Source organism: Kitasatospora sp. NBC_01539, from assembly GCF_045040525.1.
Taxonomy (GTDB): domain Bacteria; phylum Actinomycetota; class Actinomycetes; order Streptomycetales; family Streptomycetaceae; genus Kitasatospora.
The window spans coordinates 2,799,845-3,261,217 of the sequence record NZ_CP109390.1 but is presented as its reverse complement, the minus strand read 5'-3'; the positions used below and the strand labels follow the sequence as shown (position 1 = coordinate 3,261,217).

352 protein-coding genes, 1 tRNA gene, 6 rRNA genes, 4 pseudogenes and 1 riboswitch (2 of these 364 only partly in view) are annotated in these 461,373 nt (G+C 73.4%); of the genes and pseudogenes, 216 read left to right on the top strand and 147 right to left on the bottom strand.

Going from position 1 to position 461,373, the window contains the following annotated elements:
* Positions 1 to 23: pseudogene (locus OG335_RS13825) on the bottom strand (site-specific integrase) (its annotated part extends 149 nt beyond the left edge of the window); the annotation flags it as partial.
* Between the two features lie 694 nt (positions 24 to 717).
* Here OG335_RS13825 and rlmN point away from each other — a divergent pair.
* On the top strand, positions 718 to 1,818 hold the full coding sequence (rlmN, locus tag OG335_RS13820; protein ID WP_405011401.1) for a 23S rRNA (adenine(2503)-C(2))-methyltransferase RlmN: 1,101 nt from the start codon (positions 718 to 720) through the stop codon (positions 1,816 to 1,818).
* 73 nt (positions 1,819 to 1,891) lie between these two features.
* Here rlmN and OG335_RS13815 read toward each other — a convergent pair whose 3' ends face one another.
* The 4 genes from OG335_RS13815 to OG335_RS13800 all read right to left on the bottom strand — a co-directional run bounded on the left by OG335_RS13815 (position 1,892) and on the right by OG335_RS13800 (position 5,964).
* A complete protein-coding gene (locus OG335_RS13815) occupies positions 1,892 to 3,028 on the bottom strand; it encodes a hypothetical protein (RefSeq protein WP_405011400.1) in 1,137 nt (378 codons plus the stop codon).
* A gap of 9 nt (positions 3,029 to 3,037) precedes the next feature.
* Entirely contained in the window at positions 3,038 to 3,769 is a 732-nt protein-coding gene (locus tag OG335_RS13810; protein WP_405011399.1) for an ABC transporter ATP-binding protein, read from the bottom strand.
* A 330-nt stretch (positions 3,770 to 4,099) separates the two neighbouring features.
* On the bottom strand, positions 4,100 to 5,494 hold the full coding sequence (locus tag OG335_RS13805; RefSeq protein ID WP_405011398.1) for an aspartate aminotransferase family protein: 1,395 nt from the start codon (positions 5,492 to 5,494) through the stop codon (positions 4,100 to 4,102).
* On the bottom strand, positions 5,491 to 5,964 hold the full coding sequence (locus OG335_RS13800; protein ID WP_405011397.1) for an Lrp/AsnC family transcriptional regulator: 474 nt from the start codon (positions 5,962 to 5,964) through the stop codon (positions 5,491 to 5,493). Before OG335_RS13800 ends, OG335_RS13805 begins: the two co-directional genes overlap by 4 nt.
* Before the next feature lie 268 nt (positions 5,965 to 6,232).
* Between OG335_RS13800 and OG335_RS13795 the strand changes: the two genes are divergently transcribed.
* From OG335_RS13795 to OG335_RS13775, 5 genes are all read left to right on the top strand, one after another.
* Positions 6,233 to 7,678 (top strand): gamma-aminobutyraldehyde dehydrogenase, encoded by a 1,446-nt coding sequence (locus OG335_RS13795; protein ID WP_405011396.1) that lies wholly within the window; start codon positions 6,233 to 6,235, stop codon positions 7,676 to 7,678.
* 204 nt (positions 7,679 to 7,882) lie between these two features.
* Positions 7,883 to 9,241 carry an aspartate aminotransferase family protein gene (locus tag OG335_RS13790; protein ID WP_405011395.1) on the top strand — a complete coding sequence of 453 codons (1,359 nt, stop codon included), beginning with the start codon at positions 7,883 to 7,885 and terminating at the stop codon, positions 9,239 to 9,241.
* Positions 9,242 to 9,386: 145 nt separating this feature from the next.
* A complete protein-coding gene (locus tag OG335_RS13785) occupies positions 9,387 to 9,701 on the top strand; it encodes a WXG100 family type VII secretion target (RefSeq protein WP_405011394.1) in 315 nt (104 codons plus the stop codon).
* A complete protein-coding gene (locus OG335_RS13780) occupies positions 9,698 to 10,717 on the top strand; it encodes a WXG100 family type VII secretion target (RefSeq protein ID WP_405011393.1) in 1,020 nt (339 codons plus the stop codon). The genes OG335_RS13785 and OG335_RS13780 overlap by 4 nt, the downstream gene beginning before the upstream one ends.
* Positions 10,714 to 11,424, top strand: coding sequence for a hypothetical protein (locus tag OG335_RS13775; RefSeq protein WP_405011392.1), 711 nt, complete (start codon positions 10,714 to 10,716; stop codon positions 11,422 to 11,424). Before OG335_RS13780 ends, OG335_RS13775 begins: the two co-directional genes overlap by 4 nt.
* Before the next feature lie 40 nt (positions 11,425 to 11,464).
* On the opposite strand, the gene OG335_RS13770 is transcribed toward OG335_RS13775, so the two are convergent.
* Positions 11,465 to 13,141, bottom strand: a complete 1,677-nt coding sequence (locus tag OG335_RS13770; protein WP_405011391.1) for a PucR family transcriptional regulator — start codon at positions 13,139 to 13,141, stop codon at positions 11,465 to 11,467.
* Between the two features lie 409 nt (positions 13,142 to 13,550).
* Between OG335_RS13770 and OG335_RS13765 the strand changes: the two genes are divergently transcribed.
* From OG335_RS13765 to OG335_RS13705, 13 genes are all read left to right on the top strand, one after another.
* Positions 13,551 to 15,068 carry a gamma-aminobutyraldehyde dehydrogenase gene (locus tag OG335_RS13765; protein WP_405011390.1) on the top strand — a complete coding sequence of 506 codons (1,518 nt, stop codon included), beginning with the start codon at positions 13,551 to 13,553 and terminating at the stop codon, positions 15,066 to 15,068.
* Positions 15,069 to 15,114: 46 nt separating this feature from the next.
* The gene (locus OG335_RS13760) at positions 15,115 to 16,374 is read left to right on the top strand and encodes a spermidine/putrescine ABC transporter substrate-binding protein (protein WP_405011389.1); all 1,260 of its coding nucleotides are present in this window, start codon (positions 15,115 to 15,117) and stop codon (positions 16,372 to 16,374) included.
* A 46-nt stretch (positions 16,375 to 16,420) separates the two neighbouring features.
* The gene (locus tag OG335_RS13755; protein WP_405011388.1) at positions 16,421 to 17,623 is read left to right on the top strand and encodes an ABC transporter ATP-binding protein; all 1,203 of its coding nucleotides are present in this window, start codon (positions 16,421 to 16,423) and stop codon (positions 17,621 to 17,623) included.
* On the top strand, positions 17,620 to 18,555 hold the full coding sequence (locus OG335_RS13750; RefSeq protein ID WP_405011387.1) for an ABC transporter permease: 936 nt from the start codon (positions 17,620 to 17,622) through the stop codon (positions 18,553 to 18,555). The genes OG335_RS13755 and OG335_RS13750 overlap by 4 nt, the downstream gene beginning before the upstream one ends.
* Positions 18,555 to 19,358 carry an ABC transporter permease gene (locus tag OG335_RS13745; RefSeq protein WP_405011386.1) on the top strand — a complete coding sequence of 268 codons (804 nt, stop codon included), beginning with the start codon at positions 18,555 to 18,557 and terminating at the stop codon, positions 19,356 to 19,358. Before OG335_RS13750 ends, OG335_RS13745 begins: the two co-directional genes overlap by 1 nt.
* A gap of 74 nt (positions 19,359 to 19,432) precedes the next feature.
* The gene (locus tag OG335_RS13740) at positions 19,433 to 20,827 is read left to right on the top strand and encodes an NAD(P)/FAD-dependent oxidoreductase (RefSeq protein ID WP_405011385.1); all 1,395 of its coding nucleotides are present in this window, start codon (positions 19,433 to 19,435) and stop codon (positions 20,825 to 20,827) included.
* Positions 20,828 to 21,006: 179 nt separating this feature from the next.
* Positions 21,007 to 21,453, top strand: a complete 447-nt coding sequence (locus tag OG335_RS13735) for a hypothetical protein (RefSeq protein WP_405011384.1) — start codon at positions 21,007 to 21,009, stop codon at positions 21,451 to 21,453.
* A gap of 92 nt (positions 21,454 to 21,545) precedes the next feature.
* Positions 21,546 to 22,232, top strand: a complete 687-nt coding sequence (locus OG335_RS13730) for a hypothetical protein (RefSeq protein ID WP_405011383.1) — start codon at positions 21,546 to 21,548, stop codon at positions 22,230 to 22,232.
* Between the two features lie 202 nt (positions 22,233 to 22,434).
* Positions 22,435 to 23,943 (top strand): CoA-acylating methylmalonate-semialdehyde dehydrogenase, encoded by a 1,509-nt coding sequence (locus tag OG335_RS13725; RefSeq protein ID WP_405015391.1) that lies wholly within the window; start codon positions 22,435 to 22,437, stop codon positions 23,941 to 23,943.
* Positions 23,944 to 24,591: 648 nt separating this feature from the next.
* Positions 24,592 to 26,113, top strand: a 16S ribosomal RNA gene (locus OG335_RS13720).
* Positions 26,114 to 26,393: 280 nt separating this feature from the next.
* Positions 26,394 to 29,503: ribosomal RNA gene (locus OG335_RS13715) — 23S ribosomal RNA — on the top strand.
* 97 nt (positions 29,504 to 29,600) lie between these two features.
* A 5S ribosomal RNA gene (gene rrf / locus OG335_RS13710) occupies positions 29,601 to 29,717 on the top strand.
* The 16S, 23S and 5S rRNA genes sit together here, the layout of an rRNA operon.
* Before the next feature lie 61 nt (positions 29,718 to 29,778).
* Positions 29,779 to 30,636: a phosphatase PAP2 family protein gene (locus OG335_RS13705; RefSeq protein ID WP_405011382.1), complete on the top strand. Its 858-nt coding sequence runs from the start codon at positions 29,779 to 29,781 to the stop codon at positions 30,634 to 30,636.
* A 41-nt stretch (positions 30,637 to 30,677) separates the two neighbouring features.
* Here the strand turns inward: OG335_RS13705 and OG335_RS13700 are convergent, their stop codons facing one another.
* From OG335_RS13700 to OG335_RS13690, 3 genes are all read right to left on the bottom strand, one after another.
* The gene (locus OG335_RS13700) at positions 30,678 to 31,538 is read right to left on the bottom strand and encodes a SecDF P1 head subdomain-containing protein (RefSeq protein WP_405011381.1); all 861 of its coding nucleotides are present in this window, start codon (positions 31,536 to 31,538) and stop codon (positions 30,678 to 30,680) included.
* A gap of 261 nt (positions 31,539 to 31,799) precedes the next feature.
* Complete coding sequence (locus tag OG335_RS13695; RefSeq protein ID WP_405011380.1) at positions 31,800 to 32,363, bottom strand: acetate uptake transporter; 564 nt, start codon at positions 32,361 to 32,363, stop codon at positions 31,800 to 31,802.
* Between the two features lie 505 nt (positions 32,364 to 32,868).
* Entirely contained in the window at positions 32,869 to 35,430 is a 2,562-nt protein-coding gene (locus OG335_RS13690) for a SpoIIE family protein phosphatase (RefSeq protein WP_405011379.1), read from the bottom strand.
* A gap of 493 nt (positions 35,431 to 35,923) precedes the next feature.
* Between OG335_RS13690 and OG335_RS13685 the strand changes: the two genes are divergently transcribed.
* The 9 genes from OG335_RS13685 to OG335_RS13645 all read left to right on the top strand — a co-directional run bounded on the left by OG335_RS13685 (position 35,924) and on the right by OG335_RS13645 (position 48,910).
* A complete protein-coding gene (locus OG335_RS13685) occupies positions 35,924 to 40,468 on the top strand; it encodes a HAMP domain-containing protein (RefSeq protein ID WP_405015390.1) in 4,545 nt (1,514 codons plus the stop codon).
* Positions 40,469 to 40,727: 259 nt separating this feature from the next.
* Positions 40,728 to 41,363, top strand: a complete 636-nt coding sequence (locus OG335_RS13680; RefSeq protein ID WP_405015389.1) for a two-component system response regulator — start codon at positions 40,728 to 40,730, stop codon at positions 41,361 to 41,363.
* Positions 41,364 to 41,489: 126 nt separating this feature from the next.
* The gene (locus tag OG335_RS13675; RefSeq protein WP_405011378.1) at positions 41,490 to 44,147 is read left to right on the top strand and encodes a DNA translocase FtsK; all 2,658 of its coding nucleotides are present in this window, start codon (positions 41,490 to 41,492) and stop codon (positions 44,145 to 44,147) included.
* A gap of 341 nt (positions 44,148 to 44,488) precedes the next feature.
* A complete protein-coding gene (locus OG335_RS13670) occupies positions 44,489 to 45,250 on the top strand; it encodes a helix-turn-helix domain-containing protein (protein ID WP_405015388.1) in 762 nt (253 codons plus the stop codon).
* A gap of 73 nt (positions 45,251 to 45,323) precedes the next feature.
* A complete protein-coding gene (gene rimO / locus OG335_RS13665) occupies positions 45,324 to 46,793 on the top strand; it encodes a 30S ribosomal protein S12 methylthiotransferase RimO (RefSeq protein ID WP_405011377.1) in 1,470 nt (489 codons plus the stop codon).
* Complete coding sequence (pgsA, locus tag OG335_RS13660) at positions 46,790 to 47,431, top strand: CDP-diacylglycerol--glycerol-3-phosphate 3-phosphatidyltransferase (RefSeq protein WP_405011376.1); 642 nt, start codon at positions 46,790 to 46,792, stop codon at positions 47,429 to 47,431. Before rimO ends, pgsA begins: the two co-directional genes overlap by 4 nt.
* Positions 47,428 to 47,919, top strand: a complete 492-nt coding sequence (locus OG335_RS13655; protein WP_405011375.1) for a CinA family protein — start codon at positions 47,428 to 47,430, stop codon at positions 47,917 to 47,919. The genes pgsA and OG335_RS13655 overlap by 4 nt, the downstream gene beginning before the upstream one ends.
* Before the next feature lie 271 nt (positions 47,920 to 48,190).
* Positions 48,191 to 48,559, top strand: coding sequence for a helix-turn-helix domain-containing protein (locus OG335_RS13650; protein ID WP_405011374.1), 369 nt, complete (start codon positions 48,191 to 48,193; stop codon positions 48,557 to 48,559).
* Positions 48,560 to 48,601: 42 nt separating this feature from the next.
* Positions 48,602 to 48,910 carry a hypothetical protein gene (locus OG335_RS13645; protein WP_405011373.1) on the top strand — a complete coding sequence of 103 codons (309 nt, stop codon included), beginning with the start codon at positions 48,602 to 48,604 and terminating at the stop codon, positions 48,908 to 48,910.
* Here OG335_RS13645 and OG335_RS13640 read toward each other — a convergent pair.
* Positions 48,892 to 53,523, bottom strand: coding sequence for an ATP-dependent helicase (locus OG335_RS13640; protein WP_405011372.1), 4,632 nt, complete (start codon positions 53,521 to 53,523; stop codon positions 48,892 to 48,894). The genes OG335_RS13645 and OG335_RS13640 overlap by 19 nt on opposite strands.
* Positions 53,524 to 53,710: 187 nt before the next feature.
* Between OG335_RS13640 and OG335_RS13635 the strand changes: the two genes are divergently transcribed.
* From OG335_RS13635 to rny, 6 genes are all read left to right on the top strand, one after another.
* Positions 53,711 to 55,213 carry a S8 family peptidase gene (locus OG335_RS13635; protein WP_405011371.1) on the top strand — a complete coding sequence of 501 codons (1,503 nt, stop codon included), beginning with the start codon at positions 53,711 to 53,713 and terminating at the stop codon, positions 55,211 to 55,213.
* 47 nt (positions 55,214 to 55,260) lie between these two features.
* Complete coding sequence (locus tag OG335_RS13630) at positions 55,261 to 55,455, top strand: DUF3046 domain-containing protein (protein WP_405011370.1); 195 nt, start codon at positions 55,261 to 55,263, stop codon at positions 55,453 to 55,455.
* A 184-nt stretch (positions 55,456 to 55,639) separates the two neighbouring features.
* Positions 55,640 to 56,812, top strand: coding sequence for an AI-2E family transporter (locus tag OG335_RS13625; protein ID WP_405011369.1), 1,173 nt, complete (start codon positions 55,640 to 55,642; stop codon positions 56,810 to 56,812).
* Between the two features lie 148 nt (positions 56,813 to 56,960).
* Positions 56,961 to 58,070: a recombinase RecA gene (recA, locus tag OG335_RS13620; RefSeq protein ID WP_405011368.1), complete on the top strand. Its 1,110-nt coding sequence runs from the start codon at positions 56,961 to 56,963 to the stop codon at positions 58,068 to 58,070.
* A 7-nt stretch (positions 58,071 to 58,077) separates the two neighbouring features.
* Positions 58,078 to 58,953 (top strand): regulatory protein RecX, encoded by an 876-nt coding sequence (locus OG335_RS13615; protein ID WP_405011367.1) that lies wholly within the window; start codon positions 58,078 to 58,080, stop codon positions 58,951 to 58,953.
* Between the two features lie 214 nt (positions 58,954 to 59,167).
* On the top strand, positions 59,168 to 60,622 hold the full coding sequence (gene rny, locus OG335_RS13610; RefSeq protein WP_405011366.1) for a ribonuclease Y: 1,455 nt from the start codon (positions 59,168 to 59,170) through the stop codon (positions 60,620 to 60,622).
* A gap of 122 nt (positions 60,623 to 60,744) precedes the next feature.
* On the opposite strand, the gene OG335_RS13605 is transcribed toward rny, so the two are convergent.
* The 5 genes from OG335_RS13605 to OG335_RS13585 form a co-directional block, all read right to left on the bottom strand.
* Positions 60,745 to 62,505: an FAD-dependent monooxygenase gene (locus tag OG335_RS13605; protein ID WP_405011365.1), complete on the bottom strand. Its 1,761-nt coding sequence runs from the start codon at positions 62,503 to 62,505 to the stop codon at positions 60,745 to 60,747.
* Between the two features lie 95 nt (positions 62,506 to 62,600).
* On the bottom strand, positions 62,601 to 63,434 hold the full coding sequence (locus tag OG335_RS13600; RefSeq protein WP_405011364.1) for an amino acid ABC transporter permease: 834 nt from the start codon (positions 63,432 to 63,434) through the stop codon (positions 62,601 to 62,603).
* Positions 63,431 to 64,081: an amino acid ABC transporter permease gene (locus OG335_RS13595; protein ID WP_405011363.1), complete on the bottom strand. Its 651-nt coding sequence runs from the start codon at positions 64,079 to 64,081 to the stop codon at positions 63,431 to 63,433. The genes OG335_RS13600 and OG335_RS13595 overlap by 4 nt, the downstream gene beginning before the upstream one ends.
* A 103-nt stretch (positions 64,082 to 64,184) precedes the next feature.
* Positions 64,185 to 65,090 carry a glutamate ABC transporter substrate-binding protein gene (locus OG335_RS13590; RefSeq protein ID WP_405011362.1) on the bottom strand — a complete coding sequence of 302 codons (906 nt, stop codon included), beginning with the start codon at positions 65,088 to 65,090 and terminating at the stop codon, positions 64,185 to 64,187.
* Between the two features lie 125 nt (positions 65,091 to 65,215).
* Positions 65,216 to 65,989 carry an amino acid ABC transporter ATP-binding protein gene (locus tag OG335_RS13585; RefSeq protein ID WP_405011361.1) on the bottom strand — a complete coding sequence of 258 codons (774 nt, stop codon included), beginning with the start codon at positions 65,987 to 65,989 and terminating at the stop codon, positions 65,216 to 65,218.
* Positions 65,990 to 66,432: 443 nt separating this feature from the next.
* Between OG335_RS13585 and OG335_RS13580 the strand changes: the two genes are divergently transcribed.
* Both OG335_RS13580 and OG335_RS13575 read left to right on the top strand, forming a co-directional pair.
* Positions 66,433 to 67,278: a response regulator transcription factor gene (locus tag OG335_RS13580; protein ID WP_405011360.1), complete on the top strand. Its 846-nt coding sequence runs from the start codon at positions 66,433 to 66,435 to the stop codon at positions 67,276 to 67,278.
* Positions 67,279 to 67,284: 6 nt separating this feature from the next.
* Positions 67,285 to 68,715, top strand: coding sequence for a sensor histidine kinase (locus tag OG335_RS13575; protein WP_405011359.1), 1,431 nt, complete (start codon positions 67,285 to 67,287; stop codon positions 68,713 to 68,715).
* 109 nt (positions 68,716 to 68,824) lie between these two features.
* Here OG335_RS13575 and OG335_RS13570 read toward each other — a convergent pair whose 3' ends face one another.
* Positions 68,825 to 69,850 carry a TAXI family TRAP transporter solute-binding subunit gene (locus OG335_RS13570; RefSeq protein ID WP_405011358.1) on the bottom strand — a complete coding sequence of 342 codons (1,026 nt, stop codon included), beginning with the start codon at positions 69,848 to 69,850 and terminating at the stop codon, positions 68,825 to 68,827.
* 72 nt (positions 69,851 to 69,922) lie between these two features.
* On the opposite strand from OG335_RS13570, the gene miaB reads away from it, so the two are divergent.
* Together miaB and OG335_RS13560 are read left to right on the top strand one after the other, a co-directional pair.
* Complete coding sequence (miaB, locus tag OG335_RS13565) at positions 69,923 to 71,413, top strand: tRNA (N6-isopentenyl adenosine(37)-C2)-methylthiotransferase MiaB (RefSeq protein ID WP_405015387.1); 1,491 nt, start codon at positions 69,923 to 69,925, stop codon at positions 71,411 to 71,413.
* An 80-nt stretch (positions 71,414 to 71,493) separates the two neighbouring features.
* Positions 71,494 to 72,192, top strand: coding sequence for a class III extradiol dioxygenase subunit B-like domain-containing protein (locus OG335_RS13560; RefSeq protein ID WP_405011357.1), 699 nt, complete (start codon positions 71,494 to 71,496; stop codon positions 72,190 to 72,192).
* 163 nt (positions 72,193 to 72,355) lie between these two features.
* On the opposite strand, the gene OG335_RS13555 is transcribed toward OG335_RS13560, so the two are convergent.
* Entirely contained in the window at positions 72,356 to 72,652 is a 297-nt protein-coding gene (locus tag OG335_RS13555) for an antitoxin (protein WP_405011356.1), read from the bottom strand.
* A 159-nt stretch (positions 72,653 to 72,811) separates the two neighbouring features.
* Here OG335_RS13555 and miaA point away from each other — a divergent pair, with 159 nt between their 5' ends.
* From miaA to OG335_RS13520, 7 genes are all read left to right on the top strand, one after another.
* Positions 72,812 to 73,744 carry a tRNA (adenosine(37)-N6)-dimethylallyltransferase MiaA gene (gene miaA / locus OG335_RS13550; RefSeq protein ID WP_405011355.1) on the top strand — a complete coding sequence of 311 codons (933 nt, stop codon included), beginning with the start codon at positions 72,812 to 72,814 and terminating at the stop codon, positions 73,742 to 73,744.
* A 258-nt stretch (positions 73,745 to 74,002) separates the two neighbouring features.
* Positions 74,003 to 74,473, top strand: a complete 471-nt coding sequence (locus OG335_RS13545) for a hypothetical protein (protein WP_405011354.1) — start codon at positions 74,003 to 74,005, stop codon at positions 74,471 to 74,473.
* 8 nt (positions 74,474 to 74,481) lie between these two features.
* On the top strand, positions 74,482 to 75,393 hold the full coding sequence (gene dapF / locus OG335_RS13540) for a diaminopimelate epimerase (protein WP_405015386.1): 912 nt from the start codon (positions 74,482 to 74,484) through the stop codon (positions 75,391 to 75,393).
* Positions 75,394 to 75,567: 174 nt separating this feature from the next.
* Entirely contained in the window at positions 75,568 to 77,886 is a 2,319-nt protein-coding gene (locus OG335_RS13535; protein ID WP_405011353.1) for a RelA/SpoT family protein, read from the top strand.
* A gap of 94 nt (positions 77,887 to 77,980) precedes the next feature.
* Entirely contained in the window at positions 77,981 to 79,483 is a 1,503-nt protein-coding gene (gene hflX, locus OG335_RS13530; protein WP_405011352.1) for a GTPase HflX, read from the top strand.
* A 166-nt stretch (positions 79,484 to 79,649) separates the two neighbouring features.
* Complete coding sequence (locus OG335_RS13525) at positions 79,650 to 80,339, top strand: NADPH-dependent F420 reductase (protein WP_405011351.1); 690 nt, start codon at positions 79,650 to 79,652, stop codon at positions 80,337 to 80,339.
* A 32-nt stretch (positions 80,340 to 80,371) separates the two neighbouring features.
* Complete coding sequence (locus OG335_RS13520; RefSeq protein ID WP_405011350.1) at positions 80,372 to 80,899, top strand: nuclear transport factor 2 family protein; 528 nt, start codon at positions 80,372 to 80,374, stop codon at positions 80,897 to 80,899.
* Between the two features lie 165 nt (positions 80,900 to 81,064).
* Here the strand turns inward: OG335_RS13520 and OG335_RS13515 are convergent, their stop codons facing one another.
* Complete coding sequence (locus OG335_RS13515; RefSeq protein ID WP_405011349.1) at positions 81,065 to 82,207, bottom strand: trypsin-like serine peptidase; 1,143 nt, start codon at positions 82,205 to 82,207, stop codon at positions 81,065 to 81,067.
* A 245-nt stretch (positions 82,208 to 82,452) separates the two neighbouring features.
* Here OG335_RS13515 and OG335_RS13510 point away from each other — a divergent pair, with 245 nt between their 5' ends.
* From OG335_RS13510 to OG335_RS13495, 4 genes and pseudogenes are all read left to right on the top strand, one after another.
* Positions 82,453 to 84,351 (top strand): IucA/IucC family protein, encoded by a 1,899-nt coding sequence (locus OG335_RS13510; RefSeq protein WP_405015385.1) that lies wholly within the window; start codon positions 82,453 to 82,455, stop codon positions 84,349 to 84,351.
* Positions 84,348 to 84,911: pseudogene (locus tag OG335_RS13505) on the top strand (GNAT family N-acetyltransferase); the annotation flags it as partial. The gene OG335_RS13510 and the pseudogene OG335_RS13505, both read left to right, overlap by 4 nt.
* A gap of 42 nt (positions 84,912 to 84,953) precedes the next feature.
* Positions 84,954 to 86,423 carry a lysine N(6)-hydroxylase/L-ornithine N(5)-oxygenase family protein gene (locus OG335_RS13500; protein WP_405015384.1) on the top strand — a complete coding sequence of 490 codons (1,470 nt, stop codon included), beginning with the start codon at positions 84,954 to 84,956 and terminating at the stop codon, positions 86,421 to 86,423.
* Between the two features lie 81 nt (positions 86,424 to 86,504).
* Positions 86,505 to 88,598 (top strand): ATP-dependent DNA helicase, encoded by a 2,094-nt coding sequence (locus tag OG335_RS13495; RefSeq protein ID WP_405011348.1) that lies wholly within the window; start codon positions 86,505 to 86,507, stop codon positions 88,596 to 88,598.
* Positions 88,599 to 88,755: 157 nt separating this feature from the next.
* Here OG335_RS13495 and lexA read toward each other — a convergent pair whose 3' ends face one another.
* Complete coding sequence (gene lexA / locus OG335_RS13490) at positions 88,756 to 89,493, bottom strand: transcriptional repressor LexA (RefSeq protein ID WP_405015383.1); 738 nt, start codon at positions 89,491 to 89,493, stop codon at positions 88,756 to 88,758.
* A gap of 467 nt (positions 89,494 to 89,960) precedes the next feature.
* On the opposite strand from lexA, the gene nrdR reads away from it, so the two are divergent.
* Entirely contained in the window at positions 89,961 to 90,458 is a 498-nt protein-coding gene (nrdR, locus tag OG335_RS13485; protein ID WP_405011347.1) for a transcriptional regulator NrdR, read from the top strand.
* A gap of 187 nt (positions 90,459 to 90,645) precedes the next feature.
* Complete coding sequence (locus OG335_RS13480) at positions 90,646 to 93,525, top strand: vitamin B12-dependent ribonucleotide reductase (RefSeq protein ID WP_405011346.1); 2,880 nt, start codon at positions 90,646 to 90,648, stop codon at positions 93,523 to 93,525.
* Positions 93,526 to 93,689: 164 nt separating this feature from the next.
* Here OG335_RS13480 and OG335_RS13475 read toward each other — a convergent pair whose 3' ends face one another.
* Both OG335_RS13475 and OG335_RS13470 read right to left on the bottom strand, forming a co-directional pair.
* Entirely contained in the window at positions 93,690 to 95,189 is a 1,500-nt protein-coding gene (locus OG335_RS13475) for a DHA2 family efflux MFS transporter permease subunit (RefSeq protein WP_405011345.1), read from the bottom strand.
* 75 nt (positions 95,190 to 95,264) lie between these two features.
* The gene (locus OG335_RS13470) at positions 95,265 to 95,753 is read right to left on the bottom strand and encodes a MarR family winged helix-turn-helix transcriptional regulator (RefSeq protein WP_405011344.1); all 489 of its coding nucleotides are present in this window, start codon (positions 95,751 to 95,753) and stop codon (positions 95,265 to 95,267) included.
* A gap of 202 nt (positions 95,754 to 95,955) precedes the next feature.
* Between OG335_RS13470 and OG335_RS13465 the strand changes: the two genes are divergently transcribed.
* From OG335_RS13465 to OG335_RS13400, 14 genes are all read left to right on the top strand, one after another.
* Positions 95,956 to 96,282: a hypothetical protein gene (locus OG335_RS13465; RefSeq protein ID WP_405011343.1), complete on the top strand. Its 327-nt coding sequence runs from the start codon at positions 95,956 to 95,958 to the stop codon at positions 96,280 to 96,282.
* Positions 96,283 to 96,353: 71 nt separating this feature from the next.
* Complete coding sequence (locus OG335_RS13460; RefSeq protein WP_405011342.1) at positions 96,354 to 96,587, top strand: helix-turn-helix domain-containing protein; 234 nt, start codon at positions 96,354 to 96,356, stop codon at positions 96,585 to 96,587.
* 2 nt (positions 96,588 to 96,589) lie between these two features.
* Entirely contained in the window at positions 96,590 to 97,126 is a 537-nt protein-coding gene (locus OG335_RS13455) for a Clp protease N-terminal domain-containing protein (protein ID WP_405011341.1), read from the top strand.
* Positions 97,127 to 97,452: 326 nt separating this feature from the next.
* Positions 97,453 to 99,099: an ATP-binding protein gene (locus OG335_RS13450; protein ID WP_405011340.1), complete on the top strand. Its 1,647-nt coding sequence runs from the start codon at positions 97,453 to 97,455 to the stop codon at positions 99,097 to 99,099.
* The gene (locus OG335_RS13445) at positions 99,099 to 99,512 is read left to right on the top strand and encodes a roadblock/LC7 domain-containing protein (protein ID WP_405011339.1); all 414 of its coding nucleotides are present in this window, start codon (positions 99,099 to 99,101) and stop codon (positions 99,510 to 99,512) included. The genes OG335_RS13450 and OG335_RS13445 overlap by 1 nt, the downstream gene beginning before the upstream one ends.
* Positions 99,509 to 99,871, top strand: coding sequence for a DUF742 domain-containing protein (locus OG335_RS13440; RefSeq protein ID WP_405011338.1), 363 nt, complete (start codon positions 99,509 to 99,511; stop codon positions 99,869 to 99,871). The genes OG335_RS13445 and OG335_RS13440 overlap by 4 nt, the downstream gene beginning before the upstream one ends.
* A complete protein-coding gene (locus OG335_RS13435) occupies positions 99,852 to 100,475 on the top strand; it encodes a GTP-binding protein (RefSeq protein ID WP_405011337.1) in 624 nt (207 codons plus the stop codon). The genes OG335_RS13440 and OG335_RS13435 overlap by 20 nt, the downstream gene beginning before the upstream one ends.
* The gene (locus tag OG335_RS13430) at positions 100,472 to 101,719 is read left to right on the top strand and encodes a cytochrome P450 (protein ID WP_405011336.1); all 1,248 of its coding nucleotides are present in this window, start codon (positions 100,472 to 100,474) and stop codon (positions 101,717 to 101,719) included. Before OG335_RS13435 ends, OG335_RS13430 begins: the two co-directional genes overlap by 4 nt.
* Positions 101,720 to 101,778: 59 nt before the next feature.
* Positions 101,779 to 102,981 carry a cytochrome P450 gene (locus tag OG335_RS13425; protein ID WP_405011335.1) on the top strand — a complete coding sequence of 401 codons (1,203 nt, stop codon included), beginning with the start codon at positions 101,779 to 101,781 and terminating at the stop codon, positions 102,979 to 102,981.
* Between the two features lie 255 nt (positions 102,982 to 103,236).
* Entirely contained in the window at positions 103,237 to 104,598 is a 1,362-nt protein-coding gene (locus OG335_RS13420) for an ABC transporter substrate-binding protein (protein ID WP_405011334.1), read from the top strand.
* A gap of 76 nt (positions 104,599 to 104,674) precedes the next feature.
* Positions 104,675 to 105,691 carry a carbohydrate ABC transporter permease gene (locus tag OG335_RS13415; RefSeq protein WP_405011333.1) on the top strand — a complete coding sequence of 339 codons (1,017 nt, stop codon included), beginning with the start codon at positions 104,675 to 104,677 and terminating at the stop codon, positions 105,689 to 105,691.
* On the top strand, positions 105,688 to 106,635 hold the full coding sequence (locus OG335_RS13410; protein WP_405011332.1) for a carbohydrate ABC transporter permease: 948 nt from the start codon (positions 105,688 to 105,690) through the stop codon (positions 106,633 to 106,635). The genes OG335_RS13415 and OG335_RS13410 overlap by 4 nt, the downstream gene beginning before the upstream one ends.
* A 234-nt stretch (positions 106,636 to 106,869) precedes the next feature.
* Positions 106,870 to 109,992, top strand: a complete 3,123-nt coding sequence (locus OG335_RS13405) for an Ig-like domain-containing protein (protein ID WP_405011331.1) — start codon at positions 106,870 to 106,872, stop codon at positions 109,990 to 109,992.
* Positions 109,993 to 110,380: 388 nt separating this feature from the next.
* Positions 110,381 to 112,075: a DUF4173 domain-containing protein gene (locus tag OG335_RS13400; RefSeq protein ID WP_405011330.1), complete on the top strand. Its 1,695-nt coding sequence runs from the start codon at positions 110,381 to 110,383 to the stop codon at positions 112,073 to 112,075.
* A gap of 45 nt (positions 112,076 to 112,120) precedes the next feature.
* Here the strand turns inward: OG335_RS13400 and OG335_RS13395 are convergent, their stop codons facing one another.
* Positions 112,121 to 113,668, bottom strand: a complete 1,548-nt coding sequence (locus tag OG335_RS13395) for an MFS transporter (RefSeq protein WP_405011329.1) — start codon at positions 113,666 to 113,668, stop codon at positions 112,121 to 112,123.
* Between the two features lie 390 nt (positions 113,669 to 114,058).
* Here OG335_RS13395 and OG335_RS13390 point away from each other — a divergent pair, with 390 nt between their 5' ends.
* From OG335_RS13390 to OG335_RS13380, 3 genes are all read left to right on the top strand, one after another.
* On the top strand, positions 114,059 to 114,655 hold the full coding sequence (locus tag OG335_RS13390) for a TetR/AcrR family transcriptional regulator (RefSeq protein WP_405011328.1): 597 nt from the start codon (positions 114,059 to 114,061) through the stop codon (positions 114,653 to 114,655).
* Positions 114,656 to 114,782: 127 nt separating this feature from the next.
* Positions 114,783 to 115,466, top strand: coding sequence for a ribonuclease HII (locus tag OG335_RS13385; RefSeq protein ID WP_405011327.1), 684 nt, complete (start codon positions 114,783 to 114,785; stop codon positions 115,464 to 115,466).
* A 228-nt stretch (positions 115,467 to 115,694) separates the two neighbouring features.
* Positions 115,695 to 116,219, top strand: a complete 525-nt coding sequence (locus OG335_RS13380; RefSeq protein ID WP_405011326.1) for a hypothetical protein — start codon at positions 115,695 to 115,697, stop codon at positions 116,217 to 116,219.
* Positions 116,220 to 116,273: 54 nt separating this feature from the next.
* Here the strand turns inward: OG335_RS13380 and OG335_RS13375 are convergent, their stop codons facing one another.
* Complete coding sequence (locus tag OG335_RS13375) at positions 116,274 to 116,897, bottom strand: hypothetical protein (RefSeq protein ID WP_405011325.1); 624 nt, start codon at positions 116,895 to 116,897, stop codon at positions 116,274 to 116,276.
* Between the two features lie 436 nt (positions 116,898 to 117,333).
* Positions 117,334 to 119,646 (bottom strand): DEAD/DEAH box helicase, encoded by a 2,313-nt coding sequence (locus tag OG335_RS13370; protein WP_405011324.1) that lies wholly within the window; start codon positions 119,644 to 119,646, stop codon positions 117,334 to 117,336.
* A 205-nt stretch (positions 119,647 to 119,851) separates the two neighbouring features.
* On the opposite strand from OG335_RS13370, the gene OG335_RS13365 reads away from it, so the two are divergent.
* Positions 119,852 to 121,456 (top strand): DUF4192 family protein, encoded by a 1,605-nt coding sequence (locus OG335_RS13365; protein WP_405011323.1) that lies wholly within the window; start codon positions 119,852 to 119,854, stop codon positions 121,454 to 121,456.
* Between the two features lie 49 nt (positions 121,457 to 121,505).
* Here the strand turns inward: OG335_RS13365 and OG335_RS13360 are convergent, their stop codons facing one another.
* Positions 121,506 to 122,819: an alpha/beta fold hydrolase gene (locus OG335_RS13360; RefSeq protein WP_405011322.1), complete on the bottom strand. Its 1,314-nt coding sequence runs from the start codon at positions 122,817 to 122,819 to the stop codon at positions 121,506 to 121,508.
* Between the two features lie 814 nt (positions 122,820 to 123,633).
* On the opposite strand from OG335_RS13360, the gene OG335_RS13355 reads away from it, so the two are divergent.
* The 5 genes from OG335_RS13355 (at position 123,634) to OG335_RS13335 (ending at position 131,272) form a co-directional block, all read left to right on the top strand.
* Positions 123,634 to 125,784, top strand: coding sequence for a glycogen debranching N-terminal domain-containing protein (locus tag OG335_RS13355; protein WP_405011321.1), 2,151 nt, complete (start codon positions 123,634 to 123,636; stop codon positions 125,782 to 125,784).
* 241 nt (positions 125,785 to 126,025) lie between these two features.
* Positions 126,026 to 126,784, top strand: a complete 759-nt coding sequence (locus OG335_RS13350; protein WP_405011320.1) for an NUDIX domain-containing protein — start codon at positions 126,026 to 126,028, stop codon at positions 126,782 to 126,784.
* Positions 126,785 to 127,221: 437 nt separating this feature from the next.
* On the top strand, positions 127,222 to 128,094 hold the full coding sequence (locus tag OG335_RS13345) for a FadR/GntR family transcriptional regulator (RefSeq protein WP_405011319.1): 873 nt from the start codon (positions 127,222 to 127,224) through the stop codon (positions 128,092 to 128,094).
* A 421-nt stretch (positions 128,095 to 128,515) separates the two neighbouring features.
* Entirely contained in the window at positions 128,516 to 130,138 is a 1,623-nt protein-coding gene (locus tag OG335_RS13340) for an RNA polymerase sigma factor (protein WP_405011318.1), read from the top strand.
* Positions 130,139 to 130,354: 216 nt separating this feature from the next.
* On the top strand, positions 130,355 to 131,272 hold the full coding sequence (locus OG335_RS13335; RefSeq protein ID WP_405011317.1) for a S1 family peptidase: 918 nt from the start codon (positions 130,355 to 130,357) through the stop codon (positions 131,270 to 131,272).
* 149 nt (positions 131,273 to 131,421) lie between these two features.
* On the opposite strand, the gene OG335_RS13330 is transcribed toward OG335_RS13335, so the two are convergent.
* The gene (locus tag OG335_RS13330) at positions 131,422 to 131,652 is read right to left on the bottom strand and encodes a hypothetical protein (protein WP_405011316.1); all 231 of its coding nucleotides are present in this window, start codon (positions 131,650 to 131,652) and stop codon (positions 131,422 to 131,424) included.
* A gap of 495 nt (positions 131,653 to 132,147) precedes the next feature.
* Here OG335_RS13330 and OG335_RS13325 point away from each other — a divergent pair, with 495 nt between their 5' ends.
* The 3 genes from OG335_RS13325 (at position 132,148) to OG335_RS13315 (ending at position 136,708) form a co-directional block, all read left to right on the top strand.
* Positions 132,148 to 134,256 (top strand): type IIA DNA topoisomerase subunit B, encoded by a 2,109-nt coding sequence (locus OG335_RS13325; RefSeq protein WP_405011315.1) that lies wholly within the window; start codon positions 132,148 to 132,150, stop codon positions 134,254 to 134,256.
* Positions 134,257 to 134,597: 341 nt separating this feature from the next.
* Entirely contained in the window at positions 134,598 to 135,077 is a 480-nt protein-coding gene (locus OG335_RS13320) for a DUF485 domain-containing protein (RefSeq protein ID WP_405011314.1), read from the top strand.
* A complete protein-coding gene (locus OG335_RS13315) occupies positions 135,074 to 136,708 on the top strand; it encodes a cation acetate symporter (protein WP_405011313.1) in 1,635 nt (544 codons plus the stop codon). The genes OG335_RS13320 and OG335_RS13315 overlap by 4 nt, the downstream gene beginning before the upstream one ends.
* 31 nt (positions 136,709 to 136,739) lie before the next feature.
* Here OG335_RS13315 and OG335_RS13310 read toward each other — a convergent pair whose 3' ends face one another.
* The 3 genes from OG335_RS13310 to OG335_RS13300 all read right to left on the bottom strand — a co-directional run bounded on the left by OG335_RS13310 (position 136,740) and on the right by OG335_RS13300 (position 140,943).
* The gene (locus OG335_RS13310; protein ID WP_405011312.1) at positions 136,740 to 137,129 is read right to left on the bottom strand and encodes a hypothetical protein; all 390 of its coding nucleotides are present in this window, start codon (positions 137,127 to 137,129) and stop codon (positions 136,740 to 136,742) included.
* Between the two features lie 272 nt (positions 137,130 to 137,401).
* Positions 137,402 to 138,301 carry a sucrase ferredoxin gene (locus tag OG335_RS13305; protein ID WP_405011311.1) on the bottom strand — a complete coding sequence of 300 codons (900 nt, stop codon included), beginning with the start codon at positions 138,299 to 138,301 and terminating at the stop codon, positions 137,402 to 137,404.
* A 182-nt stretch (positions 138,302 to 138,483) separates the two neighbouring features.
* Positions 138,484 to 140,943 (bottom strand): DNA topoisomerase (ATP-hydrolyzing) subunit A, encoded by a 2,460-nt coding sequence (locus OG335_RS13300; protein WP_405011310.1) that lies wholly within the window; start codon positions 140,941 to 140,943, stop codon positions 138,484 to 138,486.
* Positions 140,944 to 141,322: 379 nt separating this feature from the next.
* On the opposite strand from OG335_RS13300, the gene OG335_RS13295 reads away from it, so the two are divergent.
* The 4 genes from OG335_RS13295 (at position 141,323) to OG335_RS13280 (ending at position 146,918) form a co-directional block, all read left to right on the top strand.
* On the top strand, positions 141,323 to 142,669 hold the full coding sequence (locus OG335_RS13295) for a M16 family metallopeptidase (protein WP_405011309.1): 1,347 nt from the start codon (positions 141,323 to 141,325) through the stop codon (positions 142,667 to 142,669).
* On the top strand, positions 142,666 to 144,051 hold the full coding sequence (locus tag OG335_RS13290) for a M16 family metallopeptidase (RefSeq protein WP_405011308.1): 1,386 nt from the start codon (positions 142,666 to 142,668) through the stop codon (positions 144,049 to 144,051). Before OG335_RS13295 ends, OG335_RS13290 begins: the two co-directional genes overlap by 4 nt.
* A 496-nt stretch (positions 144,052 to 144,547) precedes the next feature.
* Entirely contained in the window at positions 144,548 to 145,741 is a 1,194-nt protein-coding gene (locus tag OG335_RS13285) for an RtcB family protein (protein ID WP_405011307.1), read from the top strand.
* 256 nt (positions 145,742 to 145,997) lie between these two features.
* Positions 145,998 to 146,918, top strand: coding sequence for a glutaminase (locus OG335_RS13280; protein WP_405011306.1), 921 nt, complete (start codon positions 145,998 to 146,000; stop codon positions 146,916 to 146,918).
* A 132-nt stretch (positions 146,919 to 147,050) separates the two neighbouring features.
* Here the strand turns inward: OG335_RS13280 and OG335_RS13275 are convergent, their stop codons facing one another.
* Positions 147,051 to 147,329, bottom strand: coding sequence for an HPr family phosphocarrier protein (locus OG335_RS13275; protein WP_405011305.1), 279 nt, complete (start codon positions 147,327 to 147,329; stop codon positions 147,051 to 147,053).
* 202 nt (positions 147,330 to 147,531) lie between these two features.
* On the opposite strand from OG335_RS13275, the gene OG335_RS13270 reads away from it, so the two are divergent.
* From OG335_RS13270 to OG335_RS13250, 5 genes are all read left to right on the top strand, one after another.
* A complete protein-coding gene (locus OG335_RS13270; protein WP_405015382.1) occupies positions 147,532 to 150,375 on the top strand; it encodes a GNAT family N-acetyltransferase in 2,844 nt (947 codons plus the stop codon).
* Positions 150,376 to 150,486: 111 nt separating this feature from the next.
* Positions 150,487 to 151,077, top strand: coding sequence for a DUF5998 family protein (locus OG335_RS13265; protein WP_405011304.1), 591 nt, complete (start codon positions 150,487 to 150,489; stop codon positions 151,075 to 151,077).
* Positions 151,078 to 151,092: 15 nt separating this feature from the next.
* Complete coding sequence (locus OG335_RS13260; RefSeq protein WP_405011303.1) at positions 151,093 to 152,250, top strand: alkaline phosphatase family protein; 1,158 nt, start codon at positions 151,093 to 151,095, stop codon at positions 152,248 to 152,250.
* A 58-nt stretch (positions 152,251 to 152,308) separates the two neighbouring features.
* Positions 152,309 to 152,965 carry a thymidine kinase gene (locus OG335_RS13255; protein ID WP_405011302.1) on the top strand — a complete coding sequence of 219 codons (657 nt, stop codon included), beginning with the start codon at positions 152,309 to 152,311 and terminating at the stop codon, positions 152,963 to 152,965.
* 59 nt (positions 152,966 to 153,024) lie between these two features.
* On the top strand, positions 153,025 to 153,879 hold the full coding sequence (locus OG335_RS13250) for a sulfurtransferase (protein ID WP_405011301.1): 855 nt from the start codon (positions 153,025 to 153,027) through the stop codon (positions 153,877 to 153,879).
* Between the two features lie 70 nt (positions 153,880 to 153,949).
* Here OG335_RS13250 and sepH read toward each other — a convergent pair whose 3' ends face one another.
* The 3 genes from sepH to OG335_RS13235 all read right to left on the bottom strand — a co-directional run bounded on the left by sepH (position 153,950) and on the right by OG335_RS13235 (position 158,136).
* Positions 153,950 to 155,020: a septation protein SepH gene (gene sepH / locus OG335_RS13245; protein WP_405011300.1), complete on the bottom strand. Its 1,071-nt coding sequence runs from the start codon at positions 155,018 to 155,020 to the stop codon at positions 153,950 to 153,952.
* Positions 155,021 to 155,462: 442 nt separating this feature from the next.
* On the bottom strand, positions 155,463 to 156,779 hold the full coding sequence (locus tag OG335_RS13240; protein ID WP_405011299.1) for a D-arabinono-1,4-lactone oxidase: 1,317 nt from the start codon (positions 156,777 to 156,779) through the stop codon (positions 155,463 to 155,465).
* 109 nt (positions 156,780 to 156,888) lie between these two features.
* On the bottom strand, positions 156,889 to 158,136 hold the full coding sequence (locus tag OG335_RS13235) for an MFS transporter (RefSeq protein ID WP_405011298.1): 1,248 nt from the start codon (positions 158,134 to 158,136) through the stop codon (positions 156,889 to 156,891).
* 152 nt (positions 158,137 to 158,288) lie between these two features.
* Between OG335_RS13235 and OG335_RS13230 the strand changes: the two genes are divergently transcribed.
* Both OG335_RS13230 and OG335_RS13225 read left to right on the top strand, forming a co-directional pair.
* Positions 158,289 to 159,425, top strand: a complete 1,137-nt coding sequence (locus OG335_RS13230) for a ferrochelatase (RefSeq protein ID WP_405011297.1) — start codon at positions 158,289 to 158,291, stop codon at positions 159,423 to 159,425.
* A 47-nt stretch (positions 159,426 to 159,472) separates the two neighbouring features.
* Positions 159,473 to 160,288, top strand: coding sequence for an inositol monophosphatase family protein (locus OG335_RS13225; RefSeq protein WP_405011296.1), 816 nt, complete (start codon positions 159,473 to 159,475; stop codon positions 160,286 to 160,288).
* Between the two features lie 217 nt (positions 160,289 to 160,505).
* Here OG335_RS13225 and OG335_RS13220 read toward each other — a convergent pair whose 3' ends face one another.
* Positions 160,506 to 160,691 (bottom strand): hypothetical protein, encoded by a 186-nt coding sequence (locus tag OG335_RS13220; RefSeq protein WP_405011295.1) that lies wholly within the window; start codon positions 160,689 to 160,691, stop codon positions 160,506 to 160,508.
* 526 nt (positions 160,692 to 161,217) lie between these two features.
* Here OG335_RS13220 and OG335_RS13215 point away from each other — a divergent pair.
* From OG335_RS13215 to OG335_RS13200, 4 genes are all read left to right on the top strand, one after another.
* Positions 161,218 to 161,871 (top strand): response regulator transcription factor, encoded by a 654-nt coding sequence (locus tag OG335_RS13215; protein WP_405011294.1) that lies wholly within the window; start codon positions 161,218 to 161,220, stop codon positions 161,869 to 161,871.
* Positions 161,872 to 161,914: 43 nt separating this feature from the next.
* Positions 161,915 to 163,228, top strand: coding sequence for a sensor histidine kinase (locus OG335_RS13210; RefSeq protein WP_405011293.1), 1,314 nt, complete (start codon positions 161,915 to 161,917; stop codon positions 163,226 to 163,228).
* A gap of 343 nt (positions 163,229 to 163,571) precedes the next feature.
* Positions 163,572 to 164,555, top strand: coding sequence for an acyl-ACP desaturase (locus OG335_RS13205; protein ID WP_405011292.1), 984 nt, complete (start codon positions 163,572 to 163,574; stop codon positions 164,553 to 164,555).
* A gap of 480 nt (positions 164,556 to 165,035) precedes the next feature.
* Positions 165,036 to 165,335 (top strand): DUF4193 domain-containing protein, encoded by a 300-nt coding sequence (locus tag OG335_RS13200; protein ID WP_030277357.1) that lies wholly within the window; start codon positions 165,036 to 165,038, stop codon positions 165,333 to 165,335.
* Between the two features lie 348 nt (positions 165,336 to 165,683).
* On the opposite strand, the gene OG335_RS13195 is transcribed toward OG335_RS13200, so the two are convergent.
* The gene (locus OG335_RS13195) at positions 165,684 to 166,133 is read right to left on the bottom strand and encodes a DUF3093 domain-containing protein (RefSeq protein ID WP_405011291.1); all 450 of its coding nucleotides are present in this window, start codon (positions 166,131 to 166,133) and stop codon (positions 165,684 to 165,686) included.
* Positions 166,134 to 166,290: 157 nt separating this feature from the next.
* Here OG335_RS13195 and OG335_RS13190 point away from each other — a divergent pair, with 157 nt between their 5' ends.
* The 6 genes from OG335_RS13190 (at position 166,291) to rrf (OG335_RS13165) (ending at position 173,731) form a co-directional block, all read left to right on the top strand.
* Entirely contained in the window at positions 166,291 to 166,860 is a 570-nt protein-coding gene (locus OG335_RS13190) for a PaaI family thioesterase (protein ID WP_405015381.1), read from the top strand.
* Positions 166,857 to 167,324 (top strand): dUTP diphosphatase, encoded by a 468-nt coding sequence (gene dut, locus OG335_RS13185; RefSeq protein WP_405011290.1) that lies wholly within the window; start codon positions 166,857 to 166,859, stop codon positions 167,322 to 167,324. The genes OG335_RS13190 and dut overlap by 4 nt, the downstream gene beginning before the upstream one ends.
* An 82-nt stretch (positions 167,325 to 167,406) precedes the next feature.
* Complete coding sequence (locus OG335_RS13180; RefSeq protein ID WP_405011289.1) at positions 167,407 to 168,195, top strand: DUF3710 domain-containing protein; 789 nt, start codon at positions 167,407 to 167,409, stop codon at positions 168,193 to 168,195.
* A 411-nt stretch (positions 168,196 to 168,606) separates the two neighbouring features.
* Positions 168,607 to 170,128: ribosomal RNA gene (locus OG335_RS13175) — 16S ribosomal RNA — on the top strand.
* Positions 170,129 to 170,407: 279 nt separating this feature from the next.
* Positions 170,408 to 173,517 (top strand): 23S ribosomal RNA (locus tag OG335_RS13170).
* Positions 173,518 to 173,614: 97 nt separating this feature from the next.
* A 5S ribosomal RNA gene (rrf, locus tag OG335_RS13165) occupies positions 173,615 to 173,731 on the top strand.
* An 86-nt stretch (positions 173,732 to 173,817) separates the two neighbouring features.
* Here the strand turns inward: rrf (OG335_RS13165) and OG335_RS13160 are convergent.
* Both OG335_RS13160 and OG335_RS13155 read right to left on the bottom strand, forming a co-directional pair.
* Positions 173,818 to 174,321 (bottom strand): class I SAM-dependent methyltransferase, encoded by a 504-nt coding sequence (locus tag OG335_RS13160; RefSeq protein ID WP_405015380.1) that lies wholly within the window; start codon positions 174,319 to 174,321, stop codon positions 173,818 to 173,820.
* A gap of 271 nt (positions 174,322 to 174,592) precedes the next feature.
* Positions 174,593 to 175,045: a GNAT family N-acetyltransferase gene (locus tag OG335_RS13155; RefSeq protein WP_405011288.1), complete on the bottom strand. Its 453-nt coding sequence runs from the start codon at positions 175,043 to 175,045 to the stop codon at positions 174,593 to 174,595.
* 136 nt (positions 175,046 to 175,181) lie between these two features.
* Here OG335_RS13155 and OG335_RS13150 point away from each other — a divergent pair, with 136 nt between their 5' ends.
* From OG335_RS13150 to OG335_RS13140, 3 genes are all read left to right on the top strand, one after another.
* Complete coding sequence (locus OG335_RS13150; protein ID WP_405011287.1) at positions 175,182 to 177,425, top strand: ATP-dependent RecD-like DNA helicase; 2,244 nt, start codon at positions 175,182 to 175,184, stop codon at positions 177,423 to 177,425.
* Between the two features lie 225 nt (positions 177,426 to 177,650).
* Positions 177,651 to 178,940: a citrate synthase gene (locus OG335_RS13145; protein WP_405011286.1), complete on the top strand. Its 1,290-nt coding sequence runs from the start codon at positions 177,651 to 177,653 to the stop codon at positions 178,938 to 178,940.
* Positions 178,941 to 179,499: 559 nt separating this feature from the next.
* Positions 179,500 to 180,219 (top strand): SDR family NAD(P)-dependent oxidoreductase, encoded by a 720-nt coding sequence (locus tag OG335_RS13140; RefSeq protein ID WP_405011285.1) that lies wholly within the window; start codon positions 179,500 to 179,502, stop codon positions 180,217 to 180,219.
* Positions 180,220 to 180,337: 118 nt separating this feature from the next.
* On the opposite strand, the gene OG335_RS13135 is transcribed toward OG335_RS13140, so the two are convergent.
* Complete coding sequence (locus OG335_RS13135) at positions 180,338 to 182,602, bottom strand: heavy metal translocating P-type ATPase (RefSeq protein WP_405011284.1); 2,265 nt, start codon at positions 182,600 to 182,602, stop codon at positions 180,338 to 180,340.
* A 64-nt stretch (positions 182,603 to 182,666) separates the two neighbouring features.
* Entirely contained in the window at positions 182,667 to 182,885 is a 219-nt protein-coding gene (locus OG335_RS13130) for a heavy-metal-associated domain-containing protein (protein WP_405011283.1), read from the bottom strand.
* A 248-nt stretch (positions 182,886 to 183,133) separates the two neighbouring features.
* Between OG335_RS13130 and OG335_RS13125 the strand changes: the two genes are divergently transcribed.
* Positions 183,134 to 184,309 (top strand): PP2C family protein-serine/threonine phosphatase, encoded by a 1,176-nt coding sequence (locus OG335_RS13125; protein WP_405011282.1) that lies wholly within the window; start codon positions 183,134 to 183,136, stop codon positions 184,307 to 184,309.
* A gap of 103 nt (positions 184,310 to 184,412) precedes the next feature.
* On the opposite strand, the gene dhaL is transcribed toward OG335_RS13125, so the two are convergent.
* A complete protein-coding gene (gene dhaL, locus OG335_RS13120) occupies positions 184,413 to 185,042 on the bottom strand; it encodes a dihydroxyacetone kinase subunit DhaL (RefSeq protein WP_405011281.1) in 630 nt (209 codons plus the stop codon).
* A 32-nt stretch (positions 185,043 to 185,074) separates the two neighbouring features.
* Positions 185,075 to 186,078, bottom strand: a pseudogene (gene dhaK / locus OG335_RS13115) (dihydroxyacetone kinase subunit DhaK).
* Positions 186,079 to 186,172: 94 nt separating this feature from the next.
* On the opposite strand from dhaK, the gene dhaM reads away from it, so the two are divergent.
* Positions 186,173 to 186,562 carry a dihydroxyacetone kinase phosphoryl donor subunit DhaM gene (gene dhaM / locus OG335_RS13110; protein WP_405011280.1) on the top strand — a complete coding sequence of 130 codons (390 nt, stop codon included), beginning with the start codon at positions 186,173 to 186,175 and terminating at the stop codon, positions 186,560 to 186,562.
* Between the two features lie 69 nt (positions 186,563 to 186,631).
* On the opposite strand, the gene OG335_RS13105 is transcribed toward dhaM, so the two are convergent.
* The gene (locus OG335_RS13105) at positions 186,632 to 188,326 is read right to left on the bottom strand and encodes a bifunctional 3'-5' exonuclease/DNA polymerase (protein WP_405011279.1); all 1,695 of its coding nucleotides are present in this window, start codon (positions 188,324 to 188,326) and stop codon (positions 186,632 to 186,634) included.
* A 183-nt stretch (positions 188,327 to 188,509) separates the two neighbouring features.
* Between OG335_RS13105 and OG335_RS13100 the strand changes: the two genes are divergently transcribed.
* Positions 188,510 to 190,534: a M3 family metallopeptidase gene (locus OG335_RS13100; RefSeq protein WP_405011278.1), complete on the top strand. Its 2,025-nt coding sequence runs from the start codon at positions 188,510 to 188,512 to the stop codon at positions 190,532 to 190,534.
* A gap of 24 nt (positions 190,535 to 190,558) precedes the next feature.
* Here the strand turns inward: OG335_RS13100 and OG335_RS13095 are convergent, their stop codons facing one another.
* On the bottom strand, positions 190,559 to 191,203 hold the full coding sequence (locus tag OG335_RS13095; protein ID WP_405011277.1) for a TetR family transcriptional regulator: 645 nt from the start codon (positions 191,201 to 191,203) through the stop codon (positions 190,559 to 190,561).
* 159 nt (positions 191,204 to 191,362) lie between these two features.
* Here OG335_RS13095 and OG335_RS13090 point away from each other — a divergent pair, with 159 nt between their 5' ends.
* Entirely contained in the window at positions 191,363 to 192,598 is a 1,236-nt protein-coding gene (locus tag OG335_RS13090; protein WP_405011276.1) for an acyl-CoA dehydrogenase family protein, read from the top strand.
* Positions 192,599 to 192,736: 138 nt separating this feature from the next.
* On the opposite strand, the gene OG335_RS13085 is transcribed toward OG335_RS13090, so the two are convergent.
* The 3 genes from OG335_RS13085 to OG335_RS13075 all read right to left on the bottom strand — a co-directional run bounded on the left by OG335_RS13085 (position 192,737) and on the right by OG335_RS13075 (position 194,645).
* Complete coding sequence (locus OG335_RS13085) at positions 192,737 to 193,519, bottom strand: enoyl-CoA hydratase/isomerase family protein (RefSeq protein WP_405011275.1); 783 nt, start codon at positions 193,517 to 193,519, stop codon at positions 192,737 to 192,739.
* Between the two features lie 31 nt (positions 193,520 to 193,550).
* Entirely contained in the window at positions 193,551 to 193,982 is a 432-nt protein-coding gene (locus OG335_RS13080; protein ID WP_405011274.1) for a RidA family protein, read from the bottom strand.
* 81 nt (positions 193,983 to 194,063) lie between these two features.
* The gene (locus OG335_RS13075) at positions 194,064 to 194,645 is read right to left on the bottom strand and encodes a GNAT family N-acetyltransferase (RefSeq protein WP_405011273.1); all 582 of its coding nucleotides are present in this window, start codon (positions 194,643 to 194,645) and stop codon (positions 194,064 to 194,066) included.
* A gap of 63 nt (positions 194,646 to 194,708) precedes the next feature.
* Here OG335_RS13075 and OG335_RS13070 point away from each other — a divergent pair, with 63 nt between their 5' ends.
* On the top strand, positions 194,709 to 195,314 hold the full coding sequence (locus OG335_RS13070; RefSeq protein WP_405011272.1) for a TetR/AcrR family transcriptional regulator: 606 nt from the start codon (positions 194,709 to 194,711) through the stop codon (positions 195,312 to 195,314).
* A 78-nt stretch (positions 195,315 to 195,392) separates the two neighbouring features.
* Here OG335_RS13070 and OG335_RS13065 read toward each other — a convergent pair.
* Positions 195,393 to 195,468, bottom strand: a tRNA-Arg gene (locus OG335_RS13065).
* Positions 195,469 to 196,111: 643 nt separating this feature from the next.
* On the opposite strand from OG335_RS13065, the gene OG335_RS13060 reads away from it, so the two are divergent.
* From OG335_RS13060 to OG335_RS13040, 5 genes are all read left to right on the top strand, one after another.
* Complete coding sequence (locus OG335_RS13060; protein WP_405011271.1) at positions 196,112 to 196,744, top strand: single-stranded DNA-binding protein; 633 nt, start codon at positions 196,112 to 196,114, stop codon at positions 196,742 to 196,744.
* 311 nt (positions 196,745 to 197,055) lie between these two features.
* Positions 197,056 to 198,432, top strand: coding sequence for a Cys-Gln thioester bond-forming surface protein (locus OG335_RS13055; protein WP_405011270.1), 1,377 nt, complete (start codon positions 197,056 to 197,058; stop codon positions 198,430 to 198,432).
* Positions 198,433 to 198,685: 253 nt separating this feature from the next.
* Complete coding sequence (gene ettA / locus OG335_RS13050; RefSeq protein WP_405011269.1) at positions 198,686 to 200,350, top strand: energy-dependent translational throttle protein EttA; 1,665 nt, start codon at positions 198,686 to 198,688, stop codon at positions 200,348 to 200,350.
* Between the two features lie 134 nt (positions 200,351 to 200,484).
* Complete coding sequence (locus OG335_RS13045) at positions 200,485 to 200,925, top strand: acyl-CoA thioesterase (protein ID WP_405011268.1); 441 nt, start codon at positions 200,485 to 200,487, stop codon at positions 200,923 to 200,925.
* Between the two features lie 20 nt (positions 200,926 to 200,945).
* Positions 200,946 to 201,839, top strand: a complete 894-nt coding sequence (locus OG335_RS13040) for a hypothetical protein (RefSeq protein WP_405011267.1) — start codon at positions 200,946 to 200,948, stop codon at positions 201,837 to 201,839.
* 188 nt (positions 201,840 to 202,027) lie between these two features.
* Here the strand turns inward: OG335_RS13040 and OG335_RS13035 are convergent, their stop codons facing one another.
* From OG335_RS13035 to OG335_RS12990, 10 genes are all read right to left on the bottom strand, one after another.
* Complete coding sequence (locus OG335_RS13035; protein WP_405011266.1) at positions 202,028 to 202,432, bottom strand: globin; 405 nt, start codon at positions 202,430 to 202,432, stop codon at positions 202,028 to 202,030.
* A gap of 156 nt (positions 202,433 to 202,588) precedes the next feature.
* Complete coding sequence (locus OG335_RS13030; protein WP_405011265.1) at positions 202,589 to 203,725, bottom strand: ABC transporter permease; 1,137 nt, start codon at positions 203,723 to 203,725, stop codon at positions 202,589 to 202,591.
* The gene (locus OG335_RS13025) at positions 203,722 to 204,639 is read right to left on the bottom strand and encodes an ABC transporter ATP-binding protein (RefSeq protein ID WP_405011264.1); all 918 of its coding nucleotides are present in this window, start codon (positions 204,637 to 204,639) and stop codon (positions 203,722 to 203,724) included. Before OG335_RS13025 ends, OG335_RS13030 begins: the two co-directional genes overlap by 4 nt.
* Before the next feature lie 110 nt (positions 204,640 to 204,749).
* A complete protein-coding gene (locus OG335_RS13020) occupies positions 204,750 to 206,213 on the bottom strand; it encodes an FHA domain-containing protein (RefSeq protein WP_405011263.1) in 1,464 nt (487 codons plus the stop codon).
* 45 nt (positions 206,214 to 206,258) lie between these two features.
* Positions 206,259 to 207,590 carry a VWA domain-containing protein gene (locus tag OG335_RS13015; RefSeq protein ID WP_405011262.1) on the bottom strand — a complete coding sequence of 444 codons (1,332 nt, stop codon included), beginning with the start codon at positions 207,588 to 207,590 and terminating at the stop codon, positions 206,259 to 206,261.
* 49 nt (positions 207,591 to 207,639) lie between these two features.
* Positions 207,640 to 209,070: a protein phosphatase 2C domain-containing protein gene (locus OG335_RS13010; RefSeq protein ID WP_405011261.1), complete on the bottom strand. Its 1,431-nt coding sequence runs from the start codon at positions 209,068 to 209,070 to the stop codon at positions 207,640 to 207,642.
* Between the two features lie 3 nt (positions 209,071 to 209,073).
* Complete coding sequence (locus OG335_RS13005) at positions 209,074 to 211,575, bottom strand: tetratricopeptide repeat protein (protein WP_405011260.1); 2,502 nt, start codon at positions 211,573 to 211,575, stop codon at positions 209,074 to 209,076.
* Entirely contained in the window at positions 211,568 to 212,995 is a 1,428-nt protein-coding gene (locus tag OG335_RS13000; protein ID WP_405015379.1) for a hypothetical protein, read from the bottom strand. The genes OG335_RS13005 and OG335_RS13000 overlap by 8 nt, the downstream gene beginning before the upstream one ends.
* A gap of 216 nt (positions 212,996 to 213,211) precedes the next feature.
* Entirely contained in the window at positions 213,212 to 214,165 is a 954-nt protein-coding gene (locus OG335_RS12995) for a glutamate ABC transporter substrate-binding protein (RefSeq protein WP_405011259.1), read from the bottom strand.
* Positions 214,166 to 214,177: 12 nt separating this feature from the next.
* Complete coding sequence (locus tag OG335_RS12990; RefSeq protein WP_405011258.1) at positions 214,178 to 215,587, bottom strand: hypothetical protein; 1,410 nt, start codon at positions 215,585 to 215,587, stop codon at positions 214,178 to 214,180.
* A 251-nt stretch (positions 215,588 to 215,838) separates the two neighbouring features.
* On the opposite strand from OG335_RS12990, the gene OG335_RS12985 reads away from it, so the two are divergent.
* A complete protein-coding gene (locus OG335_RS12985; RefSeq protein ID WP_405011257.1) occupies positions 215,839 to 216,414 on the top strand; it encodes a nucleosidase in 576 nt (191 codons plus the stop codon).
* 76 nt (positions 216,415 to 216,490) lie between these two features.
* On the opposite strand, the gene OG335_RS12980 is transcribed toward OG335_RS12985, so the two are convergent.
* The 8 genes from OG335_RS12980 to OG335_RS12945 all read right to left on the bottom strand — a co-directional run bounded on the left by OG335_RS12980 (position 216,491) and on the right by OG335_RS12945 (position 225,331).
* Positions 216,491 to 216,913, bottom strand: coding sequence for a hypothetical protein (locus tag OG335_RS12980; protein WP_405011256.1), 423 nt, complete (start codon positions 216,911 to 216,913; stop codon positions 216,491 to 216,493).
* A 235-nt stretch (positions 216,914 to 217,148) separates the two neighbouring features.
* Complete coding sequence (locus tag OG335_RS12975) at positions 217,149 to 218,165, bottom strand: N-acetylglucosamine kinase (RefSeq protein ID WP_405011255.1); 1,017 nt, start codon at positions 218,163 to 218,165, stop codon at positions 217,149 to 217,151.
* A 40-nt stretch (positions 218,166 to 218,205) separates the two neighbouring features.
* Positions 218,206 to 219,495 (bottom strand): 6-phospho-beta-glucosidase, encoded by a 1,290-nt coding sequence (locus OG335_RS12970; protein ID WP_405011254.1) that lies wholly within the window; start codon positions 219,493 to 219,495, stop codon positions 218,206 to 218,208.
* On the bottom strand, positions 219,495 to 220,394 hold the full coding sequence (locus OG335_RS12965) for a carbohydrate ABC transporter permease (protein ID WP_405011253.1): 900 nt from the start codon (positions 220,392 to 220,394) through the stop codon (positions 219,495 to 219,497). The genes OG335_RS12970 and OG335_RS12965 overlap by 1 nt, the downstream gene beginning before the upstream one ends.
* 3 nt (positions 220,395 to 220,397) lie before the next feature.
* Positions 220,398 to 221,354: a carbohydrate ABC transporter permease gene (locus OG335_RS12960; protein WP_405011252.1), complete on the bottom strand. Its 957-nt coding sequence runs from the start codon at positions 221,352 to 221,354 to the stop codon at positions 220,398 to 220,400.
* Between the two features lie 10 nt (positions 221,355 to 221,364).
* Positions 221,365 to 222,717, bottom strand: a complete 1,353-nt coding sequence (locus OG335_RS12955) for an ABC transporter substrate-binding protein (RefSeq protein ID WP_405011251.1) — start codon at positions 222,715 to 222,717, stop codon at positions 221,365 to 221,367.
* Positions 222,718 to 222,826: 109 nt separating this feature from the next.
* Complete coding sequence (locus OG335_RS12950; RefSeq protein WP_405011250.1) at positions 222,827 to 224,023, bottom strand: ROK family transcriptional regulator; 1,197 nt, start codon at positions 224,021 to 224,023, stop codon at positions 222,827 to 222,829.
* A 198-nt stretch (positions 224,024 to 224,221) separates the two neighbouring features.
* Entirely contained in the window at positions 224,222 to 225,331 is a 1,110-nt protein-coding gene (locus tag OG335_RS12945; protein WP_405011249.1) for a mechanosensitive ion channel family protein, read from the bottom strand.
* Positions 225,332 to 225,672: 341 nt separating this feature from the next.
* Between OG335_RS12945 and OG335_RS12940 the strand changes: the two genes are divergently transcribed.
* On the top strand, positions 225,673 to 226,290 hold the full coding sequence (locus tag OG335_RS12940) for an HNH endonuclease (RefSeq protein ID WP_405011248.1): 618 nt from the start codon (positions 225,673 to 225,675) through the stop codon (positions 226,288 to 226,290).
* Positions 226,291 to 226,401: 111 nt separating this feature from the next.
* Positions 226,402 to 227,067: an HAD family hydrolase gene (locus OG335_RS12935; protein WP_405011247.1), complete on the top strand. Its 666-nt coding sequence runs from the start codon at positions 226,402 to 226,404 to the stop codon at positions 227,065 to 227,067.
* Here OG335_RS12935 and OG335_RS12930 read toward each other — a convergent pair.
* Together OG335_RS12930 and OG335_RS12925 are read right to left on the bottom strand one after the other, a co-directional pair.
* A complete protein-coding gene (locus OG335_RS12930; RefSeq protein ID WP_405011246.1) occupies positions 227,057 to 230,863 on the bottom strand; it encodes a beta-N-acetylglucosaminidase domain-containing protein in 3,807 nt (1,268 codons plus the stop codon). The two genes, OG335_RS12935 and OG335_RS12930, sit on opposite strands and share 11 nt — an antisense overlap.
* A gap of 210 nt (positions 230,864 to 231,073) precedes the next feature.
* Positions 231,074 to 233,680: a ricin-type beta-trefoil lectin domain protein gene (locus tag OG335_RS12925; protein WP_405011245.1), complete on the bottom strand. Its 2,607-nt coding sequence runs from the start codon at positions 233,678 to 233,680 to the stop codon at positions 231,074 to 231,076.
* Positions 233,681 to 233,726: 46 nt separating this feature from the next.
* Here OG335_RS12925 and OG335_RS12920 point away from each other — a divergent pair.
* Positions 233,727 to 234,979, top strand: a protein-coding gene (locus OG335_RS12920) for an IS3 family transposase (protein WP_405009726.1) whose coding sequence is annotated in 2 segments (ribosomal slippage) — positions 233,727 to 234,069 and positions 234,069 to 234,979 — 1,254 coding nt in all. Because the reading frame shifts where the segments join, the coding sequence is not laid out codon by codon here.
* Here the strand turns inward: OG335_RS12920 and OG335_RS12915 are convergent.
* Positions 234,963 to 236,438, bottom strand: a complete 1,476-nt coding sequence (locus tag OG335_RS12915) for a hypothetical protein (protein ID WP_405011244.1) — start codon at positions 236,436 to 236,438, stop codon at positions 234,963 to 234,965. The two genes, OG335_RS12920 and OG335_RS12915, sit on opposite strands and share 17 nt — an antisense overlap.
* A 706-nt stretch (positions 236,439 to 237,144) precedes the next feature.
* Here OG335_RS12915 and OG335_RS12910 point away from each other — a divergent pair.
* The 3 genes from OG335_RS12910 (at position 237,145) to OG335_RS12900 (ending at position 247,478) form a co-directional block, all read left to right on the top strand.
* Entirely contained in the window at positions 237,145 to 244,233 is a 7,089-nt protein-coding gene (locus OG335_RS12910) for a polymorphic toxin-type HINT domain-containing protein (protein ID WP_405011243.1), read from the top strand.
* 866 nt (positions 244,234 to 245,099) lie between these two features.
* Complete coding sequence (gene malQ / locus OG335_RS12905; protein WP_405011242.1) at positions 245,100 to 247,226, top strand: 4-alpha-glucanotransferase; 2,127 nt, start codon at positions 245,100 to 245,102, stop codon at positions 247,224 to 247,226.
* Between the two features lie 21 nt (positions 247,227 to 247,247).
* Positions 247,248 to 247,478, top strand: a complete 231-nt coding sequence (locus OG335_RS12900; RefSeq protein WP_405011241.1) for a hypothetical protein — start codon at positions 247,248 to 247,250, stop codon at positions 247,476 to 247,478.
* A gap of 43 nt (positions 247,479 to 247,521) precedes the next feature.
* Here the strand turns inward: OG335_RS12900 and OG335_RS12895 are convergent, their stop codons facing one another.
* The 3 genes from OG335_RS12895 to OG335_RS12885 are packed head-to-tail and all read right to left on the bottom strand — an operon-like array spanning position 247,522 to position 250,285.
* The gene (locus tag OG335_RS12895) at positions 247,522 to 248,325 is read right to left on the bottom strand and encodes an FAD:protein FMN transferase (protein ID WP_405015378.1); all 804 of its coding nucleotides are present in this window, start codon (positions 248,323 to 248,325) and stop codon (positions 247,522 to 247,524) included.
* A gap of 59 nt (positions 248,326 to 248,384) precedes the next feature.
* Positions 248,385 to 248,867 carry an FMN-binding protein gene (locus OG335_RS12890; protein ID WP_405011240.1) on the bottom strand — a complete coding sequence of 161 codons (483 nt, stop codon included), beginning with the start codon at positions 248,865 to 248,867 and terminating at the stop codon, positions 248,385 to 248,387.
* Positions 248,868 to 248,926: 59 nt separating this feature from the next.
* Positions 248,927 to 250,285, bottom strand: a complete 1,359-nt coding sequence (locus OG335_RS12885; RefSeq protein ID WP_405011239.1) for a ferric reductase-like transmembrane domain-containing protein — start codon at positions 250,283 to 250,285, stop codon at positions 248,927 to 248,929.
* Positions 250,286 to 250,516: 231 nt separating this feature from the next.
* Between OG335_RS12885 and OG335_RS12880 the strand changes: the two genes are divergently transcribed.
* Entirely contained in the window at positions 250,517 to 251,233 is a 717-nt protein-coding gene (locus tag OG335_RS12880; RefSeq protein ID WP_405011238.1) for a response regulator transcription factor, read from the top strand.
* On the top strand, positions 251,230 to 252,726 hold the full coding sequence (locus tag OG335_RS12875) for a sensor histidine kinase (RefSeq protein ID WP_405011237.1): 1,497 nt from the start codon (positions 251,230 to 251,232) through the stop codon (positions 252,724 to 252,726). Before OG335_RS12880 ends, OG335_RS12875 begins: the two co-directional genes overlap by 4 nt.
* 82 nt (positions 252,727 to 252,808) lie before the next feature.
* Here the strand turns inward: OG335_RS12875 and pepN (OG335_RS12870) are convergent, their stop codons facing one another.
* The gene (gene pepN, locus OG335_RS12870) at positions 252,809 to 255,391 is read right to left on the bottom strand and encodes an aminopeptidase N (protein ID WP_405011236.1); all 2,583 of its coding nucleotides are present in this window, start codon (positions 255,389 to 255,391) and stop codon (positions 252,809 to 252,811) included.
* Between the two features lie 334 nt (positions 255,392 to 255,725).
* On the opposite strand from pepN (OG335_RS12870), the gene OG335_RS12865 reads away from it, so the two are divergent.
* From OG335_RS12865 to OG335_RS12840, 6 genes are all read left to right on the top strand, one after another.
* The gene (locus OG335_RS12865; protein ID WP_405011235.1) at positions 255,726 to 256,955 is read left to right on the top strand and encodes an ROK family protein; all 1,230 of its coding nucleotides are present in this window, start codon (positions 255,726 to 255,728) and stop codon (positions 256,953 to 256,955) included.
* Positions 256,956 to 257,100: 145 nt separating this feature from the next.
* A complete protein-coding gene (locus tag OG335_RS12860; protein ID WP_405011234.1) occupies positions 257,101 to 258,195 on the top strand; it encodes a sugar ABC transporter substrate-binding protein in 1,095 nt (364 codons plus the stop codon).
* 169 nt (positions 258,196 to 258,364) lie between these two features.
* A complete protein-coding gene (locus OG335_RS12855; protein ID WP_405011233.1) occupies positions 258,365 to 259,153 on the top strand; it encodes an ATP-binding cassette domain-containing protein in 789 nt (262 codons plus the stop codon).
* Complete coding sequence (locus OG335_RS12850) at positions 259,150 to 260,427, top strand: sugar ABC transporter permease (RefSeq protein ID WP_405011232.1); 1,278 nt, start codon at positions 259,150 to 259,152, stop codon at positions 260,425 to 260,427. The genes OG335_RS12855 and OG335_RS12850 overlap by 4 nt, the downstream gene beginning before the upstream one ends.
* Before the next feature lie 218 nt (positions 260,428 to 260,645).
* Positions 260,646 to 262,556, top strand: a complete 1,911-nt coding sequence (gene dxs / locus OG335_RS12845) for a 1-deoxy-D-xylulose-5-phosphate synthase (RefSeq protein WP_405011231.1) — start codon at positions 260,646 to 260,648, stop codon at positions 262,554 to 262,556.
* A 140-nt stretch (positions 262,557 to 262,696) separates the two neighbouring features.
* A complete protein-coding gene (locus OG335_RS12840) occupies positions 262,697 to 264,208 on the top strand; it encodes an ArnT family glycosyltransferase (RefSeq protein WP_405011230.1) in 1,512 nt (503 codons plus the stop codon).
* A 300-nt stretch (positions 264,209 to 264,508) separates the two neighbouring features.
* Here the strand turns inward: OG335_RS12840 and OG335_RS12835 are convergent, their stop codons facing one another.
* The 5 genes from OG335_RS12835 to OG335_RS12815 form a co-directional block, all read right to left on the bottom strand.
* Positions 264,509 to 266,635, bottom strand: coding sequence for a 3-hydroxyacyl-CoA dehydrogenase NAD-binding domain-containing protein (locus tag OG335_RS12835; protein WP_405011229.1), 2,127 nt, complete (start codon positions 266,633 to 266,635; stop codon positions 264,509 to 264,511).
* Between the two features lie 2 nt (positions 266,636 to 266,637).
* Positions 266,638 to 267,855 carry a thiolase family protein gene (locus OG335_RS12830; protein ID WP_405011228.1) on the bottom strand — a complete coding sequence of 406 codons (1,218 nt, stop codon included), beginning with the start codon at positions 267,853 to 267,855 and terminating at the stop codon, positions 266,638 to 266,640.
* Between the two features lie 219 nt (positions 267,856 to 268,074).
* On the bottom strand, positions 268,075 to 269,370 hold the full coding sequence (locus OG335_RS12825) for an HRDC domain-containing protein (protein WP_405011227.1): 1,296 nt from the start codon (positions 269,368 to 269,370) through the stop codon (positions 268,075 to 268,077).
* Positions 269,371 to 269,580: 210 nt separating this feature from the next.
* Positions 269,581 to 270,306, bottom strand: coding sequence for a LuxR C-terminal-related transcriptional regulator (locus tag OG335_RS12820; RefSeq protein ID WP_405011226.1), 726 nt, complete (start codon positions 270,304 to 270,306; stop codon positions 269,581 to 269,583).
* Between the two features lie 481 nt (positions 270,307 to 270,787).
* On the bottom strand, positions 270,788 to 271,438 hold the full coding sequence (locus OG335_RS12815) for a DUF3000 domain-containing protein (RefSeq protein ID WP_405011225.1): 651 nt from the start codon (positions 271,436 to 271,438) through the stop codon (positions 270,788 to 270,790).
* A gap of 163 nt (positions 271,439 to 271,601) precedes the next feature.
* Between OG335_RS12815 and hemE the strand changes: the two genes are divergently transcribed.
* Positions 271,602 to 272,684: a uroporphyrinogen decarboxylase gene (gene hemE / locus OG335_RS12810; protein WP_405015377.1), complete on the top strand. Its 1,083-nt coding sequence runs from the start codon at positions 271,602 to 271,604 to the stop codon at positions 272,682 to 272,684.
* Between the two features lie 58 nt (positions 272,685 to 272,742).
* Here hemE and OG335_RS12805 read toward each other — a convergent pair whose 3' ends face one another.
* On the bottom strand, positions 272,743 to 273,765 hold the full coding sequence (locus OG335_RS12805; protein ID WP_405011224.1) for a DUF4349 domain-containing protein: 1,023 nt from the start codon (positions 273,763 to 273,765) through the stop codon (positions 272,743 to 272,745).
* 269 nt (positions 273,766 to 274,034) lie between these two features.
* Here OG335_RS12805 and hemG point away from each other — a divergent pair, with 269 nt between their 5' ends.
* Together hemG and hemQ are read left to right on the top strand one after the other, a co-directional pair.
* Positions 274,035 to 275,441 carry a protoporphyrinogen oxidase gene (gene hemG / locus OG335_RS12800; protein ID WP_405011223.1) on the top strand — a complete coding sequence of 469 codons (1,407 nt, stop codon included), beginning with the start codon at positions 274,035 to 274,037 and terminating at the stop codon, positions 275,439 to 275,441.
* A complete protein-coding gene (hemQ, locus tag OG335_RS12795; protein WP_405011222.1) occupies positions 275,438 to 276,148 on the top strand; it encodes a hydrogen peroxide-dependent heme synthase in 711 nt (236 codons plus the stop codon). The genes hemG and hemQ overlap by 4 nt, the downstream gene beginning before the upstream one ends.
* 37 nt (positions 276,149 to 276,185) lie before the next feature.
* Here hemQ and OG335_RS12790 read toward each other — a convergent pair whose 3' ends face one another.
* From OG335_RS12790 to OG335_RS12780, 3 genes and pseudogenes are all read right to left on the bottom strand, one after another.
* A complete protein-coding gene (locus OG335_RS12790) occupies positions 276,186 to 276,959 on the bottom strand; it encodes a TIGR04222 domain-containing membrane protein (RefSeq protein WP_405011221.1) in 774 nt (257 codons plus the stop codon).
* Positions 276,960 to 277,039: 80 nt separating this feature from the next.
* Entirely contained in the window at positions 277,040 to 278,065 is a 1,026-nt protein-coding gene (locus OG335_RS12785) for a TIGR04222 domain-containing membrane protein (RefSeq protein WP_405011220.1), read from the bottom strand.
* A gap of 95 nt (positions 278,066 to 278,160) precedes the next feature.
* Positions 278,161 to 279,454 (bottom strand): annotated as a pseudogene (locus OG335_RS12780) (DUF692 domain-containing protein); the annotation flags it as partial.
* 176 nt (positions 279,455 to 279,630) lie between these two features.
* Between OG335_RS12780 and OG335_RS12775 the strand changes: the two are divergent.
* On the top strand, positions 279,631 to 280,542 hold the full coding sequence (locus OG335_RS12775) for a GNAT family N-acetyltransferase (RefSeq protein ID WP_405011219.1): 912 nt from the start codon (positions 279,631 to 279,633) through the stop codon (positions 280,540 to 280,542).
* Between the two features lie 90 nt (positions 280,543 to 280,632).
* On the opposite strand, the gene OG335_RS12770 is transcribed toward OG335_RS12775, so the two are convergent.
* From OG335_RS12770 to OG335_RS12750, 5 genes are all read right to left on the bottom strand, one after another.
* A complete protein-coding gene (locus OG335_RS12770) occupies positions 280,633 to 282,765 on the bottom strand; it encodes a restriction endonuclease (RefSeq protein ID WP_405011218.1) in 2,133 nt (710 codons plus the stop codon).
* 124 nt (positions 282,766 to 282,889) lie between these two features.
* The gene (gene msrB / locus OG335_RS12765; protein WP_405011217.1) at positions 282,890 to 283,315 is read right to left on the bottom strand and encodes a peptide-methionine (R)-S-oxide reductase MsrB; all 426 of its coding nucleotides are present in this window, start codon (positions 283,313 to 283,315) and stop codon (positions 282,890 to 282,892) included.
* 13 nt (positions 283,316 to 283,328) lie between these two features.
* Entirely contained in the window at positions 283,329 to 284,735 is a 1,407-nt protein-coding gene (gene murC / locus OG335_RS12760; RefSeq protein WP_405011216.1) for a UDP-N-acetylmuramate--L-alanine ligase, read from the bottom strand.
* Positions 284,736 to 284,857: 122 nt separating this feature from the next.
* Positions 284,858 to 285,316 carry an indole-3-glycerol phosphate synthase gene (locus OG335_RS12755; protein WP_405011215.1) on the bottom strand — a complete coding sequence of 153 codons (459 nt, stop codon included), beginning with the start codon at positions 285,314 to 285,316 and terminating at the stop codon, positions 284,858 to 284,860.
* Between the two features lie 116 nt (positions 285,317 to 285,432).
* Positions 285,433 to 286,203, bottom strand: coding sequence for a pyrimidine reductase family protein (locus OG335_RS12750; RefSeq protein WP_405011214.1), 771 nt, complete (start codon positions 286,201 to 286,203; stop codon positions 285,433 to 285,435).
* Positions 286,204 to 286,213: 10 nt separating this feature from the next.
* Between OG335_RS12750 and zapE the strand changes: the two genes are divergently transcribed.
* From zapE to OG335_RS12725, 5 genes are all read left to right on the top strand, one after another.
* Positions 286,214 to 287,317 (top strand): cell division protein ZapE, encoded by a 1,104-nt coding sequence (gene zapE / locus OG335_RS12745; RefSeq protein WP_405011213.1) that lies wholly within the window; start codon positions 286,214 to 286,216, stop codon positions 287,315 to 287,317.
* Positions 287,318 to 287,498: 181 nt separating this feature from the next.
* Complete coding sequence (uvrB, locus tag OG335_RS12740) at positions 287,499 to 289,592, top strand: excinuclease ABC subunit UvrB (protein WP_405011212.1); 2,094 nt, start codon at positions 287,499 to 287,501, stop codon at positions 289,590 to 289,592.
* Between the two features lie 211 nt (positions 289,593 to 289,803).
* Positions 289,804 to 290,385, top strand: a complete 582-nt coding sequence (locus OG335_RS12735; RefSeq protein ID WP_405011211.1) for a TerD family protein — start codon at positions 289,804 to 289,806, stop codon at positions 290,383 to 290,385.
* Between the two features lie 481 nt (positions 290,386 to 290,866).
* On the top strand, positions 290,867 to 291,841 hold the full coding sequence (locus OG335_RS12730; protein ID WP_405011210.1) for a TerC family protein: 975 nt from the start codon (positions 290,867 to 290,869) through the stop codon (positions 291,839 to 291,841).
* A gap of 211 nt (positions 291,842 to 292,052) precedes the next feature.
* On the top strand, positions 292,053 to 292,454 hold the full coding sequence (locus tag OG335_RS12725; protein WP_405011209.1) for a hypothetical protein: 402 nt from the start codon (positions 292,053 to 292,055) through the stop codon (positions 292,452 to 292,454).
* Positions 292,455 to 292,667: 213 nt separating this feature from the next.
* On the opposite strand, the gene OG335_RS12720 is transcribed toward OG335_RS12725, so the two are convergent.
* Both OG335_RS12720 and OG335_RS12715 read right to left on the bottom strand, forming a co-directional pair.
* Entirely contained in the window at positions 292,668 to 293,321 is a 654-nt protein-coding gene (locus OG335_RS12720; RefSeq protein ID WP_405011208.1) for an MBL fold metallo-hydrolase, read from the bottom strand.
* Between the two features lie 66 nt (positions 293,322 to 293,387).
* Positions 293,388 to 294,212, bottom strand: coding sequence for a maleylpyruvate isomerase family mycothiol-dependent enzyme (locus OG335_RS12715; RefSeq protein ID WP_405011207.1), 825 nt, complete (start codon positions 294,210 to 294,212; stop codon positions 293,388 to 293,390).
* Between the two features lie 344 nt (positions 294,213 to 294,556).
* Between OG335_RS12715 and uvrA the strand changes: the two genes are divergently transcribed.
* The 11 genes from uvrA to OG335_RS12660 all read left to right on the top strand — a co-directional run bounded on the left by uvrA (position 294,557) and on the right by OG335_RS12660 (position 307,724).
* On the top strand, positions 294,557 to 297,568 hold the full coding sequence (uvrA, locus tag OG335_RS12710; RefSeq protein ID WP_405011206.1) for an excinuclease ABC subunit UvrA: 3,012 nt from the start codon (positions 294,557 to 294,559) through the stop codon (positions 297,566 to 297,568).
* Positions 297,569 to 297,696: 128 nt separating this feature from the next.
* Positions 297,697 to 298,209: a Rieske (2Fe-2S) protein gene (locus OG335_RS12705; RefSeq protein WP_405011205.1), complete on the top strand. Its 513-nt coding sequence runs from the start codon at positions 297,697 to 297,699 to the stop codon at positions 298,207 to 298,209.
* Positions 298,210 to 298,275: 66 nt separating this feature from the next.
* Positions 298,276 to 300,312: an excinuclease ABC subunit UvrC gene (gene uvrC, locus OG335_RS12700; protein ID WP_405011204.1), complete on the top strand. Its 2,037-nt coding sequence runs from the start codon at positions 298,276 to 298,278 to the stop codon at positions 300,310 to 300,312.
* A 124-nt stretch (positions 300,313 to 300,436) separates the two neighbouring features.
* Positions 300,437 to 301,315: an RNase adapter RapZ gene (gene rapZ, locus OG335_RS12695; RefSeq protein ID WP_405015376.1), complete on the top strand. Its 879-nt coding sequence runs from the start codon at positions 300,437 to 300,439 to the stop codon at positions 301,313 to 301,315.
* 125 nt (positions 301,316 to 301,440) lie between these two features.
* Positions 301,441 to 302,463 (top strand): uridine diphosphate-N-acetylglucosamine-binding protein YvcK, encoded by a 1,023-nt coding sequence (yvcK, locus tag OG335_RS12690; RefSeq protein ID WP_405015375.1) that lies wholly within the window; start codon positions 301,441 to 301,443, stop codon positions 302,461 to 302,463.
* Entirely contained in the window at positions 302,454 to 303,434 is a 981-nt protein-coding gene (gene whiA / locus OG335_RS12685) for a DNA-binding protein WhiA (RefSeq protein ID WP_405011203.1), read from the top strand. The genes yvcK and whiA overlap by 10 nt, the downstream gene beginning before the upstream one ends.
* A 322-nt stretch (positions 303,435 to 303,756) precedes the next feature.
* Positions 303,757 to 304,761: a type I glyceraldehyde-3-phosphate dehydrogenase gene (gene gap, locus OG335_RS12680; RefSeq protein ID WP_405011202.1), complete on the top strand. Its 1,005-nt coding sequence runs from the start codon at positions 303,757 to 303,759 to the stop codon at positions 304,759 to 304,761.
* Positions 304,762 to 304,920: 159 nt separating this feature from the next.
* Positions 304,921 to 306,126 (top strand): phosphoglycerate kinase, encoded by a 1,206-nt coding sequence (locus OG335_RS12675; protein ID WP_405011201.1) that lies wholly within the window; start codon positions 304,921 to 304,923, stop codon positions 306,124 to 306,126.
* A gap of 4 nt (positions 306,127 to 306,130) precedes the next feature.
* Entirely contained in the window at positions 306,131 to 306,916 is a 786-nt protein-coding gene (tpiA, locus tag OG335_RS12670) for a triose-phosphate isomerase (RefSeq protein ID WP_405011200.1), read from the top strand.
* An 88-nt stretch (positions 306,917 to 307,004) separates the two neighbouring features.
* Positions 307,005 to 307,241, top strand: a complete 237-nt coding sequence (gene secG, locus OG335_RS12665) for a preprotein translocase subunit SecG (RefSeq protein WP_405011199.1) — start codon at positions 307,005 to 307,007, stop codon at positions 307,239 to 307,241.
* 195 nt (positions 307,242 to 307,436) lie between these two features.
* Positions 307,437 to 307,724, top strand: coding sequence for an RNA polymerase-binding protein RbpA (locus OG335_RS12660; RefSeq protein WP_257019256.1), 288 nt, complete (start codon positions 307,437 to 307,439; stop codon positions 307,722 to 307,724).
* Between the two features lie 126 nt (positions 307,725 to 307,850).
* Here OG335_RS12660 and pgl read toward each other — a convergent pair whose 3' ends face one another.
* The 5 genes from pgl to tkt form a co-directional block, all read right to left on the bottom strand.
* Complete coding sequence (gene pgl, locus OG335_RS12655; protein WP_405011198.1) at positions 307,851 to 308,621, bottom strand: 6-phosphogluconolactonase; 771 nt, start codon at positions 308,619 to 308,621, stop codon at positions 307,851 to 307,853.
* A complete protein-coding gene (gene opcA, locus OG335_RS12650; RefSeq protein WP_405011197.1) occupies positions 308,618 to 309,685 on the bottom strand; it encodes a glucose-6-phosphate dehydrogenase assembly protein OpcA in 1,068 nt (355 codons plus the stop codon). Before opcA ends, pgl begins: the two co-directional genes overlap by 4 nt.
* On the bottom strand, positions 309,682 to 311,205 hold the full coding sequence (gene zwf, locus OG335_RS12645) for a glucose-6-phosphate dehydrogenase (protein WP_405015374.1): 1,524 nt from the start codon (positions 311,203 to 311,205) through the stop codon (positions 309,682 to 309,684). The genes opcA and zwf overlap by 4 nt, the downstream gene beginning before the upstream one ends.
* 102 nt (positions 311,206 to 311,307) lie before the next feature.
* Complete coding sequence (gene tal, locus OG335_RS12640; protein WP_405011196.1) at positions 311,308 to 312,447, bottom strand: transaldolase; 1,140 nt, start codon at positions 312,445 to 312,447, stop codon at positions 311,308 to 311,310.
* An 89-nt stretch (positions 312,448 to 312,536) separates the two neighbouring features.
* Positions 312,537 to 314,636, bottom strand: a complete 2,100-nt coding sequence (gene tkt / locus OG335_RS12635; protein ID WP_405011195.1) for a transketolase — start codon at positions 314,634 to 314,636, stop codon at positions 312,537 to 312,539.
* A 457-nt stretch (positions 314,637 to 315,093) separates the two neighbouring features.
* On the opposite strand from tkt, the gene OG335_RS12630 reads away from it, so the two are divergent.
* A complete protein-coding gene (locus OG335_RS12630) occupies positions 315,094 to 316,035 on the top strand; it encodes a heme o synthase (protein ID WP_405015373.1) in 942 nt (313 codons plus the stop codon).
* Positions 316,036 to 316,182: 147 nt separating this feature from the next.
* On the opposite strand, the gene OG335_RS12625 is transcribed toward OG335_RS12630, so the two are convergent.
* Together OG335_RS12625 and OG335_RS12620 are read right to left on the bottom strand one after the other, a co-directional pair.
* Complete coding sequence (locus OG335_RS12625; protein ID WP_405011194.1) at positions 316,183 to 317,793, bottom strand: phytoene desaturase family protein; 1,611 nt, start codon at positions 317,791 to 317,793, stop codon at positions 316,183 to 316,185.
* A gap of 46 nt (positions 317,794 to 317,839) precedes the next feature.
* A complete protein-coding gene (locus OG335_RS12620) occupies positions 317,840 to 318,481 on the bottom strand; it encodes a DUF2461 domain-containing protein (protein WP_405011193.1) in 642 nt (213 codons plus the stop codon).
* A gap of 84 nt (positions 318,482 to 318,565) precedes the next feature.
* Between OG335_RS12620 and OG335_RS12615 the strand changes: the two genes are divergently transcribed.
* Positions 318,566 to 318,904 carry a hypothetical protein gene (locus OG335_RS12615; protein ID WP_405011192.1) on the top strand — a complete coding sequence of 113 codons (339 nt, stop codon included), beginning with the start codon at positions 318,566 to 318,568 and terminating at the stop codon, positions 318,902 to 318,904.
* A 64-nt stretch (positions 318,905 to 318,968) separates the two neighbouring features.
* Here OG335_RS12615 and OG335_RS12610 read toward each other — a convergent pair whose 3' ends face one another.
* The 4 genes from OG335_RS12610 to OG335_RS12595 form a co-directional block, all read right to left on the bottom strand.
* Positions 318,969 to 319,946, bottom strand: a complete 978-nt coding sequence (locus tag OG335_RS12610) for a COX15/CtaA family protein (protein ID WP_405011191.1) — start codon at positions 319,944 to 319,946, stop codon at positions 318,969 to 318,971.
* A 64-nt stretch (positions 319,947 to 320,010) separates the two neighbouring features.
* Positions 320,011 to 321,846, bottom strand: a complete 1,836-nt coding sequence (locus OG335_RS12605) for an acyltransferase family protein (protein ID WP_405011190.1) — start codon at positions 321,844 to 321,846, stop codon at positions 320,011 to 320,013.
* 2 nt (positions 321,847 to 321,848) lie between these two features.
* Complete coding sequence (locus OG335_RS12600; RefSeq protein ID WP_405011189.1) at positions 321,849 to 324,005, bottom strand: bifunctional polysaccharide deacetylase/glycosyltransferase family 2 protein; 2,157 nt, start codon at positions 324,003 to 324,005, stop codon at positions 321,849 to 321,851.
* A gap of 45 nt (positions 324,006 to 324,050) precedes the next feature.
* Positions 324,051 to 324,515 (bottom strand): hypothetical protein, encoded by a 465-nt coding sequence (locus tag OG335_RS12595; RefSeq protein ID WP_405011188.1) that lies wholly within the window; start codon positions 324,513 to 324,515, stop codon positions 324,051 to 324,053.
* 298 nt (positions 324,516 to 324,813) lie between these two features.
* Between OG335_RS12595 and OG335_RS12590 the strand changes: the two genes are divergently transcribed.
* On the top strand, positions 324,814 to 325,899 hold the full coding sequence (locus tag OG335_RS12590) for a glycoside hydrolase family 26 protein (RefSeq protein WP_405011187.1): 1,086 nt from the start codon (positions 324,814 to 324,816) through the stop codon (positions 325,897 to 325,899).
* A 128-nt stretch (positions 325,900 to 326,027) separates the two neighbouring features.
* Complete coding sequence (locus OG335_RS12585; protein ID WP_405011186.1) at positions 326,028 to 327,311, top strand: choice-of-anchor A family protein; 1,284 nt, start codon at positions 326,028 to 326,030, stop codon at positions 327,309 to 327,311.
* A gap of 71 nt (positions 327,312 to 327,382) precedes the next feature.
* Here OG335_RS12585 and OG335_RS12580 read toward each other — a convergent pair whose 3' ends face one another.
* Together OG335_RS12580 and OG335_RS12575 are read right to left on the bottom strand one after the other, a co-directional pair.
* Positions 327,383 to 328,102, bottom strand: a complete 720-nt coding sequence (locus tag OG335_RS12580) for an ABC transporter permease (protein ID WP_405015372.1) — start codon at positions 328,100 to 328,102, stop codon at positions 327,383 to 327,385.
* A 41-nt stretch (positions 328,103 to 328,143) separates the two neighbouring features.
* Positions 328,144 to 329,064, bottom strand: a complete 921-nt coding sequence (locus OG335_RS12575; protein ID WP_405011185.1) for an ABC transporter ATP-binding protein — start codon at positions 329,062 to 329,064, stop codon at positions 328,144 to 328,146.
* 165 nt (positions 329,065 to 329,229) lie between these two features.
* Here OG335_RS12575 and OG335_RS12570 point away from each other — a divergent pair, with 165 nt between their 5' ends.
* From OG335_RS12570 to OG335_RS12530, 9 genes are all read left to right on the top strand, one after another.
* Entirely contained in the window at positions 329,230 to 330,096 is an 867-nt protein-coding gene (locus tag OG335_RS12570) for a helix-turn-helix transcriptional regulator (RefSeq protein ID WP_405011184.1), read from the top strand.
* Positions 330,089 to 331,501, top strand: coding sequence for a Fe-S cluster assembly protein SufB (gene sufB, locus OG335_RS12565; RefSeq protein WP_405011183.1), 1,413 nt, complete (start codon positions 330,089 to 330,091; stop codon positions 331,499 to 331,501). The genes OG335_RS12570 and sufB overlap by 8 nt, the downstream gene beginning before the upstream one ends.
* Before the next feature lie 56 nt (positions 331,502 to 331,557).
* Positions 331,558 to 332,793 carry a Fe-S cluster assembly protein SufD gene (sufD, locus tag OG335_RS12560; RefSeq protein ID WP_405011182.1) on the top strand — a complete coding sequence of 412 codons (1,236 nt, stop codon included), beginning with the start codon at positions 331,558 to 331,560 and terminating at the stop codon, positions 332,791 to 332,793.
* Entirely contained in the window at positions 332,790 to 333,107 is a 318-nt protein-coding gene (locus OG335_RS12555; protein WP_405011181.1) for a bifunctional 3-phenylpropionate/cinnamic acid dioxygenase ferredoxin subunit, read from the top strand. Before sufD ends, OG335_RS12555 begins: the two co-directional genes overlap by 4 nt.
* A gap of 6 nt (positions 333,108 to 333,113) precedes the next feature.
* Positions 333,114 to 333,878, top strand: a complete 765-nt coding sequence (sufC, locus tag OG335_RS12550; protein ID WP_405011180.1) for a Fe-S cluster assembly ATPase SufC — start codon at positions 333,114 to 333,116, stop codon at positions 333,876 to 333,878.
* Positions 333,879 to 333,898: 20 nt separating this feature from the next.
* The gene (locus OG335_RS12545; RefSeq protein ID WP_405015371.1) at positions 333,899 to 335,146 is read left to right on the top strand and encodes a cysteine desulfurase; all 1,248 of its coding nucleotides are present in this window, start codon (positions 333,899 to 333,901) and stop codon (positions 335,144 to 335,146) included.
* A 9-nt stretch (positions 335,147 to 335,155) separates the two neighbouring features.
* Positions 335,156 to 335,608, top strand: a complete 453-nt coding sequence (gene sufU / locus OG335_RS12540) for a Fe-S cluster assembly sulfur transfer protein SufU (protein ID WP_405011179.1) — start codon at positions 335,156 to 335,158, stop codon at positions 335,606 to 335,608.
* Positions 335,609 to 335,623: 15 nt separating this feature from the next.
* On the top strand, positions 335,624 to 336,025 hold the full coding sequence (locus OG335_RS12535) for a metal-sulfur cluster assembly factor (protein ID WP_405011178.1): 402 nt from the start codon (positions 335,624 to 335,626) through the stop codon (positions 336,023 to 336,025).
* A gap of 191 nt (positions 336,026 to 336,216) precedes the next feature.
* Complete coding sequence (locus OG335_RS12530; protein WP_405011177.1) at positions 336,217 to 337,080, top strand: DUF4389 domain-containing protein; 864 nt, start codon at positions 336,217 to 336,219, stop codon at positions 337,078 to 337,080.
* Here the strand turns inward: OG335_RS12530 and OG335_RS12525 are convergent.
* Entirely contained in the window at positions 336,975 to 338,312 is a 1,338-nt protein-coding gene (locus OG335_RS12525; RefSeq protein WP_405011176.1) for an MFS transporter, read from the bottom strand. The genes OG335_RS12530 and OG335_RS12525 overlap by 106 nt on opposite strands.
* A 370-nt stretch (positions 338,313 to 338,682) precedes the next feature.
* Here OG335_RS12525 and OG335_RS12520 point away from each other — a divergent pair, with 370 nt between their 5' ends.
* Complete coding sequence (locus OG335_RS12520; RefSeq protein ID WP_405011175.1) at positions 338,683 to 340,326, top strand: hypothetical protein; 1,644 nt, start codon at positions 338,683 to 338,685, stop codon at positions 340,324 to 340,326.
* 22 nt (positions 340,327 to 340,348) lie between these two features.
* Here OG335_RS12520 and OG335_RS12515 read toward each other — a convergent pair whose 3' ends face one another.
* Positions 340,349 to 340,792: a VOC family protein gene (locus tag OG335_RS12515; protein ID WP_405011174.1), complete on the bottom strand. Its 444-nt coding sequence runs from the start codon at positions 340,790 to 340,792 to the stop codon at positions 340,349 to 340,351.
* Positions 340,793 to 341,033: 241 nt separating this feature from the next.
* Between OG335_RS12515 and OG335_RS12510 the strand changes: the two genes are divergently transcribed.
* On the top strand, positions 341,034 to 342,164 hold the full coding sequence (locus OG335_RS12510) for a hypothetical protein (RefSeq protein WP_405011173.1): 1,131 nt from the start codon (positions 341,034 to 341,036) through the stop codon (positions 342,162 to 342,164).
* 162 nt (positions 342,165 to 342,326) lie between these two features.
* Positions 342,327 to 343,778, top strand: coding sequence for an alkaline phosphatase PhoX (locus OG335_RS12505; RefSeq protein ID WP_405011172.1), 1,452 nt, complete (start codon positions 342,327 to 342,329; stop codon positions 343,776 to 343,778).
* Positions 343,779 to 343,814: 36 nt separating this feature from the next.
* Here the strand turns inward: OG335_RS12505 and OG335_RS12500 are convergent, their stop codons facing one another.
* The gene (locus OG335_RS12500; protein ID WP_405011171.1) at positions 343,815 to 345,431 is read right to left on the bottom strand and encodes a PucR family transcriptional regulator; all 1,617 of its coding nucleotides are present in this window, start codon (positions 345,429 to 345,431) and stop codon (positions 343,815 to 343,817) included.
* A 183-nt stretch (positions 345,432 to 345,614) separates the two neighbouring features.
* Here OG335_RS12500 and pruA point away from each other — a divergent pair, with 183 nt between their 5' ends.
* Together pruA and OG335_RS12490 are read left to right on the top strand one after the other, a co-directional pair.
* Positions 345,615 to 347,243 (top strand): L-glutamate gamma-semialdehyde dehydrogenase, encoded by a 1,629-nt coding sequence (pruA, locus tag OG335_RS12495; RefSeq protein ID WP_405011170.1) that lies wholly within the window; start codon positions 345,615 to 345,617, stop codon positions 347,241 to 347,243.
* A 93-nt stretch (positions 347,244 to 347,336) separates the two neighbouring features.
* Positions 347,337 to 348,266, top strand: a complete 930-nt coding sequence (locus OG335_RS12490) for a proline dehydrogenase family protein (protein ID WP_405011169.1) — start codon at positions 347,337 to 347,339, stop codon at positions 348,264 to 348,266.
* A gap of 108 nt (positions 348,267 to 348,374) precedes the next feature.
* Here the strand turns inward: OG335_RS12490 and OG335_RS12485 are convergent, their stop codons facing one another.
* Positions 348,375 to 349,565 (bottom strand): TerD family protein, encoded by a 1,191-nt coding sequence (locus tag OG335_RS12485; protein WP_405015370.1) that lies wholly within the window; start codon positions 349,563 to 349,565, stop codon positions 348,375 to 348,377.
* 166 nt (positions 349,566 to 349,731) lie between these two features.
* Between OG335_RS12485 and pepN (OG335_RS12480) the strand changes: the two genes are divergently transcribed.
* Positions 349,732 to 352,227, top strand: a complete 2,496-nt coding sequence (gene pepN, locus OG335_RS12480; protein WP_405011168.1) for an aminopeptidase N — start codon at positions 349,732 to 349,734, stop codon at positions 352,225 to 352,227.
* Positions 352,228 to 352,263: 36 nt separating this feature from the next.
* Here the strand turns inward: pepN (OG335_RS12480) and OG335_RS12475 are convergent, their stop codons facing one another.
* Positions 352,264 to 353,220, bottom strand: coding sequence for a hypothetical protein (locus OG335_RS12475; RefSeq protein WP_405011167.1), 957 nt, complete (start codon positions 353,218 to 353,220; stop codon positions 352,264 to 352,266).
* Between the two features lie 280 nt (positions 353,221 to 353,500).
* On the opposite strand from OG335_RS12475, the gene OG335_RS12470 reads away from it, so the two are divergent.
* Positions 353,501 to 353,995 (top strand): SsgA family sporulation/cell division regulator, encoded by a 495-nt coding sequence (locus OG335_RS12470; RefSeq protein WP_405011166.1) that lies wholly within the window; start codon positions 353,501 to 353,503, stop codon positions 353,993 to 353,995.
* Between the two features lie 43 nt (positions 353,996 to 354,038).
* Here the strand turns inward: OG335_RS12470 and OG335_RS12465 are convergent, their stop codons facing one another.
* Positions 354,039 to 355,394, bottom strand: coding sequence for a GAF domain-containing protein (locus OG335_RS12465; RefSeq protein ID WP_405011165.1), 1,356 nt, complete (start codon positions 355,392 to 355,394; stop codon positions 354,039 to 354,041).
* Between the two features lie 296 nt (positions 355,395 to 355,690).
* On the opposite strand from OG335_RS12465, the gene OG335_RS12460 reads away from it, so the two are divergent.
* Positions 355,691 to 356,341: a phosphatase PAP2 family protein gene (locus tag OG335_RS12460; protein ID WP_405011164.1), complete on the top strand. Its 651-nt coding sequence runs from the start codon at positions 355,691 to 355,693 to the stop codon at positions 356,339 to 356,341.
* A gap of 39 nt (positions 356,342 to 356,380) precedes the next feature.
* Here OG335_RS12460 and OG335_RS12455 read toward each other — a convergent pair whose 3' ends face one another.
* Together OG335_RS12455 and OG335_RS12450 are read right to left on the bottom strand one after the other, a co-directional pair.
* On the bottom strand, positions 356,381 to 357,013 hold the full coding sequence (locus OG335_RS12455) for a response regulator (protein ID WP_405011163.1): 633 nt from the start codon (positions 357,011 to 357,013) through the stop codon (positions 356,381 to 356,383).
* Positions 357,010 to 358,302 (bottom strand): sensor histidine kinase, encoded by a 1,293-nt coding sequence (locus OG335_RS12450; RefSeq protein WP_405011162.1) that lies wholly within the window; start codon positions 358,300 to 358,302, stop codon positions 357,010 to 357,012. The genes OG335_RS12455 and OG335_RS12450 overlap by 4 nt, the downstream gene beginning before the upstream one ends.
* 215 nt (positions 358,303 to 358,517) lie before the next feature.
* Here OG335_RS12450 and OG335_RS12445 point away from each other — a divergent pair, with 215 nt between their 5' ends.
* The 4 genes from OG335_RS12445 to OG335_RS12430 all read left to right on the top strand — a co-directional run bounded on the left by OG335_RS12445 (position 358,518) and on the right by OG335_RS12430 (position 362,181).
* Positions 358,518 to 359,594 (top strand): ABC transporter permease, encoded by a 1,077-nt coding sequence (locus tag OG335_RS12445; protein ID WP_405011161.1) that lies wholly within the window; start codon positions 358,518 to 358,520, stop codon positions 359,592 to 359,594.
* On the top strand, positions 359,591 to 360,271 hold the full coding sequence (locus OG335_RS12440) for an ABC transporter ATP-binding protein (RefSeq protein ID WP_405011160.1): 681 nt from the start codon (positions 359,591 to 359,593) through the stop codon (positions 360,269 to 360,271). Before OG335_RS12445 ends, OG335_RS12440 begins: the two co-directional genes overlap by 4 nt.
* 96 nt (positions 360,272 to 360,367) lie before the next feature.
* Positions 360,368 to 361,489 carry a TIGR03364 family FAD-dependent oxidoreductase gene (locus OG335_RS12435; RefSeq protein WP_405011159.1) on the top strand — a complete coding sequence of 374 codons (1,122 nt, stop codon included), beginning with the start codon at positions 360,368 to 360,370 and terminating at the stop codon, positions 361,487 to 361,489.
* Positions 361,490 to 361,503: 14 nt separating this feature from the next.
* A complete protein-coding gene (locus OG335_RS12430) occupies positions 361,504 to 362,181 on the top strand; it encodes a phosphonatase-like hydrolase (protein ID WP_405011158.1) in 678 nt (225 codons plus the stop codon).
* 38 nt (positions 362,182 to 362,219) lie between these two features.
* Here the strand turns inward: OG335_RS12430 and OG335_RS12425 are convergent, their stop codons facing one another.
* Positions 362,220 to 363,554: a hypothetical protein gene (locus OG335_RS12425; protein WP_405011157.1), complete on the bottom strand. Its 1,335-nt coding sequence runs from the start codon at positions 363,552 to 363,554 to the stop codon at positions 362,220 to 362,222.
* Between the two features lie 230 nt (positions 363,555 to 363,784).
* On the opposite strand from OG335_RS12425, the gene OG335_RS12420 reads away from it, so the two are divergent.
* Together OG335_RS12420 and OG335_RS12415 are read left to right on the top strand one after the other, a co-directional pair.
* Complete coding sequence (locus OG335_RS12420; protein ID WP_405011156.1) at positions 363,785 to 364,183, top strand: ATP-binding protein; 399 nt, start codon at positions 363,785 to 363,787, stop codon at positions 364,181 to 364,183.
* A gap of 148 nt (positions 364,184 to 364,331) precedes the next feature.
* On the top strand, positions 364,332 to 365,513 hold the full coding sequence (locus tag OG335_RS12415) for a glycoside hydrolase family 3 N-terminal domain-containing protein (protein WP_405011155.1): 1,182 nt from the start codon (positions 364,332 to 364,334) through the stop codon (positions 365,511 to 365,513).
* A 42-nt stretch (positions 365,514 to 365,555) separates the two neighbouring features.
* Here OG335_RS12415 and OG335_RS12410 read toward each other — a convergent pair whose 3' ends face one another.
* The 9 genes from OG335_RS12410 to OG335_RS12370 form a co-directional block, all read right to left on the bottom strand.
* Positions 365,556 to 367,505 carry a phosphocholine-specific phospholipase C gene (locus tag OG335_RS12410; RefSeq protein ID WP_405011154.1) on the bottom strand — a complete coding sequence of 650 codons (1,950 nt, stop codon included), beginning with the start codon at positions 367,503 to 367,505 and terminating at the stop codon, positions 365,556 to 365,558.
* Between the two features lie 10 nt (positions 367,506 to 367,515).
* The gene (locus OG335_RS12405) at positions 367,516 to 368,922 is read right to left on the bottom strand and encodes an endonuclease/exonuclease/phosphatase family protein (protein WP_405011153.1); all 1,407 of its coding nucleotides are present in this window, start codon (positions 368,920 to 368,922) and stop codon (positions 367,516 to 367,518) included.
* A gap of 176 nt (positions 368,923 to 369,098) precedes the next feature.
* Positions 369,099 to 369,821 carry a carbohydrate-binding domain-containing protein gene (locus tag OG335_RS12400; RefSeq protein ID WP_405011152.1) on the bottom strand — a complete coding sequence of 241 codons (723 nt, stop codon included), beginning with the start codon at positions 369,819 to 369,821 and terminating at the stop codon, positions 369,099 to 369,101.
* 349 nt (positions 369,822 to 370,170) lie between these two features.
* Positions 370,171 to 370,491: a DMT family transporter gene (locus OG335_RS12395; protein WP_405011151.1), complete on the bottom strand. Its 321-nt coding sequence runs from the start codon at positions 370,489 to 370,491 to the stop codon at positions 370,171 to 370,173.
* Positions 370,491 to 371,204 carry an HAD family hydrolase gene (locus OG335_RS12390; RefSeq protein ID WP_405011150.1) on the bottom strand — a complete coding sequence of 238 codons (714 nt, stop codon included), beginning with the start codon at positions 371,202 to 371,204 and terminating at the stop codon, positions 370,491 to 370,493. The genes OG335_RS12395 and OG335_RS12390 overlap by 1 nt, the downstream gene beginning before the upstream one ends.
* A 26-nt stretch (positions 371,205 to 371,230) precedes the next feature.
* A complete protein-coding gene (locus tag OG335_RS12385; RefSeq protein ID WP_405011149.1) occupies positions 371,231 to 372,292 on the bottom strand; it encodes an ABC transporter ATP-binding protein in 1,062 nt (353 codons plus the stop codon).
* A 15-nt stretch (positions 372,293 to 372,307) separates the two neighbouring features.
* A complete protein-coding gene (locus OG335_RS12380; protein WP_405011148.1) occupies positions 372,308 to 373,132 on the bottom strand; it encodes an ABC transporter permease in 825 nt (274 codons plus the stop codon).
* Positions 373,120 to 374,112, bottom strand: coding sequence for an ABC transporter permease (locus OG335_RS12375; protein WP_405011147.1), 993 nt, complete (start codon positions 374,110 to 374,112; stop codon positions 373,120 to 373,122). Before OG335_RS12375 ends, OG335_RS12380 begins: the two co-directional genes overlap by 13 nt.
* Before the next feature lie 8 nt (positions 374,113 to 374,120).
* A complete protein-coding gene (locus tag OG335_RS12370; protein ID WP_405011146.1) occupies positions 374,121 to 375,287 on the bottom strand; it encodes an ABC transporter substrate-binding protein in 1,167 nt (388 codons plus the stop codon).
* A gap of 302 nt (positions 375,288 to 375,589) precedes the next feature.
* Between OG335_RS12370 and OG335_RS12365 the strand changes: the two genes are divergently transcribed.
* Positions 375,590 to 376,369 (top strand): GntR family transcriptional regulator, encoded by a 780-nt coding sequence (locus OG335_RS12365; protein WP_405011145.1) that lies wholly within the window; start codon positions 375,590 to 375,592, stop codon positions 376,367 to 376,369.
* 143 nt (positions 376,370 to 376,512) lie between these two features.
* Here the strand turns inward: OG335_RS12365 and OG335_RS12360 are convergent, their stop codons facing one another.
* On the bottom strand, positions 376,513 to 378,105 hold the full coding sequence (locus OG335_RS12360) for a TauD/TfdA family dioxygenase (RefSeq protein ID WP_405011144.1): 1,593 nt from the start codon (positions 378,103 to 378,105) through the stop codon (positions 376,513 to 376,515).
* A 387-nt stretch (positions 378,106 to 378,492) separates the two neighbouring features.
* Between OG335_RS12360 and OG335_RS12355 the strand changes: the two genes are divergently transcribed.
* Positions 378,493 to 379,716 (top strand): hypothetical protein, encoded by a 1,224-nt coding sequence (locus OG335_RS12355; RefSeq protein ID WP_405011143.1) that lies wholly within the window; start codon positions 378,493 to 378,495, stop codon positions 379,714 to 379,716.
* Positions 379,717 to 379,873: 157 nt separating this feature from the next.
* Here the strand turns inward: OG335_RS12355 and OG335_RS12350 are convergent, their stop codons facing one another.
* The 4 genes from OG335_RS12350 to OG335_RS12335 form a co-directional block, all read right to left on the bottom strand.
* On the bottom strand, positions 379,874 to 380,920 hold the full coding sequence (locus tag OG335_RS12350) for a LacI family DNA-binding transcriptional regulator (protein WP_405011142.1): 1,047 nt from the start codon (positions 380,918 to 380,920) through the stop codon (positions 379,874 to 379,876).
* A 35-nt stretch (positions 380,921 to 380,955) separates the two neighbouring features.
* Positions 380,956 to 381,861: a carbohydrate ABC transporter permease gene (locus OG335_RS12345; RefSeq protein WP_405011141.1), complete on the bottom strand. Its 906-nt coding sequence runs from the start codon at positions 381,859 to 381,861 to the stop codon at positions 380,956 to 380,958.
* Position 381,862: 1 nt separating this feature from the next.
* On the bottom strand, positions 381,863 to 382,777 hold the full coding sequence (locus tag OG335_RS12340) for a carbohydrate ABC transporter permease (RefSeq protein ID WP_405011140.1): 915 nt from the start codon (positions 382,775 to 382,777) through the stop codon (positions 381,863 to 381,865).
* Positions 382,778 to 382,857: 80 nt separating this feature from the next.
* Positions 382,858 to 384,174, bottom strand: a complete 1,317-nt coding sequence (locus tag OG335_RS12335) for a sugar ABC transporter substrate-binding protein (protein WP_405011139.1) — start codon at positions 384,172 to 384,174, stop codon at positions 382,858 to 382,860.
* 248 nt (positions 384,175 to 384,422) lie between these two features.
* Between OG335_RS12335 and OG335_RS12330 the strand changes: the two genes are divergently transcribed.
* Positions 384,423 to 386,477, top strand: coding sequence for a beta-galactosidase (locus tag OG335_RS12330; protein WP_405011138.1), 2,055 nt, complete (start codon positions 384,423 to 384,425; stop codon positions 386,475 to 386,477).
* Between the two features lie 298 nt (positions 386,478 to 386,775).
* On the top strand, positions 386,776 to 388,305 hold the full coding sequence (locus OG335_RS12325; RefSeq protein WP_405015369.1) for an arabinogalactan endo-beta-1,4-galactanase: 1,530 nt from the start codon (positions 386,776 to 386,778) through the stop codon (positions 388,303 to 388,305).
* A 144-nt stretch (positions 388,306 to 388,449) separates the two neighbouring features.
* Here OG335_RS12325 and OG335_RS12320 read toward each other — a convergent pair whose 3' ends face one another.
* Complete coding sequence (locus OG335_RS12320; RefSeq protein ID WP_405011137.1) at positions 388,450 to 389,577, bottom strand: pyridoxal-phosphate-dependent aminotransferase family protein; 1,128 nt, start codon at positions 389,575 to 389,577, stop codon at positions 388,450 to 388,452.
* Positions 389,578 to 389,683: 106 nt separating this feature from the next.
* Between OG335_RS12320 and OG335_RS12315 the strand changes: the two genes are divergently transcribed.
* The 7 genes from OG335_RS12315 (at position 389,684) to OG335_RS12285 (ending at position 396,661) form a co-directional block, all read left to right on the top strand.
* Positions 389,684 to 390,775 carry an amidohydrolase family protein gene (locus tag OG335_RS12315; RefSeq protein WP_405011136.1) on the top strand — a complete coding sequence of 364 codons (1,092 nt, stop codon included), beginning with the start codon at positions 389,684 to 389,686 and terminating at the stop codon, positions 390,773 to 390,775.
* 35 nt (positions 390,776 to 390,810) lie between these two features.
* A complete protein-coding gene (locus OG335_RS12310) occupies positions 390,811 to 391,488 on the top strand; it encodes a uracil-DNA glycosylase (protein WP_405011135.1) in 678 nt (225 codons plus the stop codon).
* 233 nt (positions 391,489 to 391,721) lie between these two features.
* Positions 391,722 to 392,645, top strand: a complete 924-nt coding sequence (locus OG335_RS12305) for an SCO1860 family LAETG-anchored protein (protein WP_405011134.1) — start codon at positions 391,722 to 391,724, stop codon at positions 392,643 to 392,645.
* A gap of 181 nt (positions 392,646 to 392,826) precedes the next feature.
* Positions 392,827 to 393,849 (top strand): glutamine synthetase, encoded by a 1,023-nt coding sequence (gene glnII / locus OG335_RS12300; RefSeq protein ID WP_405011133.1) that lies wholly within the window; start codon positions 392,827 to 392,829, stop codon positions 393,847 to 393,849.
* 92 nt (positions 393,850 to 393,941) lie between these two features.
* Complete coding sequence (locus OG335_RS12295; RefSeq protein WP_405011132.1) at positions 393,942 to 395,090, top strand: M48 family metalloprotease; 1,149 nt, start codon at positions 393,942 to 393,944, stop codon at positions 395,088 to 395,090.
* A gap of 128 nt (positions 395,091 to 395,218) precedes the next feature.
* A complete protein-coding gene (locus OG335_RS12290; RefSeq protein WP_405011131.1) occupies positions 395,219 to 395,953 on the top strand; it encodes a polyprenol monophosphomannose synthase in 735 nt (244 codons plus the stop codon).
* A 147-nt stretch (positions 395,954 to 396,100) separates the two neighbouring features.
* The gene (locus tag OG335_RS12285) at positions 396,101 to 396,661 is read left to right on the top strand and encodes a hypothetical protein (protein ID WP_405011130.1); all 561 of its coding nucleotides are present in this window, start codon (positions 396,101 to 396,103) and stop codon (positions 396,659 to 396,661) included.
* 34 nt (positions 396,662 to 396,695) lie between these two features.
* Here the strand turns inward: OG335_RS12285 and cobC are convergent, their stop codons facing one another.
* Positions 396,696 to 398,132 (bottom strand): Rv2231c family pyridoxal phosphate-dependent protein CobC, encoded by a 1,437-nt coding sequence (gene cobC / locus OG335_RS12280; protein WP_405011129.1) that lies wholly within the window; start codon positions 398,130 to 398,132, stop codon positions 396,696 to 396,698.
* A gap of 232 nt (positions 398,133 to 398,364) precedes the next feature.
* On the opposite strand from cobC, the gene OG335_RS12275 reads away from it, so the two are divergent.
* The 6 genes from OG335_RS12275 (at position 398,365) to OG335_RS12250 (ending at position 405,827) form a co-directional block, all read left to right on the top strand.
* Positions 398,365 to 399,255, top strand: a complete 891-nt coding sequence (locus tag OG335_RS12275; protein ID WP_405011128.1) for an alkaline phosphatase family protein — start codon at positions 398,365 to 398,367, stop codon at positions 399,253 to 399,255.
* A 4-nt stretch (positions 399,256 to 399,259) separates the two neighbouring features.
* Positions 399,260 to 400,570, top strand: a complete 1,311-nt coding sequence (locus tag OG335_RS12270; protein ID WP_405011127.1) for an MFS transporter — start codon at positions 399,260 to 399,262, stop codon at positions 400,568 to 400,570.
* On the top strand, positions 400,567 to 401,589 hold the full coding sequence (locus tag OG335_RS12265) for a TolB family protein (protein ID WP_405011126.1): 1,023 nt from the start codon (positions 400,567 to 400,569) through the stop codon (positions 401,587 to 401,589). The genes OG335_RS12270 and OG335_RS12265 overlap by 4 nt, the downstream gene beginning before the upstream one ends.
* Before the next feature lie 140 nt (positions 401,590 to 401,729).
* The gene (locus OG335_RS12260) at positions 401,730 to 402,653 is read left to right on the top strand and encodes an ATP-binding cassette domain-containing protein (protein WP_405011125.1); all 924 of its coding nucleotides are present in this window, start codon (positions 401,730 to 401,732) and stop codon (positions 402,651 to 402,653) included.
* Positions 402,650 to 404,248 carry an ABC transporter permease gene (locus tag OG335_RS12255; protein ID WP_405011124.1) on the top strand — a complete coding sequence of 533 codons (1,599 nt, stop codon included), beginning with the start codon at positions 402,650 to 402,652 and terminating at the stop codon, positions 404,246 to 404,248. The genes OG335_RS12260 and OG335_RS12255 overlap by 4 nt, the downstream gene beginning before the upstream one ends.
* A gap of 127 nt (positions 404,249 to 404,375) precedes the next feature.
* Positions 404,376 to 405,827, top strand: coding sequence for a DUF4190 domain-containing protein (locus tag OG335_RS12250; protein WP_405011123.1), 1,452 nt, complete (start codon positions 404,376 to 404,378; stop codon positions 405,825 to 405,827).
* Positions 405,828 to 405,864: 37 nt separating this feature from the next.
* On the opposite strand, the gene OG335_RS12245 is transcribed toward OG335_RS12250, so the two are convergent.
* The gene (locus OG335_RS12245; protein WP_405011122.1) at positions 405,865 to 406,578 is read right to left on the bottom strand and encodes a TetR/AcrR family transcriptional regulator; all 714 of its coding nucleotides are present in this window, start codon (positions 406,576 to 406,578) and stop codon (positions 405,865 to 405,867) included.
* A gap of 143 nt (positions 406,579 to 406,721) precedes the next feature.
* Between OG335_RS12245 and OG335_RS12240 the strand changes: the two genes are divergently transcribed.
* Positions 406,722 to 407,186, top strand: a complete 465-nt coding sequence (locus OG335_RS12240) for a nitroreductase/quinone reductase family protein (RefSeq protein WP_405011121.1) — start codon at positions 406,722 to 406,724, stop codon at positions 407,184 to 407,186.
* Positions 407,187 to 407,211: 25 nt separating this feature from the next.
* Here the strand turns inward: OG335_RS12240 and OG335_RS12235 are convergent, their stop codons facing one another.
* Genes OG335_RS12235 through OG335_RS12215 form a run of 5 tightly spaced genes read right to left on the bottom strand, consistent with a single transcriptional unit; the run spans position 407,212 to position 413,785 of the window.
* Positions 407,212 to 408,567, bottom strand: a complete 1,356-nt coding sequence (locus tag OG335_RS12235; RefSeq protein ID WP_405011120.1) for a cobyrinate a,c-diamide synthase — start codon at positions 408,565 to 408,567, stop codon at positions 407,212 to 407,214.
* 4 nt (positions 408,568 to 408,571) lie between these two features.
* Positions 408,572 to 409,168, bottom strand: a complete 597-nt coding sequence (gene cobO, locus OG335_RS12230) for a cob(I)yrinic acid a,c-diamide adenosyltransferase (RefSeq protein WP_405011119.1) — start codon at positions 409,166 to 409,168, stop codon at positions 408,572 to 408,574.
* A complete protein-coding gene (locus OG335_RS12225; protein ID WP_405011118.1) occupies positions 409,168 to 411,264 on the bottom strand; it encodes a putative cobaltochelatase in 2,097 nt (698 codons plus the stop codon). Before OG335_RS12225 ends, cobO begins: the two co-directional genes overlap by 1 nt.
* 26 nt (positions 411,265 to 411,290) lie before the next feature.
* Entirely contained in the window at positions 411,291 to 412,811 is a 1,521-nt protein-coding gene (locus tag OG335_RS12220; protein WP_405011117.1) for a cobyric acid synthase, read from the bottom strand.
* The gene (locus OG335_RS12215; protein ID WP_405011116.1) at positions 412,808 to 413,785 is read right to left on the bottom strand and encodes a cobalamin biosynthesis protein; all 978 of its coding nucleotides are present in this window, start codon (positions 413,783 to 413,785) and stop codon (positions 412,808 to 412,810) included. The genes OG335_RS12220 and OG335_RS12215 overlap by 4 nt, the downstream gene beginning before the upstream one ends.
* Positions 413,786 to 413,868: 83 nt before the next feature.
* Positions 413,869 to 414,062, bottom strand: a riboswitch (cobalamin riboswitch).
* A 166-nt stretch (positions 414,063 to 414,228) separates the two neighbouring features.
* Here OG335_RS12215 and OG335_RS12210 point away from each other — a divergent pair.
* From OG335_RS12210 to OG335_RS12200, 3 genes are all read left to right on the top strand, one after another.
* Complete coding sequence (locus tag OG335_RS12210; protein ID WP_405011115.1) at positions 414,229 to 414,912, top strand: helix-turn-helix domain-containing protein; 684 nt, start codon at positions 414,229 to 414,231, stop codon at positions 414,910 to 414,912.
* Positions 414,913 to 415,018: 106 nt separating this feature from the next.
* Positions 415,019 to 416,143: an alpha/beta hydrolase gene (locus OG335_RS12205; protein ID WP_405011114.1), complete on the top strand. Its 1,125-nt coding sequence runs from the start codon at positions 415,019 to 415,021 to the stop codon at positions 416,141 to 416,143.
* A 233-nt stretch (positions 416,144 to 416,376) separates the two neighbouring features.
* On the top strand, positions 416,377 to 417,816 hold the full coding sequence (locus OG335_RS12200; protein WP_405011113.1) for a hypothetical protein: 1,440 nt from the start codon (positions 416,377 to 416,379) through the stop codon (positions 417,814 to 417,816).
* A gap of 171 nt (positions 417,817 to 417,987) precedes the next feature.
* Here the strand turns inward: OG335_RS12200 and OG335_RS12195 are convergent, their stop codons facing one another.
* The 9 genes from OG335_RS12195 to OG335_RS12155 form a co-directional block, all read right to left on the bottom strand.
* A complete protein-coding gene (locus OG335_RS12195; protein ID WP_405011112.1) occupies positions 417,988 to 418,866 on the bottom strand; it encodes a CDP-alcohol phosphatidyltransferase family protein in 879 nt (292 codons plus the stop codon).
* Positions 418,853 to 419,545: a phosphatidylserine decarboxylase gene (locus tag OG335_RS12190; protein ID WP_405011111.1), complete on the bottom strand. Its 693-nt coding sequence runs from the start codon at positions 419,543 to 419,545 to the stop codon at positions 418,853 to 418,855. Before OG335_RS12190 ends, OG335_RS12195 begins: the two co-directional genes overlap by 14 nt.
* 459 nt (positions 419,546 to 420,004) lie before the next feature.
* Positions 420,005 to 421,207, bottom strand: coding sequence for an acyl-CoA dehydrogenase family protein (locus tag OG335_RS12185; protein WP_405011110.1), 1,203 nt, complete (start codon positions 421,205 to 421,207; stop codon positions 420,005 to 420,007).
* Positions 421,208 to 421,347: 140 nt separating this feature from the next.
* Positions 421,348 to 421,851 (bottom strand): MaoC family dehydratase, encoded by a 504-nt coding sequence (locus tag OG335_RS12180; protein ID WP_405011109.1) that lies wholly within the window; start codon positions 421,849 to 421,851, stop codon positions 421,348 to 421,350.
* 52 nt (positions 421,852 to 421,903) lie between these two features.
* On the bottom strand, positions 421,904 to 422,866 hold the full coding sequence (locus OG335_RS12175; RefSeq protein WP_405011108.1) for an HpcH/HpaI aldolase/citrate lyase family protein: 963 nt from the start codon (positions 422,864 to 422,866) through the stop codon (positions 421,904 to 421,906).
* 22 nt (positions 422,867 to 422,888) lie between these two features.
* On the bottom strand, positions 422,889 to 424,925 hold the full coding sequence (locus OG335_RS12170) for a protein meaA (RefSeq protein WP_405011107.1): 2,037 nt from the start codon (positions 424,923 to 424,925) through the stop codon (positions 422,889 to 422,891).
* Complete coding sequence (gene ccrA, locus OG335_RS12165) at positions 424,925 to 426,262, bottom strand: crotonyl-CoA carboxylase/reductase (RefSeq protein ID WP_405011106.1); 1,338 nt, start codon at positions 426,260 to 426,262, stop codon at positions 424,925 to 424,927. Before ccrA ends, OG335_RS12170 begins: the two co-directional genes overlap by 1 nt.
* 370 nt (positions 426,263 to 426,632) lie before the next feature.
* The gene (locus tag OG335_RS12160) at positions 426,633 to 427,541 is read right to left on the bottom strand and encodes a TetR family transcriptional regulator (RefSeq protein ID WP_405011105.1); all 909 of its coding nucleotides are present in this window, start codon (positions 427,539 to 427,541) and stop codon (positions 426,633 to 426,635) included.
* Positions 427,542 to 427,818: 277 nt separating this feature from the next.
* Complete coding sequence (locus tag OG335_RS12155) at positions 427,819 to 429,594, bottom strand: 3-hydroxyacyl-CoA dehydrogenase family protein (RefSeq protein ID WP_405011104.1); 1,776 nt, start codon at positions 429,592 to 429,594, stop codon at positions 427,819 to 427,821.
* 439 nt (positions 429,595 to 430,033) lie between these two features.
* Here OG335_RS12155 and OG335_RS12150 point away from each other — a divergent pair, with 439 nt between their 5' ends.
* Complete coding sequence (locus tag OG335_RS12150) at positions 430,034 to 430,594, top strand: Uma2 family endonuclease (RefSeq protein ID WP_405011103.1); 561 nt, start codon at positions 430,034 to 430,036, stop codon at positions 430,592 to 430,594.
* 66 nt (positions 430,595 to 430,660) lie between these two features.
* Here the strand turns inward: OG335_RS12150 and OG335_RS12145 are convergent, their stop codons facing one another.
* A complete protein-coding gene (locus OG335_RS12145) occupies positions 430,661 to 432,160 on the bottom strand; it encodes an MFS transporter (protein ID WP_405011102.1) in 1,500 nt (499 codons plus the stop codon).
* A 41-nt stretch (positions 432,161 to 432,201) separates the two neighbouring features.
* On the bottom strand, positions 432,202 to 432,843 hold the full coding sequence (locus OG335_RS12140) for a TetR/AcrR family transcriptional regulator (RefSeq protein ID WP_405011101.1): 642 nt from the start codon (positions 432,841 to 432,843) through the stop codon (positions 432,202 to 432,204).
* Between the two features lie 207 nt (positions 432,844 to 433,050).
* Here OG335_RS12140 and OG335_RS12135 point away from each other — a divergent pair, with 207 nt between their 5' ends.
* Positions 433,051 to 434,466: a glutamine synthetase gene (locus tag OG335_RS12135; RefSeq protein WP_405011100.1), complete on the top strand. Its 1,416-nt coding sequence runs from the start codon at positions 433,051 to 433,053 to the stop codon at positions 434,464 to 434,466.
* Positions 434,467 to 434,469: 3 nt separating this feature from the next.
* The gene (locus OG335_RS12130) at positions 434,470 to 435,546 is read left to right on the top strand and encodes an amidohydrolase family protein (RefSeq protein WP_405011099.1); all 1,077 of its coding nucleotides are present in this window, start codon (positions 434,470 to 434,472) and stop codon (positions 435,544 to 435,546) included.
* Positions 435,547 to 435,566: 20 nt separating this feature from the next.
* Here the strand turns inward: OG335_RS12130 and OG335_RS12125 are convergent, their stop codons facing one another.
* Positions 435,567 to 437,141, bottom strand: coding sequence for a cellulase family glycosylhydrolase (locus tag OG335_RS12125; protein ID WP_405011098.1), 1,575 nt, complete (start codon positions 437,139 to 437,141; stop codon positions 435,567 to 435,569).
* 220 nt (positions 437,142 to 437,361) lie between these two features.
* Between OG335_RS12125 and OG335_RS12120 the strand changes: the two genes are divergently transcribed.
* Together OG335_RS12120 and OG335_RS12115 are read left to right on the top strand one after the other, a co-directional pair.
* Positions 437,362 to 440,283, top strand: a complete 2,922-nt coding sequence (locus OG335_RS12120) for a glycoside hydrolase family 48 protein (RefSeq protein ID WP_405011097.1) — start codon at positions 437,362 to 437,364, stop codon at positions 440,281 to 440,283.
* A 183-nt stretch (positions 440,284 to 440,466) separates the two neighbouring features.
* Entirely contained in the window at positions 440,467 to 441,957 is a 1,491-nt protein-coding gene (locus tag OG335_RS12115) for a S8 family peptidase (RefSeq protein WP_405011096.1), read from the top strand.
* A gap of 134 nt (positions 441,958 to 442,091) precedes the next feature.
* On the opposite strand, the gene OG335_RS12110 is transcribed toward OG335_RS12115, so the two are convergent.
* Entirely contained in the window at positions 442,092 to 442,985 is an 894-nt protein-coding gene (locus OG335_RS12110) for a HipA family kinase (protein WP_405011095.1), read from the bottom strand.
* A gap of 128 nt (positions 442,986 to 443,113) precedes the next feature.
* Between OG335_RS12110 and OG335_RS12105 the strand changes: the two genes are divergently transcribed.
* From OG335_RS12105 to OG335_RS12065, 9 genes are all read left to right on the top strand, one after another.
* A complete protein-coding gene (locus tag OG335_RS12105) occupies positions 443,114 to 443,554 on the top strand; it encodes an SRPBCC family protein (protein WP_405011094.1) in 441 nt (146 codons plus the stop codon).
* A gap of 123 nt (positions 443,555 to 443,677) precedes the next feature.
* Entirely contained in the window at positions 443,678 to 444,841 is a 1,164-nt protein-coding gene (locus tag OG335_RS12100) for a glycosyltransferase (RefSeq protein WP_405011093.1), read from the top strand.
* Between the two features lie 278 nt (positions 444,842 to 445,119).
* Positions 445,120 to 446,610, top strand: a complete 1,491-nt coding sequence (locus OG335_RS12095; RefSeq protein WP_405011092.1) for an exopolysaccharide biosynthesis polyprenyl glycosylphosphotransferase — start codon at positions 445,120 to 445,122, stop codon at positions 446,608 to 446,610.
* A gap of 2 nt (positions 446,611 to 446,612) precedes the next feature.
* A complete protein-coding gene (locus OG335_RS12090) occupies positions 446,613 to 447,926 on the top strand; it encodes an O-antigen ligase family protein (RefSeq protein ID WP_405011091.1) in 1,314 nt (437 codons plus the stop codon).
* Entirely contained in the window at positions 447,923 to 449,632 is a 1,710-nt protein-coding gene (locus tag OG335_RS12085) for a lipid II flippase MurJ (protein WP_405011090.1), read from the top strand. Before OG335_RS12090 ends, OG335_RS12085 begins: the two co-directional genes overlap by 4 nt.
* On the top strand, positions 449,622 to 450,419 hold the full coding sequence (locus tag OG335_RS12080; RefSeq protein ID WP_405011089.1) for a polysaccharide deacetylase family protein: 798 nt from the start codon (positions 449,622 to 449,624) through the stop codon (positions 450,417 to 450,419). Before OG335_RS12085 ends, OG335_RS12080 begins: the two co-directional genes overlap by 11 nt.
* The gene (locus OG335_RS12075) at positions 450,416 to 451,558 is read left to right on the top strand and encodes a glycosyltransferase (RefSeq protein WP_405011088.1); all 1,143 of its coding nucleotides are present in this window, start codon (positions 450,416 to 450,418) and stop codon (positions 451,556 to 451,558) included. The genes OG335_RS12080 and OG335_RS12075 overlap by 4 nt, the downstream gene beginning before the upstream one ends.
* Positions 451,559 to 451,591: 33 nt before the next feature.
* Positions 451,592 to 452,227, top strand: coding sequence for a lipopolysaccharide biosynthesis protein (locus OG335_RS12070; protein ID WP_405011087.1), 636 nt, complete (start codon positions 451,592 to 451,594; stop codon positions 452,225 to 452,227).
* Positions 452,224 to 453,378 carry a GNAT family N-acetyltransferase gene (locus OG335_RS12065; RefSeq protein WP_405011086.1) on the top strand — a complete coding sequence of 385 codons (1,155 nt, stop codon included), beginning with the start codon at positions 452,224 to 452,226 and terminating at the stop codon, positions 453,376 to 453,378. The genes OG335_RS12070 and OG335_RS12065 overlap by 4 nt, the downstream gene beginning before the upstream one ends.
* On the opposite strand, the gene OG335_RS12060 is transcribed toward OG335_RS12065, so the two are convergent.
* Complete coding sequence (locus OG335_RS12060; protein ID WP_405011085.1) at positions 453,355 to 454,443, bottom strand: glycoside hydrolase family 26 protein; 1,089 nt, start codon at positions 454,441 to 454,443, stop codon at positions 453,355 to 453,357. The two genes, OG335_RS12065 and OG335_RS12060, sit on opposite strands and share 24 nt — an antisense overlap.
* Before the next feature lie 123 nt (positions 454,444 to 454,566).
* Positions 454,567 to 455,454 carry a neutral zinc metallopeptidase gene (locus OG335_RS12055; RefSeq protein WP_405011084.1) on the bottom strand — a complete coding sequence of 296 codons (888 nt, stop codon included), beginning with the start codon at positions 455,452 to 455,454 and terminating at the stop codon, positions 454,567 to 454,569.
* A gap of 186 nt (positions 455,455 to 455,640) precedes the next feature.
* Here OG335_RS12055 and OG335_RS12050 point away from each other — a divergent pair, with 186 nt between their 5' ends.
* The 8 genes from OG335_RS12050 to OG335_RS12015 form a co-directional block, all read left to right on the top strand.
* On the top strand, positions 455,641 to 456,561 hold the full coding sequence (locus OG335_RS12050) for a hypothetical protein (RefSeq protein ID WP_405011083.1): 921 nt from the start codon (positions 455,641 to 455,643) through the stop codon (positions 456,559 to 456,561).
* A 200-nt stretch (positions 456,562 to 456,761) separates the two neighbouring features.
* Positions 456,762 to 458,360, top strand: coding sequence for an ABC-F family ATP-binding cassette domain-containing protein (locus tag OG335_RS12045; RefSeq protein WP_405011082.1), 1,599 nt, complete (start codon positions 456,762 to 456,764; stop codon positions 458,358 to 458,360).
* A gap of 320 nt (positions 458,361 to 458,680) precedes the next feature.
* Positions 458,681 to 458,914: a helix-turn-helix domain-containing protein gene (locus OG335_RS12040; protein ID WP_030285640.1), complete on the top strand. Its 234-nt coding sequence runs from the start codon at positions 458,681 to 458,683 to the stop codon at positions 458,912 to 458,914.
* Between the two features lie 240 nt (positions 458,915 to 459,154).
* Positions 459,155 to 459,961 (top strand): enoyl-CoA hydratase/isomerase family protein, encoded by an 807-nt coding sequence (locus OG335_RS12035; RefSeq protein ID WP_405011081.1) that lies wholly within the window; start codon positions 459,155 to 459,157, stop codon positions 459,959 to 459,961.
* Between the two features lie 201 nt (positions 459,962 to 460,162).
* Positions 460,163 to 460,630 carry an Asp23/Gls24 family envelope stress response protein gene (locus OG335_RS12030; RefSeq protein WP_405011080.1) on the top strand — a complete coding sequence of 156 codons (468 nt, stop codon included), beginning with the start codon at positions 460,163 to 460,165 and terminating at the stop codon, positions 460,628 to 460,630.
* Between the two features lie 101 nt (positions 460,631 to 460,731).
* Entirely contained in the window at positions 460,732 to 460,923 is a 192-nt protein-coding gene (locus OG335_RS12025) for a hypothetical protein (RefSeq protein WP_405011079.1), read from the top strand.
* Complete coding sequence (locus tag OG335_RS12020) at positions 460,923 to 461,261, top strand: hypothetical protein (RefSeq protein ID WP_405011078.1); 339 nt, start codon at positions 460,923 to 460,925, stop codon at positions 461,259 to 461,261. Before OG335_RS12025 ends, OG335_RS12020 begins: the two co-directional genes overlap by 1 nt.
* Positions 461,258 to 461,373, top strand: partial view of a DUF6286 domain-containing protein gene (locus tag OG335_RS12015; protein ID WP_405011077.1) — the 5' end (the start) only. Its footprint extends 628 nt past the window's final position; the window shows 116 of its 744 coding nt (coding positions 1–116); the start codon lies at positions 461,258 to 461,260; its stop codon lies beyond the right edge, outside the window. The genes OG335_RS12020 and OG335_RS12015 overlap by 4 nt, the downstream gene beginning before the upstream one ends.

Here is a 461,373-nt window from a genome sequence, read left to right as displayed (position 1 = left end):
GCGTCGAGCAGCACCGAGGCGTAGCCCCCCGATCATGCCCGGACCCGGACCAGACAGGACACCGGCCAAAACCGCTACACCACCCGCGTTGTGCGCTCACCACTGCGCGGCTTGGTAGCTGCCAGTGATGGATCGACTGCGATCTCCGGTGGTTGCGGGCACGTTACTGGCCAGGGCCGGCCGTAATCAGCGGAGCACTGCTACTCGCGGCGCTGCTGCTTTTGGGCGTGTGGATCAACCTGACCGGCTCCGAGGGTGGGAGCGGCTCCGGACCGTCGTCAGCCCCATCTGCCGCCTCCGCGGAAGCATCTCCACCCGAGGGAAGCGGCGCGGGTGGCGTCGGCGCCGGACCATCGTCAACCCCGTCTCCCGGCCCCGCAGCAGCCTCTCCAACCGATTTTGGGGTCAGCGCCAATCCGGGGACGGGTTCAAGCAACGACGTAGGCGGTAGCGCCACTGTCGAGGTCCTCGCCGTGTCCGCAGGCCTTGTCACTGCGATGACGGGCCTGATCGGTGCGGTCACAGCGCTGATGCCGGCTCGGCGGCAGAGCAGGACCGCAGCCGAGGATGCTGACCAGCGCCATGGGCAATCCGATTTCCTGGGCCGTCTGTGGGCCGTGGAGGTCGGCCAACGATGACGGACGACGGTTGAGGCCGAGCGCTCCACCCCAAGCGGGACATGGGGTAGTGCTCCGGATCTGCGACACTGGGTGGACCATGCCTAAGCCCGGAGAACTCACCTTCGTCGCGCCGCGCGGCGCCAAGCCCCCGCGACACCTTGCCGACCTCAGTCCCGCCGAGCGCAAGGAGGCCGTCGCCGAGCTGGGCGAGCAGCCGTTCCGCGCCAAGCAGCTGTCCAACCACTACTTCGGGCGGCTGTCGAGCGACCCGGAGACCTGGACGGACATCCCGGCGGCGAGCCGCGGGAAGCTGACCGAGGGCCTGCTGCCCGACCTGATGTCGGTCGTCCGGCACGTCTCGTGCGACGACGACGCCACCCGCAAGACGCTGTGGAAGCTCTTCGACGGCACGCTGGTCGAGTCGGTGCTCATGCGGTACCCGGACCGTGTGACGATGTGCATCAGCTCGCAGGCCGGCTGCGGCATGAACTGCCCGTTCTGCGCGACCGGCCAGGCGGGGCTGACCCGCAACCTGTCGACCGCGGAGATCGTGGAGCAGATCGCGGCGGGGATGCGCGACCTGAAGAGCGGTGCCGTCGCCGGGGGCGAGGCGCGGCTGTCCAACGTGGTCTTCATGGGCATGGGTGAGCCGCTCGCCAACTACAACCGGGTGCTCGCCTCGATCCGGCGTCTGACGGACCCGGCGCCGGACGGCTTCGGTCTGTCGCAGCGCGGCATCACCGTGTCGACGGTCGGCCTCGTGCCGGCGATGCACCGGCTGGCGGACGAGGGGCTCAGCTGCCGTCTGGCGCTGTCGCTGCACGCGCCCGACGACGAGCTGCGTGACGAGCTGGTGCCGGTGAACACCCGGTGGAAGGTCGACGAGGTGCTGGACGCCGCGTGGAACTACGCGGAGAAGTCCGGTCGGCGGATCTCCATCGAGTACGCGCTGATCAAGGACATCAACGACCAGGCCTGGCGTGCCGACCTGCTCGGCAGGCTGATCAAGAACCACCGGGTGCACGTGAACCTGATCCCGCTGAACCCGACGCCGGGTTCGAAGTGGACGGCCTCGCGGCCCGAGGACGAGCGGGAGTTCGTCCGCCGGCTCCAGGCGCACGGCGTGCCGACGACCGTCCGCGACACCCGCGGGCAGGAGATCGACGGCGCCTGCGGTCAGCTCGCCGCGGCCGGCTGACGGCACCGCACCCGCTCGGACACCCGCACAGCACAGGGCCGGCCCCCTCAGGGGGGCCGGCCCTGTGCGCGTCTCAGGCGAGTGCGGCGACGCCCAGCAGTGCGGTCAGCGCGCCGGTGCAGAGCAGGACGGCGCAGGCCGCCGTGACACGCACCGCGGCGGCGCGCCGCAGGATTCCCGGCGCGGCGCCGAGCCGGACGAGCTCTTCGGTGCCGGGCCGCCGGGACGCCCGGATCTCCGCGATGCGGGCGGTCGCGGCCCCGGCCGCGCAGCCGCCGACGAGGACGGCCCCGGCGACCGCCGGGAGGCCCGGCCCGTGGCCCTCGGCGAGGGCGGCGGTCAGGACGGCGACGGCGAGGGACACGACGGCCGGCGTGCTGCCGAGTCTCCGGGCCTCGGCGGCGAGCGACCGTCCGGCGAGCAGCCGGACCGTCCCGGGCCGGTGCACGGCGAGGAGCCGTCCGGCGAGGCCGGTGAGCGGAGCGGTGAGCAGGAGCAGCCCGAGCGCGGTGATGGCCCATCCGGTCAGGGCGGCGGTGCCGACCGGTCCGAGGTGGGCGGGCAGGAGGACGGGGCGGCCGTCCTGTTCGGCGCCGGGGCGCAGCCCGTACAGCTCCAGGGTGATGCCGACCAGGACGAATCCGATCGGCACCGCGATGCGGAGGGGGTGGAAGCCCCGTGCGGGGGCCTCCGGGTGCTGGCCGGGGAGTGCCTCGGGGAGTCGGACGGCCGCGGCGGTGGCGCAGCCGGCGGCGAGCGGGACGAGGGCGAGCAGGGTCACCGGGGCGGCGGCCGGCAGCGGGATGCCCATGCCGATGTCGGAGGCCAGCCGGGGGCCGGCGACGTCGTTGCGCAGGATCAGGAAGACCAGCAGGGCGAGCAGGCTGCCGAGCGCCGTGGTGGCGGCCGTCTCGACGGCGAGCAGCAGCCGGATGCGGCGCGGGCCGAGTCCGGCGGCGGTGAGTCCGGCGATCCGCTCGGGATGCTGGGCGGGTACGGCACGGGCGGTGGCGGCGCAGAGCCAGCCGAGGGCGGCCAGTGCGGGCAGGCACCACAGCAGCCGGGGGACGGAGGCGGTGGCCGGTTCGCCGAGTGCCCGGCCCAGCGCGCGCAGCAGCAGGGCGGCGGTGGCCGCGGCGACGGCGGCGGCGGGCAGCAGGCGGGCGAGGTCGGTGGCCCGGTAGTTCCTGGCCAGTCGGAGATGGAACACGTCGTCCTTTCAGCGCGCGGCCGAGACGGCCGTGGAGCCGGTCTCGGACGGTGCGGCGGGGGCGGCGGTGAGCAGGCCGTCGACCAGCGTGAGGGTGCGGTCGGCCTGGCCCGCGGGTTCCGGGTCGTGGGTGGCGAGCACCAGGGTGAGCCGGTGCGAGCGGGCGGCGCTGGCCAGTATCCGCAGGACCTGCTCGCGCTCGTCGCGGTGCAGCGGGGCGCCGGGGTCGTCGGCGAGGACGACCGGGGGCAGGGGGGCGAGGGCGCGGGCGACGGCGACGCGCTGGCGCTGGTTCTGGCGGAGCTCCGCGGGACGCAGGGCGGCGCAGTCGGCGACGTCGAGGCGGTCGAGCCATTCGGCGGCGGCGGTGTACGCGGCCCTGCGGCCAGTGCCGGCGAGCAGCAGGGGCAGCGCGACGTTCTCCCGGGCCGTCAGTTCGGGCACCAGGTGGGGCTCGGAGCCGACGTGGCCGAAGTGCTGGAGGCGCAGGCGCTCGCGGCGGGCCGGGGTGAGGGTGTGGACGGGGGTGCCGTTGAACCAGACCTCGCCCTCGTCGACGGGCAGCCGGGCGGAGAGGCAGCCGAGGAGGGTGCTCTTGCCGGAGCCGCGGGTGCCGGTGACGGCGAGCACCTCGCCCTCCCGGACGCCGAGCGATACCCCGCGCAGGGCGGGGGTGCCGTGGTGGGACTTGACGATCCCTCGGGCCCACAGCACGTCGTTGTCGGGCGGGGCCGCTGACATGGAGATCCATCCTGGGGGCTCTGCGGATATGACAGTCGTCAGATTAGAACGAACAGGTCGCGGTGCGGTTGCGGCACACTGGCTCATCCAGGGGCAAATCGCCGTCATTCCGGCACACGGAACGGCCGGGATGCGGCGATCGGCGGGGTCCGGCGCCCGTACGCCGGGCCGGGGGCGACGGCAGGTCGACGGCGGGGCGACGGCGGGGCGACGGCGGGGCGACGGCGGGGCGAGGTCGGGCCGCCGAAGGGGAACGCCGAAGGGGAACGCCGAAGGGCGGTCCCGGGGTGAGGTCCGGGACCGCCCTTCGGCGGAGGGTGGGGCGGAAGGTCAGATCTTGGCCCACGCGTCGGTGAGGCTGACCCGCAGGATCTGCTCGATCTCGTCGAAGGTCGACTGGTCGGAGATCAGCGGCGGGGCCAGCTGCACGACCGGGTCGCCGCGGTCGTCGGCGCGGCAGTACAGGCCGTTCTCGAAGAGGGCCTTCGAGAGGAAGCCGTAGAGGACGCGCTCGATCTCGTCGTCGTTGAACGACTCCTTCGTGGTCTTGTCCTTCACGAGTTCGATGCCGTAGAAGTACCCGTTGCCGCGGACGTCGCCGACGATCGGCAGGTCGCGCAGCTTGTTCAGGGTGCCCAGGAACTTCGACTCGTTGTCGAGCACGTGCTGGTTGAGGCCCTCGCGCTCGAAGATGTCGAGGTTGGCCAGCGCCACGGCGGAGGAGACCGGGTGGCCGCCGAAGGTGTAGCCGTGGAGGAAGGTGTTGTCGCCCTTGTAGAACGGCTCGGCGATGCGGTCCGAGATCATGGTGGCGCCGATCGGGGAGTAGCCCGAGGTCATGCCCTTGGCGCAGGTGATCATGTCGGGCTGGTAGCCGAACTTGTCGGCGCCGAACATGGTGCCGAGGCGGCCGAAGGCGCAGATGACCTCGTCCGAGACGAGCAGTACGTCGTGGCGGTCGCAGATCTCGCGCAGGCGCTGGAAGTACCCGGGCGGCGGCGGGAAGCAGCCGCCGGCGTTCTGCACCGGCTCGACGAAGACGGCGGCGACGGTGTCCGCACCCTCGAAGAGGATGGCCTGCTCGACCTGGTCGGCGCACCAGCGGCCGTACGCCTCGGGGTCGACGGTGCCGTCGGGGCCCGCGAGGTACTCGGGGGCGCGGTAGATGTTGGTGTTGGGGGCTTTGTGGGTGCCGGGCACCAGCGGCTCGAACGGGGCCTTGAGGCCCGGCAGGCCGGTGATCGACAGCGCGCCCTGCGGGGTGCCGTGGTAGGCGACCGCGCGGGAGATGACCTTGTACTTGGTGGGCTTGCCGATCAGCTTGAAGTACTGCTTGGCGAGCTTCCACGCGGTCTCGACGGCCTCGCCGCCACCGGTGGAGAAGAAGACCTTGTTGAGGTCGCCGGGGGCGTAGTGCGCCAGGCGCTCGGCGAGCTCGACGGCCTTGGGGTGGGCGTAGCTCCACACCGGGAAGAAGGCGAGCTCCTTGGCCTGCTTGGCCGCGGCCTCCGCGAGCTCCTCACGGCCGTGGCCGGCCTGCACCACGAAGAGGCCGGCGAGGCCGTCGAGGTACTTGCGGCCCTTGTCGTCCCAGACGTAGGTGCCCTGGCCGCGCACGATGGTCGGCACGGGGGAGTTCTCGTACGACGACATGCGGGTGAAGTGCATCCACAGGTGGTCGTAGGCGGTCTTGGAAAGGTCCTTCTGCGCCGGGTCGGCTGTCATCTGGTGCCCCAGGTGTAGGTCTGTTTCCGGAGCTTCAGATAAACGAAGCTCTCGGTGCTCCGCACGCCGGGAAGCGCGCGGATGCGCTTGTTGATCATTTCGAGCAGGTGTTCGTCGTCCTCGCACACCAGCTCCGCCAGGAGGTCGAAGGAGCCCGCGGTGCAGACCACGTAGTCGACCTCGTCGAGGGCGGCCAGGGCGTCGGCGACCGGTTCGATGTCGCCCTCGACCCGGATGCCCACCATGGCCTGGCGGGTGAACCCGACGGTGAGGGGATCGGTGACGGCGACGATCTGCATCACGCCCTGGTCGAGCAGCTTCTGGACGCGCTGCCGTACGGCTGCCTCGGACAGGCCGACGGCCTTGCCGATGGCGGCGTACGGGCGGCGCCCGTCCTCCTGGAGCTGTTCGATGATCGCCTTGGAGGCGGAGTCGAGGGGAACGCTGGCGTTCCGGTCGCGGTTGGCCACGTCGCCACTGTGCACGATCGTGGTCGGGGGCGCAACCCGGAGAGCTGCTGATTTCGTCGCGGTTTCCAAAATTGCGTGCGGATTGCGTCGTTCATCAAGAGGCGGCCTGCCGATAAGGTCGGTGCCCCGGTAGTCTTGGCGACGTACACGTGCAGGCCTGCGCACCCCTGCGCGGACCGCGGCCGCAGATGCCCGGCGCGCCGTCCGCCGGAGGTACCCTGGCGCCGGATTCCCTGCAACGGCGCAGGCCCAGACCGAGGAGAGACCCGTGAGCGAGCTTCGTACGCTGCGCAACCACATCAACGGCGAGTTCGTCGACGCGGCCGACGGCCGCACGCTCGACGTGACCGACCCGACGACCGGCGAGGTGTACGCGACCTCCCCGCTGTCCGGTGCCGCGGACGTCGACGCCGCGATGGCCGCCGCCGCCGAGGCCTTCCCGGTGTGGCGCGACGCGACCCCCTCGACCCGGCAGCGGCTGCTGCTGAAGATCGCCGACGCGGTCGAGGCCCGCGCCGACGAGATCGTGGACGCCGAGGTGCGCAACACCGGCAAGCCGCGCGGGCTGACCCTCTCCGAGGAGATCGGCCCGATGGTCGACCAGATCCGCTTCTTCGCCGGCGCCGCCCGCCTGCTGGAGGGCAAGGCCGCGGGCGAGTACATGGACGGCATGACCTCGATCGTGCGGCGCGAGCCGGTCGGCGTCTGTGCCCAGGTCGCCCCGTGGAACTACCCGATGATGATGGCGGTGTGGAAGTTCGCCCCGGCCATCGCCGCGGGCAACACCGTCGTGCTCAAGCCCTCGGACACGACCCCGGCCTCCACCGTGCTGCTCGCCGGGATCATCGGCGGCATCCTCAAGGACATGGGGCTGCCGGCCGGCGTCTTCAACGTGATCTGCGGCGACCGCGAGACGGGCCGGCTGATGGTCGAGCACGCCACCCCGGCGATGGCCTCGATCACCGGTTCCGTGCGGGCCGGCATCCAGGTCGCGGAGTCCGCGGCGAAGGACGTCAAGCGCGTCCACCTGGAGCTCGGCGGCAAGGCCCCGGTCGTGGTCTTCGAGGACGCCGACATCGACGAGGCCGTCGAGGGCATCTCGGTGGCGGGCTTCTTCAACGCCGGCCAGGACTGCACCGCCGCCACCCGCGTGCTGGTGCACGAGTCGATCCACGACGCGTTCGTGGCCGCGCTCGCCAAGGCCGCCGCCGACACGAAGACCGGCGGTGTCGACGAGGAGGACGTGCTCTACGGCCCGCTCAACAACGCGAACCAGCTGAAGCAGGTCGTGGGCTTCGTCGACCGCCTCCCGGCGCACGCCAAGGTCGAGGCCGGCGGCCACCGGGTCGGCGAGGTCGGCTACTTCTACGCGCCGACCGTGGTCTCCGGCCTGAACCAGGACGACGAGATCATCCAGAACGAGGTCTTCGGCCCGGTCATCACCGTGCAGAAGTTCACCGACGAGGACCAGGCCGTCTCCTACGCCAACGGCGTCGAGTACGCGCTGGCCTCCTCGGTCTGGACGAAGGACCACGCCCGCGCCATGCGGATGTCGCGCCGCCTGGACTTCGGCTGCGTGTGGATCAACACGCACATCCCGCTGGTCGCCGAGATGCCGCACGGCGGCTTCAAGAAGTCCGGCTACGGCAAGGACCTCTCCTCGTACGGCTTCGAGGACTACACCCGCGTCAAGCACGTCATGACCGCGATCTGACACTCCCGCAGGAACGCACCGGAACGCACCGGGACGCACCGGAACGGCCGTACGGCTCCCGCCGCACGGCCGTTCCGGCGTTGCGGGGCCGGGTCCGCGGCGGCCCGCCGCAGGGCCTCGGCTTGGCAGGGTGTCACGACGACGCGCGGATGGCGTGACAAGGTGGAACTGCCCCCGGGCCGGGCTTCTCAATACGCTGGCGGCATGAGCATCCCCACCGCTGACTCGGCCGTCGGGCAGGCCGTCAAGGCAGCCGACCGCGCGCACGTCTTCCACTCGTGGTCCGCCCAGGCGCTGATCGACCCCCTCGCGGTGGCCGGTGCCGAGGGCTCCTACTTCTGGGACCACGACGGCAACCGCTACCTCGACTTCTCGTCGCAGCTGGTGAACACCAACATCGGCCACCAGCACCCGAAGGTGGTCGCCGCGATCCAGGAGCAGGCGGCGAAGCTCTGCACCATCGCACCGGGCTTCGCGGTCGAGCCGCGCAGCGAGGCGGCCCGGCTGATCGCCGAGCGCACCCCGGGCGACCTCGACAAGATCTTCTTCACCAACGGCGGTGCCGAGGCCAACGAGAACGCCATCCGCATGGCGCGGCTGCACACGGGCCGGCAGAAGGTGCTCTCCACCTACCGCTCGTACCACGGCGCCACCGCCAACGCGATCGCGCTGACCGGCGACCCCCGTCGCTGGGCCAACGAGACGGGCGTCTCCGGCATCGTGCACTTCTGGGGCCCTTACGCCTACCGCTCGAACTTCCACGCCGAGAACGAGGCGCAGGAGGGCGAGCGGGCGCTGGCGCACCTGGAGGAGGTCATCGCCTTCGAGGGCCCGGGCACGGTCGCCGCGATCATCCTGGAGACGGTGGTCGGCACCGCCGGTGTCCTCGTGCCGCCGCCGGGCTACCTGGCCGGTGTCCGGGAGATCTGCGACCGCTACGGGATCGTGTTCATCCTGGACGAGGTCATGGCGGGCTTCGGCCGCACCGGTGCGTGGTTCGCCGCCGACAACTGGGGCATCACCCCCGACCTCCTGACCTTCGCCAAGGGCGTCAACTCCGGTTACGTGCCGCTGGGCGGCGTGGCCATCTCCGCCGAGATCGCCGCGACCTTCGCCGAGCGCCCCTTCCCCGGCGGCCTCACCTACTCCGGCCACCCGCTGGCCTGCGCCTCGGCCGTCGCCACCATCAACGCGATGGAGGAGGAGGGCATCGTCGAGAACGCCCGGCACATCGGCGAGACGGTGCTCGGCCCCGGTCTGCGCGAGCTGGCGGAGCGTCACCCGTCGATCGGCGAGGTCCGCGGGCTGGGCGTGTTCTGGGCGCTCGACCTGGTGAAGGACCGCGCCACCCGTGCGCCGCTCGTGCCGTACAACGCGGCGGGCGCCGCGAACGCGCCGATGGCCGAGCTGGCCGCGGCCTGCAAGCAGCGCGGGCTGTGGCCGTTCGTCAACATGAACCGCTTCCACGTGGTGCCGCCGTGCACCGTCACGGAGGAGGAGGCCAAGGCGGGCCTCGCCGTGCTGGACGAGGTGCTGACCCTGACGGACGCGCACACGGTCTGACGCGCGGTCCGACACACGCGGAGGAGCGGCCCCGGGCACGGCCCGGGGCCGCTCCTCCGCGTGTGCGGGCGGTGGCCGGGCGGGGCCCGGAAGTCGCGATCAGTACGATGATGTGCTGATTTACGCGAACCGGAGGGTACCGATCATGGGGGAACACGGCTTTCGGGTACAGCCCGAAGCACTCAGGGCCTACGCGGCCGTCATCCGCGGCCAGGCCGAGCAGATCACGCAGATCCGCTCACGCCTGGCGTCCGTCCGACTGACGTCCACCGACTTCGGCAAGCTCCCCGGCTCCCAGGACCTCTTCGGGGCCTACCAGGAGCACGCCGAGGCCGAGCAGCAGAACTTCGCCGACCTGCAGGACATCCTGCTCGACACCGCGGACGGCCTGCGGTTCTCCGCGGAGAACTACGAGGAGCACGAGGCCGCCGTCGCCGACGGCTACGGAGGCACCCGGTGACCGCACCCACCCCGTCGTTCACCGGCGCGGCCGACACCTACCGGTGGACCCGCGACCGCGTGCAGTCCGCCCTCGCACCGCTGCCCGACCTGCAGAACCCGGTCAGCGACGGCCTCGACGCCGGGCTCGACGACCTCGTCCGCATGGCCCTCGACGCGACCGGCCTGATGGACCGCCTGGAGGAGGTCACCGGCGACCTCGCCGCCCTGACCGCCGCCGCCCAGGAGTGGCAGGCCCAGGCCAGGGCCATGCACGAGGTCGCCGACACCCTCCGGGCCGGCGGCGCCGACCTCGCCGGCCGGTGGGAGGGCGAGGCGTCCGGCGCCTTCGGCCGCCACATGGGCGAGGTCGTGCAGGCGATCGACGACACCGCCGCCGACATGGACCAGGTCGCGCAGATCATCAGCCAGGCCGCGGCCGAGTGCAAACTCGCCGAGGAACTCGTCGTCGAGATCATCCGCGAGGCCATCGAGGCACTGATCGTCTCCCTCGCCGTCATGGTCGTCGTCGACATCGTCACCCTGGGCGCCGCGACCATCGTCAACGCGCTCGTCGCCGAGGCCGAGATCGCCGTCTTCGTCGCCCGGGTCGGCCGCGTCTCCGTCAAGCTCGAAAAGGCCCTGAAGCGGCTCTTCGACGCGGTGAAGGAGATCGAGACCGCCGGCAAGAGCCTCGGCAACCTGAAGAAGGGCTGGAAGGCGGCCAAAGCCGTCCGCAAGATCGGCGGCCGCGGCAACCGCTGGGAGAGCGGCATGAACGCCCTGCGCAACCCCACCGTGGAGAACCTCGGCGAGTACGCCGCCGCCAAGGGCGTCCAGCAGGTCTTCGGCACCGTCAAGGGCGGCCTCAAGGGCGGGCTCGGCGCCGTCACCGGGGCCGGCGACTTCGCCGGAGCCGTCACCGGTCACCTCGGCGACGACACCGTCGTCGACGGCCTCGCGGGACGGCTCGACGGCACCTACGAGCAGGACCCGTACCGGGTGCCGACGAACCGCGTCGAGGAGGCCTTCGGATGACCACCCCCCAGGGCGCCCCGCAGCACGCGCCGCCCGGCCGCACCGCCCCCGCACCCGCCGGCCACGCACCTCCCGGCCACCCGGTGCCGGTGTACTCCTCGGTGCGCCACGCCGTCGGGTCCGCCACCGACTCCTTCGTGCCGCTCGTCGCCCCCCTGGTACCGCCGGGCGAGCGGCTGCTCGGCGTCGTCGACCTCGAACTCTCCGACCTGATCCGGCGGGTGCCGCGGCGTCACCGGCCGCGGAAGGACGGCGTCCTCCGGGTGCTGTTCCTCCTGGCGGACCTCGTCGGCGTGGTCGTCGAGCTCCTGGAGGAGGCCGTCTTCGGCCTCGCCCGGACGGTCCGGCGCCTCGTCCGCGGCCGCGGGCTGAGCGGCGGCTGGCAGAGCCAGGCGGGACGCTTCGCGATCGCCGTGCTGACCGGCACCGAGGCCACGCCCGCCTTCGACAACCACGACCTGCTCGTGGTCGTCACCGACCGCCGCATCCTGCTGGCGGCCGAGGGCCGGGGGCAGCGGATCGTGCGGCTCGGCGAGGTCCCCCGCGAGCACCTGCGGCGCGTCGAGCTGCGCCTCACCGCGGTCTCCGGCCGCGCCGACGCGCACTTCGCCGACGGCTCCCGGGCCGCCCTGGAGGTCCGCGCGCGCGACGCCGCCGCGCTGGAGGCGCTCGGCCGCGGCGCCGTGCCACCGCCCGCCGCCCGCTGACGGCGGCGGACGCGGTGCGCCGTCGGCACCCGGCCGGGTGTCAGCGGCGCACCGCGTCGAGCGCCAGCAGTGCCACGTGCAGCGACAGGCACGACTCCACCTGGTCGAGGTCCACGCCGAGGATCCGCTCCACCTTGTGCAGCCGGTCGTAGAACGACGGCCGCGACAGGTGCGCCGCGTCCGCCGCCGCCGACTTGTTGCGCCCCTGCTCCAGGTAGATCCGCAGCATCCGCACCAGCTGCCCGCCGTGCTCGGCGTCGTACGCCAGCAGCGGCCCCAGCTCCCGCTCCACGTACGTCTGCAGCCGCTCGTCGTCGCGCAGCAGGTGCAGCAGGCCGCGCAGCCGGACGTCCGGCAGCCGGTAGTACGCGGCGGCCCGCCCGCCCGGTGCGTCGTGCAGCGCCGCGTCGGCGACCTGCGTCGCCTCCAGCAGGGTGCGCCGGGCGTCCCGTACCGAGCCGACCGACGAGCCGACAGCGATCACCGGCTCCGCGGCGGCCGCGCCCGTGTCCCGGGCACTGTCCGCGACGAGCCTGCGCAGGGCCGCCGCGAACGCCTCCAGCGCCGTGTGCTCGTCCTGCTGCGAGCCCAGGGCGATCAGCACGCCCACGCCCTCGTCGTCGAGCGCGCCGACCAGCGCCGACAGCCGGCTCACCCGGACCGCCGTCGCCGCGAGCTCGGTGAAGTCCCGGAGCCGGGCCTGGGCCTCCAGCGCGGCCGGCACCGGACCGCGGCGGCGGCGCAGCACCACACCGACCAGCCGGCGGCTCTCCAGCGGCACGCCCAGCGCCTGGGCGCGCAGGGCGACCTCGCTGACGGTCAGGGCGTGCGTGAGGATGCCCGACAGCAGGGTGCGGTGGGTCTGCCGCTCCAGGCTCTCGCGGTCGCGGACGACCAGCCGGTTGAGCGCCAGCGTGGCCGCGCCGCGCTCCAGCATCATCGCGTGCGGGTGCGGCACGCCCTCCGGCAGCGGGCCCGGGTCGCCGATCAGCACGAGGCGGCCCCAGTCCTGTCCGCGGGCGCCGACCGCGGTGACCAGCCAGCCGCTGCGCGGGTCGTGGCCCGTGCGGCCGGCGGGCCGCACGCCGCGCGAGCGCGCCTCCCAGTCCTCCAGCAGCTCCGACTCGGTGCGTCCGGCGCTGTCGTGTGCCAGCACCTGGTGCGCGAGGTTCTCCAGGACGACCGGCGCGCCGGCCAGCTGGGCGACCTGCCGGACGACCTCGCCGGGCTCGGCGCCCTCGACAGCGAGCTCGTTGAAGACCTGGTGCACCGCCTCGGAGGTGCGCAGCTGCTCCAGCTGCGCGTTGACGACCAGGGCGTGCACGGCCTCGGTGACGGCGACGAAGCGCAGCTCGCGGCGGAGCGCGATCAGCGGCAGGCCACGCTGCTCGGCGGCGTTCACGAGGGCGCGCGGCAGCGTGTCGAAGTAGCGGCGGCCGAACTCCACGACCAGGCCGGCCACGCCGACGTCGGCGAGCTCGTGGACGTACCGGGCGAGGCCCTCGCGCTGCTCGGGCAGGGCGATGCCGGTGGTGAGCACCAGTTCGCCGCCCTGGAGCACCCCGGCGACGTCCGGGAGCTCGCTCACGTGCACCCAGCGGACCGGGCGCTCCAGGTGGTCGGAGCCGGCGACGACCTGGGGCAGGCCGCGCCGCATCACGTCCAGGTCGAGTACCCGGGCGACGGTGGGGAGCATCGCGCGCCTCCAGCTGATCAAGGGTGTCAGGGAAATCTTGCCTCGCCGCGGTGCCCGGCCACCCGCCGCGCGCCCTTGCACCCTGTAAGGCCCTTGCGGCCGGGCCTGTCGGAGTGGGCCTTGTCACCCGTCGGCCGGAGAAGGCATGGTCGGCGGGTCGGGTAGTGGCGAAATCCGGGGATCGGCAGCGGAATCCGTGGCGTAACCAGAAGGCAACAGCGGAATCCCTTGTGGAAGCAAACTGGGCCTGTCAGGATCGCGCAATCCCGGTGATCCGCCGTCTCGGATTCCTCCGTCTGCTACCGGCGACTCGACCAGTCGTACGTCCTGGCGCACGGGCCTTGCCGCTCCGCCGCGTCACCATGGGCGTGCAGCGCGCTCCCGCCGCCGTACGCGGAAGCCGAACACCGGCCACATGGAGGAAGACCTGATGGACCTGACCAGCTTCGGCAGCGGAGCCCAGTACATCGCCGGACGGCCGGTACGCGGGAGCGGCGACGAAACCTTCCGGGTCGTCAACCCGGCCGACGGCAGCACCGTCCAGGAGGTCGTGCTGGCCTCCACCGCGGACGTCGACGCCGCCGTCGCGGCGGCCCGTGCGGCGCTGCCCGAGTGGTCCCGGGCCACGCCCGGCAGCCGCTCCGAGGCCCTGAACCGGCTGGCAGGCGTCCTCGCCGACCACGCCGAGGAGTTCGCGCACGTCGAGACCGCGCAGACCGGCAAGCCGATCAAGCTCTCCACCGAGTTCGACGTGCCCGGCACGATCGACAACACCGCCTTCTTCGCCGGCGCCGCCCGCAACCTGGAGGGCAAGGCCGCCGGGGAGTACTCCGGCGACCACACCTCCTACGTGCGCCGCGAGGCGATCGGCGTGGTCGGCTCGATCTCGCCGTGGAACTACCCGCTGCAGATGGCCGCCTGGAAGATCCTCCCGGCGATCGCGGCCGGCAACACGATCGTGCTCAAGCCCGCCGAGCTCACCCCGCTGACCTCGCTGATGTTCGCCGCCGCGTGCACCGAGGCGGGCATCCCCGACGGTGTCGTCAACGTCGTCACCGGCGCCGGCCGCACCGCCGGCGAGCACCTGGTCTCCCACCCCGGCGTCGCCATGGTGTCGTTCACCGGCTCCACCCCGGTCGGCAAGCGGGTCGCGGAACTCGCCACCGCCACCGTCAAGCGCACCCACCTGGAGCTCGGCGGCAAGGCCCCGTTCGTCGTCTTCGACGACGCCGACCCGGAGGCCGCCGTGCACGGCGCGGTCGCCGCGTCGCTCATCAACAGCGGCCAGGACTGCACCGCCGCGACCCGCGCGTACGTGCAGCGCCCGCTCTACGACGCCTTCGTCGCCGGTGTCGCCGACCTGTACGCCGCCGTCCGGGTCGGCGACCCGCGCAACCCGAGCACGGACCTGGGCCCGCTCGTGTCCTTCGCCCACCGCGACCGCGTGGCCGGCTTCGTCGACCGCGCCCGCCGCGACGGCGCCACCGTCGTCACCGGCGGCACCACCGCCACCAAGGGCCACGACGGCACCGACCTCACCCTCGGCGCCTACCACCTGCCGACCCTCGTCACCGGCGCCGCCCAGCACAGCGAGGTCGTCCAGGGCGAGATCTTCGGCCCCGTCCTCGTCGTGCTGCCCTTCGACACCGACGAAGAGGGCCTGCGCCTCGCCAACGACACCCCCTACGGTCTCGCCGCCTCCGCCTGGACCCGCGACGTGCACCGCTCCCTGCGCGCCACCCGCGAGATCGCGGCCGGCTGCGTCTGGATCAACGACCACATCCCGATCATCAGCGAGATGCCGCACGGCGGATACAAGTCGTCCGGCTACGGCAAGGACATGTCGCAGTACTCCCTCGACGAGTACACGCAGGTCAAGCATGTGATGTACGACACCACCGCGGTCGCCCGCAAGGACTGGCACCGCACGATCTTCGGGGACCGATAATTCCGTCCGTCCCCTGACCCACCACCCCCCAGGAGGGTGTGCCCGCATGCAGCTCCACGAGATCCCCGCCGGCCTGCCGGAGCCGGTCCGCAAGGCCTGGGAACGCAGCCTGACCAGCGGCCGCGCCGCCCTCAGCCGCCGGACCCTGCTGCGCGCCGGCGCCCTCGCCGCCGGGGCGGGCACCCTCACCGCCTGCGGCATCCCGCCGGCGAAGAGCTCCGCGAACCTCTCGGACGACGCCTCCGCCAACGCCGCCAAGGACCTCTCCGACACCGACAAGGCGGTCAACTTCTCCAACTGGCCGCTCTACATCGACGTCGACGAGAAGGACGAGCAGAAGCACGCCACCCTGGACGCCTTCACCGCCGCCACCGGCGTCAAGGTCCGCTACACCGAGGACGTCAACGACAACGTCGAGTTCTTCGGCAAGGTCAAGCCACAGCTCGCGGCCGGCCAGGACACCGGCCGCGACCTCATGGTGCTGACCGACTGGATGGCCGCCCGCCTCATCCGCCTGGGCTGGGTGCAGAAGCTCGACCAGCACAACATCACCGACGCCATCACCAACCTGGAAGCGCGCTTCCGCGCCCCCGACTGGGACCCGGGCCGCCTCTACTCGTACCCGTGGGCGGGCATCCAGGTCGTCGTCGCCTACAACAAGAAGGCCACCAAGGGGAAGGCCGTCACCAGCGTCTCCCAGCTGCTCGACGACCCCGAGCTCAAGGGCCGCGTCACCTTCCTCTCGGAGATGCGCGACACCGTCGGCATGACCCTCCTCGACATGGGCAAGGACCCGGCCACCTTCACCGCGGACGACTACGCGGCCGCCCTCGCCCGCCTGCAGAAGGCCGTCGACTCCAAGCAGATCCGCAAGTTCACCGGCAACGACTACGGCCAGGAGCTCTCCTCCGGCGACATCGCCGCCTGCGTCGCCTGGGGCGGCGACCTCATCCAGCTCAAGGCCGACAACCCGGACATCGAGTTCGCCGTCCCCGAGGCCGGCTACGTCGCCTCGACCGACAACCTGCTCATCCCGGCCCGGGCCCAGCACAAGCACAACGCCGAACGCCTCATCAACTTCTACTACCGGCCCGAGATAGCCGCCCAGCTCACCGCGGGCATCGGCTACGTCTCCCCGGTCACCGGCGCCCAGGCCGAGCTGGCCAAACTCGACCCCGACGCCGCCGCCAACCCGCTCGTCATCCCCACCCCCGAGATGGCCGCCAAGGTCCACAACTTCCGGAGCCTCACCGAGGCCGAGGAGAGCGACTTCGAGGACAGGTTCTCCAAACTGATCGGCGCCTGACCCCCGCACCCGACCGACCTCCTCGGACCGAAGGACCCCACGCCCCATGACTGAGCAGACCACCGGCACCGCGATCCCCGCGCCGACCCCCGCCGAGACCTCCGCACCCGCTCCCGCCGCGACCCCCGCCGCGGGCGGCGGCGACGTCCGCCTCACCGGCATCGGCAAGACCTACGGCACCGCCACCGCCGTCCACCCCCTCGACCTGACCGTCCCCCAGGGCTCCTTCTTCGCCCTGCTCGGCGCGTCGGGCTGCGGCAAGACCACCACCCTGCGCATGATCGCCGGACTGGAGGACCCCACCTCCGGCACCGTCGTCATCGGCGGCCAGGACGTCACCGCCCTGCCCCCCTACAAGCGGCCGGTCAACACCGTCTTCCAGAGCTACGCGCTCTTCCCGCACCTCGACATCTACGAGAACGTCGCCTTCGGCCTGCGCCGCCGCGGCAGGAAGGACGTCAAGAAGCAGGTCGAGGACATGCTCGAACTCGTCGAGCTCGGCCCGCTCGCCCGCCGCAAGCCCCACCAGCTCTCCGGCGGCCAGCAGCAGCGCGTCGCCGTCGCCCGCGCGCTCATCAACCACCCCCAGGTGCTCCTCCTCGACGAGCCCCTCGGCGCCCTCGACCTCAAGCTGCGCCGCCAGATGCAGCTCGAACTCAAGCGCATCCAGACCGAGGTCGGCATCACCTTCGTCCACGTCACCCACGACCAGGAGGAGGCCATGACCATGGCCGACACCATCGCGGTCATGAACGCCGGACGCATCGAACAGCTCGGCGCCCCCGCCGACCTCTACGAGAACCCCGCCACCACCTTCGTCGCCAACTTCCTCGGCCAGTCCAACCTCATCCCCGCCGAGGTCACCGGCGCCTCCGGCGACGACCTGCTGCTCACCGCCGGCAGTACCCGCCTCACCGTGCCCCGCGCCCGCTGCACCACCGACGCCACCCGGGTCCACCTCGGCGTGCGCCCCGAGAAGATCACCCTCACCCACGCGGACGCCGACATCGCCGAGGGCCGCAACCGCCTCACCGGCACCGTCGTCGACTCCAGCTTCATCGGCGTCTCCACCCAGTACGTGGTGCGCACCGACACCGGCCAGGAGCTCGCCGTCTTCGAGCAGAACATGGACCGCGACACCCGCGTCACCGCGGGCGCCACCGTCCTGCTGCACTGGAACCCGGCCCACTCCTTCGCCCTCGACGCCGCCCAGGCGATCGACGCCGGCACCACGGAGGGTGACGCGTGACCACCACCGCCACCGAGGCGGCCGCCCCGCCCGCCGCCACCGAACCCCCCGCCGCGCCCGCCCGCACCCGCCGCCGGCTCACGCCGTACTGGCTGCTGCTGCCCGGCATCGCCTGGCTCGTGGTGTTCTTCGTCGTGCCGATGGTCTACCAGGCCTCGACCTCGCTGCAGACCGGCTCCCTCGAAGAGGGCTTCCGCGTCACCTGGCACGTCGCCACCTACTGGGACGCCCTCACCGAGTACAAGTGGCACTTCGTCCGCTCCTTCGCGTACGCGGCCAGCGCCACCGTGCTCTGCCTGGCGGTCGGCTACCCGCTCGCGTACACGATCGCCTTCAAGGCGAGCAAGCGCTGGCGCAACGTCATCCTCATCCTGGTGATCGCGCCGTTCTTCACCAGCTTCCTCATCCGCACGCTCGCCTGGAAGACGATCCTCTCCGACGGCGGGCCGGTCGTCGGCGCCCTCAACGCCCTGCACGTCCTCGGCGCCACCGACGCCCTCGGCATCACCTCCGGGCACCGCGTCCTCGCCACCCCGCTCGCGGTGGTCTGCGGCCTGACGTACAACTTCCTGCCGTTCATGATCCTGCCGCTCTACACCTCGCTGGAGCGGATCGACCCGCGGCTGCACGAGGCCGCCGGCGACCTGTACGCCCGGCCGTTCACCACCTTCCGCACGGTGACCTTCCCGATCTCGATGCCCGGCGTCGTCGCGGGCACCCTGCTCACCTTCATCCCCGCCTCCGGCGACTACATCAACGCCCAGCTCCTCGGCTCGCCCGCCGAGCAGATGGTCGGCAACGGAATCCAGAAGCAGTTCCTCAACGTGCTCGCCTACCCGACGGCGGCCGCGCTGAGCTTCATCCTGATGGCCCTGATCCTGGGCGTGGTGACGGTCTACATGCGCAAGGCCGGAACGGAGGACCTCGTCTGATGAACAGCGTCTTCACCCGGCTCCGCCGGAACGTCGTCACCATCGCGGGCGTCCTCGCGCTCGCCTACCTCATCCTGCCCAACCTCGTCGTGCTCGCCTTCTCCTTCAACAAGCCCGTCGGCAAGTTCAACTACGAGTGGTCGCAGTTCTCCACCGACGCCTGGACGGACCCCTGCGGGGTCGCCGACATGTGCGGCTCCCTCGCGCTCAGCCTGCAGCTCGCCCTCGCGGCGACGCTCGGCGCGACCGTCCTCGGCACCATGGTCGCCTTCGCGCTGGCCCGGCACCGCTTCCGCGGCCGCTCCGCCACCAGCGGGCTGATCTTCCTGCCGATGGCCATGCCCGAGGTCGTCATGGCGGCCTCCCTCGGCACCCTGTTCCTCAACATGCGGATCCCGTTCGGCTTCACGACGATCCTCATCGCGCACATCATGTTCTGCCTGAGCTTCGTCGTCACCGCCGTCAAGGCCCGCGTCATGAGCATGGACCCGCGCCTCGAACAGGCCGCCCAGGACCTCTACGCCACCCCGACCCAGACCTTCCTCCGGATCACCCTGCCGCTCGCCGCCCCCGGCATCGCGGCCGGCGCGCTGCTCAGCTTCGCGCTGTCCTTCGACGACTTCATCATCACGCAGTTCAACTCCGGCCCCACCACGGTGACCTTCCCGATGTTCGTCTGGGGCGCCTCCCAGCGCGGCATCCCCGTGCAGGTCAACGTCATCGGCACCGCGATGTTCATCGCGGCCGTCGTCCTCACCGTCGCGGGCCAGTGGATAGGCAACCGCAGGAAGGCGCGCGTCTGATGCCCCTCTACTCCACCTCCCCGTTCTACTGACCACCACCGCTCCATCGACCAGCAGAAAGCGGCTGATACGGCATGGACTCCGCCCGTGCGCTCAGTGACGTCCGACCCACCCCGTTCTGGCTGGAGGACCCGGGCCGGCCGGAGGCGCTGCCCGCCCTCGTCGGCGACACCACCTGCGACCTCCTCGTCGTCGGCGGCGGCTACTCCGGCCTCTGGACGGCGCTCCTCGCCAAGGAGCGCGACCCCTCGCAGGACGTCGTCCTCGTCGAGGGCAACGAGGTGGGCTGGGCGGCCTCCGGGCGCAACGGCGGATTCTGTGCCGCCAGCCTCACCCACGGCTTCGGCAACGGCCTGCAGCGCTGGCCCGCCGAACTCGGCCGCCTCGAACAGCTCGGCCAGGCCAACCTCGACGCCATCGAGACCGCTCTCGGCCGCTACGGCATCGACTGCGAATGGGAGCGCACCGGCGAGATCGACGTCGCCACCGAGCCCCACCAGCTCGAAGAGCTCCACGAGGTCGCCGAGGCCGTCACCCGCCACGGCCTCGACATCACCGTCCTCGACGCCGACGAGCTCCGCCGCGAGGTCGACTCGCCCACCTTCCTCGGCGGCATCTGGGACCGCGACGGCGTCGCCATGCTCCACCCCGCCAAACTCGCCTGGGGCCTCAAGCAGGCCTGCCTCGCCCAGGGCGTCCGCATCCACGAGCGCACCAAGGCCCTCACCCTCACCGAGTCCGGCCCCGGCATGGCCGTCCGCACCCCGTACGGCCGCGTCCTCGCGCACCGCGTCGCCCTGGGCACCAACGTGTTCCCGTCCCTCGTCAAGCGGGTCCGCCCGTACGTCGTCCCGGTGTACGACTACGCCCTCATGACCGAACCGCTGAACGACGCGCAGCTGGCCTCCATCGGCTGGCACGGACGCCAGGGGCTCGGCGACAGCGCCAACCAGTTCCACTACTTCCGGCTCTCCGCCGACAACCGCATCCTCTGGGGCGGCTACGACGCCATCTACCACTACGGCGGCAAGGTGCGCGCCGAGCACGACCAGCGCCCCGACACCTTCCGCACCCTCGCCCGGCAGTTCTTCGAGACCTTCCCCCAGCTCGACGGCCTGCGCTTCACGCACGCCTGGGGCGGCGCCATCGACACCTGCAGCCGCTTCTCCGCGTTCTTCGACACCGCCCACCGCGGCCGCGTCGCCTACGCCGTGGGCTTCACCGGCCTCGGTGTCGGCGCCACCCGCTTCGGCGCCGAGGTGATGCTCGACCTCCTCGCCGGCGAACGCACCGAACGCACCGAACTGGAGATGGTCCGCAGGAAGCCGATGCCCTTCCCGCCCGAGCCCGTCCGCTGGGCCGGCATCGAACTCACCCGCTGGTCCCTCGACCGCGCCGACCGCCGCGGCGGCCACCGCAACCTGTGGCTGCGCACCCTCGATCGCCTCGGCCTCGGCTTCGACAGCTGACACCCGACGGCTGACGCCGACAGCTGGTCTTGGGCACCGGGCACCTCCGCCCTTCCGCCCCCGGTCCGCCCCCGGCCCCCTGCACCCGACCCCCGTCGGGTGCAGGGGGCCGAAAGCGTGTAAGAACCGGCCCGCACCGCACTCTCCTCCGCTGACCGACCGTCACCGGAGGAGAGACCGTGCCGCACCCCGACCCCGCCGCCGACTGGCTCGCCGCCGCCGCCACCGACCCGCAGACCTGCCACGCCGCCTGGGCCCGCGGCGCCCCCGCCCTCCTCCCCACCGGCCGGCTCTGGGACGTCCTCCTCGTGCCCGCCGCCCTCGGCAGCCCCGCCCTCGCCCTGCTGGCGACCGGGCCCGACCCGGGGCCCGTGCTCGTCCGCCCCGAGGACGGCCGCCTCGGCTTCCTCGTCCCGCCCGGCACCTCCGCCGGCTGGACCGCCACCGGCATCCACGCCGCCGGCGACGGCACCCTCGTCCCCGTGCCGCCGCCCACCGGGCCCGGCAGCCGCGGTCCCGGCGTCCACTGGCTCGTCCCACCCGACGGATCGGGCCGCCTCGTCGACCCGGCCCGGCTGGAACTCGCCCTCCACGAAGCCGCCGCCACCCTCGGAGGCACCCCGTGACCACCACCCGCCGTACCGACACCTGCGCACCCGGCCGCGGATGCCGCCGCACCTCGCCGCGCCGGACGGCCGGTCCGCGCAAGACTGGGCCCATGACCGCAACCGCCCTCGCCGAGGACCACCTCTCGCTGCTGGAGACCGCTCAGCCGCTCTGCCTCCGCCACGCCCTCGCACTGGCCGGGCCCGACGCACTCGCCGCCCACGGCCTCCGCGCCACCCGCTCCACCGGCCTGGTCCTCGTCACCGCGGAGAACCCGCCGCTCGCCGACATCGCCACCGGCCTCGTCGAGCACCTCCGCGCGGCCGGGCACCGCGCCGGCATCGCGACCGGCACCCCGCGGCAGATCCAGCTCACCGGCACGCCCTGCCCGATCGAGCTCCGCAAGGAGCCGCTGCGCCACCCCGTGCTGCTGCTGCCTGGGACACCCGTGCCCGTGGTCGCCCTGCCGGACGCCGCGGCCCTCGCCGTGCTGCGGCTCTGCGACCGGGCGCTCCCCGAGGACCTCGCGGCGCTCCACGTCCTGGTGTCCCGATTCCCCGAGGGGGAGCTCGTGGCCCTTGCGCGCGCCTTCGACGAGGACTTCCAGCCGGGGGTGCTCGCCGACCGGCTGGAGGCGGCGGCGGAACTCGTCCACCCGGGTGCCGCGGCCCGTTCCGCCTGGGCCCAGGTGTGGGCGCAGGACCTCCGGCTCGACCTGCTGGAGACGCAGGAGGCCGCCGACGGGCTCCACGACCCGTACCTGGAGGCGGTCGAAGCGGAGCAGTCCGACGACCTGTAAGGGTGAATCTCCGATCCCCGTCATGCTGCTCGTTGAGCGGGGCGGTCCGGGTCCGCAGACTGGACAGCGAGCGCGGGAGCCCCGTGATCCCGTCGCCCGGCCGAAGCCGGGCGGCGCCGCACAAAGGTACCGGCGGCCCACACACCGCCCGGGACTTCGGAGGCAGACGACCTTGACCAAGCCCAGCCCGAACAAGCACGTCATGCACTGGATCGACGGCGGCCCGGTGGCCTCCTCGGGACCCGCGCCGCGCCGCGGTGACATCTTCGACCCGGCGACCGGACAGGTCTCGGGCCACGTGGACTTCGCCGAGATCGCCGATGTCGACCAGGCCGTGGCCGCCGCGGCGTCCGCGTTCACCGAGTGGCGGCGGGCGTCGGTCGCCAAGCGCACCCAGGTGCTCTTCCGCTTCCGCGAGCTGTTCAACGCCCGCAAGGACGAACTGGCGTCGATCATCGTCGCCGAGCACGGCAAGGTGCACTCGGACGCCCTCGGCGAGCTCGCCCGCGGCCTGGAGGTCGTCGAGTACGCGTGCGGCATCCCGCAGCTCTCGAAGGGCGGCTTCAGCGAGCAGGCGTCCACCGGCATCGACGTCTACTCGCTCCGGCAGCCGCTCGGGCCGGTCGCGATCATCTCCCCGTTCAACTTCCCGGCCATGGTGCCGCTGTGGTTCTTCCCGATCGCCATCGCGACCGGCAACACCGTGGTGCTGAAGCCGTCGGAGAAGGACCCGTCCGCCGCCAACTTCCTCGCCGAGCTGTGGAAGGAGGCCGGCCTGCCGGACGGCGTCTTCAACGTCGTGCACGGTGACAAGGCCGCGGTCGACCGACTGCTGGAGCACCCGGACGTCAAGTCCGTCAGCTTCGTCGGCTCCACCCCGATCGCCCGCTACGTCTACGAGACCGGCACCCGGTACGGCAAGCGCGTGCAGGCGCTCGGCGGCGCCAAGAACCACATGCTGGTGCTGCCCGACGCCGACCTCGACCTCAGTGCCGACGCCGCCGTCAACGCGGGCTTCGGTGCCGCGGGCGAGCGCTGCATGGCGGTGTCCGTGCTCGTCGCGGTCGACCCGATCGGCGACGAGCTCGTCGACAAGATCAAGTCGCGGGTCGCCACGCTGAAGGTCGGCCCCGGCTGCAACGGTGACTCCGAGATGGGCCCGCTGGTCACCGGCCAGCACCGCGACAAGGTGACCTCGTACGTGGAGTCCGGTGTCGCCGACGGCGCCGAGCTCGCCGTCGACGGCCGCAAGCACGCCGTCACCGCCGAGGACACCGAGGGCGCGCCGACCGCGGACGGCTTCTGGCTCGGCCCCACCCTCTTCGACCACGTCAAGCCCGGCATGTCCGTCTACAACGACGAGATCTTCGGCCCGGTGCTCTCGGTCGTCCGGGTCTCCTCGTACGACGAGGGCCTCGCCCTCATCAACGCGAACCCGTACGGCAACGGCACCGCCATCTTCACCAACGACGGCGGCGCGGCCCGGCGCTTCCAGAACGAGGTGGAGGTCGGCATGGTCGGCATCAACGTGCCGATCCCCGTGCCCGTCGCCTACTACTCCTTCGGCGGCTGGAAGGCCTCGCTCTTCGGCGACGCCCACGCGTACGGCCCCGACGGCGTGCAGTTCTTCACCCGCGGCAAGGTCGTCACCCAGCGCTGGCTCGACCCGTCGCACGGCGGCATCAACCTCGGCTTCCCCACCAACAGCTGAGGCGGACGGCCTCCACCGTCCCGCCCCACCCCACCCCGCCCCGCAGAGCCGGCCGGACCCTTCCCCCGAGGGTCCGGCCGGCCTGTTTGCATCCACCCGCCCGTCGGCGTAGTGTTACCTGGTCGCTCGGCAGGGAGCACCGGACACGCATCTGCGCGGACGGTCCCGGGGCGGCCAATCCTCTGAACCACCACTTCCCGATTCCCGGGCAGGGCTGTGTCTTTGTCGCGCCCCTGTGCGAATTCGGTGTGCGCGTTTATATGGGTTGCGGTCGGATTCGCTTTTCGGGGCGGGGATCGGCTAAGGTTTGAAACGTCGGACAGGCCGTCAGGCCGGTTCCGGTGAAAGAAATCGAAAGCAAGTCGGGAAAGAGCACGAGCTCGGATCTGATAAGCTTGAGACACGAAAGAGCGAAACACCCGGAGGGTCCGCTGGAAGGCGGTCCGAAGGAAGTGTCCGTTCCTTGAGAACTCAACAGCGTGCCAAAAGTCAACGCCAGATATGTTGACATCCCCGGCCTCAGGATTTCCTGGGGTTGGAGATTCCTTTTGTAGTAAATAACACAGCGAGGACGCAGTGCGCGGGGCTCCCTATTCCGGGGGTTGCCGTGCCGCTCAACGCGGGTGTGAACCCGATGACGGGTAATCATTCACGGAGAGTTTGATCCTGGCTCAGGACGAACGCTGGCGGCGTGCTTAACACATGCAAGTCGAACGGTGAAGCCCTTCGGGGTGGATCAGTGGCGAACGGGTGAGTAACACGTGGGCAATCTGCCCTGCACTCTGGGACAAGCCCTGGAAACGGGGTCTAATACCGGATATGACCGTCTTCCGCATGGTTGACGGTGTAAAGCTCCGGCGGTGCAGGATGGGCCCGCGGCCTATCAGCTTGTTGGTGGGGTAATGGCCTACCAAGGCGACGACGGGTAGCCGGCCTGAGAGGGCGACCGGCCACACTGGGACTGAGACACGGCCCAGACTCCTACGGGAGGCAGCAGTGGGGAATATTGCACAATGGGCGAAAGCCTGATGCAGCGACGCCGCGTGAGGGATGACGGCCTTCGGGTTGTAAACCTCTTTCAGCAGGGAAGAAGCGCAAGTGACGGTACCTGCAGAAGAAGCACCGGCTAACTACGTGCCAGCAGCCGCGGTAATACGTAGGGTGCGAGCGTTGTCCGGAATTATTGGGCGTAAAGAGCTCGTAGGCGGCCTGTCGCGTCGGATGTGAAAGCCCGGGGCTTAACCCCGGGTCTGCATTCGATACGGGCAGGCTAGAGTGTGGTAGGGGAGATCGGAATTCCTGGTGTAGCGGTGAAATGCGCAGATATCAGGAGGAACACCGGTGGCGAAGGCGGATCTCTGGGCCATTACTGACGCTGAGGAGCGAAAGCGTGGGGAGCGAACAGGATTAGATACCCTGGTAGTCCACGCCGTAAACGTTGGGAACTAGGTGTTGGCGACATTCCACGTCGTCGGTGCCGCAGCTAACGCATTAAGTTCCCCGCCTGGGGAGTACGGCCGCAAGGCTAAAACTCAAAGGAATTGACGGGGGCCCGCACAAGCAGCGGAGCATGTGGCTTAATTCGACGCAACGCGAAGAACCTTACCAAGGCTTGACATACGCCGGAAACGTCTAGAGATAGGCGCCCCCTTGTGGTCGGTGTACAGGTGGTGCATGGTTGTCGTCAGCTCGTGTCGTGAGATGTTGGGTTAAGTCCCGCAACGAGCGCAACCCTTGTTCTGTGTTGCCAGCATGCCTTTCGGGGTGATGGGGACTCACAGGAGACTGCCGGGGTCAACTCGGAGGAAGGTGGGGACGACGTCAAATCATCATGCCCCTTATGTCTTGGGCTGCACACGTGCTACAATGGTCGGTACAAAGGGCTGCGATGCCGCGAGGCGGAGCGAATCCCAAAAAGCCGGCCTCAGTTCGGATTGGGGTCTGCAACTCGACCCCATGAAGTTGGAGTTGCTAGTAATCGCAGATCAGCATGCTGCGGTGAATACGTTCCCGGGCCTTGTACACACCGCCCGTCACGTCACGAAAGTCGGTAACACCCGAAGCCGGTGGCCTAACCCTTGGGAGGGAGCCGTCGAAGGTGGGACCAGCGATTGGGACGAAGTCGTAACAAGGTAGCCGTACCGGAAGGTGCGGCTGGATCACCTCCTTTCTAAGGAGCACATAGCCGCTTGCGAGCGAATGTCTCGCACGGTTGCTCATGGGTGGAACGTTGACTATTCGGCACGGTCGGTGACGACTGCTAGTACTGCTCTTCGGGGCGTGGAACGTGGTGGTGATCCGGTCGGGTCGGGCACGCTGTTGGGTCCTGAGGGGACGGCCGTTTGGCTGTTGCCTCTGGGTGCCGGCCTCACGTGACTGCACCGTTCGGTGTGGGAGGGTGGGTGTCTGGTCGTTGTTTGAGAACTGCACAGTGGACGCGAGCATCTGTAGGCCAAGTTTTTAAGGGCGCACGGTGGATGCCTTGGCACCAGGAACCGATGAAGGACGTGGGAGGCCGCGATAGGCCCCGGGGAGCTGTCAACCGAGCTTTGATCCGGGGGTGTCCGAATGGGGAAACCCGGCAGTCGTCATGGGCTGTCACCCATACCTGAACACATAGGGTATGTGGAGGGAACGCGGGGAAGTGAAACATCTCAGTACCCGCAGGAAGAGAAAACAACCGTGATTCCGGGAGTAGTGGCGAGCGAAACCGGATGAGGCCAAACCGGCATGGTGTGAGACCCGGCAGGGGTTGCCATGACGGGGTTGTGGGAAAGTTCTTCAGTCGTCTGCCGGCGGCTGGGCGAGTCAGAAACCGTATGGGTAGTCGAAGGACATGCGAAAGGTCCGGCGTAGAGGGTAAGACCCCCGTAGACGAAATCTGTACGGCTTGCTTGAGCTTCTCCCAAGTAGCACGGGGCCCGAGAAATCCCGTGTGAATCTGGCGGGACCACCCGCTAAGCCTAAATATTCCCTGGTGACCGATAGCGGATAGTACCGTGAGGGAATGGTGAAAAGTACCGCGGGAGCGGAGTGAAATAGTACCTGAAACCGTGTGCCTACAAGCCGTGGGGGCATCTCCTTGTGGGGTGTGACTGCGTGCCTTTTGAAGAATGAGCCTGCGAGTTTGCGGTGTGTAGCGAGGTTAACCCGTGTGGGGTAGCCGTAGCGAAAGCGAGTCCGAATAGGGCGGTCATAGTTGCATGCCCAAGACCCGAAGCGGAGTGATCTAGCCATGGGCAGGTTGAAGCGCGGGTAAGACCGTGTGGAGGACCGAACCCACCAGGGTTGAAAACCTGGGGGATGACCTGTGGTTAGGGGTGAAAGGCCAATCAAACTCCGTGATAGCTGGTTCTCCCCGAAATGCATTTAGGTGCAGCGTCGTGTGTTTCTTGCCGGAGGTAGAGCACTGGATAGGCGATGGGCCTCAACGGGTTACTGACCTTAGCCAAACTCCGAATGCCGGTAAGTGAGAGCGCGGCAGTGAGACTGTGGGGGATAAGCTCCATGGTCGAGAGGGAAACAGCCCAGAACACCGACTAAGGTCCCTAAGCGTGTGCTAAGTGGGAAAGGATGTGGAGTCGCAGAGACAACCAGGAGGTTGGCTTAGAAGCAGCCACCCTTGAAAGAGTGCGTAATAGCTCACTGGTCAAGTGATTCCGCGCCGACAATGTAGCGGGGCTCAAGCACACCACCGAAGTCGTGTCATTCACAGAATACGCCCAACGGCGCTGTGGATGGGTAGGGGAGCGTCGTGTGCCGGGTGAAGCAGCGGAGGAATCCAGTTGTGGACGGTTCACGAGTGAGAATGCAGGCATGAGTAGCGATACAAGAGTGGGAAACTCTTGCGCCGATTGACCAAGGGTTCCTGGGTCAAGCTGATCTGCCCAGGGTAAGTCGGGACCTAAGGCGAGGCCGACAGGCGTAGTCGATGGACAACGGGTTGATATTCCCGTACCCGCTTTGAAGCGCCAACGTCGAACCTCTTGATGCTAAGCCCGCGAAGCCGGCCCGGAGTCTTCGGACAATGGGACGTGGTGGAGCCGGTGACCCAACGGGGTAGTAGGTGAGCGATGGGGTGACGCAGGAAGGTAGTCCAGCCCGGGCGGTGGTAGTCCCGGGGTAAGGGTGTAGGCCGAACGGTAGGCAAATCCGCCGTTCATTGAGGCTGAGACCTGATGCCGAGCCGATTGTGGTGAAGTGGATGATCCTATGCTGTCGAGAAAAGCCTCTAGCGAGTTTCATGGCGGCCCGTACCCCAAACCGACTCAGGTGGTCAGGTAGAGAATACCGAGGCGTTCGGGTGAACTGTGGTTAAGGAACTCGGCAAAATGCCCCCGTAACTTCGGGAGAAGGGGGGCCATTCCTGGTGATGAGTCTTGCACTCTGAGCTGGGGGTGGCCGCAGAGACCAGCGAGAAGCGACTGTTTACTAAAAACACAGGTCCGTGCGAAGCCGTAAGGCGATGTATACGGACTGACGCCTGCCCGGTGCTGGAACGTTAAGGGGACCGGTTAGTCCGATTTCGGTCGGGCGAAGCTGAGAACTTAAGCGCCAGTAAACGGCGGTGGTAACTATAACCATCCTAAGGTAGCGAAATTCCTTGTCGGGTAAGTTCCGACCTGCACGAATGGCGTAACGACTTCTCGACTGTCTCAACCACAGGCCCGGTGAAATTGCATTACGAGTAAAGATGCTCGTTTCGCGCAGCAGGACGGAAAGACCCCGGGACCTTTACTATAGCTTGATATTGGTGTTCGGTTCGGCTTGTGTAGGATAGGTGGGAGACTTTGAAGCCGTGACGCCAGTCATGGTGGAGTCGACGTTGAAATACCACTCTGGTCGTGCTGGATGTCTAACCTGGGTCCGTGATCCGGATCAGGGACAGTGTCTGGTGGGTAGTTTAACTGGGGCGGTTGCCTCCTAAAGAGTAACGGAGGCGCCCAAAGGTTCCCTCAGCCTGGTTGGCAATCAGGTGTTGAGTGTAAGTGCACAAGGGAGCTTGACTGTGAGACTGACGGGTCGAGCAGGTACGAAAGTAGGGACTAGTGATCCGGCGGTGGCTTGTGGAAGCGCCGTCGCTCAACGGATAAAAGGTACCCCGGGGATAACAGGCTGATCTTCCCCAAGAGTCCATATCGACGGGATGGTTTGGCACCTCGATGTCGGCTCGTCGCATCCTGGGGCTGGAGTAGGTCCCAAGGGTTGGGCTGTTCGCCCATTAAAGCGGTACGCGAGCTGGGTTTAGAACGTCGTGAGACAGTTCGGTCCCTATCCGCTGTGCGCGTAGGAGTGTTGAGAAGGGCTGTCCCTAGTACGAGAGGACCGGGACGGACGAACCTCTGGTGTGCCAGTTGTCCTGCCAAGGGCATGGCTGGTTGGCTACGTTCGGGAGGGATAACCGCTGAAAGCATCTAAGCGGGAAGCCTGCTTCGAGATGAGCACTCCCACCTCCTTGAGAGGGTAAGGCTCCCAGTAGACGACTGGGTTGATAGGCCGGATATGGAAGCCCTGTAAGGGGTGGAGTTGACCGGTACTAATAGGCCGAGGGCTTGTCCTCAGTTGCTCGCGTCCACTGTGTTGTTCTGAAACAACGACCCCCATCGCACCAGGCTGTGTCCTGAGTTCGCGGGTGGGTGGTGACAGTTTCATAGTGTTTCGGTGGTCATAGCGTGAGGGAAACGCCCGGTTACATTCCGAACCCGGAAGCTAAGCCTCGTAGCGCCGATGGTACTGCAGGGGGGACCCTGTGGGAGAGTAGGACGCCGCCGAACAATCATTCCAGTCAAGCCCCCTCCCACCCGGGAGGGGGCTTCTCTGCGTTAACCTTCGCCAATGCAGAACCTGACCCTCACCTGGCAGACCTCGGCCGTGACGTCCGTGGTGCTGTTCGGCTCGGCGTACGCCGCCGGGCGGACGCGCCGGGCGCTGCCGGCGGCGCTGCTGCGCGAGGCGGGAACGCTGTTGGCCCTGTTCGCGCTCTGGCAGATGGTCGGGCACCTCTCGCTGATGAGCACGGCCCACGCGCTCGACCGCGCCGAATGGATCCACCGGACGGAGCTGGCGCTCGGCCTGCCCGACGAGGTGGCCTGGCAGCGCGCGGTCGTGCCGCACCCCTGGCTCGTGCAGGGGGCGAACTACTACTACGCCACGATGCACTTCGGCGTGATGCTGGTGCTGCTTCTCTGGCTCTTCCTCCGGCACCGGGAGAGCTACGCGTGGGTCAGGACGACGGTCGTGCTGACGACCGCCGCCTGTCTGCTGATCCAGTTCATCCCGGTCGCCCCGCCGCGCATGCTGCCCGGTAACGGCTTCGTCGACCTGGCGGTGCAGTACGGCCAGTCCGTGTACGGCGGCGGCGTGGCCGGCGTGGTCGCGGACCAGCTGTCGGCGATGCCGTCGGTGCATGTCGCGTGGTGCGTGATCGTCGCGGTGGCCGTCGTGGTGATCGGGCGCGGCCCGTGGCGCTGGCTGGTCGTGCTGCACCCGGTGCTGACCGTGGCCGTCGTGGTCGTCACCGCCAACCACTTCTGGGCGGACGGCGTGGTCGCCGTGGCGTTGCTGCTCGTCGTCTACCTGGTGCAGCACGCCGCGGCGGGCTGGCGGGGCCAGAGCGGGGTGCCGGGCGTCGTGCTGAGCTCGGGCGCGGAAGCGCAGGAAGAGGAGTCGGACCGGAGCCCGGCCGGCCGCTGAGAACGCCTTGACCGGCCGGTCGGCCCGTCGCCGTTCCCGCGTCAGCCCGGCTTCGGTGCGGAGACCCGCATCGGCATCGGCAGGCTGCCGTCGGAGAGGCGTTCGGCGACCTCCGCGGCGGCCTCCCGGTCGCCGTGGAAGTGGATGTCGGTGGTCGGGTCGGTGATCGGCACGACGATGACGAGGCTCGACACGACCCGGCCGTCGAGGGTGATCGCGAGTTCGCCGGTGGCGGCGTCGGGCTCGGCGAGTGCGGTGGTGACGGCGGTGAACTCCTTCGTGCCGTCCGGTGTGAACAGGACGGAGACGACCCAGGCGGTGCCGTCGCCCGTGGAGTCCTTCAGCTCGGCCCTGGCGACGGTGTTGCCGTGCATCGCGGAGGAGGCGAGGACGTACCTGCGGTCGGCGAGGGTGCGGGGCTCCTTGCCGCAGGCGACGGTGGGTTTCGCTGGCGCGGCGGGCCGGAGGTCCGCGGGGCACTTCAGGGTGTCGAACGCGGACCTGAGCTCGTCGGGCACCGTGCCCTCGGTCGTGCCGTCGGCGGCGTCGGCCACGGCCTGGACCGGCCTGAACGTGAGGAGCGCCCCGGCGGCGAGTCCGGCGAGCCGGTTCCCCTCGTCGCCGGCGGCGGAGACCTCGATGGTGCCGTTGCCGATCCGGGCCTTCACGTCCTTGAGGCCGATCCTGGCGGCGCGCCTGGTCAGCACCGTGGCGGCCTGCTGCAGGACGGGCTTGTCGAGGGGCTGCTCCGGGGTGAAGACCACGGTGGTCCGGGCGTCCGTCCCCGAAGCCGTGCATCCGGTCAGTGCGGTGGCTGCGAGGAGGAGGGCGGACAGCGCGGCCGGCGCCGGGTGGAGGGTGGTCCGGGGACCGGGCGGAACAGGGCGGCGTGGCGGCGTCATGCGGGCCAGTCTCCCGACCGCGTACGGCCCCGACAACGAAGTGACGCAACCGTGACCGGCCACGGTCACGCCGGGCCGCTGACGGCCTGCTGACGGCCCGCTGACGGCCCGCTGACCGGCCTCCCAGGCGCCGCGACGGGCCGTACGGACGCCGGGCCGTACGGGGACGGGTGCCGGCCCGGCGCCTGCCGGACGGCCGCGGACATGCCGGTGGGCCGGGCCCCGTGGGGGTGAGGCCCGGCCCACCGGCGGTCCCGAGGGCTACCTGACCGGCAGGGCCCTCAGCCCGCCGCCGCTGTTGGTCAGCGTGGCGGTCGCCCAGTACCAGGCGGCCAGGCCGGATGCCGCGGCGACCCAGCCGGCCACCTTGCCGAGCCCGCCGCTGTCGGCGAAGGCGGCGACGGCGCCGAGCAGGAGGGAGACCGAGAACAGGCCGTAGACGGCGCGGCCGAGCAGCCCGTTGGCGTTCCAGCTCGCGAGGGTGAGGCTCAGTGCGAGCAGGGCCCAGAGCAGCAGGAACAGGCCGGCGGCGTTCTTGCCCGCCCCGCCGGCACCGGACCACACGGCCCAGAAGGCGCCGAGGGAGGTGAAGGCGGTGCCGGTGAAGCCCTCGCCCGCGCGGAGCTGCCAGAGGCCCGCGACGAAGAGGGTGAGGCCGCCGACCAGGTGGGCCAGCGACACGGCGTCCTTGACCCCGGCCCCGTCGAGGAGGCCGGTGGAGAGGAGACCGTAGGCGAGGAGGGTCAGTCCGAGGGCCAGGTATCCGAGAGGACCCGCGTCGGCTCCTGCGGGTCGGGCGTTCGCCTCGGTAGCGTCGTTGCTCACCGGAGGCTCCTTTCACTGGGTGCCGGCATGGCGGCGGTGAAGGGTCGAGGGTGCACCGCGGCCCGGGGGCGCGGTGCGTGAGGGCGCACGGAACACGTGCGTGACGGTGCACGGTGGGTGCGGCAGGTGGTTGCGCGATGCCGGACCGCGGGCGCACGGACGGTGCGTGCGGGCGGAGGCCGGCGGGTGAGGACCGGCGGTGGGCCGCTGGTCGGGTGCCCCTCCGGGGGAGTCCCCGGTGATGACGGTGTACCCGGCCGACACGCCCTTGTACCCTTGTGAATGCCACAATTTGTTCGGTCGTCAGCTGTGCGGGGCCGCCATCCGTCGCTCGCCGACCGTTCGGTGGCGACAACCGACCGGGCGGCCGCCCGCCGGGTGCGGGCCGCCCCTCCGGGTGGAGATGTGACGGCCCGTCAGGCAGACTGCCGAGCGGTCCGTGGCGCGGCCGGTGCCGTGCGGGCGCCGGGGCCGACTCGGCTCCGCGCGGCGGCCCGTGGTGGTGTCAGCCGTGGCGCTGCTCGGGCACGCGGAGGGTGAGGATCGCCATGTCGTCCGAGGGCGGCTCCGGGGCGAACCGTTCGACCGCCCGCTGGACGCGGGCGGCGACCGCGCCGGCGGTCAGTCCGGTGCACCCGGTGAGCACCTCGGCGAGGCCGTCGTCGCCGAGCATCCGCAGGCCCTCGCGGCGTTCGGTGACGCCGTCCGTCACACAGAGCAGGACCTCGCCCGGTGCGAGGATCAACTCCTCGGCGATGAGGTCGAGTTCTTCCATGACGCCGAGCAGCGGCTGCGGTGACGCCGCCTGGTCGACTTTGCCGTCGGTGCGCAGCCGCAGCGGCAGCGGGTGGCCGGCGCAGACCAGGGAGAGCGCGGTCGATCCGTCCGGCCGGGGCGTCAACTCCCCGTACAGCAGGGTGAGGAAGCGGCTCCGGGTGCCCTCGCCGAGGATGGCGGCGTTGAGGCGGGTGAGCACCTGGGGTGCGTCGAGTCCCTCCCGGGCCAGCAGGCGGAGGGAGTTGCGGGCGAGGCCCGTCACGGAGGCCGCCTCCGGGCCGGTGCCGCAGACGTCGCCGATCGCGAAGCCGTACGTGCCCTCGCGGATCGGGAAGATGTCGTAGAAGTCGCCGCCGACCTCGTTGCCCTCGCCGGCCGCCTGGTAGAACACCTCGACGTCGACGCCGGGGATCTTGGGCAGCTCCGGGGGCAGCAGGGCCCGCTGGAAGGCCTGGCTGGTGGCGGTGCGCTCCGAGTAGAGGCGCGAGTTGTCGAGGGCGAGGGCGGCGCGGCGGGAGAGGTCCTCGGCGAGTTCGAGGATCTCCTGGCGGAAGCGCACGCCGGCGGCGGCGCCGAGCACGAGCAGCCCGATGACCCGGTTGCGGGCGGCGAGCGGGAGGACGACGGTCTCGCCGAGCAGCCCGGCGAGGGCGGGGCCGTCGGCCAGGCCGAGGCTGTGGGCGGTCTCCGCGGGGGCCTTCCAGAACCGGACGCCGGCGGCGGGCCCGGTGGCGGGCGGCGCGGTCTTGTCGAGAATCTCGCGCAGCGGGTCGATCCGGTCCTCGTCCTCGTGCAGGAGGAAGGCGAGGTCGGCGGCGCCGCCCTGTTCGCCGGTGGTGTAGACGGCGCACCAGGTGGCGAGCTTGGGCACGGCCATCTGGGCCATGAGGGCGAGGGTCTGCTCGTGTTCGAGGGTGCCGGCGAGCAGGTCGGAGGCCTCGACGAGGAAGGAGAGGGAGCCGCGGCGGAGCTGTTCGAGCTCGGTCAGCCGGGCGCTCTCCAGGGCGAGCGCGATGCGGTCGGCGGCGAACTGCAGGCGCAGCGCGTCCTCGTTGTCGTAGCGGGCGGGAGCGCCGGCGGCGACGCCGAGGGAACCGGTGAGGCGGCCTTCCACCTTGAGCGGCACGGTGATGAGGGAGCGCAGTCCGCTGCCGTCGAGCAGCGGCGCGGCGAACGGGCGGACGGCCAGGTCCTCGTGGACGGCGGGCAGCCGTGCGGAGTCGTAGCGGCCGGCGCCGCCGTCGATCGGCAGGCGGGCGTAGCGGCGGCCGGTGGTCGGCAGGCCGGTGGCGGCGCGCACCTCGAACTCGGTGTCGTCGTCGGTGGTGAGGAGCAGGTAGGCGGCGTCCGCGTCGAGGAGGTCGCGGGCGCGGTCGACGATGCGCTGGAGGAGTCCGTCGATGTCGCCGAGGTCGCCCGCGGAGACGGGGCCGACCAGCAGGTCGAGGGGTTCGATGGCGGGGGGCGTCTCGGCGGTGGTGCCGGGGGTGCGCAGGACGGCCCGGTCGGCGTCGTCGACCAGCAGGCAGAGGGTGGACGGTGTGCCGTGGGTGTCGCGCAGTCGGACCTGGACGCCGTACACGTCGAGGGTGCGGCCGTCGCCGGTGCGGACGCCGTAGCTGCCCTCCCAGCGGGCGAGGCGGAGCGTCTCGGCGAGGCCGAGTCCGGTGCCGGGGGACTGCGGCCAGTCGGCGAGGTCGGCCCAGGGGCGTCCGACGGCCTGGTCGGCGGTGTGGCGCAGCAGGGCTTCGGCGTCGGCGTTCCAGCCGCGGACGGTGCCCTCGTCGTCGAGCTGGACGACGGCGACGCGGACGGGGCCCGCGGCGCCGGGGAGTTCGCCGCCGGGCAGGCTCGGCACGGCGTAGCGGGTGCCGAGGACGTGCTCCGGCAGGGCGAGCCGGAACCAGACGGTCTTGCGGCCGGCGGTGTACTCGACGCCCCAGCAGGAGGAGAGGGCGGAGCACATGAGGAGGCCGCGGCCGCCTTCGCCGTCGGGGTCGGCGTACCGCTCGGAGGCGGTCGGCACGTTGACGAAGGAGGGCAGGCCGCGTTCGGGGTGATGGTCGGTCACCTCGATCCGGACGGTCTCCTGCTCGCGGATGCAGCCGACCTCGGCGGAGGTGCCGGCGTGGACCACGGCGTTGGTGACGAGTTCACTCACGAGGATGACGGCGTCGTCGACGACCTCCGGCAACCCCCAGCCGAGGAGTGCGTCGCGGACGAAGCCGCGCGCAGCGGCGGCGGACCGGTCGACCGGTCCGAAGGTGGCGGCTGCGCGTGCGGTGACCACGTGCCACGTCTCCTCTGCTCTGGTCCGGCTGTCCGGCTCACGGGAGTTGTGCCCCCTTGTGCCCGGTGCAGCGTTCCACCCTACTTTCCGCTTGGTACCCCGCGGGCCCGGGGAGCGGAAACAGGCGCGTGGGGGTGATTCTGCCCACGCCGGGGGTGCGGGAGGCGTGAACCCTGTGCAAGCGGACGGACACCGACCGCAGGTGCTGACAGACTGGGGGGTCCGCAGCACCCGGCCGGCGAAGTACGGTCGAAGTGGTGCCGGTGGCTGGGCAGTCACCGGACCGCTCCCGAACGGTACTGAAGCGGTACCGCACAGTAACGATGTGGGAGGGCCCCCGTTGAGTTCGGCCACCAAGGACGCCATCGCCACGACCGGGGAAGCGACCCATGCCGGCAGCCGGGCGCGCGGGGTACCCGGCCGCCGGGCCGGAGGGTACGGCCGCGGCGCCGAGCCCGCCGACCTGCGCAAGCTGCTGGCGGCGCTGACCGCCATGCGGGACGGCAACGTCCGGCGACGGCTGACCGTTCCGGGGGACGGTCCGCTCGCCGAGATCGCGGCGGTCTTCAACGAGGTCGCGGAGCGCAACCAGCACCTCACCGGTGAGCTGGCGAGGGTGCGGCGGGCGGTCGGCCGGGAGGGGCGGCTGTCGGAGCGCCTGGAGACGGGTGTCGGCGAGGGCGCCTGGATGGCGGCGATCGACAACTGCAACGCGCTGATCGACGACCTGGCGCGCCCGATGGCCGAGGTGGGCCGGGTGCTCGGGTCGATCGCGGAGGGCGACCTCGACCAGCGGATGGAGCTGCGGTCGATCCACACCAACGGGGCGAGCTACCCGCTGCGGGGCGAGTTCCTGAAGGTGGGCCGCACCGTCAACGGGCTGGTGGACCAGCTGTCGGAGTTCACCGACGAGGTGACCCGGGTGGCCATCGAGGTGGGCACCGACGGCAAGCTGGGCGGGCAGGCCCGGGTGCGGAGCGTCTCGGGCAGCTGGAAGGACCTCGCGGACTCGGTCAACACCATGGCCGGGCGGCTGACCGCGCAGGTGCGGAACATCGCCGAGGTGACGACGGCGGTCGCCAAGGGCGACCTGTCGCGCAAGGTCACGGTGGACGTCGCCGGCGAGATGCTGGAGCTGAAGGTCACCGTCAACACGATGGTCGACCAGCTCAACTCGTTCGCCGCGCAGGTGACGACGGTCGCGCGCGACGTGGGCACCGAGGGCCGGCTGGGCGGTCAGGCACAGGTGCCCGGCGTGGCCGGGGTGTGGCGCGACCTCACCGACTCGGTGAACTTCATGGCGGCGAACCTCACGGCGCAGGTGCGGAACATCGCCGAGGTGACGACGGCGGTCGCCAAGGGCGACCTGTCGCGCAAGATCGAGGTCGACGCGCGCGGCGAGATCCTGGAGCTGAAGAACACCATCAACACGATGGTCGACCAGCTGTCCGGCTTCGCCGAGCAGGTGACGCGGGTGGCGCGCGCGGTGGGCACCGAGGGCATCCTGGGCGGTCAGGCGCAGGTGCCGGGTGTGGCGGGGGTCTGGAAGGACCTCACCGAGAACGTCAACTCGATGGCGAACAACCTGACGAGCCAGGTGCGGAACATCGCGCAGGTGACGACGGCGGTCGCCAAGGGCGACCTGTCGCAGAAGATCCAGGTCGACGCGCGCGGCGAGATCCTCGAACTCAAGAACACCATCAACACCATGGTCGACCAGCTCGGGGCGTTCGCGGCGGAGGTGACCCGGGTCGCCCGGGACGTCGGCACCGAGGGCATCCTGGGCGGCCAGGCGAGCGTGCCGGGTGTCTCCGGCACCTGGCAGGACCTCACCAACAGCGTGAACCTGATGGCCAACAACCTGACCAGCCAGGTGCGCAACATCGCCGAGGTGACCACCGCGGTGGCCCGCGGCGACGTCTCCAAGAAGATCACCGTCGACGCGAAGGGCGAGATCCGCGAGCTGGTCACGACCGTCAACACGATGGTCGACCAGCTGTCGGCGTTCGCGGACGAGGTCACGCGCGTGGCCCGCGAGGTGGGCACCGAGGGCATCCTGGGCGGCCAGGCGCGGGTGCGCGGCGTCTCGGGCATCTGGCGGGACCTGACCGACAACGTGAACTTCATGGCGTCGAACCTGACGAGCCAGGTCCGCAACATCGCCGAGGTGGCGTCGGCGGTGGCCAGCGGCGACCTCTCCAAGAAGATCACCATCGAGGCGCAGGGCGAGGTCAAGGCGCTCGCCAGCACGCTCAACACGATGGTCGACCAGCTGTCGGCGTTCGCCGTCGAGGTGACCCGGGTGGCCCGCGAGGTGGGCACCGACGGCACCCTGGGCGGCCAGGCGTCCGTGCCGGGCGTCGCCGGCATCTGGAAGGACCTGACCGACAACGTCAACCTGATGGCCAACAACCTCACCGGCCAGGTCCGCAACATCGCGCTGGTCATCACCGCGGTCGCCCGCGGCGACCTGTCGCAGAAGATCGACGTCGACGCGCGCGGCGAGATCCTGGAGCTGAAGACCAGCATCAACACGATGGTCGACCAGCTCGGCGCGTTCTCCGACGAGGTGACCCGCGTGGCCCGCGAGGTGGGCACCGACGGACGGCTCGGCGGCCAGGCCCGCGTCCCCGGCGTCGCCGGCCGCTGGCAGGACCTCACCGAGTCGGTGAACGAGCTGGCCAACAACCTGACCCGGCAGGTGCGCGCGATCGCCCAGGTCGCCACCGCGGTGACCCGCGGCGACCTTTCCCCGCGGATCGACGTGGACGCGTCCGGCGAGCTCGACGAGCTCAAGGACAACATCAACCAGATGATCGCGAACCTCCGCGAGACCACCCGCACCAACAAGGACCAGGACTGGCTGAAGACCAACCTGGCCCGGATGTCCGGCCTGCTGCAGGGCCGCCGCGACCTGGAGGCGGTCGCCGCGCTCATCATGACCGAGCTGACGCCGGTGGTCTCCGCCCAGCACGGCGCGTTCTTCCTGGCGCAGCCGTCCGGCCGGACGGCCGAGCTGGTCACCGAGGACGACGACGAGAACGACACCGTGCTGCGCCTGATCGGCAGCTACGGCTACCAGCGGCGCACGATGCCCACGACGTTCCGGCCCGGTGAGGGGCTGGTCGGGCAGGTCGCGGTGGAGCGCCGGTCGATCGTGGTCAGCCAGACCCCGCCCGGCTACCTGAAGATCGCCTCCGGGCTCGGCGAGGCCTCGCCCGCGCACGTGGTGGTGCTGCCGGTGCTGTTCGAGGGCCGGCTGCTCGGGGTGATCGAGCTGGCGACGTTCAGCTCGTTCACGGGGGTCGCGCTGGACTTCCTCAACCAGATCGCGGACCTGATCGGCGTGACGGTCAACACCATCAGCGTCAACACCAAGACCGAGGGCCTGCTGCTGGAGTCGCAGCGGCTGACCGCCGAGCTCTCCATGCGCTCCGCCGAGCTGGAGGCGCGGCAGGAGGAGCTGGAGCGCACCAACGAGGAGCTGCAGGAGAAGGCCGAGCAGCTCGCCCAGCAGAACCGCGACATCGAGATCAAGAACAGCGAGATCGAGGAGGCCCGGCAGATCCTGGAGGAGCGCGCCGAGCAGCTGGCCCTCGCCTCGCGCTACAAGAGCGAGTTCCTCGCCAACATGTCGCACGAGCTGCGTACCCCGCTCAACTCGCTGCTGATCCTCGCCAAGCTGCTCTCCGACAACAACGAGGGCAACCTCTCGCCGAAGCAGGTCGAGTTCGCCGAGACCATCCACGGCGCCGGTTCGGATCTCCTGCAGCTCATCAACGACATCCTCGACCTGTCCAAGGTCGAGGCGGGCAAGATGGACGTCCGTCCGGCCCGGATCGCCCTGGTGCAGCTGGTCGACTACGTGGAGGCCGCGTTCCGGCCGCTCGCCGCGGACAAGAACCTCGACTTCGCGGTGCGGGTCTCCGACGAACTCCCGGCGACCCTGCACACGGACGAGCAGCGGCTCCAGCAGGTGCTGCGCAACCTGCTCTCCAACGCGGTGAAGTTCACCGACGCCGGCGCGGTCGACCTGCTGATCCGGCCGGTCACCGACGCGGACGTCCCCCAGCACGTCCGCGAGCAGCTGCTGGAGGCCGGGGCCATCGGCGACCCGGACGAGCAGCTGATCGCCTTCTCCGTCTCCGACACGGGCATCGGCATCCCCGGCAACAAGCTGCGGGAGATCTTCGAGCCGTTCCGGCAGGCCGACGGCGGCACCAGCCGCAAGTACGGCGGCACGGGCCTGGGCCTGTCGATCAGCCGGGAGATCGCCCGGCTGCTCGGCGGCGAGATCCACGCCGAGAGCGAGCTCGACGACGGCTCCACCTTCACGCTGTACCTCCCGCTGCGGACCGAGGGCCCGGAGGCCGCGCCCGACCGCCCGGCGGGCCCGGGCGCGCGCGCCGCGGTCGGGTTCACGCCGGTCGGCCTCCCCGTGCCGATCGGCGAGAACCCGGCCGAGCACTGGGCGCAGGAGGTGCGCGAACTGGCCGAGGAGCGCCGCAGGGGCGCCGCCGAGCGCCGCCGGGCGGCGGAGGGACGGCCGCAGGCCCGTGCGGTCGCGGCCGAGCCGTTCACCGCGGGCCAGGAGCAGTTCCCCCGGCAGCCCGTGCAGGCCGCCGACCGGCCGGGCCGGGCGGCGCAGTTCCAGGGCCGCTTCGAGGGCCAGCGGGTGCTGATCGTCGACGACGACATCCGCAACGTCTTCGCGCTGACCAGCGTGCTGGAGGAGTACGGCCTGGCGGTGCTGTACGCGGAGAACGGCCGCGAGGGCATCGAGGTGCTGGAGCAGCACGAGGACGTCTCCCTGGTGCTGATGGACATCATGATGCCCGAGATGGACGGCTACGCGACCACGGAGGCGATCCGGCGGATGCCGCAGTTCTCGGGCCTGCCGATCATCGCGCTGACCGCGAAGGCCATGAAGGGCGACAAGGAGAAGAGCCTGGAGGCCGGGGCGAACGACCACGTCACCAAGCCGGTCGAGACCGACCATCTGCTGGCGGTCATGCGCCACTGGCTGACGGTCGGGTAGCCGCCAGGGCCGCCGGCCGGCCCGCACTGGCGGGTCCGGTCGGGAACCCGGTAAGGTGCCGCAATCGTTGCGAACGGTGACCGAACGGTGACGCCGAGTCCCCGCCCGGCCGTTCCGTCGACCCCGCAGCGGCGGCGGTCCGGCCCCGGATCGCCGGGAGCGATGTGACGGGCCAGGGGGTACGGCTAGCATGACCGGGTCAGTAGCGGGCGGCACGCAGGTGCCCGCCCTGGGCAGGCAACCGGCAGGAGGGCGGGTCCTGGTGCAGAAGGCGAAGATCCTTCTGGTCGACGATCGGCCGGAGAACCTCCTTGCCCTGGAGGCCATCCTGTCCGCGTTGGACCAGACCCTGGTGCGCGCCTCGTCCGGCGAGGAGGCGCTGAAGGCGCTGCTCACCGACGACTTCGCGGTGATCCTCCTGGACGTCCAGATGCCGGGCATGGACGGCTTCGAGACGGCCGCCCACATCAAGCGCCGCGAGCGCACCCGCGACATCCCGATCATCTTCCTCACCGCGATCAACCACGGCCCGCACCACACCTTCCGCGGCTACGCGGCCGGCGCGGTGGACTACATCTCCAAGCCGTTCGACCCGTGGGTGCTGCGCGCCAAGGTGTCGGTCTTCGTCGATCTCTACATGAAGAACTGCCAGCTCAAGGAGCAGGCGGCACTGCTGCGCCTGCAGCTGGAGGCCGGCGAGGCGTCCGCGCTCGGCGGCGCGCTGCTCGGCGAGCTGTCGGCCCGGCTGGCCAGCGTCGAGGAGCAGGCGGAGGCGCTCGCGAAGCAGCTCGACGGCTCCCCGGACCCTGCCGCCGCCGCGGGCGCCGCGCACCTGGAGCGCAAGCTCGCCGGTCTGCGCCGGGCCCTCGACGCGCTGCGCCCCGGCTCGTCCTGAGCCGGTCCTGACACCGTGTCGGCCCCGCCCCGCGGGCCGTCCGCGGCGGGCGCGCCGGCGACACGCCCCCGCGGCCGCGCTCGGTCACATGTGCTGGGGAGCCGCCCGCCGGTAGGCTGCTGAGCCATGGCCACACGTACGCCCGGCAGCCAGGCACGCAACCCGAAGCCCGGGCCGGCCAAGAAGGCTCCGGCCCGGAAGGCCGCCGCCGCGCCCGCCGCCCCGCGCAAGGCGGCCACGGCGAAGAAGGCGTCGACGAAGAAGGCGGCCGCGCCGCCCCCGCCCCCTCCGCGGCCGATACTCTTCCGCGCCGTGCGTGCGGTCTGGCTCGGCCTCGCACACTCCGTCGGGGCGCTGTTCCGCGGGTTCGGCCACGGCGCCAGGAACCTCGACCCGGCGCACCGGAAGGACGGCCTGGGGCTGCTGCTGTTCGCGCTCGCGCTGGTCACCGCCGCCGGCACGTGGTTCAGCCCGCAGGGCTGGCTCGGCGGCGCCGCCACGAACGTCGTGTCCGGACTCTTCGGCCGCCTGGACGTCCTGGTGCCGTTCCTCCTCGGCGCGGTCGCTGTGCGGCTGATGCGCCACCCCGAGGTGCCGGAGGCCAACGGCCGGATCGTGATCGGCCTGACCGCGCTGGTGGTCGGTGTGCTCGGTCTGGTCCACATCGGCTGCGGAGCCCCCGTCATGTCGAGCGGGGCGACCCGGATACGGGCTGCGGGCGGGATCGTCGGCTGGGGCGCGTCCACCCCCATGATGGCCGCGGCGGGCCCGCCGCTCGCGGTGCCGCTGCTCCTCCTCCTCGCGTTCTTCGGGCTGCTGGTCGTCACCGCCACGCCGGTCAACAAGATTCCGGAGCGCCTGCGCCAGGTGGGTGTGCGGCTCGGTGTCGTCGAGCCGGCGTTCGCGGGCGAGGCCGGCGCGGACGCCCCCGGGGCCCGTGAGTTCTCCTCCGAGCCCCCCGAGGACGCCGACCCCGAGGCGCTGCCCTTCACGATCGACGGCCGGGACGGCGAGTCCGGCCGCTCGCGGCGCCGCCGCCGCAAGAAGGTCGACGAGCCGGAGCTCGGCTCGGCCCTCCCCGACATGTTCGTGAAGGACCCGTACGAGACCCGCGACATCGCCGCCGGCGTCGCCGCCGACCTGGACGGCGCCCTGCTGTACGGCGTGCCCGGCTCGCCCGCGGTCGCCAGCATGATGCACCAGGTGCAGGACAACACGGCGCCGCCGGAGGAGCCGGCCGTGCCGGCCGCCCGGTCCGCCGGGGCCCCGGACGGCCACGGCCCGGCGCCGGTGCGGATGGAGCAGCTGCGGCTGGCCGGAGACGTCACCTACAGCCTGCCGCCGCTCGACCTGCTGGAGCAGGGCCCCCCGGCCAAGGCCAGGTCCCGGCTCAACGACGAGGTCGCCGCCCAGCTCAGCGGCGTCTTCACGGAGTTCAAGGTGGACGCCCGCGTCACCGGTTTCACCCGCGGCCCGACGGTCACCCGCTACGAGGTCGAGCTGGGCCAGGCGGTCAAGGTCGAGCGGATCACCGCCCTCGCCAAGAACATCGCGTACGCCGTCGCCAGCCCCGACGTGCGGATCATCAGCCCGATCCCCGGCAAGTCCGCGGTCGGCGTGGAGATCCCCAACCGGGACCGCGAGATGGTCACCCTCGGCGACCTCCTGCGCTCGCGCAGCGCCGCCGACGACGACCATCCGATGGTCGTCGGCATGGGCAAGGACGTCGAGGGCCACACCGTGATGGCCAACCTCGCGAAGATGCCGCACATCCTGGTCGCCGGTGCGACCGGCGCGGGCAAGTCCTCGTGCATCAACTGCCTGATCACCTCGGTGCTGGTCCGTTCCACCCCGGACGAGGTCCGGATGGTGCTGGTCGACCCCAAGCGCGTCGAGCTGACCGTGTACGAGGGCATCCCGCACCTGATCACGCCGATCATCACCAACCCGAAGAAGGCCGCCGAGGCCCTCCAGTGGGTCGTGCGCGAGATGGACATGCGCTACGACGACCTCGCGGCCTTCGGCTTCCGCCACGTGGACGACTTCAACGCCGCCGTGCGGGCCGGGACGGTCACGCCGCCGCTCGGCAGCGAGCGCGAGCTGACGCCCTATCCGTACCTGCTGGTGATCGTCGACGAGCTGGCCGACCTCATGATGGTCGCCCCGCGGGACGTCGAGGACTCGGTCGTGCGCATCACCCAGCTGGCCCGCGCGGCCGGCATCCACCTGGTGCTGGCCACCCAGCGGCCCTCCGTGGACGTCGTGACCGGACTCATCAAGGCGAACGTGCCGTCCCGGCTGGCGTTCGCCACCTCGGCGATGGCCGACTCCCGGGTCATCCTCGACCAGCCCGGCGCGGAGAAGCTCATCGGCAAGGGCGATGCGCTGTTCCTGCCGATGGGCGCCTCGAAGCCGGTCCGGATGCAGGGCGCCTTCGTCACCGAGGCGGAGATCGCCCGGATCGTGCAGCACTGCAAGGACCAGATGTCGGCCGTCTACCGCGACGACGTCTCGGTCGGCGGCGGCCCGAAGAAGGAGATCGACGAGGAGATCGGCGACGACATGGACCTGCTGATCCAGGCGGCCGAGCTGGTGGTCTCCACGCAGTTCGGCTCCACGTCGATGCTCCAGCGCAAGCTCCGGGTGGGCTTCGCCAAGGCCGGACGGCTGATGGACCTCATGGAGTCCCGGGGGATCGTCGGGCCCAGCGAGGGCTCCAAGGCCCGGGACGTCCTCGTGAAACCCGATGAACTGGACAGTGTGCTCCTGACACTCCGTGGGTAGCCGCTTCTCACCCGTTCGGTGGAATGTGATAGGTAAGGGAACCACGCCGGGCACCCGGCACGTCCCCTTCGGGGCGGAGGCGAACCATCGCCCCGGCCTGCGCTGATCCGCCGTCAGGCCGGGTCGGGCGGCCGCCCACGTTCGGGCCTGTTCCGCTTGAGAAACGTTCCACCCCCGCCCCTAGACTGTCTTCTCAGCAGGTGGCCAACGCTCGAAAGGCGCGTCCAGTGACCATCGGCAAGTCCCCCGACCGAGGCAGCCGCCGGCCCTCAGCCCGCACGTCCCGGAACGCATCGGGACAGCCGGCGCCGGCAGACCAGCCCGCCACCGACCTCCCGACCATCGGCCGTGTACTCACCGTCGCCCGGATCGACGCCGGGCTGACCGTCGATCAGGTGAGTTCGACGACCCGCGTCCGCGTGCCGATCGTGCACGCCGTCGAGCAGGACGACTTCAGCCGCTGCGGCGGAGACTTCTACGCCCGGGGCCACATCCGGCTGCTCGCCAAGGCCGTCGGGGCCGACGCCGACGAGCTGGTCGCCCGGTACGACGCCGCGCACGGCGGCGCCCCCGCCGACCGCCGGCCGACCCCGCTGATGGACCCCACCCCGATCAAGGTCAACGACCACCGCCGGCCGAACTGGACCACGCCGATGGTCGTGGCCATCGTCGCGGTCGTCGCGCTGATCGGCTTCAACCTGGTCGGCGGCGGCTCCGGCCAGCCCGCCGCGGGCACCGCCAGCTCCCCGCTGGCGGGCGGCCCGGGCCCGGCCGCCGCCTCGCCGTCCGCCCAGCCGCCGGCCCCGGCGCCCAGCCTGGCGCCGATCGCGGCGGCCCCGGCCGACAAGGTCACCGTGAAGCTCGTCGCCGAGAAGGCCACGAGCTGGGTGTCCGCGAAGGACGGCAAGAACAAGACGATCTTCTCCAACAACCTCGAATCCGGCCAGGACCAGACGTTCACCGACGGCAAGCAGATCAGCCTGGTGATCGGCAACGCGGGCGCCGTGCACGTGTACGTCAACGGCAAGGACCTCGGTCCGGCCGGTGCGGACGGCCAGGTGGTGCACGTCACGTACACCCCTGGAGACCCCCAGGCAGGCTGAGTCCGGGCCTTCGAACCACGCGCGCGGCCTCCGGGGCGAACGGCACCGGGGGCCGCGCGTTAATCTTGGCGTCATGCCTGAACGCCGTACTGTCGCCCTTGTCACGCTCGGATGCGCCCGCAACGAGGTGGACTCCGAGGAACTCGCCGGGCGACTGGAGGCGGACGGCTGGCTCCTGGTCGACGACGCCGCCGACGCCGACGTCGCCGTCGTCAACACCTGCGGGTTCGTGGAAGCCGCCAAGAAGGACTCCGTCGACGCCCTGCTGGAGGCCAACGACCTCAAGGGCCACGGCCGCACGCAGGCCGTCGTCGCGGTCGGCTGCATGGCCGAGCGCTACGGCAAGGAGCTCGCCGAGGCGCTGCCCGAGGCCGACGGCGTGCTCGGCTTCGACGACTACTCCGACATCTCGACCCGGCTGCAGACGATCCTCTCCGGCGGCCACGTCGAGGCCCACACGCCCCGCGACCGCCGCACCCTGCTGCCGCTCACCCCGGTCGAGCGGCAGGCCGCCGCCGCGGAGGTCGCACTCCCGGGCCACGGCGCCCCCGCCGAACTCCCCGACGGCCTCGCCCCCGCCTCCGGCCCGCGGACGCTCCGCAAGCGCCTCGACGACAGCCCGGTCGCCTCGATCAAGCTCGCCTCCGGCTGCGACCGCCGGTGCTCGTTCTGCGCCATCCCGGCCTTCCGCGGCTCCTTCGTCTCCCGCCGCCCCTCGGACGTCCTCAACGAGGCCCGCTGGCTCGCCGGCGAGGGCGTCACCGAGGTCGTCCTGGTCAGTGAGAACAACACCTCGTACGGCAAGGACCTCGGCGACATCCGGCTGCTGGAGACGCTGCTGGGCGAGATCGCCGAGGTCGACGGCATCGAGCGGATCCGCGTCAGCTACCTGCAGCCCGCCGAGATGCGCCCGGGCCTGATCGACACGATGACCTCGACCGACAAGGTCGTGCCGTACTTCGACCTGTCGTTCCAGCACTCGGCCCCCGCGGTGCTCCGCCGGATGCGCCGCTTCGGCTCCACCGACCAGTTCCTGGAGCTGCTCGCGGGCATCCGCGGCAAGGCCCCGGAGGCCGGCGCCCGGTCGAACTTCATCGTGGGCTTCCCCGGCGAGACCGAGGAGGACTACGCCGAGCTGGAGCGCTTCGTCTCGCACGCCCGCCTCGACGCGATCGGCGTCTTCGGGTACTCCGACGAGGACGGCACCGAGGCCGCGACCCTCGACGGCAAGCTGCCCGACGACGTCGTCGCCGACCGCCTCGCCCGCCTCTCCCGCCTCGCCGAGGAGCTCACCGCGCAGCGCGCCGAGGAGCGCATCGGCACCGAGGTGCTCGTGCTCGTCGAGTCCGTCGAGGACGGCACGGTCGAGGGCCGCGCCGCCCACCAGGCGCCCGAGACCGACGGCCTCACGACCCTGCTCGGCGCGGACGACGCCGAGGTCGGCCGGTACTACCGCGCCGTGGTCGTCGGGACCGAGGGCGTCGACCTCGTCGCCGAGGCCGTGGCCGCGGAGCCGGAAGCCACCCCGGGAGCGGACGCATGACCCAGGGGCCCGGTGCCCCCGCCGCGGCCCGCCCCGGCCGCCCGGGGGCCGCACAGCCCCCGCAGCCCGGGGTCTGGAACATCGCCAACATGCTGACGATGCTCCGGCTGCTGCTGGTGCCGGTGTTCGTGGTGCTGCTCTTCGCCGACGGCGGCCACGACCCCAAGTGGCGGGCGGTGGCGTGGGCCACCTTCGCCGTCGCGATGATCACCGACGTCTTCGACGGCGAGATCGCCCGGCGCAAGGGCCTGATCACCGACTTCGGCAAGATCGCCGACCCGATCGCCGACAAGGCGATCATGGGCGCGGCCCTCATCGGCCTGTCCGTGCTCGGCGACCTGCCCTGGTGGATCACCGTCGTCATCCTGGCCCGCGAGCTCGGCGTCACGCTGATGCGCTTCTGGGTGATCCACTACGCCGTCATCCCGGCCAGCCGCGGCGGCAAGCTGAAGACGCTCACCCAGGGCATCGCCGTCGGCATGTACGTGCTGGTGCTGACCGGCCCGCTCGCCACCGCCCGCGCCGTGGTGATGGGCGCCGCGGTGCTGCTGACCGTCGCCACCGGCCTCGACTACGTCGGCCAGGCGCTGCGGCTGCGCCGCGAGGGCCTCGCCCGGCAGCGGGCGGCCGGCGGGTGAACGACCGGGTGCTCGCGGAGAAGGTGCACGCGGCCCTGCGGGAGCAGGGAGCCACGGTGGCGGTCGCCGAGTCGCTCACCGGCGGGCTGCTCGCCGCCGCCCTGGTGGACGTCCCCGGGGCCTCGGCGACCTTCCGCGGGTCGGTCACGGCCTACGCCACCGAGCTGAAGGCCGCCGTGCTCGGCGTCGACGAGGGGCTGCTCGCCGTCCACGGCCCCGTGCACCCCGTCGTGGCACGGCAGATGGCCGAGGGGGCCAGGAGGCTGCTCGGCGCGACGTACGGGATCGCGACCACCGGGGTGGCCGGACCGGACCCGCAGGACGGCCTGCCGGTGGGCACCGTGCACGTCGGATTCGCCGGCCCGGACGGAACAGCGGCCGTCTCCCCGGTGTTGTCCGGGCAGCGCGCGGACATCCGCGCGGCGACCGTCAGCGAGGCCCTGGAGCTGCTCCTCGGGCACCTAGCGAGTCGCGGGCGTCCGCGCTGAGCTTTCCTGAAATCGCTGAACTCACGGCCCGAGCTGGAGGATCGTGTTACATCACCACCCCGCGGCGGGCAGAACACAGGAAGCCGACCAGCCGCGTACCGGGGCCGGGGGCGCCCGACGGGCGCGACGACGGCCCGGGTGGGGCCCAGAACGGGAGGGGACAGCCTTGCAGCCCAGAGTGAACACGACCACGGTCCCCGCACGCGATGCGGACGAGGCGGTACGGTGGGGTCGTGACATCTCGATCCGCAGTCCGAGGAGGGAGGCACCGATGATCCTGCTCCGTCGCCTGCTGGGCGATGTGCTGCGTCGGCAGCGCCAGCGCCAGGGCCGCACACTCCGCGAGGTGTCGGCGGCCGCCAGGGTTTCACTCGGCTACCTCTCCGAGGTGGAGCGAGGGCAGAAGGAGGCGTCCTCCGAGCTGCTCTCCGCCATCTGCGACGCACTCGACGTCCGGATGTCCGAGGTCATGCGCGAGGTCAGCGACGAGCTGTCGCTCGCCGAACTTGCGGCGATGGCCACCCTCTCCGAGGGTGATCTCCTGAGGCCGGTGCTCGAACCGGTGCCGCTGCAGTCGCCCGGCGACCGTGCCGGCAGCACGGTGCCCAAGGCTGCCGCCATGGACGTGGTCGCGGCCTGACCGGACCTCGCCCTCCCCGGGGAGCGAGAGAAGGAGGCCGGAATGACCACCAACGGAGCGTTGCGAGCCGCACGGCTCGTGCGGGCGGCCGGGCGGGACCACCTCAGGTGGGCCGGCCCGGCCGCTCTGCTGTGTGCGGGCACCGGCTGGTGGCTCCTCGGCCCCGCCACGGGCGGTGACGGCACCGTGCTCGGCATACTCGCCGCCGGCGGCTGGGGACTGGGCCTGCTGCCCGTCCACAGCGACAGCCGGCTGACCGGTCCCGCCCGCCGCCGCCCCCCGCCCGCGGAGCCCGCCCCGGCGTCCGCGCCCGCGTCCGCCGAGGACGAGCCTCAGGGCCTCAGCCGGTAGCCGCGCGGCGTCGGGTGGAAGCCCGCCTCCTCCAGCACCGGGCCCAGCGCCGACGTGAGCGCCGCCTCGCCGTCCGCCCGCTCCACGGTCACGCTCCCCAGGGCACCGGCCCGTACGGCCCCCGCGAGGGCCCGCGCGGCCGTCGCCAGCGGCTCGCCCTCCGCCCACGACAGCAGCGACCTGCCGCCGCGCTCCACGTACAGCACCAGCTCACCGTCGACCAGCACCACGAGGGCGCCCGCCTTGCGGCCCGGCCGGTGCGCGGAGCCCTTCGCGGCCGGACCGGACACGGGGTCGGGCCACGCGAGGGCGGCGCCGTACGCGTTGGCCGGATCGGCCGCGGCCAGCACCAGCGCCGTCGGCTGCTCGTCGCCGCCGTGGCCGGGGGTGGCCGACCAGCCCTGGGCGGCGGCGCGCTCCAGTCGGCCGTTCACCGACCGGAGGCGGTCGGCGGCGCCGTCCATCGCGAACTGCGCACCGCCCAGGCCCTCCACGAAGTAGCCCCGGCGGGCCCGGCCGCGCTCCTCGAAGGCGGACAGCACGCGGTACACCCCGGCGAAGCCGCCGGGCACCCGTTCGGCGCCGACCGCGCCGCGGGTCAGCACCCCGTGGCGGTCGAGCAGGCTCTGCGCCCGGGCGGCGGCCCGCGCCGTCGCGGCGGCGTCCACCTCGGGCAGCAGCGACCAGCGGCCGGCGACCGTCGGCGGCCCCGGCCGACGGGTGCCGTACGGGCGGCCGGCGCCGCCGATCCGGCCGCGGGGGGTGCCGCGCGCCGCCCGGTGGGCGGTCGACCCGGCGGTCCGTCCCGAGCCCAGGAGCGCCCGCAGCGGGGCCAGCGAGTCGTTGGTGACGTACCCGGCCCAGACGAGGTCCCACAGGGCCGTGGCGACCTCGCTCTCCGCGGTGTCCGGCAGGCGGTCGGCGAGCTGGCGGAACAGCAGGCCGTAGCCGCCGGCGAGGGCCGAGAGCAGCTCCGCGTGGACGGGGGTCACGGCGGGCGGCACCGGCTCGGGGCGCAGCAGCGGCGCGTTCTCGGCGAGATGGAGGCTGATCCAGCCGTCCTTGCCCGGGAGGGCCCCGGCCCCGGCCCAGCCGACCTCCCCGGCGATCATGAGCTCGTTCAGCAGCTCGGGGGAGTAGTCGGACACCCGGGCGGGGAGCACCAGCTTCTCCAGGGCGGACGCCGGCAGGGCGGTGCCCTGGAGCTGCTCGACGACGCGGTACAGGCCGTCGACCCCGCGCAGCCGGTGCCCGGCCAGGTGCTGCCACTGCGGGAGGAACGCGGCGAGCGCCCGCGGCGGCACCGGCTCCACCTCCTGGCGCAGCGCGGCGAGCGACCGCCGCCGCAGGCGCCGCAGCACCTCGGCGTCGCACCACTCGACGGTGGAGGTGTGCCCTTCGAGCGGGCGGAACTCGCCCTGGACGAGGCGGCCCGCCGCCGTGAGGCGGTGCAGCGTGCCGGTGACGACGGCGGTGCCGAGGCCGAAGCGCGCGGCGGCCTCGGCGGCCGTGAACGGGCCGTGGGTGCGACCGTAGCGGGCCAGCAGGTCGCCGAGCGGGTCCTTCACCGGCTCGGTGAAGGCCTCCGGCACACCGACCGGCAGCGGGGTGCCCAGGGCGTCGCGCAGCCGCCCGGCGTCCTCGATCGCCGCCCAGCGCTGCTCGCCGCCGATCCTGACCCGGACGGTGCGGCGGGCCGCCTCGAGTTCGAGGGCCCACAGCGGCTCGGCGCCGCGGACGGCGAGCTCGGCCTCGGAGAGCGGGCCGAGCATGCGCAGGGCGTCGGCCACCCCCTCGGCGTCCTTGATCCGGCGCTCCGGGGTGAGGCGCTGGAGTTCGGCCTCCAGGTCGGCGAGGACCTGCGGGTCGAGCAGCTCGCGCAGCTCGGCCTGGCCGAGGAGCTCGGAGAGCAGCCGGGAGTCGAGGGAGAGCGCGGCGGCGCGGCGCTCCGCGAGTGGGGAGTCGCCCTCGTAGAGGAACTGCGCGACGTACCCGAAGAGCAGCGACCGGGCGAAGGGGGACGGCTCCGAGGTCGTGACCTCCACCAGGCGGACGGCGCGGGACTCCAGGTCTCCCATCAGCTCGACCAGTCCGGGCACGTCGAAGACGTCCTGGAGGCACTCGCGGACGGCCTCCAGCACGATCGGGAACGACCCGTACTCGGCAGCCACCTCCAGCAGCTGCGAGGCGCGCTGGCGCTGCTGCCACAGCGGGGTGCGGCGGCCCGGGCTGCGGCGGGGGAGCAGCAGGGCGCGGCCGGCGCACTCCCGGAAGCGTGAGGCGAACAGGGCGGAGCCGCCGACCTGGTCGGTGACGAGCCGCTCGATGTCGCCGGAGTCGAAGAGGGCGGCGTCCGCGCCGACCGGGGCCTCCTCGTCCGCGGGCCGGTCGGGGCTCGGGAAGTCGAGCAGGTCGGCGTCGGGCAGCCGCAGCACGATGCCGTCGTCGCCGTGCATGACCTGCGGGTCGAGCCCGTGCTTCTCCCGAAGCCGGGCGCCGATGGCCAGCGCCCACGGCGCGTGCACCTGGGCCCCGAAGGGGGAGTGGACGATGATCCGCCAGTCGCCCAGCTCGTCGCGGAACCGCTCGACCACGATGGTGCGGTCGTCGGGCAGATGGCCGCACGCGGCGCGCTGCTCGTCGAGGTACGCGAGCAGGTTGCCGGCCGCCCAGTCGTCCAGGCCGGCCGCCCTCAGCCGGGCGGTCGCCTCCCCGGGCGCGAGGCCGCCGAGCTCGCGGACGAAGGCGCCGACCGCGCGGCCCAGCTCCAGGGGGCGGCCGAGGGTGTCGCCCTTCCAGAACGGCAGCCGGCCGGGCACGCCCGGTGCCGGGGTGACCAGCACCTTGTCGTGGGTGATCTCCTCGATCCGCCACGAGGTCGTGCCGAGGGTGAAGACGTCGCCCACGCGGGACTCGTAGACCATCTCCTCGTCGAGTTCGCCGACCCGGCCGCCGCCCTTCTTCGGGTCGGCGCCGGCGATGAAGACGCCGAACAGGCCGCGGTCCGGGATGGTGCCGCCGGAGGTCACGGCGAGCCGCTGCGCACCGGGCCGACCGGTGACCGTCCCCGCGACGCGGTCCCAGACGACCCGGGGCCGGAGCTCGGCGAAGGCGTCCGACGGGTACCGCCCGGCGAGCATGTCGAGGACGCCGTCGAACGCGGACTGCGGCAGCCCGGCGAAGGGCGCGGCCCGGCGGACCACCGCGAGCAGCTCGTCCACCGGCCAGGTGTCGAGGGCGGTCATGGCGACCAGCTGCTGGGCGAGGACGTCGAGCGGGTTGCGCGGGATGCGCAGCGCCTCGATGCCGCCCACGCGCATCCGCTCGGTGACCACCGCGGCCTGCACGAGGTCGCCCCGGTACTTCGGGAACACCACGCCGGTGGAGACCGCGCCGACCTGGTGGCCGGCCCGTCCGACCCGCTGCAGCCCGGAGGCGACCGACGGCGGGGACTCGACCTGGACGACCAGCTCGACGGCGCCCATGTCGATACCCAGCTCCAGGCTGGAGGTGGCGACCACGGCGGGCAGCCGTCCGGCCTTCAGCTCCTCCTCCACCTGCGCGCGCTGCTCCTTGGAGACCGAGCCGTGGTGGGCCCGGGCGAGCAGGGGCGGGGCGCCGCGGGCGGCCCCGGACTCGGCCATGAGCCGGGCCGGTGCGTGCGCCTCGGGCAGCGGCTCGCCGGTGGCGCGCTCGTACGCGATCTCGTTGAGCCGGTTGCAGAGGCGCTCGGCGAGGCGGCGGGAGTTGGCGAAGACGATCGTCGAGCGGTGCGCCTGGACGAGGTCGACGATCCGCTCCTCGACGTGCGGCCAGATCGACGCGGCCCGGGCCGGGTCGTCGTCGGTGCCGGCGGGCAGCTCGTCGAGGTCGGGCACCGGGACGACCACCGACAGGTCGAACCGCTTGGCCGAGGGCGGCTGCACGACGACGGCCCCGCGCCGCGGGCTCAGGTAGCGGGCGACCTCCTCGACCGGGCGGACGGTCGCGGACAGCCCGATGCGGCGGGCGGGGGCGTCGAGCAGCTCGTCGAGGCGCTCCAGGCTGAGCGCGAGGTGGGCGCCGCGCTTGGTCCCGGCGACCGCGTGCACCTCGTCGAGGATCACCGTGTCGATGCCGCGCAGGGCGTCCCGTGCGGCGGACGTCAGCAGCAGGAACAGCGACTCGGGGGTGGTGATCAGGATGTCCGGCGGGTGGGTGGCGAAGCGGCGGCGCTCGGCCGCGGGGGTGTCGCCGGAGCGGATGCCGACCTCGACCTCCGGCTCGGGCTGCCCGAGCCGGACGGCGGCCTGCCGCAGGCCGGTCAGCGGGGCGCGGAGGTTGCGCTCGACGTCGACCGCGAGGGCCTTCAGCGGCGAGATGTAGAGCACCCGGCAGCGCCGCCGGGCGTCCGCGGGCGGCGGGGCGGCGCTGAGCCTGTCCAGCGCGGAGAGGAACGCCGCGAGGGTCTTGCCGGAGCCGGTCGGGGCGACCACCAGGACGTCGGTCTGCTGCCGGATGGCGGCCCAGGCCTCGGTCTGCGCCGGGGTGGGCGCGTCGAAGGCGCCGGTGAACCACGCCCTGGTCGCGGGGGCGAATCCGTCGAGGGGGTCTCCGGAGCTCTGCTGCGCCATGCCCCCATGGTGCCCGGTGCCACCGACAGGCCGGCGGCGGCGGCCCGGCCGCGTCGGCCCTCCGTCTGCCGCAGCCCGGCGGGCAGAAACGGACTTACCGCTCATATGGTGATGATTCGGTCACATGATGGGAGTCGCGGACACCGGACCCGACCGGTCCGGGCCCGACGGACGAGCGGAGGGCGCCATGGCGCACGGCAGCGCGGCCACCGACCGCACCGGCCGGCAGCACCGCAGGTCCGTCCACCTCCTGCTGGCGATGCTGCTCGTCGCCCTCGTCCTCGGCGGCGCGATCCCCTTCGTCTCCGGCCCGGACCGCGCCTACCTCAGCTACCTCGTGCTCGCCGAGCGCCAGGACGCCGACGGCACCGCCCGCGCCGCCGAGGAGACCCGGGCCGCCGGCGGCCGCGTCGTCCAGGGCTACCCCCAGATCGGCGCCGTCCTGGCCTACGCGACCGGCGGCTTCGCCGACCGGCTGCGCGACCGGCCCGGGATAGCCGCCGTCGGGGCCACCCGCACGGTCGCCGTGCCCGGTCCGCCCGGCTCCCTCGACGGCGCCGACTTCAGCCAGGAGGCCGTCGCGGGCGACGCCGCGCAGGAGAGCCTCGCCGACCCCGCGGAGCAGGACGACTGGAACCTCGCCATGATCGGCGCCGGAGGACCGGCGGCCGCCGGCGACGCCCTGTTGCGCACCCCGGCCGCCGACCGGGCGGAGGCGTCCGTCGCCCCGACCCCCGAAGCCCTCGGCCGGGTGCTGGTGGCCGTGCTCGACTCCGGCGTCGACGACACCCACCCCGACCTGCGCGACGCCGTCGACCCACGGGCGTCCGCCTCCTGCGCCGACGGCCGGCCCGACTCCCGCCACGGCGCCTGGCGGCCCGACGAGGGGGTCTCCGAGAGCGGCCACGGCACCCACGTCGCCGGAATCGTCGGCGCCGCCCGCGACGGCCACGGCGTCACCGGCGTCGCCCCCGGCGTCCGGATCGCGGCCGTCCGGCTGCTCGGACCGCTCGGGCAGTACTACGCGGAGAACATCGTCTGCGGCATGCTCTGGGCCGCCGACCACGGCGCCCGCGCCATCAACGACAGCTACTTCGCCGACCCGTGGAAGTACAACTGCCCGGAGGACGCGGACCAGGCCGCCCTCGCCCAGGCCGTCGGCCGCGCCGTCGCCTACGCCCAGCGCCGAGGCGCGGTCGTCGTCGCCTCCGCCGGCAACGACGGGCAGAACCTGGAGGACGTCCGGGTCGACCAGCGCAGCCCCAACGACCGCACCTCCGGCCCCGCCCAGGACCGCGTGCTCGGCACCGAGTGCATCCGCCTGCCCGGCGAGCTCCCCGGGGTGGTCACGGTCACCGCGCTCGACCGCGCCGGCCTGCCCGCCGGCTACACCAACTTCGGACGCGGCCGGGTCTCGATCGCCGCGCCCGGCGGCGACCCCGACGGAGGACCCGGCACCGCGATCGTCTCCGACTGGCCCGGCGGCCGGTACGCGGCCCTCGCCGGCACCTCGATGGCCGCCGCCCACGTCACCGGGGCGGTCGCCGTGGTCGCCGTCGAGCACCCGGACTGGGGCCCCGACCGGATCGCCACCGCCCTGGCCCAGGCCGCCGCGTCGAACTGCCCGTCCGGTCCCGACACCTGCCGGGACCACCGCTACTACGGCGCCGGCGTGCTCTCCCTGCCCTGACCGCCCGGCCGCCGGGACGCCCCCGCCGACGGGGGATACTGGGGCGCATGAGGCTGACCGAGTTCTGGCGACGGATGCACGAGCACTTCGGCGAGGTCTACGCCGAATCCTTCGCGAAGGACCACGTGATGAGCGAGCTCGGCGGCCGGACGGTGTGTCAGGCCCTGGACGCCGGCTGGGAGGCCAAGGACGTCTGGCGGGTCGTCTGCCGCACCCAGGGGGTCACCGCCCGGCTGCGCTGAGGCGCCGCGGCCGGGACGGTCCGCCGCGGCCATGGGCGAGACTGGGCGGGTGGACAGCAGCCCAGAACCCAGCATCCCGGTGCCCGGGACCCCGGAAGGACCGCCTCCCGCCGACCGGCCGGCCGGCCGTGGCACCCCCACCGGCGCGCCCCCCGGACGCAGGCCGCACCTGAGGGGCGGCGCCATGCCGCGCTGGCTGCCCAAGGCGATGGTGATGGCCCTGGTGCTGGTCGGGCTGTTCCAGCTCGCCGACTGGGCGTTCCACCAGCTGATCGACCTCTTCGTGATGCTGATCGTGGCCTTCTTCCTGTCGCTGGCCATGGAGCCCGCGGTCGACCGGATGGCCGCCCGCGGCGTGCGCCGCGGCGTCGGCACCCTCCTCGTGTTCATCGCGGTGGTGGTCGCCGTCGGAGGGTTCCTCGCGGCGCTCGGCACCCTGCTCGTCGACCAGGTCTCCCGGGTCGCCGGAGAGCTGCCGCACCTGCTGGAGAACCTCATCGCCTGGGTGAACCGCACGTTCCACCAGGACTTCTCGCTCGACGAGCTCCAGCGCCGGGTGCTCAAGGACTCCGGCACCGTCGAGAAGTACGCCCAGCAGGCGGCGGGCAACGTCTGGGGCGTCTCCAGCACCGTGATCGGCGGACTCTTCCAGGCCTTCACCGTCGGCCTCTTCACCTTCTACTTCACCGCCGACGGCCCGCGGGTGCGGCGCACGGTCTGCTCCCTGCTCCCGCCGGCCAAGCAGGCGGAGGTGCTGCGGGCCTGGGAGATCGCCCTGGCCAAGACCGGCGGCTACCTCTACTCCCGCGCGCTGCTGGCCGTCGTCTCGACGGTGGCGCACTGGGTGGCGTTCCAGATCCTCGACCTGCCGTACGCGGCGGCGCTGGGCATCTGGGTCGGCGTGATGTCGCAGTTCGTGCCCACCATCGGCACGTACATCGCCGGCGCGCTGCCCGTGCTCGTGGCGCTGACCGACCAGCCGGTGGACGCGATCTGGGTGCTCGGCTTCGTCATCGTCTACCAGCAGATCGAGAACTACCTGCTCCACCCGCGGATCACCGCGCGGACGGTGGACGTGCACCCGGCGGTGGCGTTCGGGTCCGTCATCGCGGGCGCGGCCCTGCTCGGCGCGGTGGGCGCGCTGATCGCGATCCCGGCGGCGGCCACGCTGCAGGGATTCGTCAGCACGTACGTGCGCCGCTACGAGGTGGCCACCGATCCGCGGATCGACCGCGGGGTGGAACGCAGGGAACGCAGGGAGCGCAGGAGGCAGGCCGCGCGCCGTCTGCGGCGCATGATGGGAAGTGGATCGTCGGACAGGAACGCAGGTCAGGACGGTGACGACGGGCCGGCGTAGGGATCCCGGCAGAATTCGAACGAATGTTCCCTATACTCGAGGGCGACGAGTTTTCCACAGGCGCTGCCCGGTCCGGGCCGATTGTCGGTGGGACGCGCTAGCGTCGAGGACGATGAAGCGCACAGCACAGAACCCGAGGGTGGAAGCCATGGCAGGTATGGACCGCGAGAAGGCCCTTGAGACCGCACTCGCCCAAATCGAGCGGCAGTTCGGCAAGGGATCGGTGATGCGCCTCGGCGAGAAGGCCAACGAGCCGATCGAGGTGATCTCGACCGGGTCCACCGCGCTCGACGTCGCACTCGGTGTCGGCGGCATCCCGCGCGGCCGCGTGGTCGAGATCTACGGGCCGGAGTCCTCCGGCAAGACCACCCTCACCCTGCACCTGGCGGCCAACGCCCAGCGGGCCGGCGGCACCGTGGCGTTCGTCGACGCCGAGCACGCCCTCGACCCCGAGTACGCCAAGAAGCTGGGCGTCGACACCGACGCCCTGCTGGTCAGCCAGCCGGACACCGGCGAGCAGGCCCTCGAGATCACCGACATGCTGATCCGCTCGGGCGCGGTCGACCTGGTGATCATCGACTCCGTCGCGGCGCTCGTCCCGCGCGCCGAGATCGAGGGCGAGATGGGCGACTCGCACGTCGGCCTGCAGGCCCGCCTGATGAGCCAGGCGCTCCGGAAGATCGCCGGCGCGCTCAACCAGACCGGCACGACCGCCGTCTTCATCAACCAGCTCCGCGAGAAGATCGGCGTGATGTTCGGCTCCCCGGAGACCACCACCGGTGGCCGGGCCCTCAAGTTCTACGCCTCCGTGCGCCTGGACATCCGCCGCATCGAGACCCTGAAGGACGGCACCGAGGCGGTCGGCAACCGCACCCGCGTCAAGGTCGTCAAGAACAAGGTCGCGGCGCCGTTCAAGCAGGCCGAGTTCGACATCCTCTACGGCGTCGGCATCAGCCGCGAGGGCGGCCTGATCGACATGGGCGTCGAGCACGGCTTCATCCGCAAGTCGGGCGCCTGGTACACGTACGAGGGCGACCAGCTGGGCCAGGGCAAGGAGAACGCCCGCAACTTCCTCAAGGACAACCCGCAGCTGGCGGACGAGATCGAGCGGAAGATCAAGAGCAAGCTCGGCATCGGCCCCAAGATCGAGGAGCCGGCCACGGCCGACGCCACCGCGGCGGCCCCGGCCACCGAGGTTCCGGCGGTGGCGGCGACCAAGACCGCCGCCAAGAAGACGGCAGCCGCCGCCAAGGCCTGATCAGCCCATGCACAGCCACGACCGCCCATCGGGCTCGGCCGCTCCGGCCGCCGAGCCCGATGACCTCGGCCCGCCCGACTGGTTCGCCGCCGTCGCCCTGCCGGAGCCGGAGCCAGGGCCCGAGCCGCCCCCCGGGCCGGAGGAGTCTGCTGCCGAGGGAGCCGGCACACCCGGCGCGCTCGGCGTGCCCGGCCTGCTCACCGCCTCCGCGCTGCCCTCCGGCCGCCGTCGGCGACGCAGCGCCCTCACGCCCGAGCCGCCCGCCCCGGCCGCGGACACGACCGGGTACGAGGCCGCCTACAAGGACGCGCCCGAGCCGCCCGCCCGCGCCACCCGGCGCCGCGGCCGCACCGAGCGGACCGAGGCCCGCCCGGCCGGCCGCGCCGAGGACCAGGTCGACCCGGCAACCCGCGCCCGTGACATCTGCCTGCGGCTGCTCACCGGCCACGCCCGGACCCGGAAGCAGCTCGCCGACGCCCTGCGCAAACGCGAGATCCCCGACGACGTCGCCGACGAGGTGCTCTCCCGCTACGAGGAGGTCGGGCTGATCGACGACGCCGCCTTCGCGGCCGCCTGGGTCGACTCCCGGCACGGCAACCGGGGGCTGTCCCGGCGCGCCCTCGCCCAGGAGCTCCGCCGGCGCGGCGTCTCGGGCGACCACGCCGAGCAGGCCCTCGCCCGGGTCGACGCGGAGGACGAGGCCGAAGCGGCCCGCGCGCTGGTCGAGCGCAAACTCCCCGGCACCCGCGGCCTGGAGACGCAGACCCGCACCCGGCGCCTGGTCGCGATGCTCGCCCGCCGCGGTTACTCCGAGGGTCTGGCCTACCGCGTCGTCCGGGACGCCCTGGGGGCGGAGAGTGAAGGCTTTGGCGAGGACTGGTGACAGATCGTCAGTCATCGGCATCAACTCTCGATCGCATCTTGACCGTTTCGTAACCTGCACTTAGCCTCACAAGCAGTGAGGGATCACTTCGAACGCGCTACGGGCCGCTGTGCGCAGCCATGTTCGGAGCTTTTCCGCGTACCACCCCCGGTCCTCGGCAGTTCCCTCACCGCCGCATCGGCACAGTGCGCAGGAACGGGGAAGTGAGGCCGGGATGAAGATCGCAATGGGCACCGGATCGGTCGCTTCCCTGCTGCTCACCGGGGTCCTCTGTCTCGTCCTCGCCCTCACCGGGCTCATGATCCGCCGGCTGCAGGCCGCCCAGCGCCGCGCCGTCGGAGAGGCCGAACGGGCCCGCACCTGGGCCGAGACCCAGGCCGCCCAGCTCCGCGCCGAACTCGACCGCCGGGAGGACCGGTTGGCCGAGGAACTGCGTCGGCTCCGCGCCCAGGAGGACGAACTCGAGCGCCGCGCCGAGGAGAACGCCGACACCCGGGAACGTCTGGCCGCGCTGGAGAGCGAGCGCCGCCGCGCCCTGGAGCACGCCGCCGGCCTCACCGCCGCCCGCGCCCGCCAGGACCTCGTCCACAGCATCGAGGCCGAGGCCCGCCGCGAGGCGGCGGTCACCGTACGGGACATCGAGCGGCAGGCGAAGGCCGAAGGCGACCAGCGGGCCCGCGAGATCATCGCCGGTTCCGTCCAGCGGCTCGCTTCCGAGCACACCGCCGACACCGTGGTCACGTCCTTCCGGCTGCCGAACGAGGACATGAAGGGCCGGGTCATCGGCCGTGAGGGCCGCAACATCCGTGCTTTCGAAGCGGTCACCGGCGTCAACCTGATCGTCGACGACACCCCGGAACTCGTCCAGCTCTCGTGCTTCGACCCCGTCCGGCGGGAGGCCGCCCGGCTCACCCTGGAGACCCTCACCGCCGACGGCCGCATCAACCCGCTGCGCATCGAGGAGGTCCACGAGCGCAGCCGCGCCGACGTCGAGCAGCTCTGCGTCCGGGCGGGCGAGGACGCCCTGCTGGCCGTGCAGCTCGACGGCATGGAGCCCGAGCTCGTGCGCACCCTCGGCACGCTGCGCTACCGCACCTCGTACGGCCAGAACGTGCTCGGGCACCTGGTGGAGTCCGCGCACATCGCCGGGATGATGGCCGCCGAGCTCGGCGTCGACCCGGAACTCGTCAAGCGCTCGGCCCTGCTGCACGACATCGGCAAGGCGCTCAGCCACGAACTGCCCGGCAGCCATGCGGCGATCGGGGCGGAGTTCGCCCGCCGCCACGGCGAGTCGCCGGAGGTGGTGCACGCGATCGAGGCGCACCACGGCGAGGTCGACCCCAAGACGGTGGAGGCCGTGCTCACCCAGGCCGCCGACGCCTGCTCGGGCGGACGGCCCGGTGCCCGTCGGGAGTCCCTGGAGGCGTACGTGCGGCGGCTGGAGCGGCTGGAGGAGATCGCCCGGGCGCACGACGGCGTCTCCAAGGTCTTCGCCATGCAGGCCGGCCGCGAGGTGCGGGTGATGGTGCAGCCGGAGAAGGTCGACGACCTGCGGGCGCAGACCATCGCCCGCGAGGTCGCCCGGCAGGTCCGTGAGGAGCTGACCTACCCCGGCCAGATACGGATCACCGTGGTGCGGGAGAGCCGGGCCACCGAGTTCGCGCGCTGACGGGCCGCCGGGTCGGCCCGGCGGCCCCTCTCCCTGGACGGCATTCCTGCACGGCCTTCCCGCACGGTCTTCCGGTGTGGTCGTCCGGTGTGGTCGTCCGGTGCGTGTGCTCGGCGGTGCGCTCAGCGGCGCGCGCCGTCCGGGGTGCCGGCGGGGTCGCCGGAGCCCGGATTTGTGCCCGCGCCCGCGCCCGACACCGGCCCCGGGCCCTGGTCGGGACCGGCGGTGAGGACGGCCGGTCCGCCGCGGGCGTCGTCGGCCAGCGACCGGAGGGCCTCGGCGTTGCAGCCCTGCGTGGTGCCCACGAGATGGCCGTCGGGCCGCACGAGCAGCACGGTGTGCGGCTCCGCGCCCGGGTAGGCCTCGGTGACCAGTACCTCGGCGGGCACCGGGAGGGCGGCCGCCACCTCGGAGAGCTTGGGCATCAGGCCGGCGCCGAGCCAGTGCCGGGACGACCACACCGCGGTGCCGGGCGCGACCAGGAGCAGGACGAAGCCCTGCCCGAGACGGGCGCGCAGCAGGTCGGCGCTGCCGTCGGTGGTGACCACCGGCAGGTCGGGCACCTGCACTCCGGGTGCGGTGGGCGGGAGGTTCTCGGTGAGCGAGGTGCCGCGGCCGGGGCCGCGCTGCACGGGCACCCGGTCCGGCCCGGCGGAGGGCGCGGCCGGGTAGGCGGGCGCGCCGCCGAAGCGTCCGGTGCCGAGCTGCCCGTCGGCCAGCAGGGCGGCGTGCTTGCGGAAGGAGCCGGTGAGCAGCGACCGCCGGGTCTGCTGCCAGCCGCGCAGCGGCCGCAGCAGGGGCATCGCCTGGTCGACGGCGCGCAGGCGGGCGCCGACCGCGCCGCGGCGTTCGGTCTCGTAGCCGTCGAGGAGCGCCCCGCCGGACTGCCGTCCGCCGTGCGGGTGCCAGGCGAGGGCGAGCCGCCAGGCGAGGTTGTCGGCGTCCCGGAGGCCGTCGACGAGGTTCTGCATGCCGAGGGCGCCGTGCAGGTGCGCGGCGTCGCCGGCGAGGAAGCAGCGGCCGGAGCGGAACCGTGCGGCGAGGCGCTGCTGGGCGGTGTGGTCGGCGGCGGCGAGGAGCTCGTACGGGGGCAGTTCGCCGCACCAGCCGGTGAGGGTGGCCCGGACCCGGGTGAGCAGGGTGTCGCCGGTGACGATGCCGGGCCAGGTGGCGTGCGGGTCGACGGGTTCGGTCGGGGCGGGCCGTCCGGGGGGCAGACGCCAGTCGAGGCGCCACAGGCCGTCCGGGAGGGGGCGGGCGGAGGCCTCGCGGTCGCCGCGCCACGGGGGCTCGCGGTGTAGCCGTGCCCGGCCCGCGAACGGGAGGTCGACGCGGACGGTCGCGACGGCGTGCCGGTCGACGGCGGGGCGTCCGGGGAAGCGGATCCTGAGGAGCTTGCGGACGGTGGAGCGGGCCCCGTCGCAGCCGACCAGGTGGCTGCCGCGCCACCAGGTGGTCGTGCCGTCGCGCGTGCCCGTGGTGCGCACGCTGACGCCGTCGCGGTCCTGTTCGAGTTCGACGATCCGGGTCAGGGGTACGAGCTGGACGAGCGGGGCCGCGGTGACGGCGTCGCGCAGCCCGCGCTGCAGCCGGTGCTGCGCGAGGTGCAGCACCGGCTCGCCGTCGAGGGGGATGTGCAGCACCTCGGCGCGGCGGCGCCAGATGGTGAACGCGTCCCAGGCGGCGGCGTCCGCGGCCGCCCGGCCGTAGCCGAGGCGGGCGAGGAGGGCTGCGGTGTCGGCGCCGAGGACGACGGTGCGCGGGCTCTCCGGGCTGAGGCCCGCGCCCTCGTCGAGGACGATGCTCGGCACCTCGTGCCGGGCCAGCGCCAGGGCGAGGGCCAGGCCGACGGGCCCGGCCCCGACCAGGATCACCGGGTCCACGCGGGGACCTCCGGGCGTGCGGGAACTGCATATGCCGGGCGGGTGGTCCCTGGTGGTGTCACGAAGAGCAATGCAACAGATCACCCGGGGTGCCGTCAAGCAGCAGCAGGTGTGCGCCGGTTCGCGCCGCGGCGGCCGCGCGCCTCGATCCACCGGGCGAGGCCGGTGAGCGCGAGGCACAGACCGATGTAGAGCGGGGCGATGACCAGGGTCATGGGCAGGTACGGATAGCCGGGGGAGTTGCTGGCGATCAGCTTGCCCGCGTAGAGCAGCTCGGGGTAGGTGATCACGAAGCCCAGCGAGGTGTCCTTGAGGGTGACCACGAGCTGGCCGATGATGGCCGGCAGCATCGACCGCACGGCCTGCGGCACCAGGACGACCGACATCACCTGGGTCTTGCGCAGGCCCAGGGCGAACGCGGCCTCGCCCTGGCCGCGGGGCACCGCCAGCACGCCGGTGCGGATGATCTCCGCCTGCACGGCGCCGTTGTAGAGGGTCAGCCCGAGGACGAGCGCCCACATCGGCTGCGAGCCGAACAGCGCGTGGTACAGCGCGAAGATCATGATGAGCAGCGGCATGGCACGGAAGAACTGCACCACGGTCGTGGACACCGCGCGCACCGGGCGGTGGTCGGAGAGCCGGCCGGCGGCGAGCAGCGCGCCGAGCACGACGGAGAAGACCGCGGCCAGGCCGAAGGCCTTCAGGGTGGCCAGGACGCCGTCGACGATCCGCTGCTGGACGGTCGAGTACTGGAACGCCTCCCACAGCCCGGCGTCGAACTGCCCGGCGTCGGCGAGCCGGAGGACGGCGAAGCCGAGCAGCGCGGCGATGCCGAGCAGCGAGGCGACGCCGAACACCCGGTACCGGAAGCGGGCCTTGGGCCCGGGGGTGTCGTAGAGGACGGACGCGGCGGCGGTGCGGGTGCTCATCGGACCACCGCCAGGCGGTTCTCCAGCACGCGGAACAGGCCGCCGACGGCGAAGCTGATCGCCAGGTACGCCAGCGCCACCCAGAAGAAGATCGCGAAGATGGCGTACCCCTTGTCGTTCAGTGTCGCCTGCACCCCGTAGAGCTCGGAGACGCTGAACGCGCCGGCGATCGCGGAGTTGCGGGGCAGGGCGATGAAGATGCTGCTCATCGGCGGCAGCACGGTGCGCGCCGCCTGCGGGAGGATGACCTGCGTGAGCGTCTGGCCGAACGTCATGCCCAGGCTGCGGGCCGCCTCGGCCTGGCCGAGCGGCACGGTGTTGATGCCGGCCCGCAGCACCTCGCAGACGAAGCTGGCGGTGTAGACGCTGAGCGCGATCACCGCGAAGGCGAAGCTGCTGAGGTGGACGTCCAGCCGGGGGAGGCTGAAGACCATCGCGAAGAACAGCAGCGTCAGCGGGGTGTTGCGGAAGGTCTGCACCCAGACGGTGCCGAACACCCGCAGCGCCGGCACCGGCGAGACCCGGAAGGCCGCCAGCACGGTGCCGAGCAGCAGCGCGAACAGGGCGCTGAGCGCGCTCAGTTCGAGCGTCTGCAGAAAACCGTCGCGGAAGAGCGCGAGGTTGTCGTCCTCGAACAGGATGCCCATGCCGGCGGCCCTCCTCTCTCTCGGGGTCTATCGGGTCACGCGGTCACGCGGTCGCACGGATGGGCGGGCCGGCCGGGTCGGTCCGGTCGGCCCGCACCCGCGGTCAGTAGCGCTCGAGCGTCGGGATGGCCGGGGCGGTGGCGCCGGACAGGCCGAGCGTGGCGTCGTACGCCTTCTTCCAGTCGCCGTTCTGCTCGTGCGCGGCGAGCGCGTCGCTGATGGCGTCGCGCAGCACCTTGTCCTCCTTGCCGAGACCCACGCCGTACTTCTCGGTGGAGAAGGTCTTGCCGACGACCTTGAGCTTGCCGGCGTTCTTCGCGCCGAAGCCCTTCAGGATCGCGTCGTCGGTGGTGACCGCGTCGACCTCACCGGTCAGCAGCTTGTCCACGCAGAGGGCGTAGGTGTCGTACTGGGTGACCTTCTTGTCGGCACCGACGTAGGTCTGGATCTGCTTGACCGAGGTCGAGCCGGTGACCGAGCAGACGTTCTTGCCCTTGACCGACTCCGGGCCGGTGATGTCGGTGTTGTCCTTCTTCACCAGGAGGTCCTGGCCGGCGATGTAGTACGGCCCGGCGAAGGAGACGTCCTTCTTGCGGTTGTCGTTGATGCTGTACGTGCCGACGTAGTAGTCGATGCCGCCGCTCTTGATCTCCGTCTCGCGGTTCGCCGAGACGACGGTCTTCCACTCGATCTTGTCGGGCGCGAACCCGAGGTCGGCCGCGATCATCTTGGCGACCTCGATGTCGAAGCCGTTGCGGGTGTTGGTCGTCAGGTCCTCGAAGCCGAGGTACGGCTGGTCGGCCTTGGCGCCGATGACGAGCTTGCCCTTGGCCTTGGCCGCCTTCCAGGCCGGCGAGCCGTCGAAGTTGGCCGAGGTGTTGACGGTGTAGGTGGGCAGCGACGGGGCGGCGTCCCCCGAGCCCGCCGGGGAGCCCTCCTTGCCGCAGGCGGCGACGGCGGTCAGTGCGAGCACCGACAGGGCGGCGGCGATGGTGCGACGAGTCCTCATGGGATTGGCTCTCCTCGGTTCTTGCCCCCGGACGACCGGGGCGCTGGCATGACCTTCCGTACGTGCGGCCGGGCACCCCCTCGGGCCCGGCCGTGGTTGTCCGGCGCGCGGCGGCGCCGACCCGCTCAGTGGTGAAGGATCTTGGACAGGAAGTCCTTCGCGCGGTCCGACCGCGGGGACGTGAAGAAGGCGTCGGGGGTGTTCTCCTCGACGATCCGGCCGTCCGCCATGAACAGCACGCGGTTGGCCGCGGAGCGGGCGAAGCCCATCTCGTGGGTGACCACGACCATGGTCATGCCGTCGGCCGCGAGCTGGCGCATGACCTCCAGCACCTCGTTGACCATCTCCGGGTCGAGCGCGGAGGTCGGCTCGTCGAAGAGCATCACCTTCGGCTTCATCGCCAGCGCGCGCGCGATCGCCACCCGCTGCTGCTGGCCGCCCGACAACTGCGCCGGGTACTTGTCCGCCTGGGCGCCGACACCGACCCGCTCCAGCAGGGCCAGGCCGTCGGCCTCCGCCTCCGCGCGGGGCACCTTGCGCACCTTCACCTGCGCGAGGACGACGTTCTCCAGCACCGTCTTGTGCGCGAAGAGGTTGAAGCTCTGGAACACCATGCCGACCTCGGCGCGCAGCCTGGCCAGCTCGCGGCCCTCCGCGGGCAGCGGGAGGCCGTCGATGGTGATCGTGCCGGAATCGATCGTCTCCAGCCGGTTGATGGTGCGGCAGAGCGTCGACTTGCCCGAGCCGGACGGGCCGATCAGCACGACGACCTCGCCCTGCCGGATCGTCAGATCGACGTCCTGCAGCACGTGGAGCGCCCCGAAGTGCTTGTTCACCCCGTCGAGCACCACCAGCGGAGCCGATCCGGCCACGGCATCGGTGGCGTCGGTCTTGGTCATCGCGCGGTGCTCCCTCGTCTCTGACCCAGGGTGAACTCCCGTGGGATGCGGTGCTGCTGAGGTTCTCGTGGTGCCGGGGGCCGGAGCCGGCGGAGCCCGCAGCCCCCGGTGGGCCGACCATAGGAGTCCCGACGATGCCATGTCAGTCGATCTGAGCGGAACTTGAGGATCACGATCCGGCCACGCACCGTGGCGGCGCGGCTGCTCCGCGCGTCCGGTACCGGCTCGGTAACGGTCGGCGGCCCCGGGCCGCCGGGCATTGACCCGGCGCCCCGGGATGGGCATGGATGCGGATGGGCGGCAGTGGTCCGCCGGGGCCGCGCCGCGGCCGCCGGGCGGACGGCAGAATACTCCGGACCACCCGTGCCGTACCGGCCCCGGCCGGAGGGCAGGCACACTGGGCCGGACGGACCGCCGCCGAACCGAGACGAAGGAGGTACCGGATGCGACTGCTGCTCGTCGAGGACGACGACCGTGTCGCCGCCGCGCTGACCGCTGTCCTGGGCCGGCACGGCTTCCAGGTCAAGCACGCGCGCAGCGGGCACGAGGCGCTGGACGCCCTCGTCCCGGACGGCAACGAGCCCTTCCGCGTGGTGCTGCTCGACCTCGGGCTGCCCGACCGGGACGGCTTCGAGGTGTGCAGCCGGATCCGTGCGGGCAGCGGCGTACCCGTGATCATGGTCACCGCCCGCGCCGACGTCCGCTCCCGCATCCACGGCCTCAACCTCGGCGCCGACGACTACATCACCAAGCCCTACGACATGGGCGAGCTGCTCGCCCGCATCCACGCGGTGGCCCGGCGCGGCCTCCCCGCGGCCGCCGGCGCGCCCGCCGAGCCGGCGGGCGGCCCGCTGGAGTCGCGCGGGATCGTCATCGACCGCGAGCGCCGCCGGGTCAGCGTGCACGGCCGGGACGTGCCCCTCACCCGCAAGGAGTTCGACCTGCTCGCACTCCTCGCGCAGAGCCCCGGCGTCGTCTACCGCCGCGAGCAGATCTTCAGCGAGGTCTGGCGCAGCGGCTGGGAGGGCAACGGCCGCACCCTGGAGGTGCACATCGGCTCGCTGCGCACCAAGCTCGGCCTGCCCGGCCTCGTCGAGGCCGTCCGCGGCGTCGGCTACCGGCTGATCCCGGAGCAGCCGGCCGAGGAGCGGTCCGCCCAGGAGGCCCGTGCCGACGAAGCCCGTGCCGACGAGGCCCGGGCCGACGCTGCGCGGGCGGAAGGGGCCAGGACCGAGGGCTCCCCGGCCGACGGGGCGCGGGCCGTCCCCGACGAGGACCCGGAGCGCTGACCCCCGGTGCGCAACCGCCTGCTCGGCATCCTGCTCTCGCTGATGGCCTGCGTGCTGGCCGCCCTCGGGCTGCCCCTCGCCGCCGCCGTCGCGGCCGCCGAGCAGAGCCGTGTGGTGGTCGACCGCATCGACGACATCGCCCGCTTCGCGCAGGACCTCCCCACCCAGGGCCGGGCCGGCTCGGACACCGCCGTCAAGGGCGGCACCGAGCCGGCCGCCGGCGACACCACCCGGCTGCACGCGCTCGGTGTGGAGGCCGCCCGCTACCACGACCTGTACGGCGTGCGGGTGGGCATCTTCCAGCGTGACGGCAGTGCCGTGGCCGTCGCCCCGGCGGACTGGCAGGTGCCCGGCGGCGGGCCCGGCGGGCAGGCCTTCCAGGAGGCGCTGGACGGCCGCCGCAGCCACAACCCGCCGCAGGTGTGGCCGTGGACGCCGGACCGCACGCTCACCGTGGCGCTGCCGGTCGTCCGCGACGGCGACGTGGTCGCCGTGGTGATCACCGAGTCGCCGACCGGCCCGATGCGGGCCCGGGTGCTGCACCGCTGGCTGTGGATCGGGGCGGGCGAGGCGCTCGCCATGATCGTCGCGGTGCTGCTGGCCTTCCGGCTGACCGGCTGGGTGCTGCGGCCGGTGCGCACCCTCGACCGCGCCACCCACGACATCGCGACGGGCCGGCTCAACGCCCGGGTCGCGGCGAGCGGCGGCCCGCCCGAGCTGCGCCGCCTGGCCCGCTCCTTCAACGACATGGCCGACCACGTCGTGCTCGCCATCGACCAGCAGCGGGCCTTCGTCGCCGACGCCTCGCACCAGCTGCGCAACCCGCTCGCCGCGCTGCTGCTGCGGGTCGAACTGCTCGGCCTCGACCTGCCCGAGCGGCACCAGGACGAGGTGGGCGCCGTCCGCGAGGAGGGCATCCGGCTGGCCCGGGTGCTGGACGACCTGCTCGGCCTCGCCACCGCAGAGCACGCCCGGCCCGAGCCCGAACCGGTCGACCTGACGGCCCTGGTGCTCGCCCGGCTCGACGCCTGGCGGCCGGTCGCCGTCCGGCGCGGCATCACCCTCGCCTGGGACGGCCCTCCGATGGCCTACGGCCTGGCCGACCCGATCGGCTTCGGCAGCGCGCTCGACGCGGTGCTGGACAACGCCCTGAAGTTCACCCCGGAGGGGCGCCGGGTCGCCGTCGACGTCGTCCTGCACAAGCGCGAGGTCGGTGTCGCGGTGACCGACTCCGGGCCGGGCCTCACCGAGGAGGAGATGGCCCGGATCGGCGACCGCTTCTGGCGCAGCCCCCGTCACCAGAACGTCGACGGCTCCGGCCTCGGGCTGTCCATCGCCCGCACCCTGCTGCTGGCCGGCGGCGGTTCGCTCGACTTCGCCCCGGCCGAGCCCGGCGGCCTCACCGTGGTGCTGACCGTGCCGCGCCAACGACGCTGAGCGGCCTCCCTGCGGCGCGCGACCTCCCGGGGACCGGCGTCCCGCGGCCCCGCGGTGCGCGGCCCGGCGGCGTGGCGCCCGGTCCCGGGCCGCACGTCGGCCGCGGCGCTCAGGGCTTGATCGACGTGTAGTACCGGCGGGCGCCCTCGTGGAGCTGCAGCGGATCGGTGTAGACGGCGGTGCGCAGATCCACCAGCTGCGCGGCGTGCACCTCGGAGCCGATCGCGTCCCGGCTGCCGATCACCGCGGCGGTCACCCCCTGGACGAGCCCGGGGTCGACGTCGTCGCGGGTGATCAGCAGGTTGGGCACGGCGACGGTCGGCACGGCCGTCCCCTGCGGTTCCGCCTTCGGGTACGCGTCCTTGGGGATCGTCGCCGCCCGGTAGGCGTCGCTGCCGCCGCCCTCCTGCTGGTGCAGGGCCTCGGCGAGGTCGGCCAGCGGCACGATCCTGATCCTGAACCGCTCGGAGAGGTCGCTGACGGCGGTCGTCGGCAGCCCGCCGGACCAGAAGAAGGCGTCCAGCTGCCCGGCGGCGAGCCGGTCGGCGGCGTCCACCACGCCCAGCTGGGCGGGCACGATGTCGTGGTCCAGGTCGAGGCCGGCCGCGGCGAGCAGCTTCCGGGTGACGAGGTTCACGCCGCTCTTGGCCTGCCCGACCCCCACCCGCAGCCCGCGCAGGTCGGCGGTGCGCTGCACGGGGGAGCCGGCGGGCACCACGAGCTGCAGGTAGTCGTCGTAGAGCCGGGCGATGGCGCGGACCCGGTCCTTGCCGGCGCCGTCGAACGCGGCCACGGAGTCGGCGGTGGCGATCGCGAACCCGTCGCGTCCGGAGCCGACGCGTTCCAGGTTGTCGAGCGAGCCCTCGGAGTTGTCGAGCCGCAGGCGCACCCCGGGCATCGCCGTGGAGACGTACCCGCGCAGCAGCTGGCCGTAGCGGTCGTAGACGCCGCCGCGGACGCCGGAGGCGAAGCCGATCTCGCCCCGCGGATAGGTCGGTCCGGACGCCGTGGACATCCACCAGCCGCTCAGGGCGCCCGCCACCAGCAGCAGGGCGAGGCCGATCCGCACCGGCGGCCGGCGGGCCGCCCGGCGCACGGCGGCGCCGAGCCTGGCGGGGAACGCGGAATGGGCCATGCAGGGATACTGCCAGGCCCGGCCGCCCGGCGGGAGGCCCCGCCGCATGCCCGTACCCTTGCTGCTGTGGGTATGGAGGAGAGCTTGCGAACTTACAAGGTCGTCACGTACGGCTGCCAGATGAACGTCCACGACTCCGAGCGGCTGTCCGGTCTGCTGGAGGACGCCGGCTACGCGAAGGCCGGCCAGGACGGCGACCCGGACCTGGTGGTCTTCAACACCTGCGCCGTGCGCGAGAACGCGGACAACAAGCTGTACGGCAACCTCGGCCGGCTCGCGCCCGCGAAGCAGCAGCACGCGGGCATGCAGATCGCCGTCGGCGGCTGCCTCGCACAGAAGGACCGCGACACCATCGTGCGCAGGGCGCCGTGGGTCGACGTCGTCTTCGGCACCCACAACATCGGCCACCTGCCCGCCCTGCTGGAGCGCGCCCGGGTCGAGCAGCAGGCGCAGGTCGAGATCCTGGAGTCGCTGGAGACCTTCCCCTCCACGCTGCCCACCCGCCGCGAGTCGGCGTACGCCGCCTGGGTCGCCATCTCGGTCGGCTGCAACAACACCTGCACGTTCTGCATCGTCCCGGCGCTGCGCGGCAAGGAGGAGGACCGCCGGCCCGGCGACATCCTCGCCGAGGTGGAGGCACTGGTCGCGGAGGGCGTCGTCGAGGTCACCCTGCTCGGCCAGAACGTCAACTCGTACGGCTCCGACCTGGGCGACCGCGAGGCGTTCTCCAAGCTGCTGCGCGCCTGCGGCGAGGTGGAGGGCCTGGAGCGCGTGCGCTTCACCTCCCCCCACCCGCGCGACTTCACCGACGACGTGATCGCCGCGATGGCGGAGACGCCGAACGTCATGCACCAGCTGCACATGCCGATGCAGTCCGGTTCGGACACCGTGCTCAAGGCGATGCGGCGCTCCTACCGGCAGGACCGCTACCTCGGCATCATCCGCAAGGTCCGCGAGGCCATGCCGGACGCGGCGATCTCCACCGACATCATCGTCGGCTTCCCCGGCGAGACCGAGGAGGACTTCGAGCAGACCCTGCACGCCGTCCGCGAGGCCCGCTTCACCAACGCCTTCACCTTCCAGTACTCCAAGCGGCCCGGCACCCCCGCCGCCGAGATGGACGGCCAGGTGCCCAAGGCCGTCGTGCAGGAGCGCTACGACCGGCTCATCGCCCTCCAGGAGGAGATCTCCTGGGAGGAGAACAAGAAGCAGGTCGGCCGGCGCCTGGAGATCCTCGTCGCCGAGGGCGAGGGCAAGAAGGACGACCGCACCGCCCGGCTCTCCGGCCGCGCCCCCGACAACCGGCTGGTGCACTTCACCCGCCCGTCGGAGCCGGTGCGCCCCGGTGACATGGTCACCGTGGAGATCACCTACGCCGCCCCGCACCACCTGCTCGCCGAGGGCGCACCGCTGGGCGTGCGCCGTACCCGTGCGGGCGACGCCTGGGAGAAGCGGCAGGCCGTGCCCGCCGCCAAGCCCGCCGGCGTGATGCTGGGCCTGCCCGGCATCGGCGCCCCGGCCCCGCTCGCCGCCGCGCCGTCCAACGGCTGCGGCTGCGACTGACCCGCCGTGCGTACGGGCCCGCCGGGGAATCACCCCGGCGGGCCCGCTGCGTGCGCGGGCCGCCGGTTAGAGTGATCGCCATGCTGGTTGCCGCCGCCGTCTGCCCCTGCCCGCCGCTGATCGTCCCGGAGGTCGCCGCCGGCGCCGCCCCCGAGCTGGACGCGCTGCGCGCCGCCTGCTCCGATGCGGTGGGGGAGCTGCTGGCCGCCGACGCCGAGCTGATCGTGGTCGTCGGCACCGGCCCGAAGGCCGGGGTGTGGACCGAGGGCGGCGCCGGCTCCTTCCGCCGCTACGGGGTGGACCTCGCCGTCCGCCTGCCGGCCGCCGGGGTGGCCGGGCCGGAGCTGGCCCCCTCGCTGACGGTCGGCGCCTGGCTGCTCGCCCGGGCCGGGGCCGTGCTGCCCGCGCACGCGTGCGCGGTGCGCCCGGACACCCCGCAGGAGCGCCTGCACGGGCTCGGCCGCGGCCTGGCCGACCTCGCGGACCGGGTCGGCCTGCTGGTGCTCGGCGGCGGCAGTGCCTGCCGGTCCGTCAAGGCCCCCGGCTACCTCGACGAGCGGGCCGAGGCCTACGACGCGGCGGCCGCCGCGGCGCTGGCCGCCGCCGACACGGCCGCCCTGAACGCCCTCGACCCGCAGCTCTCCGCCGAGCTGCAGGCCGACGGGCGGGCGCCCTGGCAGGTGCTGGCGGGCGCGGCGGAGGGCGCCGGCCTGCGCGGCCGGCTGCGCTACGACGAGGCGCCGTACGGCGTCGGCTACCTGGTCGCCTCCTGGCTCTGACACCGGACCTCCCCGCCGCCCGCCCGCAATGGCCCGCAGCGGCCCGCAGCGGCTCGTATCGGCCTCTGCGGCCGGGTGCGGGCCGGCGGGCGGCGGACGCTGAACGGCGGGCGGCGGACGCTGAACGGCGGGCGGCGGACGGTGGGCGGCGGACGGTGACGGGTCAGCCGGTCGGGCCGGGCGCGCCGGGCTCCCGCGGCGGCGGTGACGCCGGGTCGGCTCCGGCCGCGCCGGGCGGCCGACCGCCGGCGGGCCGGGAGGCGAAGTCGTCGACGGCGTTCCGGGCCTTCGCGGTGCCCTGCTCGATCGTCCCGCTGTACTTGTGCTTCGTGGCCTTGTCGACGGCGTGCCCGGCCTTCTCGACGACCTCGTCGATCTTCTCGTTGTGCTTGCCCGCGAGCTCGCCGGCCTTGTCCTTGAGCTCGCCGGCCTTGCCCTTGAGCGTGTCCATCAGGCCCATGGCTGGTCTCCTCGTCCGGTCGGGGGCATCGCGCCCGGGAGCGTGCCCATCAGGTCCAACGTTCGGATGTGCCCGGTTGTTCTCGGTCGCAAACCAGGCGAAAGCCGACATGGCGGTCCAGGTGCCCGGGCCGGGCCGCCGGTTTGGGAGACTGGACGGGTGAGCAGCTCCAGCCCCCTCCCGCCCCGCGTCGTCTCCGTGGTCGGCGCGACCGCCGCCGGTAAGTCCGACCTGGCCGTCGCCCTCGCCCGCGCCCTCGACGGCGAGGTGATCAACACCGACTCGATGCAGCTCTACCGGGGCATGGACATCGGCACCGCCAAGCTCACCCCCGGCGAGCGCGGCGGGGTGCCGCACCACCTGCTGGACATCTGGGACGTCACCGAGGCCGCCAGCGTCGCCGAGTACCAGCGCCTGGCGCGCGCCGAGATCGACCGGCTGCTCGCGGCCGGCCGCACCCCGGTGCTCGTCGGCGGCTCGGGCCTGTACGTCCGGGCGGCCGTCGACGAGATGGAGTTCCCCGGCACGGATCCGTCCGTGCGCGCACGGCTGGAGGCGGAGCTGGCCGAAACCGGCTCCGGTGCGCTGCACCGCCGCCTCGCCGAGCAGGACCCGGCGGCCGCCGGGGCCATCCTGCCGAGCAACGGCCGGCGGATCGTCCGCGCGCTGGAGGTCATCGAGATCACCGGCCGCCCGTTCACCGCCAGCCTGCCCGGCCACACCGCGGTCTACGACGCCGTGCAGATCGGCGTCCGGGTGCCACGGCCGGAACTCGACGAGCGGATCGGCCTGCGGGTCGACCGGATGTGGCGGGCCGGGCTGCTCGACGAGGTGCGGGAGCTGGAGAAGGCCGGCCTCCGGGAGGGCCGTACGGCCTCGCGCGCGCTCGGCTACCAGCAGGTTCTCGCGTACTTCTCCGGCACGTGCACCGAGGACGAGGCCCGGGAGGAGACCGTCCGGGCGACCCGGCGCTTCGCCCGCCGCCAGGAGTCGTGGTTCCGGCGCGACGACCGGATCCACTGGCTCGACCGGCCGGCCGGTGCCGACCCGGTCGCCCTGCTGGCGCGCTCGCTCGAACTCGTCGCCGGCTAGACCGCGTTCGGCCGCCCGGGCGGCACCGGCCGGATCCGGCCACTCCGGCCGTGCACCTGCGCACGCAGCGGCAGGTGCAGGACGAACCCGCGGTTACAGGCCGATCACGTCATGGCCACGGATCACCCGACGACCGCCGGGACGCCCTGTCGGCAACCTTGGACATGCCATCATCGGTGTCATCGGAGGCTGGTCGCGCGGTCCGGCCTCACCGTTCACGAGTCCGTGAACCCGTGTCGATCCGTCAGGGGAGGTCGCGTGTCTACGGGTACCGGCCCCGAAACCGAAGAGCTGGCGCTCGGCGCCCAGCAGTCGCTGCCCGACCTCGTCGCCTCGGCCTCCTACACGATCGCGCTGCCCGCCATCGACGGCCTCGCCGCCCCCGGCGCGGTGCGCGAACGGGAGATCCGCCCTCCCCGCAGGCTGCGGTGGTGGCAGCTGCTGCCGATCGTCCTGATGGCCACCACCGGCTCGCTCATGTTCGCCTTCCCGCTCGCCTTCTCCGGCGACGCGGCGTCCGCGATGATCGGCATGCTGGGCCTGCTCCTCACCGCCGCCTCCGGCGGCTGGGGTGCGATGGCCGCCCGGCACGCCGGGTACAAGTGGCCGGGCGTCCCCCGCCGCGGCAGCGGCCTGCGGGCCGGCTGGCGCGCGATCGCCGCCTACACGCTGATCGCCGGTGCCGTGGTGGCGCTGGCCCTCTGGCGGGTCGTCCACCTGCGCGGCTGATCAGTACCATCGGCGGTGTGAGCGCACCCACCACTCCCGGCCCCTCCTTCCTCAAGGGGCACGGCACCCAGAACGACTTCGTGATCGTCCCCGACCCGGACGGCCTCCTCGACCTCGGCCCCGACGCGGTCGCCCGGCTGTGCGACCGGCGCGCGGGCATCGGCGGCGACGGTCTGCTGCGGGTCGTGCGCTCCGCCGCCGACCCGGCGGCCGCCGCGATGGCGGGTGAGGCCGAGTGGTTCATGGACTACCGCAACGCCGACGGCTCGATCGCCGAGATGTGCGGCAACGGCGTCCGGGTCTTCGCCCGCTACCTGGTGCACGCCGGCCTCGCGAAGCCCGGCCCGCTGGCGGTCGCCACCCGGGCCGGCGTCCGGCGGGCACGGGTCGCCGAGGACGCCGCCGACGGGACTCCCGGCGAGGTCACCGTCGACATGGGCCACGCCGTCCTGCCCGGCCCGGACGGCATCGAGGTCGCGGTCGGCGACCGGGTCTGGCCCGCCCGCAACGTCAACATGGGCAACCCGCACGCGGTCGCGTTCGTCGCCGACCTCGCCGACGCCGGCGACCTGCACACCGCCCCGCGCACCGGCCCCGACGGCGTCTACCCGGACGGCGTGAACGTGGAGTTCGTCGTCGACCGCGGCCCGCGCCACGTCGCGATGCGCGTCCACGAGCGCGGCTCCGGCGAGACCCGCTCCTGCGGCACCGGCGCCTGCGCGGTGGCCGTCGCGGCCGCCCGCCGCGACGGACTCGACCCCGCCGTCACCGGTGAGGCCGTCGGCTACACCGTGGACCTGCCCGGCGGGCGCCTGCTGATCGAGGAGTTCCCGGACGGCCGCGTGGAGATGACCGGCCCCGCCGAGATCGTCGCCGCCGGCACCCTCGACCCGGCCTGGTACGCCGCGTTCTCCGGCTGAGCCGCCATTCGTCGCGGACGAACGCGCTGTTTTCCCGATTCCGTCGTGTGCGAATCCGCCCGATCGGGTGATCCGTCTCACGGACCGGGAGCAGTGCGTCGCGGAACGTGCTCTCCTCGGTAGCATGGACCACCGGGTCGGGAGTCGCTCCGGTGATCGCTGCCGGAGGTGCGGATGGCCATCGAAGCAGGACCGATCGAGACCGCTCAGCCCGGAGCCGCCCCGAAGCGGCCGCTCGGCAGGCTGAGCCGCAGCGCCATCGGCCGTGCCGGCCGGGCCGCGGTGCTGGCCACCGGACGCCAGCCCACGCCCGATGCCATCGAGCCCATCGTGCAGGTGCACCGGCGTCACCACCCCCAGGCCGACCTCGCGCTGCTCGCCCGCGCGTACCGGCTCGCGGAGGAGGGGCACCGCGGCCAGATGCGCAAGAGCGGCGAGCCGTACATCACGCATCCGCTCGCCGTCACCATGATCCTTGCTCAGCTCGGGGCCGGGACGACGACGTTGGTGGCCTCGCTGCTGCACGACACCGTCGAGGACACCGAGGTGACGCTCGATCAGGTGTCCGCCGACTTCGGCCCCGAGGTCGCCTATCTCGTCGACGGCGTCACCAAGCTGGAGAAGGTCGACTTCGGTGCGGCCGCCGAGGCGGAGACGTTCCGCAAGATGCTCGTCGCCACCGGCGACGACGTCCGGGTCATGGTGATCAAACTCGCCGACCGGCTCCACAACATGCGCACCATCCGGCACATGAAGCCGGCCAGCCGGGCGCGGATCGCCAAGGTCACCCGCGACGTCCTCATCCCGCTCGCCGAACGGCTCGGAATCCAGGTGCTCAAGGCGGAGCTGGAGGACATCGTCTTCGCGACCCTCCACCCCGACGACTACGCGCGCACCCGCGCCGTGCTCACCGTCCACGAGGACCGGCCCGACGACGTCCTGCAGCCCTTCGCCGAGACCCTCGGCCGCCAGCTCGCGGAGGCCGGCATCGCCGCCGAGGTCTCCGTACGGCCCCGGCACTGCGTCTCCGTGCACCGGGTGCTGCTCAAGCGGGACGCCGCCGCCGGGCACGACGGCCGCCCGCAGGCCCTCCAGCCCGCCGACATCGGCCGGGTGCTCGTCGTGGTCGAGGAGAACGCCGACTGCTACGCCGTCCTCGGCGAGCTGCACACCTGCTGGACACCGCTGCCCGGCGAGTTCAAGGACTTCGTCGCCACCCCCAAGTTCAACCTCTACCAGTCGCTCCACACGGCCGTGCAGCTGCCCGGCGGCGAGGTCGCCGAGGTGCTCGTCCGGACGCGCCGGATGCACCGGATCGCCGAGTTCGGCGTCGTCGCCCTCGGCGACCCGCACCAGCAGCAGGGCGGCGCGGCCGCGGGCGGCCCCGGGGACGAGCTCGACCGCACCGACCCGGCCCGCCCCGGCTGGCTCAGCCGCCTCCTCGCCTGGCAGCAGGAGACCCCGGACCCGGACGCCTTCTGGTCGACCCTCCGGGACACCCTCTCCGACGACGGCGAGATCACCGCCGTCACCGAGACCGGCGAACGGCTCCACCTGCCGGTCGGCGCCAGCTGCGTGGACGCCGCCTACCTCCTCGGCGAGGAGACCGGGCACCGCTGCGTCGGGGCCCGGGTGAACGGCCGCCTCGCCGCCCTCTCCACCGTGCTGCGCGACGGCGACATGGTCGCGGTGCTGACCGCACCCGCCGGTGAGCCCTCCGGCCCCGCGCCGCAGTGGCTGGAGCACGCCCGCACCCCGGCCGCCCGGCTGGCCATCGAGCGCTGGCTGGCCGACCGGCCCGCCCCCGTCGAGGAGCCCGACCCCGCCCCGGCCGGCGACCGCCCCGCCGCACCGCCGTCCGGGCCGGCGGCCGTCCGCGGCCGGGCCCCGGTGGCCGTGCTCGGCAGGCCCGGCACGCCCGTCCGGCTCGCCCGATGTTGCACCCCGGTGCCGCCCGACGCGGTGACGGGGTTCCCGATCCGCGGCGGCGCCGTCGCCGTGCACCGCACCGGCTGTCCGGTCGGCGAGCGGATGCGCGAGGACGGCCGCGGCCCGCTCGCGCTCGCGTGGGTCCCCGGCGCCGAACCGGCGAACGGCCACCGCGTCACCCTGCACGCCGAGGCGCTGAACCGGCCCCGGCTGCTCGCCGACCTGACCGCCGCGATCTCCGCCGAGGGCGCCGGCATCTTCTCCGCCGACGTCGAGCCGCCGCGCGAGCTGCGGGTGCGGCACAGCTACACCGTCGAACTGCCCGCGGCGACGCTGCCCGCGGTCATGCGCGCGATGCTCCGCGTACCCGGCGTGTACGACGTCTACCGCCCCGGCGGGCCGGGCGCCGCAACGGCCGACGGCGGCGACACCTGGGGAGGTCCGGGCGGAAATGGGGATGACCCCGCGGAGGAGGCCGTGCGACCATCGTCGGGAATGCACGGCCGGTCCGCGGCGTTCACCGGAGGCAGGACCACCGGTGACCCCGACGGTCCGCAGGGGTAGCTCGATCCCGTCCGACGGTAGGCAGGGGCGGCAGCTGGGCAGACTCCTCGGTGCAGCACCGCTGCGCCGGCCTCCCGACACCGCAAAGGATGAGATGACCTCCACGTTCGACAGCCGCACCCAGACCAGCGAGTCCACCCGACGGCTCGCCGACCACAAGGCCGACGCCTTGATGGACGAGGACCTCGCGGCGATCGACGAGGACCTCGACCGTTACGACGGCGACCAGTACGACCGCTCCGAGCGTGCGTCCCTGCGTCGCGTCGCCGGCCTCTCCACCGAACTCCAGGACGTCACCGAGGTCGAGTACCGCCAGCTCCGCCTGGAGCGCGTGGTGCTCGTCGGCGTGTGGACGGACGGCACGGTGGAGGAGGCGGAGAACTCGATGGCCGAGCTCGCCGCCCTCGCCGAGACCGCCGGCTCCGAGGTGCTGGACGGCGTGATCCAGCGCCGCGACAAGCCCGACGCCGCCACGTACATCGGCTCCGGCAAGGCCAAGGAGCTCCGTGACATCGTCGCCTCGACCGGCGCCGACACCGTCGTCTGCGACGGTGAGCTCACCCCCGGCCAGCTGATCCACCTGGAAGACGTCGTCAAGGTCAAGGTCGTCGACCGCACGGCCCTGATCCTCGACATCTTCGCCCAGCACGCCAAGTCCCGTGAGGGCAAGGCGCAGGTCTCGCTCGCGCAGATGCAGTACATGCTGCCGCGCCTGCGCGGCTGGGGTCAGTCGCTCTCCCGGCAGATGGGTGGTGGCGGCGCCGGCTCGTCCGGCGGCGGCATGGCCACCCGTGGTCCCGGTGAGACCAAGATCGAGACCGACCGGCGGCGGATCCGCGAGAAGATGGCGAAGCTCCGCCGGGAGATCGCCGACATGAAGAAGGGCCGCGACACCAAGCGCCAGGAGCGCCGGCGCAACCAGGTGCCGTCCGTGGCCATCGCCGGTTACACCAACGCCGGCAAGTCGTCCCTGCTCAACCGGCTCACCGGCGCGGGCGTGCTGGTGGAGAACTCGCTGTTCGCCACCCTCGACCCGACCGTCCGGCGGGCCCAGACCCCGAGCGGCCGGGTGTACACCCTGGCCGACACCGTCGGGTTCGTCCGGCACCTGCCGCACCACCTGGTCGAGGCGTTCCGTTCGACCATGGAGGAGGTCGGCGAGGCCGACCTCATCCTGCACGTGGTCGACGGCTCCCACCCGGAGCCGGAGACCCAGCTCGCGGCGGTCCGCGAGGTGATCGTGTCGGTCGAGGCGCAGGACGTGCCGGAGATCGTGGTCATCAACAAGGCCGACGCCGCCGACCCGCACGTGCTGCAGCGCCTGCTGCGCCGCGAGCCGCACGCCATCGTGGTGTCGGCCCGCACCGGCCTCGGCATCGAGGAGCTGCTGCAGCTCATCGACGACGAGCTGCCGCGGCCGGCGATCGAGGTGCAGGCGCTCATCCCGTACACCCGCGGCGACCTCGTCTCCCGGGTGCATGCGGAGGGCGAGCTGATCGCCACCGAGCACACCGGTGACGGCACGCTGGTGCGCGCCAAGGTGGCTGCGGAGCTCGCTGCGGAGCTGGAGCGCTTCGCGGTGGTCGCCCAGGCCTGACAGGCCGCCGCACTCCGGGCGGGCCCCGACCTTCACGGGTCGGGGCCCGTCCGCATGTCCACGCCCAGGGATATGACTCAGTGATTGACAATTAGTCAAATCACTTGGTTAAGTGGTGTCCGGGCACGGCCGTCCCCGACGCCTCCGCACGAGAAGGACACCCGCCATGCGCTACGCAGTCATCGGAACCGGCACCGTCGGCCGCACCCTCGCCGCCAAGCTGGCCTCGCTCGGACACGAGGTGCTCCTCGGCACCCGGGACGTCCAGGAGACGCTGGAGCGCACCGGGCCCGACGTCTACGGCAACCCGCCGTTCCAGGCCTGGAGCGCCGAGCACCCGGACGTCCGGCTCGCCACCTTCGCGGACGCCGCCGCCGGTGCCGACACCGTCATCAACGCCTCGCTCGGATCGGCCAGCCTCGCCGCCCTCACCGCCGCGGGCCCGGCCAACCTCGACGGCAAACTCCTCATCGACGTCGCCAACCCGCTGGACTTCTCCCAGGGCATGCCGCCGACCCTCGACCCGGTCAACACCGACAGCCTCGGCGAGCAGATCCAGCGCGCGTTCCCGACCGCGCGGGTGGTGAAGACCCTGAACACCATGAACTGCGCCGTCATGGTCGACCCCGGACGGCTCCCCGGCCCCCACGACGTCTTCGTCTGCGGCGACGACGACGCGGCCAAGAAGGAGACCGTCGACCTGCTGCTCTCCTTCGGGTGGTCCCGGGAGTCCGTCCTCGACCTCGGCGACATCACCAGCGCCCGCGGCCTGGAGCAGGTGCTGCCCCTGTGGGTGCGCATCTGGGGCGCGCTCGGCGACTGGGACTTCAACTTCCACGTACAGAAGGCCCGCTGACCATGCAGTCGAACGAGACGAGGGAGATCGCGATGCCACTGCACCGACCCCGTACGACCGTCCGGGCCACCGCCGTGCGGGCCGCCGCCGCCCTCGCCGCGGTGGCCGCACTCGCCACCGGCTGCGCGAGCGGGAGCGGCGGGACGGCGGCGCCCGCGGCCGCCGTGACGGCCAACGCCCCCGCGGCCCAGGCCGCGGACACGGCGGCCCCCGCCGTCCGGGGCACGCCCGGCCCGCAGGACCTCCAGGTGATCCGCGGCTTCACCGACGCCGCCAACCGCGGGGACGTCGCCCGCATCACCGCGTCCTACGCGCCCGACGCGCACTTCGACCGGGCCGGGGCCCACTTCACCGGGCGCGACGAGATCGTCGAGGCCTTCCTCCGGCCCGACGTCGTCGACGACGACGGCCACTACCGCGAGATCGCCGTCACCACGCGGGACGGCCGCACCGTCGTCGAGTACATCTTCACCACCGGCTCCGGCGTCACCGAGCACTTCACCTACGCCTACCTGATCCGCGACGAGGTCATCACCGACGTCGTCGGGCGCTACGTCTGAGCGGGCCGCCCGCCGTCACCGGGCCGCCGCCCGCCGTCACCGGCCCGCCGCCCGCCGTCACCGGCCCGCCGCCCGCCGTGACCCTGCCGCCGAGGCAGGCCCGACGGCCGGCGCCCGCCGAACGCCGCCTGCGCTGCCCGGAGGACAGGTCCCGGGCGGCGCGGGTCACTTCTGCGCGATGTACGCCAAGGCCTGCCGCGCGACGCCCTCCAGGTACGGCCCGCTCAGCGTGGTGTGCGCCGACGTGCCGATCGAGGTGTTGCTGACCAGCGCCGGACGGCCGTCCGGCATCGGCGCGAACCAGCCCCCGCCGCTCGCCCCCGCCGTCATCGTGCAGCCGATGGTGAGCATCGCCGGCCGGGCCGGGTCGAACGACAGCCGGGAGGGCCGCCCGCCGTCGCACCGGTCCAACTCCTGGCCGTTGAAAGGCTTCACGGCCGGATACCCCCACGCCGAGACCGACAGCTTCTCCCGCGGGGCGTCGAACCACACCGGCACGGCGCCGCCGATCGTCTCCTCCAGCGACGCCGCCCCGCCGTCCGGGCTGTGCACGCGCAGCACCGCGAAGTCGTACTGGTTGGCGGCATCGCCGCTGTGCCCGCCCTCGACCGTCCACAGCGGCGAGGTGATGACCTTGTCGGCCCACCACTGGCCGAGCGGGGCGACCTGCGCCAGCGTCGCCTTGTGCCCGCCGCTCGCCGCCCCGGAACTGTTGTACGCGGGAACGAAGATGAGGTTCCTGAACCAGTCCCCGCCCTTGCCCTCGTGCACGCAGTGCGCGGCCGTCCACACGAGGTTCGACTTCCCCGGGTGCGCCGGATCCTCGACCACGGTCGCCGAGCACTGGCCGATCCCGCCGCCCGGCGCCGTCGAGAACACCTTCCCCGACGCCGGGTACTGCGTGTACGGGCGCGCCACCGGCACCGCCGCCACCGGGGCAGGGTCCGGCTCGGTGCCGTTGTCGCCCGCCGGCGGGGGAGCGGCCGGCGGCGCCGGCTGCTGCGGCTGCGCCGCGTCCATCCGGTCCGGGCTCCACAGGTCCCTGACCACCGGGTTGTGGAAGACGTGCTTCGACGCCCAGTTGTCCCAGTCGGCGAACCTCCAGCGCCTCAGCTCGTCCCAGCTCCGCGGCAGCCCGGCGAGCAGCCCCGGCGGCACGTCGTTCGGCAGCCGGATCCGGCCCGCCTGCGCCCCCGGCGCACTGCTCGACGCCGCCGCGCCCCCGCCCACCGGCGTGCACGCCCCCACCGTGAGCACCAGTACGGCGGCGAACGCCGCCACCGGCCCCACCCGTCGGATCCGCCCCATCCCCCACGCCCCCATCCCCCACGCCCCCTGACGCCCCTCGCGGCCCGCACCGACCGCCGGTGCAGTCTCCCACCGGTGCGGGCCCGGACGGGCGGCCCCGCACCGGCCCACCACGAGAGGTCACCCAACCGTGATCCGGGTGCACCGTCCGCCGGAACCACCCCCACGGGTGTATGCGGAGCGGGAGTTCACCACAACGAGTGAGGTGATCTTGTGATCCCCCGGTCGAGGTAGGTACGGCTTACCTGTCGCCTTCCGGGTGCGCGCCCCCTCCGCACCCGCTCGACCCCCCACGCGCCCGCCCGCGGGCGCCCGAAGGAGCAGCCTTGAGCACCGCCCTCACCGGAGCCCCGCCCACCGCCCTGCTGCCCGGCCCCGCCGCCCCCCGCCACGCACCCGCCACGGCCGAGGACCCGCTGCTCCACCCCGACCCGGCCGTCGCCGCCGAACACGCCGGCGCCGAAGCCGTGCTGCGCTGCTGGGCCCGCGAGACCGGGGCCCTCCCGGACACCGCCGGACGCCTCACCGTGCCCGTCCTCGGCGGTGCCGCCCAACTCGTGGCGCCCGTCCGGTACTGGTCCGCCTGCGGCCGCCACCGGTTCGGCCCGGTCGTGCTCGGCACCGGCCCGGGCGGCCCCGCCGCACCGGTCGACGCCGTCACCGTGACCGCCCTCCTCGCCCGCACCCTCGCCGACGGCCCCGCCCCCGGCCGTACCGCGGACCCCGGCCGGGTCGCCGACCTCGTCGCCCGGGTCGCCGACTCCGTCGCCCGGACGGCCGAGATCCTCGACCACCGGCGCACCGCCGTCCCCCCGGCCGGCACCACCCCCTTCCTCCGGGCCGAACAGGCCCTGCTGCTCGGGCACCCCCTGCACCCCACCCCGAAGAGCCGCGACGGACTCGGCCCCGCCGAGAGCCGCGCCTACGCCCCCGAACTCCACGGCGCCTTCCGGATGCACTGGTTCGCCGTCGACCGCTCCCTGCTCGCCGCCGACTCCGCCGACGACCTCCCCGCGGACCGCATCACCGCGGCCCTGCTCGGCGACGGCACCCCGCTTCCCCCCTGCACCGCGGCCCTGCCCCTGCACCCCTGGCAGGCCCGCGACCTCGCCCTGCGGCCCGCCGTCGCCGCCCTCCTCGACCGCGAACTGCTGCACGACCTCGGCCCGCACGGCGACCCCTGGCACCCCACCTCCTCGGTGCGGACCGTCACCCGCCCCGGCACCCCGTGGATGCTCAAGCTCTCGCTGGGCCTGCGGATCACCAACTCCCGCCGCGAGAACCTCCGAAAGGAACTCCACCGCGGCACCGAGGTGCACCGCCTGCTGGAGAACGGCCTCGGCGCCTCGTGGCGGGCCGCCCACCCCGGCTTCGACATCGTCCGCGACCCGGCCTGGATCGGCGTCGACCACCCCGCCCTGGGCGACCCCAACGGACTCGACACCGTGCTCCGCCGCCAGCCGTTCGGCCCCGAGGACAGGGCGCTGTGCGCCGCCGGACTCCTCGCCGAGCAGCCCGCCGACGGCGGCACGTCCATGCTCGGCCGCCTCGTCGCCGGGCTCGCCGCCCGCAGCGGGCGCACCCCCGCGACCGTCACCGCCGAATGGTTCCTGCGCTACCTCGACGCCGTCGTCCTGCCCGTCCTCTGGCTCGACGGCAGGGCCGGCATCGCCCTGGAGGCCCACCAGCAGAACACCCTCGTGCTGCTCGACCCCGACGGCTGGCCCGTCGGCGGCCGCTACCGCGACAACCAGGGCTACTACTACCGCGACTCGCACGCCGACCGGCTCACCACGGCCCTGCCCGGAATCGGCGCCGCCAGCGACACCTTCCTCCCCGACCACGTCGTCGACCAGCACTTCGCCTACTACCTCGGCATCAACCACGTCCTCGGACTGATCGGCGCCCTCGGCGCCCAGGGGCTCGCCGACGAAGCCCTGCTGCTCGCCGCCCTCCGCCGGTTCCTCGCCGGACCGCGGGCCGCCGCCACCGGCTCCACCCTGCCCGCGCACCTGCTCGACGCGGCCACCCTGCGCTGCAAGGCGAACCTCCTCACCCGGCTCCACGGCCTCGACGAACTGGTCGGACCGGTCGAGACGCAGTCCGTCTACGTGACCATCGCCAACCCCGTGGCCGCGGCGTGAGCCGCCGGTCCGGCGACCCCGCCGGCCCTGCCGACGCCACCGGCACCGCACCCCCCACCCGCCCGGCAGGGCCCGCAGGCCCGGCAGGAACGGACGGCCCGATCGCCACCCCGGCCGGGGAGTTCCGGCTGCGACCCGTGCGCCTCCCCGACGACCTCCCGCTGCTCACCGGCTGGATGAACGATCCTGCCGTCGACGCCTACTGGCACCTCGCCGGCCCGCCGGACACCACCGAGCGCCACCTGCGCGCCCAACTCGACGGCGACGGCAGCAGCCTGCCCCGCATCGGCGTCCTCGACGGCACCCCCATGAGCTACTGGGAGATCTACCGGGCCGACCTCGACCCGCTCGCCCGGCACTACCGGGCCGAACCCCACGACGCCGGCCTCCACCTTCTCATCGGCGCCGCCGGCGACCGCGACCGCGGCCTCGGCAGCACCCTGATCGCGGCCGTCGCCGCGCACCTCCTCGCCCACCGCCCGGGCTGCCGCCGGGTCGTCGCCGAACCGGACGTCCGCAACACCGGGTCCGTCCGGGCGTTCGCCGCCGCGGGCTTCCGCCGCACCGCCGACCTGCGGCTCCCCGACAAGCGCGCCGCCCTCATGGTGCGGCGCGCCCCCGACCCGCACCGCGCCGGACCGGGCAGCCCGGCCGCGGAACCGTACGACCTGCTCGGCATCGGCATCGGACCGTTCAACCTGTCGCTCGCCGCGCTCGCCGACGGCGCGTCCGGGGTGGTCTCCGCGCTCTTCTGCGAGGCCGAGCCCGACTACCGCTGGCACCCCGGCATGCTCGTCGACGGCGCCCGGATGCAGGTGCCGTACCTCGCCGACCTGGTCTCCCTCGTCGACCCGACAAGCCCCTGGTCCTTCCTCAACTACCTGCGGCAGCACGAGCGGCTCTACCCGTTCTACTTCGCCGAGCGCTCCCACCTCTCCCGCCGCGAGTACGCGCACTACTGCCGGTGGGCCGCCGACCGACTGCCCAACTGCCGTTTCGGCGCACCCGTCACCGCCGTGCACTGGGACGCCCGCGACGCCGTCTTCACCGCCGAGGCCGCCGGCGAGCGGATCCGCGCCCGCAACCTCGTGCTCGGGGTCGGCACCGTGCCCGTCCGGCCCCAGGCCTTCGCCGCCCTGACGGCACATCCGCAGGTCTGGCACTCCGCCGACTACCTCGAACGCCGCGCCGGCCTCTCCGCCGCCCGCGACATCACCGTCGTCGGCTCGGGACAGTCCGGCGCGGAGGTCTTCCTCGACCTCCTGCGCCACCGCGCCGACGACGGCACCCGGCTGCGCTGGCTCAGCCGGTCCCGCGCGCTCGCCCCCATGGAGTACTCCAAGCTCGGCCTCGAACACTTCACCCCCGACTACACCCGCTACTTCCACGGCCTGCCGGGAGAGGTCCGCGACGCCCTGGTGCCCGCCCAGTGGCAACTGCACAAGGCCGCCGGGGCCGAGACCCTCGCCGAGATCCACGAGCTGCTCTACGAGCGGTCGGTCGGCCGCCCGCCCGGCGGCGACCCGGTGGAGATCATGCCCGGCACCGCCGTCGCCGACGCCCAGGCCGGCCCCGGCGGGAGCCTCGAACTCCACTGCCGGCACACCGACTCCGGCACCCGCCACCTCGTACGCACCGACGCCGTCGTGCTCGCCACCGGCTACCGCGCCACCCGACCCGCGGTCCTCGACCCCGTCGCCGACCTGATCGACTGGGACGACCAGGGCCGCTACCGCGTCGACCTGCGCCACCGCGTCGCCACCCGGCCCGGCCTCTCCGGCGGCCTCTACGTGCAGAACGCCGAACTCCACACCCACGGCGTCGGCACCCCCGACCTGGGACTCGGGGCCCACCGGGCGGCCGTGATCCTCAACGCCGTCGCCGGCAAGGAGCTCCACCCGCTCCCCGCCCGCACCGCCTGGACGTCCTTCGCACCGCCCGGACACCCGGCGGCCCCGCCGGCCGGGCCACCCGTCGCCGGCCCGCCCGTCACCGATCCACCCCACGCCGGGCCGGGCCGCCCGGCCCCACTGCCGCCGGGGGAGGCGGGCCGTGCCGCCGCCCACCGTTGACACCCCCGCGGCCCCGCCCGCCCGCCGGTCCGCCGCGACGGAAGCCGATTGTCACAGCAGCGCCGTAGGGTGGTCGGCGTCATGACGAACGACTCCGAATCCCTGCCCCAGCCGGACGACGATGCCCCGGCCCCCGTCCCGCGTGCCCGGATCCCCGAGCTGCTGCACGCCGCCGTCGCCTCCGTCGGCGGCGTGGAACGTCCCGGCCAGGTCAGGATGGCCGAGGCCGTCGCCGACGCGGTCGACGAGGGCGAGCACCTGCTCGTCCAGGCCGGCACCGGCACCGGCAAGTCCCTCGCCTACCTGGTGCCCGCCCTCGCGCACGGCGACCGGGTGGTCGTCGCGACCGCCACCCTCGCCCTGCAACGCCAGCTCGTCGAACGCGACCTGCCGCGCACCGTCGACGCCCTGCACCCGGTGCTGCGCCGCCGGCCGCTCTTCGCGATGCTCAAGGGCCGCTCCAACTACCTCTGCCTGCACCGCGTGCACGAGGGCACCCCGGCGGACGAGGGCGAGGGCCTCTTCGACGCCGCCGAGGTGCTGGGCGGGCCGAGCAGCAAGCTCGGCCAGGACGTCCTGCGCCTGCGGGAGTGGGCCGAGGAGACGGACACCGGCGACCGCGACGACCTCTCCCCGGGCGTCTCCGACAAGGCGTGGGCCCAGCTCGCCGTCACCTCCTCGGAGTGCCTCGGCGCCACCAAGTGCCCCTACGGCCAGGAGTGCTTCGCCGAGGCCGCCCGCGAGCGCGCCAAGCTCGCGGACGTCGTGGTGACCAACCACGCCATGCTCGCGATCGACGCGATCGAGGGTGCCCCGGTGCTGCCCGAACACGGCCTGCTCATCATCGACGAGGCCCACGAGCTGGTGAACCGGGTCACCGGCGCCGCCACCGCCGAACTCACCGTGCACGCCGTCAACCGCGCCGTCCGGCGGGCCGCCAAGCTCGCCAACGAGAAGGCGGTCGACGCGCTGCAGGCCGCCGCGGAGAACTACCACGGGCTGATGGAGACGGCCCAGCCCGGCCGGGTCGAGGAACTGCCCGAGTACCTCGCGTACGCCGTGGGCGGGATCCGGGACGCGTGCCGGCAGATCATCACCTCGCTCGGGGAGACGCGCGACAAGGCGCTCAGCGACGAGGACGCCGTGCGCAAGCAGGCGATGGCCTCCGCCGAGCACCTCCACGAGACCGCCGCCCGCCTGCTGGAGGGCTCCGAGTACGACGTCGTCTGGATCGAGCGCAGCGACCGCTTCGGCATGGGCGCCGCCTCGCTGCGGGTCGCCCCGCTGAACGTCTCCGGGCTGCTCCGCGAGGGCCTCTACAAGGACCGCTCGGTCGTCCTGACGTCGGCCACGCTCAAGCTGGGCGGTGACTTCACCGGTGTCGCCGCCTCCGTCGGGCTGCCCGGCGAGGGCCGGCTGCCGGACGAACGCGCCGAGGGCGAACCGCAGCCCCCGGCCGGGGACGACCCGCCGCTGCTCTGGCGCGGGCTCGACGTCGGCTCGCCGTTCACCTACCCGAAGCAGGGCATCCTCTACGTCGCCCGGCACCTGCCGCCGCCCGGCCGTGAGCCGGACCGCCCGGAGATGCTCGACGAACTCGCCGAGCTGATCGGCGCGGCCGGCGGCCGCACCCTCGGCCTGTTCTCCTCGATGCGGGCCGCCCAGGCCGCCGCGGAGGCGCTGCGCGAGCGACTGGACAACCCGATCCTCCTGCAGGGCGAGGAGACGCTGGGCGAGCTGATCCGGACGTTCGCCTCGGACGCGGAGACGTGCCTCTTCGGCACGCTCTCGCTCTGGCAGGGCGTGGACGTGCCCGGTGCCGCCTGCCAGTTGGTCGTGATGGACCGCATCCCGTTCCCGCGGCCCGACGACCCGCTGATGAGCGCCCGGCAGAAGGCCGTGGAGGAGGCCGGCGGCAACGGCTTCATGGCGGTCGCCGCCACCCACGCGGCGCTGCTGATGGCGCAGGGCGCGGGGCGGCTGGTCCGGGCGGCGGAGGACAAGGGCATCGTCGCGGTGCTCGACCCGCGGCTGTCCACCGCCCGGTACGGCGGGTTCTTCCGCTCGTCGATGCCGGACTTCTGGTACACCACCGACCGCAACCAGGTGCGGCGGTCGCTCGCGGCGATCGACGCGGCGGCGCCGCCGGTGCGCCCGGTGGCGAAGCGGGGCTGAGCGGGCTGAGTACACGGCAGGGCCCGGAAGGTGCGCGTGCGCCTTCCGGGCCCTGCCGTGTACCGGCGCTGCCGCCGGTACTGCTGTCGAAGCCGCTGCGGTGCCGCTGCGGGTGTTGTGCGGGTCGGCGGCGGGTGGTGCTCGTCGCCGTCGGCGGTCAGAGGCGGCGGAGCACCGCGACGACCTTGCCGAGGATGGTCGCATTGTCGCCGGGGATCGGGTCGTACGCGGCGTTGTGCGGCATCAGCCAGATCTTGCCGTCCTCGCGCTTCAGCCGCTTGACGGTTGCTTCGCCGTCGATCATCGCGGCGACGATGTCGCCGTTCTCGGCGACCGGCTGGCGGCGCACGGTGACCCAGTCGCCGTCGCAGATCGCGGCCTCGATCATCGAGTCGCCGCGGACGGTCAGGGCGAACAGTTCGCCCTCGCCGACGAGCTGGCGCGGCAGCGGGAAGACGTCCTCGACCGTCTGCTCGGCGAGGATCGGGCCGCCGGCGGCGATCCGGCCGACGAGCGGCACGTACGAGGTGGACGGCCGGCCGGCCGTCTCGGCGGTGTTGGGGCGGGCGACCTCGACGCCGCGGACCTCGTACGCGCGGGGGCGGTGCGGGTCGCGGCGGAGGAAGCCCTTGCGCTCCAGGGCCATCAGCTGGTGGGCGACGGACGAGGTGGAGGACAGGCCGACGGCCTGGCCGATCTCACGCATGGAGGGCGGGTAGCCCCGGCGCTGGACGGAGTCCCTGATGACCTCGATCACGCGGCGCTGGCGTTCGGTCAGGCCGGCCTCGTCGGTGCGGATGCCGGGGGGGCGGCCGGGGAGGGAGCGGGTCGGGGTGGGCGCGCCGAGCACGGCATCCTGCACGGCAGCGTGCTCGATCGGCTGGCTACGGCTCATGCTGTGGTCCACGCCTTGCTGGTCCGTGGTGCGAGCGGAGCGCTCCTGCACCGGGATGGAGTTGCTCTTGAGATCTACGGTGTTCATGGCGGCCCCTCTTGGACAGGCGTTTCTCCCTTGCCCCGCTCAACTGGTGCCCCTATCGAAAGGTTGCGCCAAACACACGTTCGAGTGAATTATTTAGCACTCTGCTGACTCGATCAAGGCTTTGGGTGTACATCGATTAAATGTTCGACTCCGGCAGTCTATTTCACCCTTGCCGAAGATTTCGACCCGCTCGGTTCCGGACCTCGCCGAAGCCCCGGGAAAGCCGCTCTCCTGTCCGGCGTGGCGTGCCTCCGGGGACCAGATCTTGTGCCAGTCTCTCCGCGCGGGCCCACAGGTTGTGGTCGAGGTTGCTGTTGACCCGCATCCATCGCGTAGAGTGTCGTGGTCCGCTGCTACGCCGCCAGAGAGGGAGTCCCCAGGTGCACTGCCCCTTCTGCCGGCATCCGGACAGCCGTGTCGTGGACAGCCGCGCCAGTGACGACGGCAGTTCCATCCGCCGTCGCCGGCAGTGCCCCGACTGCGGTCGGCGGTTCACCACCGTCGAGACCGCGACCCTGATGGTGATCAAGCGCAGCGGGGTCACCGAGCCCTTCTCCCGGGAGAAGGTGATCTCGGGCGTCCGCAAGGCCTGCCAGGGCCGGCCGGTCACCGAGGACGCGCTCGCGCAGCTCGGCCAGCGGGTCGAGGAGTGCGTGCGCGCCTCCGGCAGCGCCGAGCTGTCCACCCACGACGTGGGCCTGGCCATACTCGGGCCGCTGAAGGAACTCGACGTGGTCGCGTACCTCAGGTTCGCGTCCGTGTACCGGGCCTTCGACGGCCTGGAGGACTTCGAGGCCGCCATCGCGGAGCTCCGCGCCGAACAGCCGTTCGTCCCGGAGGGCGGCACCGCGCTGCCCTCCCCCGCCGCCGCGCCCTGACCGGCGCGGCCCCCCCGGCCGTCCGCGGCCGAGGCGTGCCCTCACCGACGGCACACAACACCACACATCGTGCGAAAGCGGCCCGTGTCCGAGGCTGCCCGCACACCAGGAGAAGCGAACCACCGGGTGCCCCGTAAGCCGGAAGCATCGGGGCGTCCAGGGCGTTTGCCCAGGAGGAGGAGAAGAAGTGACAGACACGACGAGCGGTTCCGCACGCGGGTCGAAGTCCGATAAGGCGACCAAGGGGGCCGGCAAGGCTCCCAAGGGCGGTCTGCGGATCGAGCGCATCTACACCACCCCTGGCGTCCACCCCTACGACGAGGTCACCTGGGCGCGCCGCGACGTCGTCATGACCAACTGGCGTGACGGCTCGATCAACTTCGAGCAGCGCGGCGTCGAGTTCCCCGACTCCTGGTCGGTCAACGCGGTCAACATCGTGACCTCGAAGTACTTCCGCGGCGCGGTGGGCACCCCGCAGCGCGAGTGGAGCCTCAAGCAGATCATCGACCGCGTGGTGCTGACCTACCGCGCCGCCGGCGAGAAGAACGGGTACTTCGCGTCCCCGGACGACGCCGAGGTCTTCGAGCACGAGCTGACCCACGCCCTCCTCCACCAGGTCTTCAGCTTCAACTCGCCGGTCTGGTTCAACGTCGGCACCAAGCAGCCCCAGCAGGTGTCCGCCTGCTTCATCCTGGCCGTCGACGACTCCATGGAGTCGATCCTCGACTGGTACAAGGAAGAGGGCATGATCTTCAAGGGCGGCTCCGGCGCCGGCCTCAACCTCTCCCGCATCCGCTCCTCCAAGGAGCTCCTCTCCTCCGGCGGCAACGCCTCCGGCCCGGTCTCCTTCATGCGCGGCGCCGACGCCTCCGCCGGCACGATCAAGTCCGGCGGCGCCACCCGCCGGGCGGCGAAGATGGTCGTGCTCGACGTCGACCACCCGGACGTCGAGGCCTTCATCGAGACCAAGGTGAAGGAGGAGGAGAAGATCCGCGCCCTGCGGGACGCCGGCTTCGACATGGACCTGGGCGGCGACGACATCGCGTCCGTCCAGTACCAGAACGCCAACAACTCCGTCCGCGTCTCGGACGAGTTCATGACCGCGGTCGAGAACGGCACCGAGTTCGGCCTGCGCGCCCGCATGACCGGCGAGGTCATCGAGACCGTCGACGCCAAGAAGCTCTTCCGCAAGATGGCCGAGGCCGCCTGGGCCTGTGCCGACCCCGGCATCCAGTACGACTCGACCATCAACCGCTGGCACACCTGCCCGGAGTCCGGCCGCATCAACGCGTCCAACCCGTGCTCCGAGTACATGCACCTGGACAATTCCAGCTGCAACCTCGCCTCGCTCAACCTGATGAAGTTCCTGCGCGACGACGACACCTTCGACGCCGCGACCTTCGCCAAGGTCGTCGAGCTGGTCATCACCGCGATGGACATCTCCATCTGCTTCGCCGACTTCCCGACCGAGAAGATCGGCGAGACCACCCGCGCCTACCGCCAGCTCGGCATCGGCTACGCCAACCTCGGCGCCCTGCTGATGGCCACCGGCCACGCGTACGACTCCGAGGGCGGCCGCGCGCTCGCCGGCGCCATCACCTCGCTGATGACCGGCACCGCCTACCGCCGCGGCGCCGAACTCGCCGGCGTCGTCGGCCCGTACGACGGCTACGCCCGCAACGCGGCCCCGCACCAGCAGGTCATGCGGCAGCACGCCGACGCGAACGCCGCCTCCGTGGCCGTCGACGACCTCGACGCCCCGGTCTGGGCCGCAGCCACCGACACCTGGGGCGACGTGCTCCGCCTCGGTGCGCAGAACGGCTTCCGCAACGCCCAGGCGTCCGTGCTGGCCCCGACCGGCACGATCGGCCTGATGATGGACTGCGACACCACCGGTGTCGAGCCGGACCTCGCCCTGGTGAAGTTCAAGAAGCTCGTCGGCGGCGGTTCGATGCAGATCGTCAACGGCACGGTGCCGCGCGCCCTCCAGCGCCTCGGCTACCAGCCGGAGCAGGTCGAGGCGGTCGTCGCGCACATCGCCGAGAACGGCAACGTCATCGACGCCCCCGGCCTCAAGGCCGCGCACTACGAGGTCTTCGACTGCGCGATGGGCGAGCGCTCCATCTCGCCGATGGGCCACGTGCGGATGATGTCGGCGATCCAGCCGTGGATCTCCGGCGCCATCTCCAAGACGGTCAACATGCCGCAGGACGCCACCGTCGAAGAGGTCGAGGAGATCTACTTCGAGGCGTGGAAGCTCGGCGTGAAGGCGCTCGCGATCTACCGCGACAACTGCAAGGTCGGCCAGCCGCTCTCCGCCAAGACCAAGACCCCCGCGGTCGAGGAGAAGCCGGCGGCGCCCGTCGCCGCGGTCGAGAGGGTCGTCGAGTACCGGCCCGTCCGCAAGCGCCTCCCCAAGGGCCGCCCGGGCATCACCACCTCCTTCACGGTCGGTGGCGCCGAGGGCTACATGACGGCCAACTCCTACCCGGACGACGGCCTCGGCGAGGTCTTCCTCAAGATGTCCAAGCAGGGCTCGACCCTCGCGGGCATGATGGACGCCTTCTCCATCGCCGTCTCCGTCGGCCTGCAGTACGGCGTGCCGCTGGAGACGTACGTCTCGAAGTTCACCAACATGCGCTTCGAGCCGGCCGGTCTGACCGACGACCCGGACGTGCGGATGGCGCAGTCGATCGTCGACTACATCTTCCGCCGCCTGGCGCTCGACTTCCTGCCGTTCGAGACGCGTTCCGCGCTCGGCATCCACTCGGTGGAGGAGCGCACCCGCCACCTGGAGACCGGCTCCTACGAGCCCGTCGAGGAGGACGTCGACGTCGAGGGCCTCGCGCAGTCCGCGCCGCTCGCGGCCGCCCCCAAGGCGGTGGAGCCCGTGGTCGAGAAGCCGAAGGCCGCCCCGGCGAAGGCCCACAACTCCACGGAACTCGTGGAGATCCAGCTCGGCCTCAACGCCGACGCGCCGCTCTGCTTCTCCTGCGGCACGAAGATGCGCCGCGCCGGCAGCTGCTACCTCTGCGAGGGCTGCGGCTCGACCAGCGGCTGCAGCTGATCACGGGCACCCCGCGGGTGTAGCCCGGGGAAGAGCGGTGGAGCCGGTTGCGGGCTCCACCGCTCTTCCCGTGCACGGTGCCCGCTGCTTCAGGGAACCGCCCGGGGGCGGCGGAGACGTCGATCGTCTCCGCCGCCCCCGGCGTGTCCGGGGCCGGGCCCGGATCAGGGGCGGGGGGTCTCCGAGGAGGGCGCGCCCGCGGCGGCGGACCGGGGTGCCGGGCGGCGGAGCAGGACCGCGCTGACGACGAGGGCGGCGGCGAGGAGGCCGGCACCGGTGCCGAAGGCGAGGTGGAAGCCGGCCGTCAGGGCCTCGGCCCGGGCGTGGCCGTCGGCGGTGAGGCGGTCGGCGCGGGCGGTGGCGAGGCTGGAGAGGACGGCGACTCCGAGCGCGGCGCCGACCTGCTGCGTGGTGTTGAAGAGGCCGGACGCCGCTCCGGCGTCCTCGGGCCCGGCGCCGGACATGCCGAGCACGGTGAGGCCGGAGAGGACGAGCCCGCCGCCGCCGGCGAGCAGCATGGTGGGCAGCAGGTGCAGTGCGTAGTCGGCGTGCACGGGGAGTCGTGCGAGCAGGGCGAGGGCGGCGGTCAGCAGGGTGAGCCCGGCGAGCAGGGTGGCGCGTTCGCCGAAGCGGGCGTTGAGCCGGGCGGAGAGGCCGAGCGAGACGCCGCCGATGAGGACGGCTGCGGGGAGCAGGGCCAGGCCGGTGGCGAGCGGGCCGTAGCCGAGGACGTTCTGCAGGTAGAGGGCCGTGAGGATCTGGAAGCCGAACATCGCGGCGATGGCGAGCACCTGGACGAGGTTGGCGACGGTGACGTTGCGGGAGCGGAACGTGCGGAGCGGCAGGAGCGGCCGGTCGGTGGTGGCCTGACGGGCCACGAACGCGGCGAGCAGGGCGGCGGAGACGCCTGCCTCGCCGAGGGTGCGGGGGGAGGTCCAGCCGTGGGCGGCGGTTCCGACGATGGTGTGGACGGTGAGCATCAGGCCGGCGGTGACCAGCAGGGCGCCGAGGAGATCGGCGCGTCCGCCGGACAGGCCGGGCCCGCGGTCGTCGGCGAGGACGCGCAGGGCGACGACGGCGGCCGTCAGTCCGATCGGCAGGTTGATGAAGAAGATCCAGTGCCAGTCGGCGGCCTCGGTGAGGATACCGCCGAGGACCTGGCCGATGGAGGCCCCGGTGGCTCCGACGAAGCTGAACGCACCGATGGCGCGGGCCCGTTCGGCGGGTTCGGGGAAGAGCGTGACGATCATGCCGAGGCTGACGGCGGAGGCCATGGCGCCGCCGGCGCCCTGTCCGAACCGGGCGGCGACCAGCATCTCGCGGCTGGTGGCGAGGCCGCAGAGCAGCGAGGCGAGGGTGAAGACGGCGATTCCGGCGACGAAGATCCGGCGGCGGCCGAGGAGGTCGCCGAGGCGTCCGGCGAGGAGGAGCAGGCCGCCGAAGGCGATGGCGTAGGCGTTGACCGTCCAGGTGAGGTCGGCGGGGGAGAAGTCCAGGTCGCGCTGGATGGCCGGGAGGGCGACGGTGACGATGCTGCCGTCCAGGATGACCATGAGCATGGCTGCGCAGAGCACCGCGAGGGCGGCCCGGCGGGAACCGGCGGGCGCCTCGGTGGGCCGCGTGCGGGGGGTGGTGCGCGGGGTGGTGAGGGCGTGCGGGCGCATGGCGTCGCCTCCTGCTTCGTCGGGAACAGGTGAGACGCTAGCAGATGGTTTTGTACGGGACTATCTTTTTCGGGATCAGCTCCGGGCCCGGCGTGCCCGCCGCACCGGGCGGCCGGACTCCACCGGGGTGGCGAGGATGCCCTCCGACAGTCGTGCCAGCGCCCGGGCGAACACCTCCCGCTCGTCGCCGGGCAGGGCGTCGAGCACCTCCTGGTGCACCCGGTCGGCGATCCCCGCGCCCGCGGCCACGGCCACCTCGCCGGTCGGGGTGACGTGGATGATCCGGGCTCGGCGGTCGGTGGTGGACGGCCTCCGCTCGGCCAGCCCGGCCTGTTCGAGCTCGTCCACCGTGACGACCATCGTGGTCTTGTCGAGGTCCGAGAGCTCGGCGAGCTGGATCTGGGTGCGCTCCTCCTCCAGGGCGTGGTGGAGGACGCAGAAGGCGCGCGGTGAGATGCCGAGCTCGCCGAAGGCGGCCGTCATCCGGGTGGCGAGGACGTGGCTCGTGTGGGCCAGCAGGGCCGAGACGTCGGTGACCTGGGGGCCTGGGGTGCTCGTGCTCATGCTGCGAGGGTAGCAATTCCGGACGGTCCGGGATTATCCCGTCGCGGACGTTCCCTCCCGGCGCCGCGGGGGCCGGTGCGGCTCGGGCCGCGGCGCGGGGGCGGGGTGGCCGCCGGACGCATTTGTTGGCATGTTACTGACGAACACGGGGCGCTGGGGGGAGCGCGCGGAGGCAGGCTCGACTTCTGGAGGTGGCGGCGGGATGAGCTTCGGTTGGCATGCGCGCCGGGTGGCGGACCCGGCGCTGCCGCTGCGGGCGCGGGTGGCGGCGCTGCGCTCGTGCGTGCAGCTGTACCGTCCGTTCGGTTTCAACGGCACGCTCGACCGGTTGGCCGGGCTGGCCGGCCCGTACCAGCGGGACGAGGCCGCGCTGCTGCGTGCGCTGGCCGTGCTGGAGGCGGACCGGGCCCGCTGGCTGGCGGAGTTGGAGGCGTACGCCCGTTCGCGGCGGACCGGCAAGCGGCGTGGGCGAAGAACGCCGGCGGACGGTGAGCGGAACCCCAACGACCGGGCCCACTGGTCGACGTAGCGACGTGGACGGCACCGGCGCAGGTGTCAACCTGGGTTGACATTCGCATGATGTCAACCTAGGTTGACGTCATGAGCGAGACGAAACAGCTCGCGGCGGACGCGAGCAGCCGCGACCCCGCGATCGGCCTCCGGGCCGTCCGGGCCCTGCGTGACCTCGCCGACCGACTGGAGGACCTCCAGGTCGGCAACGCCCGCGCACAGGGATGGTCCTGGCAGGAGATCGCCTCCTGCCTGGGCGTCAGCCGGCAGGCGGTGCACAAGAAGTACGCGCGCCGGATCTTCGGTTCGAGAGAGGAGGGCTGACCATGTTCGAACGGTTCACCGACAGCGCGCGACGCGTCGTGGTGCAGGCCCAGCAGGAAGCGCAGGAACTCCGGCACGAGCGGGTGGGCACCGAACACCTCCTGCTCGCCCTGGTCCGCGAACCCGCCACCCCGGTGGCCGAGTTGCTGGCCGGCGTGGGCCTCGACCACCCGGCCGTCCGCGCCGGCGTGCGGCGACTGGCCGGCGGCGACGTCGACGGCCCGGCCCTGGCCGCCATCGGCGTCGACCTGGACGCCGTCCGGGAGGCCGTCGAATCGGCCTTCGGGGAGGGGGCGTTGGAGCGGAAGCCGGTCTCCGGACGGCGCGAGCGCACCCGCAGCAGGTTCGCGGCCGACGCCCGCCGGACACTGGAACTCTCGCTGCGCGAGACGGTCCGGCTCAAGGGCCGCGAGATCTCCGACGGCCACATCCTGCTCGGCCTGCTGAGGGAGGAGCGGGGCCTCGGCGGCCAGGTGATCTCCGCCCACGGCGTGGACGTCGTCCGGCTCCGCCGGGAGGTGGAGGCCGCTCTCGTCTGATCCGGGTCGCCGCCCGCCCGCCGCCCGCCGCCCGCCGCCCGCCGCCCGCCGCCCGCCGCCCGCCGCCCGCCCGCCGGTGACCGGCGGGCGGCGGCGGGATGGTGGATCCGTGGAGGCCTGGTGGAGGCGTCGGGTGGTGCAGGTGCGGAGCGTCCGGGGATCGCGACGGGCAGTCAACTCGCGCGTCGAGGACCGAAGCTGAATGGTTATGATCTGCTGACCGCGTGTACCGATCAAATGCCCGGTGCGCGCCACGGGTGCGCCTCCGGTCGTCCGGCGCGCGGTCGTCCGTTCCGCAGCCGACGCCCGCACGAGGACCCAGACTGATGAGAGCCCGCACGCGCCCCGCCCGGGCAGCGACCCAGGGACACGACGGCGGGCCCGCGATCCGGGCCGCGGCCGGGATCGTCCTCGGAGCCGGGGCCGCCGCGGCCGCCCTCGCCCTCACCCCCTCGACCCACCGCGCCGCCGTCGCCGGAGCCCTGGCCGTCACCACCGCCCTCTGGTGCCTCCTCGTGTGGCACGCCGCCCGCCTCGACGGCCGTGCCCGGCAGGCCGAGCGCCGACTCGCCGACACCCGCCGCGAACTCGCCGAGCGCACCGCCTCCGCAGGCACCCTGCAGGCCGAACTCAACGCCGCCCACACCACCGCGGGCGCACTCCGGGCCGCCCTCGTCACCGCCCAGGCCGAGGCCCGCGAGGACCGCGCCGACCTCGCGCACGCCCACGCCGTCGAGGAATCCCTGCGCGACGAACTCGCCCGCCTGCACGAGGCCCACACCACCGCCGTCCGCGAGCGCACCGAACTCACCGCGCTGCGCGACACGGTGCTGCCCGACGTGGTCACCCGCCTGCGCGCCGGGGCCTCGGTCGACTCCGTGCTCGCCCGGCACGACCTCCCCGTGCACCACGCCCTGCTGCGCCACATCGCCGTCGAGGTCTCCCGCGGCGAGCGCCAGCGGGCCGCCGCCCTGGCCGTCTGCGCCACCGCTGCCGGACGCGTCCAGGCGCTGGCCACCAGCATGCACGCCGAACTCCGCGAGATGCAGCACCGGCACGGCGACGAGGTCCTCGGCGACCTCCTCGCCCTCGACCACTCCACCGCCCAGGTCGGCCGGATGGCCGACTCCATCGCCGTGCTCACCGGCGCCCGCTCCGGCCGCCGCTGGACGAAGCCGATCGGCGTCGAGTCGATCCTGCGCGGCGCCCTCGGACGGATCGGCGCCTACCAGCGCGTCCGCCTGCACGCCGCCTCCACCGCCGCCGTCGCGGGCTTCGCCGCCGAGGGCGTCATGCACGCCCTCGCCGAACTCCTCGACAACGCGGCCAACTTCTCCGCCCCGCCGGCCGAGGTGCACGTCTACGTCGAGGAGGTGCACTCCGGCCTCGTCATCACCGTCGAGGACGGCGGCCTCGGCCTCAGCGAGAGCTGGCTGCGCCGCGCCGAACACGCCGTCTCCGCGGAGCCGCTGGACCTCACCGCACTCTCCGCCGGCACCCGGCTCGGCATGGCCGTCGTCGGCTCGCTGGCCCGCAAGCACGACCTGTCGATCTCCTTCCGCCCCTCCGCCCGGGGCGGCACGGGCGTCGTCGTGCTGATCCCCGAGCAACTCGTCACCCACCCCGCGCCCGTGCTGACCAAGGCCCTCGCGGCGGCCGACCGCCGCAGCGCCACCCCCGCACTCCCCGCGGCCCGCCCGGCGCAGGCCGTCCGCCCGGCGCCGGAGACCGCGCAGACCCCCGCCGGCGCCCGCACCGGGGCCGGCCACGACGCCCCGGCCGCCCCCGGGACCGGCCTGCCGCAGCGTCGCCGCGGCCAGACCCTGGCGGCCGCCGCCCCGGAGGCCGAGCCCACCCCGGCACCGCGCTCCGACCGCGCCTCGGCGGCCCTCTCGGCCGCCCGGTTCGGCGCCTTCCGCAAGGCCCTGCAAGGGGCCGAGTCCCCCGACGCCCATCCGAAGGACGATGCCTGATGAGCAGCAGCACCGACCGCGACCTCGACTGGCTCCTGGAGAACCTGCTGAGCGCCACCCCCGGTGCCCGGCACGCCCTGGTGCTCTCGGCCGACGGCCTGAAGCTCTGCCACACCGCCGGCCTCGGCGCCGACCGCGCCGACCAGCTCGCCGCCATCGCCTCCGGGATGCAGAGCCTCGCGCACGGCGCCTCCATGGAGTTCGGCGACCGCAGCGGCGGCGTCCGGCAGTCGATGACCGAGTTCCACGGCGGCATCCTGTGCATCGTCGCCGCCGGTGAGGGCGCACACCTCGCCGTGGTCACCGACGACGACGCCGACGTCGGCGTCGTCGGGCACAACATGCAGGGGCTGATCGAGCAGATCGGGGTGTTCCTGAGCGCCCCGCCGCGCGAGACCGAGGCCGGGGTGTGACCCGGCAGCTGCCCGGCCGGGACGAGGACCCGGACCGGCTCTACACCGTGACCCGCGGCCGCAGCCGGCCGCCGGAGCACGCGTTCGACCTGGTGACGCTGATCGTCGCCGAGCAGGAGCCCGTGCCCGGCATGCAGTCCGAGCACGCCCGCATCCTCACCCTGTGCGCCGACCCGATCGCCGTCGTGGAGATCGCCGCCGAACTCGGCCTGCCGGTGAGCGTGGTGAGGATCCTGCTCGGCGACCTGCTGGAGACGGGCCGGATCACCGCCCGCCATCCGCGGTTCGCGCCCACCAAGGCCCGGCTGCCCGACCTCGACACGCTGAAGCAGGTACTGCATGGTCTCCAACAGCTCTGACACCGCCGCCCCGGCCAGAGCGCCGCTGAGCAGCACCGCGACGAACGGTCTGAAGATCGTCGTGGTGGGCGGCTTCGGCGTCGGCAAGACCACGCTCGTCGGCTCGGTGAGCGAGATCCGCCCGCTCAACACCGAGGAGACCATGACCCGGGCGGGGGAGGGCATCGACGACCTCTCCGGCATCCAGGACAAGCGGTCGACCACGGTGGCCTTCGACTTCGGGCGCATCACGCTCAACGCCGAGAACGTGCTCTACATCTTCGGCGCGCCCGGGCAGGAACGCTTCTGGTTCCTGTGGGACCGGCTCTTCAGCGGCGCGCTCGGCGCGGTCGTGCTGGTGGACACCCGCCGGCTGGAGGAGTCCTGGTACGCCATCGACCGGCTGGAGCACCACGGCACGCCGTTCGTGGTCGCCCGCAACAACTTCGGGCCGCAGGAGCACACCCTCGACGAGATCAGGGCCGCCCTCGACCTCGGCGCCCACGTGCCGCTGATCGACTGTGACGCCCGGGACCGCACGTCGAGCAAACAGGTGCTGATCGAACTCGTCCGCCACCTGCAGCACCTGGCCCAGGCCCAGACCACCGGAGAGGACACCCCGTGACCGAGCCCGCGTCCACCCCGCCGCCCGGCTGCCCGGCCCACGCGGACGCGGCGCCGCTGTACGGGCCGCGGTTCCAGACCGACCCGGGCGCCGTCTACCAGGAGCTGCGCGACCGGCACGGCCCGGTCGCCCCGGTGGAGCTGGCCGGCGGCGTCCCGGCCTGGCTGGTCATCGGCTACCGCGAGCTCCAGCTCGTGACCGGCCGGCCCAAGGTGTTCGGCCGCGACTCCACCCGCTGGAACCAGTGGCCGCACATCCCCGAGGACTGGCCGCTCAAGCCGATGATGGCGCCCGTCCCGTCGATCCTCTACACGGAGGGCGCCGAGCACCAGCGCCGCAGCGCCGCCGTGACCGACGCCCTGGCGGGCATCGACCCGTACGAGCTGCGCAGCATCTCCGAGGAGGTCGCGGACCGCCTCGTCGACGGCTTCGCGGGCCGCGGCGAGGTCGACCTCGTCGCCGAGTACGCACACCGGATGCCGCTGATGGTCCTCTGCCGGGTGCTCGGCCTCGACGAGGACGAGGCGCCGGTGCTGATCAAGGGCCTGCTGGCGATGCTCGACGGCGGCCCCGACGCGCAGGAGGGCGCGCAGCAGCTGCTGTCCGTCATGCAGGGCCTGGTGCGGCACCGCCGGGAGCGACCCGCCGCCGACCTCGCGTCGCGGCTGCTCGCGCACGAGGCCGGGCTCAACGACGACGAGCTGATGCGCGACCTGCGGGTGCTGCTCATCGCCGGCCACCAGCCGTGCGCGTACTGGATCTCCAACGCGCTGCGGCTCATGCTCACCGACGACCGCTTCGCCGCCTCGCTCTCCGGCGGACGGCGGTCGATCGGGCAGGCACTCGGCGAGGCGCTCTGGGAGGACCCGCCGACGCAGATCTTCGCGGGCCGCTGGGCCACCCGGGACGTACAGCTCGGCGGGCAGCAGATCGCCAAGGGCGACATGGTGCTCCTCGGCTTCGCCGGGGCCAACGCCGACCCGACGGTCCGCGACGACGCCGGCCGCCCCGCCGAGGGCAACCGCGCCTACCTGAGCTTCTCCTACGGCGACCACGGCTGCCCCTACCCGGCGCGGGAGGCGGCCGAGGTGATCGCCGCCACGGCGATCGAGGTGCTGCTGGACCGCCTGCCGGACATCCGTCTCGCGGTCTCCGAGAGCGCCCTCGTGTGGCGTCCCTCGGCGTGGGTGCGCGGCCTGATGGCCCTGCCGGTGGCGTTCACGCCCGGCTACGTCGCGGGGTGACCCGGGAGGGCGGCGGCGGGAACGGGGGTTCCTGGAGTGACGATTCCCCTGGAGGGGCGATGACGGCCGAGCCGATCGTGATGGACCCGCTGGCGCGGGACAACGCCGCGGAGGGCGCGCTGCTGCGCGCCGCGGGCCCGGTGGTGCCGGTCGAGCTGCTGGGCGTGCGCGGCTGGGCCGTGACCCGGCACGCGGAGGCCCGGCGGTTGCTGACCGACGCCCGGCTGGTGAAGGACGCCACGCACTGGGGGGCCCACCGGAGGGGCGAGGTGCCGGCGACGTGGCCGCTGATCGGCCTCGCCGTCCCGGGCCCGTCGATGGTCACCACGGACGGTGCCGCGCACCGCCGCCTGCGGGCGATCGTCGCGCAGGCGTTCACCCCGCGGCGGGTCGAGCTGATGCGGCCCCGGATCGAGCGGATCACCGCCCGGCTGCTCGACGAGGTGGAGGCGGCCGGCCCGGTCGTCGACCTCAAGACGGCGTTCGCCTTCCCGCTGCCGATGTCGGTGATCGGCTGGCTGCTCGGCGTGCCGGAGCACGACCACGCGTACATCCGCGAGCTGTACGAGCGGTTCTTCTCCAGCACCACCCGGCCGGCGGACGTGCCCGCCACCATCGCGGCCCTCAACGCGCTCGTGGCGGACCTGGTGGCCCGCCGCCGTGCCGATCCCGGCGACGACCTGATCAGCGCACTGCTGGCGGCCGACGTCGAGGGCGGCGCGCTGAGCGACGCGGAGGCCGCCGCCACCCTGCGGGTGATCATCGCGGCGGGGCACGAGACGACGGTCAACCTGATCACCAACGCGGTGCGGGCGCTCCTGGCGCATCCGGACCAGCTGGAGCTGGCCCGTGCGGGTGAGGTGGCGTGGTCCGCGGTGGTCGAGGAGTCGCTCCGCTGGACGCCTCCGACGAGCAACTTCCTGTTCCGTTTCACCACCGAGGACGTCGCGGTCGGGGAGGTCGTGATCCCGGCCGGCGACGCGGTGCTGATCTCCTACAACGCCATCGGCCGCGACCCCCTGCAGCACGGTGTCACCGCCGAGCTGTTCGACGTCACCCGGGCCCCCTCCCGGCACCTGTCCTTCGGGCACGGCCCGCACGTGTGCCCGGGCTCCCCGCTGGCCCGGCTGGAGGCGGTCGTGGCGCTCCCGGTGCTGTTCGCGCGCTTCCCGCGGCTCCGGCTCGCGGTCGGCGAGGGAGATCTGCGGCCGAACCCGACGATGGTGGTCAACAGCCTGAGGGAACTGCCCGTCAGGCTCTGACCGGCGACGGAGGGCCGCCGGGGACGGCGGCCCTCCAGCACGGCCGTATTACGACCGGGACACCGCGTGATGAAGGTCGAACGTGGATCTTGGCGTGGGGTAACCCGTGAGTTAACGTCTTCAAGCCAGCGACTGCTGGGCACAGCCCGATCAACCGGTTCAGCGCAGTGTTGTTCTGTCTTACGGCCGGCATCTCGGTGCCCTGGCGAGGAGGACCGCATTGACCACCACGACGATCGCCTGCGAGGCCTGCCGATGACTCCCCACACGCGGCGGCGCCTGCTGGCCGCCCCCGCCGTACTCGCCCTGGCACTCACTGCGGCGTGTTCGAACAGCTCCTCGAAGGACGACTCCGGTTCGTCCGCTGCACCGACCCTCACCGGCGACTGCGCCCAGTTCCAGCAGTACGCGGGCCATGCGGGCAAGAAGGTGACGATGTTCGCATCGATCCTCAGCCCGGAGTCCGACTCGCTGGAGAAGTCCTGGGCCGACTTCAGCAAATGTACGGGCATCAAGATCTCGTACGAGGGATCCAACGACTTCGAGTCCCAGCTCCCCGTCCGGGTGAGCGGCGGCAACGCCCCGGACTTCGCGATCATCCCCCAGCCGGGCCTGCTCGCCCAGATGGTGAAGACCGGGAAGGTCGCCAAACCGCCGGCGCAGACCGTCACCAACGAGGACAAGTGGAGCCCGGTCTGGAAGACCTACGGCTCCGTCAACGGCACCTTCTACGCGGCGCCGATGAGCGCCAACATGAAGTCGCTGGTCTGGTACTCGCCGAAGTCGTTCAAGCAGGCCGGCTACGAGGTGCCCAAGACCTGGGCCGAGCTGATGGGCCTCAGCAACAGGATCGCCACCTCGGGCGGCGCCAAGCCGTGGTGCGGCGGCATCGCCTCCGGCACCGCGACCGGCTGGCCGGCCACCGACTGGGTCGAGCAGGCCGTGCTCGGCTCGTACGGCGGTGACGTCTACGACCAGTGGGTCTCCCACAAGATCAAGTTCAGCGACGCACAGATCACCGGTTCGATGAAGACGGTGGCCGACTGGATGCAGAACCCGGCGTTCGTCAACGCGGGCATCGGCGATGTGAAGTCGATCGCCACCACGACCTTCCAGGACGCGGGCACGCCGATCCTCACCAACAAGTGCGCGATGCTGCAGCAGGCGTCGTTCTACCGCGCGCAGTGGCCCAAGGGCACCAAGATCGACCCGGACGGCGACATCTTCGCCTTCCACCTGCCGGCGGTGAACCCCGAGATCAAGAACCCGGTCATCGGCGGCGGCGAGTTCCTGGCCGCGTTCTCCGACCGGCCCGAGGTGCAGGCCGTGCAGAACTACCTGTCGAGCAGCGACTGGGCGAGCAGCCGGGTCAAGACGACGCCCGGCTGGGTCTCCGCCAACCAGGGCGTGGACAAGAGCCTCTACACGGACCCGATCGACAAGCTGTCCGCCGAGGCGCTGACCGACCCGGCGGCCACCTTCCGGTTCGACGCCTCCGACCTGATGCCGGCCGCCGTCGGTGCGGGCCAGGAGTGGAAGTCGTTCACGGCGTGGTTCGCCGAGGGCCAGTCCATCCAGAAGGTGGCGGCCGACATCGACGCGGCCTGGCCGCAGTAACCGTCGGTCACCCCGGGCAGCGCGGGTTCCACCCACCCGCGCTGCCCCTCCCCATGTCCGAGGAAGGACCCTCCGCATGCCCACGGCACCGGTGTACGCCGTCCACCTCGCCGACTCGGCGTGGACGGACGCGACGATCAAGCTCGGCAACAGCGTCGGCGCGGTCGCCGGCTTTCTCGGCATCCTGCTCCTGGTCTTCTTCGCCGCTGGCCGGGCGAGCGGACGGCTCTCCCGGCCGCTGTCGATCGGCGTCATGCTGGGCCCGGCCGCGCTGCTGCTGGTGATCGGCCTCATCGTCCCGCTCATCCGCACGGTGTACCTGAGCTTCTACAACGACGACTCGACGAAGGCGGTCGGCGGCCGCAACTACGGCTGGGCGTTCACCACCGACTCGATCCACCAGGTGCTGTGGAACACTTTCCAGTGGCTCGTCATCGCCCCGCTGGCGGCCACCGGGGCGGGCCTGCTGCTCGCCCTGCTGGTCGACCGGATGCGCGGTCAGGCGGTCTACAAGTCGCTGCTGTTCATGCCGATGGCGATCTCCCTCGTCGGCGCGTCGATCATCTGGAAGTTCGTCTACGAGGACCGCGACCCCTCCCAGCCGCAGGTCGGCCTGCTCAGTCAGCTGGCCATCAGCCTCGGCTGGGACGACCCGCCGAACTGGATCCTCAGCCACCCCCTGAACAACTTCCTGCTCATGATCGTCATGGTGTGGGTGCAGACCGGGTTCGCGATGGTCGTCCTGTCGGCGGCGATCAAGGCCATCCCGGACGAGATCACCGAGGCCGCCCGGCTCGACGGCGCCCGCGGCTTCCAGCTCTTCCGGCACGTGACCATCCCGATGATCCGCACCACCCTGGTGGTGGTGCTCACCACGGTCATGATCACCACACTCAAGGCCTTCGACATCGTGCGGACGATGACCGGCGGCAACTTCGGCACCCAGGTGCTCGCCAACGAGATGTACTCGCAGTCCTTCGTGCAGTTCAACGTCGGGCACGGCAGCGCACTCGCGGTGATCCTCTTCCTGGCCGTGACCCCTCTGGTGGTCTACAACATCGTCCAGCTGCGCAAGGAGCGTGAGCACCGATGAGCGCCAAGCTCTCCCCGGCCACGCCCGCCGAGGGCGCGCCGCCCGCGCGGTCCGTACGGCGCGCGTTCAGCAGCCCGCTGGCCTCGCTGTTCATGATCGTGGTCACCGTGCTCTGGACCGTCCCCACGATCGGCCTCCTGGTCACCTCGGTGCGACCGGAGGAGGACGTCGCGACCAGCGGCTGGTGGACGTTCTTCACCGATCCGAACGCCACGCTGGACAACTACCACACGGTGCTGTTCGAGGGCGGGTTCGGCGTCAGCGGCGGCCTGCTGCCGTACCTGGTCAACTCGGTGGCGATCAGCATCCCGGCGACGATCTTCCCGCTGGTGCTCGCCGCGATGGCCGCGTACGCGCTCGCCTGGGTGCGGTTCCGCGGCAGCGACGTGGTGTTCTTCCTGATCTTCGCGCTGCAGATCGTGCCGCTGCAGATGGCGCTGATCCCGCTGCTCCAGCTGTTCTCCGGCGGCGCCCACCTGGGCTCGGTCACGATCATCCCGGCCTTCGACCTGAGCGGGACGTACGCGCCCGTGTGGCTGGCGCACACGATGTTCGCGCTCCCGCTGGCGATCTTCCTGCTGCACAACTTCATCGCGCAGCTCCCGCGGGACCTCATGGAGGCCGCCATCGTCGACGGCGCCTCGCACTTCAAGATCTTCCGGTCCATCGTGCTGCCGCTGTGCACGCCGGCGCTCGCCTCGTTCGCGATCTTCCAGTTCCTCTGGGTGTGGAACGACCTGCTGGTCGCCCTCACCTACGCGGGCGGCACGCCCGAGGTGGCGCCGATGACCGTACGGCTGGCACAGCTCACGGGCTCCTTCGGCGGCCGCTGGGAGCTGCTGACCGCAGGCGCGTTCCTGTCGCTGATCATTCCGCTGATCGTCTTCTTCGCCCTCCAGCGGTACTTCGTCCGGGGCCTGCTCGCGGGTTCCGTGAAGGGCTGACGCGACCCGCGGATCCGCACGCGCCCACGGGCCGCGGCCGCCGGGCCCGCCGGCCCGATCGCCCACAGACCCCGAACGCCCGCCGCCCCTGATCCGGGTCGGCGGGCGTTCCGTCTGACTGTGCGTGACATGGCCCAGGAATGTGCGGATTTCGAGGACGCGCCCCTCGCCCGACCGGTAGACCGGTAGCGGCAGTTCCGCCTTTGATCCGGTGATCGGAATATGGGGGATGGCGTGAGGTTCAGAAGACGACTGGCCGGTCTGGTGGCCGCCGTACTGGCCGGGGCCGCGCTGGCCACCGGGCCCGCCGCGGGACCGGCGGCAGCGGCGGGCACCGCGACCCTCGGCAGCACCGCGATCGGCGGCTCCACCGATTCGGGTGACTCCAACCACATCAACACCTCCCGGTTCGTCACCGGCTCCACCGGCGGCACCGTCACCGGCATCAGCGTGCACGTCGGTGCCGTCGGCACGGCACCCAACAACCAGTACCAGGTAGCGGTCTACGCCGACGCCGCCGGAAAGCCCGGCGCGCTCGTCGCCTCCAGCCCCGCCGGCACCCTCACGGCCAACGCCTGGAACACCCTCGCCCTCAGCGCCCCGCTCACCGCCAACACCGCGTACTGGCTGGCGTACAACACCAACGGCACGAGCGGCGCCGTCAACAACCTGCACTACGCGAGCGGCGGCACCAGCGGCTACTCCACCGGCGGCACCGCCTACGGCACCTGGCCCGCCGCCTTCGGCGCGATGAGCTCCATGAGCGCCACCTTCTCCATCTACGCCACCTACACGCAGGACGGTGGCGGCACCACCCCGCCCGGCAGCGGCCCCGGCACCGAGGGCCCGATCCTGCTGGTCGGCAGCGCCGCCAGCCCGTACACCGCGTACTACGCGGAGATCCTCAAGGCCGAAGGCCTCAACTACTACCGGCGGACCGACCTCGCGGACGTCACCGCCACCACGCTCGCCGCCCACGACGTGGTGCTCCTCGCCGAGACGGCCCTCACCGCCGCCCAGGTCTCGATGTTCACCACCTGGACCAACGGTGGCGGCCGGCTGATCGCCATGCGCCCCGACAAGCAGCTCGCCGGCCTGCTCGGCCTCACCGCGACGACCGGCACCCTCGGCGACGCCTACCTCAGGATCGACACCGCCGCCGCCCCGGGAACCGGCCTCACCGCCGACACCATCGGCTTCCACGGCACCGCCGACCGCTACACCCTCAACGGCGCCACCGCCGTCGCCACCCTCTACGACGACGCCACCACCGCCACCGCCAACCCGGCCGTCACCCTGCGCACCGCCGGCAGCGGCCAGGCCGCCGCCTTCACCTACGACCTCGCGAAGTCCGTCGTGCAGACCCGCCAGGGCAACATCGCCTGGGCCGGGCAGCAGCGCGACGGCACGGACGGCTACGAGGCCGCCGAGATGTTCTTCGGCACCAACGGCCAGGCCGACTGGAACGACCTCGGCAAGGCGCTGATCCCGATCGCCGACGAGCAGCAGCGGCTCCTCGCCAACCTCGTCGGCCTGATGGACGCACCGAAGAAGCCGCTGCCCCGATTCTGGTACTTCCCGCGCGACGTGAAGGCCGTCGTCGTGATGAGCGGCGACGACCACGGCATCGGCGGCACCGTGGGCCGCTGGGACAGCTACATCGGACAGTCGCCCGCCGGATGCTCCGTCGCGGACTGGGAGTGCGTGCGCGGCTCCTCGTACATCTACACCAACGACCCGATGACCGCAGCGCAGGCCCAGGCCTACACCGACGAGGGCTTCGAGGTGGGCGTGCACGTCACGACCAACTGCAAGCCGTGGGGCACCCCCGCCGACCTGCAGAGCCTCTACAGCAGTCAGCTGACCGCCTGGAAGGCCAAGTACGGTTCGCTGCCCGGCCCGTCGAGCAGCCGCACGCACTGCGTGGAGTGGGACGACTGGGCGACGCAGGCGAAGACCAAGCTCGCCAACGGCATCCGGCTCGACATGGACTACTACTACTATCCGTCGGCCCTCGTGCAGGACCGGCCCGGCTACTTCAACGGCACCGGCATGATCATGAAGTTCGCCGACACCGACGCCGGCGTCATCGACGAGTACCAGGCCACCACACAGCTCACCGACGAGTCCGGACAGTCCTACCCGTCGACGATCACCGCGCTGCTCGACGGCGCGTACGGCAGCAAGGGCTACTACGCGGCGATCGGTGCCAACATCCACACGGACTTCGCCGCCTCCAGCGCCTCCGACGCGGTCATCGCCGCCGCCAGGGCCCGCGGAGTGCCGGTGGTCTCCGGTCGCCAGATGCTCACCTGGCTCGACGGCCGCAACGGCTCCGCCTTCACCGGTCTCGCCTGGAGCGGCTCCTCGCTCACCTTCGGCATCACCGGCGGCACCCGCGGCCTGCGCGCCATGGTGCCGGTCAACTCCGCCTCGGGCACGCTCACCGGGATCTCCCGGCAGGGACAGGCCGTGCCGTACCGGATCGAGACGATCAAGGGCACGGCCTACGCCTTCTTCGACGGCACGGTCGGCTCGTACACCGCCGTCTACGGCCAGGACGCCACCGCACCCACCGTCACCGGGACCACCCCGGCCACCGGCGCGACCGGGGTGTCCGCCACCGGACCGGTGAAGTTCTCCTTCAGCGAGCCGCTGGACGCGGCGACGGTCACCTCCGCGGCCGTCACCCTGCGGACGACCACCGGCGGCACGCCGGTCGCCGGCACCGTCACCTACGACGCGGCCACCAGCACGGCCGTCCTCACCCCGAGTGCCGCACTCGCCCTGACGACCGGTTACACCGCCACCGTCCAGGGGGTGAAGGACGTCGCGGGCAACACTCTGGCCGGTCCGGTGAACACCGCGTTCACCACGGCGGGGGCCCCGCCGCTGACCATCGGCTCCAGCGCGGTCGGCACCCTCACCGACGACACCGACTCCAACCACCTGAACGGGTCCAAGGTCACCACCGGCTCGTCCCCGGTGACGCTCACCTCGCTCAGCGTGCACGTCGGGACCGTCAGCGCGGCGCCCAACAACCAGTTCCAGCTGGCCGTCTACAGCGACAGCTCCGGATCGCCGGGCACGCTGCTCGTCCCGACCGCCTCCGGCACGCTGACGCCCAACGCCTGGAACCCGGTGCCGGTCTCCTTCACGCTGGCGGCGAACACCACGTACTGGTTCGTCTACAACAGCAACGGGACCGGCTCCACCGTCAACAACATGCACTTCTCGACCGGTGCCGCCGGCTCCGGCGCCTACAGCAACGCGGTGGTGCCGTTCGGCACATGGCCCGCCACGTTCGGACCGGCGGTGAAGGACACCCTCGTCTACTCGCTCTACGGCGCCTACTGACGCCGGGTCGGCGGAGGGGGCTTGTGTCACAACTCTGCGACACAAGCCCCTCCCCGGGCATTTGAACCTGTTCAGAAATATCTCGGTCGGCTTAGAGTCGCGATCATCGCCGCGGGGCCGAACACCTGGATCCCGTGTGCCCCGCCACGTCCGAGGGGGACTCATGTCGAACCAGCCCGAGCAGAATCCGCCCGAGCCCACGCCACGTCCGGACCCCACGCCTGCCGACCTCACGCCCACGGACCCCTCGGTCGCCGATGGTCCGGTCGCCGATCCTCCGGGTGCGGGGTCCGTTCCTGCGGCTGTCCCGGTCGCCCCGGCCCCGGCGTCCTCGTCGGCCGACCCGGCGGCGGCCGCCGGACCGGTGCCCGAGGCCCCGGTGTCGTCCGTGAAGGCCTCCGCCCGGCCCGCGCAGAGCAGTGCGGCACCGTCCTCGCCGCGTCCGCCGTCCTCGACCCCGGCGCCGTCCGCACCGGGGGCCGGGTCCCCGCCGTCGGGCGTCCGTCCGGCGGCCCCGGCGGGCTCGCGGGTGCCGCCGCAGGGCGCCTTCGGGGCGGGCGGGGTCTGGGCGCCGCCCGCCAAGGCGCCGGACCCCGCGTGGATCGCCGCCACCGCACCGACCCGTCCGGCGTTGCCGGGGTTCGGCGTGGTGGGCGCAGGCGTGGCGGCCGGTCTGCTGGCGGCGGCCCTCCTCTCCGAGGGTCTCGGTGTCAACGTCCTGATCTGGGCCGTCGTCGGCGCCGTCGGGGCCGCCCTCGCCTCGGCCGCCGCAGGGCGCCGGGTCAGGCCGTGGACGGTCGTCTGGACGCTCTCGGCGCTGGTGCTGCTGCTCGTACCCGCCCTCACGGAGGCGTCCTGGCCGGTGGTCCTGGCCGTGCTCGCCGCGACCGCCGCCGGGTCGCTCGCCCTGCACGGTGGACGCCGCTGGCCCGGCGTCCTCCTGGGGGCGGTCGGCCTGTGGTCGCACCTGATCCCCGGCCTGGCGTGGGCGGTCGTGGCGCTGCGTACCCGCCGCTACCCGGCCCGGGCGCGGATGGCCTCGGTGGCCAAGGCCGCGGGCGTCTCCCTGGTGCTGCTGCTGGTCTTCGGCGGGCTCTTCGCGAGCGCGGACGCGGCCGTCGCCGAGCTCCTCGGCGACCTGCTGCCCGACGTCGACGTCGACGACTCGCCGATGCGGCTGCTGATGTTCCTCGTGGGGCTGCTGCTGGCGCTCGGTGCCGCGCACACCGCGGCCGGTCCGCGCCGCTTCGACCGCTACCCCGTGACGCCGGCCCGTGAGCGCGGCCGCCTGGAGTGGGGTCTGCCGATCGTCCTGCTGAACCTGCTGTTCGGAGGCTTCGCCGCCGTCCAGGCCGTGGTGTTCGTCGGCGGCTACGAATCGGTCATGCGCAAGCCGGGGGTCATTCCCGCCGAGTACGCCCGGCAGGGGTTCTGGCAGCTGCTGATCGTCACGCTGCTCGTTCTGGTCGTCGTGGCCCTCGCCCGCCGGTGGGCCCCGCGGACGACGCCGCGGGACCGCTGGACGTCCACCGGGCTGCTCGCGCTGCTGTGCGCGCTGACCCTGGTCGTGGTCGGCTCGGCCCTGTACCGGATGCACCGCTACGTCGACGTGTTCGGGTTGACCCGGCTGCGGATCTCGGTGGCCGCCGTCGAGATCTGGCTCGGTGCGGTGCTCGTCCTGGTGATCGTCGGCAGCATCACCGCCTCGGCGCGCTGGCTTCCGCGCGCTGTGGTGCTGAGCGCCGTGGCCGCCACCGCGGTCTTCGGGCTGATCAGCCCCGACGCTCTGATAGCCGAGCAGAACGTCCGCCGCTACGAGCACTCGGACACGATCGACGTCGCCTATCTGCGGAGCCTCTCCGCCGACGCGGTGCCCGCGCTGGACCGGCTCACCGGTGACCGCCGTACCTGCGCCCTGCAGGAGATCGCGCAGGCACTCGACGAGGAACACCTGCCCTGGTACGCGACGAGCCTGTCCGAGGCCAGGGCTCGGGAGATCCTCCGTGACCGGCCGGTGCCCTCCGACCGGGCGGCGTGCGTCAGGGCGGGCGTGTCGCTGTACCGCTCGGTGGACGGCTACTGACGGCCGGTGCGGCGGCGGACCCGGGGGCCGCCGCCGCACGGTGCGTCAGACCGCGATGCCCGACGGAGCCTCGGACGGGAGGTCGCTGGCCTTCGCCGTCACCATGAAGACCGCGACGAGCAGGGCCACCACCGCGAGGACGGCGCCCACGATGAAGCCCTGGCCGATGCCGTGCGCCAGGGTCTCGCTGTAGGCGGCGCTGCCCACCGGGAACTCGTGGGTGCGCTGGAACTGCTCGGCCTGCTCAGGGCTCGCGCCCTTGAGGAACCCCGGCACGAGTTCGGTGGCCTTCGACTTGGCGGCCGTGCTGAAGACGGTCGTCAGGATGGAGAGGCCGAGGGCGCCGCCGATCTGCTGGACCGAGTTGAGCAGGCCGGAGGCCGCGCCGGTCTCGTGGTCGGACACGCCGGCCACCGCGATCAGCATGACCGGCACGAAGATCAGGCCCATGCCGAAGCCGAAGATCACCGTCGGGCCGAGGATGCCGTCCACGTAGCCGCTGTCGGCCTTGAGCTGGGTCAGCCAGGTCAGGCCCACGGCCACGAGGGCGGCTCCGCCCGCCATGAACACCTTGGGGCCGAGCTTCGCCTGGAAGACCGAGGCGATCTGCGCGGCCACGATGATCGCGCCGCTGATCGGCAGGAATGCGAATCCGGCCTTCAGCGGGCTGTAGCCGATCACGGTCTGCACGAAGATCGTGATGTAGAAGAAGATGCCGAACATCGCCGCGGCGAGGCAGAGCATCATGATCAGGCCGCCGGTGCGGTTGCGGTTCCGGAAGAGGTGCAGCGGGGTGATGGGCTGCGCCGTCCGCCGCTCGATGACCACGAAGGCGGCGACGAGCACCGCGCCCAGCGCGAACGACCCCAGGGTCAGGCGCTCGGTCCAGCCGTCCGAGGCGGCACGGATGAAGCCGTAGACCAGGGCGACCAGGCCCACCGTCGAGGTGAGCGCGCCCGGCAGGTCGAACCGTCCGGGACGGCGCTCCGACTCCTTGATGTACCGCGGGGCGGCGATCGCGATCAGGACGGCGATCGGCACGTTGACGAAGAACACCCAGCGCCAGTCGAGGTACTGGGTGAGCAGGCCGCCCGCCAGCAGGCCGATCGCGGCGCCGGATCCGGCGACCGCGGAGAAGACGCCGAACGCCCGGTTGCGGTCCGGGCCCTCCTCGAAGTTGCTGGCGATCAGGGCGAACGCCGTCGGCGAACAGATCGCGCCGCCGAGGCCCTGGAGGGCGCGGGCGGCGAGCAGCAGCGTCGAGTCCTGGGCGAACCCGCCCAGCAGCGAGGCGAAGCCGAAGAGCAGGGCGCCCACGATGAAGACCCGGCGCCGGCCGAGGATGTCGCCGAGACGTCCGCCGAGCAGCAGGAGGCCGCCGAAGGTGAGCGTGTAGGCGTTGATCACCCAGGAGAGGGTGGTGTCGGAGAAGCCGAGGTCGCCCTTGATCTGCGGGAGGGCGATGTTCACGATGGTCGCGTCGAGCACCACCATGAGCTGGGAGCCTGCGATGACGGCGAGGGTGATGCCCTTGCTCCGTCCCGGGCCGGCCTTCGGCGGGGAGGGTGTACTGAGTTTGTCGGAGATGGCCACGCGGTGTTCCCCCTGGTTGTTCGCGCACTGTGAGGTGGTGCCGGTGGAGCCCGCGACGTGCGTGGATCCGCGGCCGCGCGACCGATGACGGCGCGCGAACACTGTCGAGGAACGGGCTCGTTCACTATCGTGGGACCATATCGGGTCGGAGATTGTGAACGCAAGCGTTCTTTGAGAGTGGTGGCGATGGATCAGATGGTGCGGCGTCAGGCGTCGGACGGGCCGTCAGGGGCGGTCGCGGCCGGTTGTGCGCCCCCTGTGGCGGGGATGCGCGTCGTGCCGTCCGCGGGCGCCCCCGCGGCCCCCGTCGGCGTCCGTGCCGTGCCGTCCGCCTGCGTGGTGCCCCCCTGTGCCGTGGGCGCTCCCGGCGCTCCGGCCCCGGACCGCGTGGTGCCCGCCCCCGGTGGCGTCGCCCAGTCGCGGCGGCGCGGCCGCGCACTGGAGGCCGCGATCTTCGACGCGACCCTCGAACTCCTCACCTCCGGCGGATTCGCACGCCTGACGATGGAAGGCGTCGCCGGGGCGGCACAGACCGGGAAGGCCGCGCTGTACCGGCGTTGGGCATCGAAGGCCGACCTGGTCGTGCAGGCCCTCGCAGCCACTCTTCCACCCCGCACGGACATCCCCGACCTCGGGTCGGTGCGTGCCGAGTTGATGCAGCTCGTGGCCGGTCTGGGCGCGATCATGAACTCGCGGGCGGGCGCGGCCATCCGCGTCCTGATGGCCGAGCTCGACCACGAACAGGCGTCCTCCTTCAAGGACTTCCTGCTCGGCCGGGTCCTTGAGCCGGCCAACGCGGCGACCCTCGCCATCCTGCGGCGCGGCGAGATCCGCGGGGACGTCCGGCCGGGGGCGGCCACGCAGATCGTCGCCGACGTCGCGCCCGCGATGATGCTCTTCCACGCGAAGGGCTGCGAGAACACGCTCGACGAGGCGTTCGCCACGGAGCTGGTCGACCAGGTCTTGGTCCCCATGGTGCGGGCCTAGCCTCCGCCTCCGCCTCCACCGGCGCGGGCCCCGCTTCCACCGGCGCGGGCCCTCGCCCGGGCCGGTCGGGGCGGTGCCGCCGTGGACGTAGGCTGGTGGTCTCCGGAGCCCGACGAAACGGACCGCCATGCCCTACGACCCCCCGACCCACTCGGTCGAGCGCTCGCTGCGCCGGGCCGGAGCCACCGTGGTGGCCGGCCTGGACGAGGTCGGACGCGGCGCCTGGGCCGGACCGGTCACCGTCGGCGCGGCCGTGACCGGGCTCCGCCGCGCCCCCGAGGGCCTGACCGACTCGAAGCTGCTGACGGTGAAGCGCCGGGAGGCCCTCGCCCCGGTGCTCGCCGACTGGGTCACCGCCTACGCGCTCGGCCACGCGTCCCCGCAGGAGTGCGACGAACTCGGCATGACCGCCGCCCTCCGGCTCGCCGCCGGCCGGGCGCTCGCCGCCCTGCCGGTCCGTCCGGACGCCGTGATCCTCGACGGCAAGCACGACTACCTCGGCGGGCCCTGGCGGGTCCGTACGGTGATCAAGGGCGACCAGTCCTGCGTGTGCGTGTCCGCCGCGTCCGTCCTTGCCAAGGTGCAGCGCGACCGCTACATGGCGGAGCTGGGCGCCGAACACCCGGGCTACGCGTTCGAGGACAACGCCGGCTACCCCTCCCCGGTGCACCGCGCCGCGCTGGAGGAGTTCGGGCCGACCGCCGAGCACCGGCTGTCCTGGGCCTACCTCGACTCGCTTCCGGCGTGGCAGCACCTGAAGCGCGAACGGACTCCCGAACCCGCGGACCAGCAGCTCACCCTCGGTTTCTGACGCGCCGTCGGCCCCGGGTCGCGCACCTCCGCCGACCACGGGCGGTGCTCAACAGGTGGGGCGCCTGTGCGCGGCCGTCCGGCATTTGATAGATATCCGGGTATGCCTGTCTTCCCCGAGGAGCCGGAGATTCGCGAAAGTATCCCGGGCCCCGGCGTTCCCTCCCCCCACACGTCGGACGCACCCAGCCCCCGTACGCCTTCCACCAACCCTGCTGCGTCCGGCGTCGTGCCGGGTCCGCGGCCCGCACCGCCCCGCCCGGCGCCGCCGAGACCCGCCGCGGCGCGGGCGGCCGGCACCGTTCCGGGGCCCCGTCCCGCCTCCGGGTCCGGCTCCGCCGCGCGCCCGAAGTCCCCGACCGTCCGGCTGCTGCCGGCCGCGCCGCAGGACGCACTCGGCTGCGCCGACGACGTCGTCGACGAACTGCTGGAAGCCGGCCGCCGGCCCGGCGACGTGCTCGTGCTGACCGTCGGCGAAGCACACCCCTGGCAGCAGCACGAGCTGTCGTTCGGCGAGGAGCGCTACTGGGCGCAGCTCGCCGAGGCCGCCGACGTGTTCTACGCCGACGCTGCCGCCGTCCGCCAGGTGCGCCGCGAGGTCGTCGTGCTCGTGGTCAACGCGAGCGGTACCAACCGGGCCGGCAGCGCCGCCGTCCGGGCGGCCGAACTCGCGGGTTCCCTGCTCGTCGTCTGCGGTGGTACCGAGGCCGTCGCCGCGCTGTTCCCGGGCGCGGAGCGTCCCGTCCCGGCCTGACCGGGTCCGTCCGTCCCTGTCCTGCTGCGCTGCCCGCCGTGTCGCCGCCCGCCCTCAGCGGGCGGCGGCCCGGCGTATCGCGTCGAGCGGGGTCACCGCCGCCGCGGGGCGGATCCGCTCCGGCTCGCGGGCGCTGCGCGGGGGCAGTTCCGTCACCGTGTGCACCGGCCCGTCCGCCCACGAACCCGAGTGCGGGCTGCGCCCCCGCCAGTCGTGCCCGATCACGTGCCAGCCCGCAGGCGTGAGCGCGATGTACGAGCCGCAGCGCAGACCGTGCAACGCGGCCGCGTCACGTAGCGCCCACATCCAGGCGCCGTCCTGCTCCGTCCACTCCGGGGTGCCTTCGCGGCAGCGCATCAGCACCGCGGTGCGCACGGGTGCGGCGAGCCGGAGGTCGTGCGGGATCACCTGCCGCAGGTGGGAGAGGATCGTGTTGCGGTGGTGCCAGCCGTCCGTGACGTGCTGGCGCGCCGAGAACGAGGCGGAGGCGGCCAGCTGGTGCGCGGCGTCCAGCACCGCGACCACCGTCGTGCCGGGCTGCGGCAGGTGCCGCTGGTGGAGCTCGCGGACGAACTGGCGCGGGGCGCGGAGCATCGGAACGCCGGACTCGGCCCAGGCCTGCAGGGCGATGGTGCGTCTGACGGAAGGATCCCGACCGTGGTCGCTACGGTTGATCACGATCCTCCTTCCGGCCGTCTGCGGGCACACCGGCCCGCGGGTATGCCGAACACCGGGTCGTGCGACCAGGTGTCGGGTACTCTCCGATTCTCCCGTCAGATCAGTGCGAGCGGCAATGACGAGATAACGGCTGCCGCCCGAAAATCGGTGTTCTGCCGGATATATTCCGCGGCCTGCGCTGACCCATTCGGCTGACGGGTGTGCGGCTGCGGGCCGAAGCGCCGGTTTCCTCCCGATGGCCGCCCGGTGAACCGCCCGTGCGCCTACGAGGTCGTTGGCCGGGGCCCTCGTGCCTGCCGCGGCTCGGTGCCCGCGACTGCTTCCGTGCACGCCGGGGGGCCGGGCCGCCCCGGGATCGGAGGCGGCCCCGGAAGGATCGGGCCCGGCGGCGGATTCTGCCCGGGCGGCCACGAGCGGGCGGCCGGGAGCGGGCGGCTCAGGCCTGGACCGCCAGGACCAGCGGGAGCACCGCCGTCGCGCCGGCCTTCCGCAGCAGGCGAGCCGCGACCGTGACCGTCCACCCGGAGTCGACCAGGTCGTCGACCAGCAGCACCGGGCCCGGCGACGCGGCCAGCGCCTCCCGCAGCGGATCCGGCACGGCCAGCGTGCCCGCGAGCGAGTGCAGCCGCTGAGCGCTGTTGCTGCGCGGCCCGTGCGGCGGTCGGCCCGTCGCGTATCCCACCTGCCCCAGCAAGGGCATCCGGCCGATCGCGGCGATCCGCGCGGCCAGGCTCTCCACCAGCGCGGGCCGGGTCGAGGAGGTCATGGCGACCACACCGACCGGCCGGGCCATCTGCGCACCGGCGGAGTCCGGAGGCCCGGCCCAGCCGCCCGGGCCGCGCGCCCAGTCGGCCACCACGCTCACCAGTGCGTCCACCACCTCGGGCGGCACCGGGCCGTTCGGCGCCGCGTCGGCGAGCAGGGCCCGCAGCCGGGTGCCCCAGCCGATGTCGGACAGCCGGCCGAGGGCCCGCCCGGTCTCTGCCTGCTCCCCGGCCGGGATCCGGCCCTTGAGCGGCACGCCGAGCGCCTCCATGCCCGTCGGCCACAGCCGCCGCGGCTCGAACGTCACACCCGGCCGGCCGAGTGCGGCGCGAGCCGCGGCCAGCGCGTCCGGCGACACCCCGGTGCCGTGCCGGACCCCGGCACAGTTGTCGCAGCGCCCGCAGGGCGCCGCCTCGGGGTCGTCCAACTGGCGGCGCAGGAATTCCATCCGGCAACCGTCCGAGGCCGCGTACGCCCGCATGGCCTGCTGCTCGGCCTCACGGGATTCGGCGACCTTCGCGTACCGCGGCCCGTCGTACGCCCACGGCCGGCCCGTCGCCTCCCAGCCGCCCCGCACCCGGCGCACCGCGCCGTCCACGTCCAGCACCTTGAGCATCGTCTCCAGCCGGGCCCGGCGCAGGTCCACCCGGGTCTCCAGCGCGGCGGTCGACAGCGGCCTGCCCGCCTCGGCGAGCGCGTCGATCGTGCGGCGCACCTGCTCCTCCGCGGGGAAGCCCAGCGACGCGAAGTACCGCCAGATCGCCTCGTCCTCCCGGCCGGGCAGCAGCAGCACCTCCGCGCGGTCGACACCGCGGCCGGCCCGGCCGACCTGCTGGTAGTAGGCGATCGGCGAGCCCGGCGACCCGAGGTGCACGACGAAACCGAGGTCGGGCTTGTCGAACCCCATGCCCAGGGCGGAGGTCGCCACCAGCGCCTTCACCCGGTTCGCCAGGAGATCGGCCTCCGCGCTGCGCCGCTCGGCGTCCTCCGTCCGGCCGGAGTACGAGGCCACCGGGTAGCCCCGCGAGCGGAGGAAGGCCGTCACCTCGTCGGCGGCGGCGACGGTCAGCGTGTAGACGATGCCCGAGCCCGGCAGCTCCGCGAGGTGGTCGGCCAGCCAGGCCAGCCGGTGGGCGGGGTCCGGGAGGTCCAGCACCGCGAGGCTGAGGCTCTCGCGTTCCAGCGGCCCGCGCAGGACGAGGGCCTGCCGGTCGGCGTCCGCACCGGCGCCGCCGTCCGCCTCGTCCTCCTGCCGGCCGGGTGCCGGTGCGCCGCCGGTGCCGAGCTGCTCGGCGACGTCGGCGGTGACCCGGGCGTTGGCCGTGGCGGTGGTGGCGAGCACCGGCACACCGGGGGAGAGGTCGGCGAGCATGGTGCGCAGCCGCCGGTAGTCGGGCCGGAAGTCGTGGCCCCAGTCGGAGATGCAGTGCGCCTCGTCGACCACCAGCAGGCCGGTGGAGGCGGCCAGTTTCGGCAGGACCTGGTCGCGGAAGTCCGGGTTGTTCAGCCGTTCGGGGCTGACCAGCAGGATGTCGACGGCCCCTGCCGCCACCTCCGCCTGGATCTCGTCCCACTCCTGCGGGTTGGCGGAGTTGATCGTCCGCGCGTGGATGCCGGCCCGGGCGGCGGAGTCGACCTGGTTGCGCATGAGCGCGAGCAGCGGCGAGACGATCACCGTGGGGCCGGCGCCCGAGGAGCGCAGCAGCGCCGTGGCGATGAAGTAGACGGCCGACTTGCCCCAGCCCGTGCGCTGCACCACCAGGGCCCTGCGGTGGTCGACGACCAGGGCCTCGATCGCACGCCACTGGTCCTCGCGCAGGACGGCGGCCGGACCGGCCAGCTCGCGCAGCACCGCCTCCGCCCGTTCCCGCACGGCGGAGCGGTCGCCGGGCGCGGCACGGTCCCCGTCCGGGGCGGCGGCCGCCGTGTCGTGGCCGGTCGTGTCGTGGTGCGAAGGGTCGGGGCGGGGGGTGCGCTCGTCCATGCCCCATGCATACCGCGCGGCACCGACAGGGGGCGAATGCGGCGGCGCGGCGCGGAACGGCCCGCCGCGTGCCGGGGAGCGAGCGATCGTCAGAAGGAGGTCCGGGCAGACCCCTTGTCCCCCGAACGAGGGACCAAATGCTGACCCCCGGGGTTTATCCACAGGGCGGATCCCGGGTCCCGGGAGGCGCGGCACGCTTCAGGGCATGACCAACGACGAACACCGCACCCCTTCCGGCGGCGTGTCCGCCACCACGGCCGGCGTCCTTCCGATGCAGATGCGGGGCCCGGCCGACATGGCCGAGATGCTGCCCTACCTGCTCGGGTTCTTCCCCGACGACAGCATCGTCGCCGTCGGGCTCCAGGGCCCGGCCCTCCAGCAGGGCGGCGTGATCCGCCTGGACATCCCCGACGACCCCGAGCAGTGGCAGCGGGTCGCCCGGGAGGTGGCCGCGCTCCTCCTCGAACTCTCCGAGAAACGGGACCGCCGCCCCGAACAGGTCCTGCTGTACCTCGTCCGGGATCCCGTGGACGCGGCCGCCGGCACGACGCCGCCCGACGGCGGGCCCGAGACCGTCCGTCCGCTCGCCGACCACCTCGCCACGGCCTTCCGTGAGGCCGGCGTGCTGGTCAAGGAGTCGCTCTGCGTCTCCGGCGGCCGCTGGTGGTCCTTCCTCTGCCGGCAGTCGGGCTGCTGCGACCCCGGCGGCACCCCGATCCGGCCCGCCCACCTGCCGAGCGCCATCGCGGCTGCAGCGACCTTCGCCGGGCTCGCCCCGCGGGGCAGCCGCCGGGCCATCGTCGCGGGGCTCGCCCCGGTCGGCCCACCGACGGCGGACCTCCAGCGGCAGGAGATCGAGCTCGCCGGTCCGGGGTTCATCCGGGAGCTCGCGGCCGGGCGGCTCGCCGCGGTCCGCCGGACGGGCCTGCTGCTCGCCGAGGCCATGGCCGAGTTCAGGGCGGGCGCGCGCGAGATCGACGCCGAGCGCAGTGCCAGGCTCCTGCTCGGGCTCCAGGACAAGCTCGGCCGCGACCGCGGAGCCGAGTACGCGGAACCGCACGAGCTCGCCACGGCCCAGCGGCTGTGGCGCCACCTCGTCCGGCGATGCGTCGACCCGTTCGAACACCTGGCCGCGCCGCCGCTCACCCTGCTCGCCTGGACGGCCTGGCTGGCCGGTGACACTGCCACCGCGCGGATCATGCTGTCCCAGGCACTCGAAGTGGACGCCGGCTACACGCTGGCCCAACTGCTCTACGAATCGATCAATGCCGGGCTCGACCCGGAACGGCTGCGGGACAACGTCCGGGAGCAGCGGGCCGACCGCGCGCGCGAGGACCCGCCGGACGGTGGTGAAGCCGCCGGCCCCGACGCTCCGCCCGCCCCTGCTTCGGCTCCCGCGCCGTCGACCCACGGCTCGGCGACCGGGCGACCCGGTAGCGGCGTTGGAGACGAGTCGGACGTGGACTCGGCCGGCCCGATGCGGACGGCCCGTCCCGCGACCCGGACGGTCGAACCGGGCGGGCCCGCAGGGCCGGAGCCGGTCCAGCAACCGGAGGCTCCGGGGGAGTCCCGGGAGTCCCGGGAGGCCCAGGAGTTCCCGGAGTCCGCGGAGCACGGGAGACGGGAGGACCAGGGTGAACCGGGAACCTCGGGCCTGCCGGGCGGGGTGGGTCGCTGCCGACCGCCCGCCCGGGCGGGGAGGCCCGGCCTCGGGCGGCTGCGGCTGCGATCCCGCTCCCGGTCGTCCCGCGACCGGACACCGTCGGTGCGGCCCGGGCCGTACGGCACCGATCGCACCGGCACGGTCTGACGGCTCCGTGCCCTGCGGCCCGTCCGCAGGGCACGGCCGGGCCGCTGCCCTAGACCTCGCCGTGCGCCATGCGGATCAGGCGGTCGAGCACCGCCCGCCCGCTCACCCGCAGGCCGTCGTGCTCCCACTCGTTGGTGATCCAGTACCGCAGATTGCCGACCGCCTGCGCGGTCTCCAGCGAGTGGCCGGTGTCCACGTACATGTCGTCGTGGTAGACGGCGGCGAACACGGGCACCTCGTTCGCCGCGAGGCGCTCGGGGGAGTAGAGGTCGGGCCAGTCACGCCGCTGGGCGAGGAGCTGAGCCGTCTCGCGCAGCGGTACGAGCGCCGGATCGGCGTCGAACATCCACGGGTAGATCATCTCCCCCGTGAACAGCACCGGGGCCTCCGAGCGGAGCGCCTGCTCGGCGTCGAACGCGGGGAACTCCTTCCGCACCCGCTCGGCGGCCCACTCGGTGCCCGCCCGGTCCACGGAGAGCTGCCCGTAGATCGACTCGTGCAGGACGGCGTAGAGCGGGTTCCCGGCGAAGGACAGCTGCGCCTGCGCCCCGGCGAGGAAGGTGTCGGACAGTTCGGCGCCGTCCACTCCTTCGACCCAGGCCTCCTCCAGGAGGTAGTGCAGGGTGTCCGAGCCGGACCCGCCGCCGAGCAGCAGCCCGATCGCCTGGAAGGCCTCGACCGTCAGCCGGCCGCCGTCCGGCAGCTCGGCCGGGCGCCCCGCCAGGTGCGCCGCGATCCGGCGGACCGCCGCTACGTCCTGCGGATAGCGGGCGTAGTGCGCCGCGTTCTTCCGGGCCACCCGCGGGTACGCGGCGCGGTAGACGTCGTCTGCCGACACCCGCAGCCCGGCGAGGCCGCCGGTGACGAACGCCTCCCGGACACCCTCGGGCGCCAGCGAGAGGTAGGTCAGCGTGCAGAAGCCCCCGAAGCTCTGGCCGAGGAGGCTCCACTGCCCGTCCTCGCCGAGGAGGAGGCGGCGAACGAGTTCGGCGTCCCGGACGATCGAGTCGGCCCGGAAGTGGGCGAGGTAGTCGGCCTGTTCGGCGGCGCCTCCGCGTCGTGCGAGCGTCTGCCGGTTCGCCGGGGTGGACCGTCCGGTCCCGCGTTGGTCGAGCAGCAGGACCCGGTAGTCGTCGAGCGCGCGGGAGAGCCAGTTGTCCCGGCCCAGGGGGCGTCCGGCCTTCCCGCCCGGCCCACCCTGCAGATAGAGCATCCAGGGCAGGTTCTCGTGCTCCCGGCCGGGGGCCACGACCTCGCGGGCGTAGACCTCGATCCGCTCACCCTCGGGACGCCGATGATCGAGTGGCACCCGGAAGACGTGGTCGGTGGTGACGATCCCCGGCAGCCGGCTGGCGGTGGACATGCAACTCCTTGGTGCGTACTGGTCACAGGTGCGGTGCGGCGGTCGACAGGCTGTGGTTCCCGGTGCGTGTGCCGCCGCTCCCGCACCGTATCCTGGCCGCGGACAGGAGCCGGTGGAGGACAGCCACGGAAGTGGCAGCCCCGCAACCGGCCCACGGGCCGGGCAGCGTCGGTGGGGGCGGCGGCGTACCGGCCGGACGGTCGCAACGACACGGTGCGCCATCGCCGCCGCGCGTGTCGGCGTGACCTGTGAGGCGTGCAGGACGTTCACCCAACGGGGCCACGGGTGGCAGCATCCGCCCGGCAGCCCTGCACGGCCGACCCGAACGCGGCGCCGACGCGCACAGCGCCCGATGTCGTACGGCTCCGCCCGACCGGCGCGATGTCCGGACGACCGAGGCCGGTACGCCGCCCGGGCCGCCCGGTCCTGCTCCCACTCGATCGACCCTGCCCACGGCAGCGCAGTACAGACCGCGAACGAGCACGCTCGCGGTCGACCGGCCCCGCAGCAGCCGGCCGACCGAAGGGAGGAGAGTCCGGTGACCGTCACCAGGCCACCACAGCCGGGCACACCGGCGTCGTCGGCGACCACACCGACGTCTGCGCCGGGGGTGTATCCGGCGATGCCACCCCTTCCGCCGACCACGGCGCCTGCCCCGGCGACGCCACCGCAGCCCCAGCGGCCGCCGGCCCCCGCCACCGGGCCCGCCGGCCCGCCGCCGACGACCCCGACGAGACCGCCCGCCCCGCCCCAGCCGGCCTCGCCCCCGCCGGGCCGCGGGCCGGTGCAGGCCTCCCATCCGGCGCAGTCCCCGATGTCCCGGACCCCGGCACCGCACTCCCCGGCACCCCCGCCGGCGTACCCCGCGTCGGTCGCGGCTCCGGGGTACCCGGCTCCCGCCGGGCAACCCCGATCGCCCGCCGCACCGCGCCCGCAGGCGGTCAGCGCCCACGACGCGCTGCTCTGTGTGGACGCACCCGCGATGGCGGCGTCCGGGATGGACGGCCAACTGCGCGGCCAAGGGCTGCAGGGCTTCTACCGGGCCGGCATTCGCACCCTGGCACGCATGGAGGTCCGCCTCGGCGGCATCGAGCCGATGCCGCTGCAGGGTGCGCTCACCTCCGCCGCCGAGGCGCGGTTCGTGGGCAGCATCCGGGTCCCCGGCGATCCCGACCCCGATCCCGCACTCACGGTGGAGCGCCTCCGCCACGCCGACGGCTCGGAGACGGTCACCGTCCGCAACGCCGGAGGCCGCCCGGCCAGGCTCCCGCTGGAGATCACCTTCGGCACCGACCTCGGGCTGCTCGCCGACATCGCCGCCGGACAGCGCGCCGCCGACCTGCCGAGCCAGGTCCAGTCGGCCGGTCTGCGCTGGGCGGCCGGCGGGCGCAGCGCCACCGTCTCCGCCCGCCCCACGCCGCACGCCGTCCTGGCCGGCGCGGGCGTGCTGCGCTGGGACCTCGAACTGCAGCCCGGGGCCCGCTGGTCGGTCGAACTGCACACGGCGCTGGAGAGCGCCCCGGTCGGCACCCGGCCGCCCACCGGCCGCGGCCAGGGCGTCCCCCTGCCCTGGACCGAGCCCGAGGTCCGGTGCGACGACTCCCGGGCCGAACGCCTCGTCCCGCGCTCCCTCGACGCCCTCGCCGCCCTGCTGCTCGCCGACGCGGACCGCCCGACCGACCTGTACGCGGCGTCCGGTGCCCCCTGGCGCTTCGGTCTGACAGCGGCGGACGCCCTGTGGGCGGCGCGCTGGACGCTGCCGTTCGGCACCCGCATGGCAGCCGGCACCCTGCGGGCCATGGCACGCCGTCAGCAGTCCGCCGCCGCTCCAGGTGCGGTCGGCACGGCCGGTACGGCCCCGCGCCAGGAGGGCGTGATCCCCGGTCCGATCCGGCACGGCGGTCCCGAACTCCCCCCTACGTGCACGGCCACCGAGGCCACCCTGCTCTTCGTCACGGTGCTGGCCGAGGCGTGGCGCTGGGGCCTGGGCCGTCCCGAGGTGATAGAGCTCCTCCCGGCGGTCGAACGGGCCCTGGCGGCGATGCGCGCCGCGGTCGGCGACGGGTCCGACGGCCCGGAGGGCTTCGTCCTCGACCTCGGCCGGTCACCCGAGGAGCGGGCGAGCCGTCCCGCGGCCGCCCGCTGCGAGGTCCAGGCCCAGGCGTACCGGGCGGCGATGCACGGGGCCGAGCTGCTCGCGGCCTTCGCCCGGCCGGGGGCCGCGGAGTGGCGCAGCTGGGCCGCCGCGCTGCGCGAGCGGTTCAGGGAGCAGTTCTGGATCGACGACCTGTCGGGAGGCCGTCCTGCCGCAGCGCTGCTCACCGGCGGGCGGTCGGTGCCGGCGGTGGCCTCGTCGTTCGTCCACCTGCTCGACGTCGGGCTGTCCCGGGAAGGCCAACTCCTTGAGGGTCTGCTCGACCGCGAGCAGACCCGGATTCTCGCGCAGCGACTCGTGGCCCCCGAGCTCGACTGCGGCTGGGGCCTCCGGACCCTGAGCGCGAAGTCTCCGAGGTTCAACCCGCTCGGGCACCGCAGCGGGGCGGTCCGGGTGCACGAGACGGCCCTCGCGGTCGCCGGTCTCGCCGACGCCGGTTTCGAGCGGGAGGCGGGCGTGCTCCTGGAAGGACTCCTCGGCGCCGCCGAACACTTCGACGGGCGGCTGCCCGAGATGTACGCCGGGGAGCAGCGGGTGGCGGGCTGCCCGCCGGTGCCGCACCCCGCGGCCTGCCGTCCGGCGGCGCTCTCCGCGGCCGCCGGGGTGCACGCGGTGCTGGCACTGGCCGGCATACGGCCCGACGTCCCCGGCGGCCGGGTGGTCGTGCGGCCGGCCAGTACGACCCCGTTGGGCGAGCTGGAACTGACGGGCCTCCGGGTGGCGGGCGAGCCGTTCTCCGTCCGGGTCAGCCGGATCGGTGTCGCCGTGGTGGAGGAGGCTCCTCCGCAGCTGCAGCTCGGCGCGGGCTGAGGCTGTCCGTCGAGGCGCCCGCCCGCACCGGCCGGGCGCCTCGGCCGGGGAGCGGGGCGCGCCCGCAGTACGGCCCGCGGTACGGCCCGCAGTACGGCCGCGGCCCGGCCCGCCGTTCCGCTGCCTGCGACGTGCAGGTCGGCCGTGGCGGCTGACCTGCGGGCGGGTGAGGCTCGGCCGGGGCGCGGGCGGCTTGCCGGAGTCTGTGATTATCGTCAGAGAGACGACTATGATCGTCGCCATGTCGCGCTATGACCCGTCGGCCTTTCCCCCGTTCGCCGTCACCGTCGACCTGGTGGTGCTGACGGTGCGGGAGCACGAGCTGTGCGCGCTCCTGGTCCGTCGGGGTGAGCCGCCGTTCCAGGGCTACTGGGCGCTCCCGGGCGGTTTCGTCCGCCCCGACGAGGGGCTCGCCGAGGCGGCGTCCCGCGAGCTGGCGGAGGAGACCGGGCTGCGTGCGCACTCCACCGGCCAGTCGGCCGCCGGTGTGCACCTGGAGCAGCTCGCCACGTACGGGCATCCGCAGCGCGACCCCCGGATGCGGGTGGTCAGCGTCGCCCATCTCGTGCTCGCCCCCGACCTGCCGACCCCGCGTCCCGGCGGCGACGCGAGCAGTGCGCGGTGGGCCCCCGTCCGGGAGCTGATCGAGGACGGCCCCGCCGACGGGGTGCCGCTGGCGTTCGACCACGGCCGGATCCTCGGGGACGGCGTGGAGCGGGCCCGTTCCAAGATCGAGTACTCCTCGCTGGCCACCGCCTTCTGCCCGCCCGAGTTCACGGTCGGCGAGCTCCGCCGGGTGTACGAGGCGGTGTGGGGCGTCGTCCTGGACCCGCGCAACTTCCACCGGAAGGTCACCGGCACCCCGGGGTTCCTCCTGCCGTCCGGCGGCACCACCACGCGCCAGGGCGGCCGCCCCGCGCAGCTCTTCACGGCCGGCGGTGCGACGGTGCTGAACCCCCCGATGCTCCGCCCGGAGCCCGACCTTCCGGGACGGAGCTGATACCTGCGGGGCCCGGGGCGTGGGCCGCCGGCCCGGGACGCGCGTGACGGGCGGAGGAGCGTGCGGTGCACGGACGCGCGCGGCGGCGCTGCGGACGGGGACCGGCGGATGGTCGCCCGTTCGGGTGTCCGCCGACGGGGTGAGCCCCCGCGGGGCGATCCGTCCCGGGGCGGGAGCCCCGTCAACCGGCGCTCCCGCGGCCTCCGCGCCGCCCGGGGGCGGGCGCCGGGACCGCCGGAGCGGTGCGCGCAAGTCGCCCGCGCCGCAACCGTGATGACGTAGCGTCGACCAGGCGTGGCGATCGGTGAGGGGTCGCCGATCGAAATGGGGCGTTATGCCTGATAAGAAGTCAATGATCCAGCCACGGACGATCACCCTTTCGTGTGCTTTTCAGGAGAATCCTCAAGCCGGGTCCGCGGATCGCCGACAAAGGACGTGTGAGTACCCTTGCGCACCCCGCCATGACCACCGCCCGCTCGGCCGACCCGATCGCCTCCGGCGACCTCGACCGATTTCCCTACGCCGAACGGCCCATCCCCCCTGCCCCCCGATGGGAGGGCTCCGAGTCGGACTTCGGCCGGCCCAGCCGCAAGACCACCAGCAGCCGCGGCCGCGGCCTGCACGGGCAGCTCGTGCAGCAACTCGGCCAGATGATCGTCTCCGGCGACCTCGGCGCCGACCGCCCGCTCGTGCCGGAGGAGATCGGCCAGCGCTTCGAGGTCTCGCGCACCGTCGTCCGCGAGTCGCTGCGCGTGCTGGAGGCGAAGGGCCTGGTCAGCGCCCGGCCGAACGTCGGCACCCGGGTCCGCCCGGTCGCCGACTGGAACCTCCTCGACCCCGACATCATCGAGTGGCGCGCCTTCGGCCCGCAGCGCGACGAGCAGCGCCGCGAACTCTTCGAGCTGCGCTGGGCGATCGAACCGCTCGCCGCGCGGCTCGCCGCCGGCCACGGCCGCGAGGACGTCCAGCACCGCCTCGTCGAGCTGACCGGGATCATGGGCCACGCCTCCGCCCAGGGCGACATGGTCGGCTACGGCCGCGCCGACGCCGAGCTGCACGGCCTCATGCTGCAGATGGCCGGGAACCGCATGCTGGAGCACCTCTCCAGCATCGTCTCCTGCGCCCTGCAGGTGTCCGGCGGCCCGGGCGCGACCTGCGAGCGCCCCTCGGACTCCGCGATCAGCCTGCACGTCCGCCTCGTGGACGCGCTCGGCACCGGGGACGGCACCGCCGCCGACGCCGCCGTCCGTGCGCTGCTCACCGTGCACCCCGACGTCGAGCCCTCCGTGCCCGCCCCCCGCGAGCACTGAGTCCGCGCGCACCGGGATCGTTCACTGAGACCGTCGTCACGCCCGCCCCGCCGCCACATCGTGCCGCTGCACCCCCTCCCACCTGCACCTGAGCCGAGACGGCCGGGCAGGAGGAGGGCGCCGGCACCGGGCGGCGGAGGCACCGGGCGGAGGCACGGACGAGGGTGTGACCGGCGCCACGAACGGCATGCGTAACACTTGAGGGGTGGCAGCGATGTGTACGGAGCGGAAGCAGCTCCGGAATACCACCACCATGTCAGAATGCTGTGTTGGTCTGCGGCGCTGCTGCCGTCCCGCAAACCCGGTCCTCGTCCTCGAACCCGAGCCGTTCGGAGCCGACCTCGCACGTGAGTGTGCGTGATCGTCTCCCGTCCGCTCGGGTGGTCGGGTCAGGGTTCGAGTCCACTCATCGTCCGAGAGGTTGTTCGTGTCGGCCAGCACATCCCGTTCGCTCCCCCCCGAGATCGCCGAGTCCGCAGCTCTGCTCGCGCTCATCGAGCGGGGCAAGGCCCAGGGGCAGATTGCCGGTGACGACGTGCGTCAGGCCTTCGAGGCGGACCAGATCCCGGTCACCAAGTGGAAGAACGTCATGCGCAGCCTCAACCAGGTGCTGATTGAGGAAGGAGTTGACCTCATGGTCAGCGCGGCCGAACCGGCCGGCTCCAAGCGCAAGAGCGTTGCCGCCAAGAGCACTGCCAAGCGCACTGCCACCAAGACGGTCACCACTCGGACCCCGGCCGCCCCGACCAAGCCCCCGGTGCGGATCGCCCCGGGTGCGATCCCGGCTGCCGCTCCCACTCCTGCCGTCGTGGCGGTCTCCGCCGAGATCACCGTCGTCGAGACGGCCACGATCGAGACCGTCGAAGGCAAGCCGGTGGCCCGCAAGGCCGTCGCCACCGCCAAGAAGGCCGTGGCCAAGAAGGCGGCCGCGCCCGCCAAGAAGACCGCCGCCAAGAAGACCGCCGCCGGCAAGGCCGGCAAGGAGGACCTCGGCGAGGAGCTGGAGGAGGTCGCCCTCCCCGGCGACAAGCCCGCCGCCGCCGAGGGCGATGCCCCGGAGGAGGAGTCGGAGGGCTTCGTCCTCTCCGACGACGACGAGGACGACGCGCCGGCCCAGCAGGTCGCGGTCGCCGGTGCCACCGCCGACCCGGTCAAGGACTACCTCAAGCAGATCGGCAAGGTCCCGCTGCTCAACGCCGAGCAGGAGGTCGAGCTCGCCAAGCGTATCGAGGCCGGACTGTTCGCCGAGGACAAGCTGTCGGCCGCCGACAAGCTCGCTCCCAAGCTCAAGCGCGAGCTGGAGATCATCGCCGAGGACGGCCGCCGCGCCAAGAACCACCTGCTGGAGGCCAACCTCCGCCTGGTGGTCTCGCTGGCCAAGCGCTACACCGGCCGCGGCATGCTCTTCCTGGACCTCATCCAGGAGGGCAACCTCGGTCTGATCCGTGCGGTCGAGAAGTTCGACTACACCAAGGGCTACAAGTTCTCGACCTACGCGACGTGGTGGATCCGCCAGGCCATCACCCGCGCGATGGCCGACCAGGCGCGCACCATCCGTATCCCGGTGCACATGGTCGAGGTCATCAACAAGCTGGCCCGTGTCCAGCGGCAGATGCTCCAGGACCTGGGCCGCGAGCCCACCCCGGAGGAGCTGGCCAAGGAACTCGACATGACCCCCGAGAAGGTCATCGAGGTCCAGAAGTACGGCCGCGAGCCCATCTCGCTGCACACCCCGCTCGGCGAGGACGGCGACAGCGAGTTCGGTGACCTGATCGAGGACTCCGAGGCGGTCGTCCCGGCCGACGCGGTCTCCTTCACCCTGCTGCAGGAACAGCTGCACTCGGTGCTCGACACCCTGTCCGAGCGTGAGGCCGGCGTCGTCTCGATGCGCTTCGGTCTCACCGACGGCCAGCCGAAGACGCTCGATGAGATCGGCAAGGTCTACGGCGTCACGCGTGAGCGCATCCGCCAGATCGAGTCGAAGACCATGTCCAAGCTGCGCCACCCGTCGCGTTCGCAGGTCCTGCGCGACTACCTGGACTGATCCGCAGGCCGCCGGCACCGCCGGCGACCTGCCGAAAGGGCCCGGAGCTTCCCGCTCCGGGCCCTTTCGCGTCGTTCCCGCAGGCGGCCGGGTGGGTCGGCGGCCTGGCGCCGCATCCCTCGTACGGGTGGACGCGGCCCGGGTTGCGCACACCTGCAGTGACGGCTTGACTACGCTGTGGCGGTTGTCTGTCGTCGAGCCACGCTTGGAGACCCGGTGTTCTCCCTGGATGCCTCCGCCCTCCCGCTCCGCACCCCCGATCCCGGTGCGCGCGCCCGGCCCGTCGGCGGGGCCGGGCGCCGTCCCGGCCGCCCCCGTCACCGCCGGGTGGTGACCCTGGCCCTGCTCGCCGTGCTGCCGGCCTCGGCGGCGCTCGGTGCGGCCGGCCCCGCCGAGGCGCAGCGGCGGATCGTCGGCGGCACCGCGGTCGCCGACGCCGACCACGGATGGATGGTCGCCCTCGCCAGCCGCCAGCAGTTCGGGAGTGCCCGGTCCGGGCAGTTCTGCGGCGGGGTGCTGGTGTCGCCGACGAAGGTGGTCACGGCCGCGCACTGCTTCTACGACGAGCGCACCGGTCGCCGGGTGGACCGCCCGGGGCTGCAGGCCGTGGTCGGCCGTGACGATCTGCGCACGCGTGACGGGCGGGAGGTGGCGGTGCGCAGCGTGTGGATCCATCCCGACTACGACTTCGGACACAACCTGCGGGATGTGGCGGTGCTCACACTGGCGGAGCCGCAGGCGCACCGCCCGGTGATCGGGCTGGTGGGCCAGGGCGAGTCCGAGCCCTACGCGGCGGGGACGGGCGCACTGGTGTACGGCTGGGGTGACACCCGGGGCAACGGGAGCTACTCCCCGGCGCTGCGCGAGGTGGAGGTGCCGGTCGTCGCCGACGAGGCGTGTGCACGCGCCTACCCTGCGGGAGGCGACAGTCCGTACGACGCCCGCGTGATGGTGTGCGCCGGCGCCGAGAGCGGCGGCCGGGACGCGTGCCAGGGCGACAGCGGTGGCCCGCTTGTCGTCGGAGGGCGCCTGGCCGGCCTGGTCTCCTGGGGGACGGGCTGCGCGGAGGCGGCCCACCCCGGGGTGTACACGCGGATCGCCGCCGTGAGCGACGATGTGCGCTCCGTGTTCTGACGGTCACCGTCCGACGTGGTGTCAGAACGTGTCCGCAGCCTCACGGATGGCGAGCGTCCCGGTACGGCAGAGGCCGGGCAGCAGGTCTGTCGATCTGCTGCCCGGCCTCACGGCCTGGGCCGGAACGGCTCGTCGTGCGAGGGCTGGGGTCAGCGCTCGTCGGGTTCGGCCGTGGCGGGCGTCGTGGTCAGGCGACCCGTCTCGTCCTGTATCTCCACGGCAATCTTCTTGAGCTCGGGCTCGAACTTCCGCCCGTGGTGGGCGCAGAACAGAAGTTCACCGCCGCTGGTGAGGACGATGCGCAGGTAGGCCTGGGCTCCGCAACGGTCGCAGCGGTCAGCCGCGGTGAGCGGGCTCGCAGGGGTCAGAACAGTAGTCACGTCGCCTCTTCTCTAGCTCGACGAGCTTTCGTACCAGGGTCAACATCCAACCAGGACGATTTCGTTCCCGCTCGTGGCTTTTCTTCTCTGAGGATTCTGCTGTGTTGATGAGGAGGTGCCCCGGGGACCGGCGGTTCATGCGTACCGATTCCCGTGACGGATCACAGCCCTCGAACGCCCGATCGAAGCGATGTCCGAGGTCCGCGTAGCATAATCCTCTGCTGGGTTGGAGCATAAGCCCCGTCCCGAGCACCGGTAGCCTGCATCGCAGCAGCTCCGCCGCCTGAGCCCGGTGCCACGGTCCGCCAGGAACCGTGGTGGCAGGTGGAAATGGCGCCCCGGCGTCCGGCGGCGAGGCCATGGTCGTGTTCGCGCAGCGCGTACAGGCTGCGATGGCCGTCACGACCCCGCGTCTCGCCCAGTGAGAGCGCGCCGGGGGCAACGGGCGGTCCGAGCAGACGAGTCAGAGAACTTCATTGAGGAGTGCAACGCCGCATGAGTGCCGAATCAGTGCCGTCCGCCGTGCTGGCGAAAGACGACGGTTCCAACTACACCGCTCGGCACCTCCTCGTCCTGGAGGGCCTGGAGGCCGTCCGCAAGCGCCCCGGCATGTACATCGGGTCGACGGACAGCCGCGGCCTGATGCACTGCCTGTGGGAGATCATCGACAACTCGGTCGACGAGGCCCTCGGCAACTACTGCGACCGGATCGAGGTCTTCCTCCGCGAGGACGGCTCGGTCGAGGTCCGCGACAACGGCCGCGGCATCCCGGTCGACGTGGAGCCCAAGACGGGCCTGTCGGGCGTCGAGGTCGTCATGACCAAGCTGCACGCCGGCGGCAAGTTCGGCGGTGGCTCCTACGCCGCCTCCGGCGGTCTGCACGGTGTCGGCGCCTCCGTCGTCAACGCGCTCTCCGCGCGCCTGGACGTCGAGGTCGACCGCAGCGGCCACACCCACGCCATCAGCTTCCGCCGGGGTACCCCCGGCATCTTCACCGAGCTCAGCCCCGACGCGCCGTTCGAGGCGGGCAGCGGCATGACCCGGAAGGGCAAGGCGCCGCGCGGCCGCACCGGCACCCGCATCCGCTACTGGGCCGACCGGCAGATCTTCCTCAAGGACGCCAAGCTCTCGCTGGAGAGCCTGCACGCCCGCGCCCGGCAGACCGCCTTCCTCGTGCCAGGCCTCACCATCGTCGTCCGTGACGAGCGCCTGACGGAGAGCGACGGAGTCGACGAGAAGACCTTCCGCTTCGACGGGGGCATCGCCGAGTTCTGCGACTTCCTCGCCCCGGACAAGCCGATCTGCGACGTCGTCCGGCTGCACGGCGACGGCACCTTCAAGGAGACCGTCCCCGTCCTCGACGAGCTCGGGCACATGACCCCGACCGAGGTCACCCGCGACCTCGGCGTGGACATCGCCCTGCGCTGGGGCGCCGGCTACGACACCACGCTGCGCTCCTTCGTCAACATCATCGCCACCCCCAAGGGCGGTACCCACGTCTCCGGCTTCGAGCGCTCGCTCGCCAAGACCGTCAACGAGGCGCTGCGCAGCGCGAAGCTCCTGCGCGTCGCCGAGGACGACATCACCAAGGACGACGCCCTGGAGGGCCTCACCGCCGTCGTCACGGTACGCCTGGCCGAGCCGCAGTTCGAAGGGCAGACCAAGGAGGTGCTCGGCACCTCCGCGGCCAACCGGATCGTCGCCGGCGTCGTCGCCAAGGAGCTGAAGGCGTTCCTCACGTCCGCGAAGAAGGACGAGAAGGTGCAGGCCAGGTCCGTCCTGGAGAAGGTCGTCGCGGCCGCCCGCACCCGGGTCGCCGCGCGCCAGCACAAGGAGGCGCAGCGCCGGAAGACGGCGCTGGAGACCTCCTCGCTGCCCGCGAAGCTCGCCGACTGCCGCAGCGACGACGTCGAGCGCAGCGAGCTCTTCATCGTCGAGGGTGACTCCGCGCTCGGCACCGCCAAGCTCGCCCGCAACTCGGAGTTCCAGGCGCTGCTGCCGATCCGCGGCAAGATCCTCAACGTGCAGAAGGCCTCGGTGGCCGACATGCTCAAGAACGCCGAGTGCGCCTCGATCATCCAGGTGATAGGGGCCGGCTCCGGACGCACCTTCGACATCGACCAGGCCCGCTACGGCCGCGTCATCTTCATGGCCGACGCCGACGTCGACGGGTCGCACATCCGCTGCCTGCTGCTGACCCTCTTCCAGCGCTACATGCGCCCGATGGTCGAGCAGGGGCGGGTGTTCGCCGCCGTGCCCCCGCTGCACCGCCTCGAACTCACCAACCCCAAGCGCGGCCAGGACAAGTACCACTACACCTACTCCGACGGCGAACTCCGCCGCACGGTGCTGGAGTTCCAGTCGAAGGGGCAGCGCTGGAAGGAGCCGATCCAGCGGTACAAGGGCCTCGGTGAGATGGACGCCGACCAGCTGGCCGAGACCACGATGGACCCGCGCCACCGCATCCTGCGCCGGATCAACCTCGGTGACCTGGACGCCGCCGAGCGCACGTTCGACCTGCTGATGGGCAACGACGTGGCCCCCCGCAAGGAGTTCATCGTGGACTCCGCCGCCACGCTGGACCGTTCGCGCATCGACGCCTGAGCGCCGTCCGTTCCCGCGCCCTCCGCCTCGCGGGCGGAGGGCGCAGGCGGCGGAGGGCGCCGGCGCGTGACGGGGCGGCGTCGCGGGGCCGGCCGCCGGCGGATCTGCGGGGCCTGTCGGACGGGTCGATCGGACCGGCGGGGGAGGGATTCTGACGTCCGGTCAGGAACGACCGACACCCGAACGGCGTCTTCCGTCATCAGTTCGAGTGAACGTATCTGCGCTGATTGGCGGACCGGCCGTTCCGGGTTCCATGCTGGACGGGTCAGCGCGACCGGAATCATCGACTCCGGCCCGTCGAGTCGGCGTGCACCCGAGCACGCCTCCGTCCAGGAGTGTCCGTGGTGCTGCAGGAGAGGTTCGACTGGTGGGCCGGGCGGTCGATGGGCCGCTCCGCGGTGCGGGCGGTCCGGGTGCCCGCGCAGCCCGCCCCTGCTGCCCCGGCGGAGCCGACGGTCGGGGCTTCCATGCCCTCCGCGGACCCGGTCGGCGGGCGGAGCCCCGCGGACGCGGCCGAGGTGTACCGCGCGGTGCAGGCGAGCGAGGCCTTCGCGGAGATCCGCCGTGGCTACCGCGGGTTCGTGGTCCCCGCCACCGCCGCGTTCCTCGGCTGGTACCTGCTGTACGTCCTCGCGCTGGCCGCCGCACCCGGTCTGATGCGCCATCGGGTCGCCGGGCCGCTCAACATCGCCTGGCTGCTCGGCCTCGGGCAGTTCGCCGTGGTGTTCCTGCTGACCTGGCTGTACGCCCGCAACGCGCGAACCCGGCGTGACCGCGCCGCCCTGGAGCTGCGGTGGGACACCCAGGACCAGCTCCGGTGAAGGGGCCCACCGTGCTCACGGCCGGGGCCGCCCCGGAGGCCCACCACGGCCTGGCCGTCGCCCTCTTCGCCGTCATCGTGCTCGTCACCCTCGGCATCACGCTCTGGGCCGGCCGCCGCGGCCGCGCCGCCGAGGACTTCTACGCCGGCGGCCGCGACTTCAGCCCGCTGCAGAACGGCCTCGCCCTCACCGGCGACTACCTCTCGGCCGCGTCGTTCCTGGGCGTGACCGGCCTGATCGCCCTGTACGGCTACGACGGCGTGCTCTACAGCATCGGCTTCCTGGTCGCGTGGCTGGTCGTGCTGATGCTGGTCGCCGAGCTGGTCCGCAACGCCGGCCGCTACACCCTGGCCGACGTGCCGGCCCTGCGGATGCGGGCCCGCCCGGTGCGGGCGGCGGCCGGCACCGCGGGCGTGGCGGTCTCGCTGCTCTACCTGATCGCGCAGATGGTCGGTGCGGGCAGTCTCGTCGCCCTGCTCCTCGGGACGGGGGACGGCCCGGCCAAGGCCTGGACGATCGTCGCGGTCGGTGGCCTGATGATCGTCTACGTGACGGTCGGCGGCATGCGCGCCACCACCTGGATCCAGATCATCAAGGCCGTGCTGCTGGTGGCGGGTTCGGTCCTGCTCACGGTGCTCGTCCTGGTCCGCTTCCACGGCGACCTCGGGGCACTGATGCAGGCCGCGGCCGACCGCAGCGGAGCGGGGCGCGCCTACCTGGAGCCCGGGCTGAAGTACGGCGAGGGCCTGACCAGCAGGCTGGACTTCGTGAGCCTCGGCCTGGCCCTCGTGCTCGGCACGGCCGGTCTGCCGCACATCGTGTGCCGGTTCTACACCGTGCCCACGGCCCGGGCGGCCCGCCGCTCGACGATCTGGGCGATCGGCCTGGTCGGCGGGTTCTACCTGATGGCGGTCGTCCTGGGGCTGGGGGCGGCGGCGCTCGTCGGCTCGTCCGCCGTGCGGAGTGCGAATCCGGCGGGCAACACCGCCGTTCCGCTGCTCGCCGCGGAACTCGGCGGCGGAACGGGCACCACCCGCGGGGTGCTCCTGTTCGCGCTGATCTCGGCGATCGCCTTCGCCACCATCCTGGCCGTGGTCGCCGGGCTGACCCTGGCCGCGTCCGCCGCCTTCGCGCACGACCTCTACGCACGCGCCTGGCGGCGCAAGGGCCGACCCGAGGTGACGGAGCGCCAGGAGGTGCTGGCCGCACGGGTCTCCGCGGTGGTGATCGGCGCGCTGGCGATCGTCCTGAGCCTGTTCGCGCAGCGGCTGAACGTGGCGTTCCTGGTCGGCCTGGCGTTCGCGGTGGCGGCGTCGGCGAACCTGCCGACCCTGCTGTACAGCCTGTTCTGGCGCCGGTTCACCACTCGCGGGGCGGTCTGGGCGGTCTACGGTGGGCTCCTGCCGGCTCTCCTGCTGGTGGTCTTCTCGCCGGTGGTGTCCGGCTCGCCGACCGCGCTGATGCCCGGGGTCGACTTCCACTGGTTCCCGCTGGAGAACCCCGGCCTGGTCTCGGTGCCGATGGGATTTCTGGCCGGCTGGATCGGCACCGTCACCTCGCGGGAGCCCGCGGACCCGGACCGGTACGCCGAGATGGAGGTCCGCTCGCTCACCGGGGCCGGAGCCGTCTAGCCGCCCGGTCCGGCGCCCGGTGAGCGCGCCGTCAGACCGTACAGCTGGTGGTGTGGAGCTCGGGCAGGCCTGCCGGGCCGCCGGTGGCGCACACCATGGTGCGGTAGTCGGTGCGGACCGCCGGGGTCGTCAGGGCGAGGGGGCCGGTGGCGATCAGCGAGGAGGCGGCGACCGTCTCCCACGGCCGGCCCCAGGCCCGTTGGATCCTCACCTCCACCGTCAGCAGGCCCGGCCGCGACGGGTCACCCGCGTCGATCCGGGCAGCGCCCACCACGCCGTCGCCGCTGGGCTGCTGCCAGACGCACGGCCGGACGGCCGACGCCGGGCAGGCCGGTGCGGGCGACGCGGCAGCAGCGTCGCCGACGGGCGCTAAGGCGAGGATCACTGCCATGATGGAAGTCAGGCCTGCGATACGGGACATCATGGCACTGTTCTCCTTTGAATCAGAGCCTTGGTTGGATGCGTGTGACTATGTCATGCGCGCAACAAAAAAGCCACCCTGTGTATCCGCCGAATGACCGAACGTCAGAGTGTGCAGTGGTCACGGTCACGGTCACGGTCACGCTCACGGTCGCGACTGCGGCCCCGGCTGCTTCCGCAGTCGCGCCGACACCGTGCCCCGTCGACCCCCGGGCCCTGTGCGGCACCCGGTCGCCTGGCCCTCGGGTCGGCGGCTGCCGGGCCGTCGGATCGTCAGATCGGGCGGACGGTGCCCGCGATCATCACGGACGGCGTACCCGCCGCCTTGCCGCAGCTCTCCGCGCGGGGCGGCGAAGCCGCCCCCTCCGTGACCGGCACCTCCCAGCGGCGCCCGTCCGCATGGCCGACCACCACCGCCCAGCCGTCCGCCCCGCGCCGTTCCTGGTGGACCGTCAGCGCATCGGCGGCGGTCTCCCCGTACGCCAGCCGCACCGCGTGCTCCGCGGCCTGCCCCGGCCGCCCCCAGCACGAGCGGCCCCGGGAGAACTCCGCCACCGTGTGCCCCGACGCCGTCGACGCCAGCACCTCCTTGGCGCTCGCCCCCGACAGCCGCCCGTACGCGTAGCCGTACGGCAGCACCAGCATCGTCGGCGAGAATCGGTGACCGCCCAGGTGCGTCACCTCCCAGACCTCGCTGTGCCCGGACGCGGCGAGTTCCAGGGCCAGCGGGCGTCCCAGCAGCGCGCAGCAGCGGTCCCGGCGGCCGTTGGTGCACACCAGGGCCACCGGCCCGCCCGTGTGCGCCGTGCCCAGCCCGCCGTGCTCGCCCGCGCCCAGCGCGGCGAAGTCCAGATCCAGCAGTTCCGTCGGCGCCCCGACCGTCAGCCGCCTGACCCAGGACCGGCCCGGCACGGTGTGCGCGACGAGCACCTCATGACGGGCCCCGGCCGCCTCCGCGTGCCGCCCCGGGCGCCGGATCAGCGCCACCCGCACACCGGTACCGGTCGAGGCGGCGTCCAGCGCCCGCCCGACCTCCGTGTCCAGATGGCTCTCCGTGAGGGCCTTCGCACCCCACGGGCCGGACTGCTCGACCAGGAGCCAGGTCGTCGCGGTGGCCGCGGTGGCGGCCAGCGGCTCGGTCAGTTCACGCGACAGTGTCGTGCAGGTGATCACCCAGGGAAGCCTACCCTTCACGACGTGCACGGACCTGATGGCGAGCGCCCGGACAGTCCCGTACCCGCGCCCACACCTCGCTGCGTGCCGCCCACTGCCTGCCGCCTACCGCCTGCCACCTGCCGCCGCACGACGACGGAGGGGGCGCCGGGATCCGGCACCCCCTCCGTCCGCCCGCAGGGCTACGCGCGCCCGCCGACCGCCGCGATCTTCGCCGTCACCGGCGTGCCCGAACCGTCCCGGCGCGGATCACGCTCCGGCAACTCCACCGGCGCACCCGCCGCCGTCGCCGCCAGCGCCGGCACCGTGCCCGCCCACGCGAACGTCAGGCCGTCCTCGCCGCGCAGGAAGCGCTGGCAGCGGACACCGCCCGTGGCCCGGCCCTTGCGCGGATACTGCTCGAACGGCGTCAGCTTCCACGAGGTGTGCTCACCGCCCGCCAGCGTGCCCGACGCCGTCGCGACCGACAGCACCACCGCGTCCGCCGCCGGATCCACCGCCGTGAACGACAGCACCCGCGCCCCGTCCGACAGCTTGATGCCCGCCATGCCGCCCGCCGGACGGCCCTGCGGCCGCACCTGCCCCGCCGGGTACCGCAGCAGCTGGGCGTCGGACGCGATGAACACCAGGTCCTCCTCGCCCGTCCGCAGCTCCACGGCACCGATCACCTCGTCGCCCTCCCGGAGGGCGATCACCTCGAACTCGTCCTTGTTCGACGGCCACTCCGGCACGACGCGCTTCACCACGCCCTGCAGCGTGCCCAGCGCCAGGCCGGGCGACGACTCGTCGAGCGTCGTCAGCGCCAGCACCCGCTCGCCGGTCTCCAGCCGCAGGAACTCCGACACCGCCGCGCCGCCCGCCATCGTGGCCGCGCCACCCGGCGGCAGCTGCGGAAGGTCGATCACCGGCAGCCGCAGCACCCGGCCCGTCGAGGTCACCACGCCCACGTCCGCGCGCGCCGTCGCCGGCACCGCCGACATCAGCACGTCGTGCTTCGCCCGCCGCGTCCCCGCGTCCTCGTCCTCCGCCGGACCGCCGTCCACCGTCCGCGCCAGCAGGCCCGTCGACGACAGCAGCACCCGGCACGGATCGTCCGCCACCTCCAGCGGCACCGACAGCGCCGCGGTCGGCACCGCCCCCGCCTCCAGCAGGACCGTCCGCCGCTCGGTGCCGAACTGCTTCGACACGGCGGCCAGTTCGCCCGACACGACGGAGCGCAGCCGGGTGTCCGACTCCAGGATCTCCGTCAGCTCGGCGATCTCCGCGTTCAGCTTCCGCTGCTCGTCCTCCAGCTCCACCCGGTCGAACCGGGTGAGCCGCCGCAGCGGCGTGTCCAGGATGTACGCCGTCTGGACCTCCGACAGCGAGAAGCGCTCGACCAGCCGCTCCTTCGCCTGCGCCGCGTTGTCGCTCGACCGGATGAGGGCGATGACCTCGTCGATGTCGACCAGCGCCACCAGCAGGCCCTCGACCAGGTGCAGCCGCTCCTCCCGCTTGCGCCGCCGGAAGTCGCTGCGTCGCCGCACCACCTCGAAGCGGTGGTCGACGTACACCTCCAGCAGTTCCTTCAGGCCCAGCGTCAGCGGCTGCCCGTCGACCAGCGCCACGTTGTTGATGCCGAAGGTCTCCTCCAGCGGCGTCAGCTTGAACAGCTGCTCCAGCAACGCCTCCGGCACGAACCCGTTCTTCACCTCGATGACCAGGCGCAGACCGTGCTCGCGGTCCGTCAGGTCCTTCACGTCGGCAATGCCCTGGAGCTTCTTCGCGTTGACCAGGTCCTTGATCTTCGCGATCACCTTCTCCGGGCCGACGCTGTACGGCAGCTCGGTGACGACGATGCCCTTGCGGCGCGCCGTCACGTTCTCGATCGAGGTCGCCGCACGGATCTTGAACGTGCCGCGGCCGTTCTCGTACGCGTCCCGGATGCCCGACAGCCCGACGATCCGCCCGCCCGTCGGCAGGTCCGGGCCCGGGATGAACCGCATCAGCGTGTCGAGGTCCGCACCCGGGTGCTTGATCAGGTGCCGGGCCGCCGCCACCACTTCGGTCAGGTTGTGCGGCGGCATGTTCGTCGCCATGCCGACGGCGATCCCGGAAGCACCGTTGACCAGCAGGTTCGGGAACGCGGACGGCAGGACCAGCGGCTCCTGCTCGCTGCCGTCGTAGTTCGGGCCGAAGTCGACGGTGTCCTCGTGGATCGACTCCACCATCGACATCGACGCCGCCGTCAGCCGCGACTCCGTGTACCGCATCGCCGCCGGCGGGTCGTCGTTGCCCAGCGAACCGAAGTTCCCGTGGCCGTCGATCAGCGGAAGCCGCATCGAGAACGGCTGCGCCATACGGACCACGGAGTCGTAGATCGACGCGTCGCCGTGCGGGTGCAGCCGGCCCATCACCTCACCGACCAGGCGCGCACACTTCACGTGCCCGCGCTCCGGGCGCAGGCCCATCTCGTTGGCCTGGTAGAGGATCCGGCGGTGCACCGGCTTCAGGCCGTCCCGCGCGTCCGGCAGTGCACGGGAGTAGATGACCGAATACGCGTACTCGAGGAACGAACCCTGCATCTCGTCCACCACATCGACATCGAGGATGCGCTCCTCGAAATCACCGGGCGGCGGAGTGGGCGAACTGCGGCGGGCCATCGCGGCGGGGCTCCTTGCGTATCGGGTGTGCGGCTGACGGGCGGCATCGACGCCGTGACAGTCGAACCGGTGACAACTGCGTCGAACCTTACGGGGGCACGGCGCCCCCCATTGTGGACCCTCCCACCCACAATGCCGCCCACCCCCGCCCCCCTACCGTCCGGCCGGAACCCCGCACCTGCCTCCCGGAACCCCGCACCGCCTCCCGCCGCCCCGGTGCTCCTGCGGCCGCCGCCTCCGCCCTCACTTCCGCCACGACTTCAGCCAGCGGCGAACGCCCACCACGCGCGGACACATCCCGGCCTCCCGCACGTTGCACCACAATGGGGAACGCACACCGCCCCCGACCTGCAGTCGACCAGGGAAGGACCCACAGCGCATGGCCAACCCGGCCCCCGCCTCCGACCGAGGCCTCGCCATCACCGAACACCGCCTGGCCAACGGCCTGCGCGTGGTGCTCTCCGAGGACCACCTCACCCCGGTCACCGCCGTCTGCCTCTGGTACGACGTCGGCTCGCGCCACGAGGTCAAGGGCCGCACCGGTCTGGCCCACCTCTTCGAGCACCTCATGTTCCAGGGCTCCGCCAACGTCTCCAACAACGGGCACTTCGAGCTCGTCCAAGGCGCCGGCGGCTCCCTCAACGGCACCACCAGCTTCGAGCGCACCAACTACTTCGAGACCATGCCCGCCCACCAGTTGGAGCTCGCGCTCTGGCTGGAGGCCGACCGCATGGGCTCGCTGCTCACCGCGCTCGACGACGCGTCCATGGAGAACCAGCGCGACGTCGTCAAGAACGAGCGCCGCCAGCGCTACGACAACGTGCCCTACGGCACCGCGTTCGAGAAGCTCACCGCACTCTCCTTCCCGGACGGGCACCCCTACCACCACACGCCCATCGGTTCGATGGCCGACCTGGACGCCGCCACCCTCGAAGACGCCCGCGCCTTCTTCCGCACCTACTACGCGCCCAACAACGCGGTGCTCGCCATCGTCGGCGACCTCGACCCCGAGCAGACCATCGCCTGGGTCGAGAAGTACTTCGGCACCATCCCCGCCCACAACGGCAAGCAGCCCCCGCGCGACGGCACCCTCCCCGACACCGTCGGCCGCGAGATCCGCGAACTCGTCGAGGAGGACGTCCCCTCCCGCGCCCTCATGGCCGCCTACCGCCTCCCGCACGACGGCACCCGCGAGGCCGACGCGGCCGACCTCGCCCTCACCATCCTCGGCTCCGGCGAATCCAGCCGCCTCTACAACCGGCTGGTCCGCCGCGACCGCACCGCCGTCACCGCCGGCTTCGGCCTGCTGCGCCTCGCCGGCGCCCCCTCCCTCGGCTGGCTCGACGTGAAGACCTCCGGCGAAGCCGGCATCGACAGCATCGACGCCGCCGTCGACGAGGAACTCGCCCGCTTCGCCGCCGAAGGCCCCACGCCCGAGGAACTCGAACGCGCCCAGGCCCAGATCGAACGCGAATGGCTCGACCGGCTCACCACCGTCGCCGGCCGCGCCGACGAACTCTGCCGCTACGCCGTCCTCTTCGGCGACCCGGCACTTCTCAACACCGCCCTGCCCAAGGTCCTCGACGTCACCGCCGAAGAGGTCCGCGCCGTCGCCGCAGCCCGCCTGCGCCCCGACAACCGCGCCGTGCTCGTGTACGAGCCCACCACCCCGGCACCCGACGCCGACACCGAGGACGACCAGACCGAGCAGGAGACGGCCGCATGACCACCGAATCCGCCATGACCTTCCACCCCCGGCCCACCGCCGGCACCCCCGCCCCGTGGGCGTTCCCCGCCCCCGAGCGACTCACCCTCGCCAACGGCATCACCGTGCTGCACTGCCACCGCCCCGGCCAGCAGCTCGTCGCCGTCGACCTCGTGCTCGACGCCCCCCTCGCCGCCGAACCCGCAGGCCTCGACGGCGTCGCCAACATCCTCGCCCGCGCCTTCAACGAGGGCACCGACACCCTCAGCGCCGAGGAGTTCGCCGGCGAACTCGAACGCGCCGGCGCCACCCTCGACGCCCACGCCGACCACCCCGCCATCCGCGTCTCCCTGGAGGTCCCCGCCTCCCGCCTCGAACGCGGACTCACCCTCCTCGCCGACGCCCTGCGCGCGCCCGCCCTCCCCGAGGACGAGATCGAGCGCCTGGTCGCCAACCGCCTCGACGAGATCACCCACGAACTCGCCAACCCCGCCCGCCGCGCCGCCAAGGCCCTCTACGCCGCCCTCTTCGACGGCGCCGACCGGCTCTCCCGCCCCCGCAGCGGCACCGCCGAGACCGTCCGCACCATCGACCGGGCCGCCGTCCACGCCTTCTACCGGGCCCACGTCCGGCCGGCCACCACCACCGCCGTCGTCGTCGGCGACCTCACCGGCCACGACCTCGCCGGACTCCTCGAAGGCACCCTCGGCCGCTGGACCGCCGACACCGCGCCGCCCGCCGTCCACGCACCCGTCACCGCGGACGACAAGGGCCGCGTGATCATCGTCGACCGCCCCGGCTCCGTCCAGACCCAGCTCCTCGTCGGCCGCATCGGCCCGGACCGCCACGACCCCGCCTGGGCCGCCCAGATCCTCGGCACCTACTGCCTCGGCGGCACCCTCACCTCCCGGCTCGACCGCGTCCTGCGCGAGGAGAAGGGCTACACGTACGGCGTCCGCGCGTTCGCCCAGCCGCTGCGCTCCGCCGCCGACGGCTCCGGCCGCGCGATGCTCGCCATCAGCGGCTCCGTCGACACCCCGTCCACCGCCCCGGCCCTCGCCGACACCTGGACGATCCTGCGGACCCTCGCCGCCGAGGGCCTCACCGACTCCGAGCGCGACGAGGCCGTCCAGTTCCTCGTCGGGGTCGCCCCGCTCAAGTACGAGACGGCCGGGTCCGTCGCGGGCACCCTCGCCGACCAGGTCGAGCAGTACCTGCCCGACGACTTCCAGGCCGAGTTCTACCGCCGGCTCGCCGCACTCGGCGCCGAGGCCGCCACCGAGGCCGTGGTCGGCGCCTTCCCGCCGGACCGCCTCGTCACGGTGCTCGTCGGCGACGCCTCCGTCATCGCCGACGACGTCCGCGACCTCGGCATCGGCGAGGTCACCGTCGTCTCCAACTGACGGCACCCGGCACCAGCACCACCCGCACCACCTGACACCAGCACCACCTGACACCCGCACCACCTGGCACCGGCACCGGGCCCGGCCGAGCACCCGCTCGGCCGGGCCCGCGGCCGTGTCGCCGCAACCACCGCGGCCCGGGCCCGCGTTCCCCGCGGAACGATCACGGCGAACGGCCACCGCGAACGACCCCGGCGGCGCGCGAAGGGGCCCCGAAACTCCGTTGCGGCGGCCTGCCCGCGCGTGGCTAGATGTCTTCCGGCACCGGCGGCCATACGCCGGCCACACCCGGGCAACAGAGCGGAAGGAGACGGTCGTCATGCGGGTCGAGCCCATGTACCGGCGCTCCCCGAGGCCGTCCTCGCGACCGTCCTCCGCCTGTCCGACCGCCTGAGCGGTCCGCCCGCCCCACAGGACTTCCCCGAGCCGCACCGGGACCCTTCGCGCGGCATCACACCTACGCTGGAACCAGCCGACCCGTGGAGGTCGAACCACCATGACGTACACCGAGGTACCCGGCGTCCGCGTCCCGATCCGGATGTGGACCGACCCCGCCACCGTCGAGGGTCAGGCCATGCAGCAGCTGCGCAACATCAGCACCCTGCCGTGGCTGCACGGCCTCGCCGTCATGCCCGACGTGCACCTGGGCAAGGGCGCCACCGTCGGCTCCGTCATCGCCATGAACGGCGCCGTCTGCCCGGCCGCGGTCGGCGTGGACATCGGCTGCGGCATGACCGCCGTCAAGACCTCGCTCACCGCGAAGGACCTGCCGGACGACCTGTCCCGGCTGCGCTCGAAGATCGAGCAGGTCATCCCGGTCGGCCGCGGCATGCACAGCGACCCGGTCGACGCGGGGAAGCTGCACGGCTTCGCCGCGGGACGCTGGGACGACTTCTGGGACCGTTTCGACGGCATCGCGTCCGAGGTTCGGTGGCGGCGCGAGCGGGCGGCGCAGCAGATGGGCACGCTCGGATCCGGAAATCACTTCGTGGAGCTGTGTGTTGACGGCACCGGCGTGGTCTGGCTGATGCTGCACTCCGGTTCGCGCAACATCGGCAAGGAGCTCGCCGAGCACCACATGGGCGTGGCCCGCTCGCTGCCGCACAACCAGGGCCTGATCGACCGCGACCTCGCGGTGTTCATCGCGGACACCCCGCAGATGAACGCCTACCGTCAGGACCTGTTCTGGGCGCAGGAGTACGCCAAGCACAACCGCGCGATGATGATGGCGCTGTTCCAGGACGTCGTCCGCCGGGAGTTCCCGAAGGCGAAGATCGCGTTCGAGCAGATGATCAGCTGCCACCACAACTACGTGGCGGAGGAGCGGTACGACGGCGTCGACCTGCTCGTCACCCGCAAGGGCGCGATCCGGGCCGGGTCGGGCGACTACGGCATCATCCCGGGTTCGATGGGCACCGGTTCGTACATCGTCCGCGGCCTCGGCAACGACGCCGCGTTCAACTCGGCCTCGCACGGCGCGGGCCGCAAGATGAGCCGCACCGCGGCGAAGAAGCGGTTCACCACGCGCGACCTCGTCGAGCAGACGGCGGGTGTGGAGTGCCGCAAGGACGCCGGTGTGGTCGACGAGATCCCTGGCGCGTACAAGTCGATCGAGAAGGTGATGGACCAGCAGAAGGACCTCGTCGAGGTGGTCGCCCACCTCAAGCAGGTCATCTGCGTGAAGGGCTGACCTCGGGCCGGGGCGCGCAGTCCGCGTGCCCCGGCCTCCGCCTGCCCGCGCAGCCGCCGCCGGCGCATGGTGCAACTGCTGACCGTGCGGCCGGGGTCGGAGCCGTTCGTGCCGCCACTCCGCGGCGGATCCGGCCCCGGCGCAGCCCGTTCGTCGGCGGATCATCCGGGGGTGCGGTCCTCCGCGAGCCGACGTGTTCCGGGTCCCCGTCGTCGGGCCTGGACGGGGCGGACCCGCCGGCCGCCGACCGGTCACAATGGCCTGCGTGGATTACCAGGTACTGCTGCAGGACGCGATGGAGACCGCCCGACGGGAGCCGGCCCGGGGAAAGCCGGCCGACTACATCCCGGCGCTGGCCGCGGCCGACCCGGAGGCGTTCGGGATGGCGATCGCCACGGTCGACGGTGAGGTGTTCGGTGCGGGGGCGTGGCAGCAGGCCTTCTCCGTCCAGTCGGTGTCGAAGCTCTTCACCCTGGCGCTGGCACTCGCCGAGGGCGGGGAGGACCTGTGGCGGGGGGTCGGGCGGGAGCCGTCCGGCAATCCGTTCAACTCGCTGGTGCAGCTGGAGTCGGAGCACGGCATCCCGCGCAACCCGTTCATCAACGCGGGCGCGCTGGTGGTGACGGACCGGCTGCTGGAGCTGACGGGCGACGCGGTCGGCGCGGTACGGGAGTTCCTGCGCCGAGAGTCGGGCAACGACGCGGTCGTGACGGACGACGCGGTGGCGGCCTCGGAGGCCCGGCACGGGCACCGGAACGCGGCGATGGCGCACTTCATGGCGAGTTACGGCAACCTGCGCAACCCGGTCGACAGCGTGCTCGCGCACTACTACGCGCACTGCGCGATCTCGGCGAGCTGCCGTGATCTCGCGTTGGCGGGTCTGTTCCTGGCCCGGCACGGCCTGCGGACGGACGGCTCGCGGCTGTTGAGCCGCAGTGAGGCCAAGCGGATCAACGCGGTGCTGCTGACCTGCGGCACGTACGACGCGGCGGGCGAGTTCGCGTACCGCGTCGGGCTGCCCGGCAAGAGCGGGGTCGGCGGCGGGGTGCTGGCGGTGCTGCCGGGCCGCGGTGCGGTGTGCGTGTGGAGCCCGGGCCTCGACGCCGCGGGCAACTCGGTGCTGGGCGTGGCCGCGCTGGACGCGCTGACGACGGCGACCGGCTGGTCGGTGTTCTGAGGAGCGCCCACTCTCCGCCTGCCGTGCCGGCCCGAGCTCCCGCCGGTCACGGGTCGGATCACGCCGAAGGGGTGCACCGCCCACCGCGGTGCACCCCTTCGGGCCGTTCTGCCGGACCTGTGGGCCTGTCTCTCAGGCCTCGGGCAGCGCGTCGAGGCCGTTCTGGACGAGCTGGGCGAGGCGGTCGAGGGCCTCGTCGGCGCCGTCGGCCGCGGAGGCGAGGACGACGGCGTCGCCGCCGGCCGCGCCGAGGGCGAGCAGGCCCAGCATGGAGCCGGCGTTGACGGGTGCGCCGCCCTCCTTGGCGATGGTGACGGGCACGCCCGTGGACGTCACGGCGCGGACGAAGATCGAGGCGGGACGGGCGTGCAGGCCTTCGGCCCAACCGACGGTGACGCGGCGCTCTGCCATGGGACGTGCCTTTCGGTGGTGCTGGGTGGTGCAAGTTGTCTAGACCAGTGTCGCACGACGTGGACGTTCCGCCGCACGCCGCCGCACCTCTCCGCGAGGCGGGCGCGAGGCGTCCGCGCAGGCCGTGCGCCCGCGACCTCTTCACCCTCGCCCGTCCCCGGGGTGCCCGCCATGCGGCTCGCCGCCCGTAGTCCCGGATAACCTGGCGACTGTGGACGACTCCGCGGCGCGACCGCGCACCGACGAGGCCGGCGCGCACGGCTACCCCCAGCACTGGGAGGCCGACGTCGTGCTGCGCGACGGCGGCACGGCCCGGATCCGGCCGATCACCCCCGCCGACGCCGACCGGCTCGTCGCGTTCTACGGCCAGGTGTCGGACCAGTCGAAGTACTTCCGGTTCTTCGCCCCGTACCCGCGGCTGTCCGACCGGGACGTCCGGCGCTTCACCCACCACGACTACGTGAACCGGGTCGGCCTGGCCGTCGTCGTCCGCGACCACTTCATCGCCACCGTCCGCTACGACCGGATCGACGCCGACGGGCGGCCCTCGGAGACCGGCACCGACGCCGAGGTGGCCTTCCTCGTCCAGGACGCCCACCAGGGCCGCGGCGTGGCCTCGGCCCTGCTGGAGCACATCGCGGCGGTCGCCCAGGAGCGCGGCATCCGCAGGTTCACGGCGGAGGTGCTGCCGGAGAACCGCAAGATGGTGAAGGTCTTCACCGACGCCGGCTACACCCAGCGGCGCAGCTTCGCCGACGGTGTCGTGCACCTGGAGTTCGACCTGGAGCCGACCGCGGCGTCGCTGGCGGTGATGCGGGCCCGCGAGCACCGTGCCGAGGCGCGCTCGGTGCAGCGCCTGCTGACGCCGCGCTCGGTCGCGGTGGTCGGTGTGTCGCGCAACCCGCAGTCGGTGGGCCGCAGCCTGCTGCGCAGTCTCGCGGGGTTCCGGGGCCCGGTGTACGCGGTGAACCGGGGTGCTCCGGCGGGCACGGTGCTCGACGGGGTGCCGACGCACGGTTCGCTGCTGGACATCCCGGGGCCGGTCGATCTCGCGCTGATCGCGGTGCCGGAGTCCGCGGTGCCGTCGGTGGTCGCGGACTGCGGTGCGCACGGGGTGCAGGGTCTGGTGGTGCTGACGGCCGGGTACGCGGAGACCGGGCCGGACGGCCGTGACCGGCAGCGGGCGCTGGTGCGGCAGGCACGGGCGGCGGGGATGCGGGTGATCGGCCCGAACGCGTTCGGGCTGATCGGCACCGATCCGGAGCAGCCGCTGAACGCCTCGCTGGCGCCGGTGCTGCCGGATCGCGGCCCGTTCGGCGTGTTCTGCCAGTCGGGTGCGATCGGGGTGGCGCTGCTGGAGGCCGCGCGGCGCCGGGGGCTCGGCGTGTCGTCGTTCGCCTCGGTGGGCAACCGGGGGGACGTCTCCGGCAACGACCTGCTGCAGTACTGGGAGGAGGACGACGCCACCGAGGTCGTCCTGCTGTACCTGGAGTCGTTCGGCAATCCCCGCAAGTTCACCCGGATCGCCCGGCGCCTCGCGGCGGCGAAGCCGATCGTCGTGGTGAAGGGCGCCCGGCACACGGGCAGCCTGCCGCCGGGGCACGCCGTCCAGCCGGCCTCCAGCAGACTGCGGGACGCGACCGTCGACGCGCTGTTCCAGCAGGCGGGGGTGGTGCGGGTGGAGACCATCACCGATCTCTTCGACACGGGCGAGCTGCTGGCCGGGCAGCCACTGCCGGCGGGTGACCGGGTCGCGGTGGTGGGCAACTCCGACTCGCTGGGGCTGCTCACCCACGACGCCTGCCTGGGCAGCGGGCTCCGTCCGCGGACGCCCGTCGACCTGACCACGGCGGCGACCGGGGAGAACTTCCGGATCGCGCTGGACGTCGCGCTGCTCGACCCGTCCGTCGACGCGGTGATCGCGGTGGCCATCCCGCCGATCGGCAGTCACGGTGCGCCGCTGCCCGGCCCGGACGCCGCCGAGGACGACGCGGATCTCGCCGAGGACGACGCGGATCTCGCCGAGGACGACGCGGACGTCGCCGCGGCCCTGCTGGACGCGGGGGTGCGCGCCCGCGAGGTCGGGAAGCCGCTGCTCCTGACGCACCTCGCGCTGACCGGTCTCGCGGACCGGCTCCGGGCGGGCCGGATCCCGGCGTACCCGGCGCCGGAGCGTGCGGTGCACGCCCTCGCCAACGCCGTGCGCTACGCGGACTGGCGCCGGAGCAGCGCGGAGGCGGAGCGGACCGCGCGGGTGCCGGAGCTGGAGGGCGTGTCGGAGAGCCGTGCCCGGGCGCTGGTCGAGGCCGCGCTGGACACCCGTCAGGCGGTGGCGGCCCGGACCCAGCCCGGGGGCGCCCGGATCACCCTGCCCGAGGCGGACGCCGCGACGCTGCTCGGCTGCTACGGCATCGAGGTGCGGCCGGTGCTGCCCGCCCCGGACGAGGAGAGCGCGGTGCGGGCGGCGGCCGCGCTGGGCTACCCGGTCGCGCTCAAGGCGACCGCGGACCACCTCCGGCACCGGCCGGACCTGGGCAGTGTGCGGCTGGACCTGACCGGCGAGGAGGGGCTGCGCCGGGCCCACCGCGAGCTGGACGCCCTGCTCGGCGGCGCGGCCGGGGCCCGGCTGGTGGTGCAGCAGCTGGCCCCGCGCGGTGTCGACACCGTGATCGCGGCGAGCGTCGACCCGGCGGTCGGCACGATTCTCAGCTTCGGCCTGGCGGGGGCCCCGGCCGAGCTGCTGGGCGACCTCGCGCACCGGTTGGTCCCGGCCACCGACCAGGACGTCGCCGCGCTGATCCGGGAGGTGCGGGCGGCTCCGCTGCTGTTCGGCTGGCGCGGTGCCGACCCGGTCGACACGGATGCCCTGGAGGACGTGCTGCTGCGGGTGTCACGCCTGGTCGACGACCTGCCGGAGGTGGCCTCGGTCGACCTCGAACCGGTGGTGGTGGCACCGCACGGGCTCGCGGTGCTGGGGGCCACCGTGCGGATCGCGCCGCTGCCGGTGCGCACCGACCTGGGACCGCGGGCCATGAGCAGCCTGTAACCTTGCTTGGCTGCGCCGGACGGCGGCGCGCCACACGCCCGCTCGACGGGGCCTCCGGAAGCTCGGCGCAGTGCCGCCCGCTTCGTCGGCGGGACATGCCAGGATGGAGACATGGCCAAGACCGGTACCACCACCACGCAGGACCTGCGTTCCGCGATCGAGCGCAGCGGCTACTACCCGGCCCTGGTGTCCGAGGCCGTGGAAGCCGCGGTGGGCCCCGAGCCGATCACCTCCTACCTGGTGCACCAGGAGACGACCTTCGACGCGAACGAGGTCCGCCGGCACGTGACCGTGCTGGTGCTGACCGCCTCGCGGTTCGTGGTCAGCCACACCGACGAGCAGAACGGCGACGCGGCGACGCCGGTGCCGTACGCGACGACGTCGACGGAGAGCGTGCGGCTCGACCGGATCACCTCGGTGGTGCTGAGCCGCATGGTCGCGAACCCGGAGACGTACACGCCGGGCACGCTGCCGCGCGAGGTCGTGCTGACGATCGGCTGGGGTGCGGTGCAGCGTCTCGATCTGGAGCCGGCGGGCTGTTCGGACCCGAACTGCGACGCCGATCACGGTTACACGGGTTCGGCGACCGCGGACGACCTGTCGCTGCGGGTCAGTGAGGCGGGTGACGGGCCGGAGACGGTCGCGCAGGCGCTGGTGTTCGCGCGCGCGCTGTCCGAGGCGACCACCTCGGCCGGGGTCTGAGGGCCGCCGCGCCGCATGCTGGGTTACGACGCCTTCGAGATCCTCGATCCTTCCGACGCCCCGGTCCCGGCCTACGGCTGCGGGTCCCTGGCCGATCTGCTGCCCGCGGTGGCGGCGGGCCTCGGCGTGCCCGGTTTCGAGAGCGGGCTGCTGCTGGAGCCGGCGGACCGGGTCTGTGTCTTCCTGGTCGACGGCATGGGCTGGGAGCTGATCCGCCGGCACCCGGAGTACGCGCCGTTCCTGACGTCGCTGACGGCGGGCGCCCGTCCGATCACGGCGGGTTTCCCGTCGACGACGGCGACCTCGCTGGCGTCGGTGGGCACCGGTCTCACGCCCGGTCTGCACGGGCTGGCGGGGTACACGGTGCGGATCCCCGGCCGGGCGCAGTTGATGAACCAGTTGCGCTGGCAGCCGCCGGTGCCGCCGCGGGAGTGGCAGCCGTACCCGACGGTGTTCGAGCGGGTGGACGCGGCAGGTGTGGCGACGGCGCAGGTGTCGTCGCCGTTGTTCGCGCAGACGCCGCTGACGCAGGTGGCGTTGTCGGGCGGCACGTTCCTCGGCCGGACGACGGGTGAGGAGCGGATGGACCTGGCGGCCCGCTGGCTGGCCGAGCACGACCGGGCGCTGGTCTACACGTACGTGAGTGAGCTCGACGGTGCGGGGCACCGGTTCGGGGTCGACTCGGACGAGTGGCGGATGACGTTGAACACGGTGGACCGGCTGGTGAAGCGGCTCGCGGAGCAGTTGCCGCCGCGGTCGGCGCTGTACGTCACGGCCGACCACGGCATGATCGACATCGCGCCGGAGGACCGGGTGGACTTCGACGACGACTGGGAGCTGTCGGCCGGTGTCGCGCTGCTCGGCGGCGAGGGCCGGGCCCGGCACGTGTACGCGGTGCCGGGTGCCGCGGCCGACGTGTTCACGGTGTGGAGCGAGGTGCTCGGCGACCGCATGTGGGTGGCCACCCGTGACCAGGCGATAGCGGCGGGCTGGTTCGGCCCCGTGGTCGACGACCGGGTCTACGACCGGATCGGCGACGTGGTGGCGGCGGCCCGTGACGACGTCGCGGTGACGGCCTCGCGTTCCGAGCCCGGCGAGTCCTCGATGATCGGGCTGCACGGCTCGATGACCGCGGTCGAGCAGCTCGTGCCGCTGCTCGACGTCCGTACCTGATCCGTTCCGGCACCGAATCCGCCCCGACCGTCCGTCCCGAAAGGTCCTCGTCCCACCCATGGCTGAACTGGTCTTCTTCTCGGGCACGATGGACTGCGGCAAGTCGACGCTGGCGCTCCAGATGGACCACAACCACGCGGCGCGGGGGCGGCAGGGCATCATCTTCACCCGCCACGACCGTGCCGGTACGGCGACGATCTCCAGCCGGCTCGGTCTGCGGGCCGACGCGGTGGAGGTCGCCGACGACTTCGACTTCCAGTCGCACGTGGTGCACCTGCTGTCGGCGGGCGGCAAGGCCGACTACCTGATCTGCGACGAGGCCCAGTTCTTCTCCGCCGAGCAGATCGACCAGTTGGCCCGGGTCGTCGACGAACTCGGCATCGACGTCTACACGTTCGGCATCACGACGGACTTCCGCACCCGGCTGTTCCCCGGTTCGCAGCGCCTGATCGAGCTGGCCGACCGGGTGGAGGTGCTGCAGGTGGAGGCGCTGTGCTGGTGCGGGGCGCGGGCCACGCACAACGCGCGGACGGTGGGCGGGGTGATGGTCGTCGAGGGGGCGCAGGTCGTCGTGGGCGACGTCGCCGTGTCGGAGGACCAGATCGGGTACGAGGTGCTGTGCCGGCGCCACCACCGGCGGCGGCTGACGGCGGCGACGGCCCGCGCGTCGGTGCTCTCCCCGGACGTCCTGCCGTTCGGCGACCAGCCGGCCTGATCGGGGCCGGGGCGGGCAATCCGCTGACCGGGGCGGCGGCAGGCGCAAGAATGGCCGTCATGACGTCTTCCGGTGCCCTCTCACCCCTGATCTCCGTCGACGGGCTCGCCGCCGCGCTCGCCGGCCCGCGCCCGCCCGTCCTGCTCGACGTCCGCTGGCAGCTGGGCGGTCCGCCCGGTGCCGGGGAGTACGCGGCCGGGCACCTGCCGGGTGCCCACTACGTCGACCTCGATTCCGAGCTGGCCGCGGCGCCGGGCGCGGCGGGCCGCCATCCGCTGCCCGACCCGGAGGTGTTCGGTGCGGCCATGCGCCGGGCCGGTGTGACGGCGGACCGTCCGGTGGTGGTGTACGACGCGGGGCCGGCGATGTCGGCGGCCCGGGCCTGGTGGCTGCTGCGCTGGGCGGGGCACGGCGACGTCCGGGTGCTGGACGGGGGGCTGACCGCGTGGCGGGCGGCCGGGCTGCCCGAGTCGGTCGAGCCGGCGGCGCCGGCCGAGGGCGACTTCAAGCCGGTGCCGGGGCAGGTGCGGACGGTGGACGCCGACGGTGCGGCGGAGCTGGCGCGGACGGGGCTGCTGCTGGACGCACGGGCGGGCGAGCGGTACCGCGGCGAGGTGGAGCCGGTCGACCCGCGGGCCGGGCACATCCCGGGGGCGGTGTCGGCGCCGACCGGTGACAGCGTCGGTCCGGACGGCCGGTTCCGCAGTGCCGGGGAGCTGGCCGAGCGGTTCTCCGCGCTCGGCGCGGGCGGCCGGGAGACGGCGGTGTACTGCGGTTCCGGGGTGACGGCCGCGCACGCGCTGCTGGCGCTGGAGGTGGCGGGGATCGGCGGCGCGGCACTGTATCCGGGTTCGTGGAGCGAGTGGTCGGGTGACGCGTCGCGTCCGGCGGCCACCGGGGAGCTTCCCGGCTGACGGACCGGGCCCGGCAGCACGGAGGGCGGCCACCCGACCGGGTGGCCGCCCTCCGTGCGTGCGGTGCTGCCTACTCCTGCTTCTTGCGGCGGCTGCCGAAGACGATCTCGTCCCAGCTGGGCACGGTCGCGCGGCGGCCGGGGCGGACGCCGTCGGCCTCGGCCTGCCGGTCGGTGGTGCCGACGAGCCGCTCGCGGTGCGGGGCGACCGCGCGGGGCATCAGGATGTCCGCGTACGCCGATCCGGCGCCGACCTGGGCGGCGGGGGCGGCCGGTTCCTCGACCACCTCGGGTTCCTCGGCGACGACCGGCTCGGGCGCCGGGCCGATCGCCAGGTCGCCGCGGTAGGCGGGCACCACGTCGAGCAGGCTGGTGAGCGAGTCGCGGTTCTCGGCCGTGGCCTCGCGCACCTCGCGGACCTCCCGCGACGACATGATCCGGTCGGCCGAGGGCCGCTCGATCATCGGGCGGGCCGGCCGGTCCTGGGGGAGCCGGGCGATCCGCGGGATGAACGGGAAGACCGAGTCCTCGTCGCGTTCGACGCTCTCGCCGATCAGTGCGCGGGCCTCGTCGTCGGTCGGCTGGACCAGGCGGCGGGGCGGGTCGTACGTCCAGCACGCCCGGCGGTGCTCGCCGTCGGCGCGGTAGACGAGGACGATCTCCCAGGTGCCGTCGTCGCGGCGCCAGGAGTCCCACTGCTCGGTGTCCTTCTCGGCGGCGCGCAGGGTCAGGCGTTCGGCGACGGCCTCGCCCAGCTGGGGGCCGGTCGACTCGCCGTGCCGGCGGATCGCGGTCTTGCGGGCGCGTTCGGCCATGAAGGCGCGCTCGGCGAGCACGGGGCCCTCGAAGCGCCGGACGCGGTCGACGGAGATGCCCGCGGCCTGTGCGACCTCCTCGGCGGAGGCACCGGCTCGTATCCGGGCCTGGATGTCGCGGGGGCGGAGGTGGCTCTCGACCTCGATCTCGATCTGGCCGAGGCGGGGCCGGTCGCCACGGACGGCGGCGCGCAGCCGCTCGTCGATGGGGAGGGTGTACTCCGTGCTGTCGGCAGCCTTGAGCACCAGCCGTGTGCCGTCGTTGCTGACGGCCACGACGCGCAGTTCGGGCACGGTTACCTCCCGGGTGGTGCCTGCCGACGTCACCTGCGTCGCTGCTCCCGTACTGAGTGTGGCCTGCCCGCCTGCGACTGGCCACAACCTTGCAGAGTTACCCGGCGTGTCGGGCTTCGAACCCGGTACGCCGTTGTGGCACGGTTGCCTGTTCGCCACGTCGCCGGTCGACGTCGCGTCCGGGCCCCAGGGCCGCTGTCAGACGGGCGGTCAACAGGATCACCGAAGGCTCAGGCCCCACGAACAGTACTCCATTCGTGGCATCCGGCGGGGCGGCTCGCCGCTCAAGTCTCCCGCGATTCACCGGAATCTCAAGAGCGGGCGCACCGGAGCGGGCGGGTCGATCGCCGAACAGTGATCATCTTCACATATATCGACCGCCCGGCACCGACATGTCGTCCGTTGTGTCCCGTGGCGTACCCGATGAGCCGAATCGTCCTCATTTCGGATGCCCCGGCGGCGGGCTGACGCGGCTTCAGGAACCCAACACCCGGCGCAGGTAGTCGTTGGTGAAGACCCGGTCCGGGTCGACCTCGTCGCGCAGCGCGGTGAAGTCGCCGAAGTGCGGATAGACGTCCGCCAGGTACGCGGCGTCGCGGGTGTGCAGCTTCCCCCAGTGCGGGCGGCCCCGGTAGGCCGTCATGAGCCGCTCGACCTCGGTGAAGTAGCCGGGGTCCGTCGTGCCCCGGTAGAGGTGGACGGCGATGTAGACGCTGTCCCGGCCGTTCGCGGTGGACATCCACAGGTCGTCGGCCGGGGCCACCCGCACCTCCACCGGGAAGCTGATCCGCCAGTCGGAGCGCTCCACGAGGGCCTTCAGCTCGCGCAGCACGGCGGTGCCGGCCTCGCGCGGCACGGCGTACTCCATCTCGATGAAGCGCACCCGCCGCGGGCTGGTGAACACCTTGTACGCGGTGTCGGTGTACGTCCGCTCCGACCAGGCGCGCCCGGCGACCTGCGCGATCGAGGGGATCGCCGCGGGGACGCGGCGGCCCACCCGGCAGACGCCCTCCCACACGGTGTTCGACAGGAAGTCGTCCTCCAGCCAGGACCTGAACCGCGGCAGCGGCGCGGCCGGGCCCTGGCTGCGGTTGTTGCGCTTGGTGGTGCACAGGTCCGTGTGCGGGAACCAGTAGAACTCGAAGTGCTCGTTGACCGCCGCCAGGTGGTCGAACTCCGCGAGCACCGCGTCGAACGTCATCGGCTTCTCGTGCGCGGTGAGGAGGAAGGCCGGCTCGACGCCGAAGGTGATCGCGCTGACCACGCCGAGCGCGCCGAGGCCCAGCCGGGCGCCCTGGAAGAGCCCGGGGTTCTCGGTGGGGGAGCAGTGCCGCACGCTGCCGTCCGCGAGCACGATCTCCAGCGCCCGGATCTGCGCCGCGAGCGAGCCCGACTCGCGGCCGGTGCCGTGCGTGCCGGTGCTCGTCGCGCCGGCCACGGTCTGCACCTCGATGTCGCCCATGTTGGTGAGCGATAGCCCGGCGGCGGCGAGCAGCCGGTTCAGCCGGTCCAGGGTGAGCCCGGACTCGACCGTGACCGTGCCCGCCTCCCGGTCCAGCTCGCGGACGGCGGTGAGCGCGTCGGGCCGGACGAGCACCGCGTCGCCCGCCGAGGCGATCGCGGTGAAGGAGTGGCCCGAGCCGACGGCCTTCACCCGCTGCCCCTGCCCGGCGGCCCGGCGCACCGTCTCGCCGATCTCCTCGGCCGAGGACGGGACGGCGACCCGGGCGGGCCGGGCGCTCTGGTTGCCAGCCCAGTTGTTCCAGGTGCCGGGGGTGGTGCCGTGGGGCATGCGGGGTGCCTCCTGCTCACGAAACTACCGTCAAGTAGGGGGAGCGTAGTCACTCGGTTCCCGCCGGTCCATGCCCGGTCGGGGGAGCCCGGCCCCCGGCACGGCGCCCTCAGGGGCCGGTGGTGCTGGCGACCGGTTCCGGATCGGGGCTGCGGAGGCCGCTGCGCAGCCTCGGCAGGCCGCCGACCGCGGTGACCACGGCGAACAGCGCCGCGGAGACCGGCACCCAGTACGCGGTGGCGCTGCCCGCGCCGTCGACCACCCAGCCCGCCGTGGAGGAGCCGAGCGCCACGCCGAGGGCGAGCCCGGTCGTGGTCCACGTCATGCCCTCGGTGAGCCGCGCGGCCGGGACGAGCCGTTCGACCAGTGCCATCGCCGTGATCATCGTGGGGGAGATGGAGAGCCCGGCCAGGAACAGCGCCGCACCGATGCCCGCCAGGCCGGCCGTGCCGTCCAGCAGCGTCGCCACCAGCACCAGCGGCAGCATGCCGACGGCCATCGCCGCCACCCCGCCGAGGAACCGCCCGGCCATCGACCCCTTCGGCCGCAGCGCGCCGAACACGACCCCGGCCAGGCAGGAGCCCAGGGCGTACACCGCGAGCACCAGGCTGGACGCGGCGGTGTGGCCCTGGTCCTCCGCGAACGCGACCGTGACCACCTCGACCGAGCCGAAGATCGCACCAGTGGCCACGAAGGTCACCACCAGCACCTGCAGGCCGGCCGAGCGGATCGCCGAACCGCCCGCCCGGTGGTCCGCCGGGTGCACCGGCGGCTCGGTACGGCGCTGCGCGGTGAACAGCACCACGCCGACCAGCAGGAACACCGCCGCCAGCGCGACCCCGGCCTCCGGGAACACCGCCGTGGCGAGCCCGATCGACAGGATCGGCCCGACGATGAAGCACACCTCGTCCATGACGGCCTCGAAGGAGTACGCGGTGTGCAGCCGCTCCGGCCGGTCGCGGTAGAGGTGCGCCCAGCGGGCCCGCACCATCGAACCGGTGCTCGGCATCACGCCCATCCCGACCGCGCACACGAACAGCGTCCAGTCCGGCGCCCCCAGCCGGGCGCAGGCCAGCAGCGCGGTCGCGGCCACCAGCGTGAGCGCGGTCGCGGGGAGGGTCACCCGGCGCTGCCCGTACCGGTCGACCAGGCGCGAGACCTGCGGCCCCAGGGCGGCGGCGGAGAGTGCGAGCAGCGCGGAGACGGCGCCCGCGATGCCGTACGAGCCGCGCAGCTGGGAGAGCATGGTGACGATGCCGATGCCCGTCATCGAGATGGGCAGCCGGGAGACGAACCCGCTGGCGGAGAAGGCCAGGCTGCCGGGTGCGGCGAAGATCTGGCGGTAACTGGACAGCACTGGTGCTCCGGCGGGTCGGTAAGGAACGTCGATCGTATGGACAGCTTACGAACCTCCAGCTTACGAACCGTCCCGACGTTCCTGCGACGACATTTCGCCCCGAACGGCCGCCCGCCGCCTGCGCCTCCGCACCGGGTGGCAGGATCGGAGCCATGTCCGACTCGCACACCTCCACCGACCACGCCCCCTACGACGCGCTGCTGCTGCTCTCCTTCGGCGGCCCGGAGGGACCGGAGGACGTCGTCCCGTTCCTGGAGAACGTCACCCGGGGCCGCGGCATCCCCAAGGAGCGCCTGGCCGAGGTCGGCCGCCACTACTTCCTCTTCGGCGGGATCAGCCCGATCAACGAGCAGAACCGCGAGCTGCTCGCCGCGCTCCGCAAGGACTTCGCCGGCCACGGACTCGACCTGCCGGTCTACTGGGGCAACCGGAACTGGGCCCCCTACCTGACCGACACCCTGCGGGAGATCGCCGCCGACGGCCACCGCCGCGTGCTCACCCTCGCCACCAGCGCGTACGCCGGGTACTCCGGCTGCCGCCAGTACCGCGAGAACCTCGCCGACGCCCTGGCCACCCTCGACGCCGAGGGCCTGCCCGCGCTGCGCGTCGACAAGCTCCGGCACTTCTACAACCACCCCGGCTTCGTCGGACCGATGACCGACGCGACCCTCGCCGCGCTCACCGGGATCCCCGCCGCCGTCCGCGACGGCGCCCGCCTCGTCTTCACCACGCACTCCGTCCCCGTCGCCATGGCCGACACCTCCGGCGCCCCCGACGACCCGGCCCGCGGCCACGACGGCGGCGCGTACGTCGCCCAGCACCTCGCCGTCGCCCGGCTCGTCGCCGACGCCGTCGCGGACGCCACCGGCGTCGCCGACCGCCCCTGGGAGCTCGTCTACCAGAGCCGCAGCGGCGCCCCGCACACCCCGTGGCTGGAGCCCGACGTCTGCGACCGCCTGGCGGAGCTGCACGCCGAGGGCACGCCCGCCGCCGTCCTGGTGCCGATCGGCTTCGTCTCCGACCACATGGAGGTCCGCTACGACCTCGACACCGAGGCGGTGGCCAAGGCCGCCGAGCTCGGCCTGCCGCTCACCCGCGCCGCCACCGTCGGGACCGACCCCCGCTTCACCGCCGCCGTCCGCGAGCTCGTCCTGGAGCGCGCCGCCACCGAGCGCGGCGCCCCGGTGGACCGCTGCGCCCTGGGCGCCCTCGGACCGAGCCACGACGTCTGCGCCGTCGCCTGCTGCCCCAACCCCCGGGCGCCGAGGCCCGCCGCCGCCGAGCAGTGACCCGGCCACCGGCCCGTCCGCCCGCCCGTACCCCAGGAGGAACCAGCGTGCCCGCACCCGACGCGTCCGAGACCCTGCTCGCCGACCTGCTCGCCGTCGCCGTCGAGGCCGCCCGCGCGGCCGGCGCGCTGCTCCTCGACGGCCGGCCCGCCGACCTCGGCGTCGCCGCCACGAAGAGCAGCCCCGTCGACGTCGTGACGGAGATGGACCTCGCCTCCGAGAAGCTCGTCCAGGAACTCGTCGCCACCCGCCGCCCCGACGACGGCTACCTCGGCGAGGAGGGCACCGAGCGCCCCGGCACCTCCGGGGTGCGCTGGGTCGTCGACCCGCTCGACGGCACCGTCAACTACCTGTACGGGCTACCCTCCTGGGGTGTCAGCGTGGCCGCCGAACTCGACGGCGAGGCCGTCGTCGGCGTCGTCGCCGTACCCGCCCGCGGGGAGCTCTTCCACGCCGTCCGCGGCGGCGGCGCCCACCTCGACGGCCGCCCTGCCGCCGTCCGCCCGGCACCGCCGTGGGGACAGGCACTGGTGGCCACCGGCTTCAACTACGTCCAGGCCGTCCGCGTCCACCAGGCGGAGGTCCTGCTGGCCCTGATGCCCGAGGTGCGGGACATCCGCAGGGCGGGCGCCGCCGCCGTCGACCTGTGCGACCTCGCGGCCGGCCGGATCGACGCCTTCTACGAGCGCGGCCTCAAACCCTGGGACCACGCGGCGGGCCTGCTGATCGCCCACGAGGCCGGCGCGCTCTCCGGCGGCCGCCCGGGACGCCCCGCCGACGGCGAACTCACCGTCGCCGGCGTGCCCGGCGTCCTCGAACCCCTCCGGGCCCGCCTCGACGCCCTCGGCGCCTGGCACGACTGAGCCCGCGACCGGACACCCGCCGCCCGCCCCGGGAACGCCGACGGGCCCGGGAACGCCGACGGGCCCGCAGGCCCCCCGGGCGGGGCGCCTGCGGGCCCGGGCAGCGAAGGGGCCCTGGCACACGGACGGTGCCAGGGCTCGCTGATGGGTCCTGCGATGCTGCTGATGTCACGGGCCCCGCCGGAGCGGGACGGACGGTGCCGGGCCTGCTCCCGGGTCAGGCGGCCGACCGGTGCATCTCGTGCACCGGATCGACGCCGTGCTCGGCGGCCAGCCGGCGCAGGTCCTCGAGCTCGGACTGCTCGACCTCGGCCAGGAACTCGTCCCCGGACTCGAGAGCGCGGTGGAGGTCCTGCTCCGCGTTCTGTATGCGCTGCAGGATTCCGGTGGTGAAGGCGTCCATACGGCCCCCTTGCTGTGTCGGACGGGCACGGATCCGCGTGCTCCCCGGTCGGCGGTCCTGTCACGGGACGTGCCACGGCGGGGCGGTGCTGGTTCCCCGGGGTGGGCGCGGAGACGGCTCGTCGGCCGCTCCCGGTGACATCGATCCCCCGAACCGGTGCGGATGAACACACGGCGGGTGGGTGCGATCCGCGCACGGCGCGATCGCGGTGTGAGCTTGTCCTCCCCAGCCCCGTCGCGGGGAAACCTCCCCCGGAGGGAAAAGGCGGAAAAGTTGCCCGTGTCACAGTCCAAACGGAGCGCGGACCACCGGCCCGACCGCCCGTCGCGGGCCGCTCCCCGCACGTCGACGCCGGTCGGCGGGGGCCGAGCCCGCCGGAGCGCCCCCGCTTACTGCTGCTTTACCCGGGGACCAGGCAGGATGGAGGCACCGTCGGAGCCCGCCCCCGGGCCCGCTCCGCGTCCGGCGCACCACGGCTCGCCCGGGCGGAGCACGGCGGGCCGCTCCTGAGGAAGGGACAACCACCGTGCGGGTACTCGTCGTCGAGGACGAGCAGCTGCTCGCCGAGGCCGTGGCCACCGGGCTGCGCCGCGAGGCCATGGCCGTCGACGTGGTGTACGACGGGGAGGCCGCCCTGCAGCGCATCGCCGTCAACGACTACGACGTCGTCGTCCTCGACCGCGACCTCCCGCTGGTCCACGGCGACGACGTCTGCCGCAAGGTCGTCGAGCAGGGCCTGGCCACCCGGGTCATCATGCTGACCGCGTCCGGCGACATCAGCGACCGCGTCGAGGGGCTGGAGATCGGCGCCGACGACTACCTGCCCAAGCCGTTCGCCTTCAGCGAACTCGTCGCCCGCGTACGCGCCCTGGGCCGCCGCGCCACCGTCCCCCTGCCGCCGGTGCTGGAACGCGCGGGCATCAGCCTCGACCCCGGCCGCCGCGAGGTGCTCCGCGACGGCCGGACCGTCCAGCTCGCCCCCAAGGAGTTCGCCGTCCTGGAGGTGCTGATGCGCGCCGGAGGCGCCGTCGTCTCCGCCGAACAGCTCCTGGAGAAGGCCTGGGACGAGCACACCGACCCGTTCACCAACGTCGTCCGGGTCACCGTGATGACCCTGCGCCGCAAGCTCGGCGACCCCGCCGTGATCGTCACCGTGCCCGGCTCCGGCTACCGCATCTGACCCGGCACCCCGGACCGACCCGCAGCACCCGAGAGGACAGGCCATGACCACCCCGCCCCCCGCCGGCGGGGCCCCCGGCGCGCCCGCCGGCGGCCCGGGCCGGGTGCCCCCGCGCCCCGCCCGCCCGCCACTGGGCCCCACCTCCACGCCGAGGGCCACCACGGAGTACCAGCCAGGAGACGGCCTCTTCGCGTGGTTCTCGCTCCGCCCCACCGTCCGGATCCGCCTCACGCTGCTCTACGGCGGCATGTTCCTGATGGCCGGCGTCGTCCTGCTGCTGCTGATGTACTACTTCGTCCGCGAGGCCATGCAGAACGCCACCCTGCCCTCGCTCCGCCTCGGCCCCGGCGTCACCATCACCACCCCCGACGGCACGGTCATCACCACCCAGGCCGACCTCACCCGGTGGCTCGACCACTACCAGGACGCCGAGGCCGACCGCTCGCTCAACCTGCTGCTCCGCAAGGCCCTCACCGCGCTCATCTGCCTGGCCGTGATCGCCTTCGTCGCCGGCTACGCCATGGCCGGCCGGGTGCTGCGGCCGCTCGGCCGGATCACCCGCACCGCCCGCGAGGTGGCCGGCTCCGACCTGCACCGGCGCATCCAGCTCGACGGCCCCGACGACGAGCTCAAGGAGCTCGCCGACACCTTCGACGACATGCTCGACCGGCTCGACCGCTCCTTCGACTCGCAGCGCCGCTTCGTCGCCAACGCCTCCCACGAGCTGCGCACCCCGCTGGCGATCAACCGGACCCTGCTGGAGGTGCAGCTCTCCGACCCGGCGGCCTCCGCCGACCTCCAGCAGCTCGGCAAGACGCTGCTCGCCACCAACGAGCGCAGCGAGCAGCTCGTGGAGGGACTGCTCCTGCTCGCGCGCAGCGACAACGAGATCCTCGACCGGCGGCCGGTCGAGCTGTCCGAGGTGGCGCTGCGCGCCCTGGAGCAGCTCCGCCCGGAGGCGGCCGGCCGGGAGGTCGACCTGCGGCCCGAGCTCAACCCGGTGACCGTCTCGGGCAACGGCATCCTGCTGGAGCGGATCGCGCTGAACCTGCTGCAGAACGCGGTGCGCTACAACAGCCCCGACGGCTGGGTGGAGATCTCCACCGCGCCGGCCCCGGGCGGGATCGGCGAGCTCACCGTCTCGAACACCGGCCCGGTCGTGCCCGGCTACGAGATGGAGCACATCTTCGAGCCGTTCCGCCGGGTGAAGGGCGCGGACCGCACGCGCAGCGACAAGGGGGTGGGCCTCGGCCTGTCCATCGTCCGGTCCGTCGTGCGGGCCCACGGGGGCACCATCGAGGCCGCCCCGCGCCCCGGTGGCGGCCTGACCGTCCGGGTGCGGATCCCCGGCCTCTGAGGCCGCCCTGCGCGGCCTCCCCGGCCGGGCCGGCCCCGTCGCCCGGCGCCGCTCCGTGCGCTCACCATCACCGACCGCGAACGCCCGCCCCTGCCGCCGTGTCAGAACGACATAAGCGCTGGCAGGGGCGGCTTGTCTTTTGCTGCCGGAACAACTTACGGTGTCGTAACCTACGCATCCGTAAGTGAGTCGGTCCCGGACCTCGCGAGAGGTCGGCCCGGGGCCCGCGTCCCGCTCGTCAGGCCCCCTCCCGGGCCCCCGCCCCGATCCGTTCCCGACACCGTCCGTGCGCCGCCCGGCGCTCGCGCCCGATGCGCCGGACGCCGCCCAAGGAGCACCAGCCATGACCACAGCACCCCCGCAGCGCACCGCCCCGCCCGTGTCGACCGCCTGGACCGACGCCAAGCTGATCATGGCGCTGGAAGAGGTCGTGGAGACCGAGCTGGACCGCCACCTCAAGGTCGCCAAGGAGTGGATGCCGCACGAGTACGTGCCGTGGGGCCAGGGGCGCGACTTCGACGGCGTGCTCGGCGGCGAGGCGTGGTCGCTGGACCAGTCCAAGGTCACCCCGCTGGCCAGGATCTCGCTCGTGGTCAACCTGCTCACCGAGGACAACCTCCCGAGCTACCACCACGAGATCGCGACGATGTTCGGCCGCGAGGGCGCCTGGGGCACCTGGGTGCACCGCTGGACGGCGGAGGAGGGCCGGCACGGGATAGCCATCCGCGACTACCTCCTCGCCACCCGGGCCGTCGACCCGGTGGAGCTGGAGCGGGCCCGCATGACGCACATGGCGGAGGGCTTCGAGTCGGACAACTCGCACAGCATGCTGCACTCCGTCGCGTACGTGGCCTTCCAGGAGCTCGCCACCCGCATCTCGCACCGGAACACCGGCCACCACTCCGGCGACCCGCTCTGCGACCAGCTGTTGGCGAAGATCGCCAACGACGAGAACCTCCACATGGTCTTCTACCGGAACCTCCTCCGGGCGGCCCTGGAGATCGCGCCGGACGAGGCGATGAACGCCATCACCGAGGTCGTCACCGACTTCCGGATGCCGGGCCACGGCATGCCCGGCTTCGAGCGCTCGGCGGTCCAGATCGCCATCGGCGGCGTGTACAACCTGCGGATCCACCTCGACGACGTCCTGCAGCCCGTGCTCCGCAACCTGAAGGTCATGGAGACCACCGGGCTGGGCGCGTCCGGCCAGGCCGCGCAGGACCGCCTCGGCGTCTTCCTGGAAGGCCTCGACGCGCAGGCCACGAAGTTCGACGAGCGGCAGGCCGCGCTGCTCGCGCGCCGCGCCGCCAACGCCGCCCGGAAGTGATCCGCGCCCGTCCTGCCCCGCCGTGGCGGGCGTTCGGGGCGGGCCGGATTGTCATGATTTTTCGGAAAGGCCCCCGGTGTGAGCAGGCTCACACCGTGCCGCCCGACACGTTCGGCCGAGGCCGTCCGGCCGCGGACGCGCCGTCGCGGACCGTGGCGCAGGGTGACGGCCCCCGAAGTTCACCGATTTGTCGATCTGGCGCCAAATAGCCTGCAGTTGAGGTGATTTGGCCGCCGGAGTGGCGGGGTCCGGCTACCTTCGGTAGCCGCCCCGTCCGGGATGCGCACCCATACGGGTGAGGCCCGGCCAGGGTGTCCGAACGCCATTCGGTCACCCCAACGGGTCCGAAACCGGGTGTCGATTGAGTAACGGGGCTTGAAGTAAGGCAAAATCTCCGCCTCGGGTCGGGCACAAGACCGGCCCCCCACGCGTTACGTGCGCTGGAGATACCCGCACACACCCAAAGGGGGAGAGCGAAACATGGCAACGGACTACGACACCCCACGTAAGACCGATGACGACCTCAACGAGGACAGCATCGAGGAACTGAAGGCGCGCCGAAACGAGAAGACGACCGGTTCGGTCGACATCGACGAGTTCGACGCGGCGGAGGGCCTCGAGCTGCCCGGGGCAGACCTCTCGAACGAGGAGCTGTCGGTCAGGGTGCTGCCGCGCCAGGCCGACGAGTTCACCTGCATGAGCTGCTTCCTGGTGCACCACCGCAGCCAGCTGTACAGCGAGAAGAACGGGCAGCCGATCTGCCGGGACTGCGGCGCCTGAGCACCGCGGGGAACGGCCCGGGCCCGACGCCTCACCGTCGGCCCGGCAGGTCATCCCGCCGGCCCTGGGCAGCAGGGCCGGAGGCCGACGCGGACCCCACGGGGTGCCGCACCCGCAGGAGTCAGGCCTGCGACACGAGGAGCATGGGGACGGTCCGCACCCGCGGAGCCGTCCCTCCTCCGTCTCCGGGCCCGGACGGCCCGCCTCCGCCCGTCCCCGCGCGGCTCGACCGGGCGCGAGCGGGAGGACGCCTCCCGCCCGCCTCCGCCCGGAGCGGCCGGAAGACGGAGAAGGGCCCGGGCATCGGCCGTACGGCCTGCCACGGGCCCTCCAGGGGGCGTCAGGGGGTCAGCGCTGGGGACCCCGGCGGGAGCCCTGCAGCGCGTCGGCCAGTTTCTGCGGCGAACGCGTCGAGAGGTACAGGTACGGCGTGGGGTCGGCCGGGTCGGTGACCTCCACCCGCAGCGCGGTCGGGACGTAGCTCCGCAGCAGCATGAAGGCGCGCGGGTCGGCCTTCACCGAGCGCCAGGCGACCGCCTCGGACGGGTTGAGGACCTCGACGCCGCCCAGGGCGTCGACCGGGATCCGGGCCTGCCCCGCGACGAGCGACCCCTGCACCACCCTGATCCGGGCCGAGCCGTAGCTGCTGAGGGCCGCCGCGGTCGCGGCGATGCCGACGACCAGTCCGATCAGCGCGCCGAGGGCGCTGAAGCGCAGCAGGATCAGGGCGAACGAGAACCCGGTGGCGAGGGTGAGCAGCCACCAGGACCGGGGCACGGTGAGGCGTTCGTCGTACATGCCCCCATTGTGGGCGGCCCGACCGCGGACTCCGGCCGCGACCCCTCCTCAACCGTTGCTACCGGCAGGTAAGGTCCCCGCTGTGACCGGATCCATCGCCTCCGCCCCGACGCCCGGCAGCGCCGACGACGACCCCGCGGCCCGCCCCGTCGCGCTCCTGCCCACCACGCCGCCGCCCGGCGCGGTCCTGCCGCCCCGGGCCTCCGGCGCGCCGGCCCCCGGGACGGTGCTCGACCCGCACTACGACCTCTGCTTCGGCTGCGGCCCCGACCACCCGCAGGGACTGCGGCTGACCGCGGTGGCCGGCGAGGGCCTCACCGTCGACTCGCGGTTCACCGTCCGGGAGGTCCACCAGGGCGCGCCCGGCCTCGCCCACGGCGGCGTGCTGACCACGGCGATGGACGAGGCGCTCGGCACGCTGAGCTGGCTGCTGCACGCCCCGGCGGTGACCGGTCGGCTGGAGACCGACTTCGTCCGCCCGGTGCCGGTCGACGCCGACCTCCATATCCACGCCCGGGTGACCGGCGTGCACGGGCGCAAGGTCTACAGCGCGGCCGAGGGCCGCATCGGCGGCCCCGACGGGCCGGTGGCGGTCAGGGCCCAGGCGCTCTTCGTCCAGGTGAAGCTGGAACACTTCACCACGCACGGTCGTCCGGAGGACATCAAGCAGGCCCTGGACGACCCGGATCTGTTCAAGCGCGCCCGAGCCTTCGAGGTGAACCCGTGACCAGCACTGCCCGTCCGCCGGTGGACATCCTGATCAGGCGGATCGATCCGGAGCTCCCGCTCCCCGGCTACGAGCACCCCGGCGACGCCGGCGCGGACCTCCGCACCACCGTCGACGCCGAGCTCGCGCCCGGCGAGCGGGCGGTTCTCCCCACCGGTGTCGCCATTGCGCTGCCGGACGGTTACGCGGCGTTCGTGCACCCGCGATCCGGGCTCGCAGCTCGTTGCGGAGTTGCCCTCGTGAACGCCCCGGGGACGGTCGATGCCGGGTACCGTGGTGAGATCAAGGTGATCGTCGTCAATCTGGACCCGCGCGAAGGCGTCAGCTTCCGCCGAGGGGACCGTATCGCCCAGCTGGTCGTCCAGCAGGTCGAGAGAGCGCGGTTCCACGAGGTGGCCGAGCTGCCCGGCTCGGCGCGAGCCGAAGGCGGGTTCGGGTCGACCGGCGGCCACGCCGCGGTCTAGCATGCCCGCGGTCTCGCAGTAGCCGAGCAGGTATTCACTTCGGTCCCCGGGCCTCAGCCCCGGACCGGGAAGGACAGTGACCGTGTTCCGTCGTCGCCAGAAGAGCGAGGACGCTGTCGAGCAGCTCGCCGAGGACGCCATCAGCGCCGACGAGACGGCCGATGACGTCGAAGGTTCCGCCGAGAGCGAGAACGACACCGAGCTGGACCCGACGGAGCGGGTCGGCCTGCCGCCGGCCCCGCGCCCGGACGGTCCGTGGGACGTCTCGGAGCTCGAGAAGCCCGAGGAGGGCCGCGTGGACCTCGGAGGTCTGCTCGTGCCCGGGGTCGAGGGCATGGAGCTCCGGGTCGAGGTGGCCGGGGACGCCATCGTCGCCGCCACTCTGGTCCTCGGCAACAGCGCGATCCAGCTCCAGGCATTCGCCGCACCGAAGTCCGAGGGCATCTGGGGCGAGGTCCGCGACGAGATCGCGAACGGCATCACCCAGCAGGGTGGCCTCGTGGAGGAGGAGGAGGGCACGCTCGGGTGGCACCTGCGCGCCCAGGTCCCCGTCCAGCTTCCCGACGGCACCCAGGGCGTGCAGCTCGTCCGCTTCGTCGGCTGTGACGGGCCGCGCTGGTTCCTCCGGGGTGTGATCTCCGGCCAGGCCGCGGTCCAGCCCGAGATGGCCGGCATCCTGGAGCAGGTCTTCCAGCAGACGGTCGTCGTCCGCGGCGAGACGCCGATGGCGCCGCGCGACCCGATCGTGCTGAAGCTCCCCGAGGACGCCCAGATGGTGGCCGACGGTGCGCCCGCCGAGGGCGACCCGCGCTTCGGCGGGGGCGCTCTCGACCCGTTCGCCCGTGGCCCGGAGATCACCGAGGTCCACTGAACCGACAGCTCCGCCTCCGCCGGGCCGCCGCCCGGCGGAGGCGATTTGCTTGCGGGGGTCCGGTCCCCGTACAGTTCCGGAGTCGCACCGAGAGGGGCGGCAAAAGCGAGTCGGAGAGAAAAAGCCCGGTGAAACGGGCCGGAAACACTCTGATAAGCTGGGAACACGAAAGAGCGAAACACCCGGAGGGTCCGCTGGAAGGCGGTCCGAAGGAAGTGTCCGTTCCTTGAGAACTCAACAGCGTGCCAAAAGTCAACGCCAGATATGTTGACATCCCCGGCCTCAGGATTTCCTGGGGTTGGAGATTCCTTTTGTAGTAAATAACACAGCGAGGACGCAGTGCGCGGGGCTCCCTATTCCGGGGGTTGCCGTGCCGCTCAACGCGGGTGTGAACCCGATGACGGGTAATCATTCACGGAGAGTTTGATCCTGGCTCAGGACGAACGCTGGCGGCGTGCTTAACACATGCAAGTCGAACGGTGAAGCCCTTCGGGGTGGATCAGTGGCGAACGGGTGAGTAACACGTGGGCAATCTGCCCTGCACTCTGGGACAAGCCCTGGAAACGGGGTCTAATACCGGATATGACCGTCTTCCGCATGGTTGACGGTGTAAAGCTCCGGCGGTGCAGGATGGGCCCGCGGCCTATCAGCTTGTTGGTGGGGTAATGGCCTACCAAGGCGACGACGGGTAGCCGGCCTGAGAGGGCGACCGGCCACACTGGGACTGAGACACGGCCCAGACTCCTACGGGAGGCAGCAGTGGGGAATATTGCACAATGGGCGAAAGCCTGATGCAGCGACGCCGCGTGAGGGATGACGGCCTTCGGGTTGTAAACCTCTTTCAGCAGGGAAGAAGCGCAAGTGACGGTACCTGCAGAAGAAGCACCGGCTAACTACGTGCCAGCAGCCGCGGTAATACGTAGGGTGCGAGCGTTGTCCGGAATTATTGGGCGTAAAGAGCTCGTAGGCGGCCTGTCGCGTCGGATGTGAAAGCCCGGGGCTTAACCCCGGGTCTGCATTCGATACGGGCAGGCTAGAGTGTGGTAGGGGAGATCGGAATTCCTGGTGTAGCGGTGAAATGCGCAGATATCAGGAGGAACACCGGTGGCGAAGGCGGATCTCTGGGCCATTACTGACGCTGAGGAGCGAAAGCGTGGGGAGCGAACAGGATTAGATACCCTGGTAGTCCACGCCGTAAACGTTGGGAACTAGGTGTTGGCGACATTCCACGTCGTCGGTGCCGCAGCTAACGCATTAAGTTCCCCGCCTGGGGAGTACGGCCGCAAGGCTAAAACTCAAAGGAATTGACGGGGGCCCGCACAAGCAGCGGAGCATGTGGCTTAATTCGACGCAACGCGAAGAACCTTACCAAGGCTTGACATACGCCGGAAACGTCTAGAGATAGGCGCCCCCTTGTGGTCGGTGTACAGGTGGTGCATGGTTGTCGTCAGCTCGTGTCGTGAGATGTTGGGTTAAGTCCCGCAACGAGCGCAACCCTTGTTCTGTGTTGCCAGCATGCCTTTCGGGGTGATGGGGACTCACAGGAGACTGCCGGGGTCAACTCGGAGGAAGGTGGGGACGACGTCAAATCATCATGCCCCTTATGTCTTGGGCTGCACACGTGCTACAATGGTCGGTACAAAGGGCTGCGATGCCGCGAGGCGGAGCGAATCCCAAAAAGCCGGCCTCAGTTCGGATTGGGGTCTGCAACTCGACCCCATGAAGTTGGAGTTGCTAGTAATCGCAGATCAGCATGCTGCGGTGAATACGTTCCCGGGCCTTGTACACACCGCCCGTCACGTCACGAAAGTCGGTAACACCCGAAGCCGGTGGCCTAACCCTTGGGAGGGAGCCGTCGAAGGTGGGACCAGCGATTGGGACGAAGTCGTAACAAGGTAGCCGTACCGGAAGGTGCGGCTGGATCACCTCCTTTCTAAGGAGCACATAGCCGGTTGCGAGCGAATGTCTCGCACGGTTGCTCATGGGTGGAACGTTGACTATTCGGCACATCGAGTACGGCTCTGTAAGTACTGCTTCGGCGTGGAAAACAGGGATACGGCTTGGTGGGTCGGGCACGCTGTTGGGTCCTGAGGGGACGGCCGTCTGGTCTGTTGCCTCTGGGTGCCGGCCTCACGTGACTGCACCGTTCGGTGTGGGAGGGTGGGTGTCTGGTCGTTGTTTGAGAACTGCACAGTGGACGCGAGCATCTGTAGGCCAAGTTTTTAAGGGCGCACGGTGGATGCCTTGGCACCAGGAACCGATGAAGGACGTGGGAGGCCGCGATAGGCCCCGGGGAGCTGTCAACCGAGCTTTGATCCGGGGGTGTCCGAATGGGGAAACCCGGCAGTCGTCATGGGCTGTCACCCATACCTGAACACATAGGGTATGTGGAGGGAACGCGGGGAAGTGAAACATCTCAGTACCCGCAGGAAGAGAAAACAACCGTGATTCCGGGAGTAGTGGCGAGCGAAACCGGATGAGGCCAAACCGGCATGGTGTGAGACCCGGCAGGGGTTGCCATGACGGGGTTGTGGGAAAGTTCTTCAGTCGTCTGCCGGCGGCTGGGCGAGTCAGAAACCGTATGGGTAGTCGAAGGACATGCGAAAGGTCCGGCGTAGAGGGTAAGACCCCCGTAGACGAAATCTGTACGGCTTGCTTGAGCTTCTCCCAAGTAGCACGGGGCCCGAGAAATCCCGTGTGAATCTGGCGGGACCACCCGCTAAGCCTAAATATTCCCTGGTGACCGATAGCGGATAGTACCGTGAGGGAATGGTGAAAAGTACCGCGGGAGCGGAGTGAAATAGTACCTGAAACCGTGTGCCTACAAGCCGTGGGGGCATCTCCTTGTGGGGTGTGACTGCGTGCCTTTTGAAGAATGAGCCTGCGAGTTTGCGGTGTGTAGCGAGGTTAACCCGTGTGGGGTAGCCGTAGCGAAAGCGAGTCCGAATAGGGCGGTCATAGTTGCATGCCCAAGACCCGAAGCGGAGTGATCTAGCCATGGGCAGGTTGAAGCGCGGGTAAGACCGTGTGGAGGACCGAACCCACCAGGGTTGAAAACCTGGGGGATGACCTGTGGTTAGGGGTGAAAGGCCAATCAAACTCCGTGATAGCTGGTTCTCCCCGAAATGCATTTAGGTGCAGCGTCGTGTGTTTCTTGCCGGAGGTAGAGCACTGGATAGGCGATGGGCCTCAACGGGTTACTGACCTTAGCCAAACTCCGAATGCCGGTAAGTGAGAGCGCGGCAGTGAGACTGTGGGGGATAAGCTCCATGGTCGAGAGGGAAACAGCCCAGAACACCGACTAAGGTCCCTAAGCGTGTGCTAAGTGGGAAAGGATGTGGAGTCGCAGAGACAACCAGGAGGTTGGCTTAGAAGCAGCCACCCTTGAAAGAGTGCGTAATAGCTCACTGGTCAAGTGATTCCGCGCCGACAATGTAGCGGGGCTCAAGCACACCACCGAAGTCGTGTCATTCACAGAATACGCCCAACGGCGCTGTGGATGGGTAGGGGAGCGTCGTGTGCCGGGTGAAGCAGCGGAGGAATCCAGTTGTGGACGGTTCACGAGTGAGAATGCAGGCATGAGTAGCGATACAAGAGTGGGAAACTCTTGCGCCGATTGACCAAGGGTTCCTGGGTCAAGCTGATCTGCCCAGGGTAAGTCGGGACCTAAGGCGAGGCCGACAGGCGTAGTCGATGGACAACGGGTTGATATTCCCGTACCCGCTTTGAAGCGCCAACGTCGAACCTCTTGATGCTAAGCCCGCGAAGCCGGCCCGGAGTCTTCGGACAATGGGACGTGGTGGAGCCGGTGACCCAACGGGGTAGTAGGTGAGCGATGGGGTGACGCAGGAAGGTAGTCCAGCCCGGGCGGTGGTAGTCCCGGGGTAAGGGTGTAGGCCGAACGGTAGGCAAATCCGCCGTTCATTGAGGCTGAGACCTGATGCCGAGCCGATTGTGGTGAAGTGGATGATCCTATGCTGTCGAGAAAAGCCTCTAGCGAGTTTCATGGCGGCCCGTACCCCAAACCGACTCAGGTGGTCAGGTAGAGAATACCGAGGCGTTCGGGTGAACTGTGGTTAAGGAACTCGGCAAAATGCCCCCGTAACTTCGGGAGAAGGGGGGCCATTCCTGGTGATGAGTCTTGCACTCTGAGCTGGGGGTGGCCGCAGAGACCAGCGAGAAGCGACTGTTTACTAAAAACACAGGTCCGTGCGAAGCCGTAAGGCGATGTATACGGACTGACGCCTGCCCGGTGCTGGAACGTTAAGGGGACCGGTTAGTCCGATTTCGGTCGGGCGAAGCTGAGAACTTAAGCGCCAGTAAACGGCGGTGGTAACTATAACCATCCTAAGGTAGCGAAATTCCTTGTCGGGTAAGTTCCGACCTGCACGAATGGCGTAACGACTTCTCGACTGTCTCAACCACAGGCCCGGTGAAATTGCATTACGAGTAAAGATGCTCGTTTCGCGCAGCAGGACGGAAAGACCCCGGGACCTTTACTATAGCTTGATATTGGTGTTCGGTTCGGCTTGTGTAGGATAGGTGGGAGACTTTGAAGCCGTGACGCCAGTCATGGTGGAGTCGACGTTGAAATACCACTCTGGTCGTGCTGGATGTCTAACCTGGGTCCGTGATCCGGATCAGGGACAGTGTCTGGTGGGTAGTTTAACTGGGGCGGTTGCCTCCTAAAGAGTAACGGAGGCGCCCAAAGGTTCCCTCAGCCTGGTTGGCAATCAGGTGTTGAGTGTAAGTGCACAAGGGAGCTTGACTGTGAGACTGACGGGTCGAGCAGGTACGAAAGTAGGGACTAGTGATCCGGCGGTGGCTTGTGGAAGCGCCGTCGCTCAACGGATAAAAGGTACCCCGGGGATAACAGGCTGATCTTCCCCAAGAGTCCATATCGACGGGATGGTTTGGCACCTCGATGTCGGCTCGTCGCATCCTGGGGCTGGAGTAGGTCCCAAGGGTTGGGCTGTTCGCCCATTAAAGCGGTACGCGAGCTGGGTTTAGAACGTCGTGAGACAGTTCGGTCCCTATCCGCTGTGCGCGTAGGAGTGTTGAGAAGGGCTGTCCCTAGTACGAGAGGACCGGGACGGACGAACCTCTGGTGTGCCAGTTGTCCTGCCAAGGGCATGGCTGGTTGGCTACGTTCGGGAGGGATAACCGCTGAAAGCATCTAAGCGGGAAGCCTGCTTCGAGATGAGCACTCCCACCTCCTTGAGAGGGTAAGGCTCCCAGTAGACGACTGGGTTGATAGGCCGGATATGGAAGCCCTGTAAGGGGTGGAGTTGACCGGTACTAATAGGCCGAGGGCTTGTCCTCAGTTGCTCGCGTCCACTGTGTTGTTCTGAAACAACGACCCCCATCGCACCAGGCTGTGTCCTGAGTTCGCGGGTGGGTGGTGACAGTTTCATAGTGTTTCGGTGGTCATAGCGTGAGGGAAACGCCCGGTTACATTCCGAACCCGGAAGCTAAGCCTCGTAGCGCCGATGGTACTGCAGGGGGGACCCTGTGGGAGAGTAGGACGCCGCCGAACAATCATTCCAGTGAAGCCCCCTCCCGTCCGGGAGGGGGCTTGACTGCGTTTACGGGACGTTTCTGCCGGCGGGAGTTCCCGGAAATTCAGGTCCGCGCCACCAGGGCGTACCGTTCGTCGGGCACGACGCGGCCCCAGAGCGCGGCGTCGTGTGCGAGCGGGGTGACCGTCAGCTCGCGCACGTGCGGTCGGAGCGCCGCCGCGAGGGTCTCGGCGCGTACACCGCCGGCCCAGGGCAGCCGGGGCGCCCCTGGCGCGTACGGGCGGTCGTCGCCGTCGGCCTGGGCCCACCGGCCCTCGACGAGCACGAGGGTGCCGCCGGGCCGGAGCAGTGTCGTCCAGTGGCGGAGGGTGCTCTCCGGCGAGGGCAGGGTCCACACGAGGTGCCGCGAGAGCACGGCGTCGTAGCCGGTGAGGCGGGCCGGCGGGGCGGCGGCGTCGCCGACGTGCAGGTCGGCGTCGAGGCCGGCGGCGGTGAGCTTGGTGCGGGCCCGGGCGATCATCTGCGGGGCGAGGTCGATGCCGGTCACCCGGTGGCCCTGCCGGGCGAGCAGGGCCGTGAGCGATCCGGTGCCGCATCCGAGGTCCAGGACGTGGCCGGGCGAGGCCGGGAGCCAGTCGCGGAGGCGTGCGGCCCAGGCGGCCCGGACGGCCGGGTCGCGGAGCCCGTGGTCGGGTTCTTCGTCGAAGGTGGCGGCCGCGGTGTCCCAGTAGGTGCTGATCGGTGATCGGTGATCGGGGGTCGGTCATCGGCCGAGTGTCGCACCCGATCCGGACATCCGATCCGGACATCCGATCCGGACCCCCGGGCGGTGACCCGCGGGGACCGGGAGGGACCGGCAGGGAGGGCGTGCGAGGCGGTCAGAGGGCGCGTTTGAAGCCCACGTGGGAGGCGGTGAAGCCGAGGCGCTCGTAGAACCGGCGGGCGTCCGTCCGGGAGGCGTCCGAGGTCAGCTGGACGAGGTCCGCCCCGAGCTCGCGGGCGCGTTCGACGGCCCATTCGACCAGGTGGCCGCCGAGGCCCCTGCCACGCTCCTCGGCGTGGACCCGGACGGCCTCGATGATCGCCCGGGTCGCTCCGCGGCGGGCGAGGCAGGGCACCAGGGTGAGCTGGAGGGTGCCGACCGTCCGGCCGTCGCGTTCGACGACGACCAGGTGCTGCTGCGGGTCGGCCGCGATGCGGGCGAACGCCGCGCGGTAGGGCGCGAGGTCGTCGGGCGTCTCCCGGCCGGCGCCGAGCGGGTCGTCGGCGAGCATGGCGACCACGGCGGGCAGGTCGGCGCTGGTGGCGGGTCGGATGATCGGGTCGGTCATGGACCGACCCTACGGGCCGGCGCCGTCGGGCGGGTCGGGCGGTTCCGGGTGAGGTGTCCGGTTGTCGGTGCCGGGCGGTACGGTGCGTGGCACGGCGGTCACCGCGTCGAGCGTCGCCAGCACCGGGAGGGGCCACGTGGACACGAAGCAGCAGCCGGAGGTGCCCCGGCAGCTCGCGCAGGTGGACGGCGTGCTGGAGCGGATCACCTACGCCAACGAGGAGACCGGCTACACCGTGGCCCGGGTCGACACCGGGCGCGGCGCCAACGACCTGCTGACGGTGGTCGGGGCGCTGCTGGGTGCCCAACCCGGGGAGTCGCTGCGGCTGTTCGGCCGGTGGGGTTCGCACCCGCAGTACGGGCGGCAGTTCACGGTGGAGAACTACACGACGGTGCTGCCCGCCACGGTGCAGGGTATCCAGCGCTATCTCGGGTCCGGGCTGATCAAGGGGATCGGCCCGCGTTTCGCCGAGCGGATCGTGGAGCGGTTCGGCGTGGAGACGCTGGAGGTCATCGAGAACGAGCCGAAGCGCCTGATCGAGGTGCCGGGTCTCGGGCCGAAGCGGACGAAGATGATCGCGGCGGCGTGGGAGGAGCAGAAGTCCATCAAGGAGGTGATGGTCTTCCTGCAGGGGGTCGGGGTGTCGACCTCCCTCGCGGTGCGGATCTTCAAGAAGTACGGGGACTCCTCCATCGGCGTGGTGAAGAACGAGCCGTACCGGCTGGCCTCGGACGTCTGGGGCATCGGCTTCCTGACGGCCGATCGGATCGCGCAGGCGGTGGGCATCCCGCACGACAGCCCGGAGCGGGTGAAGGCGGGCCTGCAGTACGCGCTCTCGCAGAGCAGCGACCAGGGGCACTGCTACCTGCCCGAGGAACGGCTGATCGCCGACGGGGTGAAACTGCTGCAGGTCGACGTGGGGCTGGTGATCGACTGCCTGGCGGAGCTGGTGGCCGAGGAGGGGGTGGTCCGCGAGAGCCTGCCGGGCGGGGGCGGTGACCCGGTCTCGGCGGTCTACCTCGTGCCGTTCCACCGGGCGGAGATCTCGCTGGCCAACCAGCTGCTGCGGCTGCTGAACACGCCGGAGGACCGGATGCCGGCCTTCTCCGGCGCGGCCGGTGCCGCGCTCGACTGGGAGGCCGCGCTGGGCTGGCTCGCAGGCCGGACGGGTGCTCAACTCGCGCCCGAGCAGCGGGATTCGGTGAAGCTCGCGCTCACCCGGAAGGTGGCGGTGCTGACCGGCGGCCCGGGATGCGGCAAGTCGTTCACGGTGAAGTCGATCGTGACGCTCGCCCTGGCGAAGCGGGCGAAGGTGGTGCTGGCCGCACCGACCGGGCGGGCGGCCAAGCGGCTGGCGGAGCTGACGGGGGCCGAGGCGTCGACGGTGCACCGGCTGCTGGAGCTGCGGCCGGGCGGCGAGGCCGCGTACGACCGGGACCGTCCGCTGGACGCGGACCTGGTGGTGGTGGACGAGGCCTCGATGCTGGACCTGATCCTGGCGAACAAGCTGGTGAAGGCGGTGGCGCCGGGCGCGCACCTGCTGTTCGTGGGGGACGTCGACCAACTGCCGTCCGTCGGCGCCGGTGAGGTGCTGCGGGACATGCTGTCGGAGGCGAGCCCGATCCCGTCGGTGCGGCTGACCAGGATCTTCCGGCAGGCCCAGCAGTCGGGGGTGGTGACCAACGCGCACCGTATCAACGAGGGGCTGCCGCCGGTGACGGAGGGTCTGCCGGACTTCTTCCTCTTCGCGGAGGAGGACACCGAGCGGGCGGCGGGGCTGACGGTCGACGTGGTGGCGCGGCGGATTCCGCAGCGGTTCGGGCTGGACCCGCGGCGTGACGTGCAGGTGCTGGCGCCGATGCACCGCGGTCCCGCAGGTGCGGGCAACCTGAACACGCTGCTGCAGGCGGCCGTGACGCCGGCGCGGGAGGGTCTGGCGGAGCGTCGTTTCGGCGGTCGGACGTTCCGGGTGGGCGACAAGGTGACGCAGATCCGGAACAACTACGAGAAGGGCGAGAACGGCGTCTTCAACGGGACCGTCGGGGTCGTCACGTCGCTGAGCGTGGAGGACCAGCGACTGACGGTGCGCACCGACGAGGACGAGGAGGTGCCGTACGACTTCGACGAGCTCGACGAGCTGGCGCACGCGTACGCCGTGACGATCCATCGGTCGCAGGGCAGCGAGTACCCGGCCGTGGTGATTCCGGTCACTGCATCGGCATGGTCGATGCTGCAGAGAAACCTGCTGTACACGGCCGTGACGAGGGCGAAGAAGCTGGTTGTGCTCGTGGGGTCACGGAGGGCGATCGCACAGGCCGTTCGGGCCGTAAGTGCAGGTCGCAGGCACTCTGCGCTCGATCATCGGCTCGCGATTGGATGATCGTCCCAGGGTGGGCTACCGTCCCGGGTTGTCTTGACGTGAAGAGATTTAGGGCGGAACCTGGTTGGGCGCCGATCTTGTCCGGTTCGGACCGGTCATGGCGACAGGTTTTGTATGGCGGGCCCCTTTTCGGCCCACCCCGGGTGCGCGGCTGTCCTCCGGATGGGGGATCGTAGAGACAGTCAGGGCAGTCGGATGAGGATTCATTTCGTCGGTGAGGAAGACGTGAGCGACAACTCGGTAGTACTGCGGTACCAGGACGGCGAGTACGAGTACCCCGTCGTCGAGAGCACTGCGGGCAACGCCGGCTTCGACATCTCGAAGCTGCTCCCGCAGACCGGCCTGGTCACCCTGGACAACGGCTTCGGCAACACCGCCGCGTACAAGTCCGCGATCACTTTCGTGGACGGCGACAACGGCATCCTGCGCTACCGCGGTTACCCCATCGAGCAGCTCGCCGAGCGGGGCAACTTCATCGAAACCGCGTACCTGCTGATCAACGGTGAACTGCCGAAGGCCGAGGAGCTCTCGGTCTTCACCAACGAGATCACCCAGCACACCCTGCTGCACGAGGACGTCAAGCGCTTCTACCAGGGCTTCCCCCGGGACGCGCACCCCATGGCCATGCTGTCCTCGGTCGTCGGCGCGCTCTCCACGTTCTACCCGGAGAGCCACAACCCGTTCGACGCGGAGCAGCGCCACATCTCGACGGTGCGCCTGCTCGCCAAGCTGCCGACGATCGCGGCCTACGCGTACAAGAAGGCGATGGGCCAGCCCTTCGTCTACCCGCGCAACGACCTGAGCTACGTCGAGAACTTCCTGCGGATGATGTTCGCGGTCCCCGCCGAGGACTACGAGATCAACCCGGTCATCGTGAACGCCCTCGACAAGCTGCTGATCCTGCACGCGGACCACGAGCAGAACTGCTCGACCTCCACCGTGCGCCTCGTGGGCTCCAGCCACGCGAACCTCTTCGCCTCGATCTCGGCCGGCATCTCGGCGCTGTGGGGCCCGCTCCACGGCGGCGCCAACCAGGCCGTGCTGGAGATGCTGGAGCAGATCCAGAAGGACGGCGGCGACGTCGACGCCTTCATCCGCAAGGTGAAGAACCGCGAGGACGGCGTCAAGCTGATGGGCTTCGGCCACCGCGTGTACAAGGCCTTCGACCCGCGCGCCGCGCAGGTCAAGATCCTTGCGCACGAGGTGCTCGGCCAGCTCGGCAAGTCCGACGAGCTGCTCGACATCGCGCTCAAGCTGGAGGAGCACGCGCTCAGCGACGACTTCTTCGTCTCGCGCAAGCTCTACCCGAACGTGGACTTCTACACGGGTCTGATCTACCGCGCGATGGGCTTCCCGACCAGCATGTTCACCGTGCTGTTCGCGCTCGGCCGCCTGCCCGGCTGGATCGCCCACTGGCACGAGATGATCAACGACCCGACCAGCCGCATCGGCCGCCCGCGGCAGATCTACACCGGCACCGCGATCCGCGACTACGTGGAGCTCGGCGAGCGCTGACCCGGCTCGTACGGAGGGCCCGGCCGCACCCCCGCGAGGGGGAGTGGCCGGGCCCTCCGCCGTGTGCGGCCCGGGGGCCGCTGACGAGGTCTGCGGCGCACGGCACCCAGGTGCGACAGTGCCAGGAACGGCCGCTCAAAGCGTCCCTGACCCCTCGCACCCGGTGCCGTGCGCCGTGCCGCCGATAAGGTCGGCAGCCGTTCCGGGGCCCGCCGGAGCCCCGTGTGCGGCGGCCGTCCGGAGCGGGGACGCGAAGCCGTTCGCCGCGTCGCCGCGGGCCGGACACCCGCTGCACTACACACGGTATGACGTATCGGGGGCCCGGGAGTTACGTTCCGGCAGTGTGAGTTCGCTCTCTCCACCCTCCGTGTGCGGGCGTGCCGGATCCGCGCTGTCCCTTATCACACGCTTTCCGGCGTGCTGCGTCACCCTCCCCGCATTTCCCGCGACCCAGCGTGATACGAATCGTCCCGTCCCCGGCCGCGGCCGGGGAGGCCCCGCCGGTGCGGTCCGCCCGCACCTCCGCCGGGCCGTACCCGGACAGGGAGGGAACGCGAGGATGACCAGGAACGTCGTCGTCACCGGTGGCGGTACGGGCATCGGCTACGAGGTGGCCCGCAGGTTCGCCGATGCGGGCGAACGGGTCGTGATCGTCGGCCGCCGCCGGGCCGTGCTCGAACAGGCCGCCGCGGAGCTGGGCGGGAACGTCACCCCGCTGGTGTGCGACCTCGCCGACCCCGACGCCGTCGAGGCGGCGCTCGGCGCACTCCCCGCCACCGTCGACGTGCTGGTCAACAACGCGGGCAGCCGCGAGACGGTGATCGGCGCCGGCCCGCACGCCGTCCTCGCCCGCTGGCGCGGCGACTTCGAGCGGAACGTGCTCACCGTCGTGCTGCTCACCGAGTCGATCCGTGACCGGCTCCCCCCGGGCTCCGGCCGGGTCGTCACCGTCAGCTCCATCGCCGCACTGCGCGGGGCCGGCTCCTACGGCGCCGCGAAGGCGTCGCTGCACGCCTGGAACCACTTCCTGTCGGCACAGCTCGGGCCGTCCGGCATCACGGCCAACATCGTCGCCCCGGGCACGGTGGCGGGCACCGAGTTCTTCGGGCCGCGGCTGGACGACGCCGAGGTGTCCCGGCGGGCCGCCCGCACCCTGCTCGGCCGGATCGGCGAGCCCGCCGAGGTGGCTGCCGCCGTGTACTTCCTGGCGTCGCCGGAGGCCGCGTTCATCACCGGCGAGATCCTGCACTGCAACGGCGGCGAGCTGCTCGGGCGCTGAGCCTCCGCTGCGACGGCGGCGAGCTGCCCGGGCGCCGAGCCCGGACGCCGGACGGCCCCGGTCGGCGGTTGCCGGCCGGGGCCGTGGGCGTGCAGGGTCCGTGGGCGTGCGGGGGTGTTCAGGCGGCGTCGAAGCTCCGCAGCCGGAGGCTGTTGGTGACGACGAAGACCGACGAGAACGCCATGGTGGCGCCGGCCACCACCGGGTTGAGCAGCCCTGCCGCGGCGAGCGGCACCGCCGCGACGTTGTAGGCGAACGCCCAGAAGAGGTTGCCCTTGATGGTGGCGAGGGTGCGCCGGGAGAGCCGGATGGCGTCGCCGGCGGCCCGGAGGTCGCCGCGGACGAGGGTCAGGTCGGCGGCCTCGATGGCGGCGTCGGTGCCGGTGCCCATCGCCAGGCCGAGGTCGGCCTGGGCCAGCGCGGCGGCGTCGTTCACGCCGTCCCCGACCATGGCGACGGAGCGGCCCTCGGCCTGCAGCCGCCGGATGGTGGCGACCTTGTCCTCCGGCAGCACCTCGGCGATCACGTCCTCGGCGGGGATGCCGACCTCGGCCGCGACCGCCTCGGCCGAGGCCCGGTTGTCGCCGGTCAGCAGCACCGGCCGCAGGCCGAGGGCGCGCAGGTCGGCCACGGCCTCGGCGCTGCCGGGCCGGACGGTGTCGGCGACGACGAGGACCGCGCGGGCGGCGCCGTCCCATCCGACGGCGACGGCGGTGCGCCCGGCCTGTTCGGCGGCGGCGCGGGCGGCCGTGAGCTCGGGCGGCAGGTGCTGGGCGTGGTCGGCGAGCAGGGCCTCGCGTCCGGCGACGACGGCGTGGCCCTCGACGGTGCCGAGGACGCCGCGGCCGGGCACGTTCCGGAATCCCTCGACGGGCGGCAGGTCGCCGGTGCGCGCGGCCGCGGCGGCGGCCACGGCGGCGGCGATCGGGTGCTCGGAGGCGTGCTCCAGGGCGCCCGCGAGGCGCAGTGCCTGCCGTTCGTCGACCCCGTCGGCGGTGTGGACGGAGATCAGCGCCATCCGCCCGCTGGTGACGGTGCCGGTCTTGTCGAGGACGACGGTGTCGACGCGGCGGGTGGTCTCCAGCACTTCGGGGCCTTTGATGAGGATGCCGAGCTGGGCGCCGCGTCCGGTGCCGACCATCAGGGCGGTCGGGGTGGCGAGGCCGAGGGCACAGGGGCAGGCGATGATCAGGACGGCCACGGCGGCGGTGAAGGCCTCGGTGGGGCTCCGGTCGAGCAGCAGCCAGGCGACCAGGGTGGCGAGGGCGACGAGGATGACCACCGGCACGAAGACGGCGGAGATCCTGTCGGCCAGTCGCTGGGCGGCGGCCTTGCCGTTCTGGGCGTCCTCGACGAGCTTGGCCATGCGGGCGAGCCGGGTGTCGGCGCCGATCCGGGTGGCCTCGACGACGAGGCGTCCGCCCGCGTTGACGGTGGCGCCGGTCACGGTGTCGCCGACGGCGACCTCGACCGGCACGGACTCGCCGGTGAGCATGGAGGCGTCGACGGCGGAGGTGCCGTCGGTGACGACGCCGTCGGTGGCGATCTTCTCGCCGGGGCGGACGACGAAGCGCATGCCGACGGCCAGCCGGTCGACGGGGATGCGCTCCTCGCGGCCGTCGCGCAGGACGGAGACGTCCTTGGCACCGAGGTCCATGAGGGCGTGCAGGGCGGCGCCCGCTCGGCGCTTGGAGCGGGCCTCCAGCCAGCGTCCGAGCAGGATCAGGGTGGTGACGGCGGCGGCGGTCTCCAGGTAGAGGGTGGAGGAGGCGTCGCCGGGGCCGGTGGTCAGGGAGAAGCCGTGGCGCATGCCGGGCATGCCGGCGTCGCCGAGGAAGAGGGCCCAGACCGACCAGCCGAACGCGGCGAGGGTGCCGAGCGAGATCAGGGTGTCCATGGTGGCGGCGCCGTGCCGGAGGTTCGTCCAGGCGGCGCGGTGGAACGGGAGGCCGCCGTACACCACGACCGGACCGGTGAGGGCGAACGCAAGCCACTGCCAGTTGTCGAACTGCAGGGCGGGGACCATCGACAGGAGGACCACGGGCACGGACAGTGCGACGCCGGTCAGCAGCCGGTCGCGGAGCGGGTCGGGGGCGGAGGCCCCCGGGGTGTCCGCCGGGGCCGGTTCGGCGGCGGGCGGCGGCGGGAGCTCGGCGGTGTAGCCGGTCCGTTCGACGGTGGCGATCAGGTCGTCGACGGCGATGCCCTCGCCGAAGTCGATCCGGGCCTTCTCGGTGGCGTAGTTGACGGTGGCCTCGACGCCGTCCATCCGGTTGAGCTTCTTCTCGACCCGGGCGGCGCAGGAGGCGCAGGTCATGCCACCGATCGTCAGCTCGACGCGCTGCCGTGCGGCGGGGCCTATGCCCTGCGTGGTGGTGCTCATCTCATCTGCTCCTAGGACGAGCGTAGTGGGGGGCCCGGACGGGGGCCGCGCCCCCGGGCCGGCGTCAGGCCGTGCGGCCGACCAGCTCGTAGCCGGCCTCGTCGACCGCGGCACGGATGCGGTCGTCGTCGACCGGCTGTGCGGAGGAGACGGTGACGGTGCCGGCCCTGGCGTCGGCGGCGACCTCGGTGACGCCCGGAATGCCGGAGACCTCCGCGCTCACCGACTTCTCGCAGTGACCGCAGCTCATGCCGGTGACGGTGTAGGTGACGGTGCTGGACATCGGGTGCCTCCGGTTGGTCTGTCGGGCGCGGGCGGTGGGCGCCCGTGCTCCCTTCCTCTCACAACACCATACCCCCCTGGGGTATTTCCGCCCGGGGTGGAGGATGTGGCGTGGATCGCGGAAGGCCCTGCCGACAGCAGACAGTAGCCGCTCCGGCACCTTGGGTTCCGGCCCGGCCCTCGCGTGTCACCCGCCGGCCGACGGCGGCGCGCACGGCCACCCGCCCCGCCGTCCGCTATGTTCGGCCTGTGTTCCGGATCAGCCGAGCCCAGCGGGCCGAAGCGCCCGACCCCACCGGCCTGGCACCCGCCCGCCGCAGGACCGCCCTGCTGGCGACGGACCTCCAGGACCTGTCGTTCCGGCGCCGCGCCACCCCGTCCCTGCTGGCCATCCTCGCCGTGTCCGTCGTCGACTTCGTCTCCGGCCAGGACCGCTACCTCGCCCCGCTGATGGTCATGGTGCCGTCCATCTCCGCGCTCCTGCTGACCCCGGTCGAACTCCTGCTGGTGTGCGGCGTCGGCTTCCTCTCCCTGCTGTGGCTGAGCAACTACGACCAGGTCGCCACCTTCGACGACGGCCGCTTCCTCTACGGCGCACTGCTCAGCTACACCGTGCTGACCGCCTTCAGCGCGTACGTCGCCGAGCTGCGCATGCGGCGCGCCGCCGTGTTCGCCGCGGTCAGCTCCGTCGCCGAGGCGGCCCAGCGCGCCCTCCTGCGACGTCCGGGACCGACCGTCGGACCGCTCGACCTCGCCGTGCGGTACGTCTCCGCCGCGGACACCGCCCGGATCGGCGGAGACCTCTACTCCGTGCTCGACACCCCGCACGGCACCCGGGTGCTCGTCGGAGACGTCCGCGGCAAGGGGCTCGGCGCCGTGCAGACCGCCGCCGTCGTGCTCGGCGCCTTCCGGGAGGCTGCGTACGACGAGGAACGCGTCACCGCGGTCGCCGGGCGGGTCGAGGCCAGCGTGGAGCGGCACGTGCCGGACGGCGAGTTCACCACGGCGCTGTTCGCGGACTTCCGCGAACCCGGCTCGGTGGAACTGCTGCACTTCGGGCACGTCCCGCCGATCCGGGTGGGCCAGGACGGCACCGTGAGCGTGCTGGAGGCCGACGAGCCGTGGGTGCCGCTCGGCCTCGGCCCCCTGGTCTCGGGCGAACCCACCGGATCCCGCGTGCGGTTCGGCCCGCACGACGTGCTGGTGCTCTGCACCGACGGCGTGGTCGAGGCCCGCCACCGCCGCACCGGCGACTTCTACCCGCTCGCCGCCCGGGTCGGCCCGCTCGTCCGCGGCGCGGCGCGCTCCGCCGGCGAGCTGGAGGCCGCGGTCGGCCGCGTCTACGCGGACCTGCTCGCCCACACCGGGGGCGAGCTCGGCGACGACGCGCTGCTGATGCTCGTCAGCCGTCCCGAACGGGCCTGACCACCGCACCGGTGCCGCCCGGGCCGCAGCGGCCCCGTCGGGTGCCCCCGGCCCGTGTGTCTCAGGCCCGCGTGCCCGGCCCACGTGCCTCAGGCCGTGCACGTCAGGCCGTGCACGCCTCCGCGAGCGCGTCGAAGAGCAGTGCCGTCGAGACCGCCCCGGGATCCAGGTGACCGGCGCTGCGCTCGCCCAGGTACGAGGCGCGGCCCTTGCGGGCGACCAGCGGCAGGGTGGCCCGCGCGCCCGCCCGGGCGGCGTCCGCCGCGGCCCGGGACGCGACCGGGAGGCCGTCCCCGGCGGAGACGCGGAACGCCGCGACCGCGGGGGCGAACGCGTCCACCATGGTCTTGTCGCCCACCTGCGCCCCGCCGAGGTCCTGCACCGCGGCGAGGGCCGCCTCCAGTGCGGCCGCGACCTCCGGCGCCCCGGCCTGCGGCGCGTCGAGCACGCGGCCGACCGCCCGGAGGGCGGAGCCGTACAGCGGCCCGCACGCCCCGCCCACCGTGGAGATCAGAGTGCTGCCGGCCGCCGACAGCACCGGCCCGGGGGAGGACGGAGGATCGGCCGCCAGCGAGCGGACGACGGCCGTGAAGCCGCGGTGCAGGTTGGTGCCGTGGTCCCCGTCGCCGATCGCGGCGTCGAGGGCGGTGAGCTCGGCCTGACGGGCGGCCACCGCGGCGGCCGCGCCGCGCAGCCAGCGCCCGCCGCGGGCGGAGTCCAGGACGGTGTGCACCGTGACGGGTCCTCTCGGGCGGGCCGCCCGGCTCAGGGCCGGGTGAGGGCGGGTGTCGCGACGGGGGCGTCCCAGAGCCGCAGCAGCTCGGCGTCGGCCTTCGTCAGGGTCAGCGAGAAGCCGGCCATGTCGAGGCTCGTGACGTAGGGGCCGACGAGGCTGCGGACGATCCGGATCCCGCGGGACGCCAGGTGCGCCGCGACCTCGCCGAAGACGACGTACAGCTCCAGGAGCGGCGTGCCGCCCAGGCCGTTCACCAGGGCGATCACCTCGTCCCCGGCGGTGAGCCCCTGGTCGGCCAGCACGGTGTCGACCACCTCGGCGGCCAGCTCGGCGGCCGGACGCAGCGCCGCGCGCCGCCGCCCCGGCTCGCCGTGGATCCCGACACCGACCTCGATCTCGTCGTCGGGGAGGTCGAAACCCGGCCGGCCCGCGGCCGGTACCGTCGCGGCGGTCAGCGCGATCGCGAACGACCGCGACGCCGCGGCGGTGCGGCGGTGCGGGCGCCGAGCGCGGCGACCGCGTCGAGGGCGGCCCCGGCCTCGGCCGCCGCACCGGCGATCTTCTCCACGGCGACGGTCGCGCCGGTGCCGCGCCGGCCCGCCGTCCAGGTGGAGTCCTCCACGGCCACGTCGTCGGCGACCAGGACGGTGGCCACCGCGATGCCCTCCTCGGCGGCGAGATCGGCGCCGAGCCGGAAGTTCAGCACGTCGCCGGTGTAGTTCTTGACCACGAACAGCACGCCCGCACCGGTGTCGACGGCCCGGGCGGCGGCGAGCACCTGGTCCGGCACGGGAGAGGTGAAGACCTCGCCCGGACAGGCCGCGTCAAGCATGCCCGGGCCGACGAAGCCCACGTGCAGCGGCTCGTGCCCCGACCCGCCGCCGGACACCAGCGCCACTCGGCCCGGGGCCTTCGGCACCCTCCGGCGCACCACCCGTGCGGCGGTGTCCACGGTCAGGTCCGGGTGGGCGGCGGCGACTCCGGCGAGGGCGTCCGCGAGGACGCTCTCCGGGCTGTTGATCAGCTTCTTCACGGCGGCACTCCCTCGTGCGGCTCCCGGCCCGACGCTACGCCGGACACCCCCGGGCCGCCCGCCGCAGCAGCCCTCCGGTCCTAGGGTGGCCGGTATGACCGCTGCTCCGGTGGGTGTCGTCCTGGTCTCGCACAGCCCCGCACTCGCCGCCGGGCTGCGCGACCTGCTGGCCGAGCTCGGGGCTGGCCGGGTGCCGGTGGCGATCGCCGCGGGCACCGCCGACGGTCGGCTCGGCACCAGCGCCGACCTCGTGGCCCGGGCCGTGGAGGCGGCGGACACCGGGGCCGGCGTGGTCGTCGTGCCCGACCTCGGCAGCGCGGTGCTCACCGCGCGGCTCGCGCTCGCCGACCGCCCCGGCGCCGTCCTCGTGGACGCGCCGTTCGTCGAGGGGGCGGTGGCGGCCACCGTCACGGCGTCCGCCGGCGCGGGCCTGGACGAGGTGGTGCGGGCCGCGGAGGAGGCCCGGCACCTGCGCAAACTCTGACCGGCCGCGACGCCCGGTCGTACCTCCGCTCGGCCGCAATCCCCGCCCGACCGCGCCTCCGCCCGGCCGCTACTTCGCGTCCGCGTAGCAGTCGACGACCGCGGTGGTCATCGGGAAGCGGACGGGCGAGTCGCCGAACACCAGGGCCCGGGCCTCCTCCGCCGCCGCGGCGATCTCCGCGGCGACCCCGTCGGCGAGGTCCGTCGGGGTGTGCACCAGCACCTCGTCGTGCTGGAAGAACACCAGGTGCGGCCGGTCGGCCCCGGAGCCGAGCGCGGCGAGGCGGCGGCGCAGCGCGGCGAGCAGGGCCAGCGCCCAGTCCGCGGCGCTGGCCTGGATGACGAAGTTGCGGGTGAACCGGCCGCGGGCCCGGGCCGAGCGGCCGCCGGCCTCGCCCGCGGTCTCGGGGGCCTCGGTCAGGTCGAGCCAGTCCGCGGACGGCGGCGGGCAGGTGCGGCCCAGCCGGGACCGGACGATGCCGCCGTCCTCGCCGGTGCGGGCCGCGGCCTCCACGTGGCCCATGGCGGCCGGGTAGCGGCGGCGCAGGGTGGCGAGGAGCGGGCCGATGTCGCCGCTGGTCTGGCCGTACATGGCGCCGAGCAGGCCGAGCTTGGCTTTGGCCCGGTCGCCGTGGAAGGCGGTCGCGGCGAGCGCCTCGTACAGGTCGCCCTCGGCGGCGGTGCGGGCCAGGCCGGCGTCGCCGGAGAGCGCGGCGAGCACCCGGGGCTCCAACTGGGCGGCGTCGGCGACGACCAGGGACCAGCCCGGGTCGGCGACCACCGCGCGGCGGAGGATCCGCGGGATCTGCAGGGCGCCGCCGCCGCGGCTCGCCCAGCGCCCGGAGACGACGCCGCCGACGACGTACTCCGGGCGGAAGCGGCCGCCGCGCGCCCACGTGGCCTGCCACGCCCAGCCGTGCGCGGCGTGCAGCCGCGACAGCTCCTTGTAGTGGATCAGCAGCTCCGCGGCGGGGTGCTCGACGCCGCGCAGCTCCCAGCTGCGGGTGGAGGAGAGGTGCACGCCCTGGTCGGCGAAGGCGCGCAGCACCTGGGTGTGCGAGTCCGGGTTGAACGGGCGGCCCCCGAGGGCCTGCTGCAGTTCGCCGGCCAGTTCGGCGAGCCGGCGCGGCTGTGCGCCGGGGATCTGCGGGCGCGGGCCGAGCAGCTCGGTCAGCAGGAGGTCGTGCAGGTCGGTGCGCCAGGGCAGGCCGTCACGGGCCATCTCCGCGGCCAGCAGGCCGCCGGCCGACTCGGCGGCCACCAGCACCCGGAAGCGGGCGCGGGCGGCGTCGTCGCCGATCGCGGCGATCCGGCGCAGCTGCTCCGCGTGGACGGCGACGACGGCCTCCAGCGGGTCGGCCCCCGGGGGGAGCTGGAGCCGGTCCGGGGCGAAGAGGCCGGCCTGTTCGTCGTCGTCGGCGGCCGCCTCGGGCAGGTCGGCGGGCACGGGCAGGCCGCGCAGCCGGGCCCACGCGGCGCCCAGCGAGCGCGGTTCGCCCCACCCGCCCTCGTGGCCGAGCAGCAGCGGCTCGGTCAGCCGCAGGTCGTGGCAGCGGGCGAGCCGGACGGGCAGCAGCGGTGCGTAGGCGCTGTCGGCGGCCGCGTACACCCAGCGGGGCTGTCCGGCGGCCTCGACGGCGGCGACGGCGGGGCCGAGGAGGGCGGCGTGCTCGGGCGGGCCGAGGGGGGTGCCGTCGTCGGCGAGCGGCTGCAGCCGGCCGCCGGGGCCGTGCGGGTCGGGCGCCAGGGCGTAGCGGGGGGCCATCGGCGGCCTCCTCTCCTCGGGTCGTCGCAGCCCGGCGCGGGTACGGCGGCGGGCCTGCTCCGACCGTAGCGCGGTGGGCCGACAACGCCCGGTCCCGGCCGTGCGCGGCGAGCTTCCGCCAGCGAGGGAACCCGCCTCCGCAGTCCGTAGGCGGCGGTCATGACGGCGCGTAGGGTCGGCGGAATGAGCGACAATCCCTTCTTCACGACCAGCACCCTGGTCCACGAGCTGCCGCCCTTCGCCGAGATCCGCGAGGAGCACTACCTGCCGGCGTTCGAGCAGGGCATGGCGCTGCAGCTCACCGAGATCGCCGGGATCGTGGCCGACCCGGAGCCGCCGACGTTCGACAACACCCTCGTCGCGCTGGAGCGTTCGGGGGCACTGCTGCGGCGGGTCCGGCTCGCCTTCGAGAACAAGGGCGACGCGGACACCACCCCCGGTCTGCAGGAGCTCGACGCGGTGATCAGTCCGCGGCTCGCCGGCCACCAGGACGCGATCCACCTCGACGCGGGGCTGTTCGCCCGGATCGACGCCCTGCACCGCACCCGCGGCACCCTCGGGCTGGACCTGGAGTCGCTGCGGTTGCTGGAGCGCCGTCACACCGCGTTCGTGCGGGCCGGTGCCGAACTGCCGGCCGGCAAGCAGCTGCGGATGCGCGCCATCAACGCCGAACTCGCCTCGTGCGCGACCGAGTTCCGCCGCAACCTGCTCGACGGCACCCGGGCCGGTGCGGTCGTCGTGGACGATCCCGCCCGGCTCGCCGGGCTGTCGTCCGACGCGATCGCCGCCGCCGCCGCGAACGGTCGTGCCCTCGGGCACGACGGCCGCCACGTGCTCAGCCTGAAGAACTTCTCCAACCAGACGGAGCTGGCCCAGCTCACCGACCGCCCGTTGCGCGAGCAGCTGCTGGCCGCGTCGCTCGGGCGGGCCGCCGGCACCAACGGCCCGCTCGCGATCCGGATGGCCGCCCTGCGCGCCGAACGCGCCGCCCTGCTCGGCCACCCCAGCCACGCCGCGTACGTCGTCGCCGACGAGACGGCCGGCACCACGGCGGCGGTCGAGGCGATGCTCGGACGGCTGGTCGCGCCCGCCGTCGCCAACGCGGAGCGGGAGGCCGCCGAACTCCTCGCCGCCGCCCGCGCCGACGGCCTCGACACCATCGCCGCGCACGACTGGGCGTACTACGCGGAGCGGGTGCGGCAGGCGTCGTACCAGGTGGACGCGGCCGTGCTGCGTCCGTACCTGGAGCTCGAACGGGTGCTCCACGACGGGGTGTTCCACGCGGCCCGGCTGGCCTACGGGGTGACGCTCACCGAGCGGCCCGACCTCACCGCCTACCACCCGGACGCCCGGGTGTTCGAGGTCGCCGACGAGGACGGCACGGCGCTCGGCCTGTTCATCGGCGACTTCCACGCGCGCGACTCCAAGCGCGGCGGTGCCTGGATGAACGAACTCGTCCCGCAGTCCGGCCTGCTCGGCAAGCGCCCGGTGGTGGTCAACAACCTCAACATCGCCAAGCCCGCGCCGGGCGAGCCCGCGCTGCTCACCTGGGACGAGGTGCGCACGCTGTTCCACGAGTTCGGGCACGCCCTGCACGGGCTGTTCTCCGACGTGCGCTACCCGCTGTTCTCCGGCACCGCGGTGCCCCGCGACTTCGTCGAGTTCCCCTCGCAGGTCAACGAGATGTGGATGGTGCGACCGGAGGTGCTGGCCGCCTACGCGCGCCACCACGTCACGGGGGAGCCCATGCCGGCCGCGCTCGTCGAGCGGATGGCCGCCGCCGAGGCGTTCGGTCAGGGCTTCCGCACGGTCGAGTACCTCGCCGCGGCCCTGCTGGACTGGGCCTGGCACACGCTGCCCGCCGGCCGGGAGGTCGCGGACGCCGAGGAGTTCGAGCGCGAGGCGCTGCGCGGGTACGGGCTCGCGGTGGACGCGATCCCGCCGCGCTACCGGACGGCGTACTTCAGCCACGTCTTCGCGGGCGACTACAGCGCCGGGTACTACGCCTACATCTGGTCGGAGGTGCTGGACGCCGACACCGTGGAGTGGTTCCGCACCAACGGCCGTGACGTGCGCGGCAGCGGCGAGGTGTTCCGGCGCGAGCTCCTCGCCCGCGGTGGCAGCCGGCCCGCCCTGGACTGCTTCCGGGCCGTGGTCGGCCGCGACCCGGAGATCGGGCCGCTGCTGGAGCGCCGCCGGCTCGGCTGAGGGCCGTCCGCCGCCGGCCGGGGCTCAGCCGTCCCCGGTCGGCGGCGTCACCGGCGGCAGGACGGGCGGCAGTGCGGCGGCCGCCGCGAGGCGCCCCCACAGCAGGTCGGCCAGGGCCTGCACCATCCGGGCCCGTGGGCAGGGCCGCTGCTCCAGCCACCAGTCGCCGGCGGCGAGCACCATGCCGGTGATCGCCCGGCCCCAGGCCTCGGAGAGCAGCGGCCCGTCCGCGCCGAGGTCGACCTGCCGCTGCACGGCGCCGGTGATCTCCTCGGCGATCTGGCGGAGCGCGGGGGCCAGGGCGTTGCCGGCGCCGGTCGGGTCGCCGGGTTCGGGGTGGGTGAGCAGCCGGTAGACCTGCGGCCGGGACTCGATCGCGGCGAGGTAGGTGTCGATGACGTGCTCGACCTGGTCGCGGCGCTCCAGGGGCTCGGTGAGCGCGGCGCGTACGGCGGTCAGCAGGCCGGCGGTGTGGCGCTCGGTGAGCGCGCCGATGAGGCCGTTCCGGTCGCCGAAGTGCCGGTAGAGGATCGGCTTGGTGATGCCGGCCTCGGCGGCGATGGTGTTCATGCTGGCGGCCGGGCCCTCGCGCTGGACCACCCGGTCCGCGGCGTCGAGCAACTGCTCGCGGCGGTGCCCGCCGGAGGGTGCTGGGGCTGGGGTCGGCACGGTGGTGCGCCTCCTCGGTACGGGCGTTGACATGGGCTACCAATGAGTAGCAGACTCCGTCGATGTTACCCGAGGTAACACGCGTTCGGGCACCGCCGCCCCGGCCGCGTCCCCCTCCTGCGCACGCCCCTGCGCACACTCCTGCGGAGGTACGCCCCGATGAGCACCTTCTCCCTCGACCCCGGCCCGGACCAGATCGCCGTCCGCGACTGGCTGCACGGCTTCGCCGCCGACGTCATCCGGCCCGCCGCGGCCGAATGGGACGAGCGCGAGGAGACCCCCTGGCCGGTCATCCAGGAAGCCGCCAAGCTCGGCATCTACTCGCTGGACTTCTACGCCCAGCAGTACTTCGACCCCTCCGGCATCGGCATCCCGATCGCCATGGAGGAGCTCTTCTGGGGCGACGCCGGCATCGGCCTCTCCATCGTCGGCACCACGCTGGCCGCCGTCGCGGTGCTCGCGAACGGCACCGAGGAGCAGATCGGCACCTGGGCGCCGCAGATGTTCGGCACCCCGGACGACGTCAAGGTCGCCGCGTTCTGCTCGTCCGAGCCCGACGCCGGGTCGGACGTCTCCGCCCTGCGCACCCGGGCCGTCTACGACGAGGCCACCGACGAGTGGGTGCTCGACGGCACCAAGACCTGGGCCACCAACGGCGGCATCGCGCACGTGCACGTCGTCGTCGCCACCGTCGATCCGGCGCTCGGCGCCCGCGGCCAGGCGTCCTTCGTCGTACCGCCCGGCACCCCGGGCCTCGCGCAGGGCCAGAAGTTCAAGAAGCACGGCATCCGCGCCTCGCACACCGCCGAGGTCGTCCTCGACGGCGTCCGGGTGCCCGGTCACTGCCTGCTCGGCGGCAAGGAGAAGCTCGACGAGCGACTCGCCCGGGCCCGCGAGCGGGCGGCGGGCGGCGGATCCCCCTCGGCCAAGGGCAGGAACGCGGCCATGGCCACCTTCGAGGCCTCGCGGCCCGCGGTCGGCGCCCAGGCGATCGGCATCGCCCGCGCCGCCTACGAGGTCTCGCTCGACTACGCGAAGACCCGCGTGCAGTTCGGCCGGCCGATCATCGACAACCAGGGCGTCGCCTTCCAGCTCGCCGACATGAAGACCCGCATCGACGCGGCCCGGCTCCTCGTCTGGCGCGCCTCCTGGATGGCGGCCAACAACCAGCCGTTCACCAGCGCCGAGGGATCGATGTCCAAGCTGTACGCGGGCGAGACCGCGAAGTGGGTGACGTCCCAGGCGATGCAGATCCTCGGCGGCAACGGCTTCACCCGCGAGTACCCCGTCGAGCGGATGCACCGCGACAGCGCGATCTACACCGTCTTCGAGGGCACCAGCGAGATCCAGCGCCTGGTCATCGCGCGGGCCGTCTCGGGGATGCCGATCCGCTGACGCGAACCGGACCGGGCACCGGCCGCCCCGCCGCCGGTGCCCGGTCCGCGGCTCGCCGCTCGCGGGGCTCTCGCGACCGGGGCCGCCGCGCTCGGAACCGCGGCTCGCGGCGCTCTCGCCACCCGCGGGCCGCCGCGCTCAGAACCGCGGCTCGCGCCGTTCCAGGAACGCCGCCAGGCCCTCGCGCACGTCCGGCGCCGCACGGGATTTGCGCTCCCACGGCGCCACGGCGGCGGCCGCCTCCTGCGGCGGGACGGCCAGCGCCGCCTTCACCGCGCCGATCGACTGCGGCGAGCGCTTCGCCAGCAGCCTGGCGAACTCCGCCGCCCGCCCGTCGAGTTCGGGGGCCGGCAGCACCTCGTCCACCAGCCCGAACCGCTCCGCCCGCTCGGCGGTCACCAACTCGCCCGAGAACAGCAGATACTTCGCGCGGGCCGGCCCGACCAGCCCGGCCAGCCGCACCGTCGGCACCGCCGGGTAGACCACGCCCAGCTTCGCCGGGGTGATGCCGAATCGCGCGTCGTGCGCGGCGAACCGCAGGTCGCAGGCGACCGCCAACTGGCACCCGCCGCCCACGCACGCACCGTGCACCACCGCGACGGTCGGATGCGGGAAGGCCGCCAGCGCCTCCTCGGCGGCCACGTTCTGCGCGTGGTAGGCGTCGGCCCGCGCCGGGTCCGCGTACACCTCGGACAGCTCGGCGATGTCCGCGCCGGCGCAGAACGTGCGCTCCGCGCCGGTCACCAGCAGGACGCGTACGGCGGGCACCGCCGCCAGGCGCTCCAGCACGCCAGGCAGGCCCTGCCACATCGCGAGCGTCATGGCGTTGCGCCGGGCCGGCCGGTCCAGGACGAGCGTGGCCACCGGGCCGTCGAGCGCCGCGCGCAGCCCGGCGACACCGGTCTCGAACACTTCGGCCATCACTGCCTCCGGGGGTGGGACGGGGTGCGCCTCACCCTTCCACAGCGGCCTCGCCGCCCACCACGGCCGTCACTGTGATCTCCACCAACTGGCCGGTGTAGCCGAGGCAGGAGACCCCGAGCAGCGTCGAGGTGTGCGGGCCCTCGGCCAGACCGGACGCGTCGACGACGTCCCAGACCTCCGACAGCGCGGCCGGCTCGTCCGACACGACGTACACGGTGCTGGCGACCACCTCCGGGAGGCTGCTGCCGACGTGGGCGAGCGCCGCCTCCAGGTTGGCGAGCACCTGCCGGGTCTGCGCGACCCGGTCACCCGGGCCGACCAGGCCGCCCCCGGCGTCCAGCGGCACACCGCCGGCCAGGAACGCCAGCCGGGTGCCCGGACCCACCACCGCGGTGTGGGCGTAGCCGGGAGGCGGGAACAGGCTCGGGACCGTACTGCGCTGCACCATGCTCTGCGCCATGAGGGGGCTCCTCGGTCGGGTGTCGGGAGGCGGCCTGCGGACGGGCGCCCGCCCCGATGATCGGCCGCCGGTGACCTGCTGTCACCCGGATTTCGCGGCGTCCCCCTCCGGGCCCGCCGGACCGCCGCGCCACTCGTGCGCGAGCACCGACCAGACCTCCATGTCCTGCCGGACGCCGTCGTTGAGGAAGTGCTCGCGCATGACGCCGTCCAGGTGCATGCCCATCCGCAGGGCCACCGCCCGGCTGCGGGCGTTGTGCGCGCCGTTCCACCACTCGACCCGGTGCAGGCCGCGCTCGACGAGGGCGTAGTCGATCAGGCACCGGACGGCCGCGCTCACCAGGCCGCGGCCCTCGCCCTGCTTCTCCGTCCACGCGCCGATCTCGCACACCCCTGCGGCCGCGTCGAAGGAGACGAACATGACGCCGCCCACCAGCACGCCGCCGAGCCGGATCCCGAAGATGCGCCCGCCGCCGGCGGCCTGCCGGTCGGCATATCCCTGCAGCGTCGCGCGGGCGGATTCGAGATCGACCGACCGCCGGGCCCACGGTATCCACGGGTCGGTGTTCGCACGGGCCCGGTCCATGTGGGCGAGGAATTCCTCGGCCTGCCAGGGTTCGAGCGGGCGCAGCTCGGCATCCTCGGCGAGCGGTACGGCGTACACGGTGGGTCCCTCCGGTCGGGGCGGCGTCTGCATAACAAACGTTTGGTAGGTACCATAGCGCCCATGACGCCCGCCCGCGGAGACCACGACGCCCGCCGCCGCGACGTCTCCGAGGCGGTGTGGCGGGTGCTCGCGGACCGCGGGTTCGGCGGCCTGACCCTCCGCGCCGTCGCCGCCGAGATGGGCGCCACCACCGGACTGCTCACCCACTACTTCCCGAACAAGCGCGCCCTGGTCGCCCATGCGCTCGACCTGCTGGACCGGCGGTCGGCGGCACGGCCCAGGCCCGCCTCCGAGGCGTCCGCCCCGGCCGGCGGGCTCGCACTGCTGCGCGCCGTGCTGCTCGACATCCTGCCGCTGGACGCCGAGAGTGCGGCCGGCAACCGGATCTGGGTGAGCTCGTGGGACGTCGCGCTCGCCGACGCCGAGCTCGCGGCGGAGCACGCCGAGCGTTACCGGCGGTCGCGGCGCCGGCTCACCGAACTCGTCGCCGAGGCGCAGCGGTGCGGCGAACTGCCCGCCCGGGATTCCGCCGCCGCGGTCGCCGCCGCCGCCCAGAGCTTCGTGCTGGGCCTGGTCGTGCAGGCGCTGTTCGCGGCGGAGGAGTTCTCCGCGGAGCGCCAGACCGCCCTGCTGGACGGATTCCTGGCGGGCCTGGCGACCGCCTGAGGCCGCGGCCCGGCGGGTGGTGCGGCGGGTGGGTGGTGCGGCCCGGCGGGCGGGTGGTGCGGCGCGCGTGCGCCGCGGTGGCGCCCCCAGCAGGATTCGAACCTGCGACCTACCGCTTAGAAGGCGGGTGCTCTATCCGCTGAGCTATGGGGGCAAGACCGTGGTCGGCCCGCCGCGCGCCGACCGCCGGGGCGGCCTGCCTGCGGGCACGCGGCGGGGCCCGTGGCCGGGCTCCGTGGTGTGCTCCGGTGACCGGACCTCCACCCGTACCGGCAGGGCATGCCCGGGACAGGATAAGGGTGACCGGATCCTTCACCGGGCCTTGCAGCGCCGCGCCGGGTGTGTCGGCCCGGGCGGAGCGGTCCGATAATCGCAGGTGAAGGCCGGACGTGCAGCGGTCTGGGAGCATCTGGAGCCGGACGTTGTGCAGTCGTTACGGGGCTGCCGCCCCACCTGTTATGGATTCGCCGCGCGGGGGGATTGCCCCGGCGTCCGCGGGGTGGGGGCCGGATATGGCTTCCTTCGGTCGGATGACCTGGACGGAAGCGGAGCGGGGCCACCCGTTCGGGGCCCGGGGGTGGGCCGGGGTGGCCGAGCGATTGTCATGACCTCGCAGGCCGCAGGGGTTCCGGAGTGGTGGAATTCCCGCCGAAATTCATTCTTCCGAGCGTGTCGAGTTGTCCACACCCCCGAGTTTTCCACAGGTTCGGGGGGTGCGCCCCGGAATTTCCGCCTGCGCGGCAACATCTCGGTGCGGGCGAATCCGCCCGGGTATTTCCGCAGCAGGGAGGCTTTCCGTGAACGAGACCCTCGTGACGATCGTCGGCAATGTCGCGTCGACGGTCACGTACGGGCAGACGTCGGCCGGCGTGCCCGTGGCCAACTTCCGGATGGCGACGACCGAGCGCCGCTTCGACCGGGCGGCCGGCGACTGGGTGGACGGCGAGACGAGCTGGGTGACGGTGGTGGCCTGGCGGTGGCTGGCGACCAATCTCGTGAGCTCGGTCAACAAGGGAGACCCCGTGCTGGTCAGCGGCCGACTGAGGGTCAGGGAGTGGGGTGAGGACGACCGTCGGCGTACGAGCGTCGAGATCGACGCGCGCTCCGTGGGGCACGATCTGTCGCGCGGCACCTCGGCGTTCAGGTGGGCCGTCCGGGGGCGGTCCGATCCGCAGGGCGCCGGGAGCGGCGCGGCGCGCCCGGTACGGGCCGGTGCTGGCGGGCCGACCGGCATCGGCGAGGCGGTGCCGGAGTGGATCGTCGCCGCGGTCGGCGCCCGCCGCGCGGCCGAACAGGCCGCGGTGCAGGCCGCCGAACGGGCCGCGGCCGGTGCGGCGGACCCCGTGGGCGATGCCGTAACCGCACCCCCGGCGTCCGGGGCGCCGGTGCTGTCCGCCACGGCCGGGGCGGCCGGGTCGGATGCGGACTGACCCTCGCGAAGGCCACTGGGTCGCCCACGGATCAATCAGTGCGGCAGCGTGATTGGCCGTAAGTTCTGGTGGGGCGTCAACCGCGCCGATGCGCAAGATCCTTGATAACGAAACAGCAACGGAACTGTCCTGGTTCGGCACAGCCGGGGGATGCGTCTCGCGGCTCAATATGATGCGTCTGGTCCACAGATGTGCAGCGGTGCCACAGGGGGCACCGCTTTGCAGGCGGGCTGCCATCGGCAGAACCCGGCCCGGAGGGATCACTCATGTTCCACACCCAGAAGCGGGCTGTCTCCCGCATAGCTACTGTCATGCTCGCGTCCGGCGTGGCCGTGGCAGGCGGCCTGATGGCCGCCGGGGCGGCGTTCGCCGACGGCGGCGCGGGTATCACCGCGACGCTGCAGCCCACACTGCTCAGCGGCTCCGTCGACACCGGCGGCGGCCACGTGATCCAGGGCGGCCTGTTCACGCTCAAGACGGACGACGGCAAGTACATCCAGACGTACTGCATCGACATCGACCACGGCGTCAAGATCAAGGACTCCGTCAAGTACCAGGAGTCGAACTGGGCCTCCAGCTCCCTCGGCGCCCCCGGCAAGGCCGAGGCGGCGGGCAAGATCCGCTGGATCCTGGAGCACTCCTACCCGAAGCTCTCCCTCGACACGGTCAAGACCGCCGTGGGCATCACGGGTGAGTTCACCAAGGAGGACGCCGCCGCCGGCACCCAGGCCGCCATCTGGCGCTACTCGGACAACAAGACCGCGGCGACCCCCCTCGACGCCGAGGCCAAGCAGCTCACCGAGTACCTCGCCGGCAGCAAGAACACCGGCCTGCCGGCCGAGCCGGCGCCCTCGCTCGACCTCGACCCGGCCGAGGTCACCGGCAAGTCCGGCACCAAGCTCGGCCCGTTCACGCTCAACAGCAGCGCCGACCAGGTGAAGCTCTCCCTGACGGGTGACTCCTCCGGCGGCAAGGTCAAGCTGCTCGACAAGGACGGCAAGTCCGTCACCGACCTCAAGGGCCCGATCGCCAAGGACACCCAGCTGTTCCTGGACGTCCCCGCCGGCACCGCGGCCGGCTCGGCCTCCGTCAAGGCCTCCGCCACGGTCACCGTGCCGACCGGCCGGGTGTTCCTCAGCGTGGGCTACACCCCGTCCAAGCACAGCCAGACGATGATCCTCGCCGGGTCCGAGGAGCTGAGCGTCTCCAAGGCCGCCAAGGCGACGTGGACCCAGGCGAAGGGCCCGCTGCTGGCCACCTCCGCCAAGGTCGACTGCACCGCGAACGGCGTCCGGGTCGGCGTCACCAACTCGGGTGACCAGTCCGCCACGGTCACCGTGACCCCCGGTAAGAGCATCACCGTCCCGGCAGGCAAGACCGAGACGGTGCTCGTGCCCGTCGCCGAGGACGCCACCTACGACATCAAGGTGAGCGGCCCCGGCCTCACCGAGGAGTTCAAGGGCATCCTCGACTGCAAGACCAGCAGCACCACGGGCGGCGGAAGCGGCACCCCCACTCCGACCCCGACCCCGAGCACCGGCACGACCACGGGTGGCAGCCTCGCCACCACCGGTGGCGGCAGTGAGACCCCGGTCATCGCCGGTGTCGCCGGTGCCCTCGTGCTCGCAGGCGGTGCCGCGGTCTTCGCCCTGCGCCGCCGCGGACGCCACGGCCGCACCTCGGCCTGAACGAACCGCCCCGGCCGCACCCCGCGGCCTGAGCGAACCGCACCGGGGCGGTGCCCGCACCCGGCAGCCGCCGCCCGGCGGTGACACCGCCGGACCGGGCACCACCCCCGGCCCCGTCCTCCGTACCGATCGGAGGGCGGGGCCGTCCCCGTTCCCGGGCCCGCGACCGGCAGGAGTTCGGGAGGCCCGGCCCGGTGCGGCACAATGGAAGGCTGCAAGCCGAATACTCCCGACGACGCCGGAGCGATCTCACGTGGCGGAATACATCTACACCATGCGCAAGGTGCGCAAGGCGCACGGCGACAAGGTCATTCTTGACGACGTGACGCTCTCCTTCCTCCCCGGAGCGAAGATCGGCGTCGTCGGCCCCAACGGCGCGGGCAAGTCCACGGTGCTCAAGATGATGGCCGGGCTCGAGCACCCCTCGAACGGTGACGCCTTCCTGTCTCCGGGCTTCACCGTCGGCATGCTCCTCCAGGAGCCCCCGCTCGACGACTCCAAGACCGTTCTCGAGAACGTCGAGGACGGTGTCAAGGAGATCAAGGGCAAGCTCAACCGGTTCAACGAGATCGCCGAACTCATGGCGACCGACTACTCCGACGCGCTGCTCGACGAGATGGGCCGCCTCCAGGAGGACCTGGACCACGCCAACGCGTGGGACCTCGACGCCCAGCTGGAGCAGGCCATGGACGCCCTGGGCTGCCCGCCCGGCGACTGGCCGGTCACCAAGCTCTCCGGCGGCGAGAAGCGCCGGGTGGCGCTCTGCAAGCTGCTGCTGGAGGCCCCCGACCTCCTGCTCCTCGACGAGCCCACCAACCACCTCGACGCCGAGTCGGTGAACTGGCTGGAGCAGCACCTCGCCAAGTACGCCGGCACCGTCGTCGCGGTCACCCACGACCGGTACTTCCTCGACAACGTCGCCCAGTGGATCCTGGAGCTCGACCGCGGTCGCGCGTTCCCCTACGAGGGCAACTACTCCACCTACCTGGAGTCGAAGCAGAGCCGCCTCAAGGTCGAGGGCCAGAAGGACGCGAAGCGCGCCAAGCGGCTCAGGGAAGAGCTGGAGTGGGTCCGCTCCAACGCCAAGGGCCGCCAGGCCAAGTCCAAGGCCCGCCTCGCCCGCTACGAGGAGATGGCGGCCGAGGCCGACAAGATGCGGAAGCTGGACTTCGAGGAGATCCAGATCCCGCCGGGCCCGCGCCTGGGCAGCATCGTCGTCGAGGTCGACAAGCTCTCCAAGGGCTTCGGCGAGAAGATCCTGATCGACGACCTCAGCTTCACCCTGCCCCGCAACGGCATCGTCGGCGTGATCGGCCCCAACGGTGCCGGCAAGACCACGCTCTTCAAGATGCTCCAGGGCCTGGAGACGCCGGACGGCGGCATGGTCAAGGTCGGCGAGACCGTCAAGATCAGCTACGTCGACCAGAACCGCGCCAACATCGACCCGAAGAAGACCCTGTGGGAGGTCGTCTCCGACGGCCTCGACTGGATCAACGTCGGCCAGGTCGAGATGCCGTCCCGCGCCTACGTGTCCGCGTTCGGCTTCAAGGGCCCGGACCAGCAGAAGCCGGCCGGCGTGCTCTCCGGCGGTGAGCGCAACCGCCTCAACCTGGCGCTCACCCTCAAGCAGGGCGGCAACCTGCTGCTCCTCGACGAGCCGACCAACGACCTCGACGTCGAGACCCTCTCCTCGCTGGAGAACGCCCTGCTCGACTTCCCCGGCTGCGCCGTGGTCATCTCCCACGACCGCTGGTTCCTGGACCGGGTCGCCACCCACATCCTCGCGTACGAGGGTGACAGCAAGTGGTTCTGGTTCGAGGGCAACTTCGACTCGTACGAGAAGAACAAGATCGAGCGGCTGGGTGCGGATGCGGCCCGCCCGCACCGCGCCACCTACAAGAAGCTGACCCGCGGCTGATCGTCCACGGATGGACAGCCGGCGGCAACGCCGACGCAACAACGGCCGGGCAGGCTGCCTCTCGGGGCGGCCCGCCCGGCCACCCGCCCGGGTTCGTCGATCCACGGGCGAACGGAAGTCTGAGGAGAACGTTCGTGGCACGCCACATCTACGCCTGCCCGCTGAGGTGGTCCGACATGGACGCCTTCGGCCACGTCAACAACGTGGTCTTCCTCCGCTACCTGGAGGAGGCCCGGATCGACTTCATGTTCACCCAGGCCGCCGAGGCCGGTGCAGGGGAGTTCGCGGGCGGTTCCGTGGTGGCGCGCCACGAGATCGAGTACAAGCGACCGCTGGTCCACCGACCGGCCCCGGTGACCATCGAGACCTGGGTGACCAAGATCGGCGGCGCCTCGCTGACGGTCTCGTACGAGATCAAGGACACGGCCCCCGACGGCACCGACACCGTCTACGTCAAGGCCTCGACCGTCGTCGTCCCCTACGACCTCGCCGAGGGCCGGCCGCGCCGGATCAGCCCCGTCGAGCGGGAGTTCCTCTCCCGTTTCATGGACGTGCCCGCCGTGGCCGCCGCCTGAGCCGGACGGTACGAACCGACGTGAACCGCACCCCGGTGACCGGCAGCCCCCCCGTCCTCCTCCTGGCCGAGAGCGGCGGTGCCGCCGACCTCGCCGCCTTCCTCACCCGCCTGCTGCGCTTCGACCGCGCCGCAGCGGTGCGGCTGCAGGCCGTCCCCGGCAGCAGCGACGACGGCGTCCTCGCCGTCTTCGGCCGGCTCCCGCTCGGAACCTCCGGGGCCCTCGCGATCCGTACCGCCCGTCTCGCCGGACCCGCCCGTCTCGCCGGACCCGCCCGTCTCGCCGGACCCGCCCGTCTCGCCGGACCCGGCACCGCCGGTGGCTCCGGCACCCCCGGCACGGTGCCCGGAGCGATGGGCGCCCCGCGCCCCGCCGCCCAGGACCGCCCGGTGGAGGCGGAGCCGTCGGCCGGCACGGCGGCTGCCGCCGTCGGGATCACCGTCTCCGCCGACGTCACGGTCTCCGCCGGGCAGCTCCTCGACGCCATCGACACCGGCTCGGGCACCGTCCGCCTGCCCGCGGCGGTCACCGGTCCCGCCTGGGCCGGCCTGCTGCCGCCCCGGACGGGCTGGCAGCTCGTCGCGGAACCCGCGGCGTTCGAGGTCTTCCCCGAAGTGATGGCAGCCGTGCGGGAGTTCCGCGAGCGCAGCGAGGCCGTCCCGGAGCACCACCGCAACCGCCAGGTGCTGGACGCCCTCGCGGACGAGATCTGGGCCAGGCCGCTCGGCGGCGTCCCCGGGCTTCCCCTGCGGGCGGCGCACGCGGCCCACGTCATCGGCTTCCTGCGGCCGGCCGTGCCGCTCACGGTGCACCGGGCGGGCGGGTGGCTGCGGCTCAGCGCGCCGGCCGGTTCGATCGCCGTCCGCAGTGCCGCCGCGCCCGGCGCGGGTCTCGGCCTGAGCCCCCTGCGCTGACGCGCCCGCCCGGGAGCGGCTGTCCGGGAGCGGCTGTCCGGTGCGCGTGGGCCGGGCACACGTGCACCCGGCACCACGTACGCCCGGCAGCACGCTCGCACGACACACGGACGCCGGCGGGTGCGGCCCGGTGCGGCCCGGGTGCGGCTCAAATGAGGCTCACGAGGCCAGGGTCCCGGGCCCGTAGGTCAGCCGGCGGTGTTGATCATCGAGGCGGCGGCGTAGGTCAGGTACTCCCAGAGCTGCTGCTCGGCGTCCTTCGGCAGCGCCAGCTCGTCGAGCGCCGTGCGCATGTGCCGCAGCCAGGCGTCGTGCGCGGCGCGGTCCACCTGGAACGGGGCGTGCCGCATGCGCAGCCGCGGGTGACCGCGCTGCTCGCTGTAGGTGCGGGGTCCGCCCCAGTACTGCATGAGGAACAGCGCGAAGCGCTCCTCGGCGGGACCCAGGTCGTCCTCCGGGTACATCGGCCGCAGCAACTCGTCCGTGGCGACGCCCTGGTAGAAGCGGTGCACCAGCCGGCGGAAGGTGTCCTCGCCGCCGACGGCGTCGAAGAAGGTCTCCTCGGGAAGCGTGCTCTGCCGGATCTCGTTCACCCGACCATGGTCGCAGACGGCCGCGGGGCCGTACACCAGGACCTTCGGCGTACGACCTCCGCGACTGCGGCGGCCCGGACGGTGCCGGCCGGAACGCCCCGGGCGGAACGCTCCGGCCGGAACGCGTCGGCCGGGAGCAGCTCCCGGCGAGGACGGCTAGACGTCGTCCCAGTTGAAGAAGCGCCATGCGACCAGGCAGAGCACCGCGGAGAAGGCGAGCAGGCCGCCCATGGTGGGCAGGGCGTCCATCACGCCGCCGCCGCGGCTGAGCACGGACTGGGCGGCCGTGACCAGGTAGCGGAGCGGCAGCAGCTTGGAGACCGTCTGAAGCCAGCCGGGGCCGCCGTCGAGCGGGAAGAACGCGCCGCCGAGGAAGGACATCGGGAGGATGATCAGCTGGTTGATGCCGTTGGCCGCCTCCTCGGTCTTGGCGAGGCTGCCGGTCACGAGCCCGATCGACATGAAGGCGATGGTCGCGCAGAGCACGAGGGGCACCACCAGCCACCAGCTGCCCGTGAGCTTGAGCCCGAAGAACGGCATGGTGGCGATGACCAGGAAGATCGCGGTCTGGGCCAGGGCCACGATGCAGTTGACCATGACCCGTGCGCCGATCACGGAGCCGATCGAGACCGGGGCCAGCCGCAGCCGGCGGAGCACCCGCTTGGTGCGCCAGTTGATCAGGGTGAACGACGCGCCGTAGACGGCGCCCATCGCGATGGCCCAGCCCAACAGGCCGGGGGTGAGGTACTGGATCGGCTTGAGCGACTCGTCCTCGACCTGGCTCGGGGACAGCGTGTACGCGGGCGGCCTGCCCGCCGCGGCCTGGTTGGCGGCCTGGACGACGGAGTCGACGATCGCCCGGACGCTGCCAGCGGTGACCTGGTCGGACGCGCTGTAGCGGAGCACCACCCGGCCGCCGGGGCCCTGCTCCACGAGGGCGTCGAGGTCGCCCTTGCGGACCTTCTCCAGGGCGGCGCCCTCGTCCTCGAACTTCGTGATCTTGAGGACCTTCTCCAGGTCGGCGCGGCCGTCGCCCTGCACGGCGTCCAGCACCTGCACCGGGCCCACCTGGGCGATCTCGACGTGGGCGGTGCCCGCGCCCTTGAGGAGGGTGCCGAAGAGCAGCAGGAAGATCAGCGGCATGATCAGGGTGAAGAAGAGCGTGCCGCGGTCGCGGACGAAGCCCAGCAGCATCACCCTGACCAGCCCGACGAACGCGCTGGCGCGCTCGTTGTCGGCCGGCGGGCGTTCGGCGGGGCGCGGCCCGGCCGTCGTGGGGGTGGTGACGGTCATGCCCGGTACTCCCGTCCGGTCAGCCGGAGGAAGACGTCCTCCAGGGTGGCGCCGCGGACCTCCAGGCCACGCAGGGCGTTCTGTTCGGCGAGGACGGAGAGCACCGGCGCCGGGATGCGGGTGGAGACGCTCAGGGAGACGCCGTCGTCGTCCAGCGCGGAGACGTCGGCCCCGGCCGCGGTGAAGAGCTCACGGGCGGACTCCGGGGCTAGCAGTCCGGATTCCACGCTGATCCGGACGGTGTCGTCGATCTCCCGGACCAGGGCCGCGGGGGCGCCCGTCCTGAGCACCTTTCCGTGGTCCATGACCGAGACGCGGTCGCAGAGCACCTCGGCCTCGTCCAGGTAGTGGGTGGTGAGGACGACGGTGCGTCCCTCGGCGTTGATGTCGCGCAGGAGGTCCCACAGGTTGCGGCGGGCCTGCGGGTCGAGTCCGGTGGTCGGCTCGTCGAGGAACACCAGCTCCGGGTCGTGGACGAGGGCACAGGCGATGGAGAGCCGCTGTGCCTGGCCCCCGGACATCTTCTCGGTCTGCACCCCGGCGGAGTCGGTGAGGCCGACCCGTTCCAGCATGGCGTCGGCCCGCTTCGGCCCGACGCCGTAGAAGGAGGCGAAGGTGCGGATCGTCTCGCGGGCGGTGAGCCGGTTGAAGAAGGCGGACGCCTGGAACTGCACGCCGATGCGCGGCAGCAGGGCGGTGTTGCGCGGCCAGGGCTTCAGCCCCAGCAGTTCGACGCGGCCCTCGTCGGGCTCGCGGATGCCTTCCAGAATTTCCAGCGTGGTGGTCTTGCCGGCGCCGTTGGGACCGAGGATCCCGTAGAACTCGCCGGTGTCGACGGTGAGTGACACACCGTCGACGGCCTGGACGTCCCCGTACCGCTTCCGTATTTCCTCGGCGGATATCGCTGCAGTCATGTCACATGACCCTAGGCCGTGCGACGGCGTTCCTGCAGGTGGTTGGCCGACAAAGCAGGGCCGGCACCGGAGTTCCGGCGCAGGCCCCGCTTCGTCGTGCGGACGCTCCGTCAGGCGCGGTGCATCGTGATCGTCGTCCACGCACCGATGTGGATGCGGTCGCCGTCGTTCAACGGGATCGCGGTGTGCGGCGGCACCGGCTCGGCGCCGCCGTTCATCGTGGTGCCGTTGGTGGAGTCCTGGTCGACCAGCACCCAGCTGCCGTCCGGCTGCTCGGCGAGCAGCGCGTGCTGGTGCGAGGCGCCCGGGTCCTCCGGCGGCACCGAAAGGTCGATCTCCGGCACGGTGCCGCGCTGCTGGCTGCGGCGGCCGATCCGCAGCTGGCCGCGGCCGGTCAGCGGGATCCGCCGCTCGGGGCTGTACGGCGGGAAGTACAGCCCGGAGGCGTCGGGGCCGCTGCGGGTCATCATGTCCGTGAAGTAGTCACGGTCGGCGCTGACCACGGCGATCCACTGGGTGCGGGTGGGCGGCGGCGAGGCCGGGCCGCCGGGGTGTCCGTGTCCCTGCGGCGGACGGCCCGGTGCCTGACCGGGCGGGCGGCCCGGCGCCTGCCCCGGACCCTGACCCTGACCGGGGGCCTGGCCCGGCGGGTAGCCGGGGGTGTGGCCGGGGGGCGGTCCCTGCCGCTCGGTGCCGGGCGGCGCGAGCCGGAACGACGTCCCGAAGTCGCTGCCGGGTGCGCCGGTGCCGGGCTCGGCGTAGACCGGGCCGGTCCGCTCGAAGCCTTCCGGCTCGCCGAAGGGGGCGGGGGCAGGCCGGTCGAAGCCCTGCTTCTCGAACGCCGACGGCTGGTACGGGCCCGACGGCGGTGCGGGCACGGGGCCGGGGCCGGGGGCGCCCGCCGGGGGCGGGAAGCCGTAGCCGCCCGGACGTCCGGGGCCGCCCTGGGGCGGGGGCGGGGGTGCGGTCGGGGGTGCCGCAGGCGGTGCGGCCGGGGCCTGGGCGCGCGGCGGGGCCGACAGGTCGTAGTCGTACCCGCACTCCTCGCAGTACCGGCCGGTCTGCGGGCTGCGGCAGATCGGGCAGGTCACGAGGCCGGCCGTGATGTCGGGGGAGCCGCCGTGGGAGCCGCCGCCGATCGAGAGCCCGCCGAGGCCGCCGGAGTGGCGCTCGTACGACGGCTCCTCGTACCCCTGGTCGGGGGCGTAGCCCTGCTCCTCGTACGGCGACCGGCCGTACGGCGAGGACTCGTAGCCGGGGCGCTCGTACGAGGGCCGCTCGTAGGGGCTCCCGCCGCCGTACGGCGACTCTCCCGGGCCGCCGTGACCGATGTGACCAGGACCACCGTGACCGGGAGCACCCTGGCCAGGACCGCCCTGGCCCGGGTGGGGCGGGGCGGTGGACGCCGGGGGCGGCGGCGGGGGGTAGCCGGGACCGGCGGGGGCACCGAACGGTGAACCCGCACCCGACGGGGCGCCCGGGACGGCCAGGCCGGGCGGCGGAGTCATCGGGAAGCCGCAGAAGTCGCACCAGTCCTCGGCCTGCGACTCATGGCCCCTAGGGCAGATCGGCATCAAGTCCCCCACATTCCAGCAGGTCCGGCCCCGGGAGGTGGCCGGTCATCTCTTCACACGCACGGTCTTGGTCGACCGGGTCTCGAGTGTCATCGAGTCGGCCTCGCTCACGTTCTTACGGAATCGAACCGTACCCTCCCGCGCGTCCACCACGTCCACCACCTTCTCGAGCAGACGGAAGGTGGCGTCGTTGCCGGTCGCGTGGGCGAGCCGGACGGCCGCGCCGAGCTTGGCGGTGGCCCGGTCGACGTCTCCGGCCCGGTGGGCGGCGAGCCCCTCCTGGATCGAGGAGGCGAGCTCGGCCTGTCCCGTGTAGTGCGCCACCTGCTGGTTGATGCGGGTGGAGGAGGCCAGGTCGTCGGTCCACACGGCCCGGACGAGACCCTGCGAGAGTACCTCGGCGGTGCCGTCGGGCTGCGGCAGGACCAGGCTGATACGGGCGGCGAGCATCTCGTCACCCACGGCGGCGGCGGGCACCTCGATGCAGACGTGGTAGTCGCGGCTCTCGTCGCCCCAGGAGCCGGTCGGGTAGTCGCCGGCCCGCGGGCCGCTGTCGGAGCGGCGGCCGGTGAGGTCCTCGACGGCGGGGGCGACCTGCTTGACGTACTTCACGACGGCGTTGGCCGGGGTCCAGACCCGCAGCGCGACGTCCGCGACCTGCTTGTCCATCGTCTTGGCCATCATGGTGCGGAAGTCGTCGGCGAGGCCGGAGGGCTCCGCCACGATGTCGACGGTGCCGAGCAGCGCGGAGGATATCCGGCGCAGCTCGGCGACCTCCCAGTCGGTGCCGACGCCGCGGCAGTCGGCGGTGAAGGACCCGGAGGCGCGGTCGAGGACGGCCTGCAGCGCGGCGGGCTTCTCGTGCTCGTTGCGGCCGTCGGTCAGCAGGATGCCGTGCCGGATGGAGAGGTCGGGCCGGGTGTCGAACAGCCGGTGGGCCAGCGCGAGCCAGGTGCCGATGGCGGTGCCGCCCATCGGGGTGAGCTTGCGCAGGGCGGTCCTGGCGGCCTCCCGGGTGGCGGGGGAGGCGACGGCGAGCACGCCGCCGCCGGGGTAGACCTCGGCGGCCTCGTGGGTGCCCGCGACGACGGCGAAGGCGACGCCGTCGCGCAGGGTGTCGACGGCGGCCGCGGTCGCCTCCCGCGCGTTGCGCATCTTGGCGGCGGGGTGGTCCATCGAGCCGGAGCAGTCGATCATGATCACCACGGCGGCGTCGGCCGGTGCGCCGGCGGTCAGCGGGCGCCCGCCCGAGGTGCCGCCGCCGGTGGCGGTGACCGTGACGATCGCGTTGACCTCCCGTGAGCCCTCGGCGAGGTACTCGTTCTGGAAGATGTCGACGCTGAAGTGGGGCGCGTTCGGCTTGGACAGACTTGCCATGGCGTGAGAGCTCCTGTCGAGCGGTCAGGCGGGTGGTCGTCGGTCGTGCTCAGTCGTTGCGTGCCGGTGCCGGTGCCGGTGCCGGTGCCGGTGCCGGTGCCGGTGCCGGTGCCGGCGGGGCGGAGGCGGGCGGGGCGAGCGGCGCGGGAGGTGTCGGCAGGGCGGCCGGTGCACCCGGCGGGAAGGCCGGCCTCGGCGGTGCGGGCGGTGCGGGCGGTGCCGGGGGCACGGGCGCCGCCGCGGCGAGGTCCGCGAGCGTGACGTCGTACCCGTCGTACCCGTCGTCCCCGCTCCCGCCCGGGTACGGGCCGACCGCCGCGTACGGACCGACCGCCGCGGCGGGCCGCGCCGGTGCGGCGGCGCGCTGCACCGGCAGGTCGAGCAGCGTGGCTTCGTGGTCGCCGTCGTCCGGGGTGATCGGCAGCACCGCGACGGTGATGTTGTCGTGGCCGCCCGCGGTGATCGCGAAGTCGACCAGTGTCCGGGCGGCGGCGAGCGGCTCCGTACGGGCGTCGGCGCGCACGAAGAACGCCAGGTCGGTGGCGGCCTCCGCGTAGTTCCACAGCCCGTCGGTGCAGATCAGCAGCACGCCGGGCACGTGCGGGGTGAACGAGACGGTGTGCGGCAGGAGTTCCTCGGCGTCCGCGCCGAGCCAGCCGGTGATGGCGTGGGCCCGCGGGTCGGCGTACGCCTCGGCCTCGGCCATGAAGCCGGCGGAGACCATGCGGGCGGCCCAGGAGTCGTCCTCGGTGAGCCGGTAGGGCTCGGCGGACTCGCGGTCGTCGGGGATCCAGTACGCGCGGGTGTCGCCGACCCAGCCGATGGTGACCAGTCCGGCCGCCGAGATGGCGCTGACGTAGGTGCAGGCGGGTGCGTTGAGGCCGCCGCCGGGCTGGGCGGGGGTGCGGCCGTCGTACGCGAGTTCGGTGACGGCGCGGGCGGCCTCGTCGATGGCCCGGCGCATGGCGGCGCCGGGGTCGATGCCCTGTTCGAGGGAGCTGAGCAGGGATTCGGACGCGGCGTCCACGGCGGTGGCGGAGGCCTCGTCGGGGCGGGCGGAGGAGGAGACGCCGTCGCAGACCACGGCGATGACGGCGGGTGAGCCGCCGGGCAGCGAGGTGCCGGCGATGGTGAAGGCGTCCTCGTTGCGGTGGTGGCGCAGGCCGCGGTCGCTGACCCCGGCGACGCCGGCCATGGCCCGCTCCTGGTGGTCGCGCGGCCGGGGCTGCGACCTGCCGCAGGCTTCGCAGTAGCCGTCGGCGGCGACGCCGGGGGCCTGGCAGTGCACGCAGGTGACGGTCGCGGGGGCGGCCGAGGGCATGTCAGGGAGCGTGCCGCCGGGCGCGGGCCGGTGGTCGGTGACCACCGGGGGCGCGGGCGGCGCCGCGGGGGCTTTCAGGTCGCGCCCGCACGACCCGCAGTACGCGTCCTGCGGGTCCAGTGGCTCGGCACAGCTCGGGCACACGGTCTGCTGCGGCATTGCTCACACCCACGTCCGGGGGCGGCACCGGTTGGCGCGCTCCACCATCTCGATCCTCGTCTCGGCCCGGTCGGACAACCGCGCCAACATCCGGTAGGAGTGTTCCAGAGCGAAGCGCAGTTCCCGTTCGTCCGCAGGATGTCCGAGCACTTCGGGGGCGGTTCCGGCGGAGGGGGCCGTGGTTCCGGCGGCGGTTCCGGCGGCCGGGACGCCGGGCCGGCCGGCCAGCACCCAGCCGAGTGCCGCGTCGAGCACCTCGACGGAGAGCTCCTCGTGTCGCCGGGCGTCGAGGGAGAGCGCGGTGAGCTGCTCGGAGCAGCGGGCCAGGTCGGTGCCGAGGGGGTCGGTCGCGGGGCGTTCGCGCAGGCGGGCGCGGACGGCGGCGATCCGGGCGGCGGTGTGGTGCGCCGACGACTCGGGCACCGCCTCCAGGGCGGCGACGGCGCCGGGCCGGTCGCCGGCCGCGAGCCGTACCCGGGCGAGGCCGAAGGCGGCGCCGACGTAGGCGTGGTCGGTGGTGGCGACGAGCCGGTAGAACTCGGCGGCGTCCTCGCCGTTGCCGAGCAGCTCGGCGCAGGCGGCGAGCGCCAGCTTGGGGGCGGTCTCGCCGGGGAAGGCGTCGTAGACGGCGTCGAACGCCTCGGCCGCGGCGGCAGCGGCTCCGCGGGTGAGGGCGGTCAGGCCGCGGTACCAGACGGCCCGCCAGTCGCCGGGGTGGTCCTTCTCGATCCCGTCGAGGGCGGTGTCGGCGGCGGCGGTGTCGCCGAGTTCCAGGTGGGCGCGGAGGGCGCGCAGCCGGAGTTCGAGCGAGGGCGCGGGGGCGGTGGCGAGTGCGGCGAGCGCCTCGGCGGGCGTGCCGCCGGCGAGCGCGGCGAGGAAGCCGGCGTTGGCGTCTGCGGTGTCGACGCGGGGGACGGGCAGGGCGAGCGCGGCGGCGGCCGGCTCGGGCGGGGCGGCGGCGAGTTCGGTGTCGACGACCCGGGTCTCGGGCCCGAAGAGCGTGGAGAGGGCGGGTCGGGGCCGGCCGTCCTGGAGGGCGAGGACCTCCCGCAGGACGCCCGTGAGCTGGTCGGCCATCTCCTCCGCGGAGGCGAAGCGGCGGGCCGGGTCGGGGTCGGTCGCGCGGACGAGGAGCCGGTAGTAGGACTCGTACTGCGCGAGGAGCGGCACCTGCTCGGGGCCGGGGAGTTCGTGCCGGTGGGTGGTGGCGTAGCCCTGGAAGTCGAAGGTGAGCACGGCCAGGGTGCGGGCCACGGTGTAGAGGTCGGAGGCGGGTGACGGTCCGTCGGTGGCGATCTCGGGCGCCTGGTAGCCGACGGTGCCGTAGATCGGCCCGTCGTCGTCGGCGTGGCGGACGGCACCCATGTCGATGATCTTGAGCGAGTCCTCGCTCTGGATGACGTTGTCTATCTTGAAGTCGCAGTAGACCAGGCCGCGGCCGTGCAGGTAGCCGAGCGCGGGCAGTGCCTCCAGCGCGTACGCGAGGGCCTGCTCGACCGGCAGCGGGTCGCGGCGGCCGTCGGGTGTGCGGCGGTCGTTGGCGATGTCCTTGAGCGACCGGCCGCCGATGTACTCCATGACGATGTAGCCGTCGGTGGAGCCCGTCCGCAGGTCGGGGTGCTCGGCGAAGTTGATGATGCGGACGATGTTGGGGTGGTCGACCTCGGCCAGGAAGCGGCGTTCGGCGATGGCCACCGCGAGGGCGTCCTCGTCGCCGGTGTCGAGCAGGCCCTTGAGCACCACCCACCGGTCGTTGACCCGGCGGTCGATGGCGAGGTAGATCCAGCCGAGGCCGCCGTGCGCGAGGCAGCCGGCCACCTCGTACTGGCCGCCGACGAGGTCGCCGCCGCGCAGTTTGGGCGTGAAGGAGTACGGCGTGCCGCAGGAGGTGCAGAAGCCGTCGGGGCGGCCGGCCACGTCGTTCTTCGAGCGGCCCACCGGGGCGTCGCACTTGGAGCAGAACCGCTTGCGCTCCGGCACCTCGGGGTCGGTCAGCACGGCCGCGGCCGGGTCGGGCCGCGGCACGGGGGGCACGATCACCAGGCCGGCGCCGAGGTTGCCGCGCCGCCCGGTGCCCGCCGAGCCCTTGCTGCTGCGCACGGAGACGGAGCGGCCGCTGCCGGTGCGGGCGGACCGGTGCGAGCGCGACCGGCCGGACATCGTCCGGGCGGACCCGGTCCGGCCGGTGCCGGAGGAGCCCGGGGAGTTCCGCTGCGCGGGCAGGGCGGCGCCGCCCGTCGCCGCGGCCTCGGCGGCGAGACCGCACTCGTCGCAGTAGCCGTCCGCGTCGATCGTCCCCGGGCAGTTCCGGGTGCACCGCACCGGCCCGGTGCCCACGACGGTCGTCAGCCCCACGACGGTCGGCGGGCCCGCCGGCGCGGGTGCGCCCGCCGCGGACCGGCCGGTGCCGCCCGCGGGGGCGGCGAGGCCGCACTCGTCGCAGTAGCCGTCCGCGTCGATCGTCCCGGCGCCCGAGCACTCCGGCCGCGTGCACGTCTCACCCATCGGTTCCCCCGCCCCCCTGCGCGTCCTGCACCGGCCGGGCGTCCCGTGGTGCCGGTGTCTCCGCGTCCTGTCCGTGTCCGTACCCGTACCCGTATCCGTGGCCCGGACCGGCGGCGCTGCCCGCCGGGTCGCCCGTCCCGGCGGGCAGCGCCGCCGGTCCGGGCCGTACGGCGTGCTGGAAGCGGGCCACCGCCTCCGCAGCCGCGCGGAGGTCGCAGGGTGCGCTCCACAGCAGCCAGCGGGCCTTCTCGAAGCGTTCGACGACCTCCGGGTCCTCGGTGATCCCGAGCCTGGCGGCCATCGCCCGGTACGCCTCCAGCCGGCCGCGCAGTTCGGCCCGGACGGCCAGCGGCTGCGCCACCTCGGTCAGCGACTGCCGGGCGCGGTCGAGTTCCTTGGCGGCCGCGTCCTCCAGGGCGTCCAGCACCGGCCCGAGCCGGTGCCACTGGCCGCCGTGCTGGAGGTCGACGGCCAGCGAGATCCGCTCGCGCAGCGCGGAGGCCGGGCCGGGCACGGCCGGGACCTCGGTCGAGGCGATCTTCGCGAGCACCTCGCCGCGGGCCCGCCGCGCCTCCGAGAGCGTGGCGTCGGCGCGCTGCAGCAGGTCCGCGACCTGCTGCAGCCGTTCGTGCGACTCGTCGCGGAGCCGCAGCAGCCCTTCGAGCTCCACCCGGACGTCGTCGAGCGCGCGCCCGGCCCGGTCGAACCGCGCGGTGTCGACCGCACCGCCGGCGCGGCCGGCCGCGGCCGGGCCGCCGTCGCCGCGCTGGGCGGGCACCCGGGCGGGCCGCCACAGGGCCAGCGGGTCGGAGATCACCTCGGCGCGCTGCGCCGTCAGGTCGTCCGCGAGCTGCGCGAGGTCGTCAGCGAGCGGGTGGCCGCCCGGCCGGACTCCGACGGAGACCGCGAGCATCTGCACGCGCTGCAGTTCGGTGAGGAGCAGGTCGATCCGGGCGGGCAGGGCCGACCAGACCGCGTCGACGGCGGTGACCACCTCCAGCACGGCCGCGTACCAGCCGTTCATGCGGTCGAGCACGTCGGCGAGGCTGACCTGCTCGACGAGCCGCGCGGGCGCGCCGATCCGGCCGGCGCTGTCGGGCAGTTGGCCGCCGGCGACGGTCACCGAGGCGCCGCCGAGCAGCTCGCCGAGTTCGGCGAGCTCGGCCGCGCCGGGCCGTGCGCGGCGTGAGCGGACGGCGCGGGCCGAGGCCAGCGTCTCCGAGTAGCGGTCGAAGAGCGTCCAGAGCGCCGACAGGCCCTGCCCGGCGACGGACCAGCGCTCCTCGGTGCGTCCGCTCAGGGCGGCGCCCTCCAGCAGCCGACGGCCCGGATGGTCCTGCAGGTCCAGCAGCGCCGCCTCCACGGCGTCGCGCTCGGCGCCCAGCCGCGCGAGTGCGCGGTCCACCTCCTCCCGGCTCATCGCCGGGCCGGCAGTTCCTGCCACGGTCCTTTCCTCTCCGGTGCGGTCGTCCGTTCCCCGGGGCTCCGGAGCCGTCGGCCACCGCCCGCGACGGCCGGCGGTGCCGGCCGGTGGTGGCGGTGCTGCGATGGCGCGGGGAGCCGCGGTGACGGCGGCCCCGGACGACGGGGCCTCGGGTGACGGGACGACGGGTGACGGGGTGACGGGGTGACGAGACTACGGCAGGTACTGCGCGGAGGAGGCACCCATGCTGGGTGCCAGCCAGCGGTCGTAACTGCGCTGCCACCCGCCGCCCGCCCGGTAGTCGGCCAGGGTCTGGTTGACCCAGGCGACCAGGTCGGGTGCGGACTTGTTGACGGCGACGCCGGTGTAGCCGGGCAGGATCGTCTCCTTGAGCACCCGGACGGTCGGGTCCTGGGCGGCCTGCGCGGCGGCCAGCGTCGTGTCCGTGAGCGTGACGTCGATCAGGCCGAGCTGCATCAGGACGAGGCAGTCGAGCTGGTTCTCCACCACCTTGACCTCGGAGGCGCCGCGCGGATCGCGCTTCAGCTCGACGTCGGAGGAGGAACTGGCGGGCGTGCAGGCGCGCTTGCCCCGGAAGGCCTCCGCGACGGTCGTGGCCTTCGACGAGCGGGGCACCACCGCCTGCTGCCCGGAGCGGAAGTACGGCACCGAGAAGGCGACCTCCTTCAGCCGGTCGCACGTGATGCTCATCGTGCGGGTGATGATGTCGACCTCGTTGTTCTTGATCGCGTCGATCCGGCGGGCGGTCGGCACGGTCTTCAGGGTGACCTTGTCCGGGTCGCCCAGGACCGACGCCGCGACGGCCCGCGCCAGGTCGATGTCGAAGCCTTCGATCCTGCCGTTCTGCGGGTTGCGGAAGCCCCAGTTGAAGCTGTTCTGGTCGACACCGACGATCAGCGTGCCGCGCTGCCGGATCTGCCGGATCTTCGCCCCGGAGGCGTCCTTCGCCGGGGGTGCGCTCCTCGTCGGGTCGCAGTCCGCGGCGGGGGCCAGCCCGGGGGCGGCCGCCACGGCCGCCGCCGGCACCGGGAGGTCCGGCGCGGTGCGGGCGTCGCCGCCGGTGCCGAGCACCGCCGCGGTGACCGCGAGGGCGGCCGCGGCCGCGCCGGCCGCCGCCCGGGTGCCTGTCGTACGGATCGCCGTCATGCCCGTCCCCCTCTACCGGTACTCGGCCAGTCGGCGGCCGATGCCGCGGACCGTGGCGGCCGCGGCGGCCACGGCGAGGACCGCCGCGCCGACCGCGAGCGCGTCGTACCCGCCGGCGACCCCGGAGGTCTCGGCGGTGAAGCGGGCCTGCTCGGCGGCGCCGGCCGCGGCGAGTTCGCGGTCCGTCGCGGTGAACGCGGCGTCGGCCGTGGTGTCCGCGCCCACCGCGACGGTGGTGCGCAGGGCGGTGTCGTAGTCGCCGGCGCGGTCGCTCGCGGCAGCCTTGGCGTGCCGGGCGTCCCACTCGGTGAACTGCTTCACGGCTGCCGCGAGGTGGGCCCGGGCCTCGCCGGCGGGCGCCCCGCTCTCGGCGGTGTGCAGCGATCCGGTGCCGGTGCGGCCCTTGCCGTCGGCGGTGGGCGCGCCACCGAGCTCGTCGGTGACGGCCTGCCAGCGCTTGGCGTAACTCTCGCTGGCACCACGGGAGATGTAGTGGAGGTTCTCGGCGGCGCGGGCCTGCAGCACCTCGGTGCGGGCACGGCCGAGGTGCTGCAGCGGTTCGGCGCCCTCGGTGCGGCCCGCCGCGAGGGAGGCCGACGCGACCAGGCCGCCGACGGCCAGCCAGCCGGTGGCGAGCAGCACGGCCAGCGAGGCCGCGACCAGGCCGGGGTTGAACACCCGGTTGGTGCGGCGGAACAGGTGCAGCTGGTACGTGCCGAGGGCGACCAGCACGGCGAGGCCGGCCAGCACCGCGCCCCACGGCAGGGCTTCGGCCCGGTCGGAGTCGTCGTCGCGGCGCTGCGCCTCGGCGGTGACGAGCTGTTCGGCGGCGGGGAGGACGGTGTTCTGCATGACCCCGGAGGCGTACCGGAGGTAGGCGCCGCCGAGCGGCAGGCCCTGCCGGTCGTTGGCCCTGGCGGCCTCCACCAGACCGGCGTACTGGGGCAGTTGCTGGTTCAGCTCGGATATCCAGCGCTGGGCGGGGGAGTCGGCGGTGCTGCGGGCCGCGGCGCGGGTGAGGAGCCGGGCCGCCGTGGCGAGGTCGTCCTCGTAGCGCTTGCGGACCTCGGGGGGTTCCTCGCCGGCGAGGAGGAACCCGGTGGCGGCGGTGGTGTCGGCGTCGGCGAGCGAGCGGTAGATGTCCGCCGCGTCCTGGCTGAGCGGCTGGCTGTGCGCCACCAGCCGGTCGGCGGCGCCGGCCCGGGCGGAGGCCTGCCAGGCCGCCACGGCGCCGAAGAGCAGCACCACGGCGACCAGCACCGCGCCCGCCAGCCGCAGTCGGCCGGGCGGTGTGCGGGACGCGAGCCGGATTTCGGCCAGCCGTTCCCGGCCGTCCTGCAGCCCGGGCAGCCGCGACGTGCCGCCGCGTCCGCCCGGCGACGGCAGTGGTGCTGTCGCCCCGATGACCGCCGGTCTCGTCACCCGGCCCACCTCCCCCTCGCCCCACCCCGGTGCCGGGGCATCCCCGACGCCAGCAGTATGGCCGTCCCGTGTGACGGCCACACGCGAGTTGTGCTGATCTTGAGGTCGCACCAAAGACCCGATCCGACACCTATCCGTACTTTTCGTGCGCTGCCGGTGAACATTCGGCGGCCTGCCGGTGGGGCGGCACGGGTGCGCCGGAGGCCGGGAGGGCCTGCCGGGGCCGTGGGGGCGGCCCGTAGCATGGGCGCATGCGTCTGCTCGGCACCATCACCCCGGACCGTCCGCTCCTCGTCGTCGCCGTCCGCGAGGAGGCCGCACACCTCGGCGAGCGCCTCCCCGTGCTGCTGACCGGCATGGGCAAGATCAACGCCGCGGCCTCGCTGGCGACCGTGCTCGCCCGGGGCCCGCACCCGTCGGAGGTCGTCAACCTCGGCACGGCCGGCGCGCTGCGGCCCGGCCTGGCCGGCGGCACCCACGAGATCGCCCGGGTGCTGCAGCACGACATCGACACCCCGGTGCTGCGCGAACTCACCGGCCGCAGCTACGGCGAGGCGATCACCCTGGCCGACGGCGACGGCCTCACGCTCGCCACCGGCGACCTGTTCGTCTCCGACCCGGACGCCCGCGACCGGCTGGCCCGCGAGGCCGACCTCGTCGACATGGAGGGCTACGCGCTCGTCACCGTCGCCCGGGGCGCGGGGGTGCCGGTGCGCCTGGTGAAGCACGTCAGCGACGAGGCGGGCGACGGCGCGGCCCGCACCTGGCGCGAGTCGGTGGACGGCTGCGCGAAGATCCTGGCGGCGTGGGCCGACGACCGGCTCTGACGCCGGTGCCCGCCCGCGGCACGCACGGAGGCCGGGACCACCACGGTCCCGGCCTTCGTGCTGTGCGTCCCGCTGCTCAGGCGGTGATCTGCACGCCGGTCAGCGCGGGCACGAACTGGTCGAGCTCGGTGCGCCAGTAGCGGGCCACGTTGAGGCGGGTCGGCTTCTCCTCCCCGGGGAAGTGGAAGCGCATCGAGCTCCACAGGGTGGCCCGCTTCACCTCGGTGACCAGCGCGCGGGCCTGCTCCAGCGGCACGACGTGGACGAGCTCCTGCGGGCGGTTGCTCATGCGGGCGGCGCGGTGCACGACGACGACGCGCTCGGTCAGCGTGACGAAGTAGTACTTGACGAAGAGCTGGCCGATCACGCCGAGCTGGCTCATCAGCCAGGGGCTGGGGCCGGTGACGGTGTGGAAGGTGACGACGGGCCGGTCGTTCGGCTCGATCGCGGCGATCGCCGCGGCGACCTGCTCCTGCATGGTGGACTTACGGATCGCCATCTGGCGTGCTCCCCCTGGGGACGGTCAGCGGGCCCGAGGTGCGGGCCTGCCCTGCGAAGCCGGGAGCGTAGCGGCCATCGGGCCGTCCGATCAAACGTGCGAGCCCGCGCGGGTCGATTCGTGACCCGGTGTTCACCGTTCGAGCACGTCGGTGCGCCCGCCCGCCGGGGCGGGAGGCCGCCGCCGCGGCCGGCCCGGGTGTGCGGACCCGGGGCGGCCGCGGCGGCGGGGTCCGTCAGGCCGCGGCCGACCGCCGGGCGGTGTACGCCGCCCGCAGCCGCTGCTGCGCCTGCGGGCCCGCGTCGAGCCGGTCGAGGCCGAGCAGGGCCGCGCCGAGCACCGGCGGTGCGACGACCACCCGCGGCTCGGCGAGCGGGGCCGCGGCGGCCAGACGCGCCGTCACGTTGTCGTGGAGCAGCGGGTGTTGCGCCGCCAGGACGCCGCCGCCCAGGACGACCGGCACGGGCTCGTCGAGCAGGTCCAGGCGGGTCAGCGCGACCACCGCGAGGCGGACGATCTCGTCGGCCTGGCGGTCGATCAGGGAGAGGGCGGTCGGGTCGCCGCCCTCGGCGGCGGCGAACAGCACCGGGACGATCTCGTGCAGCCGCTCCCGGGGGAGGTCGCCCAGGTGCACGGCCTCGGCGACGGCGGTCGCGCCGGGCAGGCCGAAGTGCGCGCCGATCGCGGGCGCGAGGGCGGTGGCGCCGCCGCGGCCGTCCTCGGCCCGGGCGGCGTGCCACATGGCCTCGGCGGCGAGCCCGCCGCCGCCGCCCCAGTCGCCGGTGAGCATGCCGAGGGCGGGGAAGCGCGCGGTGCGGCCGTCCGGCAGGAGGCCGGCGCAGTTGATGCCGGCGCCGCAGACCACGGCGACACCGCGCGGCCCGTCGGTGCCGGCCCGCAGCAGGCCGAAGGTGTCGTTGGCGACGGCGCCGGTGACGCCCCACGGCCGGGCCTCGACCGCGGCGAGCAGCCGCTGTTCCTCCACGGGCAGGTCGGCGTTGGCGAGACAGGCGCTCACGTGGCTGGTGAGCGGGGTGCCGGGCCGCAGCCCGGCCTGGGCGGCCACGGCCTCGACGAGCGGGGTGAGTTCGGCGATCGCCCGGTCCGCGCCGTCGGGCTGGGGCTGGAAGCCGCCGCCGCGTGCGGTGCCGAGCACGGTGCCGTCGGCGGCGACGAGGGCGACGTCGGTCTTGCTGTTTCCGGCGTCGATGGCGAGGACGCCGGGTACCTGCCCGCCGAAGTGACGGTTCATCGGATTCCCCAGGGGTGGCGCGAGGTGGTCATGTGCGGTGTCACGCCCAGCCGAGGTGGGCGCGGTTGTGGGCGATCAGCCGGTCGGTGAGCTGTTCGGCGCGGTCGAGCTGGCCGATCAGCGGGTGGGCGAGCAGGGCGTCGAAGACCCGGTCGCGGCCGCCCCTGAGGGCGGCGTCGAGGGCGAGGTGCTCGTACGCGGTGACGTTGGCGATGAGGCCGGCGTAGAGCGGTTCGACGGGCCGCTGGGGCAGCGGGCGCACCCCGGCGGCGTCCACCTCGGCGGGCACCTCGATGACGGCGTCGTCAGGGAGGAAGGGCAGGATGCCGTCGTTGCGGGTGTTGACGACCTGTACGCCGGTGTTGCCGTCGGTGCCCAGCAGGGCGGCGATGAGCTGCACGGCGGCCTCGGAGTAGAAGGCGCCGCCGCGCTTGCCGAGCAGCTCGGGCTTGGTGTCGAGGGCCGGGTCGGCGTACATCTCCAGCAGTTGGCGTTCGATCGCGGCGACCTCGGCGGCGCGCGAGCCCTTCTCCTTCAACTCCTGTACGACCACGTCGTGCTGGTAGAAGTAGCGGAGGTAGTAGGAGGGCACGACGCCGAGCCGGCGCACGACGCCGACCGGCAGGTGGAGGTCGGCGGCGATCTCCTCGCCGTGGCCGGCGAGGAGTTCGGGCAGCACCTCGCGGCCGGTGGCGGCGCCGGGGGAGTCGAGCAGGGTGACGCCGCGCTCCCAGGTGAGGTGGTTGAGGCCGACGTGGTCGAGGCGTACGAGTTCGGGAGCGACGCCGAGGTGGGCGGCGAACTTCCGCTGGAAGCCGATCGCGACGTTGCACAGGCCGACCGCGCGGTGCCCGGCGGTCTGCAGGGCGCGGGTGACGATGCCGACCGGGTTGGTGAAGTCGACGATCCAGGCGGCCGGGTTGGCCCGCCGCACCTGCTCGGCGATGTCGAGGACGACCGGCACGGTGCGCAGGGCCTTGGCGAGGCCGCCGGCACCGGTGGTCTCCTGGCCGACGCAGCCGCACTCCAGCGGCCAGGTCTCGTCCTCGTTGCGGGCGGCCTGGCCGCCGACGCGCAGCTGCAGCAGTACGGCGTCGGCGCCGTCGACGCCCGCGGCGACGTCGGTCGTCGTCGTGACGACCGCGCCGTGGCCCTGCCGGGCGAAGATCCGCCGGGCGAGGCCGGCGATCAGCTCCAGCCGGTCGGCGGCCGGGTCGATCAGGACGAGCTCGCCGACCGGCAGGGTGTCCCGCAGGCGGGCGAAGCCGTCGATCAGCTCGGGTGTGTAGGTGGAACCGCCGCCGACGATTGCCAACTTCAGTGCGGACATCAGCCCTTGACCCCTGTCAGTGTCACGCCTTCGATGAAGGCCTTCTGTGCGAAGAAGAAGAGAACGATCACCGGTGCCAGCACCAGGAGGGTGGCCGCCATGGTGAGGTTCCAGTTGGTGTGGTGGGCACCCTTGAAGGACTCCAGGCCGTAGCTCAGGGTCCAGGCGCCCGGGTTCTCGCTGGCGTAGATCTGCGGCCCGAAGTAGTCGTTCCAGCAGCAGAAGAACTGGAAGAGCGCGACGGCCGCGACGGCGGGTTTCGCCATCGGCAGCACGACCCGCAGCAGGGTGCGCAGGTCGCCGCAGCCGTCCATGCGGGCGGCCTCGACGTACTCGTTCGGGATGGTGAGCAGGAACTGCCGCAGCAGGAAGATCGAGAAGGCGTCGCCGAAGGCCATCGGGATGATCAACGGCCAGAGCGTGCCGGTCAGGTGGAGCTGCTTCGCCCAGAACAGGTACATCGGGACGACCGTGACCTGCGGCGGCAGCATCATCATGGAGACGACCGCCATCAGGGCGAGCCGGCGGCCGCGGAAGCGGAACTTCGCGAGGGCGTACGCCACCGGCACGCTGGAGGCGACGGTCAGCGCGGTGCCGGCGACCGCGTACAGCAGGGTGTTGCGCCACCAGGTGAGGAAACCGGGGGTGCTCCAGACCTCGGCGTAGTTGCCCCAGTGCCAGCTCGTCGGCCACAACTGCGGGGTGAGGGCCTGCTGGTCGCTCATCACCGAGGTGAGGAGGACGAACGCGAACGGCAGCAGGAAGAACAGTGCGGCGGTGACGGCCAGCGAGTGGACGGCCACCCAGGAGAGCACGGCCCGGCGGCGGGCGGCGCGGGCGGCGGGGGTGGTGCCGGCGGCGGCCGCGGGCAGTCGGACGCCGGTGGAGGTGATCGTCATGGGTCAGTCCTCACCGATCAGGCCGGCCCCGCGGCGCAGCAGCAGGGCGGTGAAGGCCATGGAGATCGCGAACAGGATGAGGGCGGCCGCGCAGGCGGTGCCCGTGTCGAAGCGCTGGAAGCCGAGGTTGTAGACCATCTGCGGGAGCGTCCAGGTGGAGCCGTGCGGGTAGCCGGGCTCGAACTGCTGGCCGGAGCCGCCGATCACGCCGCTGGCGACCTTTCCGGCGACGATCGCCTGGGTGTAGTACTGCATGGTCTGGATGACCCCGGTGACCACGGCGAACATCACGATGGGGGAGATGTTCGGCAGGGTGACGAAGCGGAACCGGTGCCAGGGCCCGGCGCCGTCGAGTTCGGCGGCCTCGTACTGGTCGCGCGGCACGTCGAGCAGGGCGGCCATGAAGATGACCATGAGGTCGCCGACGCCCCACAGGCCGAGCAGGGTGAGGGCGGGCTTCGACCAGGCCGGGTCGGTGAACCAGCCCGGCTGCGGCAGGCCGATCTCGCCGAGCAGGTGGTTGACGGGTCCGGTGCCGGGGTTGAGCAGGAAGGCGAAGGCCATCGTGGCGGCCACCGGCGGTGCCAGGTAGGGCAGGTAGAAGGCGGTGCGGAAGAACCCGGCGCCGGTCCTCACCTTGGTGATGAGCAGGCCGACACCGAGGCCGAAGGCCACCCGCAGGGTCACCATGACGACGACCAGCCAGAGGGTGTTCCGCAGGCCCTGCCAGAAGAACGGGTAGTGCGTGAAGAGGTACGTCCAGTTCTTCGACCCGTTGAAGGCGGGGGCGGTGAAGCCGTCGTACTTCATGAAGGAGAAGTACGCGGTGGACAGCAGCGGGTAGGCGAAGAAGACGCCGAAGCCGATGAGCCAGGGGGAGAGGAAGGCGAGGGTGCGGGCGCGCTCCCGGCGGCGCTTGCGCTTCAGCGCCGCCGGGACGGCGGGTGCGGTGAGGGCCATGGGGCGGCCGTCACTTCGCCTGGTCGACGGCGGCGTCGATCTCGCCCGCGGTGGCGCGCAGGCCGGCGGCGAGGTCGTTCTGCGTGCCGGACTCGTAGGCGTAGCCGAGGTTCTGCAGGGAGACCTGGTAGGCGCCGCCGTTGACGGAGGCGGGCGTGGTCGAGGAGTGCGGGTTGCGGGCGATGTCCAGGAAGGTGCGGAAGTCGGCGTCCGCTTCGAGCTTCGGCGAGTCGAGGGCGGCCAGGGTGCTGGGCACGTTGTGGATGGCGTTGGCGAAGGCCACGACGGCGTCGGTGTCGGTGGTCAGGTACTTGACGAGTTCCCAGGCGGCGGTCTGCTTGCGGCTGGTGCCCGAGATGCCGATGATGGTGCCGGTCTGGTAGCCGCGGCCGTAGGTGGCGGCCTGGTCGTCCGGCACCGGGAACGGTGCGGTGGCCCACTCGAAGTCCGGCTTGTCCTCGGCGAGCGAGGCGGTGCGCCACTCGCCGTCGATGGCCATCGCCACCTGCCCGGTGGTGAACGGGTTCTTGGCGCTGAACTCGTCGCCGAAGCCGGCGCGGTACTTCTCCAGCTTCTCGAAGCCGCCGAGCTTGCCGACGAGGTTCTTCTGCCAGGTGAACATCGCGGCGACCCGGGGGTCGGTGGCGATGTCGGACTTGCCGTCGGCGCCGAAGTACGAGGCGCCGTACTGGCCGAGGAAGTGGGTGGGGGTGGATTCGTAGCCGTGGTAGTTCGGCATGAAGCCGAGCTGCCGGTAGCCGTCGCCCTTCGCCACGGTCAGCTTGACGGCGTCGGCCTCGAACTCGCCGAAGGTCTTCGGCGGTGCGGTGATCCCGGCGGCGGCGAAGGCGGTCTTGTTGTAGTAGAGGCCGTACGCGTCGCCGAGCAGCGGCAACGAGCACTGGTTGCCCTGGTAGGCGCTGTAGGTGAGCATCGCGGACGGGAAGGTCTTCGCGGGGTCGATGCCGTCCTTCCCGAGGAACGGCGCCAGGTCGGCCCAGACCTTGGCGGAGCAGAACTTGCCCACGTTGTCGGTGGTGAAGGAGGAGACGACGTCGGGGGCGGCGTCGCCGCCGGCCCGCAGGGCCTGCTCGCTCTTGTCGTCGGCGATGTTGCCGACCACCTTGACGTGGATGTTGGGGTGCAGCTTCTGGAACGCCGCGACGTTGGCGTCGATCGCCTTGGTCTCGCTCTCCTGGCTCCAGCCGTGCCAGAAGGTGATGGTGACGTCCTTGCCCTGGGCGGAGCCGTCGTCCCCGCCGCCCTGCTGCTGGCCGGTGCAGGCGGTGGCGAGCAGCGCGAGGCAGGCGGTGCCGGCGAGGGCGGCGATCGCGCGGCGCGCCGCGCTGGGGGTGGTGTGCACTGGAGGGTCCTCCTGGGGGTGCGTGGGCAGGCGTCATCGCCCTTCGGCCCGTGCGTGGGGGATGGTGTGCGGTGCGGGGGGATCGGTGCGGGGTGCACGGGGTCGGCGGTCAGTGGGTCGTGAAGGCCGCTTCCCTGGCGGTGGCGAGGGCGCGTTGCAGTGCGCCGTGCAGGACGGGGGAGCCCGGGACGCTGGTGCACCGCACCTCGGGCCGGGGGATGGCGATCCGGGCCAGCGACTCCTGGACGAGGGCGCGCAGCCGCTCGCCGCCCGCGGCGGGGACGCCGCCGGAGAGCACCAGGAGTTCGGGGTCGACGACGGAGACGATGGAGGCCAGGCCGACGGCGATCCGTTCGGCGAGGATGCCGAGGAAGGTGTCGCCGGCGCCGGGGGTGTCGAGGGCGAGCGCCACGGCCTCCTGCGCGCCGGCCGCGCCGAGCCCGTGTTCGACGGCCAGTGCGAGGACGGCGTCGGCGCCGGCGAGCTCCTGGAAGCCGCCGGAGTTCTTGCGGCGGACGTCGTGGACGACCGGGGCGCCGGGCACCGGCATGTAGCCGACCTCGCCGGCGCCGCCGGTGAAGCCGCGGTGCAGGCGGCCGGCGATGACGATGGCGGCGCCGATACCCTCCTCGGCCCAGAGCAGGACGAAGTCCTCGCAGCCCGCGGCGGCGCCGAACGCCTGCTCGGCGATGGCGGCCAGGTTGACGTCGTTCTCGATGGCGACGGGTGCGCCGAGCCCGGCCTCCAGTTCGGCGACGAGCCGCGGCGAGTGCCAGCCGGGCAGGTGGGAGGCGTAGCGGAGCCGGCCGGTGGCGGGGTCGAGGGCACCGGGCACCCCGATGACGATCTCGCGGAGGCTGCCGGGTGCGAGTCCGGCCTGGCGGACGGTCTCGGCGACGGCGGCGCCGACGTTGGCGACGGTGGCGGCGGCGGGCCAGCCGCGGGTGGCGACCTGGTGTTCGGCGAGGGTGGTGCCGGTGATGTCGGCGACGCCGATGCGCACGTGGGTGGTGCTGACGTCGAGCCCGGCGACGTACCCGGCGGCGGGGTTGACCTGGTAGAGCTGCGCGTTGGGGCCGGGGCCGCCGGCGGTGGTGCCGACCGGCACGACCAGGCCGGCGGCCTCCAGCCGTGCGAGCAGCTGGGAGGCGGTGGGCTTCGACAGGCCGGTGAGGGTGCCGATCTGGGTGCGGGAGAGCGGCCCGTTGGCGAGCAGGAGTTCGAGTGCGGCGCGGTCGTTGATGGCGCGCAGCAGGCTGGGCGTCCCGGCGAGCGGGGTGCGGGTGGTGTCGGTCACGTCTCGCATCCTCCTCCGTCGGGGCGGGCCGGTGCCGCCAGGGGTGCTTTCCCGGGAGACTGTTAGGAAAGTTTCCAATCCCTGGGAGGACGGTAGATCGTCGCCCCGGGGGTGTCAATGGACCGAGGTCGAAGCGTTACCGGCCGAACGCGAAGGGCCCCCGGGATCCGTCGGATCCCGGGGGCCCTCGTCCACAGCCGCGGCGCACTACTCCACGTGCTGCTGCGCCGGTATCGGCTTGGCGGCGGCCGACTGCGGCGACGCCGGGTCGGCCAGCGCCGACGGCGCCCCGATCTCCCCGGCCACCGGACCGGCCGGCTGCGCCACCGTCACCGCCTCGTCCTTCAGCTTCACCCCGGCCTCGTCGAAGGCCAGCTTGAGCCGCTGCCGCAGCGCCCGCGCCACCTGCATCGACCTGCCCGGCGTCGTGCGCGCCTCGATCTTCAGCACCAGCGAGTCGGTGGCCACCGAGTCGACGCCCAGCACCTTCGCCCGGCCCCAGATCAGCTCGTCGTACGGGGCCTCCTTGGAGAGCTGCTCCGCGGTGTCCGTGATCAGCCCCTCGATCCGGGCCAGGTCCTCCTTGTAGCCCACCTGCACGTCGACGGTCGCGGTGCCCCAGCCCTGGCTCATGTTGGCGATCCGCTTCACCTCGCCGTTGCGGATGTACCAGATCTCGCCGCCCGCGCCGCGCAGCTTCGTCACCCGCAGACCGACCTCCAGCACCGTGCCGCTCGCCACGCCGGTGTCGATCTCGTCGCCGACGCCGTACTGGTCCTCCATGATCATGAAGACGCCGGAGAGGAAGTCCGTCACGAGGTTCCGCGCGCCGAAGCCGATCGCCACACCCGCCACACCGGCACTCGCCAGCAGCGGCGCGAGGTTCACGCCCAGCGCCGACAGCACCATCAGCGCCGCCGTCCCCAGGATCGTGAACGACGCCACGCTGCGCAGCACCGAGCCGATCGCCTCGGACCGCTGCTGGCGCCGCTCGGTGTTCACCACCCCGCTGTTGGCCAGCAGACCGCCGAGGCGGCCCACCTCCGCCTCCTCCTCGGTGGCGCGCCCCATCCGCGTGATCAGCTGCGTGATCAGCTTGCGGACGACGGCCCGCAGCACCAGCGCCAGCACCACGACGAAGACGATCCGCACCCCGCCCTCGACCCAGCTCTGCCAGTTCTGGTCCAGCCAGCTCGCGGCCTGCTTGGTGGAGGCCGACACCTCGCCCGCGCTGGTCGGCAGCTTCAGGTCGAGGGACGGCTGGGCGGGCGATGGGGTGGCTTCGGCGAGGAGACCGGTGGGACCGGACCGGAACACGTGCGGGCCTTCCGTGGAGCGGGGTCGGGCCGGCGCACACGGCGCCGGCGCGGCCCGCCTGGCGGACCGTCCCGTCCAACCCTAGCGGCCGTCCCGACCCGCCCGGCGGCTCCGTCGACCCGCCCCCGGCCTGCCCGCAGGGGCCCTCACCGGGGGCGACGTGTGCACCACGCCCGGTGCGTGGGCATACCGCCTATGACGGATTCCACATCCGGTCCGTTACACGGGAATGGTGGCGCCGCACGAAGACGTGAGGCGACACTGGGGGAGATCGCGCCGCAATGCGATCACCCGCTCGTCCCGGCGCGAGCCACGCGCCGCAGGCGTCCAAGGAGGCATCCGTGCCGCATGTCCTGGTCCTCAACGCGTCGTACGAGCCACTCGGAGTGGTCTCCACCCGCCGCGCCCTCATCCTGGTCCTCAACCACAAGGCGGTCAGCCTGGAGGACTCCGGAATCACTCTGCACAGCGCCACCGACACCCTGACGGCACCGTCCGTCGTCCGCCTGACCCGCTTCGTGCGGGTCCCCTTCCGCGGGCCCGTCCCGCTCACCCGCCGCGCCCTGTTCGCCCGCGACCACGGGCGCTGCGTCTACTGCGGGGCCGCCGCGACCAGCGTCGACCACGTCATTCCGCGCAGCCGGGGCGGCCAGCACCGGTGGGACAACGTCGTGGCGGCCTGCCGCCGCTGCAACCACACCAAGGCGGACCGCCACCTCACCGAGCTGGGCTGGCGGATGAAGCGCCCCCCGGCCCCGCCCATCGGCCTGGCCTGGCGCGTCATCGGCACGGGGATCAAGGATCCCCGCTGGCGCCCCTACCTGGAGCCGTACGGCGGCCTGGAGCAGTTCCGCGAGTACGAGCACCACGACCATCTCGACCACGCGGGTGCACTGCCGGTCCCGGCCGTCAGGACCCACCCGCACCGCCGCGGGGAGCCCGAACCGCTCTCCGCCTGACAGACAAAGGGCCTGCCCGTCAGACTTCGGTACGCCTCATGGGCCGCCGGCGAACCCCCAGCGGGATCGTCGGCGGCCCGCCGTCTGCCACCACCTCCGGGAGCCCGACCCGTGCCACCGACGATCGCCGCCCTCTCCTTCGACGGCGACGACACCCTCTGGGACTTCGGTGCCTCCTTCGGCACCGCCATCGCCGCTGCCGCCGCCTTCCTCGGCGCCGAGCTGGGCGGACCGGCCGTGCAGGTCGCCTGGCTGCAGCGGATCCGCACCGAGGTCGAGGCACTGCACCCCGCGGCCTCCCTGCCCGAGCTCCGGCAGGCCGCGTTCGCCGAGGCCGCCCGCCGCCGCGCCCCCGACCGCCCCGACCTCGGGCCGCGCGCGTACGAGGCGTTCATGGCCGCCCGCGCCCGCTCCACCACGCTCTACCCGGAGGTCGCCGCCGCCGTGGCCGCGCTGGCCCGGCGGCTGCCGCTGGCCCTCACCACCAACGGCAACGCCGAACTCGCCTGGACCGGCCTGGAGCCGCACTTCGCCGTCGTCGTCCGCGCCGTCGACTGCGGCCTGCGCAAACCCGACCCGGCGATCTACCGGCTCACCGCCGCCCGCCTCGGCGTCCCGCCCGGGCAGGTGCTGCACGTCGGCGACCACCCCGACGAGGACGTCGCCGCGGCCCGCGCCGCCGGGATGCAGGCCCGGCTGCTCGACCGCAGCGGCCGCACTCCGGGAGCCCTGACCTCCCTCACGGAGCTGCTCCCGGCGGCAGGACTCAGCCCGTGACCGCGTACACCTCGACGCCCCACAGCGAGTAGCCGTACTGCGTGCCCCGGGTGACGCCCTGCATCCGCAGGAAACGGGTGTTCGGGGCGTCGAAACGCACCGTCTCCACCCCGCCCCGGCCGTCCTCGACCGCCGCCACGGTCGTCCAGGTGACGCCGTCCGACGAGGACTCCAGCCGGTACGCCGAGGCGTACGCGTCCTCGTGCCAGTGCAGCACCGCCGACCCGAGCCGGACGGCCTGCGGCAGCTCCAGCCGGATCCACGAGCCGGCCACCGGGGGCGAGGACCAGCGGGTCTGCGGGTCTCCGTCGTTGATCCGCGCGGCCGGGTACTCCGGGGTCCGGTCCGCCGACGAGGTCGCCGTCGCCAGCCTGGCCAGGTCCTGCCCGCCGGTCGGCGGCACCACGTGCACCTCCAGCTCCTGCCGGAGGGTCAGCGTGCCCGCCGTGAACGTCACCGGCACCCGGTACGTGCCGGACGGCGTGTCCGCCGCCGCGGCCACCTTCAGCGGCACCCCGACCCGGCTGCCGCGCGGCACCGCCACGGCGGAGCCCTGGGTGACGGTCAGGCCCCTGGCGACCGCCGGCACCTCGACCTTCAGCTCCCCGCTGGTGCCCTCCGGACGGCCCGACTCCAGCACCGCCTTGGTGATCACCGGCACGGCCTGCCCGGACACCACGTCCACGCTGCCGTCGGAGAGGTTCAGCTGCGCCGCCGGGGCGTCCGCGTACCAGGGCACGATCTGGTTGACCACCGGCGCCTGCAGGCCCGGCGCCCACACCAGGCGGATCGCGTCGACGGCCCGGCCGCCCGCGGCCAGCTCGTTGTAGCCCGGCTTCAGGTCGCCGATCGGCGTCCACCCGCCGTCCGCACCGCGCACCGACACCGTCGCGGTCGCCAGCACCGTCGGGTCGGTGAGCACCGTGACCCGGTCCAGCGGCCGCGCCGCGCCCAGCTCCACCGTCAGCGGCTCGGACGCCACCGTCGGCGCGTCGGCCGCCCGGAACGCCGTGTCCGGGTCGCCGTCGAGCACCGCGTCCGCCGAGGAACCGGGCGCCGCGGCCGGCCCCGTCACCACGGCCGGGTTGTCGTCCGGCGCCGTCACGGAGAACTCCCGCACCGCCACCGCGGTCTTCTGGCCCGTCACGGCCCGCAGCCGCACCGCCTTCGCCACCGTGCCCGCCGGGGCGCTCACCGAGACGCTCTTCCGGCCCTGCACCAGCGCCAGCTGCCGCCAGCCGCCGCTGCCGGTGGTGTACTCCAGCACGCCGTCCCGCAGGTAGTCGTCGGCGGCCGACGCGGCGTCCGGCCCGTCGCCCCACGAGCCCATCAGCACGGTCACCCGGCCGAGCGGCCGACCCGCACCGAGGTCCAGGCCGACCGCGTCGCCGGTGTGCGGCGGCTCGGCACTCCAGTAGAACGTGTCCGCCGCGCCGTCCGTCATCAGCCCCGGCACGTGGTCGTTCGCCGTGCCGATCGTCGTGGTGGGCACCGGCGTACCCGCCCCGGACCCCGCCCAGGTGTCGGCATCCCGCAGCGCCCGCTCCAGGAAGCCGTCCAGCACCCCGCCGCCGACCGTCACCGTGCCGTGCGCCAGCTCCTCCCGCAGCTCCCGCAGGCCCACCCGGGCCTGCCAGGCCGCGCTGCCGTCGCCGCTGCGCTGCGCCATCAGCATCGTCAGCGCGGCCTGCCCGGCGCGCCCGTACGCGGCGAGGCGCTCCAGCCACGGGCCGGCGTCCTCCGCGACCGGCTCGGCGGCCAGTGCCGCCGGGGCCCCGGCCATCGTCGCGAACGCCGCCCTCACCGGCTCCGCCGCCTCCTGCAGCCGCGCCTGGTCGGGCGCCCCGCCCGAGGACGGCTCCAGCGCCGCCCAGAACCGCTCCAGCAGCGGCACCAGGTAGCCGGACTCCCGCCCGTCGAGCGGCGAGGAGGCGCTGTTGCCCGCCAGCGCGGTCAGTGCCGCCCGCGCGCCCGCGTCGCCGCCCGCCACCAGGTGCACCGCGGCCCGCACCGAGTCGGCCACGCGGTAGCCGTCGGGCTTCCAGCCGAAGTCGGCGGCGGTGGCGAGCGGCAGCCGGGAGGCGACCGGCTGCGTCATCGCCGAGGTCAGCAGCGCCGCCGAACGCGTCGCCACCGCCGGGTCGCGGCCGGTGTAGCCGCCGAGGAAGAGCCGGTCCGGTGTGGAGTCGTTCACCGGGTAGTTGTCCATCGTGACCAGTGGGCGGCCGAACAGCCCGGCCGTCTCGGCGAGCCCGCTGCCCGTCACCTCCGCGGCGATCACCGAGCCGCCGCTCCACGCGACCTGCACGCCCGCGGGCAGTGCCGCCGCCAGCGCACTGCGGTACGGCGTGGCGCCCTGCTTCTGGTACTCGGTGGGCACCACCGTCAGCGGGGCCAGCTCCGGGTGGGCGGCGATCAGCCGCCGCTGCACCTCGGCCGCCAGCGCCCCCTGGGCCTTCGCGGCCGCGGCCGGACCGGTGCCGAAGGTGCGGCGGTCGCCCGGGCAGTGCCACTCCTCGTAACTGACGTCGAGGAACTGCAGCTGGAAGGCGCCGAAACCGAGCCGGCGCAGGCCGTCGAGCTTCGCCACGAGCGCGTCGACGTCCTTGCCGGAGCTGTAGCAGAACGACTGCCCGGGGTCGATCGAGTAGCCGAGCACCACGTGGTTGTCCCGGGCGCGCTCGGCGAGCCGGCGCAGCGCGTCGGCCTGCGCGGCCGGGTACGCCTCGCGCCAGCGGGCGGTGCGGTACGGATCGGCGCCGGGCGCGTACAGGAAGAAGTTCTGCTTGGTGCTGCCGAGGAAGTCCAGCTGGTCGAGGCGCTCGCCGGTCGTCCACGGCGTGCCGTAGAACGACTCGGCGGTGCCGCGGACGGGCGCGCCGGTCGGCCAGTCCCGCATCAGGACGCCCGGCAGGCCCCGACCGGCCGCGGCGGCGGCCTGACCCTGGCCCGCCGCGATCGGGGCGAGCAGCTGCCGCAGGCTCTGCGCGGCGTAGAAGGTGCCGGTCGCGTCGACGCCGGCCAGCACCACGGCGCCGTACGTGCCGCCGCCCGCGGCGGGCAGGCGTCCGGCCGCCAGGACGTAGCCGCCGGACGGGAGCCCGGCCGGCGAGAGGTCGGAGGCCGCCCGGCCGCCCGCCGCGGCGAGCTGCCGCAGCACCCGGTCGGTGTCGCCGCCGGCGCCCTCCGCGGGGCCGCCGACGTACACGACCAGCGAGCCGGCGACGGGCGCCGCGGACGGGTCCGCGCCGATGATGTCGGTCGCGCCCGCGATGCCCAGCACCCGGCGGACGGCGGCCACCGCGGACGCGTCGGCGTGCCCGGCGGTGACCAGGCCGACGGTGTCCGGCACGGAGACCGCCTCGCCGGCGGCCACGAGCTGCTGCGGGCGCGGGTACACCTGCGGCTCGGTGATCGAGCCGAGCGGGGCGACGGGCGCGGTGCTGACGGTGCGGTCGCCGATCGCGGGCGCGGCGGCGACCGCGGCGGGCCCGGCGAGCAGCCCGCCGACGACGGCGGCGGCGGAGAGGGTGGCGGCGAGCTGCAGGGTGCTGCGGCGGCGGCCGGGCGCCGTGGTGCGGCGTTCGGCGCGCACGGAGGCGAGCAGCGGCTCGGTGCCCTTGAGGTCGGCGATGAAGCGGTCGGCGGCCTTCGGCGCGAGCTGTCGCGCGGTGCGCGCAGCCGTCCGACGGGCCGTCAGCGCGACCGGATGGTCGAGGATTTCACGCAGCGAAGCGCTCTGGTCGAGCTGCTGCCTCAGCCGCCGCCCGGCGGCCACCGACACCCGTGCCTGCACCGGACCTCCTCCGCACCCGAACGTGCAGCTCACCGGCCCTGCCGCCCGGTCGACCGCCTGCACCCGCCTCGACGGGCCAGCCCACCAGGTGACAGGTCGGGTGTCAACGCCGCTGACAGGTATGCCCGATATGTGGAGAAAAAGCGCCGGGCCGTCCCCGGCGCGCCGTGCGGCGCACCGGGGACGGCCCCGGGTGGTGCGGTCGGGGGGTCAGCCGCGGCTGACGGACCAGACCTGGGCGGGCGTCCGGTTGCAGTCGTAGAGCGCGAGCCGGATGCCGTTGGTGGTGTCCGCGTTGGGCACGTCCACGCACCGGCCGGAGACCGGGTTGTAGATCGAGCCGTTCGCGAGCGGGATGAACACCTGGTTCGGCCAGACCGGGTTGCTGCCGCAGTTCCAGATCTCCATGACGGTGCCGTTGGCGGTGCCGCCGCCGGTGGCGTCCAGGCACATGCCGTTGTTGCTCAGCGTGCCGTTGGCGTTGACCGTCCAGCGCTGCGCGGGGACGCCGGCGCAGTCCCACACCTGGACGGCGGTGCCCGCGGCGGTGGCGCCGCCGTTGACGTCCATGCACTTGCCGGCGAAGCCGGTCAGGGCGATCTGGCCGGTGGTCGACGACCACGGGTCGGTCGGGTAGTTGTACGCGACGACGTCGCTCGCACTGCCCTTGAACCACGAGGTCGGTGCGCCCTGGTACTTGTACCGGCCCAGGACGACGGGGCCGGTGATGCCCGACTTGCTGGTGTGGAAGCCGGATCCGGCGAGCACACCGTTGACGTACAGCTGGATCTGTCCGCCGGCGGCGTTGTAGCTCGCGGTGAGGCGGTCCCAGCGGCCCGCCTGGAAGCGGGCGGCACCGGTCATGCCGATCGCGGTCTGGTCGTAGCTCCAGTTGGTGTCGTCGGCGGTCGACATGCCGAACCGCCAGGTGCCGTCCGAAGCCTCGGGCCACAGGATGAAGCCGCTGGTGCTGGTGCCGTCCTGGCTGAGGACCGGGCCGCCGCCCTGGGCCGGGTTGGCCCAGACGCTGACGGTGAACGACTTGGTGGAGTCGATCGAGGTGCCGGTGGTGTCGATCTCGCCCGTGGTGCCGTTGAAGGTGGCGGCGTTGACGGTGCGCCCGTCGACGGTGGCCGGGGCGAAACTCACGCCGGGCTTGACGGTGCCGGGGTGCTGGCCTGCCGTGTCGGCGGCGGTGGTCGCTCCGGCGGCCTCGTTGAGCTGCCAGCGGGCCGAAGGGGTGCGCAGGTCGCCCAGGGTGCGCGAGGCGGCGAAGCCGGTGACCTTGCCGTTGGTGTCGGCGGTGCCCGGCCACACGACCAGCCGGCCGTCGTTGGCCTTGGCCCACAGGTCGGCGACGCCGTCGCTGTTGAGGTCGCCGTTGGAGCCGACCGTCGGGTAGGTCGCCGGGTCGAAGCCGCCGGTGCCGGCGACGGTGCCGGTGGTCGGGTCGGTGAGGGCGCCGAAGTCCACGCCGCCACCCGACTTGGTGGTGATCGGGTAGGCGTGGACGGTGCCGTTGACCCGGTCACGGGCCCACAGGGTGGGCTGGTTGCCGCCGTTGGCGGGGCCCGGGCCGATCAGGTCGTAGTTCGTCCAGTCGGCGGTGGAGACCTGGGTGTCGGTCGGCTTGAGAAGGCGGGCGCTGCTGGTGCCCGGCGGGAACAGCCACAGCTGGTGGTTGATCACCGCGAGGATCGAGGTCCGCGTGAGGACGTAGTTGTTGTTGGCGTCCTTGGCGGCGTTCTCGCCCTCGGGGGTGCCGACGGCCAGGATCTGCGTGGCGTTGGTCCAGTCCGTACCGAAGTCGGCCGGGCAGGGGATCGTTGCACCGTCGATGTCCTGGCAGGTCACCGCGGAGTTGATGGTGGTGCCGGACTTGTAGAACGCGGTGCGGGTGACGAAGTTGCCGTGCCCGTCGTTGGCGTACAGGTAGAGCCTCGGGTCGCCCGCGGGGTGGGCGATCAGGTCGTCGACCGGCTTGCCGGCGAGCAGCGAGGCGCGGTGGGTGATCTGGACGCCGTTCCAGGTGCCGGTCGGCGAGGTCGCACCGGCACCGGCGATCGGGTTGGCGTTGGCCGGGTCGTTGCTGGTGTTGATCAGCCGCAGGTTGCCGTTGGCGTCCGGCAGGACGAGGTCGGGCTTCTGGTCACCGGTGAGGTCGCCGAAGACCGGCAGGGTGCCGGGCTTCCAGGGGGCGTAGTAGCTGTAGGCGGACGGCTGGCTGTAGTTGCCGGCGTTGTCCTGTGCCTGGACGTACAGGATGTTGGTGCCCCAGAGGCCCGGGGTGTAGCTGTACGAGGCCTTGCCGTTGGCGTCGGCCATGACCGTGCCCGCGTCACCGCAGTGCCAGCCCGTGACCGGGGTCGAGCTCGTGCTCACCCGGAAGCAGGCCAGGCCGGAGGCGTTGAGGCCGGAGGCGGGCGCCGGGTCGCTGCCGGAGATGGTGAAGGTGCCGGCGTCGGTCGCGTACTTCGCCGGGGTGGTGTTCGGCGTGCCGGACGGCGGGAAGTCGGTGGAGCCGACGGCGACCGCCGGGGCGGTCTTGTCGACGCGGAAGTAGCACCACGGGCTCTCGGCCGAGGTCAGGGTGTCGTCGGTGGCGTTGGCCGTCCAGCCGTACTGGTGACCGTCGATCAGCGAACCGACCGAGACGACCTCGTTGTTGTACGAGCTGGTCTTCGGGGAGTTGCCGTTGAAGCCGTTGGCGCCGTCGTTGTCGTCCCACATGCGGAACTTCGCGTAGAGCGGGAGGCCCGCGGGCGACCAGTCGGAGACGGCGAGGGTGATGGGGGCCTCCCCCTGAGTAGCGGACACGCTGATACTGGATCTGCTTGATCCGGAGGAAGCGAGAACACCGCCGATGGCGATGAAGGACTACTCGGACGAGTTCAAGGCCGATTCCGTGGCCCTGTACGAGTCCACGCCCGGGGCGACCTACAAGAGCATCGCCGCCGACCTGGGCATTAACAGGGCGACGCTGCGCGATTGGGTGCTGCGGGACCGGGAACGTCGCGTCGGGGCCCCGGCGGCCGCTCGGGCAGGTGGGGCAGCGCCGGCCCGGACGGGACAGCCGGCACCGTCCGCCGACTCGGACGAGCGGATCCGGCAGCTGGAGGCCCGGGTGGCCGAGCTTGAGGCGAGCGAGCGGAAGCTGGCCACCGAGCGGGACATCCTGCGCAAGGCGGCCAAGTATTTCGCCGGCGAGACGAACTGGTGAACCGCTTCCAGTTCGTCCACGACCACCGGGACGCCTTCGGCGTGAAGCGGTTGTGCCAGGTGCTGGGCGTGAACCGCTCCAGCTACTACAAGTGGCGGGGCGGGGCCGACGCGCGGACCGCGCGGGAGGCCGCCGACCAGGCCCTGGCCGAACAGATCCGGGCCGTCCACGCCGACTCCGACGGCGCCTACGGCTCCCCGCGGGTCACCGCCGAGCTCCGCGCCGACGGCCGGAAAATCAACGAGAAACGAGTGGCCCGCGTGATGCGCAAGTTCTCCATCCAGGGCATACGCCTGCGCAAGCGGGTCCGCACCACGATCCCCGAGCCGTCGGCGACACCGGTGCCGGACCTGTTCCAGCGGGACTTCACCGCCCCCGCGCCCGGCCTGAAGTACATGGGCGACATCACTTATCTCCCCACCGGTGAAGGCGACTTCCTCTACCTGGCCACCGTCCTGGACTGCTTCAGCCGCCGGGTCGTGGGCTGGTCCGTCGCCGCCCACATGCGCACCGAACTCGTTGCCGATGCCCTGCGGATGGCTGCCGCCACCCGCGGCGGCCTGGGCGGCGCGATCTTTCACTCAGACCACGGAGCCCAGTACACATCGCGTGAATTCGCCGACTTGTGCGGCGAGTTGGGCGTCACCCAGTCCATGGGCACGGTGGGCACCTCCGCCGACAATGCCGCCTGCGAGAGCTTCCACGCCACCCTCAAGCGCGAGACCCTACGCGGGGCCCACCACTACCCGGGAACGGAACTCTGCCGACGCACCGTCTTCCGGTGGCTCACCCGCTACAACACCCGCCGCAGGCACTCCGCCAACGGACAGCTCAGCCCCATAGCCTACGAAAACCAGTACCGGCGGGAGTCCGATAGGCTCACGCTGGCTGCATAACCAACCCGACGCGTGTCCACCTCCGCGGGGGAAGGCCCATGCTCTGGTTGGCGCCGACCCAGCCCGGGTTGTACCAGGCGTAGCCGCCGCCGGGGGTCTGGCAGTCGTTGTGCTGGTTGGTGCTCGCGAAGCCCGGGGTGGGGCTGGTCCGCGGGTACCAGATGCTGGGCGTGAGGTCGTAGTTGGTCGTGATGTGCGGGTTGTTCGCCAGGTGCTTGCGGTAGAGCTTGTTGTTCTCGTCGTCGGGCGCGATGCCGACGGTCCAGTCCGGGGAGTGGTTCGCGGCGGCCTGCTGCATCTGCGAGGTCACGTTGAACGCGATCGGTCCGGTGCCGGTGATCGGTACCGAGCTGCCGACCTTGGTGCAGCCGCCGAAGGTGCCGCTGCCGTTGCAGGGCTGGTTGCTCCAGGTGGTGTTGCTGCTGATGGCACCGGTCCAGTAGAGGCCCAGCGGGGTGCTGGTGCTCGGGCTGGAGGCGCCCGTCACGCTCGCGTAGAACGTCGAGTCGTAGACGGTCGGTGCGGCGGGGGCGCCGGTCGGCGTGTTGTAGATCGCCGAGTTGATGCTGATCCGGTAGTAGGCGCGCTCGCGGCCGTAACCGGTGCAGTCGCTGTAACCGCAGTAGCCGACACCGAGGTTGCTGACGGAGTCCGCGTACTTGGTGCCCGGGTTGTACTCCTGGACCTGGGCGGACATCGCGGAGGCGCTGTCGGCGCTGATGGTCGGATCGATGAACCAGGGGCCGGTGCCCTTGCCGAAGGTGGCAGGGTCCGGGGTCAGGTCGAAACCGCTGCTGTCGGCCCTGATGCCGATCTTCCCGACCTTGGCGCCGGAGCCGGGGCCCTTGGCGGACGAGGCCTCGTCCGCGTCCCCGCCGCTCCTGCCCTGCGGGCTCGCCTGGGCGGCCTTCCGGGCCGGGGCCGGTGTGGAGTCCCACTGGAACGGGGTCGGCGCCTGCAGGCGGACCTTGCCCGCGGCGTCCTTGAGGCTGACGTTGCCCGCGGCGTCGGTGGCGACGCTCAGACCGGTGGTCTTCACCGGGAAGTGCAGGCTCTTCAGCTTCGGGTTCGCGGCCGCGGCGGCGGTGCGGACGACGATGACGTCGCGCCAGCCGCCGTCGGGCAGCGCGGTGAGCTGGAGGTCGACGTCCGGCAGGACGTCGGCGTAGGTCGCGGTGTCGCCGGCCAGCGAGGGGACGGGCAGGGCGAACGGTGCGGTGACGGCCAGCTTCTTGCCGTCCGCGGTGGTGATCGTGGCGAGCGGGCCGCTGCCGCCACCGGACACGGTCAGCCCGCTGGAGGTGACCGCGGGGGCGACGGTGCCGTCCGCCGCGCGGCGGAGGGTGGTGTCGAGGTCCGCCCACGCCGTGCCGCGCCTGGTGCGCACCGGCTTGGCGTAGTCGGTGGTGCTCAGGGTGCCGTTCGGGTTGGCGACGGTGGTCGACGTCTCGGTGGTCATCGCGTCGACGGCCGCGGCCCTGCCCGATGCCTTCGCCGCGGCACGCGCGTCCAGAACTTTTTGTTGAGTATCCGTCAGAACCGGTGCTGAGACGGCATTTCCGGTGCCGGCGGCCGAGGCCGCGGGGGCCGCGAGAAGGGCCATTCCCAGGGCTCCGGCGGCAGTGCCGGCGAGCATCCGGAACCCTGCCCGGGTGCGGCGTGAAACCTGCTGATCCGGGGGTCTCTGTTCCCTTTGTGTCATGACGGTTCGACCTCTCCCCTCCTGCTCGCGCGATCGCCGCGCGAATGTTCGAGACGGAACGATGGGGCCCCCGTGTGGGATTCGTCAAACGGGTTCTCTCCATGTCGTCATATGTCCCGATCAGGCAGAAGAGCGCGGGCAAAATCTTGGTAAACAGTCGCGACCAAAAGGAGATTGGCGGACTGTCAGTTTTGGTCGCACTCGTAAGGTCTGACCGATCCTCGGATCATCATGTCGACAAGCCCATACGGGCTGAACCAGTGGGAGTTCGGTTTCCTTGAGAGCGATACACGCTCGGGGGCCGGCCGGTCGATGGCTGCGAACGCGGTCTCGATGGGTTGGCCTGATAAGTCTTCTGGCAGTCATCACCACACTTCTCGCGGCGCCGTCCGCCGAGGCGCTGGCCGCCCGCCGGCCGCACGGCAAGGTCTGGACGCCGCCGGGGGCGGCCCCCGGCACGGGCATGAAGTCCGTCAAGGGCAAGAACCTCGTGCCGTCCACCCCGAAGGCTCCGGCCTACCCCGTCCCGGCGACGTGGAAGCCGTCCGCCGCTACCGCGGTGCCCGCAGGGTCGGCCACCGTCGCCCTGGAGGCCGGAAAGGCCGTCCAGGCAGGGCAGCTGCCCGTCAAGGTCGCCCCGGGCACCCGGGGCTCGGTGCACTCCGTCGCGGTGGAGGTCGCGGACTCCGAGGGGAAGTCCACGACCGGCCGCCGGGTCACCCTGACCGACGCCGCCCCCGGTGGGGCCGGCCAGGCGAAGAGCGTGAAGGTCGCGCTCGACCTGAAGGCCCTGCAGGGCGCGGCGTGGACCGAGCGGACCCGTCTGGTGGCGCTGCCCGCCTGTGCGGCGGTCACGCCCGACGCCGCGGACTGCCGCACGAAGACGCCGGTGGCGTCCTCCGTCGACCCGAAGACGGGCGTGCTGACCGCCGAGGTCCCGCTCTCCGCCGCGAGCGCGCCGAAGGCCGCGAAGAGCAGCGGCAGCGGCACCGTCCGGGCGGACTTCGTGCAGGCCGCGGCCGCGACCTCGTCCGCGGTGCTCGCCACCGAGTCGGCGGCCGGCGGTCCCTCGGGCACCTACGCGGCGACCCCGCTGTCGCCGTCGGCGGCCTGGGGCTCCGGCACGAACGTCGGCAACTTCACGTACTCGTACCCGGTCTCGACGCCCCCCACGCTGGGCGGGGCGGCGCCCTCGGTCTCCCTGGGCTACGACTCCTCCGCGGTCGACGGCAAGACGTCGGCGCAGAACTCCCAGTCCTCCTGGGCGGGTGAGGGCTGGGACTACCAGCCCGGCTTCGTCGAGCGCTCCTACCAGGGCTGCGACAAGGACGGCCTCGCCCACTCCAGCGACATGTGCTGGTCCGGGCAGAACGCCGTGCTCAACCTGGGCGGCCACTCCGGCACCCTGGTGAAGGACGACACCACCGGCACGTGGCGCCTGCAGGGCGACGACGGCTCCAAGATCGAGCAGCTGACCGGTGCCGCCAACGAGGCCCGCAACGGCGAGTTCTGGCGCGTCACCACCACGGACGGCACCCAGTACTACTTCGGCCAGAACCACCTGCCGGGCGGCGACCACTCCGACCCGGCCGCCAACTCGGTGGCCTACGAGCCGGTCTACTCGCCGAAGAGCGGCGACGACTGCTACGACTCCGCCAAGGGCACCGCCTCGTGGTGCCAGGAGGCCTGGCGCTGGAACCTCGACTACGTCGTCGACCCGCACCAGAACCTGGTCACCTTCGGCTACCAGCAGGACCTCAACTACTACAGCCGGGGCGGTGGCCAGAACAACGGCACCGGCACCCTGACCGCCTACGTCCGGGCCACCGAGCTCAAGCAGATCGCCTACGGTCAGCAGCTGGCCGCGCAGGTCACGGCGAAGGGTACGCTCAAGGCGGCGTCCAAGGTCCTCTTCACCACCGAGGAGCGGTGCTTCCAGTCCGGGAGTATCACCTGCACCACGGCGCAGCGGACCGTGGCCAACCAGAACAACTGGCCGGACACCCCGCTCGACCTCAACTGCGCCTCCACCGGCACCTGCACCAACTACGGGCCGTCGTTCTGGTCTCCGCTGATGCTGTCGAAGATCGAGACGCAGGTGCTGGTCGGCACCGACTACCGCTCGGTCGACCTGTGGACGCTGAAGCACTCCTTCCCGAACCCGGGTGACGGCACCAAGCCGTCGCTGTGGCTCGACTCGATCACCCGCTCCGCCACCAACGGCCAGGCCGCACAGGCCCTGCCGGCGGTGACCTTCACCCCGCGTGAGCTGGCCAACCGGGTGGACGGGCTCGTCCCGGCCCAGCCGGCGTTCAACCGGCCGCGCATGCAGCAGATCACCACCGAGACCGGTGGGAAGATCAACGTGAACTACCGGGACACCGAGTGCTCCCGGACCGCGAACCACATGCCGGCCGCGGCCGACTCCAACACCATGGCCTGCATGCCGGTCAACTGGTACCTCCCGGGCTCGTCCTCGGAGGACCCGGTGAAGGACTGGTTCCACAAGTACCTGGTGTCCTCCGTGACCGAGCAGGACGCGGTCACCGGCGCCCTGGTGAAGTCCACCGACTACACCTACGGCGGCGGCGCGGCCTGGCACCGCAACGACGGTGAGTACACCGACCCCAAGTCCCGTACCTGGGACGAGTTCCGCGGTTACGCCACCGTCACCTCCACCTCGGGCAGCGCCTACCCGGGCGAGGCGCCGAAGACCCAGCAGGTCACCACCTACCTGCGGGGCATGGACGGCGACTACAAGGCCGACGGCTCCAAGCGGGCGGTCAGCGTCTCCTTCACCCCGTACCCGGGCGCGACCGCCGTCTCCGTCACGGACGACACCTGGCGTGCCGGTGGCGTGCTCGGCAGCCAGAGCTACGACCAGGCCGGCGGCACGATCATCGGCGCCTCCGCCACGGTCACCGGCAACGACCTCGTGACGGCCACGCACAAGCAGAAGAACAGCATGCCGGACCTGGTGGCCCGCTTCGGCAGCACCATGTCCACGTCGACCTCCTGGGCACGCAAGGTGGACGGCACCTGGCGGTCCACCGGCACCGTCATGACGACCGACCCGGCCAACGGCAACCGGCCGCTGCAGATCGACGACAAGGGCGACGGCACCGCCGCCGCACCGGAGATCTGCTCGACCAACAGCTACGCGACCAGCACCAACCCGATGCTGCTCGTGCTCGTCTCCCGCGAGCTGGTCGTCACCGGCCCCTGCGGCACCACGCCGACCGCGGCCAACACCCAGAAGGACACCCGGACCTTCTACGACGGCAAGGTCTTCGGCCAGGCCGGCGGCACGGGTGACCCGACGTCGTCCGACACGGTCAACTCCTACGACGGCTCCGGCAACGCGGTGTACACCACGCTGACCACGGCCACGTTCGACGCCTACGGCCGGGTCAGGACCTCGGCGGGCCCGGACGGCAGGGCGACCACGACGGACCTCTCGCCGGCCACCGGCACGATTCCGACGAAGGTCACGCTCACCACGCCGATGGGCGCCACCTGGGCGACCTCGCAGACCTTCGACCCCGGCCGCAACCTGCCGCTGGAGTCGACGGACGCCAACAACCGCCACACCACGCGGAAGTACGACGCGCTCGGCCGGCTCACCGACGTCTGGACGGCCGACCGCGCCACCAGCCTGACGCCGAACTACACGTTCTCCTACGCGGTGAACGGCGTCACGGCGCCGTCCGTGGTCACCTCCAAGGCGCTGACCGAGAGCGAGACCTACTCGGTCAGGACCGAGCTCTACGACGGCCTCGGCCGACCCCGCCAGACACAGACCAGCCTGCCGACCGGCGGCGCCGGCCGGCTGATCGCCGACACCGTGTACGACTCGCACGGCTGGGCGATCAAGACCTCCGAGCCCTACTACGAGAGCACCACCCAGCCGAACGGCAGCGTCTACGCCCCGCAGGACTCGCAGGTGCCCGCCCAGACCTGGGCCACCTACGACGGCCAGGGCCGGGTCACCAGCAGTGCGTTCGTCTCCTACGGGCAGCAGCAGTGGACCTCGTCCACCGCCTACCCGGGTGTCGACCGCACCGACTCGACCCCGCCGCAGGGTGCCAAGCCCACGACGACCCTCACGGACGCCCGCGGCCGCACCACCCAGCTGTGGCAGTACCGCACCGCCACCGCCACCGGCAACGCCCTCGACGCGGACGTGACCTCGTACACGTTCACGGCGGCCGGCCAGCCGGACAAGCGGACCGACGCGTCCGGCAACGTCTGGTCGTACCAGTACGACCTGCGGGGGCGGCAGACCGCCGTCACCGACCCGGACACCGGCACGACCACCACCGCGTACGACGCCGACTCCCGGATCGCCTCCACCACGGACGCCAAGGGCAACAAGCTCGCCTACGCGTACGACCTGCTCGGCCGCAAGACCGCGATGTACAAGAGCAGCGCGGCCCCGGCCAACCTGCTCGCGAGCTGGACGTACGACACGGTGGCCGGAGCCAAGGGCCAGCCGGCGAGCTCCACCCGCTACGTGGGAGGCGCCACCGGCAAGGCCTACACCTCGGAGGTGACCGCGTACGACACCATGTACCGGCCCACCGACACCAAGGTGACGATCCCGGCCGGTGAGGGCGCCCTGACCGGCACCTACACCTCGCACAACGACTACTCGCCGATCCTCGGCTTGCTCGTCCACACCGACATGCCCGCGATGGGCGGCCTGCCCGCCGAGGGCGTCGACTACCTCTACAGCGACACCGGCCTGCTGCTCGCCTCCGGCGGCAACAGCACCCTCGTCACCGACGTCCAGTACGACGCGGCCGGCCGTGCCGTGCGCACCACCGTCGGCGACTGGGGCAACCAGGTCGTCTCCACCCAGCAGTACGACTGGGCGACCGGGCGGCTGATCCAGAACAACCTGGACCGCCAGGTCGGCACCACCTCGCTCGACCAGACCAGCTACACCTACAACCAGGCCGGCCGGCTCACCTCGGTCAGCGACCTCCAGAGCGCCACGGCGACCGACCGCCAGTGCTTCACCTACGACTACCTGGGCCGTCTCACCAACGCCTGGACCGACACCGGCTCCGTCACCACGGCGGCAGCCCCGTCCGTCCCCGGCGTCGGCGGCTGCACCAACGCGTCGGGCCCGGCCATGACCGGCTCGCCCGCCAAGCCCAGCGTCGGCGGTCCGGCGCCCTACTGGCAGACGTACGGCTACGACAAGACCGGCAACCGCACCTCGCTGGTCCAGCACGACGTCACCGGTGACACCACCAAGGACGTCACCACGGCCCAGACCTTCGGCACCACCGTGAACACCGCCACCGCCCTGCCGAACACCGGCGGCGGCACCGGCGGCCCGCACGCCCTGCTGAAGTCCTCGGTCACGGCGGCCGGCACCACCAAGGACACCACGTACCAGTACGACGTCCTCGGCAACACCACGGCCGTCACCGAGACCGCCGGCACCACCAACCTGACGTGGAACGGCGAGGACAAGCTCGACGGCATCGCCAAGACCGGCGACCCCGCGGGCACGACCTACCTCTACGACGCGGACGGCAACCAGCTGATCCGCCGCAACCCCGGGAAGACGACGCTCAACCTCGGGTCGGACGAGCTCACCCTCGACACCGCCTCCGGGTCCATGTCCGACGTCCGCTACTACGCCGCCCCCGGCGGCATCACCATCACCCGGGTCACCGCGGCCACCGGAGGCGGCAAGCTCGTCTACCAGGCCTCCGACCCGCACGGCACCAACGGCGTCCAGATCGAGACCGACGCCCAGCAGACCGTGAGCCGGCGTCCCACCGACCCGTTCGGCAACCAGCGCGGCACCCAGCCCGCGCCGGGCGCCTGGGCCGGCGACAAGGGCTTCGTCGGCGGCACGCTCGACACGGCCACCGGGCTCACCAACCTGGGGGCGCGCGAGTACGACCCCGTCCACGGCCGCTTCCTCAACCCCGACCCGCTCCTGGCGGTCTCCAGCCCCCAGCAGTGGAACGGCTACGCGTACAGCGGCAACGACCCGGTCAACGCCAGCGACCCGTCGGGTCTCATGCAGGACACCATGGAGAAGAACAGCAGCAGCAGCGGCTGCGGCATGTTCGTCGTCAACTGCGGCGGTGGCGGCGGCGGCAACGACTGCGCCTCCAACTGGCACCCGCCGTGCGCACCGCCCACCACCCCCACCAACGGCAGCGGCAACGCCGGCAACGGTGACACCGGTGACAACGGCGGCGGCAAGAAGGACAACAAGAAGAAGTGCGGCGGCTTCGGCGGCTGGCTCAAGTGCAAGGCCAAGAGCGCAGCGCACGCCGTCGTCAAGGTGGTCGAGGAGCACCCGGTCATCGCCGCGATGGTCATCACCGCGGTGGTGGTGGGTGCGGCTGCCTGCATCATCATGACGGCCGCGGCCTGTGCCGCGATCATCGTGCCCGCAGCAGCCAACGGCGCCCTGGCCGCAGCCGAGTTCGGCGCGGCCGCCATGGTCGCCGGTGCTGCCGCGGCGGTGACCGTCGAGGCGGGCATTGCCGTCGGGGCAACCGCACTGGCCACCCTCGGGGTCGGTGCCGCGGTCGCGGCCAAGACCGCCCAGAAGGCGGAGCAGTCGGCCGCCGGCGTCAGCGGCCGTGCCAGCCAGACCGCGGCGAAGGAGGCCACGGAGGGCAGCAAGGCCGCCCGTCCCAGCACCAGTTCCGGCGGTGGCGGCTGCAACAGCTTCCCGGCCGGTACGCAGGTCCAGCTGGCCGACGGCAGCACCAAGGCCATCGACCAGGTCCAGCTCGGCGACCAGGTCGCCGCCACCGACCCGCAGACCGGGGTCACCGCCACCCGCGCCGTGTCGGCGCTCATCGTCGGTCACCACGACACGGAGTACACCGACCTCGTCCTCACCACGGCCGGGCCCCGGGGCCCTCCGAGTGACGAGGAGAGCATCACCTCCACGGCGCACCACCCGTACTGGGACATCACCACCCAGCGGTGGACCGACGCCGAAAACCTCAAGACCGGCGACCAGCTGCGCAACCTGGACGGCACCACCAGCACGGTGCTGACCGTCCGCTCCTACACCACCGCGCCGCAGACCGCCTACAACCTCACCGTCGCCGACCTGCACACGTACTATGTGCTGGCCGGACCGGCGGCGATTCTCGTTCACAACGATGCCTGCCCTACAGGCGGCAGTCATGACGTAGAGCCCAGCACTTGGACGCCCAACGAGAATTATTCGCCGGCGGAAGTGAAGGCAAGGAGCGATGCAAACGAAGCCTTCTACTCGGTTCATCCGGAAACTCACGAGCTAGTGAACATGGTGACCGCGAATCCCAACATGGCGCCACGGTCCAATCCGAACGGCACCGTAGACACGTTCCTGGGCAATAATCTTAGTAACACGGCCAGGAGGTTCTGGGGTTCTTGGGTGGGGTCGCCGATTTATTGGAACGGTAGACCTGGAAATCAGATCAGAATCATGATCAACCAGGCAACCGGTCAAATTGCACACTTTCCCCTGACGGGACAAGGCGTGCATAACTATGGGTCGCCAAGCCTTTACGGTTGGTAGAAGTTCCGAATATGAGCAGTGCACGGCATCCCCGCGGATGCCGTGCACTGCTCCATTGGCGAACCGGTAGATTTCCCATTATGCTCTCCGGAGGGGCTGGAATAATGGATTACCTTGAGCGACTTTCCCCGGGCGGCCTGATCTTCCTAGGGTTGATGGGTTCGGAGTGCCCCCTTATCCCGCCGACGCTCGCCACCCTGGCTTCGGGGTATCCGGCAGTGTCCGGAAAGTGGCCGAGATCGGTCGTCCGTGACGATTCTCCAAATTTTATATCCAGGGCGAACAGGGGCTGGTTTGACCTTTCCTGTGAAGGTGGACTTTTCGGTTCTGATCGAGAATTTCTGGTTGCAGTTGCGCTTAGTGAAGGTGAGGTCGACTGGTGGTGGGCGCGCGTCAGGTTGGCTGAATCGTGGGATATTATGGGCGCGGGCTCCGCTGCCGGTCTCGGCGGCGGTTTCGGCGCACCGGAGTTTGCAATGATGTCATCGACCGGAGACGTTATCGTCTGTGGCGCGGCGGGGAATTCTTCTATTGGCGCAGTCCTGGTGAATGAATTTCGAAATCTTGCTGGCCTTCGCGAGCTCGCGGAGTGGAAAGCCAGCTGGCCGGGGACACCACAGCAGGAGAGGGTGGCTGTCCGGAGGTGGCTTGAAACCCTCGTGCACACTGAACCGGCAGGGCCTAATGGAGAGGTCTTGTAAGTCTGGAAGGGTGGAACCTTCCAGCGTCCGCTATCGGCTCGAACGGCGATCACGAATTTCCGCCGCACGCGGTTGGGTCGTCTCCCCGTGTCGCTCGGTCTCGCGGGGCCGTGGGGCGGGTAGGACTGTGCTGACTGTGTCGGGCTGACCGCAGGGAGCCGCAGAGTGGCCGCATACCTCGACCGTGACCAGACCGGGAGCGAGCAGGTGCCCGCGCAGGACGCGCCGCCCCCGCCGCCGGAGTTGGTGGCGCTGGCGCACGCGCACGGGGTGGACGACACGTACGACCCGGGCAGCGGGCCGGTGCCGGTCGGGCCGGACACGCTGGTGGCGGTGCTGGCCTCGCTCGGGGTGGACGCGTCGACGCCGGAGGCCGTCCGGTCGGAGCTGGCGGAGCACCGCCGTACGGTGGCGGCCCGGCTGCTGCCGCCGTGCGTGGTGGTGCGTCAGGGGCGGCGCACCGCACTGGACGTGCCCGCCGGGGCGGAGCTCGCGGTCGAGCTGGAGGACGGCGGCCGGTGGGCGCTGCCGAAGGGGCACTCGCACTGGCTGCCGGCCGATCTGCCGCTCGGCCGGCACCGGCTGACGGCGAAGGCGGGCCCGCGGGAGGCGTCCGTGGCCCTGATCGTGGCGCCGGCCCGGCTGCCGGAGCCGCAGGGCCGTAGCTGGGGCTTCCTGGCGCAGCTGTACTCGGTGCTGTCGGACCGTTCCTGGGGCATGGGCGACCTGGGCGACCTCGCGGAGCTGGCGCGGTGGGCGGGGCACGAGCTGGGTGCGGGCTTCCTGCAGATCAACCCGCTGCACGCGGGCATGCCCGGTGCGCCGTCGGACCCGTCGCCGTACCGTCCGTCCTCGCGGCGTTTCGCCGACCCCGTGCACCTGCGGGTGGAGGCCGTCCCCGAGTACGCCTACGCACCGCTCGACGGGTACGGGCCGAGGGCGCGGCGGCTGCGGGCGGAGGTGCTGGAGCACGACGGCCTGATCGACCGGGACGCCGTCTGGGCGCTGAAGCGCGAGGCCCTGCAGGAGCTGTACGCGGTGCCGCGGACGGTCGGCCGGGCGGCGGCGTTCCGGGCGTTCACCGCACGCGAGGGCGAGTGGCTGGAGCGGTACGCGACGTACTGCGCGCTCGCCGAGGTGCACGGGCCGAACCGGCACGAGTGGCCGAAGGGCCTGCGCCGCCCCGACAGCCCGCACGTGGCCGCGGCGAGGGCGGAGCTCGCCGAGCGCGTCGACTTCCACCGCTGGCTGGCCTGGCTGGTCGACGAGCAGCTCGGCTCCGCGCAGCGGGCCGCCGAGGAGGCGGGCATGGCGGTCGGCCTGATCCACGACCTCGCGGTGGGCGTGCATCCGGACGGTGCCGACGCCTGGGCGCTGCAGGACGTCATGGCGGAGGGCATCTCGGTGGGTGCCCCGCCGGACGCCTTCAACGCGCACGGCCAGGACTGGGGCCTGCCGCCGTGGCGCCCGGACGCGCTCGCCGAGGCCGGCTACGAGCCGTTCGCCCAGCTGCTGCGGGCCGCCGCCCGGCACGCCGGGGCGATCCGGATCGACCACGTGATGGGCCTGTTCCGGCTGTGGTGGGTGCCGGCGGGGCATCCGCCGACCCGCGGCGCGTACGTGCGCTACGACGCGGAGGCGATGCTCGGCGTGCTGGCGCTGGAGGCGCACCGCGCGGGCGCGTACGTGATCGGCGAGGACCTCGGCACGGTGGAGCGCGGGGTGCGCGAGCAGTTGACGGAGCGGGGGATCCTCGGCACGTCGGTGCTGTGGTTCGAACGGGACTGGCAGCGCAAGGGCGAGATCCTGCCGCCGGACCGCTGGCGCTCCGGCTGCCTAGCCACCCTCACCACGCACGACCTGCCGCCGACGGCGGCCCGCCTCAGCGGGGAGCACGTGGAGCTGCGGCACCGCCTGGGCCTGCTGGTGCACCCGCTCGGCGAGGAGCAGGACGCGGCGCGCACCGAGCTCGCCGAGTGGCGCACCGAGCTGACCGCCCGTGGGCTGCTCCCCGAGGGTGCCGACCTGACGCCGGAGACCCTGTACGCCTTCCTGCTGGCGACCCCGGCGTCGCTGGTGGGGGTGTGGCTGCCCGACGCGGTGGGCGATCCCCGGCCGCAGAACCTCCCCGGCACCTGGGACCAGTACCCGAACTGGCGGCTGCCCGTCGCGGACGGCGGTGGCCACCCGGTGACGCTCGACCGGCTGGCCGCGGAGCCGTCCACGGCCCGTCTCGCGGGGGCGCTCGCGGACGCCCTCGGAAGGCGCACCCCGCCGAGCGGCACGGTGTGAGCGGCCGGTACCGTGGGTGACGTGGACAAGAGGAACGCAATGCGCGCCGGTGCGGTCACCGCGGCGGCCACGCTGATGATGCTGATGACGTCGCCCGTGATGGCCGCGACCCCCGACGACGGCGACCAGCCGGGCGCGGGGATCGGCCTCGGCGAGGTGATCGGCCTGTACGTGCTCCTGCCGATCGCGCTGTTCCTGATCATCTCCGGTCTGGTCATGCTGCCCTCGATGGGCAAGGGCAAGAAGAAGTAGCGGCACCGTCCGAGCGCCGTCGGGGCCGTCGCCCCGGCGGCGCTCAGGCGTGTCCGGGGGCGTGTCCGGTCGCGGTCGCGGGTGCTTTCGCGGGGGCGGCCGGGGGCAGGCGCCAGTCCGCCGGTCCTGCGGGCGGCAGGTGGCGGGCGAAGCCGGCGGTCCACCGCTGGGCGCCGTCCGGCAGCAGCGCGAGGGCCTCCACCCCCGGGTGGCGGCCCGCCCAGGCGAGGCCGCGTTCCGGGCCCATGGCGAACGCCGCGGTCGTCCACGCGTCGGTGCGGGCGATGCCGGTGCCCGCCGAGCCGACCAGGGTGAGGGAGGCGAGCCCCTCGGCCGGGCGGCCGGTGTGCGGGTCGACGACGTGCGCGCCGCGCTCCGCCGTGCCGGAGGTGGCGACGGCCAGGTCGTGCCCGGCGAGGACGGCGGCGACGCGGCCGGGCCGCAGCGGGTCGGCGAGGCCGATCCGCCAGGGGCCGCCCGTGGTCTGCACGTCGCCGCCGCCGCTCACGCAGTGCTGCCGGGAGCCCGCGGCGGTGAGCATCCTGGAGGCCTCCTCGACGGCCCAGCCCTTCACCCAGCCGCTCGGGTCGAGCCGGCCGGCGGGGCGTGCGCTGAAGTAGCCGTCGGTCTCCTCGGCGACGGTGCGGCAGTGGGCGAGCGCCGCGGGCACGTCCGGGTGGCAGGCGTCGAGGGCGAGTTCGCCGCGGTCGAGCCGGCTGATGTCGCTGTCCGGCCGGTAGGGGGAGAGGACGGCGTCGATGCGGTGCAGCCGGGCGGTGATCCGCCGCAGGGTCTCCTCGGTGTCCGGCCCCGGGTCGCGGACGGCGAACGAGAACACGGTGCCCATCACGTGCTCGGCGTGCCGGAGGACGGGCGTGGCGGGCGCCGGCGGCGCGGTCCGCCCCGTCACAGCCCGGCCTTGTCGAGGGCGCTCTGCAGCGAGGCGGTGTAGCCGTCGCTGGTGTAGGTGGCGCCGCTGACGACGTCGATGTCGGCGCTCTGGGCCGCGATCGCCTCCTGGTTGAGCACGGGCAGGGCGTAGCTGTTGATCTCCTGGTCGCGGTGGTCCTGGGAGGGGTACTGCACCACGTCGATGGTCGTGATCCGGGTGCCGGAGAGGGTGACCTTCACCTGGACGGGGCCGTACCGGGTGTCCGCGGCGTCACCGGTGACCGAGCGGGTCGACGCCGAGCCCGCGCCAGCCGTCGAGCCGGTCGTGTCCGAGCCGTTCGTGCCCGAGGACCCGGACGAGCCGGACGACCCGGACGTACCCGAGGATCCGCCGGAGCTGATGACCGCCGCCGACCCGGTGGCGTCGTGGGGCTTGAGGGAGAGCAGCAGCAGGATCCCCGCCACGGTGGCGGTGCTGCTGACGACGGCTCTGCGCATGGGACGGACTCCTCCGGGAGGCAGGGTGCAGACGAGGCGGGATGCATGAGGGGGCGGGTTCAGAAGACGAAGGACTCGCGGTGGATGCGGCCCGGCCGCACCCCGGCGGCCCGCAGCGCGCGGACGGCCTCCTCCGCCAGGGCCTCGGGGCCGCACAGGTACACCTCGTGCTCGGCGAGGTGCGGCACGAGCCGGGCCAGCGCGACCCCGAGGTCGCCGACCTGCTCGCGGGAGCCCAGCAGCGTGTGCACCGCGGCACCCCGGCGCGCGGCCACGGCGTCCAGCTCGGCCCGGAACATCACGTCCTCGGCCCGCCGCGCGCGCTGGACGAGCGTCACCTCGCCGGGCAGCGTCTCGAACAGCGCGCGCAGCGGGGTGATCCCCACACCGGCCCCGAGCAGCAGCACCCGGCGCTCCCGGTGCAGCCGGGCGGTGAACGCCCCGTACGGGCCCTCGGCACGCACCCGGGTGCCCGGCCGCAGCGCCGCCACGGCACGGCTGTGTTCGCCGAGGTCCTTCACGGTGAACCGCAGGAACCGCGGGTGCGGCGGCGCGGAGAGCGAGTACGGGTTGGCGGCCCAGCGCAGGCCGGGCGCCTGGAACTGCAGTCGGAAGAACTGTCCGGGCTCGGCGCGGAGCTCGGTGAGCCGGCGGCCGGTCAGGAAGACCGAGACCACCCCGGGCGCCTCGGTGCGCACCTCGGCGACCTCCAGCCGGTGCCGGCGGTCGCGCAGCCACGGAACGGCGAGGCGGTACCAGCCGATCAGGGCGGCGGTGCCGAGGTAGAGGACGTACCAGCCGGCCCGGGCCGGGCCGTCGCCGAGGTCGGCGCCGGTGGTGAGCTGGTGGCCGAAGCCGAGCGCCACCGCGAGGTACGTCACCAGGTGCAGGTAGTACCAGGTCTCGTACGAGAGCCTGCGGCGGGCCGCCCGCGCGGAGACGACGCCGGTGCCGAGCAGCGCCAGGGTGCCGAGCGAGGCCTTGATCATCTCCGGGAAGTGGAAGACGATCTCGACCCCCTCGGAGAGCACCCCGCGGCCGTCGGTCAGGGCGTAGCCCCAGACGATCGTCAGCACGTGCGCGAGGACCAGCAGGACCGTCCAGCGGCCGCCGGACGCGTGCCAGCGCGCCAGCCGGTCGGCGCCGACCTCCCGCTCCAGCAGGGGGATCCGCGCCATGAGCAGCAGCAGGACGGGCGCCGCGTACCCGGCCAGCAGGCCGGTGATCCGGCCGGCGCCGGTGAGCCATCCGGCCGCGCCGGAGACCGACGCGGTGTCCTGCCACCACACGGCGAGCACCGCGAGCGCACCCGCACCGATCAGGGCGAGCACCACGGCCGGGACGGTGCCCGCCGGGAGGCGGGGCACCGTCGTGCGGTGCGCGGGCCGGGCGGGCCGGGGCGGGGCGACGGCAGCCATCGGCTCCTCCTTCCTGCCGTCGGCGGCCGGGGTGCCGCCGAGGTCGCCCACGATGGCACCGGAAGCTCTGAGGCGCCTCTGAGTGTGCGGCCCTCCCGAGGCCCGCCGTCACGATGTCCGTGCAGGTCGGAGCCGCTTTTGCGATCCGTGTGCGGCTCCGGGGATCTCACGGCTTTCTCATCGCGGGCGTCAGAATGAGAAGCGGCCGCACCGTCCCACCCGAGGAGCACCATGGACGACACCGCCGAGCAGCCGGCCTGGCGCATCCTCGTCGTCGACGACGAACCCGACCTGGTCGACGTGGTCTGCGGCGCGATCCGCTACGAGGGCTGGCAGGTCCGCGGCGTCACCACCGGGCTGGCCGCCGTCGAGGCCGCCGCCGCGTGGCACCCGCACGCGGTGGTGCTCGACGTCATGCTCCCGGACCTCGACGGGCTGGAGGTGCTGCGCCGCATCCACTCCACGCAGCCCGAGGCCCGGGTGCTGTTCCTCACCGCCCGGGACGCCGTCGAGGACCGCATCGCCGGCATCGCCGCCGGCGGCGACGACTACGTGACCAAGCCCTTCAGCCTCGCCGAGGTGGTGGTGCGGCTGCGCGGGCTGCTGCGCCGCGCCGTGCCGCCTGCCCCGGCGCAGCCGCCGCCCCCGCACGCGCTGGTGCTCGGCGACCTCGTCCTCGACGAGCGGGCCCGCGAGGTGACCCGCGGCGGCGAGCCGGTCGAGCTCAGCCCCACCGAGTACGCGCTGCTCGCCCTCCTCGTGCACCACCCGCGGCAGGTGCTCAGCAAGGCGCAGATCCTCGACGCCGTGTGGTCGTACGACTTCGGCGGCCAGGCCCACGTGGTCGAGCTCTACATCAGCTACCTGCGCAAGAAGCTGGACCACGGCCGCCCGCCGATGATCCACACCGTGCGCGGCGCGGGCTACCTGATCAAGGCCGCCCCGTGACCGCGTCGAGGCGGCGGTGGAGGCCCGCCCGCCTCCTGCCGCGGACCCTGCGGGCCCGCCTGATCGCGGGCCTGCTCGTCCTCCTCGTCGTGACCTGCGGCGCCGTCGGCCTCGCGACCACCGCGGCCCTGCGACACTTCCTCGTCGACCGCCTCGACCAGCAGCTCGCCGACACCGGCGGCCGCTACGCGGCCAGCCTGGAGCACGCCGGGGAGGGCGGGCGCACCGACACCCGGGCACAGACCCCCGGCACCTTCGGCGCCCGGCTGATGGATGGCCGGGTCACCGCCGTGGGCGTGGTGGACGGCGACGCCGACGACGCCGACGACCCCGGCGGTGACGACCGGATCACCCTCACCGACGCGCAGCGGCGCGCCCTCGTCGCCCTGCCGGTCGGCGGTCCGGCCCGCACCGTCACCCTCGGGCCGCACGGCTGTCCGTACCGGCTGAACGCGGTCGCCGGGCACGACGGTGACGTGCTGGTCACCGGACTTCCGCTGCGTCAGGCCGACGAGACGGTGGAGCGCCTGACGAACCTTGAGCTGATCGTGTTCGGGATCGCGCTCACCGGGGCGGGCGTGGCGGGGGCGCTCTGGGTGCGCTGGTCGCTGCGTCCGCTGGACCGGGTGGTCGCGACCGCCGAGCGGGTGAGCGCGCTGCCGCTGGCCGGCGGGGCCGTCGTGCTGTCCGAGCGGCTGCCGGACGACGACCCGGGCACCGAGGTCGGCCGGGTCGGCGCCGCGCTCAACCGGATGCTGGGCCATGTCGGGTCGGAGCTCGCCCGGCGGCACGCCCTGGAGGAGCGGCTGCGGGCGTTCGCCGCCGACGCCGGGCACGAGCTGCGTACCCCGGTCGCGTCCGTCCGCGGTCACGCCGAGCTCGCCCTGCGCCACCCGGGGCCGGTGCCGGAGCCGGTGCACCACTCGCTGGAGCGGATCGGCGCCGAGGCCGAGCGGATGGGCGCCATCGTCGAGGACCTGCTCCTGCTCGCCCGCCTCGACGCGGGCCGCCCCCTCGCCGACGACGAGGTCGACCTGACCCGGATCGCATTGGACGGTGTCGCCGACGCCCGGGCGGCCGGCCCGGAGCACCGCTGGCGCCTGGAACTGCCGGAGGACCCGGTGCTCGTACGCGGCGACGCCGACCGCCTGCGTCAGGTCGCGGCGAACCTGCTGGCCAACGCCCGGACGCACACCCCGGCTGGAACCGAGGTCACGCTGAGTCTGCGGCAGGCGGCGGGGGAGGTCCGGCTGACCGTCGCCGACGACGGGCCCGGCATCCCGCCGGAGCTCGCGGAGCGGGTGTTCGAGCGGTTCGTCCGCGGCGACAGGTCGCGGTCGCGCACCACCGGCTCCACCGGCCTGGGGCTGGCGATCGTCCTGGCGGTGGCCGAGGCCCACGGCGGTACCGTCGGCCTGACGAGCACCGAGGGCCGGACGGTCTTCGCGGTGCGGCTGCCCGCCCCGCGCGCGGACGCGGCACCCGGGGCGTGAGCACGGCGGGCCGGGGACCGCCGTGACGGCGACGGCCGCCCCGGGCACGGGGCCCGGGGCGGCCGGTACGGCGGCGGGGGCGTCAGCCCTGGGCGCCCGCGGCCCGGTCGGCGGCCTGCGCCCGCAGGGCCCGCTCGATGCCGGCCCGCGCCTCGACGACCTGGCGGCGCAGTGCGGGCGCCGGGTCGGCGGAGGCCAGCCAGGCGTCCGTGGCGTCCACGGTGGCCTGCTCGACCTGGTAGGCCGGGTACAGGCCGACGATGATCTGCTGCGAGATCTCGTGGCTGCGGGTCTCCCAGATGCCCTTGACCGCGGCGAAGTACTTCGCCGCGTACGGGGCGAGCAGCTCGCGCTGGTCGGCCTGCTGGAAGCCGCCGATGACGGCCTCCTGCACGTAGTTGGTCAGGGTGTCGGACTCGACCACGGACTCCCACGCCTCGGCCTTGGCGGCCGCGGTCGGCCGGGCGGCCCGGCAGCTGGCGGCGTGCTCCTGACCGGACGAGGTGCTGTCGCGGGCCAGCTCGGCGTTGACGGCCTTGTCGTCGGCGCGGCCGGTGGCGACGAGCCGGGCGAGCAGGGTCCACCGCAGGTCGGTGTCGACGGCGAGGCCCTCGACCACCTCGGAGCCGTCCAGCAGGCCGGCGAGCAGGCCGAGCTGCCCGTCGGTGCGGGCGGCGGCGGCCAGGGTGCGGGCCCAGGCCAGCTGGTGGTCGCTGCCGGGGGCGGCGGCGCGCAGCTGCTCCTCCGCGGCGGCGGCCCAGCGCTGCAGGCCCTCCTCGCGCCACGCCGGGTCGGCGTACATCTCCAGCGCGAGCTTGGTCTGGCGCTGCACCGACTGGACGACGCCGATGTCGCTCTCGCCCTGCAGGCCGGACAGCGCGAGCGACAGGTAGTCGCGGGTGGCCAGCTCGCCGTCGCGGGTCATGTCCCAGGCGGAGGACCAGCACAGGGCGCGGGGGAGGGAGTCGGTGAAGGCGCCGAGGTGCTCGGTGACGACGGCCAGCGAGTCCTCGTCGAGGCGCACCTTGGCGTAGGACAGGTCGTCGTCGTTGAGCAGCAGCACGGCGGGCCGGTGCCGGCCGACGAGCTCGGGCACCTCGGTGCGCGGGCCGTCGACGTCGAGCTCGATCCGGTCGGTGCGCACCAGGGCGCCGTCGACGAGGTCGTAGAGGCCGACCGCGATCCGGTGCGGGCGCAGGACGGCCTCGCCGCGGGCGCCGGCCGGGAGGGCGGGGGCCTCCTGCAGCACGGTGAAGGACTCGATGTCGCCGTTGCCGTCGAGGTGCAGCTCGGGGCGGAGCACGTTGATGCCGGCGGTCTCCAGCCAGGCCTTCGACCAGGTCTTCAGGTCGCGGCCGCTGGCCTCCTCCAGGGCGCCGAGCAGGTCGGGGAGGGTGGTGTTGCCCCAGGCGTGGCGCTTGAAGTACGCCTGCACGCCCTGGAAGAACGCGTCCTGGCCGACGTAGGCCACCAGCTGCTTGAGCACCGAGGCGCCCTTGGCGTAGGTGATGCCGTCGAAGTTGACCTGGACGTCCTCCAGGTCGTTGATCTCCGCCATGATCGGGTGCGTCGACGGCAGCTGGTCCTGCCGGTACGCCCAGGTCTTCATCTGGTTGGCGAAGGTCGTCCAGGAGTGCGGCCACTTGGAGCCGGGGGCCTCCGCCTGGCAGACCGCCTCGGCGAAGGTCGCGAACGACTCGTTCAGCCAGAGGTCGTTCCACCACTCCATGGTGACGAGGTCGCCGAACCACATGTGGGCGAGCTCGTGGAGGATCGTCGCGGCGCGCATCTCGTAGGAGGCGTCGGTGACCTTGGAGCGGAAGACGTACTGGTCGCGCAGGGTGACCGCGCCCGCGTTCTCCATGGCGCCGGCGTTGAACTCCGGCACGAACAGCTGGTCGTACTTGGCGAACGGGTAGGCGAAGTCGAACTTCTCCTGGAAGTAGTCGAAGCCCTGCTTCGTCACGGCGAAGACGGCGTCGGCGTCCAGGAACTCACGCAGCGACGGACGGCAGTAGACGCCGAGCGGCACACGCTGCGCACCGGCGGTGTACTCGTCGAAGACGCCGACGTACGGGCCGGCGACCAGCGCGGTGATGTAGGTGGACATCCGCGGGGTGGGCTCGAACGCCCAGACGCGGGTGTCGCCCTCGCCGGACGGTTCGGGGGTGGGCGAGTTGGAGACGACGACCCAGCCGGCGGGGACGGTCACGGTGAACCGGAACGCCGCCTTGAGGTCGGGCTGTTCGAAGTTCGCGAAGACCCGGCGGGCGTCCGGCACCTCGAACTGCGTGTACAGGTACGTCTCGCCGTCGACCGGGTCGACGAAGCGGTGCAGGCCCTCACCGGTGTTGGTGTAGGCGCAGTCGGCGACCACTCTGAGCTCGTTGTCGGCCAGGAGGCCGGGCAGGGCGATCCGGCTGTCGGCGAAGTGGGCGGGGTCGAGCGGCTCGCCGTTGAGCACGATCTCCGCGACGCTCGGCGCGACCAGGTCGATGAACGTCGAGTCGCCCGGGGTGGCGGCGGAGAAACGGACCACGGTGGTGGACCGGAAGGTCCCGCCGTCGCGGGCGGAGCCCAGGTCGAGCTCGATGTCGTACGACTCCACATGCAGGAGCGCGGCCCGGGTGCGGGCCTCCTCACGGGTCAAGTTGGTGCCAGGCACTCGCAGGACTCCTTCGTCAGGCTTGGGTAGGGGCATCCTCCCACGCGCGTGACCCGCGCGGACCTGCGATTTCCGGGTCGCCGGGCGGGGCGGCCGTATGCCTACGACACTCGACGTAGGGCTGCGGCTGAGGTTTCGCAACGATCTGTCTTCGCCCTTGACTCTGTCTTGCGAGCCTGGCTGAGCTTAGAGTTCATAAGTTGAAGATGAACGCCCGGTTGAGGATCCGACACCGCAGGGTGACGGACCGCCGGTCACAACGAGCTCCGCCGCAAGGGCGCGGCAGGGGCGGGAGCGGTCGGGTTCCCGTGCCCTGGGAGGGTGAATCATGCCGATGGACACGCCGGGATCGCAGTCATCGCTGCACCGGGCGAACCTCGAACGGGTGTTGCGGGCCGTCAGAATGGCCGGCTCGCTGACCCAGGCCGAGATCGCCAGGTCCACCGGACTGTCGGCGGCGACGGTGTCCAACATCGTCCGCGAGCTGAAGGAGACCGGCACCGTCGTGGTGGCCGACACCTCCTCGGGCGGCAGACGCGCCCGCAGCGTCTCGCTCAGCGGCGACGCCGGGATCGTGGTGGGCGTCGACTTCGGCCACACCCACCTGAGGGTCGCCGTCGGCAACCTGGCGCACCGGGTGCTGGCCGAGGAGAGCGAGCCGATCGACACCGACGTCTCCGCGCAGCAGGGCTTCGACCGGGCCGAGGCCCTGGTCGAGCGGCTGCTGTCGCAGGCGGGGTTCCGCTCGGACAAGGTGATCGGGGTGGGGCTGGGCGTGCCCGGGCCGATCGACGTGGAGACCGGGGCGCTCGGCTCCACGGCGATCCTGCCGGGCTGGACGGGCGTCAACCCGGGCCGGGAGCTCTCGCAGCGCCTGAGCATGCAGGTGTACGTCGACAACGACGCCAACCTGGGTGCGCTCGGCGAGCTGGTGTGGGGCGCCGGGCGGGGGCTGAGCGACCTCGCGTACATCAAGGTGGCCAGCGGTGTGGGCTCCGGCCTGGTCATCAACGGGCAGATCTACCGGGGCCCCGGGGGCACGGCCGGCGAGATCGGGCACATCACGCTCGACGAGGCCGGTCCGGTCTGCCGCTGCGGCAACCGCGGGTGCCTGGAGACGTTCGTGGGCTCCCGCTACCTGCTCAACCTCTTGAACGCTAGCCATCCCGGTGAGCTGACCCTGACCAAGGTCGTGCAACTGGCGCAGCAGGGCGATCTGGGCTGCCGCCGGGTCATCGCGGACGCGGGCCGGCAGATCGGCAGCGGTGTGGCGACCCTGTGCAACCTGCTCAACCCGCGCCGGGTGATCCTCGGGGGTGAGCTCGCCGAGGCCGGTGAGCTGGTGCTTTCCCCGATCCGGGACTCGGTGGCGCGGTATGCGATCCCGAGTGCGGCGCGTCAGCTGTCGATCGTGCCGGGCACGCTCGGTGGCCGCGCGGAGGTGCTGGGCGCGCTGGCTCTGGTGATGAGTGAAATGGGCGAATCGGGCGCTATCCGGCATACCGGACTGGCGTCCGCATCCACCGCCCGAGCTGGGCGGACGGGGGTGGCCGAGGTCGTTTGATCTCGGCTTCGCCTTCAGGAAGATAACGAAAAGGTTCGGATCAGCGCAGTTACGGTTTTACTTATTGACGGCAAACGGGCAGGCCGGGTTGACTCCCACCAACCTCGCCGCAATGTTGCGGCTCTGTCAGGGAGGCACCCCCACCATGAACGCAATGATGCGTCGCGCTGTCATCGGTACCGCCGCTGTTTCGATGGCCCTCTCCATGGCCGCCTGTGGCAAGGCCGGCGACGACAAGAAGGACAGCGCTTCGGCCGGCGACACCAAGTCGATCGGTCTGCTCCTCCCGGAGAACGCGTCCTCCGTCCGTTACGAGTCCTTCGACAAGCCGTTCATCGAGGCCAAGGTCAAGGAGCTGTGCGGCGACTGCAACGTCAAGTACAGCAACGCCGAGGGTTCGGCCGCGAAGCAGAAGCAGCAGTTCGACACCCTGATCACCCAGGGCGTCAAGGTCATCATCCTGGACGCGTTCGACGCCGCCTCGACCCAGTCCTGGGTCAAGGAGGCGGCCGAGAAGGGCGTCAAGGTCATCGCGTACGACCGCCTCGCCACCGGCCCGGTCTCCTCGTACGTCTCCTTCGACAACGAGAAGGTCGGCGAGCTCCAGGGCCAGGCCCTGCTCGACGCCCTGGGTGCCAAGGCCGCCGAGTCGAACATCGTCATGATCAACGGTGACGAGGCCGACCCGAACGCCGGCAAGTTCAAGTCGGGCGCCCACAAGGTCCTCGACGGCAAGGTCAAGGGCGTCGTCTACGAGCAGTCGGGTGAGTGGAAGCCCACCGTCGCCGGCCAGAAGATCGGCGCCGCGATCACCCAGCTCGGCAAGGGCGGCTTCCAGGCCGTCTACTCCGCCAACGACGGCATGGCCGCCGCGATCATCACCCAGCTGAAGTCCGCGGGCATCAACGTCCCGGTCGGTGGCCAGGACGCCGGTCTCGACGCCATCCAGCGCCTCGTCACCGGTGAGCAGTCGTACACCATCTACAAGGCGTACAAGCCGCTCGCCGACTCGGCCGCCGAGCTCGCCGTCGCCCTCCTCCAGGGCAAGGACGTCAAGGCCATCGCCTCGTCGACCATCGACAGCGACACCGACAAGGGCATCCCGGCCAAGCTGCTCGACCCCAAGGTCGTCACCAAGGCCAACATCCAGGACACCGTGATCGCCGACAAGCTCTACACCGTCGCCGACATCTGCACCGGCAGCTACGCCGCCGCGTGCGCCACCGCGGGCCTGAAGTAACACCGACGGGCGGCCGCACCCCGCACCACCGGGGTGCGGCCGCCCCCTCGGCGCCGCGTGACCGCAACCGCAGCGCCGGACAATCCTTTCTCGCACTACCCTCCCGTGCCCCCGCCGGTGCACGGCAGGCCGTGCCATGCCCTCGTGAGGGCGGCGCGGAATGAAGGAGATGGTTCACGTGACAGGCGCACCCGTACTGGCGTTGCGCGGTGTCTCCAAGCGCTTCGGTGCCGTTCAGGCGCTCACCGATGTGCACCTGGAGGTCCACGCCGGCGAGGTTGTCGCCCTGGTCGGCGACAACGGAGCGGGCAAGTCGACGCTGGTGAAGACCATCGCCGGCGTCCACCCGATCGACGAGGGCGCCATCGAGTGGGAGGGTGCCCAGGTCGCGATCAACCGGCCGCACGACGCCCAGGCCCTCGGTGTCGCCACCGTCTACCAGGACCTCGCGCTCTGCGACAACCTCGACGTGGTCGGCAACCTCTTCCTCGGCCGCGAGCTGCGCCGTTTCGGCGCGCTCGACGAGGTCGCGATGGAGAAGCGCGCCAAGGAGCTGCTCGACACGCTGTCGATCCGCATCCCCAGCGTCCGCATCCCGATCGCCGCGCTCTCCGGCGGTCAGCGCCAGGTCGTCGCCATCGCGCGCGCCCTGGTCGGCGACCCGAAGGTCGTCATCCTCGACGAGCCCACCGCCGCCCTCGGCGTCGAGCAGACCGCCCAGGTGCTCGACCTGGTCGAGCGCCTGCGCGACCGCGGCCTCGGCGTCATCCTGATCAGCCACAACATGGCCGACGTCAAGGCCGTCGCGGACACCGTCGCGGTGCTGCGCCTGGGCCGTAACAACGGCATCTTCGAGGTGGCCAGCACCTCGCACGAGGAGATCATCTCCGCCATCACCGGCGCCACCGAGAACGCCGTCACCCGGCGTCAGGCACGTATCGCGGAGGACGCGAAGTGACCACCGACCAGACCACCACCGACGCCACGGCGGCCGAGACCCCGCTGGCGCCCACGGTCGACCCGCGTCTCCTCGTCCGCGAGGCCGGCTTCGCCGGCTACATCGCGGAGTTCCGGCGCAAGATGAAGAGCGGCGACCTGGGCTCCGTCCCCGTCGTGCTCGGCCTGATCCTCATCGGCGCCATCTTCCAGGGCATCACCGGCGACTTCCTCAACGCCGACAACATCACCAACATCACCAAGTGGATCGCCGGCCCGGGCCTCATCGCCGTCGGCATCGTCTTCGTGCTGCTGCTCGGTGAGATCGACCTCTCCCTGGGCTCCGTCGCGGGCGTCTCCGCGGCGATCGCCTCCGTGCTGTCGGTGCGTTCGGGCCTCAACGAGTGGCTCGCCGTGCTGATCGCGATGGCGGTCGGCATCGGCATGGGCGCCGTGCACGGCTTCTTCTTCGCGAAGATCGGCGTCCCGGCCTTCGTCGTCACCCTGGCCGGCATGCTCGCCTGGATGGGCCTGCAGAACTCGGTGCTCGGCGACAAGGGCACCGTCAACGTGATCAACGACGGCGTGATCGCCAAGATGGACACGTACTTCCTGGGCGACGGCGACGTCATCTTCACCTGGGCGTTCGCGATCCTCGGCATCGCCCTCTTCGCCGCCGGCCAGCTGATCGACAGCCGCCGCCGCTCCGCCGCGGGCCTCCCCGCCCGCCCGATGGGCGAGATCGCCCTGCGCACCGGCGTCATCGCCGTGATCGCGCTGGTCGCGGCCTACATGCTCAACCAGGACCGCGGTCTCCCGATGCCGCTGGTCGTCTTCTTCGGCATCGTCGTGGTCACGGACTTCGTGCTCCGCCGCACCTCCTACGGCCGCCAGATCTTCGCGGTCGGCGGCAGCGTCGAGGCGGCCCGCCGCTCCGGCATCAACGTCGCCTGGGTGCGCATCTCGGTCTTCATGATCTCGGCCGGCATGGCCTCCCTCGGCGGTCTGTTCATCGCCTCCCAGCAGGGTTCCGCCGACAAGCTCCTCGGCGGCGGCAGCGTGCTCATGAACTCCATCGCGGCGGCCGTCATCGGCGGCACCAGCCTCTTCGGCGGCCGCGGCAAGACCTGGTCCGCGCTGCTCGGCATCCTGGTCATCCAGTCGATCATCACCGGCCTCGACCTGGTGCACGTCAACCAGGCGATCCAGTACATGATCACCGGCGCGGTGCTCCTCGGCGCCGTCGTGCTCGACTCCGTCTCCCGCCGGACCCAGAAGTCCTCCGGACGCGGCTGACGACACGCCCGGCACGGTGTGAGGCCCGGCACCCGAACCGATCGGGTGCCGGGCCTCGTCATGTCCTTCGAAGCCCCCTGCGGCGCAGGGTGTCCGTCTGTCGGACATTAGACTCGACCAGCCGGGGTACTCCGACCGATCGGAGCGCCCCGCAGACAAGGGCGGCGAAGCCCGGCGGGCCCGTCACGGGCCCGGGAACCGAGAACGAGGAGGAACGGGTGGCCCTGCTGACCCGCATTAGGGGACCGCGCGATCTCGACCGGCTCACCCCGGCGCAGCTGGCCGACCTGGCCGAGGAGATCCGCGGCTTCCTGGTCGAAGAGGTCTCGAAGACGGGCGGCCACCTCGGCCCCAACCTCGGCGTGGTCGAGCTCACGATCGCCATGCACCGCGTCTTCGACTCCCCGCGCGACCGGATCCTCTTCGACACCGGCCACCAGAGCTACGTGCACAAACTGCTCACCGGCCGCCAGGACTTCTCCCGGCTCAAGATGAAGGGCGGCCTCTCCGGCTACCCGTGCCGTGCCGAGTCCGAGCACGACGTCATCGAGAACTCGCACGCCTCCACGGTGCTCGGCTACGCCGACGGCCTCGCCAAGGCCAACAAGATCCAGGGCCACAAGGACCGCCCGGTCGTCGCCGTGATCGGCGACGGCGCCCTCACCGGCGGCATGGCCTGGGAGGCGCTCAACAACATCGCCGACGGGAAGGACCTGCCGGTCGTCATCGTCGTCAACGACAACGAGCGCTCGTACTCCCCGACCATCGGCGGCCTCGCCAACCACCTCTCCACCCTGCGCACCACCCAGGGCTACGAGCGGTTCCTCTCCTGGGGCAAGGACGCGCTCCAGCGCACCCCCGTGGTCGGCCAGTCGCTCTTCGACACCCTGCACGGCGCCAAGAAGGGCCTCAAGGACTTCATCGCCCCGCAGGGCATGTTCGAGGACCTCGGCCTCAAGTACATCGGCCCGATCGACGGCCACGACATGGTGGCGCTGGAGTCGGCGTTCACCAAGGCGCGCGGCTTCGGCGGCCCGGTGATCGTGCACTGCATCACCGAGAAGGGCCGCGGCTACCACGCCGCGGAGAACAACGACGAGGACCGCTTCCACGCGGTGGGCGTCATCCACCCCGACACCGGCCTGCCGGTGAAGACCTCCGGAAAGGACTGGACGTCCGTCTTCGGCGAGGAGATGGTCGCGCTCGGCCGCGAGCGCAAGGACATCGTGGCGATCACCGCCGCCATGCTCCACCCGGTCGGCCTCGCGCCGTTCGCCAAGGCCTTCCCCGAGCGCATCTTCGACGTCGGCATCGCCGAGCAGCACGCCGCCGTCTCCGCCGCGGGCCTGGCCACCAACGGCCTGCACCCCGTCGTCGCGGTCTACGCGACGTTCCTCAACCGCGCCTTCGACCAGGTGCTGATGGACGTCGCCCTGCACAAGCTGGGCGTGACCTTCGTGCTCGACCGGGCCGGCGTCACCGGCACCGACGGCGCCTCCCACAACGGCATGTGGGACATGTCGATCCTGCAGGTCGTACCCGGCCTGCGGCTCGCCGCCCCGCGCGACGCCGACCAGGTCCGCGCGCAGCTCCGCGAGGCCGTCGAGGTCGCCGACGCCCCCACCGTCGTCCGCTACTCCAAGGGCTCCGTCGGCCCGGCCGTCCCCGCGGTCGGCCGCGTCGGCGGCATGGACGTGCTCCGCGAGAACACCTCGCACGAGCACGGCGACCGCCGCGCCGACGTGCTGATCGTCTCGGTCGGCGCCATGGCCCCGCTCTGCCTGGAGGCCGCCGAACTGCTCGACGCCCACGGCATCACCTCCACCGTCGTCGACCCGCGCTGGGTCAAGCCGGTCGACAAGGCCCTGCCCGGCCTCGCCGCCGAGCACCGCGTCGTCGTCACCGTCGAGGACAACGGCCGCGCCGGCGGCGTCGGCTCCGCGATCGCCCAGGCCCTGCGCGACGCCGACGTCGACCTCCCGCTCCGCGACTTCGGCATCCCGCAGCAGTTCCTCGACCACGCCAAGCGCGAGGAGATCCTCGCCGAGATCGGCCTCACCGCCCCGGACGTCGCCCGCCAGGTGACCGCCCTGGTGGCGCGCCTCGACGCGCAGCCCGTCCAGGCCTGACCGGCCCGCCGACGGCGTACCCCGCGGCCCCGGACGCCCCCGTGCGCCCGGGGCCGCGGCATGCCCGGAACCAGGGCACCCCCGTACGGATATCGGGACCACCGGTACTGCTGTCGCGGACGCCGGGTAGGTTGTCACCCGTGCCCACCGAGACCTCCAGCCGCCCACCCGTGACCGCCCGCGTCCGCGCGCAGGTCCGCACGGGCTACTGGACCAGGCTCGTCCCGGTGCTGGCGCTCCTCGCGACGCTCACCCACATCCCGTCGTTCCTGCGCCCGGTGTGGAGCCCCGACGAGGGCTACCTCGCCACCCAGGCCCGCATGCTCGCCGACGGCGGCGTGCTCTACGACACGGTGGTCGACCGCAAGCCCCCGCTGCTGCCCTGGCTCTACCAGGCCTGCTTCGCGCTCTTCGGCTCGGGCTCGCTCTGGCCGCTGCGCAGCCTCGCGATCGTCGCGCACCTCGTCACCGCGGTGCTGCTCGCCTCGATCGCGCGCGGACGCTGGGGCAACCGGGCGGGCGGCGCCGCCGGCGCGCTCTACCTGCTGCTCTCCATCGGCCTCGCGCCGGAGGACACCCAGGCCGCGACCTTCGAGGTCTTCATGCTGCCCGCCATGGTGGCCGCCTTCCGCTACGCGGAGCGGCGCCGCTGGCTGGCGGCGGGCATCGCCGTGGCGGTCTGCTCGCTCACCAAGCAGACCGGCGGCGCCGTGATGCTGCCGGTGCTCTGGATGCTCCTCCAGGACGCCCGGCGGCGCGGCGTGCGCTGGCCGCCCGTGCTGGGCAGCATCGGCTTCGGCTTCGCCCTGCCGATAGCGCTCGTCGCCCTCATCCTGACCAAGCCGAAGGGCTTCCTCTTCTGGGTGGTCACCGGCAGCGGCGACTACGCCTCGCCGGGCAGCGCGTGGCTCCAGATGATCGGCCGGGCGCTCGGCAACTCGGCGATCCTGCTGGCCGCCGGGCTCGGCTTCGTCGTCCCCCTCGGGTACCGGCTGTGGCTGCGCCGCCGCCGCGGGTCCGTACCGGTGGCGGGGGAGGAGCACGGCTCCACCGCCGACCTGTGGGTGTGGCTGCTCTCCTCGGTCGTCGCCGTGAGCGTGGGCTTCCACTTCTTCGGCCACTACTACCTGCAGCTGATGCCGCCGCTGGTGCTGCTCGGGGTGGGCGCCGTCTCCACCTCGGCGGTGCGCTGGCGGCCGGTGCTGACGTACTCGGCGGTGGCGTGCACGGTCTTCTGGGCGCTGGCGGTGTTCTGGCCCGGGCAGAAGCTCACCGAGACGACCGAGGTCGCCACCGCGGTCGCCGCGCAGACCACGCCCAAGGACACCGTGCTGGTGTGGGGCATGCACCCGGAGCTGTACTGGCTGGCCGACCGGCGGCCCGCGAGCCGCTACCTGACGGCCGGCTTCCTGACCAACTTCAGCGGCGGCAAGGACGGCCAGAAGGTCGGCGAGGACTACAGCGTCAGCGAGGCCTGGCAGACGTTCGACGCGGAGCTCGCCGCCAAGGGGCTGCCCGAGATCGTCGTCGACGACTCCGGCACCGCGCCGTACCAGCCGCTGCTGATCCCCCGGATCGAGAGCATGCTCGACTCGCACTACGAGGTGGTCGGCGTGACCGGCGACACCGTGATCTACCGCCTGAAGAAGTAGCGCGCCCGGCCGCCCCTCGGGCCGCCCCCCGCAGGGCCGCTGCACGGCCGTCTCCGCGCGCGTCCGGTCCTCCGGGCCCCGCCCCGGCCGCCCGGCCCGGCGTGCGCGCCCCGGACGACGGTACGGGCCTCCTGGCGCCACCTGTCACCTGGTGGCCGTCTCCCGTCTCCCGCTCCGCGCGGGCGTGCCTCCCGGTGCCGCCGCGGACGGCCGAAGGCCCCCGCCGTGCGGCGGGGGCCTTCGTGGGTCCTGCGGTGGTGGTGCGGTGGTGCCGGGCCTGGAAGTGCCGGGCCGGCAGCGTCAGGCCGGCACGGAGGCCACGCCCGGGGCGAGGAACGGCTTGCCGTTCACCCGCTGGGAGACGCCCTCGCGGTCCAGGTACGGCGTGATGCCGCCCAGGTGGAAGGGCCAGCCCGCGCCGGTGATCATGCACAGGTCGATGTCCTGCGCCTCGCCGACGACGCCCTCGGCCAGCATCAGGCCGATCTCCTGCGCGACGGCGGCGAGGGTGCGCTCGCGCACCTGCTCCTCCGTCAGCACGGTGTCGCCGAAGGAGAGCAGCTCCAGCACGGTCGGGTCGAGGACCTGCTTGCCGTCCTCCCAGACGTAGAAGCCGCGCTTGCCCGCCGTGACGACCTTGCCGAGGTTCTCGGAGACGGCGAACCGCTCCGGGAAGGCACCGTGCAGGGTCTCCGAGACGTGCAGGGCGATGGCCGGTCCGACCAGCTCCAGCAGGGCGATCGGCGACATCGGCAGGCCGAGCGGGAGCACGGCCTTCTCGACGGTCTCGAACGGCGTGCCCTCGTCGATGACGGTCTGGATCTCGCCCATGAAGCGGGTGAGGATCCGGTTCACCACGAACGCCGGGGCGTCCTTGCTGAGGACGGCCGTCTTCCGGAGCTTGCGGGCCACGCCGAAGGCGGTGGCCAGCGAGGCGTCGTCGGTCTTCTCCGCGCGGACGATCTCCAGCAGCGGGAGGATCGCGACCGGGTTGAAGAAGTGGAAGCCGACGACCCGCTCCGGGTGCTCCAGCTTCGAGGCCATCTCGGTGACCGACAGCGAGGAGGTGTTGGTCGCGAGGATGGTGGTCGGCGAGACCACGGCCTCCAGCTCGGCGAAGACGTTCTGCTTGACGCCCATCTCCTCGAAGACGGCCTCGATGACGAAGTCCGCGTCGCCGAAGGCGACGGCCTTGTCGAGGTGGCCGGTGACGAGGCCCTTGAGCTTGTTCGACTTGTCCTTGCCGATACGGCCCTTGGCGAGGAGCTTGTCGATCTCGCCGTGGACGTAGCCGACGCCCTTGTCGATGCGCGCCTGGTCGATGTCGGTCAGCACGACCGGCACCTCCAGCCGGCGGGCGAACAGCAGCGCCAGCTGGGAGGCCATCAGGCCCGCGCCGACGACGCCGACCTTGGAGACCGGGCGGGCCAGCGACTTGTCCGGCGCGCCGAAGGGGCGCTTGGCACGGCGCTGCACCAGGTTGAAGGCGTACAGGCCGGCCCGCAGCTCGCCGCTCATGATGAGGTCGGCCAGGGCCGCGTCCTCGGCGTCGAAGCCGGCCTGCAGGTCCTGGTCCTTGACCTGCTGGATGATGTCGAGCGCCTTGTAGGCGGCCGGCGCGGCGCCGTGCACCTTGGCGTCGGCGACCAGGCGGCCCCAGGCGACGGCGTCGTCCCAGGCCTTGCCGCGGTCGATCTCCTCGCGCTGCACGGCGATCTGGCCCTTGAGGACCGCGGCCGTCCAGTGCAGGGACTGCTCCAGGAAGTCGGCCGGCTCGAAGATCGCGTCCGCGATGCCGAGCTCGAACACCTCGGCGCCCTTGAGCTGCTTGTTCTGGCTCATCGAGTTCTCGACGATGACCTTGACGGCCTTCGCCGGGCCGATGAGGTTCGGCAGGATGGTGCAGCCGCCCCAGCCGGGGACGAGGCCGAGGAACACCTCGGGCAGCGAGAACGCCGGGACGCCCGAGCTGACCGTGCGGTAGGTGCAGTGCAGGCCGACCTCGACGCCGCCGCCCATCGCGGCACCGTTGTAGTAGGCGAAGGAGGGGACGGCCAGCGCGGCGATCCGCTTGAAGACGTCGTGGCCGCCCTTGCCGATGGCCAGCGCGTCGCTGTGCTCCTTGAGCACCTCGACGCCCTTGAGGTCGGCGCCGACCGCGAAGATGAACGGCTTGCCGGTGATCGCCACGGCGGCGATCTTCCCCTCGGCGGCCTCGGCCTCGACCTGGTCGAGCGCCTCGGAGAGCTTCGCCAGCGAGCCCGGGCCGAAGGTGGTCGGCTTGGTGTGGTCGAAGCCGTTGTCCAGGGTGATCAGCGCCAGCCGGCCGGCCTGCTGCGGCAGGTCGAGGTGGCGTACGTGCGCGGTGGTGACGACCTCGCCGGGGAACAGCTCGGCCGCGCGCTTCAGCAGCTCAGTGGTGCTCATGCTCACTTACCACCCTCGAAGTGCGGGTTCTCCCAGATGACCGTGCCGCCCATGCCGAAGCCGATGCACATGGTGGTCAGGCCGTAGCGGACGTCGGGGCGCTGCTCGAAGCGGTGGGCCAGCTGCGTCATCAGGCGCACGCCCGAGGAGGCCAGCGGGTGGCCGAACGCGATCGCACCGCCGTACGGGTTGACGCGCTCGTCGTCGTCGGCGATGCCGTAGTGGTCGAGGAGCGAGAGCACCTGGACGGCGAAGGCCTCGTTGATCTCGAAGGCGCCGATGTCGTCGATCGTCAGGCCGGCCTTGGCCAGGGCCTTCTCGGTCGCGGGGACGGGGCCGATGCCCATGACCTCGGGCTCGACGCCGGCGAAGGCGTAGGAGACCAGGCGCATCTTGATCGGGAGGCCGAGCTCCTCGGCGACGTCCTCGGCGGCGAGCAGCGAGGCGGTGGCGCCGTCGTTGAGGCCGGCCGCGTTGCCCGCGGTGATGTTGCCGTGCGGGCGGAACGGCGTCTTGAGCTTCGCCAGCGACTCCATGGTGGTGCCCGGTCGCATCGGCTCGTCCGTGGTCGCCAGGCCCCAGCCGGTCTCGCCGATCTCGGGGTTGGTGTTGCGGATCGCGATCGGCACCAGGTCGGGCTGGATGTCGCCGTTGGCGTACGCCTTGGCGGCCTTCTCCTGCGAGCGCACCGCGTACGCGTCGCAGCGCTCCTTGGTGATGTGCGGGAGGCGGTCGTGCAGGTTCTCCGCGGTCATGCCCATGAAGAGGGCCGACTCGTCGACCAGCTTCTCGGACACGAAACGCGGGTTCGGGTCGACGCCCTCGCCCATGGGGTGGCGGCCCATGTGCTCGACGCCGCCGGCCACGACGATGTCGTAGGCGCCGAAGGCGATGCCGCCCGCGGTGGCGGTGACGGCGGTCATCGCACCGGCACACATGCGGTCGATGGCGTAGCCCGGGACGGACTTCGGCAGGCCTGCCAGCAGACCGGCGGTGCGGCCGATGGTGAGGCCCTGGTCGCCGATCTGCGTGGTGGCCGCGATGGCGACCTCGTCGATCCGCTCGACGGGCAGGTTCGGGTTGCGGCGCACCAGCTCACGGATGCACTTGACGACCAGGTCGTCCGCGCGGGTCTCGTGGTAGATGCCCTTCGGGCCGGCCTTGCCGAACGGGGTGCGGACGCCGTCGACGAAGACGACGTCCCTCGCGGTACGAGGCACGGGGGCTCTCCTCCCAGGGGACATGACGTTGAGTGCAGTCCGCACAGCTCACGGGTGGAGCGGCGCTGCTTCACGGCCATGCTACCCGTCGGTAACTACCTTGCCCAGGGGCGACACCCCCCGGACCGCGTGTGTCGCGCGACACGTCCGGCGCGGACCGGGCGGAAATGCCGGGGGGCGCGGTCTCCCGCGCCCCCTCGGTGTCCGTACCGCGGCCGGTCAGTCCTCGGCGTCCGCCTCGGCGTGGGCGTGGGCGGCGGCCTCGGCGGCGGCAGCCGCGGCGGCGTCGGCATCGGCGTACGCCGCGGCGAGGGCCGGGGCCACCAGCTCGGTCTGCCAGGCGCGGGCGCCGAGCGCCCGCAGCGCGGCCGCGATCGGCGCGGCACCCTGCCCGGCCGGCGGCTCCCAGGTGACCCGGCGCACGAGGTCCGGCGTGATCAGGTTCTCCGCCGGCAGGTTCTTCTTCTCGGCCAGCGCCGTGACCGCGGCGCGCGCGGAGGTGAGCCGGGCGGCCGCGACCGGGTCCTTCTCGGCCCAGGCGCGCGGCGGCGGCGGGCCGTCGTGCGGTGCGGTGGCGGTCGGCAGCTGGGCCTCGGGCAGCTCGCGGGCCCGCTGGAGGGCCGCCAGCCACTGGTCGAGCTGACGCCGGTTCACCCGCGGGCCGAAGCCCTGCACGGCGACCAGCGCGGCGGCGTTCAGCGGCATGGCGAGCGCGGCGTTGACGATCGCGGCGTCGGCCAGCACCCGGCCGGGGGAGACGTCGCGTTCGCGGGCGATCCTGTCCCGGGCCTGCCACAGCTCGCGCACGGCGGCGAGCTGACGGCGCCGGCGCACCTTGTGCAGCTGCGAGGTGCGCCGCCACGGGTCGACCCGCGGCGCGGGCGGCGGGGCCGCGGCGAGGGCCGCGAACTCCTGCAGCGCCCAGCCGAGCTTGCCCTGGGAGTCCAGCTCCTCCTCCAGCGCGTCGCGCAGCTCGACCAGCACCTCGACGTCCAGTGCCGCGTAGCGCAGCCACGGCTCGGGCAGCGGGCGGGTCGACCAGTCGACCGCGGAGTGCTCCTTGGCGAGCGACAGGCCGAGCACGTTCTCCGTCATCGGGCCCAGGCCCACCCGGGGGAAGCCGGCCAGCCGGCCCGCGAGCTCGGTGTCGAAGAGCCGCCGCGGCCGCATGCCCACCTCGGCGAGGCAGGGCAGGTCCTGGGTGGCGGCGTGCACGACCCACTCGGCGTCGGCGAGCGCCTCGCCGAGGCCCGCGAGGTCCGGGCAGGCGATCGGGTCGATCAGCGCGGTGCCGGCCCCGGCGCGCCGCAGCTGGATGAGGTAGGCCCGCTGGCCGTAGCGGTAGCCGGAGGCGCGCTCGGCGTCGACGGCGACCGGCCCGCTGCCCGCGGCGAAGGCCGCGACCGTCGCCGCGAGCGCCTGCTCGTCGGCCACGACGGGTGGCAGCCCCTCCCGCGGTTCGAGGAGCGGGACCGGGGCTGTCTCTTCAGGGATGGCTGCTACGGCGTCGGTCACCCCCCAAGGGTACGACGGTGTCCGCGGCCGGGAGTGTTGTCGGACTGGTCAGACTGTGTTCCGACATATGCCGCCGGGCCGTGGCCGGCCGGACGCCCGCCCCCGGTGGTGCCGGTGAGCAGGGCGGCCGCCCGTACGGCGGGCCGCCGCCGGCACGGCGGAGGCCCGGAGGAAACGTTCCTCCGGGCCTCCGCCGATACGGTGCGGGGATCAGTGGATGATGCCCGTGCGCAGCGCCACCGCGACCATGCCGGCCCGGTCGCCGGTGCCCAGCTTGCGGGCGATCCGGGCCAGGTGGCTCTTGACGGTCAGGGCGGACAGGCCCATGGCCACACCGATGGCCTTGTTGGACTGGCCCTCCGCCACCAGCCGCAACACCTCGACCTCGCGGCCGGAGAGCTCCCGGTACGCCGTGGGCTGGGCCCCCGGGGCTCCGGGCGCACCGGGTGCTCCGGGCGCGCCGTGGGCACCCGGTGCGCCGGGCACGCCGGGCATGCCCGGACGGCGCATCCGGCCCGCCAGGTGTGCCGCGCCCAGCGGCATGCCCGGTCGGCCCGGCATCGCCAGGTTGGTGCGCGTGCCGGTGACGACGTAGCCCTTCACGCCGCCCGCGAGGGCGGAGCGCACGGCGCCGATGTCGTCGGCGGCGGAGAGGGCGAGACCGTTGGGCCAGCCCGCGGCCCTGGTCTCGGCCAGGATGGTCAGCCCGGAACCGTCCGGGAGGTGCACGTCGGCGATGCAGATGTCGCGGGGCGTGGCGACCCGCGGCCGGGCCTCGGCGATCGAGGAGACCTCGATGACGTCGCGGACACCGAGGGCCCACAGATGCCGGGTGACGGTGTTTCGGACGCGCGGGTCCGCGATGACCACCATGGCGGTGGGCTTCGTCGGACGGTACGCGGCCACGTGTGCGGGGTGCTCGAGAAGGACCGACACCAGGCCTCCTGTGGGGAGTGGCGGACGGAACCCCGATGGGGCGGTCGGAGTGTTCCGCGTTCGGAAAGGGTCACTGACACCTTCGGCATCATCCGTGCCCGGCTTTAGCGAAAGATCACGATCTGGTGAGTAACAATACGGACAAACCGCGCAGTCGACTGATTCGACATGCTCCGGTATCGCTCATCCTCGATCGATACCGAAACGAGATGATCGACTCTGTGGCGGTAATTGACGCAGAGCGCGACGGAAGCCACACTCCGTCAGCCCTGCGGGTGGCGGTGCGCCGTGACGGTCCGCACGTCCCCCGGACGTGCGGCGGCCCGCCCGGGGCCCGGCCCGACGGCCTGCACGGCGGCGCGGCGGGGTGACGGCGCGGGGCGGGTGCGGCGGGGCCGCCGGCGGGACGGCGCGGTACGGCCCGGAACGGGGCGTCAGGACGGGCGGGCGGGCGCGGGGGAGCGCCCCGGGGCCCGCCGGGTCAGTGCGGCCGCGGCCGGCGGCGGGCCGGCATCGGCACGACGCCGCCCAGGGACGGGGAGTCCGTCAGCGCGGCCGCGCCGGCCGTGACCGGGGGCAGGCCGGCGCAGATGCCCAGCAGGTCGCCCCAGGCGGCGAGGTGCCGGTCGAAGCGGCGGTCCGCGGGCGTCCAGGACGCCCGTACCTCGATCTCCGTCGACGCCGGCCGGTCCGCCAGGGCGCCGAAGTAGTGGGAGGCGCAGCGCGACACGGTGCCGCCCGGCTCGGCGTACCCGGCCCCGTGCGCCTGCAGCGCGTCCATCAGCCAGGCCCAGCCGACCTCGCCGAGCATCGGGTCGCCCGCCATCTCCGGCTCCAGCTCGGCCCGGGTCATGGTGACCACCCGGAAGTCGCCGTGCCAGGCCTCCTGGCCGGCGGGGTCGTGCAGCAGCACCAGCCGGCCGTCGGCCAGCTCCTCGCCGTCCACCTCCACGGTGGCCGTCAGGGCGTACGCGAACGGGGCCAGCCGGCGCGGGGCCGGGGCGGGGGAGAGCTGCACCTCGGGGCGGAGCCGGGCGCCGGCCATCGCCTCCAACGCGCGGCGGAACTCGATCGGCGCCGCTTCCTTGTCCGTTCCGCCACCTTGTGCGGGGTGCCCGCCGACCGCTGCCATGGGGGGAAGCCTAGGTCGCCCGCGGCCCCAATCCGAGCAACTTCCGCCGGTGCGGCGTGCCGTAGGGCCCCGGGAGGCCGATCTCGGACGAACCTACGAGCCGCCCGCGACGGCCGCACCCGGCGCGCGTGCGAAGATTCGAGGCGTGAGTGAGACTCCCGCGGTGACCCCCGCAGCCCAGCCCGGCCCGCAGCCCCACGAGCGGCGCAGCGCCGCGCACGACTCCGCGTTCCTGCGCGCGGCCCGCCGCGAGCCGGTGCCGCACACCCCGGTCTGGTTCATGCGGCAGGCCGGCCGCTCGCTCCCCGAGTACCTCAAGGTGCGCGAGGGGATCCCGATGCTGGAGTCCTGCATGCGCCCCGAGCTGGTGAAGGAGATCACCCTCCAGCCCGTGCGCCGCCACAAGGTGGACGCGGCGATCTTCTTCAGCGACATCGTGGTGCCGCTGCGCGCGGTCGGCATCGACGTCGACATCAAGCCGGGCGTCGGCCCGGTCATCGCCGACCCCATCCGCACCGTCGAGGACCTCGACCGGCTGCGCCCGCTGGAGCCGGACGACATGCCGTACATCACCGAGGCGGTCGGCCTGCTCGTCGACGAGCTCGGCGGCACCCCGCTGATCGGCTTCGCCGGCGCGCCGTTCACGCTGGCCAGCTACCTGGTCGAGGGCGGGCCGTCGAAGAGCCACGAGAAGACCAAGGCCATGATGTACGGCGCCCCCGAGCTGTGGGCGGGCCTGGTCGACCGGCTGGCGGACATCACCGCCGCCTTCCTGAAGATCCAGATCGAGGCCGGCGCCTCCGCCGTCCAGCTCTTCGACTCCTGGGTCGGCGCGCTCGCCCCCGACGACTACCGCCGCTCGGTGCTGCCCGCGAGCACCCGCGTCTTCGACGCGGTCGCCTCCTACGGCGTCCCGCGGATCCACTTCGGCGTCGGCACCGGCGAACTCCTCGGCCTCATGGGCCAGGCCGGCGCGGACGTGGTCGGCGTCGACTGGCGCGTGCCGCTCAACGTCGCCGCCGACCGGGTCGGCCCCAACAAGGCGCTGCAGGGCAACCTCGACCCCGCCGTGCTCTACGCCCCGACCCGGGTCGTCGAGACCAAGGCCCGAGAGGTGCTCCACGCCGCCCAGGCGCTCGGCGGCACCGGCCACATCTTCAACCTCGGCCACGGCGTCATGCCCTCGATGGACCCGGACGCCCTGAGCCGCCTGGTCGCCTTCGTGCACGAGACGAGCGCCCGCTGACACCGTGGCGGGGGCCGGTGCACCGGCCCCCGCCACGGCGGTCACCCCCCGGCGGACGTCACTCGCCCGCCGCCGGCCCGTCCGACTGCTGCGGCGCCTCCGGCATCCGCTGACCCGGCACGGAGCCGGGCCCGCCCTGCGGCCGGGGCCCCGGCGCGGGCGCCGGCCAGACCGGCCCGGGCGGCTTCGGCGGCGCGGTCCTCCGGCGGCGCAGCACCGACCGGCGCACCAGCCACGCCACCGGCGCGAGCAGCAGCACGAACGGCGACAGCGCGGCCAGGGCGATCAGCAGCCCCCGCAGGATCGCCCACAGCACCCGCCAGCCGTCCCGGAAGGCGTCGGCCACCGTCGTCCACAGGCCGTCCGGCTTCTCCTCCTCCTCGACGGCCGTCACCGACGGCCGGCGCAGCTCCACGGTGATCGTCGACAGCGAGGTCTGCGCGGCGAGCTCCTGCTGCTGCCGCTTGAGCGACTCCAGGTCGGCCTCCCGCCGGGTCAGCTCGCTCTCCAGCGACACCACCTCGGAGAGCGTCTTCGCGTCGGCGAGCAGGGCGCGCACCCGGTCGACCGAGGCCTGCTGCGTCTTCAGCCGGCTCTCCGTGTCGACGACCTGCTGCGTCATGTCGTCGGCCTGGCTCGACCGCGACAGCACCGTGCCGAGGCCCGCCAGCTGCTCGATCGCCTGCTGGAAGCGGGCCGACGGCACCTTCAGTTCGATCCGGCCGCTCGACGGGCCGCCCTGGCCGCCGTTCAGCGACTCGCCGCCGACGAAGCCCCCGCCGCCGGTCGCCACCCCGCGGACGGCGTCCGCCACCCGGTCGAGGTCGGCCGCCTTCACCTCCAGCACGATCCGCCCGGTGTACGCGATGTACCGGCGGTCGGCGGCGTTCGCGGTGGGGCCGGCCGACGGGGCGGCCGTGCCGACCGCCTTCTCCGCCCCGCCCGCGCCCGCCGGGGCGGTGCCCGGCGGCGCCGCCTTCGCGGCGCCGCCGGCGTCGGCCGCCGGTGCCACGGCCGCGTCGGACGACGCGCTGCCCCCGCCGTCCGCGCCGCATCCGCTGAGCAGCAGCGCCGCCGCCACGGCTGCTCCTGCGAACAGCCGTCTGCCTCTCGCCCTCATGCCGGTCCTCCCCTGTCGCGTCCGGTTCTTCGCCTATTGGACGCGGAAGCCGCCGATCGGGACCCGCCGCGTTCATCCCGAAAAGATCACGTCTCGGCCTCGCTCCGATGTACACCGCCTCGCGCACCGAACGGAGTTGACGGCCCGCTCCCGGGCGGGGGCCCGCACGGCGGCGGTCGGCGGCCCGACCCGGCGGGGCGCGGGAGGTAAGGAGTGCGAGACTGCCAGGCATGGCAGAACCTCATGTCGTGGTGATCGGCGGCGGCATCGCCGGACTCGCCGCAGCGGTGTTCCTGAGCGGCGGGCCGCGCCGGGTCACGCTGCTGGAGGCGTCCGGGCGGCTCGGCGGCAAGCTGATGACGGGTGAGGTCGGCGGCGTCCGCGTCGACCTCGGGGCGGAGTCGATGCTCGCCCGTCGCCCCGAGGCCGTGGCGCTCGCCGAGGAGGTCGGCCTCGCCGACGCCCTGGAGCCGCCCACCACCGCGAAGGCCGCGATCTGGACCCGCGGCGCGCTGCGCCCGCTGCCCGGCGGACAGCTCATGGGCGTGCCCGGCGACCTCGACGCCCTCGCGGCCTCCACCGTGCTCTCCGACGCCGGCCTCGACCGCGCCCGCCACGAGCGGCCCGCCCCGACGGGACCGGACGTCGCCATCGGCGCGTACGTCGCCGCACGCCTCGGCCGCGAGGTCGTCGACCGGCTGGTCGAACCGCTGCTCGGCGGCGTCTACGCCGGCCACGCCGACGAGATCTCGCTGCGCGCCGCCGTCCCCCAGCTGCTGCCGCTCGTGCAGTCCGGCGAGCCGCTCGTCGACGGCGTGCGCGCGCTCGTCGGCCGGCCGCGCCCCGGGGCGGGCCCGGTCTTCCAGGGCGTCCGCGGCGGGCTCGGCTCGCTGCCCGAGGCCGCCGCGGCCCACCTCCGCCGGACCGGGGCCGACGTGCGCACCGGCACCCCCGTCGACGGACTGCGGCGTACCCCGGACGGCTGGCGCGTCGTCACCGGCGGCGAGGTGCTGCACGCCGACGCGGTCGTGCTCGCCGTCCCGGCGGCTCAGGCCGCCGCCCTGCTGCGGGCCGACGCACCCCTCGCCGCCGCCGAGCTCGCCGCCGTCGAGTACGCCGGGATGGCGCTCGTCACCCTGGCGTTCCGCCGCGCGGACCTCGACCGGCTGCCGCAGGGCAGCGGTTTCCTGGTGCCGCCGGTGGACGGCCGCGCGATCAAGGCCTCGACCTTCTCCAGCAACAAGTGGGGGTGGCTGGGGCAGTCCGCGCCCGACACCTTCGTGCTCCGCACCTCGCTCGGGCGGCACCGCGAGGAGGCCGCGCTCGACCTGGCCGACGACGAACTCGTCGGCCGCTCGCTCGCCGACCTCGCGAACGCGGTGGGCCTGCGGGCCGCGCCGTACGCCACCGCCGTGACCCGCTGGCGGCAGGGGCTGCCGCAGTACCCGGTCGGCCACCTCGACCGGGTCGAGCGGATCCGCCGGCACGTCGCCGATGCCGGCGCCCTGGCCGTGTGCGGCGCGGCGTACGACGGGGTGGGCATCCCGGCCTGCATCGCGAGCGCCCGGCGCGCCGCCGGCGAGGTGCTGACCCCGGCGGCCGGAGCACCCGTCGCGGAGGGGAGAATGGCCCCATGACTGAGAGCACCGAGCAGCCCGTGAAGAAGAAGGCCCGCGACCTCAACCAGGTCATCCGCTACACCATGTGGTCGGTGTTCAAGCTCAAGGGCGAGCTGCCCGAGGACCGGGCCGCGCTCGCCGCCGAGGCCGACGGGCTGTTCGCGCAGCTCGACGCCAAGGACGTCACCGTGCGCGGCACCTACGACGTCTCCGGCCTGCGCGCCGACGCCGACGTCATGGTCTGGTGGCACGCCGAGAGCTCGGACGACCTGCAGGAGGCGTACAACCGCTTCCGCCGCACCGGCCTCGGCCGGGCGCTGGAGCCGGTCTGGTCGAACATGGCGCTGCACCGCCCGGCCGAGTTCAACAAGTCGCACATCCCGGCGTTCCTCGCCGACGAGCAGCCCCGCGACTACGTGTGCGTCTACCCGTTCGTGCGCTCCTACGAGTGGTACCTGCTGCCCGACGAGGAGCGCCGCGCCATGCTCGCCGAGCACGGCAAGATGGCCCGCGGCTACCCGGACGTCCGTGCCAACACGGTCGCGTCCTTCGCCCTCGGCGACTACGAGTGGCTGCTCGCCTTCGAGGCCGACGAGCTGCACCGCATCGTCGACCTGATGCGCGACCTGCGCCCCTCGCGGGCCCGGCTGCACGTCCGCGAGGAGGTGCCGTTCTACACCGGCCGCCGCAAGCCCGTCGCCGAGCTGCTCGCCGGCCTGGCCTGACCGCACCGCAGGCCCGCCCGGCCGGGCGGCCGCGGCCTCAGGTCCGCAGGGCGGCGCGCAGCCGCTCGTCCGCCAGGGCCGCCGGGCCCACCATCGCGACGGCCCGGAGCAGCGCCTGCTCCGGGTCGCGGCCACGGTCCGCCTGCCGCGGCAGGCGGGCCGTCCGCAGCACCTCCATGCCGGCGGGCGCCGCGAAACGCGTGTAGGCGTGCACGTCCACCCGGGCCATCAGCAGGGTGCCGCAGGTGAGGACCAGCGGCAGCGAGAACCACGCGACGGCCGCGCGGGCGTCGTCCGTGCCGGGCGCGCTCAGCGCCAGCGCCGCCGTGAGCAGCACCAGGCACAGCAGCAGCGAGCGGCGCACCTGCCGCACCGCCCGCCAGGTGCCGACGCGGACGGGCTCCGGCGTGGCGAGTCCGGCCCGCGCGAGGCGCTCGCCCACCTCCAGCACCGTCGGGTGCGCGGCGAGTTCGGCCCGCAGCGGGCCCGTCCGGCACTGGCCGTCGGGCCCGATCGCCTCGATCAGCGCCCGCTCCAGCCGGGTGCGCCCGCGCGGGTCGACGACGGTCGTCCAGCCGGTGTGCGCCAGGTGCAGCCGGCCGCGGCCGGCCATCAGGACGAGCACCAGCTCCACCACCCGGGCGGGGCCGCCGGCGAGGTACGCCGTCTCGTACAGGCCGATGCCCACCGCGGCGGACGGCTGCGCGGAACCGGGGACCTCCAGCACGTCGGCCCGGGTCGCCACCTGGACCAGCCGCAGGCAGGAGTACGCGGCAGCCGCGCAGGCCGGGATCAGGAAGAGCACCCACATGGGCTTGTTCTAGCCCCGCGGCATGCGGCCGGGGAACACGTCCCCGGCCCGCGATACCGAACTGTGACCGGTCCGCGTCCTCACGAACCGCAGCCGCCGCCCCCGCCGCAGCTGGACCCGCAGGAGCTTCCCGAGGAACACGAGCTGCCGGACGAGCACGAACTGCCCGACGAGCCGCACGAGCCGGAGGAGGACCCGCACGAGGTCGACGACGAGCCGCAGCTGCTCGACGAGCCGCCGTCCGACCCCGACGACCCGCACCACGTCACCGAGCCGCTGCAGGACGAACCGGAGTCACCGGACGAGCCGGGCGTGCCGACGGCCTGCTGGCGGGCCAGCAGCAAGGCGCGCAGGTCCTCGTCCGGCAGCAGGTCGACGCCTTCGAGGGCCAGGGCGCCGAGCAGCAGCAGCCCGGCGGGCGCGCCCACGACGTCGTGCGGGTACCAGGGCGCGCCCTCCCGCATCAGGGAGAGCTGGCGGCGTCCGGCCGGGGTGATCCGGCTCCGGTCCGGCCTGGTGCCGACCATCACGATCACACCGATGATCAGCACGGCGACGAACGGGAAGACCGGCGGGGCGCCGGAGTACCCCTCGTCGAAGCTGTGCCCGGCCCAGGACGCCGTCGCCACGACGCCGAGGACGAGCGTCGCGAGGAGCGTCAGCCCGAAGAGCCGGCGCAGCCGCACGACCGTGCGCTGCCGGTCCGGGCGGCGCATCAGGCCGCGGTCCGCCAGCGCGTTGCCGATCTGCTGGACCGCGGCGCTGCGCGCCACCTCCCGGCGGACCGCGGTGCCGTCACGGCGGCGGCCGGGGCCGACCGCGTCGATCAGGGCGGCCTCCACGGCGTCCGCGGGCCGCGGGTCGGTCACCGTCACCGTGCCGTCGCGCGAGATGATCACGCGGCCCTGCTGCTGCATCCGTATCAGGGCCGCGTCCGCGGCCCGGGCGGGGCCGCCGGCGAGGAACGCCGTGTCCAGCAGGCCGAGCCCGCGGCCGGACAGCCCCCGCGGCTGCGGCACGCGCCGCAGCCTGCGGGACGCGGCCAGCAGCGCCACCCCGGTCGGTACGACCAGGACGAGGGCCACCTCGATTTCACCGCTCCACATCGTCATCTCCCCCGTGTCCCCCGTCCTTCGGTCGAACGCTCCGTCGTGTGCTCCGTCGAGTGCTCCGTGTGCGGGTCACCCGCTGCCGGCCGGCCGCGCCGGAACAGCCGTCCGTGCACCGCCCGTACCGTCCGGGCGGCCCGGGTGCCGTGGCCCGGGGCCGCGCCCGGGTCCAGCCAGTGCGCGAGCTCCGCCCGCCACGGCGCGGACGGCTCCGCCGCCAGCGCCCACCGGGCGAACTCCCGCGCGTCGGCGCGGTAGCCGCCGCGCTGCGGTCCCCCGGCCGCGTACCGCGCGAACAGCGGGCGGTACGCCGGGCCCAGGATGCGGGCGGGCTCCGGTGCGACCCGGGCCACGGTCTCCCGCCGCTTGTCGAGGAGCCCGCGCGCCTGGACGGCGACCTGCCCCGGGTCGAAGCCCTCCGGCACCGGGCCGCCGGCCACCAGCGCGGCCGTCAGCTCGGTCTGGCGCCGCGCCAGCCGGGCGCGGGCCACGGCCAGCTCGGCGTCGTCGCCGCGCACCAGGTACTCGTCCCGCTCAGACATGCTGCGGCACCCCCCGACCGGGCCGGGCCCGCTCCAGCACGCCGCGGATCGCCGCGAGTTCGCCCGCCAGCTCGGACGGCGGCGGGTAGGCGTCGTCCCGCTCCAGCAGCACACCGGGCGGCACGGCCCGGTCGCAGAGCTCGGCGAGGACGTCCAGCACGGGCCCGGTGACCGGGTGGGCGTGCGTGTCGTGCCACACCCCGTCCCGCTCGACACCGCCCGCCACGTGCACGTACGCGAGGGCGTCCAGCGGCAGCCGGGCCAGCTCGGCGGTGACGTCCAGGCCGAGGTTGACGCGGTTGGTGTGCAGGTTGGCCACGTCCACGAGGAGCCGTACGCCGGTGCGCTCCACGAGCTCGGCCAGGAACTCGCCCTCGGTCAGCTCGTCGTCGGGCCAGGCCAGGTGCGCCGCGATGTTCTCCAGCGCGAGCGGCACCGGCAGTTCGGCCTGGGCGATCCGGACGTTCTCCGCGACCACCCGCAGCGCGTCCCACGAGCGCGGCACCGGCAGCAGGTGCCCGGTCTCCATGCCCCCCGCCCGTACGAACGCCAGGTGCTCCGTCACCAGCGGCGCCCCCACCGCCCCGGCCACCTCCGCGAGCCGGGCCAGCCGCCGCAGCTCCGGCGGCTCCGCGCCGCCGATGCCGAGCGACACCCCGTGCGGCACCACGGTCACCCCCCGTTCCCGCAGCACCTCCAGTGAGCGCGGCAGATGGCCGGGGCAGACGTTCTCCGCCACCACCTCGACCCAGTCGATCCCGGGCAGCCGCTCCACCGCGGTGTCGATCTCCGCGCGCCAGCCGATCCCGACCCCGAGCCGGGGCTGCACCGACGGTTCCTCCATGGGTCCTCCCCCTTTCCCTCGCTGCTGAGGGTGTACCGGCCGGGCCTGACTGCCAACCGTTAACTGCCGAACTCAGAGCTGAACTTGAGCTTTCTGCCCGGCCGGGTGCCGAAGCCGGTGCCGGGACGGGATATTCGGCGGCGCCGCGACGGCCGAGTGGTTAACGTGACGCGTCTATGACGCCCACGATCCGCTCCTTCCGGCCCGCCGACGCGGAGGCCGCGACCGCGGCCCTCCGCGACGGCCGCCCGCATCTTGTCACCACCCCCGAAGCCGTCGCGTGGCAGGTCGCCGCCCAGCCCCACCTGCGCATGCTCGTCGCCGAGACCGGCGGGCGGATCACCGGCACCGCGCGCTACGGCGCCTACCCGGACAGCGACACCCCCGGCCACGGCTTCGCGGGCCTCCACGTCGTGCCCGGCGCGCGCGGCCGCGGCACCGGCTCCGCGCTGCTGCGCGCCGTCGAGGCGGAACTCGCCGCCGCCGGCGTCCGCCACCTGCACTGCTGGGCCGACGACGATCCCGCGGCCCACGCCTTCGCGGCCGCCCGCGGCTACACACGCGGCCGGGTCGGGTACTTCGCCCGGCGGGACCTCGCGGCACCGCTGCCCGCCGTCCCCGCCGCCCCGCCGGGCGCCGTCCTGTGCACCGCGGCGGACTTCCTCGACGATCCGCGCCCGCTCTACCTGGTCGACATCGAGGGCACCCAGGACGAGCCGGGCGACGTCGGCCTCGCCGACCAGGCGTACGACTCGTGGCTCACCGAGATCTGGCAGCGCCCCGACTTCGACCGCGCCCTCACCAGCGTCGTCGTCGCCGACGGGGGACCGGTGGCGTTCTCCGCGGCGCAGACCGACGGCCGGGGGCGCTACTGGTCGTCGTTCACCACCACCCGGGCCGCGTACCGCGGCCGCGGCCTGGCCCGCCTCGCGAAGGCCGACTCCCTGCACCGCGCGCGGGCCGCCGGGTTCACCGAGGCGTTCACGCACAACGACGGCAGCAACGCGCCGATGCTGGCGGTCAACGCCTGGCTCGGCTACGAGCGCTGCGCCGCCGAGTGGAAGTACACGCGCGAGCTGGCCGACTGACCGGCCCGGCCGACCGGCCCCGGCGGAGCCCGCACCGGGCCGGGTGGGCGGGACCGGGCGGGACCGGGCGGATGGGACGGGCGGGGGCGTTCACGCCACGGCGACGCCGTGGGCCCGGGCCAGGCCCGCCAGGCCGTCCGCCCAGCCCTGGCCGACCGCGCGGACCTTCCACACCGCGGGCCCGCCGCCCGGCCGGTGCCGGTACACCTCGGCGACCAGCATGGCCGAGACCGCCGGGTCGGACGGCGGCCGGAACGACCAGCCGGTGCCGTCGGCGGCGTGCAGCAGGAGTTCGGCGTCGGCCAGCGCGGCGCAGGTCAGCACGGTGTCGCTGTCCATGTTCACCGACACGGCGACCCGGTGGACGTCCGGCGGCAGGTCGCGGAGCCGGAGCACGGCCGTCTCGGTGCACCGCTCGCCGGTCCGGTCCTTCGCGCCCAGGGTGACGGCGCCCGCGGCGGCGGTGCGCTGGTGGTAGAAGACGAAGTCGTCGTCGCCGCGCACCACCCCGTCGGAGGTCAGCAGCAGCAGGGTGAGGTCGGCGTCCGCGCCCGTGCCGGAGAAGCGGACGGTCAGGCCGCCGAGGGCGGACTCCGGCAGCTGCGCGTTCTGCCCGGGGGTGAGGACGGCGGGCCGCGGGCGGCTGCCGTTCGCGCGCCGGGTGCCGCCGTCGCCGAGCCGGCCGGCGAGGCCGTGCTCCCGGAGCAGGGCGACCAGCATGGGCCCGTCCACCAGGGTCAGCGGCCGGCCCTCCACCCAGCGGCGCGAGCCCGGCCCGAAGCCCGAGGTGGTGACGAGGATGCCGCGGTTGGCCCCCTGCCGCTGCATGGTCGCGTCGAGGTCGCGGACGGCGGCGGGCGGCACGGTGTGCCGGTACCGCTTCGCCTGGATGACGATCTGGCCGCCGGTGATCGGGTCCGGGTCCTCGGCGAGCACGTCCACGCCCTCGTCGCCGCTGCGGGCGGTGGTGCGGGTGCGCAGGCCGCGGCGGCGGAACAGCTCGGCGATGAGCTCCTCGAAGGCGATCGGGTCCATGGCGTAGAGGTCGGGGCCGGGGCCGTCCGAGGCCTCGGCGATCCCGGCGGCGGGTGCGGTCGGCGGTGCGGGCGCCGGGCCGGTGCCGGGGAGGACCGGCTCGGCCTTCTCCGGTCGGGCCGAGAGCCGGCCGCGCAGCCCGTCGACCAGGCAGTCGACCGCGTCGACCCGGTCCAGGGCGACGGCCCGGAACTCCTCCCGGGTGGCGGTGACCGAGGCCAGGCAGCGGTGCTCCTCGCGCCCGGTGGCCGGGTCGACGGCGGCGACGTGCCCGTCGACGGTCACGGCGTGCAGCAGGCCGTACTCGTCGGCCCGGAAGACCTCCGCCAGCACGCGGAGCGTGCACTGGGCCAGCAGGGTGCGGTAGAGCGCCTTGCGGGCGGCGCCCGGGCGGGCGACCTCCGCCTCCCGGTCGTCGGCCTTGACGTAGCGGTGCCGGGCCGTGGCGGGCACGGCGGTGTACGGCGGCAGCTGCCAGCCGACGGTGAGGTGCCGCGCGGCGGCGTCCCAGGCGACCTCGCCGCGGACGGGGACGCCCTCCGGCCAGTCGTCGCGCCAGTGCAGTGCCGTCTCGAAGAGTTCGACGGCGGCCTCCGCCGACCCGGCCCGCACCTCGGCGCCGAGGCCGGCCACGCGTTCGGCCTGCCGGGCGGCGAGGCCGCGGGTCTCGGCGGCCCAGGCCTCGTACTGCGCGCGGTAGGCGACGAGCTCCCGCTGCCGGTGCTGTTCGGCGGCCTGGGCCGCGTACCAGTCGTGCTCGAAGCGGGCGCGGGCGCGGGCCGCCTGCTCGTCCCAGTGCCGACGGGCGGCGGGGTCGAAGGCGTCGGGCCCGGTCAGCGGCGCTGTCAGGTAGTCCTGCTGGAGCGGCATCGGCACCGGGCCGCCGAGCGGGCCGGGGTCGAACGGCGGGACGTCGGCGCGCAGGTCGGCGAGCCGGAAGGCCGGGCCGGCGAGCCCGGCGGTGAGGACGCCGCCCAGGGCGGCGACCCGGGCGTCGAGTTCGGCGGTACGGCGGGCGGCGTCCGCCTCGCGCTGCTGCTGGTAGGCCCGCAGCGCCTCGCGTTCGCCGCGGGCGGCGGCCCGCTGGGCGTCGCGCCGGGCCCGCTCGTGCTGCCGCTGCTGTTCGGCGGCGGCGCGGCGCTGGGCCTCCTCCCGGAGGTGCTGTTGGCGCTGTGCCTCCGCCAGCATGGCCAGTACTCCGGAACTGCGACGCCCTGCCACCGTGGTCCTCTCGTGCCGTACCGAACTGATGATCAGTCTGGCACGGTGCGGGGCGGGGGTGGCAGGGCGTGCAGGGGCGCGCCGCCGGGGCTCAGGCGCCTTCGGCGGGCCGCAGCGTCAGCGAGATGCTGTTGATGCAGTACCGCTGGTCGGTCGGGGTGTCGTAGCCCTCGCCCTCGAAGACGTGGCCGAGGTGGCTTCCGCACCGGGCGCACCGGACCTCCACCCGGCGCATGCCGAGCGAGACGTCCTGGATGTACTCGACACGGTCCTCGGCCAGCGGCGCGTAGTACGAGGGCCAGCCGCAGTGGCTCTCGAACTTGGTGGTGCTGCTGAACAGCTCCGCGCCGCAGGCCCGGCAGCCGTACACGCCGACCGTCCTGGTGTCGGTGTACTCGCCGACGAAGGCGGGCTCGGTGCCCGCCTCACGCAGGACGTGGTACTCGGCGGGGCTCAGCTGGTCGCGCCACTCGGCGTCGGTCTTCCGGACCTCGTGGTTGCGGATCTCTTGGCTCACGTCGGGCCTCCCATCAGGCTTCGGATGCAACGTCCGCGAGGCTGCCGAGAATTTCCGGGCCGAGGTCGGTGACGTCGCCGGCGCCCATGGTGAGCACCAGGTCGCCCGGCCCGGCCAGGGCCGCGAGGCGCGCGGGCGCGGCGGCGAAGTCGTGCTCGGCGGTGACGTCGGCACCCGCGCGGCGGGCGGCGTCGATGATGAGCTCGCTGGTGACGCCGGGCACCGGGTCCTCGCGGGCCGGGTAGATGTCGAGCACGACGGAGGCGTCGGCGAGTGCCAGCGCCGCGCCCATCTCCTCCGCGAGCTGCTGGGTGCGGCTGAAGAGGTGCGGCTGGAAGACCACGAGGACGCGCCCGGGACCCGCCGCCTCCCGGATCGCCTCCAGGTCGGCGACCATCTCGGTGGGGTGGTGCGCGTAGGAGTCGATCACCTGGACGCCCGCGGCCTCGCCCTTGAGCTGCAGCCGGCGGCGGACGCCGGTGTAGCTGCCGAGCGCCTTGGCGAGGTCGCCGGCGGGCACCCCCAGGGCCACGCCCGCGGCGAGCGCGGAGACGGCGTTGTGCGCGTAGTGGCGGCCGGGCACGGAGACGGTGAAGGTCAGCTCCTCGCCGCCGATCACCACGGTGACCTCGCTGGTCATGCCGCGGGCGGAGACCTCCAGCACCCGGACGTCCGCGTCCTCGGCCGTGCCGACGGTGACGATCGTGAGCCCGGCCCGCCCGGCGACCCGGGAGGTGAGCTCGCGGGCGCCGTCGTGGTCGGCGGAGACGACGAGCGTGCCGCCCGGCACGATGCGGCCGACGAAGGTCTCGAAGGACTCGTGGATCTCCTCGATCGAGGCGTAGTTGGCGTGGTGGTCGAGCTCCACGTTGAGCACGATCGCCACCTCGGGCGCGTACTTGTGGAAGCTGCGGTCGCTCTCGTCCGCCTCGGCGACGAAGATGTCGCCGCCGCCGTGGTGGGCGTTGGAGCCGGGCGCGTCGAGGTCGCCGCCGATGGCGTACGACGGGTCGAGGCCGAGCTCGGCGAGGCTCACCGCGAGCATGCTGGTGGTGGTGGTCTTGCCGTGCGTGCCGGCGACGGCGAGCGCGCGGCGCCCGCCCATGAGCGCGGCCAGGGCGTCGGAGCGGTGCACCACCGGGATGCCGCGCTCGCGGGCGGCCGCGAGCTCGGGGTTGTCGGCCCGGATGGCGCTGGAGACGACGACGCTGCTGGTGCCGGCGGGCAGGTTCTCGGCGGCGTGGCCGACGGAGACCTCGGCGCCCAGCGCGCGCAGCGCGAGCACCGTGTCGGACTCCCTGGCGTCGCTGCCCGAGACCTTCGCGCCGCGGACCGCGAGGATCTTCGCCAGACCGGACATGCCGGCGCCGCCGATGCCGATGAAGTGCGGGGCGTGCAGGTCGTGCGCGGCGTCGTTCAAGGGATGCTCCGTACAGCCGGGGACTGGGAGGACGAGAACCGTCCTCGCGGTGGTTCCGCAAGGACGATTCTGCCCTACCGGAGACGGGCTCCTCCTGCCCGGCGGCGGGCCCGGGGTGAGGCTCAGGAGTCGCTGGCGAACAGCTTGAGCACCGGTACGCCGACCGTGTGGCGGGCGCGGGAGGCCCAGTCGCGGTGGAAGAACTCCTCGACGAAGTGCGGCGAGGTCAGCACGAGCACCTCGTCGGCGGCGTGCTCCTCGACGACGGCGCGCAGGTTGTCGAGCGGGTTGTCCTCGACGACCCGGCCGGTGGCCTCGGCGCCGGCCGTGCGCAGGTGGCGGAGGCTGTGCTCCAGCGACTCCCCGGCCACGGTGGGCCCGCCGGGCTCCTCGTGCTCGTGCACCGCTCTGTCGAGATGGCCGAGGGCCACGTCGTCGAGGGCCCGGAGCAACTCGTCCTGTCTGCCGCGTGGCTGCATCAGGACGACGAACGACACCTTCTCCTCGCCGTGGAGCGTGGTGACGAGCTCCACGTCGGCGTCGGAGAGCGCCTTCTCGATCATCAGTACGGTCTTGAACACCTGAGTCCCTTCGACGTTGCAGGCCCCCGGGTCCGCCTGCCCTCATCTTGCCCGGCGGAAGCTTTCCTCACGCTGCACACGCACCACGTGCGCCACACGGGTGACCGACGGTACTGCTACCCGGTACTGCCACCGGCAGACGCCGGGCGGACGTAGCGGGTGAAGAGGAAACCTTTCTCCTCGATCAATGAGACCAGCCGCATGTGCTGCGCACCGGGGATTCCCGCACCCCGCAGGATCCCCGGGCCGTCGCCGCCCGTCAGCAGCGGCGCCACCGACAGGCACAGCTCGTCCAGCAGGCCCGCCCCGGCCAGACCGCCCAGCAGCCGCGGCCCGCCCTCCGTCAGCAGTCGCGTCCAGCCCCGGCGCCCCAGGGCCGCGACCGCCTCCCGCAGGTCCACCGACCGCTCACCCGCGACCACCACGTCGGCGACCTCCGCCACCGCCCGCCGGGCCTCGGCGGGGGAGTCCTCGGTGGTGATCACCACCGTGCGCACCAGCGGCCCGGTGAACAGCGGGGCCGACAGGTCAAGCTCCAGCCCCCGGCTGACGATCGCGATCGCCGGGGCGGCCTCCTGACCCGCCGCCCGGCGCGCCCCGGCGAACTCCGCACGCGCCCGGGCCGGCCGGTAGCCCTCGGCCCGCACGGTCTCCGCACCCACCAGCACCACGTCCGCGAGCGCCCGCAGCACCCCGAAGACGCGCTTGTCGGCCTCGCCCGACAACCCCTCCGACAGGCCCTCCAGCCGGGCCGAGCCGTCCAGCGCGGCCACCATGTTCGCGCGCAGCCACGGCCGCCCGGCCGCCACCTGCTCCGGGTAGGCGTAGACGGCGGCCAGCGACTCCAACGACGCCGGGTCGCCGACCGGCACTGTGAGCGGACTCATCAACAACTGCATGGATCCGAGTCTTCCACGGGGCGTACCCTCTATTACCGTGCCCGCAGCCCCGCAGTCCGACCTCACCACCCCAGGTGCCGCCACCGTGACAGCGCTCACCGACCGCCGCCCGGTCGTCCCGGCCGAGCGACTGGTGGCCGAGATGATCCCGCCGCCACGGTTCGCCGGGGTCAGCTTCGGCAGCTACCTGCCGGACACGACGCAGCCCAGCCAGTACGAGGCCGTGCAGGTGCTGGAGCAGTTCGCCGCCTCGCTCAACGGCGGCACCGAGGCCCCCCGGCGCACGTGGTTCCGCCGCTCCGCCCCGGCCCCCGCCGGCCCGGCCGGCGTCTACCTCGACGGCGGCTACGGCGTCGGCAAGACCCACCTGCTGGCCTCCCTCTGGCACGCCACCCCCGGCCCCAAGGCCTTCGGCACGTTCGTCGAGCTGACCAACCTCGTCGGCGCACTCACCTTCAAGGGCGCCGTCGAGACGCTCTCCTCGCACCGCCTGCTCTGCATCGACGAGTTCGAACTCGACGACCCGGGCGACACCGTGCTCGTCTCCAGCCTCCTCGGCCGCCTCGTCGAGAACGGCGTGAAGCTCGCCGCCACCTCCAACACCCTGCCCGACAAGCTCGGCGAGGGCCGCTTCGCCGCCGCCGACTTCCTGCGCGAGATCCAGGGGCTGTCCGCGCACTTCCGCCCGGTGCGGATCGACGGCCAGGACTACCGGCACCGCGGCCTGCCCGCCGCCCCGCCGCCGTACACCGACACCGAGGTCACCGAGCGGGCGGCCGCCGCCCCCGGCGCCTCCCTCGACGACTTCGACACCCTGCTCGCGCACCTCACGGCCGTCCACCCCAGCCGCTACGGCGCCCTGCTCGACGACGTCCACGCGGTCTTCCTGCGCGGCGTGCGCCCGGTCGACGACCAGTCCACCGCGCTGCGCCTGGTCGTCCTCGCCGACCGCATGTACGACCGCGAACTGCCCATCACCGCCTCCGGTGTCCCCTTCGACCAGGTCTTCCCCGAGGAGATGCTGCGCGGCGGCTACCGCAAGAAGTACCTGCGGGCCGTCTCCCGGCTGGTCGCCCTCGCCCGGGACAGCTCCAAGCCCTGAGCGGCTGCCGCCGCGCCGCAGGCCGGGCGCGGCCTTCCGGGCTGCTCGTCCGCCGCCCCGCGCACCGGAAACGCCCGGTGACGGCGGCCCCGGGCGCCCGCGGTCCGTCCCGTCCGCCCGCATCCGGGCCCGGCTCCCCGTACGGCCCTGCACTGTCGGTGCGGGGCCGTACGGTGGGATGGTGCGCCCCATCACGAGTATCGAGCGGTCCACGACGCCCTTCGAGGTCGTCAGCCCCTACCAGCCCAACGGCGACCAGCCGGCGGCCATCGCCGAGCTGGAGCGCCGCATCCGAGCCGGCGAGAACGACGTCGTCCTGCTCGGCGCCACCGGCACCGGCAAGTCGGCGACCACCGCCTGGATGATCGAGAAGCTCCAGCGGCCCACCCTGGTGATGGCGCCCAACAAGACGCTCGCCGCCCAGCTCGCCAACGAGTTCCGCGAGCTGCTGCCCAACAACGCCGTCGAGTACTTCGTCTCGTACTACGACTACTACCAGCCCGAGGCGTACGTCCCGCAGACGGACACCTACATCGAGAAGGACTCCTCGATCAACGAGGAGGTCGAGCGGCTCCGCCACTCCGCCACCAACTCGCTGCTCACCCGCCGCGACGTCGTCGTCGTCGCCTCGGTCTCCTGCATCTACGGCCTCGGCACCCCGCAGGAGTACGTCGACCGGATGGTGCAGCTCAAGGTCGGCGAGGAGATCGACCGGGACGCCCTGCTCCGCCGCTTCGTCGACATCCAGTACACCCGCAACGACCTGGCCTTCTCCCGCGGCACCTTCCGGGTGCGCGGCGACACGATCGAGATCTTCCCGGTCTACGAGGAGCTCGCCGTCCGGATCGAGATGTTCGGCGACGAGATCGAGGCGCTGTACACGCTGCACCCGCTCACCGGCGAGATCATCAGCCGGAGCGACTCGATCTACGTCTTCCCCGCCTCCCACTACGTGGCCGGCCCGGAGCGGATGGCACGCGCCGTCAACGACATCGAGAAGGAGCTCGGGGACCGCCTCGCCGTCCTGGAGAAGCAGGGCAAGCTGCTGGAGGCCCAGCGGCTCCGCATGCGCACCACGTACGACATCGAGATGCTCCGCCAGATCGGCAGCTGCTCGGGCGTCGAGAACTACTCGATGCACTTCGACGGCCGCGCGCCCGGCACCGCGCCCAACACGCTCATCGACTACTTCCCCGAGGACTTCCTCCTCGTCATCGACGAGTCGCACGTCACCGTGCCGCAGATCGGCGCGATGTACGAGGGCGACGCCTCCCGCAAGCGCACCCTCGTCGACCACGGCTTCCGGCTGCCGTCCGCGATGGACAACCGCCCGCTCAAGTGGGAGGAGTTCCTGGGGCGCGTCGGCCAGACGGTGTACCTCTCCGCGACCCCCGGCAAGTACGAGCTCTCGCGCGGTGACGGCGCGGTCGAGCAGATCATCCGCCCCACCGGTCTCATCGACCCCGAGGTCGTCGTCAAGCCGACCGAGGGCCAGATCGACGACCTGGTGCACGAGGTCCGCACCCGCGTCGAGAAGAACGAGCGCGTGCTCGTCACCACCCTCACCAAGAAGATGTCCGAGGACCTCACCGACTACATGCTCGGCCTCGACATCCGCGTCCGGTACCTGCACAGCGACATCGACACGCTGCGCCGCGTCGAGCTGCTGCGCGAGCTGCGGGCCGGCGAGTACGACGTGCTGGTCGGCATCAACCTGCTCCGCGAGGGCCTCGACCTGCCGGAGGTCTCCCTCGTCGCCATCCTGGACGCCGACAAGGAGGGCTTCCTGCGCTCCGGCACCTCGCTGATCCAGACGATCGGCCGCGCCGCCCGCAACGTCTCCGGCCAGGTGCACATGTACGCCGACCGGATCACCCCGGCGATGGACCTCGCGATCTCCGAGACCAACCGCCGCCGAGCCGTCCAGCAGGCGTACAACGAGAAGCACGGCATCGACCCGCAGCCGCTGCGCAAGAAGATCGGCGACATCCTCGCCACCATGGCCCGCGAGGACGTCGACACCGACCAGCTGCTCTCCACCGGCTACCGCGGCGCGGCCGGCAAGGGGCGGGCGCCCGTCCCGGCGCTGGGCGCCGACCGCAAGCCCGCCAAGAGCCTGCCGGCCGCCGAGCTCGCCCAGCTCATCCAGGACCTCACCGAGCGGATGCACGCCGCGGCCGCGGAGCTGCAGTTCGAGGTCGCCGCGCGGCTGCGCGACGAGGTCGGCGAACTCAAGAAGGAGTTGCGGCAGATGCGCGAGGCCGGCATGGCCTGACCCCGCAGGGGCAGGCGGGTGGAGCACCCGGCAGCGCCGGTGCGTGCAGGCCCTAGGCTGGCCTGCAGGCACCGGCGCCTGCCCGCACTCGGCGGCGCGGGGGCCGGCCGCAGAAGAGGGGGCCTCAGCCGGGGGACGGCAACGGGGTGTTCCGTCGTCGTGCCGGGGCCGGGCGAGCGCCCGCCCGGTGGAGGAGTGGGAGGGAAGCACCGTGTCGGTGAATCTGGCGAAGGGGCAGAGCGTCAGCCTGCAGAAGAGCACGGGGGAGTCGCTGACCGTCGTGCGGATGGGCCTGGGCTGGAAGGCCGCCACCCGCCGCGGCCTCTTCGGCACCCGGACGCGCCAGGTCGACCTCGACGCCTCGGCGCTGCTCTACGCCGAGCACACCCCGTCGGACGTGGTGTTCTTCCGGCACCTGGAGAGCAACGACGGCTCCGTCCGGCACACCGGCGACAACCTCACCGGCGGCTCCGGCGCGGGCGACGACGACGAGGCGATCCTCGTCGACCTCCAGCACGTGCCCGTGCACATCACGCAGATCGTGTTCACCGTCAGCTCGTACACCGGGCAGACCTTCGCCGAGGTGCAGGACGCCCACTGCCGCCTGGTCGACGAGACCACCGGGCAGGAGCTCGCCCGCTACCAGCTGGCCGCGGGAGGCCGGCACACCGGGCAGATCATGGCCAAGGTCTTCCGCGAGGAGGCCGGCGGGTGGGCCATGCAGGCGCTCGGCGCGCCCGCGCGCGCCCGGACGTTCCAGGACATGCTCCCGGCGATCGAGCCCTTCCTCTGAGTGCCTCCTCGGCCGGGGCCTGTCCACCCGGGGCTCCTCGGCCGGGAACTCCCCCGCCCGGGCCGCTTCCACCCGTGCCTCCTCCGCCCAGGCATCTTCCATCCGTGCCTCTTCCGCGCAGGCCTCGTCCGCCCGGCCGGGGCGTTCGGGTCGTGTGCCGACCGTCCCAGCCCGCCCGGAGGATCCCGAGGTCCTCCGCCACGCCCCCGGGGCCGGCTGAGCAGGCACGCTCGGGCCGACCGGAGGCCCGTCGGTGGCGGAGCCCCGGCCCGGCCTTTACCTTCTTTACCCTTTCTTGGGAATTCTGTTAGCCTCGGTGCAGCGGAGGGGAGTACTCCCCAAGCGGTGACCCCGTCAGCACGGACGCCCGCCCATCGGGTGTCCCGGGGTGCCCGCCCGCGTGCCGCTTCGGCGAGCCGCAGGGCGGAGGAGACCTCCGGCAGTGACGATGCCTGTTCGCCTACCTGCCGGAGGAGCAGCTGTGGACGTTTCCCTTGGACTATGGATCGGCACCATCGGGGTGCTGATCGCCCTGATCGTGGCCGACTTCTTCATCGGCGGCCGCAAACCCCACGAGGTCTCCATCAAGGAGGCCGGAGTCTGGACCGTGGTCTGGGTCGTGCTCGCGATCCTCTTCGGCGGCTTCCTCTGGTGGCACTCCGGGGCCACACCGGCCGGCGAGTTCTACGCGGGCTACATCACCGAGAAGTCGCTCAGCGTCGACAACCTGTTCGTCTTCATCCTGATCATGGGCAAGTTCGCGGTGCCGCGGATCTACCAGCAGCGCGTCCTGATGTTCGGCGTGATCATCGCCCTGGTGCTGCGTGCCGTCTTCATCGCCGGCGGCGCGGCCCTCGTCAGCACCTTCTCGTGGGTGTTCTACATCTTCGGCGCGTTCCTGATCTGGACCGCCTGGAAGCTGATCCAGGACGCCCGCTCCGACGAGGACGAGGAGTTCGAGGAGAATCGCCTCCTCAAGTCCATCGAGCGGCACTTCCCCGCCACGGACGTCTATCACGGCACCAAGCTCTTCATCCGGGAGAACGGCCGTCGCCTGATGACGCCGATGCTCATCGTGATGATCGCCATCGGCACCACCGACGTGCTGTTCGCCCTGGACTCCATCCCGGCGATCTTCGGCCTCACCCAGGACCCGTACATCGTCTTCACCGCCAACGCCTTCGCCCTCATGGGCCTGCGCCAGCTGTACTTCCTGATCGGCGGCCTGCTCAAGAAGCTGGTCTACCTCTCGTACGGCCTCTCGGTGATCCTCGGCTTCATCGGGGTGAAACTCGTCCTGCACGCCCTGCACGAGAGCGGCGTGCACGTGCCGGAGATCGGCATCCCGCTCTCGCTCGGCTTCATCGTCGTGGTGCTCACCGTGACCACCGTCGCCAGCCTCATGGCCTCCCGCAAGCAGGAGCAGGAGGACCACCCGGAGAAGATCGACGTCTGATCCACCCCGATCCCGCACGGCGGGGTGCGACCGTGGGGACGGGAGAGCACCCCGCCGTGCGTCTGCGGCGCCGGCCGCAGCGGCTCCACGCCGCTGCGGCCGGCGCCGTGTCTCCGCCGCCGCCGGAGGTGTCGCGGGCGGCTTCGCCGGGCCGGTCGTCGGCCGGTCGGTCGGGTCGGTCGGGCCGGGAGTCGTGGATAGGCTCCCGCGCATGACGACCTTCAGCTTCCCGCTCGCCGACATCGTGTCCGTCACCACAGAGAAGCTCCCGTCCCGCCGTCGCACGGACGGTGTCGCCGACCTCCTCAACTGGATGACCGGTGACCTTCTGGAGCCGTCGCAGATTCCCCGCGCCACTGACGTGTGCAAGGCCGAACTCATCGCGCAGCATCCGTTTCTCGCCGGCCTGGAGCCTTCGGGCGTTCGCACCGAGGCGGACCTGGCCGCCTGGCTCGTCGAAGCGGAGCGCGTGCACGGGGAGTACCTGACGGTGGTCGCCCTGGCCGACTGGGGGCGCCAGGAGTCGGCCGAGGACGTGCTCGGCCGACTCCGCCACAGGCGCGAAGGCTCGACCCGATTCCGGCCGGGCAGCGGCGACGCACACCCGGCGTGAGCGGCCCGGCACGCCTCCGCGATCCCGCGCTGCCCGTCCTGGAGGACGGGCCGCGTGGACCGGTTCGGATGACGCAGCCCAGGCCGGAGGCCCAGGGCACCCGGGAGGACGCAGCCGGGCTCCGCGGGCATTCGGGTGAGTCGGGTCAGGCCGTGCCGGGGTGTGCCGGCACCGGGGCGGGGCCGCCGCGCGCAGGCGGCCCCGCCGGGGGTGTCACCAGCCGCGTTCGCGCCACTCGTCGAGGTGCGGGCGTTCGGCGCCGAGGGTGGTGTCGGCGCCGTGGCCGGGGTAGACCCACGCCTCGTCGGGGAGGACGTCGAAGATCTTCTCGTTGACGTCCCGGAAGAGGCTCGCGAAGGCTTCCGGGTCCTTCCGGGTGTTGCCGACGCCCCCCGGGAAGAGGCAGTCGCCGGTGAACACGTGCGGGTGGCCCTGCGGGTCGTCGTAGACCAGCACGATCGCGCCCGGGGTGTGTCCGACCAGCGTCCGGACGGTCAGCTCGACCTGGCCGACGTGCAGCACCTCGCCGTCGCCCAGCAGCAGCTCGGTGGGTACGTCGATGCCCTCGGCGTCGATCCGGCCCGCCGCGGTGCGGGCGCCGGTGGCGGCCACGACCTCGGCGAGCGCCGCCCAGTGGTCGTGGTGGCGGTGAGTGGTCACGACGGTGGCCAGCCGGTCGCCGACGGTCTCCAGCAGGGTCGGCGCGTCGGCGGCCGCGTCGATCAGCAGCTGCTCGTCGGTGGCCCGGCAGCGCAGCAGGTAGGCATTGTTGTCGAACGGGCCGACCGCCACCTTGGTGACGATCAGGTGGGCGAGCTCCCGGACGTCCGGCGGGCCGCCGACCTTCACCGCTCCGTGGTACGTCATCGCACTGCTCCTCGATCGTCCGGTCCGGGTCCGGGCTGAAAGCCTGTCACCTGCATCATCGCGTGTTCAGCCCAGCGGGGGAAGCGGCGGCAGGGCGGTGCGCGGGTCCGGCACGAGCGCGCCCGCGCGGTGCACCTGGAGGCCGTCGCCGTCCGAGCGGCCGGAGAGCCAGGCGGTGAGCGCCCGCACCGGGCCCTCGACCGTGAGGGCGTCCGCCGCGGGGGCGCCCGCCGCGGGGGCGCCGGTCCGGGTGCGGGCGCCGGTGTCCTCGGCGACCAGCAGCAGGGCGGGCAGGCCGTCGGCGCCGTCCAGGCGGGCGGCGAGCCGGGCCAGTTCTGCCGCGGCGAACTCCTCCGGCCAGTGCGCGGGGGTGTAGCCGGCGTCCAGGTCGACGTGGTGGTACTCGAGCTCCATCAGCCGCTTCCACGGGAGGTCGTACGCCGGGAAGAGGTAGCCGGTGCGGTGGCGGAGCGTGGCCGTCCAGGCCTCGTCCGGGAGGGTCGCGGCGGCGGCGGCGAAGCGTCCGGCGGTGTCGTCCAGGTCGGCGAGCTGTTCGGCGGCCGGCCGGGGGGCACCGTCCTCGATGCCCTGGTCGCGGGCTTCGAGGGTGGCGTACTGCGGGATGTCGGTGCCGGTGCGGGCGGCCTCCAGCAGGTTGAGGAGGGAGTCGGCGTTGCGGGCCAGGTGCGCGAGGATGTGGCCGCGGGTCCAGCCGGGCAGGGCGGAGGGGCCCGTGACGGCGGCCGGATCGAGGGCGGCGACGGTCCGCAGGAGGTGCCCGGTGGCCTCGGCCACGGCCGCCAGCCGGGCGTCGGCCGTGGCGGCGGCCTCCTCGGGCCGGAGCCCGGCGGTGTCGGTGCCGGTGTCGGTGTCGGTGTCGGTGTCGCGCATGGCAGTCTCCCGGATGGTTCCCGTGGTGCCGACCGGCGTTGCCCGGGGGGCCCGTCGGTCGTTGACACGGTGACGCTACCCGTCACGGACGCCGCGGAACGGCGGGAATCCCCGTCCCGATGATCAACGTGGCGAGGCCTCATCACTCGTTCGGGTGGTCTCCACTGGACAAGCTCGATATTCGAACGCGTGCGCTATAGGCTGGCGAGCCCGAGCCGGAAGAAAACGCCCATCTCGCTCGTTGGCTTCCCTGGGGTGCCGTTGCGGCTGCAGCCGCCGGGCCAGGGTGGCCCCGCAGCCCCGTCCCCACCAGCCACCTCCCCCGGAGAAAGGCGCCAGAAGCAGTGGCCGACCGCCTGATCGTCCGTGGTGCTCGCGAGCACAACCTCAAGAACGTCTCGCTCGACCTGCCCCGCGACTCCCTCATCGTCTTCACCGGCCTCTCCGGGTCCGGCAAGTCCTCCCTGGCCTTCGACACGATTTTCGCGGAGGGCCAGCGCCGGTACGTCGAGTCGCTCTCGTCGTACGCCCGGCAGTTCCTGGGGCAGATGGACAAGCCCGACGTCGACTTCATCGAGGGCCTCTCCCCGGCCGTCTCGATCGATCAGAAGTCCACGAGCCGCAACCCCCGCTCCACCGTCGGCACCATCACCGAGGTCTACGACTACCTCCGCCTGCTGTTCGCCCGGATCGGCAAGCCGCACTGTCCGCACTGCAGCCGCCCGATCGCCCGGCAGTCCCCGCAGGCCATCGTCGACCGGGTGCTGGAGCTCACCGAGGGCACCCGTTTCCAGGTGCTCAGCCCGGTGGTCCGCGAGCGCAAGGGCGAGTTCGCCGACCTCTTCGCCGACCTGCAGTCCAAGGGCTACGCGCGGGCCCGCGTCGACGGCGCCACCATCCAGCTGACCGAGCCGCCCACGCTCAAGAAGCAGGAGAAGCACACCATCGAGGTGGTGATCGACCGCCTCACCGTCAAGGAGAGCGCCAAGCGCCGTCTCACCGACTCGGTCGAGACCGCTCTGAAGCTCGCGGGCGGCATGGTCGTGCTCGACTTCGTCGACCTCGCGGAGGACGACCCCGAGCGCGAGCGGATGTTCTCCGAGCACCTGTACTGCCCGTACGACGACGTCTCCTTCGAGGAGCTGGAGCCGCGCTCCTTCTCCTTCAACTCGCCGTTCGGCGCCTGCCCGGACTGCTCCGGCCTCGGCAACCGGATGGAGGTCGACGCGGAGCTCGTCATCCCCGACGAGGAGAAGTCACTCGAAGAGGGTGCGATCCACCCGTGGTCGCAGGGTCACACGAAGGAGTACTTCCAGCGCCTGATCGACGCGCTGGCCGGCGAGCTGGGCTTCCGCACCGACATCCCGTGGGCCGGCCTGCCCGTGCGGGCCCGCAAGGCCCTGCTGTACGGCCACAAGACCCAGGTCGAGGTGAAGTACCGCAACCGGTACGGCCGCGACCGCTCGTACACCACGTCCTTCGAGGGCGCCGTGCCGTTCGTGCAGCGCCGCCACTCGGAGGCCGAGAGCGACTCCAGCCGCGAGCGCTTCGAGGGGTACATGCGCGAGGTGCACTGCCCCGCGTGCCGCGGCACCCGGCTCAAGCCGGTGGTGCTCGCCGTGACCGTCCAGGACAAGTCGATCGCCGACGTCGCGGCGATGTCGATCAGCGACTGCGCCGAGTTCCTCGGCGCGATGAAGCTGACCGCCCGCGACAAGAAGATCGCCGAGCGGGTGCTCAAGGAGGTCAACGAGCGGCTGCGCTTCCTCGTCGACGTCGGTCTGGACTACCTCTCGCTCAACCGCGCGGCCGGCACCCTCTCGGGCGGCGAGGCCCAGCGCATCCGGCTGGCCACCCAGATCGGCTCCGGCCTGGTGGGCGTGCTGTACGTGCTGGACGAGCCCTCCATCGGCCTGCACCAGCGCGACAACCACCGTCTGATCGAGACCCTCGTCCGGCTGCGGGACATCGGCAACACCCTGATCGTCGTCGAGCACGACGAGGACACCATCAAGACCGCCGACTGGGTCGTCGACATCGGCCCGGGCGCGGGCGAGCACGGCGGCAAGGTCGTGCACTCCGGCTCGTTGAAGGAACTGCTCGCCAACGACGAGTCGTTGACCGGCCAGTACCTCTCGGGCAAGCGGTTCATCCCGACCCCGTCCGTCCGCCGGCCGCGCGACCGCAAGCGCCAGATCGTCGTGCACGGCGCCCGGGAGCACAACCTCCAGGACGTCACGGTCGGCTTCCCGCTCGGCACCTTCACCGCGGTCACCGGAGTCTCCGGCTCAGGTAAGTCGACGCTGGTCAACGACATCCTGTACACCCACCTCGCGCGCGAGCTGAACGGCGCCCGCAGCGTGCCCGGCCGGCACACCCGGATCACCGGCACCGACCTGGTCGACAAGGTGGTGCACGTCGACCAGTCGCCGATCGGCCGCACCCCGCGGTCCAACCCGGCGACCTACACGGGCGTGTTCGACCACGTCCGCAAGCTCTTCGCGGAGACGCAGGAGGCGAAGGTCCGCGGCTACCTGCCCGGCCGGTTCTCCTTCAACGTCAAGGGCGGCCGCTGCGAGAACTGCTCCGGCGACGGCACGATCAAGATCGAGATGAACTTCCTGCCGGACGTCTACGTCCCCTGCGAGGTGTGCCACGGGGCGCGCTACAACCGGGAGACGCTGGAGGTCCACTTCAAGGGCAAGTCCATCGCCGAGGTGCTCGACATGCCGATCGAGGAGGCGCTCGACTTCTTCGAGGCCGTCCCCGCGATCGCCCGTCACCTGCGCACCCTCAAGGAGGTCGGCCTCGGGTACGTCCGTCTCGGCCAGCCGGCCACCACGCTCTCCGGCGGCGAGGCCCAGCGCGTCAAGCTCTCCTCCGAGCTCCAGAAGCGCTCCACCGGCCGCACCGTGTACGTGCTCGACGAGCCCACCACCGGCCTGCACTTCGAGGACATCTCCAAGCTCATCCGGGTCCTGGAGGGCCTGGTGGACAAGGGCAACACGGTGATCGTCATCGAGCACAACCTCGATGTCATCAAGACCGCCGACTGGGTCGTCGACATGGGCCCCGAGGGCGGCAACGGCGGCGGCCTGGTGGTCGCCGAGGGCACGCCCGAGGAGATCGCGGCGACGACGTCCAGCCACACCGGCAAGTTCCTGCGCGACATCCTGGGCGGCGCCTCCGACGCGACCGTGCCCGCCGCCCGCAGCGCGGGCAGCCGGGCCGCCGCGACGAAGACTGCCGCGACGAAGGCCACCGCGACGAAGGCCACCGCGACGAAGACTGCCGCGACCAAGGCGGCCACGGCCAAGGCACCCGCCGCGCGGAAGCGGGCCGCCGCGAAGAAGTGACCCGGCGCCCGCCCTCCGGGCGGGAACTGACGCGGCGTCGGCCGCCCCGGCGGTACCGGGGCGGCCCGCTCATCCCCGCGACGTAGACTGCGGCCGGTCCGCCCGTCACCCGCGTCCCAGGAGCCGTCATGACCGAGCCCGTCCCCGCCGCACCCGCCGCCGTCGGCCCCTCCCAGGGCCAGGCCGCCAGCCGCCGGACCCTGCTCTGCGGCGCCGCCGCCGTGCTCGCCGCGGGCGGGGCCGTCGCGGTCACCGGCTGCTCGTCCTCCTCCGGCGGCGGCACCGGTTCCGGCAGCGGCTCCGGTTCCGGCGGCGCGGGCACCGGGGCCGCCACCACCCCCGCGGCCCCGGTCGACCTGGGCGCGGCCGCGGACGTCCCGGTCGGCGGCGGCAAGGTCTACCGCGAGCAGCGGATCGTGGTCACCCAGCCCGTCGCGGGCGAGTACAAGGCGTTCAGCGCCAAGTGCACCCACGCCGGCTGCATCGTCGACGAGGTCAAGGACAAGCAGATCGACTGCCCCTGCCACGGCAGCCGCTTCTCGATCACCGACGGCGCCGTGGAGGCCGGCCCGGCGCCCACCCCGCTGCCCGCCTACACGGTCGTCGTCGCGGGCGGCAACCTCCAGGTCACCCCGGTCTGACGGGTCGGCCGCGGCGGCCCGCGAAACCGGCCACGGACCGTCACCGGCAGTCGGTACGGTAGGGACATGGCAGACCCGTCCACCTACCGTCCGGCGCCCGGCGCGATCCCGCTCTCACCCGGGGTCTACCGGTTCCGCGACGCGCACGGCCGGGTCATCTACGTCGGCAAGGCCAAGAGCCTCCGCCCGCGGCTGTCCTCCTACTTCCAGGACATCGCCAGCCTCCACCCCCGGACGGCGACCATGGTCACCACCGCCGCGTCGGTGGAGTGGACCGTCGTCGGCACCGAGGTCGAGGCGCTCCAGCTGGAGTACTCCTGGATCAAGGAGTTCGACCCGCGCTTCAACGTCAAGTACCGCGACGACAAGAGCTACCCCGAACTCGCCGTCACGCTCAACGAGGAGTTCCCCCGCGTGCAGGTGATGCGGGGAGCGCACAAGAAGGGCGTGCGCTACTTCGGCCCGTACGGCCACGCCTGGGCGATCCGCGAGACCGTCGACCTGCTGCTGCGGGTCTTCCCCGTGCGCACCTGCTCCAACGGCGTCTTCAAGCGGGCGGCCCAGGTCGGCCGCCCCTGCCTCCTCGGCTACATCGGCAAGTGCGCCGCGCCCTGCGTCGGCAAGGTCTCCGCCGACGAGCACCGCGCGCTCGCCGAGGAGTTCTGCGACTTCATGGCCGGCCGCACCGGCGGTCACCTGCGCCGGCTGGAGCTCCAGATGAAGGAGGCCGCCGTCGCCATGGAGTACGAGAGGGCGGCCCGGCTGCGCGACGACATAGGCGCCCTCACCCGCGCCATGGAGAAGAACGCCGTCGTGCTCGCCGACGGCACCGACGCCGACCTGCTGGCCCTCGCCGAGGACGAGCTGGAGGCCGCCGTCCAGATCTTCCACGTCCGCGGCGGCCGGGTGCGCGGCCAGCGCGGCTGGGTCACCGACCGCGTCGAGGACGTCGACACCGCGGGCCTCGTCGAGCACGCCCTGCAGCAGCTGTACGGCTCGGGCAGCGAGACCGTGCCCCGCGAGGTGCTGGTGCCCGCCCTGCCGGAGCCCGCCGGGCCCATCCACACGTGGCTGGCCGGCCTCCGCGGCGCCCAGGTCGACCTGCGCGTGCCGCAGCGCGGCGACAAGAAGGACCTGATGGAGACCGTCCGGCGGAACGCCCAGCAGTCGCTCGCGCTGCACAAGACCAGGCGCGCCTCCGACCTCACCACCCGCAGCCGCGCCCTCCAGGAGATCGCGGACGCCCTCGAACTCGACTCCGTGCCGCTGCGCATCGAGTGCTTCGACATCTCGCACCTGCAGGGCGAGGACGTCGTCGCCTCCATGGTCGTCTTCGAGGACGGCCTGGCCCGCAAGAGCGAGTACCGGCGCTTCCAGATCAAGGGCTTCGCCGGCCAGGACGACGTCCGCTCGATGCACGAGGTCATCGGCCGCCGCTTCCGCCGCTACCTGCAGGAGCGCGAGCAGACCGGCGAGTGGGCGGTGCCCGAGGAGGTCGCCGCCGGCGACGAGGCGGACGACGGCGCGGTGGCCGGCCCGGTCGACCCGGAGACCGGGCGTCCCCGCCGCTTCGCCTACCCCCCGCAGCTGCTCGTCGTCGACGGCGGTCAGCCGCAGGTCGCCGCGGCCCGCCGGGCACTCGACGAACTCGGCATCGACGACGTCGCCCTGTGCGGTCTCGCCAAGCGCCTGGAGGAGGTCTGGCTGCCCGGCCAGGACGACCCCGTCGTGCTGCCCCGCAGCAGCGAGGGCCTCTACCTGCTGCAGCGCGTCCGCGACGAGGCGCACCGCTTCGCGATCACCTACCAGCGGGCCAAGCGGTCCAAGCGACTCACCTCCGGGGAGCTGGACTCGGTGCCCGGGCTGGGCGAGACTCGCCGCCAGGCCCTGCTCAAGCACTTCGGTTCGCTGAAGCGCCTGCGCGCCGCCACCGTCGACGAGCTGTGCGAGGTGCCGGGGGTCGGCCGCCGCACCGCGGAGACTGTTGTGGCGGCGTTGGCCTCGCGGACACCCGCCGCACCCGCGGTGAACACCGCCACCGGCGAGATCATTGACGACAGCGCCGACCCGGCCGGGCCCGGCGAACCCCGGGAGACGCCATGACGGCCGACGCCGCCCGTCATCACCGGTGTCCGGGCCGCGCCCGCTGGGGCGGGCCCGGGAAGCACACCGGTGCCCGGAGCGTTCTTCCGAAGCGAACCACCGAGAGCGGGGAACCGAAGTGACTGTGTCCGACGTGGGCGAGAAGGCACCGGAGCTGGTGATCATCTCGGGGATGTCCGGCGCGGGCCGGAGCACCGCCGCGAAGTGCCTGGAGGACCTGGGCTGGTTCGTGGTCGACAACCTGCCGCCCGCGCTGATCCCCACCATGGTCGACCTCGGGGCCCGCTCCCACGGCGCGGTGCCACGGATCGGCGCGGTCGTCGACGTCCGCGGCCGCTCCTTCTTCGACGACCTCCTGACCTCGCTGGAGGAGCTGGAGAAGCGCGGGGTCCACCTCCGGGTGGTCTTCCTCGACTCCTCGGACGAGGCCCTGGTGCGCCGCTTCGAGTCGGTGCGCCGCCCGCACCCGCTGCAGGGCGACGGCCGCATCGTCGACGGCATCGCCCAGGAGCGCGAGCTGCTGCGCGACCTGCGCGGCGAGGCCGACCTGGTGATCGACACGTCCAACCTCAACGTGCACCAGCTGCGCGCCAAGCTCGACGCCCAGTTCGCCGACCACGACGAGCCGGAGCTGCGGGCCACGGTGATGTCGTTCGGCTTCAAGTACGGCCTGCCGGTCGACGCCGACCTCGTGGTCGACTGCCGCTTCCTGCCGAACCCGCACTGGGTGCCGGAACTGCGTGCGCGGACGGGCACCGACGGTGAGGTGGCGGACTACGTCTTCAAGCAGCCGGGCGCCCAGGAGTTCCTCGACGGGTACGCCGAGCTGCTGCGGATCGTGACCGAAGGGTATCGCCGCGAGGGCAAGCGGTACATGACTCTTGCCGTAGGCTGCACCGGTGGCAAGCACCGGAGCGTGGCCATGTCCGAGCGGCTGACCAAGCGTCTGATCGCGGACGGCGTCGAAACGGTGCTCGTCCACCGCGACATGGGCAGGGAGTGACACCCCGGGGCTGACCGGGCCGCCCCGCCCGGCAGCTCGACGGGGCACCAGTACAGGAACGTGGGGTCGGTGTGACGGGATACTCGCCAGCACGGCAGTTGCAGCAGAGGTCTGGCGAGCGAGCCCTGGCCGGGAACAGTCCGGCCGCCCACAAGACGCGCCCCGGCGCGCCCCGGATCACCGCGCTCGGCGGCGGGCAGGGCCTCTCCGCCTCGCTGTCGGCGCTGCGCCGGCTCACCAACGAGCTGACCGCCGTCGTCACCGTCGCCGACGACGGCGGGTCCAGCGGGCGGCTGCGCGCCGAGCTCGGCGTGCTGCCCCCGGGTGACCTGCGGAAGGCCCTGGCGGCCCTCTGCGGCGACGACGACTGGGGCCGCACCTGGTCGGAGGTGCTCCAGCAGCGCTTCACCGGCGACGGCGACCTCGGCGGGCACGCCGTCGGCAACCTGCTGATCGTGGCCCTGTGGGAGAAGCTCCGCGACCCGGTGGAGGCGCTCAACTGGGTCGGGCGGCTGCTGAACGTCCAGGGCCGGGTGCTGCCGATGTCCGCCGTCCCGCTCGACATCGAGGCGGAGGTCCGCGGCCACGACCCGGACCGCCCGCACGAGGTGACCGCCGTGCGGGGGCAGGCGAGCGTCGCGGTGACCCCGGGCACCGTGGAGTCCGTCCGGCTGCTGCCCGAGGAGCCGCCCGCCGTCCCGGAGGCCGTCGCCGCCGTCCTGGAGGCCGACTGGGTGGTCCTGGGCCCCGGCTCCTGGTTCACCAGCGTGCTGCCGCACCTCCTGGTGCCCGAGCTCGCGAAGGCGCTCACCGAGACCCGCGCGCGCCGTCTCCTCACGCTCAACCTGGCGCCCCAGCCGGGGGAGACCGAGGGCTTCACCCCGCAGCGCCACCTCGACGTGATCGCCGACCACGCCCCCGACCTGGCCGTCGACGCGATCCTGGTCGACGAGCGGGCGGTCACCGGCGGTGCCTTCGGCCTGGCCGACCTCGCGGGCCTGGAGAAGGCCGCGGAGCGGATGGGCGCCGCACTGGTGCTCGGCCGGGTCGCCCGGGCGGATGGTACGCCGCGACACGACCCGGAGCTCCTGGCTGCGGCGTACGACCGGATTTTCCGGACACATGGAAGGATCGGCCCATGGCGATGACTCCTGCGGTGAAGGACGAAATCTCCCGGCTCCCGGTCACCCGGGCCTGCTGCCGGAAGGCGGAGGTCTCGGCGATCCTGCGGTTCGCGGGCGGTCTGCACATCGTGAGCGGCCGGATCGTGATCGAGGCGGAGCTGGACACGGGCATCGCGGCCCGACGGCTGCGCAAGGACCTGCTGGAGATCTTCGGGCACTCCTCGGACCTCGTGGTGATGGCCCCCGGCGGGCTGCGGCGCGGCAGCCGGTACGTGGTGCGCGTGGTCAAGGACGGCGAGCTGCTGGCGCGGCAGACCGGGCTCGTGGACGGCCGTGGGCGGCCGATCCGGGGCCTGCCGCCGGCGGTGGTCTCCGGGGCGACCTGTGACGCCGAGGCGGCGTGGCGCGGGGCCTTCCTGGCGCACGGCTCGCTGACCGAGCCGGGCCGGTCCTCCTCCCTGGAGGTCACCTGCCCCGGTTCGGAGGCGGCGCTCGCCCTGGTGGGCGCGGCCCGCAGGCTCGGCATCCCGGCGAAGGCGCGCGAGGTCCGCGGCGTCGACCGCGTGGTCATCCGTGACGGTGACGCGATCGGCGCGCTGTTGACGCGGCTGGGTGCGCACGAGTCCGTGCTGGCCTGGGAGGAGCGCCGGATGCGGCGCGAGGTCCGGGCGACGGCCAACCGGCTCGCCAACTTCGACGACGCCAACCTGCGCCGCTCCGCGCGGGCGGCCGTGGCGGCCGGGGCACGGGTGCAGCGCGCCCTGGAGATCCTCGGGGACGAGGTGCCCGAGCACCTGGCGGCCGCCGGCCAGCTCCGGATGCAGCACAAGCAGGCCTCGCTGGAGGAGCTGGGCGCGCTCGCCGACCCGCCGCTGACGAAGGACGCGGTGGCCGGCCGGATCCGCCGCCTGCTGGCGATGGCCGACAAGCGGGCCTCGGAGCTCGGCCTGCCGAGCACGGAGGCCAACCTGACCGACGAGATGGCGCTCAGCTGAGCCCAGCGTCCCACCCGTCGGACGGCCGGCGTCCCGCAGAGCGGGCGCCGGTCGTTCCGTGTCCGAACGTGGGTGCGGGTCGGGGGCGGGCCGCGGCCCCGCGGGGAGCGGCGCCGGGCGGCGGCCCCCTGCGGGGCCAACTGCCCGGCCCGGGCCGGGTGGAGCGGCCGGGGGGCCGGTGTGCGGGCCGGCCTGCGACGGGCCCGCCGGAGAGGCGATGTGCCCACCCGACCCGGGGAGGGGTAGGGTCATGGGTGGTCGGGGACATCCCATTTCCACCCCGTCGGCATAGCTCCGGCGTACCTAACGAGGAGATCGGTTCGTGACGATCCGGGTAGGCATCAACGGATTCGGCCGCATCGGCCGCAACTTCTTCCGTGCGGTTCGGGCCCAGGGCGCGGACATCGAGATCGTCGGTGTCAACGACCTGACCGACACCAAGACCCTGGCGCACCTGCTCAAGTACGACTCCATCCTGGGCACCCTGCAGGCCGAGGTCTCGCACACCGCCGACAGCATCACGGTCGACGGCAAGACCTTCAAGGTGATCGCCGAGCGCGACCCCGCCAGCCTGCCCTGGGGCGAGCTGGGCGTGGACATCGTGATCGAGTCCACCGGCATCTTCACCAAGGCCGACCAGGCCAAGAAGCACGTCACGGCCGGTGCCAAGAAGGTCATCATCTCGGCGCCCGCCACCGACGAGGACGTCACCATCGTGATGGGCGTCAACGACGACAAGTACGACGCCGCGAACCACACGGTGATCTCCAACGCCTCCTGCACCACCAACTGCGTGGCGCCGCTGGCGAAGGTGCTGAACGAGAACTTCGGCATCGTCAAGGGTCTGATGACCACGGTCCACGCGTTCACGAACGACCAGGTCACCCTGGACTTCCCGCACAAGGACCTGCGCCGCGCCCGTGCCGCGTCGCTGAACATCATCCCGACCTCGACGGGTGCCGCCAAGGCCACCGCCCTGGTGCTGCCCGAGCTCAAGGGCAAGCTGGACGGCACCTCGCTGCGCGTCCCGGTCCCGACCGGCTCGATCACCGACCTGGTCGTCACCCTGGAGCGCGAGGTCACCGTCGAGGAGGTCAACGCGGCCTTCCAGAAGGCGGCCGAGGGCGACCTCAAGGGCATCCTGGAGTACACCGAGGACCCGATCGTCTCCTCCGACATCGTGAACTCGCCGTTCTCGACCATCTTCGACTCCCTGATGACCATGGCCCAGGGCAACCAGGTCAAGGTCTTCGGCTGGTACGACAACGAGTGGGGCTACTCGAACCGCCTCGTCAACCTGACCTCCCTCGTCGGTGGCCAGCTCTGACCTCAGCGGGAGCTGACGTGATGTGAGGAGCAGGGCCCGGAAGGCCACAGGCCGTCCGGGCCCTCGCTTCGCGTCCTTCACCCTCACGCGCCGTGTTCCCGGCGGCCCGTCGTCGTGCCGCCGACACGCTCCACCCTTCTCCCCGGGAGACCGAAGACCGTGAAGACGATCGAAGACCTCCAGGTCGCCGGCCAGCGGGTGTTCGTCCGCGCCGACCTGAACGTGCCGCTCTCCGGCGGCGAGATCACCGACGACGGCCGCATCCGCGCCGTCGCCCCGACCATCGCCAAGCTGGTCCAGGCCGGCGCCAAGGTGGTCGTCGCCTCGCACCTGGGCCGCCCCAAGGGCGAGCCCGACCCGCAGTTCTCCCTCGCGCCGGTGGCGGTCCGCCTCGGCGAGATCCTCGGTGCGCCGGTGGCCTTCGCCACCGACACCGTGGGCGAGAGCGCGAAGGCCACCGTCGCCGCCCTGGCCGACGGCGAGGTCACGCTGCTGGAGAACCTGCGCTTCAACGCCGGCGAGACCGCCAAGGACGACGCCGAGCGCGGCGCGTTCGCCGACGAGCTGGCCGCCCTCGCGGACGTGTACGTCGGTGACGGCTTCGGTGCGGTGCACCGCAAGCACGCCTCGGTGTACGACCTGCCGGCCCGCCTGCCGCACGCCGTCGGCGACCTGATCGCCACCGAGGTGGGCGTGCTCAAGCGCCTCACCGACGAGGTGGCCCGGCCGTACGTGGTCGTGCTCGGCGGGTCGAAGGTCTCCGACAAGGTCGGCGTGATCGACAACCTGCTCGGCAAGGCCGACCGCATCCTGATCGGCGGCGGCATGGCGTTCACCTTCCTCGCGGCCCAGGGCCACGAGGTCGGCACCTCGCTGCTGCAGAAGGACCAGATCCCGACCGTGCTGGAGTACCTGGAGCGCGCGAAGGCGAACGGCGTCGAGTTCGTGATCCCGGTGGACGCCGTGGTCTCCGGGGGCTTCCCCGACCTGAAGACCAAGGCCCCGGTCGAGGACCGCCGGGTCGTCGACGCGGACAAGATCCCCGCCGACACCCTGGGCCTGGACATCGGTCCGAAGTCCGGCGAGCTGTTCGCGTCCAAGATCGCGGACGCGGGCACCGTCTTCTGGAACGGCCCCATGGGCGTCTTCGAGCACCCGGCCTTCGCCGACGGCACCAAGGCCGTCGCCGGGGCGCTGCTCGACTCCGACGCTTTCACCGTGGTCGGCGGCGGCGACTCCGCCGCGGCCGTGCGCATCCTGGGCTTCGACGAGACGGAGTTCGGGCACATCTCGACCGGCGGTGGCGCGAGCCTCGAGTACCTGGAGGGCAAGACCCTCCCCGGTCTCGCCGCCCTGGAAGGCTGAGGCAATGACTGAGCGTCTCCCGCTGATGGCGGGCAACTGGAAGATGAACCTCAACCACCTTGAGGCCATCCAGCACACCCAGAAGCTGGCGTTCGCGCTGGCCGACAAGGACTACGCGGCCGTCGAGGTCGCCGTCCTCGTGCCCTTCACCGACCTCCGCTCGGTGCAGACCCTGGTCGACGGCGACAAGCTGAAGATCAAGTACGGCTCGCAGGACATCTCGCAGTACGACTCCGGTGCCTACACCGGCGAGATCTCGGGCCCGATGCTCTCCCGGCTGAAGTGCACCTTCGCGGTGATCGGCCACTCGGAGCGCCGCCAGTACCACGGCGAGGACGAGCCGATCGTCAACGCCAAGGTGAAGGCCGCCTACCGCGCCGGGATCACCCCGATCCTGTGCATCGGCGAGCCGCTGGACATCCGCAAGGCCGGCACCCACGTCGAGCACACCCTCGCGCAGCTGGACGGCGCCCTCGACGGCGTCCCGGCCTCGGACGCCGAGAGCATCGTCGTCGCGTACGAGCCGGTCTGGGCGATCGGCACCGGCGAGGTGGCGACCCCGGAGGACGCGCAGGAGGTCTGCGGTGCGATCCGCGGCCGCCTGGCGGAGCTCTACTCGGCCGAGCTGGCCGACAAGGTCCGTGTCCTGTACGGCGGTTCGGTGAAGTCCTCCAGCGTCGCCGGCCTGATGGCGAAGCCGGACGTGGACGGCGGTCTCATCGGCGGCGCCTCCCTGGACGCCGAGGAGTTCGTCAGGATCGTGCGCTTCCGGGACCAGGCAGTAGGCTAACGCCGCTGCAGCAACGTAGGCTTTGGGGCCGGACCGCTTCCATGCGGTCCGGCCCCGTCGCCGAAGATACGAGAGAGTTGGTCCCGCCGTGGTTCTCGGGTTCTCGATTGCCCTGATCATCTTCAGTCTTCTGATGATCCTCCTGGTGCTGCTGCACAAGGGGAAGGGCGGCGGCCTGTCCGACATGTTCGGTGGCGGTGCGATGTCGACCGGTGGCGGTTCCGCCGTGGCCGAGCGCAACCTCGACCGCATCACGGTCATCGTCGGCCTCGCCTGGTTCGCCTCCGTCGTGGTGCTGAGCCTGCTGCTCAAGTACAAGAGCTGACGCTCCGTCGACTCCCGCCTATGCTGGGAGGGTCCTGGTGGCAGAGGCGGTAGTGGCAGAGCTTTTTAACTCCCGCTTACACTAGGACGACTTCGCCACCGTCCGCACGCCGCGGCCGGCGGGCACCAGCACGCAGGGAGTCAGACCGTGGCAAGTGGCAACGCCATTCGAGGAAGCAGGGTCGGCGCAGGCCCGATGGGCGAGGCGGAGCGCGGCGAGTCCGCCCCCCGCAATCGGATCTCCTTCTGGTGCGCGAACAAGCACGAGACCCGTCCCAGCTTCGCGGCGGAGGCGGCGATCCCGGAGACCTGGGACTGCCCGCGCTGCGGGTTCCCGGCAGGCCAGGACGAGCACAACCCTCCGGCCCCGGCGCGCAACGAGCCGTACAAGACGCACCTCGCGTACGTGCGCGAGCGCCGCACCGACGCCGACGGCGAGGCGATCCTCGCCGAGGCGCTGGCGAAGCTCCGCGGCGAGATCTGAGCCGCCGCCGGGGGCGGCGTGGAGGCGGTCCTCCGCGCACCGTCCCGGCGCCACCTGCGAGCGCATACGGAACGGCCCGGCCCCCTGCGAAGGGGGCCGGGCCGTTCCGCGTGCGGCGGGGGCCGCTCAGCCGTGGAGGTTCGGCAGCCCGGCCGCGGCCGTGCGGTCGAGCAGCCACAGCGTCCGGTCCGTGCCGTACGCGCCGGAGGCCGGCGCCTGCAGCTCGCCCGGGCCGCTGAGGGCCAGGGCGACCGCCCCGGCCTTGTCCTCGCCGGCCGCGAGCAGCCAGACCTCGCGGGCCGCGCGGATCGCGGGCAGGGTGAGCGAGATCCGGGTGGGCGGGGGCTTGGGCGCGCCGCGCACGCCGATCACCGTCCGCTCGGTCTCGCGCACCCCGGGGTGCTCGGGGAAGAGCGAGGCGACGTGGGTGTCCGGGCCGACGCCGAGCAGCAGCACGTCGAACGCGGGCACGCCGAGGCCGGAGCCCGGCTCGGCGTGCTTCGCGAGCTCGTCGGCGTACCGCTCGGCCGCGGCCTCGACGTCGGAGCCGTCGGGACCGTCCGAAGCCGGCATCACGTGCACCCGGGACGGGTCCAGCGGGACGCGGTCGAGCAGCGCGGCCGCCTGGACGGCGTTGCGCTCCGGGTCGTCCGCGGCGACGAACCGCTCGTCGCCCCACCAGAGGTCGAGCCGGGCCCAGTCGACCGCGTCGCGCGCCGGGGAGGCGGCGATCGCGGCCAGCAGGGCGTTGCCGTTCCGGCCGCCGGTGAGCACCACCGAGGCGGTGCCGCGGGCGGACTGGGCGTCCACGATCCGGGTGATCAGGCGGGCCGCGGTGGCCTGCGCCATCAGCTCCTTGTCGCGGTGGACGACCAGCTGCGGGGCCGTCGCCGTCATGACGCGTTCCGCTTGCGGGCCGCGGCCTTCCTGGCGGGCGCCTTCTCCGCCGCCGCACCGGCGTCGGCCTCGGCGGTCGCCCCGCCGGACGCTTCGGCGGTCTCCGCGGGCGTCGCGCCGTCGGCGCCGTCCGCGGCGGGCGTACCGAGCTCCGCCACCGGGGTGCGGACGGCGGTCGCGTAGATGTCGTCCGGGTCGAGGCGGCGGAGCTCCTCGGCGATCAGCTCGGCGACCTCGCGGCGCTTGAGCGCGACCATCCGGTCCGGCGCGCCGGGCATCGACAGGGTGCCCATGAGCCCGTCCGGCCGGTCGAGGACGATGTCGCCGTCCTCGGTGCCGAGGCGGACGGCGGTGATGCCGGGGCCGGCGGTGACGACGCGTTCCACGGGGACGTCGAGGCGGTTGTGCAGCCACAGGCCGAGCAGTTCGACGCTGGGGTTGTACGGCTCGCCCTCGACGCTGGCGTGGGTGACCTTGGTGGGGCGCTGGTCCAGGGCGGCGGCCAGCATGGAGCGCCAGCCGGTGATCCTGGTCCAGGCGAGGTCGGTGTCGCCGGGGGTGTAGGTCGCGGCCCGCTGGGCGAGCTGGTCGACCGGGGACTCCGCGGTCACCGCGTCGGTGATGCGGCGCTGGGCGAGCGCGCCCAGCTTGTCCTTGGCCGGCGCCTGCGGGGCGTTCTCCGGCCACCAGACGACCACCGGGGCGTCCGGCAGCAGCAGCGGCAGGACGACGGACTGGGCGTGCGAGGCGAGTTCGCCGTGCATGCGCAGGACGACGGTCTCGCCCGACCCCGCGTCGGAGCCCACCAGGATCTCCGCGTCGAGGCGGGCCTGGGCGCGGGCCCGCGGCGAGCGCCCGGCGCGCTTGATGACGGCCAGGGTGCGGGAGGGGTGTTCGCGGGAGGCGTCGTTGGCGGCCTTGAGGGCGTCGTAGGCGCTGCCCTCGTCGGTGACGATGACGAGGGTGAGGACCATCCCGGCGGCGCCCGCGCCGGCGGCGCGGCGGGCCTCCATGAGGGCGCCGTTGATCTTGCTGGACGTGGTGTCCGTGAGGTCGATCTTCATGGCCGGCGCCAGCTCCTGCCGTCTCGTGCGAGCATCTCGTCGGCCTCCGCGGGGCCCCAGGTGCCCGAGGGGTACTGCGCGGGCTTGCCGTGGGTGTCCCAGTACTTCTCGACCGGGTCGAGGATCTGCCAGGACAGCTCGACCTCCTGGTGGCGCGGGAAGAGGTTCGCGTCGCCGAGGAGCACGTCGAGGATGAGGCGCTCGTAGGCCTCGGGGCTGGACTCGGTGAAGGACTCGCCGTAGGCGAAGTCCATGGTGACGTCCCGGACCTCCAGGGCGGTGCCGGGCACCTTGGAGCCGAAGCGGACGGTGACGCCCTCGTCCGGCTGGACCCGGATGACCAGGGCGTTCTGGCCGAGTTCCTCGGTGGCGTAGGAGTCGAAGGGCAGGTAGGGGGCGCGCTGGAAGACCACGGCGATCTCGGTGACGCGCCGGCCCAGGCGCTTGCCGGTGCGCAGGTAGAACGGCACTCCGGCCCAGCGGCGGTTGTTGATCTCCAGCTTGATCGCGGCGTAGGTGTCGGTCGTGGAGGAGGGGTTGATGCCGTCCTCGTCGAGGTAGCCGACGACCTCCTCGCCGCCCTGCCAGCCGCCCGCGTACTGGCCGCGCACGGTGTGCGCGCCGAGGTCGGCGGGGAGGCGGACGGCGGAGAGGACCTTGAGCTTCTCGGCGACCAGGGCCTTGGGGTGGAAGGAGGCCGGTTCCTCGATGGCGGTCAGGGCCATCAGCTGCAGGAGGTGGTTCTGGATGACGTCGCGGGCCGAGCCGATGCCGTCGTAGTAGCCGGCGCGGCCGCCGATGCCGATGTCCTCGGCCATGGTGATCTGCACGTGGTCGACGTAGGAGCGGTTCCAGATCGGTTCGAACATCTGGTTGGCGAACCGCAGGGCCAGGATGTTCTGGACGGTCTCCTTGCCCAGGTAGTGGTCGATCCGGAAGACCTCGTCGCGGGGGAAGACCTCGTGGACGATCCGGTTCAGCTCCTGCGCGCTCTCCAGGTCGTGGCCGAACGGCTTCTCGATCACCGCGCGCCGCCACGAGCCCTTGGGAGGGTCGGTGAGGCCGTGCTTCTTGAGCTGCTGGACGACGGTGGGGAAGAACTTGGGCGGTACCGACAGGTAGAAGGCGAAGTTGCCGCCGGTGCCCTGGGCCTGGTCGAGTTCCTCGATGGTCTTGCGGAGGGTGTCGAAGGCCTCGTCGTCGCCGAAGTCGCCCTGGACGAAGCGCATGCCCTTGGCGAGCTGCTGCCAGACCTCCTCGCGGAAGGGGGTGCGGGCGTGTTCCTTGACCGCGTCGTGCACCTCCCGCGCGAAGTCCTCGTCCTCCCATTCGCGGCGGGCGAAGCCGACGAGCGAGAAGCCCGGCGGCAGGAGGCCGCGGTTGGCGAGGTCGTAGATGGCGGGCATCAGTTTCTTGCGCGAGAGGTCACCGGTCACGCCGAAGATCACCAGGCCGGACGGCCCGGCGATCCTCGGCAGCCGGCGGTCCGCCGGATCGCGCAGCGGGTTGGAGGACTGCAGGGGATCGCCCTGCCCGACCTCGGCCCCCTCGACATCGGGAAAAGCAGGGGTGTTGCTCACTGGTGTTGGCTCCGCTCTCCGTGCGCTGTTCGTGAGCAGTGATCAGTTCTGGTCGCCGTGCCGGGCGAGCGAGGCCGAGACGGTCTCCAGGAGTTCCTTCCAGGAGATCTCGAACTTCTCGACGCCCTCGTCCTCCAGGACCTGGACGACGTCGTCGTAGTCGACGCCGGCGGCGGCGACGGCGTCCATGACGGCCTGCGCGTCGGCGTAGTTGACGGTGACGGTGTCGCCGGTGACGGTGCCGTGGTCGTCGGTGGCGTCGAGGGTGGCCTCGGGCATGGTGTTGACGGTGCCGGGGGCGACGAGCTCGGTCACGTACAGGGTGTCGGGGAGGTTCGGGTCCTTGACGCCGGTCGACGCCCAGAGCGGGCGCTGGGCGTTGGCGCCGGCGGACTCCAGCGCCTTCCAGCGCTCCGAGCCACCGCGACTCCCGTCGGCGGAGCCGAACACCTCCTCGTACGCCTGGTAGGCGAGGCGGGCGTTGGCGATCGCGGCCTTGGAACGGAGGTCCTTGGCGTCGCCGCCGATCTTCTCCAGGCGCTTGTCGATCTCGGTGTCCACGCGGGAGACGAAGAAGGAGGCGACGGACTCGACCTGGGAGAGGTCGTGGCCGGCGGCCTTCGCCTTCTCCAGGCCGGTGAGGTAGGCGTCGATGACGGCGCGGTAGCGGTCCAGGGAGAAGATCAGCGTGACGTTGACGCTGATGCCCCTGGCGACGACCTCGGTGATGGCGGGCAGGCCGGCCCTGGTGGCGGGGATCTTGATGAGGACGTTGGGGCGGTCGACGAGCCACCACAGCTGCTTGGCCTCGGCGATCGTGGCGGCGGTCTCGTGGGCGAGGCGGGGGTCGACCTCGATCGAGACGCGGCCGTCGCGGCCGTTGGAGGCGTCGTAGACGGAGCGCAGGACGTCGGCGGCGTCGCGGACGTCGGAGGTGGTGATCATGCGGACGGCCTCGTCCACGGTGACCTTGCGGACGGCGAGGTCGTCGAGCTGGCCGTCGTAGGCGGTGCTGCCGCCGCCGATGGCCTTCTGGAAGATGGTCGGGTTGGTGGTGACACCGACGACGTGCTTCTCCTGGACGAGTTCGGCCAGGTTGCCGCTGTTGAGCCGGTCGCGGCTGAGGTCGTCCAGCCAGATCGCCACGCCTTCGTCGCTGAGGCGCTTCAGTGCGTCAGTCATGGTGCTACATCCTCTTTTTTCGTACGTTCTGTGGGGTGCGTCGGAAGGCCGGGTACCCGATGTGCGGTCGGATACCCGGCCTCGGCGGCTTAGCGGGAGACGGCCTCGACCGTGCGCAGCGAGGCGCGGGCGGCGCCGGCGACGGCGTCGGCGGTCAGACCGAACTCCTGGTAGAGCACCTGGTAGTCGGCGGAGGCGCCGAAGTGGTCGAGGCTGATGATCCGGCCGGCGTCGCCGACCAGTTCGCGCCAGCCCTGGGCGATGCCGGCCTCGACGGAGACCCGGGCCCGGACGTTCGGCGGCAGCACGCTGTCGCGGTACGCCTGGTCCTGCTCGTTGAACCACTCGATCGAGGGCATCGACACCACGCGGGTCGGGATGCCGTCGGCCTCCAGGGCCGTACGCGCCTGGACGGCGAGCTGCACCTCGGAACCGGTACCGATCAGGATCACCTTCGGCGAGGAACCCGACGCCTCGGCGAGCACGTAGCCGCCCCTGGCCGCGCCCTCCGCGGAGTGGAACTCCTCCCGGTCCCACGTCGGCACGCCCTGACGGGTCAGCGCCAGACCCACCGGCCCGGGGTGACTGGTGTGCCGCTCCACGATCGTCCGCCACACCACCGCGGTCTCGTTCGCGTCACCCGGACGCACCACCGACAGACCCGGGATCGCCCGCAGCGCCGCCAGGTGCTCCACCGGCTGGTGCGTGGGGCCGTCCTCGCCCAGACCGATCGAGTCGTGCGTCCACACGTAGGTGACGGGCAGCTTCATCAGGGCGGCCAGACGCACCGCGGGGCGCATGTAGTCGGAGAACACCAGGAAGGTGCCGCCGTAGATGCGGGTGCCGCCGTGCAGGGCGATACCGTTCATGATCGAACCCATGGCGTGCTCACGGATCCCGAAGTGGATCGTCCGCCCGTACGGCGACGCCGACTTCAGCGGATTGCCCTCGGGAAGGAACGAGGACTCCTCGTCGATCGTGGTGAGGTTCGACTCCGCGAGGTCGGCGGAGCCGCCCCACAGCTCGGGGATGAGCCCACCGATCGCCTTCAGCGTGTCACCCGAGGCCTTGCGGGTCGCCACGTCCTTGCCCGCCGGGAAGACCGGCAGAGCCTTCTCCCACCCGTCCGGGAGCTCCCCGATCCGGATCCGGTCGAACTCCGCCGCGCGCTCCGGGTTCGCCGCACGCCAGGCGTGGAAGCCCTGCTCCCACACACCGCGGGCGGCCTTGCCGCGCTGCACGACCTCACGGGCGTGCTCGACGACCTGCTCGGACACCTCGAAGGACTTCTCCGGCGAGAAACCCAGGACCTTCTTCGTCGCCGCGATCTCCGCGTCGCCCAGCGCCGAGCCGTGCGCCTTCGCGGTGTCCTGCGCGTTCGGCGCCGGCCAGGCGATGATGGTCCGCATCGCGATGATCGACGGACGCGCGGTCTCGGCCTTCGCCGCGGCGAGCGCGGTGGCCAGCGCGTGCACGTCCACGTCGCCGTCCGCCTTGGGCGTGATCCGCTGCACGTGCCAGCCGTACGCCTCGTACCGGGCCAGGACGTCCTCGGAGAACGCCGTCTCCGTGTCACCCTCGATCGAGATGTGGTTGTCGTCGTACAGCGCGACGAGGTTGCCCAGCTTCTGGTGCCCGGCCAGCGAGGACGCCTCCGCGGAGACACCCTCCTCCAGGTCACCGTCCGAGACGATCGCCCAGATCGTGTGGTCGAACGGCGAGGTGCCCGCCGCCGCCTCCGGATCGAACAGGCCGCGCTCGTAGCGGGCGGCCATCGCCATCCCCACCGCGTTCGCGATGCCCTGACCCAGCGGCCCCGTCGTCGTCTCGACACCCGCGGTGTGCCCGTGCTCCGGATGCCCCGGCGTACGGCTGCCCGCGACCCGGAACGCCTTCAGGTCGTCCAGCGACAGACCGTAACCCGACAGGTAGAGCTGCGTGTACAGCGTCAGAGAGGTGTGTCCGGGGGACAGCACGAAGCGGTCGCGTCCCACCCAGGCGGGGTCCGTCGGGTCATGACGCAGGAAACGCTGGAAGATCACGTACGCAGCGGGGGCCAGCGACATCGCCGTGCCGGGATGACCGTTGCCCACCTTCTGCACAGCGTCCATCGCCAGGACCCGGGCCGTGTCGACGGTCCGCTGGTCCAGGTCGGTCCATTCGAAAGCGTTCGTCGGCGTGGTGCTCACCCTGTCTCAGGGCTCCTTCCATGGTGGTGAAGAGTGACCCCGTGAAGGGGACCGGGTCGGCCACGTCGCTGTGGGCCTGACTTGCGCTGGTGCCGGTCACGGAGGGTTGATCCCGCTTCTCTGTGCGAGCCTACCGCCCGGAAGGGCCCTCACCCTCGTGCCAGGACAACCCGGGGTGGCGGTATCGGCATTCCTGAAGGCCGCACGGTTCCTGTCCTACCCTCACCCGGAGGCGGTCCGTCCGCCCGTCCGAAGGGCAAGACGGGGCGGCCCGCCCGGCGGGCCCGATCTGCGGTGATTCACCCGGGGGTGTGCGGCTTCGGCTCGCCGGGGCACCCCGAGGCCGGACGGGACATATGGAGCGTCTAAGGTGGCGTGGTACGCGCAGAGCGGACGCACCGGAGCCCAGCGGGCCCAGGGGAACGCCTGTGGAAGTTCATCGTGAGTTGGGGTGTTCGTGACCGCCGTCGAATCCCGCCCCGCCGGGGCGGTCGGGGCGACGCCTGCGCACCGGCCGTTCGGGGCCCGTGTCGGGGCATTCGTCGCACTGACCAAGCCTCGGATCATCGAGCTGCTGCTGATCACCACCGTGCCGGTGATGTTCCTGGCGCAGCGGGGAGTGCCGGACCCCCTCCTCGTGCTGTGGGTGGTCGTCGGCGGCTACCTGTCGGCCGGTGGCGCCAACGCGCTCAACATGTACATCGACCGCGACATCGACGCGGTGATGACCCGCACCGAGCGCCGTCCGATCGTCACCGGCATGGTGTCGCCGCGCGAGGCCCTCGTCTTCGGCATCGCGCTCGCCGTCGCCTCCACGCTCTGGCTGGGCCTGCTCGTCAACGCGCTCGCCTCGGCGCTCGCGCTCGCGGCGCTCCTCTTCTACGTGTTCGTGTACACGCTCGGCCTGAAGCGCCGCACGACGCAGAACATCGTGTGGGGCGGCATCGCCGGGTGCATGCCGGTGTTCGTGGGCTGGGCCGCCGTCACGAACGAGCTGTCCTGGTCGGCGCTGGTGCTCTTCCTCGTCATCTTCTTCTGGACGCCGCCGCACTACTGGCCGCTGTCGATGAAGGTGCGCGACGACTACGCCAAGGCGGGCGTCCCGATGCTGCCGGTCGTCAAGGGCAACCTCGCCGTGGCGCGGCAGATCGTCGCCTACTCGTGGGTGATGGTCGCCGTCTCGCTGGCGCTGTGGCCGCTGGCCGACACCAGCTGGCTGTACCCGGTCTCCGCGGTGGTGCTCGGCGTGTTCTGGCTGAAGGAGGCGCACGGGCTGCACGCCCGCGCCAAGGCCGGGGTGGTCGGTGCCAAGCTGAAGGAGATGCGGCTCTTCCACTGGTCGATCACCTACCTGACGCTGCTGTTCGTGGTCATCGCGGTCGACCCGTTCGTGAAGTAGCCGTCACCGCTGCAGGACGGAGCCCCGGGGCGTGTGCCCCGGGGCTCCGTCGTGTCCAGGGCCCGGGGGCGGCGTCGGGCTCGGCACGGCCGTGCCGTCCGCGGGGCGGGCCGCCGGACCGGTGCCGGTGCCGCCGGGCCGACCCGGCTACCGGCCCAGGACGGCCATCGCCGCGTTGTGGCCGGGGATGCCGCTGACCCCGCCGCCGCGCGGCGCGCCCGCCCCGCAGAGCAGGACCCGGGGGTGGCCGGTGGCGACGCCCCAGCGGTCGGCGGCCGTGCCGTCGGGCGGGCCGTCGCGGTACGGGAACGCCAGGTCGCGGTGGAAGATGTTGCCGCCGGGCAGGCCGAGGTCGGCCTCCAGGTCGAGCGGGCTCCTCACCTCGATGCAGGGGCGGCCCTCCCCGTCCGTGGCGAGGCAGTCGGCGAGCGGCTCGGCGAGGCTGTCCTGCAGGGGCGCGAGGACGGCGGCCAGCGCCGCGGACCGGGCGGTGTCGTGGTCGCCGGCGAAGAGGTGGGCGGGCTGGTGCACGCCGAAGAGCGTCAGGGTGTGGAAGCCCTGCGCGGCCGGCTCCGGCCCGAGGATCGACGGGTCGGTCAGCGAGTGGCAGTAGATCTCCGACGGCGCCGGCGCGGGCAGCCGCCCCGCGGCGGCCTGCCGGTAGGCGGCCTCCAGCTCGCGGTACGACTCGGCGAGGTGGAGCGTGCCGGCGAAGGCCTCCCGCGGGTCGGCGGCGGGGTCGCGGAGCCGCGGGAGCCGGCGGAGCAGCATGTTGACCTTGAGCTGCGAGCCCACCGGCGCCTCCTCCCGGGGGTCCTCGCCGAGCAGCCGGGCGAGGGTGTGCGGGGCTGCGTTGCACAGCACGGTGTCCGCGCCGACCCGGTGCTCCGCGTCGCCGGTGCGGTAGGCGGCCTCCACGCCGTCGGGGCCGGGGTCGAGCGCGGTGACCTCGCAGTCGGTGAGGATCTCCGCCCCGGCGGCGCGGGCCGTGTCGGCGAGGGCGTCGGTGAGTGCGCCCATGCCGCCGACGGGTACGTCCCAGTCGCCGGTGCCGCCGCCGATGACGTGGTAGAGGAAGCAGCGGTTCTGCCGCAGGGAGGGGTCGTGGGCGTGGGTGAAGGTGCCGATCAGGGCGTCGGTCAGCACCACGCCGCGCACCAGGTCGTCGGCGAAGCGCCGCTCGACGCTCTCGCCGAGCGGCTGCTCGAAGAGCGCGGTCCAGGCTTCGGGGTCGCCGACCCGGCGGCGGAGCTCGTCCCGGGTGGGCAGCGGCTCGGTGAGGCCGGGGAAGACGCGTTCGGCGACGCGCCCGGTGAGGCCGTAGAAGTCCTGCCAGGCCGCGTGCTCCCGGTCGGAGCCGGTGAGGGCGCGGAACGAGGCGGCGGTGCGGGCGGGGTCGCCGCGGTCGACCAGCAGGCCGGTCGGCCGTCCGTCGCGGGCGGTGGGCGTGTAGGAGGAGAAGCGTCGGCGCCGGACGGCGAACCGCAGGCCCAGCTCGTCGACGATCTTCCGCGGCAGCAGGCTCACCAGGTACGAGTACCGGGAGAGCCGGGCCTCGACGCCGGGGAAGGCCCGGGTGGAGACGGCCGCGCCGCCGGTGCGGCCGAGCCGCTCCAGCACGAGGACGCTGCGTCCGGCGCGCGCCAGGTAGGCGGCGGCGACCAGGCCGTTGTGGCCGCCGCCGACCACGACGACGTCGTACCGGCCGCGGGACGGGGTGCGGCGGGCCGGCCCGGCCGGCCGGTTCGGGTCCTGCATGGGGCAGTCCTACCAGAGCCCGCCGGGCGCGGCCAGGGTGCGCGCCTCAGCGCGGCGGCAGCTCGCTGGGCCCGACACGGTCGTCCAGCCAGTCCTTGAGCGGCCGGGAGGCCCGGAGGAACCCGGCGATCCGCTCGTACGCCTCGGCGGTGCCGAGCCAGGCGGCGGGCTGCCACTCCTGCCAGGCGATCAGGCCCTTGTTGCGGAGCAGGACGATCCGCGGGTGGTCCCCGGGGTAGCCGCGCGGCGCCGACTTCAGCGGGTCGCGGCCGACCACGGCGGGGCCGGCCTTCTCCACGGCGGCGATCACGCGTTCGAGCTCGGCGCCGGTGACGTCCCCGGCGACGGCCTCGCGGTAGCGGGCGAGCTGGTCGGGGGCGAGCCGGTACATGCCGTTGCCGCAGGCGAGGCCGTCCGCGGAGAGCTGGACGTAGCCGCCGGCCTCCAGGTAGGCGCCGACGTGCGTCTTGTACGGGGACTTGTCGGCGCTGAACCGTACGTCGCGGTTCGGCCGGAAGATCCTGCCGGGCCCGAACTCGTCCTCCAGCGCGTCCAGCAGGTCGGCCGTCGGGGTGCGGACCACCCGGTCGTAGCGGTCCTTGTGGGCCGTCCAGAAGGTCTTGGAGTTGTCGGCCTCCAGCTGCTCGTAGAACTCGAGCGCCTCGGCGGGCCAGCCATCGAAGGTCATGGGGCCAGGGTAGGGGCGGCGGTGTGGCCCGCCGCACAGGCCTCTCCCGTCGCCAGCGCGGCTACCGCTCGGTAGCATGCGGGCATGACCAGCGCAGAGACCGCCACCCCCGCCGCGCAGGACGCCCGCGCCGAGCGCCGCGCCAAGCGCATCGCCAAGCACATCACCGCCTTCGCCGCACAGCACGGCGGCAGTGCGGACGGCGTCGTCGAGTACGTCGGCCGGACCGCCACCCGCATCGTGCTGGTCGGCGCGGACGGCGCCTGGGGCGACCAGGTCGCCCCCACCCACGCCGTCGGACTGCGGGCCGCCGAGCTCTCCGGCATCACCCTGCACGACAGCTTCGAGGGCGAGCTCGGCCTCAGGGTGCGGACCGGTGCCTACGAGTGGAAGCGGATGGCCGGCATCCAGATCGGCGGCTGACCCGCCCGCCCGCCCCACCGCGAACGTCCCCCCGGCCCGCGGGCCGGGGGGACGTTTCCGTGTCTCAGACCGCCGCGGTCTCCGCGGCCGGGACGGCGGCGTGCGGCACGTCCGCCGTCACCGCCGGGCGCGTGCGCAGCGCCAGCGGCACGCGCAGGGCCGCCGCCCAGACCAGCGCGGCACCCAGCATGTGCAGGCCCACCATGACCTCCGGGGCGTCCGTGAAGTACTGCACGAAGCCCAGCACGCCCTGCAGCAGCAGCAGGACCAGCAGGTCCCGCACCCGGGCCCGGGCCGCCGGCGGGGCCTTCACCGCGGCCAGCACGAACACGGCCGCCAGCGTCAGGCCCACCGACAGGAACGCCAGGTCGGCGTGCGCCTGCGCCAGCCGGTCGTAGTCGACCGGGATGCGCCACACCGGCTCGCCGCCGCTGCTCGACGCCCCCGGGTGGTGGCCCGCGCCGGTCACCAGCGTGCCCGCCAGCACCAGCAGGCCCACCACCGCCACCAGCACGTACGACAGCTGTGTCAGCGGCCGCGTCACGGACGGCTCCGGCGGGCCGTCGCCCTCCTTCGACCGCTCCCACATCAGCACCGCGACCCAGACCAGGCCCATCGCGGCGACCATGTGCACCGCCACCACGTACGGGTTCAGACCGGTCAGCACGGTGACGCCGCCGATCACGGCGTTGCTCATCACCAGCCAGAACTGCGCCCAGCCGAGCCGCGTCAGGCTCCGCCGCCACGGCGGCGAGCAGCGCGCCGCCAGCGTCGCCCAGGCGATCGCCGCGCACAGCACGTAGGTGAGCATCCGGTTGGTGAACTCGATGACCCCGTGCACGCCCATCTCGGGCGTCGGCGTCAGGCTCTCGCCGGTGCAGCGGGGCCACGTGGTGCAGCCGAGGCCGGAGGCGGTCAGCCGCACGGCGCCGCCGGTCAGCACGATGACCACGCTCATCACGAGAGCGGCCAGCGCCGCCCGGCGCACGGTCACGGCCGACGGCCGCCAGCGGGCGGCAAGGAGAGCGGAGGGGTTCAGCACCGCTTCATCCTAGGTTGTCCCGATCCCGATCTTCGGGGCGGGTGCCCCGGCCCGCGGCGCGCCCTCAGAGCGCCGCGCGCCGCCTGCCCCGCGGCTTGCGCGGGTACGGGAAGAGTCTCAGCGACCGCTTCGCGGCGAGGTCCTCCATCCAGCCGAACGTCACGACGAACAGCGCCAGCAGCGGGATCGCGACGAACAGCTGCGGATAGTTGCTGCCCAGCACCGCACCCCAGTGGTCCGACAGGTAGTCCACCCGGTAGAGCTGGTCGATCACCGGCACCGACAGCTCCAGTGCCAGCGTGTGCCACAGGTAGACGCTCACCGCGCGCGCGTTGAGCAGGCTGATCAGACCGTTGAACGGCTCCAGGCGGCGCGGCCACTGCTCCCACGACGGGCTGAGGTGCAGCAGCAGCAGGACGAAGCCGAACGACCACACCGCCTGCGCGATCGGGAAGTTCTCCAGGTCGCCGATCTCGGTCGGATCCAGCACCGGGCGGCTGACGTAGTACCAGTACCCCGCCACCATCACCAGCGGCGCCACCGACGGGGCGACGTACTGCGGCAGCTTCTTGAGCAGGCCCTCCTGGTGGGCCATGCCGAGGATCCAGCACGAGCCGAACGTCGTGAAGTCCGAGAACGTCTCCCAGATCCGGCCGTCCTCCGGCAGCAGCCCCGAGCACATGGCCAGCGCCAGCGGGGTCAGCACCGTCACCAGCGGGAACCGCCGCAGCGCCTTCAGCATCAGCGGCGAGAGCAGGACGTACCAGAGGTAGGCGCGCAGGTACCAGAGCGGCACACCGATCTGCTCGCCCCAGCTGCCCTCCATCAGCCCGTGCAGGCCGGGCAGCTCCGTCTGCGGGAACGGCGGGGTGCTGATCGGCAGGACCCAGAACGCGAGCTTGCCCCACCACCACGCCGGATGGCCCTCGGAGTCAGGGCCCCAGCCGTCGATCGTCCACAGCGTGAACGCCACCGCGCCGAACAGCCACATCGGCGGCAGCAGGCGGCGCAGACGGTCACGGATGACCGTCAGCGCCGGCCGGCTCAGCGACCGCACCATCAGTGACCCGGCCAGCGCGAACATCACGCCCATGGACGGGAACAGCAGCGGCAGCCACGCCCAGCTGAAGTTGTGGTACAGCACCACGCGGACGAGTGCCAGGGCGCGGAGCATGTCGAGGTAGCGGTCACGGCCGCCCTTGCGCCTCGGCGCCGCAGGAGTCTCCTGCTCCTCCTCCGCCGCGACGGCGGTGTCGCCGCCTGCTGCCTCCTCGTCCGGGTCGGGCCCGGGATCGCTCGGCCAGTTCGGGGGCTTGATCCAGTTGTCCGGCGCCGTGGTGCCGGCGAGCCGCAGACCGCTGGGCACCCGCAGGGCCATCGTCTCCTCGGGCGACGGCGCGGTGCGCGGGCGCGGCGGCTCCTGGCTCCGGAAGTCCGGCTGGCCGCGGTCGGACCGCGGCGGGCCCGGCTGCCGGGCCCCCGCCCGCTGCTCCTGCTGCGGCGCCGCCTGCACGCGCCCCGGCCGCGGGGCGTCCTGCGACCGGGAAGCGTCCTGCGACCGCGGAGGCGGCGGGGGCACGCGCAGGGCCATCGTCTCCTCGGGCGACCGGCGCTCCGGCGGGCGCTGCTGCTCCTGCCCGCCGGCACGCGGCCCCTGCGGACGCGTCGCCGTGCCGCGCGGCTCCGGCGCGCCGCGCTCCTGCGGGCGCTGCTCGGGCCGCGGCCGCTCGGTGGCGGGGCGCCCGGCCCGGGGGCCGGGCACGGGCGGGGACGGCGGAACGCGCAGGGCGGCGGTCTCGTCGGGCGCCCGCGGGGGCTCCTCGGCCGAGGGGACGGGGGGCCGCTTGCGGGGCGTGAAGAAGCCGTCCGCCGGTGCGTTGTCGTCGGTGGGTGCAGACACGGTCAGACCTCCACGATCGGTGCGGAGACCTCGCCGGTGCGCCGCAGTTTCTGCCAGCGCAGCCGCCCGCCGGTGAGCGCGGTGATCGAGGACTGGAGCAGCACGAGGTACATGAGCTGCCGGTACACCAGCTGTTGGACCGGCAGAGTGATGAGGTGCCAAGGCTTCTCCCGGTCGAGCCGGAAGGAGTAGTAGGCGAGCAGGCCCTGGACGATCAGCACGCCGCCCCACGCGGTCAGGGTGCGCGGCGCGTCGACGAACAGGATGCCGTAGAGCAGGAAGAGGTCGATCAGCGGGGCGAGCAGCGGGGCGAGCACGCCGAAGAGGACGACGAGCGGCAGGCCGATCCGGCCGAAGCGGCCGCCGGGGCCGCGCTCGACCAGGGCGTGGCGGTGCTTCCACATCGCCTGCATGGTGCCGTAGCTCCAGCGGTAGCGCTGGGACCACAGCTGGTTCATGCTCGCCGGGGCCTCGGTCCAGGCGCGCGCCTTCTCGGCGTAGACGATGCGCCAGCCGTCCCGCAGCAGGGCCATGGTGACGTCGGTGTCCTCGGCGAGGGTGTCCTCGCTCATGCCGCCGACGCGCTCCAGGGCGGAGCGCCGGAAGGCGCCGACCGCGCCGGGGATGGTGGGCATGATGTTGAGGACGTCGTACATGCGGCGGTCGAGGTTGAAGCCCATCACGTACTCGATGTGCTGCCAGGCGCCGATGAGGGTGTCGCGGTTGCCGACCTTGGCGTTGCCGGCGACGGCGCCGACCGTGGGGTCGCCGAACGGCTGGACGAGTTCGCGGACGGTGGAGGGTTCGAACACGGTGTCGCCGTCCATCATGACGATGATGTCGTGGGAGGCGTTGGCGATGCCCGTGTTGAGGGCCTGCGGCTTGCCGCTGTTGGGCTGGGTGATCAGGCGTACGCCGGGCAGGTCCAGGTCGCGGACGATCCGGGCGGTGTCGTCGCTGGAGCCGTCGTCGATGACGATCACTTCGATCGGCTGCTCGCCCGCGCTCAGCGAGTGCAGGGTGTTGGCGATGCACTCCTGCTCGTTGTAGGCGGGCACGAGCACGGTGACCGGTCCGGTGACCGCGGGGCCCCAGCCGAAGCCGGGTCTGCGGGTGCGGCGCACGTGGACGGTGGAGAGCACGAGCATGAGGGCGAAGCGGCCGAAGACCAGGACGCCGACGACGGCGAGCAGCGACACCAGCCAGGGCAGCAGCTCGACCGAGAGCTGCGTGGCCGAGATGTAGGCCCTGCCGGTCCAGAGCTGGTAGCCGTGCACCTCGACCATGGTCTCGGAGTCGCCGAGCGCCTCGCCGATCGTGGCGAAGCGGTAGCCGCGCTCCTCCAGGGTGTCGATCAGGGTGCCGACCGCCTCGACGGTCTGCGAGCGGTCGCCGCCGGCGTCGTGCATCAGCACCATGGCGCCCTTGCCGGGCTGCTTCGGGACGGCGGCGTCCACGATGGCCTTCACGCCGGGCCGCTGCCAGTCCTCGGTGTCGGCGTCGATGAACGTGGTGAGGTAGCCGCGGGAGCCGATCTCCTTGACGACCGGCCAGGTCCAGTCGTCGACCGCCGAGGCGGTGGACGAGTAGGGCGGCCGGAAGAGCGAGCTGTGGATCCCGGCGACGCCGGCCAGGGCCAGCTGGGTCTGGCTGAGCTCGTACGTCAGCCGCGCCTTGGACTGCAGGGAGAGGTCGGGGTGGCTGAAGGTGTGCAGGCCGATCTCGTGGCCCTCGGCGACCATGCGCCGCACGATGTCGGGGTGCTGCGCGGCCATCGCGCCGGTGATGAAGAAGCTCGCGTGCACGTGCCGTTCGGCGAGCTCGTCGAGCAGTTTCGGGGTCCAGAGCGGATCCGGGCCGTCGTCGAAGCTCAGCACGATCGTGCGGTCGGGGATCGAGTAGCTGACCGGGTCGTCGTTGAGGTCGCCGCGCGCGTCGACGACCGGGCCGCCGGCCAGGAGGTTCTCCGGGACGGTGCCGCTGTCCGCCGACTCGGTGGTGCGGGTGTCGTGGAACACCTCGTTGGTGGCCATGCCGCGGAGCACCATCAGGCCGAGCAGGCAGACCAGGAGCGTCACCGGCAGGAAGAAGCGCAGCGGCGGGGCGGCTAGTCGACGCGACCGGAGGATCGTCTGCCGGCGGTGCGAGGGGCGGGGCATGGGGGTTCCTGGTGGGCGGTGAAGTGAACGGGCGAGGGTGCCGGGTCAGTGCGCGGCGGCGGTGGCGGTGCTCGGCTTCGCGCCGGCGGAGGTCTGCGCGGTACCGGGGGAGCGCGTGGCGCCGGTCTTCGCGGTCGTGGCGGTGCTCTTCGCGGTCGTGGCGGCGGCGCCGCGCGACGCCGACCCGCCGGGCCGGGCGGAGGGGCTTCCCGAGTGCCCGGCACCGGGCTTCGCGGAGGACCTGCCCGAGGCGCTGCCCGACGTGGACGGCAGTGCGGACGGGGACACCGCGGGGGCCTGCGGCACGGGGCCGGCCGCGGCCGGTGAGCGGAGGGAGTCCGGGAGCTTCAGCGGCGGTGCCTGGGCGCCCGCGCCGAAGAGGCTGACGACGAGCCCGACGGTGAACAGCAGGGCGCCCGCACCGACGAACCAGCCCAGGTGCCGGAGCCGTCGTCCGCGGACGCCGGACTGGTCGACGAAGACCGGCGCGGCCTCGGGTCCGGCGGTCACCGGTGGGGACACCCGGGTCCCGGTCGGGTCGGCGGTCCGTTGTGAGGAGGTGGACAAGGTGGCTCCGGGCCCTTCCAGGTCAGGCGCTGGGCGGGCACAGGCACCGCCATCGAGACCGTAGTGGACCTGCTGGACCTGAATCGGTGTCAATGTCCGATGTGTAGACATATGCGGAGCCCTTGTGACCGGATTGAGACGTCGGGGGCTCGTTTTCGGCCGGGCCCGGTCAACCTCGTAGGATGCCCGAACACTTCGCGCGCCTTGCGAGGTCGGTATCGGCACAGGATCGGACAGGCCCGTGATCAGACGACTTTCGGCCACCGGCGGGGCGGGTGCGGCGGCGGCCCGGATCCTCGCCGCCGTCGTGCTGCCGCTGCTGCTCGTCACCGCCTGTTCGAGCGAACGGCTCGTGCCGGACGCGGTGCCCGCCGGGGCGCACCCCGGCGGGCAGGGCGACGGGCCGGAGGAGTCCGAGGAGTCGGAGCCGGGCGCTCCGGAAGGGCCCGCCTCCTACGACGCGGCCCTGCTGCGCACCCCGCAGGGCCGGATGATCGGCGTCGCCTCGGAGGGCGGCCCGGGCGACCCCGCGCCGGTGGACGCCTTCGCCGCGAAGACCGGCCGCAAGCCCGACCTCCGGGAGTACTACCTGCTGTGGGGCGCCGCCTTCGACCCGGCCGGCAACGCCGCGCTGTGGGCGGCCGGGCAGGTACCGCTGATCTCCTGGGTGCCGGGGGAGACGCCGCTCGCCGCCATCGCCGACGGCGACCAGGACGACTACCTGGCGGAGTTCGCCGACCGGGTCGCCTCCTACGGAGGACCGCTGGCGATCGCGCTCGCGCCCGAGATGAACAGCGCCTGGAACCCCTGGGGCCCCGGCAGGGCCACCGCCGCCGACTTCGTCCGGGCCTGGCGCCACGTGCACGGCCTCTTCGCGGACCACGGTGTCTCCAACGTGCTCTGGGTGTGGTCCCCGCACGTGTCGGACCAGCACTCCTCGGTGGGCTCCCGCCCCTACTACCCGGGGGACGCCTACACGGACTGGGTGGGCATGGTCGGCTACTACGGCCCGGAGGACGGCAGCGCGTACGGCAGCCTGTTCGCCCCGATGGCGCGGGAGCTGCGCGGTTTCACCCGCAAGCCGCTGGTGATCTCCGAGACGGGCGTGGCCGAGGGCCCGCACAAGGCGCGGCAGATCGCGGACCTGTTCAAGGGGGCGGCCGCGACCGAGGGGCTGGTCGGGCTGGTCTGGTTCGACCTGCGCAAGGACTGGCCGGGCAGTGCGTACCGGACGGACTGGCGGGTCGACAGCTCGGCCGCGGCGGCCGCGGCGGCCGTGGCGGCGATCGGAGCCCACCGGTTCGGCCACCCGGCGCCGCGCGGCTGAGGGGCGGCGCGGGCGCGGGGGGCAAAAGGGGCGTACGGGGCAGAGCACCCAGTGGTCTTGACCATTCGTCGGGCTGCCCGGGAGAGTGCGGGGTGATCCACCCCTTTCGCACCGCGGAGTCCTGTTCCATGCGCATATCCCGACCTGCCGCCGCCCTCGCCCTCGGCGGCTCCCTCGCCCTCGCGGTCCTCGCCGCCGCCCCCGCCGCACAGGCCTCGCCCGGCGCGGGCCAGTGCCGGGGCCTCGGCACGGCCGGCCTGTACGGCGAGTTCGTCGAGGGCGACGACACGCACAGCCCCGACGCCGAGGGCGCGGTGGCCGTCGGTGGCGACGCCGACTTCCGCGGCGGCTTCTCGGTCGCCAACGAACTGACGGACGGGCAGGTCAAGGCCCTGCCGGGCGGCAACACGCTCGTCGTCGGCGGCAACCTCAAGGGCCCCGTGTACGTGATGAAGGGCAACGGCGTGTACGCCGGCACCCTCGCCGGTGTCGCCGAGGCCCACCGCGGCAAGATCGTGCACGGCGCCTCGCCGATCGACTTCGGGGCCGAGTTCACCCACCTGCGGAAGGTCTCCGCGCAGCTCGCCCTGAACCCCTCGGCGGGCGTCACCGTCAAGGCCTCCGGCGACACGCTGACCCTCACCGGCACGGACGCGTCCTTCAACTCCTTCGTGCTGACGGCCGCCCAGCTCCAGGGCGCCAAGGAGGTCTACCTCCACGTGCCGGCCGGCGCGGCCACCGTCGTCAGCGTCACCGGCGCCTCGTACGACCAGGCGGCGGCCCGCACCACCGGGTTCTTCCTGTGGGACGCGGCGAAGAAGAAGTACGTCCTCGACGACAAGACGCAGAGCGCGTCCGGCGGTGCCGTCCGCGCCGGGCTGCTGTGGAACCTGCCGACCGCCACCAAGGTCGTCAAGAACAGCGGCAACGCCTGGCCGGGCAGTGTGCTCGCCCCGAACGCCGCCTTCGACCTGGGCACCGGCGGTCCGGTCAACGGCTCGGTCGTCGCCAAGTCGCTCAAGGGCGGCGGCGGTGCCGAGACGCACCACTACCCGTTCACCGGCTGCCTGCCGGGCACGGACACGCCGACCCCGGTGCCGTCCGGCTCCACCCCGGGCACCACCACCACCGGCGGCACCACCACGACCGGCGGCACCACCACGACCGGCGGGACGACCACCACCGGCGGCACGACGGGCGGCACCACGACCGGTGGCGGCACGCCGTCGCCGACCCCGTCCGGCAGCGGCTCCGCCCCGGCCTCCCCGCCCGCCACGGGCACGGGCGGCACCACCGGCGGCGGGCTCGCCTTCACCGGCGCCGCGGGCGTCGTCCCGATCGCGATCGGCGGTGCGGTGGTGCTCGCCGCCGGTGCCGGGATCGCCGTCGCCGCACGCCGGCGCCGGGCCTGACACGACGGTGCCCCCGGTCCCGCGGAGACTCCGCGGGACCGGGGGCACCGGCACGCCAGGGCGGCGGCGGCTCACTCCCAGCGGAACCAGCGGGCCGCGGCGGCCAGGCCCAGCACCGCCCAGACCGCGAGGACGCCGAGGTCCGACCAGGGCGCCCCGGCACCGTGCTGGAGCACCGAGCGCAGCCCGTCCGAGAGCGCGGAGATCGGCAGGAGTTCCAGCACCGGGCGCACCGCGCCGGGGAACTTCGACAGCGGCACGACGACGCCGCCCGCGAGCAGCAGCAGGACGAAGACGAGGTTGGCGGCGGCGAGCGTGGCCTCCGCCCGCAGGGTGCCGGCCATCAGCAGGCCGAGACCGGAGAACGCCGCGGTGCCCAGCACCAGCAGCCCGGCGACCGCGAGCGGGTTGCCGTGCGGTGACCAGCCGAGCGCCAGCGCGACGGCCGACAGCAGGGCCACCTGCAGCACCTCGGTGACGAGCACGCAGCCGGTCTTGGCGGTGAGCAGCGCCCAGCGGGGGAGCGGGGTGGCGCCGAGCCGCTTCAGGACGCCGTAGCGGCGTTCGAAGCCGGTGGCGATGGCCTGGCCGGTGAAGGCGGTGGACATCACGGCGAGGGCCAGCAGGCCGGGTGCCAGGAAGTCGACGCGCTTGCCGGGGCCCTCCGCCGCGACGACGTCGACGGCGCTGAACAGCACGAGCAGCACGGTCGGGATGATCACGGTGAGCAGCAGCTGCTCGCCGTTGCGCAGGAGCATCCGCGTCTCCAGCGAGGTCTGCGCGAGCAGCATCCTGCCGACGGGGGCGGCGCCCGGGCGGGGCGTGTGGTCGGTCACGAGCGCAGATCCCGTCCGGTGAGTTCCAGGAAGACGTCCTCCAGGCCGCGCCGTTCGACGGCCAGCCTCTCCGGCATGACGCCGGCGCCGGCGCACCAGGCGGTGACGGTGGCGAGCAGCTGCGGGTCGACCGGGGCCTCGACCCGGTAGGTGCCCGGGGCGGGCTCGGTGGCGGCGGCGCCGGCCGGGAGGGTGGCGCGGAGCGTGTCGAGGTCGAGCCCGGCCGGGGCGTCGAAGCGCACGCCGGCCTCGGCCCGGCACAGCTCGGCGGGGGTGCCGGTGGCGATGACGCGGCCGTGGTCGACGATGGCGACCTCGTCGGCGAGCTGCTCGGCCTCGTCCATGTGGTGGGTGGTGAGGACGACGGTGACGCCGGCGGTCCGGAGCTCGCGGACGAGTTCCCAGGTGGCGCGGCGGGCCTGCGGGTCGAGGCCGGCGGTGGGCTCGTCGAGGAAGACGAGCTCGGGGCGGCCGACGACGGCCATGGCGAGGGCGAGCCGCTGCTGCTGGCCGCCGGAGAGCCGGCGGTAGGGGGTGCGTCCGCAGCTGCCGAGACCGAGGCGTTCGACGAGGGCGGGCACGTCGAGCGGGTCGGCGTACAGGCCGGCGGTGTGCCGGAGCATCTCGACGGCGCGGGCGCCGGGGTAGACGCCGCCGGCCTGCAGCATCACGCCGATCCGCGGCCGCAGGGCGGCGGCGTCGGCGACCGGGTCGAGGCCGAGCACGCGGACGCGCCCGGCGTCGGGGCGGCGGTAGCCCTCGCAGGTCTCGATCGTGGTGGTCTTGCCGGCGCCGTTGGGGCCGAGCACGGCGGTGACGGTGCCACGGGCGATGGTGAGGTCCAGGCCGTCGACGGCCGTCTTCTCGCCGTACCGTTTGACCAGCCCGGCCACCTCTACGGCGGGTTCGAGTCGCATACCGGCGAGTGTAGGAGGGGTGTGCGGGCGTCCCGCACACCGCCCCGCAGTGATCGTCCTCGCAGGTCAGGTAAGGCTTACCTGCGTGACTGACGCCACCGGTGAGGTGTGGATCACGGCTTGTCCCTCCGGAACGAATTACGCAACAATGGTGTTGTGAAAAACATGCGCGAGCATCCCGCACAGGACAGGGTGGCCGAGCCGGCCCCCGGCTGTGCCGTGCCCGCGACCGCGACGGAGGTGCTGCTGGAGGGTCACCGGGCCACCCGTGACCGGGTCGCCCGCTCGATCCTCGACCACGGCCCCTCCTCGGCCGTCGACCTGTCCGGCCGCCTGGGCCTGACCGCCGCAGCCGTCCGCCGCCACCTGGACTCGCTGGCCGCCGCAGGCCTCGTCGAGTCCCGCGAGCAGCGGGTCTACGGCAGCCGCGGCCGGGGCCGTCCGGCCAGGGTCTTCGGCCTCACCGAATCCGGCCGGGACGCCTTCTACCAGGCGTACGACCAGCTCGCCGCCGACGCGCTGCGCTGGATCTCCGAGTCGGTGGGCGGCGGCACCGCGGGCGAGGAGGCGGTCGCCGCCTTCGCCCGGGCCCGCTTCGCCAAGCAGGGCCAGAAGTACCGCAGCAGTCTGGAGCGGGCCGGCTCCGGCGGTCGCGCCGAGGCGCTCGCCGAGGCCCTCAGCGCCGACGGGTACGCTGCCACGGTGCGGCGCGTGCCGTCGGCGGCCGCGGCGAAGACGCCGCCGGGTGCCCAGCTCTGCCAGCACCACTGCCCGGTGGCGCACATCGCCGAGCAGTTCCCGCAGCTGTGCGAGGCCGAGACCGAGGTCTTCTCGCAGCTCCTGGGCACCCACGTCCAACGGCTGGCCACCATCGCCCACGGCGACGGGGTCTGCACCACGTATGTGCCGGCATCCGGTGCCGCACCGTCGTCCGCCGCCGAGCGGGCGCCCGGTGCCGTGCCGACTGCCGGTACGCCCCCTACGTCCCCCAACGAATCGGCTCGTCCGCGCGGAGGAACCTCGCATGACTGACATCGCACACCCCGAGCTCGAAGGCCTGGGCACCTACGAGTACGGCTGGGCCGACTCCGACGCGGCCGGCGCGGTCGCCAAGCGCGGTCTCAGCGAGGATGTCGTGCGCGACATCTCGTCGAAGAAGAGCGAGTCCGACTGGATGCTCAACCTGCGCCTCAAGGGTCTGAAGCTCTTCGGCAAGAAGCCCATGCCGACCTGGGGCTCCGACCTGACGGGCATCGACTTCGACAACATCAAGTACTTCGTGCGCTCCACCGAGAAGCAGGCCGAGTCCTGGGAGGACCTGCCCGCCGACATCAAGGCGACGTACGACAAGCTCGGCATCCCGGAGGCGGAGAAGCAGCGCCTCGTCGCCGGTGTCGCCGCGCAGTACGAGTCCGAGGTCGTCTACCACCAGATCAACGAGGAGCTGGAGGCGCAGGGTGTCATCTTCATGGACACCGACACCGCGCTGAAGGAGCACCCGGAGCTCTTCGAGGAGTACTTCGGCACCGTGATCCCGGCGGGCGACAACAAGTTCGCCGCGCTGAACACGGCCGTGTGGTCCGGCGGCTCGTTCATCTACGTGCCGAAGGGCGTGCACGTCGAAATCCCGCTCCAGGCCTACTTCCGGATCAACACCGAGAACATGGGCCAGTTCGAGCGGACGCTGATCATCGTCGACGAGGACGCCTACGTCCACTACGTCGAGGGCTGCACCGCCCCGATCTACTCCTCGGACTCCCTGCACTCCGCGGTCGTCGAGATCATCGTGAAGAAGGGCGGCCGCTGCCGCTACACGACGATCCAGAACTGGTCGAACAACGTCTACAACCTGGTCACCAAGCGTGCCGTGGCGTACGAGGGCGCGACCATGGAGTGGGTCGACGGCAACATCGGCTCCAAGGTCACCATGAAGTACCCGGCCGTCTACCTGATGGGCGAGCACGCCAAGGGCGAGACGCTCTCCATCGCCTTCGCGGGCGAGGGCCAGCACCAGGACGCCGGCGCGAAGATGGTCCACATGGCGCCGAACACCTCGTCGTCGATCGTCTCCAAGTCGGTGGCCCGCGGCGGCGGCCGCACCTCCTACCGCGGTCTGATCGAGATCGGCGAGGGCTCGCACGGCGCCAAGTCCAACGTGCTGTGCGACGCGCTCCTGGTCGACACCATCTCCCGCTCCGACACGTACCCGTACGTCGACGTCCGCGAGGACGACGTGTCGATGGGCCACGAGGCGACCGTCTCCAAGGTCAGCGAGGACCAGCTCTTCTACCTGATGAGCCGCGGCATGGCCGAGACCGAGGCGATGGCGATGATCGTCCGCGGCTTCGTCGAGCCGATCGCCCGCGAGCTGCCCATGGAGTACGCGCTGGAGCTCAACCGGCTGATCGAGCTGCAGATGGAGGGCTCGGTCGGCTGACGCCGCTCCGACCCGCGTTCCATCCACCATCCGAGGAAGAGAGCACCACGACAGCCATGGCTGACGTCAACACCCCCAGCGGCGCCACCACCGCCGGTTCGATCGAGGTCGGCACCGCCGGCGCCGGTGCGCAGCTGGCCGGCCCCGGCACCGGCCGGGCCTCCGTGCAGCAGCCGATCGACGCCCGCGTCGCGGTCAAGCCGTCCTACGACGTGAACGACTTCCCGGTGCCGCACGGCCGCGAGGAGGACTGGCGGTTCACCCCGCTGCACCGCCTCGCCGGCCTGCACGACGGCACCGCCGCGGAGCACGCCACCGGCCAGGACAAGGTCGAGTTCGGCCTGCCCGACGGCGTCACGGCGGAGACCGTCGGCCGGGACGACGCCCGCATCGGCACCGCCGGCAAGCCGGTCGACCGGGTGGCCGCGCAGGCGTTCAGCGCCTTCGAGCAGGCCCTGGTCGTCACCGTGCCCAAGGAGTCGGTGCTCACCGAGCCGGTCCGCATCGACGTGCACGGCGAGGGCGGCGTCCGCTTCGGCCACGTGGTCGTCGACGTCAAGGCGTTCGCCGAGGCCGTCGTGGTGATCAACCACACCGGCACCGGCACCCGCGCCGCCAACGTCGAGCTGCTCGTCGGCGAGGGCGCGAAGCTCACCTTCGTCTCCGTGCAGGACTGGGAGCGCGACGCGGTGCACGTGGCGCAGCACACCGCGCTCGTCGGCCGCGACGCCACCTTCAAGTCCGTGGTCGTCACCTTCGGCGGCGACGTCGTGCGCCTGCACCCCCGGGTGACCTACGCGGCGCCCGGCGGCGAGGCCGAGCTGTTCGGCCTGTACTTCGCCGACGCCGGCCAGCACCTGGAGCACCGCCTGGTCATCGACCACGACACGCCGCACTGCCGGTCCAACGTGGTCTACAAGGGCGCGCTCCAGGGCCAGGACGCCCACGCGGTCTGGGTCGGCGACGTGCTGATCCGCGCCGCCGCGCTCGGCACCGACACCTACGAGCTCAACCGCAACCTGGTGCTCACCGACGGTGCCCGCGTCGACTCGATCCCCAACCTGGAGATCGAGACCGGCGAGATCGTCGGCGCCGGCCACGCCTCCGCGACCGGCCGCTTCGACGACGAGCAGCTGTTCTACCTGCAGGCCCGCGGCATCCCGGCCGAGGAGGCCCGCCGCCTGGTGGTCCGCGGCTTCTTCGCCGAGCTGGTCCAGCAGATCGGCGTCACCGAGATCCAGGCGCACCTCATGGAGAAGATCGAGGCCGAGCTGGAAGCGAACGTGGCATGAGCTTCCTCCGCGCCTGTGCGCTGAGCGAGCTCGCCGAGGACGTGCCCCGGCGGGTCGAGCTCAACGGTGTGCCGGTCTCCGTCGTCCGCACCGACGAGGGGGTGTTCGCGGTCAACGACATCTGCTCGCACGCGAACGTGTCGCTCTCGGAGGGCGAGGTCGAGGACTGCATGATCGAGTGCTGGCTGCACGGATCGAGCTTCGACCTGCGCACCGGCAAGCCGTCCGGGCTGCCCGCCACCAAGCCGGTCGCCGTCTACCCCGTCAAGATCGAAGGGGACGATGTGCTCGTCTCCGTCAACCAGGAGTCCTGAGTACCCATGGCAACGCTTGAAATCCGCGACCTGCACGTCTCCGTCGAGGCCGAGTCCGGCCCGCGCGAGATCCTCCGCGGCGTCGACCTGACCGTGAAGCAGGGCGAGACCCACGCCATCATGGGCCCCAACGGCTCCGGCAAGTCGACCCTCGCCTACTCGCTGGCCGGCCACCCGAAGTACACCGTCACCGGCGGCGAGGTGCTCCTCGACGGCGAGGACGTACTGGCCATGGCGGTCGACGAGCGGGCCCGCGCGGGCGTCTTCCTCGCCATGCAGTACCCGGTCGAGGTGCCCGGCATCTCCGTCTCCAACTTCCTGCGCACCGCCGCCACCGCCGTCCGCGGCGAGGCCCCCAAGCTGCGCACCTGGGTGAAGGAGGTCAAGGAGGCCATGGCCGCGCTCCAGATGGACCCGGCCTTCGCCGAGCGCAACGTCAACGAGGGCTTCTCCGGCGGCGAGAAGAAGCGCCACGAGATCCTCCAGCTGGAGCTCCTCAAGCCGAAGATCGCGATCCTCGACGAGACCGACTCCGGCCTGGACGTCGACGCGCTGCGCGTCGTCTCCGAGGGCATCAACCGGGTGCGCTCCACCGGCGAGGTCGGCACCCTGCTGGTCACGCACTACACCCGCATCCTGCGGTACATCAAGCCCGACTACGTCCACGTCTTCTCGGCCGGCCGCATCGTCGAGTCCGGCGGCGCCGAACTGGCCGACAAGCTGGAGGAAGAGGGCTACGAGAGCTACGTGAAGGGCGGCGCTTCCGAGTGACGACACTCCCCGGCTCGGCGCTGACCGGGCTTCTGGACACCGACGCGATCCGCAAGGACTTCCCGATCCTGCAGCGCGTCCTGCACGACGGCAAGCCGCTGGTGTACCTCGACAACGCGGCCACCTCGCAGAAGCCGCGTCAGGTGCTGGAAGCGATGACGGCGTACTACGAGCGGCACAACGCCAACGTGCACCGCGGTGTGCACGTGCTGGCGGAGGAGGCCACGGCGCTGTACGAGGGCGCCCGCGACAAGGTCGCGGCGTTCATCAACGCGCCGAGCCGGGACGAGGTGATCTTCACCAAGAACGCCTCGGAGTCGCTCAACCTGGTCGCGAACATGCTGGGCTGGGCCGACGAGCCCTACCGGGTCGACGCGGACGCCGAGATCGTCATCACCGAGATGGAGCACCACTCCAACATCGTGCCGTGGCAGCTGCTCTCGCAGCGCACCGGCGCGAAGCTGCGGTGGTTCGGGCTGACCGACGAGGGCCGGCTCGACCTGTCGAACATCGACGAGCTCATCACGGAGAAGACGAAGATCGTCTCCTTCACGCTGGTCTCCAACCTGCTCGGCACGGTCAACCCGGTCGAGGCCATCGTCCGCAAGGCCCAGTCGGTCGGCGCCCTGGTGCTCATCGACGCCTCGCAGGCGGCCCCGCACATGGTGATGGACGTGCAGGCGCTGGAGGCCGACTTCGTCGCCTTCACCGGCCACAAGATGCTCGCCCCGACGGGCATCGGCGTCCTGTGGGGCCGTCAGGAGCTGCTGGAGGACCTCCCGCCGTTCCTCGGCGGCGGCGAGATGATCGAGACCGTCACCATGGGCTCGTCCACCTACGCCCCGGCGCCGCACAAGTTCGAGGCCGGCACCCCGCCGATCGCCCAGGCCGTGGGCCTCGGCGCGGCGGTGGACTACCTCACCGACATCGGCATGGCGAACATCGCCGCGCACGAGCACGCGATCACCGCCTACGCGGTCGAGCGCCTGCTGGAGGTGCCGGACCTGCGCATCATCGGCCCGCGCACGGCCGTCGACCGCGGTGCCGCGATCTCCTTCACGCTCGGTGACATCCACCCGCACGACGTGGGCCAGGTGCTCGACGAGCAGGGCATCGCCGTGCGCGTCGGCCACCACTGCGCGCGCCCCGTCTGCCTGCGGTACGGAATTCCGGCGACCACCCGGGCGTCGTTCTACCTGTACTCGACGCCGGCGGAGGTCGACGCACTGATCGACGGCCTGCACCACGTCCGCAACTTCTTCGGCTGAGGTGACGGAATGAAGCTCGACTCGATGTACCAGGAGATCATCCTGGACCACTACCGCAACCCCCACGGCAAGGGGCTGCGGGAGGGCGACGCCGAGGTGCACCACGTCAACCCCACCTGCGGCGACGAGATCACCCTGCGCGTGCGGCTCGACGGGTCCACCGTCGCGGACGTCAGCTACGAGTCGCAGGGCTGCTCGATCAGCCAGGCCAGCGCATCGGTGCTCAACGACCTGGTGGTCGGCAAGAGCGTCGGCGACGCCCAGGCCGTCCAGGAGGCGTTCCTGGCGCTGATGCAGAGCAGGGGCCAGGGCGAGGGCGACGAGGAGGTGCTGGAGGACGCGGTCGCGTTCGCCGGCGTCTCCAAGTACCCCGCCCGGGTGAAGTGCGCGCTGCTGAGCTGGATGGCATGGAAGGACGCCACCGCCCAGGCCCTCGGCGCCCAGCCCGCCATCAACGACTGAAACGGACGGACTCCCATGAGTGACAGCGAGACCCCGGCCGGCCAGGCCGTCACGGACGACGGCGCCCCCGCCGTCGCCGAGGGCCAGGTGGCCTTCACCAGTGCGGGCACCGTGTCCGTCGAGGACCTCCACGAGGCCCTCATGGACGTCGTCGACCCCGAGCTCGGCATCGACGTCGTCAACCTCGGCCTGATCTACGGCATCCACATCGACGAGGGCGACATCGCCACCATCGACATGACGCTCACCTCGGCGGCCTGCCCGCTGACCGACGTCATCGAGGACCAGGCGAAGACGGCCACCGACGGCCTCGTCAAGGACCTCCGGATCAACTGGGTCTGGATGCCGCCGTGGGGCCCGGACAAGATCACCGACGAGGGCCGCGACCAGCTCCGCGCGCTCGGCTTCAACGTCTGACCCGTCCCGCACGGGCCGCCGCTGCCCCCGCCCCACCGGGCGGGGGCAGCGGCGTTTCCGCCCGCGCGCGCCCGCTCCGCCGCCGCCCGTGCCGCGCCCGGTCCTTGCTCCGTCCGGGGAGCGCCGGGTATCGCCCGCCCGCCCGGCTGGGAATGCTCCCTGTCCGCACGGTCGACGAACAGGAGCACATCGTGGCGACAGGTACCTGGCAGGCCCCCGAAGGCGCCACCGGGCCGCTGGAGTTCCTCCCCGAGCTCGACGTCCCGGGCCCGGACCGCCAGCGCCGGTGGACCGTCCTGCTGCGCTGGCTCCTGCTGATCCCGCAGTTCGTCGTCGTCTGGGTGCTCTCGGTGCTCGCCGTGCCCGCGGCGATCGTCGGCTGGTTCGGCGCGCTCGTGCTCGGCCGGCTGCCCGACCCGGTCGAGCGCTACCTCGCCGGTTTCGTCGCGTACGACACCCGGGTGCGCGCCTCCGCGATGCTGCTGGTCGACGACTACCCGCCGTTCGCCTGGGACGGCAACGACCATCTCGTCCGGGTGGAGCTGCGGCCCGGCGAGCTCAACCGGCTCGCGGTGTTCTTCCGCCTGATCCTCATGATCCCCGCGGCGATCGTGCAGAGCCTCGCCGTGAGCGGCTGGTACGCGGTGAGCTTCGTCCTCTGGCTGATCGTGCTCGTGCTCGGCCGGATGCCGCAGCCGCTCTTCGGCGCGACCGCGGCGATCCTGCGCTACGCGATGCGCTTCTCCGCGTACGCGCTGATGCTGACCTCCGCCTACCCGAAGCGGCTGTTCGGCGACGACGGGCTGCTGCCGGTGGCCGCCCCCCGCTCGGCGACCCGGCCGCTGATGCTGACCGGCGGCGCCAAGGCCCTGGTCGTGCTCTTCCTCGTGCTCGGCATCGCGGCCGGCGTCTCCGGCTCGTTCGGTTCGAACAGCGACGACGGCTACGACTACGGTGCGGGCGGCCCGGGCCGCAGCACCACGGCCACCGCCAGCCCCACGCACACCACCGCGGCCACCGAGGCGAACCCGCTCACCGCCGGCAGCAGGCCGTAGCGGCGGGTCAGCGCCCCGACCAGCACGATCGGCAGCGAACTCCCCAGGTAGACGATCACCCAGAGCGCCGACATCTCGCTGCCCCGGCGCTCCGGGTCCATCGCCCCGACCGCCGTCGTGAAGAGCGACCGGAACGCCACCCCCTGGCACGCGCCGCCCAGCACGCTGCCGACGAACAGCAGGGCCGGTGTGCCCGACCAGCCCGCCGCCACCACCAGCGCCAGCCCGGCCGCCAGGCCGGCCAGGCCGAGGGCCACCACCTGCCGGTCCGCCGTCGGCGGCACCAGCAGCTGGGCGGCCGCCGACGAGCCCAGCAGCAGCGCCGCCACCACCGCACCGGTCAGCAGCGACCGGGAGTGCAGCAGGTCCGCGGCGAACGCCGGCGCCAGGCTCAGGTACACCCCGAACACCGCGTACGAGACGAAGCCCGCACCGGCTGCCAGCAGGAACTCCCGGCGTCCCCTGCGCGGCAGCCGCAGCCGGCGCGGGCGCAGGTGCGCCGGCGTCGTCACCCGCGGCGGCGAGGCCGGCGGACGCTCCCGGCCCGGCATCCGCGGGTGCACCAGGGCCAGCGGCACGCACAGCACCAGCAGCGCGATCGCGTGCAGCAGGAACGGCGTCAGCAGCGGGTCGGCGCCGGTCGCCAGGCTCGCGCCGACCACCGGGCCCAGCGCCACCCCGCCCGCCGAACACGCCAGCGTCAGCCTGGCCGCCAGCGACGGCCGGTCGGGCAGCAGGTCGCCCAGCGCGGCGCCCGCCGCACCGGTCGACAGGCCCACCGCCACGCCCTGCACCGCGCGGCCAGCGACCAGCGTCGCGAAGCTGTCCGCCTGCGCGAAGACGACGTCTCCCGCGGCCGCCAGGGCCACCGCGGGCAGGATCAGGGCCCGCCGCCCCAGGTGGTCCGACCAGTGGCCGACCGCCGCCAGCACCGGCACCAGGGCGAAGACGTACACCGTGAACAGCACGGTGGTGTGCAGCGGCGTCAGACCCAGCCGCTGTTGCAGGACGGGATAGATCGGCGTGGCCAGGTTGGCGCCGACCAGCATGAGGAGCAGCGCGGCGGCCACCAGGCCGACCCGGATGCCGCGCACGGCGTTCCAGCGGCTGATCGCCGCCAGCTGCAGCTGGGTGCGCGGGGCGAGCTCAGGGGGGAGCAGGGCCTCCGACAGTCGGCGCCCGGGGTACTGCGCGGAGCGCAGGCCGGGGCCGGCGGGGGAGAGGTCCGCCATGGCAGGGATCTCCTGTGGCCGGGCACCACCGGGGAAGGCCGTGGCCCGGGGTGGTGGCCGCGGTCCGCAGCCCGGATGGGGCGGTGTGCGGGGGTGCCCTCCGGCCGGGGACCGGCTGCGGAGGGGAGCGGGCATCGTTGCCCGGGAGGGTCCGCGCGGGGTGTGCACGGCGCCCGAAGCAGGATACGCGCTCCCGCGCAAGGCCTGTCCCACGGACCGGACGGTCGCGCGCCACCCGCACGGGGCACCCCGGGGAGCGGCACGCGCCCGCCGGGTCGGGCGGCGGACCGCCCCGCCCGATACGCTGAGTGGATGGGCCGACACGCGACGGCCCGGGCCGCACCACAGCCACCACGGGAGATCGCCAACCATGGCCGGACGACGCCGCACCACCCCCGACCACTCGGCCCAGTCCGGGCCGCAGGCGGCACCGGCGGGAAGCCTGCTGCCCGCCGACTACGACCTGGCCGAGCTCTACGGCGCAGGCGGCCGGGACGAGGACGACGAGGACCTCGACGACACCGCGGTGCTCGTCCCCCCGATCGAACTGCCCTCCGAGCAGGAGCTCACCGCGGCCGCGCTCGCCGTGCCGCTCCTCGCGCACGCCCTGAAGCTGGCCCGCTGGTCGGCGCCGCACCGCGTCGTCGACGAGTTCGGCGACCTGGTGGAGGCCGACCGCGAGCCCGCCGCCCGGCTCGTCGGCCTCGCCCCCGAGGAGGGCGACGTGCCCGAGGAGGCCGTCGTCGAGGCCATGCGGGCCTGGTCCCTGGCGTGCGACCTCGACCTCGTCGAGCTCGGCACCACCCGGGCCGGCGAGCACGTGGCCGTGCCCATGGAGGAGGCCGCCGACGCCGAGGGCGGCGACCCCGCCGTCGTCCTCGACCTGTGGCTGACCGCCGCCGGCATCGTCCGGGAGCTCGCCGTCGAGGCCGACTCGCTGGACCTCGACGGCGAGTCCGCCGAGGGCGCCGACGAGGACGGGGAGGACGGCGACGAGCGCGGCCTCGCCGAGGTCGAGGAGGCCGGCGAGGCCGCGGCCGAGATCCTCGACGAGGCCCTGCAGGTGCTCTACGAGCTCACGGCGTTCGCCGAGCCGGGCGACGAGACGGTGCCCCTCGGGGTGCTCGCCGCCCTCCTCGTCGTGCCCGACGGCGAGGAGCCGGACGAGGCGATGCTCGGCGAGATCACCGACCTCATGGTCATGCTCGACCCGATGCTCGCCGACCTCGCCGAGCTCGGCGTCGTCGAGCACCGGCCGATCGACCCGGACCTCTTCGAGGAGGAGGACGCCGAGGACGCCGCCGCGCCCGTGGCCGTCCCGGACCCGGGCTCCGAGGAGGACACCGGCCGCTTCGGCCTCGTCCGCCTCACCCCGCTCGGCCAGTACGGCGTGCGCGAGTGGCTCCTCGCCGACGGCTACGACGCCCCCCTGATCGGCGACCTCGCCCGCGGTGACGCGGCCGCCCTGCTGAGCGGCCTCGCCGAGTCGGCCAACGTGATCCCCGACCGGGAGATCACCGTCTGGCTCGCCCTGCGGGAGCCCGCCGACGCGGCCCGCGACCTCCTCGACGCCGCCCGCGGACGCGACGCGTACGGGCCCGTCCGCCGGATGCACTGCGAGCTCGGGCTCTCCCTGCTGGGTGCCGCCGCCGACCCGGCCCTGACCGAGGTCGTGGACGACCCCGAGCTCGGCGGCCTCGCCCGCGAGACGCTCCGCGGGCACGGAGCCGACGTCGCCGCCCCCGAGCGGCCCGTCGCCCTGTGGCGCACCGTCGACGGCATCGCCGCGGTCCTCCTCGCCACCCGCGGCGACGCCGCGCAGCTGCGGCCGCTCGTCGCCGAGCTGCCCGTCACCGACAACCCGGCGAGCTACTTCGGCGAGCTCTGGCGGGTGCCGCACCCCTTCACCGTGCAGGTGCTGGAGACCGTCGGCGAACTCCACCTCGACCGGCAGGTCGCCAAGGAGGCCCGGAAGGCGGCGTTCAAGGCCAGGTCGCAGCAGGGGCAGGGCTGACCGGCCGGGCCGCCCCGGTGCGTCACGGCAGGTCGAGGCTGCCGTCCGCGGTGAAGGGGAAGAACGGGTTGTGGGCCAGCTCCCACAGGTGGCCGTCCGGGTCCTCGAAGTACCCGGAGTAGCCGCCCCACGAGGTCGTCGCCGGGGGCTTGACCACGGTGGCGCCCGCCTCGACGGCCGCGGCGAGGGCGGCGTCCACCACGTCGGGCGACTCCAGGTTGACCGCCAGGGTGACGCCGCGGAAGGACGGCTCCCCGCCGGACGGCACCCCCGCGTCCGCGGCCAGCTCGTCGACGGGGAACAGGCCGAGCACCGAGTCCGCGGTGCGGAACCAGACGATCTCCGGACTGGAGGCCGACGACCGGCGCCAGCCGAGCGCCTCGTAGAAGGCGACGGACCGGGCGAGGTCCGCCACGCCGAGGGTGACGATGGAGATGCGGGCCGGGAAGGCCGTGGTCGATGTCATGCCGCCAGGGTAGGCAGGCCCGCCGACATCACCCGGGGTACGCCGCCGGGTCGGCGGGTCGCCGGGCCCGGGCCCCCGCCCGGCCGCCGCGCCACGGCGGATCCCCCTGCGATCGGGGCGGGTTGATGGCCCGGCAGGCGTCGGGGCCCGTATCGTGGGGCCATCGCGGCGCGGCGGCCGGGCGGGGCCCGGCGGGCGGCGGCCGGACGGCGGGTGCGAGGACGCGGGGGTACGGCGGAGCATGAACAGGCACGGCAGGAGCAGGCCGCAGGACCCCGAGGCCTGCTACGCCGAGCACGAACAGCGGGCCCGGCGGGCTCTCGCCGACGCGGACTTCCCGCTCTTCGGCGCCGCCCCCGCCGGGGACACCGAGGACCGGTGCACGCTCGCCGCGTGGGCGGCGGCCGACGGCTGCCCCGACTGGGTCGAGCTCGGCTGCGGCGACTGGGCGTCGCCGCACGGTCCGTACGTCTCGGTGCGCACGCACCGCCCGGGCACCGAACTCGCCCTGGCCCTCCCCGACCTGGAGGACGTCGTCGAGGACGAGCGCGACCGGGTCTACGAGCAGGCCGGCATCGACGAGGGCGACGGGCCGGGGAGGGTCCGCGCCCTGCGCGAGTGGATCAGCGTCGACGGCGAGCCGTGCGCGGTCCAGCTCCACGAGGACCGCAGGCCGCCCGGCGACCGGGTCGACGACGGCACCGAGGACGGCTGGGAGTGCCCCGTCTGGTGCGGACGCCTGCGCGTCGACGGCCTCGTGCTCACCGTCACCGGCCGCGGGGTGGCCCCCGGCGCGGTCGAGCTCCACCGCGTCGGCGACCTCGACCCGTACGTCCGCGGCCGCACCGCGCAGCTGCGCCGGGTCGCCGACCGGCTGGCGGCCGGCCGGGTGCCCGTCCGGGAGCGCGAACTGCCGTCGCCCGTCGGCCTGGAGGCGCACCGCGCCGTCGTCGACCACCGCATCGCCGAAGCCCTCGCCCTGGAGGCGCAGTTGCGCGCCCAGCGGCCGGCCCGGCTGCCCCGGCGGCTGCGCGGCGAGGCCGGCGCGGAACTCCGGGAGGCCGCCGTGCGGCAGCAGATGCGGCTCGCCACGGAGAGCCGCGAGGAGGCCGAGGCCGCGGTCTCCGTGATGGCCGACCACCTGGCGCGGCTCGCCCGGACGACGGACTGGCTGGTCGGCACCGCCGAGGGCGAGGCCGCGGTCGCCGAGGTCGTGCGCTGGACGGCCTTCGCCAGCGAGGTCGCGAGCCTGCCCGCGCAGCAGGCCTGGGCGCGGCTGCGGTCGGGCGGCGACGGGGTGGGCGCGTCCGGCGCCGAGGAGGCGTGGCTCTCCGCCTGGGAGCAGTGGCGCAGAGAGCGCTCCCTGCGCTGATCCGGTGCTTGTCGGAGTGTCGGCCCAGGTGGCGGGCAGGTCGAGGGATCGCATGAGGACGGCAAAACACCACCCGTCCGCAGCCCGGGATTCACGCCCGGTTCATCCCCGGCGTCGAGTCTGCTCGCGCCGCACCTCCCCCGACACCACTGGAGAGACCACATGTCGCTGTCCCGCCGGGACTTCGTGAACCGCTCGACCATGCTCGGCGCCGGCGTGCTCGTCGCCGGCAGCGCCGAGGTGCTGGCCACCGCCCCGGGCGCGATCGCCGCCCCGGCCGGGGGCGACGCCCCCGCGGCGAAGGGCGCGCACGGCGCGCTCGGCTACGGCCCGCTGGTCTCCGACCCGGAGGGCGTGCTCGCCCTGCCCAAGGGCTTCGAGTACCGCATCATCGCGCAGACCGGCAGGACCACCCTCGTCACCGGCGAGTCCACGCCCAGCAACCACGACGGCACCGCCGCGTTCGAGGGCCGGCACGGCGCGACGGTCCTCGTCACCAACCACGAGCTCAAGGGCAAGCGGGAGAACTGGCCGCACCCGGTGCCGCTGCTGGAGGGTCACGTCTACGACCCGGCCGCGGCCGGCGGCTGCACCGTCGTCGAGGTGCCCCGGCACGGCCGCAAGGTCACCGAGTGGGTCGGCATCGCCGGCACCTCCACCAACTGCGCGGGCGGCACCACCCCGTGGGGCACCTGGCTGTCCGGAGAGGAGACCGAGGACAGGGCCGGCCAGAACGGCATGACCAAGGACCACGGCTACATCTTCGAGGTCGACCCGCACGACCAGGACGCCAACCGCGACCCGAAGCCGGTCAAGGCGTTCGGCCGCTACCCGCACGAGGCCGTCGTCGTCGACCCCCGCCGCGGCCACGCGTACCTCACCGAGGACGCCTCCGGCCCCAACGGCCTGCTCTACCGCTGGACCCCGCCGGCCGGCTTCCGCCACGGCAAGGGCAAGCTCCGCACCCTCGCCGACGACGCGGGCGTGCTGGAGGCCTTCAAGTGCTTCGACTCGCACGGCAAGCTCGTCGACGACCTCTCCCGCGCCACCGAGATCGGCACCACCTACGGCGTCGACTGGGTCAGGGTGCCGGACCGCGACGCGAAGACCGTCTCCGTCCGCAAGCAGTTCAAGGACGGCGAGATCACCCGCTCCCGCAAGCTGGAGGGCATGTGGTGGGGTGACGGCGGCACGTACTTCGTCGCCAGCTACGCCCGCGAGGAGAGCCCCGTCCAGCACGACGGCCAGGTGTGGTTCTACAACCCGGCCCGCCGCACCGTCACCCTGAAGGTGCTGCTCGGGGTCAACGCCGACGTCTGGGCCGACAACGGCAACTACGACGGCCCCGACAACATCACCGTCTCGCCCCACGGCGGCCTCGTCATCGCCGAGGACGGCGCCGGCCAGCAGCACCTCTTCGGCACCACCGACGACGGCCGCACCTTCCCGATCGCCCGCAACGAGCTCAACCTCGGCACCGAGGAGGAGCCGGAGTACAGCGAGTTCACCGGCGTCACCTTCTCGGAGGACGGCGACACCCTCTTCGCCAACATCCAGGAGCCGGGCGTCATGCTCGCCATCACCGGCCCGTGGCACCGCCTGCGCCGCCACTGACCGGACGGGTGCGCCGCCGCCCGCCGTCGACGCCCCTCAGGCGTCCTCGGCGGGCAGCCGCAACTGCAGCATCGCCAGCAGCCGCTGCTGCGGCTGCGCCAGGTCGAGGCCGGTCAGCTGCTCCGCCCGGCGCACCCGGTACCGCAGCGTGTTGGGATGGATGTGCAGGGCGTCCGCGGCCACCCGCACCTCGCCCAGCGCGTCCAGCCAGGCCAGCACCGACTCGGCGAGCCGGGTGCCGTGCCGCCGGTCGTAGCCGGCCAGCGCGGCGATCCGCGGGTCGCGCAGGCCGGGGTGGTCCTGCAGCAGCGCCAGCACCTCGCTGACCAGCACCTCCGCCTGCACGTCGCTCAGCGCCGCGACCTCCGGCGCAACCCCGCCGCGGCCCATCGCGTCCAGGATCCGGTCGGCCTGCGCCCGCGAGTCGGGCACCCGCGCCAGCCCGTCCACGGTCGGCCCGATCGCCGCCCGCAGCCGCACCCCCAGGTGCTCGCGGGCCGCGTCGACGACCTCCTGCGCCCAGCCGCGCAGCGTCGCCGCCGGCAGCTCGGACGGCACGTCCGGCAGCAGCACGTACACCCGCGACTCCACCGGCGCGAGCAGGGCGCCGCGGTGCCGCGCCGCCGCGTGCACCTGGATCAGGCCGGTCACCTCGGCCCGGGACAGCTCCAGGTCGGAGCCCTCCGACGGCGCGTACGCCGCGTACGCCAGCACCGCCGCCGGGCGGCGCAGCCCCAGCCCGAGGTGGGTGGCCAGCGACTGCGGGCCGGTCGAGCCCTCCAGCAGACCGGTCAGCAGCGTCTGCGACAGGCGGACGTCCGCCGACAGCTCGCGCCGCCGCCGCACCAGCCGGCCGGCGGCCACCCGGGCCGCACCCACCAGCGCCTGCTCCGCCTGCGCGGCGAGCGGCTGCGCGCCCTCCTGCACCCAGATCGTGCCCAGCGGCTGCGCACCCGCCCGGATGCCGATCGCCAGCCGCCGCCGGATGCCGAGCTCCGGGTGCGCGTCGATCTCGATCACCGTGTCGGAGCCGCGCAGGTGCTGGAAGACGCCCCACTCGCGGAGCTTCGACAGGTACGGCTCCGGGCCCTGCCAGCCGAGGATGGACAGCCGCCGCAGGTCGTCCAGCTCGTCGGAGTCGGAGGACCGCGAGTAGGCCAGCACCCGGCTGGAGGTGTCCTCGACGGACACCACGCCGTGCGTGAGCACGGCGACGGTCTGCGCGAGCGAGAAGAGGTCGCCCGCGTCCGGCTCGGCCGCCTCGGGGGTGTCCGGACCGGCGATCAGCATCCGCGCCAGCGTGTCCAGGTGCTCCCAGCGGGTCTCCCGGCGCACCGACAGCAGTGCCACCCCGGCCTCCGTCGCGGCCTCGCGCAGCGCGGCCGCCTGGCCCGGGGCGTCCAGCTTCACGGCGACGGCCGCCGCCCCGGCCCGTCCGGCGGCCCGCAGCGCGGGCAGCGCGGCCCGGCCGCGGGCGCCGATCGCCAGCACCAGCTCGCCGGGGCCCGCGGTCGGCTCGTCCTCCGGGTCGAGGATCGCGACGTCCCGCACGGGGACGTCCAGGCCCGCCGGAGCGGCCTGCAGCTCGACGAGCGGCTCGCCCAGGGACATCAGCAGCTGCCGCAGCGGCAGCCCGGCGGCGGGCACCGTCACCGGACGGCGCCCCGCGGGCCGCGTGCTGTCGGCCGGTCGGCGGTTCTGTTCACACGTACAAGGGTATCGGCCGCACTTTGGCGGCCCGGCCAATCACGGGGGCCCGCCGCCGGGAATAGCGTGGCCCCATGGCCGACCTGCGACCCTCGTCGGCCCCATGACGAGAAGGAGAGCGTGCGCGCCATGGATGCTGTGACCCAGGTCCCCGCGCCGGTGAACGAGCCGGTCCGCAGCTACGCCCCGGGCAGCCCCGAACGGGCCCGACTGGAGGCCAGGCTGAAGGAGCTGGGTGGCCAGGAGCCGCTCCAGCTCACCATGACCATCGACGGGGAGCGCCGCATGGGCGGCGGCTCCGAGTTCCACGTCGTGCAGCCGCACCACCACGCGGCCCGCCTCGGCACGCTGCGCAACGCGACCCAGGACGATGCGCGCGACGCCGTCGACACCGCCCTCGCCGCGGCCCCGGCCTGGCAGGCGCTCTCCTTCGACTCCCGCGCCGCGATCTTCCTGCGCGCCGCCGACCTGCTGGCCGGCCCCTGGCGGGAGACCCTCGCCGCCGCCACCATGCTCGGCCAGTCGAAGACCGTCCAGCAGGCGGAGATCGACACCCCGTGCGAGCTGGTCGACTTCCTGCGGTTCAACGTGCACTTCGCCCGGCAGATCATCGCCGAGCAGCCCGTCTCCTCCGAGGGCGTGTGGAACCGCAGCGACCACCGCCCGCTGGAGGGCTTCGTCTACGCGATCACGCCGTTCAACTTCACCGCGATCGCCGGCAACCTGCCGACCGCGCCCGCGCTGATGGGCAACGTCGTCGTCTGGAAGCCGTCCCCCACCCAGCAGTTCGCCGCGCACTACCTGATGCAGCTGCTGGAGGCCGCCGGCCTGCCCAAGGGCGTCATCAACATGGTCACCGGCGACGGCCTCGCCGTCTCCGAGGTCGCGCTCAAGCACCCCGCGCTCGCCGGCATCCACTTCACCGGCTCCACCGCCACCTTCCAGCACCTGTGGCGCGAGGTCGGCGCGAACATCGCGAACTACCGCACCTACCCGCGGATCGTCGGCGAGACCGGCGGCAAGGACTTCCTCGTCGCCCACCCGACCGCCGACAAGGCCGTCCTCAAGACCGCCATGACCCGCGGCGCCTTCGAGTTCCAGGGCCAGAAGTGCTCCGCGCTCTCCCGCGCGTACGTGCCCGCCTCGATCTGGGCCGAGATCAAGGACGACTTCCGCGACGAGGTCGAGTGGCTCACCATGGGCGACGTCTCCGACCTGTCGAACTTCATGGGCGCCGTCATCGACGACCGCTCCTTCGCCAAGAACAAGGCCGCCATCGACCGCGCCAAGGCCGACCCGCAGGTCGAGGTCCTGGCCGGCGGCGGCTACGACGACTCGGTCGGCTGGTTCGTCCGCCCGACCGTCCTCGTCTGCGAGGACCCGGAGTCCGAGTACTTCCGTGACGAGTACTTCGGCCCCGTCCTCGCCGTGCACGTCTACGCGGACGACGCCTACGACGCCATGCTCGCCCAGATGGAGGCCGTCTCCGCGTACGCCCTGACCGGCTCGATCATCGCCCAGGACCGTGCCGCCGTCGAGCACGCCATGCACGTGCTGCGGCACGCCGCCGGCAACTTCTACATCAACGACAAGCCGACCGGCGCCGTCGTCGGCCAGCAGCCCTTCGGCGGCGGCCGCGCCTCCGGCACCAACGACAAGGCCGGCGCCAAGCAGAACCTGATGCGCTGGACGTCCACCCGCTCCGTCAAGGAGACGCTCGTCCCGCCCACGGACTACCGCTACCCGCACATGGGCTGACCACCCCGTGCCACCCGGGGCGGCGGCCCCACCCCCGGCCGCCGCCCCCACCCCTCTTCACCACCCCTTTGGAAGAAAGCCCAGGAGTCACCGATGCTCCGTTCCGCCCTCCTCGCCGCGTCCCGCTCCCCGCAGGTGCGCACCGTCGTCGAGAAGTTCCCGCCGACCCAGGCCATCGTGCAGCGCTTCGTCGCCGGCGACGTCCTCGACCAGGGCATCGCGGCCACCGCCGAACTCGTCGCCACCGGCCGCAAGGTGACCCTGGACCACCTCGGCGAGGACACCCTCGACGCCGCGCAGGCGGCCGGCACCGCGGAGGCGTACGAGCACCTCCTGGCAGCCCTCGCCGACACCGGCCTCGCCGCCGACGCCGAGGTCTCCGTCAAGCTCTCCGCCGTCGGCCAGTTCCTCCCGGACGACGGCGAGAAGATCGCCCTGGAGAACGCCCGCCGCATCTGCGAGGCCGCCGCCCGCGCCGGCACCACGGTCACCCTCGACATGGAGGACCACACCACCACCGACTCCACCCTGGGGATCGCCCGCGACCTGCGCGCCGACTTCCCGTGGCTCGGCGTCGTCCTCCAGGCCTACCTGCGCCGCACCGAGGCCGACTGCCGCGACCTCGCCCACGCGGGCTCCCGCGTGCGCCTGTGCAAGGGCACCTACAAGGAGCCCGAGTCCGTCGCCTTCCAGGGCAGGAAGGCCGTCGACCTGGCCTACGTGCGCGCCCTCAAGGTGCTCATGGGCGGCGACGGCTACCCGATGGTCGCCTCCCACGATCCGCACATGGTGCGGATCGCCGGCCAGCTCGCCGAGTGGAACAAGCGCGGCAGCGACAGCTTCGAGTACCAGATGCTCTACGGCATCCGCCCCGAGGAGCAGCTGCGCCTCGCCGAGGCCGGGAACACCGTGCGCGTCTACCTCCCGTACGGCCAGGAGTGGTACGGCTACTTCATGCGCCGCCTCGCCGAGCGCCCCGCCAACCTCACGTTCTTCCTGCGCGCCATGGCCACCCGCGGCTGACGCGGGCGGCCTGCCGCAGGACACGGGGGAGCGACGCGGAGGGGACGGGCGTGTGGGTGCCCGTCCCCTCCGGCGCGTTCCGCGCCCCCTCCCCGGGGGCGCCGAGGGTCACAGCATCGACGACGCCGGCTCGACCATGCCCCGGGCGGTCTTGGAGTCGACGTAGTGCTCCAGGGCGGTCATCACCCACTCGCCGGAGTACTGGCGGACGAGCTTGCACATGGCGACGCCGGTGCGCGACTCGGCGTGGGTGAGGTCGAAGCGCACGAGCTCCTCGCCGGTGCCCGCGTCGAGGAGGCGGCAGTACGCGTTCTTGACGTCGGTGAACTTCTGCCCGGAGAACGAGTTGACGACGAAGACGAGACCGCAGACCTCGGCGGGCAGGCCGTCGAGGTGCACGGTGATCGACTCGTCGTCGCCCGCGCCGGCGCCGGTCAGGTTGTCGCCGGAGTGGGCGACGGCGCCGTTGAAGATCGACAGCTTCATGAACCACGCGGTCTCGATGCGCTTGCGCTGCGCGTCGAAGGCGATGCAGGAGGCGTCGAGGTCGACGTTGCGCCCGCGCCCGGCGGGCTCCCAGCCCAGGCCCATCCGGACGGCGGAGAGGAACGGCTTGCCGCCCTTCTCCAGCGAGACGGAGCCGCCCTTGGTCAGACTCACCCGGCCCTTGTCGAGGGTCACCTTGGTGAGGGACGGCGGTGCGGCGGGCGGGGCCGGGGGAGCGGGGGGCATCGGCGGCGCCGCGGGCTTCTGCATCGGCGACGGCGGGGCGGCGGGCATCGGCGGGGCGGCCGGGGCCGCGGGGGCCTGCTCCTCGACGCTCACCCCGAAGTCCGTGGCGATGCCGGCCAGCCCGTTGTCGTAGCCCTGGCCGACGGCGCGGACCTTCCAGCTGCCGGCCCGCCGGTAGACCTCGACGACGACGAGGGCGGTCTCCCGGCCGAGCCGCGGCGGGGTGAAGGTCATCAGCACCGCGCCGGTGGCCGCGTCGCGGAGCGTCGCGGTGGGCTCGGTGCCGGCGAAGGTGGCACCGGCGTCCAGGCTGGCGGTGATGACGATCTTGTCGATGCCGGCCGGCACCGCGCCGGTGTCGACGGTGATGGCGTCGGGGGTGCCGCCGGACGCGGGCCGGTGCGTGACCCCGGGGCCGTGCGGGGCGTTGAAGAACACGAAGTCGTCGTCCGACCGCACCTTGCCGGCCTCGGTGAGCAGCAGGCCGGAGACGTCCAGCGCCTTCGGTGCCGTGACCTCGACGGTCACGGTGGCCGCGTTCAGTGGGGCGTTGCCGCCCTGGGTCAGGACCGTGGTCACGGTGCTCCTCCTCGCTCCTCGGGGGCGCCCCCGGCGCTCCCGGGGCCACCCTAGGGCACCCCGGCCGCCCCTCGCCGGGTGACCCGCTGTCAGCTGCCTCCTGCTCTCGGAGAACACGCTTGCCCGGGCCCGCCGGAGCGGCGAGAGTGCTGGGATGCCAGCTCTGCAACGTACCGAGGCCGCCGTCCGTGCCCGTCTGCTCGACGTGCGGTCGTACTCCGTCGATCTCGACCTCACCCGGGGCGGGACCCTCTACCGCAGCACGACCGTGATCCGGTTCGGCTGCGCGGAGCCCGGCCGGGACTCCTTCGTGGACGTCGACCCGTCCGCGCTGCTGCGCGCCGAGCTGAACGGCCGCCCGCTCGACCCCGCCGCCCTGGACGGCAACCGCCTGGCCCTGCCCGGCCTCGCCGCGGAGAACGAACTCGTCGTCGAGGCCGACATGGCGTACTCGCGCACCAGCGAGGGCCTGCACCGCTTCACCGACCCGGCGGACGGCGCGGCGTACGTCTACGCCAGCTGCGGGCCCGACCTGGCGCCGAAGATGTTCGCCTGCTTCGACCAGCCCGACCTGAAGGCGCCGTTCACCTTCACCGTGACCGCCCCCGCCGACTGGACGGTGATCGGCAACGGCACCTCCGCCCGGCTCGGCGAGGGCCGCTGGGAGATCTCCCCGGTCGGACCGGTCTCCACCTACCTCGTGACCGTGGTCGGCGGCCCGCTGCACGCCGTGCGCGCCGAGCACGACGGCATCCCGCTGGGCCTGTACGCGCGGCGCTCGCTCGCCGCCGAGCTCGACCGCGAGGCCGAGGAGCTCTTCGCCGTCACCCGGGCCTCCCTCGACCGGCTGCACGGCCTCTTCGAGGAGCGCTACCCCTTCGGCTCGTACGACCAGGCGTTCGTGCCCGAGTTCAACTGGGGCGCGATGGAGAACCCCGGCTGCGTGGTCTTCCGCGACGAGCTGCTCTTCCGCTCCGCGCCGACCGAACCGCAGCGCGAGATGCGGGCCATGGTGGTGTGCCACGAGATGGCCCACATGTGGTTCGGCGACCTGGTCACCATGACCTGGTGGGACGACCTGTGGCTGAACGAGTCGTTCGCCGAGATGCTCGGCTACCGCATCGCCGCCGACTCCACGCGCTTCACCGGGGCCTGGACCTCGTTCTCCGTCAAGCGCAAGGGCTGGGGCTACGACGCCGACCAGCGCGGCTCCACGCACCCGGTGGCGGCGACCGCCATGGGCTCCGTCGCGGAGGCGCTCGTCAACTTCGACGGCATCTCCTACGCCAAGGGCGCCTCGGTGCTCCGCCAGCTCGTGCACTGGCTCGGCGACAAGGCCTTCTTCGCCGGCCTCAACGCGTACTTCGCCCGGCACCGCTGGGGCAACGCCGAACTCGCCGACTTCCTCGCCGCGCTCGGCGAGGCCGGCGGCCGGGACGTCTCCGCCTGGGCCGACGCCTGGCTGCGCACCAGCGGCGTCGACACGCTGCGCGTCGAGGTCGAGACCGGGGCCGACGGCACCACCCTCGCCTCGGCGGTGCTGGTCAACGACGGCACCCGCCCGCACCGGGTCCGCGTCGGCGTCTACGACACCGCGGACGGCGGCGCCGTCGTGCTGCGCGAGCGGCTCGACGCGGACGTCGCCGCCGGCGGACGCACCCCCCTGCCCGAACTGGCCGGCGCGGCCCGCCCCGCACTGCTGCTGCCCAACGACGGCGACCTCACCTGGGCGCTGGTCAGGCTGGACGCGCACTCCGCGGCGACCGCCGCCGCCTCGCTCTCCCGCATCGAGGACGAGCTCACCCGCGCCGTGCTCTGGGAGCACGCCCGCGACCTCGTCCGCGCCGGCGAGCTGCCCGCGGCCGGCTACCTCGACCTGGTGGCCGCGCACCTGCCCGCCGAGACCGCGGTGACCATCGTCGAGGCGGTGCTGCGCTTCGCCGCCGACCACGTCGTCGCCCGCTACCTCGACCCGGCCGCCCGCCCGGACGCCCTCCGGCGGCTCGGCGGCACCGCCCGCACCCTGCTCGACCGCCCCGGGGCGGACGAGAGCCTGCGGATCGCCGCGCTGCGCGGCGTCGTCGCCACCGCCTGCGACCCGGAGCGGCTGGCCGTGCTGGACGCCTGGCTGGACGGCCGCGACCTGCCCGGCGGGGTGCCGTTCGACAACGACCTGCGCTGGTCGGCGCTGCTGCAGCTGGCCGCCGGCGGCGCGGCGGGCGAGGACCGGATCGCCGCGGAGCTCGCCGCCGACCCCAGCGACACCGGCGAGCAGGGAGCGGCCCGGGCCCGGGCCGCGCTGCCGTCCCCCGACGCGAAGGAGCGGGCCTGGCGGGAGCTGTTCACCCCCGACCTGCTCTCCAACCACCTGCTCGCGGCGACCGCCGACGGCTTCTGGCGCTCCGGCTCCGAGGAGCTCCGGCAGGGCTACGTGGACCGGTACTTCGCGCAGGTGCCGTCGGCCGGCGAGCGCGGCGGCGCGGTCGCCCGGGCGCTCGGCCAGGTGCTCTTCCCGTCCGGTTCGGCCCGCCCCGGCACGGTGCGCGCGGCCGAGGAGTGCCTCGCACGGACGGACCTCACGCCGACCCTGCGCCGGCTGGTCTCCGACGAGCTGGACGACCTGCGGCGCGCGCTGACGCACCGCGGCTGAACCGGCGCGGCCCCGGGCGCCGCAGGGCGCCCGGGCTCAGTCGAAGGAGCCGCGGACGGCGACCGCGTGCGGCTCTCTGCCCTGCGGCACGAACGCCGCGGCGCTCCACGTCTCGTGCACGGCGGCGGTCGCCTTGCCGCCCCCCGCGGGCGGGGTGGCCGTCGCGGACGGCGCGGGCGGGCGGCTGCCGTACACCTCGAAGGTGTACCGGCCGGGGGCGAGGCCGAGCCCCGCCGACAGCGTGAAGCGGTAGACGAGCGTGCCGTGCTCCTGCGAGACGGTGGTGACCACGCCCGGCAGGGTGCTGGCGGGGGTGGTGCCGGGCAGGACGTCCGGGCGGGCCAGCCGCAGCTCCACCTGGAGCGCGGTCAGCTCCTCGCGCACCGTCAGGTCGACGGTGTGCCGGGTGCCGGTCGGTCCGATCAGCTCCAGCACGGCGCGGCCGGAGAGCGGGTCGGTGGCGGGCTGCTTCGCGACGGGGTCCGCGGTCGGCGGCTTCGGCGCGATCGGCGCCGGCCCGACCGGATCGACCGCCACCGGGGTGGCGGCGGGGGCCCCGCCCGGCGAGGCGGACGGCCCGGGCGTACCAGGGGACGGCGAGCCCGAGGGCGGTCCGGACGCGCCCGACGGGCCGGCCGAGGGCCGGGCGCCCCGGTCGGCGGCGGGCACGGCGGAGGCACGGGGACGGCTCTCGGCGGTGGTGCGCCGGCTGCTCGCGGTCGCCGCGGCGGGGGCGGGGTGCGCGGTGTCCGGGCTGGGCAGCGGCGGGCTCGCCCCGACGTTCGACATGCCGGGGCGGCGGCCGACGCCCTGCTGCTCGCTCAGCAGCCAGGTCGTCGCGATGCTGATCCCGACCACGGTCGACATCGCCATCGCCGCGCCGGAGAAGCGGATGGTGGGCAGCCGGAACCTGCCGCCGACCGGCCGGGGCCGGCTGTGCCGCCCGTACCGCACGGCCGCACGGACCGGACCGATGTCCTCGCGGAGCGTCACCGGCTCCCCTCCTCCCCACACGGTGCCCGGTGCGCCCGGGTCCGCCGTGGGTCTTCGACCGCCGTGACGTGACAGGGGGACGAATGTACCAGCGGCCACCGCACGGGGCGCCAGACCCGCGACGCAACGGAATGTGTTAAGCGTAATGACCTACTGTGGCGGATATCTGACGGACCGTCCAATCGGTACCGGCCCGTGCTGCAACCCCTTGCAACCGTTGCCCTCCGGTCCCGGTGTGCCGCAGGCTTGACCGAACCCCAGCCGCCTCGGAGAGACCGTCATGCCGCGCGACCCGCTGTCCGTACCCTCCGACCCGATCGCCGCCACCCCCACGGGCGACGACCTGGGCCGTTTCCGCACCGCCCGCGCGGTGCTGGACGAGGTGATGACGCTGCGGATCGCGCTCGACGACGACCAGGTGGGAGAGGTGCGTACCCGGTTCAGGTACGACACGGAGCGGCCCTGCGAGGTGCTGCTCACCTTCCACCTGGGACGTCCCGACGAGGCGGACTGGGTGTTCTCGCGTGAACTCCTCCAGACCGGGCTGGACACGCTGAGCGGCCAGGGCGACATCAAGCTCTGGCCCGCGTACTGCCCGTGCCACGGCGCGACGCTGCACGTCGCGCTCGACTCCCCGCACGGCAGCGCCCTGCTGGAGGCCCCCCGTACCGAGGTGCGGGCATGGCTGGACCGCACCTACGCGCTGCTCTCCGCCGAGGAGGAGCTGGGCAGCGGCCCGACCGACGCCGAACTCGCCGCCCTGCTGGCGGGTTAGACCGGCCGGTCCCGGCGCCCCGCGAGGGCGTGTCGGACCCGCCCTACGACCCGGCCGCCGCGCACGGCAGCCGTACGGTCCCGGCCAGCAGCCCGGCCCGCAGCTCGCGCACGGCGGGCGCCGACGAGGTCGGCAGCAGGTCCCCCACGTCGGCCGGCCCGCTCACCGACACCTCCGCGGAGTCCGTCAGCCGGTACGGGCGGTGGTCGAGCAGCGCGCCCAGATGCCTTCGCAGCCGGGAGAGTTCGGCCCGCACGGTGACGGTGCGGGCGGCGTCGCCGAAGAGCGCCTCGGCGAGCTGGGCGGCGCTCAGCCCGCTGCGGCGGACGGCCAGCAGCAGGAGCATCTCGGCGTGGCGCGGGCTCGGCGTGTGCGACCAGGCGCCGGCCGCGCCGGAGACCCGGAGTTCGGGCCGTCCGGGGCGGCTCAGGTCGAGGTGCACCCGGGTGCCCGTGCTCTGCTCCGCGACCGCGTCGGCGGACCCGTCGAGCGGACGCACCAGCCAGCCGCCGCCGAGGGGTTCGACCGCGCACCGGCCGAGCGTCGGCAGCCACTGCGTCCCGCTGTGCCAGCCGTCGGAGGGCGGGCGCAGGCGCCGTACGGGCGGCAGGCCGGTGGCGGCGGCCGTCCAGCCGGCGCCGTCGACGACGAGCGCGGGGTCGGTGATCCGGGCGAGCAGCCCGGTGGCGAGGGTGCGCAGCCGGTGCAGGGATTCCAGCTGGGCGGCCCGGAGTTCGGCCTCGGCGAGGCGGGCGGCGGTCGCGGTGAGCCGCAGCAGGTGGGGCTGTACCTGGTGGGCGGGACCGCTGAGGTCGAGGATGCCGAGGAGGCGGCCGGTGCGCGGGTCGTGCACGGGGGCGGCGACGCACGTCCAGGTGTGGTGGCTGCGCAGGTAGTGCTCGGCGGAGTGCACGGCGGTGGGGCGTTCGACGCGCAGGGCCATGCCGATGCCGTTCGTGCCGACCTCGTCCTCCGTCCAGCGGGCGCCGTTCTCGAAGCCGATGCCGTCCGCGCGGCGGCGCAGGTGCCGGGCACCGTCGAGCCACAGCAGGTGGCCCTCGGGGTCGGCGATGGCGAGCAGCACGGGGGCGTCGTCCGAGGCGAGGAGGGTGGTGCGCAGCACCGGCAGCACGGTGTCGAGCTGCGACTCGTGGCGCCGGTGCTGGATCTCGGCGGTGCCGATCCGCCGGACGCTGCGGCCGGTGTCCGGGTCGAGGCCGAGGCGGCGCAGCCGCTCCCAGGAGTCGTTGATCTCGGGCCGGGGCGGCAGCGCCCCGCCGTCGCCGCCGTCGTCGCCGTCGGACGCGGGGCCGCCGAGGGTGCGTTCGTGGGTGCGGGCGAGGGCGGCGGCGGTAGGTGGCGCGGGGCGGGTCTGGACGGCCCGGCGTGTGCTGCGCATTCCCGTCCCCGCCCCTGGTGTCGTCTCCCCGGTCTCCGGTCCCCGGTCCCCGGGACAGGGTACGGCCGCTCGATCTGGACATGCCCAGAGTGACGGAATTCTCATCCGCGGCGGCGAGGGTCCGCCAGGGCCCCGGCAGGCCCGGCGCCGGTGCGTGGAGGTGCGATCCGGGGCCCGCGCGGGCGGCCGTGCGCCCTGCGGGAGGATCCGTCGTGCACCGACGGTCTGGTATTGGTTGTCCCTGTGACTCCCCTCCTTCGCTCCCCGTTCCCCGTGCCGCTCCCCGGCGGTGGCCGGTGACGGCCGCCCCACCCGGTACCGGCAGCGGCACCGGCGCGCTCGCGTTCGACGGCAGCGGCATCGACGGCGGCCTCTACACCCGGGTCGTCGGCTGGGCCGACGCCGCGCCTCCCTGGCTCGACCGGCTCGCCGCCGACTGGTCCGCGTACGGGCTCGTGCTGTTCGCGGTGCTGACGGTGTGCGGCTGGGCGCGTGCGCGCGGGGCCGGCCCGGTGCTGATGGCGAGGGCACTGGCCGCGCCGTTCGCCGTGGTCGCCGCGTACGCGGTGAACTCCGGGCTCAAGCGGGTGATCGAGGAGGTGCGGCCGTGCCGGCAGCTGCCCGTGCGGGCCACCCTGGAGGGCTGCCCGGTGGCGGGCGACTGGTCGTTCCCCAGCAACCACGCGGTGATCGCCTTCGCGGCGGCGGCGTCGCTGTGGCTGGTGCACCGCCGGCTGGGCGCGGCCGCCCTGGCCGCGGCGGTGGCGATGGCGGCGTCCCGGGTCTGGGTGGGCGTGCACTACCCGCACGACGTCGCGGCGGGGGCGCTCGTCGGGGTGCTCGTCGCCGTGCCGCTCACCCTGCTCGCCGGACGGGCGGAGCCCCTGGTGGGGCGGGCCCGCGGCGGCCCGTTCGGCGGCCTGCTCGGCGCGGGCGCCCGCGCCTGACACCGCCGCCGGGCCGCCACCCGCAGGGGGTCGAGGGGTTCAGCGGCGGATCAGGCCGCGGTCGGTGGCCGCGGCGACGGCCGCGGTGCGCGAGTCGACGTCGAGCTTGGCGTAGACGTGCACCAGGTGCGACTTCACGGTGGCCTGGCTGATGTGCAACCGCCGGGCGACCTCCAGGTTGGGCAGGCCCCGGGCGACGAGTTCCAGCACCTGCACCTCGCGCAGGCTGAGCGCGACCGCGGGGGTGCGCATGCGGTCCATCAGCCGGTCGGCGACGGCCGGGGCGAGCGCGGTGCGCCCCGCCGCGGCGTCCCGCACCGCGCCGGCCAGCTCGGCCGGCGGGGCGTCCTTCAGCAGGTAGCCGGTCGCGCCGGCCCCGATCGCCCCGAGGGTGTCCGCCTCGCTGTCGTAGGTGGTGACCACCAGCACGCGGGGCGCGCCCGGCCGGGCGGTGATCGCGGCGGTCGCCTCGCAGCCCGTCATGCCGCCGCCGAACCGCAGGTCCATCAGCACCACGTCGACCGGCTGCTCCGCCGCGAGCCGGACGGCCTGCTCGGCCGTGGCGGCCTCCGCGACGATCTCCAGCCCCGGCTCGGTCTCCAGCACGGCCCGCAGCCCGGCCCGGACCACCGGGTGGTCGTCGGCGATCAGCAGCCGGATCGGGCCGGTCACGGCCGCACCGCCCCGCCCGCGGCCGCCGGCACGGGGACGGCCCCGCGGGCACCCGCCGGGCCGGGCAGGGTGCCGTGCGGGACGGCGAGCTGCACCGCCACCGCGGTGCCGCGGCCGGGGGCCGACTCCACGGTCAGCGTGCCGCCCAGGGCGGCCGTCCGGGCGCGCATCGCGGTCAGGCCGAAGCCGTCCGGCGACCCGCCGGACGACCCGTCCGGGGAGCCGTGCTGCGGCCCGTCCGGCGGGGCGGTCGCGGGGTCGAAGCCGACGCCGTCGTCGACGACGTCCAGCGCGACCTCGGTGTCCATGTAGCTGAGTGTCACCTCGACGCTCCGGGCGCGGGCGTGCTGCGCCGCGTTGGCCAGCGCCGACTGCGCCACCCGCACCAGGGCGGGCGGGTACGCCGCGGGCAGCGGGACGGCGTCCCCGGAGAGGGTGAAGCGCACCGGCAGGCCGTACCGCTCCGCGGAGGTCGCGCACAGCCGCTCCAGCGCACCGGGCAGCGGCAGGTCGTCGAGGACGGGCGGGGCGAGCGCCCGGACGAACCGGCGGGCCTCCGTCAGGTTGTCCCGCGCGGCCTCGCGCGCCACGCGGACGTGCCCCTGCGCCGCCGCGGGATCGCCGGGCAGCGCCCGCTCGGCGGCCCGCAGCAGCAGCTGGATCGAGGACAGGCCCTGCGCCAGCGTGTCGTGGATCTCCCGCGCCAGCCGCTCGCGCTCCGCGAGCACCCCGGCGGCGTGGTCGGCGGCGGCCAGGTCGGCGCGGGCCGCGACCAGCTCGCCGAGGAGGTGCCGCCGCCGCTCGCTCTCCTGGTGCAGCGCCCGGTAGCCGACCACGGTGGCGACCGCGACGCCCGCGCCGATCAGCGGTCCGATCACCGCCGCGACGCCCGGCGCGTCCTGGTGCCGGGCGAAACCGGCCGCGGCGGCGAGGGCGGTGGCCAGCACGGCCGCCGGGCCGGTCCGCCGCGACAGCAGGTGCAGCTCGACGAAGTACAGCGGGAAGGCCAGCCACACGCCGTCCCGGGTGAGTACGGTCAGGGTGAGCCAGGCGGCGGTGAGCACGGCGAGCCACAGGGCCGTCGCGGCGCGGCTCCGGCCCACGGACGGCAGCAGCGGACCGGCGGCGTACACGGCGCCGGTCGCCACCGCGGCGAGGACCGCCGGCAGCGCGTCCGGACCGCCGTCGGCCAGCGCCCGGGCGGCGGCGAGCCCCAGCAGGCCGGCCGTCAGCAGGTGCAGGCACCCGGTGACGGCGCGCGGTACGGGGGTCAGGGCGCGAGGGGTCATGGTCCTTTCACCGTACCCGGGCGGGCCGGGCCCGCCGATCGATCGAAAGGTTGATTCGCCACCCCGCCCTTCGATCCGGGGAGAGCGAACCGCCGCGCGATGCGGCGGCAGGGTGCCGGCGGAGACCGTGGGGGTGTCAGCCCTGCCCGGCCGACCGATGCGCCGGGCACGCCGCCGGGGGAGGCCCGGTGCACCGCCGAGAGGGAGCACGCCGCATGTTCGTCGCCTGGAGGGACCTCGGGTTCGCCCGGGGCCGGTTCGCCCTGATGGGCACGGTGGTCGTGCTGATCACCGTGCTGGTCGGGCTGGTCTCCGGTCTCACCGAGGGGCTGGCCCGGGGCAGCACCTCCGCGATCACCGGTCTGTCCGCCGACCGGATCGTCTTCGCCGCCCCCGCCGACGGCCGCGGGCCGTCCTTCACGGACTCCGTCCTGCCCGAGTCGGCCTGGCGGGCGTGGGCGGCCGAGCCGGGCGTCGCCGCCGCCGAACCGCTCGGCATCACCACCACCCGGGCGCGGTCCGGGCCGCGGGCCGCCGCGGTCTCCGCCTTCGGCGTCCGCCCGGGATCGCCGCTGGCACCCGCCGCCGTGCGCGAGGGCACGGCCGTGCTCTCCGCCACCGCCGCGGACGGCCTCGCGGCGCGCCCCGGCGACCGGATCACCCTCGCCGGCCGCCCGTTCACCGTCGGGGCGGTCGCCGGCGACGCCGCGTACAGCCACACCCCGGTGGTGTGGACGAGCCTCGCGGACTGGCAGGCGGTCGCCCCCGGCCCGGCGGAGCCCGGCACCCGGGCGACCGTCGTCGCGCTCACCACCCGCCCCGGCGCCGACCCGGCCGCCGCCGACGCCCGGCTCGGCACCCGCACCGTGACGCGCGCCGCGGCGCTCGCCGCGATCGGCGGGTTCACCGCGGAGAACGGCTCGCTGCAGATGGTGCGGGCGTTCCTGTTCGCGATCTCGGCGCTGGTCGTCGGCGCGTTCTTCGGCATCTGGACGGTGCAGCGCAGCGCCGACATCGCCGTCCTGAAGGCGCTCGGCGCCTCCACCGGCTACCTCCTGCGGGACGCGCTCGGCCAGGCCCTCGTCCTGCTGACCGCGGGCACCGTGCTGGGCAGCGCCGTCGCCGCCGCGGTGGGCGCGCTGCTCGGCGGTGCCGTGCCGTTCGTCCTCGACGCCGCCACGCTGCTCGGGCCCGCGGCGGTCATGGTCGTGCTCGGCACGGCCGGTGCCGCGCTCTCCGTCCGCCGCATCACCTCCGTCGACCCGCTGACCGCCCTGGGGGGCATCCGATGAGCCTGCACCTCGCCGACGTCACCCTCACCTACCCGGACGGCGAGGCCCGCCTCACCGCCCTCGACCGGGTGAGCCTGGACGTGCCCCGCGGCAGCCTGACCGCGGTGGCCGGGCCGTCCGGCTCCGGCAAGTCGAGCCTGCTCGCCGTCGCCGCCACCCTCGTCACCCCGGACGCGGGCCGGGTCGTCGTCGACGGCACCGACACCGCCGGGCTCGGCCGGGCGGCGCTCACCGCGCTGCGCCGCCGCAGCATCGGCCTGGTCTTCCAGCAGCCCGGCCTGCTGCCCTCGCTCACCGCCGTCGAGCAGCTCCAGCTGATGGCGCACCTGGCGGGCCGTCCCGCCCGGACGGCCCGGGCCCGTGCGCTCGACCTGCTCGACGCGGTCGGCCTCGCCGCGCAGGCCGGGCGCCGGCCGGGGCGGCTCTCCGGCGGGCAGCGGCAGCGCGTGGCCATCGCCCGGGCTCTCGTGAACCAGCCGACCGTGCTGCTCGTCGACGAGCCGACCAGTGCGCTGGACAGCGAACGCGGCCGTGCCGTCGTCGAGTTGCTCGCCGACCTGACCCGCCGGCAGGGCACCGCCACCGTGCTCGTCACCCACGACCGCAGCCACCTGGCGCTCGCCGACCAGGTCGCCGAGGTGCACGACGGGCGGCTGGAAGTGGTGGCCCGCACCTGAGCCCGGCGGTGTTGTCTGTACAACTTTACGGCCCGGTTCACCCGCGGGCCGCCGCCCCGACGGCCCGCGGACACCTCGGCGCCCCAGCCTGGACGCATGAGAGTCATCGTCGTAGGAGCCGGGGTGCTCGGCACCATGCACGCCTGGCAGGCCGTCGAACGCGGCCACGAGGTCGTCCACCTGGAACGCGAGGCCGAGGCCCGCGGCGCCTCCGTCCGCAACTTCGGCCTGGTCTGGGTCGGCGGCCGCGCGTCCGGCGAGGAACTCGCCACCGCCCGGCGCGCCCGCGAGCTGTGGCAGCGCATCGGCGAACGCGTCCCCGGTGTCGGGTTCCGCCCCAACGGCTCGCTCACCGTGCTCCGCACCGAGGCCGAACTCGCCGTCGCCGAAGAGGTTCTGAAGCGCGACGACGCCGACGAGCGCGGCTACCGCCTGCTCGACGCCGCCGGGACGAGGGCCCTCAACCCCGCCCTGCGCGGCCGCCACCTCGGCGCCCTGCACTGCACCCGCGACGCCGCCGTCGAACCCCGCACCGCCCAACCCGCCCTCCGCGCCGCCCTGGAGGCGAGCGGCCGCTACACCTACCTGCCCGGCCGCGAGGTGCGTGACGTCGTCGGCACCGCCGCCGTCCGCGACGACCACGGCGACATCCACCGCGGCGACCTCGTACTCCTCTGCACCGGCGCCTGGACGGGCGGGCTCGTCCGTGAACTCGCCCCCGAACTCCCCGTCCGCCGCGTCCGGTTGCAGATGATGCAGACCGACCCGCTGGACGAGCCGCTCACCACCTCCGTCGCCGACGCCGACAGCTTCCGCTACTACCCCGCCTACCGGGGCCCCGCCCTCGACGCCCTGGCCGCCCACCGGCCCCAGCCGCCCGTCGCCGCCGAGCACCGCATGCAACTCCTCCTGGTGCAGCGCCTCGACGGCAGCCTCACCGTCGGCGACACCCACGAGTACGACCAACCCTTCGGCTTCGACACCGTCGAGGAGCCCTACGAGCACCTCGCCGCCGTCGCCGAGGACCTGCTCGGCCGCCCGCTGCCCCGCATCCGCCGCCGCTGGGCCGGCGTCTACGCCCAGTGCACCGACACCACCCGCGTCGTCCACCGCGAACGACTCGACGACGGCCTCTGGATCGTCACCGGCCCCGGCGGACGCGGCATGACCTGCTCGCCCGCCCTCGCCGAGACCACCGCCGACCTCACCGACCTGTAAGGGCCCCGCGCACCATGACCCACGACATCAGCCTCGTCGTCCTCGACATGGCCGGCACCACCGTCGCCGACGGCGGCCTCGTCGAACACGCCTTCTCCGCCGCCGCGGACGGCCTCGGCGTCGCCGACGGCACCCCCGAACGCGCCCGCATGCTCGCGCACGTCCGCGCCACCATGGGCGAGTCCAAGATCTCCGTCTTCCGCCACCTCCTCGGCGACGAGGACCGCGCCCGGCAGGCCAACCGCGCCTTCGAGGCCGCCTACCACGACCTCGTCGACGCCGGGCACTGCGCGCCGCTGCCCGGCGCCGCCGACGCCGTCGAGGCCCTGCGCGCCGCAGGCCTCACGGTCGCCCTGACCACCGGCTTCTCCCGCGCCACCCAGGACCGCATCCTCGCCGCCCTCGGCTGGCAGGACCTCGCCGACCTCACCCTCTGCCCCGCCGACGCCGGCCGCGGCCGCCCCCACCCCGACATGGTGCTCACCGCGCTGCTGCGCACCGGCACCGGCTCCGTGCAGCAGGTCGCCGTCGCCGGGGACACCGGCTACGACATGCTCACCGGCGTGCGCGCCGGGGCGTCCGTCGTCGCCGGCGTCCTCACCGGCGCCCACGACGAGGCGCGGCTGCGCGCCGACGGCGCCACGCACGTCCTCGCGTCCGTCGCCGACCTGCCCGGACTCCTCGCCCGCTGACCCGCGGACGGGGGACCGCGGGAACGGGCCCGCGGCGGTCAGGCGGCCTTGAGCCGGCCGACGTCGCGGGCCCGCTGGTCGAGCCGGGCCACCGCACGGTTGCCCAGGTGCGGGCGCACCCCGGCCCGCAGCGCCGTGAAGTGCTCGTCGCCCCGCACGCTGCTGATCCCCGCGTAGTCGTCGAGGAACGACGACCAGGTCGCCGCGGCCGCCTCCACGTGGCCGTGCTCCATCTGGCGCCGCGCCAGCAGGCCCAGGCCGTGCACCCGCCCCTGCCGCTCCGCCGGGGGCCGCACCCGGTTCGAGGACTCCAGCGCCCGGATCGACCCCGGCAGGTCGCCCAGCTCGTACAGCACGTGCGACACGTGGAACTGGTACGCCGCCCGGTCGTACCCGCCCACCGCGTCGTTGCGCCCGTCCGCCCGCGACAGCGCGCTCTCCGTCTCCGACAGCCGCGCGAACGCCTGCCGCCGGTCCTTCACCATCGCCGCACCGTGCGCCTGCTGGCCCCGCAGGAACGCCGTGAGCCGCGGCCCGGCCGCCGGCGCCGCCTGCGCCGCCGAATCCGCGTACTCCAGCGCCCGCGGCCCGTGCCCGAGGCTCGACGCCTGCAGCGACATGCCGCGCAGCGTGCGGCAGTACGTGGCGTGGTCGCCCGCCTGGTCCGCCAGCCGCAGCGCCTGCACGTAGTACGACTGGCCGAGGCCCTGCGCGAGTTCGTAGACCGCGGACCAGCCCGCCAGGTACGTCAGGTCGGCGGCCGCGGCGAGCATCCCGCTGCGGGCCCGCGCGGTGCCCGCGGCCTGCAGCCACGGGCCGACGCTGTTGACCAGGAAACTCGCCATCATCGGACGGGCGTGCGCCGCGCCCAGCTCGTCCAGGATGCCGGCCAGCCGGTCGGTCATCGTGCGCACCGTCGCGACCTCGCCGTCGCCGATCCGCACCGTGCGGCCGGCCGCGGTGCGGTCGATCCGGTCCGCGGCCTCCCCGAAGCCGGGCACCGCCAGCGCCGCCGAGTACAGGCCCGCGGCCAGCACGCTGCGGCGGGACGGGTCCATGTCGGAGCGGCCCAGCGCCACCAGGCCCGCCACCGGGTCGGCCGCCGGGCCCGGGCCGCCGCCCAGCCCGGTCTCCTCCGCGGCGACCGGGCGGCCCAGCCGTCGGGTGAACGCCTCGCGCACCACCCCGGCCACCTCGGCGCGCGGCCGCGACCCGGCCAGCCAGTGCGAGACGCTCGTCTTGTCGTACGTCAGGGCGAGCCCGGCCTCGGCCCCGGTGCGGCGGACCGCCCGCGCCACCTGGTCGTTGCCCCAGTCCGCCTCGCGCATCAGCGCGGCGAGCGCGGTGTTCGGTGTGCGCGTCCGTCGACCCATGTCGGCCCCCGCATCGTGTTCAACCGGTTCAACCCTGACCCCAGCATGGACCGTTCCCGGGCGCTCCGTAAACGAGTTGACTGAACGTGAGCCGATGGAGCGAAGGACCCGACGGCTCGACGCGGCCCGCCGTCGCTCCCCCCGTCGGCGGCGGGCCGCACCCTGCCCCGAGGCCGGGACGGCCGGGAACGCAGTCCGGGAGAGAAGCCCAGGAGACCAGGAGCGAGCCCATGACGACCGCCGTCACCGGCGCGGCGCCGCCCGCCACCGCCGAGCTGCCCTGCCAGGAGCGGTCCGCCGCCCTCGCCCGCCGGTTCGTCGCCGAACGCCTCGCCTTCCTCGGCCTCGCCCGACTCGTCGAGGACGCCGCGCTCGTCGTCTCCGAACTCGTCGGCAACAGCGTCCGCCACGGCACCGGCGGGCGCATCCGGGTCACCGTCCGCCGCCGGCCCGGCGGCACCGTCCGCATCACCGTGGAGGACGCCTGCCGCACGCTGCCCCGCCTCCTCACCGCCGGCGACGAGGACGAGGACCACCGCGGCCTCGCCCTCGTCGACGCGATCGCCGCCGCCTGGGGCGCCACCCCCACCCCGTACGGCAAGGCGACCTGGGCCGAACTGCCGCGCTGACCGCCCGCCCGGCCGTACGGGGCCGCCCGCCCGGCCGTACGGGGCCGCCGCGCACCGGCGGTCCGAGCGCGCCGCGGACGCGGTTCGGCCCCGGGCGACTTAGCCTGCTGGGGTCGGTCGGGCCAGGTCAGGGCAGAGGAGAGCACCCGTGTCGTCGCACACACGTTGGACGATTGCCTGTTTCGTGCTGCTGCTCACCGCCTGCACGACCGCCCCGAGCCCCGCCGGGCGCACGCCCACCGGCCCGGGCACCCCGCCGCCCTCGCCGCGGCCGAGCGCCTCGCCCGCCTCGCCCGCCTCGCCGGCCGAGCCCGAACCGGCCCCGGTCTCGCCCGAACAGGCCGCCGGACAGCGGGTGGTCTACTCGTACCCCGGCGCGGTGCCGCCGGACTCGCTGCTGGCGACGGTCCGCGAGGGCCGGGCCGCCGGGGTGATCTTCTTCAAGGAGAACACCGCCGACCCGGCCGCCCTCCGGACGGCCGTCGACCGCCTGACCGAGGCGCAGCGGCAGAGCCCGGTCGACGCACCGCTGCTGCTGATGACCGACCAGGAGGGCGGCGCGGTGCGCCGGCTGCCCGGCGCGCCCGAGCTCTCGGCCCGCCAGGTGGGCGAGTCCGCCGACCCGGTCGGCACGGCGGCCCGCACCGGCGCCGAGGCGGGCGGCAACCTCGCCGCCGCCGGGCTCAACACCAACCTCGCGCCCGTGCTCGACGTCTACCGCACGCCCGGCGACTTCATCGACACCAAGCAGCGCTCCTACGGCCGCGACCCGTCGGCGGTCGCGACGCTCGCCAGCGCGTTCGCCGCCGCCCAGCGGACGGCCGGCGTCGCCGCGACGGCCAAGCACTTCCCGGGGCTCGGTTCCGCCCCGGCCGGGAGCAACACCGACACCGGGCCGGTGACGCTGACCCTGCCGCTGGAGACGCTGCGGGCCGTCGACGAGGCGCCGTACCCGGCGGCGATCGCCGCGGGCGTGCCGCTGGTCATGCTGTCGTGGGCGGTCTACCCGGCACTCGACGCGGCCCGCCCGGCCGGCCTGTCGCCGACGGTGGTCGGCGGGGAGCTGCGGAGCCGGCTCGGCTTCCGCGGGGTCACCCTGACCGACGCCCTGGAGGCCGGTGCGCTGACGGGCTTCGGCGGCACCGGCGAGCGGGCGGTCGCCGCCGCGGCGGCCGGCATGGACCTCCTGCTCTGCTCGGCCCGGGACACCGCGCAGGGCGACGAGGCCGCCGCCGCCCTGGCCCGCGCGCTCGCCGACGGCAGCCTCGACCGGGCGGAGTCCGCGGCGGCGGCGGCCCGGGTCGCCGCGCTCCGCGCCGGCCTGCGCTGAGCAGGCGCGGCGTGGGCGGCGCCCGGCGGGTGGGTGGCCCGGTCAGTGCACGGTGCCCGCGTACCGCTGGAGGAAGCGCGTGCCGGTGCCGGCGGTCACCACCACGTCGTACCGGCCCTGGTCGAGCGGCCACGGCACGGTGGCCCGGCCGCCGGGGCCGACCCGGACGGTGCGGGCGGTACCGGCGAAGTCGTTGGGGGCGACGGTGAACGACACCGCCGTGCCGCCGTCGTCGGCCAGCCGGAGCTCCAGGCCCTGCGCGGTGAGGACGGCCGTCACGGACGGCACCGCGACGTCGTCCTGCGGGGCGCGCACCACCGTGCCGGCGAAGCGGCGGACGAAGCCGTCCGGGCCGTGCACCGTGAAGTCGTAGCGTCCGTCGGTCGCCGAGGCCTCCCAGACGTACGTGCCGGAGGCGCCCGGCGCGACGGTGACGGGTGTGCCGGTGAAGGCGTACGCGAGGTTGGGGTACACCGTGAACGGGAACGCCACCCGGCCGGTGTTGGTGAGGGTGCAGGTGATCCGGCCGGTCGTGCGGTCCACCGCGGCGTCGGCCCAGGGCCGGTAGGGCAGTTTCCGGTGCGGGCGGCCGCCCGGCTCCTGGACGGGCATCGACTGCGCTCCGGCCGCCGGGAGTTGTACGCCGGGCAGCTTGGCCCCGGCGTCGGACTTCGCCATCAGGGCGACGGTGTCCGGGAGTTGCGGGAGGGTGAAGTCCGGTGCGGTGAAGTCCAGGCAGCTGGTGAGGTCGCCGCACACGGCGCGGCGCCAGGCCGAGATGTTCGGCTCCTGCACGCCCGTCACCAGCTCCAGGAACCGCAGCACCGAAGTGTGGTCGAAGACCTGGGAGTTCACCCACCCGCCGCGCGACCACGGCGAGGCCACCCACAGCGGCACCCGGTTGCCGAGGCCGATCGCCCGGCCCTGCGTGTACTCCTCCGGCGTGCCCGGCTCGGGGGTCGGCGGCACCACGTGGTCGAAGTATCCGTCGTTCTCGTCGTACATCACCAGGAAGACGGTGTGCCGCCAGACCTCCGGGTTGGCCGTCAGCGACTGCAGCGCCGTGTTCACCCAGTGCGCGCCGTAGCCGGGGCCGGCGCTGGGGTGTTCGCAGAACAGGTACGGCGCGACCAGCCACGAGACGGTGGGCAGGGTGCCGGCCCGGCAGTGCTGGTCGAAGGCGGTGAGGTCCCACTTCGTCATCGCGTTGACGTACCGCGGGTCGGTGGCGGCGAAGGCGTGGAACTGCTCGAAGTACGAGAGCGCGTTGTCGTCGTAGTCGCCGGTACGGTCGTCCTTGCTCGGGTTGTGGTAGACCCGCCAGCTCACCCCGGCGCTCTGCAGCCGCTCGGCGTAGGTCGTCCAGTCGGCCACCGGGTTGTCGGTGACGGGGGTGTTGTCGATCCACGGGCCGGTGGTGCCGTCGCGGCCGGGCCCGGCGGTGCCCGTCCACAGGTAGAGCCGGTTGGGGTCGGTCGGGCCGGCCATCGAGCAGAAGTACGCGTCGCAGAGGGTGAACGCGTCCGCCAGCGCGTACTGGTAGGGGATGTCGGCGCGGGTGAAGTAGCCCATCGCGCGCTCACCCTTGGCGGCGATCCACTTGTTCATGGCGCCGCCGTTGATGGCCTGGTGGCCGGTGGCCCAGTCGTGCGCGAGGCCGCCCGCGTTCTGCGCGTTGTACTTCGTGGTGTCCATCCGGTACGGCAGCATCGCGCCGCCGTCGCTGCGGGCGGCGTCGGGCTGACGGAAGACGTCGGTGCCGTCCGGGAACTGCAGCGCCTGCCGGTCACCGAACCCGCGGACGCCGTTCAGCGTGCCGAAGTAGTGGTCGAAGGAGCGGTTCTCCTGCATGAGGATCACCACGTGCCGGACGTCCGCGATCGAGCCCGCGGTGGCCGCGGCGGCCCCGGCGGCGGGCAGGCCGACGACGGAGGCCGCACCGGCGGCGGCGGTGGCGCCGACGAAGCCGCGGCGGCTGAGCTGGGGGGTCATGGCGGGCCTCTCAGAGGGTGAAGGTGGCGACGGCGGCGGCGGTGTCGCTCGGCCAGCCGTTGGCGGCGGCGCCCGGCTCGGCCTGCGGCCAGCCGGTGGCCAGGGTGTGCGCCTCGACGAGCGCCAGCGCACCGGCGAACTGCACCTGCGCGGTGCGGTCCTGGGGCTCCGGGCGGCCGCCGCGGAGCTTGCGCGTGGGCGACCAGGTGTCGCCCGGCACGGCCACCGGGTCCGGGTGTGCCGCCCGCAGGGCGTCGGTGAGCCCGGCGCCCTGCAGCGCCACCGTCACCGGCCACGCGAGGACCGGCCGGCCGGGCGTGCCCGTCCAGTCGAGGTGGGAGGGGGAGGCGAGGTCGGCGCCGAGCACGACCGGCCGGCCCGCCGCGACGTCGGCACCGACCGCCGCCGCGAGCGCCTCCGCCTGCTGCCCGCGCGTGGACGCCGCCTCCGCGGCCGCCACCTGGGCGGCACCCTGCCCGTCCTGGACGGCGTACGGGCCGTAGCCGGCCTCGCCGAGGTGCGCCGCCCAGAACCGGACGCTGCGCCCGCCCGGCAGTTGCACGGTGGCCGCGGCGGCGGGCAGGGCCGTGGTCGGCGCGGTGACCGCGGCCAGCGGGTAACGGCTGAGGATGCCGACGCTGCCGCTGCTCTGGTAGGCGTACCAGCCCAGCGCGGCGGCGAGGGCCTGCGCGGCGGTGCCCGCGGTCTCCTGCAGGGCCAGCACGTCGAGGTCCTGGGTGAGCACCACCCGCAGCTGCTTCTCCAGGGCGTCGGTGAACGCGGCGCCCGCGGCGGCGAGGTTCCAGGTGGCGGCCTTGAGGCGGAGCGGCGCGGCCGGGGCCCGCACCGGCACCTGCACGGTGACGGTGTCCGTGGCGGCGCCGTCCTTCACTCCGACGGTCACCACCGCCGGGTCGGCGGGCGCGGTCGCCGGGGCCGTGCCGCTCACCGTGCCGTCGGCGGCGACGGACAGCCACGCGTCGCCGCCCGTCCGGCGGAACACCGGCGTGCCCGCGGCCTTCGTCCAGAGCCCGCCCAGCTTCACCGACACGGCGGCCCCGGGCGCGACCCGGGCGGCCGTCAGGGCGTCCACGACGGCGTGCGGCCGCGGGGCGGCGGGCTTCGGACGGAAGGTGAACGGCGCGCTCTGCGCGAGGATCCCGTACCCGTCCTTCGCCAGCAGGTAGGCGGTGTACGGGCCGCCGGTCAGTGCCGAGGTGTCGAGCTGCACGTCGCCGGAGGCGCCCGGGGTGTACTTCCACAGCAGCGAGGAGCCGGTGCCGGGCTGCCGGGTGCCGTCGTAGATGCCGACCCAGTTCTTCGGGTCGGGTGCGTCGGTCGTCCAGTGGAAGGTGAGGCGGTCGCCTTCGACCGGGCCGGTGGTCGTGGTGGGTGCGAGGGTCGATCCGGTCGCCACAGGGGTCCTGTCCGCCGCCGCGGACTCCGGGCGGCTGGTCGAGTTGTCCGAACAACTCGACCATTGACCCGGAGCCCGGCGGACCGGGCGTGAACGACGGGTGACGCATCGCCGGAGGGCCGTCCAACTTCTCCCCGGAGAGGCCGGGTTCGGCGCGGGCGGCCCGGCGGGCGGGGTCAGATCGCCGGGACCTCGACCCAGAAGCGGGTGTCGTTGCCCAGGTTGGCCGGGTTGCTGTTGATCCGGTCGCGGATCCAGTACACCGCGGCACGGTAGTTGCGGATGTCCTGGGTGTTCGGGTTCGAGAGGCCGGAGGCGCCGTTCCGGTGCCCGGCGAACCACGTGCTCTCGCCGTAGTGGCTGCGGCTCTGGTGCAGGCAGGAGACGTCGGAGCCCAGGCCGGAGTTGAGCGCGGACCCGTTGTTCCACTGCCCGGCGCTCTGCCCCCTGAACTGGTTGCAGGAGGCCCGCAGCATCATCCAGTTCTGCTTGAACACGCCGAAGTTGGCGGCGTCACCGCTCTTGTTGTCGCCGTAGGGATAGCCGGTGGTCATGGTGTCGGTCTCCAGCATCGCGGTGGCCAGGTCGAGGGCGTCCGCCCCCGCGCCGCGCAGCTGCTGCTTGCGGGAGCCGAGCCCGCCGACGCTGTACGAACCGCACCTCAGGCCCGACGGGCAGGCCGCGCTGCCGCCGGTGTCGGCCCGGCCGCCGGGGACGACGCAGGAGCGGCTGTTCTCCCAGCCCCAGCCGTCGCCGTCCGGGTCGGTGGAACTGCCGTTGACGCAGTACGGGTAGCCGTTGGGGGCGTTCGCCGCAGTGGCGGCCGGGGTGCCGGCGAACAGCGCCAGGAGGAGGGTGAGCGCGGCGGGCACGGTAACCGTGACGGCACGATTCGTCATGCGGGGGCCTTCCGGGGGAGTCGGGACGCGACGGGACCGGCCCGGCGGGAGGCGCGCCGCATCACGTGCCGACGGGGCCCGGGAGCGCGGGCCCGTCGGCGTGCGGGGCCGTGCCGGGGAGTGACGCCCCCGATGGAACCAGTCTCGACATGAACCGGTCAATACCCGTGAGGGCTCGGTGTGTTGCGGGGCGGAGGCGTCGGCGCCGTAATCGGTTGAGTGCGCGCGGGAGGCCGGCTCCGCGAGCTCGCGACCCGCTTCGGCACCCGGCCGCGGCCCACCCGCCGCTCGTCCGCCGCTTGGCCGCGGCTCACGCGCCGCTCGTCCGTCCAGGGCGTGGGTGCGGGGGTCACCGGCTGCCGCGGAGGTTGATCACGGCCACCCCCAGGACCACCAGCGCGATGCCGAACCACTGGGCGCGGCCCAGCGGTTCGGCGAAGAAGACCACGCCGATCGCCGCCACCGCGACGGTGCCCGCCCCCGACCACACGGCGTACGCCACCGACACCGGGAGCTCCCGCAGGGCCCGGCCCAGCAGCAGGAACGACAGCACGTAGCCCGCCGTCACCCCGAGGCTGGGCCACAACCGGGAGAAGCCGTCGGTGAGTTTGAGCAGGCTCGTCGCGCAGACCTCCGCCGCGATGGCGAGGGCGAGCAGCAGCCAGGGCATCAGGCGGGGCGGTCCGCGGCGAGCCGGCCGAGCAGGGCCAGGTCGGCCTGCTCCAGACTGTCGAGCAGGGTGACCCGTCCGGCGGCGTCGATCGGCACCGCGGACGGCACGGCGAGCACCGCGCAGCCCGCCGCGGTGGCGGAGGCCACCCCGGCCGGGCTGTCCTCGACGGCCACGCAGTCCGCCGGGTCGAGGCCGAGCCGCCCGGCGGCGGCGAGGTACGGCGCCGGGTCGGGCTTGGTGCGGGGGGTGTCCTCGGCGGCCAGGGTGACGGTGAACCACTGCGGGCCGATGGCGCCCAGCACCAGGTCGACGACCCGCCGGGGCGAGGCGGAGACGAGGGCGGTGGGCACGCCCGCCGCCCGCAGGCCGGCCAACAGGGCGAGCGCGCCGGGCCTCGGCACCACCTCGGCGGCGACCCTGCGGGCGAAGCCGGAGTTCAGCGCGCCGGTGAGGTCGTCCACGCTGCGGTCGGACGACCCGGAGCGCCGCAGGTGGGCGGCGGTGTGTTCGGCGGCACGGCCGAGAACGTCGGGCAGGTCGGCCTCGCCGAGGGTGAGGCCGAGTTCGGCGGCGAGTTCGGAGGCGGCCTGCCACCAGAGCGGTTCGGTGTCGACGAGGGTGCCGTCCATGTCGAGGAGGACGGCGGGAGGCGCGGCGTCCGCGGTGGTGCCGGGTGCGGCGGGCGGTGGGGCGTCGGGTGCGGCGGGCATGGCGGTACCTCGGTGTTCAGGGATGATCAGGAGGCGCGGTGGTCGACGAGCACCGGCCGCTCGGGCAGGGCGAGTTCGGCCCGCCCGCCGATCGGCAGCGCGGCGGCCTCCGCGGTGGGCAGGTCGGCCTTGACCGTCGTGCCGTCGGCCAACCGTACGGTGAGGCGGGTGACCGCGCCGAGGAACGACGCGGCGACGACCTGCGCCGGGCCGTCCGCGGCGGGGGTGAGCCGGACGTTCTCCGGGCGGACGAGCACGTCGACCCGGCCGTCGGCGGGCAGCGTGCCGTCCACGGCGTGGTGGCGGCCGAGCACCTCGACGCCGTCGCCGGAACGCTCGGCCGGGATGCGGCTCATGGTGCCGACGAACTCCGCGACGAACGCGGTCGCCGGGCGGGCGTACAGCTCGGCGGGGGCCGCGCACTGCTCCAGCCGGCCGGCCCGCAGCACGGCGACCCGGTCGGCCATCGACAGCGCCTCCTCCTGGTCGTGCGTGACGAACAGCGTGGTGATGCCGAGCTCCTGCTGGAGGCGGCGGATCTCCTCGCGCAGGCTGAGCCGCACCTTGGCGTCGAGCGCGGACAGCGGTTCGTCGAGGAGCAGCACGCGGGGCTCCAGGGCGAGGGCGCGGGCGAGCGCGATGCGCTGCTGCTGGCCGCCGGAGAGCTGGTGCGGGTAGCGGGCGGCGTGCTGCGGCAGCCCGACGAGCTCCAGCAACTCCTCTGCCCGGGAGCGCCGTTCGGCCTTGCCGATGCCGCGCATCCGCAGTCCGAAGGCGACGTTGTCGACCGCGCTCAGGTGCGGGAAGAGGCTGTACGACTGGAAGACCATGCCGGCGTCGCGGCGGTGCGCGGGGATCGAGGTGATCGCCGCGCCGTCGACCAGGACGTCCCCGCCGTCGTGGGTCTCGAAGCCGGCGAGGATGCGCAGCGCGGTGGTCTTGCCGCAGCCGGACGGGCCGAGCAGGGCGAGAAGTTCGCCCGGTTCGACGGCCAGGTCGAGGCCGTCGAGGGCGGTGGTGGCGCCGAAGGCGCGGCGCAGGCCGCGGAACTCGACGGTGGCGCCGGAGGTACGGGTCACGGTGCTCATGGCAGGGACTCCGGGTCAGGAGGTGGAGGGTGCGGTGCGGCGCTCGCGGCCGGCGGCGGCGAGCATCAGCAGCAGCACCCAGGTGATCAGCAGACTGAGGACGGACACCGCGACGGACATCCGGCCCTTGGAGTTGCCCACCGAGTACACCCAGACGGCGAACGGCTGGTACCCGAGGATCGAGGCCGCGGTGAACTCGCCGAGGACCAGCGCCAGGGTGAGGAACGCCGCGTTCAGCAGCGCGCCGCGCAGGTTGGGCAGCACCACGGTGACGACCGCGCGCGGCCAGCCCGCCCCGCAGTTGCGGGCGGCCTCGACGAGGGTGCGCACGTCGACCGCGCGCAGGCCGGAGTCGAGGGCGCGGTACGCGAGCGGCAGCGACATCAGCACGTACGCGACGACCAGCACGAGCGGGAACTCCGGCTGCTGCACGAACACGACCGTCTGGAAGAACGGCGTGTCCATCAGGTGGTCCGGGCCCCAGCGCAGCACGCCGATCAGCCCTGCCGTGAGCGCCACCGGCGGCACCACCAGCGGCAGCGTGCAGACCACTTCGAGCACCGTGCGCAGCCGGGCCGGGCCGAGCCGGGCGGCGATCAGCGCGGGCACCAGCAGCGCGAGCAGGACGACCACGGTGACCGCGGCGAGTTCCAGCGTGAGCACCAGGGAGTCGGTGAAGCCGGGCGCGGACAACAGGCCGGTGTAGGCGGCGAAGTCGACGCCGCCCGGGCTGTCGACCGAGAACCACACCGAGGCGGCCATCGGGACGAGGAAGTACACGCCCGCCACCAGCAGGACGGCGCCGCGCCACACGCGCAGCCGGGAGATCAGCTCAGCCATCGGGCACTCCGGCGCTGGAGGGGCAGGTACACGGCCATCACCAGCACGGCGACGACGATCATGTCGAGGCTGAGGGCGAGCGCCAGGTTGCCCTGTCCGACGAGCACGTTGCCCGACAGGGCGTCGGCGATCTGGCGGCTGATCAGCGGCACGGTCGCGCCGACCATCGCGGAGGCGGTGGCGTACGCGGCGAACGCGCTGCCGAAGAGCAGCACGAAGCCGCCGAGCAGCGAGGGCAGCAGGATCGGCAGGGCCACGTGACGCCAGTACTGCACCGTGGTCGCCCGGTTGTTGGCGGCGGCCTCGCGCCACTGCCGGCGCAGGCCGTCCAGGGCGGGGGTGATGGTGAGCACCATGAGCGGGACGAGGAAGTACAGGTAGGCGACGGCCAGGCCGGTGAAGCTGTACAACGACCAGCCGTGGTCGGTGAGGTGGAACATCTTCGTCACCTCGCCCGCGTTGCCGAGGGTGGCGACGAACGCGAACGCGAGCGGCAGGCCGCCGAAGTTGGCGAGCACGCCGGAGGCGGTCAGCACGGCCTCGCGGACGACCCGGAAGCGCGAGGTGACGACCGCCTGGGCGAGCGGCAGGCCGATCGCGGTGCCGATCAGGGCGGTGACCGCGGAGAGTTCGACGCTGCTCAGCAGCGCCGTCCGGTACGCGCCCTGCACCGAGTCGGTGAGGTTGGCGGTGGTGAAGGAGCCCGCGCCGCTCTCCGCGTCGGAGGAGAGCGTGAACGCGCCGGTGACGATGGCCACGGCCGGCAGGCCGAAGCCGATCGCGAAGAACGCGAGCAGCGGCAGGGCGGCCGTCCAGGGGCCGGCGGGTGTGCGGCGGCGGCGACGTCCGGCCGCGGCCGCGGGTGCGGGTGCGGGTACGGCCGGGGATGCGGGTGCGGGGGAGCCGGGGGCCGGGGCCGCCGGGCCGCCACCGGGGAAGGTGGCGGCCGGCGTCGGCACCGGGGTGGGAGCCGTGGTCATGGTGCCCGTCAGCCCGCGATCGCCTTGGCCCAGCCCTCGGTCACGGCCTTCTTGGCGGCCGTGATCTGGTCCTGGGACGGGAAGGTGGTGAAGGGCTTCTCGACGACCGGCAGCTTGGCGGCCGCGGCGGTGTCGAGGGTGCCGTCCTTCTTCAGGGCGTCGAAGAGGGCGGGGGTGGCGTAGCCGCCGAGGAAGAGGTTCTGGCCCTCGGCGCTGAAGAGGTACTCCTGCCACAGGCGGGCGGCGGCGGGGTGCGGCGCCCAGGTGTTGATGCCCTGGTTGTAGTACTGCGCGTAGCTGCCGTCGGTGGGCACGGCGACCTGCCAGTCGATGCCCTTGGTCCTGAACTCGTCGGTGTAGCCGGCGTTCAGGTACGACCAGTCGATCGAGATCGGGGTCTCGCCCTTCTCGATGGTCGCCGGGGTCGACTCGACAGGGTTGAAGTTGCCGGACTGCTTCAGCTTGCCGAAGAAGTCGATGCCGGGCTTGATGTCGTCCAGCGAACCGCCGTTGGCCAGCGCCGCCGCGTACACCCCGCCGAACGCCGAACCCGACTTCGTGGGGTTGCCGTTGAGCGCGACCTTGCCCTTGTACTCCGGCTTGAGCAGGTCGGCGAAGGTCTTCGGACAGGTGCCGATCTTCTTCGCGTCGCAGCCGATCGAGATGTAGCCGCCGTAGTCGTTGACCCGCAGGCCCGCCGGGTCCTTCATGGTGTCGGCGACCTGGTCGAAGGAGGCGACCTTGTACGGGGCGAGCAGCCCGTCCTTGGCGGCCTGCAGGGCGAAGGCGCTGCCGAGGTCGACGACGTCGGGGGCGCGGTCCTGGCCCTTCCGGGAGGTGATCGCGTTGATCTCGTCCTGGCTGGAGCCGTCCGGGTTCTCCTCCTCGACCTCGATGCCGTACTTGGCCTTGAAGCCCTCCAGGATCCTGCCGTAGTTCGCCCAGTCGTGGGGCAGCGTGATGACGTGCAGCTTGCCCTCCTTCCTGGCGGCGGCGACGAGGGCGTCCATGCCCCCCAGGTCGGCGGCGGAGGTGGCGTCCTTGGCGGACTTGGCGCCGGCCTTGGCGTCGCCGGAGGCGGCGGTCGAGCCCGCGGAACCGCAGGCGGACAGGGAGAGCGCGGCGGCGGTCAGCACGGCCGCGAGGGCGGCGGCACGGGCGCGGTGCACGGTCACGAGTGGTTCTCCTGGTGAGGGCTGCGGCGAGCGGGTCGCCGAGGCTGTGCGCCGGACGGGCGCGGGATTCGCATGGAGGGCGCCGGTGCCGTGGGCCGCCAAGTTGGCCAGCCAACTTCACCGACGTCGTAAGTACGCCGGAGCCCGGTGACGGCAGGGTGAACGGACATCGCGGGCCAGGGGGCGGCTGCGGGAACGGTGGACACCGGGCGGAAGCCGGTGATCGACAACGGTTACAGTCGGTGCCGTCCGCGCCGAACCACCGCGCAGGACACCACCGGTGGAAAGGACACCCGAGCGACATGGCATCCGACCCCGAGCCCGGACCCGGCCGCACGACCGGCTCCCTCTACCGCACGGTGGCCGCCGACCTGCGCGAGGGCATCGCCGCCGGCCGCTTCGGCGAGGTGGGCCGCCTGCCCGCCGAGGGCGCCCTCGCCGAGCAGTACGGCGTCTCCCGCGGCACCGTCCGGCAGGCCCTGGCGCTGCTGCGCGCCGACGGCCTCGTCACCTCGCGCCGCGGCACCCGCCGCGTCGTGCTCGGCGCCGCCCGCGTGCAGAGCTTCTCCGAGCTCCTGAGCTTCACCCACTGGGCCCGCTCCATGGGCGAGGAGCCCGGCGGCAGCCTCGACTCGCTCGTCCGCCGCCGTGCCGACGCCACGGAGTGCGAGCAACTGCGCCTCGAACCCGGCACCGAGGTGTACGTGACGCTCCGACTGCGCACCCTCTCCGGCACCCCGGTCATGGTCGAGCGCACCGTCTACCCGCCGCGGGTCGGCGAGATCGTCGCCGAACTGCCGCCGGACGCCGTCTCGCACACCGAACCGCTGCGCGAGCACGGCATCCTCTTCACCGACGCCGACCACACCATCGACGTGGTCTCCGCGAACACCGACGACGCCCGGCTGCTCGGCTGCCGCCGGGGCAGCCCGCTGCTGCGCGAGAAGCGCCGCACCACCGACCCGACCGGCACCCCCGTGGAGTGGTCCCAGGACCGCTACCTGCCGGGGACGGTGGCCTTCAGCATCCACAACTCGCTCGCCTCGTCGGCGCTTTCACGCCACGCGCGGGACGGCGACTGACCGCGGCGGACCACGCCCCCTGCACCCGTCCTCGTACCCGCCGCCCCTGCACCCGCCGCCCCTGCACCCGCCGCCCCTGCACCCGCCGCGCCCGCCGCGCCCGCGGCCACGGCCCCTGCGTCACGCAGGGGCCGGTGCCCGGGTCAGGCCGGAGCGTGTGCCATCAACCGGGCCAGCAGCGGCCGGAAGTGGGCGAACGGCGGGGCCTCCGTGGCTGCGTCCTTGGCCCCGTCGTCCCAGCGCCGCACCGCGACGGCGTCCGCCGCACCCGGCAGGGCCGCGAACGCCTCCGCCTCCACCGCGTCCATCGGGCCGCCCTGCACCCCCAGCGTGTACACGGACGCCGGCGACAGCCCCGCCGCGTACTCCGGCTCCACCGCGCACAGGTACCGCTTCGCGGCGACGTGCAGCCGGACGGGCCCCGTGACGTCCGGGCCGAACCACCGGGCCAGCCGGTCGGCGCCCGCCGAGCCGTGCCGGTTGTCCCGTCCTTCCATCAACTCCTGCCCCGAGCCGCCGAAGTGGCCGAGGTCGTGCAGGAGTGCCGCGGCCACCAGGTGGTCCGGCGCGCCCGCCGCCTCGGCCAGCGCACCGGCCTGCCGCATGTGCTGCGCCAGGGTGACGTCCTCGCCGAGGTACTCGGCCGCCCCCTCGCCCTCGAACGCCTCCTCCAGCTCGTCCAGTGCGGCGGCCCGGCGGCGCAGCACCGCGAGCGCGGAGACGAGGGAGTCGAGGTCGGCGTAGCAGCCCTGGAGGTGCCGTCGGCCGTCCTGCGCGAAGGCCGTCCGGGCGTGCAGCACCCGGGTGTTGTCGAAGATCAGGCAGTCGCCGGCCGTCAGCCGCAGGCCGAGCCGAAGCTCCGGCCGCAGGATGACGCGGGCGAACCGCCGGTAGGCCGCGTAGAACGCGTCGGCCTCGGCGGCGGGCAGCCGCAGGGTGCCGGTGGAACGGTTGTTGAACCGTACGCCGCGGATCCGGCCGGACCCGTCCGTCTCGATCAGCGGCCGCTCGGCGCGCAGTTCGGTGCGCCGGTCGCGGAAGACGAACGGAACGGGGGTCCGGGTCAGGACGGCGAAGTCGTCCGGCGCCTCGGCGCGCAGCGCGGCGGCCGCGGCGAAGCCGTCGACGAGTCCGGAGTCGCCCCCGGTGGCCGCGTCGTGCAGGCAGTGCAGGAGCTGCAGGGTGGGCACCGGGTCGCGGTAGGGGTTGTCGGTGTGCGGGGCGACGGCGGTGGTGGTGAAGGCCAGGTTGTTCGGGTCGGGTTCGACGCGGACGTCGAACAGCTCGCCGTAGTTGGTCTCCCGGACGAACCCGAAGCTGCGCGCCACCGCGAGGACCTGCCCCTCCTCCGCCGGTACGCCGCGCAGCAGGGCGAAGCCGGAACGGAGCACGGCGGTGAGCACGGCCGCGCGCTCGTCGGGGTCGTCGCGGTGGGCGGCCCAGGCGGCCTCGGGGATGCCACGGGCGAAGTCGGCCGCCTGCCAGAGGCGTTTGGCGTCCTCGCCCCGGCCGTCCGTCTCCGCGGGCGCGTCGAGGAACCCCGCGGGGTACCGCGAGAGGTGGCCGTCGGACCACCTGATCTCCGGGGCGTCCGCCGGGCCCGACCGGGCGGTGATCGCCAGGTCGTCCGGCAGTTCGTGGATCTGGAAGAGCTTCTGGCCGCTGCGCGGGTCGCGGCAGCCGGTGCAGGGGCAGTTGTCGCGGAGCCAGTGGGGCGAGAGGTGCGTCGGGTCCATCGGTCCTCCGGTTGTACAGCCAACTCTGTGGCCCATCAGGCTGGACCGGCCCGGCCGACGGGGGCCGTCCGCCGGATGGCGCGCAGGCGAACTCCGGGCGCACCGCCGGACGTGCCGGGGCCGCCGTGTCACCCGATCGGGTTGACTGCACCCGGTCCGTGGCACGGTCGCTCGCCCGGCCGCCTCCCTGTTGATGCACTCGTTCCGAGCGGCCCGGCAGGGGCCGCGGCGGGTCATGGAGGACGGGGAGGCCGCCGCATGGAGCGGGCAGCAACGGCGCGGACGGCAACGGCGCGGACGGCAACGGCGTGGACGGCAACCGCGCGACGGGCATCAGGACGAGAGGGCTCAGGACGAGAGGGCTCGGGGCGAGGGGCGCCCGGGCCCGTGGCACGGCCGGTGCCGGTCCGCCGGGCGGGCCGACTCGTCCGCCGGGCCGCCGTCATCCTGGCCGCGCTCGCCGCGGCCACGGCCGCGGCCCCGCCGGCCGCCACCGTCCCGAACGGCGCTCTGAACGGCGCCCCGATCGGCACCCCGGACACCACCCTGACCGGCGCCCCGTCCGGTGTCGCGTCCGGGCCGGGCGGCCTCAGCCGGGAGCTCCGCGCGGTGCGGGCGACGGGCCCGCACACGGCGTGGGCGGTCGGGCACGAGGAGGACGCGCAGGCCCGCGCCCCGCTCGTCGAGCAGTTCGACGGCCGGGCCTGGCGGCGGGTCGCGGTGCCGGGCGGCCCCGGCGGGCTGGACGCGGTGCTGCCGCTCGGCCGACGGGACGTGTGGGCGGTCGGCAGCGCCACCGGCCCGGCGGGCGACCGCGGTCTCGCCCTGCACTTCGACGGCCGCGCGTGGCGCGAGGTGCCGCTGCCGGACGAGCCCGCCGGGCGCTCCGCGCACCCCTTCGCGCTGACCGCCGACGCCGACGGCGTCTGGGCGGTCGGGGCCGGCACCGGCGAGCGCACCGCCGACCCGCGCCCGCTTGCCTACCGGTGGGACGGCACCGCGTGGCACCGCACCGACGTCCCGGCGCCCGGCGGCGACGCCGTGCTCCTCGCCGCCGCGGCCGACGGCGCGGGTGGGGTCTGGGCGGTCGGTGCGGCCTACGACCCGGACGGCACCGGACGGCCGCTCGCCGCGCACTGGGACGGCACCGCCTGGCGGCTCCTCGACGTGCCGTCCACGGACGGGGCGAGCACCACGCTGGAGGCGGTGGCGGCCTTCGCCCCCGACGACGTGTGGGCGGCCGGCGGCACCGGCCCGGCCGACGGCCCGACCGAACCAGCCCTCCTGCACTGGGACGGTGCCCGCTGGCGGCCCGCCGAGGCCCCCGGCGCCGTGGACGGCGCCCTGCACGCGCTGGACGCCGCCGAGGACGGCGTCCTGTGGGCCACAGGGGAGCGCCCGTCCGGGGGACCGGGTGTCGCGCGGCGCGGCCGGGGCGGCCGCTGGTCGTACCCGCCCACCGGACGGGAGGCGTCAACGGAGAGCGCGGCGTCCCTGCTGTCGGTGGCGGCGGTGCCCGGCACGGACGGCGCCTGGGCGGTCGGCGTGACACCTCCGCAACTCGGGGACACCTGGCAGGCGGTCACCGAATGGCACCGGCTGCCGCGCTGAACCGGCCCCGCGCTGAACCCGCCCGGCGGAGGGCAGGCCACCCTCCGCCGCGCTGGGTCGTCCGGTCGCGGGCGCGGCCGGGACGAGACGGGACGGGGTCGGGGACGGGACGGGGACCGCCCCGGGCCGCCGCTCCGGCTGCCCGGGGCGGTGCGGGTCACGCGGACTCCCGCACCACCAGCTCCGTCGGCAGGATGACGCTGGCCGGCTCCTCGCCGGCGATCTGTGCCAGCAGCAGGCGGACCATCGAGTCGCTGATCCGGTCCCACGGCTGCCGGATGGTCGTCAGCGGCGGGCGGGCGCCGAGTGCCACCGCCGAGTCGTCGAAGCCACCGACGGCGACGTCCTCCGGCACCCGCCGGCCGCTGCGCTGCAGGGCGTCGAGGGCGCCGTCGGCCATCAGGTCGGAGGCGACGAAGACGGCGTCCAGGTCGGGGGCGGCGGCCAGCAGGCGGGCGATGCCGTCCTCGCCGGCGGCGCGGCTGTAGTCGCCGACGGTGACGAGGGCGTCGTCGTGGGCGATGCCGTACTCGCCGAGCACCTCGCGGTAGCCGTAGAGCCGCTCGACGCCGCCGGGGGTGTCCTGCGGGCCGGCGATGGTGGCGATGCGGCGGCGTCCGGCCTCGATCAGGTGCCGGACCATGTCCTTGGCGCCCTCGCGGTCGTCGGCCGCGACGTAGGAGACCCGCCCGCGCTGGCCGAGCGGCTTGCCGCAGGAGACGACCGGCAGCTCGGCCTGGCGGAGCTGGTCGAGCATGGGGCTGCCGCTGTGCGAGGAGACGAGCAGCACGCCGTCGACGTGGCCGCCGGCGAGGTAGCGGGTGACCCGTCGCTGCTCGGCCTCGCTGCCGGCCGTCATGAGGATGAGCGGTATGTCGTGCTCGGCCAGTGCGGCGGTGCAACCGCGCAGCAGGGTGGTGAAGTTGGGGTCCTCGAAGAAGCGCTCCTGCGGTTCGGTGAGCAGGAAGGCCACCGAGCCGGAGCGCTGCATGACGAGGCTGCGGGCGGCGCGGTTGACGACGTACCCGAGCTTGTCGATCGCGGCGTTGACGGCCTCCAGGGCGGCCGGGCTCACGTTGTGGCCGCCCTGGAGGACGCGGGAGACGGTGCCGCGCGAGACGCCGGCCTCGGCGGCCACGTCGTGGATGGTGGGCGCGCGGCGGGTCCGGCCGGCTGCCCGTCCGCGGGGCGCGGGTTCCGTCATGGGGTGGATCCTCGTCGAATGGTGCCGATGAACAGTCAGGACTTTACGGCTCCGGAGAGCAGATCGATGCGCCAATACCGCTGGAGTCCGAGGAACAGCGCGATCAGCGGAAGGATCGACAGCAGGGCGCCGGTGATCACGAGGGTGTAGAGCGCGGGGGCGTTCGCCCCCTGCTGCAGCAGCGAGTACAGGCCGACGGTCACGGGGAACTTGTGGTCGTCGCCGAGCATGATGTACGGCAGCAGGAAGTTGTTCCAGATCGCCACGAACTGGAAGAGGAAGACGGTGACGAGGCCCGGCACCATCATCGGCAGCGCGACGCTGCGGAAGAGCCGCCACTCCTTGGCGCCGTCGACCCGGGCGGCCTCCACGACCTCGTCGGGGATCGCGGCGGCGGCGTAGATGCGGGCGAGGTAGATGCCGTAGGGGCTGACGATGCTCGGCAGCAGCACCGACCAGTAGCTGTCGGCGAGGCCGGCCTTCGCCATCAGCAGGTACTGCGGGACGGCGAGCGTGATCGGGGGCATGAGGACGCCCGCGAGCAGGATGTTGAAGAGGGCGTTGCGTCCGCGGAAGCGGTACTTGGCGAGGGCGTAGCCGGTGACGCCGGAGAGCGCCGCGGAGAGCAGGGCGCCGACGCCGGCGTAGAGGGCGGAGTTGGCCATCCACTGCCAGTAGACGCCGTCGCGGTAGGCGGAGAGCTCGGAGAGGTTGTCGAGCAGGCCGCTGCCGGGGGAGAAGGTGAAGGTGGTGAAGAGTTCGCCGCTGCTCTTGGTGGAGGCCATCACGACCCAGAGGATCGGGATCAGGCAGTAGACCGCGCCGAGCAGCAGGAGCAGCGAGGGGATCCACGCGGAGCGGCGAGGCGGGGCGGCGGCGTTGCCGGGGGTGGTGCCGGCGGCGGGGGCGGTGCGGCGGCCGGTGGCCAGGGCGGTACTCATCTCAGCTGCCTCCGTCGGAGCGCTTGTTGACCAGCTTGAGGAAGCCGAAGGACAGGAGGAGGGTCGAGCCGGCGACGATCACCGAGGTGGCGGCGGCGGAGTAGATGTCGCCCTGGACGAACGCGTCGCGGTAGACCTTCATCAGCGGGCTCCAGGTGGAGCTCATCGAGTTGGTCAGCGGCTTGAGGGTCATCGGCTCGCTGAACACCTGCAGGGTGGCGATCATCGAGAAGAAGAAGGTGAGCACCAGGGAGGGCGCCACCATGGGGATCTTGATCCGCAGGGCGATCTGCAGCTCGGAGGCGCCGTCGAGGCGGGCGGCCTCGTACAGTTCGGCCGGGATGGCCCGCAGCGAGGTGTAGATGACGATCATGTTGAAGCCGGTGCCGCCCCAGACCGCGATGTTGGCGAGGGCGACGAAGAGGCCGTTGCCGTGCAGCAGGTCGGGCCCGCCGATGCCGGCCTTGTCGAGGATGAAGTAGCCGGGGCTGACGGTCGGCAGGTAGAGGAAGCCCCAGAGCAGGGACGCGACGATGCCGGGCACCGCGTACGGCAGGAAGATCGCCAGTCGGGAGAAGGCGCGCAGACGTACCCGCGGCACGTCCAGCAGCAGGGCGAAGAAGAGGGCCGCGCCGAGCATCGTGGGCACCAGCAGGGCGCCGTAGAGCAGGGTGCGGCCGGAGCCGGCCAGCAGCTCGGGATCGGAGATCGCGGAGGTGTAGTTGGAGAGGCCGGCCCAGATCTCCTGGCGGGCGTGCGCGCCCAGGCCGAGGCCCTTCACCCGGACGGCGCGGAAGCTCAGGTAGACCGCGTAGCCGATCGGCAGGGCGAAGAAGAGGGCGAAGAGGACGACGGCCGGGGAGAGGAAGCCGTAGGGGGCGAGGCGCCTGGCAGGCCTGGTGTTCGGGGAGGCCATGGCAGTCCTTGGGGTGCTCGGGGGCGGTGCCCGGGGCCGCGCAGGTGGCGGCGGCCCCGGGCCGGACGGTGCGGGAAGGGTCAGCCCTCGGTCGTGAAGCCGTTCTTCTTGAGGTCCGCGACGGTGGCCTGCTGCATGGCGGTCAGCGCGGCGGAGAAGTCGCTCTTGTCCTGCGCGGCCTTGCCGAAGGCGTCCTTGAAGGTGGAGTACGCGACGTTGACGTTCGGGCCCCAGGCGGCGGGGGCGGTGGTCTTCGCGATCTCCGCGGCCCTGGTGTAGAAGTCGGGCTGGTTGGCGAAGAAGTCCGGTGCCGTGGCGAGGGCGCCGCCGGTCTGGGCGGCGGTGGCCGCCGGGTAGATGCCGGCCTCCTTGACCAGGGCGGCGACGGCCGCCGGGTCGGTGTTCAGCCAGGTGGCGAACTGCGCGGCGGCGTCGGTGTGTCCGGCCTTGGCGGCACCGGTGGTGACGCCGGTGGTCGAGCCGCCCCAGCTGCCGGTGACGGACTCGCCGGCGTTCCACTGCGGGAGCGGGGCGATCGCCCACTTGCCCTTGGTGTCGGGCGCGGAGGAGGTGAAGACGCCCGGCGCCCACACGGCCGAGACCCAGGCGATCTGGGTGCCGTCGTTGAGGGCCTTGCTCCAGGCGGGCGTGTACATCGGCTGGTTGTCGATGGCGCCCTCCTTGACGAGGCCGCCCCAGAAGTCGGCGACCTTCTTGGTGGCGCTGTCGTCGAGGGCGACCTTCCAGGTCTCGCCGGAGGTGGTCCACCACTTGGCGCCGGCCTGCTGGGCGAGGCCGGCGAAGAGGCCGGAGTCGTTCGAGGAGAAGGTGGTGAGCGCCTTCGAGGCGTCCTTCTGCTTCAGCTGCCGGGCCGCGTCGGCGAACTCCGCCCAGGTGGTGGGCACCTTGAGGCCGTACTGCTGGAAGAGGTCCTGGCGGTAGTAGAGGGCGAGCGGTGCGGTGTCCTCGGGGATCGCGTAGACGGCGTCGGAGCCGAGCGTCACCTGCTGCCACACGCCCTCGGCGAACTTGCTCTTCGTGTCGCCGGCCTGCTTGGAGATGTCGGCGAGGACGTCGTTGCTGACCAGGGTGGGCAGCGCCTGGAACTCGGCCTGCACGAGGTCGGGGGCGTTGCCGGCCTTGGCGGCGGTGATGGTCTTGGTGACCAGGTCGTCGCCGGAGGCCTGCTTCTGCACGGACACCTGGATGTCGGGGTGCGACGTGTTCCAGAGCGCGGCGACCTTGTCCATGTTGGGGGTCCAGGACCAGAAGGTGAGCTTGACCGGGCCGGCGGCCGGCTTGGCCGCATCGGAGTCGGTGCCGCTGCTGCCGCACGCGGTCAGTGCGAGCGTGCCGCAGAGCGCGGCGGCCGAGGCGAGGGCGAGGCGACGGTGCATGGATCCTCCCGTGGATCACTGCGTGGGGGAGCGAGGTGGGGGTGAGCGGTGAAGGGCGTGCGGTGAGGGTTGTGCGATGACCGGCGCTGGTTCCCGGTGACACCCGGAACCGCGACCGTCGCTTGTGCACGTTCACAGTACGGAAACGCGGCGGACACTTGTCAATCCCCTGCCTCATACGGTTATCTTGCCGAAACACAGCAAGCCCAAGGCTGTGTACGTTCACAGTCTTGCCAGATGGAGCCGCCATGGATCACCCGCTGACTCACGACAAGGCCCCCACCGGGGACGCCGGTCGCACGCTATGGCCGGTCGGTCTCGACGCCCTCGCCTACGGCGGCGACTACAACCCCGAGCAGTGGCCGGAAGAGGTCTGGCACGAGGACGTCCGCCTCATGCGCGAGGCCGGCGTCACCATGGTCAGCGTCGGGATCTTCTCCTGGGCCCTCCTGGAGACCGAGCGCGGCGTGTACGACTTCGCCTGGCTCGACCGCCTCCTCGACCTGCTGCACGAGCACGGCATCCGCGCCGACCTCGGCACCCCCACCGTCGTGCCCCCGGCGTGGTTCTACCGCGAGCACCCCGACGCGCTCCCGGTCACCCGCGAGGGCGTGCGCTACGAGTTCGGCTCGCGCGGCGCGATCTGCCACAGCTCGCCCGCCTACCACGAGGCGTCCGCCGCGATCACCGAGCAGCTCGGCCTGCGCTACGGCAGCCACCCCGCGGTCGCCCTCTGGCACGTCCACAACGAGTACGGCGTACCGGTCAGCGCCTGCTACTGCGAGACCTCCGCCGCGCACTTCCGCCGCTGGCTCGGCGACCGGTACACCACCCTCAAGGAGCTCAACGAGGCCTGGGGCACCACCTTCTGGGGGCAGAGCTACAGCCGCTGGGACGACGTCCGCCCGCCGCGGACCACCCCCACCGCGGGCAACCCCGGCCAGCAGCTCGACTGGGCGCGTTTCACCAGCGACGCCCTGCTGGCCAACTTCGTCCGCGAGCGCGACATCCTGCACCGGCTGTCACCGGGCATCCCGGTGACCACCAACTTCATGACCGCACTCTCGCAGTGCGAGTCCATCGACTACTGGGCGTGGGGCCGCGAGGTCGACCTCGTCTCCAACGACCACTACCTGGTCGCCGAGGGCGAGCGGAACCACATCAACCTCGCGATGTCGGCCGACATCACCCGCTCCGTCGCCGGCGGCCGCCCGTGGCTGCTGCTGGAGCACTCCACCGGAGCCGTCAACTGGCAGCCCCGCAACCTCGTCAAGCAGCCCGGCGAGATGGCCCGCAACAGCCTCGCCCACGTCGCCCGCGGCTCCGACGGCGCGATGTTCTTCCAGTGGCGCGCCTCGCGCTACGGCGCCGAGAAGTTCCACTCCGCGATGCTGCCGCACGCCGGCACCGACAGCCGGATCTGGCGCGAGGTCGTCGAGCTCGGCGGCTCGCTCGGCTCCCTCGGCGACGTCCGCGGCAGCCGCGTCGTGGCCGACGCCGCCCTCCTGTGGGACTGGCAGTCGTGGTGGGCGCAGAAGCTGGAGTGGCGGCCCAGCGTCGAGCTCGACGCCCGCGACCAGGCCGACCGCTGGTACGCCGCGGCCTACGACCGCCACCTCACGCTCGACTTCGCCCACCCCGAGGACGACCTCTCCGGCCACCCGCTGGTGCTCGTCCCCGCGCTCTACCTGACGACCGAGGCGGCCTCCCGCAACCTCCGCCGGTACGTCGAGGGCGGCGGCACCCTCGCCGTCTCGTACTTCTCCGGCATCGTCGACCAGTACGACGCCGTGCACCCCGGCCCGCACCCCGGGGCGCTGCGCGAGGTCCTCGGCCTCACCGTCGAGGAGTTCGCCCCGCTGCGGCAGCACCAGACCGTGCGGCTCTCCGGCCCGGCCGGCGAGCCGACGGGTGACGCCTGGGCGGAGTTCGTCGTGCCGCGCGGCGCCGAGACGCGCTGGACGTACGCCGACGGCCCGGCCGCCGGCCGTCCCGCCGTCACCCGGAACTCCCTCGGCGACGGCACCGCCTGGTACGTCTCCACCCGGCTCGACGCCTCCGGCCTCGACGCGGTGCTGGCCCTGGCCTGCGCCGACGCCGGGCTGCCCGCACGCGACCTGCCGCGCGACGTCGAGGTCGTGGAGCGGGTCGGCGCGACCGGCCGCTACCTCTTCGCCGTCAACCACACCGGTGCCGACGCCCGCATCCCGCTGCCCGGCGGCGGCACCGAACTGCTCACCGGCAGCCCGGTCGGCGGCCACCTGGACATCCCCGCCGGCACCACGCGGGTCGTCCGCCGCTGATCCCCTGCCCGGGCCGTAGAGGGGCGGCCCGGGCAGGCAGGCAGACAGGCAGGCCCGGCTCGACCGCCGCCGGGCCCCCACCCGACCCCACCCCACCCCTCCACCCCGATCCCCTGCCCGGCCCGCCGAGGGTCGGACCGGGCAGGTGCCCTGCCCGGCGGGTGCGGCGGTGTTCCCCAACACGCCGCCGCACCCGCCGTCACCCCCACGGCAGTACCTCCCCCACCCCACCTCATCGCCAAGGATGACGATGCATCAGGGAATCAAGCGCCTGCTGGTCAGCGGCGCAGCCTCGCTCATGATCTCCACCGCTGCCACGGTGGCCCTCCCCGCGGCCTCCGCGCAGGCGGCCGCCACGATCACCAACCCCGGCTTCGAGACCGGCGGCGCGGCGACCGCCACCCCCACCGGCTGGACCGCGTACTCCGCCGCCGGCCAGACCGCCGCCTCCTACACCGAGGCGGGCGGCCACACCGGTTCGTACCGGCTCACCCACTGGTCCGCGTCCGCCTACAAGGTCGAGACCTACCAGTACCTCTCCGGGCTCACCAACGGCAGCTACACGCTGACCGCGTGGGTCCGCTCCAGCGGCGGGCAGAACTCCGCCTACCTCGCGCTGCGCAACTGCGGCGGCACCGAGCAGCGCACCGACCTCCCCGTCACCCCGAACGGCGGCTGGATCCGGATCGTCACCCCGGTCTCCGTGACCGGCGGCCAGTGCACCATCAGCATCAACTCCGACGCGAACGCCGGGAACTGGCTCAACGTCGACGACCTCACGTTCACCTCCGGCACCACCACCGTCGCCGCCCGCGGCGTCGACGTCTCCACCCTGAAGAAGAGCGAGGACAAGGGCGGCACCTACGCGTACGCCAACGGCACCGCCGCCGACGCCCTGACCGTCCTCCACTCGGCGGGCGCCAACTACGTGCGGCTGAAGGTCTGGGTGAACCCCGCCGACGGCTACAACACCAAGGCCAAGGTGCTGGCGATGGCCACCCGTGCCAAGGCCCAGGGCATGAAGATCCTCATCGACTTCCACTACTCCGACATCTGGGCCGACCCGGGCACCCAGACCAAGCCCGCGGCCTGGTCGTCCTACACCGCGGCCCAGCTCGCCACCGCCGTCTACAACCACACCTACGACGTGCTGAACGCCCTGAAGGCGCAGGGCACCACCGCCGACATGGTGCAGATCGGCAACGAGATCAACGGCGGCATGCTCTGGCCGGAGGGCTCCACCTCCAACTGGACCAACCTCGCCTCGTTCCTCACCCAGGGCGCCAACGCGGCCAAGGCGGTCAGCTCCTCCACCCAGGTCGTGCTGCACCTCGCCAAGGGCGGTGACGACGCGGGTGCCCGCACCTTCTTCGACAACGCGGTCTCCCGCAGCGTGCCGTTCGACGTCATCGGGCTGTCCTACTACAGCTACTGGCACGGCCCGCTGAACGACCTGCAGACCACCCTCGACGACATGGCCTCCCGCTACAACAAGAAGGTCATCGTCGCCGAGACGGCGTACGCGTTCACGCTCGACAACAACGACTCCCTGGAGAACAACCTCGCCACCAGCTCCCAGCTGACCACCGGCTACCCGGCCACCCAGGCCGGCCAGGCCGCCGCGCTGCGCGACGTGCTCAACGTGCTGGAGGCCGTGCCCAACGGCAAGGGCCTCGGCGCCTTCTACTGGGAGCCCGCCTGGACGGCCGTCACCGGCAACGGCTGGGACCCGGCCGACGCCTCCTCCGGCAACGCCTGGGAGAACCAGGCGCTGTTCGACTACAGCCACAAGCCGACCGCCGCCATGAGCTGGCTGGCCCACCGCTGACCCGCCCTGCCCACGGACGCGCCCGGCCGGACCTCCGGCCGGGCGCGTCGCGGTGCCGGCACGAGCGGGCGGCCCGGCGGCCGCACACCGCCGTCGACCCGCACACCGTCGTCGACCCGTGCGCCGCCGCGTGACGGCGGCCGGTCAGCCGGCGAGGGCCGCCGTCCAGGCGGCGGCGGCCGCACCGCGGGCCGCCTCGGCGTCGGCGCCGTCCGCGTGCACGGTGTCCGCGTGCACGGTCTCCAGGGCGGCGGCCAGTGCGGTGAGGGAGGCCTGCACGGTGCCGAGCGCGGCGGCCGGGCCGTAGTGGTTGATCCGCAGCATCTCCGCGGCGAGGGCCCCGCCGCCGGCCTGCACCGGCACGGCGGGGTCGCTGCGCAGGGCGGCGGCGGCGAGTTCGCGGGCGTCCAGCCCGGCCGGGGTGCGGACGGTGGTGGCGACGGGTGCGGCGTGCCCGTCGCTCGTCACGTACGGCGCGAGCGGGCGGAGGCTGCGGAGGCCGGCCCGGGTGGCCGCGGCGGCGGCGCGGTGCCGGGCGATGGTCGCGGGCAGTGTCTCGGCGGCGATCCGGTCGAGGCAGGCGTCGAGTGCGAGCATCTCCAGCTGGGCCGGTGCGTGGGGGAGCGCGGTGCGTCCGGCGTCCGTCCAGCGCTCCTTCCAGTCGAGCAGCGAGAGGTAGGAGCGGCGGGGGGCCCGCGGGTTGTCCGTGATCGCTCGCCAGGCGCGGGCGGAGACGGAGACGGCGGAGACGCCGGCCGGGCCGCCCATGGCCTTCTGCCCGCCGATGACGCACAGGTCGACGCCCCAGGCGTCGGTGTGCAGCGGTTCGGCGGCGACCGACGCGACGGCGTCCAGCATCAGCAGCGCGCCGTGCGCCCGGACGACGGCGCCGATCTCCGCGACCGGGTTGGTGTTGCCGGTCGCCGCCTCGGCGTGCACGAGCGACACGAACGAGGTCTCCGGGTGCGCCCGCAGCGCCTCCGCGACCCGGTCGGCGCCGACCGCGGTGTCGTAGGGCACGGCCAGGTCGACGACCTCGGCCCCGCAGTCGCGCAGCCAGCCGCCGAAGGTCTGCCCGTACGGGCCGGTGACGATGTTGAGCGCCGTGGCGCCCGGGCGCACCGCGCCGCGGATCGCGGCCTCCAGCGGCAGCAGCGCCTCGCCCTGGGTGACGATCACGTCGGCGGTGGTGTGCAGCAGCGCGGCCACCCGGTCCTCGATGGCGGCGAACCGGGCGGCGGTCAGCGGCGGGAGGTCCAGGAACGGGGACATGCGCGACGACCTTTCGGGTACGGACGGCTCGTGCGGTCCAGTCTGCCGCACCGCCCGCCTGCGGCAGGCGCCGGGCCGCCCGGCCGCCGTCGGTAGAGTGCCGGGCATGAGCGACGGTGCGGTGCTGCACATCAGGGGCCGGGTGCTGGTCGGGCCCGAGGACGTCCGGGACGAGCTGTGGGTCGTGGACGGCCGGATCACCTTCGACCGTCCCGCGCACGCCGCCGACGTGCGGTCGGTCACCGGGTGGGCCCTGCCGGGCCTGGTCGACGCGCACTGCCACGTCGGCCTGGACGCGCACGGCGCCGTCGACGCGGAGACCAGCGAGAAGCAGGCGCTCACCGACCGTGACGCCGGCACGCTGCTCATCCGCGACGCCGGGTCGGCCGCCGACACCCGGTGGATCGACGACCGCGACGACCTGCCGCGGATCATCCGGGCGGGGCGGCACATCGCCCGCACCCGCCGCTACATCCGCAACTACGCCCACGAGATCGAGCCGGGCGACCTGGCGGCGTTCGTCCGGCACGAGGCCCGGCGCGGCGACGGCTGGGTGAAGCTGGTCGGCGACTGGATCGACCGCGGCACCGGAGACCTCGCCGCCTGCTGGCCGGGCGACGCGCTGCGCGAGGCGATCGCGGCGGCGCACGAGGAGGGCGCCCGGGTCACCGCGCACTGCTTCGCCGCCGAGTCGCTGCCCGACCTCCTCGCCGCGGGCATCGACTGCATCGAGCACGGCACCGGGCTGACCGAGGAGCTGATCCCGTTGTTCGCCGAGCGCGGCGTGGCGGTGGTGCCGACCCTGGTCAACATCGCGACCTTCCCGCGGCTCGCGGCGGGCGGCGAGCAGAAGTTCCCCGCCTGGTCGGCGCACATGCGGCGGCTGCACGAGCGCCGCTACGCCACCGTCGGCGCCGCCCACGACGCGGGCGTCCCGCTGTACGTCGGCACCGACGCGGGCGGCTCGCTCGCCCACGGCCTGGTCGCGGAGGAGGCGGCCGAGCTGGTGAAGGCCGGTCTGACCGCCACCGAGGCTCTGTCGGCGGCGAGTTGGGGCGCCCGGGCGTGGCTCGGCCGGGACGGCCTGACGGAGGGGGCCTCCGCCGACCTGGTCGTGTACGCCGAGGATCCGCGCGCGGACGTCCGGGTGCTGGCGGATCCGCGGGCCGTGGTGCTGCGGGGGCGCGTGGTCGTCTGACGGGCGTGTCCGTGCGGGCCGATAGGGTGACGCCCATGGCACCGCGTCCACTCAACGAGATCGTCGAGCCCGGCTGGGCCCGCGCCCTGGAGCCCGTAGCGGGCCGGGTCGCGGCCATGGGCGACTTCCTGCGCGCCGAGATCGCCGCAGGCCGCACCTACCTGCCCGCCGGCCCGAACGTGCTGCGCGCGTTCCAGCAGCCGCTGGAGTCGGTACGGGTCCTGATCGTCGGTCAGGACCCGTACCCGACGCCCGGCCACGCGGTGGGGCTGTCGTTCTCGGTCGCGCCCGAGGTGCGGCCGATCCCGCCGAGCCTGGTCAACATCTTCCAGGAGTACGGGCAGGACCTCGGCTTCCCGCCGCCGTCCAACGGGGATCTCACTCCGTGGACACAGCAGGGTGTCCTGCTGCTCAACCGCTCGCTCACCGTCGCCCCCCGCACGCCCAACGCGCACCGCGGCAAGGGCTGGGAGGAGGTCACCGAGCAGGCGATCCGCGCCCTGGTGGCCCGCGGCGGCCCGCTGGTGGCGATCCTCTGGGGCCGGGACGCCCGCAACCTGCGTCCGCTGCTCGGCGAGGTGCCGGCCATCGAGTCGGCGCACCCGAGTCCGATGTCCGCCGACCGCGGCTTCTTCGGTTCGCGGCCGTTCAGCCGCGCGAACGAGCTGCTGGCCCGGCAGGGCGCGCAGCCGGTGGACTGGCGCCTGCCGTAGGCCTGCGGGCGGGTCGGAGCCGAAGGGCGGGCGTCAGCCCATGGGGTCAACTTCACTCGAAGGAGTGGACTGACGCTCCGTGATGCCGATGTGACGGATCGTTCGAGTGAGACTGGATGTCAGTCCAGAGCACGAGCCCCATCCCCCGCCCGGTGTGCGCACTGCTGCGCCCGTGCGGGGTGACGCCGGTGGCGCGCTCTCCCGGAACACCATGTGTTGGGGGTCCTCCCGTCATGCCGTCCCTTGCCTCCCGTGCCGCCGCCGCGGCGCGCGCCGTCACCGCCGCCGGTCTCGCCGCCTCGGTGCTCGCCCTCCCCTCCGTCGCGCACGCGGACACCCCCGGACCGTCCGCGGGCAGCGCCCGTGCCGTGACGGCGGAGCTCGACCTCGACGTCTCGCTGCTCGACAGGGCGATCGAGGTGCCGGTGGACGTCACGCTCAACAAGGTGCAGACGCCCGCCGAGCGCGACGGCTCCGTGCTCGCCGCGAAGGTCGACGGCGTCGACCGCGGCCGGCCGGTCACGCTGGTGAAGGCCGAGGCCGGGAAGTCGGTCACGCACGCGGACGCGCGGGGCACCTCCGCCTCCGTGACGCTGGCCGGGGCCGATCTGCACGTCCCGGGCCTGTCCGGTCTCGCGCTGCTCGGCGTGGAGGCGCTCACCGCGGAGGTGACGTGCCCGGTCGACGGGCAGCCCGTGGCGAAGGTGTCCTCGCCGGTCCGGCTGACCGTCCTGGGCCGTCCGGTCACGGTCGGGCTGAACGGTCCGACCCGGGTGGTGGTGCCCGCGGTCGGCACGGTGGAGGTGGAGTTCTCGCGCAGGAACGTCACTTCGGCCACGGCGGCGGCGTCCGCGCTGGAGCTGTCGGTCGACGTCAATCCGCTGAACCTGAACGTCGCCCGGGTGACCGGCCGCGTGTCGGTCGCCTCCGTCTCGTGCGAGAAGCCCGGCTCTTCCCGTGTGGTCCAGACCAATTCGGCGGCTCCGTCCACCGCCGCGGCCGCCCGCCCGGCGCTGCCGAGGGAGGTGCCGGTGCTCGCCGCCACCGGCAGCAGCGGCACCGGCCCCCTGCTCGCCGGGGCGGCGGCGCTGCTGGTCGCAGGGGGTGCGGTGACCTGGGCGACCCGCCGCCGCCGGGTCCGCGCACGCCACCGCTGACACCTTTCGTGGACCAGCCGTCCCACGGATCGTCCGCATGGTGAGACGTACACTGCCCGACCGTGAGCGTGTCACCGCAGACGGTTGGTTCACACGGGCGTTACATGGGAGGAACAACGGGGAAACGGCGACTTGCGACGCTACGCGGGCACCCACCACCGAAGCAGTGAGGTTCTCCGCAATGGCAATCAAGGCCGAGTACATCTGGATCGACGGCACCGAGCCGACCGCGAAGCTCCGTTCCAAGACCCGGGTGCTGCCTAACGCGGACAAGATCCCCACGTGGGGCTTCGACGGTTCGTCGACCAACCAGGCCGAGGGTCACGCCTCGGACCGTGTGCTGGAGCCCGTGAAGGTCGTCAAGGACCCGATCCGCGGCGGCGACAACATCATGGTGCTGTGCGAGGTCTTCGAGATCGACGGCACCCCGCACGTCTCCAACACCCGTGCCAAGCTCCGCCCGATCGCCGAGCAGTACGCCGCCCAGGAGTCGATCTTCGGCATCGAGCAGGAGTACACCTTCTTCAAGGGCTCGCGCCCGCTCGGCTTCCCCGAGGGCGGCTTCCCGGCCCCGCAGGGCGGCTACTACTGCGGCGTCGGCGCCGAGGAGGTCTTCGGTCGCGAGATCGTCGAGCTGCACCTCGACCGCTGCCTCGACGCCGGCCTGGCGATCTGCGGCATCAACGCCGAGGTCATGCCCGGCCAGTGGGAGTTCCAGATCGGCCCCGTCGACGCGCTGACCGTGTCCGACGACATGTGGATCTCGCGCTACCTGCTCTACCGCACCGCCGAGGAGTTCGGCATCGACGCCACCCTGGACGCCAAGCCGGCCCGTGGCGACTGGAACGGCGCGGGTGCGCACACCAACTTCTCCACCAAGGCCATGCGTGAGGGCTACGACGCCATCATCACCGCCTGCGAGTCGCTCGGCACCTCCGAGGAGAAGGTCCTGGAGCACGTCTCCCAGTACGGTGACGACATCCAGTCCCGCCTCACCGGCAAGCACGAGACCGCCCCGTGGAACGTCTACTCCTACGGCGTGTCCAACCGTGGCGCCTCGGTCCGCATCCCGTGGCAGGTCGAGGTGGACCAGAAGGGCTACATCGAGGACCGCCGCCCGAACGCGAACGTCGACCCCTACGTCGTCACCCGCCTCCTGATCAACACCTGCTGCGAGGCCCTGGAGAAGGCCGGCCAGGTCTGATCCCCGCTCCCGCAGAGCTCCTGCCCGCCGCTCCCCTCCGCACCCGTGCGGAGGAGGGCGGCGGGCGTGTTTTCTCCCCCTACCCTGATGCCATGGCGGACACCGCGGACGACGACGACTTCACCCCGGCCGAGACGGCCCGCGGCAGGGCCCTGCGCCGGGCGCAGACGCCCTGGGCGCTCGGCGGTGCGCTCGCCACCGGCACCCTCACCCTCGTGCTCGGCCTGACCCCGGCCGGCGCGGGGCTGGTCTCGGCGGCCGGCGGGCCGTTCGGCGGCTCGTGGGCGGCCGAGGTGCTGGCCGGGACGGCCGCACTGGTCCTCCTCGGCAGGGCCGTCGCGCTGCCGTTCGGCGCCCGGGTGCGGGCCGTCCGGTCACGCTACGGCCTGGTCACCCAGGGCTGGGGCGGCTGGGCGGTCGACGTGCTGCGCGGGCTGGCCCTGACCCTCGGCCTGCTCCTGCCGGCGGCCCTCGGCCTGTACACCCTCACCGGGCACCGGCCCGACGACTGGTGGCTGCCCGGCGCGGGCCTCGCCGCGGTCCTCGTGGTGGCCCTCTCGTTCCTCCACCCGCTGCTGATCGAGCCGGTCTTCAACCGCTTCACGCCGATGGCGGCGAGCCCGCTGCGCGACTCCCTGCTCGCCCTCGCCCGGCGCGACGGCGTGACGGTGCGCGACGTGCTCGTGGCGGACGCCTCGCGCCGCACCACCGCCCTCAACGCCTATGTCTCCGGCCTCGGTTCGACCCGACGCATCGTCGCCTACGACACGCTGCTGGAGACCGCCGCGCCGCGCGAGGTGGAGCTGGTGGTCGCCCACGAACTCGGCCACGTGAAGCACCGCGACGTACTGACCGGCACCGTGCTGGGGGCCGTCGGCGCGGCCGTCGCCGTCGTCCTCGTCGGCCTGCTGAGCAGGTGGGGGCCGCTGCTCGACGCCGCCGGTGCGGACGGCGCCGCCGACCCGCGCTCGCTGCCGCTGCTGGCCGCCCTCGCCGGCCTGATCGGTGCCGCGACCGGCCCGCTGCAGGCCGCCACGAGCCGCCGCATCGAGGCCAGGGCCGACCGGCACGCCCTCGAACTCACCGGCGACCCGCAGCAGTTCATCGCGATGCAGCGCCGCCTGGCGGTCGCCAACGTCTCGGACGTCGACCCGCCCCGGCTGCTGGTGCTGCTCTTCGGCACGCACCCCAGCGCGACCCGCCGCATCGCCGCGGCCCGCGCCTGGCGGCCCGCCCCCTGAGCCCCCGGCCCACCGTGCCGCCCGTCGGACGTAGACTCACGACAGCCGCCGCGGCCCGCCGCCGGACGGCGCCGCCCGGGCTTCCCGGCCCGGTCCACCGGCTTCGGAGCTAACGAGGGATCTGATCCATGGTAGAGGTTTCCCCCAAGGTCGTTGTCGTCGTACCCACGTACAACGAGCGGGAGAACCTGCCCGTCCTCACCGGCCTGCTCACCGACCTGGGCCTGCCGAACCTGCACGTGCTGGTCGTCGACGACAACTCGCCCGACGGCACCGGCGAGATCGCCGACAAGCTCGCCGAGCAGTCGCCCGACCGGGTCGGCGTGCTGCACCGCACCGAGAAGGACGGCCTCGGCCGGGCCTACATCGCCGGCATGACGCGCGCCCTCGACGAGGGGGCCGACGTGGTCGTCCAGATGGACGCCGACCTCTCGCACCCGGCCCCGGTCCTCCCCGTGATGATCGACACCCTGCTCACCGGCGACGCCGCGGTGGTGCTGGGCTCCCGCTACGTGCCGGGCGGGTCGACCGCCGCCGAGTGGCCGTGGCACCGCAAGGCCCTCTCGGCCTGGGCGAACCTCTACGTCAACACCATCCTGCGGCTGCACGTGAAGGACGCCACCGCCGGCTTCAAGGCCTGGCGGGCCGAGACCCTGCGGGCGATCGACCTGCCGTCGGTGCACAGCAACGGCTACTCGTTCCAGGTGGAGATGAACTACCGCACGGTCAAGCGCGGTCTGCGGATCGTGGAGGTGCCGATCCGGTTCGAGGAGCGGGTCGTCGGCGCGTCCAAGATGAGCCTCGGCGTGCAGGTCGAGTCGGCGCTCGCCCCGTGGAAGCTCCTGCTCGGCCGCAAGGCCTGACCCGCCGGTGCCGACCTGCCGGTCCTGATCGCCCCGGCCGCTCCTGCCGATCCGCCCCGCCGACCCGCCGGGCGCCGACCCGCGGTCCGCCCGGCCGCGCCGCCCGGGTCCGGCGGGGCCCGGGCCGGGCACGACGAGGGAGAACCGGTGGAGCAGGTGGACGAGGACACCCGGCCGCTCCTGCTGCTCGACGTGGACGGGCCGCTCGCCCCGTACCGGGCGGATCCGCGGAGCCGCCCCGAGGGCTGCGTCGAGCACCGGGCGGAGCCGGAGGTCCCGACCGCCCGCCGCCCGGCGGTGCTCCCGGCGGACGGGGAGCCGCCGCGGCTGTGGCTGAATCCCGCGCACGGGCCCGCGCTGCTCGCCCTGCCGTTCCGGCTCGTCTGGTGCACCGCCCGGGAAGGCGAGGCCAACACCTGGATCGGCCCGGCGATCGGGCTGCCGCCCCTGCCGTTCGTCCCCTGGCCGCGGAGACACCACGGCGACCCGGACGGCCTGCACTGGAAGACCCGCCACCTGACCGCGTACGCCGCGGGCCGGCCGTTCGCCTGGGTGGACGACGAGATCGAGCCGGTCGACACCGCCTGGATCGCCGCGCACCACCCCGCCCCGGCGCTCGCCCTCGCGGTCGACCACCGGCACGGGCTGCAGCCCGAGCACGTCGCCGTCCTCGCCGACTGGGCCGCCCGGGCACCGGCGCCGCGCTGACCGCGGCCGCCGGGCCGGGCCGGGCGTCCCGGTGTCAGCGGGCCGCCGCGGCCAGCGCCGTGAGGAAGCGGTCGCTGGTGGCGGGGTCGCGGACGGCGATCCGCAGCCAGTCCGGGCCCAGCCCCGGGAAGGTGTCCCCGCGCCGCACCGCGAAACCGGCGGCCCGCAGCCGGGTGCGGACGCCGTCGGCGCCGGGGAGTTCGACGAGCAGGAACGACGACCGCGGCTCGCCGTGCACCCGCAGGCCCGGGATGCCGGCGAGCCCGTGCAGCAGGTGGGCGCGGTGCACGGTGAGGGTGCGGGCGGCGTCCTCGGCCTCGGCGAGGGCGGCGGGTGCCGAGCAGGCCTCGGCGGCGGCCAGCGCCGGGGTGGAGACCGGCCACAGCGGCTGTGCGGCGGACAGCGCGGCGAGGAGGTCGGCCGGGCCGAGCACGTAGCCGATCCGCAGCCCGGCGAGGCCCCAGGTCTTGGTGAGGCTGCGCAGCACGACCACCCGGCCGGGCAGGTCGCGGAGCCCGGCGAGGGCGGCGCTCTCGCCGGGCACGGTGTCCATGAACGCCTCGTCGACGACGAGGGTGCGCCCGGGCCGGGCGAGGGCGGCGACGTCCTCGGCGGGGTGCAGGACGGAGGTCGGGTTGGTGGGGTTGCCGATCACCACCAGGTCGGCCTGCTCGGGGACGGCGCCGGGGGTGAGCCGGAAGCCGTCGGCGGGCCGCAGCAGCGCGCGGTGCACGGTGTGCCCGGCCTCCCGCAGTGCGGCCTCGGGTTCGGTGAACTGCGGGTGCACCACGCACACGTGACGTGGCGTCAGGACGCGGGCGAGGAGGACGAACGCCTCGGCGGCGCCGGAGGTGAGCAGCACCTCCTCGGCCGGGCGGCCGTGCCGGGCGGCCACCGCGGCGCGGGCGGCGGTGCCGTCCGGGTAGGCGGCGAGGTCGGCGAGGGTCGCGGTGAGGCGGTCGCGCAGCCAGGCGGGCGGGGTGCCGGTGCGGACGTTGACGGCGAGGTCGACGAGTCCGGCGGCGCGCACCTCGGCGTCCCCGTGGTGCCGCAGGTCGTGGTCGTCCTGCGGCCCGGGGCCGGCGGGCGGGCGGCGGGCGATCGCCACTGTGGCGCGGGCGGACGCCTGTTTGGGCACGAGCAGGCTGCCGCCGGGGGCCTCGGCGAGGGCGGCGGCCTCGGCGACGCTCGGTGTGCCGACGGCGTCGCGGACGGCCGCGGAGGGGTGCGGCACGCCGACGGTCGCGAGGGCCCGGGCCGGGTGGCCGGTGAGGGGGACGCCGAGTGCGCGGGCGGCCTCCTGCAGGCCGGGTTCGGCGGTGCGGGTGTCGAGGGTGGCGAGCACGGCGAGGTCCGCGCGCCGCAGCCCGGCGGCGTCCAGGGCCGCGTCGAGCAGGTGCAGGACCTCGTCCGCGGTGGTGCCCGGGCGGGCGCCGACCCCGGCCACGAGCGGGCCGACCAGCTTCTCCACACGTCCTCCGCACCCCGTCCGACCTGGCCGAAATCCCACCACGGGTGCGGCGCGCGGGTCAATCGAGACCGGTGTGAAGTCGGACGTACAACCTGTACCGAGCTGTTCTCCCGTTCTTCATGTCCGCGGCAACGCCCCGGTCACGGGTGCCGCCCTAGGGTTCGGACCGCCCGGCCGGCCGCGGCCGGCCGGGCGCACCGTCCCCAACCGCAGCCCCTCGTACGGAGGAAGCATGATCGCCGCTCGGAGTCCGAAGCGCACCCGCCGCACCCTCGCCGCCCTTGCGGGCGCTGCCACCCTGGCCGCCGGTTCGCTCGGCATCTGGGCCGCCACCGGCGCCACCGCCCAGGCCGCCACCCTCCCGGCCCCCGACCACATCGTGGTCGTGGTGATGGAGAACCACGCCTACTCGCAGGTCATCGGCAGCTCCGGCGCGCCGTACATCAACAACACCCTCAAGGCCGGCGGGGCGAGCCTGACCCAGTCGTACGGCCTGACGCACCCCAGCGAGCCGAACTACTACCAGCTCTTCTCGGGCTCCAACCAGGGCCGCACCGACGACAGCTGCGTGTCCGTCGGCTCGATGTCGGCGGCGAACCTCGCCTCCGAGCTGATCGCCGCGGGCAAGACCTGGGCGAGCTACAACGAGGGCCTGCCCAGCCAGGGTTCGACCGTGTGCAGCAGCGGCAACTACGCGCAGAAGCACAACCCGTGGTTCGGCTTCAGCAACGTGCCGACCAGCACGGCGAAGACCATGACGCAGTTCCCGACCGACTACACCACGCTGCCGAAGGTGTCGTTCGTCGTCCCGGACCTCTGCAACGACATGCACGACTGCTCGGTCGGCACGGGCGACACCTGGATCAAGAACAAGCTCGGCGCGTACGCGACCTGGGCCAAGACCCACAACAGCATGCTCGTCGTCACCTTCGACGAGGACAACCGCCTCGCCGGCAACCGCATCCCGACCGTCTTCTACGGCGAGCACGTCACCCCGGCCTCCTCCACCGCCACCACCTACAACCACTACAACGTGCTCCGCACGCTGGAGGACCTCGCCGGGCTGTCCGCGCACGCGGGCAACGCCGCCTCCGCCACCGACATCACCGGCATCTGGAACTGACACCGTGTACGTCGCGGACTCCCGCACCGCCGCGAGCAGCACCGACAGGAGCCGCAGCACCAAGGCCGCCGTCGCTCCGGGCCCCCGCCCGGGGCGGCGCGCCGCCGTGCCCGGCACCGTCGTGGCCCTCGGCGCGGTCAGCCTCATCACCGACGTCTCCTCGGAGATGGTCAGCGCCGTGCTGCCGCTGTACGTGGTGGCCGGTCTCGGTCTCTCGCCGCTCGGCTTCGGCCTGCTCGACGGCATCAACAACGGTGTCGGCGCCCTCGTGCGGCTGGTCGGCGGGCACGCCGCCGACCGCGGCGACGGCCGGCACAAGACGGTCGCCGCGATCGGCTACGGCCTGTCCGCCCTCTGCAAGCCGCTGCTGCTGCTCGCGCACACCGTGCCGCTGATCGGCGCGGTGCTCGCCGTGGACCGCACCGGCAAGGGCCTGCGGACGGCCCCGCGCGACGCCCTGATCTCGCTCGCCACCGAGCCCGAGCACCGCGGCCGGGCGTTCGGCGTGCACCGGGCCATGGACACCACCGGCGCGCTGCTCGGCCCGCTGGTCGCCTTCGGGGTGCTGCGGCTCGCGGTCGACGGCTACGACGCGGTGTTCGCCGTCTCCGCGTGCGTCGCCGCGCTCGGCGTGCTCGTGCTGCTGCTCTTCGTGCCGGGCCGTACCGGCGTGCCCGACCCCGGTCCGCGGCCGTCGCTGCGCGACTCGGCGGCCCTGCTGCGGGTGCCGGCGCTGCGCCGCCTGACGGTCGTCGCGGTGCTGCTGGGGCTGACGACCGTCAGCGACGCCTTCCTCTACCTGCTGTTGCAGCGGCGGCTCGACCTGCCCGCGCACCTCTTCCCGCTGCTGCCGCTCGGCACGGCGGCGGCCTTCCTGCTGCTCGCCGTGCCGCTGGGTTCGGTCGCCGACCGGCTGGGCCGCCGCCGGCTCTTCCTGGCCGGGCACCTGGTGCTGCTGGCCGGGTACGGGCTGGTGCTCGCCCCGCTGCACGCCGGGTGGGTGGCGGTGGCCGTGCTGGTGCTGCACGGCTGCTTCTACGCGTCGACCGACGGCGTGCTGGCCGCGGCGGCCGCCGGCACCGTGCCGGCCGGACAGCTGGGCGCCGGGCTCGCCCTGGTCGGCACCGGCCAGGCGCTGGCCCGTTTCGGCTGCTCGCTGGCGTTCGGCGCCGGGTGGTCGCTCTGGGGCGGGCACACCGTGCTCGCCGTCGCCGCCGGGGCGCTGGCGGTCGCCGCCGTCGCCGCCACGTTGCTGATCCGCCTGCCCGATCCCCGGGCCGGGGAGTCCCGTACCGCCGAGGAGCACACCGTATGACCAGGACCGTCCGCCTGCTGACCCTGCTGGTCGCCGTCGTCCTGCTGGGGGCGGTCGGCACCGGGGCCGTGCTGCACGCCGCGGACCGTTCCGGCCGCAAGGACCGGGAGCAGGCGGGCGGCCCGGCGGTCACGCCGGGCCCTGTCGCGCTCGGTGCGGGCAGCGGCCGTCGGCTGCTGTTCCGGTCGACGGCGTGGGGGCCGCACCGCGACGAGATCACCTCCGTGCCCGCGGACCGGCCGGACGGCCCGCGGGCCGCCTCCGGCGTCGCCTGCCTGCGCTTCCACGCCGCCGCGGGCACCGGCATCTGCCTGCAGAAGGACGGCGACGCGCTCGCCGAGACGTACCGCGCGGTCGTCCTGGACGCCTCGCTGCACGAGCTGAAGCGCTATCCGGCGGGCGGCATCCCGACCCGCTCCCGGGTGTCGCCGTCCGGGCACCTCGCGGCGTGGACGGTCTTCGTCAGCGGCGACTCGTACGCGGGCACCGACTTCTCCACCCGCACCGCGATCGTCGACACCCGCGACTGGACGCTGTACGACAACCTGGAGGACTTCACCGTCGTCAGGGACGGCCGCACGTACCGCGCCCCGGACGTCAACGTCTGGGGCGTCACCTTCGCCGACGACCGGGGCTTCTACGCCACGGTCGCCACCGGCGGCCGGACGTACCTCGCGCACGGCGACCTCGGCGCCCGCACGCTGACCACCCTGCACGAGAACGTCGAGTGCCCCTCACTCTCCCCGGACGGCACCCGCGTCGCCTACAAGAAGCGCGTCGCCGGGGCGTCCCCGGACGCCCCCTGGCGGCTGTACGTGCTCGACCTCGCCACCATGGCCGAGACCGCCACCGCCGAGCGGCGCAGCATCGACGACCAGGCGCTGTGGGCCGACGGCCACACCCTGCTCTACGCGATGCCGGGCGACTACGGCGCCGACCTGTGGACGGTGCCCGCCGACGGCTCCGGCACGCCCGCCGTGCTGACCCGCTCCGCACTGGCGCCCGCCTACCTCGGCTGACCGCCTCCGGCGCCGGGCGGCCGCCGGGCCCGACCGCGCGGCGCCGGGCCCGTTCCGGCGGACGACCCCGACGCGGACCCCGCGGATCCGGGCCGTCCGGACCCTGTCCCGGGCCGTGCACCGCGAGTACGGTCACGCGCATGACGACCGCCATCTCCGTGAACGGCCTGGCCAAGTCCTTCGGTCGGACCCGTGCCCTCGACGGGCTCGACCTCGACGTCGCCCGCGGTGAGGTGCACGGCTTCCTCGGCCCCAACGGCGCCGGCAAGTCCACCACCGTCCGCATCCTGCTCGGCCTGCTCCGGGCCGACGGCGGCACCGTCCGCCTGCTCGGCGGAGACCCCTGGCGCGACGCCGTCGCCCTGCACCGCCGCCTCGCCTACGTGCCCGGAGACGTCGTGCTCTGGCGCAACCTCTCCGGCGGCGAGGCCATCGACCTGCTCGGACGGCTCCGCGGCGGGCTCGACCCGGCCCGCCGTGCCCGCCTCCTGGAGCGGTTCGACCTCGACCCGACCAGGAAGGGCCGCACCTACTCCAAGGGCAACCGCCAGAAGGTCGCCCTCGTCGCCGCGCTCGCCTCCGACGTCGAGCTCCTCGTCCTCGACGAACCCACCTCCGGCCTCGATCCGCTGATGGAGGAGGTCTTCCGCAGCTGCATCGCCGAGGAGCGCGACCGCGGCCGCACCGTGCTGCTCTCCAGCCACGTCCTCTCCGAGGTCGAGGCGCTCTGCGACCGCGTCAGCATCGTCCGGGCCGGCCGCACCGTCGAGACCGGCACCCTCACCGACCTCCGCCACCTCTCCCGCACCTTCGTCGACGCCGAACTCGCCGGGGAGCCACCCCGCCTGACGGACGTCCACGACCTCGTCACCGACGGCCGGCGGATCCGCTGCCAGGTCGAGGCCGACCGGATCGACGCGGTGCTCCGCGCCCTCACCGCCGTCGGCGTCCGCAGCCTCACGTGCCGCCGGCCCACCCTGGAGGAGATCTTCCTCCGGCACTACGCGCAGCCCCCGCAGCAGCGCGACGGCAGCGGCCCCACCGCACCGGCGGCCAGTCGGTGAACGCCTTCGCCGGCACCCCCGTGCTGCTCCGGCTCGCCCTGCGCCGCGACCGCGTCGCGCTGCCCGCCTGGCTCGGCCTGCTGACCGCCTCCACCGCCTCCACGGCGCTCTCCTTCCGGTCGCTCTACGGCACCGCGGAGGCCCGGCAGGCCTTCGCCGCGGGCATCGGCGCCGACTCCTCCCTCCGCGCCCTGTACGGCCCGCTGTACGACGCCTCCACCGTCGGCGGGCTCACCGTCTGGCGGACCGGCGTCTTCGCCGCCGTCGTCGCCGCGCTGATGAGCACCCTCCTCGTGGTCCGCCACACCCGGGCCGAGGAGGAGGACGGCCGGCTCGAACTCGTCGGCGCCGGCGCGGTCGGCCGCCGCGCCCCGCTCACCGCCGCCCTCCTCGCGGCCGCCACCGCCGACCTGCTGCTCGCCCTCCTCGTCGCCGCCGCGCTGACGGCCGCCGGGCAGAGCCCCGCCGGTTCCCTCGCCCTAGGCCTGGCCACGGGCGGCTGCGGGCTCGTCTTCGCCGGGGTCGCCGCCGTCACCGCCCAGGTCGCGGCCACCGCCCGCGCCGCCAACGGGCTGGCCGGCGCGCTGCTCGCCGCCGCGTTCGTGCTGCGGGCCGCGGGCGACGCCGGGCCGGGCCCGCTCCGGGTGCTGGGCCGGCTCTCGCCGCTCGGCTGGGCCGAGCAGGTCAGGCCGTTCGCCGCCGACCGCTGGTGGATGCTGCTGCCGCCCGCGGCGGCCTTCGCCCTCGCCGCCGTCGCGGCCCACACGCTCGCCGCCCGCCGCGACCTCGGTGCGGGCCTGCTCCCGCAGCGTCCGGGGCCCGCGGCGGCCGCACCGGCCCTGCGCAGCGCGGCCGCCCTCGCCGCCCGTCTGCAGCGCGCCCCGCTGGCCGGCTGGACGGCGGGTGCCGCGGTGGCCGGGCTGGTGTTCGGCGGGGTGTCGGGCGGCGTCGCCGACCTGGCCGGCGGCAACGCGCAGGTCGCCGACCTCATGGCCCGGCTGGGCGGCCGGAGCGGCCTGGCCGACTCCTACCTCGCCACCACCACGGGCCTGTTCGGCATGGCGGCCGCCGGCTACGCCGTGCAGGCCGTGCTGCGGCTGCGCACCGAGGAGACCTCCGGGCGGGCCGAACCGCTGCTCGCCACCGCCGTCCCCCGGCTCCGCTGGGCCGCCGGACACCTGCTCTTCCCGCTGCTCGGCGCGGCCGCCCTGCTCGCCGCGGCCGGCCTGGCCACCGGCCTCGGCCGGGGCGCCGCCGGCGGGGGCACGGGCCGGGCGGTGGTGCGGCTGCTGCCCGCGGCCCTGGCCCAGCTCCCCGCGGTCTGGTGCACGGCCGCCGCCGCCCTCGCGGTGTACGGCCTGCTGCCCCGGTGGACGGCCGCCGGCCGGGGCGTGCTCGCGGGGGCCGCCGCGGCCGGCTGGCTCGGGCCGGTCCTGCGCCTGCCGCAGTGGGTCCTGGACGTCTCGCCGTTCACCCACGCCCCGCACCTGCCCGGCGGCCCCGTACCGGTCGCCCCCACGCTCCTCCTCACCGCGGCGGCCGCCGTCCTGACGGCGGCGGGCCTCGCCGGGCTGCACCGCCGCGACCTCGGCTGACGCACCGTCGCAGGGCCCGGTCGTCCGCCGCCCGAATACCGCAGGACGCATGTCCGGGGGATCCGCTATATTCGCGCCGCCGTCGAACGATTCGTGTCCGGCGTGTACGACGTCCAGGGAGCACCGCATGCCGTCCGACCCGTTCAGCCCGCAGCCTGACGGCGCGACGGGTCAGGACGACGCCTTCGCCCGCGCCTTCGCCGCACCGGCGGGCCCGCCGCCCGCCGGCCCGCCGTACGGGACGGATCCCTACGCACCGCCCAAGGCCGACCCCTACGCCGCACCGCCGCAGACCGGGCCCTACGCCGCACCGCCGCAGGCCGACCCCTTCGCACCGCCGCAGGCCGGCCCCTACGGCGCACCGCCGTACGCGGCCCCGGGTGCGCCCGGCGCGGCCCCCGGCACGGCCTGGGGCGGCTGGGGGCAGCCCGGCGTCGGCGGCTGGCAGCCGCCCGCGGGCCCGCCGACCACCTTCAGCGGCTACGCCATCGCCTCCCTGGTGCTGGGCATCCTCGGCGGCGCCTGCTTCATGTGGGTCGGCGCGATCGCCTTCGGCATCGCCGCGCTGCGCACCGTCCGGCAGCGCAACGAGCGCGGCCGCGGCATGGCCGTCGCCGGCATCGTGCTCGGCTCGGTGTGGGCGTTCGTGCTGGCGACCGCCTTGGTGCTGGTGATCGTGTTCGGCGGGGACGGCTCCGAGCCGTTCGGCGAGGACGACCTCAGCGGCACGCAGAGCGGCCGTACCGAGGTCTTCGAGCTGCGGAACGGCGACTGCTTCCTCGACCCGGGCGGCGACACTGAGGACGACGTCCGCGACGTCGAGGTGGTCTCCTGCGGCGAACCGCACGACGCCGAGGTGTACGGCATCGCCGACCTCGGCACCACCTCGTACAAGGACGAGGCCGCCTTGGTCGCCGACGCGGACAGCAGGTGCCTGCTCGTTCTGCGCGACTTCGCCCCGGACACCTGGGCCATCCCGGAGGACGCCGAGCTGTCGTACTTCCGGCCCTCCGAGCTCCGTGCGGTCGGCGGGAGCCGGCGGCACGTCACCTGCTTCCTCGGGACGGGTCCCGACACGACCGGCTCGCTCCGGCAGGCCGGGTCCCTCACCGAGATCCAGACCGCCTACCTGGAGGTCGAGTTCGGCGTCGACTACGAGTTCGCGCAGCAGCCGAGCAGTGACCCGGGCGCCGACCTGGGCGGCTACCGCACCTGGGCCGTCCAGCTGGCGGTGGCGCTCGACAAGGAGATCTACGTCCTGCAGCACCGGAGCTGGGGCGGGGTCGCCGCCGAGCCGGCCGGCGCGCTGAAGGGGGAGCTGGAGAAGGCGCTCCTGCACGTCCGGGCCGCGGCCGCCGCGGATGACGCCGCCACGCTGGAGCGCGAGCTGGGGAAGGCCGACGAACACCTCGGGCCGGAGCGGGCCGCCGTCCTCCGTACGGCGCTCGGCCTGACCGACACCGGGGGCCCGGTGGGGGGCCGCGGCAGCGGCTCCGGTGCGGGCCTGTCCACCGCGGCGCCCGTCGCCGACCTGCGCACCGCGGGCCGCCCCGAGGCCCGTGGCGTCGTGGCCGTCTGACCCGGGCCGGCTCCCGGTCCTTCCTGCCCGCCGGGGTTCACCCGGCGGGCAGGCCCACGAGGTCGGCCATCTCCTCGACGGCGTGCGCGAAGAAGGCGTCCGCGGGGTCGAAGGAGCCGACGAAGTGGCCGAAGAGCTCGAAGCCGATCATGCCGAAGAGCTGGGTCCAGGCGATCGCGGCCCGGGCCAGCACCGGCTCGGGCAGTCCGGGGGCGAACTCCTCCCGGAGCCGGGCGAGCTGCTCGCCCAGCGGCCCGGTGAGGGCGGGTGCCGCGCCGCCGGTCGCCGCGCGGTCCTCCGTCGTGCCCGCGGCCCGGGCGGCCTGGTGGGCCACCCCGATGAGCGCGAGCGGCAGCCGGGCGGCCGGTGCGACGGTCTCCTGCGGCGCGCTGTAGCCGGGCACCGGCGTGCCGAAGACGAGGGCGTACTCGTGCGGGTTGGCCCGCGCCCAGGTCCGGACGGCGGTGCACAGGGCCCGCCAGCGGGCGCGCGGGCCGGGGTGGGCGGCGAGGGCGGCGTCGACGGCGTCGGCGAGGTCGGTGTAGGCGTCGACGATCAGTGCGGTGAGCAGGTCGTCGCGGCTGGGGTAGTACCGGTACAGCGCGGAGGAGGCCATGCCGAGTTCGCGGGCGACGGCGCGCAGCGACAGCCGCTGGGCGCCCTCGGAGGCGAGGTGGCGGCGGGCGGCGGTCTTGATCTCGCGGGTGAGCTCCTCGCGGGCCCGTTCGCGGGCGGTCCTGATGGCGGTCATACGGACAGACTGCCACAGATGGAAGCGACGCACCGAAACGAGAGCAGTGCTCTTGACCGAAGGCGCCGGGCGTGTCAGAGTCGTACCAGGACGAGAGCGCTGCTCTCGAAAACGTCCGCCGCTCTCACTCTCCGGGGGTCCCCATGTCCGACACCAGCCGCTACGTGATGCCGACCGGCCGCCTCTCCGCGGCCCTGCTCTCCCTCTCCAACCGCACCGTCGCCGCCCTCACCCGGGCCGGGCTGAGCGTCTGGGGCTCCCGGGTCCTCGCGGTGCGCGGCCGTACGAGCGGCGAGTGGCGCACCACCCCGGTCAACCTCCTCACCCTCGACGGACGCCGCTACCTGGTCGCCCCCCGCGGCCACACCCAGTGGGTGCGCAACCTGCGGGTCGCCGGCACCGGTGAACTCCGGCTCGGCCGTCGCGCCGAGCCCTTCGCGGCCGCCGAGATCCCCGACGCCGACAAGCCCGCGATCCTCCGCGCCTACCTGAAGCGCTGGAAGTTCGAGGTGGGCGTCTTCTTCGACGGGGTCGACGACACCGCCTCCGACGACGAACTGCTGCGCATCGCGCCCGGCTACCCGGTCTTCCGCCTCGCCGACGCGTGACCGCCCGCCGGGGCCCGGCCGGCCCTCACCCCGCGGCCGCCGCCCGGACGAACCGCTCCGCCAGCTGCGGCGCCCCCGCCCAGTGCAGGTGCAGGTACGAGGCGTGCACCGGGCCCTGCACGAACCCCTCGGTCTGCGCACCCGCCGGGCCGCGCCAGACCCAGGCGGGCTGCTCGCCCGCACCCGGTTCGCACACCGTGCGGTGGAACTCGTGCCCCCGCACCCGGGTGCCGGCCGCGGCGAGCGGGCTGTCGCCGAGCGCGACCGCCTCCCGGTAGCCGAGGGTGAGGCGCTCGGTCATCCGGGCCGCGCCGGGCAGCACGCCGCACATCGGGCGGCCGTCCAGTTCCCGCCCCAGGTAGAGCAGGCCGGCGCACTCCGCGGCGATCGGCCGCCCGGCGGCCGCCAGCGCTCCGATCGAACGGCGCAGCGGCTCGTTGGCGCTGAGCTCGCCCACGTACATCTCCGGGAAGCCGCCCCCGACGACGAGTGCCGCCGTGCCGTCGGGCAGGGCCGCGTCGTGCAGCGGGTCGAAGGACACCACCTCCGCCCCGGCGGCGGCGAGGAGTTCGGCGTTCTCGGCGTACGAGAACGAGAAGGCGGCGCCGCCCGCGAGGGCGATCCGCGGACGGCCCGGCACCACGGAGACCTCCTCGGCCGCCGACCAGGGGGCGGCGGCGAGCGGCGGTGCGGTGCGGGCCAGTGCCAGCAGGGCGTCGAGGTCGACGGAGGCGCCGACGAGCTCCCCCATGTCGCGGACGGCCCGCAGGGCGTCCGCGGACCGCTCCACCGCCGGGACCAGCCCGAGGTGGCGCGACGGCGTGGCGACCGCGGCCGCGCGCCGGACACAGCCGAGCACCGGCACGCCGGAGCCCTCCTCCAGGGCCTCGCGCAGCAGGTGCTCGTGCCGGTCGGAGGCGACCCGGTTGAGGATCACGCCGGCCAGCCGCACCTCCGGGTCCCAGGAGGCGAAGCCGTGCACGAGGGCCGCCACGGAGCGCGACTGCGAGGAGGCGTCGACGACCAGCACCACGGGCGCCCGGAGCAGTTTGGCGACGTGCGCGGTCGAGGAGAGCTCCCCGCGTCCGGCGGCGCCGTCGAAGAGCCCCATCACGCCCTCGACCACGGCGACGTCCGCGCCGGCCGCGCCGTGCAGGAAGAGCGGGGCGATCCGCTCCTCGCCGCACATCCAGGCGTCGAGGTTGCGGCCCGGGCGTCCGGCGGCGAGCGCGTGGTAGCCCGGGTCGATGTAGTCCGGGCCGACCTTGTGCGGCGAGACCGTGAGACCGCGCGCGGTCAGGGCGGCGACGAGCCCGGTGGCGACGGTGGTCTTCCCGGCGCCCGAGGAGGGTGCGGCGACGACGAGGCGGGGGATGTTCAACGGGCTACCACTCGATGCCGCGCTGGCCCTTGCGGCCGGCGTCCATGGGGTGCTTGACCTTGGTCATCTCGGTGACGAGGTCGGCGAGCCCGGTGAGCGGCTCCTTGGCGTACCGGCCGGTGATCACCACGTGCTGGCTGCCCGGGCGGTCGCGCAGCACGGACACCACCTCGTCGACGTCGACCCAGCCCCAGTGCATGGGGTAGGTGAACTCGTCGAGCACGTAGAAGCGGTAGGTCTCGGCGGCGAGGTCGCGCTTGACCTGCTCCCAGCCCTCCTTCGCCGCCTCCTCGCTGGACTCCATGCCGCGCTGCACCCAGGACCAGCCCTCGCCCATCTTGTGCCAGGCCACGGTGCCGCCCTCGCCGGAGGCGCCGAGCACGCGCAGCGCGTTCTCCTCGCCGACCTTCCACTTGGCGGACTTCACGAACTGGAACACCCCGATCGGCCAGCCCTGGTTCCAGGCGCGCAGGGCCATGCCGAACGCCGCGGTCGACTTGCCCTTGCCGGGGCCGGTGTGTACGGCGGTGATCGGCAGGGTGCGGCGCTGGCGGGTCGTCAGGCCGTCGTCGGGCACGGTCTCGATCTTTCCCTGCGGCATCAGGCGGCCTTTCGGAGGAGGTGGGCGGAACGGTGGTCGCGGACGAGGGCGGCCACGCCCTCGGCACGCAGCTCGTCCAGGGTGACGGCGGGCCCGCCGAGCCGGGCGGCGAGCGTGCGCGCGAGGCCGAGCCGCACGTGCCCCGCCTCGCAGTCGATCACCACGCTCGCCAGGCCCTGGCCGGCGAGCAGCCCGGCGGCGCGGTCGGCGTCGGCGAGGGCGGTGCGGCCGCCGGTGGCACGGCCGTCGGTGACGACGACGAGCAGCGGACGCCGGTCCGGGTCGCGCATCCGCTCGACGCGCAGCACCTCGTGGGCGCGCAGCAGCCCGGCGGCGAGCGGTGTGCGGCCGCCGGTCGGCAGCTGTTCCAGGCGGGCCGCGCCGACCTCGACGGAGGAGGTCGGCGGCAGCGCCAGCTCGGCGCCGGCGCCGCGGAAGGTGATCAGGCCGATCTTGTCGCGGCGCTGGTAGGCGTCCATGAGCAGCGACATGACGGCGCCCTTCACGGCGCCCATCCGCTGCCGGGCCGCCATCGAGCCGGAGGCGTCGACGACGAAGAGCACGAGGTTGGACTCCCGGCCGCGGCGCACCTGCTCGCGGAAGTCGTCCTTGGCGAGCACCAGCGCCCGCCCCGAGCGTCCGCGGGCGTGCTGGTGCGGTGCGGCGGCCTGCAGGGTGGCGGTCAGGTGCAGTCGGCTCAGGTGCCCGCGGGGGCGGCGGGCGCGCACGGTGGTGCCGCCGTCGGTCTCGGCGGGGGAGCGCCGCCCCTGGGCGCCGCGGCCGGTGCCGGGCACCTTGAACAGCCGGGTCCGGTACGGCTCCGCGGCGGCCACCGGCGCGCTCTCGCGGCCCGCGCCCGGGGCGGGGCGCTGCGCGGGCGGGGCGGCCTCCTGGGGGCCGTCGGCCGGGTCGGACGCGGCCGAGCCGTCGGGGGCGTCGCCGGGGGCGGGTGCGCCGCCGTCCGGGCCTCCGCCGTCGGGCCCGCCGCCGTCCGGACCGTCACCGTCACCGTCGCCGTCGTCACCGCCGTCGGCCCCGTCGGCCCCGTCGGGCCGCTGCGGGTCCTCGGGGGGCTCGGGCCGGTCGGCGTGCTCCTCCAGGGTGCGGTCGAGCTGCTCCTCGTCGAGGCCGGGTGCGTCGAAGGGGTTGCGGCGGCGGCGGTGCGGCAGGGCCAGCTGAGCGGCCTTGCGGACGTCCTCCTCCTCGACCCGGGTGCGGCCGGCCCAGGCGGCGAGGGCGACGGCTGCGCGCGCCATCACGATGTCGGCGCGCAGCCCGTCCACCTCGAAGGCCGCGCAGACCGCGGTGATCTGCCGCAGGGCCGCGTCGGTGAGCTCCACCCGCGGCAGCAGTTCCCGGGCGTCGGTGATGCGGTCGGCGAGCGCCTGCTCGTCCGCGGCGAACCGGTCGGCGAAGCCCGCCGGGTCGGCGTCGTAGGCGAGCCGGCGGCGGACGACCTCGGCGCGTTCGGCGGGCTCGCGGGTGGCGGCGATCTCCACGGTGAGGCCGAAGCGGTCGAGCAGCTGCGGCCGCAGTTCGCCCTCCTCCGGGTTCATGGTGCCGACGAGCAGGAAGCGCGCCGCGTGCCGCACCGACACGCCCTCGCGCTCCACGTAGGAGCGGCCCATCGCCGCGGCGTCGAGCAGCAGGTCGACCAGGTGGTCCTGGAGGAGGTTGACCTCGTCGATGTAGAGCACCCCGCGGTGCGCCCGGGCGAGCAGGCCCGGCTCGTAGGCCTTGACGCCGTCGGCGAGGGCCCGCTCCAGGTCGAGGGAGCCGACGATGCGGTCCTCGGTGACGCCGACCGGCAGCTCCACGAGGTGCGCGGGCCGGGTGTGCGCGGAGCCGTCGGTGTGCGCGCCGTCCGGGCAGTGCGGGTCGGGTGCGGCCGGGTCGCAGGCGAACCGGCAGCCGCCGGCCTCCGCGATCGACGGCAGCAGGCCGGCCAGGGCGCGGACCATCGTCGACTTGGCGGTGCCCTTCTCACCGCGGACGAGCACGCCGCCGACCGCCGGGGAGACGGCGTTGAGCAGCAGCCCGAGCCGCAGGTCGGCCATGCCGACGATCGCGGTGAAGGGATAACGGACGTCGGTCATCTGCACTCCATGCCTCCCGGCGCCGCTCACGGCGCACCCGGCGGGACGAACGGGAGGCCGGCCGGCGCCCCGCCCTCGATCAGCTTCCACAGCGCCTCGGTGTCGGCGTGCTCCTCGATCAGGTCGCCGAGCCGGTCGAGCCGCTCCTCGCGGGCGGCGGCGAACGACGTGTCCGGCGCGGGCACGAACGCCCGTCCGGCGAGGGCGGCCGCCTCGCGCAGCAGGGCCCGCCGGAAGCCGTCGTTCTCCAGCACGCCGTGCCAGGTCGTGCCCCACACCGCGCCCGCCCGGCAGCCGTCGAGGGCACGCCCGCGGCCGTCCGAGACGAACGCCTCGCCGCCCTCGACGGTGACCACGCCGTGGTGGATCTCGTACCCCTCGACCCGCTCCCCGTACGCCTCGCCGACCGGGCGGGCGAGCACCTTCTCCCGGCCGAAGACGACCCGGGTCGGCAGCAGGGCGAGGCCCGCGACCGTGCCGGCCCCCGACTCGACGTCGTCGGTGATCTCCCGGGCGAGCATCTGGTAGCCGCCGCACACGCCGAGCACCGGCAGGCCGGCCGCCGCCCGGGCGCGCACCGCGCGGTCCAGGCCGCGTTCGCGCAGCCAGGCGAGGTCGGCGACGGTCGCCCGGGTGCCGGGCAGGATCACCAGGTCGGCGTCGGCGAGTTCCTCGGGCCGGGTCGCCCAGCGCACCAGCACGCCGGGCTCCTGGGCGAGCGCGTCGACGTCGGTGAAGTTCGACAGCCGGGGAAACCGCACGACGGCGACCCGCAGCACGTCCGTGCCGTGGGGGGCGGCCACCGGGGCGCGTTCGGCGACGGTCGACAGGTCGAGCGAGTCCTCGGCGTCCAGCCACAGCCCCGGCAGCATGGGCAGCGTGCCCAGCACCGGACGGCCCGTCAGGCCCTCCAGCATCTCCAGGCCGGGCGCGAGGAGCCGCGCGTCGCCGCGGAACTTGTTGACGAACCAGCCCGACACCAGCGCCTGGTCCTGCGCGGAGAGCAGCGCCAGCGTGCCGTACATCGCGGCGAACACCCCGCCGCGGTCGATGTCGCCGACCACCACGACGGGCAGGTTCGCGGCGGTCGCCAGGCCCATGTTGGCGATGTCGCGGTCGCGCAGGTTGATCTCGGCGGGCGACCCCGCCCCCTCGCAGACCACCACGTCGTACCGGCTGCGCAGGTCGGCCAGGCACTCCAGGGCCCGTTCCAGCAGGACGGGCTTGCGCTCGCGGTAGTCGAGCGCGCCGACCTCCGCGACCGGCCGCCCGAGCAGCACGACCTGGCTGCGGCCGTCCGCACCGGGCTTGAGCAGCACCGGGTTCATCGCGGCCTCCGGCTCCACCCGGGCGGCCTGCGCCTGCATCGCCTGCGCCCGGCCGATCTCGGCGCCGTCCGCGGTGACGAAGGAGTTGAGCGACATGTTCTGCGCCTTGAACGGCGCGACCCGCACGCCCCGGCGGACCAGCCAGCGGCAGACCGCCGCCGTGACCACGCTCTTGCCCGCGTCCGAGGTCGTCCCCGCGACCAGCAGTGCCCGGCTCATCGGCCCACTCCTCCTGTCGTCCTGCGTGCGCGGCGGCGGGCCCGGACGGCCCGGCCGGCGAGCGTGACGGCCAGCGCCAGCACGCCGACCCGCCGCGAGAGCGCGCAGGCCCGTTCGATGTCGGCGGCGGCGACCGGCCGCAGTTCCGCGCCCAGGACGGGCCGGTGCTCGACCCGCGTCCCGTACCGCAGCGTGCCGCCGAGGCGGACGCCGAGGGCCCCCGCGAACGCCGACTCGGCCTGGCCCGCGTTCGGGCTGGGGTGGGCGGAGCCGTCGCGCCGCCAGACCGTCCAGGCGGCCCGCGGGTGCTCCGCCGCGGCGACGGCCAGCAGCGCCGTGAGCCGGGCGCCGGGCCAGCCGGCGACGTCGTCGAGCCGGGCCGACGCCCAGCCGAAGCGCGTGTGCCGCGGCGTGCGGTGACCGACCATGGCGTCCAGCGTGTTGACGGCGCGGAAGGCCAGCAGGCCGGGCGTGCCGGCGAGGGCCCCCCAGGTGAGCGCGTTGACGACGGCGTCGGCGGTGTTCTCGGCGACCGACTCGACGACGGCGCGGGCGATCTGCTGCCCGTCCAGCGCGCTCGGGTCGCGGCCGCACAGGTGCGGGAGCCGCTCGCGGGCGGCGGCGAGGTCGCCGGCCTCCAGGGCGCGGCCGATCGTGCGGGCCTCCCGGGTGAGCGAGGTGCCGCCGAGCACCGTCCAGACGGCGGCCGCGGCGAGCGCCGTACGGGCCGGGCGGCTGCGCCCGAGGGCGCGTTCGGCGAGCACCGCCCCGGCGGCCACGGCGCCCACGCAGAGCGCGGTGTAGGCGGCACCCGCCCCCCGGTGGTCGCGCCACAGGGCCCGCTCCAGCCGTCCCGCGGCGCTGCCGAACACGGCCACCGGGTGGCCCCGGCGCGGGTCGGCGAACGCGGTGTCGGCGAGGTACCCCGCGACGGCGCCCAGCAGATAGGGGGACGCCTGGGTCGGACGGCTCACCGCCCGGTTCCCCGGTCGGGGCGCAGCGGAGACCGCCGGGCAGCCTGCATGGCGTGCGTGTCCTCACTCAGGGTCCGCGCCCTGGATCGACGAACCGGCGGCGAGAGTCTCCTGGCTTCCGGGTCCGACACACCCCCGGGCCTTCCAACGGCCCTGTGGCGGACCGTCGTGACCATGTGTTCGAGCGTGCTCCCCGGTGACAGTGGCGGGACCGCGCCGGATTCGCACCGGCTTCCTCTGCATGCCTCCGTATGGCCCAGCGATACCATCACGCGCTCCGACCGGGAGTCAACCAAGCGTGCGGAGGGGTTGGTCACACACCGTCGCCGTCCGCGGGGCCCGCGGTCCGTACGATCCTCCAGCCCCCGCACGGGGCCCGGCGCCGCCGCTTCGTGCGTTCGGCGGCTGGGGCCGGCCGCGGGCCCGCCGTACGTTCTTGTCGCATGCGACGCACCCCGCCCGTCCCGCTCCCGGTGCCGTTCTCCCCCCGGGCCGCCCGGGCCCACCGCGCCGGGCTCGGCCTGACGCCCGAACAGGTCGCCGACGGCATGGCCGCGCACGGGGTGCGGCTGCTGCCCGCGCACGTCCTCGCCTGGGAGAGCGGCGCGCTGCGGCCCTCCGAGGAGGAGTTCGTCGCGCTGGCCCGGGCGCTGTGGTGCCCGCCTGTCCGGCTGATGGACGCGGGCCCCGCCTCGCTGCGCGACTTCCGGCTGGCCCGCGAGCTCACCCCGGCCGAGACGGCGCGGCGGATCGGCGTTGCCCCGCAGGTGTACGCCCGCGCCGAGGCCGCCGGCCGGTGGGACGCGCCCGAGGAGGTGGGCCGGGCCCTCGCGCACGTGCTCGGCGTCCCGCTGCGCACCCTGGTGGCGGTGACCGGCCGTCAGGACGCCCTGGAGCGCCTGCTGCGGCAGGTCGTCGACGGCCGCTGGCAGGCGCAGCTCGCAGCCGTCGCCCGGATCGTCCCGGCGTCGCACGACGTCCTCGCGGAGGTCCTCGCGGCCCTCCGGGACACCTACCTCGTGCCCGCGCACTGGGGAGCCGCCCCCGCGGTGCCCGCCCGCCCGCAGGCGCCCGCCGACCGCTTCTGGGAGCTGCTCGCCGGGTGGCCCGGCGACGTCCCGGTCTGAGCCCGCGGGGGCGCCGCCGCCCGGACGGCCCGCCCGGGTGGCCGGATGCCGCCTGCCGGGCGTGGACTGGGAGCGCCATGTCCGAAGCCAGCAGACCGGGGATGCCATGCGCAGCTGGGGAACCGCCACCGCCGTCGCTGCCGCCGTCGTCGGAGCCGGGGCCGCCGCCGTGCTCCTGGCCGGCCGCCGCGCCTCCGAACGGTCCGTCCGTCCCGGCTCCGCGGGCGGCGTCTTCGGGTCGGCCGCGGGCGTCCGCGTCCACCACGTGGGGCCGGACTCCGTCACCCTCACCCGCAGCGTCGAGACGGAGCGGCCCGGCCGCTACGCCCTGGAGTGGGCCGGGGGCGGGCACGCCGTCGTCGGCGAGCTGCTCGGCACCGCCCCGCAGAGCGTCACCCGCCGCCTGCTGTCGGCCGGGGCCCCGCTCGCCGGCGGCGCCGAGGTGCGGGTGACCGCCCGCGTCGGGACCGGCGACCCGCACTCCGCCCTCGGCCTCGACTTCACGGAGGCCGCCGTCGACGGCGAGCTCGGGCCGATGCCCGCCTGGTACCTGCCGGGCATGCGGGGGCTGTGGGTGGTGCTGGTGCACGGCCCGGGCGCCGACCGGCAGCAGACCCTGCCCGTGCTGCCGTTGCTGCACGCGCTGCGGCTGCCCGCGCTGGTCGTCACCCACCGCGGGGACGACGGGGCGCCGCCCCCGCCCGACGGGCTGAGCCACTTCGGCGAGACCGAGTGGCAGGACGTGGACGCCGCCCTCCGCTTCGCCCGCGCCCACGGCGCCGACCGCGTGGTGCTGTACGGCTGGTCGCTCGGCGCCACCATGGCGCTGCACACGGCGGCCCGGTCGGCCTGGCGGGAGTCCGTGGCGGGCCTGGTGCTGGACTCGCCGGTGCTGGACTGGCGCGCGACCGTGCGCCGCGAGGCCACCCGGGCGGGCGTGCCGGCGCCGCTGGCGGAGCTCGGCGCGCTGGCGGCCGAGGGCCGGACCCGGGTCGACCTGGCGGGCTTCGCCCGGCTCGCGGACGGCACCGACCTCCACGTGCCCGCGCTGCTGCTGCACAGCCCCGACGACGCCGTGGCGCCGTGGGCCGCCGCGGCCCGGCTCGCCGAACGGCGGCCCGACCTGGTGAGCCTGCGGCCCGTCCCGGAGGGCGCGCACGCCGCCCTCTGGAACGCGGACCCGGACGCGTACACGGAGGCGCTGCGGCGGTGGCTGACGCCGCTGCTCTGAGGCGTCCTCCGGGCCTCCGCGACGGTTGTGCTCATGTCATATTTCGTGATCGTGAGCCCGGTTTGATGCCGGATGCCCGATCTCATCCCCCGTCCGCGGACCGGACGTGCGAGCGCGCGTAGAACTCGATGTGACAGAAGGCCCCTGCGCGGGGAAGACTGCACGGCGTGACGTCTCGGAACCCGCGCGACCGTGATGCCCCGCTCCAGCCCGCGATCCGCACCGGAGCGACGGTGACCCGTCTGCCAGGAGCGGCCCGCCGAGCCGACCATGAGCAGCCGGGCGGACCCGCCCGCCGCCGCACCCCCGGGCCCAAGCCCGGCCGCGGCCGCGTGCCGGTGCCCGAGGGCTTCCCCGCACCCGCAGAGCTGGCCCCGCTGGCCCGCCGAATGCTCGCCGACGCCGTGCGGATCTCCCGCTGGGCCGGCGAGCTCGCCGAGGTCGACAAGCGCGGCGAGCTCCTGCCCGACGACGCCAGGGCCGCCGGCCGCGCCCTCGCGATGACCGTGGGCGCGGCCGCCAAGGCCTGGGGGCAAGCCCTGCTCGTCGGCCTGGTCGAGCTCCGCGACGCCGGAGCCGGGCCGGGCTGGCGCCTCAACGCCTGGGAGCACGACGACGAGGCGGTGATCCGCGGCTGGTCGGCGCTGTTCGACGCCTGGACCCTCCTCGCGCCCGTGCCGCCCGCCGCCATGCGCGGCGTCTTCGCCGTGCTCGCCGGCCAGGCCGTCGACCAGGCGCCGCAACTCCTCTCCTTCCTGCACCTCGTCGACGGCCCGGTGTCGGACGGCGAACTGCTGGAGCTGCTCCGCCGCGGCCTCGACGAGCGCCGGCACGGCGTCGTCCCCGGCGCGCTCGGGCTCTCGCCCGTGCCGCACGCGGCCTCCGCGATGTCCGCCGTCCGCGGCACCTGCCGCGAACCGCAGATCGACACCCCCACGGCCGCCGCCGACGCCGCCGCGGTCCTCGACTGGATGCTGGACGGTCTGGCCGCCGTGGGTGCCCTGGAGCGCCGTGACGAGGCCGCCGAGCTCTCCCCCCTCGGCCACTGGGCGGTGCGCGCCAAGCTGGAGGAGATCTGCACCGTCGCGCAGACCGCGGCCGGCCACATCGAGCAGAGCGCCCAGGAGCTCCTGAGCGCCTGCGCCGACTACACCCCCGGCCCGGCCCGCGCCGAGTACCGGGCCTGGGTCGCCGCCCGACCCGCCGACCGCGCGGTCGCCGAGCTCCTCGACGCCGCCCGCGGCGAGGACGCCCTCGTGCGCGGTCTCGCCTTCGAAGCCCTCCGGGTGGCCGGCGGCACCGCCGAGCAGGCCGTCCGCGCGGCCGTCGAGGAGACCGTGCTGCGGCCCTACGCGCTGCTCTGGCTGGCCGAGCGCTCCGACGAGGGCCCGGTGGCCCCCGCCGACGTGCTGGGCGCGGAGGACGCCGCCTGGCTGTGGGTGGACACCGCCGCCGCCGTGCTCGACCACGGCGACACCGCACTGCTCGTGCCGCACGTGGAGGGCGCCTCCGCGGGCGAGCCGGTACGGCTCTTCAACCGGGCCCGGCAGTCCGGGCACCCCCGGGCGGCGTCCGTGCTCACCGCGGTCTCCGGGGTCCACCCGGACCCGGCGGTGGCCCGCGCCGCGCGCCGCTCCGCGTTCGCCGTCCACGACGGCGGCGCGGGCCGCTGACCGCCCGTACCCGCCGTGCTTCCGGCGGCGGGTACGCACCGCGCGGCGCAGAGGCGCGGCCGGTGCGTACCGTGCGGCGCAGAGGCGCGGCGGGAACGCAGAGACACGGCGGGAACGAGGAAGGGCCCGGATCCTTGCGGATCCGGGCCCTTCCGTCGTGCTACGTGCCGGTCAGCAGCCGCGCGACTCCGCGCGGCGGGCACGGACGTCGCCGACCTTCTGGCCCACCTTGCGGCGGATGACCAGCAGCGGCGCCATCGCGGCCAGCGTGATCTGGGCGACCGCGCCGATGTGCATCAGCGTGTTGCCGCCGGGCAGGCCCGTGGCCCACGCCGCGAGGCAGCCGATGGAGACGACGATCCAGCAGAGCGTCGCCGTGGCCAGCAGGCCCTGCGGCTTCGGGTACTCGATGCGGCTGACCATCAGGTACGCCACGCCGAAGATCATCAGCAGGCCGGGCACGAACGGCGGGTCGAGGAGCACGATGGCGATCACCGTCATCGCACCCATCGGGCAGGGCATGCCCTGGAAGATCCCCGGCCGCATCTTGACGGCCGAGAACCGGGCGAGCCGCAGCACCACCGACAGCAGGACGGTCAGCGCGATGAACGCCGAGAGCTGCTGGTTGCTGTCCGGCGACACGATGCCCCAGACCGCCACGAAGTACGCCGGGGCGATGCCGAAGCTGATCAGGTCGGCCAGGTTGTCCAGCTCCGCACCCAGCGCCGAGGAGCGCAGCTTGCGGGCCACCAGGCCGTCGAAGAGGTCGCACATGGCGCCGATCAGCAGCAGCGTCACCGCGGTGGCGGCGCTGTTGCGGTTCGGCGAGGTCGTCTCACCGGTGAGGTGGGGCATCAGGACCCCGGTGGTGATCGAGTAGATCGCCAGGAAGCCGCAGACGGCGTTCCCCAGGGTCAGGAAGTCGGCGGTCGACAGGTGCTGCGGCGAACGGGGCGCACGCAGCTCGCGGTCGCGCGCCCAGCGGCGGCGACGCAGCTCGGCGGCCTCGTCGTCGAGGCCGACGAGAGTCTCGGGATCAGTCACGGTCAAGGCGCGTCACCCCGGCTGTGGTCTTCTGGCCGACCTCGACGCCCACCTCGACGCCGGCCGGCAGGTAGGTGTCGACGCGGGAGCCGAAGCGGATCAGACCGATCCGCTCGCCCTGCTCGACCTTGGTGCCGGCGTCGACGTACGGCACGATGCGGCGTGCGACGGCACCCGCGATCTGCACCATCTCGATGTCGCCGAGCTCGGTGTCGAAGTGCCAGACGACCCGCTCGTTCTGGTCGCTGTCCTTGTTGAACGCCGGGACGAAGCCGCCGGCGACGTGCTCCACGGACGTCACGGTGCCGGGCAGGGGAGCCCGGTTGACGTGCACGTTGAGCGGGCTCATGAAGACGGCCACCCGGGTCCGGCCGTCCGGCCAGGCGTCGATCGACTGCACCACGCCGTCCGCCGGGGAGATCACTCTGCCCGTGCCGATCTCACGCTCCGGGTCGCGGAAGAACCACAGCATGCCGGCGCCGAGCGCACAGGCCGGAACAGCCGCCAGGGCCCACTTGCCGTTGCGCCGGGTGAGGGCGGTCGTCACGGCGGCGGTGGCCAGGGTCGGGGCGAACCAGGGGGTCGCGCCGCGCGCGATCGTCACGCGCGGACGCCGACCGGCCGTCGGAGCGGCGAAGGGATCGCCGTCCGGGACGGAGGTGTGAGGGGACGGGCTGATGGGCATCGAAGACCTTAGTCGCGGGGGATCATGGCCGCTGGACGGGGGCCACCGCGGGGATCGGGTACAAGGGGACGCTGTCCCGGTGGATGCTATCGGGACCAGGCGGTAGGTGGGCAAGCCGCCTGTTCATGGATATGCCGGGCACGGAGCCTAGCCATGCCTGCTGTGTATACGACCGTAGCCGAGCGCCGGTGGTTCCCCAAGGGGTCCGGCGTGGCGGGTGACCCACGTCTCATGTCGGCGGGGGCGCGTCCGGCGCCGTGCGGGACGGCGCGCGGGCGGCTCCGGGCCCGGTGTTCGGAGGCGGCCGCAGGGCGTGTACCTGCTGATACGCGCCCTGCGGCCGCCTCCGGGCCCGCCGTGCCTCCCCGTCGGCTGACCAGGCCGTACGGCACGGCGGGGGGTCGTACGCGGGCCCGCACGCCCGCGCCCGACCATGCGGAAAGTCGGTGACCGGCGGGCTCAGTCGGCCAGCCGGTACTCCTCCAGCAGCCGGCGTCCGACGATCATCTTCTGGATCTCCGCAGTACCTTCACCGATGAGCAGCATCGGGGCCTCGCGGTAGAGCCGCTCGATCTCGTACTCCTTGGAGAAGCCGTAGCCGCCGTGGATGCGGAACGCGTCCTCGACGACCTCCTTGCAGTACTCGGAGGCGAGGTACTTCGCCATGCCGGCCTCGAGGTCGTTGCGCTCGCCGCTGTCCTTCTTGCGGGCGGCCATGACCATCATCTGGTGCGCGGCCTCGACCTTGGTGGCCATCTCGGCGAGCTTGAACTGGATCGCCTGGTGCTCGCAGATCTTCTTGCCGAAGGTGGTGCGCTGCTGGGCGTAGGAGATGCCCAGCTCGAAGGCGCGGCGGGCGACGCCGCAGCCGCGGGCGGCGACGTTGACGCGGCCGACCTCGACGCCGTCCATCATCTGGTAGAAGCCCTTGCCGGGGACGCCGCCGAGCACGCGGTCGGCCGGGACGCGGACGTCCTGCAGCACCAGCTCGGTGGTGTCGACGCCCTTGTAGCCCATCTTCTCGATCTTGCCGGGCACGGTCAGGCCCGGGACGGTCGGGTTCGGACCGAATCCGGCCGTCTTCTCGATCAGGAAGGTGGTCATGTTGCGGTACGGCGTGCTGCCGCCCTCGTCGGTCTTGCAGAGCACCGCGACGAGAGTGGAGGTGCCGCCGTTGGTCAGCCACATCTTCTGGCCGTTGAGGACGTAGGAGTCGCCGTCCCTGACGCCCTTGGTGGAGATGGCCGCGACGTCGGAGCCCAGGCCGGGCTCGGACATCGAGAAGGCGCCGCGGATCTCGCCGGCGGCCATGCGGGGCAGGAAGTACTCCTTCTGCTCCTGGGTGCCGTGCGCGTTGATCATGTGGGCGACGATGAAGTGCGTGTTGACGATGCCGGAGACGGACATCCAGCCGCGGGCGATCTCCTCGACCACCAGCGCGTACGTCAGCAGCGACTCGCCGAGGCCGCCGAACTCCTCGGGGATGGTCAGGCCGAACAGGCCGAGCTGCTTCATCCCCTCGACGATGGCGGTCGGGTACTCGTCCTTGTGCTCCAGCTCCGTCGCGACCGGAATGATCTCCTTGTCGACAAAGTCCCGCACGGTGGCGAGGATGTCCCGCTGGATCTCGGTGAGGCCGTCGGTCTGTGCGAGGCGTCCCATCGTGCGGCTCCGTCTCTGGGTTGTGCGTGAGGGTGGGGGAGAGGTGTACGGGGGCCCTGCCGGCGTGGCTGCGGCAGCAGGGCCCCCGAGGGGCCGGGTGGGGCGTGGCCGATGACGGCGGCCTGCCCGTCCGGGGTCCGTCAGGCGCGGGGCTCGGGGCGGCCGGGCTGCTCGCCGCCGCGCGCCAGGGTGTACGTCGCGGTCGGCACCATCACCTTGCGGCGGAAGATGCAGACCACGGTGCCGTCCTGCTTGTAGCCCCTGGTCTCGACGTACACGATGCCGCGGTCGTCCTTGGACTTCGACGGCCACTTGTCGAGGACGGTCGTCTCGCCGTACAGCGTGTCGCCGTGGAAGGTCGGCGCGATGTGGCGCAGCGATTCGATCTCCAGGTTGGCGATGGCCTTGCCGGAGACGTCGGGGACGGACATGCCGAGCAGCAGGGAGTAGATGTAGTTGCCGACGACGACGTTCTTGCCGAAGTCCGTCGTCTTCTCGGCGTAGTTGGTGTCCATGTGGAGCGGGTGGTGGTTCATGGTGAGCAGGCAGAAGAGGTGGTCGTCGTACTCGGTGACCGTCTTTCCGGGCCAGTGCTTGTAGACGGCGCCGACCTCGAACTCTTCGTAGGTGCGTCCGAACTGCATGGGTGTCGTCCTCGGGTGTGTGGTGCGAGCGGGCCGGGCCCGAAAGCAGGGGTCAGCTCTGCGGGGGCTCGAACTTCGAGGTGCGCTCCATGCCTGCCGCGCGGCCCTTGCCGGAGATGACCAGGGCCATCTTGCGGCTGGCCTCGTCGATCATCTCGTCGCCGAGCATGGCGGAGCCCTTGGCGCCGCCCGCCTCGGAGGTGCACCAGTCGTAGGCGTCGAGGATGAGCTCGGCGTGGTCGTAGTCCTCCTGCGCGGGCGAGAAGATCTCGTTCGCGGCGGCGACCTGGTCCGGGTGGAGCACCCACTTGCCGTCGAAGCCCAGTGCGGCGGCGCGGCGGGCCACGGCCTTGTAGCCGTCGGCGTTGCGGATCTGCAGGTAGGGGCCGTCGATGGCCTGCAGGTCGTTGGCGCGGGCGGCCATCAGGATGCGCATCAGGATGTAGTGGTAGGCGTCGGCGTCGTAGCCGGGCGGCTGCTCGCCGACGACGAGGGACTTCATGTTGATCGAGGCCATGAAGTCGGCGGGGCCGAAGATGATCGTCTCCAGCCGGGGCGAGGCGGTCGCGATCGCGTCGACGTTGATCAGGCCCTTGGCGTTCTCGATCTGCGCCTCGATGCCGATCCTGCCGACCTCGAAGCCCATGGTCTTCTCGATCTGGGTGAGCAGCAGGTCGAGGGCCTTGACCTGCTCGGCGTCCTGCACCTTCGGCAGCATGATGCAGTCGAGGTTGGGGCCGGCGCCCTCGACGACGGTGATGACGTCGCGGTACGTCCAGTGGGTCGTCCAGTCGTTGACCCGGACGACCTTGGTCTTGGCGCCCCAGTCGCCGTTGTTCAGCGCGTCGACGATGTTGTGCCGGGCGCTCTCCTTGACCAGCGGGGCGCACGCGTCCTCCAGGTCGAGGAAGACCTGGTCGGCGGGCAGGCCCTGGGCCTTCTCCAGGAAGCGCGGGTTGCTGCCGGGTACGGCCAGGCAGGAACGGCGGGGCCGGAGGCGGTCGGAGGTGGTCATGAGGGTGGTACGTCCTTCCCGGTCAGCTGCTCGCGTGGGCCCCGTCGGCCGACGGGTGCAGGGCGGCCCACGGCTGGAGCCTGTTGGCGAGCCGGATCTCGTCGACGATCCGGCCGATGATGGTGGTGATGCCGAAGTCCTTCGGTGTGAAGACCGCGGCGACACCGGCGGCCTTCAGGGCCTCGGCGTCCGCTGCCGGGATGATGCCACCGACGATCACGGGCACATCCTCCACCCCGGCACGCCGCAGGCGCTGCAGCACGTCGGGCACGAGCTCGGGGTGGGCGCCGGAGAGGATCGACAGCCCCACGCAGTGGACGTCCTCCGCCACGGCGGCGGAGACGATCTGCTCCGGGGTGAGCCGGATGCCCTGGTAGACCACCTCGAAGCCGGCGTCGCGGGCGCGGACCGCGATCTGCTCGGCACCGTTGGAGTGGCCGTCCAGGCCGGGCTTGCCGACGAGCAGGCGCAGCTTGCCCGTGCCGAGCTCCGCGGCCGTCGCGGTGACCGCCTCGCGGACGGCGGCGAGTTCGCCGCCCGGCTCGGCCGCGACGGCGACCGGGGCACCGCCCACGCCGGTGGGTGCCCGGTACTCGCCGAACACGTCGCGCAGGGCGAACGACCACTCGCCGGTGGTCACGCCGGCGCGGGCGCAGGCGAGGGTGGCGGGCACCAGGTTGTCGGTGGTGGCCGCGGTGGCCTTCAGCCGCTCCAGGGCGGCCCGGGCGGCGGTCTCGTCGCGTTCGGCCTGCCAGCGCTCCAGGCCGGCGAGCACGGACCGCTCGGAGGCCGGGTCGACGACCATGATGGCCGTGTCGAGGTCGGCCGTCAGCGGGCTCTCCTCGGTGGTGTCGAAGCAGTTGACCCCGACGATCCTGTCCTCGCCGGCCTCGATGCGGGCGCGGCGGGCCGCGTGCGAGGAGACCAGGTTGGACTTCAGGTAGCCGGACTCGACGGCCGGGATGACCCCGCCCATGTCCAGCACCTTGGCGATCTCCGCCTCGGCGCCGGCGAGCAGCTCGGCGGTCTTGGTCTCGATCACCTCGGAGCCGTTGAAGATGTCGCCGTACTCCAGGAGGTCGGACTCGTAGGCGAGCACCTGCTGGATGCGCAGCGACCACTGCTGGTCCCACGGGCGGGGCAGGCCGAGGGCCTCGTTCCACGCGGGGAGCTGGACGGCGCGGGCGCGGGCGTCCTTGGAGAGCGTGACGGCGAGCATCTCCAGCACGATCCGCTGGACGTTGTTCTCCGGCTGCGCCTCGGTGAGGCCGAGCGAGTTGACCTGCACGCCGTACCGGAAGCGCCGCTGCTTGGTGTCCTCGATGCCGTACCGCTCGCGCGTGACCTTCTCCCACAGCCGTGAGAAGGCCCGCATCTTGCACATCTCCTCGACGAAGCGGACGCCCGCGTTGACGAAGAAGGAGATGCGGCCGACGACCTCGCCCATCCGCTCGGCCGGCACCTGGCCGGAGTCGCGGACGGCGTCGAGGACGGCGATCGCGGTGCACATCGAGTACGCGATCTCCTGGACGGGGGTGGCCCCCGCCTCCTGCAGGTGGTAGCTGCAGATGTTGATCGGGTTCCACTTGGGGAGGTTCGCGACCGTGTAGGCGATCATGTCGGTGATCAGGCGGACGGACGGTCCCGGCGGGAAGACGTGCGTCCCGCGGGACAGGTACTCCTTGACGATGTCGTTCTGGGTGGTGCCGGTGAGCTTGGCGACGTCGGCGCCCTGCTCCTCGGCGACCACCTGGTAGAGCGCCAGCAGCCACATCGCGGTGGCGTTGATCGTCATGGAGGTGTTGGTCTGTTCGAGCGGGATGCCGTCGAACAGGGCACGCATGTCACCGACGTGGCCCACCGGCACGCCGACCCGGCCGACCTCGCCGCGGGCGAGGACGTGGTCGGAGTCGTAGCCGGTCTGGGTGGGCAGGTCGAAGGCCACGGAGAGGCCCGTCTGACCCTTCGCCAGGTTCCGCCGGTAGAGCGCGTTGGAGTCGCTCGCGGTGGAGTGGCCTGCATAGGTCCGCATCAGCCACGGACGGTCGCGGTCCGCCATCAGATGTTCCGGAAGCGGTTGATCGCGTCGAGGTGCTTGGCGCGGAACTCGGGGTCGGAGACGCCGAGGCCCTCCTCGGGGGCGAGGCAGAGCACGCCGACCTTGCCCTGGTGCTTGTTGTGGTGCACGTCGAGGGCGGCCTGGCCGGTCTCGTCCAGGGAGTAGACCTTGGAGAGGGTCGGGTGGATCTTGCCCTTGGCGACGAGGCGGTTGGCCTCCCACGCCTCGCGGTAGTTGGCGAAGTGCGAACCGACGATGCGCTTGAGCGACATCCACAGGTAGCGGTTGTCGTACTGGTGCATGAAGCCGGAGGTGGAGGCGCAGGTGACGATGGTGCCGCCCTTGCGGGTGACGTAGACGGAGGCGCCGAAGGTCTCGCGGCCCGGGTGCTCGAAGACGATGTCGACGTCCTCGCCGCCGGTCAGCTCGCGGATCCGGCCGCCCAGGCGCTTCCACTCGCGCGGGTCCTGGGTGTTCTCGTCCTTCCAGAAGCGGTACGCCTCGGCACTGCGGTCGATGATCGCCTCGGCGCCCATCGCCCGGCAGATGTCGGCCTTCTGGTCGTTGGAGACCACGCAGATCGGGGTGGCGCCGCCGGCCAGCGCGTACTGGGTGGCGTACGAGCCGAGGCCGCCGCTGGCGCCCCAGATCAGCACGTTGTCGCCCTGCTTCATGCCGGCGCCGTTCTGCGACACCAGCTGGCGGTAGGCGGTGGAGTTCACCAGGCCGGGGGAGGCGGCCTCCTCCCAGGTGAGGTGCTTCGGCTTGGGCATCAGCTGGTTGGTCTTGACGAGGGCCAGCTGCGCCAGGCCGCCGAAGTTGGTCTCGAAGCCCCAGATGCGCTGCTCCGGGTCCATCATCGTGTCGTTGTGGCCGTCCGAGGACTCCAGCTCGACCGAGAGGCAGTGCGCGACGACCTCGTCGCCGGGCTTCCAGGCGTTGACGCCGGCGCCGGTGCGCAGGACGACGCCCGCGAGGTCGGAGCCGAGCACGTGGTACGGCAGGTCGTGGCGCTTGGTGAGCGGGGAGAGCCGGCCGTACCGCTCCAGGAAGCCGAAGGTGGAGACCGGCTCGTAGATCGAGCTCCACACCGTGTTGTAGTTCACGGCGCTCGCCATGACGGCGACCAGCGCCTCGCCCGGGCCGAGCTCGGGGAGGGCGACCTCGTCCAGGTGGAGCGACTTGCGGGGGTCCTTGTCGCGGCTGTCGAGGCCCGCGAACATCTGCTCCTCGTCCTTGTGGAGCGTCACCGCCCGGTAGGACTCCGGCAGCGGGATCGCGGCGAAGTCCGCCGAGGTGCTGTCGGAGCTGAGGATCGCGTCGAGGATTTCGTTCATGGCTGCCTCCGAAGGCGTACCTGTGTGAGGGCACAGGGCGTCTGGGGGAGCCGGGAGCGGACACCGGCTTCGCTGAGGGTCTGTGGGTGGAAGGAGGCGACGGTCCGAGGTGTGGAGTGTCGCCAGGGTGGTGCTCGACCCCGAGGTCTGGGGACGCCGGACACGGCGCGCCGAGGTGGGGAGCCGCGGCGCCGCGACTGGTGAGTAACACGTTAATGGCACCCTGTGCCACGCGTAAAGACACCGGGTGTCACCAGTTCGAGTGATGTAAATCGCTGTTCGGCGGCGGTCGGCCCGTCACGCGCGACGGCCCGCCCCGGAGGTCCGGGACGGGCCGTGGAAACTGCTTTGACCTGCGGTGATTGCGGGTTCAGGCCGTTCGGGGGGTGCTGAGGGCGGACCTGATCGAGTCCAGGACGAGGTCGAGCGGGGCGTCGGTGCGGGCCACTGTGATGAGCACCTCACCGCCGGGGCTGGCGCTCAGGGCGCTCACCGCGGCCGCCTCCAGCGCCGATCCGCCCTCCCCACTGGCACCGGGTGCCACCACGGCACCCCGGCGCCGCACGCCGCTCGGCGGCGTCGCCCAGAAGGTGCGCCGGATGACCTCGAAGGAGTGGTCGAGCTGCGCCTCCACGTCACCCAGACCGCCGGCCCGCAGCCAGCGCCGCAGCACGTGGTTGTGCGCCGCGACCACGGCTGCCGCGGACACCTCGGCGAGCATCGAGTCGTCGTCCCCGCCGTGCTGCCAGCCCGGCGGGATCTGCTCGGAGGCGTCGAACCGGCCCAGCAGGTACCGGGTGAACAGCCGCTCGTACCGTGCCACGACCGCGATCTCCCGCTCGCGCAGCGCCGGCACCTGCCGGATCAGCTGGTAGCGCGCCACCGAGACGCCCGGCGTGGAGGCGTACATCCGCAGCACCTCCTTGATGCCGCGGCAGACCACGTCCAGCGGGTGCTCGTCCTGCTCGGCGCTGGCCAGCAGGTCGGCGACCCGGATCAGGGTGTCGTCGTGGTCCGGGAAGATCGCCTCTTCCTTGGAGCGGAAGTAGCGGAAGAACGTCCGCCGCGCCACGCCCGCCTCGGCGGCGATCTGATCGACCGTCGTCTCCTCGTAGCCCTGGTTGGCGAACAGGTCCATCGCTGCCGACGCCAGCTCCTGGCGCATCTGCCGGCGCTGGGCCGCCGCGCGCCGGCTGCCCGCCCCGCCCTCGGCGGGGCGGGCGGTGTCCGCGGGTCCGCGCGACGGCCGGGCCGGCGCGGACGACTCTTCCCGATCCATGCCCGGAACGCTACACGCCCCCGGCACCGCCCCGGCCGGCCTCACCCGCCTGACCGGTGCCACCGGCGGCACCGGCGCAGGCCGGGACCAGCGCGGCGAGGCCGCGGCCGGGTTCCACGCGGGCCCGCCGCCCGGTCCGACGGTGCTCCGAGGCGGTCTGCCCCCTGGCTCGGTGTTCATCTGCGACTCCTTGCAGCGACGGCGGCCGGTCGTGTCCGTGTGGTGCGGGGCGGCCGCCGCCGTGCGCCCGGGGGCTGCACGGCGACGGCCTCCGGCGTCAGCGCCGGGCGTGGTCGCGGAAGCCGCGTCCGGTCTTGCGGCCCAGGCAGCCGGCCGCGACCAGGTGCTCCAGCAGCGGCGCGGCGGCCAGGCCGGGCTCGCGGAACTCCTGGTGCAGCACCTTCTCGATGGTCAGCGAGACGTCCAGGCCGACGACGTCCAGCAGTTCGAACGGGCCCATCGGGTAGCCGCAGCCGAGCTTCATCGCGGTGTCGATGTCGTCGACGGTGGCGTAGTGCTCCTGCAGCATCCGCACCGCGTCGTTCAGGTAGGGGAAGAGCAGCGCGTTGACGATGAAGCCGGCCCGGTCGCCGCACTCCACCGGGTGCTTCCGCACCTTCGTGCACAGGTCGAGCACGGTGGAGGTGACGTCCGGGGAGGTCAGCACGGTCGAGACGACCTCGACGAGCTTCATGGCCGGCGCCGGGTTGAAGAAGTGCATGCCGATCACGTCGTGCGGCCGCGAGGTGGCCGTCGCGCAGCTGATCACCGGCAGGCTGGAGGTGGTGGTCGCGAGCACCGCACCCGGCTTGACGATCTTGTCGAGGACGGCGAAGAGGTCCCGCTTGACCGCGAGGTCCTCGGCGACCGCCTCCACGACGAGGTCGACCCCGGCGAGGTCCGCGTAGCTCCCGGTCGCCGTGACCAGGGCGAGCGCCGCGTCCCGCTGCTCCGCGGCCAGCCGGCCGCGTGAGACCGAGCGCTCCAGCGACTTCGCGAGCTGCGCCTTGGCGCGGTCGGCCTTCTCCTGGCTGCGTGCCGCGAGCAGCACGGGCAGGCCCGCCTTGGCGAACACCTCGACGATGCCGGTCGCCATGGTGCCGGAGCCGCAGACGCCGACGCTCGCCACCGGACGTCCGGCGACCCGCGCCGTGCCGCCCGCGGAGGCCTCCGCGACGGCCCGCGACGAGCCGGGCGCGTCGTACGCGTAGAAGCCCCGGCCGGTCTTGCGGCCGAGCAGGCCCGCGGCGACCAGCTGGCCCAGGATCGGCGCCGGCGCGTGCAGGCGGTCCCTGGACTGCTCGTACATCGCCTCCAGCACGGTGCGCGCGGTGTCGATGCCGATCAGGTCGAGCAGGGCCAGCGGGCCCATCGGCAGGCCGCAGCCGAGCCGCATCGCCGCGTCGATGTCCTCGCGGGTCGCGTAGCGCGACTCCAGCATCGCGGCGGCCTGGTTGAGGTAGGCGAAGAGCAGGCCGTTGACGATGAACCCGGCCCGGTCGCCCGCCGCGACCGGCTCCTTGCCGAGCTCGCGGGCGAACGCGGCGGCCTCCTCCGAGGCCTGCGGGGACGTCAGCACGGTGCGCACGACCTCGACCAGCTTCATGGTGTGCACCGGGTTGAAGAAGTGCAGGCCCAGCACGCGCTCCGGGCGGGCGGTGGCGGCGGCGATCCGGGTCACCGACAGTGCGGTGGTACCGGTCGCGAGCACCGTCTCCGGCGGGCAGATCCGGTCGAGTTCGGCGAAGATCTCCCGCTTCAGCTCCAGCTGTTCGGGCACCTCCTCGATCACGAGGTCGGCGGTGGCGGCGGCGTCGAGCCGGTCGCCCACGGAGATCAGGCCGAGCAGGGCGGTGCGCTCCGCGTCGGTCAGCCGCTCGCGCCGCACCGCACGTGCGGTGGCCTCCTCGATCCGGCCGAGGGCGCGGCCGGCGGCGTCGGCGTCGGCCTCGATGCCGATCACCCGGCGGCCGCTCTGCGCGATGGCCACGGCGATGCCGGCACCCATGGTGCCGAGACCGACGACGGCGACGGTGGGGAAGGGACGCTCCATTGTCCAGACTCCTTGAAATGGGGCCCCGCGCCGCGCTCCGGCGCGGCCGGACCGCTCGGCGGCGAGCGTCGGCCGGTGCGCTGGAGGAGGGTGTGGCGGCGCGGGAGTGCGGGAGGGCGGGTACGGCTCCGCGCGGCACGGACCGGTCCGCTCCGGTCGTGCCGCGGGTGTGCCGACGTGCTCAGGCGCGCTGAGGAAAAGGGCGGGTCGGCGCGTGCGTGCCGCGCCGTGAACGGCCCGAGGGCCGGTGACCACACACCCGGGCGACCGCGTCGTGCCGCGGTGCCGACCACGCCGGTGCGGCTCCCGAGGCCCGGCGCTGGTGCGTGCGGTCACTGTAGCGGAGTTACCGGCGGGTAGGAAGAGGGCTTCGGCCCCCGCGAAGGTCGTGCGCGTCGTACCGTGGCCGCGCCGCCCGAAGGAGGAGACCACGGCCGCCATGACGACGGATCGACCCCGGATGGAACGCGACGCCTTCGAGGCCATCGCCATGACCGCCGCCCGGGAGAACGTCACGCTCGAACTGATCGGCGGCAGGATCGGAGTCAAGCCGGCGCCCGACGGCGACCACGGCGAGATCGTCATGTGGCTGTTGGAGCGCTGCCTGCAGCAGCGTCCGGACCTACGCCTCTACCCCGGGCGGGGCCTCAAGGTGGAGAGCTGCCGCAGCGGCCGGGCCAGGCCCGACGGCGCGCTCACCGCTCGGGGCACGTTCGCCGGCCAGGGCGAGTGGGCGGAGCCGCAGGGGGTGCTCATGGTCGTCGAGGTGACCTCCCACGACGCGGACGCCGACCGGCGGGACCGGGTGGAGAAGCCCGCCGCGTACATCCCCGTCTACCTGCTGGTGGACCGGGACGCCCGGTCGGTGACGGTCTTCAGCGAGCCGGAGCACGGCGCCTACACCAGCGCCGTCACCCTCTCCTACGGGCACACCGTGGTGCTGCCCGACCCGGTGGGCGTCACCCTCGACACCGAGGACCTCAAGGCGTACGTGCGCTGAGCGCGGACGCGGAACGGCCCGCCGGGAGGTCCCGGCGGGCCGTTCGTGCGTGCGTGCGGTACGGCGTCAGTGCGCCATGACCGGGATCGCGTCCTCCTTGGCGGCACCCTCGCCGGTGGCGGACATGTCCGGCTTGCCGGTGTTGATCAGGAAGCCGGCGGCCGCGGCGGCGAGCACCAGGATCCCGAACGACCACCAGATCGCGGTCGAGAAGCCGTGCACCATGCCCTGCAGCTGGAGCAGCTGCTGCGGGGAGCCGTCCTTGGCGTGCGAGGCGAGGTACGCGGTGGTGGCGCTGGCCGCGATGGTGTTGAGCAGCGCGGTGCCGATGGCGCCGCCGACCTGCTGCGAGGTGTTGACCATCGCGGAGGCGATGCCCGCGTCGCGCGGCTGGACGCCGTGCGTGGACAGGCTCATGGCGGGCATGAACGCGGTGCCCATGCCGAGGCCCATGAGGATCAGACCGGGCAGGATCAGCGCCGGGTAGGAGCTGCCGACGTCGATCTGGGTCAGGATCAGCATGCCGACGGAGGCGGTCAGGAAGCCCGGCACCATGAGCAGCCGCGGGGCGACCCGGGTCATCAGGCGGGCGCCGATCTGGGTCGAGCCGGTGATCATGCCCGCGACCATCGGCAGGAAGGCCAGGCCGCTGGTGACCGGGGAGTACCCGAGGACGACCTGCAGGTAGTAGGTCAGGAACAGGAACAGGCCGAACATGCCGATGATGGCGAGACCCAGCGAGAGGTAGACACCGCCGCGGTTGCGCTCGGTGACGACGCGCAGCGGCAGCAGCGGCGCCGCGACCTTGCTCTCGACGAGCACGAACGCGCCCAGCAGCACGGCGGCGGCGACGAAGAAGCCGATCGTGGTGCCGGAGGCCCAGCCGTCCGACTCGGCGCGGGTGAAGGCGTAGACCAGCGAGACGAGGCCGGAGGTGACGAGCAGCACGCCCGGGATGTCCAGGCGGTTGCGGTTGCGGCTGCCGGTGGGCTCCTTGATCACCAGGACCGCGCCGGCGATGGCGACGGCGGCGAACGGGATGTTGACGTAGAAGGTCCAGCGCCAGTTCAGGTACTCGGTGAGCAGACCGCCGAGGATCAGGCCGATGGCACCGCCACCGCCCGCGATGGCGCCGTAGATGCCGAACGCCTTCGCGCGCTCCTTGGCGTCGGTGAACATCACGGCCAGCAGCGACAGCGCCGCCGGGGCGAGCAGGGCGCCGAAGACGCCCTGGAGGGCGCGGGAGCCGAGCAGCATCGGCGTGTTGACGGCCGCGCCGCCGAGGGCCGAGGCGAGGGCGAAGCCGACGAGGCCGACGGTGAAGGTGCGCTTGCGGCCCCACAGGTCGGCGATCCGGCCGCCGAAGAGCAGCAGTCCGCCGAAGGCGAGCGCGTAGGCGGTGATCACCCACTGGCGGTTGCCGTCGGAGATGCCGAGGTCGTGCTGCGCGGACGGCAGGGCGATGTTCACGACGGTCGCGTCGAGCACGACCATCAGCTGGGCCAGGCCGATGAAGGCGAGAGCCTTCCAGCGGCGCGGATCGGCCTGGAGGCCGGTGTCGGACATGGGGGTACCCACTAACGGTGCGAGGAGAGCTACGGGGACGGTCAGCAGGCGCGCTTCAGGTCGTCGAGCGACACGGGGCGGCCCGGAAGTACGGAGGGTGCCGGTGCGCGCAGGCCGTCCAGGAAGACCTGCAGGTGCCGGTGGAGGAACTGGTCGAGGTCGATGCATCCGGTGCCCGGGAGCGGGCGGGTGAGCTGAATGACACCGAGGAAGTAGTCGCCGACGCCGATGTCGGCGCGCAGCTGCCCGGACGCGTGGGCGCGCGCGATCAGTTCCGCGGTGGCCTGCTTCAGGCGCAGGCGGGCACTCTCCAGCTCGGGGTTGTCGTGGTCGATGTGGTCGGCGAGCATCGGGCAGAGTGCGCCGATCCGCTCGTCCGCGGCGATGTGGGTGAAACGGCTGAGCGCCTCGAAGGCGTCCGGCTCGCGGAGCCCGGCCTCGGCGTGTTCCAGCACCCGTGACAGGACGGACAGCGTGACGTGGTGCAGCAGGTCGCGGCGGTCGGCGAAATGACGGTACAGCGTCGCGTTGCCGACGCCGGCCCGCCGGGCGATCTCGTCGAGCGGAGCCTCCGCGCCGATCTCGACGAGCGTCTCCCGGGCGGCACCGATGATGCGCGCACGGTTCCGGCTGGCGTCCGCACGGAGCCGCGGGCCGGCCGGACGGCTGCTGACGGTGGTCATGCGGACTCCTTTCCATTCCGGGGAGTCTCTCCCCGTTTGTGCGGACGATGGTCTAAACGGGGAAAGACTCCCCGTTGATTCCCGATCGAATGTGAGCTGCGTCACACCGGTCGAATCGGCGCAAAAGAACAGAATAATTCACCCGTGGGGGCGGCCGCCGCGGTGCGCCCCCGGCCCGCCGCGCACGACGGCGGCAGCATGGTCCGCATGGGCCCAGCACAGGACACCGACGGCAGCACCGCACCGGGCGACGGCAGCCCCGCCCCCCGCCCGGCCGCCCGGGCCACGCCCGCCCGGAGCGCGGACGACCGGGCCGAACAGGCACACCGCACCGCCGCCGGGCTGACCGCGGCCGGCATCGACGCCGTCGCCCTCGGCTGGGTCGACAACGCCGGGATCACCCGCGCCAAGGCCGTGCCGGTGGCACGGCTCCCGCACGCCGTCCGGCACGGCGTCGGCGCCTCCCCCTGCTTCGACTCCTTCCTCCTCGACGACTCGACGGCCCCCGGCGCCAGCCCCGTCGGCGACCTCCGGCTCGTCCCCGACCTGGACGCGCTGACGCCGCTCGCCGCCCAGCCGGGCTGGGCCTGGGCCCCCGTCGACCGCCGCACCCAGGCCGGCGGGCCCCACCCGGGCTGCCAGCGCGGGTTCGCCCGCCGGGCCGAACAGGCGCTCGCCGCCCGCGGCCTGGAGGTGCTGGCCGGCTTCGAGATCGAATGGACCGTCGAGGATCAGGACGCCGCGCGGGAGGCCGCGGACGACACCGGCGCCGCCTACGGCATGGACCGGCTCGTCGCCCGCTCCGACTACCTCCGCGCCGTGCTCCGGGCACTCACCGAGCAGCGGCTCGACGTGCTGCAGATCCACCCCGAGTACGCACCCGGCCAGTTCGAGGTGTCGGTCGCACCCGACACCCCCGTCCGGGCCGCCGACACCGCGCTGCTCGTCCGCCAGACCGTCCGCGCCGTCTCGGCACGGCACGGGCTGCGGGTCTCCTTCGCCCCGGTGGTCGCCGAGGGCGGCGTCGGCAACGGCTGCCACCTGCACCTCAGCCTCTGGCAGGACGGCCGCAACCTCGGCAGCGGCGGCCCGGGCCGGCACGGCCTCACCGCCCGCGCCGAGGCGTTCCTCGCCGGGGTGCTGGAGGCACTGCCCGCCCTGCTGGTGCTCGGCGCACCCAGCCCCGCCAGCCGCCTGCGGCTCGTCCCCGGGCGCTGGTCCGGCCCCTACCGCTGCTGGGGGCTGGAGAACCGGGAGGCCGCGCTGCGCCTGATCACCGGCTCGGCGCCGGAGCAGGCCAACGCCGAGATCAAGTGCTTCGACGCGGCCGCCAACCCCTACCTCGCGGTCGGCGGGGTGCTCGCGGCCGGCCTGGCCGGCCTCGACGCGGGCCTGCGGCTGCCCGGGGAGGTGCCCGGCGACCCCGCGCTCGCGCACGGCGTCGAACGGCTGCCGCACGACCAGGCGGCCGCCCTCGCCGCCTACCGGGCCGACGGCGCGCTCCGGGCGGCGATGGGGGAGGAGCTGTACCGGGCGGTGCTGGCCGTCCGGACGGCCGAGACGGAGCTGTTCCGGGGCCGCGACGACCGGGAGGTCATCGCCGCCACCCGCCGGCGGTACTGACCGGTGCTCGTCGACCAGCACTGCCACGGCGTGGCCGTCGCCGACCTCGACGAGGCGGAGTTCGGCGCACTGATCACCGAGTCCGACCGGCCGCCCGCGCCGGGCACCTCCCCCTTCGACAGCGCGATCGGGCTGGCGGTGCGCCGCTGGTGCCCGCCGCTGCTCGGCCTGCCCCCGCTCGCCGGACCCGACGCCTACCTGGAGGCCCGCAGGGCCGCCGGGGCGGACGCCGTGACCCGCCGGATGCTGGCCGCCGCAGGCTTCACCGACCTGCTGGTCGACACCGGCCTGACCGAGGCGGGCGGCCGCCCGCTGCTTCCGCCGGACGGCCTCGCGGCGCTCGCCGGAGCCCGGGTGCACGAGGTGGTGCGGCTGGAGTCGGTCGCGGCGACCGTCCGCTGCGCCGCCCCGGCGTGGCCGGAGGCGGTCGGCGAGGCGCTCGCCGCGGCGTGCGCGGGGGCCGTCGCGGTGAAGTCGGTGTTGGCGTACCGCTGGGGGCTGGACGTCCCGGCGGCCCCGCCGACCCGGGCGGAGGTGGTGCGGGCGGCCGCGGGCCGCACGGACGGGCCGGTCGCCGACCCGGTGCTGCTGCGCCACCTGCTGTGGCAGGGGGTCGCCACGGGGCTGCCGGTGCAGCTGCACACCGGCTTCGGCGACCCCGACCTGCGGCTGCACCGGGCCGACCCGGCGCTGCTGGTGGACTTCGTGCGCGCGGTCGAGCCGTCCGGGGTGCCGCTGGTGCTGCTGCACGGCTACCCGTACCACCGGCAGGCGGCGTGGCTCGCGCAGGCGTTCCCGCACGTGTACGCGGACGTCGGTCTCACGCTGTCGTACGCCGGGCCGCGGGCCGCGGCGGTGCTCGGCGAGGTGCTCGAACTCGCCCCGTTCGGCAAGGTGGTGTTCTCCACCGACGCGTACGGCCTGCCGGAGCTGTACGCGGTCGGCGCGGCGCAGTTCCGGCACGCGCTCGCCGCGGTGCTGGACGGCTGGCGCGCCGACGGCGCCTGCACGGAGGCCGACGCGGTGCGGATCACCGGGCTGCTGTCGTACGGCAACGCCCGCCGGCTGTACGGGATCTGACGGCCGGCGGGCGTCGGGGATCAGCCGATCGCGAGGAAGTGGTCGCGCAGGCCGACGCCGAAGTTGGTCGGCGTGCCGTCGTAGTTGCTGATCAGCGACGGGCCGGAGCCGCAGTCCCAGGTGTTCCACGTCCAGCCGAGGTAGCTCAGCTTCTTGGCGTCGAACCAGGACATCACCTGGTCGATGAAGCCGTGGCTGCAGGTGTTCTCGCCGATCTCACCGGCCACCAGCGGCACCTGGGCCGCGACGGGGGAGAGCGTCGAGTCCCAGCAGGACGCGGTGGAGCAGGTGTTGAAGTTGTACACGTGCCAGGCCGCGGCGAGGTTGCCGGTGGAGTCGGTCGGCTTGTGGGTCAGCCACTGGCCGAGGTCGTTCGAGTAGGCGAGGCCGCCGAGCAGGATGACGTTCTGGGCGCCGGTCGCGCGGACGGTGTTGACCAGCGTCTGGAAACCGCTGACCGGGTAGGAGATGCCGGGGCAGGCGCTGCCGCCGTCGCGCCAGCAGAGCCAGCCCTGGGCGGTGGACGACTCGGAGCGGTCCGGGTAGGGCTCGTTGAACAGGTCGAAGACGATCTGGGTCGAGCCCTTGAAGGTGTCGGCCACGGAGGTCCAGAAGGGCACCGCGTTGGCGCCCGGCATCGGCTTCTGGCAGGTGGCGTTCACGTCGGAGCAGCCGGACGAGTTGCCGGTGTACTGGCCGCGGCTCCAGTGCATCTCGACGATCGGGGTGAGGCCGGCGCCGCGCAGGGCGTCGACCCATCCCTTGATCGCCGTACGGTAGTTGGCACCGCCGTAGGCCGCGTTGACGTTGGAGGTGCCGAGCCAGCAGTCCTCGTTGAGCGGAACGCGTACGGCGTTGACGTGCCAGCTCTTGATGGCGTTGATCGCGGCGGTGTCCACCGGACCGTCGAAGAAGCCGTAGCCCTGGACGCACATGAACTCGGTGCCGGAGCGGTTGACGCCGTGCAGCGTGACGGTCGCGCCCGAGGCGTCGACCAGCTTGTTGCCCGAGACGTGCAGGGAGGGTGCCGTGCCGGTGCCGCCGGTGGGGGAGGCGGAGGTGCTCGGCGAGGCGGACGCGCTGGGCGAGGCCGAGCTGCTGGGCGACGCCGACGCGCTGGGCGAGGCGGAGGCGGACGGCGACGGCGACGGCGACGGGCTGGCCGACGTGGGCGAGGCGCCGTTGCAGGCGAGGCCGTTGACGGCGAAGGCGGTCGGCGCGGTGTTGGTGCCGCTGTAGGCGAAGTTGGCGCCGGCGGTGACCGAGCCGCCGGCGGCGATGGTGGCGGCGTACGACGGGTTGACGACGGTGACGTTCTTGCCGGACTGCGACCAGACGCCGTTCCAGCCGGTGCCGGAGAGCGTCTGGTTGCCGGCGTAGGAGTAGGTCAGCGACCAGCCGTTGAGCGCGGCGGTGCCGACGTTGTTGATCTTGACGTTGGCAGTGAAGCCACTGCCCCAGTCGTTGACGGTGTAGTCGACCGTACAGGCCGTGGTGGCGGCCGACGCGGTGCCGGGACTGATGACGGCGAGCCCGGCGGCGGCGGTCGCGACGAGCGCGGATCCGAGGGCCAGGGCGGTGCTGCGGAGGGACATTTCCGCTCCTCGTGAGAGTGCATTGTGGGCGCGCTCCCACAGGCCCGCCCAGAAACATAGCCAGCGGCAAGGGAGTTGCCAAGCCTCTCTGCTGCGCAATCTCTTGACACGCCCTTAACCCGTCCTCATCCTTGGGAGCGCTCCCACAGAACCTGTACCGAATCGAGCGCGTGTGCATCGCCGCCTCGCCGTCGAATTCCCCCACCCGCAGGAGCCGTGAATGGCACCCCCCACCCCTTCCCGTACCACCAGGCTGTCCACGCTCGGCGTCTCCCTCGCCGTGCTCGCGGCCGGTCTCACCACGATGGTCGCGAACCCCGCCGTGGCCGCCGCGGTCCAGTGTTCGGTGGACTACTCCGCCAACGACTGGGGCAGTGGCTTCACTGCCAACGTCAAGATCAACAACGTCGGCACCGCCGCGCTCAACGGCTGGTCGCTGACCTACTCCTACGCCGGCAACCAGACGCTCTCCGGCACCGGCTGGAACGGCGTCTGGTCGCAGTCCGGCAAGAACGTCACCGTCGTCAACCCGTCGTACGCCACCGCCATCCCGGCGGGCGGCAACGCGACGGCGGGCGCCAACTTCGCCTACAGCGGCACCAACACCGCGCCGACCGCCTTCTCGGTCAACGGCACGGCCTGCAACGGTGCCCACGCCGCGCCGACCGTCGCGCTCACCAGCCCCACGGCGGGCGCGAGTTACGCCGCGGGCGCGACCATCCCGCTGGCCGCGAGCGCGAGCGCGGCCGACGGCGCGACCATCAGCAAGGTGGAGTTCTACGACAACACCACGCTGCTCGGCACCGCCACCAGCGCGCCCTACACCTTCAGCTGGACGGGCGCCGCCTCCGGCAGCCACTCCGTCTACGCGAAGGCGTACGACAGCCTGGGTGCCAGCAAGGAGTCGACCCCGGCGGGCGTCACCGTCGCGGCCGGGCCGTCGATCACCGCGGTGCCGACCACGCTGTCCGTGACCCAGGGCAAGACCGGCACCTTCGCGCTCAAGCTGTCCTCGCAGCCCACCGCGAACGTCACCGTCACCACCACCCGCACCGCGGGCAACACCGGGCTCGCCGTCAGCGGTGGCACGACGCTGACCTTCACCCCGTCCAACTGGTCGACCGCTCAGACCGTCACGCTGACGGCCGACGCCGCGTCCACTGGTTCGGCGACCTTCACCTCGGCGGCCACGGGCTACACCAGCTCCGTCGTCACGGTGACCGAGCTCGCGGCCGGCACCGGCGTCTACGACGACCGGTTCCTGCAGCTCTACAACAAGATCAAGGCTCCGGCCAACGGGTACTTCTCGCCCGAGGGCATCCCGTACCACTCGGTGGAGACCCTGCTCGTCGAGGCGCCCGACCAGGGCCACGAGACCACCTCCGAGGCCTACAGCTACCTGCTGTGGCTGGAGGCGCAGTACGGCCGGGTCACCAAGGACTGGACGAAGTTCAACTCGGCGTGGACGCTCATGGAAACCTACATGATCCCCACGCACGCCGATCAGTCGACGAACTCGTTCTACAACGCGAGCAAGCCGGCCACCTACGCCCCCGAGCACCCGCTGCCGAGCGACTACCCGTCGCAGATGGACAGTGCGGTCACGCCGGGCAACGACCCGATCGCGGCCGAGCTGAAGAGCGCCTACGGCACCGACGACGTCTACGGCATGCACTGGCTGCAGGACGTCGACAACGTGTACGGCTACGGCAACTCGCCCGGCAAGTGCGAGGCCGGCCCGACCGACACCGGCCCGTCCTACATCAACACCTACCAGCGCGGCCCGCAGGAGTCCGTCTGGGAGACCATTCCCCAGCCGACCTGCGACAAGTTCGCCTACGGCGGCAAGAACGGCTACCTTGACCTGTTCATCAAGGACACGAGCTACGCCAAGCAGTGGAAGTACACCGACGCCCCGGACGCCGACGCGCGCGCCATCCAGGCCGCCTACTGGGCCGACACGTGGGCCAAGGCCCAGGGCAACGGCACCCAGGTCGCGACGACCGTCGCCAAGGCCGGCAAGATGGGCGACTACCTGCGGTACTCGTTCTTCGACAAGTACTTCAAGCAGATCGGCAACTGCACCAGCCCGACCGCCTGCCCCGCGGGCAACGGCAAGACCAGCGAGCACTACCTGCTCTCCTGGTACTACGCCTGGGGCGGCGCCACCGACGCCAGCGCCGGCTGGGCCTGGCGCATCGGTGACAGCTCCGCGCACGGCGGCTACCAGAACCCGATGGCCGCGTACGCCCTGGTGAACAACGCCGCCCTGGCCCCCAAGTCGACCACCGGCAAGTCCGACTGGACCACCAGCCTCGGCCGCCAGGTCGAGTTCCTGCAGTGGCTGCAGTCCAGCGAGGGCGCGATCGCCGGCGGTGCCACCAACAGCTGGGACGGTGCCTACGGCACCCCGCCGGCCGGCACCCCGACCTTCTACGGCATGTCGTACGAAGAGGCGCCGGTCTACCACGACCCGCCGTCCAACCAGTGGTTCGGCTTCCAGGCCTGGGGCGTCGAGCGCCTCGCGGAGTACTACTACGCGAGCGGTGACGCCAAGGCCAAGGCGGTGCTGGACAAGTGGGTGAGCTGGGCGCTCGCCAACACCACGTTCAACGCCAACGGGACCTTCAAGATCCCGTCCACGCTGGCCTGGACCGGCAAGCCCGACACCTGGAACGCCACCACCCCGGGTGCCAACACCGGCCTCCACGTGAGCGTCGTCGACTACACCCAGGACGTCGGCGTCGCGGGCTCCTACGCCAAGCTCCTGGCGTACTACGCCAAGAAGTCCGGCAACGCCGCGGCGAAGACCGCCGCGCAGAAGCTGCTCGACGGCATGTGGGCCAACAACCAGGACGCCCTCGGCGTCTCGGTGCCGGAGACCCGGACGGACTACAGCCGGTTCAACGACTCCGTCTCGGTGCCCTCGGGCTGGACGGGCACCATGCCCAACGGTGACCCGATCAACTCGTCGTCCACCTTCCTCTCCATCCGCTCCTTCCTCAAGAACGACCCGGACTTCGCCAAGGTCCAGACCTACCTGAACGGCGGCGCCGCGCCGACGTTCACCTACCACCGCTTCTGGGCGCAGGCGGACATCGCCACCGCGCTCGCGACGTACGGTGAGCTGTTCAACTCCTGACACACCGACAGGACAGGTGCCCGGCCCGACTGACAGCGGGTCGGGCACCGCCGTTTCCGTGTGTGCATTCCGTGTACGCCTGCCTCTTGCGCGTGACCGTGATCTTTCAATAGCGTCCGAGCACTCACGTGCCCGCCGTCGAACACCGCGTGCACACCACGAGACTCGGGAGGGTCAACCCCTATGAGTGTTCCCCGGATACGCCGGACCAGGTCGGTGGCGCTGGGCATCGCCCTCGTCGCGGCGGGCACCCTCGCCCTGCCGTCCGCCACCGCATCGGCGGCCGGCTCCGCGGATGCGCCCGGCCCGCTGCTCAGCTACGTCGTGAACACGAAGGCCGACCACGGCCACGTGAAGAAGGCCGAGCGCGAGATCGCCGCACTCGGCGGCACCGTGGTGGTCTCGTACGAGCAGATCGGCGTCGTCGTCGCCCGTTCGACGGACGCGCAGTTCGCCGCCGAGCTCCGGAAGTCGAAGGCCGTCGAGTCGGTCGGCGCCAGCCGCACCGCCGGCATCGTGCAGGCCAACGACGTGGAGGTGGCCGAACCGGCCACCGTGCCCGCGGCGGCCCCCGCCGACGGCTCCGAGCCGCTCTGGGCCAACCAGTGGGACATGCGCCAGATCGGCGTCGACAAGGCCCACGCCACCACGCTCGGCAGTCGCCGTGTCGTCGTCGGCATCCTCGACTCCGGCATCGACGCCACCCACGAGGACCTCGCCGCCAACGTCGACGCCTCGCTCTCCGCCTCCTGCATCGACGGCGGCAAGGCCGACACCTCCTGGCAGTCCTGGCAGCCCACCACCAGCGACCACGGCACCCACGTCGCCGGCACCGTCGCGGCCGCCAAGAACGGCAAGGGCATCGAGGGCATCGCCCCCGGCGTCCGCCTCGCCGCGGTCAAGGTCGTCGACGACGGCGGCTTCATCTACCCCGAGTACGCGATCTGCGGCTTCGTCTGGGCCGGCGAGCACCACTTCCAGGTGACCAACAACAGCTACTACATCGACCCGTGGCTGTTCACCTGCAAGAACGACCCCGACCAGGCCGCCATCACCACCGCCGTCAAGCGGGCGGTCGCCTTCTCGCAGCGCAAGGGCGTGCTCAGCGTCGCCGCCGCTGGCAACGAGAACATCGACCTCGCGCACAAGACCACCGACACCACCAGCCCGGACGACACCACCCCGGTGCCCCGCCCGGTCGACGGCGCCTGCCTCTCGCTGCCCACCGAGCTGCCCGGCATCGTCGCCACCTCGTCCGTCGGCGTGAAGGGCGACAAGTCCTTCTACTCCACGTACGGCTTCGGCAAGGTCGCCGTGGCGGCGCCCGGCGGCGACTCCCGCTACCAGCTGCCGGACACCCCGGACAAGAACGGCCGGGTGCTCTCGACCGTGCCCGGCAACCGCTACGCCTACATGCAGGGCACCTCGATGGCGTCCCCGCACGCCGCCGGCGTCGCCGCGCTGCTCGCCAGCACCCACCCGTGGGCCGGCCCGGACCAGCTGCGCGCCATGCTGCTGCACCAGGCCGCCGAGCACGCCTGCCCGTCCGCGCCCTACGACCCGAGCGGCGACGGCGCCTGGGCCGCCGTCTGCGAGGGCGGCCCGCACGACAACGGCTTCTACGGCGCGGGCGTCGTGGACGCCGCCGCGGCCGCCCAGTGGTGGCGGCTGTGAGCCGCCACCGCGGCTAAAACGGGTCCGACCATCGCGAATGGTCAGACCCGCCCCAGCCGAGAACGCCTGCCCCGTCCGGGATTTCGCGCCCGGGCGGGGCAGCGTGCTCGCCGGGGGTGCGGAGTGGCGGCGCGTCAGCCGACGTGCCGGCTCCAGTCGGCCTCGACCTGTGCCTTCCCGTGGCGGTTCGGCACCTGCTTGAGCCAGTCCGGACGGGCCGCCAGGGTGGCCGCCGCCCGGCGCGCCTCCGCCTCCCGCAGCTCCTCCGCGGTGGCGAACTCCGCGGGCAGCCACGCGGCGGAGCCGGCCGCCCGCTCCGCCAGGTGGGCGACGTACGCCGCCCGCACCGCGGCCGCCGAGTCGAAGCCCGGCTCGTCCGCGAGCCAGGCGTCCGGTACGAGCCCGACGACCTCGCACAGCAGCTCCTCGGTGACCCGGGGTGCGAGTTCGGCGTCGGCGGCCGCGACGGCGGGCCGGTACGCGCCGAGCGCGTGCGCGCTCATCGGGTACGGCTTGAGCACCGACGCGGCCGCACCCGACCAGCGGTGGTGGAAGATCAGGCCGGCGCCGTTGTCGATCAGCCACAGCCGGCCGTGCCAGACCATGAGGTTGGGGTTGTGCACGGTGCGGTCGACGTTGCCGGTCAGGGCGTCGAGCCAGACCACCCGGCCGGCCTCCGACGCGTCCACCGGCAGGCTGCCCGGGGTGAAGTCCCGGGCGCCGGGCAGGAGGTCCATGCCCAGGTTGAGCCCGGGGCTGCCCCGCAGGATGTCCTGGATCTCCGGGTCCGGTTCGTGCGCGGCGACCGCCGGGTCGAAGTCGACGAGCACCAGCGGCGGCACCCGCAGGCCCAGCCGCCGGGCCAGCTCGCCCACCACCACCTCGGCCACCAGCGCCTTGCGGCCCTGCGCGGCGCCGGTGAACTTCACCACGTAGGTGCCCAGGTCGTCGGTCTCGACCACCCCGGGCACCGAACCCCCGGCGCGGAGCGGGTCGACGTAGCGGAGGGCGGTCACCTGATCGAGCACACCGGCCAGCCTAACCCGGGCCCGCCGGGGTGAGCCGCGGGAGCGGCCGGGCCGGTGTGGTTGGCTTGGGTGCGATCGGCCGCCCTCCGCGGGAGGACGGCGGCGAAGTCCACCGAAGGAGAGCCCCCATGGGCAAGGTCCAGGCCACCACCGAGCGGGTCTACCAGGCCTCCCCGAAGCGGGTGTACGAGGCGCTGGCCGACTACGCCACCGTCCGTCCCCGGCTGCTGCCCGAGCAGTACAGCGGCTTCGAGGTCCGCGAGGGCGGCACCGGCGCGGGCACCGTGGTGCACTGGCGGCTGCAGGCGACGGAGAAGCGCGTCCGCGACTGCGTGTTCACCGTGACCGAGCCGCGCCCGGAGACGCTCGTCGAGACCGACGCCAACTCCAGCATGGTGATCACCTGGACGGTCACCGCGGCCGGCGAGGGCGCGGCCCGGGTCGTGGTCGACGCCTCCTGGCAGGGGGCCGGCGGCGTCGGCGGCTTCTTCGAGCGCACCTTCGCCCCCAAGGGCCTGAACCGCATCCACGGCGCGCTGCTCGCCCGCCTCGCGGAGGAGGTCGAGTAGGTCCGCCCGTACGGACGAACGAGGGAACACCCGTACGGTGCGGCGCGCCGTACGGGTGGTGATTTTCACCGGGAAGTGTGACGCCCGGGCCCGCGCGGCGAGCCCCAACCTAGGCTCGCCGCCGTGCATCTGACGATCCTTCATGCAGCTCAGCCGGTCGAGGGCGGTGTCGCCCGCGTGGTGGTGGACCTCGTCCGCGGCCAGCGCGCGGCGGGCCACCGCGTGCTGGTGGCGTGTCCGCCCGGCGGCCGGCTCGGCCCGGAGGCGGCCGCCGCCGGCGCCGAACTCCTCGACTGGCCCGCCGGGCGCTCCCCGGGCCCGTCCACCGCGGGCGAGGCGCTGCGGCTGCGGCGGATCGTCCGCGCGGCCGCGCCCGACGTGCTGCACCTGCACAGCGCGAAGGCCGGCCTGGCGGGCCGGCTCGCCGTGCACGGCACCGTGCCGACGGTCTTCCAGCCGCACGCCTGGTCGTTCGCCGCCGTCGAGGGCCGTCTCGCCGCCGCCGGGGTCCGCTGGGAGCGGTTCGCCGCCCGGTGGGCGGGGGCGTTGCTGTGCGTCAGCGAGCAGGAGCGTGTCGACGGGGTGTCCGCGGGCGTCGACGCCGCCTGGCAGGTGGTGCCGAACGGCGTCGACCTGGTCCGCCACGGCCCGGCCGGTGCCGGCGAGCGCCGCGCCGCCCGGGCCGCGCTGCTGCCCGCAGCCCCCGGTCTCGACCCGGACGCGCCGCTCGCGGTCTGCCTGGGGCGGCTGTGCCGGCAGAAGGGCCAGGACGTGCTCCTCGACGCGTGGCCGCAGGTGGCCCGGGCGGTGCCCGGCGCCGGACTGGTGCTGGTCGGCGGCGGACCCGACGCGGCGGCCCTGGCGGCGCGGGCCCGCGGGCTGTCCCGGGTGCACCTGGCGGGCGACGTCGCCGACCCGCGGCCGTGGCTGGCCGCCGCCGACCTGGTCGTGCTGCCCTCCCGGTGGGAGGGCATGGCGCTGGCGCCGCTGGAGGCGATGGCGGCGGCCCGGCCCGTGCTGCTCACGGACGTGCCCGGGGCCCGGGAGTGCCTGCCCGCCGGGCAGCTGCCGGTGCCTCCCGGCGACCCGGTGGCGCTGGCCGAACGCCTGGCCGGTTCGCTGGCCGATCCGGCCGCCTGTGCCCGGCGCGGGGAGCTGGCCCGGGCGCACGTCGCCCGCCGGCACGACGTGCGGACGGTGGTGGCGCAGGTCGAGGCGGTGTACCGCGCCCTGCTGCCGGCGGGCTCGGCCGGGCGGTCCGATTCCCGTGTCCCCCAGGGAGTCTGATCGTTTATCCGACTGTGCGTGCTTTCCGCGGGGCGGGCCGGTCGGGGCCGGCGGCCGGCGGGGGAGCCGTGCACCGGTCGTCCGACAGTCCGACGAATGAGCAGGTGGAAGACACGGCACGCCAACTCGCCGTCCCGACAACGACGATCGCTAATGTCTGAGTTTGCCTGTTTCGTACCCGTTCGGAGGGTCGGCTGTGCCGTGCCCCGCGCCGGGCCGGTGCGATCCGGCCGGCCGCCCCGCGACGGCGGCTGCACAGCAGGGGAGTCCGCGCACCGATGACCATTGACCACGAGAGCGTGCCACGGCCGGGCGGGCCCCTGTCCGCCCGGCGGCAGCTCGGCACGGAGCTGCTCGAACGCCCCGCCGCCGGCACCCGGGCCCGTCCGGCGGCGGCCGTCGGCCGCCACCGTCGGCCCCTCCGCTCTCGGGTCGCACTCCCGGCCGCCCTGCTCGGCTCCGACGTCCTCGCCCTCACCGCCGCCGTCGCCCTCACCGCCGCGGCCCGCCCGCTGGCCGCCGCCGCGGTCCTCCTCACCGCCCTGCTCCCGCTCTACGCCGCCGCCGGCCTCTACCGCACCCGCCTCACCGTCTCCGCCCTCGACGACCTGCCCGCCCTCGCCACCCGCGCCGCCGTCGCCGCGGCCTTCGCCGTGACCCTCGACGCCTGCCTCGGCTCCGGCCACCCGGCCGGCACCGGCTCCGCCCTGCGCCTCGCCGGCCTCCTCGCCGCCCACACCCTGCTGGCCTGCCTCGCCCGCGCCGCCGTCTACCGCAGGCTGCGCCGCGCCCGCCGCCGCCGGCCGAGCCCCACCCTCGTCCTCGGCGCCGGCCAGACCGCCCAGCGGATCGCCGCCGCCCTCCTCGACCACCGCGAGTACGGCCTGCGGCCCGTCGGCTACCTCGACTCCGGGCCCGCCCTGCTCGCCCCCGACGCCCCCCTGCGCATCCTCGGCGGCCACGACGCCGTGGAGAGCCAGATCCGCCGCAAGCGCATCCGGCACGTCGTCGCCACCGAGGGCACCGCCGACGACGCCGCGACCGCGGCCGCCCTGCGCACCGCCGCCCGGCTCGGCTGCCGGGTCTGGGTCGTGCCGCAGCTGCGCGAGTACGCGGCCCTCGGCCGCCGCGGCACCGACCAGCTGTGGGGCTTCCCCTGCCTGGCCCTCGCCCGTCCGGCCCTGCACCGGCCCGGCTGGCTCGCCAAGCGCGCCGTCGACGTCTCCGCCGCCGGCCTCGGGCTGCTGCTGCTCTCCCCGCTGCTCGCCGCCGTCGCCCTGGCCGTCCGCTGCGACACCGGCCCCGGCGTGCTCTTCCGCCAGCAGCGCACCGGCCTCGACGGCCAGGTCTTCACGCTCCTCAAGTTCCGTACGCTGCGCCCGAGCAACGAGCACGAGTCGGCGACCCGCTGGAACATCTCGCACGACCACCGGATGGGCACCGTCGGCCGTCTGCTGCGCCGCACCTCGCTGGACGAGCTGCCGCAGCTGTGGAACGTCGTCCGCGGCGACATGAGCCTCGTCGGCCCCCGGCCCGAACGCCCCTACTTCGTCATGCGGTTCGGCCAGGCCTACCCCGAGTACCGGGACCGCCACCGGGTGCCCGTCGGCCTCACCGGCCTCGCCCAGGTCAACGGCCTGCGCGGCGACACCTCCATCGAGGACCGTGCCCGCTTCGACAACCGCTACATCGAGAGCTGGAGCCTCTGGCAGGACGCCAAGATCCTGCTGCGGACCGCCGCCCTCATGCTCCACCCGGACGGGAGCTGACGGTGGCCCTCCCGCTCCGCGCCACCGCGCCCCTGCCGGTGCTCCGCCGGCTCGGCCTCCGCACCGGCCACGCCGCCGCGGCCACCGTCCTGCTGGTGTGCGTGCCCACCGGCGAGAAGGACGTGGCCGCGGCGGTGCACGTCACCCCGGCCGACCTCGCGTCGATGCTGCTCGTCGCGCTGGTCGGCGCCGACCTGCTGCGCGGCCGCACGGCCGGGCCCGGCCGGCGGGTCTGCGTGCTGCTCGCCGGCATCGTCCTCGCCGCCGCCGCGGCGACCCTGCACTCCGTCGACCCGGCCGCGAGCACCACCGGCTTCGTGCGGCTGGTGCAGGTCTTCGTGCTGGTGCCCGCCGCCGTCGCGTGCGCCGCCCGGGACCGCCGCGACCTGCACCTGGTGCTCGGTTCGCTCGTCGCCGCGGCGCTCGTCGAGGGCGCGGTCGGCGCCCACCAGTACCTGACCGGCACCGGCGCCTCCTACACCGGCCGGCCGATCCGCGCGGTCGGCACGTTCGGTGCGCTCGACATCATGGCGATGTCGACGGTGGTCAGCTTCGGCCTGCTCGCCGCGCTGGCCCTCGCCCTCGCCGAACGCGGCCCGCACGGGCGTCCGGCGCTGCGCCGCGGCCTGTACGCGGCCGCCGCGTTCCTCACCTTCCCGCTGGCGGTGTCCTTCAGCCGCGGCAGCTGGATCGCCTGCGGCTGCGCGGCCGCCGTCCTGCTGCTGCGCGCCGACGCCCGGCTCGCCGTCCGCGGCGCCGTGCTCGCCGCGGCGGCCGCCGTCGTGCTGGTCGGCGGCCTGGGCCTCGGCGCGTCCGGAGTGGCCGAGCGGCTCGGCAGCATCGGCGCCGTGCAGGCGGCCCCCGACCAGTCCGTCACCGACCGGTACGACCTGTGGTCGACGGCGACCCGCATCTGGCAGGACCACCCGCTGACGGGCGCCGGCCCGAAGGCGTTCCAGCAGCTCCGCGACGGCCACGCCCCGCTGCGGCTCTCCTCCGGCAGCGACGCCGAGGACTCCTCCATCGGCTTCCAGCGCGAACCCCTGCTCTCCCCGCACAACATGTACTTCCTGGTGCTCAGCGAGCAGGGCCTGCTCGGGATCGTCGCCTACACCGGGCTGTTCCTCGCCCTGCTGGGGGGCTGCCTGCGCCGCGCCGCCGGTGCCGCGCTCGCCGCGCCGGGCCTGCTCGTCTGGGTGCTCGTCGACTTCCTCTACGCCGACATCGGCGGCACCACCACCGTGCTGACCTCGGTGGTGCTGGGCCTCGCCGCCCGTACCGCCTTCCCCGGCCCCGGCGGCGGGGAGACCCGGTGAGTGCCGAGCGGTCGCGGCTGGCCGGGCGCCCGGCGGCCGGAGCCGTGCCCGGGCCCCGGCACGCCGCGGGCTCCCGGCGCGGCGGGTTCGTGGCGCGCGCGTTCGGCATCACCGCGGTGCTGAGCGCGGCGGGTTCGGGTCTCGGCCTGCTCCGCGACCTGCTGCTGGCCCGCTACTTCGGCGCCGACCAGGGCACCGACGCCTTCCTCGTCGCCTGGACGGTGCCGGAGACCGCCGCGCCGCTGCTCATCGAGGACGCGATGTCGTTCCTCATGGTGCCCGCGTTCAGCCTGGCCCTGGTGCTCCGCGAGGAGCGCCGCCACGGCCCCGACCCGGTACGGGAGCTGGTGCGCGCCACGCTGCCCTGGCTGCTGCTCGGGCTGTGCGCGCTCGGCCTCGGCGCGGCACTCGGCGCCGGTCCGCTGGTCGGCCTGCTCGCCCCCGGTCTCGCCGACCCGGCGCTCGCCGTCCGGCTCACCCGGATCACCGCGCTCACCGTGCTGCCGTTCGGCGTCGTCGGCTACCTCTGTTCGATGCTGCGCGCGCACCACGTGTTCACCGCGCCGGCCGGCATCTACGTCGCCTACAACCTCGGCATCCTGGCCGTGCTGCTGGGCGGCCACGCCTGGCTCGGCGTCGGCTCGGCCGCGGTCGGCGTCGCCCTGGGCGGCCTGCTGATGGCGGGCCTGCTGGTGGGGCCCGCGGTACGGCGGCTGCGGGCCGCCCCGGCGGCCCTGCGGACGGCCGGGGCGATCGGCGGCGGGCTGGTGCTGATCCCGTCGGCGATGCTGCCCGTCGCCGCGTTCACCCTCACCCGGCAGGCCCAGGTCTTCATCGAGCGCTACCTCGGCTCGGGCCTGCCGCCGGGCACCATCTCGCACCTCAACTACGCCGCCAAGGTCTCCCAGCTCGCCATGACCGCGGGCATCCTGATCGTCACGGTGACGTTCCCGCTGGTGGCGCGGGCGCTCGCCGCCGGTGACCTGCGGGCCGCCCGCGACCGGGTCGAGAAGGACCTCGGCCAGGCCTCCGCCGTCGTGCTGCTGGGCACCGCCTTCCTGCTGGCCTGCGCACCGGCGGTGGTCGCCCTGCTCTTCCAGCGCGGCGCGTTCGGCCCGCACGACACCGCGGCCACCGCCCAGGTCATCCGGGTGTACAGCATCGGGCTGCCCGCCCAGGCGATGATCGGCGTGGTGGTGCGGCCGTACTTCTCCGTCCGCCCGGCGGTCCGGCGGGCCGACGACGCGCCGCCCGCCGGCTCCCGCGGCCGACTGCTCGACTGGTACCCGGTGGCCGCGATGGCCGTGGGCCTGCTCGTCACCGCAGGGGTGGGGCTCGCCGCCACCCCCCGGTTCGGCGCGCCCGGCCTGGCCGCGGGCAACGCGGCGGGCATCACCGTCACGGCCGTCCTGCTGATGCGGGGGCTGCTGCTGCGCGGCATCGCCCTGCGGCTGCGGCCGGTGCTCGCCGGCCAGGCGCGGCTGCTGGCGGCGGCCGTCGGCGCCGCCGCCGCGGGCGCGCTCGTCGCCGCCCGGCTGCCGGCGCCGCCGGTCGCCACCCTGCTGGGCGGCCTGACCGTCGCCCTCGTGTTCGCCGGGCTCGGCACGGTTCTCGGCGCTCCCGAGGTCCGCGGCCCCGTGCGCACCCTCCTCCGGGCCGCGGTCCCGGTCACCCAGGCTGCTGAGAGGAAGCCGCATGGACGCTGAACCCGCCCTCCGCCGGGGCCTGCCCGCCGACGCCGCCAGGACGGCGCCGTGGATCCTGATGTACCACTCGGTCACCTACGAGGAACACGACCCGTACCTGCTGACCGTCAGCCCGGAGCGCTTCGCCGCCCAGATGGCCTGGCTGGCCCGGAGCGGCCGGCGCGGGGTCGGCGTGCGGGAGCTGCTGCGGGCCCGGGCCGCCGGCCGGGCCGCCCGCCTGGTCGGCCTCACCTTCGACGACGGCTACGCGGACTTCGCCCGGCACGCCGCGCCGGTGCTGCGCCGGCACGGCTTCACCGCGAGCGCGTACGTGGTGCCCGACCTGCTCGGCGGGCACAACGGCTGGGATCCCGACGGGCCGCGCAAGCCGCTGCTCACCGCCGACGAGGTCGTCGAACTCGCCGCCGCCGGCTGGGAGATCGGCTCCCACGGGCTGTCGCACAAGGCGCTGCCCGGCCTCTCCGCGGCCGAGCTCGCCGAGCAGGCGCAGGGCAGCCGCCGGGCGCTGGAGCACCTGGTCGGCGGTCCGGTCACCGGCTTCTGCTACCCGTACGGCGCCGTCGACCGCGCCGCTGCCGAGGCCGTCCGCGAGGCCGGGTACCAGTACGCCTGCGCGATCGGCCACAGCGAGCTCACCGGCCGGTTCGCGCTGCCGCGCTGCTACGTCGGCGACCGGGACGGCGGCCTGCGGCTGCTCGCCAAGCAGGGCCGGCACCACTGGCGGGACGCCGTCACCGGCCGGCGGGTCCCCGGCCCGCAGGCCGCCGAGCGGGAGGCCGTGCGGTGAAGGTCCTGCACGTCGTCACCGGGCTCGCCGCGGGCGGCGCGGAGCGCCAGCTCCACCTGCTGCTCCGGCACCTGCCGGACCGCCACGCCTGCGAGGTGGCCGTCCTCACCAACCCCGGCACCGTCGCCGACGCGCTGCGCGCCGACGGCTTCGCCGTGCACGACCTCGCGATGCGCGGCAACCGCGACCTCGCGGTGCTGCCCCGGCTCGCCCGGCTCGTCCGCTCCCGCCGCTACGACGCGGTGCACACCCACCTCTACCGCGCCGGGCTGTACGGCCGGCTCGCGGCGCGGCTGGCCGGGGTGCGCACGGTGCTCGCCACCGAGCACTCGCTGCAGCCCGGGGTGATCGAGGGCCGCCCGGCCGGGCGCGGGGTCCGCGCGCTGTACCTGGCCGCGGAGCGGCTCGGCAGCACGACCGTGGCGGTGTCCGGGCAGGTGGCCGCCGCCCTGCACGACTGGGGCGTGCCGTCGCACCGGGTGCACCTGCTGCCCAACGGCATCGAACCCGCCCGGTACGTCCTCCCGGCGTCGGCCCGCGCGGCCGCCCGGGCCGCCCTGGGCCTGCCCGCGGACGCGTTCGTGGTCGGGGCGGTGGGCCGGCTGGTGCCCGGCAAGCGGTTCGACGTCCTGGTGGAGGCCCTCGCCGGGCTCGCCGCCGAGCCCGGTGCCCGCGACACCCGGCTGCTGCTGGTGGGCGCCGGCCCCGAACGCCGGGCGCTGGAGGCGCTCGCCGCCCGGCGGGGCGTCACCGGCCGTCTGCTGCTCACCGGCGAACGCGACGACGTCCCCGAACTCCTCGCCGCCATGGACGTGCTGGCCGCCCCGTCGATCGGGGAGACCTTCGGCCTGACCGTGCTGGAGGCCCTCGCGGCCGGCCTGCCGGTCCGCTACACCTCGTGTCCGGCCCTGGAGGGCCTCGGCCCCGACGCGGCCCCCGGCGCCGTCGCCCTGCCCTGCACCGCGGCGGCCTTCACCGCCTCGCTGCGCGACGTGCGGGCCGCCGGGCCGGGCCGGCTGCCGCCGCCGCCCGCGGTGGAGCACTACGACATCACGCGGATCGCCGCCGGGCTCGCGGAGCTCTACGACCGGCTCGGCCCCGCCCCGGCCGGGCCGCGGCCGCCCGCCCGCCGGGCCTGACCCGCCACCCCCGAACGAGCCAAGGAGTCACCGATGTCCGATCCGCGCCGACCCGCCCCCGTCCTGCGCCGCTGGTGGCCGCTGGCCCTCGCCGTGCCGCTGGGTGCGGCGGCGGGCGCCGGGTACGCCGCCGTCGCGCCCGTCGTCTACACCGCCAACTCGTACGTGGTGGTGGTCGCCCAGGGCCCGGGGGAGGGGGGCACCGCGGTCAACTTCGCCCAGGCGTACGGGCGGCTCGCCGGGCAGCCGCAGGTGCTCGCCGCCGCGGCGGCGAGGACCGGCCGCACGGTCTCCGCCCTGGAGTCCGCGGTGCGCGGCACCACCTCGCCGGACGCCCCGATGATCGAGATCACCGGCACCGGCCCGGTCGCGGCCGACGCGGTGAAGGCCGCCGACGCGGTCGCCACCTCGCTGATCGCGTTCGCCAACACCAGCACCACCGACACCGGCGTGAAGCTCGTCCCGCTGGCCCGGGCGGCCTCGCCGGACGCCCCGTCGTCGCCGTCCGCCGCGCTGGACACCGCGGTCGGTGCCGCGGCCGGCGTCCTGGTGGGCGCGCTGGCGGTGATGGCCCGGCGGCGGCCCGGCACGGAGCCGGAGGCCGACGCGGGGGCGCCGCCCGTACCGGCGCAGCCGCGGGTGCAGCAACCGGCCGGGGCCGTCCGATGAGCACCACCGACACCCCGGCACCGGTGCGGGCGACGGCCCGCCCGGTGTGGACGGCCGAGGTGCACCGCGCCGACGACGCGCTCGACCGGTTCGCCGGGGAGTGGGACGCCCTCGCCGCCCGATGCCGCACCACCACGCCGTTCCAGCAGGGTGGTTGGCTGCGCTCCTGGTGGCGGCAGTACGGCCGCCCGGGCACGCTGGTGCTCGTCCTGGTGCGCCGTGACGGCCTGGCGGTGGCCGCGGCGGCGCTGTGCCGCCGCGGCCCGTTCGGCGGTCTCACCAACCTGGGCGGCGCCCTCGCCGACTTCACCGACGTGCTGCTCGACGACGACTGCGCGGACGAGGCCGCCGCCGGGCTGGCCGCCGCCCTGCCGCTGCGCCGCCCCTGGCACAGCCTGGAACTGCGCGAGGTGCCCCCGGAGGCGGCGGTCCACCGGGTGCTCGCCCGCCACCGCGGCACCGTCCGGCGCTACCCGGACTCGTTCTGCCAGACGCTGCCCGCCCTGCCGATGGACGAGCTGCTGCGCAGGCTGCCCGGCAAGACCGCGCAGCGCAGCCGGGTCAAGCTGCGCCGGATCGCCGAGTCGGGCGTCGTGGTCGACGCCGTGCCGCCGGAGGAGGTGCCGGAGGCGGTCGCGGAGCTGCTGCGGCTGCACGTGCTGCAGTGGCAGGACCGCGGGGTCACCCCCGAGCACCGCACGGCCCGCTTCGCGGCGCACCTCACCGAGTCGACGACCGCGATGGTGGCGGACCGCCGTGCCGCGGTGCACCGCTTCCGGCTGGACGGCGAGGTCGTCGCGGTCAACATCGTGGTGCTCTGCCCGTCCTTCGGCGGCCTCTACCTGTACGGCGCGCACCCGAAGCTGCGCGAGCGCCTGGACATCGCGGGCCTGCTCTTCGGCGCCGCCCTGGACGAGGTCCGTGCGGCGGGCATCCCGCTGCTCGGCCTGCTGCGCGGCCGGGAGCCGTACAAGCAGCGCTGGCGTCCGGACGCGTTCCGCAACGAGCGGCTGGTGGCGGCGCCGCCCGGTCCGGCACCGGCCGCGGCCGTGCGGGCGCTGCGGGTGCGGGCCCGGCAGGCGGCGGTGAGCGTGCTGACCGCCCGGCTGCCGGGGCTGAAGGCGGTGCTAGCGGCGCGCAGGCTGTCCTGAGCCGAGCCCGCCGGGCGCGCCCGCGGAGCCCGTCATCAGCTGCCTGTACGCGGTGGTCGAGCGGGGGTTGCGGGTGCAGCCCCAGAAGCCGTGCGGGCAGTAGTCGGTGACGGTCTGGTAGGCGGTGTCGTGGGTGCGCATCCACTCGGTCATGCGCCGCACGTACTCCGGGTTGTCGCCGTTGCGGAACAGCCCCCACTCCGGGTAGGAGACCGGCTTGCCGCGCCTCGCGGCGAACTCCACCTGGTCCTGCAGGCCGTAGGGCTCGGCGACCATGTCGTCGAAGGTCGCACCGGCGGGCATGTCGTAGGCGTCCATGCCGACGATGTCGACCACGTCGTCGCCCGGGTAGCAGCGGGTCCACGGGATGGCGTCGAGGCCGCGGGTGGGGGTGAAGTCGAAGCGGAAGTGCTGCCCGGGCACCGAGCGCATGACGGTGACGATCCGCCGCCAGTAGGCCTTCCAGGCGGCCGGGTCGGGCCGGCAGCGGGAGGTGTAGGTGGTGCCGTTCATCTCCCAGCCGAGGGTGACCACGGTGTCGCCGCCGCCGAACGCGACGAGCTTGCGGGCGAGTTTGAGGAAGTGCCGGTCGAACTCGCCCCGGTTGCCGCGGGCGAGCAGCTTCACCACCTCGCCGTCGGAGAGGTCGCCCTCGTTGGGCACCAGCATCGGCACGCCCAGCACCAGGCCGCGGTCGGGCCGGCTGAGCTTCCACTGCGACCACAGGCCGAGCACCTGGTTCTCGCCCTCGACGTCGGCCCAGCCGTTGCCGGCCAGGTAGGTGTGCCCGACCTGCACCCGGGCCCCGCCCAGCCAGCCGGAGAACTTCGCGATCTGCGGGATGTAGGTGTCCCAGGAGCCGACGAACGCCCCGAACGGCACCTCGTGCGGCGGCCGCACGACGGCCGGGTCCGGTGCGGCGCCGCGCGGCCGCACCCCGCGTGCGGCGTCGGAGGAGTACGCGTCGTGCCGCTCGGTCTGGCTGAGCGGTGTGCCGTCGGGCACGCTCGCCGTGGTCACCAGCAGGAGCGCGCCGGCGGCCAGCGCGAGACGGCCGAGTCGCATGGGCACTCCCGGGGTGGACGGTGGGGCGTTCGCTCCGCCAGTAAAGCCCACAGGCCGTCAGAAACACCTCATATCACCCGTACGTGGCAATTCGTACGGACGGCCGCCGGGCGGTGCGGCGGGTCAGCCCTGCGCGAAGGTGTCGCACCGGGTGGGGTCGCCGCTGCGGTAGCCCGCGGTGAACCACGCCTTGCGCTGCTCCGAGGAGCCGTGGGTCCAGCGCTCCGGGTCGATCCGGCCGGTGGACTGCTGCTGGATGCGGTCGTCGCCGACGGCCGCCGCCGCGTCCAGGCCCTGCGCGATGTCCGCGTCGGTGAGGCTGCTGATCAGCGGCCGCCCGGTGCCCGGCTGCGGGGTGGTGGTCGCGTGGTGGGCCCAGACGCCGGCGTAGCAGTCGGCCTGGAGTTCGAGCTTCACCGAGGCGCTGTCCGCGCCCTGCCGGTCGCGGCCGACCCTGTCCGTCGTGCCGGTGAGGTTCTGGACGTGGTGGCCGTACTCGTGCGCCAGGACGTACGCCTCGGCGAAGGGCCCGCCCTGCGCGCCGAAACGGGTGGAGAGCTCGTCGAAGAAGCCGAGGTCGAGGTAGGCCCGGCGGTCGCCCGGGCAGTAGAACGGGCCGACGGCCGAGGTCGCCGCGCCGCACGCGGTCGACACCCGCCCGGTGAAGAGCACGGTCTCGGCGGGCGTGTACGCCGCCCCGCGCCGGGCGAGATCGTCCTGCCAGAAGGTCTGCACGCTGTTGGTCACGGCGACGATCCGGCAGTCCTGCCGGCGGTTGGCGTCGGCCCCCGTCCGGCACGACTGCCGCACCTCGCCCCCGGTGCGCGGCCCGCTGCTCGCCGAGGTGCCGCCGGAGAGGCCGAGGGTGCTCGGGTCGACGCCGAGGAAGACGGCCAGCAGCAGCACGACCAGCCCTGCCGCGCCGCCGCCGAGGGCGACCTTGCCGCCGGAGAGGCCCCGCCGGTCGTCGACCTGCGAGGTGTCGAGATCGCCCTGGTCGTCGAACTGCATCCTGTACCACCTCTGTAACAGTCCGTCCCGGCCGCCGCCCGGCCACCGTAGCCGCCTGCCCCGTGACCGGCCCTCCGACACCGCAGGTGGGCGGACCCGTGCGCGGCTGCGGCGTGACGAAGCGCACGTCCCCGGGCGGCCCGTATTCCGGCTGACGTACACGCGTACGGCGGGTACGCTCCGCCCGTGTCCTGGAAGCCGCTGCGAAGCCTGACCCGCCGCTCCGTGCTCCCCGCGCTGGCCGTACTGCTGGTGCTCGGAGCCGGTGCCGCCGCGCACGCGAACCGACCGGTGCCCTTCGGCGACCGGGTCGTCGCGGAGCCCGGCGCGGCGGTCGCCGGCCCCGTCGGCGCCCAGGCGCTGACCACCGGCTCGCTGGACCTGAAGGTCGGCCCCGGCCTGGAGGCGTACGACCGGGTCACCGGCGGCCACGCCTGGTCGTACCGCCGGGAGGGTGCCACCGCGCTGCACCTGGCGATGGCGGGGGAGAGCGCCGTCGTCGTCTGGGACGACGGCCTGGTCACCTCCGTCCGCCCGAGCGACCACCAGGTGCGCTGGCACCGGGCGGTGCCGGGCCTGGCCGACTGGCTGCACGCCGAGGGCGAGCCCGGGGCGGACGAGCGCACCGAGGAGCAGGAGCGGGCCACGGCCACGCAGCGGGCCGCCGCCGCCCTGCAGACCGCGGTGGAGGACGAGCCGTGGGTGGCCGTGGTCACCCCGTCCCTCACCATGGGCTTCCGCGACCGCGACGGTGACCTCCGCTTCAACTCCCGCCCGCCGCAGGGCTGCTCGTACGACCCGCTGCGCGCGGTGCACACCGACGACGCGGTGCTGGTGCCGCGGGCCTGCCCGTCCGGGGGCACCACGGCCAAGCTGCTGCCCGGCGGCGTCAACGGCTTCCGGCTGTCCGGCCGGGGCTGGCAGCTGAACGCCGGCCCGCTGGCCGAGCTGCGCCGGCTCGACGGCCACCGGGTCGTCGTGGAGGACGGGCCCGTCCTCGGCAGCCGCGTGTACGACACCCGCCGCGGTGCGCCCGAGACGCTGTGCTCCGGTGCCCAGCTGCCGTTCGCCGCCGTCCCCCCGGTGGAGGGCTGTCCGGCGGCCTGAGCGCGGCCGGCGGACGCACGCCCGGAGGCAACCCCCGGGCGCCCGGTAGACTGGGCCGTATGGCTGTGTTCCCCGGGCAATAGGCGCCGGCCGGCGGACTCGCGAAGTTCCGCCGCCCCGGCTTCACGCCTGCATCCCCGCCCCCGCCTGCACCATGCCCGGCCGCCGTGCCCCGCCCCCGTCCCTGGAGAGACCCAGCCGTGATTTCCGCGAACGCCCTGGAGCTGCGCGCCGGCGCCCGCGTCCTGATCGAGTCCGCCTCCTTCCGTGTCGCCCCCGGCGACCGCATCGGTCTGGTCGGGCGCAACGGCGCCGGCAAGACCACCCTCACCAAGGTGCTGGCCGGCGAGGGCCTGCCCGCCGGCGGCACCGTGACGACGTCGGGCGAGGTCGGCTACCTGCCGCAGGACCCGCGCACCGGCGACCTCGACGTGCTGGCCCGCGACCGCATCCTCTCCGCCCGCGGCCTCGACACCGTGCTCAGGAAGATGCGCGAGAACGAGGAGCGGATGGCCACCGGCAAGGGCGCCACCCGCGAGAAGGCGATGAAGCGGTACTCCAGCCTGGAGACCGAGTTCCTCACCAAGGGCGGGTACGCCGCCGAGGCCGAGGCCGCCACCATCGCGGCCGCGCTCGGCCTGCCCGACCGCATCCTCGGCCAGCAGCTGCACACCCTGTCGGGCGGTCAGCGCCGCCGGGTCGAGCTCGCCCGGATCCTCTTCTCCGACGCCGACATCCTGCTGCTCGACGAGCCGACCAACCACCTCGACGCCGACTCGATCGTCTGGCTGCGCGACTTCCTGAAGACCTACAAGGGCGGCTTCATCGTGATCTCCCACGATGTCGAGCTCGTCGACACGGTCGTCAACAAGGTGTTCTACCTGGACGCCAACCGCGCCGCGATCGACATCTACAACATGGGCTGGCGGCAGTACCAGCAGCAGCGCGAGGACGACGAGAAGCGCCGCAAGCGCGAGCGCGCCAACGCGGAGAAGAAGGCCGCGACCCTCAACGCGCAGGCCGACAAGATGCGCGCCAAGGCGACGAAGACGGTGGCCGCGCAGAACATGGCGCGCCGCGCCGAGAAGCTGCTCTCCGGCCTGGAGCAGGCCCGGGTCTCCGACAAGGTCGCCAAGCTGCGCTTCCCCGACCCGGCTCCCTGCGGCAAGACGCCGATGACCGCGGCCGGCCTCTCCAAGTCGTACGGCTCGCTGGAGATCTTCACCGACGTCGACCTGGCGATCGACCGCGGCTCGAAGGTGGTCGTGCTGGGCCTCAACGGCGCCGGCAAGACCACCCTGCTGCGGATGCTGGCGGGCGTGGAGAAGCCGGACACCGGCGAGGTCATCCCCGGCCACGGCCTGAAGGTCGGCTACTACGCGCAGGAGCACGAGACGCTCGACCCGGAGCGCACGGTGCTGGAGAACATGCGGTCCTCCGCGCCCGACACCGACCTGGTGCAGATCCGCAAGATCCTCGGATCGTTCCTCTTCTCCGGCGACGACGTCGACAAGCCGGCCGGTGTGCTCTCCGGCGGCGAGAAGACCCGTCTGGCCCTGGCCACGCTGGTCGTGTCCAGTGCCAACGTGCTGCTGCTCGACGAGCCCACCAACAACCTCGACCCGGCCAGCCGCGAGGAGATCCTCGGGGCGCTGCGCTCCTTCAGCGGCGCGGTCGTGCTCGTCACCCACGACGAGGGAGCCGTCGACGCGCTCCAGCCGGAGCGGATCATCCTGCTGCCGGACGGCGTCGAGGACCTCTGGAGCCCGGCCTACGTCGACCTCGTCTCGCTGGCCTGACCGGCGGGTAGACGCAGGGTCAGCTTTCTGTCGTAGAAAGACCGGTCCACGGGCGTGTCCGGGAATTCCGGTCCCCCTGGTTCTGTTGACGACGGCCCCACCGCCTCTGCGCGGTGGGGCCGTCCGTTCTGATCAGCCCATTCACCCGGCGCGACGGCCGACCCCGGGGGCGCGTGCACCGAGGGTGAGCGCCCTTGTGCCGCCCGGACACCACCGGCAGACTGCGCTTTCCCGGTATCGACCTTGTCGAATGGGTGGCCAGGAGACCGGCAATGGGTGATCATGGGAATCTGACCGAGCACAGCTACGAGGAGGCACGGGTGGCCGAGACTCTGAAAAAGGGCAGCCGGGTAACAGGTGCCGCGCGTGAGAAGCTCGCGGCCGATCTCAAGAAGAAATACGACTCCGGGGCGAGCATTCGTGCGCTGGCGGAGGAGACCGGTCGTTCCTACGGCTTCGTGCACCGCATGCTCAGCGAGTCCGGAGTGATCCTCCGGGGTCGTGGCGGTGCGACGCGCGGCAAGAACAAGGCGACTGCTGCAGCGGGTTCCTGACGGTTCATCAGACAATTCGGCTCCGCGCCGGGCGGGCAGCCCCGGAGCGGCGAGTGCGCGGCGGTCCGGGGCGGAGCAGCTGCGCCGGACCGCACGGTACGCGACGCGGCCGACGGCGAAGGACGGTACGGCGGCCGGGATTCCCGGGCCGCCGTTCGCCGTTTCCGGGCGGCTCTTTTCGGCCGCACCCGGTTTTGTTACTCTCCAGTAGCCCCGCTGTTCCGCACTGGAGGTACCCTCATGACCGCTCCCGCCGTCGGCACCGACCCGCAGGACTGGGAGAAGACCGGCGTCCGCCTCGACGTCGACGGCGAACTCGCCGTGGTGACGCTGTGTAACCCGGAGCGCCGCAACGCCCAGAGCCCCGCCCTGTGGCGCGCGCTCACCGCGATCGGCTCCACCCTGCCCGGCACCGTGCGGGTCGTCCTGCTGCGCGCCGAGGGCGTCTCCTTCTCGGCCGGTCTGGACCGCCGGATGTTCACGCCCGAGGGCATCCCCGGCGAACGCACCTTCCCCGAGCTCGCCGCGGCCCCGGACGCCGGGACGGACGCCGCCATCGCCGGCTACCAGGAGGCCTTCACCTGGTGGCGCCGCCCCGACGTCGTCACGATCGCCGCCGTGCAGGGCCACGCCGTGGGGGCGGGCTTCCAGCTCGCGCTCGGCTGTGACCTCCGGGTGGTCGCCGACGACGTGCAGTTCGCCATGAAGGAGACCGTCCTCGGCCTCGTCCCCGACCTGGGCGGCACCAAGCCGCTCACCGCACTGGTCGGCTACGCGCGGGCGCTGGAGATCTGCGCGACCGGCCGGTGGGTCGGCGCGGAGGAGGCCGCGGCCATCGGTCTGGCCAACCTCGCCGTGCCCGCCGCCGAGCTGGAGGAGGCCGCCCGCGACCTCGCCTCCGCCCTGCTCGCCGCCCCGCGCAACGCCGTCATCGAGACCAAGGCGTTGCTGCAGGGCGCCGCCGACCGCACGTACGACGAGCAGCGTGCGGCCGAGCGGGCCGCGCAGCACCGCCGGATGCGCGACCTCGCCGGCATCGGCGACTGAGCGTCCGCCTGCGCCTGCGCCTGCGCCTGCGCGAGGCCCGGACCACGTGGTGGTCCGGGCCCTCGTGCGTTCCGGCCGGGGTGGCCCCGGGGGCGGGCCCGCTCCGGGAGTGACGGCTCCGGCGCGCGGCTTGTGTGGCGGAATGTCAGAGTTGAGCTGATTTGCGATATAGCTGGAGACGCAACCACAGGAGACCCCGCCATGCCGCAGACCCCGACCCCCGCCGACCTGCAGAAGTCCGCCCACGCGCCCGACGCCGCCACCGACGCGTCCGAACGCGGCCGCACCGCGCTCGCCGTCGGCGTCGTCGAGAAGATCGCCGGAATGGCAGCCCGTGAGGTCTCGGGCATCCACGCCCTCGGCTCCGGCTTCTCCCGTACCTTCGGCGCCATGCGCGACCGTGTGCCCGGATCCAAGGCCGGTGTCGGCCGCGGCATCAAGGCCGAGGTCGGCGAGCGCCAGACCGCCATCGACATCGCCCTCGTCGTGGAGTACGGCGTGGTCATCCCGAAACTCGCCTCCGAGGTGCGGGAGAACATCATCCACGCCGTCGAGCGGATGACCGGGCTGGAGGTCGTCGAGGTCAACATCTCCGTCAACGACGTCCACCTGCCCGACGAGCCCGACGAGGAGGACGAGGAGGAGCCCCGCAAGGGCCGCGTCCAGTAGCGCACCACGGCGGCCCCCGACCCGGGGGCCGCCGCCGCACACCGCCGTACCTGTCGCCGTATCTGTCGCAGCACCTGTCGCCGCAACGCGAGGAGAAGTGGATGAGCCTGGCCCTGGTCGGCCTGCTGGCCGGCATGGCCCTGGGATTCGCCGGGTACTTCGGCGGTTTCGCCGCCTTCCTGCTCGTCGCCGTGCTGGGGGCGGTCGGATTCGTCGTCGGCCGCCTGCTGGAGGGCGACCTCGACCTCGGCGACCTGGGCGATCTCCTGCGAGGCCGGGACCGGCGTCACTGATGGCGACCGCCGCTACCACCGCCCGGCCCCGGCGGGGCCGCCTGCGGATGGCCGACCGGGTCTACGCCCGACTCGCCGAACAGGCCGTCCGGCAGGCGCTCGCGGAGACCTGGGCGGAGCGCGCCGCCCGGGGTGCGCCGCCCAGGGCGACCGTGCTGGTGGTCGGCGGCACCGTGCGGATCACCCTGCACCTGGAGCTTCCCTACCCCGCGGACCTCGCCGAGCTCTCCCGCAAGGCCCGCCACGCGGCGGCCGACCAGGTCGTGGCGCTCACCGGCACCCCGGTGGTGGAGGTCTCCGTGCTCGTCGAACGGCTCGCACCGGCGGCCCTGCGGTGAGCGGCCCGCCGCCCCCGGGGCCCGGTCCGGACCCGCTGCCGGACCCCGACCCGCGGCCCGACCCCGCGACCCGCTCCGGGCCCGGCCCGCTGCCGGACCCCGGAGCGCAGTC

What these genes read in the sequence shown, in the direction of transcription:
- rlmN (WP_405011401.1), top strand. Translation starts at nt 718, where the DNA reads ATGCCTAAGCCCGGAGAACTCACCTTCGTCGCGCCGCGCGGCGCCAAG.
- OG335_RS13810 (WP_405011399.1), bottom strand. Translation starts at nt 3,769, where the DNA reads ATGTCAGCGGCCCCGCCCGACAACGACGTGCTGTGGGCCCGAGGGATC.
- OG335_RS13805 (WP_405011398.1), bottom strand. Translation starts at nt 5,494, where the DNA reads ATGACAGCCGACCCGGCGCAGAAGGACCTTTCCAAGACCGCCTACGAC.
- OG335_RS13790 (WP_405011395.1), top strand. Translation starts at nt 7,883, where the DNA reads ATGAGCATCCCCACCGCTGACTCGGCCGTCGGGCAGGCCGTCAAGGCA.
- OG335_RS13785 (WP_405011394.1), top strand. Translation starts at nt 9,387, where the DNA reads ATGGGGGAACACGGCTTTCGGGTACAGCCCGAAGCACTCAGGGCCTAC.
- OG335_RS13775 (WP_405011392.1), top strand. Translation starts at nt 10,714, where the DNA reads ATGACCACCCCCCAGGGCGCCCCGCAGCACGCGCCGCCCGGCCGCACC.
- OG335_RS13765 (WP_405011390.1), top strand. Translation starts at nt 13,551, where the DNA reads ATGGACCTGACCAGCTTCGGCAGCGGAGCCCAGTACATCGCCGGACGG.
- OG335_RS13760 (WP_405011389.1), top strand. Translation starts at nt 15,115, where the DNA reads ATGCAGCTCCACGAGATCCCCGCCGGCCTGCCGGAGCCGGTCCGCAAG.
- OG335_RS13755 (WP_405011388.1), top strand. Translation starts at nt 16,421, where the DNA reads ATGACTGAGCAGACCACCGGCACCGCGATCCCCGCGCCGACCCCCGCC.
- OG335_RS13745 (WP_405011386.1), top strand. Translation starts at nt 18,555, where the DNA reads ATGAACAGCGTCTTCACCCGGCTCCGCCGGAACGTCGTCACCATCGCG.
- OG335_RS13740 (WP_405011385.1), top strand. Translation starts at nt 19,433, where the DNA reads ATGGACTCCGCCCGTGCGCTCAGTGACGTCCGACCCACCCCGTTCTGG.
- OG335_RS13730 (WP_405011383.1), top strand. Translation starts at nt 21,546, where the DNA reads ATGACCGCAACCGCCCTCGCCGAGGACCACCTCTCGCTGCTGGAGACC.
- OG335_RS13725 (WP_405015391.1), top strand. Translation starts at nt 22,435, where the DNA reads ATGCACTGGATCGACGGCGGCCCGGTGGCCTCCTCGGGACCCGCGCCG.
- OG335_RS13705 (WP_405011382.1), top strand. Translation starts at nt 29,779, where the DNA reads ATGCAGAACCTGACCCTCACCTGGCAGACCTCGGCCGTGACGTCCGTG.
- OG335_RS13700 (WP_405011381.1), bottom strand. Translation starts at nt 31,538, where the DNA reads ATGACGCCGCCACGCCGCCCTGTTCCGCCCGGTCCCCGGACCACCCTC.
- OG335_RS13685 (WP_405015390.1), top strand. Translation starts at nt 35,924, where the DNA reads ATGCGGGACGGCAACGTCCGGCGACGGCTGACCGTTCCGGGGGACGGT.
- OG335_RS13675 (WP_405011378.1), top strand. Translation starts at nt 41,490, where the DNA reads ATGGCCACACGTACGCCCGGCAGCCAGGCACGCAACCCGAAGCCCGGG.
- rimO (WP_405011377.1), top strand. Translation starts at nt 45,324, where the DNA reads ATGCCTGAACGCCGTACTGTCGCCCTTGTCACGCTCGGATGCGCCCGC.
- pgsA (WP_405011376.1), top strand. Translation starts at nt 46,790, where the DNA reads ATGACCCAGGGGCCCGGTGCCCCCGCCGCGGCCCGCCCCGGCCGCCCG.
- OG335_RS13650 (WP_405011374.1), top strand. Translation starts at nt 48,191, where the DNA reads ATGATCCTGCTCCGTCGCCTGCTGGGCGATGTGCTGCGTCGGCAGCGC.
- OG335_RS13645 (WP_405011373.1), top strand. Translation starts at nt 48,602, where the DNA reads ATGACCACCAACGGAGCGTTGCGAGCCGCACGGCTCGTGCGGGCGGCC.
- OG335_RS13640 (WP_405011372.1), bottom strand. Translation starts at nt 53,523, where the DNA reads ATGGCGCAGCAGAGCTCCGGAGACCCCCTCGACGGATTCGCCCCCGCG.
- OG335_RS13635 (WP_405011371.1), top strand. Translation starts at nt 53,711, where the DNA reads ATGGCGCACGGCAGCGCGGCCACCGACCGCACCGGCCGGCAGCACCGC.
- OG335_RS13630 (WP_405011370.1), top strand. Translation starts at nt 55,261, where the DNA reads ATGAGGCTGACCGAGTTCTGGCGACGGATGCACGAGCACTTCGGCGAG.
- OG335_RS13625 (WP_405011369.1), top strand. Translation starts at nt 55,640, where the DNA reads ATGCCGCGCTGGCTGCCCAAGGCGATGGTGATGGCCCTGGTGCTGGTC.
- recA (WP_405011368.1), top strand. Translation starts at nt 56,961, where the DNA reads ATGGCAGGTATGGACCGCGAGAAGGCCCTTGAGACCGCACTCGCCCAA.
- OG335_RS13615 (WP_405011367.1), top strand. Translation starts at nt 58,078, where the DNA reads ATGCACAGCCACGACCGCCCATCGGGCTCGGCCGCTCCGGCCGCCGAG.
- rny (WP_405011366.1), top strand. Translation starts at nt 59,168, where the DNA reads ATGAAGATCGCAATGGGCACCGGATCGGTCGCTTCCCTGCTGCTCACC.
- OG335_RS13600 (WP_405011364.1), bottom strand. Translation starts at nt 63,434, where the DNA reads ATGAGCACCCGCACCGCCGCCGCGTCCGTCCTCTACGACACCCCCGGG.
- OG335_RS13595 (WP_405011363.1), bottom strand. Translation starts at nt 64,081, where the DNA reads ATGGGCATCCTGTTCGAGGACGACAACCTCGCGCTCTTCCGCGACGGT.
- OG335_RS13590 (WP_405011362.1), bottom strand. Translation starts at nt 65,090, where the DNA reads ATGAGGACTCGTCGCACCATCGCCGCCGCCCTGTCGGTGCTCGCACTG.
- OG335_RS13585 (WP_405011361.1), bottom strand. Translation starts at nt 65,989, where the DNA reads ATGACCAAGACCGACGCCACCGATGCCGTGGCCGGATCGGCTCCGCTG.
- OG335_RS13580 (WP_405011360.1), top strand. Translation starts at nt 66,433, where the DNA reads ATGCGACTGCTGCTCGTCGAGGACGACGACCGTGTCGCCGCCGCGCTG.
- OG335_RS13570 (WP_405011358.1), bottom strand. Translation starts at nt 69,850, where the DNA reads ATGGCCCATTCCGCGTTCCCCGCCAGGCTCGGCGCCGCCGTGCGCCGG.
- miaB (WP_405015387.1), top strand. Translation starts at nt 69,923, where the DNA reads ATGGAGGAGAGCTTGCGAACTTACAAGGTCGTCACGTACGGCTGCCAG.
- OG335_RS13560 (WP_405011357.1), top strand. Translation starts at nt 71,494, where the DNA reads ATGCTGGTTGCCGCCGCCGTCTGCCCCTGCCCGCCGCTGATCGTCCCG.
- OG335_RS13555 (WP_405011356.1), bottom strand. Translation starts at nt 72,652, where the DNA reads ATGGGCCTGATGGACACGCTCAAGGGCAAGGCCGGCGAGCTCAAGGAC.
- OG335_RS13535 (WP_405011353.1), top strand. Translation starts at nt 75,568, where the DNA reads ATGGCCATCGAAGCAGGACCGATCGAGACCGCTCAGCCCGGAGCCGCC.
- hflX (WP_405011352.1), top strand. Translation starts at nt 77,981, where the DNA reads ATGACCTCCACGTTCGACAGCCGCACCCAGACCAGCGAGTCCACCCGA.
- OG335_RS13525 (WP_405011351.1), top strand. Translation starts at nt 79,650, where the DNA reads ATGCGCTACGCAGTCATCGGAACCGGCACCGTCGGCCGCACCCTCGCC.
- OG335_RS13520 (WP_405011350.1), top strand. Translation starts at nt 80,372, where the DNA reads ATGCCACTGCACCGACCCCGTACGACCGTCCGGGCCACCGCCGTGCGG.
- OG335_RS13515 (WP_405011349.1), bottom strand. Translation starts at nt 82,207, where the DNA reads ATGGGGCGGATCCGACGGGTGGGGCCGGTGGCGGCGTTCGCCGCCGTA.
- OG335_RS13500 (WP_405015384.1), top strand. Translation starts at nt 84,954, where the DNA reads ATGGTGCGGCGCGCCCCCGACCCGCACCGCGCCGGACCGGGCAGCCCG.
- OG335_RS13495 (WP_405011348.1), top strand. Translation starts at nt 86,505, where the DNA reads ATGACGAACGACTCCGAATCCCTGCCCCAGCCGGACGACGATGCCCCG.
- lexA (WP_405015383.1), bottom strand. Translation starts at nt 89,493, where the DNA reads ATGAGCCGTAGCCAGCCGATCGAGCACGCTGCCGTGCAGGATGCCGTG.
- OG335_RS13475 (WP_405011345.1), bottom strand. Translation starts at nt 95,189, where the DNA reads ATGCGCCCGCACGCCCTCACCACCCCGCGCACCACCCCCCGCACGCGG.
- OG335_RS13470 (WP_405011344.1), bottom strand. Translation starts at nt 95,753, where the DNA reads ATGAGCACGAGCACCCCAGGCCCCCAGGTCACCGACGTCTCGGCCCTG.
- OG335_RS13465 (WP_405011343.1), top strand. Translation starts at nt 95,956, where the DNA reads ATGAGCTTCGGTTGGCATGCGCGCCGGGTGGCGGACCCGGCGCTGCCG.
- OG335_RS13460 (WP_405011342.1), top strand. Translation starts at nt 96,354, where the DNA reads ATGAGCGAGACGAAACAGCTCGCGGCGGACGCGAGCAGCCGCGACCCC.
- OG335_RS13455 (WP_405011341.1), top strand. Translation starts at nt 96,590, where the DNA reads ATGTTCGAACGGTTCACCGACAGCGCGCGACGCGTCGTGGTGCAGGCC.
- OG335_RS13450 (WP_405011340.1), top strand. Translation starts at nt 97,453, where the DNA reads ATGAGAGCCCGCACGCGCCCCGCCCGGGCAGCGACCCAGGGACACGAC.
- OG335_RS13445 (WP_405011339.1), top strand. Translation starts at nt 99,099, where the DNA reads ATGAGCAGCAGCACCGACCGCGACCTCGACTGGCTCCTGGAGAACCTG.
- OG335_RS13435 (WP_405011337.1), top strand. Translation starts at nt 99,852, where the DNA reads ATGGTCTCCAACAGCTCTGACACCGCCGCCCCGGCCAGAGCGCCGCTG.
- OG335_RS13425 (WP_405011335.1), top strand. Translation starts at nt 101,779, where the DNA reads ATGACGGCCGAGCCGATCGTGATGGACCCGCTGGCGCGGGACAACGCC.
- OG335_RS13420 (WP_405011334.1), top strand. Translation starts at nt 103,237, where the DNA reads ATGACTCCCCACACGCGGCGGCGCCTGCTGGCCGCCCCCGCCGTACTC.
- OG335_RS13415 (WP_405011333.1), top strand. Translation starts at nt 104,675, where the DNA reads ATGCCCACGGCACCGGTGTACGCCGTCCACCTCGCCGACTCGGCGTGG.
- OG335_RS13410 (WP_405011332.1), top strand. Translation starts at nt 105,688, where the DNA reads ATGAGCGCCAAGCTCTCCCCGGCCACGCCCGCCGAGGGCGCGCCGCCC.
- OG335_RS13385 (WP_405011327.1), top strand. Translation starts at nt 114,783, where the DNA reads ATGCCCTACGACCCCCCGACCCACTCGGTCGAGCGCTCGCTGCGCCGG.
- OG335_RS13370 (WP_405011324.1), bottom strand. Translation starts at nt 119,646, where the DNA reads ATGGACGAGCGCACCCCCCGCCCCGACCCTTCGCACCACGACACGACC.
- OG335_RS13365 (WP_405011323.1), top strand. Translation starts at nt 119,852, where the DNA reads ATGACCAACGACGAACACCGCACCCCTTCCGGCGGCGTGTCCGCCACC.
- OG335_RS13360 (WP_405011322.1), bottom strand. Translation starts at nt 122,819, where the DNA reads ATGTCCACCGCCAGCCGGCTGCCGGGGATCGTCACCACCGACCACGTC.
- OG335_RS13355 (WP_405011321.1), top strand. Translation starts at nt 123,634, where the DNA reads ATGTCCCGGACCCCGGCACCGCACTCCCCGGCACCCCCGCCGGCGTAC.
- OG335_RS13350 (WP_405011320.1), top strand. Translation starts at nt 126,026, where the DNA reads ATGTCGCGCTATGACCCGTCGGCCTTTCCCCCGTTCGCCGTCACCGTC.
- OG335_RS13325 (WP_405011315.1), top strand. Translation starts at nt 132,148, where the DNA reads ATGAGTGCCGAATCAGTGCCGTCCGCCGTGCTGGCGAAAGACGACGGT.
- OG335_RS13310 (WP_405011312.1), bottom strand. Translation starts at nt 137,129, where the DNA reads ATGTCCCGTATCGCAGGCCTGACTTCCATCATGGCAGTGATCCTCGCC.
- OG335_RS13300 (WP_405011310.1), bottom strand. Translation starts at nt 140,943, where the DNA reads ATGGCCCGCCGCAGTTCGCCCACTCCGCCGCCCGGTGATTTCGAGGAG.
- OG335_RS13295 (WP_405011309.1), top strand. Translation starts at nt 141,323, where the DNA reads ATGGCCAACCCGGCCCCCGCCTCCGACCGAGGCCTCGCCATCACCGAA.
- OG335_RS13290 (WP_405011308.1), top strand. Translation starts at nt 142,666, where the DNA reads ATGACCACCGAATCCGCCATGACCTTCCACCCCCGGCCCACCGCCGGC.
- OG335_RS13285 (WP_405011307.1), top strand. Translation starts at nt 144,548, where the DNA reads ATGACGTACACCGAGGTACCCGGCGTCCGCGTCCCGATCCGGATGTGG.
- OG335_RS13280 (WP_405011306.1), top strand. Translation starts at nt 145,998, where the DNA reads ATGGCCTGCGTGGATTACCAGGTACTGCTGCAGGACGCGATGGAGACC.
- OG335_RS13275 (WP_405011305.1), bottom strand. Translation starts at nt 147,329, where the DNA reads ATGGCAGAGCGCCGCGTCACCGTCGGTTGGGCCGAAGGCCTGCACGCC.
- OG335_RS13265 (WP_405011304.1), top strand. Translation starts at nt 150,487, where the DNA reads ATGGCCAAGACCGGTACCACCACCACGCAGGACCTGCGTTCCGCGATC.
- OG335_RS13260 (WP_405011303.1), top strand. Translation starts at nt 151,093, where the DNA reads ATGCTGGGTTACGACGCCTTCGAGATCCTCGATCCTTCCGACGCCCCG.
- OG335_RS13255 (WP_405011302.1), top strand. Translation starts at nt 152,309, where the DNA reads ATGGCTGAACTGGTCTTCTTCTCGGGCACGATGGACTGCGGCAAGTCG.
- OG335_RS13250 (WP_405011301.1), top strand. Translation starts at nt 153,025, where the DNA reads ATGACGTCTTCCGGTGCCCTCTCACCCCTGATCTCCGTCGACGGGCTC.
- OG335_RS13240 (WP_405011299.1), bottom strand. Translation starts at nt 156,779, where the DNA reads ATGCCCCACGGCACCACCCCCGGCACCTGGAACAACTGGGCTGGCAAC.
- OG335_RS13230 (WP_405011297.1), top strand. Translation starts at nt 158,289, where the DNA reads ATGTCCGACTCGCACACCTCCACCGACCACGCCCCCTACGACGCGCTG.
- OG335_RS13220 (WP_405011295.1), bottom strand. Translation starts at nt 160,691, where the DNA reads ATGGACGCCTTCACCACCGGAATCCTGCAGCGCATACAGAACGCGGAG.
- OG335_RS13210 (WP_405011293.1), top strand. Translation starts at nt 161,915, where the DNA reads ATGACCACCCCGCCCCCCGCCGGCGGGGCCCCCGGCGCGCCCGCCGGC.
- OG335_RS13205 (WP_405011292.1), top strand. Translation starts at nt 163,572, where the DNA reads ATGACCACAGCACCCCCGCAGCGCACCGCCCCGCCCGTGTCGACCGCC.
- OG335_RS13200 (WP_030277357.1), top strand. Translation starts at nt 165,036, where the DNA reads ATGGCAACGGACTACGACACCCCACGTAAGACCGATGACGACCTCAAC.
- OG335_RS13195 (WP_405011291.1), bottom strand. Translation starts at nt 166,133, where the DNA reads ATGTACGACGAACGCCTCACCGTGCCCCGGTCCTGGTGGCTGCTCACC.
- OG335_RS13155 (WP_405011288.1), bottom strand. Translation starts at nt 175,045, where the DNA reads ATGACCGACCCGATCATCCGACCCGCCACCAGCGCCGACCTGCCCGCC.
- OG335_RS13140 (WP_405011285.1), top strand. Translation starts at nt 179,500, where the DNA reads ATGACCAGGAACGTCGTCGTCACCGGTGGCGGTACGGGCATCGGCTAC.
- OG335_RS13135 (WP_405011284.1), bottom strand. Translation starts at nt 182,602, where the DNA reads ATGAGCACCACCACGCAGGGCATAGGCCCCGCCGCACGGCAGCGCGTC.
- OG335_RS13130 (WP_405011283.1), bottom strand. Translation starts at nt 182,885, where the DNA reads ATGTCCAGCACCGTCACCTACACCGTCACCGGCATGAGCTGCGGTCAC.
- dhaM (WP_405011280.1), top strand. Translation starts at nt 186,173, where the DNA reads ATGACCGCTGCTCCGGTGGGTGTCGTCCTGGTCTCGCACAGCCCCGCA.
- OG335_RS13105 (WP_405011279.1), bottom strand. Translation starts at nt 188,326, where the DNA reads ATGGCCCCCCGCTACGCCCTGGCGCCCGACCCGCACGGCCCCGGCGGC.
- OG335_RS13100 (WP_405011278.1), top strand. Translation starts at nt 188,510, where the DNA reads ATGAGCGACAATCCCTTCTTCACGACCAGCACCCTGGTCCACGAGCTG.
- OG335_RS13090 (WP_405011276.1), top strand. Translation starts at nt 191,363, where the DNA reads ATGAGCACCTTCTCCCTCGACCCCGGCCCGGACCAGATCGCCGTCCGC.
- OG335_RS13085 (WP_405011275.1), bottom strand. Translation starts at nt 193,519, where the DNA reads ATGGCCGAAGTGTTCGAGACCGGTGTCGCCGGGCTGCGCGCGGCGCTC.
- OG335_RS13080 (WP_405011274.1), bottom strand. Translation starts at nt 193,982, where the DNA reads ATGGCGCAGAGCATGGTGCAGCGCAGTACGGTCCCGAGCCTGTTCCCG.
- OG335_RS13070 (WP_405011272.1), top strand. Translation starts at nt 194,709, where the DNA reads ATGACGCCCGCCCGCGGAGACCACGACGCCCGCCGCCGCGACGTCTCC.
- OG335_RS13055 (WP_405011270.1), top strand. Translation starts at nt 197,056, where the DNA reads ATGCTCGCGTCCGGCGTGGCCGTGGCAGGCGGCCTGATGGCCGCCGGG.
- OG335_RS13030 (WP_405011265.1), bottom strand. Translation starts at nt 203,725, where the DNA reads ATGACCGTCACCACCCCCACGACGGCCGGGCCGCGCCCCGCCGAACGC.
- OG335_RS13025 (WP_405011264.1), bottom strand. Translation starts at nt 204,639, where the DNA reads ATGACTGCAGCGATATCCGCCGAGGAAATACGGAAGCGGTACGGGGAC.
- OG335_RS13020 (WP_405011263.1), bottom strand. Translation starts at nt 206,213, where the DNA reads ATGCCGATCTGCCCTAGGGGCCATGAGTCGCAGGCCGAGGACTGGTGC.
- OG335_RS13015 (WP_405011262.1), bottom strand. Translation starts at nt 207,590, where the DNA reads ATGGCAAGTCTGTCCAAGCCGAACGCGCCCCACTTCAGCGTCGACATC.
- OG335_RS13010 (WP_405011261.1), bottom strand. Translation starts at nt 209,070, where the DNA reads ATGCCGCAGCAGACCGTGTGCCCGAGCTGTGCCGAGCCACTGGACCCG.
- OG335_RS13005 (WP_405011260.1), bottom strand. Translation starts at nt 211,575, where the DNA reads ATGGGTGAGACGTGCACGCGGCCGGAGTGCTCGGGCGCCGGGACGATC.
- OG335_RS13000 (WP_405015379.1), bottom strand. Translation starts at nt 212,995, where the DNA reads ATGAGCCGGGAGGAGGTGGACCGCGCACTCGCGCGGCTGGGCGCCGAG.
- OG335_RS12995 (WP_405011259.1), bottom strand. Translation starts at nt 214,165, where the DNA reads ATGACGGCGATCCGTACGACAGGCACCCGGGCGGCGGCCGGCGCGGCC.
- OG335_RS12985 (WP_405011257.1), top strand. Translation starts at nt 215,839, where the DNA reads ATGCGTCTGCTCGGCACCATCACCCCGGACCGTCCGCTCCTCGTCGTC.
- OG335_RS12980 (WP_405011256.1), bottom strand. Translation starts at nt 216,913, where the DNA reads ATGGCGATCCGTAAGTCCACCATGCAGGAGCAGGTCGCCGCGGCGATC.
- OG335_RS12975 (WP_405011255.1), bottom strand. Translation starts at nt 218,165, where the DNA reads ATGAACCGTCACTTCGGCGGGCAGGTACCCGGCGTCCTCGCCATCGAC.
- OG335_RS12970 (WP_405011254.1), bottom strand. Translation starts at nt 219,495, where the DNA reads ATGTCCGCACTGAAGTTGGCAATCGTCGGCGGCGGTTCCACCTACACA.
- OG335_RS12965 (WP_405011253.1), bottom strand. Translation starts at nt 220,394, where the DNA reads ATGACGATCACCTCCACCGGCGTCCGACTGCCCGCGGCCGCCGCCGGC.
- OG335_RS12960 (WP_405011252.1), bottom strand. Translation starts at nt 221,354, where the DNA reads ATGGCCCTCACCGCACCCGCCGTCCCGGCGGCGCTGAAGCGCAAGCGC.
- OG335_RS12950 (WP_405011250.1), bottom strand. Translation starts at nt 224,023, where the DNA reads ATGCGAGACGTGACCGACACCACCCGCACCCCGCTCGCCGGGACGCCC.
- OG335_RS12915 (WP_405011244.1), bottom strand. Translation starts at nt 236,438, where the DNA reads ATGACCACCGAGACGTCGACCACCGTCGCCAACCCGAACGGCACCCTG.
- OG335_RS12910 (WP_405011243.1), top strand. Translation starts at nt 237,145, where the DNA reads ATGAAGTCCGTCAAGGGCAAGAACCTCGTGCCGTCCACCCCGAAGGCT.
- OG335_RS12895 (WP_405015378.1), bottom strand. Translation starts at nt 248,325, where the DNA reads ATGGGCACCGTGTTCTCGTTCGCCGTCCGCGACCCGGGGCCGGACACC.
- OG335_RS12890 (WP_405011240.1), bottom strand. Translation starts at nt 248,867, where the DNA reads ATGCGCAGAGCCGTCGTCAGCAGCACCGCCACCGTGGCGGGGATCCTG.
- OG335_RS12885 (WP_405011239.1), bottom strand. Translation starts at nt 250,285, where the DNA reads ATGGCTGCCGTCGCCCCGCCCCGGCCCGCCCGGCCCGCGCACCGCACG.
- OG335_RS12880 (WP_405011238.1), top strand. Translation starts at nt 250,517, where the DNA reads ATGGACGACACCGCCGAGCAGCCGGCCTGGCGCATCCTCGTCGTCGAC.
- OG335_RS12865 (WP_405011235.1), top strand. Translation starts at nt 255,726, where the DNA reads ATGGACACGCCGGGATCGCAGTCATCGCTGCACCGGGCGAACCTCGAA.
- OG335_RS12860 (WP_405011234.1), top strand. Translation starts at nt 257,101, where the DNA reads ATGAACGCAATGATGCGTCGCGCTGTCATCGGTACCGCCGCTGTTTCG.
- OG335_RS12855 (WP_405011233.1), top strand. Translation starts at nt 258,365, where the DNA reads ATGGTTCACGTGACAGGCGCACCCGTACTGGCGTTGCGCGGTGTCTCC.
- OG335_RS12835 (WP_405011229.1), bottom strand. Translation starts at nt 266,635, where the DNA reads ATGAGCACCACTGAGCTGCTGAAGCGCGCGGCCGAGCTGTTCCCCGGC.
- OG335_RS12815 (WP_405011225.1), bottom strand. Translation starts at nt 271,438, where the DNA reads ATGGCAGCGGTCGGCGGGCACCCCGCACAAGGTGGCGGAACGGACAAG.
- hemG (WP_405011223.1), top strand. Translation starts at nt 274,035, where the DNA reads ATGGCAGAACCTCATGTCGTGGTGATCGGCGGCGGCATCGCCGGACTC.
- hemQ (WP_405011222.1), top strand. Translation starts at nt 275,438, where the DNA reads ATGACTGAGAGCACCGAGCAGCCCGTGAAGAAGAAGGCCCGCGACCTC.
- OG335_RS12790 (WP_405011221.1), bottom strand. Translation starts at nt 276,959, where the DNA reads ATGTGGGTGCTCTTCCTGATCCCGGCCTGCGCGGCTGCCGCGTACTCC.
- OG335_RS12785 (WP_405011220.1), bottom strand. Translation starts at nt 278,065, where the DNA reads ATGTGGAGCGGTGAAATCGAGGTGGCCCTCGTCCTGGTCGTACCGACC.
- OG335_RS12775 (WP_405011219.1), top strand. Translation starts at nt 279,631, where the DNA reads ATGACGCCCACGATCCGCTCCTTCCGGCCCGCCGACGCGGAGGCCGCG.
- OG335_RS12770 (WP_405011218.1), bottom strand. Translation starts at nt 282,765, where the DNA reads ATGCTGGCGGAGGCACAGCGCCAACAGCACCTCCGGGAGGAGGCCCAG.
- OG335_RS12750 (WP_405011214.1), bottom strand. Translation starts at nt 286,203, where the DNA reads ATGAGTCCGCTCACAGTGCCGGTCGGCGACCCGGCGTCGTTGGAGTCG.
- zapE (WP_405011213.1), top strand. Translation starts at nt 286,214, where the DNA reads ATGGATCCGAGTCTTCCACGGGGCGTACCCTCTATTACCGTGCCCGCA.
- OG335_RS12725 (WP_405011209.1), top strand. Translation starts at nt 292,053, where the DNA reads ATGACGACCTTCAGCTTCCCGCTCGCCGACATCGTGTCCGTCACCACA.
- OG335_RS12720 (WP_405011208.1), bottom strand. Translation starts at nt 293,321, where the DNA reads ATGACGTACCACGGAGCGGTGAAGGTCGGCGGCCCGCCGGACGTCCGG.
- OG335_RS12715 (WP_405011207.1), bottom strand. Translation starts at nt 294,212, where the DNA reads ATGCGCGACACCGACACCGACACCGACACCGGCACCGACACCGCCGGG.
- OG335_RS12705 (WP_405011205.1), top strand. Translation starts at nt 297,697, where the DNA reads ATGACCGAGCCCGTCCCCGCCGCACCCGCCGCCGTCGGCCCCTCCCAG.
- uvrC (WP_405011204.1), top strand. Translation starts at nt 298,276, where the DNA reads ATGGCAGACCCGTCCACCTACCGTCCGGCGCCCGGCGCGATCCCGCTC.
- whiA (WP_405011203.1), top strand. Translation starts at nt 302,454, where the DNA reads ATGGCGATGACTCCTGCGGTGAAGGACGAAATCTCCCGGCTCCCGGTC.
- tpiA (WP_405011200.1), top strand. Translation starts at nt 306,131, where the DNA reads ATGACTGAGCGTCTCCCGCTGATGGCGGGCAACTGGAAGATGAACCTC.
- OG335_RS12660 (WP_257019256.1), top strand. Translation starts at nt 307,437, where the DNA reads ATGGGCGAGGCGGAGCGCGGCGAGTCCGCCCCCCGCAATCGGATCTCC.
- pgl (WP_405011198.1), bottom strand. Translation starts at nt 308,621, where the DNA reads ATGACGGCGACGGCCCCGCAGCTGGTCGTCCACCGCGACAAGGAGCTG.
- opcA (WP_405011197.1), bottom strand. Translation starts at nt 309,685, where the DNA reads ATGAAGATCGACCTCACGGACACCACGTCCAGCAAGATCAACGGCGCC.
- tal (WP_405011196.1), bottom strand. Translation starts at nt 312,447, where the DNA reads ATGACTGACGCACTGAAGCGCCTCAGCGACGAAGGCGTGGCGATCTGG.
- OG335_RS12625 (WP_405011194.1), bottom strand. Translation starts at nt 317,793, where the DNA reads ATGCAGGACCCGAACCGGCCGGCCGGGCCGGCCCGCCGCACCCCGTCC.
- OG335_RS12620 (WP_405011193.1), bottom strand. Translation starts at nt 318,481, where the DNA reads ATGACCTTCGATGGCTGGCCCGCCGAGGCGCTCGAGTTCTACGAGCAG.
- OG335_RS12615 (WP_405011192.1), top strand. Translation starts at nt 318,566, where the DNA reads ATGACCAGCGCAGAGACCGCCACCCCCGCCGCGCAGGACGCCCGCGCC.
- OG335_RS12600 (WP_405011189.1), bottom strand. Translation starts at nt 324,005, where the DNA reads ATGCCCCGCCCCTCGCACCGCCGGCAGACGATCCTCCGGTCGCGTCGA.
- OG335_RS12585 (WP_405011186.1), top strand. Translation starts at nt 326,028, where the DNA reads ATGCGCATATCCCGACCTGCCGCCGCCCTCGCCCTCGGCGGCTCCCTC.
- OG335_RS12580 (WP_405015372.1), bottom strand. Translation starts at nt 328,102, where the DNA reads ATGCTGCTCGCGCAGACCTCGCTGGAGACGCGGATGCTCCTGCGCAAC.
- OG335_RS12575 (WP_405011185.1), bottom strand. Translation starts at nt 329,064, where the DNA reads ATGCGACTCGAACCCGCCGTAGAGGTGGCCGGGCTGGTCAAACGGTAC.
- OG335_RS12570 (WP_405011184.1), top strand. Translation starts at nt 329,230, where the DNA reads ATGCGCGAGCATCCCGCACAGGACAGGGTGGCCGAGCCGGCCCCCGGC.
- sufB (WP_405011183.1), top strand. Translation starts at nt 330,089, where the DNA reads ATGACTGACATCGCACACCCCGAGCTCGAAGGCCTGGGCACCTACGAG.
- sufD (WP_405011182.1), top strand. Translation starts at nt 331,558, where the DNA reads ATGGCTGACGTCAACACCCCCAGCGGCGCCACCACCGCCGGTTCGATC.
- OG335_RS12555 (WP_405011181.1), top strand. Translation starts at nt 332,790, where the DNA reads ATGAGCTTCCTCCGCGCCTGTGCGCTGAGCGAGCTCGCCGAGGACGTG.
- sufC (WP_405011180.1), top strand. Translation starts at nt 333,114, where the DNA reads ATGGCAACGCTTGAAATCCGCGACCTGCACGTCTCCGTCGAGGCCGAG.
- sufU (WP_405011179.1), top strand. Translation starts at nt 335,156, where the DNA reads ATGAAGCTCGACTCGATGTACCAGGAGATCATCCTGGACCACTACCGC.
- OG335_RS12535 (WP_405011178.1), top strand. Translation starts at nt 335,624, where the DNA reads ATGAGTGACAGCGAGACCCCGGCCGGCCAGGCCGTCACGGACGACGGC.
- OG335_RS12525 (WP_405011176.1), bottom strand. Translation starts at nt 338,312, where the DNA reads ATGGCGGACCTCTCCCCCGCCGGCCCCGGCCTGCGCTCCGCGCAGTAC.
- OG335_RS12520 (WP_405011175.1), top strand. Translation starts at nt 338,683, where the DNA reads ATGGCCGGACGACGCCGCACCACCCCCGACCACTCGGCCCAGTCCGGG.
- OG335_RS12515 (WP_405011174.1), bottom strand. Translation starts at nt 340,792, where the DNA reads ATGACATCGACCACGGCCTTCCCGGCCCGCATCTCCATCGTCACCCTC.
- OG335_RS12510 (WP_405011173.1), top strand. Translation starts at nt 341,034, where the DNA reads ATGAACAGGCACGGCAGGAGCAGGCCGCAGGACCCCGAGGCCTGCTAC.
- OG335_RS12505 (WP_405011172.1), top strand. Translation starts at nt 342,327, where the DNA reads ATGTCGCTGTCCCGCCGGGACTTCGTGAACCGCTCGACCATGCTCGGC.
- pruA (WP_405011170.1), top strand. Translation starts at nt 345,615, where the DNA reads ATGGATGCTGTGACCCAGGTCCCCGCGCCGGTGAACGAGCCGGTCCGC.
- OG335_RS12490 (WP_405011169.1), top strand. Translation starts at nt 347,337, where the DNA reads ATGCTCCGTTCCGCCCTCCTCGCCGCGTCCCGCTCCCCGCAGGTGCGC.
- pepN (WP_405011168.1), top strand. Translation starts at nt 349,732, where the DNA reads ATGCCAGCTCTGCAACGTACCGAGGCCGCCGTCCGTGCCCGTCTGCTC.
- OG335_RS12470 (WP_405011166.1), top strand. Translation starts at nt 353,501, where the DNA reads ATGCCGCGCGACCCGCTGTCCGTACCCTCCGACCCGATCGCCGCCACC.
- OG335_RS12465 (WP_405011165.1), bottom strand. Translation starts at nt 355,394, where the DNA reads ATGCGCAGCACACGCCGGGCCGTCCAGACCCGCCCCGCGCCACCTACC.
- OG335_RS12450 (WP_405011162.1), bottom strand. Translation starts at nt 358,302, where the DNA reads ATGACCCCTCGCGCCCTGACCCCCGTACCGCGCGCCGTCACCGGGTGC.
- OG335_RS12445 (WP_405011161.1), top strand. Translation starts at nt 358,518, where the DNA reads ATGTTCGTCGCCTGGAGGGACCTCGGGTTCGCCCGGGGCCGGTTCGCC.
- OG335_RS12440 (WP_405011160.1), top strand. Translation starts at nt 359,591, where the DNA reads ATGAGCCTGCACCTCGCCGACGTCACCCTCACCTACCCGGACGGCGAG.
- OG335_RS12435 (WP_405011159.1), top strand. Translation starts at nt 360,368, where the DNA reads ATGAGAGTCATCGTCGTAGGAGCCGGGGTGCTCGGCACCATGCACGCC.
- OG335_RS12430 (WP_405011158.1), top strand. Translation starts at nt 361,504, where the DNA reads ATGACCCACGACATCAGCCTCGTCGTCCTCGACATGGCCGGCACCACC.
- OG335_RS12425 (WP_405011157.1), bottom strand. Translation starts at nt 363,554, where the DNA reads ATGGGTCGACGGACGCGCACACCGAACACCGCGCTCGCCGCGCTGATG.
- OG335_RS12420 (WP_405011156.1), top strand. Translation starts at nt 363,785, where the DNA reads ATGACGACCGCCGTCACCGGCGCGGCGCCGCCCGCCACCGCCGAGCTG.
- OG335_RS12410 (WP_405011154.1), bottom strand. Translation starts at nt 367,505, where the DNA reads ATGACCCCCCAGCTCAGCCGCCGCGGCTTCGTCGGCGCCACCGCCGCC.
- OG335_RS12400 (WP_405011152.1), bottom strand. Translation starts at nt 369,821, where the DNA reads ATGACGAATCGTGCCGTCACGGTTACCGTGCCCGCCGCGCTCACCCTC.
- OG335_RS12395 (WP_405011151.1), bottom strand. Translation starts at nt 370,491, where the DNA reads ATGCCCTGGCTGCTGCTCGCCCTCGCCATCGCGGCGGAGGTCTGCGCG.
- OG335_RS12390 (WP_405011150.1), bottom strand. Translation starts at nt 371,204, where the DNA reads ATGCCCGCCGCACCCGACGCCCCACCGCCCGCCGCACCCGGCACCACC.
- OG335_RS12385 (WP_405011149.1), bottom strand. Translation starts at nt 372,292, where the DNA reads ATGAGCACCGTGACCCGTACCTCCGGCGCCACCGTCGAGTTCCGCGGC.
- OG335_RS12380 (WP_405011148.1), bottom strand. Translation starts at nt 373,132, where the DNA reads ATGGCTGAGCTGATCTCCCGGCTGCGCGTGTGGCGCGGCGCCGTCCTG.
- OG335_RS12375 (WP_405011147.1), bottom strand. Translation starts at nt 374,112, where the DNA reads ATGACCACGGCTCCCACCCCGGTGCCGACGCCGGCCGCCACCTTCCCC.
- OG335_RS12365 (WP_405011145.1), top strand. Translation starts at nt 375,590, where the DNA reads ATGGCATCCGACCCCGAGCCCGGACCCGGCCGCACGACCGGCTCCCTC.
- OG335_RS12360 (WP_405011144.1), bottom strand. Translation starts at nt 378,105, where the DNA reads ATGGACCCGACGCACCTCTCGCCCCACTGGCTCCGCGACAACTGCCCC.
- OG335_RS12350 (WP_405011142.1), bottom strand. Translation starts at nt 380,920, where the DNA reads ATGACGGAACCCGCGCCCCGCGGACGGGCAGCCGGCCGGACCCGCCGC.
- OG335_RS12345 (WP_405011141.1), bottom strand. Translation starts at nt 381,861, where the DNA reads ATGAGTACCGCCCTGGCCACCGGCCGCCGCACCGCCCCCGCCGCCGGC.
- OG335_RS12340 (WP_405011140.1), bottom strand. Translation starts at nt 382,777, where the DNA reads ATGGCCTCCCCGAACACCAGGCCTGCCAGGCGCCTCGCCCCCTACGGC.
- OG335_RS12335 (WP_405011139.1), bottom strand. Translation starts at nt 384,174, where the DNA reads ATGCACCGTCGCCTCGCCCTCGCCTCGGCCGCCGCGCTCTGCGGCACG.
- OG335_RS12330 (WP_405011138.1), top strand. Translation starts at nt 384,423, where the DNA reads ATGGATCACCCGCTGACTCACGACAAGGCCCCCACCGGGGACGCCGGT.
- OG335_RS12325 (WP_405015369.1), top strand. Translation starts at nt 386,776, where the DNA reads ATGATCTCCACCGCTGCCACGGTGGCCCTCCCCGCGGCCTCCGCGCAG.
- OG335_RS12320 (WP_405011137.1), bottom strand. Translation starts at nt 389,577, where the DNA reads ATGTCCCCGTTCCTGGACCTCCCGCCGCTGACCGCCGCCCGGTTCGCC.
- OG335_RS12315 (WP_405011136.1), top strand. Translation starts at nt 389,684, where the DNA reads ATGAGCGACGGTGCGGTGCTGCACATCAGGGGCCGGGTGCTGGTCGGG.
- OG335_RS12310 (WP_405011135.1), top strand. Translation starts at nt 390,811, where the DNA reads ATGGCACCGCGTCCACTCAACGAGATCGTCGAGCCCGGCTGGGCCCGC.
- OG335_RS12305 (WP_405011134.1), top strand. Translation starts at nt 391,722, where the DNA reads ATGCCGTCCCTTGCCTCCCGTGCCGCCGCCGCGGCGCGCGCCGTCACC.
- glnII (WP_405011133.1), top strand. Translation starts at nt 392,827, where the DNA reads ATGGCAATCAAGGCCGAGTACATCTGGATCGACGGCACCGAGCCGACC.
- OG335_RS12295 (WP_405011132.1), top strand. Translation starts at nt 393,942, where the DNA reads ATGGCGGACACCGCGGACGACGACGACTTCACCCCGGCCGAGACGGCC.
- OG335_RS12290 (WP_405011131.1), top strand. Translation starts at nt 395,219, where the DNA reads ATGGTAGAGGTTTCCCCCAAGGTCGTTGTCGTCGTACCCACGTACAAC.
- OG335_RS12275 (WP_405011128.1), top strand. Translation starts at nt 398,365, where the DNA reads ATGATCGCCGCTCGGAGTCCGAAGCGCACCCGCCGCACCCTCGCCGCC.
- OG335_RS12265 (WP_405011126.1), top strand. Translation starts at nt 400,567, where the DNA reads ATGACCAGGACCGTCCGCCTGCTGACCCTGCTGGTCGCCGTCGTCCTG.
- OG335_RS12260 (WP_405011125.1), top strand. Translation starts at nt 401,730, where the DNA reads ATGACGACCGCCATCTCCGTGAACGGCCTGGCCAAGTCCTTCGGTCGG.
- OG335_RS12250 (WP_405011123.1), top strand. Translation starts at nt 404,376, where the DNA reads ATGCCGTCCGACCCGTTCAGCCCGCAGCCTGACGGCGCGACGGGTCAG.
- OG335_RS12245 (WP_405011122.1), bottom strand. Translation starts at nt 406,578, where the DNA reads ATGACCGCCATCAGGACCGCCCGCGAACGGGCCCGCGAGGAGCTCACC.
- OG335_RS12240 (WP_405011121.1), top strand. Translation starts at nt 406,722, where the DNA reads ATGTCCGACACCAGCCGCTACGTGATGCCGACCGGCCGCCTCTCCGCG.
- cobO (WP_405011119.1), bottom strand. Translation starts at nt 409,168, where the DNA reads ATGCCGCAGGGAAAGATCGAGACCGTGCCCGACGACGGCCTGACGACC.
- OG335_RS12225 (WP_405011118.1), bottom strand. Translation starts at nt 411,264, where the DNA reads ATGACCGACGTCCGTTATCCCTTCACCGCGATCGTCGGCATGGCCGAC.
- OG335_RS12220 (WP_405011117.1), bottom strand. Translation starts at nt 412,811, where the DNA reads ATGAGCCGGGCACTGCTGGTCGCGGGGACGACCTCGGACGCGGGCAAG.
- OG335_RS12210 (WP_405011115.1), top strand. Translation starts at nt 414,229, where the DNA reads ATGCGACGCACCCCGCCCGTCCCGCTCCCGGTGCCGTTCTCCCCCCGG.
- OG335_RS12205 (WP_405011114.1), top strand. Translation starts at nt 415,019, where the DNA reads ATGCGCAGCTGGGGAACCGCCACCGCCGTCGCTGCCGCCGTCGTCGGA.
- OG335_RS12190 (WP_405011111.1), bottom strand. Translation starts at nt 419,545, where the DNA reads ATGCCCATCAGCCCGTCCCCTCACACCTCCGTCCCGGACGGCGATCCC.
- OG335_RS12185 (WP_405011110.1), bottom strand. Translation starts at nt 421,207, where the DNA reads ATGGGACGCCTCGCACAGACCGACGGCCTCACCGAGATCCAGCGGGAC.
- OG335_RS12180 (WP_405011109.1), bottom strand. Translation starts at nt 421,851, where the DNA reads ATGCAGTTCGGACGCACCTACGAAGAGTTCGAGGTCGGCGCCGTCTAC.
- OG335_RS12175 (WP_405011108.1), bottom strand. Translation starts at nt 422,866, where the DNA reads ATGACCACCTCCGACCGCCTCCGGCCCCGCCGTTCCTGCCTGGCCGTA.
- OG335_RS12170 (WP_405011107.1), bottom strand. Translation starts at nt 424,925, where the DNA reads ATGGCGGACCGCGACCGTCCGTGGCTGATGCGGACCTATGCAGGCCAC.
- ccrA (WP_405011106.1), bottom strand. Translation starts at nt 426,262, where the DNA reads ATGAACGAAATCCTCGACGCGATCCTCAGCTCCGACAGCACCTCGGCG.
- OG335_RS12160 (WP_405011105.1), bottom strand. Translation starts at nt 427,541, where the DNA reads ATGGATCGGGAAGAGTCGTCCGCGCCGGCCCGGCCGTCGCGCGGACCC.
- OG335_RS12155 (WP_405011104.1), bottom strand. Translation starts at nt 429,594, where the DNA reads ATGGAGCGTCCCTTCCCCACCGTCGCCGTCGTCGGTCTCGGCACCATG.
- OG335_RS12150 (WP_405011103.1), top strand. Translation starts at nt 430,034, where the DNA reads ATGACGACGGATCGACCCCGGATGGAACGCGACGCCTTCGAGGCCATC.
- OG335_RS12145 (WP_405011102.1), bottom strand. Translation starts at nt 432,160, where the DNA reads ATGTCCGACACCGGCCTCCAGGCCGATCCGCGCCGCTGGAAGGCTCTC.
- OG335_RS12140 (WP_405011101.1), bottom strand. Translation starts at nt 432,843, where the DNA reads ATGACCACCGTCAGCAGCCGTCCGGCCGGCCCGCGGCTCCGTGCGGAC.
- OG335_RS12135 (WP_405011100.1), top strand. Translation starts at nt 433,051, where the DNA reads ATGGGCCCAGCACAGGACACCGACGGCAGCACCGCACCGGGCGACGGC.
- OG335_RS12125 (WP_405011098.1), bottom strand. Translation starts at nt 437,141, where the DNA reads ATGTCCCTCCGCAGCACCGCCCTGGCCCTCGGATCCGCGCTCGTCGCG.
- OG335_RS12120 (WP_405011097.1), top strand. Translation starts at nt 437,362, where the DNA reads ATGGCACCCCCCACCCCTTCCCGTACCACCAGGCTGTCCACGCTCGGC.
- OG335_RS12115 (WP_405011096.1), top strand. Translation starts at nt 440,467, where the DNA reads ATGAGTGTTCCCCGGATACGCCGGACCAGGTCGGTGGCGCTGGGCATC.
- OG335_RS12105 (WP_405011094.1), top strand. Translation starts at nt 443,114, where the DNA reads ATGGGCAAGGTCCAGGCCACCACCGAGCGGGTCTACCAGGCCTCCCCG.
- OG335_RS12095 (WP_405011092.1), top strand. Translation starts at nt 445,120, where the DNA reads ATGACCATTGACCACGAGAGCGTGCCACGGCCGGGCGGGCCCCTGTCC.
- OG335_RS12080 (WP_405011089.1), top strand. Translation starts at nt 449,622, where the DNA reads ATGGACGCTGAACCCGCCCTCCGCCGGGGCCTGCCCGCCGACGCCGCC.
- OG335_RS12070 (WP_405011087.1), top strand. Translation starts at nt 451,592, where the DNA reads ATGTCCGATCCGCGCCGACCCGCCCCCGTCCTGCGCCGCTGGTGGCCG.
- OG335_RS12065 (WP_405011086.1), top strand. Translation starts at nt 452,224, where the DNA reads ATGAGCACCACCGACACCCCGGCACCGGTGCGGGCGACGGCCCGCCCG.
- OG335_RS12060 (WP_405011085.1), bottom strand. Translation starts at nt 454,443, where the DNA reads ATGCGACTCGGCCGTCTCGCGCTGGCCGCCGGCGCGCTCCTGCTGGTG.
- OG335_RS12055 (WP_405011084.1), bottom strand. Translation starts at nt 455,454, where the DNA reads ATGCAGTTCGACGACCAGGGCGATCTCGACACCTCGCAGGTCGACGAC.
- OG335_RS12035 (WP_405011081.1), top strand. Translation starts at nt 459,155, where the DNA reads ATGACCGCTCCCGCCGTCGGCACCGACCCGCAGGACTGGGAGAAGACC.
- OG335_RS12030 (WP_405011080.1), top strand. Translation starts at nt 460,163, where the DNA reads ATGCCGCAGACCCCGACCCCCGCCGACCTGCAGAAGTCCGCCCACGCG.
- OG335_RS12025 (WP_405011079.1), top strand. Translation starts at nt 460,732, where the DNA reads ATGAGCCTGGCCCTGGTCGGCCTGCTGGCCGGCATGGCCCTGGGATTC.
- OG335_RS12020 (WP_405011078.1), top strand. Translation starts at nt 460,923, where the DNA reads ATGGCGACCGCCGCTACCACCGCCCGGCCCCGGCGGGGCCGCCTGCGG.